The organism is Robiginitalea insularis, assembly GCF_052497835.1.
In genome coordinates, this window is sequence record NZ_CP199296.1 from 2,604,304 (window position 1) to 3,065,676 (window position 461,373).

The 461,373-nt window shown below is 45.3% G+C and carries 391 protein-coding genes, 6 tRNA genes, 1 other RNA gene and 2 pseudogenes (2 of these 400 cut by a window edge); 200 read left to right on the plus strand and 200 right to left on the minus strand.

The features are described from left to right. Positions 1-145 carry the 5' portion of a peptidylprolyl isomerase gene (locus ACT6NV_RS11825; RefSeq protein ID WP_445384653.1) on the minus strand. The gene continues 599 nt to the left of window position 1, outside the view, so only the first 145 of its 744 coding nucleotides appear in the window; its start codon is at positions 143-145; its stop codon lies off the left edge, out of view. Here ACT6NV_RS11825 and ACT6NV_RS11830 point away from each other — a divergent pair. Next, positions 144-785: an NUDIX hydrolase gene (locus tag ACT6NV_RS11830; protein ID WP_445384654.1), complete on the plus strand. Its 642-nt coding sequence runs from the start codon at positions 144-146 to the stop codon at positions 783-785. The genes ACT6NV_RS11825 and ACT6NV_RS11830 overlap by 2 nt on opposite strands. A gap of 25 nt (positions 786-810) precedes the next feature. Further along, a complete protein-coding gene (locus tag ACT6NV_RS11835) occupies positions 811-1,626 on the plus strand; it encodes a lysophospholipid acyltransferase family protein (protein ID WP_445384655.1) in 816 nt (271 codons plus the stop codon). On the opposite strand, the gene ACT6NV_RS11840 is transcribed toward ACT6NV_RS11835, so the two are convergent. The 4 genes from ACT6NV_RS11840 to xerD form a co-directional block, all read right to left on the minus strand. After that, positions 1,623-2,276, minus strand: a complete 654-nt coding sequence (locus ACT6NV_RS11840; RefSeq protein ID WP_445384656.1) for a hypothetical protein — start codon at positions 2,274-2,276, stop codon at positions 1,623-1,625. The two genes, ACT6NV_RS11835 and ACT6NV_RS11840, sit on opposite strands and share 4 nt — an antisense overlap. Before the next feature lie 4 nt (positions 2,277-2,280). After that, positions 2,281-2,775 (minus strand): RNA polymerase sigma factor, encoded by a 495-nt coding sequence (locus tag ACT6NV_RS11845; protein ID WP_445384657.1) that lies wholly within the window; start codon positions 2,773-2,775, stop codon positions 2,281-2,283. 116 nt (positions 2,776-2,891) lie between these two features. Then, the gene (locus ACT6NV_RS11850) at positions 2,892-4,304 is read right to left on the minus strand and encodes an amidohydrolase (protein ID WP_445384658.1); all 1,413 of its coding nucleotides are present in this window, start codon (positions 4,302-4,304) and stop codon (positions 2,892-2,894) included. A 177-nt stretch (positions 4,305-4,481) separates the two neighbouring features. After that, on the minus strand, positions 4,482-5,387 hold the full coding sequence (xerD, locus tag ACT6NV_RS11855) for a site-specific tyrosine recombinase XerD (RefSeq protein WP_445386694.1): 906 nt from the start codon (positions 5,385-5,387) through the stop codon (positions 4,482-4,484). 170 nt (positions 5,388-5,557) lie between these two features. Here xerD and ACT6NV_RS11860 point away from each other — a divergent pair, with 170 nt between their 5' ends. Together ACT6NV_RS11860 and aroQ are read left to right on the plus strand one after the other, a co-directional pair. Further along, positions 5,558-6,052: an outer membrane beta-barrel protein gene (locus tag ACT6NV_RS11860; protein WP_445384659.1), complete on the plus strand. Its 495-nt coding sequence runs from the start codon at positions 5,558-5,560 to the stop codon at positions 6,050-6,052. A gap of 162 nt (positions 6,053-6,214) precedes the next feature. Next, entirely contained in the window at positions 6,215-6,631 is a 417-nt protein-coding gene (gene aroQ, locus ACT6NV_RS11865) for a type II 3-dehydroquinate dehydratase (protein WP_445384660.1), read from the plus strand. On the opposite strand, the gene ACT6NV_RS11870 is transcribed toward aroQ, so the two are convergent. The 4 genes from ACT6NV_RS11870 to ACT6NV_RS11885 all read right to left on the minus strand — a co-directional run bounded on the left by ACT6NV_RS11870 (position 6,624) and on the right by ACT6NV_RS11885 (position 9,638). Further along, positions 6,624-6,908 (minus strand): DUF3817 domain-containing protein, encoded by a 285-nt coding sequence (locus ACT6NV_RS11870; RefSeq protein WP_445384661.1) that lies wholly within the window; start codon positions 6,906-6,908, stop codon positions 6,624-6,626. The genes aroQ and ACT6NV_RS11870 overlap by 8 nt on opposite strands. A 21-nt stretch (positions 6,909-6,929) precedes the next feature. Further along, positions 6,930-8,321, minus strand: a complete 1,392-nt coding sequence (lpdA, locus tag ACT6NV_RS11875; RefSeq protein ID WP_445384662.1) for a dihydrolipoyl dehydrogenase — start codon at positions 8,319-8,321, stop codon at positions 6,930-6,932. Between the two features lie 130 nt (positions 8,322-8,451). After that, positions 8,452-8,952, minus strand: coding sequence for a peptide-methionine (R)-S-oxide reductase MsrB (gene msrB / locus ACT6NV_RS11880; protein ID WP_445384663.1), 501 nt, complete (start codon positions 8,950-8,952; stop codon positions 8,452-8,454). A 116-nt stretch (positions 8,953-9,068) separates the two neighbouring features. After that, positions 9,069-9,638, minus strand: a complete 570-nt coding sequence (locus tag ACT6NV_RS11885) for a collagen-like protein (protein WP_445384664.1) — start codon at positions 9,636-9,638, stop codon at positions 9,069-9,071. 245 nt (positions 9,639-9,883) lie between these two features. On the opposite strand from ACT6NV_RS11885, the gene ACT6NV_RS11890 reads away from it, so the two are divergent. From ACT6NV_RS11890 to ACT6NV_RS11920, 7 genes are all read left to right on the plus strand, one after another. Further along, positions 9,884-11,401: an MFS transporter gene (locus ACT6NV_RS11890; protein WP_445384665.1), complete on the plus strand. Its 1,518-nt coding sequence runs from the start codon at positions 9,884-9,886 to the stop codon at positions 11,399-11,401. Between the two features lie 113 nt (positions 11,402-11,514). After that, positions 11,515-13,452, plus strand: a complete 1,938-nt coding sequence (locus ACT6NV_RS11895) for an alpha-1,4-glucan--maltose-1-phosphate maltosyltransferase (RefSeq protein WP_445384666.1) — start codon at positions 11,515-11,517, stop codon at positions 13,450-13,452. 6 nt (positions 13,453-13,458) lie between these two features. Then, positions 13,459-15,087 (plus strand): maltokinase N-terminal cap-like domain-containing protein, encoded by a 1,629-nt coding sequence (locus tag ACT6NV_RS11900; RefSeq protein WP_445384667.1) that lies wholly within the window; start codon positions 13,459-13,461, stop codon positions 15,085-15,087. A gap of 13 nt (positions 15,088-15,100) precedes the next feature. Beyond that, positions 15,101-16,996: a 1,4-alpha-glucan branching protein GlgB gene (gene glgB / locus ACT6NV_RS11905; RefSeq protein WP_445384668.1), complete on the plus strand. Its 1,896-nt coding sequence runs from the start codon at positions 15,101-15,103 to the stop codon at positions 16,994-16,996. A 99-nt stretch (positions 16,997-17,095) separates the two neighbouring features. Then, entirely contained in the window at positions 17,096-19,495 is a 2,400-nt protein-coding gene (locus tag ACT6NV_RS11910; RefSeq protein WP_445384669.1) for a glycoside hydrolase family 31 protein, read from the plus strand. A gap of 37 nt (positions 19,496-19,532) precedes the next feature. Then, complete coding sequence (locus tag ACT6NV_RS11915; RefSeq protein ID WP_445384670.1) at positions 19,533-20,342, plus strand: M48 family metallopeptidase; 810 nt, start codon at positions 19,533-19,535, stop codon at positions 20,340-20,342. Positions 20,343-20,402: 60 nt separating this feature from the next. Then, positions 20,403-21,749, plus strand: a complete 1,347-nt coding sequence (locus tag ACT6NV_RS11920; protein WP_445384671.1) for an MFS transporter — start codon at positions 20,403-20,405, stop codon at positions 21,747-21,749. Between the two features lie 60 nt (positions 21,750-21,809). On the opposite strand, the gene ACT6NV_RS11925 is transcribed toward ACT6NV_RS11920, so the two are convergent. Genes ACT6NV_RS11925 through ACT6NV_RS11940 form a run of 4 tightly spaced genes read right to left on the minus strand, consistent with a single transcriptional unit; the run spans position 21,810 to position 24,751 of the window. Further along, a complete protein-coding gene (locus ACT6NV_RS11925) occupies positions 21,810-22,538 on the minus strand; it encodes a head GIN domain-containing protein (protein ID WP_445384672.1) in 729 nt (242 codons plus the stop codon). Between the two features lie 32 nt (positions 22,539-22,570). Further along, positions 22,571-23,656 (minus strand): hypothetical protein, encoded by a 1,086-nt coding sequence (locus ACT6NV_RS11930; RefSeq protein ID WP_445384673.1) that lies wholly within the window; start codon positions 23,654-23,656, stop codon positions 22,571-22,573. Further along, positions 23,637-24,197: a hypothetical protein gene (locus ACT6NV_RS11935; protein ID WP_445384674.1), complete on the minus strand. Its 561-nt coding sequence runs from the start codon at positions 24,195-24,197 to the stop codon at positions 23,637-23,639. Before ACT6NV_RS11935 ends, ACT6NV_RS11930 begins: the two co-directional genes overlap by 20 nt. Then, positions 24,194-24,751: an RNA polymerase sigma factor gene (locus ACT6NV_RS11940; RefSeq protein WP_445384675.1), complete on the minus strand. Its 558-nt coding sequence runs from the start codon at positions 24,749-24,751 to the stop codon at positions 24,194-24,196. The genes ACT6NV_RS11935 and ACT6NV_RS11940 overlap by 4 nt, the downstream gene beginning before the upstream one ends. Positions 24,752-24,971: 220 nt before the next feature. On the opposite strand from ACT6NV_RS11940, the gene lon reads away from it, so the two are divergent. Both lon and cmk read left to right on the plus strand, forming a co-directional pair. After that, a complete protein-coding gene (gene lon / locus ACT6NV_RS11945; protein WP_445384676.1) occupies positions 24,972-27,422 on the plus strand; it encodes an endopeptidase La in 2,451 nt (816 codons plus the stop codon). A 66-nt stretch (positions 27,423-27,488) separates the two neighbouring features. After that, positions 27,489-28,181 carry a (d)CMP kinase gene (gene cmk / locus ACT6NV_RS11950; protein WP_445384677.1) on the plus strand — a complete coding sequence of 231 codons (693 nt, stop codon included), beginning with the start codon at positions 27,489-27,491 and terminating at the stop codon, positions 28,179-28,181. Positions 28,182-28,196: 15 nt separating this feature from the next. Here cmk and ACT6NV_RS11955 read toward each other — a convergent pair whose 3' ends face one another. After that, positions 28,197-28,577, minus strand: coding sequence for a LysM peptidoglycan-binding domain-containing protein (locus ACT6NV_RS11955; protein WP_445384678.1), 381 nt, complete (start codon positions 28,575-28,577; stop codon positions 28,197-28,199). A gap of 260 nt (positions 28,578-28,837) precedes the next feature. On the opposite strand from ACT6NV_RS11955, the gene rpsA reads away from it, so the two are divergent. From rpsA to ACT6NV_RS12000, 9 genes are all read left to right on the plus strand, one after another. Further along, a complete protein-coding gene (gene rpsA, locus ACT6NV_RS11960; protein ID WP_445384679.1) occupies positions 28,838-30,673 on the plus strand; it encodes a 30S ribosomal protein S1 in 1,836 nt (611 codons plus the stop codon). A gap of 142 nt (positions 30,674-30,815) precedes the next feature. Further along, a complete protein-coding gene (gene pyrR, locus ACT6NV_RS11965; RefSeq protein ID WP_445384680.1) occupies positions 30,816-31,355 on the plus strand; it encodes a bifunctional pyr operon transcriptional regulator/uracil phosphoribosyltransferase PyrR in 540 nt (179 codons plus the stop codon). A 1-nt stretch (position 31,356) separates the two neighbouring features. Then, positions 31,357-32,286 carry an aspartate carbamoyltransferase catalytic subunit gene (locus tag ACT6NV_RS11970; protein ID WP_445384681.1) on the plus strand — a complete coding sequence of 310 codons (930 nt, stop codon included), beginning with the start codon at positions 31,357-31,359 and terminating at the stop codon, positions 32,284-32,286. Between the two features lie 3 nt (positions 32,287-32,289). Beyond that, on the plus strand, positions 32,290-32,622 hold the full coding sequence (locus tag ACT6NV_RS11975) for a ribonuclease Z (protein WP_445384682.1): 333 nt from the start codon (positions 32,290-32,292) through the stop codon (positions 32,620-32,622). A gap of 22 nt (positions 32,623-32,644) precedes the next feature. After that, positions 32,645-33,550, plus strand: coding sequence for a ribonuclease Z (locus tag ACT6NV_RS11980; protein ID WP_445384683.1), 906 nt, complete (start codon positions 32,645-32,647; stop codon positions 33,548-33,550). 96 nt (positions 33,551-33,646) lie between these two features. After that, the gene (gene pdxH, locus ACT6NV_RS11985; protein ID WP_445384684.1) at positions 33,647-34,294 is read left to right on the plus strand and encodes a pyridoxamine 5'-phosphate oxidase; all 648 of its coding nucleotides are present in this window, start codon (positions 33,647-33,649) and stop codon (positions 34,292-34,294) included. A 56-nt stretch (positions 34,295-34,350) separates the two neighbouring features. Continuing rightward, a complete protein-coding gene (locus tag ACT6NV_RS11990; protein ID WP_445384685.1) occupies positions 34,351-34,836 on the plus strand; it encodes a SixA phosphatase family protein in 486 nt (161 codons plus the stop codon). 3 nt (positions 34,837-34,839) lie between these two features. Beyond that, positions 34,840-36,915 (plus strand): polyphosphate kinase 1, encoded by a 2,076-nt coding sequence (gene ppk1 / locus ACT6NV_RS11995; protein WP_445384686.1) that lies wholly within the window; start codon positions 34,840-34,842, stop codon positions 36,913-36,915. Further along, complete coding sequence (locus ACT6NV_RS12000) at positions 36,915-37,817, plus strand: Ppx/GppA phosphatase family protein (RefSeq protein WP_445384687.1); 903 nt, start codon at positions 36,915-36,917, stop codon at positions 37,815-37,817. Before ppk1 ends, ACT6NV_RS12000 begins: the two co-directional genes overlap by 1 nt. Before the next feature lie 27 nt (positions 37,818-37,844). Here the strand turns inward: ACT6NV_RS12000 and ACT6NV_RS12005 are convergent, their stop codons facing one another. Together ACT6NV_RS12005 and ACT6NV_RS12010 are read right to left on the minus strand one after the other, a co-directional pair. Then, on the minus strand, positions 37,845-38,426 hold the full coding sequence (locus ACT6NV_RS12005; RefSeq protein WP_445384688.1) for a tRNA-(ms[2]io[6]A)-hydroxylase: 582 nt from the start codon (positions 38,424-38,426) through the stop codon (positions 37,845-37,847). A 66-nt stretch (positions 38,427-38,492) separates the two neighbouring features. Next, complete coding sequence (locus ACT6NV_RS12010; protein ID WP_445384689.1) at positions 38,493-40,268, minus strand: DNA polymerase III subunit gamma/tau; 1,776 nt, start codon at positions 40,266-40,268, stop codon at positions 38,493-38,495. Positions 40,269-40,398: 130 nt separating this feature from the next. Between ACT6NV_RS12010 and rnpB the strand changes: the two genes are divergently transcribed. Continuing rightward, positions 40,399-40,711: RNase P RNA component class A (rnpB, locus tag ACT6NV_RS12015), an RNA gene on the plus strand. Here rnpB and ACT6NV_RS12020 read toward each other — a convergent pair. From ACT6NV_RS12020 to ACT6NV_RS12030, 3 genes are read right to left on the minus strand one after another with little or no spacing between them, the layout of a single operon-like run. After that, complete coding sequence (locus ACT6NV_RS12020; RefSeq protein WP_445386695.1) at positions 40,708-41,250, minus strand: RsmD family RNA methyltransferase; 543 nt, start codon at positions 41,248-41,250, stop codon at positions 40,708-40,710. The genes rnpB and ACT6NV_RS12020 overlap by 4 nt on opposite strands. Continuing rightward, positions 41,250-42,080, minus strand: a complete 831-nt coding sequence (locus tag ACT6NV_RS12025) for a DUF3822 family protein (RefSeq protein WP_445384690.1) — start codon at positions 42,078-42,080, stop codon at positions 41,250-41,252. The genes ACT6NV_RS12020 and ACT6NV_RS12025 overlap by 1 nt, the downstream gene beginning before the upstream one ends. Further along, complete coding sequence (locus tag ACT6NV_RS12030; RefSeq protein ID WP_445384691.1) at positions 42,058-42,708, minus strand: hypothetical protein; 651 nt, start codon at positions 42,706-42,708, stop codon at positions 42,058-42,060. The genes ACT6NV_RS12025 and ACT6NV_RS12030 overlap by 23 nt, the downstream gene beginning before the upstream one ends. Before the next feature lie 101 nt (positions 42,709-42,809). Between ACT6NV_RS12030 and ACT6NV_RS12035 the strand changes: the two genes are divergently transcribed. The 6 genes from ACT6NV_RS12035 (at position 42,810) to ACT6NV_RS12060 (ending at position 48,006) form a co-directional block, all read left to right on the plus strand. Beyond that, positions 42,810-44,249 (plus strand): ATP-dependent DNA helicase, encoded by a 1,440-nt coding sequence (locus tag ACT6NV_RS12035; protein WP_445384692.1) that lies wholly within the window; start codon positions 42,810-42,812, stop codon positions 44,247-44,249. Between the two features lie 25 nt (positions 44,250-44,274). Beyond that, positions 44,275-44,844 carry a DUF4126 domain-containing protein gene (locus ACT6NV_RS12040; RefSeq protein WP_445384693.1) on the plus strand — a complete coding sequence of 190 codons (570 nt, stop codon included), beginning with the start codon at positions 44,275-44,277 and terminating at the stop codon, positions 44,842-44,844. A 71-nt stretch (positions 44,845-44,915) separates the two neighbouring features. Next, a complete protein-coding gene (kdsB, locus tag ACT6NV_RS12045) occupies positions 44,916-45,629 on the plus strand; it encodes a 3-deoxy-manno-octulosonate cytidylyltransferase (RefSeq protein ID WP_445386696.1) in 714 nt (237 codons plus the stop codon). Beyond that, positions 45,620-46,321: an HAD family hydrolase gene (locus ACT6NV_RS12050; protein WP_445384694.1), complete on the plus strand. Its 702-nt coding sequence runs from the start codon at positions 45,620-45,622 to the stop codon at positions 46,319-46,321. Before kdsB ends, ACT6NV_RS12050 begins: the two co-directional genes overlap by 10 nt. 73 nt (positions 46,322-46,394) lie before the next feature. Next, positions 46,395-47,450, plus strand: coding sequence for an iron-containing alcohol dehydrogenase family protein (locus tag ACT6NV_RS12055; RefSeq protein WP_445386697.1), 1,056 nt, complete (start codon positions 46,395-46,397; stop codon positions 47,448-47,450). Between the two features lie 49 nt (positions 47,451-47,499). Further along, on the plus strand, positions 47,500-48,006 hold the full coding sequence (locus tag ACT6NV_RS12060) for a lysophospholipid acyltransferase family protein (protein WP_445384695.1): 507 nt from the start codon (positions 47,500-47,502) through the stop codon (positions 48,004-48,006). Positions 48,007-48,063: 57 nt separating this feature from the next. On the opposite strand, the gene ACT6NV_RS12065 is transcribed toward ACT6NV_RS12060, so the two are convergent. The 8 genes from ACT6NV_RS12065 to thrA all read right to left on the minus strand — a co-directional run bounded on the left by ACT6NV_RS12065 (position 48,064) and on the right by thrA (position 56,636). Continuing rightward, a complete protein-coding gene (locus ACT6NV_RS12065) occupies positions 48,064-48,564 on the minus strand; it encodes a hypothetical protein (protein WP_445384696.1) in 501 nt (166 codons plus the stop codon). A 209-nt stretch (positions 48,565-48,773) separates the two neighbouring features. Continuing rightward, on the minus strand, positions 48,774-49,484 hold the full coding sequence (locus ACT6NV_RS12070; RefSeq protein WP_445384697.1) for a YebC/PmpR family DNA-binding transcriptional regulator: 711 nt from the start codon (positions 49,482-49,484) through the stop codon (positions 48,774-48,776). Positions 49,485-49,565: 81 nt separating this feature from the next. Further along, positions 49,566-49,856 carry a 4a-hydroxytetrahydrobiopterin dehydratase gene (locus ACT6NV_RS12075; protein WP_445384698.1) on the minus strand — a complete coding sequence of 97 codons (291 nt, stop codon included), beginning with the start codon at positions 49,854-49,856 and terminating at the stop codon, positions 49,566-49,568. Between the two features lie 43 nt (positions 49,857-49,899). Beyond that, complete coding sequence (locus ACT6NV_RS12080; protein WP_445384699.1) at positions 49,900-50,727, minus strand: sugar nucleotide-binding protein; 828 nt, start codon at positions 50,725-50,727, stop codon at positions 49,900-49,902. A 24-nt stretch (positions 50,728-50,751) separates the two neighbouring features. Further along, complete coding sequence (gene gcvT, locus ACT6NV_RS12085; protein ID WP_445384700.1) at positions 50,752-51,837, minus strand: glycine cleavage system aminomethyltransferase GcvT; 1,086 nt, start codon at positions 51,835-51,837, stop codon at positions 50,752-50,754. Between the two features lie 81 nt (positions 51,838-51,918). Then, positions 51,919-53,220 (minus strand): threonine synthase, encoded by a 1,302-nt coding sequence (gene thrC, locus ACT6NV_RS12090; RefSeq protein ID WP_445384701.1) that lies wholly within the window; start codon positions 53,218-53,220, stop codon positions 51,919-51,921. Positions 53,221-53,233: 13 nt separating this feature from the next. Further along, positions 53,234-54,193, minus strand: a complete 960-nt coding sequence (locus tag ACT6NV_RS12095) for a homoserine kinase (protein ID WP_445384702.1) — start codon at positions 54,191-54,193, stop codon at positions 53,234-53,236. A 4-nt stretch (positions 54,194-54,197) separates the two neighbouring features. Continuing rightward, entirely contained in the window at positions 54,198-56,636 is a 2,439-nt protein-coding gene (gene thrA, locus ACT6NV_RS12100; protein WP_445384703.1) for a bifunctional aspartate kinase/homoserine dehydrogenase I, read from the minus strand. Positions 56,637-56,961: 325 nt separating this feature from the next. Here thrA and ACT6NV_RS12105 point away from each other — a divergent pair, with 325 nt between their 5' ends. Further along, positions 56,962-58,506 (plus strand): NAD(P)H-hydrate dehydratase, encoded by a 1,545-nt coding sequence (locus tag ACT6NV_RS12105; protein ID WP_445384704.1) that lies wholly within the window; start codon positions 56,962-56,964, stop codon positions 58,504-58,506. A 36-nt stretch (positions 58,507-58,542) separates the two neighbouring features. Here ACT6NV_RS12105 and ACT6NV_RS12110 read toward each other — a convergent pair whose 3' ends face one another. Together ACT6NV_RS12110 and ACT6NV_RS12115 are read right to left on the minus strand one after the other, a co-directional pair. Continuing rightward, positions 58,543-58,938: an STAS/SEC14 domain-containing protein gene (locus ACT6NV_RS12110; protein WP_445384705.1), complete on the minus strand. Its 396-nt coding sequence runs from the start codon at positions 58,936-58,938 to the stop codon at positions 58,543-58,545. A 200-nt stretch (positions 58,939-59,138) separates the two neighbouring features. Further along, complete coding sequence (locus ACT6NV_RS12115) at positions 59,139-61,691, minus strand: ATP-dependent Clp protease ATP-binding subunit (RefSeq protein WP_445384706.1); 2,553 nt, start codon at positions 61,689-61,691, stop codon at positions 59,139-59,141. 260 nt (positions 61,692-61,951) lie between these two features. Between ACT6NV_RS12115 and gyrA the strand changes: the two genes are divergently transcribed. Together gyrA and ACT6NV_RS12125 are read left to right on the plus strand one after the other, a co-directional pair. Further along, complete coding sequence (gyrA, locus tag ACT6NV_RS12120; RefSeq protein WP_445384707.1) at positions 61,952-64,483, plus strand: DNA gyrase subunit A; 2,532 nt, start codon at positions 61,952-61,954, stop codon at positions 64,481-64,483. A gap of 35 nt (positions 64,484-64,518) precedes the next feature. Continuing rightward, a complete protein-coding gene (locus ACT6NV_RS12125) occupies positions 64,519-65,784 on the plus strand; it encodes a tetratricopeptide repeat protein (protein WP_445384708.1) in 1,266 nt (421 codons plus the stop codon). Between the two features lie 52 nt (positions 65,785-65,836). Here ACT6NV_RS12125 and ACT6NV_RS12130 read toward each other — a convergent pair whose 3' ends face one another. Both ACT6NV_RS12130 and ACT6NV_RS12135 read right to left on the minus strand, forming a co-directional pair. Then, entirely contained in the window at positions 65,837-66,589 is a 753-nt protein-coding gene (locus ACT6NV_RS12130; protein ID WP_445384709.1) for a C40 family peptidase, read from the minus strand. 15 nt (positions 66,590-66,604) lie between these two features. Next, a complete protein-coding gene (locus ACT6NV_RS12135; RefSeq protein WP_445384710.1) occupies positions 66,605-67,780 on the minus strand; it encodes an acetyl-CoA C-acyltransferase in 1,176 nt (391 codons plus the stop codon). A 118-nt stretch (positions 67,781-67,898) separates the two neighbouring features. Between ACT6NV_RS12135 and ACT6NV_RS12140 the strand changes: the two genes are divergently transcribed. The 3 genes from ACT6NV_RS12140 to ACT6NV_RS12150 all read left to right on the plus strand — a co-directional run bounded on the left by ACT6NV_RS12140 (position 67,899) and on the right by ACT6NV_RS12150 (position 70,367). Next, complete coding sequence (locus ACT6NV_RS12140; RefSeq protein ID WP_445384711.1) at positions 67,899-69,947, plus strand: HD family phosphohydrolase; 2,049 nt, start codon at positions 67,899-67,901, stop codon at positions 69,945-69,947. 133 nt (positions 69,948-70,080) lie between these two features. Further along, positions 70,081-70,167, plus strand: a tRNA-Ser gene (locus ACT6NV_RS12145). Positions 70,168-70,292: 125 nt separating this feature from the next. Next, positions 70,293-70,367: transfer RNA gene (locus tag ACT6NV_RS12150), tRNA-Pro, on the plus strand. Between the two features lie 740 nt (positions 70,368-71,107). Here ACT6NV_RS12150 and ACT6NV_RS12155 read toward each other — a convergent pair. From ACT6NV_RS12155 to ACT6NV_RS12175, 5 genes are all read right to left on the minus strand, one after another. Beyond that, positions 71,108-72,085 (minus strand): L,D-transpeptidase, encoded by a 978-nt coding sequence (locus ACT6NV_RS12155; protein ID WP_445384712.1) that lies wholly within the window; start codon positions 72,083-72,085, stop codon positions 71,108-71,110. A 16-nt stretch (positions 72,086-72,101) separates the two neighbouring features. Next, positions 72,102-72,242: a hypothetical protein gene (locus tag ACT6NV_RS12160; RefSeq protein WP_445384713.1), complete on the minus strand. Its 141-nt coding sequence runs from the start codon at positions 72,240-72,242 to the stop codon at positions 72,102-72,104. Between the two features lie 418 nt (positions 72,243-72,660). Then, a complete protein-coding gene (locus tag ACT6NV_RS12165) occupies positions 72,661-73,068 on the minus strand; it encodes an arsenate reductase family protein (protein WP_445384714.1) in 408 nt (135 codons plus the stop codon). 108 nt (positions 73,069-73,176) lie between these two features. Beyond that, positions 73,177-73,779, minus strand: coding sequence for a fasciclin domain-containing protein (locus tag ACT6NV_RS12170; protein WP_445384715.1), 603 nt, complete (start codon positions 73,777-73,779; stop codon positions 73,177-73,179). A gap of 83 nt (positions 73,780-73,862) precedes the next feature. Beyond that, positions 73,863-74,534 (minus strand): FAD-binding oxidoreductase, encoded by a 672-nt coding sequence (locus tag ACT6NV_RS12175; RefSeq protein WP_445384716.1) that lies wholly within the window; start codon positions 74,532-74,534, stop codon positions 73,863-73,865. Positions 74,535-74,745: 211 nt separating this feature from the next. On the opposite strand from ACT6NV_RS12175, the gene ACT6NV_RS12180 reads away from it, so the two are divergent. Then, positions 74,746-74,889 carry a hypothetical protein gene (locus ACT6NV_RS12180; RefSeq protein WP_445384717.1) on the plus strand — a complete coding sequence of 48 codons (144 nt, stop codon included), beginning with the start codon at positions 74,746-74,748 and terminating at the stop codon, positions 74,887-74,889. A gap of 16 nt (positions 74,890-74,905) precedes the next feature. On the opposite strand, the gene ACT6NV_RS12185 is transcribed toward ACT6NV_RS12180, so the two are convergent. Continuing rightward, on the minus strand, positions 74,906-77,344 hold the full coding sequence (locus ACT6NV_RS12185; RefSeq protein WP_445384718.1) for a hypothetical protein: 2,439 nt from the start codon (positions 77,342-77,344) through the stop codon (positions 74,906-74,908). Between the two features lie 168 nt (positions 77,345-77,512). Between ACT6NV_RS12185 and ACT6NV_RS12190 the strand changes: the two genes are divergently transcribed. Further along, positions 77,513-78,220 (plus strand): hypothetical protein, encoded by a 708-nt coding sequence (locus ACT6NV_RS12190; RefSeq protein ID WP_445384719.1) that lies wholly within the window; start codon positions 77,513-77,515, stop codon positions 78,218-78,220. 392 nt (positions 78,221-78,612) lie between these two features. Further along, complete coding sequence (locus ACT6NV_RS12195; RefSeq protein WP_445384720.1) at positions 78,613-79,098, plus strand: pyridoxamine 5'-phosphate oxidase family protein; 486 nt, start codon at positions 78,613-78,615, stop codon at positions 79,096-79,098. Here ACT6NV_RS12195 and ACT6NV_RS12200 read toward each other — a convergent pair. Both ACT6NV_RS12200 and ACT6NV_RS12205 read right to left on the minus strand, forming a co-directional pair. Further along, on the minus strand, positions 79,095-79,736 hold the full coding sequence (locus tag ACT6NV_RS12200; protein ID WP_445384721.1) for a phosphoribosyltransferase: 642 nt from the start codon (positions 79,734-79,736) through the stop codon (positions 79,095-79,097). The two genes, ACT6NV_RS12195 and ACT6NV_RS12200, sit on opposite strands and share 4 nt — an antisense overlap. Next, positions 79,726-80,448 (minus strand): dienelactone hydrolase family protein, encoded by a 723-nt coding sequence (locus ACT6NV_RS12205; RefSeq protein WP_445384722.1) that lies wholly within the window; start codon positions 80,446-80,448, stop codon positions 79,726-79,728. Before ACT6NV_RS12205 ends, ACT6NV_RS12200 begins: the two co-directional genes overlap by 11 nt. A 200-nt stretch (positions 80,449-80,648) precedes the next feature. Here ACT6NV_RS12205 and ACT6NV_RS12210 point away from each other — a divergent pair, with 200 nt between their 5' ends. Next, positions 80,649-81,632, plus strand: coding sequence for an ROK family protein (locus ACT6NV_RS12210; protein ID WP_445384723.1), 984 nt, complete (start codon positions 80,649-80,651; stop codon positions 81,630-81,632). Between the two features lie 17 nt (positions 81,633-81,649). Here the strand turns inward: ACT6NV_RS12210 and ACT6NV_RS12215 are convergent, their stop codons facing one another. Beyond that, positions 81,650-82,414 carry an LOG family protein gene (locus ACT6NV_RS12215; protein ID WP_445384724.1) on the minus strand — a complete coding sequence of 255 codons (765 nt, stop codon included), beginning with the start codon at positions 82,412-82,414 and terminating at the stop codon, positions 81,650-81,652. A 47-nt stretch (positions 82,415-82,461) separates the two neighbouring features. Continuing rightward, the gene (locus tag ACT6NV_RS12220) at positions 82,462-82,869 is read right to left on the minus strand and encodes an archease (protein WP_445384725.1); all 408 of its coding nucleotides are present in this window, start codon (positions 82,867-82,869) and stop codon (positions 82,462-82,464) included. Between the two features lie 140 nt (positions 82,870-83,009). On the opposite strand from ACT6NV_RS12220, the gene ACT6NV_RS12225 reads away from it, so the two are divergent. The 32 genes and pseudogenes from ACT6NV_RS12225 to ACT6NV_RS12380 all read left to right on the plus strand — a co-directional run bounded on the left by ACT6NV_RS12225 (position 83,010) and on the right by ACT6NV_RS12380 (position 114,360). Next, entirely contained in the window at positions 83,010-83,321 is a 312-nt protein-coding gene (locus ACT6NV_RS12225) for a DUF4212 domain-containing protein (protein ID WP_445384726.1), read from the plus strand. Beyond that, positions 83,318-85,042 carry a sodium:solute symporter family protein gene (locus ACT6NV_RS12230; protein ID WP_445384727.1) on the plus strand — a complete coding sequence of 575 codons (1,725 nt, stop codon included), beginning with the start codon at positions 83,318-83,320 and terminating at the stop codon, positions 85,040-85,042. The genes ACT6NV_RS12225 and ACT6NV_RS12230 overlap by 4 nt, the downstream gene beginning before the upstream one ends. Before the next feature lie 80 nt (positions 85,043-85,122). Further along, positions 85,123-87,030, plus strand: coding sequence for an acetate--CoA ligase (acs, locus tag ACT6NV_RS12235; RefSeq protein ID WP_445384728.1), 1,908 nt, complete (start codon positions 85,123-85,125; stop codon positions 87,028-87,030). Between the two features lie 190 nt (positions 87,031-87,220). Then, a tRNA-Arg gene (locus ACT6NV_RS12240) sits at positions 87,221-87,294 on the plus strand. A gap of 582 nt (positions 87,295-87,876) precedes the next feature. Continuing rightward, positions 87,877-88,458: a helix-turn-helix domain-containing protein gene (locus ACT6NV_RS12245; RefSeq protein ID WP_445384729.1), complete on the plus strand. Its 582-nt coding sequence runs from the start codon at positions 87,877-87,879 to the stop codon at positions 88,456-88,458. A 79-nt stretch (positions 88,459-88,537) separates the two neighbouring features. Continuing rightward, the gene (locus tag ACT6NV_RS12250; RefSeq protein ID WP_445384730.1) at positions 88,538-90,799 is read left to right on the plus strand and encodes a heavy metal translocating P-type ATPase; all 2,262 of its coding nucleotides are present in this window, start codon (positions 88,538-88,540) and stop codon (positions 90,797-90,799) included. Between the two features lie 52 nt (positions 90,800-90,851). After that, on the plus strand, positions 90,852-91,067 hold the full coding sequence (locus ACT6NV_RS12255; RefSeq protein WP_445384731.1) for a heavy-metal-associated domain-containing protein: 216 nt from the start codon (positions 90,852-90,854) through the stop codon (positions 91,065-91,067). Between the two features lie 4 nt (positions 91,068-91,071). Next, the gene (locus ACT6NV_RS12260) at positions 91,072-91,464 is read left to right on the plus strand and encodes a hypothetical protein (protein ID WP_445384732.1); all 393 of its coding nucleotides are present in this window, start codon (positions 91,072-91,074) and stop codon (positions 91,462-91,464) included. Between the two features lie 64 nt (positions 91,465-91,528). Then, positions 91,529-92,353: a helix-turn-helix domain-containing protein gene (locus tag ACT6NV_RS12265; RefSeq protein WP_445384733.1), complete on the plus strand. Its 825-nt coding sequence runs from the start codon at positions 91,529-91,531 to the stop codon at positions 92,351-92,353. Positions 92,354-92,483: 130 nt separating this feature from the next. Then, the gene (locus ACT6NV_RS12270; RefSeq protein WP_445384734.1) at positions 92,484-92,906 is read left to right on the plus strand and encodes an OsmC family protein; all 423 of its coding nucleotides are present in this window, start codon (positions 92,484-92,486) and stop codon (positions 92,904-92,906) included. 33 nt (positions 92,907-92,939) lie between these two features. Then, positions 92,940-93,383, plus strand: a complete 444-nt coding sequence (locus ACT6NV_RS12275; protein WP_445384735.1) for a hypothetical protein — start codon at positions 92,940-92,942, stop codon at positions 93,381-93,383. Between the two features lie 283 nt (positions 93,384-93,666). After that, entirely contained in the window at positions 93,667-94,428 is a 762-nt protein-coding gene (locus ACT6NV_RS12280; RefSeq protein ID WP_445384736.1) for a DJ-1/PfpI family protein, read from the plus strand. Positions 94,429-94,517: 89 nt separating this feature from the next. Continuing rightward, complete coding sequence (locus tag ACT6NV_RS12285) at positions 94,518-95,501, plus strand: helix-turn-helix domain-containing protein (RefSeq protein WP_445384737.1); 984 nt, start codon at positions 94,518-94,520, stop codon at positions 95,499-95,501. A 356-nt stretch (positions 95,502-95,857) separates the two neighbouring features. After that, complete coding sequence (locus ACT6NV_RS12290; RefSeq protein ID WP_445386698.1) at positions 95,858-96,472, plus strand: carboxymuconolactone decarboxylase family protein; 615 nt, start codon at positions 95,858-95,860, stop codon at positions 96,470-96,472. Between the two features lie 6 nt (positions 96,473-96,478). Beyond that, entirely contained in the window at positions 96,479-97,318 is an 840-nt protein-coding gene (locus ACT6NV_RS12295) for an NmrA family NAD(P)-binding protein (protein ID WP_445384738.1), read from the plus strand. A 159-nt stretch (positions 97,319-97,477) separates the two neighbouring features. After that, on the plus strand, positions 97,478-100,219 hold the full coding sequence (locus ACT6NV_RS12300) for a prolyl oligopeptidase family serine peptidase (protein WP_445384739.1): 2,742 nt from the start codon (positions 97,478-97,480) through the stop codon (positions 100,217-100,219). Between the two features lie 14 nt (positions 100,220-100,233). Continuing rightward, positions 100,234-101,178 (plus strand): alpha/beta fold hydrolase, encoded by a 945-nt coding sequence (locus ACT6NV_RS12305; protein WP_445384740.1) that lies wholly within the window; start codon positions 100,234-100,236, stop codon positions 101,176-101,178. Between the two features lie 213 nt (positions 101,179-101,391). Beyond that, positions 101,392-102,525: a serine hydrolase domain-containing protein gene (locus tag ACT6NV_RS12310; protein ID WP_445384741.1), complete on the plus strand. Its 1,134-nt coding sequence runs from the start codon at positions 101,392-101,394 to the stop codon at positions 102,523-102,525. Positions 102,526-102,573: 48 nt separating this feature from the next. Then, positions 102,574-102,711, plus strand: a complete 138-nt coding sequence (locus ACT6NV_RS12315; protein ID WP_445384742.1) for a hypothetical protein — start codon at positions 102,574-102,576, stop codon at positions 102,709-102,711. Between the two features lie 59 nt (positions 102,712-102,770). Next, the gene (locus ACT6NV_RS12320) at positions 102,771-103,229 is read left to right on the plus strand and encodes a GNAT family N-acetyltransferase (RefSeq protein ID WP_445384743.1); all 459 of its coding nucleotides are present in this window, start codon (positions 102,771-102,773) and stop codon (positions 103,227-103,229) included. Positions 103,230-103,283: 54 nt separating this feature from the next. After that, on the plus strand, positions 103,284-104,159 hold the full coding sequence (locus ACT6NV_RS12325; RefSeq protein WP_445384744.1) for an alpha/beta hydrolase: 876 nt from the start codon (positions 103,284-103,286) through the stop codon (positions 104,157-104,159). 289 nt (positions 104,160-104,448) lie between these two features. Beyond that, positions 104,449-104,745, plus strand: a complete 297-nt coding sequence (locus tag ACT6NV_RS12330; protein WP_445384745.1) for a hypothetical protein — start codon at positions 104,449-104,451, stop codon at positions 104,743-104,745. A 186-nt stretch (positions 104,746-104,931) separates the two neighbouring features. After that, entirely contained in the window at positions 104,932-105,855 is a 924-nt protein-coding gene (locus ACT6NV_RS12335; protein WP_445384746.1) for a hypothetical protein, read from the plus strand. Positions 105,856-105,894: 39 nt separating this feature from the next. Continuing rightward, the gene (locus ACT6NV_RS12340) at positions 105,895-106,290 is read left to right on the plus strand and encodes a hypothetical protein (RefSeq protein ID WP_445384747.1); all 396 of its coding nucleotides are present in this window, start codon (positions 105,895-105,897) and stop codon (positions 106,288-106,290) included. 54 nt (positions 106,291-106,344) lie between these two features. After that, positions 106,345-108,114 carry a hypothetical protein gene (locus tag ACT6NV_RS12345; protein ID WP_445384748.1) on the plus strand — a complete coding sequence of 590 codons (1,770 nt, stop codon included), beginning with the start codon at positions 106,345-106,347 and terminating at the stop codon, positions 108,112-108,114. A gap of 58 nt (positions 108,115-108,172) precedes the next feature. Further along, a complete protein-coding gene (locus ACT6NV_RS12350; protein ID WP_445384749.1) occupies positions 108,173-108,823 on the plus strand; it encodes a DJ-1/PfpI family protein in 651 nt (216 codons plus the stop codon). A 234-nt stretch (positions 108,824-109,057) separates the two neighbouring features. Then, positions 109,058-109,729 (plus strand): hypothetical protein, encoded by a 672-nt coding sequence (locus ACT6NV_RS12355; RefSeq protein ID WP_445384750.1) that lies wholly within the window; start codon positions 109,058-109,060, stop codon positions 109,727-109,729. A 50-nt stretch (positions 109,730-109,779) separates the two neighbouring features. Further along, positions 109,780-110,730 (plus strand): hypothetical protein, encoded by a 951-nt coding sequence (locus tag ACT6NV_RS12360; protein WP_445384751.1) that lies wholly within the window; start codon positions 109,780-109,782, stop codon positions 110,728-110,730. Positions 110,731-110,793: 63 nt separating this feature from the next. Continuing rightward, the gene (locus tag ACT6NV_RS12365; RefSeq protein WP_445384752.1) at positions 110,794-111,015 is read left to right on the plus strand and encodes a hypothetical protein; all 222 of its coding nucleotides are present in this window, start codon (positions 110,794-110,796) and stop codon (positions 111,013-111,015) included. 57 nt (positions 111,016-111,072) lie between these two features. After that, positions 111,073-111,558 (plus strand): annotated as a pseudogene (locus tag ACT6NV_RS12370) (ABC transporter permease); the annotation flags it as partial. Between the two features lie 126 nt (positions 111,559-111,684). Continuing rightward, entirely contained in the window at positions 111,685-112,140 is a 456-nt protein-coding gene (locus tag ACT6NV_RS12375) for a (2Fe-2S)-binding protein (protein WP_445384753.1), read from the plus strand. A gap of 12 nt (positions 112,141-112,152) precedes the next feature. Further along, a complete protein-coding gene (locus ACT6NV_RS12380) occupies positions 112,153-114,360 on the plus strand; it encodes a molybdopterin cofactor-binding domain-containing protein (protein WP_445384754.1) in 2,208 nt (735 codons plus the stop codon). A 95-nt stretch (positions 114,361-114,455) separates the two neighbouring features. On the opposite strand, the gene ACT6NV_RS12385 is transcribed toward ACT6NV_RS12380, so the two are convergent. Beyond that, positions 114,456-114,842 carry a hypothetical protein gene (locus ACT6NV_RS12385; RefSeq protein ID WP_445384755.1) on the minus strand — a complete coding sequence of 129 codons (387 nt, stop codon included), beginning with the start codon at positions 114,840-114,842 and terminating at the stop codon, positions 114,456-114,458. Between the two features lie 205 nt (positions 114,843-115,047). On the opposite strand from ACT6NV_RS12385, the gene ACT6NV_RS12390 reads away from it, so the two are divergent. The 5 genes from ACT6NV_RS12390 (at position 115,048) to ACT6NV_RS12410 (ending at position 121,329) form a co-directional block, all read left to right on the plus strand. Next, positions 115,048-115,797, plus strand: a complete 750-nt coding sequence (locus tag ACT6NV_RS12390; protein WP_445384756.1) for a carboxylesterase family protein — start codon at positions 115,048-115,050, stop codon at positions 115,795-115,797. A gap of 18 nt (positions 115,798-115,815) precedes the next feature. Next, complete coding sequence (locus tag ACT6NV_RS12395; RefSeq protein ID WP_445384757.1) at positions 115,816-117,924, plus strand: thioredoxin domain-containing protein; 2,109 nt, start codon at positions 115,816-115,818, stop codon at positions 117,922-117,924. Positions 117,925-118,038: 114 nt separating this feature from the next. Next, the gene (locus ACT6NV_RS12400) at positions 118,039-119,757 is read left to right on the plus strand and encodes a GMC family oxidoreductase (protein WP_445384758.1); all 1,719 of its coding nucleotides are present in this window, start codon (positions 118,039-118,041) and stop codon (positions 119,755-119,757) included. A 1-nt stretch (position 119,758) separates the two neighbouring features. Beyond that, positions 119,759-120,475, plus strand: coding sequence for a gluconate 2-dehydrogenase subunit 3 family protein (locus ACT6NV_RS12405; RefSeq protein WP_445384759.1), 717 nt, complete (start codon positions 119,759-119,761; stop codon positions 120,473-120,475). 65 nt (positions 120,476-120,540) lie between these two features. After that, positions 120,541-121,329: a sugar phosphate isomerase/epimerase family protein gene (locus ACT6NV_RS12410; RefSeq protein ID WP_445384760.1), complete on the plus strand. Its 789-nt coding sequence runs from the start codon at positions 120,541-120,543 to the stop codon at positions 121,327-121,329. 17 nt (positions 121,330-121,346) lie between these two features. Here the strand turns inward: ACT6NV_RS12410 and ACT6NV_RS12415 are convergent, their stop codons facing one another. Further along, a complete protein-coding gene (locus ACT6NV_RS12415; RefSeq protein ID WP_445384761.1) occupies positions 121,347-122,441 on the minus strand; it encodes a glycoside hydrolase family 130 protein in 1,095 nt (364 codons plus the stop codon). 14 nt (positions 122,442-122,455) lie between these two features. On the opposite strand from ACT6NV_RS12415, the gene ACT6NV_RS12420 reads away from it, so the two are divergent. After that, positions 122,456-123,298, plus strand: coding sequence for a M15 family metallopeptidase (locus ACT6NV_RS12420; protein ID WP_445384762.1), 843 nt, complete (start codon positions 122,456-122,458; stop codon positions 123,296-123,298). A gap of 7 nt (positions 123,299-123,305) precedes the next feature. Here the strand turns inward: ACT6NV_RS12420 and ACT6NV_RS12425 are convergent, their stop codons facing one another. From ACT6NV_RS12425 to tsaD, 6 genes are all read right to left on the minus strand, one after another. Further along, the gene (locus ACT6NV_RS12425) at positions 123,306-124,481 is read right to left on the minus strand and encodes a THUMP-like domain-containing protein (protein ID WP_445384763.1); all 1,176 of its coding nucleotides are present in this window, start codon (positions 124,479-124,481) and stop codon (positions 123,306-123,308) included. 7 nt (positions 124,482-124,488) lie between these two features. Continuing rightward, entirely contained in the window at positions 124,489-125,589 is a 1,101-nt protein-coding gene (locus ACT6NV_RS12430) for an AI-2E family transporter (RefSeq protein ID WP_445384764.1), read from the minus strand. Positions 125,590-125,595: 6 nt separating this feature from the next. Then, the gene (locus tag ACT6NV_RS12435; protein ID WP_445384765.1) at positions 125,596-126,255 is read right to left on the minus strand and encodes a DUF4159 domain-containing protein; all 660 of its coding nucleotides are present in this window, start codon (positions 126,253-126,255) and stop codon (positions 125,596-125,598) included. Positions 126,256-126,342: 87 nt separating this feature from the next. Continuing rightward, on the minus strand, positions 126,343-127,050 hold the full coding sequence (locus ACT6NV_RS12440) for a 16S rRNA (uracil(1498)-N(3))-methyltransferase (protein WP_445384766.1): 708 nt from the start codon (positions 127,048-127,050) through the stop codon (positions 126,343-126,345). A gap of 20 nt (positions 127,051-127,070) precedes the next feature. Next, entirely contained in the window at positions 127,071-127,412 is a 342-nt protein-coding gene (locus ACT6NV_RS12445; RefSeq protein ID WP_445384767.1) for a TfoX/Sxy family protein, read from the minus strand. 27 nt (positions 127,413-127,439) lie between these two features. Further along, a complete protein-coding gene (gene tsaD, locus ACT6NV_RS12450) occupies positions 127,440-128,477 on the minus strand; it encodes a tRNA (adenosine(37)-N6)-threonylcarbamoyltransferase complex transferase subunit TsaD (RefSeq protein ID WP_445384768.1) in 1,038 nt (345 codons plus the stop codon). A gap of 81 nt (positions 128,478-128,558) precedes the next feature. Between tsaD and ACT6NV_RS12455 the strand changes: the two genes are divergently transcribed. From ACT6NV_RS12455 to ACT6NV_RS12470, 4 genes are all read left to right on the plus strand, one after another. Then, positions 128,559-132,998 (plus strand): translocation/assembly module TamB domain-containing protein, encoded by a 4,440-nt coding sequence (locus ACT6NV_RS12455; RefSeq protein WP_445384769.1) that lies wholly within the window; start codon positions 128,559-128,561, stop codon positions 132,996-132,998. A 142-nt stretch (positions 132,999-133,140) separates the two neighbouring features. Next, complete coding sequence (pfkA, locus tag ACT6NV_RS12460; RefSeq protein WP_445384770.1) at positions 133,141-134,127, plus strand: 6-phosphofructokinase; 987 nt, start codon at positions 133,141-133,143, stop codon at positions 134,125-134,127. Between the two features lie 18 nt (positions 134,128-134,145). Beyond that, entirely contained in the window at positions 134,146-135,147 is a 1,002-nt protein-coding gene (gap, locus tag ACT6NV_RS12465; protein ID WP_445384771.1) for a type I glyceraldehyde-3-phosphate dehydrogenase, read from the plus strand. 83 nt (positions 135,148-135,230) lie between these two features. Beyond that, the gene (locus tag ACT6NV_RS12470) at positions 135,231-136,082 is read left to right on the plus strand and encodes an N-acetylglucosamine kinase (protein WP_445384772.1); all 852 of its coding nucleotides are present in this window, start codon (positions 135,231-135,233) and stop codon (positions 136,080-136,082) included. Between the two features lie 88 nt (positions 136,083-136,170). Here the strand turns inward: ACT6NV_RS12470 and ACT6NV_RS12475 are convergent, their stop codons facing one another. Both ACT6NV_RS12475 and ACT6NV_RS12480 read right to left on the minus strand, forming a co-directional pair. Next, positions 136,171-136,557: a RidA family protein gene (locus ACT6NV_RS12475; protein ID WP_445384773.1), complete on the minus strand. Its 387-nt coding sequence runs from the start codon at positions 136,555-136,557 to the stop codon at positions 136,171-136,173. Between the two features lie 16 nt (positions 136,558-136,573). Next, a complete protein-coding gene (locus tag ACT6NV_RS12480; RefSeq protein ID WP_445384774.1) occupies positions 136,574-139,285 on the minus strand; it encodes a putative LPS assembly protein LptD in 2,712 nt (903 codons plus the stop codon). Positions 139,286-139,420: 135 nt separating this feature from the next. Here ACT6NV_RS12480 and ACT6NV_RS12485 point away from each other — a divergent pair, with 135 nt between their 5' ends. The 8 genes from ACT6NV_RS12485 (at position 139,421) to ACT6NV_RS12520 (ending at position 149,988) form a co-directional block, all read left to right on the plus strand. Further along, entirely contained in the window at positions 139,421-140,764 is a 1,344-nt protein-coding gene (locus ACT6NV_RS12485; protein ID WP_445384775.1) for an N-acetylmuramoyl-L-alanine amidase family protein, read from the plus strand. Positions 140,765-140,819: 55 nt separating this feature from the next. Continuing rightward, on the plus strand, positions 140,820-141,788 hold the full coding sequence (locus ACT6NV_RS12490; protein WP_445384776.1) for an MlaD family protein: 969 nt from the start codon (positions 140,820-140,822) through the stop codon (positions 141,786-141,788). Beyond that, positions 141,788-143,113 (plus strand): 4Fe-4S dicluster domain-containing protein, encoded by a 1,326-nt coding sequence (locus tag ACT6NV_RS12495; RefSeq protein ID WP_445384777.1) that lies wholly within the window; start codon positions 141,788-141,790, stop codon positions 143,111-143,113. Before ACT6NV_RS12490 ends, ACT6NV_RS12495 begins: the two co-directional genes overlap by 1 nt. An 8-nt stretch (positions 143,114-143,121) precedes the next feature. Further along, positions 143,122-143,913 (plus strand): (Fe-S)-binding protein, encoded by a 792-nt coding sequence (locus ACT6NV_RS12500; RefSeq protein ID WP_445384778.1) that lies wholly within the window; start codon positions 143,122-143,124, stop codon positions 143,911-143,913. Positions 143,914-143,928: 15 nt separating this feature from the next. Beyond that, positions 143,929-144,411 (plus strand): ABC transporter ATPase, encoded by a 483-nt coding sequence (locus ACT6NV_RS12505; protein WP_445384779.1) that lies wholly within the window; start codon positions 143,929-143,931, stop codon positions 144,409-144,411. A gap of 37 nt (positions 144,412-144,448) precedes the next feature. Further along, the gene (locus ACT6NV_RS12510) at positions 144,449-147,412 is read left to right on the plus strand and encodes a glycoside hydrolase family 3 N-terminal domain-containing protein (RefSeq protein ID WP_445384780.1); all 2,964 of its coding nucleotides are present in this window, start codon (positions 144,449-144,451) and stop codon (positions 147,410-147,412) included. A gap of 17 nt (positions 147,413-147,429) precedes the next feature. Then, positions 147,430-148,575, plus strand: coding sequence for an N-acetyl-alpha-D-glucosaminyl L-malate synthase BshA (gene bshA / locus ACT6NV_RS12515; protein ID WP_445384781.1), 1,146 nt, complete (start codon positions 147,430-147,432; stop codon positions 148,573-148,575). A 234-nt stretch (positions 148,576-148,809) separates the two neighbouring features. Continuing rightward, complete coding sequence (locus tag ACT6NV_RS12520; RefSeq protein ID WP_445384782.1) at positions 148,810-149,988, plus strand: OmpA family protein; 1,179 nt, start codon at positions 148,810-148,812, stop codon at positions 149,986-149,988. Here ACT6NV_RS12520 and cysQ read toward each other — a convergent pair. The 3 genes from cysQ to ACT6NV_RS12535 form a co-directional block, all read right to left on the minus strand. Further along, positions 149,985-150,785, minus strand: a complete 801-nt coding sequence (gene cysQ / locus ACT6NV_RS12525) for a 3'(2'),5'-bisphosphate nucleotidase CysQ (protein WP_445384783.1) — start codon at positions 150,783-150,785, stop codon at positions 149,985-149,987. The two genes, ACT6NV_RS12520 and cysQ, sit on opposite strands and share 4 nt — an antisense overlap. A gap of 27 nt (positions 150,786-150,812) precedes the next feature. Then, positions 150,813-151,616 (minus strand): GNAT family N-acetyltransferase, encoded by an 804-nt coding sequence (locus ACT6NV_RS12530; protein WP_445384784.1) that lies wholly within the window; start codon positions 151,614-151,616, stop codon positions 150,813-150,815. A gap of 254 nt (positions 151,617-151,870) precedes the next feature. Continuing rightward, positions 151,871-152,881, minus strand: a complete 1,011-nt coding sequence (locus tag ACT6NV_RS12535) for a GNAT family N-acetyltransferase (protein WP_445384785.1) — start codon at positions 152,879-152,881, stop codon at positions 151,871-151,873. Between the two features lie 415 nt (positions 152,882-153,296). Here ACT6NV_RS12535 and ACT6NV_RS12540 point away from each other — a divergent pair, with 415 nt between their 5' ends. From ACT6NV_RS12540 to ACT6NV_RS12550, 3 genes are read left to right on the plus strand one after another with little or no spacing between them, the layout of a single operon-like run. Further along, a complete protein-coding gene (locus ACT6NV_RS12540; RefSeq protein ID WP_445384786.1) occupies positions 153,297-154,985 on the plus strand; it encodes a carbamoyltransferase family protein in 1,689 nt (562 codons plus the stop codon). A gap of 8 nt (positions 154,986-154,993) precedes the next feature. Next, positions 154,994-156,442 carry an MBOAT family O-acyltransferase gene (locus ACT6NV_RS12545; protein WP_445384787.1) on the plus strand — a complete coding sequence of 483 codons (1,449 nt, stop codon included), beginning with the start codon at positions 154,994-154,996 and terminating at the stop codon, positions 156,440-156,442. Between the two features lie 3 nt (positions 156,443-156,445). Beyond that, positions 156,446-157,396: a hypothetical protein gene (locus ACT6NV_RS12550; protein WP_445384788.1), complete on the plus strand. Its 951-nt coding sequence runs from the start codon at positions 156,446-156,448 to the stop codon at positions 157,394-157,396. Positions 157,397-157,444: 48 nt separating this feature from the next. On the opposite strand, the gene ACT6NV_RS12555 is transcribed toward ACT6NV_RS12550, so the two are convergent. The 3 genes from ACT6NV_RS12555 to ACT6NV_RS12565 all read right to left on the minus strand — a co-directional run bounded on the left by ACT6NV_RS12555 (position 157,445) and on the right by ACT6NV_RS12565 (position 161,533). Beyond that, on the minus strand, positions 157,445-159,556 hold the full coding sequence (locus ACT6NV_RS12555) for a GNAT family N-acetyltransferase (protein WP_445384789.1): 2,112 nt from the start codon (positions 159,554-159,556) through the stop codon (positions 157,445-157,447). A gap of 1 nt (position 159,557) precedes the next feature. Then, positions 159,558-160,166, minus strand: a complete 609-nt coding sequence (locus tag ACT6NV_RS12560; RefSeq protein ID WP_445384790.1) for a sugar transferase — start codon at positions 160,164-160,166, stop codon at positions 159,558-159,560. Between the two features lie 302 nt (positions 160,167-160,468). Continuing rightward, positions 160,469-161,533 carry a hypothetical protein gene (locus ACT6NV_RS12565; RefSeq protein ID WP_445384791.1) on the minus strand — a complete coding sequence of 355 codons (1,065 nt, stop codon included), beginning with the start codon at positions 161,531-161,533 and terminating at the stop codon, positions 160,469-160,471. Positions 161,534-161,843: 310 nt separating this feature from the next. Here ACT6NV_RS12565 and ACT6NV_RS12570 point away from each other — a divergent pair, with 310 nt between their 5' ends. Further along, positions 161,844-162,704, plus strand: coding sequence for a formyltransferase family protein (locus ACT6NV_RS12570; protein WP_445384792.1), 861 nt, complete (start codon positions 161,844-161,846; stop codon positions 162,702-162,704). Positions 162,705-162,722: 18 nt separating this feature from the next. Here ACT6NV_RS12570 and ACT6NV_RS12575 read toward each other — a convergent pair whose 3' ends face one another. Both ACT6NV_RS12575 and ACT6NV_RS12580 read right to left on the minus strand, forming a co-directional pair. Beyond that, positions 162,723-163,346 carry a sugar transferase gene (locus tag ACT6NV_RS12575; protein ID WP_445384793.1) on the minus strand — a complete coding sequence of 208 codons (624 nt, stop codon included), beginning with the start codon at positions 163,344-163,346 and terminating at the stop codon, positions 162,723-162,725. 1 nt (position 163,347) lies between these two features. After that, positions 163,348-164,496, minus strand: coding sequence for a glycosyltransferase family 4 protein (locus ACT6NV_RS12580; protein ID WP_445384794.1), 1,149 nt, complete (start codon positions 164,494-164,496; stop codon positions 163,348-163,350). Between the two features lie 360 nt (positions 164,497-164,856). On the opposite strand from ACT6NV_RS12580, the gene ACT6NV_RS12585 reads away from it, so the two are divergent. Then, a complete protein-coding gene (locus ACT6NV_RS12585; RefSeq protein WP_445384795.1) occupies positions 164,857-166,797 on the plus strand; it encodes a hypothetical protein in 1,941 nt (646 codons plus the stop codon). Positions 166,798-166,904: 107 nt separating this feature from the next. Here the strand turns inward: ACT6NV_RS12585 and asnB are convergent, their stop codons facing one another. From asnB to ACT6NV_RS12665, 16 genes are all read right to left on the minus strand, one after another. Further along, complete coding sequence (gene asnB, locus ACT6NV_RS12590) at positions 166,905-168,800, minus strand: asparagine synthase (glutamine-hydrolyzing) (protein ID WP_445384796.1); 1,896 nt, start codon at positions 168,798-168,800, stop codon at positions 166,905-166,907. A 54-nt stretch (positions 168,801-168,854) separates the two neighbouring features. Beyond that, the gene (locus tag ACT6NV_RS12595) at positions 168,855-169,868 is read right to left on the minus strand and encodes a polysaccharide deacetylase family protein (RefSeq protein WP_445384797.1); all 1,014 of its coding nucleotides are present in this window, start codon (positions 169,866-169,868) and stop codon (positions 168,855-168,857) included. A 4-nt stretch (positions 169,869-169,872) separates the two neighbouring features. After that, on the minus strand, positions 169,873-170,640 hold the full coding sequence (locus ACT6NV_RS12600) for a formyl transferase (protein ID WP_445384798.1): 768 nt from the start codon (positions 170,638-170,640) through the stop codon (positions 169,873-169,875). A gap of 21 nt (positions 170,641-170,661) precedes the next feature. Continuing rightward, positions 170,662-171,771, minus strand: a complete 1,110-nt coding sequence (locus ACT6NV_RS12605; protein ID WP_445384799.1) for an EpsG family protein — start codon at positions 171,769-171,771, stop codon at positions 170,662-170,664. 1 nt (position 171,772) lies between these two features. Beyond that, a complete protein-coding gene (locus ACT6NV_RS12610; protein ID WP_445384800.1) occupies positions 171,773-172,675 on the minus strand; it encodes a glycosyltransferase family 2 protein in 903 nt (300 codons plus the stop codon). Between the two features lie 6 nt (positions 172,676-172,681). Next, positions 172,682-173,812, minus strand: a complete 1,131-nt coding sequence (locus tag ACT6NV_RS12615) for a glycosyltransferase (protein ID WP_445384801.1) — start codon at positions 173,810-173,812, stop codon at positions 172,682-172,684. Continuing rightward, positions 173,813-174,736: an ATP-grasp fold amidoligase family protein gene (locus ACT6NV_RS12620; protein WP_445384802.1), complete on the minus strand. Its 924-nt coding sequence runs from the start codon at positions 174,734-174,736 to the stop codon at positions 173,813-173,815. Positions 174,737-174,741: 5 nt separating this feature from the next. After that, complete coding sequence (locus ACT6NV_RS12625; RefSeq protein ID WP_445384803.1) at positions 174,742-175,713, minus strand: glycosyltransferase; 972 nt, start codon at positions 175,711-175,713, stop codon at positions 174,742-174,744. Beyond that, positions 175,710-176,780, minus strand: a complete 1,071-nt coding sequence (locus tag ACT6NV_RS12630; protein ID WP_445384804.1) for a polysaccharide pyruvyl transferase family protein — start codon at positions 176,778-176,780, stop codon at positions 175,710-175,712. Before ACT6NV_RS12630 ends, ACT6NV_RS12625 begins: the two co-directional genes overlap by 4 nt. A gap of 11 nt (positions 176,781-176,791) precedes the next feature. Next, positions 176,792-177,817 (minus strand): glycosyltransferase family 2 protein, encoded by a 1,026-nt coding sequence (locus tag ACT6NV_RS12635; RefSeq protein ID WP_445384805.1) that lies wholly within the window; start codon positions 177,815-177,817, stop codon positions 176,792-176,794. Then, the gene (locus tag ACT6NV_RS12640) at positions 177,810-178,658 is read right to left on the minus strand and encodes a polysaccharide pyruvyl transferase family protein (RefSeq protein WP_445384806.1); all 849 of its coding nucleotides are present in this window, start codon (positions 178,656-178,658) and stop codon (positions 177,810-177,812) included. Before ACT6NV_RS12640 ends, ACT6NV_RS12635 begins: the two co-directional genes overlap by 8 nt. 13 nt (positions 178,659-178,671) lie before the next feature. Beyond that, positions 178,672-180,195 (minus strand): MATE family efflux transporter, encoded by a 1,524-nt coding sequence (locus ACT6NV_RS12645; protein ID WP_445384807.1) that lies wholly within the window; start codon positions 180,193-180,195, stop codon positions 178,672-178,674. Positions 180,196-180,247: 52 nt separating this feature from the next. Continuing rightward, positions 180,248-181,546: a nucleotide sugar dehydrogenase gene (locus ACT6NV_RS12650; protein WP_445384808.1), complete on the minus strand. Its 1,299-nt coding sequence runs from the start codon at positions 181,544-181,546 to the stop codon at positions 180,248-180,250. Between the two features lie 12 nt (positions 181,547-181,558). Beyond that, a complete protein-coding gene (locus ACT6NV_RS12655; protein WP_445384809.1) occupies positions 181,559-182,554 on the minus strand; it encodes an SDR family oxidoreductase in 996 nt (331 codons plus the stop codon). A 104-nt stretch (positions 182,555-182,658) separates the two neighbouring features. Beyond that, a complete protein-coding gene (locus ACT6NV_RS12660) occupies positions 182,659-183,690 on the minus strand; it encodes an NAD-dependent epimerase (protein ID WP_445384810.1) in 1,032 nt (343 codons plus the stop codon). Beyond that, positions 183,691-185,085 carry a nucleotide sugar dehydrogenase gene (locus tag ACT6NV_RS12665; protein ID WP_445384811.1) on the minus strand — a complete coding sequence of 465 codons (1,395 nt, stop codon included), beginning with the start codon at positions 185,083-185,085 and terminating at the stop codon, positions 183,691-183,693. 468 nt (positions 185,086-185,553) lie between these two features. On the opposite strand from ACT6NV_RS12665, the gene ACT6NV_RS12670 reads away from it, so the two are divergent. From ACT6NV_RS12670 to ACT6NV_RS12685, 4 genes are read left to right on the plus strand one after another with little or no spacing between them, the layout of a single operon-like run. Further along, positions 185,554-186,642, plus strand: a complete 1,089-nt coding sequence (locus tag ACT6NV_RS12670; protein ID WP_445386699.1) for a DegT/DnrJ/EryC1/StrS family aminotransferase — start codon at positions 185,554-185,556, stop codon at positions 186,640-186,642. Then, positions 186,639-188,591: an SDR family NAD(P)-dependent oxidoreductase gene (locus ACT6NV_RS12675; protein ID WP_445384812.1), complete on the plus strand. Its 1,953-nt coding sequence runs from the start codon at positions 186,639-186,641 to the stop codon at positions 188,589-188,591. Before ACT6NV_RS12670 ends, ACT6NV_RS12675 begins: the two co-directional genes overlap by 4 nt. A 14-nt stretch (positions 188,592-188,605) precedes the next feature. Then, positions 188,606-189,388, plus strand: a complete 783-nt coding sequence (locus tag ACT6NV_RS12680; RefSeq protein WP_445384813.1) for a polysaccharide biosynthesis/export family protein — start codon at positions 188,606-188,608, stop codon at positions 189,386-189,388. Positions 189,389-189,409: 21 nt separating this feature from the next. Beyond that, the gene (locus ACT6NV_RS12685) at positions 189,410-191,794 is read left to right on the plus strand and encodes a GumC family protein (RefSeq protein WP_445384814.1); all 2,385 of its coding nucleotides are present in this window, start codon (positions 189,410-189,412) and stop codon (positions 191,792-191,794) included. A 12-nt stretch (positions 191,795-191,806) separates the two neighbouring features. On the opposite strand, the gene ACT6NV_RS12690 is transcribed toward ACT6NV_RS12685, so the two are convergent. Beyond that, positions 191,807-192,547 (minus strand): tyrosine-protein phosphatase, encoded by a 741-nt coding sequence (locus tag ACT6NV_RS12690; RefSeq protein WP_445384815.1) that lies wholly within the window; start codon positions 192,545-192,547, stop codon positions 191,807-191,809. 127 nt (positions 192,548-192,674) lie between these two features. Then, positions 192,675-195,407, minus strand: coding sequence for a pyruvate, phosphate dikinase (gene ppdK / locus ACT6NV_RS12695; protein ID WP_445384816.1), 2,733 nt, complete (start codon positions 195,405-195,407; stop codon positions 192,675-192,677). Between the two features lie 354 nt (positions 195,408-195,761). Here ppdK and ACT6NV_RS12700 point away from each other — a divergent pair, with 354 nt between their 5' ends. From ACT6NV_RS12700 to ACT6NV_RS12710, 3 genes are all read left to right on the plus strand, one after another. Continuing rightward, entirely contained in the window at positions 195,762-196,364 is a 603-nt protein-coding gene (locus ACT6NV_RS12700; protein WP_445384817.1) for a YceI family protein, read from the plus strand. Between the two features lie 29 nt (positions 196,365-196,393). Further along, positions 196,394-197,671: a hypothetical protein gene (locus tag ACT6NV_RS12705; RefSeq protein WP_445384818.1), complete on the plus strand. Its 1,278-nt coding sequence runs from the start codon at positions 196,394-196,396 to the stop codon at positions 197,669-197,671. A 78-nt stretch (positions 197,672-197,749) separates the two neighbouring features. Continuing rightward, positions 197,750-198,361, plus strand: a complete 612-nt coding sequence (locus ACT6NV_RS12710) for a hypothetical protein (RefSeq protein WP_445384819.1) — start codon at positions 197,750-197,752, stop codon at positions 198,359-198,361. Positions 198,362-198,462: 101 nt separating this feature from the next. Here ACT6NV_RS12710 and ACT6NV_RS12715 read toward each other — a convergent pair whose 3' ends face one another. After that, positions 198,463-199,215 (minus strand): hypothetical protein, encoded by a 753-nt coding sequence (locus ACT6NV_RS12715; protein ID WP_445384820.1) that lies wholly within the window; start codon positions 199,213-199,215, stop codon positions 198,463-198,465. Between the two features lie 239 nt (positions 199,216-199,454). On the opposite strand from ACT6NV_RS12715, the gene ACT6NV_RS12720 reads away from it, so the two are divergent. The 10 genes from ACT6NV_RS12720 to ACT6NV_RS12765 all read left to right on the plus strand — a co-directional run bounded on the left by ACT6NV_RS12720 (position 199,455) and on the right by ACT6NV_RS12765 (position 217,750). Beyond that, positions 199,455-200,363 carry a helix-turn-helix transcriptional regulator gene (locus ACT6NV_RS12720; RefSeq protein WP_445384821.1) on the plus strand — a complete coding sequence of 303 codons (909 nt, stop codon included), beginning with the start codon at positions 199,455-199,457 and terminating at the stop codon, positions 200,361-200,363. A gap of 291 nt (positions 200,364-200,654) precedes the next feature. Next, the gene (locus tag ACT6NV_RS12725; protein WP_445384822.1) at positions 200,655-203,834 is read left to right on the plus strand and encodes a glycoside hydrolase family 2 TIM barrel-domain containing protein; all 3,180 of its coding nucleotides are present in this window, start codon (positions 200,655-200,657) and stop codon (positions 203,832-203,834) included. 11 nt (positions 203,835-203,845) lie between these two features. Next, positions 203,846-205,285 (plus strand): Ig-like domain-containing protein, encoded by a 1,440-nt coding sequence (locus ACT6NV_RS12730; RefSeq protein ID WP_445384823.1) that lies wholly within the window; start codon positions 203,846-203,848, stop codon positions 205,283-205,285. Positions 205,286-205,318: 33 nt separating this feature from the next. Next, positions 205,319-206,200: a glycoside hydrolase family 16 protein gene (locus ACT6NV_RS12735; RefSeq protein WP_445384824.1), complete on the plus strand. Its 882-nt coding sequence runs from the start codon at positions 205,319-205,321 to the stop codon at positions 206,198-206,200. 12 nt (positions 206,201-206,212) lie between these two features. Beyond that, positions 206,213-210,388 carry a PKD domain-containing protein gene (locus ACT6NV_RS12740; protein WP_445384825.1) on the plus strand — a complete coding sequence of 1,392 codons (4,176 nt, stop codon included), beginning with the start codon at positions 206,213-206,215 and terminating at the stop codon, positions 210,386-210,388. A 250-nt stretch (positions 210,389-210,638) separates the two neighbouring features. Then, a complete protein-coding gene (locus ACT6NV_RS12745) occupies positions 210,639-212,387 on the plus strand; it encodes a glycoside hydrolase family 3 protein (RefSeq protein WP_445384826.1) in 1,749 nt (582 codons plus the stop codon). A 152-nt stretch (positions 212,388-212,539) separates the two neighbouring features. Further along, positions 212,540-213,727: a glycosyl hydrolase family 17 protein gene (locus ACT6NV_RS12750; RefSeq protein ID WP_445384827.1), complete on the plus strand. Its 1,188-nt coding sequence runs from the start codon at positions 212,540-212,542 to the stop codon at positions 213,725-213,727. Between the two features lie 46 nt (positions 213,728-213,773). Next, entirely contained in the window at positions 213,774-215,231 is a 1,458-nt protein-coding gene (locus ACT6NV_RS12755) for a glycoside hydrolase family 30 protein (RefSeq protein ID WP_445384828.1), read from the plus strand. Between the two features lie 27 nt (positions 215,232-215,258). Beyond that, positions 215,259-216,821 carry an MFS transporter gene (locus ACT6NV_RS12760; protein WP_445384829.1) on the plus strand — a complete coding sequence of 521 codons (1,563 nt, stop codon included), beginning with the start codon at positions 215,259-215,261 and terminating at the stop codon, positions 216,819-216,821. A 38-nt stretch (positions 216,822-216,859) separates the two neighbouring features. Next, a complete protein-coding gene (locus tag ACT6NV_RS12765) occupies positions 216,860-217,750 on the plus strand; it encodes a glycoside hydrolase family 17 protein (protein WP_445384830.1) in 891 nt (296 codons plus the stop codon). A 76-nt stretch (positions 217,751-217,826) separates the two neighbouring features. Here the strand turns inward: ACT6NV_RS12765 and mnmE are convergent, their stop codons facing one another. Continuing rightward, entirely contained in the window at positions 217,827-219,218 is a 1,392-nt protein-coding gene (gene mnmE, locus ACT6NV_RS12770) for a tRNA uridine-5-carboxymethylaminomethyl(34) synthesis GTPase MnmE (RefSeq protein ID WP_445384831.1), read from the minus strand. 201 nt (positions 219,219-219,419) lie between these two features. On the opposite strand from mnmE, the gene ACT6NV_RS12775 reads away from it, so the two are divergent. After that, positions 219,420-219,782, plus strand: a complete 363-nt coding sequence (locus tag ACT6NV_RS12775) for a DUF4870 domain-containing protein (RefSeq protein ID WP_445384832.1) — start codon at positions 219,420-219,422, stop codon at positions 219,780-219,782. A gap of 120 nt (positions 219,783-219,902) precedes the next feature. On the opposite strand, the gene ACT6NV_RS12780 is transcribed toward ACT6NV_RS12775, so the two are convergent. The 7 genes from ACT6NV_RS12780 to ACT6NV_RS12810 form a co-directional block, all read right to left on the minus strand. Next, positions 219,903-220,859 carry a GNAT family N-acetyltransferase gene (locus ACT6NV_RS12780; RefSeq protein WP_445384833.1) on the minus strand — a complete coding sequence of 319 codons (957 nt, stop codon included), beginning with the start codon at positions 220,857-220,859 and terminating at the stop codon, positions 219,903-219,905. Between the two features lie 104 nt (positions 220,860-220,963). Beyond that, positions 220,964-222,034, minus strand: coding sequence for a hypothetical protein (locus ACT6NV_RS12785; RefSeq protein WP_445384834.1), 1,071 nt, complete (start codon positions 222,032-222,034; stop codon positions 220,964-220,966). A gap of 174 nt (positions 222,035-222,208) precedes the next feature. Then, the gene (dnaN, locus tag ACT6NV_RS12790) at positions 222,209-223,327 is read right to left on the minus strand and encodes a DNA polymerase III subunit beta (protein WP_445384835.1); all 1,119 of its coding nucleotides are present in this window, start codon (positions 223,325-223,327) and stop codon (positions 222,209-222,211) included. Between the two features lie 110 nt (positions 223,328-223,437). Next, complete coding sequence (gldG, locus tag ACT6NV_RS12795) at positions 223,438-225,105, minus strand: gliding motility-associated ABC transporter substrate-binding protein GldG (protein WP_445384836.1); 1,668 nt, start codon at positions 225,103-225,105, stop codon at positions 223,438-223,440. Further along, positions 225,102-225,833, minus strand: coding sequence for a gliding motility-associated ABC transporter permease subunit GldF (gldF, locus tag ACT6NV_RS12800; protein WP_445384837.1), 732 nt, complete (start codon positions 225,831-225,833; stop codon positions 225,102-225,104). The genes gldG and gldF overlap by 4 nt, the downstream gene beginning before the upstream one ends. Positions 225,834-225,837: 4 nt before the next feature. Next, entirely contained in the window at positions 225,838-226,134 is a 297-nt protein-coding gene (locus tag ACT6NV_RS12805; RefSeq protein ID WP_445384838.1) for a putative quinol monooxygenase, read from the minus strand. Next, the gene (locus tag ACT6NV_RS12810; protein ID WP_445384839.1) at positions 226,135-226,965 is read right to left on the minus strand and encodes an SAM hydrolase/SAM-dependent halogenase family protein; all 831 of its coding nucleotides are present in this window, start codon (positions 226,963-226,965) and stop codon (positions 226,135-226,137) included. A gap of 127 nt (positions 226,966-227,092) precedes the next feature. Here ACT6NV_RS12810 and ACT6NV_RS12815 point away from each other — a divergent pair, with 127 nt between their 5' ends. After that, the gene (locus ACT6NV_RS12815) at positions 227,093-228,046 is read left to right on the plus strand and encodes a PhoH family protein (RefSeq protein ID WP_445381993.1); all 954 of its coding nucleotides are present in this window, start codon (positions 227,093-227,095) and stop codon (positions 228,044-228,046) included. 6 nt (positions 228,047-228,052) lie between these two features. After that, positions 228,053-229,006, plus strand: coding sequence for a phosphoribosylaminoimidazolesuccinocarboxamide synthase (locus tag ACT6NV_RS12820; RefSeq protein ID WP_445384840.1), 954 nt, complete (start codon positions 228,053-228,055; stop codon positions 229,004-229,006). Between the two features lie 25 nt (positions 229,007-229,031). On the opposite strand, the gene ACT6NV_RS12825 is transcribed toward ACT6NV_RS12820, so the two are convergent. Then, entirely contained in the window at positions 229,032-229,796 is a 765-nt protein-coding gene (locus ACT6NV_RS12825; RefSeq protein ID WP_445384841.1) for an exodeoxyribonuclease III, read from the minus strand. Positions 229,797-229,976: 180 nt separating this feature from the next. Beyond that, positions 229,977-230,050 (minus strand) — tRNA-Met (locus ACT6NV_RS12830). Positions 230,051-230,185: 135 nt separating this feature from the next. Between ACT6NV_RS12830 and ACT6NV_RS12835 the strand changes: the two genes are divergently transcribed. Together ACT6NV_RS12835 and ACT6NV_RS12840 are read left to right on the plus strand one after the other, a co-directional pair. Further along, complete coding sequence (locus ACT6NV_RS12835) at positions 230,186-230,569, plus strand: START-like domain-containing protein (RefSeq protein WP_445384842.1); 384 nt, start codon at positions 230,186-230,188, stop codon at positions 230,567-230,569. Between the two features lie 50 nt (positions 230,570-230,619). Then, positions 230,620-231,468: an aminotransferase class IV gene (locus ACT6NV_RS12840; RefSeq protein WP_445384843.1), complete on the plus strand. Its 849-nt coding sequence runs from the start codon at positions 230,620-230,622 to the stop codon at positions 231,466-231,468. Here the strand turns inward: ACT6NV_RS12840 and ACT6NV_RS12845 are convergent. The 5 genes from ACT6NV_RS12845 to ACT6NV_RS12865 all read right to left on the minus strand — a co-directional run bounded on the left by ACT6NV_RS12845 (position 231,465) and on the right by ACT6NV_RS12865 (position 235,996). Beyond that, a complete protein-coding gene (locus ACT6NV_RS12845; RefSeq protein WP_445384844.1) occupies positions 231,465-232,025 on the minus strand; it encodes a YqgE/AlgH family protein in 561 nt (186 codons plus the stop codon). The two genes, ACT6NV_RS12840 and ACT6NV_RS12845, sit on opposite strands and share 4 nt — an antisense overlap. A 117-nt stretch (positions 232,026-232,142) precedes the next feature. Then, positions 232,143-232,415, minus strand: a complete 273-nt coding sequence (locus tag ACT6NV_RS12850; RefSeq protein WP_445381997.1) for an HU family DNA-binding protein — start codon at positions 232,413-232,415, stop codon at positions 232,143-232,145. Between the two features lie 176 nt (positions 232,416-232,591). Next, a complete protein-coding gene (fmt, locus tag ACT6NV_RS12855; protein WP_445384845.1) occupies positions 232,592-233,539 on the minus strand; it encodes a methionyl-tRNA formyltransferase in 948 nt (315 codons plus the stop codon). Beyond that, a complete protein-coding gene (locus tag ACT6NV_RS12860; RefSeq protein WP_445384846.1) occupies positions 233,539-235,434 on the minus strand; it encodes a RecQ family ATP-dependent DNA helicase in 1,896 nt (631 codons plus the stop codon). The genes fmt and ACT6NV_RS12860 overlap by 1 nt, the downstream gene beginning before the upstream one ends. Beyond that, complete coding sequence (locus tag ACT6NV_RS12865; protein WP_445384847.1) at positions 235,427-235,996, minus strand: AAA family ATPase; 570 nt, start codon at positions 235,994-235,996, stop codon at positions 235,427-235,429. Before ACT6NV_RS12865 ends, ACT6NV_RS12860 begins: the two co-directional genes overlap by 8 nt. A gap of 88 nt (positions 235,997-236,084) precedes the next feature. Between ACT6NV_RS12865 and ACT6NV_RS12870 the strand changes: the two genes are divergently transcribed. The 3 genes from ACT6NV_RS12870 to murA all read left to right on the plus strand — a co-directional run bounded on the left by ACT6NV_RS12870 (position 236,085) and on the right by murA (position 238,433). Continuing rightward, on the plus strand, positions 236,085-236,372 hold the full coding sequence (locus ACT6NV_RS12870; RefSeq protein ID WP_445384848.1) for a DUF493 family protein: 288 nt from the start codon (positions 236,085-236,087) through the stop codon (positions 236,370-236,372). Positions 236,373-236,469: 97 nt separating this feature from the next. Continuing rightward, positions 236,470-237,120 (plus strand): DUF4290 domain-containing protein, encoded by a 651-nt coding sequence (locus ACT6NV_RS12875; RefSeq protein ID WP_445382002.1) that lies wholly within the window; start codon positions 236,470-236,472, stop codon positions 237,118-237,120. Positions 237,121-237,125: 5 nt separating this feature from the next. Next, positions 237,126-238,433: a UDP-N-acetylglucosamine 1-carboxyvinyltransferase gene (murA, locus tag ACT6NV_RS12880; RefSeq protein ID WP_445384849.1), complete on the plus strand. Its 1,308-nt coding sequence runs from the start codon at positions 237,126-237,128 to the stop codon at positions 238,431-238,433. A gap of 28 nt (positions 238,434-238,461) precedes the next feature. Here the strand turns inward: murA and ACT6NV_RS12885 are convergent, their stop codons facing one another. From ACT6NV_RS12885 to ACT6NV_RS12900, 4 genes are read right to left on the minus strand one after another with little or no spacing between them, the layout of a single operon-like run. After that, on the minus strand, positions 238,462-239,457 hold the full coding sequence (locus ACT6NV_RS12885; protein WP_445384850.1) for a pirin family protein: 996 nt from the start codon (positions 239,455-239,457) through the stop codon (positions 238,462-238,464). Positions 239,458-239,502: 45 nt separating this feature from the next. Beyond that, the gene (locus tag ACT6NV_RS12890; RefSeq protein ID WP_445384851.1) at positions 239,503-239,928 is read right to left on the minus strand and encodes a (4Fe-4S)-binding protein; all 426 of its coding nucleotides are present in this window, start codon (positions 239,926-239,928) and stop codon (positions 239,503-239,505) included. Position 239,929: 1 nt separating this feature from the next. Beyond that, positions 239,930-240,223 (minus strand): GNAT family N-acetyltransferase, encoded by a 294-nt coding sequence (locus ACT6NV_RS12895; RefSeq protein WP_445384852.1) that lies wholly within the window; start codon positions 240,221-240,223, stop codon positions 239,930-239,932. 14 nt (positions 240,224-240,237) lie between these two features. After that, on the minus strand, positions 240,238-241,677 hold the full coding sequence (locus ACT6NV_RS12900; protein WP_445384853.1) for an amidohydrolase: 1,440 nt from the start codon (positions 241,675-241,677) through the stop codon (positions 240,238-240,240). A gap of 201 nt (positions 241,678-241,878) precedes the next feature. On the opposite strand from ACT6NV_RS12900, the gene ACT6NV_RS12905 reads away from it, so the two are divergent. Continuing rightward, a complete protein-coding gene (locus tag ACT6NV_RS12905) occupies positions 241,879-242,925 on the plus strand; it encodes a DUF6340 family protein (RefSeq protein ID WP_445384854.1) in 1,047 nt (348 codons plus the stop codon). Position 242,926: 1 nt separating this feature from the next. On the opposite strand, the gene ACT6NV_RS12910 is transcribed toward ACT6NV_RS12905, so the two are convergent. Genes ACT6NV_RS12910 through ACT6NV_RS12920 form a run of 3 tightly spaced genes read right to left on the minus strand, consistent with a single transcriptional unit; the run spans position 242,927 to position 245,421 of the window. After that, positions 242,927-244,234, minus strand: a complete 1,308-nt coding sequence (locus tag ACT6NV_RS12910) for a cryptochrome/photolyase family protein (RefSeq protein WP_445384855.1) — start codon at positions 244,232-244,234, stop codon at positions 242,927-242,929. A gap of 1 nt (position 244,235) precedes the next feature. Continuing rightward, positions 244,236-244,925, minus strand: coding sequence for an SDR family NAD(P)-dependent oxidoreductase (locus tag ACT6NV_RS12915; protein WP_445384856.1), 690 nt, complete (start codon positions 244,923-244,925; stop codon positions 244,236-244,238). A 4-nt stretch (positions 244,926-244,929) separates the two neighbouring features. After that, positions 244,930-245,421, minus strand: coding sequence for an SRPBCC family protein (locus ACT6NV_RS12920; RefSeq protein ID WP_445384857.1), 492 nt, complete (start codon positions 245,419-245,421; stop codon positions 244,930-244,932). 162 nt (positions 245,422-245,583) lie between these two features. On the opposite strand from ACT6NV_RS12920, the gene ACT6NV_RS12925 reads away from it, so the two are divergent. Next, entirely contained in the window at positions 245,584-246,732 is a 1,149-nt protein-coding gene (locus ACT6NV_RS12925) for a T9SS type A sorting domain-containing protein (protein WP_445384858.1), read from the plus strand. Positions 246,733-246,831: 99 nt separating this feature from the next. After that, positions 246,832-247,674 carry a DUF2911 domain-containing protein gene (locus ACT6NV_RS12930; protein WP_445384859.1) on the plus strand — a complete coding sequence of 281 codons (843 nt, stop codon included), beginning with the start codon at positions 246,832-246,834 and terminating at the stop codon, positions 247,672-247,674. Positions 247,675-247,718: 44 nt separating this feature from the next. On the opposite strand, the gene ACT6NV_RS12935 is transcribed toward ACT6NV_RS12930, so the two are convergent. The 7 genes from ACT6NV_RS12935 to ACT6NV_RS12965 all read right to left on the minus strand — a co-directional run bounded on the left by ACT6NV_RS12935 (position 247,719) and on the right by ACT6NV_RS12965 (position 255,539). Beyond that, on the minus strand, positions 247,719-249,434 hold the full coding sequence (locus ACT6NV_RS12935) for a sodium:solute symporter (protein ID WP_445384860.1): 1,716 nt from the start codon (positions 249,432-249,434) through the stop codon (positions 247,719-247,721). A 104-nt stretch (positions 249,435-249,538) separates the two neighbouring features. Next, positions 249,539-252,070 (minus strand): PIG-L family deacetylase, encoded by a 2,532-nt coding sequence (locus tag ACT6NV_RS12940; RefSeq protein WP_445384861.1) that lies wholly within the window; start codon positions 252,068-252,070, stop codon positions 249,539-249,541. A gap of 76 nt (positions 252,071-252,146) precedes the next feature. Further along, positions 252,147-252,692 (minus strand): mechanosensitive ion channel domain-containing protein, encoded by a 546-nt coding sequence (locus tag ACT6NV_RS12945; protein ID WP_445384862.1) that lies wholly within the window; start codon positions 252,690-252,692, stop codon positions 252,147-252,149. A 5-nt stretch (positions 252,693-252,697) separates the two neighbouring features. Beyond that, a complete protein-coding gene (locus ACT6NV_RS12950; RefSeq protein WP_445384863.1) occupies positions 252,698-253,636 on the minus strand; it encodes a septum formation inhibitor Maf in 939 nt (312 codons plus the stop codon). Positions 253,637-253,670: 34 nt separating this feature from the next. Beyond that, positions 253,671-254,264, minus strand: coding sequence for a Maf family nucleotide pyrophosphatase (locus ACT6NV_RS12955; protein WP_445384864.1), 594 nt, complete (start codon positions 254,262-254,264; stop codon positions 253,671-253,673). Beyond that, entirely contained in the window at positions 254,264-254,791 is a 528-nt protein-coding gene (locus ACT6NV_RS12960) for a KdsC family phosphatase (protein ID WP_445384865.1), read from the minus strand. The genes ACT6NV_RS12955 and ACT6NV_RS12960 overlap by 1 nt, the downstream gene beginning before the upstream one ends. Next, positions 254,775-255,539, minus strand: a complete 765-nt coding sequence (locus tag ACT6NV_RS12965) for a Rossmann-like and DUF2520 domain-containing protein (RefSeq protein WP_445384866.1) — start codon at positions 255,537-255,539, stop codon at positions 254,775-254,777. Before ACT6NV_RS12965 ends, ACT6NV_RS12960 begins: the two co-directional genes overlap by 17 nt. 298 nt (positions 255,540-255,837) lie before the next feature. On the opposite strand from ACT6NV_RS12965, the gene ccsA reads away from it, so the two are divergent. The 5 genes from ccsA to bshB1 all read left to right on the plus strand — a co-directional run bounded on the left by ccsA (position 255,838) and on the right by bshB1 (position 263,204). After that, positions 255,838-259,014 carry a cytochrome c biogenesis protein CcsA gene (ccsA, locus tag ACT6NV_RS12970; protein WP_445384867.1) on the plus strand — a complete coding sequence of 1,059 codons (3,177 nt, stop codon included), beginning with the start codon at positions 255,838-255,840 and terminating at the stop codon, positions 259,012-259,014. Positions 259,015-259,063: 49 nt separating this feature from the next. Next, positions 259,064-259,621: a hypothetical protein gene (locus ACT6NV_RS12975; protein WP_445384868.1), complete on the plus strand. Its 558-nt coding sequence runs from the start codon at positions 259,064-259,066 to the stop codon at positions 259,619-259,621. A 224-nt stretch (positions 259,622-259,845) separates the two neighbouring features. Beyond that, positions 259,846-261,252, plus strand: a complete 1,407-nt coding sequence (locus tag ACT6NV_RS12980; protein ID WP_445384869.1) for an MATE family efflux transporter — start codon at positions 259,846-259,848, stop codon at positions 261,250-261,252. A 35-nt stretch (positions 261,253-261,287) separates the two neighbouring features. Further along, entirely contained in the window at positions 261,288-262,463 is a 1,176-nt protein-coding gene (locus tag ACT6NV_RS12985; RefSeq protein WP_445384870.1) for a trans-sulfuration enzyme family protein, read from the plus strand. 18 nt (positions 262,464-262,481) lie between these two features. Then, complete coding sequence (bshB1, locus tag ACT6NV_RS12990; RefSeq protein ID WP_445384871.1) at positions 262,482-263,204, plus strand: bacillithiol biosynthesis deacetylase BshB1; 723 nt, start codon at positions 262,482-262,484, stop codon at positions 263,202-263,204. Here bshB1 and ACT6NV_RS12995 read toward each other — a convergent pair. Then, positions 263,201-265,300 (minus strand): tetratricopeptide repeat-containing sensor histidine kinase, encoded by a 2,100-nt coding sequence (locus tag ACT6NV_RS12995; RefSeq protein ID WP_445384872.1) that lies wholly within the window; start codon positions 265,298-265,300, stop codon positions 263,201-263,203. The genes bshB1 and ACT6NV_RS12995 overlap by 4 nt on opposite strands. Before the next feature lie 301 nt (positions 265,301-265,601). Between ACT6NV_RS12995 and ACT6NV_RS13000 the strand changes: the two genes are divergently transcribed. After that, a tRNA-His gene (locus ACT6NV_RS13000) sits at positions 265,602-265,678 on the plus strand. Positions 265,679-265,956: 278 nt separating this feature from the next. Here the strand turns inward: ACT6NV_RS13000 and ACT6NV_RS13005 are convergent. Both ACT6NV_RS13005 and ACT6NV_RS13010 read right to left on the minus strand, forming a co-directional pair. Further along, positions 265,957-267,516: a M28 family peptidase gene (locus ACT6NV_RS13005; RefSeq protein ID WP_445384873.1), complete on the minus strand. Its 1,560-nt coding sequence runs from the start codon at positions 267,514-267,516 to the stop codon at positions 265,957-265,959. A 107-nt stretch (positions 267,517-267,623) separates the two neighbouring features. Then, positions 267,624-268,607, minus strand: coding sequence for a carbohydrate kinase family protein (locus ACT6NV_RS13010; protein ID WP_445384874.1), 984 nt, complete (start codon positions 268,605-268,607; stop codon positions 267,624-267,626). A 161-nt stretch (positions 268,608-268,768) separates the two neighbouring features. Between ACT6NV_RS13010 and ACT6NV_RS13015 the strand changes: the two genes are divergently transcribed. Further along, positions 268,769-268,853: transfer RNA gene (locus ACT6NV_RS13015), tRNA-Ser, on the plus strand. A gap of 391 nt (positions 268,854-269,244) precedes the next feature. Here the strand turns inward: ACT6NV_RS13015 and ACT6NV_RS13020 are convergent. The 3 genes from ACT6NV_RS13020 to ACT6NV_RS13030 form a co-directional block, all read right to left on the minus strand. After that, positions 269,245-269,682 carry a hypothetical protein gene (locus ACT6NV_RS13020; protein ID WP_445384875.1) on the minus strand — a complete coding sequence of 146 codons (438 nt, stop codon included), beginning with the start codon at positions 269,680-269,682 and terminating at the stop codon, positions 269,245-269,247. 144 nt (positions 269,683-269,826) lie between these two features. Then, positions 269,827-270,243: a response regulator gene (locus tag ACT6NV_RS13025; protein WP_445384876.1), complete on the minus strand. Its 417-nt coding sequence runs from the start codon at positions 270,241-270,243 to the stop codon at positions 269,827-269,829. Between the two features lie 484 nt (positions 270,244-270,727). Then, on the minus strand, positions 270,728-273,091 hold the full coding sequence (locus tag ACT6NV_RS13030; protein ID WP_445384877.1) for a sigma 54-interacting transcriptional regulator: 2,364 nt from the start codon (positions 273,089-273,091) through the stop codon (positions 270,728-270,730). 255 nt (positions 273,092-273,346) lie between these two features. Here ACT6NV_RS13030 and ACT6NV_RS13035 point away from each other — a divergent pair, with 255 nt between their 5' ends. After that, on the plus strand, positions 273,347-273,682 hold the full coding sequence (locus tag ACT6NV_RS13035; protein ID WP_445384878.1) for a hypothetical protein: 336 nt from the start codon (positions 273,347-273,349) through the stop codon (positions 273,680-273,682). 99 nt (positions 273,683-273,781) lie between these two features. Here ACT6NV_RS13035 and ACT6NV_RS13040 read toward each other — a convergent pair whose 3' ends face one another. Next, positions 273,782-274,174 (minus strand): hypothetical protein, encoded by a 393-nt coding sequence (locus tag ACT6NV_RS13040; protein ID WP_445384879.1) that lies wholly within the window; start codon positions 274,172-274,174, stop codon positions 273,782-273,784. Positions 274,175-274,515: 341 nt separating this feature from the next. Between ACT6NV_RS13040 and ACT6NV_RS13045 the strand changes: the two genes are divergently transcribed. The 3 genes from ACT6NV_RS13045 to ACT6NV_RS13055 all read left to right on the plus strand — a co-directional run bounded on the left by ACT6NV_RS13045 (position 274,516) and on the right by ACT6NV_RS13055 (position 278,980). After that, positions 274,516-275,799, plus strand: coding sequence for a cell envelope biogenesis protein OmpA (locus ACT6NV_RS13045; RefSeq protein ID WP_445384880.1), 1,284 nt, complete (start codon positions 274,516-274,518; stop codon positions 275,797-275,799). Between the two features lie 150 nt (positions 275,800-275,949). Further along, positions 275,950-277,605 (plus strand): PorP/SprF family type IX secretion system membrane protein, encoded by a 1,656-nt coding sequence (locus ACT6NV_RS13050; protein ID WP_445384881.1) that lies wholly within the window; start codon positions 275,950-275,952, stop codon positions 277,603-277,605. Between the two features lie 745 nt (positions 277,606-278,350). Further along, positions 278,351-278,980: a response regulator transcription factor gene (locus ACT6NV_RS13055; RefSeq protein WP_445384882.1), complete on the plus strand. Its 630-nt coding sequence runs from the start codon at positions 278,351-278,353 to the stop codon at positions 278,978-278,980. Between the two features lie 175 nt (positions 278,981-279,155). Here ACT6NV_RS13055 and ACT6NV_RS13060 read toward each other — a convergent pair whose 3' ends face one another. The 3 genes from ACT6NV_RS13060 to ACT6NV_RS13070 form a co-directional block, all read right to left on the minus strand. Then, positions 279,156-281,048 carry an adenylate/guanylate cyclase domain-containing protein gene (locus ACT6NV_RS13060; RefSeq protein ID WP_445384883.1) on the minus strand — a complete coding sequence of 631 codons (1,893 nt, stop codon included), beginning with the start codon at positions 281,046-281,048 and terminating at the stop codon, positions 279,156-279,158. 39 nt (positions 281,049-281,087) lie between these two features. Then, positions 281,088-281,654: a hypothetical protein gene (locus ACT6NV_RS13065; protein ID WP_445384884.1), complete on the minus strand. Its 567-nt coding sequence runs from the start codon at positions 281,652-281,654 to the stop codon at positions 281,088-281,090. Between the two features lie 114 nt (positions 281,655-281,768). Continuing rightward, positions 281,769-283,805 carry a S9 family peptidase gene (locus ACT6NV_RS13070; RefSeq protein ID WP_445384885.1) on the minus strand — a complete coding sequence of 679 codons (2,037 nt, stop codon included), beginning with the start codon at positions 283,803-283,805 and terminating at the stop codon, positions 281,769-281,771. A 54-nt stretch (positions 283,806-283,859) separates the two neighbouring features. Between ACT6NV_RS13070 and ACT6NV_RS13075 the strand changes: the two genes are divergently transcribed. Genes ACT6NV_RS13075 through ACT6NV_RS13085 form a run of 3 tightly spaced genes read left to right on the plus strand, consistent with a single transcriptional unit; the run spans position 283,860 to position 286,485 of the window. Beyond that, on the plus strand, positions 283,860-284,615 hold the full coding sequence (locus tag ACT6NV_RS13075; protein ID WP_445384886.1) for a sulfite exporter TauE/SafE family protein: 756 nt from the start codon (positions 283,860-283,862) through the stop codon (positions 284,613-284,615). Between the two features lie 7 nt (positions 284,616-284,622). Beyond that, positions 284,623-285,273 (plus strand): NAD(P)H-dependent oxidoreductase, encoded by a 651-nt coding sequence (locus ACT6NV_RS13080; RefSeq protein WP_445384887.1) that lies wholly within the window; start codon positions 284,623-284,625, stop codon positions 285,271-285,273. Between the two features lie 12 nt (positions 285,274-285,285). Beyond that, positions 285,286-286,485, plus strand: a complete 1,200-nt coding sequence (locus ACT6NV_RS13085; protein WP_445384888.1) for a DegT/DnrJ/EryC1/StrS family aminotransferase — start codon at positions 285,286-285,288, stop codon at positions 286,483-286,485. Between the two features lie 3 nt (positions 286,486-286,488). Here the strand turns inward: ACT6NV_RS13085 and ribB are convergent, their stop codons facing one another. From ribB to ACT6NV_RS13125, 8 genes are all read right to left on the minus strand, one after another. Beyond that, positions 286,489-287,616: a 3,4-dihydroxy-2-butanone-4-phosphate synthase gene (gene ribB, locus ACT6NV_RS13090; RefSeq protein WP_445384889.1), complete on the minus strand. Its 1,128-nt coding sequence runs from the start codon at positions 287,614-287,616 to the stop codon at positions 286,489-286,491. 4 nt (positions 287,617-287,620) lie between these two features. Continuing rightward, positions 287,621-289,126 carry an LptF/LptG family permease gene (locus ACT6NV_RS13095; protein ID WP_445384890.1) on the minus strand — a complete coding sequence of 502 codons (1,506 nt, stop codon included), beginning with the start codon at positions 289,124-289,126 and terminating at the stop codon, positions 287,621-287,623. Between the two features lie 4 nt (positions 289,127-289,130). Then, positions 289,131-289,778 carry a LolA family protein gene (locus ACT6NV_RS13100; protein ID WP_445384891.1) on the minus strand — a complete coding sequence of 216 codons (648 nt, stop codon included), beginning with the start codon at positions 289,776-289,778 and terminating at the stop codon, positions 289,131-289,133. A 3-nt stretch (positions 289,779-289,781) separates the two neighbouring features. Then, a complete protein-coding gene (locus tag ACT6NV_RS13105) occupies positions 289,782-292,136 on the minus strand; it encodes a DNA translocase FtsK 4TM domain-containing protein (RefSeq protein ID WP_445384892.1) in 2,355 nt (784 codons plus the stop codon). A gap of 66 nt (positions 292,137-292,202) precedes the next feature. Beyond that, the gene (locus ACT6NV_RS13110) at positions 292,203-292,568 is read right to left on the minus strand and encodes a diacylglycerol kinase family protein (RefSeq protein ID WP_445384893.1); all 366 of its coding nucleotides are present in this window, start codon (positions 292,566-292,568) and stop codon (positions 292,203-292,205) included. Then, entirely contained in the window at positions 292,561-293,067 is a 507-nt protein-coding gene (gene tpx, locus ACT6NV_RS13115; protein ID WP_445384894.1) for a thiol peroxidase, read from the minus strand. The genes ACT6NV_RS13110 and tpx overlap by 8 nt, the downstream gene beginning before the upstream one ends. 95 nt (positions 293,068-293,162) lie before the next feature. Further along, entirely contained in the window at positions 293,163-294,656 is a 1,494-nt protein-coding gene (nhaC, locus tag ACT6NV_RS13120) for a Na+/H+ antiporter NhaC (protein WP_445384895.1), read from the minus strand. Between the two features lie 73 nt (positions 294,657-294,729). Continuing rightward, entirely contained in the window at positions 294,730-295,950 is a 1,221-nt protein-coding gene (locus ACT6NV_RS13125) for an aminotransferase class V-fold PLP-dependent enzyme (protein ID WP_445384896.1), read from the minus strand. 155 nt (positions 295,951-296,105) lie between these two features. Here ACT6NV_RS13125 and ACT6NV_RS13130 point away from each other — a divergent pair, with 155 nt between their 5' ends. Beyond that, on the plus strand, positions 296,106-296,564 hold the full coding sequence (locus ACT6NV_RS13130) for an Lrp/AsnC family transcriptional regulator (protein ID WP_445384897.1): 459 nt from the start codon (positions 296,106-296,108) through the stop codon (positions 296,562-296,564). 111 nt (positions 296,565-296,675) lie between these two features. Beyond that, the gene (gene lpdA / locus ACT6NV_RS13135; RefSeq protein WP_445384898.1) at positions 296,676-298,076 is read left to right on the plus strand and encodes a dihydrolipoyl dehydrogenase; all 1,401 of its coding nucleotides are present in this window, start codon (positions 296,676-296,678) and stop codon (positions 298,074-298,076) included. 17 nt (positions 298,077-298,093) lie between these two features. Here the strand turns inward: lpdA (ACT6NV_RS13135) and ACT6NV_RS13140 are convergent, their stop codons facing one another. Then, the gene (locus tag ACT6NV_RS13140; protein ID WP_445384899.1) at positions 298,094-299,269 is read right to left on the minus strand and encodes an acyltransferase family protein; all 1,176 of its coding nucleotides are present in this window, start codon (positions 299,267-299,269) and stop codon (positions 298,094-298,096) included. A gap of 125 nt (positions 299,270-299,394) precedes the next feature. Here ACT6NV_RS13140 and ACT6NV_RS13145 point away from each other — a divergent pair, with 125 nt between their 5' ends. The 9 genes from ACT6NV_RS13145 (at position 299,395) to ACT6NV_RS13185 (ending at position 313,869) form a co-directional block, all read left to right on the plus strand. Further along, the gene (locus ACT6NV_RS13145) at positions 299,395-299,928 is read left to right on the plus strand and encodes an NADPH-dependent FMN reductase (protein WP_445384900.1); all 534 of its coding nucleotides are present in this window, start codon (positions 299,395-299,397) and stop codon (positions 299,926-299,928) included. Further along, positions 299,929-301,227, plus strand: coding sequence for an anthranilate synthase component I family protein (locus ACT6NV_RS13150; protein ID WP_445384901.1), 1,299 nt, complete (start codon positions 299,929-299,931; stop codon positions 301,225-301,227). It abuts the gene before it with no gap. A 15-nt stretch (positions 301,228-301,242) separates the two neighbouring features. Continuing rightward, the gene (locus ACT6NV_RS13155; RefSeq protein WP_445384902.1) at positions 301,243-302,064 is read left to right on the plus strand and encodes an alpha/beta hydrolase; all 822 of its coding nucleotides are present in this window, start codon (positions 301,243-301,245) and stop codon (positions 302,062-302,064) included. A gap of 62 nt (positions 302,065-302,126) precedes the next feature. After that, on the plus strand, positions 302,127-303,437 hold the full coding sequence (tilS, locus tag ACT6NV_RS13160; RefSeq protein WP_445384903.1) for a tRNA lysidine(34) synthetase TilS: 1,311 nt from the start codon (positions 302,127-302,129) through the stop codon (positions 303,435-303,437). After that, on the plus strand, positions 303,425-305,452 hold the full coding sequence (locus ACT6NV_RS13165; protein WP_445384904.1) for a cytochrome c biogenesis protein CcdA: 2,028 nt from the start codon (positions 303,425-303,427) through the stop codon (positions 305,450-305,452). Before tilS ends, ACT6NV_RS13165 begins: the two co-directional genes overlap by 13 nt. A 135-nt stretch (positions 305,453-305,587) precedes the next feature. Further along, positions 305,588-307,981, plus strand: coding sequence for a penicillin acylase family protein (locus tag ACT6NV_RS13170; protein WP_445384905.1), 2,394 nt, complete (start codon positions 305,588-305,590; stop codon positions 307,979-307,981). Positions 307,982-308,043: 62 nt separating this feature from the next. Then, complete coding sequence (locus ACT6NV_RS13175) at positions 308,044-310,827, plus strand: TonB-dependent receptor (protein WP_445384906.1); 2,784 nt, start codon at positions 308,044-308,046, stop codon at positions 310,825-310,827. Positions 310,828-310,837: 10 nt separating this feature from the next. Beyond that, positions 310,838-312,082 carry a DUF4249 domain-containing protein gene (locus ACT6NV_RS13180; protein ID WP_445384907.1) on the plus strand — a complete coding sequence of 415 codons (1,245 nt, stop codon included), beginning with the start codon at positions 310,838-310,840 and terminating at the stop codon, positions 312,080-312,082. Then, entirely contained in the window at positions 312,079-313,869 is a 1,791-nt protein-coding gene (locus ACT6NV_RS13185) for a hypothetical protein (protein WP_445384908.1), read from the plus strand. Before ACT6NV_RS13180 ends, ACT6NV_RS13185 begins: the two co-directional genes overlap by 4 nt. Before the next feature lie 64 nt (positions 313,870-313,933). Here ACT6NV_RS13185 and ACT6NV_RS13190 read toward each other — a convergent pair whose 3' ends face one another. Beyond that, the gene (locus ACT6NV_RS13190; protein ID WP_445384909.1) at positions 313,934-314,515 is read right to left on the minus strand and encodes a nuclear transport factor 2 family protein; all 582 of its coding nucleotides are present in this window, start codon (positions 314,513-314,515) and stop codon (positions 313,934-313,936) included. A gap of 161 nt (positions 314,516-314,676) precedes the next feature. On the opposite strand from ACT6NV_RS13190, the gene ACT6NV_RS13195 reads away from it, so the two are divergent. Further along, positions 314,677-316,209: a YifB family Mg chelatase-like AAA ATPase gene (locus tag ACT6NV_RS13195; protein WP_445384910.1), complete on the plus strand. Its 1,533-nt coding sequence runs from the start codon at positions 314,677-314,679 to the stop codon at positions 316,207-316,209. 78 nt (positions 316,210-316,287) lie between these two features. Here the strand turns inward: ACT6NV_RS13195 and ACT6NV_RS13200 are convergent, their stop codons facing one another. The 3 genes from ACT6NV_RS13200 to ACT6NV_RS13210 all read right to left on the minus strand — a co-directional run bounded on the left by ACT6NV_RS13200 (position 316,288) and on the right by ACT6NV_RS13210 (position 320,175). Continuing rightward, entirely contained in the window at positions 316,288-317,040 is a 753-nt protein-coding gene (locus ACT6NV_RS13200) for a DUF6090 family protein (protein ID WP_445384911.1), read from the minus strand. Between the two features lie 163 nt (positions 317,041-317,203). Beyond that, positions 317,204-318,250, minus strand: coding sequence for a hypothetical protein (locus ACT6NV_RS13205; RefSeq protein WP_445384912.1), 1,047 nt, complete (start codon positions 318,248-318,250; stop codon positions 317,204-317,206). Positions 318,251-318,438: 188 nt separating this feature from the next. Further along, positions 318,439-320,175 carry a BspA family leucine-rich repeat surface protein gene (locus ACT6NV_RS13210; protein WP_445384913.1) on the minus strand — a complete coding sequence of 579 codons (1,737 nt, stop codon included), beginning with the start codon at positions 320,173-320,175 and terminating at the stop codon, positions 318,439-318,441. Between the two features lie 123 nt (positions 320,176-320,298). Between ACT6NV_RS13210 and ACT6NV_RS13215 the strand changes: the two are divergent. Continuing rightward, positions 320,299-321,031: pseudogene (locus ACT6NV_RS13215) on the plus strand (ATP-binding protein); the annotation flags it as partial. A gap of 1 nt (position 321,032) precedes the next feature. Here the strand turns inward: ACT6NV_RS13215 and ACT6NV_RS13220 are convergent. Then, complete coding sequence (locus ACT6NV_RS13220) at positions 321,033-322,736, minus strand: hypothetical protein (RefSeq protein ID WP_445384914.1); 1,704 nt, start codon at positions 322,734-322,736, stop codon at positions 321,033-321,035. A gap of 373 nt (positions 322,737-323,109) precedes the next feature. On the opposite strand from ACT6NV_RS13220, the gene ACT6NV_RS13225 reads away from it, so the two are divergent. Beyond that, positions 323,110-324,426: a serine hydrolase domain-containing protein gene (locus ACT6NV_RS13225; protein WP_445386700.1), complete on the plus strand. Its 1,317-nt coding sequence runs from the start codon at positions 323,110-323,112 to the stop codon at positions 324,424-324,426. A gap of 30 nt (positions 324,427-324,456) precedes the next feature. Here the strand turns inward: ACT6NV_RS13225 and ACT6NV_RS13230 are convergent, their stop codons facing one another. Both ACT6NV_RS13230 and ACT6NV_RS13235 read right to left on the minus strand, forming a co-directional pair. Beyond that, a complete protein-coding gene (locus ACT6NV_RS13230) occupies positions 324,457-325,230 on the minus strand; it encodes a hypothetical protein (protein WP_445384915.1) in 774 nt (257 codons plus the stop codon). A 110-nt stretch (positions 325,231-325,340) separates the two neighbouring features. Next, positions 325,341-326,282, minus strand: a complete 942-nt coding sequence (locus tag ACT6NV_RS13235; RefSeq protein WP_445384916.1) for a hypothetical protein — start codon at positions 326,280-326,282, stop codon at positions 325,341-325,343. 456 nt (positions 326,283-326,738) lie between these two features. Here ACT6NV_RS13235 and ACT6NV_RS13240 point away from each other — a divergent pair, with 456 nt between their 5' ends. Continuing rightward, positions 326,739-326,954, plus strand: a complete 216-nt coding sequence (locus tag ACT6NV_RS13240; RefSeq protein ID WP_445384917.1) for a hypothetical protein — start codon at positions 326,739-326,741, stop codon at positions 326,952-326,954. A gap of 24 nt (positions 326,955-326,978) precedes the next feature. On the opposite strand, the gene ACT6NV_RS13245 is transcribed toward ACT6NV_RS13240, so the two are convergent. The 9 genes from ACT6NV_RS13245 to ACT6NV_RS13285 all read right to left on the minus strand — a co-directional run bounded on the left by ACT6NV_RS13245 (position 326,979) and on the right by ACT6NV_RS13285 (position 341,211). Beyond that, positions 326,979-332,282, minus strand: coding sequence for an AAA family ATPase (locus tag ACT6NV_RS13245; protein WP_445384918.1), 5,304 nt, complete (start codon positions 332,280-332,282; stop codon positions 326,979-326,981). A 149-nt stretch (positions 332,283-332,431) separates the two neighbouring features. Then, on the minus strand, positions 332,432-333,769 hold the full coding sequence (locus tag ACT6NV_RS13250) for an oxygenase MpaB family protein (RefSeq protein ID WP_445384919.1): 1,338 nt from the start codon (positions 333,767-333,769) through the stop codon (positions 332,432-332,434). Positions 333,770-333,776: 7 nt separating this feature from the next. Continuing rightward, the gene (locus tag ACT6NV_RS13255; RefSeq protein ID WP_445384920.1) at positions 333,777-334,640 is read right to left on the minus strand and encodes a methyltransferase domain-containing protein; all 864 of its coding nucleotides are present in this window, start codon (positions 334,638-334,640) and stop codon (positions 333,777-333,779) included. A gap of 168 nt (positions 334,641-334,808) precedes the next feature. Continuing rightward, positions 334,809-336,131: an adenylate/guanylate cyclase domain-containing protein gene (locus ACT6NV_RS13260; RefSeq protein ID WP_445384921.1), complete on the minus strand. Its 1,323-nt coding sequence runs from the start codon at positions 336,129-336,131 to the stop codon at positions 334,809-334,811. A gap of 120 nt (positions 336,132-336,251) precedes the next feature. Further along, positions 336,252-336,701, minus strand: a complete 450-nt coding sequence (locus ACT6NV_RS13265; protein ID WP_445384922.1) for a hypothetical protein — start codon at positions 336,699-336,701, stop codon at positions 336,252-336,254. Positions 336,702-336,710: 9 nt separating this feature from the next. After that, on the minus strand, positions 336,711-337,721 hold the full coding sequence (locus tag ACT6NV_RS13270) for a hypothetical protein (RefSeq protein WP_445384923.1): 1,011 nt from the start codon (positions 337,719-337,721) through the stop codon (positions 336,711-336,713). Between the two features lie 207 nt (positions 337,722-337,928). Then, entirely contained in the window at positions 337,929-339,356 is a 1,428-nt protein-coding gene (locus tag ACT6NV_RS13275) for a M20 family peptidase (protein ID WP_445384924.1), read from the minus strand. 104 nt (positions 339,357-339,460) lie between these two features. Then, the gene (locus ACT6NV_RS13280) at positions 339,461-340,714 is read right to left on the minus strand and encodes an MFS transporter (RefSeq protein WP_445384925.1); all 1,254 of its coding nucleotides are present in this window, start codon (positions 340,712-340,714) and stop codon (positions 339,461-339,463) included. A gap of 305 nt (positions 340,715-341,019) precedes the next feature. Next, positions 341,020-341,211 carry a hypothetical protein gene (locus ACT6NV_RS13285; protein WP_445384926.1) on the minus strand — a complete coding sequence of 64 codons (192 nt, stop codon included), beginning with the start codon at positions 341,209-341,211 and terminating at the stop codon, positions 341,020-341,022. A gap of 315 nt (positions 341,212-341,526) precedes the next feature. On the opposite strand from ACT6NV_RS13285, the gene ACT6NV_RS13290 reads away from it, so the two are divergent. The 3 genes from ACT6NV_RS13290 to ACT6NV_RS13300 are packed head-to-tail and all read left to right on the plus strand — an operon-like array spanning position 341,527 to position 344,326. Continuing rightward, positions 341,527-342,627, plus strand: a complete 1,101-nt coding sequence (locus ACT6NV_RS13290; RefSeq protein ID WP_445384927.1) for a Re/Si-specific NAD(P)(+) transhydrogenase subunit alpha — start codon at positions 341,527-341,529, stop codon at positions 342,625-342,627. Between the two features lie 11 nt (positions 342,628-342,638). Continuing rightward, positions 342,639-342,950, plus strand: a complete 312-nt coding sequence (locus ACT6NV_RS13295; protein ID WP_445384928.1) for an NAD(P) transhydrogenase subunit alpha — start codon at positions 342,639-342,641, stop codon at positions 342,948-342,950. Beyond that, positions 342,947-344,326 (plus strand): NAD(P)(+) transhydrogenase (Re/Si-specific) subunit beta, encoded by a 1,380-nt coding sequence (locus ACT6NV_RS13300; RefSeq protein WP_445384929.1) that lies wholly within the window; start codon positions 342,947-342,949, stop codon positions 344,324-344,326. The genes ACT6NV_RS13295 and ACT6NV_RS13300 overlap by 4 nt, the downstream gene beginning before the upstream one ends. 78 nt (positions 344,327-344,404) lie before the next feature. Here ACT6NV_RS13300 and ACT6NV_RS13305 read toward each other — a convergent pair whose 3' ends face one another. From ACT6NV_RS13305 to ACT6NV_RS13330, 6 genes are all read right to left on the minus strand, one after another. Further along, positions 344,405-347,179 (minus strand): M16 family metallopeptidase, encoded by a 2,775-nt coding sequence (locus ACT6NV_RS13305; RefSeq protein ID WP_445384930.1) that lies wholly within the window; start codon positions 347,177-347,179, stop codon positions 344,405-344,407. Positions 347,180-347,311: 132 nt separating this feature from the next. Beyond that, positions 347,312-349,075, minus strand: coding sequence for a hypothetical protein (locus ACT6NV_RS13310; RefSeq protein WP_445384931.1), 1,764 nt, complete (start codon positions 349,073-349,075; stop codon positions 347,312-347,314). 163 nt (positions 349,076-349,238) lie between these two features. Continuing rightward, positions 349,239-349,619 carry a hypothetical protein gene (locus tag ACT6NV_RS13315; protein WP_445384932.1) on the minus strand — a complete coding sequence of 127 codons (381 nt, stop codon included), beginning with the start codon at positions 349,617-349,619 and terminating at the stop codon, positions 349,239-349,241. 197 nt (positions 349,620-349,816) lie between these two features. After that, positions 349,817-350,932: a pyridoxal phosphate-dependent aminotransferase gene (locus ACT6NV_RS13320; RefSeq protein WP_445384933.1), complete on the minus strand. Its 1,116-nt coding sequence runs from the start codon at positions 350,930-350,932 to the stop codon at positions 349,817-349,819. 83 nt (positions 350,933-351,015) lie between these two features. Beyond that, positions 351,016-351,312, minus strand: coding sequence for a hypothetical protein (locus ACT6NV_RS13325; RefSeq protein WP_445384934.1), 297 nt, complete (start codon positions 351,310-351,312; stop codon positions 351,016-351,018). A gap of 22 nt (positions 351,313-351,334) precedes the next feature. After that, on the minus strand, positions 351,335-351,778 hold the full coding sequence (locus ACT6NV_RS13330) for a hypothetical protein (protein WP_445384935.1): 444 nt from the start codon (positions 351,776-351,778) through the stop codon (positions 351,335-351,337). Positions 351,779-351,988: 210 nt separating this feature from the next. On the opposite strand from ACT6NV_RS13330, the gene ACT6NV_RS13335 reads away from it, so the two are divergent. Genes ACT6NV_RS13335 through ACT6NV_RS13350 form a run of 4 tightly spaced genes read left to right on the plus strand, consistent with a single transcriptional unit; the run spans position 351,989 to position 355,497 of the window. Continuing rightward, on the plus strand, positions 351,989-353,179 hold the full coding sequence (locus ACT6NV_RS13335; protein WP_445384936.1) for an Nramp family divalent metal transporter: 1,191 nt from the start codon (positions 351,989-351,991) through the stop codon (positions 353,177-353,179). Positions 353,180-353,181: 2 nt separating this feature from the next. Next, a complete protein-coding gene (gene pxpA / locus ACT6NV_RS13340; RefSeq protein ID WP_445384937.1) occupies positions 353,182-353,925 on the plus strand; it encodes a 5-oxoprolinase subunit PxpA in 744 nt (247 codons plus the stop codon). Continuing rightward, entirely contained in the window at positions 353,922-354,665 is a 744-nt protein-coding gene (gene pxpB, locus ACT6NV_RS13345; protein WP_445384938.1) for a 5-oxoprolinase subunit PxpB, read from the plus strand. The genes pxpA and pxpB overlap by 4 nt, the downstream gene beginning before the upstream one ends. Then, entirely contained in the window at positions 354,652-355,497 is an 846-nt protein-coding gene (locus ACT6NV_RS13350) for a 5-oxoprolinase subunit C family protein (protein WP_445384939.1), read from the plus strand. Before pxpB ends, ACT6NV_RS13350 begins: the two co-directional genes overlap by 14 nt. Here ACT6NV_RS13350 and ACT6NV_RS13355 read toward each other — a convergent pair. Then, positions 355,494-356,219: a nitroreductase family protein gene (locus tag ACT6NV_RS13355; protein WP_445384940.1), complete on the minus strand. Its 726-nt coding sequence runs from the start codon at positions 356,217-356,219 to the stop codon at positions 355,494-355,496. The genes ACT6NV_RS13350 and ACT6NV_RS13355 overlap by 4 nt on opposite strands. Positions 356,220-356,495: 276 nt before the next feature. On the opposite strand from ACT6NV_RS13355, the gene ilvD reads away from it, so the two are divergent. Genes ilvD through ACT6NV_RS13380 form a run of 5 tightly spaced genes read left to right on the plus strand, consistent with a single transcriptional unit; the run spans position 356,496 to position 363,643 of the window. After that, positions 356,496-358,172, plus strand: a complete 1,677-nt coding sequence (gene ilvD, locus ACT6NV_RS13360) for a dihydroxy-acid dehydratase (protein WP_445384941.1) — start codon at positions 356,496-356,498, stop codon at positions 358,170-358,172. A gap of 14 nt (positions 358,173-358,186) precedes the next feature. Further along, the gene (ilvB, locus tag ACT6NV_RS13365; RefSeq protein WP_445384942.1) at positions 358,187-359,920 is read left to right on the plus strand and encodes a biosynthetic-type acetolactate synthase large subunit; all 1,734 of its coding nucleotides are present in this window, start codon (positions 358,187-358,189) and stop codon (positions 359,918-359,920) included. Between the two features lie 49 nt (positions 359,921-359,969). Further along, positions 359,970-360,497 carry an acetolactate synthase small subunit gene (gene ilvN, locus ACT6NV_RS13370; RefSeq protein WP_445384943.1) on the plus strand — a complete coding sequence of 176 codons (528 nt, stop codon included), beginning with the start codon at positions 359,970-359,972 and terminating at the stop codon, positions 360,495-360,497. Positions 360,498-360,531: 34 nt separating this feature from the next. After that, positions 360,532-362,007, plus strand: coding sequence for a ketol-acid reductoisomerase (ilvC, locus tag ACT6NV_RS13375; protein ID WP_445384944.1), 1,476 nt, complete (start codon positions 360,532-360,534; stop codon positions 362,005-362,007). Between the two features lie 46 nt (positions 362,008-362,053). Beyond that, complete coding sequence (locus tag ACT6NV_RS13380) at positions 362,054-363,643, plus strand: NADP-dependent glyceraldehyde-3-phosphate dehydrogenase (protein ID WP_445384945.1); 1,590 nt, start codon at positions 362,054-362,056, stop codon at positions 363,641-363,643. Positions 363,644-363,648: 5 nt separating this feature from the next. Here ACT6NV_RS13380 and ACT6NV_RS13385 read toward each other — a convergent pair whose 3' ends face one another. The 4 genes from ACT6NV_RS13385 to recG form a co-directional block, all read right to left on the minus strand. Next, on the minus strand, positions 363,649-365,169 hold the full coding sequence (locus ACT6NV_RS13385; RefSeq protein WP_445384946.1) for an alpha-isopropylmalate synthase regulatory domain-containing protein: 1,521 nt from the start codon (positions 365,167-365,169) through the stop codon (positions 363,649-363,651). Positions 365,170-365,199: 30 nt separating this feature from the next. Further along, positions 365,200-365,796 (minus strand): 3-isopropylmalate dehydratase small subunit, encoded by a 597-nt coding sequence (gene leuD / locus ACT6NV_RS13390; protein ID WP_445384947.1) that lies wholly within the window; start codon positions 365,794-365,796, stop codon positions 365,200-365,202. A gap of 20 nt (positions 365,797-365,816) precedes the next feature. Further along, positions 365,817-367,226, minus strand: coding sequence for a 3-isopropylmalate dehydratase large subunit (gene leuC, locus ACT6NV_RS13395; protein WP_445384948.1), 1,410 nt, complete (start codon positions 367,224-367,226; stop codon positions 365,817-365,819). Positions 367,227-367,436: 210 nt separating this feature from the next. Beyond that, entirely contained in the window at positions 367,437-369,542 is a 2,106-nt protein-coding gene (recG, locus tag ACT6NV_RS13400; RefSeq protein WP_445384949.1) for an ATP-dependent DNA helicase RecG, read from the minus strand. An 81-nt stretch (positions 369,543-369,623) separates the two neighbouring features. On the opposite strand from recG, the gene ACT6NV_RS13405 reads away from it, so the two are divergent. Both ACT6NV_RS13405 and ACT6NV_RS13410 read left to right on the plus strand, forming a co-directional pair. After that, a complete protein-coding gene (locus tag ACT6NV_RS13405) occupies positions 369,624-371,702 on the plus strand; it encodes a M1 family metallopeptidase (RefSeq protein WP_445384950.1) in 2,079 nt (692 codons plus the stop codon). Next, complete coding sequence (locus ACT6NV_RS13410; RefSeq protein ID WP_445384951.1) at positions 371,699-372,598, plus strand: patatin-like phospholipase family protein; 900 nt, start codon at positions 371,699-371,701, stop codon at positions 372,596-372,598. The genes ACT6NV_RS13405 and ACT6NV_RS13410 overlap by 4 nt, the downstream gene beginning before the upstream one ends. 11 nt (positions 372,599-372,609) lie before the next feature. Here ACT6NV_RS13410 and ACT6NV_RS13415 read toward each other — a convergent pair whose 3' ends face one another. The 4 genes from ACT6NV_RS13415 to ACT6NV_RS13430 all read right to left on the minus strand — a co-directional run bounded on the left by ACT6NV_RS13415 (position 372,610) and on the right by ACT6NV_RS13430 (position 375,946). Beyond that, on the minus strand, positions 372,610-373,128 hold the full coding sequence (locus ACT6NV_RS13415; RefSeq protein ID WP_445382101.1) for a DUF7935 family protein: 519 nt from the start codon (positions 373,126-373,128) through the stop codon (positions 372,610-372,612). Between the two features lie 110 nt (positions 373,129-373,238). Beyond that, the gene (locus ACT6NV_RS13420; RefSeq protein ID WP_445384952.1) at positions 373,239-374,027 is read right to left on the minus strand and encodes a hypothetical protein; all 789 of its coding nucleotides are present in this window, start codon (positions 374,025-374,027) and stop codon (positions 373,239-373,241) included. Between the two features lie 92 nt (positions 374,028-374,119). Continuing rightward, a complete protein-coding gene (locus ACT6NV_RS13425) occupies positions 374,120-375,394 on the minus strand; it encodes an amidohydrolase (RefSeq protein WP_445384953.1) in 1,275 nt (424 codons plus the stop codon). Positions 375,395-375,403: 9 nt separating this feature from the next. Continuing rightward, a complete protein-coding gene (locus ACT6NV_RS13430; protein ID WP_445384954.1) occupies positions 375,404-375,946 on the minus strand; it encodes a DsrE family protein in 543 nt (180 codons plus the stop codon). Between the two features lie 144 nt (positions 375,947-376,090). Between ACT6NV_RS13430 and ACT6NV_RS13435 the strand changes: the two genes are divergently transcribed. Together ACT6NV_RS13435 and ACT6NV_RS13440 are read left to right on the plus strand one after the other, a co-directional pair. Further along, complete coding sequence (locus ACT6NV_RS13435; protein WP_445384955.1) at positions 376,091-378,409, plus strand: ATP-dependent helicase; 2,319 nt, start codon at positions 376,091-376,093, stop codon at positions 378,407-378,409. A gap of 53 nt (positions 378,410-378,462) precedes the next feature. Beyond that, positions 378,463-379,083, plus strand: a complete 621-nt coding sequence (locus ACT6NV_RS13440) for an L-threonylcarbamoyladenylate synthase (RefSeq protein ID WP_445384956.1) — start codon at positions 378,463-378,465, stop codon at positions 379,081-379,083. A gap of 56 nt (positions 379,084-379,139) precedes the next feature. Here ACT6NV_RS13440 and ACT6NV_RS13445 read toward each other — a convergent pair whose 3' ends face one another. The 3 genes from ACT6NV_RS13445 to ACT6NV_RS13455 all read right to left on the minus strand — a co-directional run bounded on the left by ACT6NV_RS13445 (position 379,140) and on the right by ACT6NV_RS13455 (position 381,656). After that, on the minus strand, positions 379,140-380,003 hold the full coding sequence (locus ACT6NV_RS13445; RefSeq protein WP_445384957.1) for an OmpA family protein: 864 nt from the start codon (positions 380,001-380,003) through the stop codon (positions 379,140-379,142). A gap of 98 nt (positions 380,004-380,101) precedes the next feature. Next, complete coding sequence (locus tag ACT6NV_RS13450) at positions 380,102-381,106, minus strand: glycosyltransferase family 2 protein (RefSeq protein WP_445386701.1); 1,005 nt, start codon at positions 381,104-381,106, stop codon at positions 380,102-380,104. Positions 381,107-381,194: 88 nt separating this feature from the next. Beyond that, on the minus strand, positions 381,195-381,656 hold the full coding sequence (locus ACT6NV_RS13455; protein WP_445384958.1) for a type I restriction enzyme HsdR N-terminal domain-containing protein: 462 nt from the start codon (positions 381,654-381,656) through the stop codon (positions 381,195-381,197). 26 nt (positions 381,657-381,682) lie between these two features. Here ACT6NV_RS13455 and holA point away from each other — a divergent pair, with 26 nt between their 5' ends. Next, positions 381,683-382,687 (plus strand): DNA polymerase III subunit delta, encoded by a 1,005-nt coding sequence (gene holA / locus ACT6NV_RS13460; RefSeq protein WP_445384959.1) that lies wholly within the window; start codon positions 381,683-381,685, stop codon positions 382,685-382,687. On the opposite strand, the gene ACT6NV_RS13465 is transcribed toward holA, so the two are convergent. The 6 genes from ACT6NV_RS13465 to uvrA form a co-directional block, all read right to left on the minus strand. Then, positions 382,688-383,068: a DoxX family protein gene (locus tag ACT6NV_RS13465; RefSeq protein ID WP_445384960.1), complete on the minus strand. Its 381-nt coding sequence runs from the start codon at positions 383,066-383,068 to the stop codon at positions 382,688-382,690. A gap of 50 nt (positions 383,069-383,118) precedes the next feature. Further along, positions 383,119-385,362 carry an aminotransferase class III-fold pyridoxal phosphate-dependent enzyme gene (locus ACT6NV_RS13470; protein ID WP_445384961.1) on the minus strand — a complete coding sequence of 748 codons (2,244 nt, stop codon included), beginning with the start codon at positions 385,360-385,362 and terminating at the stop codon, positions 383,119-383,121. 181 nt (positions 385,363-385,543) lie between these two features. After that, complete coding sequence (locus ACT6NV_RS13475; RefSeq protein ID WP_445384962.1) at positions 385,544-387,955, minus strand: alpha-ketoacid dehydrogenase subunit alpha/beta; 2,412 nt, start codon at positions 387,953-387,955, stop codon at positions 385,544-385,546. 161 nt (positions 387,956-388,116) lie between these two features. Beyond that, positions 388,117-390,966 (minus strand): metalloprotease, encoded by a 2,850-nt coding sequence (locus ACT6NV_RS13480; protein ID WP_445384963.1) that lies wholly within the window; start codon positions 390,964-390,966, stop codon positions 388,117-388,119. Between the two features lies 1 nt (position 390,967). After that, positions 390,968-391,651, minus strand: coding sequence for an LOG family protein (locus tag ACT6NV_RS13485; RefSeq protein WP_445384964.1), 684 nt, complete (start codon positions 391,649-391,651; stop codon positions 390,968-390,970). Between the two features lie 51 nt (positions 391,652-391,702). Beyond that, positions 391,703-394,552: an excinuclease ABC subunit UvrA gene (uvrA, locus tag ACT6NV_RS13490; RefSeq protein ID WP_445384965.1), complete on the minus strand. Its 2,850-nt coding sequence runs from the start codon at positions 394,550-394,552 to the stop codon at positions 391,703-391,705. Between the two features lie 122 nt (positions 394,553-394,674). Here uvrA and ACT6NV_RS13495 point away from each other — a divergent pair, with 122 nt between their 5' ends. Beyond that, positions 394,675-395,202, plus strand: coding sequence for a hypothetical protein (locus ACT6NV_RS13495; protein WP_445384966.1), 528 nt, complete (start codon positions 394,675-394,677; stop codon positions 395,200-395,202). A gap of 13 nt (positions 395,203-395,215) precedes the next feature. On the opposite strand, the gene ACT6NV_RS13500 is transcribed toward ACT6NV_RS13495, so the two are convergent. Next, positions 395,216-395,968, minus strand: a complete 753-nt coding sequence (locus tag ACT6NV_RS13500; protein ID WP_445384967.1) for a DUF4130 domain-containing protein — start codon at positions 395,966-395,968, stop codon at positions 395,216-395,218. Positions 395,969-396,109: 141 nt separating this feature from the next. Here ACT6NV_RS13500 and ACT6NV_RS13505 point away from each other — a divergent pair, with 141 nt between their 5' ends. Beyond that, positions 396,110-396,865, plus strand: a complete 756-nt coding sequence (locus tag ACT6NV_RS13505) for an XRE family transcriptional regulator (protein WP_445384968.1) — start codon at positions 396,110-396,112, stop codon at positions 396,863-396,865. 6 nt (positions 396,866-396,871) lie between these two features. On the opposite strand, the gene ggt is transcribed toward ACT6NV_RS13505, so the two are convergent. Together ggt and ACT6NV_RS13515 are read right to left on the minus strand one after the other, a co-directional pair. Next, positions 396,872-398,557, minus strand: coding sequence for a gamma-glutamyltransferase (gene ggt, locus ACT6NV_RS13510; RefSeq protein WP_445386702.1), 1,686 nt, complete (start codon positions 398,555-398,557; stop codon positions 396,872-396,874). A 32-nt stretch (positions 398,558-398,589) separates the two neighbouring features. Continuing rightward, positions 398,590-399,174 (minus strand): acyl carrier protein phosphodiesterase, encoded by a 585-nt coding sequence (locus ACT6NV_RS13515; RefSeq protein WP_445386703.1) that lies wholly within the window; start codon positions 399,172-399,174, stop codon positions 398,590-398,592. Between the two features lie 86 nt (positions 399,175-399,260). Here ACT6NV_RS13515 and glmM point away from each other — a divergent pair, with 86 nt between their 5' ends. Beyond that, complete coding sequence (gene glmM / locus ACT6NV_RS13520; protein WP_445384969.1) at positions 399,261-400,652, plus strand: phosphoglucosamine mutase; 1,392 nt, start codon at positions 399,261-399,263, stop codon at positions 400,650-400,652. On the opposite strand, the gene ACT6NV_RS13525 is transcribed toward glmM, so the two are convergent. Then, on the minus strand, positions 400,649-401,566 hold the full coding sequence (locus tag ACT6NV_RS13525) for a lysophospholipid acyltransferase family protein (RefSeq protein WP_445384970.1): 918 nt from the start codon (positions 401,564-401,566) through the stop codon (positions 400,649-400,651). The two genes, glmM and ACT6NV_RS13525, sit on opposite strands and share 4 nt — an antisense overlap. Positions 401,567-401,621: 55 nt before the next feature. Between ACT6NV_RS13525 and ACT6NV_RS13530 the strand changes: the two genes are divergently transcribed. Both ACT6NV_RS13530 and ACT6NV_RS13535 read left to right on the plus strand, forming a co-directional pair. Beyond that, on the plus strand, positions 401,622-402,269 hold the full coding sequence (locus tag ACT6NV_RS13530; protein ID WP_445384971.1) for a rhomboid family intramembrane serine protease: 648 nt from the start codon (positions 401,622-401,624) through the stop codon (positions 402,267-402,269). A gap of 126 nt (positions 402,270-402,395) precedes the next feature. Continuing rightward, a complete protein-coding gene (locus ACT6NV_RS13535; protein ID WP_445384972.1) occupies positions 402,396-404,030 on the plus strand; it encodes a hypothetical protein in 1,635 nt (544 codons plus the stop codon). Positions 404,031-404,100: 70 nt separating this feature from the next. On the opposite strand, the gene ACT6NV_RS13540 is transcribed toward ACT6NV_RS13535, so the two are convergent. Together ACT6NV_RS13540 and ACT6NV_RS13545 are read right to left on the minus strand one after the other, a co-directional pair. Beyond that, entirely contained in the window at positions 404,101-405,207 is a 1,107-nt protein-coding gene (locus ACT6NV_RS13540; RefSeq protein ID WP_445384973.1) for a redoxin domain-containing protein, read from the minus strand. Positions 405,208-405,304: 97 nt separating this feature from the next. Next, the gene (locus tag ACT6NV_RS13545; RefSeq protein ID WP_445384974.1) at positions 405,305-405,796 is read right to left on the minus strand and encodes a hypothetical protein; all 492 of its coding nucleotides are present in this window, start codon (positions 405,794-405,796) and stop codon (positions 405,305-405,307) included. A 94-nt stretch (positions 405,797-405,890) separates the two neighbouring features. On the opposite strand from ACT6NV_RS13545, the gene ACT6NV_RS13550 reads away from it, so the two are divergent. Continuing rightward, positions 405,891-408,797 carry an FAD-binding and (Fe-S)-binding domain-containing protein gene (locus ACT6NV_RS13550; protein ID WP_445384975.1) on the plus strand — a complete coding sequence of 969 codons (2,907 nt, stop codon included), beginning with the start codon at positions 405,891-405,893 and terminating at the stop codon, positions 408,795-408,797. Here the strand turns inward: ACT6NV_RS13550 and ACT6NV_RS13555 are convergent. After that, a complete protein-coding gene (locus ACT6NV_RS13555; protein WP_445384976.1) occupies positions 408,775-409,650 on the minus strand; it encodes a UDP-2,3-diacylglucosamine diphosphatase in 876 nt (291 codons plus the stop codon). The genes ACT6NV_RS13550 and ACT6NV_RS13555 overlap by 23 nt on opposite strands. Before the next feature lie 190 nt (positions 409,651-409,840). Between ACT6NV_RS13555 and aroC the strand changes: the two genes are divergently transcribed. From aroC to ACT6NV_RS13580, 5 genes are all read left to right on the plus strand, one after another. Further along, positions 409,841-410,905, plus strand: coding sequence for a chorismate synthase (aroC, locus tag ACT6NV_RS13560; RefSeq protein ID WP_445384977.1), 1,065 nt, complete (start codon positions 409,841-409,843; stop codon positions 410,903-410,905). A 62-nt stretch (positions 410,906-410,967) separates the two neighbouring features. After that, entirely contained in the window at positions 410,968-412,314 is a 1,347-nt protein-coding gene (locus ACT6NV_RS13565) for a dicarboxylate/amino acid:cation symporter (protein WP_445384978.1), read from the plus strand. Between the two features lie 15 nt (positions 412,315-412,329). Then, positions 412,330-413,361 carry a glutathione synthase gene (gshB, locus tag ACT6NV_RS13570; protein ID WP_445384979.1) on the plus strand — a complete coding sequence of 344 codons (1,032 nt, stop codon included), beginning with the start codon at positions 412,330-412,332 and terminating at the stop codon, positions 413,359-413,361. Further along, positions 413,351-414,178, plus strand: a complete 828-nt coding sequence (locus tag ACT6NV_RS13575; RefSeq protein WP_445384980.1) for an N-formylglutamate amidohydrolase — start codon at positions 413,351-413,353, stop codon at positions 414,176-414,178. The genes gshB and ACT6NV_RS13575 overlap by 11 nt, the downstream gene beginning before the upstream one ends. Further along, positions 414,175-415,347, plus strand: coding sequence for a flavohemoglobin expression-modulating QEGLA motif protein (locus ACT6NV_RS13580; RefSeq protein ID WP_445384981.1), 1,173 nt, complete (start codon positions 414,175-414,177; stop codon positions 415,345-415,347). The genes ACT6NV_RS13575 and ACT6NV_RS13580 overlap by 4 nt, the downstream gene beginning before the upstream one ends. 10 nt (positions 415,348-415,357) lie before the next feature. On the opposite strand, the gene ACT6NV_RS13585 is transcribed toward ACT6NV_RS13580, so the two are convergent. Both ACT6NV_RS13585 and ACT6NV_RS13590 read right to left on the minus strand, forming a co-directional pair. After that, complete coding sequence (locus tag ACT6NV_RS13585; protein ID WP_445384982.1) at positions 415,358-415,774, minus strand: thiol-disulfide oxidoreductase DCC family protein; 417 nt, start codon at positions 415,772-415,774, stop codon at positions 415,358-415,360. Then, a complete protein-coding gene (locus ACT6NV_RS13590) occupies positions 415,771-417,945 on the minus strand; it encodes an endonuclease MutS2 (protein ID WP_445384983.1) in 2,175 nt (724 codons plus the stop codon). The genes ACT6NV_RS13585 and ACT6NV_RS13590 overlap by 4 nt, the downstream gene beginning before the upstream one ends. Before the next feature lie 140 nt (positions 417,946-418,085). Between ACT6NV_RS13590 and ACT6NV_RS13595 the strand changes: the two genes are divergently transcribed. Next, positions 418,086-418,604: a hypothetical protein gene (locus tag ACT6NV_RS13595; RefSeq protein WP_445384984.1), complete on the plus strand. Its 519-nt coding sequence runs from the start codon at positions 418,086-418,088 to the stop codon at positions 418,602-418,604. Positions 418,605-418,635: 31 nt separating this feature from the next. Further along, on the plus strand, positions 418,636-419,301 hold the full coding sequence (gene ung, locus ACT6NV_RS13600; protein ID WP_445384985.1) for a uracil-DNA glycosylase: 666 nt from the start codon (positions 418,636-418,638) through the stop codon (positions 419,299-419,301). A gap of 11 nt (positions 419,302-419,312) precedes the next feature. Here ung and ACT6NV_RS13605 read toward each other — a convergent pair whose 3' ends face one another. The 5 genes from ACT6NV_RS13605 to ACT6NV_RS13625 form a co-directional block, all read right to left on the minus strand. Continuing rightward, complete coding sequence (locus ACT6NV_RS13605) at positions 419,313-420,158, minus strand: substrate-binding domain-containing protein (RefSeq protein WP_445384986.1); 846 nt, start codon at positions 420,156-420,158, stop codon at positions 419,313-419,315. Beyond that, entirely contained in the window at positions 420,155-421,033 is an 879-nt protein-coding gene (locus tag ACT6NV_RS13610; protein WP_445384987.1) for a nucleoside phosphorylase, read from the minus strand. The genes ACT6NV_RS13605 and ACT6NV_RS13610 overlap by 4 nt, the downstream gene beginning before the upstream one ends. A gap of 1 nt (position 421,034) precedes the next feature. Then, positions 421,035-421,967: a DUF1835 domain-containing protein gene (locus ACT6NV_RS13615; protein WP_445384988.1), complete on the minus strand. Its 933-nt coding sequence runs from the start codon at positions 421,965-421,967 to the stop codon at positions 421,035-421,037. Positions 421,968-422,061: 94 nt separating this feature from the next. Then, positions 422,062-422,391 carry a translation initiation factor gene (locus ACT6NV_RS13620; RefSeq protein ID WP_445384989.1) on the minus strand — a complete coding sequence of 110 codons (330 nt, stop codon included), beginning with the start codon at positions 422,389-422,391 and terminating at the stop codon, positions 422,062-422,064. A gap of 37 nt (positions 422,392-422,428) precedes the next feature. Further along, a complete protein-coding gene (locus ACT6NV_RS13625; RefSeq protein ID WP_445384990.1) occupies positions 422,429-423,379 on the minus strand; it encodes an isopenicillin N synthase family dioxygenase in 951 nt (316 codons plus the stop codon). A gap of 108 nt (positions 423,380-423,487) precedes the next feature. On the opposite strand from ACT6NV_RS13625, the gene ACT6NV_RS13630 reads away from it, so the two are divergent. The 11 genes from ACT6NV_RS13630 to ACT6NV_RS13680 all read left to right on the plus strand — a co-directional run bounded on the left by ACT6NV_RS13630 (position 423,488) and on the right by ACT6NV_RS13680 (position 432,969). Continuing rightward, complete coding sequence (locus tag ACT6NV_RS13630) at positions 423,488-425,464, plus strand: alpha-ketoacid dehydrogenase subunit alpha/beta (RefSeq protein WP_445384991.1); 1,977 nt, start codon at positions 423,488-423,490, stop codon at positions 425,462-425,464. Between the two features lie 106 nt (positions 425,465-425,570). Then, positions 425,571-426,053 carry a lipocalin family protein gene (locus ACT6NV_RS13635; RefSeq protein ID WP_445384992.1) on the plus strand — a complete coding sequence of 161 codons (483 nt, stop codon included), beginning with the start codon at positions 425,571-425,573 and terminating at the stop codon, positions 426,051-426,053. Positions 426,054-426,057: 4 nt separating this feature from the next. Then, a complete protein-coding gene (locus ACT6NV_RS13640; RefSeq protein ID WP_445384993.1) occupies positions 426,058-426,750 on the plus strand; it encodes an OmpA family protein in 693 nt (230 codons plus the stop codon). Between the two features lie 72 nt (positions 426,751-426,822). Next, a complete protein-coding gene (locus ACT6NV_RS13645) occupies positions 426,823-427,938 on the plus strand; it encodes an NAD(P)/FAD-dependent oxidoreductase (protein WP_445384994.1) in 1,116 nt (371 codons plus the stop codon). Then, the gene (locus ACT6NV_RS13650) at positions 427,935-428,645 is read left to right on the plus strand and encodes a methyltransferase domain-containing protein (protein WP_445384995.1); all 711 of its coding nucleotides are present in this window, start codon (positions 427,935-427,937) and stop codon (positions 428,643-428,645) included. The genes ACT6NV_RS13645 and ACT6NV_RS13650 overlap by 4 nt, the downstream gene beginning before the upstream one ends. A gap of 6 nt (positions 428,646-428,651) precedes the next feature. After that, positions 428,652-429,707 (plus strand): type III polyketide synthase, encoded by a 1,056-nt coding sequence (locus ACT6NV_RS13655; protein WP_445384996.1) that lies wholly within the window; start codon positions 428,652-428,654, stop codon positions 429,705-429,707. Positions 429,708-429,717: 10 nt separating this feature from the next. Continuing rightward, entirely contained in the window at positions 429,718-430,518 is an 801-nt protein-coding gene (locus ACT6NV_RS13660) for an SDR family oxidoreductase (RefSeq protein WP_445384997.1), read from the plus strand. A 3-nt stretch (positions 430,519-430,521) separates the two neighbouring features. After that, positions 430,522-430,977: a 3-hydroxyacyl-ACP dehydratase FabZ family protein gene (locus ACT6NV_RS13665; RefSeq protein WP_445384998.1), complete on the plus strand. Its 456-nt coding sequence runs from the start codon at positions 430,522-430,524 to the stop codon at positions 430,975-430,977. Further along, the gene (locus ACT6NV_RS13670) at positions 430,974-432,254 is read left to right on the plus strand and encodes a beta-ketoacyl-[acyl-carrier-protein] synthase family protein (RefSeq protein ID WP_445384999.1); all 1,281 of its coding nucleotides are present in this window, start codon (positions 430,974-430,976) and stop codon (positions 432,252-432,254) included. The genes ACT6NV_RS13665 and ACT6NV_RS13670 overlap by 4 nt, the downstream gene beginning before the upstream one ends. Further along, positions 432,251-432,499 (plus strand): acyl carrier protein, encoded by a 249-nt coding sequence (locus tag ACT6NV_RS13675; protein ID WP_445385000.1) that lies wholly within the window; start codon positions 432,251-432,253, stop codon positions 432,497-432,499. Before ACT6NV_RS13670 ends, ACT6NV_RS13675 begins: the two co-directional genes overlap by 4 nt. 128 nt (positions 432,500-432,627) lie before the next feature. Then, positions 432,628-432,969: a hypothetical protein gene (locus ACT6NV_RS13680; RefSeq protein ID WP_445385001.1), complete on the plus strand. Its 342-nt coding sequence runs from the start codon at positions 432,628-432,630 to the stop codon at positions 432,967-432,969. Between the two features lie 3 nt (positions 432,970-432,972). On the opposite strand, the gene hpf is transcribed toward ACT6NV_RS13680, so the two are convergent. Further along, positions 432,973-433,281 (minus strand): ribosome hibernation-promoting factor, HPF/YfiA family, encoded by a 309-nt coding sequence (gene hpf, locus ACT6NV_RS13685; protein WP_445385002.1) that lies wholly within the window; start codon positions 433,279-433,281, stop codon positions 432,973-432,975. 190 nt (positions 433,282-433,471) lie between these two features. Between hpf and ACT6NV_RS13690 the strand changes: the two genes are divergently transcribed. Beyond that, positions 433,472-433,801 (plus strand): hypothetical protein, encoded by a 330-nt coding sequence (locus ACT6NV_RS13690; RefSeq protein WP_445385003.1) that lies wholly within the window; start codon positions 433,472-433,474, stop codon positions 433,799-433,801. A gap of 4 nt (positions 433,802-433,805) precedes the next feature. Here the strand turns inward: ACT6NV_RS13690 and ACT6NV_RS13695 are convergent, their stop codons facing one another. From ACT6NV_RS13695 to ACT6NV_RS13705, 3 genes are all read right to left on the minus strand, one after another. Next, positions 433,806-434,762 carry a TerC family protein gene (locus ACT6NV_RS13695; protein WP_445385004.1) on the minus strand — a complete coding sequence of 319 codons (957 nt, stop codon included), beginning with the start codon at positions 434,760-434,762 and terminating at the stop codon, positions 433,806-433,808. Positions 434,763-434,857: 95 nt separating this feature from the next. Beyond that, on the minus strand, positions 434,858-436,063 hold the full coding sequence (locus tag ACT6NV_RS13700; RefSeq protein ID WP_445385005.1) for a multidrug effflux MFS transporter: 1,206 nt from the start codon (positions 436,061-436,063) through the stop codon (positions 434,858-434,860). Positions 436,064-436,120: 57 nt separating this feature from the next. Next, complete coding sequence (locus tag ACT6NV_RS13705) at positions 436,121-436,258, minus strand: hypothetical protein (protein ID WP_445382156.1); 138 nt, start codon at positions 436,256-436,258, stop codon at positions 436,121-436,123. A gap of 131 nt (positions 436,259-436,389) precedes the next feature. Between ACT6NV_RS13705 and ACT6NV_RS13710 the strand changes: the two genes are divergently transcribed. Then, the gene (locus tag ACT6NV_RS13710; RefSeq protein WP_445385006.1) at positions 436,390-436,761 is read left to right on the plus strand and encodes a DUF7009 family protein; all 372 of its coding nucleotides are present in this window, start codon (positions 436,390-436,392) and stop codon (positions 436,759-436,761) included. On the opposite strand, the gene ACT6NV_RS13715 is transcribed toward ACT6NV_RS13710, so the two are convergent. Then, positions 436,753-437,697 carry a hypothetical protein gene (locus tag ACT6NV_RS13715; RefSeq protein ID WP_445385007.1) on the minus strand — a complete coding sequence of 315 codons (945 nt, stop codon included), beginning with the start codon at positions 437,695-437,697 and terminating at the stop codon, positions 436,753-436,755. The two genes, ACT6NV_RS13710 and ACT6NV_RS13715, sit on opposite strands and share 9 nt — an antisense overlap. A 131-nt stretch (positions 437,698-437,828) precedes the next feature. Here ACT6NV_RS13715 and ACT6NV_RS13720 point away from each other — a divergent pair, with 131 nt between their 5' ends. After that, a complete protein-coding gene (locus ACT6NV_RS13720; protein WP_445385008.1) occupies positions 437,829-439,502 on the plus strand; it encodes a S41 family peptidase in 1,674 nt (557 codons plus the stop codon). A gap of 104 nt (positions 439,503-439,606) precedes the next feature. Next, positions 439,607-440,179 (plus strand): DUF4251 domain-containing protein, encoded by a 573-nt coding sequence (locus ACT6NV_RS13725; RefSeq protein ID WP_445385009.1) that lies wholly within the window; start codon positions 439,607-439,609, stop codon positions 440,177-440,179. A 401-nt stretch (positions 440,180-440,580) separates the two neighbouring features. On the opposite strand, the gene trxA is transcribed toward ACT6NV_RS13725, so the two are convergent. The 4 genes from trxA to ACT6NV_RS13745 form a co-directional block, all read right to left on the minus strand. Beyond that, the gene (gene trxA, locus ACT6NV_RS13730) at positions 440,581-440,943 is read right to left on the minus strand and encodes a thioredoxin (protein ID WP_445385010.1); all 363 of its coding nucleotides are present in this window, start codon (positions 440,941-440,943) and stop codon (positions 440,581-440,583) included. A gap of 322 nt (positions 440,944-441,265) precedes the next feature. Next, positions 441,266-443,365, minus strand: a complete 2,100-nt coding sequence (locus ACT6NV_RS13735) for an elongation factor G (protein ID WP_445385011.1) — start codon at positions 443,363-443,365, stop codon at positions 441,266-441,268. Positions 443,366-443,521: 156 nt separating this feature from the next. Continuing rightward, complete coding sequence (locus tag ACT6NV_RS13740; protein WP_445385012.1) at positions 443,522-444,208, minus strand: class I SAM-dependent methyltransferase; 687 nt, start codon at positions 444,206-444,208, stop codon at positions 443,522-443,524. 5 nt (positions 444,209-444,213) lie between these two features. Further along, positions 444,214-445,416 carry a PQQ-dependent sugar dehydrogenase gene (locus ACT6NV_RS13745; protein WP_445385013.1) on the minus strand — a complete coding sequence of 401 codons (1,203 nt, stop codon included), beginning with the start codon at positions 445,414-445,416 and terminating at the stop codon, positions 444,214-444,216. A gap of 101 nt (positions 445,417-445,517) precedes the next feature. Here ACT6NV_RS13745 and ACT6NV_RS13750 point away from each other — a divergent pair, with 101 nt between their 5' ends. Both ACT6NV_RS13750 and ACT6NV_RS13755 read left to right on the plus strand, forming a co-directional pair. After that, on the plus strand, positions 445,518-447,710 hold the full coding sequence (locus tag ACT6NV_RS13750) for an amino acid permease (RefSeq protein WP_445385014.1): 2,193 nt from the start codon (positions 445,518-445,520) through the stop codon (positions 447,708-447,710). Between the two features lie 55 nt (positions 447,711-447,765). Then, the gene (locus tag ACT6NV_RS13755) at positions 447,766-448,833 is read left to right on the plus strand and encodes an endonuclease/exonuclease/phosphatase family protein (protein WP_445385015.1); all 1,068 of its coding nucleotides are present in this window, start codon (positions 447,766-447,768) and stop codon (positions 448,831-448,833) included. 76 nt (positions 448,834-448,909) lie between these two features. On the opposite strand, the gene ACT6NV_RS13760 is transcribed toward ACT6NV_RS13755, so the two are convergent. Beyond that, positions 448,910-449,338 (minus strand): FKBP-type peptidyl-prolyl cis-trans isomerase, encoded by a 429-nt coding sequence (locus ACT6NV_RS13760; protein WP_445382169.1) that lies wholly within the window; start codon positions 449,336-449,338, stop codon positions 448,910-448,912. Between the two features lie 97 nt (positions 449,339-449,435). After that, on the minus strand, positions 449,436-450,149 hold the full coding sequence (locus ACT6NV_RS13765; protein ID WP_445385016.1) for a protein-L-isoaspartate(D-aspartate) O-methyltransferase: 714 nt from the start codon (positions 450,147-450,149) through the stop codon (positions 449,436-449,438). A 182-nt stretch (positions 450,150-450,331) separates the two neighbouring features. Here ACT6NV_RS13765 and ACT6NV_RS13770 point away from each other — a divergent pair, with 182 nt between their 5' ends. Continuing rightward, positions 450,332-452,557 carry a DUF5916 domain-containing protein gene (locus ACT6NV_RS13770; RefSeq protein ID WP_445385017.1) on the plus strand — a complete coding sequence of 742 codons (2,226 nt, stop codon included), beginning with the start codon at positions 450,332-450,334 and terminating at the stop codon, positions 452,555-452,557. On the opposite strand, the gene ACT6NV_RS13775 is transcribed toward ACT6NV_RS13770, so the two are convergent. The 4 genes from ACT6NV_RS13775 to ACT6NV_RS13790 form a co-directional block, all read right to left on the minus strand. Further along, positions 452,554-453,489 (minus strand): EamA family transporter, encoded by a 936-nt coding sequence (locus ACT6NV_RS13775; protein ID WP_445385018.1) that lies wholly within the window; start codon positions 453,487-453,489, stop codon positions 452,554-452,556. The two genes, ACT6NV_RS13770 and ACT6NV_RS13775, sit on opposite strands and share 4 nt — an antisense overlap. Before the next feature lie 73 nt (positions 453,490-453,562). Continuing rightward, complete coding sequence (locus ACT6NV_RS13780) at positions 453,563-454,723, minus strand: DUF819 family protein (protein ID WP_445385019.1); 1,161 nt, start codon at positions 454,721-454,723, stop codon at positions 453,563-453,565. Between the two features lie 111 nt (positions 454,724-454,834). Next, the gene (locus tag ACT6NV_RS13785) at positions 454,835-455,887 is read right to left on the minus strand and encodes an NAD(P)-dependent alcohol dehydrogenase (RefSeq protein ID WP_445385020.1); all 1,053 of its coding nucleotides are present in this window, start codon (positions 455,885-455,887) and stop codon (positions 454,835-454,837) included. A 15-nt stretch (positions 455,888-455,902) separates the two neighbouring features. Then, positions 455,903-456,319 carry an OsmC family protein gene (locus tag ACT6NV_RS13790; protein WP_445385021.1) on the minus strand — a complete coding sequence of 139 codons (417 nt, stop codon included), beginning with the start codon at positions 456,317-456,319 and terminating at the stop codon, positions 455,903-455,905. A gap of 342 nt (positions 456,320-456,661) precedes the next feature. Between ACT6NV_RS13790 and ACT6NV_RS13795 the strand changes: the two genes are divergently transcribed. Continuing rightward, positions 456,662-457,255, plus strand: coding sequence for a fasciclin domain-containing protein (locus ACT6NV_RS13795; RefSeq protein ID WP_445385022.1), 594 nt, complete (start codon positions 456,662-456,664; stop codon positions 457,253-457,255). A 71-nt stretch (positions 457,256-457,326) separates the two neighbouring features. Here ACT6NV_RS13795 and ACT6NV_RS13800 read toward each other — a convergent pair whose 3' ends face one another. The 5 genes from ACT6NV_RS13800 to ACT6NV_RS13820 form a co-directional block, all read right to left on the minus strand. Continuing rightward, entirely contained in the window at positions 457,327-457,548 is a 222-nt protein-coding gene (locus tag ACT6NV_RS13800) for a hypothetical protein (protein ID WP_445385023.1), read from the minus strand. A 130-nt stretch (positions 457,549-457,678) separates the two neighbouring features. After that, positions 457,679-458,905 carry an NAD(P)/FAD-dependent oxidoreductase gene (locus tag ACT6NV_RS13805; protein WP_445385024.1) on the minus strand — a complete coding sequence of 409 codons (1,227 nt, stop codon included), beginning with the start codon at positions 458,903-458,905 and terminating at the stop codon, positions 457,679-457,681. A gap of 84 nt (positions 458,906-458,989) precedes the next feature. Beyond that, the gene (locus ACT6NV_RS13810; protein ID WP_445385025.1) at positions 458,990-459,745 is read right to left on the minus strand and encodes an SDR family NAD(P)-dependent oxidoreductase; all 756 of its coding nucleotides are present in this window, start codon (positions 459,743-459,745) and stop codon (positions 458,990-458,992) included. Positions 459,746-459,871: 126 nt separating this feature from the next. Beyond that, a complete protein-coding gene (locus ACT6NV_RS13815; RefSeq protein WP_445385026.1) occupies positions 459,872-460,672 on the minus strand; it encodes a hypothetical protein in 801 nt (266 codons plus the stop codon). Positions 460,673-460,794: 122 nt separating this feature from the next. Then, positions 460,795-461,373 carry the 3' portion of an amidohydrolase family protein gene (locus ACT6NV_RS13820; RefSeq protein ID WP_445385027.1) on the minus strand. Its footprint extends 516 nt past the window's final position, so the window shows 579 of its 1,095 coding nt (coding positions 517-1,095); its start codon lies off the right edge, out of view — the gene reads right to left on this strand; the stop codon is at positions 460,795-460,797.

The following is a 461,373-nucleotide window of genomic DNA, read 5'->3' on the forward strand; positions in this document are numbered from 1 at the left end:
CTTCCGGCAAGGAGAGACTGTCTGCATTTGTATTAGCCTGTTTTGATTCCGTTGGGTTCGATGGTTTTTCTTTATTTTGCTCCCCGCAGCTGAGCAGGCAGACAAAACATAAAACGAAAGACGCAATTTGCAAATAAGACTTCATGAATTTTAAGGATTTTGCCAATTCGGTTCCAAAAATAAAGAATCTTCCCCTACCGGGGCAGCAAGCCCATTTTCAAATGGCTCCTGAGATGCGAGTGCGCGAGCTGGAACACCTGCGAAATATCCCTGAAAATGCCAAAGAAGCGGGGGTGATGGCTCTTTTTTACCCGGGGGCAGACCATTTAACCCACTTGTTATTTATTTTGAGAAGATCCTATCCCGGGGTGCATTCCGATCAGATCGGATTTCCGGGAGGGAGGCTGGAGGCATCTGACAGAGACCTCTTGCATACAGCACTCAGGGAAACCGAAGAAGAAGTAGGAGTACCTTCTGCAATGGTAGAAACTATCCGGTCCCTCAGCCCGCTTTATATCCCGCCCAGCAATTTTGCGGTAAGCCCTTTTATGGGGATCAGCAGGGAAACCCCCAGCTTTATACCGCAGGAATCAGAAGTGGCCGCCCTGATTGAGATACCGCTGGAGGCCATCCTGGATTCGCGTAACCTCACCACTGAAAGCCTTAACACCTCTTATGCCAAAAACATTGAAGTGCCGGCCTTTCTTTTTCGCGAGCATTTGGTGTGGGGCGCCACTGCGATGATGTTAAATGAAATACGGACCCTTTTAAAAGAAATCTTCTAAACCTAATTTCTTATTTTTACGGCCTATGGCAATTTTTAAAAGAAATCCTTTTGGGCATATTCTTTTCCTTAAGAAGTGGCTCATTCGCATCCTGGGAATTATGACGCACCAGCGTTACAAAGGGTTCAATAAACTGGAGATAGAAGGATCTGAGATTATTAAGAGCCTCCCCGGAACCAATGTACTTTTTGTTAGCAACCACCAAACGTATTTTGCCGATGTGGTTGCCATGTTTCATGTTTTTAATGCGAGTATAAGCGGCCGCGATGATTCCATAAAGAACGTTGGGTATTTGTGGAACCCAAAATTGAATATCTATTATGTGGCTGCGGCAGAAACAATGAAAAAAAGCCTGCTTACCAAAATCCTGGCCTATGCCGGCTCCATAAGTATTCAAAGAACCTGGAGGGCAGACGGACAGGACGTTAACCGGCAGGTTAAGATGAGTGATATCACCAATATTGGGGTCGCCTTAGATGACGGCTGGGTCATCACCTTCCCGCAGGGCACCACTACCCCCTGGAAGCCTTTGCGTAAAGGGACCGCACACATTATCAAAAAATATAAACCACAGGTGGTACCTGTGGTGATTGACGGTTTCAGAAGGTCTTTTGACAAGAAGGGATTGTTTATCAAGAAAAAAGGAATATTGCAGTCTATGGTAATCAAAGAACCATTGCAGATAGACTACGACAATGAAACGGTAGAGGAGATCATAGAAAAACTGGAATTCGCCATAGAACAGCATCCGTCTTTCCTGAAAGTTATTCCCAAAGAAGAATTACTGGCCTATGAGGCTGCTCATAAACAGCGGCAATGGCGCAGGAGTAAAAAGGATTAATGCTCAATGCGTTTCAATTCTTTGTAATTCCTGAACAGCTTACGGGTAAGCAGGCCGTATAACAGGAAATAAATTCCGGCCATCAGCGCTGTAAAAAGTACCCCCGCAATTGCCATAACACCCATCACGATCCACTTGAGTTGTTCCGGGCTGGTATTGGTGTTCTCCGGATGCAGGTTCAGGGTTTCTGCCAGGTTTTCATCCAGGTACATCCCAACGATAAAAACCCCGAAGAAAACCAAGACCATGGAGAGGGCAAAGATCACATAGTGTTTGACGGTACGCCGGGTCCTCAAAATGCCGTTCATCAGGTTCCTGGCATTATCCAGTACGGAAATTTCACGGTATCGCCTGTAGAATTGAACAATGAAATAAATGGCCACCGAATATTGTAAAATGGTAAGTGCCAGCAGAGTATTGCTGATTCCCAGTTGTTCCGAAAAGTCATAGTTCATCCCTTCCCGGAAGGAGGGGAGGAGGTAGAGCAGATGCGGAAGCAAAAATTCAATGATACTTATGTAGAATATCCATCTGACCACTGAGGATGATTTTTTCCAGATCATCTGGTAAATCTCATCATAGCTGAGCCTGGGCAGGTCCTGTTCCCGTTTCTGCCAGTCCTTTTTCAATAATTCCAGTTCATCCATCATAAGCCTACGGATTGAGTATCTTTCTTAGTTTGGTTTTGATCCGGTTCATTTTCACCCGTGCATTCACCTCTGAAATACCGAGGGTTTCTGCTATTTCCTGATAGTTTTTATCCTCCAGGTAGAGGAAGACCAGGGCCTTGTCGATATCCCCCAGTTCCTTAATGGCGCTGTACATCAGTGCGATCTGCTGTTCTTCAGTAGGGTCATAAGGCTCTGAACGGATTTTGTAAATCACCGAATCTACCCCTTGTGTTCTGGGCTGTTTCTTTGATTTACGATACAGCGTTATAGCTGTATTCAGTGCAACCCGGTACATCCAGGTACTGAATTTGGCATCTCCGCGAAACTTTGGATACGCTTTCCACAACTGAATGGTAATTTCCTGAAAAAGGTCATTATGAGCTTCCCTGTTATCCGTATAGAGGCTACATACTTTGTGAACAATATTCTGATTGCTCTCAAGTTCCGATACGAATTGGTGCTCAAGTTCCTTTGTCACTCCCCTGGTTGGTTCTAAATTATTAGTAGGCTTCAGAAGACATTTGTTACAAACCTCTGGAAAAAAAAACAGACTGGTCCGGGCAGGCCAATCTGTTGGTTAAAGCCTGAAAGGGCTTAGTTTCTGTAATTAAGGGCAGGCTCCCGGTCTCCCAGAAGCGGGATATATTTAAAATCTGCACCCCTTCTTTCTTCAAATTCTTCCCGGGCTTCCTTTATGGCGTCCGGGTTTTTGAAAAGATCAATAGCAGTAGCAGCCAGCGTTTTGGCGGCCACCATCATTCCTTTGGTCCCTATTGAAGTCCCTCCGGCTGCAACAGCCTGCCAGCTGTGGGCTGGGGTGCCCGGCACCCAGGTCGCGATCCGCAAACCTCCCGTTGGAACCGCAAAACTAACGTCCCCAACATCTGTTGAGCCTCCGGCCCTTCCAACTTCCTTAAATGGCTGTACCCCGGAGGCGATATCCTCTCGCAGTTCCTTCTCTCCCAGCGAGCCAGCTATTTTTTGGGCAAATGCCTTTTCTTCATCATTGTAGCTCACCCCTCCTGTTGCCTGAAGGTTCTTATACATCAATTGTTGCAGGCGCAGGTTGGGGAGGAGTTCGTGGGTGCCTCCAATCATCTCGTAGTCCATGGTAGTACCCGTGCCCAGAGCGGCACCTTCAGCGGCTTTGATAATACGGTCGAAGATATCGATAACCACATCTCGCCTTTCATGGCGGGCATAGTAATAGACCTCTGCAAAATCAGGGACCACATTAGGGGCTTTACCACCATCCGTAATTACGTAATGTATGCGGGCCCGCTCCGGAATGTGTTCACGCATCATATTGACCATGGCATTCATGGCTTCCACTCCGTCCAGTGCCGAACGTCCCCGATCCGGTGCAGCAGCTGCATGGGCAGAAACGCCGTAAAAACGAAATTTGGCAGACTTGTTGGCCAGGGCTGCCCCGGCGCTTGCATCATTGCGGTCGCCCGGATGCCAGTGCAAGGCTAAATCCAGATCGTCAAAAAGCCCGGCGCGTACCATATAAACTTTTCCGGAGCCACCTTCTTCCGCAGGGCAGCCGTAAAAGCGCACTCTCCCTTCGCTTCCGGTGCTTTGCAGCCAGTTCTTGGCTGCAATGGCAGCTGCCGTAGATGCTGTACCAAACAGGTGATGCCCACAGGCATGGCCGGCGGCACCCCTGGCAGATTTTTTTTCAGGCACTGCCTGTTGTGAAAGCCCCGGAAGCGCATCAAATTCCCCCAATATGCCAATTACGGGGCCTCCATTACCGTATTCGGCAACAAAGGCTGTGGGGATTCCCGCAACTCCTTTTTGTATGCGAAAACCTTCTTTTTCAAGGGTTTGCTGCAATAAAGCAGAACTGCGTTCTTCCTGATATCCCATTTCGGCCCATTCCCATATCTGTTGGGCGATGTCCCCGTAGGTTTTTGTTTTTTGGTCCAGTTCCTGCAGTTGTTCGCTCTGGGCCTGTACGCTTATCCCCAGGATTAGCAAAGAAAGTAGCACGCGGTATTTCATGTTTTTAGTATTTAAGGAAACTTTGTTTTTTGAAAATTAAGGGCCTCAGGGAAAAGTATTTCAGTTCCGGCTAAGGCTGGCAGCTAAAGTTAATTAAAATTCAATCACCTTAAAAGACCAGATTTAGGGGTATATGGCCGTAGCAGTACATATTTAAATTATTGGACAATAAAGGTATCACCCTCTTTTTTCCCGGGGATGGTATTGCTGAACCACTGCTGCCAGGTGTTTTCGGTCCAGATGCATATAGACCTCTGTAGTGGTAATGCTCTCATGTCCCAGCATTTGCTGTATGGCGCGGATGTCTGCCCCGTTTTGCAGCAGATGGGTAGCGAAGGAATGCCTGAAGGTGTGCGGACTGATATTTTTCCGGATCCCGGCCAATTCCGCTAATTGTTTTACTATTGTAAATACCATGGCCCTGCTGAGTGATCGCCCGCGTCGGTTTAAAAAAAGAATATCTTCATGCCCTTTTTTAGCCTGCCATTGCACCCGAATTTCGTTCAGATACAATTGCAGTATTTTGGCGTTCATATCGCCCAGTGGAACAAAGCGTTGTTTGTTGCCCTTCCCTGTTACTTTAATAAAGCCCTCCTCAAAAAAGAGGTCACTTAAACGCAGGTTAAGGAGTTCGGAAACCCGAAGACCGCAGCCATAAAGGGTCTCCAGCATGGCCCGGTTCCGTTCCCCTTCAGCCCTGGAACGATCAACAGCGCCCAGTAAAAGGTCTATTTCCTCCACGGAGAGTGTATCGGGAAGCTTTCGCCCGGTCTTGGGGGATTCAATCAATTCCATGGGGTTATCCTCCCGATATCCTTCAAATACCAGATACCCAAAAAATCCCCTCAGGGCCGAAAGGATACGGGCCTGGGAACGGGGGTGTAAAAGACTTCCCAATTCGTGCACAAAATCTTCGAGATCCCCCCGGCTAACTTCAAGCGGGTGCAGTTGTCTGCTCTCGGTCCCGGCAAAGGCAATTAGTTTCTTTATGTCCCTTTGGTAATTATCTATTGAATTGGCAGACAAGCCCCGCTCGAGCCGGAGGTAATGCAGGTAGTCACTTAGGGCATCGGTCCATTTCATGAGGTAAATATAGGCCAATTGGGATGTCTTTTGTATGGATTTTAAGCATTGATCTACCACCATAACCACTATTTTAGGCCATCTTACCACAAGGAATGCGGCGTTTACAACTTTATTAAGGCTGAAATGGGGATAGGGAGTAGTTTTGGCCCCAACTAAAATTTAATCACATGAAAAAAGTATTATTTATTGCTGCCTTTCTGGTAGCCGGAGTTAGCATGCAGGCTCAGGAAGGAGCTAGCGCAGGCGTTAATCTGGGACTTCCCATAGGCGATGCCGGTGATCTTTCCGGATTCAGTATTGGAGTAGACTTTAATTATTTATGGTCTGCCGCTGAGTCAATTGACGCTGGTGTAGCCGTTGGTTTTACCAACGCCTTTGGGAAAACCATCGATACACCGATCGGATCCATTGAAATTGAAGATGTTCAATTTCTGCCTTTGGCGGCTGCAGGTCGTTTTCACCTGAGTGAGGATTTCAGCCTGGGCGCAGACCTTGGGTATGCTTTGGGAATCAGCGACGGTAATGACGGAGGTTTTTACTACCGTCCAATGGTAGGGTATTCTTTAAGCGAGAAATTAGGCCTTACTTTTTCCTATACCGGAATCAGTCTTGATGGCGGTAGCTGGGATACCCTGAATCTTGGGTTGATGCTGTCATTGTAATAAAGACCAATTATAGATGAAGAAAGCGAAGGGACCTCCCTTCGCTTTTTTTTATACCCTGCTGAGCTTGTAAAAGGGTTAGGACGGCTATCGAATCTGAATACTTTTGTACATTTAATACCTGAATGAAGGGCTGAGACCCTTTTTTGGAACTCCCTGTCTATGAAACTGATCATTATTAACGGCCCCAATCTGAATCTTTTAGGGAAACGAGAACCGGAGCTTTACGGTTCAGAAACTTTCGAAGATTTCTTTAGCAAACTGCAGTTCCGGTTCAAAGAGGTACAGCTGGAATATTTTCAGTCCAATATTGAAGGGGAACTTATTGAGAAAATTCAGGAGGTCGGTTTTGATTATGACGGGATTATCCTGAACGCAGCAGCCTATACCCATACTTCTGTAGGTCTGGGGGATGCAGTAAAGGCCATAGAGACCCCGGTAGTGGAAGTACACATCTCCAACATTGCAGCCAGGGAAGCTTTCCGGCACCAGTCCCACATTTCTGCGGGTGCAGCAGGGGTTATTTTTGGTTTTGGCCTGAACGGTTACGAGCTGGCCATTCGCAGCTTTCTTATTTAAACTGGTATTTGAAGTAGTGGTTGATTAAATAAAAGGTCCCGAAAGGCAGGAGGCCTGCGGCTACCATTACTATCAACTGCTTTATCTTCCATTTTCGCTCCATCCAGACCATTACAGCCAATGCCAGGTATGCCAGGAATAAAAACCCGTGCGCATAGCCAATATACAGGTTGGGTTCAGGAATATCGCCCCAGTGTTTTAGGGGCATACTCAGGGCAAATAACATCAAATAGGATATCCCTTCCAGCAGGGCTACCGATCGAAAGATTTTAAACATCAGGCTTTTATATATCCGGTTTTAGAGGTGGATTACTTCGTCATAAGCATCTGCCACAGCTTCCATAACCGCCTCACTCATGGTGGGGTGCGGGTGAACTGCCTTCAGGATTTCATGACCGGTGGTTTCCAGCTTGCGACCCACCACAGCTTCGGCTATCATATCGGTAACGCCGGCCCCGATCATATGGCAGCCCAGCCATTCACCGTATTTGGCATCAAAGATCACCTTTACAAATCCATCTGGATTCCCGGAAGCCTTGGCCTTCCCACTGGCAGAAAATGGAAATTTCCCTACCTTAATATCGAAACCTTTTTCCCGTGCTTGTTTTTCGGTAAGCCCAACGGAGGCAATCTCCGGAGAACAATAGGTACATCCAGGGATATTCCCGTAATCCAGTGCTTCCACATGCATGCCAGCGATCTTTTCAACACAGAGGATCCCTTCTGCGGAAGCAACGTGCGCCAGGGCAGGCCCCGGTGTTACATCACCGATCGCATAATAGCCGGGGATATTGGTTTGGTAATAATCATTTACAATAATTTTATCCCTGTCGGTTGCAATCCCGACTGCTTCCAGGCCTATATTTTCAATATTGGTTTTGATCCCCACTGCTGAAAGCACGATATCTGCCTCAAGGACTTCTTCCCCTTTGGACGTCTTTACAGTGGCTTTAACGCCTTTTCCACTGGTATCTACCTTGGTGACTTCAGAAGAAGTCATGATTTTTACGCCGTTCTTCTTGAAACTGCGCTCGAGTTGTTTGGATATTTCTTCATCTTCCACCGGGACTACATTGGGGAGGAATTCCACTACGGTTACCTCTGTCCCCATGGAGTTATAGAAATAAGCGAACTCTATCCCTATGGCACCGCTACCCACTACAATCATTTTTTCGGGTTGCTTCTCAAGGGTCATGGCCTCCCGGTATCCAATAATTTTCTTACCGTCCTGTGGCAGGCTGGGGAGTTCCCTGCTACGGGCCCCTGTGGCTATGATTATATGGGAGGCACTATAGGTAGTTTCCTTCCCGTCTGCACTCTTAACACTTACTTTTTTACCGGGTAGCAGCGTTCCAAAACCTTCAATAACCTCAATTTTATTTTTTTTCATCAGGAACTGTACTCCTTTGCTCATTCCCTCTGCTACGGATCGGCTGCGTTTTACAACCGCTCCGAAATCTTTATCGGCCCCTTCAACCTTTAATCCATAGTCTCCGGCATGCTGAAGGTATTCGAATACCTGGGCTGATTTCAGGAGGGCTTTGGTTGGGATACACCCCCAGTTCAGACAAACGCCTCCAAGGCTTTCTTTTTCGATTATAGCTGTTTTCAATCCCAGCTGGGACGCCCTGATAGCCGTTACATAGCCTCCCGGGCCGCTTCCCAGTACAATTACGTCAAAGGTGCTCATAGTGGTTTAATTCTCAAATTTTGAGTGCCAAAGGTACGAAACCATTCCGAATGCTCCCAGTTTGAAAACTGTAGAATACCGCTCAAAAAAAAAGACCACCCGGGGGCAGTCTTTTTCAAATTTTCTCCAATTATTTTTTGGGAATAAAATCCAGGGCCGCACCGTTTATGCAGTGCCTTTTTCCGGTGGTTTCGGCGGGGCCGTCATCAAAAACATGACCGAGGTGCCCGCCACAGGTAGCGCAGTGTTCTTCGGTACGCGTCACACCATAAGCAGTGTCCACACTGTAGGCAACATTTCCTTCAATTTCACGGTCAAAGCTGGGCCAGCCAGTGCCTGAGTCAAATTTATGCTCACTTTTAAAAAGAGGGGTGGCGCAGGCTGCACAAACATAAGTGCCCGCTTCTTTATTGTAGAGCAAATCACTGCTTCCCGGGTTTTCGGTTCCTGCTTTTCTGAGGATATAATACTCCATAGCCGTAAGTTCCGCTTTCCATTCTGCATCCGTTTTCTGCACGGCATACTGCTCTTTGGCCTCTTTCGCGGCATTGGCCACTTCATTTTTCTTCTGGGAATTTCCCTGGCATCCAAAAATAAAGGTACACGCCAGGGCTAACATAATTTTCTTCATAGCATTATTCAAATTTGTCAGTTTATCTTTTGGACGAAATAGTCCCTTATTCCTGACAAAAATACGGCCAAAAAAAATCCCCGACCAGCGGGCGGGGATTTTTATGCCGGATACGATTAGTCCGTATAAACTTTCTGAATGGTCGCTTCCTTCACATTCATATAATCCAGAACAGCCTTCATGTTAGATACATCCAGTTTGGCGGCGCCTACCCCATCGGCAGGCAGGATGGCGATACGGAAGGTCTGGTTATCCGTATCCCCGGGGGGGAGGGTAGCCAGGTCAAAATTTGCTTCCAGGAAAATACTAACGTCCAGGAAGGTGTGGTCGTAGTTGTACTGCAGAATGCCCTGGTCCAGCAGGCGCGTCTGCGGCAGCAGTCTCCATATATCGATGGGTGCACCTCCCTGGTCATCCGGGATCTGCTCCCACAATATATATACCAGAACTACATCGGTCTCAAATACTTCAAGTCCCGGAGCATCCAGTGAAAATTCCGAGAAGAGGGAATAATCGTTTCCAGGGGTAAAGTCTCCTGTAATGTCGTAAACCGTACCGAGGATGTTAACTCCGTCCAGGCCGTCAAGGCCATCAAAGCCGGGAGGTCCGGGAGGTCCTACGGGCCCTTCACAGGAAAGACTGAAAAAGGCAATAATCATTGCGGATAATAAACTGAATTTTTTCATAAGAATGGTTTTTAAGAGTATGATACCACGAATGGACTTTTAATTTTCCATGACAGGATCAAAAAGCGTTCCAAAAAATAATTGGAATACTTCCTTCGGCCGCTAATCGTTAAATTATTACAGCGGCAGATAGCCCGGTTCCTGAAAGCCAGTAAGCCCTTCAATCCTCAAAAAATATACTATATTTAGAAGCTGCAAGGTCTTCGAAAACCTCTGCATTTATACAGCTAACCAAACCAGGCAACATGAAAAAAAGAAAGCTGGGCTTTTGGGAAATCTGGAACATGAGTTTCGGGTTTCTGGGGATTCAATTTGGATTTGCACTTCAAAATGCCAATACATCCCGGATTTTTGAAACACTGGGAGCCGAGGTGGATAACATCCCGATTCTTTGGATAGCTGCTCCGGTTACCGGCCTGATTGTCCAGCCCATTATCGGATATTTCAGTGACAGGACCTGGACTCGCCTTGGGCGCCGCCGGCCGTATTTCCTGGTAGGGGCTGTCCTGGCATCTATTGCGCTGTGCATCATGCCCAATTCCCCGGCGCTTTGGGTCGCAGCCGGGATGTTATGGATTATGGATGCCTCCATCAATATTTCCATGGAACCTTTCAGGGCCTTTGTTGGGGATAATCTTCCTTCAGACCAGCGCACCCTGGGCTTCGCCATGCAGAGCTTTTTTATAGGGGTGGGGGCTGTAGTGGGCTCTGTAATGCCGTATGTTTTTACCAATTGGTTAGGAATCAGCAACACAGCACCGGAAGGCATTATTCCGGATTCGGTGAAGTGGTCTTTCTATGTTGGGGCTATTGTTTTTTTCAGTGCAGTGCTCTGGACGGTGCTCCGGTCTAAGGAGTACAGCCCGGAAGAATTGGAAGCCTTTGAAGAAAACAAATCGCACGAAGCACCGGAAATTACACCGGAAGAAAACGCCCACCGCATAGACAAGCTTCGCAGATACGGACTGATCTTTATGTCACTGGGTTTCCTGACCACACTCTTACCCTATTATTACAACCTGCAGAAAGAATTATACATCCTTACTATTGGGGTATTTGTAATGGGTTGCCTTTTCCTGATCGCATCGGTTGCCCGCAGATTGAAAGGGCGTACCGGGTTTGTCACCATTATGACCGATCTTTTGTATATGCCGGGCACTATGAAACAACTGGCTTATGTACAGTTTTTTTCGTGGTTTGCTTTATTTTCAATGTGGATTTATACTACTCAGGCAGTTACAGGTCATATTTACGGAACCAATGACACAGCCTCCCAGCTCTACAATGATGGTGCAGACTGGGTTACGGTCCTTTTCGGGCTTTACAATGGAGTGGCCGCCCTGGTGGCTTTTTTATTGCCGGTCCTGGCTAAAATGACCAGCAGGAAACTTACACATCTGATTGCGCTCAGCCTGGGCGGGGCCGGACTGATATCCATTTACTTTATTTCAGACCCGAACTGGCTGCTGGCTTCGATGATCGGGGTGGGCATAGCCTGGGCCAGCATCCTTTCGGTACCCTATGCAATGCTTGCCGGGGCGCTGCCCCCCAAAAAAATGGGATACTATATGGGGGTTTTTAATTTCTTTATTGTGATCCCGCAGATGGTGGCAGCTACCATACTGGGTTTTCTGGTCAGTGCAGTATTTGGGGGAGAACCGATTTATGCCCTGATAGTTGGCGGTTGCTCCATGCTGCTTGCGGGCCTGCTTACCCTCAGAGTTCACGATACTGCAGGCATTTCGGTAAGTGAAGTAGGGTAGGACAGCAGGAAAGGCCGTATTTTAAAGAATAGTTACGGGCGGTGTCCGGCTATTGATTATTTTAGGAAACAGTAATAAATAATTACATTTAAGAGGTACAGTAAGAATTTGACATGTTAAGACAAGAAAGGGTTGTTATAGATGCTATCACCCCGCAACTGGAGTGTGGCAGGTTTTTTATAAAACGGGTAATCGGTGAGAAAGTAGTGGTGGAGGCCGATGTTTTACCCGATGGGCACGATGTGATGCAGGCAGAGGTCATGTATAAGCACGAGGCCCAGAAACAGTGGCGGACACAGCGAATGCATCCACTTGAGAATGACCGGTACCAGGCCGATTTCCGGGTAGACAAGCAGGGCTTTTACACTTATAAGATTCGGGGATGGGTAGACTATGCCCTGAACTGGCAGCACGGCATTGAGGCTAAAGTTAAGGATGGGCAGCACGTGAAATCGGAATTGCTGGACGGCGTTCAGTACCTGGAATATCTGTTGGGGGAGGCCGGCACTTCAGACCAGGCCTATGTAGAGGAATTGATTCAGTATTTTCAGGAACCGGATTTGTATGTCCCGGCGGTGGAAGGCGCCGTTTCGGATCGATTGCATCAGCTCTTCCTGGATTTTCCGCAGCGAAGGCTTGCCAATACTTCAAAAGAACTGCAGGTATATGTAGACCGCAAACAGGCAGCTTTCAGCACCTGGTATGAATTTTTTCCAAGATCGGCCTCAGCAGAACCCGGAAAACACGGGACTTTCAAAGACTGCGAACGCCTGCTTCCCAGGATCGCAGAGATGGGCTTTGATACCCTTTATTTTCCTCCGGTACACCCGATTGGGGAGAAAAACAGGAAAGGAAAAAACAATACCACAGAGGCCAAGGAAGGAGATTCCGGAGTTCCCTGGGCAATCGGATCGCGATTTGGAGGCCACCGGGAATTACACCCTGAACTGGGAACAGAGGAGGACTTCAGAACCTTGATATCCAAGGCAAACGATTCAGGTTTGGAAATTGCAATGGACCTGGCTTTTCAGGCAGCCCCGGACCACCCTTATATAAGTGAACATCCGGAGTGGTTTCGCAAGAGACCGGACGGTACCATGCAGTATGCCGAAAACCCACCGAAAAAATACCAGGATATCGTTAATTTTTATTTCGAATCCGAAGCTTACGAAGCGCTGTGGCAGGAATTGCTGGAAGTGACCCTGAAATGGGTAGGATTCGGGGTACGCATATTCAGGGTAGACAACCCGCACACAAAACCGTATTATTTCTGGAACTGGCTTATCGGCGAAGTCAAAAAGAAACATCCCGATGTATTATTTCTCGCAGAGGCCTTTTCCCGCCCGCGTATCATGCAACAACTGGCCAAGCAGGGATTCTCTCAATCCTATACCTATTTTACCTGGCGAGTGCACAAGCAGGAAATAATCGATTATATGATTGAACTGACCCAGACAGACATGCGGGAGTACTACCGACCCAATTTCTGGCCAAACACCCCTGATATCAACCCCTATCACCTGCAGGGGGCTAACGAATCCATGCATATTATCCGTTATGGTCTGGCCGCCACCCTTTGCGGTAATCTGGGTATTTACGGCCCTGTATTCGAGTATATGGTTACCGAGCCCTATCCGGGAAAGGAAGAATACCTGAACTCGGAAAAATACGAGATCAAACACTGGGACTGGAATGTGAAGAATAAATTGATTCACCTGATCACCAAACTCAACCAGATCAGGAAAGACCACCCTGCCTTGCAACAAACCAATAATATTCATTTTTGCAGAATCGAGAACGAGCAGTTACTTGCTTTTTATAAATGGGATGAAGAACGAAAGGATGAACTGCTCATTGTAGTTAGTCTGGACGCCCACCACGTACAGCAGGGATATGTCCAACTCCCCCTTGAAGTTATGGGAGTAGGGGAGGGAACTCCTCTGGAATTTCACGATTTACTGACACAAACCACTTATAAATGGGGATTGGAATGGAATTTTATCGAACTCCAGCCCAATTTACCTTTTCATATATTTCACATCAGGCGCTAACAGATTATGTCAAAGACGGAATCAGATACTAAAAAGAAAAACCAGTACAGTTTTGATGTTCCCTGGGAACAACTTCTGGACGATGGCAGTTTTATGAAAGTTTTCCTGTCTGAAGTCCTGGAGCAGTATGTACAGAAACAGCGATGGTACGGCGGAAAGTCCAGTACCCTTAAGTACATTGAACTTCAGGAGTATTTCCGCATTCAACAGCGGGAAGAGGTGTACTACGGCCTGCTGCTGGAAGTCAATTTTGAAGAAGCCTTTTACCAGCATTATTTTTTGCCCATCGCCTTTGTTTCCGATGAAAATTTTGCAGAAAAAGACCGTATCCTCCCGGTGAGCATTAAAGGACAGGAGGGTTATATAATAGACGCTGTAAACCTTGAAGCCTTCCGGAAACTGGTCTACGAACGTATCCTGAGCGCCGAACCCAATGACACTACCCGGGTACGCTATCACAAAAGCGTTGAATTTCAGGGAACGGAATACAGCAGCTCCAAATTTATGGGTTTGGAACAGAGCAATACCTCCATTATCATTAATGGGAAATCAGTCATCAAATTTTTTCGACGGATTTATGCGGACAAGAACCCGGATTATGAGATGAGCCGCTTTCTTTCGGAACGTAAAGGGTTCAGGAATACCCCGGCCTATCAGGGCAGCCTGAGTATCATGGATGCGGATAATGCCAATATAACCATAGCCTTAATGCAGGAGTTGGTGCCCAATCAGGGAGATGCCTGGGACTACCTGCTCAAGGAATTGCACAAGGTATTCAGTAACCTCGAATACAAGGGTATCCGAATTGAACGTTTGCCGGATATCCCCCTGTTTGAAAGGCTGAAAATCCGGGATGTACCCCCCGAAATTATTGACTGGGCGGGCCTTAAGGTTTTCCTTAGGTTACAGAAACTTGCCCAGCGGACCGCAGAAATGCACATTGCCCTGGGATCTGAGTTTGAAGACACTGCCTTTACGCCCACGCATTTTAACGGGGACTACGAGGTATGGCTCAAGAACCGGTTGTTGTACCAGTTCCAGAACCGCCTCAATATGGTTGAAAACAAACTAAGTCGGCTGGAAGGGCTATCTTTGGAATTGGCCGAGGAGTTTCTGGAACGCAAAAACGAGATACGGAAGCGCTTTGTAAATTTTGACTGGACCAAGTTAAAGGGGGAACGCATCCGCGTACACGGGGATTACCACCTCGGGCAGGTTTTGGTGCAGGGAGACGATTTTTACCTGCTGGATTTTGAGGGCGAGCCGGAGAGCACGATCCGTGACCGCAAGGTAAAGCAGCCCCCGCTAAAAGATATTGCCGGAATGTTCCGCTCCTTCCATTATGCCATTTATGCCACAATATTCAACAATCCGGACAAATACCCTTTTCCCCAGGAATCCCTGTTTAAGGCCGGTGAGATCCTGTACCGCTATTTTATCGGGGTTTTCCTGGAAACCTATGTACAACTTATTCAGGAAAACAACCTAAATATCGGCTACAGTGCCGAGCGTATATTTTTACTTAAGTACTGTATGCTGGAAAAGGCGGTTTATGAATTGGGGTACGAAATGAATTCGCGTCCTAGCTGGGCGGTGATTCCCCTGGAGGGAATCCGAAGTATTATAAACGACTAAACAAATAAATATTATGGGTAAAGTAGTCCCGCATAGTTTATTTTCAGATTTTGATATCGATTTATTTAAGTCCGGAAAACATTTCAGGCTTTATGAGAAACTTGGTTCCCATCAAATTGAAGTAGATGGGGTTAAAGGCGTCTATTTTGCTGTTTGGGCACCTACTGCCAAGGCCGTTTCCGTTGTGGGAGACTTCAATTACTGGCTGGAAGGGGAGCATCCCCTCAATGTTCGCTGGGATGCCAGTGGGATATGGGAAGGGTTTATTCCCGGCCTGGAACAGGGTACCCTTTACAAATATAAAATCCACTCGCATAATCACGATGTAAAGACCGAGAAGGCAGATCCTTTTGCCCGATTGTGTGAAGCACCACCCAAAACGGCTTCCGTAGTCTGGAATCCAAAACATAAATGGAAAGATTCGAACTGGATGGAATCGCGCGCGGAGCACAACGCTCTGGACAAGCCGTATTCTGTCTACGAGGTACACCTGGGCTCCTGGAAACGAACTAAGGATAATAAGTTCCTTTCCTACGTGGACCTGGCGAAAGACCTGGTGGCCTATGTAAAGGAGATGAATTTTACCCACGTTGAGTTTATGCCGATAATGGAATACCCTTATGATCCTTCCTGGGGGTACCAGTTAACCGGTTATTTCGCTCCCACTTCCCGTTTCGGGAAGCCGGAAGATTTCATGCTCCTGGTAGATGCGCTGCACCAGAATGGAATTGGGGTCATCCTGGACTGGGTTCCTTCCCATTTTCCGGAAGATGCACATGGCCTGGGCAATTTTGATGGCTCTCACCTGTATGAACACCCCGATAGGCGCCGGGGGTATCATCCCGACTGGAAAAGCCTCATTTTTAACTACGGGCGTAATGAAGTTCGCGCCTTCCTGATCAGCAACGCGCTTTTCTGGCTGGACCAGTACCATATAGATGGCCTGCGGGTGGATGCAGTGGCATCTATGCTCTACCTCGATTATTCAAGGGAAGAAGGAGAGTGGGAACCCAATATTTACGGCAATAACGAAAACCTGGAGGCTATCTCTTTTATCCGGGAGCTCAACACAGAAGTGTATGGGAATTACCCCGGCGTACAGACCATAGCCGAAGAATCCACTTCTTTTTCGATGGTTTCCAAGCCGGTCAGCATAGGCGGGCTCGGGTTTGGCATGAAATGGATGATGGGATGGATGCACGATACCCTGGAGTATTTTAAAAAAGAACCCGTTTATCGAAGACACCACCAGAACGATCTCACTTTTAGTATGACATACGCCTTTACGGAAAACTTTATGCTTCCGTTTTCGCATGATGAGGTGGTTTACGGGAAGCAATCCCTGTTGTACCGCATGCCCGGAGATGAATGGCAGCGTTTCGCCAACCTCAGACTGCTTTTCGGCTACATGTTTACTCACCCAGGGGCCAACCTGATTTTTATGGGGGGGGAATTCGGACAGTCATCCGAATGGAACTTCCAGCAAAGCCTGGACTGGCACTTGTTGCAATATGATTTTCATATTGGGGTGCAACAACTTATAAAGGACCTGAACAGCCTGTACAGGGAGTATCCGGCGCTTTACGAAAAGCAATTCAGCCCGGAAGGCTTTCAGTGGATAGACTACGGAGATGCGGAAAACTCTGTGCTGACCTATATCCGCAAAGGAAAAGCCAAAAAGGACGATCTTATCGTTGCCTGCAACTTTACTCCTGTTCCCCGGGAGAATTACAGGATAGGGGTGCCAAAAACGCGTCAGTTAAAGGAGATCTTTAATAGCGATGCCGAAAAATACGGAGGTAGCGGGATGGAGAATACTACTGCTTCTGTCAGTAAAACCCCCTGGCACGGATATGAGAGGTCTATTGAAGTGAATCTGCCACCTCTTGGAGTAGTAGTTTTCAGATAAAATCACAACCGCAATCGTTGTAGTTTATATTTGGGGGCGGGTGGATTTCAATTTCTGCCCCGAATGTCTTTCTTTTGCGAGGTTAAAAAGTAACCAACTATGATTACGAATACTGAACTGGAGTATAAAGGCAATTTATACCCCAACCATATAATAGAAACCCATAAAGATTCCAATAAATTTTACTACACATCTGAAAATGGCGTAATCCTTGAGGTTACAGTCATCCGGAACAGTGTTTTAAGATTCAGATATGCCACAGAGCATGTTTTTGAGCCGGATTTTTCATATGCAATCGACCCGGACCACAGCCGCGGTTATAGCGATTTAAGAGATGAAGAAACGGATACCGAATACCTGATTTACACCTCCAAGTTAAAGGTGCTGATCGATAAGAAAAACTTCAGGGTGCAGATTTCAGACCTGGAAGGGAATATTATCAATGAGGATGAACTCGGTTTTCACTGGGAGGAGAATTACACCTACGGTGGGAACACGGTAAAGATGAGCAAGATTACCCAGGCTTCCGAAAGTTTTTACGGGATGGGGGACAAGGCCATGCACACCAACCTCAAAGGAAAACGGGTCAATAATTGGGTAACAGACCAATACGCCTATGGTAAAGACCAGGAGCCCCTCTACAAGGCGGTTCCTTTTTATATAGGGCTGCACCAGAATATTGCATACGGGATCTTTTTCGACAACACCTTCCGGACGCATTTTGACTTTTCCCATGAACGCCGGAATATCACCAGTTTCTGGGCCGACGGCGGGGAGATGAATTACTATTTTTTCTACGGACCCGAAATGGAACGGGTAGTGCGGGCCTATACAGACCTGACCGGGACCCCGGAACTTCCTCCATTATGGGCGCTGGGCTATCACCAGTCTAAATGGAGTTACTATCCTGAAAAACGGGTAAGGGAACTGGCCCGCAAATTTCGCAAGCTTAAAATCCCCTGCGATGCTATATACCTCGATATAGACTACATGGACGGGTTTCGCTGCTTTACCTGGGATAAGAAGCGATTTCCGGACCCTAAAAAAATGATTGGGGACCTGGAGAAGGACGGCTTTAAAACCGTGGTCATGATTGATCCGGGAATCAAGGTAGACCGGGATTACTGGGTTTACAATGAAGCTTTGGAGAACGATTATTTCTGTAAAAGAGCAGACGGGCCCATCATGCAGGGCAAGGTTTGGCCGGGCCCCTGCAGTTTTCCCGATTACACCAATCCGGAAGTCCGGGCCTGGTGGGCAGACCTTTACAAGGGCCTGATCAAGGATTCAGGAGTGCATGCAGTCTGGAATGATATGAACGAGCCGGCCGTGATGGAGGTGCCTTCCAAAACGGCCCCTCTGGATGTGAGACATGATTATGACGGGCATCCCTGCAGCCATCGAAAGGCGCATAATATTTACGGGATGCAGATGGTGCGTGCCACCTATGAAGGGGTCAAGAAATATGTTTTCCCCAAAAGGCCTTTTGTGATTACCCGTGCGGCCTATTCCGGGACACAGCGGTATTCCTGCACCTGGACCGGGGATAACGTGGCTACCTGGGAACACCTCTGGATTGCAAATGTACAGGTACAGCGAATGTGCCTCAGCGGTTACTCTTTTGTGGGTACAGATATTGGAGGCTTCGCAGAACAACCCAACGGGGAATTATTTGCACGCTGGATACAGCTGGGCGTATTCCACCCATTTTGCAGGGTGCATTCCAGCGGTGACCACGGCGACCAGGAACCCTGGTCCTTTGATGAGGAAGTTACCGGTATCGTCCGGAAATTTATCGAGCTGAGGTATCAGTTATTGCCGTATTTGTACACCATGTTCTGGAAATATGCCAAAGAGGGGGTCCCTATGATAAAATCCCTCGTATACTATGATCAGGAAGACCAGCAGACCCATTTCAGGACAGATGAGTTTATTTTTGGGGAACAAATCCTGGTCTGTCCCATACAGGAACCAAACGCCAAGGGGCGCAGGATGTATCTGCCCAGAGGGAAATGGCACAATTACTGGACCGGGGAAATCGTAGAAGGAGGCTCTGAGAAATGGGTGGTTGCCGATATTGACAAGATTCCGCTCTTTATCAAGGAGGGTGCCATTATCCCCAAATATCCCGTACAGCAGTATGTGGGAGAATTGAAAATTGAACAGCTTACCCTGAATGTATATTACAAACTGGGAACGGAGCAGTCCACCATTTACGAAGATGATCAGGACGGCTACGATTACAAAAAAGGCGGCTTCAGCCTCAGGAATTTTAAATTCCAGGGGAAGGAGAAAGAAATCATAATCCAGCAGTTTAAGGACGGGGATTTTACCACCTCTTACGAGAACTTCAAGGTAAATCTGATTGGGCTTCCATTCAGGATTGACAAGGTCTTTGTGGATAATGAAAAAGTTAACCTCAAAGATGTTCGCCTCAACGGGGACAACACCATTGAGATCAGTAAGAATTTTACCCAGCTTCAAATAATAGGGAAGTAAAATTTTTGTAATTTTCTTATTCCGAAAAAAAATTATTATGAAAAAAGTAATAGGCCTGATAGTGTTTTTACTGGTTGTTGTGGCTTGTAAAACCAACCCTTTTACAGGCAAGAGCACGCTGAACTTTTACCCGAATAACCAGATTTTCCCCACGGCCTTTGCGCAGTATAACCAGTTTCTGGAAGAAAATAAGGTGGTAAAGGGTACCTCGGAAGCAGAGATGATTACCAAGGTAGGCCAGCGTATTGCGACTGCCGCGGAGCGGTGGTTAACGGCTAACGGCTACCCCGGCTACCTGAAGGATTACAAATGGGAGTATAACCTTGTGTCTGATGAGGCGGTCAATGCCTGGTGCATGCCCGGGGGTAAAATTGTTTTTTATAGTGGGATTTTGCCCATTTGTCAGGGAGAAACTGGGATCGCAGTTGTTATGGGGCACGAGGTTGCGCATGCACTGGCAGATCACGGGGCCCAGCGTATGAGTGCCGGAACCCTGCAACAAGCCGGGGCAGTTATCGGGAATGTAGCTATCAAGGATGAGAAAACCCTGAATATTTTCAACAATGCCTATGGGGTAGGGACTACGGTAGGGGGGATGCTCCCTTTCAGTCGCAGCCACGAAACAGAAGCAGACCGTATTGGCCTGCAGATTATGGCAATTGCGGGATATAATCCGGACGAGGCTGCAGAACTCTGGAAGCGTATGAAAGCGAATAGTGGTAATCAGGCACCTCCTGAATTTTTAAGTACGCATCCCTCCAATGATACCCGTATAAATAATCTTACACAGTGGGCGCCGGCGGCCAAACAGGAAGCCCGCAAGTTTGGTGTTACCACCTTTCAATAAGGCAGCATTGCCAATTTTATTATTGTATCTTGAAACCATTCTTAGCCGAATGGTTTTTTTATGTCCAAAATTTTAGCCTTAAAGGGGAGTCGAAAGCTTTTAAACGCCTGGGCCTTTTATGACTGGGCCAATTCTGTATATAGCCTGGTAATCGCCTCCGCAATTTTCCCAATCTATTACGGGGCCCTTTTCAGGATCGCCGGTATAGAGAAAGTAATGGTATTTGGCGGGGAAATCGCACGTGCCCCGCTGATCAGTTATGTCACTTCTATTGCCTTTGTTTTTATCGCCCTGGTTACTCCGCTGATCTCTGGAATAGCAGATTACCTTGGAAACAAAAAGGTATTTATGCAGTTCTTCTGCTATTTGGGGGGCGTTTCCTGTATTGGGCTTTACTGGTTTTCACTGGAAAACATCTATTTCGGACTGCTGGCTTATTTTTTTGGCCTGGTAGGCTTTTGGGTAAGTTTCGCCATCAACAATTCCTACCTGCCCGATATTGCCTTTCCGGAACAGCAGGACCGCATCAGCGCCAAAGGCTTTTCCCTGGGCTATATCGGCAGCGTTATCCTCTTGCTGTTAAACCTCGCCATGGTTTTGAAGCCCGGTCTTTTTGGCATCAGCAGCCGGGGTGGGGAAGCAGCTGAAATCCTTGCGATGAAATACTCCTTTGTATCTGTGGGGATTTGGTGGATCCTCTTCAGTCAGTACACCTTTTACCACCTGCCTAAGGGTTACAAAAAAGAAGGGAAACGGGAACATATCATTCTTAATGGCTTTCGGGAACTCAGGAGCGTCTGGCAGCAACTCGGATCGATTTTGAGGCTCAAACGCTATCTGGCTGCCTTCTTTGTTTACAGCATGGCCGTGCAAACCGTGATGTTGATTGCAGCCTATTTTGGTGAAGAGGAAATAGCCTGGGGGACTGATTCGGAGCGTACCACGGGCTTGATTGTCAGTATACTGGTCATCCAACTGGTAGCCATAGTTGGGGCGACCTTTACAGCCCGTGTTTCGGGTAAAATCGGAAATATCAAAACCCTTTTGATCATCAATCTTCTGTGGGTTTTTATCTGTATTTATGCTTATTTCGTTAAAAGCCCCTTGGACTTTTATATAGCTGCCGGCTGCGTTGGGCTGGTGATGGGGGGTATACAGGCTCTTTCCAGGTCTACCTATTCAAAATTCCTGCCCCAAACCAAGGACACCACCTCCTTTTTCAGCTTTTATGACGTGGCCGAGAAAATAGGAATAGTAATCGGTACTTTCTTGTACGGTTTCGTAGCCCAGTATACCGGAAGTATGCGCAATGCTACCATTTTCCTTGGGATCTTTTTTTTACTGGGGATTTTCCTGCTTTCCAGAGTCCCGCGGCTAGATGAAAGCCCTCCGGATACTGCTAAATAAAAAACCCGGAGGCCTGATTGAAGGGCCTCCGGGCGACTGCTCTGTTTTTTGATTTAATATTTACCCTTTAGTAACCTCACCTGAACCGGATGTCTTGGAGTCGACTTTTTCGGGATTTCCCTTATAATGCACATCCCCTGAACCGGATACCCGGGCGAGCAGGGATTTTCTTGCGGTTACATGAGCATCCGCAGAACCGGAAATCACAACCTCCACATCATCGGCTTCCAGGTCATAGGCCTCGATATCTCCTGAGCCGGATATACGAACAGTAAAGCTACTGCTTGCGCCGCTTAGCAACATATCTCCTGAACCTGAAAGCGAGGCTTCAACATTTCGGGCATCCAGATCCAGCTTAATGTCCCCTGAGCCTGACATACTCACATCAAAGTCATCCGCCCTGAGGGTCTTTTTTCCAACGATGTCTCCGGAGCCGGACATGGACACTGCGCTAATTTCTTCAACCGGCACGGTAATAAGAATGCCACCGGATTTCCATGAAGAAGATTTCAGATAATACCCCTTTTTGACCTTAATAACCAGTTTGCCGTCCTTAACTTCCGTTATAAGGTATTCCAGTAAGTTTTCATCTCCCTTAAGGGTGAGGTTTCCCTCTTTTCCGTCTACCAGTTCCACATCGAAACTTCCTGAAAGACTCACTTGCTGGTATTCCCCTACGGAGCGCTCCTCCGTTACAACGTTCCCATTGCCTTTTACTTGTTTTCCCCATTGGGCGCTCAGGCTGAAAGTGGCACAGAGACTCAGAACCAGTATAATACTATTTTTCATCTTGGTAATTTTAAAGTTTTATTTGTGTTTGATTAATTCTTTTTAAAGGTAACCCCTCCATATTCACTGTTGATAGATACCCTTTTTCCACTGCCCTTACTGCCGTAATAGCCCTCGTAGTATCTGTTGTTAGATTTCTCCTGGCTGATGCTGATTTCAAAATCATCTTTCCCATTAACCCCGGCATGCTGGGTGCTGATTTCAAAATCAAAATTATAGGCAGGATCGTACCCGATTTTGATGCCAGTGTAGTCGGACCGGATACTAAGGTTTCCGGCGTCCGGGGCCATATTTTCGATTAGGATGGATCCATAGTCAGACATCAGGTCTATATTGCCGTGTACGGTTCCCAGTTTTATATTGATGTAATCGCCTTTCCCCTGGACATTTTCCACCTTGCCTACTTCCAGGGAGCCGTAATCGCTGGAGTATTCGAGATTACCCATTTCTTCGATAATGGAGTGAGTGTAATCTGCCTTGATCGACAGATCTCCGGCTTTTTCAAGGGTGAAACCTGAATAGTCTGCCATTATCTGCCCGCTTCTCATATAACCGATCCGGGATTTGGAGGTATAATCGAAGCGTAATTCATTGTTACGTCCCTGCAGTTCGCCCAGGTCAAGCCTGCCGTAATCGCATTTGATCTTGGCGTGTCCGTCTACCCTGTCAAGGGTAATATTCCCGTAATCATTACTGAGGTGTACGCTGTTCTTAACAGGCATCTTAACCGTATAGTTGATTTGCATGTTAACATTGTTTTTCTTTCCCCACCAACCCCAGTCATTCTCCTTCTCAAAAAGGGTACGTGCAGAGACCATAGAGGCAGTGGCTTCAAATTCAACGGTTATTTCATCCAGTTTTTTCTGCACCTTATCCTCGTTGTTTCCGTTGGTAGTTATGTGTACTTCAATAACCACCCGATTTTCATTCCAGGAATTCAATACCAGGTTGCCATAGCTGTTTTGAATTTTCAGCAGTGCATCTGCGTTGACATTAAATTCCTTTTTAATAGTTTTTTCTCTTGTGTGCTTTCCCTTGAAATCATGACCGTAGACCAGACTGACCCCCATCGATAAGAACAGGGCAAGGCAAAGGTTTTTAAATTGTATTCGTCGCATTGGATTCATTTTTAAATTGATTTATTTGTTCGATTGTTGTCATAACGTCCTGCAAGAGGTCGATACGCGTTTGAAAATTCGTAATCATCGCTCCCAGTATAAATTTGCTGTTCCCGCCATTTAGCAAGTCCTGTTCCAGCTTGGCGTAATCCTTTTCCAACTGGTCCAATTGTTTCATGGCATCGTCAATAAGCGGCCTGGTTTCCGGCGACCCTAATTTTTCCAGCTCGCTGACCTGCTGTGCTACCAGGTTACTGAAATAATAGGAAGTCTGTGAAGCCTCTGGTGAAATCGCTGCCAGTTGCTGCTGCTCGGAGTTCCGGGGCCCCAGCCAGAAAACAGATGCTGTTATCAGCAAGGCGATGGAAGCAGCTATGGATAAGGGCTTCCACCAGGAAGAAGCAAAGCGCCCCCTGGGTGTCCCGGCTTGTGCGTCGAGTTTTTCTTTAAAACGCAGCCGGTGACCTTCCCGTGGTTCCTTCAGGTCAAAACTTCCCTTTAATTCCTCAAAGAGGTCTGTTATGTTGTCAAAATCCTTCATACGTTTTGCGAGCTTAATTTCTTTCGAAGGCTTTCTTTTGCCCTTGAAATGGTTGTGCGGCAATTGCCATAACTCATGTCCATTATCTCTCCAATTTCTTCGTAGTCGTAGCCTTCTATTAGGTGTAAGGTCAAAGAAATTCTGTAACTGTCTTTTAGCTGTTTCATGGTTTCCATCACTTTTTGAGCCATTTGTTTTGTACTCCCGGAATCAGCATCAGTTTCATCCTTGTCTTCGACCTTGTGCAATACACCTTCAAACGGTATTTCATTCTGTTTTTGTTGCTTTCTGTACTGATAAATACTGTTGTTAACTACAATTCGCTTCAACCAGGCTCCAAAGGTTACTTCCCCTTTAAAGGTGTCTAATTTGGTAAAGGCACTCAGAAAGGATTCCTGCATAATATCTTCCGCCGTGGCAGAATCCTTTACAATCCTCAGGGCCGTGTTGTACATGGCCTTGTAATAGCGATCATAAATTTCCATTTGTGCACGGGACTCACCCCTTAAACACGCCTGTAACAGCACATCAGTATGTTCAGTAAGCTGGCTCAAAAAGTTGTTCGTTTGTCTTATAGATGAATGAATTTACGGATTGTTACAGTTTCGGGAACACAAAGTTTCGCTATTGGCACAGGAATTGCCCTGAATATGGAAAGATTACCTTCCGTTAGCGTATTAATACTTTGTTTATCAACAAAATACAGCTTAAGGGAGTTTTAATGAAAAGGATAAATACACGGTCATTCTGACAGAATGACTGGAAAAAACACATATGGCAACATCGAAATTTAGTTCATTTGACAATTTGTCGCTACAGTCCCTCAATGAGGATTCTGAATTGATTCCACTCCTGTCCCCGGAGGACGAGGAGGAAATGAATAGTGAAGAATTACCCGAAACCCTCCCAATACTTCCTCTTAGGAATACAGTATTATTTCCCGGGGTGGTAGTGCCTATTACAGCGGGCAGGGATGCTTCCATTCACCTTATAAAAGATGCAAACAACGGCTCCAAGGTTATAGGGGTGGTATCTCAAAAAGATGAATCCGTTGAGAATCCGGGTATTAAAGACATTAATACCCTGGGTACAGTAGCCCGCATTCTGCGGGTTTTACAAATGCCCGACGGCAATACAACAGTCATTATACAGGGGAAAAAGCGATTTGAAATAGCTGAAATACTTACTGAAAAGCCCTATCTCACTGCTACAGTCCGGGAAACGCGCGAGCAAAGGCCGGATGAATCAGATGTGGAGTTCACGACTATTATCGATTCTATTAAAGAGTTGGCCCTTCAAATAATCAAGGACAATCCGAACATCCCCAGTGAAGCTGCTTTCGCAATCAAAAATATTCAGAGTAATTCTTTCCTGATCAATTTTGTCTCCTCCAACATGAACCTGACCGTGAAGGAGAAACAGGAATTACTGGAAATTCCCAATCTGCAGGAAAGGGCCCTGGCTACCCTTAAACACCTGAACACAGAACTGCAAAAGCTGGAACTGAGGAACGAACTGCATTCAAAGGTCCGATCGGACCTGGACCAGCAGCAACGCGAATATTTCCTGCACCAGCAAATGAAAACCATACAGGAGGAACTGGGGGGCATTTCCTATGATGAGGAATTGGACGAAATGCAGGCAAGGGCCAGGGAGAAAAAATGGAGCGAGAAGGTTGGGGAGCATTTTGAAAAAGAACTGGCCAAACTGCAACGGATGAACCCGCAGGTAGCCGAATATTCCATTCAGCGCAACTATCTGGATTTGTTCCTGGATTTACCCTGGAATGAGTATTCTGCCGATAAATTTGACCTGAAACGGGCTGAGAAAATCCTGGACCGGGACCATTACGGGCTGGAGGATGTCAAGAGAAGGATCATAGAATACCTGGCAGTCCTTAAGTTGCGCAATGATATGAAGTCCCCCATTTTGTGTCTTTACGGACCGCCCGGAGTGGGAAAAACTTCGCTGGGTAAATCTGTAGCGGAGGCTCTTGGGCGCGAATACGTCCGAATGTCTCTGGGAGGTCTCAGGGATGAGGCGGAGATCAGGGGGCACCGGAAAACCTATATTGGGGCCATGCCCGGCCGGATCATACAAAGCATTAAAAAGGCCGGTACCTCCAACCCCGTTTTTATCCTGGACGAAATCGACAAACTATCCAGCAGCTATCAGGGAGATCCCTCTTCGGCCATGCTGGAGGTTTTGGATCCGGAACAGAATAACGAGTTTTACGATAACTTCCTGGAAATGGGCTATGACCTTTCCAAAGTAATGTTCATTGCAACGGCCAATAACCTGTCTAATATCCAGCCTGCCCTACGCGACCGTATGGAAATCATCAATGTTACGGGCTATACCATTGAGGAGAAGGTGGAAATAGCAAAACGCCACCTGCTGCCCAAGCAATTGAAGGAACATGGGCTGACCGCCAAAGATTTGAAAATCGGGAAAAGGGAACTGGAAAAGATCGTGGAAGGCTATACCCGGGAATCCGGGGTGCGTGGGCTTGAGAAACAAATTGCAAAAATGGTCCGGTATGCGGCAAAGAATATTGCCATGGAACAGGAATATCCCGTTAAAGTAAGCCGGGACGATATTGAAAAAGTCCTGGGGCCGGCCCGTATGGAGCGTGATAAGTACGAAAACAACGAAGTAGCCGGAGTAGTTACCGGCCTGGCCTGGACCAGTGTTGGAGGAGATATCCTCTTTATAGAATCCATCCTCTCCAAAGGGAAGGGGACTATGAATATTACGGGGAACCTGGGCAAAGTGATGAAGGAGTCTGCCACCATTGCCCTGGAGTATATAAAATCCAATGCGGAAGAACTGGGGATTGACCCTGAGGTATTTGAAAAATACAATGTACACATACACGTGCCGGAAGGGGCTACCCCCAAAGATGGCCCCAGTGCGGGGATTACGATGCTTACCTCTCTGGTGAGCCTCTTTACGCAGCGGAAAGTAAAGAAGAGTATCGCCATGACGGGAGAGATTACCCTAAGGGGTAAAGTCCTGCCGGTTGGCGGCATCAAAGAAAAGATCCTCGCTGCCAAACGAGCCCGGATCAAAGAGATAATCCTTTGTGAGGAAAACCGCAGGGATATTCTGGAGATTAAGGAAGAATACCTCAAAGGGCTTACCTTCCATTATGTTACCGAGATGCGGGAAGTAATAGAATTGGCGATCACCAGGCAAAAGGTTAAAAACCCCAAACAGTTATAGGCACTGAATGAGACCGCGGGTGTACTGCATTATCGGATTCCGATTGATTTTTGTCTATTTTTGAGCATGCAGAAGATCAATATTGCCATTGACGGATATTCTTCCACGGGTAAAAGTACCCTGGCCAGGCAACTGGCTGCAGCTCTCGGGTACGTCTACATTGATTCAGGCGCAATGTACCGGGCGGTAACGCTATATGCCCTGCAACACGACCTTTTGGAACCTGAAAAACTGCTTGGCAAACTCGCTTCAATCGAGCTGCGTTTTGACCTGAATCCTGAAAATCACAAGTCTGAAATCCACCTGAATGGGAAGAATGTCGAAAAACAAATTCGCAGCCTTGAGGTGTCCCGGAAAGTGAGCGAAATTTCGGCAATAGCGGAGGTCAGGCATAAGCTGGTGGCATTGCAGCGAAGCATGGGAAAGGAAAAGGGGGTGGTAATGGATGGCCGTGATATTGGAACAGTGGTATTCCCGGATGCGGACCTGAAGATATTTATGACTGCCAGCCCGGAAATCAGGGCCAACCGCCGCTATAAGGAATTACTGGAGAAAGGGGATTCGGTCAGTTATGAAGCCGTCCTGCAAAACGTAAGACATAGGGATAACCTGGATTCTACCCGTGAGATGTCACCACTAAAAAAGGCAGATGATGCCATAGAGGTGGACAACAGCGATATGAGTCTGAAAGAACAATTTGAACGGATACATGCCCATGCACTTCGCGTGATTGCGCAAAAAGAAAAGGCGCCCTCCTGAGCGCCTTTCTGTTTTTTACAGGTTTGGAATAACCAAGACCTGGTCCGGATGAATCAGATCCGGATTTTTAAGGATATTGGTATTTGCCTGAAAGATCTGCTTGTATTTCATAGGATCTCCGTAATAGTGTTTGGCTATTTTACTGAGGGATTCCCCTGATTTTACGGTATGCCGGTGGTATACCGAAGCATCTTCCACAGAGATGTTAGCCATAATATCCGAGGGTTTTTCCCCGCCTATGGCCTTAATCTTATCCCACAGAATGTCCTTTTCGTATTGGGTTGCTGCGGTTCCTTTGATTTTCAGGACCCCGTTTTCCTCGCTTACCTTACCTTCTTTGATGCCCAGTTTTTCGCCTAGTTCCAGGACAGCCTGGTATTTGTCTTTTGCACTCATTCTCACTAATTTATTTATTGATTTAAATCCAGAATAAAAGATACGAAATAGTGAGGTTTTCTGACGGTTTCAATACAATTATTACACTGAAGCAAAGGCAGTGTCCTAAATAGTTTGTAAAACCGCGGATAAGTTGTATTTTTGCAAACCTTTTTTACGATGACCTAAGAGAAAAAAGGATAGAAAAACATTTTATAAATAACTTTCAGAGGAGACGTTTAAATCTTAGGGGAATCTGAAATACAAAACAAAATCAGCACATGGCTGAAGAAAAAAAAGTGGCTGAAGCAGTAGAAACTGCAGAAACCGTAAAACAGGCCGAAGCGCCTGCTCAAAAGCAGGATCCTCAGGAATTCCTCTCAAATTTTGACTGGGAGAAATACGAAGAAGGTATTGAGAAGGTAGATGATTCCAAACTGAAGGAATTTGAGGAACTGGTAGCGGAAAACTTTGTCGACACCGCAGATGAAGAAGTTGTGGAGGGTACAGTTACCCACCTGACAGACCGCGAAGCAATTATTGATATCAATGCAAAATCTGAGGGGGTAATATCCCTGAATGAATTCCGCTACAACCCTGACCTGAAGATTGGGGACAAGGTTGAAGTCCTGATCGATATTCGGGAAGATAAAAGCGGACAACTCGTCCTTTCACACCGTAAGGCCCGTACAATTAAGGCCTGGGAGCGTGTGAACGAGGCGCATGACAAGGAGGAAGTAGTTACCGGTTTTGTAAAATGCCGTACTAAAGGGGGTATGATTGTGGATGTCTTCGGAATTGAAGCTTTCCTGCCCGGATCTCAGATTGACGTGAAGCCCATTAGGGACTATGACCAATACGTAGGGAAAACCATGGAATTCAAGGTTGTTAAGATCAACCAGGAATTCAAGAACGTGGTAGTTTCCCACAAAGCGCTTATTGAAGCGGATATAGAAGAGCAGAAGAAAGAAATCATCAGCCAGCTGGAGAAAGGACAGGTACTTGAAGGTGTTGTGAAAAACATCACATCCTATGGAGTATTTATTGACCTGGGTGGCGTTGACGGATTGATCCATATCACCGACCTTTCCTGGAGCCGTATCAACCACCCGAACGAAGTGGTGGATCTGGATCAAAAACTCAATGTGGTTATTCTGGATTTTGACGATAACAAATCCAGGATTCAATTGGGTCTGAAACAATTGGAGAAACATCCATGGGATGCCCTTGGTGATGAAATCAAAGTTGGAGACAAGGTAAAAGGAAAAGTGGTTGTTATTGCAGACTACGGGGCTTTCCTGGAAGTTGCTGAAGGTGTGGAAGGATTGATCCACGTTTCAGAAATGTCCTGGTCTACCCACCTGCGTTCTGCCCAGGATTTTGTGAAAGTGGGAGATGAATTGGAAGCCGTGGTCCTTACCCTGGATCGCGAAGACCGTAAAATGTCATTGGGAATCAAACAACTGACTCCTGACCCATGGACTGATATTACCACTAAATACCCTGTAGGTTCCCGTCACAAAGGAATTGTTAGGAACTTTACCAATTTTGGAGTGTTTGTTGAACTGGAAGAAGGCATAGACGGACTGATCTACATATCAGACCTTTCCTGGACCAAGAAAATCAAGCACCCATCTGAATTTGTAAACGTAGGGGATACCCTGGAGGTTGAAGTGTTAGAACTGGATGTGGATGGCCGTAAACTGAGCCTGGGCCACAAACAGACTACTGAGAACCCATGGGATAAATACGAAAAGGAATTTGGCCTGGATACCGTCCACAAAGCTGCCATTACCGACATAGTGGATAAGGGAGCCATCATTGAATTCAATGATGACATCACCGCCTTTGTACCACAACGGCATATGGAGAAGGAAGACGGTAAAAAACTCACCCGCGGGGAGGAAGCCGAATTCAAAATCATCGAGTTCAACAAGGAGTATAAGCGTGTGGTAGCCAGCCATACAGCAATTTTTAAAGCAGAAGAGCAACGGAATGTTCGCGCTGCCAAGAAAAAAGCTGCTGCGGCTGATGAATCCAAACCAACCCTTGGAGATGCCAATGAACAACTTCAGGCATTAAAGGATAAGATGGAAGCCGGAAGCAAAAAGAAATAATTTTGTTTTCCGCCAATTGCGATATAAAAACCCCGGTTCGTCCGGGGTTTTTTATTTAGAGCCCACCACATGATCAAAAAGCACATTCAATTAGGCAGAATTGCCTATTTTTGCTTACCGAATGTCATATGGCCGAGCATCTATGAGTCAAAAAGTGCTGCTTTCCTCCAAAGAGATCCAGATAATCCTGCACAGATTGGCTTGCCAGCTTTTAGAAAATCATCTCGATTTTAAGGATACCGTTCTTATTGGCATACAACCCCGGGGTACCTATCTCGCAAACAGGCTCACTGATCTATTACGGACTAGCTATAAGGTCCAGGGGATTCCTTACGGTTTATTGGATATTACTTTCTACAGGGATGACTTCAGGAGAGGGGATAAAACCCTGGAAGCCAGCAATACCCGCATCGATTTCCAGGTGGAAGGGAAACGAGTTGTCCTGATTGACGATGTATTGTATACGGGGCGCAGCATAAGGGCCGCGCTAACCGCAATTCAGTCGTTTGGAAGGCCAAAAGAAATAGAATTGCTGACCCTGATCGACAGGCGTTTTAGCCGCCATTTGCCGATACAGCCCAATTACAGGGGCAGGCAGGTAGATGCCATCAATAAGGAAAGGGTTAAAGTATGTTGGAAAGAAAATGATGGGGAGGATGCAGTATATCTTATAAGTAATTAAAATGAGTGAATTAAGTGTGCGACATTTATTAGGGATCAAGTACCTGAAGCAGTCAGACCTGGACCTCATTTTTAAAACGGCAGACCATTTCAAGGAGGTCTTAAGCCGGTCCATTAAGAAAGTCCCTTCGCTACGGGATATTACCATCGCCAATATTTTTTTTGAAAACAGTACCCGGACCAAACTCTCCTTTGAACTGGCTGAAAAACGACTGTCTGCAGATGTGGTAAACTTTTCGGCTGCACAGTCTTCTGTCCGCAAAGGGGAAACCCTGATCGATACCGTCAACAATATTCTTTCAATGAAGGTAGATATGGTGGTGATGCGCCATCCGAATCCGGGCGCAGGTATCTTTTTATCCCGCCATGTGAAAGCCTCTATTATCAATGCCGGAGACGGGGCACACGAACACCCCACCCAGGCCTTGCTGGATTCGTATTCAATTCGCGAAAAATTAGGGGGAGTAGCAGGCAAAAAGGTTGTTATAGTGGGTGATATCCTGCATTCAAGGGTTGCCCTTTCCAATATCTTTGCCCTGAAGCTTCAGGGAGCTGAAGTACGGGTTTGCGGACCCAAAACCTTGATACCGAAACACGTGGAATCTCTTGGGGTACAGGTGGAACCGGATTTAAGGAAGGCCCTGAACTGGTGTGATGTAGCCAATATGCTGCGGATCCAGAAAGAACGGATGGATATGAGTTATTTTCCCACTACCCGGGAATATATTCGGCAGTACGGGGTCAATAAAGCACTTTTGGACAGTCTGGACAAGGAGATCGTTATAATGCATCCTGGCCCTATTAACAGGGGGGTAGAGATCACTTCCGATGTGGCAGACTCAGATCAATCCATTATCCTGAACCAGGTGGAAAATGGTGTAGCCATTCGAATGGCCGTGATTTATTTACTCGCTTCCAAGATAAAACAGTAACAGATGGTTTTTAATAACGAAGGCAATACCACAATTGTACTACAGGAAAAAGTTTCCCTGAAGGTTTTTATTGAAAACCTGTTATCGGCCTATCCCAGGCTAAAGAATGATCACCTGATCATCAACCTGTTTTCATTTAATTCCCTGAAAACCGGGGATATTCTGGAATTTCTGGACCTTTCCAATACGCACCGGGCCTCTGGTAAATCCTTTGTGTTAGTAACCGATGCCATCTCATATGATGAGGTGCCCGATGAAATCTGTGTGGTCCCATCTATTCAGGAAGCCCGCGATATGATTGAAATGGAGGAGATTGAAAGGGACCTGGATCTATGAATAAGGCTTGTAAATACAAAGGGTGAAATTACAGATTCTCGGATGCCATGCTGCAACCCCTAAAGTTCAGGCTGCTCCCACCTCCCAGGTGCTTGAAGCGGGGAAGCAACTGATACTGCTGGACTGCGGGGAAGGCACCCAAATGCAGCTGCGGCGGTATAAGGTCAAATTTTCACGAATAAACAGGATATTTATTTCCCACCTGCACGGGGACCATTTTTTTGGATTACCCGGTTTGGTTGCAACCTTCATGTTGATGGGCCGCGAAACTCCCCTGCATATCTACGGACCAAAAGGACTGAAAGAGGCCATAACGCTCTTTTTAAAACTGGGAGATTCCTGGACGCAGTATCCGTTGCATTTCCACGAGCTGGTCTCTGAGGAATCTGAGTGCATTTATGAGGATTCAGGCATTTCAGTCAGGACACTTCCGCTGAAACATCGGATCTATACCAATGGCTTCCTGATTACTGAAAAATCCGGAATGCGCGGCCTTAAAGCAGAGCAGGCTGAAAAGTATGGAATAGATAAGGCCTATTACAGGAAGATTAAGCAGGGGGCAGATGGGATCAGTAAGACGGGTAAGGTCGTTCCCAACAAGGAATTAACCACTCCCCCTAAACCCCCGAAAACCTATGCCTATTGTACCGATACCGCATATGAACCTGAGTTGGCACCACTAATTAAGGGGGTAGACAGGCTCTACCACGAAGCCACCTTCCTGCAAACCGAACAGCACCTGGCCTTGAAAACCGGACATTCCACGGCTGCGGAGGCCGCTCGCCTGGCTGCTACTGCCGGGGTTGAATCCCTGATTCTGGGGCACTATTCGTCCCGCTATAAAGACCTTTCAAGGTTCAGGGAAGAGGCGCTTGCATTTTTTCCGCGGGTGGAACTGGCCGAAGACGGCAAGATATTTTCCTGGTAGTTTCCCTGAGCTTTCTTTTGTTTTTAGGGGCTTATTTTTTTGAGCCTTCCGGGAGTTTTTAGCAACTTTGTTTATCTTGTCAATAGAGATAAATCCATGCAAAAAGACCTCGGGAACTACAGAAAAGCCTATACCAAAAAGCAACTCCTGGAAAAAGATGCTCCTGATTCCCCTATGGAGCTATTTAAAAGGTGGTTTCATGAGTTGGAAAGTAGTGGAAGTACAGATGAACCCAATGCTGTAACCGTATCTACAAATGGCCTGGATGGTTTCCCCAAGAGCAGGGTGGTGCTGCTAAAGCGGTTTACCTACGAAGGATTTGTTTTTTATACCAATTACCAGAGCGAAAAAGGCCGCGCAATTGCGGCAGATCCTAAAATTTGTCTTTCCTTTTTCTGGCCCTATCTGGAACGCCAGGTAATTGTAAAAGGCGAAGCAGAAAAACTTGCGGAAAACCTTTCGGATGGTTATTTTGAATCCCGTCCTGAGGGAAGCAAGCTTGGGGCGATTGTATCCCCTCAGAGTGAAGTAATTCCTTCACGGGATTACCTGGAAACGCGTCTGAAAGCCCTGGAAGATCAATACGAGGGAAAGGAGATAGAACGGCCGGCTTATTGGGGAGGCTATTTGGTTCGCCCGTCTTCCGTTGAATTCTGGCAGGGGCGTCCCAATCGGCTGCATGACAGGCTGCGGTATACGCTGGATCAGGATTTGAACTGGATTCTGGAACGCCTGGCACCCTGATGGAATGCATTTCGGACAACCTAAAACAAAACAACCAATACCATTAGTGAATAAACATGAAACACCTGATACTTATCCGACACGGAAAGTCCTCGTGGGAATACGACGTGGCAGATGCGGATCGCCCGCTTAGTGAACGGGGGATTAAGGATGCTCATTTAATTGCAAAGGCGTTACCAGACAGGATACCACCAATAGAAGCCGTATATTCGAGCCCGGCCTGCCGTGCCCTTCATACAGCTGTAATCCTGATCAGAGAGCTGGGGTTATCTTTTGATTTGTTAAGCATAAACAAGGATCTCTATGATTTTTCCGGGAGTAGCGTAAAGGCTTTTGTTCATTCCTTACCGGACAATTTGGATCAGGTAATGATTTTTGGGCATAACCATGCCTTTACCAACCTGGCCAATAGCTGGGGAAGCAGATACATAGACAATGTGCCAACGGCCGGCTTTGTTCACTTAACATTCGAAGCAACCTCATGGGAAGGGGTAACTTACGGCAAAACACAAAACACCCTTTTTCCAAGGGAACTAAAATAGCATATGGCAAAAAATCAATATATCAATCGGGAAATCAGCTGGTTGCGATTTAACGAAAGGGTTTTACAGGAAAGTGCGGATAAACGTGTGCCGCTTATTGAAAGGCTTCGGTTCCTGGGGATTTTTTCCAATAACCTGGATGAATTCTTCAAGGTTCGCTACGCCACGGTAAAAAGGATTGTTGAGGCCGGGAAATCAGGGAAAAGCGTACTCGGAGGTGAAAAGGCAAAGGACCTGTTGGATGAAATCACCAATATTGTAATCAATCAGCAAAATGAGAGCCTGGAAATCCTCAAGGAGATAGAGGACGAACTGGAGCAGGAAAACATCATCCTGATAGACGAGAAACAGATACAGCCCCAGCAGGAAGATTTCCTTAAATCTTACTTCATGCAAAATGTGAGCCCGGTTTTGATGACCATCATACTGGACGAACATACCGGCTTCCCCATGCTCAAAGATACTGCGGCCTACCTGGCCGTCAAGATGGAGTTGATCGATACCGAAAACGGCAGGATGGACCGGGAAAAAAACCGCTATGCACTCATTGAAATCCCCAAGGGTATTAACCGCTTTATCGAACTCCCCAAAGAAGGAGATAAGAATTATATCATTATCCTGGACGACCTGATCCGCTACTCACTCAGGAGTATTTTCAATATGTTTTCCTTTGATAATATTTCGGCCCACATGATCAAGATCACACGAGATGCGGAGCTGGATATCGATAACGACCTGAGTAAAAGCTTCATCGAGAAAATATCCAGTAGTGTGGAACACCGGAAGATCAGTGATCCTGTGCGTTTTGTATACGACAGGGACATCGCTGCCGATACGCTGCTTTTTCTAAAGGAAAAGATGAAAATAGAAGATACCGACAGTGTTATTCCTGGCGGCCGATACCACAACAGAAGGGATTACATGGGTTTTCCCAGCCTGGGCAGGACAGATCTTCTCTACCAGCGGATCAAGCCGCTTTCAATCAAGGGATTGAGCTTTGAGGGCAGTTTGCTGGAACGGATAGCGGAACGGGATTTTCTGCAGTACACCCCTTACCACACTTTTAATTATGTATTGAAGTTCCTGAGGGAAGCTGCTCTGGACCCTAAGGTGCGCAGTATCAAAATTACGGTCTACCGACTGGCAGATAATTCGCAGGTAGCCCTGTCCCTTATCAATGCCGTGAAGAACGGAAAAAAAGTTACCGTACAGATTGAATTACAGGCGCGTTTTGATGAACAGGCCAACATACAGTATGCGGAACAACTGCAGGCAGAAGGCGTCAAATTGATCTTTGGGGTTCCGGGCCTTAAAGTGCACAGTAAAATTTGTGTTATTGAAAGAGAGGAGTCTGAAGGGCTGAAACGCTACGGCTTTATCAGTACCGGAAACTTCAATGAGGCCACCGCCCGTATCTATACGGACTATACCCTGTTTACGGCTAATGAGTCTATTTTAAAGGAACTCAATAAAATATTCAATTTCTTCGAGACTACTTATAAGATCAAGACATACAAACACCTGATCGTTTCGCCCCACTACACCCGCAGCCGTTTTAAAAAACTCATATACAGGGAAATTTCCAATGCCGGTGAAGGGAAGGAGGCGTATATAAAGATCAAGATGAACAGCTTTACTTCTTACGATATGGTAGACCTGCTCTATCAGGCCAGTCAGGAGGGCGTAAAGATACAGTTGGTAATTCGGGGCATCTGCTGTCTGATCCCCGGCGTTAAGGGCATGAGTGAGAATATAGAGGCTATCAGTGTTGTGGATAAGTTTCTGGAGCACCCCAGGATCTTTATTTTCGGTAATGACGGAGACCCCGATGTTTTCATCTCCTCTGCTGACTGGATGACCCGCAACCTGGACCACAGGGTAGAAGTAGGCTGTCCTATCTACGATCCGGAAATAAAGCAGGAACTGATCGATACCTTTGAAATTTCCTGGAAGGATAATGTAAAGGCACGCGTATTCAATGCGGAACAAAACAATGAATACCGGAAAAACGATGAGCCCTTGTTTCGGTCTCAGTTTGAAATGTACGATTACTACCTCAGAAAACTTGAATTAAAGTAGTGAGGATTCGAAAGTTCGCGGCAATAGATATTGGCTCCAATGCCATCCGGTTATTGGTGCAGAATGTTATCGAGATACCCGGAGAACCCGCCCGCTTCTTTAAAAACGCCCTGGTTCGCGTTCCGGTCAGGCTGGGGGAGGACAGTTTTGGCCCGGGGCGAATTTCATCTCAGAATATAGAGCGTATCGTAAAGACTATGAAGGCGTTCGCCCTGCTGATGGAAGTAGGAGGGGTAGAGCAATTCCAGGCATGTGCCACTTCAGCCCTGAGGGAAGCCTCCAACGGCAAAGAGGTACTGGAACAAATTTACAGGGAAAGCGGTATTTCTGTGGATTTGATCGACGGGAGCCTGGAGGCTCAAATTATCGCTTCAACAGATTTAAAAACCCTTATACAGCAGGATGAAACCTACCTCTATGTGGATGTGGGTGGCGGAAGCACTGAATTCACTTTATTTACGCAGGGCTCCGTGCACGATTCACAATCCTTTAAGATCGGGACCGTTCGCCTGCTTAACGGACAGGTTAGCGAGAATGACTGGAAGGGACTTGAGACCTGGATCCGGGACAAAACAGGGGATTTTACCAACCTCTCCATAATCGGATCCGGGGGAAATATCAACAAGCTTTATAAAATGTCCGGCCGTAAACCGGGCCAACCGCTGTCCTATTTTTGGCTAAACGAACAATACAAGATTCTCAATCACATGAGCTACGAACAAAGGGTAAGGGACCTGGGCCTGAATCCGGATCGCGCCGATGTGATCATACCTGCTGCCCGAATCTTTGTACTTGCAGCCAAATGGAGCAAAGCCAAAAGGATTCATGTCCCACAGATTGGCCTGGCAGATGGAATTATCCGAAAACTATATGAAAAGCAGTCAGATCAATCCGGGAATTGAGAAACCCGGAAGCTCTAAAACGGAAGACTACCCGTGAACGGTTTCTTTGGTTCCCAGCTTTTTCATTATTTCAGCTTCATAAGCCAGTAACTCTTCCCATTTAGCGTCTACGGTTTTGCGGTCTCCGTATTTTCGCGCAAACTTTAAGAAAAGTGTATAGTGCCCGGCCTCACTGACCATGAGTTTCCTGTAGAATTCGGCCAGTTCCTTATCTTCCAATTCCTCAGAAAGGAGGCGGAATCGTTCACAGCTCCTGGCTTCTATAAGTGCGGCGTATAAAAGCCTGTGTACGAGTTGGGTAGTGCGGTCCCCACCCTTGGGGAAGAATTTCATAAGTTCTATTACGTATTCATCTTTGCGATATTTTCCAAGAGTCTTACCCCGGGCCAAAATTCGGTCGTGAACCATTTTAAAATGGCCCATTTCCTCCCGGGACAGAGCGACCATTTCATTGATCAGATCCGGGTATTCCGGGAAGGTTACGATAAGGGAAATGGCCGTGCTGGCAGCTTTTTGTTCGCAAAAGGCATGATCCGTCAGAATTTCATCTATGTTCTTTTCTACAATATTGACCCAACGGGGGTCTGTGGGTAGTTTCAGTCCCAGCATGGTAAATTTTTTTGTAAAGTTAAAAGAAACTTTCCGGGCAGGAAAGTCGTTTTGGGCGGGAGGCCTTTAAAGGTCGAGGTCGAAGGTTTTGCGCAACAGGTCAATAGCCGGGTTTTTCTCCCGGAGCTTCTGGTATTTCTCCTCCGGGGTAAAGGCAAATTGTTTGGCCACTTCTTCATTGACGGTGATTTTCAATTTGAGGTGGTAGTTATTCAGCTGCTCCCTTAAAAAAGTCAGGACGCCCAGTTGTTCCCGTTCCACTTCCTTCTTCATTGTGCTGTTTGGCAGTTCAATCCAGATGGTGTGCTCCGGCAGGATCTTTGGTTTGTCCGTAGCCAGGCTGGAAGCCAGTATCTTTCTTCCTTCGTTCTCAATTTGTGCGATGTACTGTTCCCAGTTTGTTTGCAGGTCTTCCTCGCTGAAGTTGTCGGCCGGCAGGTCTTCCTCTTCGGGCAGAGCCGCCTTTTTTTCGGCCTGGTGTTTCTTTTTTGCACGGATGCTGGAAAGAGACAAGCCAGACACCTTTTCTGTCTGCCTTCCGGGAATATTTATGGTTACCTTCTTTTGCGCCGGGGCTTCTGCCTCGGTTTGGGCAGCAGGGGCCTTTTCGGGCACAGGGGTTTTGGTTTCTTCAGCAGCTGTCTGCGCCGCTTCAGCAATTCCCTGGTCTGTTCCAGCTGGGGTAATTACAGGGTCAGGCACAGTTATTTCCGATGCCTGTCGGTTGTGATAGTGGCTGGCCGGAATCAATTTGGGCGCCTGTCCTTTACTGGATTTTTTTTTTTGTCCGGAGCCGATGGAAGCCAGCTGCATCAGGCATAATTCCACTAAAAGTCGGTGATTCTTACTCGCCTTATAATTCAGATCGCATTGGTTGGCTAAATCGAGCGCCTGAATCAAGAATTCTGCAGAGGTGTTTTCCGCCTGCTGCAGATATTGTTTTTTGGTGTTTTCACTAACGTCCAGCAGGTCGATGGTTTCCTGGTTCCGGCATACCATTAAGTCCCTGAAATGCGAGGCCAGACCACTGATGAAGTGATGCCCTTCAAAACCCTGGCTGAGGATTCGGTTAAAATGCAATAGCAGGGAAGGGATATCCTGTTTCAGGATCAGTTCCGTGGTTTTAAAATACACTTCCACATCCAGGACATTGAGGTTGTCCGCCACTGCCTTTCGACTGAGAGTTTTCCCCGCAAAACTCACGACCCGGTCAAAAATAGAGAGCGCATCACGCAGGGCGCCATCCGCTTTTTGGGCAATAATCTGAAGGGCTTCTTCCTCTGCCTGTATCCCTTGTTTTTCGGCAATCTCACTGAGATAGGATACGGTATCCATTACTGTTATCCTGCGGAAATCAAAAATCTGACAGCGAGACAGGATGGTAGGGATTATTTTGTGCTTTTCTGTTGTGGCCAGAATGAAAATAGCATGCCCGGGCGGTTCTTCAAGGGTTTTTAAAAAAGCGTTGAATGCCGCCTGCGAGAGCATATGCACCTCGTCGATGATGTAGACCTTGTACTTGCCCACCTGCGGGGGAATCCTTACCTGGTCGATCAGGCTGCGGATGTCATCAACGGAATTGTTGGAGGCAGCATCAAGTTCAAAGATGTTAAAAGCGAAATCTTCATCCCTGCTTTCACTGCCATCCTCATTGATTTTTTTAGCGAGAATACGGGCACAGGTTGTTTTTCCTACTCCTCTGGGACCACAGAATAATAGTGCCTGGGCCAGGTGGTTATTTTCAATCGCATTGAGCAGTGTTTGGGTAATGGCCTGTTGGCCTACTACCTCTTCAAAGTGCTGTGGTCGATATTTTCTGGCCGAAACGATAAAGGGCTCCATGATCTGCAGTTTAGGTTTGCTTTTACAGGCTAACCTCTTGTATACAAATATACATATCACGGCTATTAATAAGGCCTAAATGCTACTTTGAGGCCTCTTATTTTATTAACAATAGTCGTACCTTTGCATAAGAGCAGGTCAGCTTACCGCTCCACTGCCAAGGCAGCGGGGAGGAAAGTCCGGACACCGCAGTGCAGCATAGCGGGTAACGCCCGTCCATCGAGAGGTGAGGACCAGTGCAACAGAAAGCAAGTACAGTTCGGCTGTAGTGAAATCGGCAAACTCTATGCGGTGAAACGCCATGTAGTTCAACATTCGAAGGCGGCACGCCTGAGTTGACGGGTAGGCGGATAGAACCCCCGGGTAACCGTGGGTCCAGATAAATGGTAAGTAGCCCGGTTTCGGCCGGGTAGACAGAATCCGGCTTATGACCTGCTTTTTATTTTTTCAGTTCAAAAAAGCTGAAAACAGATCCTCCGTATTTTCGGGATTCGCTCAGGCTGGGATGTCCGCTAAAATCCTTCTCTTTGGTGTGTTCCAGAATAAAACTCCCCTCAGGCTTTAATCGATCAGGTGCCGTACAGAGGTCGATAAGTTCCAAAAGTTGTTCTTCACTAAAATCATAGGGTGGGTCTGCGAAGATCAGATCAAAAATCCCGGTTGAGCGTTCGAGATAGCTGAATACATCGCTTTTGACGGTAGCGATGGGCAGATCGAGGTTTTCAGCTGTAGTCCTTATAAAAGCTGCACAACCCGGGTGCGCATCCACAGCGATCAGATCGGTGGTGCCCCTGGAAGCAAATTCAAAACTGATATTCCCGGTGCCTGCAAACAGGTCAAGGACCTTGAGGTCTGGGAGGAAGTACTGGTTTTGCAGAATATTGAAAAGTGCTTCTTTAGCCCTGTCTGTGGTGGGCCTAACAGGCAGTTTCTGCGGGGCTTTGATACGCCTTCCTTTATGTGTGCCTGAAATGATCCGTATCACAGGGTGCTGCTAAGGGTAAAATCCAACGGAGTGTCGTTCTCGCGCTCGTCAAAGTTCTGGCTTGCGGGAATAAATAATGAGACTTGTTCCAGGTATTCCCCGCAAAGACTTACCAGTGGATCCCCTTCTTCGACATCCCCCATTAAACGAAGCTTAAGGGTGCCGGGATCCAGTTGCAGCTGCTCCAGGGCAAAAAGGAGGTAATACATGAAATCTTCCTCTGTTGTGTACCAGTAGCTATTGAAAAAAAGGAGCTGTTTATTTGAAAAAACGGCCATATCCATCTGGGATTCTGACAAATGTATATAACAGCTTTTACCCTGTCCCGACAGGGGTAATTTGATCAGTGTTTCCAGTAAAACAGTAGCGGAATGTTTGAATTCGAATTCCCCGAACAGCTCGTAAATATGATTGTTTACATTGGCAAAGGGGACGTATACATTAACAGCCTCCAGACTTTCCATTACATCGTAATCCAGATGGTCTGTGGCAAAGATTTTCGCATTGAATTTCAGGTAATTCGAAAGTTCTTCTTCCTTAAAAAGGGCTTGTGGTACCAGGCTGTACAGGGCATTCTTGTGAATGACCACCACTTCGGAAAAACGATAGCTGGGAATGTCCTTTTCGCGCAGCGCGTCCCTGAGTTCGTTTTCAAGTTCAAAGGGCGTCAGTTCCTTGTGGAATGTCCTTGAAAAACTAACCTCCAGTTTTTTCCCAATAGTATCGAGTACACAAAAAGAAAGTCCATTCAGGCTTACCTGAATGGACAATTTTTGAAAACTATCTTCTGTGTGTTCCAGGCTGTTATTGATCTCCTTTCTTATCATAAATAGGTGGCCAGTTACCACTGGTACTCACTTCTGAGAGGGATCCGACCTTGATGGCAGGTCCGTTAACTTCTTCCACGCTCACTTGTACATTTTCACGGTCTCTCAGGTCTTTAGGCTGGTCGTAGAGAATAATGTCTTTGTCTACCTTTACTTCGAAAACAGGTGCCCTGTATCCGCTTTTATCAACCATATCTGCCTTCATGGTAAATTGCTCATTGTTCTGAGCGTAAGGTACAGATGCCAGGTTTTTGTAGCGATCACTGTTTTTAAAGAGGGAATCTTTCACTGAGACAAAGCCCAGAGTGTCGATAATTTTAACTTCTTGCAGCATGTCAATCTGATAGGTCTTGTCAAATTCCATGTAAGAAGAATCCCTTTGCTGGGTAATGGTGTATTTGGCAGTATCCACAAAAGTGATCAGGGATGGGAAGTCGTTGGCATATCTTCCTGTAACCGTCTTATATGCTTCCTGAGCCTTGCGTATATCTTTAAGCTTTGCAATTACTTCGGCAAAACGTTCTTTTTTGACCTTATCAAACTCGATAGGGCCGGTAACGGAGCGATAAATCAGGAACCCCAATACAATACAAGCAATCCAAAGAACAATTTGTAATACGGTTTTCATTTTTGCGGTGTTATTTTGACTTAGTGGTTATTCACAAATCTACAATTTTTTTTTAATGGTAAAAGGTTTTGCCTTAAAAACCTCTTTATCTTTGAAGGCCTATGGATTCCCTTACAGCCGCTTCTTTTTACGGGCTTTTGCTCGACAAATTCCCGCATCAGCCCACCCTGAAACAGTCCGAAACCCTCAAATCACTTGCGGAATTTACAATGGACAATTCTCCTGACCGGATTTTTCTCCTGAAAGGGTTTGCGGGTACCGGGAAAACAACGCTTTTGGGAACCCTGATTTCAAACCTCTGGCACTGCAAAAAAAAGGCGGTGCTGATGGCGCCCACAGGCCGGGCCGCCAAGGTAATGTCTTCCTATACCGGCACCCAGGCCTTTACAATCCACAGGCAAATATATTTCCCGAAAAAAGACAGGTCCGGGGGTGTTCGATTTACCCTGGCGCCTAACCGGCATCGAAATACGCTCTTTATTGTAGATGAGGCATCAATGATACCGGATTCCCCTGCTCCCGGCGATAAAAACCCCGGTAATTCGCTGCTGGATGATTTAATGACTTATGTTTATTCGGGATTTAAATGCCGTTTAATGCTGGTGGGAGACACGGCACAGTTGCCCCCTGTAAAGCTGTCCTTAAGTCCAGCACTGAACGCCGGACTGCTTGAACTACAATACAATAAGCATATAACCGAGATCGAACTGGATGAGGTAGTCCGCCAGGCTGAAGATTCCGGAATTCTAATGAATGCCACCCGCCTCAGGGAGTCTCTGGAGCAGGAAAGCCTGTCAGGTTTTCGTTTTGAGTTGTCCGGTTTTCAGGATATCGTCCGCCTGATAGATGGTTACGAGATACAGGACGCCATCAATCGGGCTTTTGATGAAAACGGAAAGGAAGAAACCGCCGTGATAGTGCGTTCCAACAAGCGTGCTAATCTGTATAATGAGAATATCCGCAGTCGCCTGTTGTTTTTGGAAAATGAACTGGCGGTTGGCGATTATATGATGGTAGTGAAGAACAACTACTTCTGGTTGAAAAGCTCTTCGGATGCCGGGTTTATTGCCAATGGGGATATCCTTGAAATATTGGAGCTTTTTGCAATTAAGGAACTCTATGGTTTTCGCTTTGCGGAGGTTAAGGTCCGCATGGTGGATTACCCCAGGCAAAAACCCTTTGAAACGGTTTTACTGCTGGACACCATAAAGGCTGAAAGCCCTGCACTTTCTTATGAGGATGGCAATCGCCTATATCAGGAGGTAATGGCGGACTACCAGCATGAAACATCCGGTTACAAAAAATTCATGGGGGTTAAGAACAATCCTTTTTTCAATGCACTGCAGGTCAAATTCTCCTATGCCATAACCTGTCATAAATCGCAGGGCGGGCAGTGGGAAACCGTTTTTGTGGAACAGCCTTACCTCCCTGGAGAAATAGACCGGGAGTATCTAAGATGGCTTTACACGGCTGTGACACGGGCTAAGACCAAACTGTACCTGATCGGGTTCCGCAGCGATTTTTTTCTGAACGCCGAATAACGTATTTTAGGGGAAAAGCGCTAAGATGAGTGGGGACACTATACTGAGTATTTTCCTGGGGATCGGGCTGGCTGCTTCTGTCGGCTTCCGTGTCTTTCTCCCTTTGCTGGTTCTGAGCCTGGCAGCCTATACCGGTCGCTGGGAATTAAATGAGCATTGGGAATGGATCGGCAGCCTCACCGCTCTTATAACCTTCGGGGTGGCCAGCCTGGTGGAACTCCTGGCGTATTTCATTCCCTGGCTGGATAATTTACTGGATACCATCTCTGTTCCGCTTACGGCCCTTGCCGGTACAGCCGTCGTTGCTTCCACGGTTGCAGGGCTCGATCCGGTTGTAAGCTGGTCTTTGGCTATCATTGCAGGTGGCGGTACGGCTACTGCCATTAAAGGGGCTGCAGCCGGAAGTCGGCTGGCCTCCACTGCCACTACAGGAGGGCTGGCCAACCCCGCCCTGGCCGCTGTTGAGACTTCTGTTGCCACCACCCTAAGTATCGTTTCCGTTCTGGCCCCTGTTCTGGCGGCATTTCTGGTAACCCTGGTTCTGGCGCTGATCTTCAGGATTTACCGTAAACTCAGGCCAAGAAGGCGCTCCTGACGGCATTTAAATTAATGTACATTTGTAAATAGAAATCTTAACCATCCTCAGCTAAAGTGAAAATAATTGCGATGATACCGGCCCGTTACGCAGCCTCGCGGTTTCCCGGGAAATTGATGAAAGACCTGGCCGGAAAGCCGGTAATTCTAAGGACCTATGAGGCCGCCAGGAAAACAGGTCTTTTTGAAGAGGTTATTGTAGTGTCTGATAGTGTGGAAATTCAACAGACCATTGAAGCAGCAGGCGGGAAGGTAATTATGAGCAGGGAAGTACACGAAACGGGAAGTGACCGGATCGCTGAAGCCGTTTCCGATCTGGAGGTAGATATTGTCGTAAATGTACAGGGAGACGAACCTTTTACCGAAAGGGAGAGCCTTGAGAAACTCCTCAGGGTATTCCGGGATGATAAGGCCCGTGAGATTGACCTGGCCTCTTTGATGGCAGAAATCACAGATCCGGAAGAGATCAGCAACCCCAATACGGTAAAAGTAATTACCGATCACCGAGGCTTTGCCCTGTATTTTTCCAGGGCACCAATTCCCTTCCAGCGTTCTGAAACAGAGAAAGCCCGTTATTTTAAACACAAGGGCATTTATGCCTTCCGCAAAAGCGCCCTGATGGATTTCAGGCGGCTTCCCATGCAACCACTGGAAGCGGTTGAAAAAATTGAGGCCATCCGCTACCTGGAATACGGCAAGAAAATAAAAATGGTAGAAACCCGGATCAGTGGGATAGAGATTGATACCCCGGAGGATTTGGAAAAAGCCAAGGCAGCATGGAATTAGATTTTAAGCATATCACTACAATCGGCTTTGATGCGGACGATACCCTGTGGGTGAATGAAACCTATTTTCGCAAAGCCGAGGAGGATTTCGCCTCTTTGCTGGACGGCTATGAAACAAAAAATACCATAGACCAGGAGCTTTTTAAAATGGAAATGCGCAATTTGAACCTGTATGGCTATGGGATCAAAGGATTTGTTCTTTCCATGATCGAATCAGCCCTGGAGTTATCGAATAACAGGGTTCCTGCTAACAGCATTGCGGAAATTTTGAATATCGGCAAGAATATGATCTCGCATAAACTGGAACTGCTGGATGGGGTGGAGGAGGTTTTACATCAGCTTCAGGGGAAATATCGTTTGCTGGTACTGACCAAAGGCGACCTGCTGGATCAGGAGCGCAAGCTGGAACGCTCAGGCCTGCTGGATTATTTCCATCATGTGGAAGTCCTCAGCGATAAAAAAGAAATAAACTATAAACGATTACTGGAGCATCTGGAGATAGATGTTTCAGAATTCCTGATGGTCGGGAATTCCCTGAAATCCGATGTGCTGCCTATTTTAAACATAGGGGCAAGGGCGGTGCATGTACCCTTTCATACAACCTGGGCACATGAAGAAGTGCCGGATGACGCACATGACAATAAACATTTGACCATTAGTAATTTAAGAGAACTATTAAAATATGTCAACTGAACGGATTAAAGTGAAAAACAAGCCTTCTCAGCAGCCTTCCCAAGGGGCCAAAACAGAGTTCCGCAACTTTCCCATGGTTCCAAGAGTGGTTTACGGGAAAGGGAGTTTTGGACAGCTAGGCGAGATTCTGATGCCAAAGCGACAGCATGCCGAGGCACCAATGATATTTTTGGTAGACGCTGTTTTCGAGGACAGCCAACTACTGCAACGCATCCCCGCGATCTTTGAAGACCAGATAATTCTGATCTCCGCGAGCGAAGAGCCCAAGACCGCACAGGTGGATGTACTGGTTGATAAAATCCTGAATTCCTACGAATACCTGCCCTCCGGAATTATCGGAATAGGAGGGGGGACCCTGCTGGACCTGGCCAAGGCGGTGGCCATAATGATCACAAACCCCGGTTCATCCACGCAATATCAGGGCTGGGACCTTGTCGGTAAACCGGCCATTTATCATGTAGGGATACCCACCCTCAGCGGTACCGGGGCAGAAGTTTCGAGGACCACGGTATTGATGGGGCCTGAACGCAAATTGGGTATTAATTCGGACCACACCACCTTTGATCAGGTAATTCTGGATCCTGAACTGACCGCGGGAGTGCCCAGGGACCAGTGGTTTTATACCGGGATGGATTGTTTTATCCACTGTGTGGAATCGCTTCAGGGAACGTATCTGAATGCCTTTAGCCAAAGTTACGGAGAAAAGGCTATGGAACTTTGTGAGGAGGTCTTTTTGAAGGATCTGCCGGAGGAGGAAAGCCGTGAAAAACTTATGATGGCTTCCTGGCACGGGGGGATGAGTATTGCCTATTCACAGGTGGGAGTGGCCCACGCCCTGAGTTACGGACTCTCTTTTGTAATGGGAACCCCTCATGGCCTTGGTAATTGCTTGGTTTTTCAACATCTGGAGGCCTTTTATCCGGAAGGGGTCCGAAACTTCAAGAAAATGCTTCAAAGACATAAGATACAGCTGCCGCAGGGCGTTTGCCAGGACCTTTCTGAATCCGAGCTGGACACTATGGTACGTGTAGCGATGGAGATGACCCCATTATGGGAAAATGCCCTTGGCGAAAATTGGGAATCGCGTATCAGTGCTGCCGATTTGAAGGAGATTTACCTGAAAATTTAATACGGAATACTGAATGAAATGGCTTTCAGCTTGGATATTTAAAGGGCTTATGGGATGGAAAATTCTGGGCGCTTTCCCACAGGTTCGCAAATGCGTGGTAATTGTTGTACCCCACACCCACTGGATGGACTTTATTATAGGGCTGTTTGTTCGCAAACTGATCGGGGTACCCATAAACTATATCGGGAAGCACAGCCTTTTTAAACCGCCTTTTGGCTGGTTTTTTAAAGCAATGGGCGGCGCTCCGGTGGATCGTTCTAAAAATGCAGACACAGTTCAGGCGGTGGCCGATATCTTCAATTCCCGGGAGGAGTTCCGACTGGCACTTGCTCCGGAAGGTACCCGGAAAAAAGTGACATCCTGGCGGACGGGATACTACTATATGGCTTTGGCGGCAAAAGTTCCCATTGTATTAGTGGCATTTGACTACTCCAAAAAAGAAGTCCGTATTTCTGAGGCTATGCAGCCCAGCGGGGACTATGATAAGGACTATGAAAAATATCGTGTATTTTACAAGGGGGTCAAAGGTAAAATACCCGAATACAGTTTTGAGTAAATAACCAAAGGCGTGATCTAATAATAGGCCACGCCCTGGAATTAAATTCTTCCGACTTTAATCTCTTTCTAAGGTCAGGCTTACAGAAGCACATTCTTCTGTTCCATCATCATCAAAATCGAATTCCGCCGTTTCAGGTCCACCGACCAGTGCAAAGGTGTTGCCTGAGAGCGTATCGCCAAAGTAGGTGGGATCATTAGGCGGGTCGTCGTCAAATTGAATGGCAAAGAATTTCTTGTCTTCAAAATAGATCTTTCCTGTGGTCACTTCTGTTCCCTCTCCCCCGGGAAATACAACTGTAAGGGTAAACCTTCCATTGGCTTGTATTACCATGGTTGCAGAGCCTTCCTGTAGAATGAGGTCATAAGAGGCAGGTTCAATCATTTCGCTGCCACAGTAGGTAAAGGTGAGTTGGGTGGCATTCCAGTTACCCGCTAAATCACTGATACAGTAATCCGGGCCACAATCGGCTTTTACTTCATCATCATCCCCTGAACAGGAAATAAATAAGAAGGTGAAAAACGGCAGAATCATTAAGAGTTTTCCTATTGTTTTCATGGGTCAGGACTTTAAGGTGAAACCACATTTTCCGCTCTTATATTGAAAGAGCCCGAAGAATCTGTGGTATAACTCAAAGCTATTTTATAATAGGAAATGTAGCAATGATGCAGGTCATCGGAGATCAGTCTGTATTGGTTTCAGACCTGTATACAGATAAAAATGTACGGGTTACACCTGAAATGGAAACAATAAAAGATTTACCGAAACTATTCTTTCATGGTGTGGTAAACATTCTGAACATCGTCGTCCTCCTCGATCTTTTCCAGTAGTTTTTCGATGTCTTCAGCCTCTTCCTCGGAAAGCTCCTTGGTAACCTGAGGGATACGTTCAAATCCGGATGACAGAATCTCAATTCCCCTGGATTCAAGCTCTTTCTGAATGGCCCCGAATGATTCAAATGGGGCATATATCAGAATTCCGTCTTCATCCATAAATACTTCCTCAGCCCCGAAGTCGATCATATCCAGTTCCAGTTCTTCCGGATCTATTCCTTCGGCCGGAATACGAAAATTACAAGTGTGGTCAAACATAAATTCCACAGAGCCAGAGGTTCCCAGGCTACCGTTGCATTTGTTGAAATAAGAGCGGATGTTGGCCACTGTACGGGTGTTGTTGTCTGTGGCTGTTTCAATCAGGATGGCTATCCCGTGGGGGCCATAACCTTCAAAAAGGACCTCCTTGTAATCGCCCTGAGATTTATCTGTAGCGCGTTTGATGGCGCGTTCAATATTGTCCTTGGGCATATTAACGGCCTTGGCATTCTGAATGACTGCCCTCAGGCGTGAATTGGCATCAGGATCGGGGCCACCTTCCTTAACGGCCATCACAATGTCCTTGCCAATTCGGGTGAAAGCCTTGGACATAGCTGCCCAGCGTTTTAACTTTCTGGCTTTCCGGAATTCAAATGCTCTTCCCATGGGAATGTTCTAGATTTTTGGTCCCTGCAAATTTAGCAAATCCCAACGCAAATTCAAGTAGCTGTAAGGGCAATTAAATGCTTAATCCGCAGTACTGATAAGCCTGTCTATAGTACGGGCGAGACGGAAGTCTTTATCGGTTACCCCACCCGCATCATGGGTATTAAGGCGAATATGCAACTGATTGTAAACGTTAGACCAATCCGGATGGTGATTCTGGGCTTCACACTCAAAAGCGATCCGGCACATAAGGGTGAAGGCCTCCTTAAAATTCTCAAACTCAATGGTGGTTTCCAGGGCGTTTTCATGGAATTCCCAGCCGCTTAACTCATTAAGACGGTCTTGTATTTCGGAGAGGGTTAATTTTTCCATGTAAAATATTTTGATTTAGCCGGAAGATATGGATTTTCGGGAACTATTGTTTGATGTGGTGGTCAATTACCTCCTGATAACTCAACTGCAGATTTTTGGGCAATAGGTTATGTTTCGGGAGTACGGCCAGATAACGCTCATCATTGGTGGTAAAGACCCTTTTAAAAAGGGGCCTGCGGGCAGAAAGGTGGGCCGTGATTTCGCGGATAAAATCTTCGTGGTGAACCAGGTCTTTGCTCCCCAGATGGAAAATACCGTGTTTTTTTCGGTTGATGATGTAGTGCAACTGCTGGGTAAATTTATCGTCCGTAGTGACGTTCATAATCAGGTTTGGAAAGACTTCTATCGCCTCTCCAGATTGTAGCGACTCCTTTATTTCCCGTGTTCTTGGCGATGTGTTCCCGAAGACCATCGGCAGCCTCAGGATACCCATTTTCCGGCTGGGCAGCCGCAGCAGCATATTTTCAATCCGGATTTTAAGCCTGCCGTAAATGCTTTCGGACAGGGTTTTATCAAATTCATAAGAAGGGAACTTGCTATAGGCGTCAAACACATTTGCAGATGAGAGGAATAATAATTGAGCAGGGTTCCTGCTGAGATACTCCGTTATGTGAGAATGTGCCTGTATCTGTGCACCGAAATCCCCGCGAAGGGCCGAAATAATGATATCCGGCCGTAACTTTTCCAGGATTCCGTAAATGTCATCTTCCAGCATGTCATAGCGGAGGAACTGCTGGTTTTCTTCAAATCTTTTACGCGAACTGCAATAGGTGGCATAGGTGTCGTAATAATTACAGAGCTCCTTATAGGCTGCATACCCCAAAAAGCCACTCCCCCCTAAAATTAAAATCCGCTTTCCGCCTTCCTCCACGCTTTTTTCTTTAGGTATTTCTATCTATCCTTTATAGAATGGGGGTTTGACAATTATAGCCGGGACGCTGTTTTTGCGAATCTGAATATATACCGTATTCCCGATACCGGCCTGGTCTGTGCTAACATAACCCAGACCAATACCTTTCCCAAGGGAGGGAGACATGGTACCCGAGGTGACCCTGCCCAGAACCCGTCCGTCAGCATCGGTTATTTCGTAATCTTTTCTGGGAATCCCCTTTTCCAGTAATTCAAAGCCAACCAGTTTCCGTGTCACGCCGGCCTCTTTTTGCTGCTGCAGGGCCTTTGAATTGACAAATTCCTTAGAAAATTTGGTAACCCAGCCCAAACCCGCTTCCAGGGGAGAAGTGGTATCATCGATGTCGTTACCATAGAGGCAATAGCCCATTTCCAGCCTCAGGGTATCTCTTGCTGCCAGGCCAATGGGTTTGATTCCATAGTCTTTGCCCGCCTCCAGCACCCGGTCCCATACCTGTTGTACCTCGGCATTCTTGCAGTAAATTTCGAAGCCGCCAGAGCCCGTATAGCCGGTTGCGGATATGATTACATGGGGTATTCCGGCAAAGTCTCCGACCACAAAATGATAGAAGGGAATGCTTTTTAAATCAACCGAGCTAAGGGATTGCATGGCTTCCGCAGCCTTGGGTCCCTGTATAGCCAACAGCGAATAATCGTCTGAAAGGTTACGCATTTCCGCTCCGATCTCTGCATTGTATTTGGACAGATGTTTCCAGTCTTTTTCAATATTGGAAGCATTTACTACCAGCAGGTAGGTTTCCTCCTTCACCCGGTAGACAATCAGGTCATCCACAATACCCCCTGTTTCATTGGGGAGGCAACTGTACTGTGCCCGGCCAACCTCCAGTTTGGAGGCGTCGTTGGAGCAGACTTTCTGTATGAGTTCGAGAGCATTGGGGCCTTCTATCAGGAATTCTCCCATATGGGAGACATCAAAAACCCCTACAGATTCGCGAACCGTTTGATGCTCTGCGTTCACTCCCTCGTAGGATACCGGCATATTATACCCCGCGAAGGGTACCATTTTTGCTCCCAGGGCCATGTGTGTTTGGGCCAGCGCTGTCTCTTTCATCGAACTGTTTTAAATTCAGGGCAAATGTATTGAAAAATGTTCTATCCGAAGGCAGCGGAGGCAGGCTCTTTGGCAATAAACTTATTCTGTTTTCATCGAAAGTAAAAAATCCTGTAACTCTTCAAAGGAAGCAATAGCAGTAGCCGATTTTTCCTTGTTCAGAACCCTTTGAATTTGGGCCGGGATTTCCAACTCCTTCCCAATGCAGCGCTCCACCTCTTTCCTGAATTTAATGGGATGTGCCGTCTCCAGAAAAATACCCTGTGCTCCGGGATTTTCCCGGATATAGTCAGACAGCCCCAAATAACCTATAGCCCCGTGCGGGTCTGCAGTGTAATTGTATTGGAGCTGCAATTCCCGAATGGCCTCCCGGGTCTGGTCATCGGTATAGGAATAGGCAGATAATACTGATTTCAGGTCCTCAAACCGGTTTTCGAACAATTGGCGAATGCGTATAAAATTACTGGGGTCTGCTACATCCATTGCATTGGAAATAGTTGGCACCGCGGGCCTGGGTTCGTATGTTTCACCTGCCATATACCTCGGAACCGTGTCATTGACATTGGTTGCCGCAATAAACCCGGAACAGGGCATCCCCATCTGATGGGCGAGCATCCCTGCACAGATATTTCCAAAATTTCCGCTGGGCACTGAAAAAATGGGAGGGTGCTGGTCGGGCTGCTGGCGGATTGCCGAAACAAAATACAATAGCTGGGGGATCCATCGGGCCACATTAATGCTATTGGCAGAGGTCAGTTGCATCTTGCTGCGGATTTGATCTTCCAGGAAGGCCCGCTTCACCATTTGCTGGCAATCATCAAAATTTCCACTGACTTTAAGGGCGTAAATATTTTCCCCCAGGGTAGTGAGCTGCCTCTCTTGAATGTCGCTGACCTTGCCATCCGGATAGAGGATCACCACACGAACCCCGGGAACCCCCAAAAATCCATTGGCTACAGCCCCTCCGGTATCTCCGCTGGTGGCAACCAGGACGGTAATATCGGCCCCGCCGCCTTTGGAGAAGTGCCCCAGGCAGCCGGCCATAAAGCGGGATCCCACATCTTTAAAGGCCATGGTAGGGCCATGATATAGTTCCAAGGCCGCTATCTGAGCGCTAAGCCGGACCAGCGGAAATTCAAAATCGAGAGTATGCTTGAGGATGTCTTTCAGGACGTTTTCCGGAATACTGTCTCTCGTAAAGGGTAGGATGAGGTCAAAGGCCACTTCTTCAAAGGACCGGTCACGTATCTGCTCCCAGAAATGAGCCGGAAAGCGTGGAATTTCCTGTGGGAAGTAAAGTCCGCGGTCAGGGGCAATTCCCCGGATAACCGCTTCTTTGAAGCTGACATTAGGCGCATTTTGGTTCAGGCTGTAGTATTGCATAGTTTGAGAAGCTTCAGGATTCCTGTTTATCGGCATGTTCTATTTCGCGAATTCCATCGCTGTTTATCCCGGAGATGTGTATTTCAAACGGTATGCTTTTGGTCTTAAAAGAAGCATCCATAGCACGGGCCGTTTTCCGGGCCTGTTCCTGACCCCTGCAAAGTGCGAACATGGAAGGCCCAGACCCGGATATCCCAAACCCAAGGGCCCCGGATTGCAAAGCGGCGGTTCTGAGTTCCGAGAATCCTGGTATCAGCAGGGAGCGGGTAGGTTCAATGATACAGTCTTCAAGGGAACGGCTGATCAGGCCGTAATCCGATTTGAAAAAACCTGCCACAAGCCCTCCTACATTCCCCCATTGCCTGATGCCTTTGCTAAGCGGGATAGTCGTTTTTAATAACCCCCTGGAATCCGAGGTCTTGATCTCAATCTGCGGATGCAGTACGCAGGCAAACAATTCCGATGGGCAGGGAATACTCACAATATCCAGTGGGTCTGATGAACGCACCAGGGTTATCCCGCCAAAAATTGCAGGAGCAACATTGTCGGCATGTGCCGCTCCGCTTGCCAGCTTTTCACCCTGCATGGCGAAACGAACCAGCTCCGTTGCCTCAAAAGGGTTTCCCAACAACTGGTTTAGCCCCCAGACCGCTCCGGCTGCGCTGGCTGCGCTGCTGCCAATTCCCGAGCCTGGTTTTATCTGCTTATGGATCTCAATTTCCACACCTCCCCGGTAATTGGATTCTTCCAGCAGGGCCAGGGCTGCAATTCCGGCAACATTTTTATCTGTATCCATGGGCAGGTCGCAGCCGGTGATGCGGGTAATACGCAAGCCCGGGTCAGAGCAGAGCTTAATCTTCATCTTATCTCCAACCCCATCCAGCGCCAGCCCCAAAACATCAAAGCCGCAGGATAGGTTGGCTATGGTGGCCGGAGAAAAAATTGAAATACTTTTTGGTGCAGTATTTTCCATAGGCTTAAAAATTACCGCTGCGGATGATATCGGCAAATATGCCGGATGCCGTTACCTCTGCTCCGGCCCCGGCTCCTTTTACAATCAGGGGTTGTTCCCGATATCTGTCGGTGTAGAAAAGTACAATGTTATCACTTCCGCTCAGATGATAAAAATCATGGCCTTCCGGAATTTCCTCCAATCCTACAGCGGCCTTTCCCTGATCAAATTTCGCGACATACTTCAGCCGACAATTATTCGCAGATGCGTTCTTGTATACTTTTTCAAAGTCTTCGGAATGCGCTTCTAATTCCTTGTAAAAACCTGTAACATCGGATGCCTCCCGACAGCTTGGCGGAAGGAAAGAATTGTTGGTGATATCCTCCATTTCAAGAGCGTGCCCGCTTTCCCGGGCCAGTATCAGGATTTTCCGCATCACATCCACTCCGCTGAGGTCTATCCTGGGGTCCGGTTCGGTATACCCCTCCTCCTGTGCCTGTCGGACCACTTCATGAAAAGGGACTTCTGCCCGGTAATTATTGAATATAAAATTCAGGCTACCCGAAAGCACTGCCCGGATTTTCAAAATACGGTCTCCTGAGAGGACCAGGTTTTTTAAGGTATCAATTATCGGAAGACCGGCACCAACATTGGTTTCAAACAGGAAGGGGGCGGCATAGGTTCTCGATAGCTGTTTGAGGGCAGCATAGCTTTCATAGCGGTCCGAACACGCTATTTTATTGCAGGTAATCACTGCAATGCTTTCTTTGAGGTAGGCACTGTAGCTGGAGGCCACGGCCGCATTTGCGGTATTGTCAATAAAAATAGAATTTCTCAGGTTCAGCTTTTTCACCTTCTCGAAAAATGATTTCAGATCGGAAGTTTCACCCTGTTGTAGTAAATCAGACCAGTTTTCTAAATCCAGACCATGGGCATCGAAATACATTTTTTTTGAATTGGCGATACCCACTATCCGGAGTTGCAGGCTGAGGGTAGATTTCAAAACTTTTTGCTGTTTCCGGATCTGTTCCAGCAGTCTGGAGCCTACATTGCCCACTCCCATAATAAATATATTTAACTGCTTGACCCGGACCTCGAAAAATGCCTCGTGAAGGCTGTTCAGGGCTTTTTTGACATCCTCTTTCCGGATAACTGCCGAAATATTCCGTTCGGAGGCTCCCTGGGCAATCGCCCGGATATTTACATTGTTCTTGCCCAGGGTACTGAACATTTTCCCGCTAAGTCCCTGATGCTGCTTCATTTGGTCTCCAACCAGGGCTATAATGGCCAGGCCGGACTCCATTGCCACCGGCTTAATTTTTCCTTTGCTTATTTCAAAATCGAAGGCCTGGTTAACCGTTTTTTCGGCCAGAGGGGCATACGCAGAGGCAATCCCCAGGCAAATGGAGTGTTCAGAAGATGCCTGAGTGATAAAGACAATGCTGATCCCCACCTGTGAAAGCGTTTCAAAAAGTCTTTTGCTGATACCAGGGACCCCTATCATGCCGGGTCCTTCCAGGGTCAGCAGCGCAATATCAGGTACATGGCTGATTCCCCTTACGGTCCTGCCTCCCGGGTTCCCTTCCCGATGAATGCGGGTGCCTGCAGCTTCGGGTTCAAAAGTATTCCTGATAACAATGGGAATTCCGGCCTCCAGTACGGGTTGTATGGTAGGCGGATACAGAACCTTGGCTCCGAAGTGAGACAGTTCCATGGCCTCTTCATAGGAAATATCTTTAATGGGCCTGGCCTGCTTTACTATTTTCGGGTTTGCCGTATACATACCGCTTACATCGGTCCATATTTCCAATTCTTCAGCAAGCAGGGCAGCTGCAAAAAGGGCTGCAGAGTAATCTGAACCTCCTCTGCCAAGGGTGGTGGTATCTCCGTTTTCTGAAGCGGCAATAAACCCCGGCAGCACGGTTATTTGCGAGGGGTTTTTAAAGTAGTCTTTTATGCTTTTAGTGGTCTTATCCCTTTGAACCCGGGCTCCGCCAAAAGTATCATCAGTTGTGATGAGTTCCCTGCTGTCTTTAAAACGGCTGTCCAGACCGGAACTCTGGTAGTATGCTGCAATGATAAAGGAAGAAAGCAATTCACCCAAACTCACCATCTTATCCAGCAATTTAGGGGTGGTCTCTCCGATCAGAAAAGCACCTTCAGCAAGGGTTTCGAGAACATTCAGGTCTGTTTTTACCTTCCCGATTACGGCAGATTGCCCTGAAGGTGGAATCAGTTCGCGGATGCAATCCAGGTGTCTTTTTTCGATATTCTGCAGCACCTGGGCATAGCCGGGGTCCTGAGAAGCGGCTTTGGAGGCCATTTCCAGTAACAGATCGGTAACACCTCCCAGGGCAGAGACCACCACGGCAACCGGCCCCGGTGTAGCACTGACAATGGCTTGAGTTGCTCGTATGGCTTCGGCGGTTGCAACCGAGGTTCCTCCGAATTTCAGGATTTTCATGTAAAAAGTGTCTATGGATTAAAAAGGTACGAAAGATCGTGTTCAGATTGCGGAATTAAAAGACTTGTCTACCCCAAAGGGGTACGCGTCCCGGGAACTTCGGGATTGGTCCGGAAAGAAAAGACCCCTGAACCCAAAAAAGACTGTTTTACACGCATAGCGATTCTCATACCCGTCAAAAGTAGCATATTTGGAAGCCTTCGCAAATTTTCAGTTCATTTTTGGCTTCTCCATATATTTTGAACTATTTTCTTTACGAATCCTCGCCGATTTGTCTAATTTTCAGGTAATAATTAAAGCCCCCGGGCAACTAAGATATAGAACTATGAAAGTGCTCAGTCAGACTCAGATCTACGAAGCAGACCGTATAACGCTGGAAAAGCAGGGTATTTCCAGTGAAGAGTTAATGGAGCGCGCAGCGGAGGCACTATTTGGATGGATGCACCATAATTTGCAGGGAGCCCCGGTCAATATCCACATTTTTTGCGGGATCGGGAACAATGGGGGAGACGGACTGGCACTTGCAAGGCATTTGTTGGAACACGGCTATCATATAGAAGTTTACGTAGTGAACTACAGCGAAAAGCGATCTGAAGATTTCCTGATCAATCTTGCCCGTTTAAAAGAACGAAAGCTATGGCCCACCTATCTCAAGGAGGGAAGTGAAATGCCACAGCTGGATACTGCCGACATTGTTGTGGATGCCATTTTTGGAATTGGACTTAATCGGCCACCAGCTCCCTGGGTTCTTTCCATTATGGAGCGGCTTAATGATTCAGGTAATTTTATTTTGTCTGTGGATATTCCGTCCGGTCTGTATATGCACCAATTCCCTGAGTCCTTTCAAACAGCCGTCAGGGCGAACTACGTTTTGAGCCTGGGGACCCCAAAACTTATATTTTTTCTGCCGCAAACAGGGGTTTTTATCAAAGAGTGGGAGGTTTTGGAGATAGGCCTGGATGCGGAATTCCTGGAGAAGGTAAAAACCCGGTTTCGGCTTTTTGGAAAAGCAGAAGCCAGGAGCCTGTACAGAACCCGGCAGCGGTTTACCCACAAGGGGCACTACGGGCATGCCATGCTTGTTGGGGGCAGTTACGGAAAAGTAGGGGCCCTGGCCCTGGCTGCATCCGCATGCCTGAGAACAGGAGCCGGGCTGGTGACGGCATATACAGCCCGATGCGGCGCACTGCCCTTGCAGTCATCTCAGCCCGAGATTATGGTGGAAACCGCTTCGGCAGAACATGAGATTGATGCGTTCCCGAAGCTTTCAGAGCGCCTTACGTATGGAGTCGGGATGGGGATGGGGACTTCCGAAGGGGTGCAAAGCGCTTTTGTAAAATGGCTGGAGAAACACAACAGGCCGCTGCTGATTGATGCGGATGGCCTGAATGCGCTGAGTAAACACCCCTCGGCTCTGGAGCATCTGCCTGAAAATAGTATCCTAAGCCCGCATCCCGGAGAAATGCAGCGTCTTGTGGGTTCCTGGTCCGATGATTTCGATAAAGTCGAAAAAGCATGGGAATTCTCAAACAGGTACAAATGCATCCTTGTTTTAAAAGGGGCTTACACCTTTATTTTTGGTAACGGGCAGGGTTTTGTCAATATTCATGGGAATCCGGGGATGGCTACGGCCGGGAGCGGCGATGTCCTGAGCGGGATGATTACGGCCTTGCTGGCCCAGGGATATCCACCTTTGGAGGCAGCCTGCCTGGGTGTATACCTGCACAGTAAGGCAGGAGATTTAAAGCTTCCTGAATTCGGATATGAAGCGCTTACGGCAAGTACACTGATCAGCGGGATACCGCTTGCTTTTTTGGACTTATTTCATTCGGAACCGGCTTCGGATAATGGTGAAAACGAAGCGTCCTGAGTTCGAAATAAACAGCAGACAGGGGTTACACCTGTTTTAACTTATTCTTCTACGGACCCACCTAAGGGCGTTATTGTAGTCTATAAAAAATTTCATTGGTTTTTTATAGAACATCTTTTCGATGTTGAAATTATGCATGTCCACCTCTTTGGAAGATACAATGGCGAATGCCTTGAGGTTGTCCAGTTCCCTTAAATAGGTGTAGACAATCGGATCTATTGCGTATGAATTCTTGCGGAAAGAGATAAAACCGAAATCTTTATCCCTGAAGTGTATTTCAGATATTCCGATAATCTGGTACGCTCGCTCAAGAGTCAGCGTAGCCCCTTCATCGAAGATCGATACCATATAATTATCAAATACCTGAATTTTGCCAACATCGAGCAGGTACTCCCTGACGATGACGGTCTTTTTAACCGGTCCGATTTTCATTCCATGTTCATTATAGTGTCCGGTAACGAAAGTAGGAGCAAGGCAATTGGGGAAGAAAAATATTAGATTAAAGGCCTATTTATCGTTTATACGGTTTGGGCGACCATGAAGTTGTACCCCGATTCTTACGAAGCTCTGAAACCGCATAAAAAAAGGGGTCATGGATGGATGACCCCTTTTGAAATAGTTTTCCTACCCGATCAGGCTTCCTTGGAGGATTTACTGCCCTTTTTAATGGTGATAGACAATGTATCTTTTTTCTCATCCAGATCCATTTTAATGCTATCCCCTTCATTCAGTTTGGAATTGACGATTTCTTCCGCCAGGGCATCCTCAATATACTTCTGGATTGCCCGCTTTAACGGACGCGCTCCATATTGCTTATCAAAGCCTTTTTCGGCGATATAGTCTTTGGCCTTGTCGCTAAGGCTGAGATTGTATCCAATATCCCTGATACGCTGGTAAAGCTTTTCGAGTTCTATATCGATAATCTTGTGTATATGCTCCCTTTCCAGTGGGTTAAAGACGATAACATCGTCTATCCTGTTCAGGAATTCGGGAGCGAAAGCCTTTTTAAGGGCATTCTCTATAACACTTTTCTGATGGCTGTCTGCCTGTGATTTCTTGGCAGCCGTACCAAAGCCAACACCCTGCCCGAAATCTTTAATCTGCCGCGCTCCGATATTGGAAGTCATGATAATAATAGTATTCCTGAAATCGATTTTACGGCCCAGGCTGTCTGTGAGGAAACCGTCATCCAGTACCTGCAACAACATGTTGAAAACATCCGGATGTGCTTTTTCCACCTCGTCCAAAAGGATAACAGAATACGGTTTTCTCCTGATCTTCTCAGTGAGTTGGCCACCTTCTTCATAGCCGACATATCCGGGAGGTGCTCCCACCAGCCTGGAGATGGCAAATTTCTCCATATACTCGCTCATGTCGATGCGCACCAGGGCATCTTCCGAGTCAAACAGTTCCTTAGCCAGAACTTTGGCTAATTGGGTTTTTCCCACTCCGGTCTGCCCCAGGAAGATAAAACTGCCTATGGGTTTATTCGGGTCCTTGAGGCCTGCCCGGTTCCGCTGTATGGCCTTGGCCACTTTGGCAACCGCTTCGTCCTGCCCGATTACATTTCCTTTTATTAATTGGGGCAATTCGGCCAGCTTATTGCTCTCTGTTTGCGCTATTTTATTTACCGGGATTCCACTCATCATAGAAACCACATCGGCCACGTTGTCTTCCGTAACCGTTTCACGGTTCAGCTTGCTTTCCTCTTCCCATTTTTCCTGAGCCAGGGCCAGTTCCTTCTCTAGGCGCTTTTCATCGTCCCTTAATTTGGCTGCTTCCTCGTAACGCTGTTTTTTGACTACGTTGTTTTTCAGGTCGCGTACTTCCTCCAGCTGTTTTTCCAGTTCGAGGATCTGCTTGGGTACGTCCATATTGACAATATGTACCCGCGATCCGGCTTCGTCCAGGGCATCTATAGCCTTGTCCGGCAGGAAGCGGTCCGTCATGTAGCGGTTTGTCAGTTTAACGCAGGCCACAAGGGCTTCGTCCGTATAATTTACATTGTGGTGATCTTCGTATTTGCCTTTGATGTTTTTCAGGATCTCTATGGTTTCCTCCACGGTGGTGGGCTCTACCATAACCTTCTGGAAGCGACGTTCCAGTGCCCCGTCTTTTTCAATGTACTGCCTGTATTCATCCAGGGTTGTTGCACCGATGCATTGTATTTCTCCACGGGCCAGGGCCGGCTTGAACATGTTGGAAGCATCCAGGCTTCCCGTTGCGCCTCCGGCGCCCACAATGGTGTGTATCTCGTCAATAAAGAGAATGACGTCGTCGTTTTTTTCAAGCTCGTTCATCACGGCCTTCATCCGTTCCTCGAACTGCCCGCGATATTTGGTGCCTGCCACCAGGGATGCCAGGTCCAGGGTAACTACCCGCTTGTTATAAAGGATGCGGGACACTTTTTTATTGATAATGCGCAGGGCAAGGCCTTCTGCGATGGCGCTTTTACCTACCCCGGGTTCCCCTATCAGCAAGGGGTTGTTCTTCTTGCGACGACTCAATATTTGTGATACCCTTTCAATTTCCTTTTCCCTCCCCACAACCGGATCGAGTTTGTTTTCCTCGGCCAGGCGGGTAAGATCCCGTCCGAAATTGTCCAGCACCGGTGTTTTGGATTTCTTATTCCCTTTTTGGGAGCTGCTTCCTCCAAAGGCACCTTCTTTGCTTTCAGCGGCGTCATCAGAGTCGCTTGGAAAAGACTCGGATGTCGGGCTGTCTGTATAATCGTCGTCGCTGGTGATCATGCTCTTGAACTGTTCCTTGACCCCGTCGTAATCTACTTTCATCTTGTGAAGCAGTTTGGTAGTGGGGTCGTTTTCATTCCTCAGGATACACAGCAACAAATGCGCGGTGTTGATAGAGGAACTCTGAAACAATTTGGCCTCCAGAAAGGTAGTTTTCAGGGCGCGTTCTGCCTGACGGGTCAGGTGCAGGTTTTTCTTGTCCTTGGGTTGGGTATTCGCGTTGGGGTTTGCGGGACTCAGAATTTCAACCTTCCGCCTCAGGTGGTCCAGGTCCACCTCCAATGCATCCAGTATACTTATCGCCTTCCCGTTGCCATCGCGCAGCAATCCCAGCATCAAATGTTCGGTACCAATAAAATCATGGCCCAACCGCAACGCCTCCTCTTTGCTATACGCAATAACGTCCTTTACCCTCGGTGAAAAATTATCATCCATAAATCCTGCTTATTCAACTTTAAAATTAGTAAATCTTATTGGAAGATCGTCAAATACCGTACCCATATTCGATAAACCCGAACTAAATGACGAAAAAAACACTGATTTACAAAATATTTAACAGCCAATTTATCAACTTGATAACCGGTCAAAAGTGTTGATAAATTCTTTAATAAATGCCGTGGAGTTTGACTCAAAAGCTATGAATTTACGTATATTGGCATGATTTTTTAACCTCAAAAAGCGTTTAAGAATACAAGATGGCGGAAGGAGAAAAATTGATCCCGATCAATATCGAAGATGAAATGAAATCTGCCTACATTGATTATTCAATGTCGGTCATTGTGTCACGTGCCCTGCCGGATGTCAGGGATGGGCTAAAACCAGTTCACCGCAGGGTCCTCTACGGGATGCATGAACTGGGAGTCCGATCTAACAGCTCACATAAAAAATCGGCCCGTATCGTCGGGGAGGTCCTCGGTAAATATCACCCACACGGTGATACCTCTGTTTACGATACCATGGTGCGGATGGCGCAGGACTGGAGTCTCAGGTACATGCTGATAGACGGGCAGGGGAACTTCGGTTCCGTAGATGGCGACAGCCCGGCTGCAATGCGATATACCGAGGCCCGTATGCGCAAAATTGCGGACGAGATGCTGGCGGATATCGATAAGGAAACTGTAGACTACCAGCTAAATTTCGACGATTCCCTGCAGGAACCTACCGTACTTCCAACCCGAATCCCGAACCTTTTGGTGAATGGCGCCTCCGGGATTGCTGTCGGGATGGCCACCAATATGCCTCCCCACAACCTCTCCGAAGTGGTAGACGGCACGATAGCCTTTATAAATAACCGGGACATTGAAATAGATGAGCTTATAGAGCACATAAAAGCTCCTGACTTTCCAACCGGGGGGATCATTTACGGGTACGATGGCGTAAAGGAAGCCTTCCATACCGGTCGGGGCAGGGTGGTTATGCGAGCCAAGGCCAACTTTGAAGAAGTACAGGGGAAAGAATGTATCGTGGTAACGGAAATCCCTTATCAGGTCAACAAGGCGGACATGATCAAAAAGACCGTGGACCTGATAAACGATAAAAAGGTTGAAGGGATTGCCAGTATACGGGATGAATCCAACCGGAAGGGGATGCGTGTGGTATATGTACTCAAGCGGGATGCCATTCCGAATATCGTCCTGAACATGCTGTATAAGTATACGGCGCTGCAGTCTTCTTTCAGTGTTAACAATATTGCACTGGTTGGCGGACGGCCGCAGTTGTTGAACCTCAAGGAGCTGATCACCCACTTCGTTAACCACCGTCACGAAGTAGTGGTAAGGCGTACCACATATGAACTCAAAAAGGCGGAAGACCGGGCACATATCCTGGAAGGGCTTATCATCGCATCGGACAATATCGATGAGGTTATCCAGATCATCCGGGCCTCTTCGAATGCCGACGAGGCACGTGAAGGCCTGATCAAACGCTTTGAGCTGACAGAAATTCAGGCCAGGGCAATTGTAGAGATGCGCCTTCGCCAGCTTACCGGCCTGGAACAGGACAAACTGCGCTCTGAATACGAAGAAATCATTAAAACCATCGCAGACCTTAAGGATATCCTGGCCAGTGAAGACCGCCGGATGGAAATCATTAAGGAAGAATTGCTGGAGGTTAAAGAAAAGTACGGAGACGAACGCCGCTCGGAAATCAATTATGCCGGAGGGGATCTCAGTATTGAAGATATGATACCGGACGAGCAGGTGGTCATCACCATCTCACACGCCGGTTATATTAAAAGGACCCCGCTCTCCGAATACAAAACCCAGCACAGGGGCGGAGTAGGGCAAAAGGCTTCGGCCACACGGAACGAAGATTTCCTGGAACACCTTTTTGTAGGGACCAACCACCAGTATATGCTGTTTTTTACCCAGCAGGGGCAGTGTTTCTGGCTAAGGGTATACGAAATCCCGGAAGGCAGCCGTACCTCCAAAGGACGGGCCATTCAAAACCTGATCAATATCTCTACAGATGATAAGGTTAAGGCTTTTATATGTACCCAGGACCTGAAGGACGAAGATTACGTAAACAGCCACTACGTGATCATGGCAACCAAAAAGGGAACCGTTAAAAAAACCTCCCTGGAACAATACTCCCGCCCGAGACAAAATGGAATTATTGCCATTAATGTTCGCGAGGGGGATGAATTGCTGGAAGCCAAACTGACTACCGGTTCCAGCCAGATCTTCCTCGGGTTGAAATCCGGGAAGGCCATTCGCTTCGAAGAGAGCAAGACACGTCCTATGGGGCGTAATGCCTCCGGGGTAAGGGGAATTACACTTGCAGATGATTCGGACGAGGTAATCGGCATGGTTTCCGTGCACAACTTTGACGATGAAATTCTGGTGGTTTCAGAAAATGGTTACGGCAAGCGCTCCAGTATTGAAGACTATCGCATTACCAACCGAGGGGGGAAAGGGGTCAAAACCATTTCCATTACCGAGAAAACGGGTGGTCTTGTAGCCATTAAGAACGTAACCGATTCGGATGACCTGATGATTATCAATAAATCCGGTATCGCCATACGAATGAGTGTGGAAGACCTGCGTACCATGGGGCGGGCCACACAGGGGGTTAGGTTAATCAACCTGCGTGAAAATGATTCCATTGCTGCAGTAGCCAAGGTCATGAAAGAGGAAGAAGACCTGGACGATGCCGAAATATTGAATATGGAGGTGGATGCCGAAGATGGCACGGCTATTGATAAGGATAGTCCGGAATCAGAAGAATAAATATTAAAATAGTAATTTTGAATAAACACAATTTCATGAGAACCAGAATGCTACTTTTGGCTGCCTTGTTGATCAGTGCAGTCGGAATTTCACAAAAATCAGAAATAAGGGATGCAGAAAAAGCCCTCAAAGATGGTGATGCGGCCTCAGCCAAAGCCAGCCTCGAGGCTGTAAAGGGAATGATTTCCGGAGAAGACGAGAAACTGCAAGCCCAATATTATTTTGTCCGCGGACAGGTCTTTACCGACCTTGCAAAAAAGGGAGACGACGCAGCCTTTGACGAAGCGATAGATGCTTTCCGGAAAGTGGTGGAAGTTGAGGAAGCCAGCGGGAAGGAACGTTACTCAGAAGAGGCAAAAGGACAATTGACTTCCATGTCTGCAGACCTTGTAAACGCAGCCGTAGAAGACAATAAAAATGAAAACTTCGTTGCGGGAGCTCAAAAACTGTACAAAAGCTACAAGCTGAGCCCAAAGGATACCATGTATTTATATTATGCGGCCAGCAGTGCGGTTAATGGAAGGGATTATGAGTTAGCCCTGAAATACTACAACGAGCTTAAAGATCTCAATTTTGACGGAAGTACAACCGAATATAAGGCTACCAATGCGGAAACCGGGGAGGTTGAAAACCTTGGCAACAAAACGCAGCGGGACCTGATGGTAAAATCAGGAGCTTATACAAATCCGGTCGATGAGAAAACGGAATCTAAAAAAGCTGAGGTTGTCAGGAACATTGCTTTGATCTATACACAACTGGGTAAAAATGAGGAAGCCCTGGCCGCTTACAAAGATGCGCGGGCCGACAATCCGGATGATGTAAACCTGGTACTAAATGAGGCCAACCTCTATTACCAGATGGGTGATAAGGATACCTTCAAGTCCCTTATGAACGAGGCAGCTGCCATGGCTCCTGATAATGCTGATCTGCACTATAACATTGGTGTGATCAATATGGAACAGGGAAATCTGGAGGCCGCAAGGGAATCCTACAAAAGGGCAATCGAAATCAACCCGGGATATGTAAATGCGCAGTTGAACTTATCCACAACCTATGTAAATGAGGGTAACAGCCTGATTGACGAAATGAACACCTTGGGTACTTCCCGTGCAGACATCACCAAATACGATGAGCTGAAAAAGAAAAAGGATGAATTATTCCAGGAAGGAGCAACTGTTCTCGAAGCAGCCCTTAAGAATAATCCCGATAACCAGGGAATCCTGAGCCAGCTCAAGAATATCTACGGAGCCTTAGGCGACAATGAGAATTTTATGAGGATCAAAAAATTACTCGGAGAGTAATACGTATTCCTTAGCTGATATATCTAAAAAGCCCCGTTTGTCGGGGCTTTTTTTATAAGATTTGTTTGATGACCCTGAGCGGGTGGGTATAATCGCGGAGATCATTATTAAAGATCCCGGTATGGTCCAGTCTGTCAATCCGCACCTTCCCGTTTACGTGAATGATGTAATTATCCTTCATAATGATCCCCACATGGTGGATGTTGCCATCAGGTCCGTCAAAAAAGGCAAGGTCCCCCGGACTGCTTTCTTCAATAAAACTGAGCGGTATTCCCTGCATGGCCTGCTGTTCCGGTAAACGTTTCAGTTCCTGCCCGATGCTTTTGTAGACCATCTGGCTGAGGCCTGAGGCGTCTATTCCGAAAGGCGAACGACCTCCGGAAAGTTCCGGACTGTTCAGGTAGAGCAGCGCTGTATTAACCAGGTTTTCCCGGGGGTTTCCCCCGGAAAAAACAGCTCCCTCAAATTGATGATTTAATTCCCGGCAATGCGATACGGTTGACCCCATAAGTACCGGGATCAATATACCTTCCTCATTGCAGGCGTGGGCGACCAGGTCTGAGGCAAACCGGGCGTTCTTATCCGTATTGAGATCCTCGTACCGGTCTTCCTCTATAAAATAAAGCTGATCGTTGCGAACCCAGCCCTCGGTCCGGTCCAGCTGGCACCGGATACGGCTCCAGACCTTTCGGGATTCAGGGATTTTATACAATTCCCCATAAAGCAATTGTGATTTCAGGGCACTGTTGGCGTCCGGAGATTCGTACACCGGAACAATACTCAATGGGCAGATACCGTAACGCATGCTGGTTCCGGGCCTTTAAGGTCGCTCAACTACCATGGCCGAAGCCCCTCCACCTCCATTGCATATTGCCGCTGCTCCCAGACTGGCATTTTGCTGGTGGAGAATATGGATCAGGGTTACCAGGATGCGTGCCCCGGAACACCCCAGGGGATGCCCAAGGGAAACGGCCCCTCCGTTCACGTTGACATTCTCATCGGTAAGCCCCAGTAATTTTATATTTGCCAGCCCTACCACGCTGAAGGCCTCATTGAATTCAAAATAATCAATATCATTCAGGCTCAGCCCGGCCTTATCAAGTGCAAGGGGAAGGGCTTTGGCCGGAGCAGTTGTAAACCATTTAGGTTCCTGGGCCGCATCTGCGTAACTGCGGATTCTGGCCAGCGGTTCCAGACCGAGTTCTTTTGCTTTTTCAGCACTCATTAATACCATAGCAGCAGCGCCGTCATTGATGGTTGAGGCATTGGCAGCGGTAACGGTTCCAGTTTTGGTAAAGGCGGGTCGTAATTGCGGAATTTTATCCATACGAACATTGCGGTATTCTTCGTCTTCGATCACCATAACCGGTTCCCCCCGGCGTTGTGGTACGGCTACAGGAACAACTTCTTCTTTAAACTTCCCGTCTGCCCAGGCCGCTTCGGAACGCTTGTAGGATTGTATGGCATATGCATCCTGCTCTTCCCTGCTAAAGCTGTACTTCTCTGCACAGGCATCTGCACACACGCCCATGGCCTGCTGGTCATATACATCAACCAGGCCATCTTTCTGCATCCCGTCCTCCATGTTTACCGGACCAAATTTCTGGCCATTGCGCATGTGTACATAATGAGGTATCAGGCTCATGTTTTCCATGCCCCCGGCTACAACAATGGAGCGATCTCCCAGGGCAATTGCCTGAGCCGCCTGCATTACTGCTTTCATTCCGGACGCACATACTTTATTTACGGTAGTGCAGGGAACCGTATCGGGGATTCCGGCATAAATGGCTGCCTGCCGGGCAGGGGCCTGACCAGCGCCGGCCTGCACCACGTGCCCCATCAGCACTTCCTCTACACTTGAGGGATCCAATCCAATTTTTTCAAGGGCCCCTTTAAGAGCAACGGCACCCAGTTTCGGGGCGGGAACGGTAGACAATGCCCCCATAAAACTACCTATAGGGGTACGTACTGCTGAAACAATAACAACCTCTTTCATTTTATCAGTTTTGGTTGTTGCGAAATTACTAAATTAATACTGTATCCCTTTACTTTAAAAAGGCAAAACCCGTTGTAACCCATGGGTTTTTTCTATTTTTACCCCATACGGATATCTTATGCCAAAGACACTGGATACGCTTTACAGATACCAATCGGTGATATACAAGTATGTTCTTTACTTTATCACCATTGGCTGTATTGTTTTCTTCTTCCCCAGGGGAGGGAAATTCAAATATGAATTTCAGAAAGGGAAACCCTGGCAATACGAAAACCTGTATGCTCCATTTGATTTTTCGATTAAAAAAACACCCGAGGAACTAAAGGCGGAACGGCAAATCATAGAGGAAAATCAGATTCCCTATTACCGCTATGACACTGAAATTGCAGCTGCGGTCCGGGAAGCCTATGACAATCGCTTTGGGGAATACTTCTCCAGGGAGAACTATTCCAGCAGGCAATTGAACCGGATACGGGAAGCCGGAAGCCAGATTCTGGACAGTTTATATAAGACCGGATTCTGGAGGGGAAGTACGGTCCCGGATACCAAAGAAGTATTTCTGGTAAAAGATACTGAGGCCCGGCGGATCTTTTTCTCGGAAATCAACCGCCTCAACGATCTGGATGGAAGAGTGAGGTACTTTGCCCGTAAGACCGGGACCGAAGCCCTTACGGAATCCTTTCAGAAATTATTTTTCCAGATTGTAATGCCCAATGTTAGCCGTGATGAGCGTCTTTCGGCTATTGAACTCGAAAACGAACAGGCCGGCATTTCCCTTACCCGCGGGAGTGTGGATGAAGGGAAACTGATTATCGCCAAAGGGGAGGTGGTAGAAGCAGAAAACCTGAAGATCCTGGAATCCCTGAAGTCCGAATACGAATCTGAACTCTGGGCCGCCGGGAACTATTATTTTATCTTGTCCGGGTACACCATCCTGGTGGCGCTGGTACTGATGATGCTGCTCCTTTTCCTGAAACGCTACCGGCCGGAGGTCTATCGCAATAATGTGCGGGTCACCTTTATCTTTTTCAACATACTGTTGATGGTCTTTGTTACAACCCTGGTGGTTAAGTATAATGAGGCCCTGGTTTTTGTAGTACCGCTTTGTATTTTACCCCTGATCCTCAAAACTTTCTTTGACGCCCGCCTGGGGCTCTTTGTACACGTGCTTACCGTGCTCATCCTTGGCTTTGTGGTTCCCAACAGTTTCGAATATATCTTTTTGCAGATCATTGCGGGGATTGTGACTATTCTCACCGTGTCGGAATTGTACAAGAGGGCCAACCTTTTTATCTCGGTGGGGCAGATCACCCTGATCTATATAGTGGGCTATTTCGCCTTTCATATCATACACGAGGGGAATCTGGAAAATGTGATCTGGGTTAATTTCGGCTTTTTCCTGCTCAATGGTATGATTACCCTGTTCGCCCAGCCCCTCATTTATATTTATGAAAAGATGTTCGGGATGGTTTCGGATGTTTCCCTGCTGGAACTTTCCGATACAAACTCCCGCCTGCTCAAGGAAATGTCAAACAAGGCCCCGGGTACTTTCAACCATTCGCTGCAGGTAGCCAATCTTGCCGAGGCGGCGGCCAATGAAATTGGGGCGAATGCCATGCTGGTTAGGGTAGGGGCCCTTTACCACGATATCGGGAAGATGAATAACCCCACCTATTTTACAGAAAACCAAACTACCAATGTAAACCCGCATGACGACCTGGATCCTTATTCCAGTGCCGAAATCATCATAAAGCACGTGATCGAGGGAATTGAAATGGCCCGCAAGAACAACCTGCCGGACCGGGTAATCGATTTTATCCGTACTCACCACGGAACTACCCGGGTGTATTATTTCTATAAGAAAGCCAAAGAAGCAGACGGTGAAAATGTGGATGAAAATCAGTTCCGTTACCCCGGGCCCATCCCATTTTCAAAGGAAACGGCCATCCTGATGATGGCGGACTCTGTGGAGGCGGCTTCCAAAAGCCTGGTCAACCCCACCTTTAACATCATCAATGATTTTGTGGATAAGATCATTGGAGGGCAGATGCAGGGCGGGCAATTCCTCAACGCCAATATCACCTTTAAGGAAATTGAGACGGTGAAGAAAGTACTCAAGCAACGCCTCACAAATATTTACCATCTCAGGGTGGAATATCCGGAATAAGTTACCTAAGGCAAGAGGTAGCTTTTTTAAGGATTAAAAAAACTTATAAAAAGTTGCTTCCCTGATTCTGAAAAACTACATTTGCATCCGCAATTGCCCCACGGAAAAATGGGGACGTTCTTTGCAAGAAATTGGAGAGGTGCCGGAGTGGTAACGGAGCAGATTGCTAATCTGTCGACGGGTAACCGTCGCCTGGGTTCGAGTCCCAGTCTCTCCGCCATAGACCCTTAAAAAGGGCTTCGGCGATTAATTCCCGCCGAGATATAAAATAATCCCATACTCCATGGAATTTGGGATTTGCCCCGATAGCAATCGGGGTTGGAATTTGCAGCACTAGCTGCTTTTCGGGGTGTAGCGTAGCCCGGTTATCGCGCCTGCTTTGGGAGCAGGAGGCCGCAGGTTCGAATCCTGCCACCCCGACGAAACAAACCCTGACGACTTTGTCGTCGGGGTTTTTTCATTCCTGGAGCCATCGAAGCCGGCTTCAGGATGGCGGAAGGAATGAAAAACCGACTTCTGCCTGCTGGCAGAAGTAAGGGTTTGTTTCAGTTACCCCCCCCACACAGGATCACGCCGCAGGCGTAATCCTGTGAGTTCCAAATTCCAAATACCAAATTTCTTTTTAGACAAAGGATAAATTTGCCTGCTGGCAGAAGTGAGGGTTTGTTTCAGTTACCCCCACCTCAGGATCACGCCGCAGGCGTAATCCTGTGAGTTCCAAATACCAAATTTCTTTTTAGAAAAAGGATAAACTTGCCTACTGGCAGAAGTAAGGGTTTTTTTTTCAGTCTCCCCCCTAACAGGATCACGCCGCAGGCGTAATCCTGATCCCGATAGTTATCGGGACTAAGCGCCAAATCCCAAACCCCAAAAGAATAATTATAATAGAGGATTAGGTTTATCTTGAATTATAAAAGCAACCGCCTTCGGTGCCATTTAACGGTTCCGGTTCTCTCACCAACAAACAAGATTACGCATTAAATGCGGCGTAATCCTGGCCAGCGCACCGCCTGGCCCCTCACTAAAAGCGCTCCACCAGAGCCAAGCACCAAATTCCAAATACCAAACAGATAACTGTCTATGCAGATCTAAGAATTTTTGACCTGACTACTGGTTACGGAATAATTTATTCCCAAAAATATCTTTGTTTAGGTCAAGGGTTAAAGGGAAGGCTTTGATTGACTACTGGAGTAACCATAAATATCCTTCAGATGCAAAGTGTCTTTACCATTTTCGATAAGGTTCAAATCATATCGGATCCGGACCTTGGTACCTATGGGTGCATTGTAATAAATGGTCCAGGAATCTCCCTCTCTTACACCGATACAGCCATTTGAATAGGCCTTTCCCAAAGTTTTCGGATTCGTGGTGGGATGTATCATCTGTCCGTTCCTGATACCATTGATCTCTGTTTCGATCCAGGGTATTTGTGGCATCAGGGTCACGCGACCATCATCCCGTTTTGTTGAATAAAAGCGTTTCCCATCCACCGGATTATAAAAGTCAGGATTCTTGACATGGGCGACAATACGACCTATTCCCGTTTGGGTGCGCAGATCGGTGACCCTTTGGTCCATAACCAGGTAACGACTGCGATTTTGTCCAACTCGAATGGGAAACGAATGGATTACAATGGAATCCCTAAAAAGCCTGAGCTTGAATTCGGGGATGTTTATATCGATCCAACTATTACTGAAATCTTCAAGTAATTTCCGGGAAGTTGCGGAATCCGGTAATTTCAGGAGGCTTCCTTTGGGCAAAACAGTCATTTTTCTTTGGTCGAAGACAAAGGAATCCCGGTCCATCATATAGTAATAGTCGGTATGGGAAAGGGTGTCAATGATCCAGGAATTGTAACGGACAAGGATATGTTCTGTCAGCGGGTAGGGGGTTGTATCCTTATATTCACGCACAATGGAGTCTATAAACTGGAAATAGTCGGCAATGGGGACATCGTTTGAAACGATTATATTTTCTGGTGATCGAATGGAATCTTCCCACTCTGGCTCCTCCGCCTGGTCTAAGGCAATACTCGTGTCGTTACCTGTGGAACGGCAACAGGTAATTGTCAAAGACAGAGAAAGGAATATTAGGATAGTCAAAACTCCTTTAGGGTGGAAGGTTGCAGAATATTCCATGGCATTTATTTAGGATTTATGCCTTTATTTCCTTTTCAATTTCTAAACCATCATCGTTCTCAAACCTGTTCTTGGTTGGGGTTATGGCCTTGCCATTCCCAATACAATCTTCGAACAGAACAGTGTCCCGAACCTGGTCTTCAAACAGGTCATCCAAATTGGATTAAACGGATCTGCCAAGACCACAAAATCACCAGAAATGCTTTACAAAAGACCTCGCGTTAGCATTTAATTTTAATAATTCACTTAACTAAATAAACTGAATCCAAGTTAATTGGTATTGGGGTGAGTTCAAATGATGTGAGTCACTTGCAGGGCATCTTTTCCATTAATAAAAAACTACTGGGTTGGTTCTGTATATCGATAAGTCCAGTAATCTGATGTCCGGGATAAGGGATAGGAAAAATAAAGGGTGGAAAGGTGGATGCGGAGTTTATTCGGTTACGTCTGAGGTATATAGTTATTTAACAAGTACATAAGAATAGGCAGGTATTTTGAAGTACAATCCTGAATATCCCAAATCCCAAATCCCAAATCCCAAATCCCAAGTTCCAACCACCAAATCCCATTTCTCTCTATTCGCGAGTATTATTCTGGCTCTCCGGCCTTGCAGCAACAAATTCTATCAAGTCCTTGGGAGATTTAAAATACATGCACTTATCTCCTTCAATTATGATGGTACCCATTATAATCTGCGGCGATTTGACCAGAACATCCAGCCAGTCTTCCAGGGATAGCTCTACCTTTTTTCCATTTTTGTCTTGAAGGAGTTCATGATTGTGGTCCACAATCTTACTGGGGTGTAATTCCAGGTCATCCAAAATTTCTGCCCACTGCCGCTGCGTAAGTGAATTTTTAGTTAGGTCCACAAATAAAACGCGTTTTTGAATGGAAGACAAGTAGGTTCTGGCCTCCCTGTCATTGAGGTCCATGGAGTTAAAGTAAACTTTCAATAGTCTTTTGTCACTTGAAATTCCGTTCATGGTTTAAACTTAATTAGTTTAGGGTAATTATAATTAGTTTCGCTCCCTGCATTTTTAAGCGGGGCATTTTAAGCTTTTTGGTGCTTTCTATCCAATCTATTCCCTTTCTTAGATATCAGTTACTTCTGCAATTGATTTTGCCGAAATGTTGAGGTTGGGACGCATCACACGGTCTATGGTGAAAACAATTCCATTGGATCCACGGATGCTGCTCTCACCAATATAGGAAATGCCGGTTTTTTCATCTAAAATCTTCAATTTTCCATTTTCGAGGCTGATAGCTAAAAAACCACCATTTAAAGTCTGGAGCTGAAGGGGTTCCCCTTCAATACTAAGGAAGCTGTATAAGTTATCTGCATCCAGTTCAGACTGCACAAAGTGGTATTTAATTATTTCAGTCAGCCTGGACAGATTTTCAGGTTTGCTGAGTTCATTGATCATTTCAAGGCCGGGTCCAAAGGCCTTATCTGTCGGGACAAAGACCATTACATTATTCATTTCCTTTATCTCGTCAAAATAGGAGGCTGCGTTTACTAACTTCAGGAAACTATTGTATTCAGGGCTTTGGTCCAGGATTTCCATTACCGTCCGGTCAAAATCCACCTCAGTGGCGTAAGACTGGTTGGCCGGGATTTCTCCGGTTGGGGTTTTCTGGTTTTTACAACTAAGTAAAATAAGTGCCAGTAATAGGCAATACAGGATATTCTTCATCACGTCTTTTGATTAATAAGATTTATATGGGATTAATTTTTTCCGGGGCAACTGAGGTTTCCAGGCAAGGCAGTTTTATGGACTTATTCCTCTTTGACTAAATGTGCCTCACTCAGTCCCATGGCATACAAATCCGCGGTTACGGCTTCTTCCATGGCCGGCGGGCCGCAAAGGTAAACGTAGTCTGAAGTATTCAGCTCGTATTTTTCAAGAAGTTCGCGGTTGATGTGTCCTTTTTCTTCTGAGCCCGTATCCTCTTCCGAAAGTATGTTGACATAGTTATCGCCCAGCCAGCTCTTCAAATTTTTGTGAAGGATAATATCGTCTGAGGTCTTGTTCGCAAATAACAGACGGTTCCCGTCCATTTTGCCTTTGCGGTTCAGGTCTTTCAGAATGGCGATAAAGGGTGTTATCCCCGCTCCTCCTGCAATAAATGTTCCAGGGCCTTTGTAGTTGATGGCTCCCCAGGCATTTTCTATGAGCAGGGAATCACCCACCTTCACTGTTGTGAGTTCATCGGTAACTCCATCATGGGTGGGATAAATTTTGATGGTGAATTCCAATTCGGCATCTTCTGGCAGGCAGGTAAAAGTAAACGGCCTTTTCTCTTCTCTCAGGCCTTCCCTGTCAATGGCCATCATAGTGGCCTGTCCGGGTGTAAAGGAGTATCCTTCAGGCTTATCAGTCGTAAATTGAAGCACATCATGTGTTATGGAAGCGATCTTTCTGATCGTGATACGGTGTTCTGATTTCATATAATTATTTCTTTTTTTCAATTAGAAGGAGATCGATGATAGATTGATCGATCCGAATTGTTTTCTTACACCTCTTAGAATACTAAAAAGCAGGCAGGGCACGAAAGATTTGAAGGCATTTATAAAATGTTTAACGTTCTATAATAAAAATTAAACAAAAAGTATATATTTAGGGAATAGCGATATAAATAAGGCTTAAAATTAAAATAGAATGAAAAAGAAAATTGACCATCGCAGCCAGCTGCCTTTAGCCGATATGCACGCAGACGGCGTGCGCTTTGACCCGAATATTTTAATGGCCCTTAAAAAACAACAGGCCGGACAGCGAGAAGGGGATCAACAAACATCCTTGTAAATCCCGGATTTCCGGATTAAGGCTTGTAAACCATCCGGGCGCTGCCAATAGCCCCGGTTTCAGTGACCGTGCTGACCTTTATTTCCAATTGTCCAACGGCTATGGGAGACTCGATTTCTACGATGGCCTCTCCATTGGCGTCAGTTTGAAGGTCCGGGTTCCAGAAAAGGGTGGCCGGGCGTCCTTCGTATCTTCGGGGCTTTTTATTCAATTCTTGGGTATAGGATCCAAAACCTTCAGATTGATGATAACCCTGAAACAGCAGCCGGCCGTCTTTCCGGTTGGTAAACTCAAATTCGGAACCGTTTCGGGTATAGATCATAAAAACTCCTTCTGTAGCGCGGCTGCCGTACATACTGGCTTCTGCAGGAAGCAACTTTTCTATGCGATCGATATCCCAGAAAGTTAAGCCCCAGGTGGGGTCAAAAATTGGAGATTTTCCTACTATAAATCCATCGATTACCCAAAGCGGGCCGGGATCATCCAATGCGCCAGTCATAAAATTCGTGTCACGCCGGGCACTCGTACCGCTGCCCGTACTCACCAATGATACCCTTGGGGCCGCCGGATTTCCTGAGACAACCACCCCGGGTAGCTCTGACAGCAATTGCCAGATGAATTTAGGGCGCTCGATATTTTGAACCACCGAACGTTTTCCCGAAGCCTCAAGGCCATATTGAGGCTCGATCGGACGTTTCCGATTCATTTTTTTATCCCGAACTTCTACCTCTTCCAGATTCACAAGTTTATCATCGTCTGCACCTACAAAAGGTGAAGATTCGGTAATGGCATTTGTTTTTTGATCATTTTTAATGACAACCCTTTGGGTAGTTGCGTTCTGATCGTATTGTCTCTGGATAGGCCTTACTTTCACCAGGCGTGTTTGGGTAGATTCCCCTTCCGTTCGGAAGATGAGTTCGGTCTCTCCGCTCAAGTCCAGCCCTTCTATTTTTAGCAAGCCCGAACCATCGGTTTCGAATTCCCTTAGGATGATTTCGTCGCTTTGGGTAGTTAGCATTTGAATTTTCGTGTTTTTCAAAAGCTTATTATTTAAATCATAGGCGTAGCCAAAAAGGTCCAGCCCCTTTTGAAAAGGATACCTGATCTGTTGGTCTGCAGAGATATGTTTTGAATTCTTCCATTCTGATGTCAGAAGCTCCAGATCTCGGATAAACCGCCCCCTTCTATCGGGAGTCATATTGCTAATTTGGAGGAAATCTATTTCCTGATTGAAGCTAGTGCCCGCATGAAATACTGTGCCATCCGAAGTCTCTGAATAATTGGTCGCGCTGAGCGACAGGCCGGTCTGGACGGGCTTGCCTGTAGCATCCCTCACGGAAATTTTAAAGGTACTGTTCCTGTTTTCATTTGTTTTTGTCAGTGGGACGATGGAGACATTCAGTTGCCTGGGGTTCTCGATTAAAGCCGGCCGGCTCGCCAGGACTTCATTTTGACCATTTACCAGAACAATCTGTAAGGTCCCCGTTGGGAACGATTCTTTCGAAATATCCAATTCATTTCTTTGGCCCTCTGATTGCAGTTCCTGTTCGAAGTAAGTTATGCCGTTCATAATCCCCTTTACCCTCAGGGATTCTTTGGCCCCTTTCATGTTTCCTAAAACCCTTACACGGAGAATCTTCGGATCCAGGTTATTGGCCTGTAATAGGAATCCGGCCTCTTTGATTTCCGGCAAGGAAAAGCTGCTGCCGTCAGTTGTTCTGAGCGTATAGGCATCGGATACTTCCGGGGTAAAGATGGTGGAAAGGATTCCGTTTCTGAAATTGGAAACCGGGATGACTTTCCCTGTTTCAGAGACAATCTCCCCGCTGAAATCTGCTGCGCCGCCATGGGCACTGTTGACTTTGAGGAAAAGTCGGTTTTCAAAGCCGCTCACCAAATTGCCCCCTTCCGGATAAAACTCCACGGTAATGGCTGAGGATTCGGATTCTTTTGGAAGATTCGTCCCGGAATCTCCCAGCAATATCGAGGTGTTAAAGTAAAATTCAGCCCCGTAGTTTTCTAACCAACGGGTATAAGCGCGCAGGGTATACTTGCCTTCCTTCAGCTTACGTGGCACTTCAAAGGTCCCGGAGGCCATGCCGTCCTCTATTTTATGGTATTGGGTAGACACTATTTGATTATCGGAATTAAGTAATTCCATTTTGAGCACCTTGCTCAGGGTAGCCCGGACGCGGTTTGGGCCGGTAAGGGTATATGCCTTAAAGAATAAGGGGTCTCCGGGGTTACAGACGGGTTTGTCCAGGTGAACCAGTATGTGTTCCTGCCAGGTAATCAGTGAGTCCAGTTCGTTCTGCTGCAGGTCTTCATAAATATCCGCTTCAAACAATTGATCCAGTTCTAAAGGATTTGGCCCCGCCTGCTGGGCAGTGATCAGGGATGTAAACAATAAAAAATTGAATAAAACCAATATGCCTGAAGGAATGAATTTATTCATAGTAAGCCTATTTAAAACTAATAGTAATACTTTCATTTCTAATAAAGTTACTCTTAAAAGGGTAAATATTCGTACTTCTTAAAATAACTTTAACACAGCTTCCCTTTCAAAGTCCCTTCCGCCGGGAAATCGTATTTACATATATTTGGACCCCATAAACCATAACCTGTGTTTCAAAAATTACTAAAAATAATTGGGTGGACAGCATTTGCGATCCTTTTGCTTTCGCTGGCTGCCTACCTTAGTTTTAACGAACAACTTCCCGAAGGCGAACAATCCCCAAAAGCAGATGCCCTCGCCAAGAGAATGCTTATAGCCGTGAACCATGAAGCCTACAGGAATACCCGCTTTTTGGAATGGACTTTTTCAGGTATACACCACTACCGCTGGGACAAAAAGCAGGGAACGGTTACCGTAGCATGGGAAGGTAACAAAGTGCTGCTGCATTTAAACCAGCCCGGGCTAAGCGAAGTTTATGTTGAAGGAGAACTACAGGAAGGGTCAGAACGGACCCAATTGATTGAGAAGGCAACAGATTATTTCAACAATGATTCCTTCTGGCTGGTAGCCCCCCACAAAGTATTTGACCCGGGCACTGAAAGGCGGCTGGTCCGGTTGGAAAACGGGGAGGAGGGCTTGCTGGTTACCTATACCTCAGGCGGGAGTACTCCCGGGGACTCCTATCTATGGCTGCTGGATGAAAACGGCCTGCCCCGTGCCTTTAAAATGTGGGTTGGAATCCTTCCGATCGGCGGAATTGAAGCGAGCTGGGATGATTGGCTGACCACAGAATCGGGCACGCTTTTACCCAGGAGCCACAAGGTCTGGTTCGTGGAGATTGAAATGGAGGATGTGCGAGGGTGGAATCCCCACTAAGCCGGGAGTCCGATAGACCGGCCCTTGGCATGCATGGTTACTGTTATACCCATATATAATTAAAGAGACCGGATCAGTGAGGCGACCCGGTCTCTTCCTGAACCGTCTGAACTTGTTGATTTTCGATTTGTAATGCCCTTTAGTAGTAAACCAGGGCTTTATAAACGGAAATCCCCCAATCTCAAACCGTCCTGAAAACAATATCCCCTGCGAAACATTGCTTTCTGATGCCGTAACAGGAAATAGCCTGAGTACAGCGTTTCAAATATACTATACTGTTTGGCCTCCTGAAATGACCTGCGTCAGTTTGGGAGGATCTTCTTCTACTGATGAATGTCATATAAATTACCCCTACTTCCAACTACCTTAGAGCGGAACTAATATGTTTACTTATGAAAGGCAAGGCAGAATTATCGGATGATTTGATCCTGGAGTTAACTGAAGATCAGCTCATTGATGTGCTGGTTAATAATTGCATAGGATCCCTGGCATTTATAGCGCACAGCATGCCTTATGTGCTCCCGGTTACCTACTTCTATTGCCGGGAGGAGAACTGCATCGTAAGTTACTCCATGGAAGGCCATAAAATCGCTGCGCTGAGGGAAAATCCTCAGGTCGCCCTCGGGGTTTATGAACTGGATTCGGTAAATGAATGGCGGTCTGTACTGGTACACGGCACTTATGAAGAGTTACATCAGATAGATGCAAAACAGTATCTGCACAGGTTTGCTGAGGGGGTCCGGAATATTCTAAAAGACGCCGATGCCTCCGAACCCAGGTTTATAAAGGATTTTTCCAGCCGTGCCAACAGCGAAGGCCTTCCCGTGGTATACCGGATCAACATCAATGAATGGTCGGGAAAACAAAGAAAAAATTAGGACATTTCACTTTTTCCAGGGATGCTTTCCAGGATTTCTATAGCCTCTTGATCTGTAACCGGCCTGAAATCCTCATAAAATTGTCCGACTGCCCTGAAAAAGTGGGGAACATGCAGGCAAATGATCTCAGAAACCTCTGGCAGGTTCTTTAACATATGAAACGCCTCAGGGGGCGCAACAGGAATGGCCAGCACTATTTTTACCGGCTTTTGAGCCTGGATAACTTTCAGGGTAAGTTTGAGTGTATTTCCTGTGGCCACCCCGTCATCAACTACAATAACGACCTTATCTTTTAAGTCAATAGCCCTGTTTTTCTGGTGGTATCGCCTTTCTCTTTCCCGCAGTAATTCGCGGATTTCTTTTGCCTGCTCTTCTATATAGGAATCGCTGATGCCCTCCGGGTTCGTAATGATCAGCTGCTCCAGACTTACCGCACCAATGGCGTATTCTTTATTGAAAGGGTGTCCGATTTTCTTGGACAGGACAACATCTATGGGGATTTCAAGGGCCCTGGCGACGGGTGCTGCCACAGGAAGGCCTCCCCTGGGAATGGCCAGCACCACGGCACTCTTTCCCTTTAGATGAATGAGTTTCTCGGCCAGAAGCCGGCCCGCCTCTGTTCTGTTTTTAAAACTCATACGGCGATTCTGTAAAGTGTGTTTCAAACCATTTCGCAGATAGCCTTGCTGCCTGCTCCAGTTTACCCGGCTCTGAAAATAAATGCGTAGCCTCGGGGACCAGTTCCAGTTTGCTTTTTGGGTTTAATTCTCTCAGGGCTCTTCTGTTTAATGCCAGCACCTGCCTGTCCAGACCTCCCACAATCAAAAGAGTAGGGGCGGTAACCTGGGGTAAATCGGAGAATGCCAGGTCGGGACGACCCCCTCTTGACACTACCGCAGCTATTTTTTCCCGATAATAGGCAGCAGCTTTTAAGGCCGAGGCAGCCCCTGTACTCGCCCCGAAATATCCAATTGGGAGTCTGGGTTCGGAAAGGTAGTCCCGAATCCAGTTTGTCGCGATAAGCAGCCTTTGGGTAAGCAATTCAATATCAAAACGATTATTGATTTGCAGGTCTTCCCTTTCCGTAAGCAAATCAAAAAGCAAAGTCGCCATCTTACGGGTATGCATCAGCCTGGCAACATACGTATTGCGCGGACTCTTCCGGCTACTGCCACTCCCGTGGGAGAAGATAATAAGCCCTATGGTTTTTTCAGGCACCTCAAGTATACCGGGCAGTGAACCATTTTTCAATGGAATCAGTATCTCTCTAGTAGTTGTATCGGTTGTCATATGAATAATTGTTATCCCGTAAAGGGGCTGTTTTACAAAGGAATAAAGACAACTGCTCATACGTAATGATATGGGTCAGCCACAGCCCTAAATAGCGCTGAGGCGAAAATCCCCTGTCCCTTTCCGATCGGGAAGGGCTGCAGCGGACCATTGAAAGGATGATCGAAATCATAATCGCTATCCGGAACTTGTCCTAACTTTAAAATTCATACACAGAGTAGCCTTCAAATGCAGCATTTCTACTCTTACACTATTGAATAATGCAGAAAAAAGCAGACACAGCGCGTAATCCTGAGGTATTGGCTATAGACATCGGGGGTACTTTTGTTAAAATGGGACTGGTTAGCTCAAAGGGGGCTATCCGGGAAGTGAAGGTGCTTAAATCTCAGGCAAATGATCCCTATTCGTTATTTGAAAAACGCTTGTCTGATCATCTGCAGCTATACAGGGAAATAACAGCCGAAAATCCGCCCCTTGCCATAGGGGTGGGGGCCCCTAATGCCAGCAGGCGGGAAGGTGCCATGATCAACCCCCCTAATTTTAAGTGGGGTTCCAGGGTTCCGCTGCTCGCCACTATTGCATCACTGTGGGATTTGCCTGTTTTTTTAACCAATGATGCCAATGCAGCAGCTCTGGGGGAAAGGCGGTTTGGGGCTGCCAGGGGAATGCACGATTTTGTGATGCTAACCCTGGGTACTGGGCTTGGAAGCGGTATAATCAGCCATGGCCAGCTGCTCACTGGCCATAATGAAATGGCGGGCGAAATCGGCCACATCAATGTTTATCCGAAAGGAAGGCAATGTAACTGCGGCCTTAAAGGTTGCCTGGAAACCTATGCTTCCGTAACCGGAATAAAGCGAACCGTTTTTGAGTTACTCGCACGGGATAATGCGGATTCCGTCCTTAAATCGTACGCCTTTGAGGATTTAGATGGAAAAATCATTTCAGAAGCAGCATTGAATGGCGATGCTATTGCGCAGGAAGCATTCACTTATACAGGCACTATTCTAGGATTGAAAATGGCAGATACTGCCGCGCATCTGGATCCGGAAGCTTTTATTATTTCGGGAGGGCTTAGCAAGGCAGGAGCTCTTTTACTGGACCCGGTGAAAAGAAGCCTGGAAGCCTCCCTCTTTCCAGTATATAGGGGTAAGATAAAGGTTTTATTATCTTCTTATAGCAGCGCGGAAGCGGTCCTGGGGCCTGCAGCCCTGGCCTGGGATCATCTGGAGCAAAATGGCTGAAAAGCTTTAAAAGGATGCTAGGGTCTGTTAATTTTCGGCTCTCCCAGAAACCAGTAAGACTTGCGCGGTTTACGAATCAGTCCGAATTTTTCCACAGCGCATTTTTCGAGATGTTCTTGCATCTCAGATACAGAGTCTGTAAGAAATAACAGGTCCAGATCGGATTTGGAAATGGTTCCATTGGCCGCCATCAAATGCAAATGCTCGTATAATTCCCGGTGGTACTCCTTTCCAAAAAGGATCACGGGGAAATTCTGAATCATTTGAGTCTGGATAAGCGTCAGGGATTCAAAGAGTTCATCCAGGGTACCCATTCCCCCGGGCATGACCACAAAGGCATAGGAATACTTTAGCAATATGAATTTACGGATGAAGAAATAGGGGATGTTGATCCATTTATGTAAATAGGGATTGGGATTTTGCTCTTTTGGCAGGATGATGTTGCATCCGACAGAGAGGCCATTATTTTCAAAGGCTCCCCTGTTGGCAGCCTCCATAATTCCGGGACCGCCCCCGGTCATTACCGTAAAACCAATTTCTGTGAGGGCCTTGCCCACTTCCACAGCCTGTTGGTAATAGGGGTTGTCCTCTTTAAAACGGGCAGAGCCGAATACCGTTACACAGGGTCCGATAAAGTGCAATTTTCGAAAAGCCCTGATAAAATGGTACTGCACCTTAAAGGTGAACCAAAGTTCATGCAAACGGTTTCGGGGGCCCTCAAGGAAGGGCTGATCTTCTGCAAGGGCATATCTTACAGATTTTTTCTTGCGGGGTTCTGCCATTGATTACGCTTTTTCTGTAACAGAAAGATACAGCAAACCAGCTTATCCTAGACTTCAAATACCAGACCTGCCTGGTATTGTTCTGTTCCTGCAGCTCTTTGAGTGGATTTGCATTTAACGGAGTACACCTCTGTTTCAAGGTTTTGGTACCACCTTCCGTAAATATGGGCAATAAGCGTTTCGGCGTCCAGTTCATCAAAAATGACATAACAGAAAACGGCCCTTTGGATATAGGTTTGGGCGAGTACCTCAGAGAGAAAATCCTCGAGCAGCCCCTGGCTGTTTTCAGCCCTCAATTGTACCCTCAGGCAGCAATCGGAATGCCTCTTTTGCTCGCATAAATCAGGGTGCAAAAGCCGGTTCATGCTGTCCAGCGCCTTTGAAAACAACTCTTCAAGGCTGTAAGCCTGGACCCAGCGATTTAATTTGGAACCATGTTTAAAAATGACGGGCATGTTCATTGTTTTGTTCTGATATGAATAAATTATCAACCTCAGGACGAAGTTCTTCATTTTTAAAATTCCCCGAACTGATTTGGATCATTAGAGACAAATAAGGTTTCCTTCTTGTATGAACCATTGAATTCCCTATTTTTATGGACCAGCAGATCGCTCCCATGGAAGTAGGACATAAAAAAGCCAGGGCTTACTGGAAGGCAAACCTGAAGATTGTCGGAATCCTTCTGGCGATATGGTTTCTGTGCTCCTATGGCGCAGGAATCCTTTTTAAGGATTGGCTTAACCAATTTACCCTGGGCGGCTTTAAGCTGGGGTTTTGGTTTGCCCAACAAGGCGCTATTTACATTTTTGTACTCCTCATTTTTGTTTACATCCTTCTGATGAACCGTTTGGATACCCGCTATGGGTTTAATCCCCCGGAATCTGAATCACATAATCCCGGCTCGTGAGTGTACAAACCTGGACTTATATTTTAGTCGGGATAACCTTCCTGCTCTACATTGGGATCGCCATCTGGTCCAGGGCGGCCTCCACTAAAGATTTTTATGTTGCAGGGGGAGGGGTTTCCCCTTTTGCAAACGGCATGGCCACAGCGGCCGACTGGATGTCTGCGGCCTCATTTATTTCGATGGCCGGGATTATTGCTTTTGCGGGTTATGACGGCTCTGTTTACCTGATGGGCTGGACAGGGGGCTATGTGCTGTTGGCACTGCTTCTGGCACCCTACCTGCGAAAATTCGGAAAATTTACGGTCCCTGATTTTATCGGGGGACGGTACTATTCCAAAACCGCGCGGATTGTGGCCGTGATCTGCGCACTAATGGTATCTTTTACCTATGTAGCCGGGCAGATGCGGGGCGTAGGGGTGGTTTTTTCCCGCTTTCTTGAGGTAGATATCACTCTGGGTGTGATCATCGGGATGGTAATTGTACTTTTTTATGCAGTCCTGGGTGGGATGAAGGGCATCACTTATACCCAGGTAGCGCAATACTGTGTCCTGATTTTTGCCTTCATGGTGCCTGCCATTTTTATTTCCATACAGATGACCGGGCACTTCATTCCGCAACTTGGGATGGGAGGAACACTGAATGACGGGTCCGGAACATTTTTATTGGAGAAGCTGGACGGGCTTTCAGAAGAATTGGGCTTTTCTGCCTATACCGATGGCAGCAAATCGATGACGGATGTTTTTGCGATTACACTGGCGCTTATGGCCGGAACGGCCGGCCTTCCGCATGTGATTATCCGTTTTTTCACCGTCAAACGCGTCCGGGATGCCCGAAAATCTGCCGGGCTTGCCCTGCTTTTTATTGCCATCCTCTATACTACCGCCCCGGCTGTGGCGGTTTTTGCAAAAACCAACCTGATCCGGACCGTCAGTGAACAGCCTTATGACCAAATGCCAGACTGGTTTACGAATTGGGAAAATACAGGCCTGCTGCAATTTGAAGATAAGAACCGGGATGGGAAAATTCAGTACCTGGCAGACGGCGACCGCAATGAATTGTATGTAGACCGCGATATAATGGTGCTGGCCAACCCGGAAATCGCCCGGCTACCTGCCTGGGTAGTTGCCCTGGTAGCGGCGGGGGGTCTGGCTGCAGCCCTGTCTACGGCAGCCGGGCTTTTGCTGGTTATTTCTTCTTCCATTTCGCATGATCTGATCAAAAGTGTTTTTCGTCCGGATATTACCGAGAAGCAGGAATTATGGGTAGCCCGCCTGGCCGCTACTTTTGCGGTAGTGGTTGCTGGTTATTTCGGGATTAACCCACCGGGGTTTGTTGCGGCGGTAGTGGCCCTGGCCTTCGGGTTGGCTGCTGCCTCCTTCTTTCCGGCCATACTGCTGGGGATTTTCTATAAAAAAATGAGTAGTAAAGGGGCCATTGCCGGAATGGTTTCCGGGGTGAGCCTGATGAGCTACTATATCCTGAAGTTTAAATTCGGGGTTTTTGACGGCGGACAAGAGTTTGCCGGGGCTCTGGAGAGCCAATGGTGGTTTGGTATTTCGCCGGAAGGTTTTGGTTCGGTAGCCATGCTGTTTAATTTTGCCGTAGCATTGATTGTAAATGCTTTTAGCAGTCCACCCCCCGAAGAGATACAACAAATGGTGGAGGAAATCCGCATCCCGGATCACGACTTTGACAATCCATCTCCGCCACTGGCGAAATGACAATTTTGGCTATCTTTTATTACCTTTAAAAGCCTGCATTCGGGGCAGTCAACCCTGACTAAAATATTTAAACTACTGAAATGAGTAATTACCATATCAAACATCTGGAGGAATATTTCCAGGTGTATCGTAAATCTGTACGGGATCCCGAAAGTTTCTGGGAGGAAATTGCCGAAGAGCATTTTATATGGCGTAAAAAGTGGGACAAGGTACTGCGATGGGATTTCAGTAAGCCGGAAGTTTCCTGGTTTGAAGGTGCCCGGCTGAATATTACGGAAAATTGCCTGGACCGGCACCTGACTACCCGGGGCGATAAAACGGCTATCCTATTTGAACCCAATGATCCTGCTGAAAAACCAAAGCATATTTCCTATCTCGAATTGCATGAGCAGGTGTGCCGGATGGCAAACGTGCTGAAGGAGCAGGGCGTCGGGAAAGGAGATCGGGTTTGTATTTATCTTCCGATGATCCCTGAATTGGCAGTTTCCCTCCTGGCCTGCGCCCGGATCGGAGCCATACATTCTGTGGTTTTTGCCGGATTCTCTGCTGCGGCATTGTCTACCCGTATCAATGATGCGGAATGTAAAATGGTCATTACTTCGGACGGCTCCTTCAGGGGTAATAAAATCCTTGACCTAAAAAGTATTGTAGATGCTGCCCTGGAGGATTCCCCCTGTGTGGAAAAGGTGCTGGTGGTGAAGCGAACGGGGGGTGAAGTCCGGATGAAGGCAAAAAGGGACCAGTGGCTGGATCCTTTGCTGGAGCAGGCTGGTGTGGCCTGTGAGGCGGAAATTATGGATGCAGAAGACCCGCTGTTTATCCTTTATACCTCGGGATCTACCGGAAAGCCCAAGGGAATGGTGCACAGTTCGGGGGGTTATATGGTTTATACCGCCTATACCTTTAAAAATATTTTCCAGTACCGGGAAAATGATATTTACTGGTGCACTGCAGATATTGGCTGGATAACCGGGCATTCCTACATTGTTTACGGCCCGCTTGCCAATGGGGCGACCACCGTGATGTTTGAAGGGGTACCTTCCTATCCGGATTTCGGCCGTTTCTGGGAGGTGGTCCAGAAACATAAGGTCAATCAGTTTTATACAGCCCCCACCGCTATCCGGGCACTGGCCAAAGAAAACCTGGAGTATGTTGAAGAGTACGACCTTTCCTCCCTGAAAGTGCTGGGGACAGTAGGGGAGCCTATCAACGAAGAGGCCTGGCACTGGTATAACAATAATATCGGGAAAAAGAAGAGCCCGATTGTGGATACCTGGTGGCAGACCGAAACAGGCGGGATTATGATCAGTCCCATCCCCTTTGTGACCCCAACCACGCCCACCTATGCCACCCTTCCCTTTATTGGTATTCAACCGGCCCTGATGGACGAAAACGGACAGGAAATCAGAGGGAACCAGGTTTCCGGGAGGTTGTGTATCAAGTTCCCATGGCCTTCCATGGCCAGGACTATCTGGGGAAATCACCAACGGTATAAGGACACTTATTTTTCAGCCTTTGAGAACAAGTATTTTACGGGGGACGGGGCCCTGAGGGATGCAGTGGGGTATTACCGGATTACGGGCAGGGTGGATGATGTGATTATCGTTTCCGGCCACAACCTCGGAACGGCTCCTATTGAGGACTCCATCAATGAGCATCCGGCCGTGGCGGAATCGGCTATTGTTGGCTTTCCCCACGATATCAAAGGAAATGCCCTTTACGGCTTTGTGATCCTCAAGGAAACCGGGGAGGGCCGGGATAGGGATAACCTTCGCAAGGAGATCAACCAGCAGATTACCGAACAGATTGGACCCATTGCCAAACTGGATAAAATCCAGTTTGTGCCCGGGCTGCCGAAAACGCGATCCGGGAAAATTATGAGACGAATCCTCCGGAAAATTGCCTCAGGGGATGCAGAAGACCTGGGCGATATCAGTACGCTGCTGAATCCTGAAGTGGTGGAGGAGATTAAAGAGCAAAAATTATAATGAGATTGCTGAGTTGCCTCTTAAACCTGTTTGCAAACTAAAGACAGATTTAAATTTGGATTGGCATGTGTCATATTCTGTCAAGTTTTCTTAGTTTTGCCGAAATTTTGGATCGGTCGCGTAGCTCAGCTGGATAGAGCATCCCGCCCTCGGCGGGACGGTCGCAGGTTCGAGTTAAAAATAAAATATTGGTCGCGTAGCTCAGCTGGATAGAGCATCTGCCTTCTAAGCAGACGGTCCCAGGTTCGAATCCTGGCGCGATCACAAATTTTTACAGGGTCTCGGAGCATTCTGCTTTCCGAGACCTATTTTTTTGCAAGCTTTTTGCAAACACCTTGAAATTGAACTTTTCTTTAAGAAATATGAGCATGTATTAAGATTTAAAACTTAATAGCGAATTCAATACGCCCCAAAACTTACCTTAACTAATCTGCTGAGCGAGGTAAATAGAGTTCTACTTAACTTCTAGCTCAATTTTTTCTTGAAAAATCAACCGAGTTTATTGACCTGGACTGCTTTTTTCGTTAGAAAGCAAAAAGTTTCATTCAGAAAGCTATTTTAGAAAATCCCTTTTATACATGCTTTTCCGCAGGAAAATTAATGAATAGCGTCGCGCCAGCGCGCTATCCACTTGCTTCTCTATTTTCACTTTTTTGTTTTAAGATCGAAAAGATGGTTTACATCTGTGGGGTTTTGTAATTCTCCATAGCCAATATAATTGGCACAAACTGTCAAAGCTTTGGCATGTAAAGTCAAGATTTCTCTTTGAAAATGATAGTAATTTACAATTAGTAAATTGTAATTATACCCAGTTAAGGGTTAGTAAATCATTATTAAAGTAGTAAAATGGGTGAATCTTATCATATAAAAAACATGGTGTGTGCCAGATGTATTTCATCTGTCAATCAAATATTTACAGACGCAGGTTTTGAACCTATCAATATCAATCTAGGTGAAGTTTATCTTGAACAACCTTTGACTCAAGACCAAATATCAACTATTCAAATAGAGTTAGAAAAAACGGGTTTTGAATTTATTAATGACAAAACAAGCCAGTTAATTGAGAATATCAAAAAGTTAATAATCCAGGAAATTCACCACAGTGAATGTTATAATGAGAATATTCAATGGTCGAAACATCTTATGGAAAATGTACACTATGATTATAATTATTTAAGCAGACTTTTTTCCACAACTGTTGGAATAACGATAGAACAGTATATAATTCTACAGAAGATTGAAAAAGTAAAGGAGCTATTATGCTACCAGGAACTTTCTTTAAAAGAAATATCCTATAAATTAGGTTATAGTAGTGTTGCCCACCTTTCCGGACAGTTTAAAAAAGTAACAGGAATGACTCCCACCATATTCAAAAAACAAACAGTAAATCACAAAATGAGGGTTAAAATAGACCAAATCAACAAATGATATAACTCTTAGACAAAATTCTATAACAGCTATCCCATGGCTCTCTCCGAAATTTGTATTGTAACAAATCGGAGAAATTATGGAAACAAATTCAATTAGCTCAGTAGCTCTCCAGGAAAATAAGCCCGCAGATTTTATTAGCGAAACATTCCCGGTAACAGGAATGACTTGTGCCTCATGTGCTTCCAGCGTTGAATCCATGCTGAATCATACTGAAGGAGTAAATAAAGCAAATGTGAATTTTGCTTCTAGCTCTGTTCAGGTGGAGTATGATTCAAGTATAAATATAGAAGATTTACAATCCGCAATTAAAAGTATAGGTTATGAACTTATTATAGATGTGGATGACCCTTCAGCTGCTCAAGAAGAACTGCAGCAACAACACTATATTGAGGTAAGAAACAGAACCATTTGGTCTTCAATTTTAACATTGCCCGTATTCATTATAGGAATGTTTTATATGGATTGGCTACCCGGAAGATGGATTTCACTTGCATTCACTATTCCTATCCTCTTCTATTTTGGACGCAGTTTTTACATCAATGCTTGGAAGCAGGCAAAGCATGGTAAAGCCAATATGGATACATTGGTTGCGTTGAGTACGGGTATTGCCTTTTTGTTTAGCTTATTTAACACCCTATTTCCTGAATTTTGGCATGCTCGAGGAATTCATCCTCATGTATATTATGAAGCCGCCACTGTTATTATCACTTTTATCTCTTTAGGTAAACTACTAGAGGAAAAAGCGAAATCCAATACTTCTTCAGCAATCAAAAAATTAATGGGGTTACAGGCTAAAACGGTTAAAGCCATTATAGATAATGAAGAGCAAGAGGTACCAATTTCTTCTGTAAAAAAGGGCTATACTATTTTGGTAAGACCTGGAGAGAAAATCCCGGTTGATGGAAAGGTTGTTTCTGGTAGTTCCTATGTGGATGAAAGCATGATAACTGGAGAGCCGGTACCGGTAGCTAAATCCAAAGGTGAAAATGTTTTTGCCGGCACTGTGAATCAAAAAGGTAGCTTCAGGTTTGAAGCTGAGAAAGTTGGTCGGGAAACCTTACTCTCACAAATAATAAAGATGGTGCAGGAAGCACAGGGCAGTAAAGCTCCTGTTCAAAAGTTGGTAGACAAGATTGCCGGGATATTTGTGCCGGTGGTAATGACCATTTCAATCCTCACTTTCATTGTTTGGATGGTTGCAGGTGGGGATGATGCCTTTACGCAAGCGCTTCTTACATCTGTAGCCGTATTAGTAATCGCCTGTCCATGTGCATTGGGCCTTGCCACACCTACTGCCATAATGGTGGGGGTAGGTAAGGGAGCTGAGAATAATATCCTAATCAAGGATGCAGAAAGCCTGGAATTAGGTCATAAGGTGAATGCTATTGTATTGGACAAAACCGGTACTATAACAGAAGGAAAGCCAACGGTCACCAATATAGTTTGGTCAGAGAATAAAAGAAAATCAAACCTGGCACCAATACTTCTTGCAATGGAAGCTCAATCTGAACACCCTTTGGCAGCTGCGGTAGTTAGAAAACTTCAAAATGAAGGTGTAGAACCTAAACCATTAAAAAACTTTGACAGTATTACTGGTAAAGGAGTAAAAGCAGAAGATCAGGACGGCAATGATTACTTTATTGGAAATGCTAAACTGATGACGGAAAATGGAATCTTCATTTCATCGGACTTACAAAAGTCGGCATTAAGCTGGCAGGAAAGTGCGAAAACTGTCATATTCTTTTCAAATACCGAGGAGGTACTAGCTGTACTGGCTATAGCTGATAAGATTAAAACCTCTTCTCTAACAGCCATTGAGAAATTAAAGCAGAAAGGCATACAAGTATATATGCTTACTGGAGATAATAACCAAACTGCCAGAGCTGTAGCAAACGAGGTAGGTTTAACTGACTTTAAAGCAGAAGTTCTACCATCGGATAAGGCAGATTTTGTTAAAGAGCTACAATCTAAAGGAAAAACAGTAGCTATGGTGGGAGATGGAATTAATGACAGTCACGCACTCGCTCAAGCCGATGTAAGTATTGCTATGGGTCATGGTTCTGATATAGCTATGGATGTGGCTAAAATGACCTTAATAACATCTGACCTTGAATCTATCCCTAAGGCATTACAACTCTCTAGCAAGACCGTAAAAGGTATTCGTCAGAATTTATTCTGGGCATTTATCTATAATGTGATCGGTATCCCAATTGCTGCAGGCATTCTTTATCCCATTAATGGATTCTTGCTGGATCCGATGATTGCCGGTGGCGCTATGGCATTTAGCTCGGTATCGGTTGTAATGAATAGCCTGAGATTAAAGATGACAAGCATTTAAAAAGTTGAACTCAAATTAAATTAATAACTAAAACAATTAAATAATAATTACTATGACAAATTTTAAGTATCAGACAAATATTAAATGTAATGGATGCAAGGCGAAGGTAAAACCTCAGCTTGATGCCATTGAAGGAGTATGCGATTGGACTGTAGACTTGGATAGTTCTGATAAAATCTTGAAAGTAACAGCTCCGAAAGAATTGGAAGGAAAAATAATTGAAGCTGTAAAAGAAGCTGGTTTTGAAATAAATGCATTAAATCACTAAAGTCATGAACAATAAAATTGATAAAATACTAAGTGTTATTCTAGGAATTGCCTTACTTATATTTGGTTTAGATAAATTCTTTGCCTTTGTTCCTCATGGTCATGTAATGACAGAGGAGCTTATGGCAGCATATCAAGGACTGTTGGCAAATAAGTTTATAATGCCCACAGTGGGAGTAGTTGAAATACTATCAGGAATTTTGCTACTATCCGGACGTTATGTGATCATAGCCCTAACAGCAATGATTCCAATAGTGTATGGTATACTAGCCTTTCATTTGGCTGTAGATGTTCCCGGAATAGTTCCTGGACTCATAATAGCATTTATACATGTTTATTTGATCATAAACAGGCGAAAGGCAATCAAGCATTTTGTTGTTGAGGCAAATGCAGTTTAACTGTCAGAGGTAAAAGCAGTACCGACTTCAAGTCGGTACTGCTATTTTTAATTAAATTCAAGGCATGAAATACACCGGTTCAAATCAAGAATTAATTTCTATTTTAAATGAAAATGAGGTTACAGCAGAAAGCCTAAATCAGAGAAATGAAAATGATTTCATGCTGATATGGTTTAAATCGGATTCCAATTTCACCACCATCGACAGCAAGCGTTACGAGTTCGAATCAAATCAAATAGTTTGTCTTACTGAGTTTCATAAGCTGAGTGATGTTAATATTAAAAACGCCAGAGTAATTCGGTTTAACAGGTCTTTTTATTGCATTCTTGATAATGACGAAGAAGTAAGCTGCAAAGGCCTGCTGTTTTTTGGAGCTAATAATGTTCCGGTTATTGATATTTCAAGTTCAGAGATTGAAATTTTTGAAACTGTATTTAAGATGTTTCAATTAGAACTTAAAACAGATGACAATTTACAGCTTGAAATGCTGCAAATGATGTTAAAAAGATTTTTGATACTTTGTACAAGAGCATTTAAAAAGCAAACGGAATATAATAGCTTAAACCATCAGCAACAAGATATAATCAGAGAATACAATTATTTAGTAGAAAAGCACTTCAGAGAGAAGCAATCAGTTAAGGAATATGCTGAGATGCTTTATAAATCCCCTAAAACACTCTCCAACTTATTCTCAAAAATAGGAGAAAGGACACCTCTTGAATTTATTCACCATAGAATATTGATTGAAGCGAAACGCCTACTCATACACTCTAATCAATCAATAAAAGAAATTGCTTTCGAAATTGGTTTTGAAGATCAGCAATCATTTAGCCGATTTTTCAAAAATAAAGCAGGAATTTCTCCACTTCACTACAGAGAAGATAAGTAAGGGAAAAATTGTTATGCCTTGGGGAAATGTTGCCTAACTCTACTCCCCTAATTCACTGCACATTTGCATTATAAGTTTAAAGAACAAGGCCAAGCCTGTTCTAAATATGTAAAATTAAAACAGTAGAAAAATGGCAACACAAATTAAAATCAAAAACATTCCAGAGGGTTATCAGTCGATAATCAGTGCAGGAAAGCACACTATTATTGGAGATGAGCCCATCAACTCAAAAGGAACAGACCTGGGCATGAGTCCTACAGAACTGGTTCTTGCAGGTATTTCAATGTGCAAGGTAGCAACTATAAGAAATGTAGCCAGGAGAAAAGGTTTAGATATAGGAGATGTAAATGCAAACCTAAGACAGGTGGTAAAAAGAACCGCTGAAGGCACATTCAAAACAATAGTTGATTCAGAAATTGATATCGAGGGTGATATCACTGAAGATGAGAGAAGAATGCTTATTGATGAAGCGGACAATTGTTATGTCACACGTGTAATTCGTGGTGACTGGGAGATAAACCCAAGTCAGACATTAGAACCAAGTCTTTCGTAGAATAAAAACAGTCACGTATAAATCAAATTAAAGATGGAAACTCAAAATAAGATTAATTGGAAAAATGCAATAATAGCTGGTGCTATTGGCACACTACTCTTCGATGTAGTTGGGTGGGCAATAACAGGACAATGGTTTGATATACCAGCACTATTAGGTGCTAAAACCGGGTTAGGATTTACCTACGGCATAATTGGTCATTACAGTAATGGAATACTACTGGCTGTGCTTTATGCGGGAATTGCTCCATCACTTTTCGGACCTAAATGGTTGCGGCCTTTGATATTTGTTAGTGCCGAAACTGTGGTATTAGTATGGTTATTTATGCTTCCATTGCTAGGTGCGGGAGTGGCAGGAACAGATATGTCACCCATGATGCCGGTTATTACATTAGTTCGCCACTTGGTCTATTCAATACCATTAATATTTCTCATTCAATATGACTCGCTATCACTTAAAGTAGCATCAAAAAACTAAAGCAAGTAACACTTAATCAAATTACTTTTCATTATTGGTTAGGTTAAAAGGGTATGTGATTTACATACCCTTTTTTTATGTAATTAATTACATACTTATGAATACTTACCAGTAAATAAGTAGAAGTTCTTCTTTGAAATTACACGTGATTATCGTCCCAGAGCGATATTTCCTCCATACAAGGCGCTTATGGCTTAAACTGTCAAGGTTTTGGCATGAGATGTCAATAATTTTATGTTCAATCTTATGAATTTTACCAAATCAATTACAAAAAAGTGGATCCATGACAAATTCAAATAAGCTATCTCTTTCAAAAAGAACAAATGCTTTTAAAATATTAGCAACTCCTAATGTCTATTATTTATTCCTTTTCGTTTTTATAATGATAACCTCATGTAATCATAATCACCGCCATGAAGATCAAAAAATGGACGAAGTTCAAGTTCGGAGTCTTAAATATAAATCACAAATAAATGTAGCTGTATACATTCATGACCATATTGAAATATTAGATTTAGCAGCCCCAATAGAAGTTTTTGATCGTGCTGGCATGAATGTTTTTACTGTTGGGTTGGATACAGACTTAAAAATAAGTCAAGGTATTTTAGAAGTTAAACCAGAGTATTCTATTGAAGATCATCCAGATGCTGATATTGTGGTATTTGTTGGAGGAAATGGAGCCAATGCTGCTAAAAACAATAGAGTCAAAAAATGGATTCAGAAAATCAACCCTACCACTCCACAGTTTTTCACCGTCTGTACCGGTGCTTTCTTTTTGGCCGAAGCAGGTTTACTTAAAAACAAAAATGTAACAACATTTCATGATGCAATTGAGGACCTGAAGGATATGGATAGTGAAATTCAGGTGCTTAAATACCGGTTTGTTGATGATGGTAGAATCATTTCTACCGCAGGAGTATCAGCTGGAATTGACGGTGCCCTTTATTTGGTAGATAAATTGCTTGGTGAGGAGAAAGTAAATGAGGTTATTGAATACATGGAGTACCCCTATTGGGATAAGTCAGGGGGCCATATAATCAAATAATATTTTATCATTACATTTTGAATTTGAGCTTTTATTAACCAGCACAGATAATTTATATTTTCTTATTTTTAGTCATTAGTGCTGTTTAGATGGCTTATATTTCAAAGGACTTATATAAAGATGTATATAGTTTTGCTCAGAGTGAAGGCATTTCCAGGGAGGACTTAAATGGAACAGTAACTCCGGATGATTTAGAACATTCATCTGCATTTCCCTCGGACCAGTTTTTTGCATTGCATGAGTTGGCAGATTCCAAACTTCAGCCAGGGTTCTCTTTAAGGGTAGGACTCGCCACTAAAATTGAAGATTATGGTGTGCTAGGTTTATCCTGGAAAACATGCTCTTGGGCAGGAGAGATATTTGAGCGGTGTGACAGATATTTCAGTATACTCTCTGATACTTATGTCTTTAAGATTCACAAGTCTGAAGGTTTCAGGAAAATTCTTCTATTAAGAGAGCCTTATAGAAAAGGGGTTAAATTATCGAATGAGGCAAGTTTTGCTGGAATTGTATCAGTTATCAAAAAGATTACGGAAAAAGAAATAATCCCCTATCAGGTCAATTTTAGTCACTCAATTATACATCCATTAGACTTATATCGTCAAGCTTTTCAATGTGAAGTCAATTTTGACACTCAGGAAAACGCTTTGGTCTATAAAAATAAAGATCTCGAGACCAGGACTGCTAAAGCTGACCGAAGCATTAATGAATATCTTTTAGAGCGAGTTCAGGAAGAAACTGAAGGAATACAGTTAAATACCAGCAAAGTTGTGGATGATGTGGAACAGCTTTTAAAAGATGCTTTACCCAGTGGCATTCCGAGTATTGCTCAAATTAGCGAGTACATGGGCATGAGTAATAGAACACTCACCAGGAGGTTATCCGAAGCAGGCGTTACCTTTCGAGACCTTATAAAGAGGACCCAGGAAGAAGTCTCTATAAATCTTTTAAAAAACACATCACGAAATATTGCTGAAATAGCGTTTGAAACCGGTTTCTCAGAACAAAGTGCATTTAATAGGGCATTTAAACGCTGGACCGGCCTTTCCCCTGTCGAATTCCGAAAAAGATAACTCATATTCCTCATTTGGCTTAAACTGTCAAAGCTTTGGCAGAAAGTGTCAAGATTAACTTGTTTATACTTTCCAATTTTACACTTGTATCCATAAGTGACAGAATTGGGAATGATAAGTACTGTAACATTATATATTGAAGGGCTAGTTGCAGGATTCATAGCTGCTGAGGATTTCAACAATGCAGACAGTAGGATATTGCCAATAGATGATATCTTTCTAAGCGACTATCTCAAGGAAGTTGCAGTTAAAATTGTATATAACAATTGTAATGCTTGTCATCGAAAGCAAAAACCCTTTAGCTTCAGCAGCACTATTCGTACAAGGAAAAAATCACTCACTATAAACTTAGAATCATTATGGCTTTTTTCAGTAATCTAGACGCAAATTCAGATATCACGGATATTACTTTCAATGATCGCCCAAGGCTTGGTCCAATGGATAAAGCTTCACAGGAAATAATGCGAGGAAAATCCTCTTTCAGCGTTGCAGAAAGAGAAATTATGGCAGCTTATGTTTCGGGCTTAAATGCATGTTCTTTTTGTCACGGCTCTCACAAAGCAGTTGCAGAGCAATTGGGTATTAAGCCAGTGATTATCGAACAATTAGTGGAGGATATTGAGTCAGCACCTATCAAAGAAGAGCTAAAACCAATATTCCATTATCTCAAAAAACTCACTGTTTCTCCAAGTAAGATAGTAGAATCAGATGTTCAAAAAGTAAAGAAAGCCGGCTGGTCAGAAGATGCCCTTCACGAAGCCATTTTAGTCGGCTGCTTATTTAATTTTTATAATCGCTTGTTAGACGGGCACGGAGTTAAAGGTAATAAAGCAATCTATCAATTTGCCGGCGAACACTTGTCTAAAAATGGATATGGAGTTCCCTGGTTTATTGGGTTAATAAAGAATTTCATTAAAAAAAGTAAACTTAAAAAACTTAAAGAATTAGAAAATAAGGGTCATATAAATTAAAATATAATGGAACATAATATCCTAGTTATCGGAGGAACCGGTAAAACTGGTCACCGAGTAGTAAAAGGTTTAAAAAAACATGGTCATCACGTAACTGTGGGTTCAAGACAAGGCACCCCTGCTTTTGATTGGGAGGATCCTACCACTTATGCACCCGCATTAAAAGGAATGGACAGGGCATATATAGTTTATTATCCTGATCTGGCCGTTCCCGGTGCAAAAGAAGCTATTGATAAGTTGACAGAAGTAGCCTTAAAGGAAGGATTGGAGAAAGTTGTTCTCTTGTCAGGTAAAGGTGAAAAGGAAGCTGAGGCATGTGAAGACATCGTAGCCAACTCCGGATTGAATTATACAATCGTCAGGGCCTCGTGGTTTAATCAAAACTTTAGTGAAGGTGCTTTCCTTGACAACATCTTGGCAGGCCAGGTTGCTTTACCTATGCCTGAAGCAGAAATACCCTTTGTTGATGTAAATGATATTGCGGACGTTGTAACTGAAGTACTTACCAATGACTCCTATAATGGTCAAACCATAACGGTTACAGGTCCTAGAAAAATGACTTTTAAAGAAGTTGTTGAGACCATTTCAAAAGGTGTGGGCAGAAATATAATCTATCAGCCAATATCTATAGAAGCATTTCAGGAAGGAATGAAAGCTGCTGGTTTGCCTGACTCTTATGTCTGGTTATTCGGATACCTGTTTAAAGAAGTATTAGGAAACCCTGATAACCAAGAAGTGTCAACAGATGTCACTAAAGTATTGGGTCGTGAGGCTACTGATTTTGAAGATTATGTGAAGGAAACGGTAGCCACAGGGGTTTGGAATCAAGCTGTATCCTCTATGTGAGAACATAGGCTCTTCAACCTTACCTTAAATTAGAATCCTATCAATTTCTCTAAAGTAAATAGGGTGGTAAACTGTAAGCCCAGCTCAAAAGGTCGGTAGAGGTTCCGGCCTTTTGAACAACAACACATATACTCATAAAACACATATTCTCATAATTTAATGAAACATCAATATAAATTTCCTCTCCTAATATTATCATTTTATCTGCTATTTATAAATCTAAGTTATGAATTGAGCGCTCAGCATAATAAAAAAATTACCCCGGACGATTATGGCAAGTGGGAAACCTTGAAACATCATGAGGTTGCAAAAAATGGTCATTGGTTGACTTACCGGGTGGATAATGTAAATAAGGATAGAACAGTTCATCTCTATAATATCAGAAATAAATCAACTAGAATTTATCAAAATGCTGACAACGCATATTTCTCTGAAACAGGTTCATGGTTTATATACGAAGTGGTACTAAGCGGTGAAGAGCAGAAAAAGAAAACCAATAAAAAAGCGAAAGAAAATGACATATCGGACGATATGAATGATAAGGTGTTGGTGAATTTATCCAGTTTTGACACCTTAATTTTAAGTAATATTAGTAAATATAGCTTTAGTAAAAGAGATACCTACTTGGCCATGCTTGCTCAAAGCGAAAGTTCTAAAACACTGATAGTTAAAAATCTTGAATCAGGTACGCAATTTAGCTTTGGAAATGTCAAGGCTTTCGAGTGGTCCGCGAAACGGGAAATACTAGCTATGATATTGGAATCAAAAGATTCTACAATAAATGCCCTACAAATATTTAGCCCTAAGGAAAACCTATTAAAAGTTTTAGATCACTCAAAAGAGATTTATTCAAATTTGAGGTTTGGTGAAAAATCCGACTACCTTTTTGCTACGAAAACATTAAAACAAAAAAACTCAGAGGAGCACTCTTATCAATTGTTGCACTGGCATGGTTTTTCTAATCTCAACCCTTTGTTTTCTTCTTTTAATCCAGCATTAGATACGTCTTTCCAAGATAATAAAAGAATACTCCCTTCTAACATTACAATTTCAGATGATGGTAATAGCGTATTTTTCGAGGCATTTTCGTTAAAAGCTCAAGATCAGTCTAAACAGAAAGGAATTGACGTTAATGAAGATTTACCAGAGGTAGAGATATGGCATAGTAAAGATCAGGAAATAATAAGCCAACAGAAAAAAAGCCCTCTTAAAAGCTCTGAAAAACCATCACTACATGTTTGGCATATAAATGAAAATAAACACATCACTTTAAGTGATTCTTTAGTTAATGATATCCGTTTACAAGAAAATAATGAGCGATTCATTGGATTAAATCAATCGCCTTATATGTTCGATGCAATGTTTGGCAGACCTAGCTATGACATCTATTTAATAAACAGCAAAAATGGCAAAGTAGTAAAAGCACTAACTGATATTAAATGGGTTTCTTCTGTAAGTCCAAACAGTCAATTCTTTGTCTATGTAAAAGATAATGACTTACACCTTTATAATATAACAAATCATACCTCAAGTAATATTACACGTGATTTGGATGATGCATTCTTTCGAGGTGACTCATTTGATTATCCAGTTGATCAAAAGCCTCCATTTTCAGGAGTAATATCAGCCTGGAATAAGGACGGGAGTTCATTTTTATTTAATTCTGAATATGATGTATGGCAAGGTTATACAGACGGAAGAGTTTCAAAACGTCTAACTAATGGAAGGTCTGAAGAAATTATATTCCGACATATGTTTCTTCATCACAAGGACAAGTTTTTTGAACTAGACAAAGAACAATATTTTTCAATGAAGGGTAAAAAGTCTAAAAAGACTGGTATTGCAAAAGGTATTATTGGAAAAGAGCTGAAAGTTCTAGCTTTCGAAAATTTAAGCCTCTATGAATTTAATCAACCCCACAAACAGCTGGATATACTGAGTTATAAAACACAGTCCTTCGACAAATCACCAAATCTGAATATTAGTTCTCTGAATTTTAAGAAAAGCAGACAAGTTTCAACTACTAATGTTTTTCAAAAGGACTATAGATGGGGTAAAGCAGAGCTAATCAATTTCAAAAATGCTAAAAACAAATTAGCACAAGGTATATTATACTATCCGGCCGATTATAAAAAGGGTGAGAAATATCCTATGATCACTTATATATATGAAAGGCTATCAGACAGGTATCATAGGTATACTATTCCTTCTAAGAACAATTATTATAATACTACTATTTGGCAACAGGAAGGATATTTCGTGTTAAAACCTGATATAGAATTTACTCCCGGTAACCCTGGTGTTTCTTCAACAAAAACATTGGAAAATGCAGTAGCTAAAGTCATAGAAATGGGAGATGTTGACCCCGATAAAGTTGGTTTGGTTGGGCATTCCTGGGGTGGATATCAAGCAGGTTTCGTTCCTACACAAACCGATATATTTGCAGCAAGCGTAGCCGGAGCGGGAATTACAGACCTGGTATCTATGTATTTGGCGGTTACACCGGCTTTTGATGGCGAACCTGAAAATTATCATTTTGAAGTATCTCAAGAGAGAATGATCACTCCTCCTTGGATTACACCTGAAAATTATAGAAGCAATTCCTCCGTAATGAATGTCAAAACATTAAATACGCCTATTCTTTTTGAGGTTGCCGATAAAGACATGAATGTTAATTGGAGTCAAGGTGTGGAATATTATAATGCCGCCAGACGAGAAGGAAAGCAATTTATAATGCTTGTTTACAAAGATGAAGGTCATAGAATTAGAAAAGAAAAAAATGCCTTTGATTATCAACAGAAGATACTAAAGTGGTTCGGACATTACCTAAAAGGTAGAGAAGCTGCCGATTGGATTTCAAATGGCATTCCATATCGTGATCAAATTAACTCTGTGAAATAATACATGGTTCTAAAATGACTGCAGTACCATTCGGTAGCCAACCAAGTAAGATTAAAAAAAACATAAGACACCCTAAAATCATGATAAAAAAATTCATGCTGACAGCCTTACGTGTCAAATATCAATTACTGTTTATAGTAAATATTGAGTATACCTTAAAGGCGTTGTTTAAACTGTTTACAACGCCAAAATTTCAAAAGGTTCGCAAACGCGAAGAAGCCCTATTAGAACAGGTTAATTTTAAATTAACAGTAGATGGTATTACAAGTACATATTATAAAGAGTCCTCTAATAACGGTCCTTATGTGCTTCTGCTACATGGATGGGAAGGCAATGCAGGCAATATGGAGGCCTTTGTCCAACCTCTGGTTGAAAAAGGCTATAAAGTTGTAATTCCGAATGCACCCGCTCATTATACCAGCAGTGGCGAGCAATGTACTTTAAGGGAGTATCAGAAAATTGTTACCGCTTATATCGAAAAGTTCAATGTGAAAATCGTCATTTCTCATTCGTTCGGTTCCGCTGCAGGTTTATTAGCTGTCCAGCAGTTGAAAAGAGAGCAAATTCATAAAATGGTATTAATTAGTTCACCAGACAAAATGATAATTATCGTATCTAAATTCACTGATTTGCTCAACCTTTCATCTGTTCAAAAATCAGCCTTTATTAATTATGTTGAGGATCAACTAAACCTGCCTTTTGACAATGCGGTGCTAAGTAAAATACTTTCTCAACTAGAAATTGAAACACTGATTGTGCATGATAAATATGATCGCATAGCACCGGTTGATAACGCACATAAGTTGGTAGAATCTTATGAAGGTAATAGACTATTATTTACCGAAAATCAAGGCCATTATCGCATTCTGTGGGATTATGACATGATTGAAACAGTTATAAGTTTTTTATCTGATGAGGTTAAGAACGAGAACACCAGCCTCGAAGAAGTACATGCTTAGCTCATTCTGAAAATTTAAAAATAATACACGCTTCTAGTTAAAAATATTTGAAGATCATTTCTACAAAAATTTCATAGTTAAAGAAGCTTATAACTAAAATTAACACTGGCGTAAAGTGTCAAAACTATGGCTGAATTAGTCAAGCATAGGTGGGATTGTAGAACGAACTTTACAATACAAAATTCAATAACAACTAAATTAAAATCCACACTCATGAAAAAGTTAAACACCCTATTTACAGTTATTTTATTAGTTATGGCCTGTGAGAGCATAGGCCAGAATACTCGACTGGTGTTTGCTTCAGGGCTTCAGAAAATGGACTTTACCAATTATCCCTTAACACAACTTAATCAAAATCAATCAGTACTATCAAAAATTGATAGTTTACTAAATGATAAGTTTCAGCCCAATGAACCCGGCGGTGTGTTTTTAGTGGCAAAAAACGGTAAAGCAATCTATCGTAAGGCATTCGGCAAAGCCAATATAGAATTAGGTGTGGACATGACACCTGAGAACGTGTTTCAAATTGGCTCGATGACCAAACAATTTACCTCAGTGGGAATTTTAATGCTTTATGAACAGGGGAAGCTAAATATAAATGATCCTATTATTCGCTATATACCCGATTACCCAAATGGAGAAGTTATTACCCTTCACCATTTGCTAACACATACTTCAGGTATTAAGGATTTCACAAAAATGAAGTCTATCATGGGAATTGCCCATAAAGATCTTTCACCAAAGGAGTTAGTTGATTTTTTTAAAAGCGAACCCGTTGACTTTGCTCCAGGTGAGCAATTTAAATACAACAACTCAGGGTATGTTGTTTTAGGCTATATCATAGAGTTAGTCTCCGGAGAAACATATGAAGATTTTATTGAGAAGCACATTTTCGAAAAGTTAGGTATGGAAAATTCGCGATACGCAAATGATCGGGAAGTAATTGTAAACAGGGCCTCGGGGTACCATAAAGGGTTTACAAATAAAATGCATGTAAGCCTAAAAATACCTTATGCATCAGGTTCATTGATGTCAACAGTTGACGATATGCTTATTTGGCAAGAAGCGCTTAATGATAATCTTCTTGTGCGGCAAATTACAATAGAAAAAGCCTTTACAAAATATACACTGAATAATGGTGAGGAATTTACTTACGGTTATGGGTGGCACATTAAAGAAATAGAAGGAACACCCAGTCGACAGCATGGGGGCAGTATTTTCGGTTTTAAATCAATGGGTGTTTACATACCCAGCAAGGATATCTATGTCATTGGTTTAACCAACTGTGATTGTAATTCGCCTACTCAAATTGTCAAGGATATTGCTGCCTTAGTAAATCAGAATTAAGCTGACATAAATTAAATCAGGTAATATGAAAAAGCTAAACACTCGTGGTTGGCAAAATTATATGAAGAAACCAATCAAATTCCAATGGCTATTTCGACCTATGAAAAAGGAATAGTGCTTTCTAAAAGATTAAAGCTCGGACAGGAAGAGGATCTAGCTATTGAAATAAATAGGCTTAAAAAATAGGCAAGCAACAAACTATATGTAATCAATAATAACTATTTGGTAATTGTCATAAATAATCGATGAACAACTATAAAATAAGAAAAGCACTAGTTGAAGATCTATCTGCTATTATTCAAATGCTTGCCGAAGATGATCTTGAAAATAATAGAGAGGATGTGAAAAATAGAACTCCTTATCTATCGGCTTTTATGCGGATCTATTCGGACGCAAATCAAGAGCTAATGGTAATGGAAGACTATTATCAAAATGTGATAGGCACTTTTCAATTATCCATGATACCCTACCTTACTTCTAAAGGAGGAATAAGAGCTCAGATTGAAGCCATAAGTATTCACAAGGATTGTAAAATTGAGGAGGTGAGTAGACAAATGATTGCCTGGGCCATTGAAAGAGCCAAAATAAATGGGGCTTATTTGATTCAGGTATCTACTAATAGTTGTAGTGAAGCTTTCATTTCTTGCCTAAACTCCTTTGGGTTTGAAGAAAAGAATCAAGGTCTAAAATTGAAGCTTGTTTAGCTTTTACAAACAATTTATCATGAAACAAAACATCACTCTACTCGTCCTCTTTTTATGAAGAAATTCATTTGGCTCATTGCTTATTTCTTTACCATATCAACCTTATTAGCGCAATCTGATGATGGTTTAGAAAATAATCCACAAACTTTAGAAAAGTCTTATTTAGAATTACCCCGGATTCATGTTGTTCCTATAAAAGACACCAAAACTGGGAGACAATATGAACTTTACATTAAACTACCAGAGAAATATATAGAAAGCAGGGAGAAAATATATCCCGTGATTTATTTCACAGATGCCATGTGGCACATCGAAATGTTATCAGGTTCTGCAGCGTACATAATCGAAGAGGCTATTTTAGTTGGAGTTTCTTGGGAAAAAGGTTTAAATGGAGAATTAGGTGCGTTAGGAGTACATGCAAGTAGGTTCAGAGATTATTCAACTAGGAAATCAAACAATCCAGAGCATCAAGCAAAATATCAATTTGGACAAGCTAGTAATCATCTTGACTTTATTCGTAACGATGTAATTAACTATATTGAAAACAACTATAGAACAAACCCGGACAAGTCCACCTATTTTGGCTATTCCCTTGGGGGTAAGTTTGGTGCTTATATATTACTGACCCAACCCAGTACCTTTAAAAATTATATTTTAGGTAGCCCATCACTGAAGGGAGAGATTCCTTACTTCTCTTCGCTTGAATCCAATGAAACTTTTAATGAAGGGCTAAACACCAATGTTTTCATTTCATATGGCTCATTGGAGGTGGAGTTGGGGCAATATGTCAAGAAATTCATTAATCTGCTGAAAAGTAGAAATGACAAAAATTTATCTCTGGCTCAAGAAATTATTGAAGGCAGCCACAAGACTGCCTTTCCCATGACGGCAGTTCGGAGTGTGCTCTGGTTATCGAACTTGATAAAATAGTGATGTATAAAATACATGTATGCAATTGGCAACAATGTATCAAAACAATAATGACTCGGTTCTTTCTCCATCTTCATAAAAAAGCGCCGGTTAAATCAATCTAGAATTAAATTAATGTGGCGTAAAGTGTCAAAACTTTGGCTTTAAGTGTCAAGAATCTTCTCTAATAATAAGTGAATTTTACACTGAGTAATTAATCCAATACTCCATTGTTTACTGAATCAGGAATTGAGAGTAAAGGATTCATTCATGAGGAAGTTTCCCTGAACCTTTTTGAATTTTTAAAAAAATGACTTCAAAAGAAAAAATAACAGCAATAAAAACAAGCCGAAAATTGCATGACCAAGTGGAGGGTTCATATTTAGCTTTAATGGCTGCAAAGGGAAGCAAGAATTGGGAGGAGAAACAGCGGTATTTATTGGCCGACATGGCTTTGCACTTATATCAAACAGCTATGAATCCGGGTCAGTTAAAATTAGACGAATTGAGAAATAATCTACATGCGATAGCAACAATTTCTGACCAATTCATTCCAAATGCGAATTTAAAAGAATCGACCAGTGAGCTTTTTGAGCGAGAACTTTAGAATATAATAAACCAAAAGAAAGACATTATGGACCTAAAAACTATTCTTAATTATCGAGTACTAACCGTATTCATTATTAGTTTATTCTTCTACACAAAAGGTAATTCACAATATGTGTGCGTACCATGCAACCTGGCTTGTGACACCTTAAGCTTTGAGCAACCTGGCAGTTGTCATGTGTGCAACATGAAACTAATTCAGGGAAGTCAAAAAGTCTCCAGCCAGATTGAAATCAAAGAAGGTTCCGGAAACTTTTTGATAAATGATTCGAGAGATTCATCAAAGAAAATACGCGTATTTTATTACAAACCTCAAAGCTTTTCAAAGGACTCCAAAATACTAATGGTAATTCCCGGTGCTGGCCGTAATGGTGATGATTACCGAGATTCATGGATTGAGGCTTCTGAGAAATATAATGTTCTAATTCTTTCACCATCCTTCAATGAGCTTTACTACAGTTTTGAAGATTATCATTTGGGTGGAATCACTGGTCCGTCCAACTTAATGCAATATGTTTCCAGAGTTGAAAATACCAATAAAGTAATGTTGGATGAAGCCAACTTAGAATTCCCAATTATTCAGGATTCAGAAAAATGGCTTTTTGGGGAATTTGATAGAATATTTGACTTAGCTGTGGCGACTCTCGGAAGTCACCAAACAACCTACGACCTATTTGGACACTCTGCAGGTGGACATGTGCTGCATCGAATGGGTCTCTTCTATCACAGTGACAAAGTCAATAGAATATTAGCGTCTAATGCTAGTTTCTACACTCTACCTACAACAAAATATTCTTACCCGTTTGGCATTAACGAAACCCCTTTAACACCGAAAAAACTATCCACATCATTTAAAAACAAATTGGTGGTTTTTCTAGGTGAAATGGATAATGCCGATGAAACCGGCGGAACATTTTTAATATCTGAAAGTGCAGACAAACAAGGTAGCCATCGATTTGCACGTGGAAAGTATTTCTTTGAAAGAGCCAAACAAACAGCAAATGAATTGGGATGCCCATTTAATTGGAGCATAGAAGTTATTCCTGGAGTTGGACATAACTATTCTAAAATGGGGTTAGCAGCAAGTGAGTTTTTATATGCTCCTCGTTAGACAAGAAGACCTATATCTCGATATAAATCAATAGAAATTATGAAAAAATATGCCATCACATTCAGCATAGTGCTTTATGCTTTCATTGTCCCTTTCTTGGAGATAAATGATACACACGTATTTAACCCGGATTGGACGCCCCATGCCAAGATTCACGAGGTATGGCAGTTGCTGACCAATTCAGGTATAGGTCTTTTATGTCTTTGGCTGCTTTGGGTCAAGAAAGACACAAAATTAAGTGCAATTTTAAGTCTACTCGTCATGGGTGGCTTCCTTGTTGCATTTATGATTAAGGGGTCATACGGCGGATCCATGAAATACCTGGACGGTAGCGAAAAAACATTGTTAGGCATCAATATTGGCATATTGGGATTTGGCCTTGCTTTCCTCTGGATTGCCGTTTCACACCTGCCCTTTTTAAAATCTAGAAATTAAATATTAACGGATTTAAGACAGTTGGCCACAATCTAAAACAAACAAATAAACAACATGAGGTCTATTATACTATTAACCATTATTGCCGTACTTTTTTCTTCCTGTGGCGCTAGTGAAAGTACCGTATCCCACAAATCCAATCCTGAGTTATTCAGCGTTCAGGTACCGACTGATTCAGCCCTTGTGTTTGCCCCTGGTATAATCTCAACGGATGCCTTTGAGTTCGCCATCACATTCAATCCGGAAATGGATGAACTATTCTTTACTCGCAGAAAGGCGGATTCTGACAATGAAATCTATACTTCGAGATTGGTTAACGGGAGCTGGTCCGATCCGGAAATAGCCTTCTTTAAAGCGGAAATAGGTTGGGATTTTGAGCCTCATATTAATCCAACAGGAGATCGGCTCTACTTTGGAAGTTTACGCCCATTGCCAGATTCATCAAAAAGTACTGGATTGCACCAGTGGTACTGTGAGAAAACAGAAAGCGGCTTGAGCCAGCCTGCACCTTTGGATAAACCCTTTCTAAATCGAATTGTAATGTACCTGACTTCTGCTGAGAACGGTAATCTTTATTTTACTTCCTGGATAAATGAAAATGGAGAATTTAAAGATGAAGGTATTTATCATTCGATCAATGAAAATGGCAATTATAAAAGTATTCATAAGCTGGGGCCAGAAGTAAACTTAAAAGGGCTAAAGTCTATCGCCCATTCCTACATTGCTCCTGATGAAAGCTATATCATTTTTGATGGAAAAAGTGAAACGACAGGACATGGAAGTTGTGATTTATATATCAGTTTTAACAATAATGGTATCTGGAGTAAAGCTCAAAACCTAGGACCATTGGTTAATACGGAACTATGTGAATTTACAGCCAGTGTTTCTCCGGATGGTAAGTATCTATTTTTCCATAGAGGGATGGTCAGCAAAGAGGAAGAAACAGGAAACATCTATTGGATAGATTTCAATCTACTCAGAGAACGAATCAAGCAACGCACTTCATATGTTGGGGCGTATACTATTGATGGAGAGATTTATCTAACCAATATTGAAGGGAAATCAAAAACTCAAATAACAAATCCACCTACCAGTGGTGGCGGATATTTAGCTTGGTCTCCCAACGGGAAACATCTCGCTTTTTACGCGAAATATGATGAAAGGAAAACATGGTCGATCCATACCATAAATAGTGATGGAACAAATTGGAAAAGATTAACCCACGAAAAAAACAAATGGGATAACTCGCCAACTTGGTCCCCTGATGGTAAGCAAATAGTTTTTTCAAGAGAATATAGAGACACCGACAATAACTGGCATCCGGAAATTTGGATTATGAATTCAGATGGAAGCGAACAGTCTCAAATAAAATCACTCAAAGGCGGTGGTCCTCATTTTGCACCAGACGGCAGAATCGTCTTTCACTCAGAGTCTGAAAATAACAAAAGCGAGATAAGCATAGCAACTATTGATGGCAGCAAAATCATCCAGTTAACAAATAGTGGGGCTGAGGAGCAGCACCCTGAGGTTTCTCCTGATGGTAAACAAATAGCTTTTATGTCTGACAGAGATGGAAACCATGAGATCTATGTGATGAACATAGATGGTTCCAACCAAAAACGCTTAACACATAATGCGGTTGACGATTGGTATCCTTCCTGGTCTCCAGATGGCTCCAAAATCATTTTTGGATCAAATACAAATAGGAATGGAGACTACAACAATGGAGACTGGGGTATTTACATTATGAATAAGGATGGCTCTTCTGTGAAAAAAATCATAGTGGGTGCAGCTCAATCTACGTGGAAAAAAGCAGCTAACTAACGATCAGGCTTAACTATTTGGTTGTCAATTAATTTTAATAAAAAGAAAGTGAGAAATAATGGAAATAGCAATATACATATATAATGGAGTAACCATGCTAGACGCAATAGGCCCCTATGAAATATTGCGCAACTTAAAAGGAGTAAACATCAAGTTTGTAGCTAAGGAAAAAGGTGAAATTATTGCTGATAGTCAAATGGTTCATCTTAATGCAAAATATGATATAGAGGAAGTTAATAAAGCTGATGTATTATTGATACCCGGATCTTCAATATCATTTATTAAAGAAATGAAAGATGAAAAAGTACTTCAATGGATTCGAGATATAGATGCTACTACACAGAAAACGGTATCAGTTTGTACCGGTTCTTTAATATTAGCCGCAACAGGTTTATTAAAAGATAAAAAAGCCACCTCTCATTGGAAACCAATCAATTTACTTGCTGAGCTGGGTGCCCTTCCAACCAGAGAACGAATTGTTGAAGAAGGGAAGTATATAACTTCAGCAGGTGTTTCTTCAGGAATAGATATGGCCTTGCTTCTTGCAAAGCAACTAAAAGGGGAAAAGGACGCTAAAGCTGCTCAACTAGTGGTTGAATATGATCCAAAACCCATGTTCAACTCAGGGAATTATTTAAGTGCAGAACCTGAAATTATTCAGTATGCAAAGAAACAGTTAGAAAGGAATGCAAGAATCATTATTCCCTAATGTCGTAAGGATATAATGTAAGAGCAAGTAATAAAAAGAAAAATTATGAGCTAAATAAAACATTAAAATCAAAGTATAATGAATTCAGAAAAGCAATCTTAGAAGATGTTTAAGCAATTGTAGAAATGATTGCAGATTCTTTGATTTACAATTAAATATAACAGTTGAATTAACATCCGATAACAACATTGAATATTGAATAATAAATTAAGAAGCAGTATAATCCTATTTCTAATGTTTACAACTGCTATATTTTCTCAACAACAAACGGATACTTTGGTATTAGCACTACAAGAAAATGGCAAAACCACCTCTGTAAAAGAACATAAAAAATCTTCTATTTCATTAGAAACAATGGTGGGCGACAATAAGGTGAATTATTTGTCAATTTTAAATTCTAGATTAGGAAACAACAATAAGTTAGGTTATTTCAGTGTAATTACTGTTGCTACTCCTTATGATTACGAAAACGGTCTCAATGAACTTGTTCTTTCCAGCGCATTAACCTATAAATTAATTAACAAGCTATTTGCCACAGCAGGTTTGCAGTATCACTTTTTAAAGGGTATTGTTCCTTATGCTGGCTTTCAATTCTTAACTGCAAATCCAAAATGGTTGTTTGTTGTAAGCCCGAGTATTGCTTTTGCAGAAAATACTAGTTTACAAAACATTGGTATTGTCGAGTTTAAACCAAGGATAACCAATTCATTAATGTTATATACAAGAGTGCAAGGAATCTTCAATATTAATTTAGACAACACTCTTCACGAAAGAAGTCTCCTATATCTACGTACGGGACTTTCATTCCAAAAAACCAGTTTGGGCTTTGGTTTTAATATCGACTTTTATGGCCCCAATAAAACAAGACAGAAAAATTTTGGGATTTTTATCCGTCACTTGTTGTAACACGTATTAAATAAAAATGGACAATAATTTAGGTTACTGAACAAAAAACGATGAGAAATAATTTTAAAAAAATAAATAACTATCTATCCCTTTTTATACTAATTATAGTTCTTTTTTGCTGTAAGAGTAGCAGCATTTCGTATTTCGACCAAAACCCTCCATTTAGAACTCCAGAATTGTTTGCGCCATCACTAGTTAATACTGACAATATCGAACTGAATGTAGTTTTTAATTATGATCATACAGAAATGTTCTTTTCAAGAATTGTAGACAATAGTTTTGTCATTCATCATTCTGAATTAATTAATGGCGAGTGGTCTAACATTAAACCCATTAAGTTGTATGACGACAGTGTCCTAGTTTCAGTTGCTTGTGACCCTACGATTACCAAAGATGGACAGACAATGTATTTTCTAGGTGTAGACCCTAAACTTTATAAAAATGATGTTACCCGCGAAGAACTTTACACTATCCCACCAGATATATATATAAGTAAAAAAGTGGATGGTAAATGGCAATTGGCCTCTAAAGTTGATTTTCAGATTTCGACTAAATACATAGAAACCTACCCTGTAGTTGTAGCGGATGGGAGTTTATATTTTCGTTCAAATAGACCAAGTGATATAGGGGGAATGAACACATATCGCGCACAATATCTAGGAAATGAAAAATTTGAAAACCCTGTAATAGTAAACATTAAGTCAGATAAAAATGAACTAATAACCTATGCCTCACCGGATGAACGATATGCTGTCACGAATGGGCAAGGTAAATTTCAAATAACATTTAAAGATAAAAGTGGATGGTCCAAACCAAGAGAAATACCATTAAATTATGACAGCAATTGGCGCTATTATAGTCCCTATATGACTGCTGACGGAAAATATTTTATTTACTCCAGAAGATATAATAACCCTGAGAAAAAAGGATGGGCAGGAGTTGAAAAAGGAGAAGTTTATTGGGTAAACGCTGATGTGCTCTTCGATACAATATCGGAATAAGGTGGTTGGATAGGAATCAATTGGACGGTCTTTTAAAAGAAGTCAAATTTTTAAATCAATAATATGAAAAATATCTATGTAGTCATTTTGATGGCTTTGGTTGCCCAATCAAAATCAATAGGACAAATTTTAAACAATGAATCAAAAAGCCTAGGATTGGTTGATAGGTTAGACAATTATTTATCAGCTTCTGCCTCCAATGGGTTCAACGGTGCGGTTCTGATAGCCAAAGGCCAAGAGATTATCCTTCACAAAGGATCACCGCAAGGTAATCCTGGTAAATAAATCTACGCGTCAAACAAAACCGCACTGCTTTGGGCAGTGCAAGGTTGGTATTTTCACTTAAGCCTCTTACTCGGTCTTGGCATCCCATTTTTGGCCTATGGCTTATTGCGCAGCGGAGCTGTTGCAGATTTTGGTCTGCTACTTTTAAACGGACTATTTCTAACACTAATTTTTACAGCTCTGGCCTTTACCATTGCCCTGAAAAATGAAAATAAGATCAAAGGATTCGGTTTTGCGATTTTGATGTGGCTTTTTTTCGCCGTGATTTATGACGGACTGTTTTTATTGTCCCTGGTAATCCTTAAGGAATATCCTCTGGATACGTTTTCACTTACAGCCACCCTTATCAATCCAATAGATCTTGCCCGTATACTGATTCTTTTAGAATTGGATATTTCGGCCCTGATGGGGTATACAGGAGCCGTCTTTAAGAACTTCTTTGGAACCCAATGGGGGCTCACCCTTTCCTTAACCGCCCTTTCTTTATGGACTGTAATACCAATCTGGCGTATAGTGCGCATTGCCAGGCGAAAGGATTTTTAGACCGGAAAGCACTAAAAAGCTAAAATCCTCTATCTGAAGGATGTGGATATTTTATTTTAAAAAAAGATTGAACCCCCCGCGTCATATTATTCAAAAAACCATTAAATTAATGGGAATTTTGAAATCATGGCAACATTTACACTTAACATCAATGGAGAACGTCGGGAGGTAGACGTGGATCCAAACACCCCAATTCTTTGGGTATTGAGAGACCAGTTAAACCTGGTTGGAACCAAATACGGCTGCGGCATTTCCCAGTGCGGCGCCTGTACCGTTCACCTGGATGGTACAGCCGTGAGGGCTTGTATGCTAACGGTATCGGCTGTTGGGAACCAGGAAATCACAACTATTGAAGGCTTGTCTGAAAACGGGGACCACCCGGTACAAAAGGCCTGGCTGGAAGTGGATGTTCCGCAGTGCGGTTACTGCCAGGCGGGGCAGATTATGACAGCAGCAGCCTTGCTTGAAAAAAATCCGAATCCAACGGATGAGGAAATAGAAATGGCAATGAACGGCAATATTTGTCGCTGCGGAACCTACATACGAATCAGAAAAGCGGTGAAGACTGCAGCGAACTCATAAAAATAGTATCCCATGGCACTTGTAAAAACAAAAATAGGAAGACGGGCATTTATCCGGAATACCGGCCTGGCCGGTGGCGGGCTCGTTTTAGGTTTCAACTGGCTGGCATCTTGTAAAATGACTCCTGAGGAGGTAGCGACCTTGCCCGAAGAATGGTATGATCTTAACGGCTTTTTGAAGGTTGGTGATAACGGCATGGTGACCATTATGTCTCCAAACCCTGAAATTGGACAAAATGTGAAAACGGCCATGCCCATGATTGTGGCTGAAGAACTGGATGTTGCCTGGAAAGATGTCATTGTGGAGCAGGCTCCGCTAAATACGGATATTTTTACCAGACAGTTGGCGGGAGGAAGCCAGTCTATCCGCCAGGGTTGGGACGGACTCCGGATGGCAGGCGCTACCGGGCGTCATATGCTGAAAGAGGCCGCCGCTGCCCAATGGCAAGTGCCGGTAAATGAGATTACCACCTCCGAAGGAATGTTACACCACAAGGCAAGTGGAAAGTCTGCCGGCTATGGGGAAATGGCATCCGCTGCTGCAGCACTCGAAATTCCCGAAGAGGTTGAATTGAAGGAATCAAAAGATTATAAGATAATTGGAACAGACCGCAAAAATGTAGACGGACCGAAGATCGTTACAGGGGAACCGCTTTTTGGACTGGATATACAAAGGGAGGGCATGTTAATCGCTATGATCGTGCATCCGCCTGCCTTTGGGATGAAATTAAAAGAGATACAGACCGAAGGGATCAAGTCCATGCCGGGGATCAAAGATGTTTTCCCGATTGTGGCTTATCCTGAAGATGCCCAAAGGCAATGGTCAGACGGGGGAGCAATCCCGGAATTGGCCGTGGTGGTCGGGAACAGTACCTGGGAATGCATGCAGGCCAAGAAGGCCCTGCAGGTAACCTGGGAGCAGGCCTCCGAACCGGAAAGCAGTGCCTATCATCGTGAAGCCCTTGCCAACCTTCTTAGCAAAGCTCCGGAGAAACCGGCCCGTAAAGACGGGGACGTGGAGAAAGCCTTCAGCAGGGCAGCGAAGGTCGTGGAAAGTGTCTACAGCGCGCCCTTCCTGGCACATAACACCATGGAACCCATGAACTTTTTTGCCCATGTGACCCCGGATAAAGCAGAATTATTGGGCCCTATCCAAACCCCGGAATTTCTGGAAATGACTCTGGAATCTGTCCTGGGAATGCCCAAGGAAAAAATCGATATTATGATGACCCGGATGGGGGGTGGTTTCGGCCGCCGTCTCTATGGGACTTTTGCCGTAGAAGCTGCGGTAATATCCCAGAAGATGCAGGCACCCATCAAATTGGTCTATACCCGGGAAGATGATATGACACAGGGTACCTATCGTCCTTCCTATATGGTAAAGTACCGCGCCGCGCTGGATGAAAATGACAATCTAATCGCCTGGCACGTAAGAGGAGCTGGAACCAATGACGACCTGGTTTTTGAAAACCGCTTTCCTGCAGGAGCAGTGGAAAACTATCTGGCTGAAAAAACCGGCCTGTCTTCCAATGTAACCACAGGGGCCTGGCGGGCACCGAGATCCAACTTTATTGCCGGGGCGGAACAGGCCTTTATGGACGAGGTGGCAGAGGCTGCCGGAAAAGACCCCATTGAATTCCGTCTGGAGCTTTTTGACCGGGCCATTAATAACCCGGTAGGGGACCCCGAAAAGAATGATTATGATCCGGAGCGCTATGCCGGTGTTCTGAAATTGGTCAGGGAAAAGGCAAACTGGAAGGGCAGCGACAGCGGAGGAAAAGCCAGGGGAGTGGCTGCCTATTACTGCCACAATTCCTATGTGGCTCAGGTTATGGACCTCAGTATGCAGGGGAATACCCCTAAAATAGATAAAGTCTGGTGTGCGGTAGACTGCGGGATTGTTATTAACCCGCTGAGTGCCAAAAACCAGATTGAGGGAGGTATAGTTGATGGGATCGGGCACGCTACCTATAGCGCCCTGACTTTTGAGGACGGAAAACCCCAGCAACAAAATTTCGATACCTATCGCCTGATCCGAAATGTGGAGGCGCCCAAAGAAATCGAAACCTTTTTTGTGGATAATGGAATTGACCCTACCGGGCTTGGAGAACCCTCCCTGCCCCCTATACAGGGAGCCCTTGCCAATGCCATGTACAAGGCCACCGGAAGGCGTTATTACCACCAGCCTTTTATCAATAACCGGCCACCATTGGTAGGATAGGACAGAGATTGCTGAAAGTTAAAGGCTTATGTTACCAGCAGGAACATAAGCCTTTTTTTATTTTGACTTATCGCATTTTGGGGTTGTTAAACAGCTTAATAATGTTCCGTCAAAAATGCAAAAAATGCTTTCTTCAGGTCGGAATAAATTGCCATTTCCTGCTCCACTTTTTTACGGGTTTCCAAATGTGACCTGACCAGGATTCGGTCCATACTTTCCTTTTTCTGATAGGATTGTCCGGTAATTCGGATTTCATGCGCCTCAATGGTTTCCTTCAGGTCTTCAATCCGCGCCTGGTGCAGGATAAATTCATTTTGAAAATGTTCCAGCGACCTTAAAATGTCCGGATCCTCATAGCGTACTACCAGCTCCTCCAGGCGGTGATTGAAAATTTTCAGTTCATCCAGGTAAAAATTAAGGGTGGAATTCCAAAGCTTATGCTCGAAATGGAGGTCTGTGTTATAAAGAAGGGCTTGCTCCATAATACTGTATTTTATAGTTACGATTTCATTTTTGGCCGGGCCTTTATGTCCGGATCATAAATAAAATTATAACAGTACTCCATTCTGAACTATGATAAGCATCAGTCTTGCTGCTGATTTTTTTTACTCTTTAGAAATAACTCGCAATTACTATTGATTTGTGCAGAGGCTTCTTTTCGGGATAGTTTTGATATCTTCACCGGACATGGATAAAATGATCAAAAATAGCTGCTTCCTCTTGCTTTCTGTATTGATTTCTTCTGGCTGCGAAGCCCAATCTCGGCTGGTATTCGGGCAGCAGCAGACAACTGTAGAGGAAACATTGAGGTATTATTTGTATTACCCTCCCGGGTATGATGCAACCGCTGACTCTAAATACCCCCTTATGCTGTTCCTTCACGGAGGGGGAGAGTCGGGGGCAGACCTGGCGGCCATAAAAAAAAACGGGCCCCCGCGTATGATGGATGAAGGCAGGGATTTCCCTTTTATAGTGCTGGCACCTCAAAACCCTCACGAAAAGCAATGGTGGAATATCCGGGCAGTCATGCAGCTGCTGGAATCGGTTGTGTCGGAAAACCACGTAGACCGGGACCGCCTGTATCTGACCGGCCTCAGCCGGGGGGGGAGTGCATGCTGGGACATTGCTGTGCAGTTTCCGGATACCTTTGCAGCCATGGCCGTGGTCTGTGGGATGACGCCGCTTCCCTATGCGTCCTGGATCGACAAAGACATGCCCATCTGGGTATTCCACGGTACGGAGGATCCTGTAATTCCTTTTTCCGAATCGCAGCAGATGGTGGCCAAGCTAAGGGAGATGGGCTATCCGGTAAAATTTACAGCTTATGAAGGAGAAGGTCATAATGTATGGGAACAGGCCTACCTTACCGATGCACTTTATGAATGGATGGGGCAGCAGACTAAAGCAGCCCAGAGCCCTGCCCCCGTACCAAATTAGTTTGTATTTTAGCCTGCTATGAAAAAGGCCCTATCTACTCAATTCCCTGATTCCCTGAAACTCCTTTGCCTCTTGCTGTTTCTAAGCTGTTTGAATTGGGGATGCAAAGGACCTGAAGCCGATTCCAGGCGCAATATGCTTGCCGGGGAAACCAGCCCATATTTGTTGCAGCATGCTGAAAACCCTGTACACTGGCAGGCCTGGAGCGATGAGATCTGGGAGATGGCCAAAGCGGAGGATAAGCTCGTTTTAATCAGTATCGGTTATTCTTCCTGCCATTGGTGCCATGTGATGGAAGAGGAAACCTTTGAAAATGATTCGGTCGCACGTTTTATGAATGAAAATTTTATAAACGTAAAAGTGGACCGGGAAGAGCGCCCTGATGTGGACCACGTGTATATGACTGCTGTACAACTGATGACCGGCTCAGGCGGATGGCCTTTGAACGTACTGGTTTTACCCAATGGAAAACCCCTTTACGGAGGCACGTATCATCCGACCGAACAATGGATGCAGGTCCTGACAGAAATCAACCGCCTCTACCGGGAAGATCCTCAAAAGGCAAATGATTATGCAGACCGCGTTGCCAAAGGGGTCGCAGAAGTGAACCTGATCGAAGCCCCGGCTACCGAAGGAATCCCCGGAATGGAGACGATCTCAGGGGCTGTGGAACTCTGGAAAAACGAATGGGACCTGCAATGGGGTGGTTTTAAAGGAGAACAAAAGTTTATGCTGCCCTCAAACCTGGATTTCCTCCTGGATTACGCATACCTCACAAAGGATCAGCAGGCGCGGGAACATCTAAGGAAAACACTGCAGCTTATGAGCAGGGGGGGGGTTTTTGATCAACTGGGCGGGGGCTTTTACCGCTACAGTACTGACTCCGAATGGCGAATTCCCCATTTTGAAAAAATGCTTTATGATAATGCACAGCTTATAGGAGTGTATGCTAGGGCTTTTAAATTTTATCAGGATCCCGAATTCCGGGAAACGGCAGAACGCATATTTGGATTCCTCAGGCAGGAAATGAAAAACCCTGAGGGAGGCTATTATGCAGCCCTGGATGCAGATAGTGAGGGGGTTGAAGGAAAATACTATACCTGGTCTGGAGCGGACCTGAAGTCACTCCTGGGTGGGGAGTTTGACACCTTTGCCGACTATTACGGAATTGGAGGGGCAGCCGGCGAGAACAACACAGATTGGGTGCTGTACCGCAACCAGTCTGACCAGGCCTTTGCCCAGAAGCAGGGCATAATGCTCACTGAATTAAGTGAATTGAAAAGCGGCTGGCATAAAGTACTTATGGAACAGCGAAGCCGGCGGACCCGCCCCGGGATGGATGATAAAATCATTACCTCCTGGAATGCCCTGCTGGTCAGCTCCCTGGTAACAGCTTACGAGGCCTTTGACAAAGCTGAATACCTGAATGAGGCAGTGAGTCTCTTTAACAGTGTGATGGATCAGACGTATGATTCCGGAGACCTGCAGCACAGCTTTAAAAAAGGAGCTGCAACCCAGCCCGGCTTTCTTGAAGATTACACTTATATGACCCAGGCGGCTTTCAGGCTCTATCAGGCAACTGCCGATGAGGCTTACCTGAATACCGCAGAAGAACTGATAGCCGAGGCTAAAGCGCGCTTCCGGAAAACGGATTCTCCGCTCTACCGGTTTAAAAAAGATGATGAACTCATCGCAGCCATTGTAAAAACCACAGATGGGGTTATGCCCTCGCCAAATACCGTACTGGCCGAATTGTTCCTGAAGCTGGGCCATTTTAAGTATGACAAGGCCTACCTCCAGCAGCACCAGGAAATGCTCCGCTTGCTCAGCGGGAGATTTTTACAGAACCCTCAGAACTACGCAGCCTGGGGTAGCCTGTTGCTATTACAGCAGGATAATTATTATGAAGTGGCTATTGTCGGGGAACGGGCAAGGGATCTCCAAGCGGAAATGAACCGGAATTTCCTGCCCAATGCCCTGGTAGTAGCCAGTGAGATACCTTCTGAATTGCCGTTATACGACCAGCGTTTTGTAGCCGGGGAAACCTATATTTACGTCTGCCAGAACCACAGTTGCAAACTCCCTGTGACCGCAGTTGAAAAGGCGCTTTCCCAGTTGAACGAGTAATACAATTTTATTTTAACCCTGCCTCAGCCAGTCTGAATCCCCTTAAAATTTTAAAATAAATGCTGGTCAAAACAGCAGAAGGCTTGTATCTTTAGTAGGAAAGAACAAACCAACATGCAAATTAAAGAACAGAGCACGGTGTACGACGCTATCATCGTCGGGTCCGGTGCAGGAGGGGGAATGGCTACCAAGGTACTGGCCGATGCCGGGCTGAAAGTCGCGGTAGTGGAGGCCGGCCCCTTCTTTGATCCGAAAAACCCCGAACAGCAAACCCAAATGAAATGGCCCTATGAATCCCCGCGTCGGGGCGCCGGAACCACCCGGGCATTCGGGGAATGGGATGCCGCTTACGGCGGATGGGAAATAGAGGGCCAGCCCTATACCCATAAAGACGGCACCCGTTTTGACTGGTTCCGCTCACAAATGCTGGGAGGTCGTACCAACCACTGGGGCCGTATTTCCCTTCGTTTCGGGCCCAAAGATTTTAAACACAAGGATGTTGATGGCCTTGGGGATAACTGGCCCATATCCTATGAGGATGTAAAACCCTATTACGACAAAGTAGACAAATTAATCGGGGTATTCGGAACCCGGGAAAACCTGCCCAATGAACCGGACGGCTTTTTCCTGCCGCCTCCCAAACCCCGCCTGCACGAACTGTATTATATCAAAGGCGCGCGCAAAGCAGGAATACCCGTAATTCCCTCCCGCATGTCTATGCTGACCAAGAAAATAAACAAGGACCGTGGGGTCTGTTTCTATTGCGGGCAGTGCAGCCGGGCCTGCCAGGTATATGCCGATTTTTCTTCCGGTAGCTGCCTGATTTTCCCGGCCCAGAAAAGCAGGGGGCAGGTAGACCTCTTTGTGAATTCTATGGTACGGGAGGTCACTACCAATGCCGAAGGAAAGGCCACAGGGGTTTCCTATATCAATAAGGAGGACCGCAAGGAATACAGCCTGAAGGGAAAGGTAGTGATCCTGGCAGCCTCCGCCTGCAGCTCGGCCCGTATCCTACTGAATTCAAAAAGTGCCCAACATCCCAACGGACTTGGCAATAGCAGTGATATAGTAGGCAAATACCTCCACGATTCAACCGGGGCCAGCCGCGCCGGGTTTATCCCGGCTCTGATGGACCGGAAGATATACAACGAAGACGGGGTAGGGGGCATGCACGTGTATTCTCCCTGGTGGCTGGATAACAAGAACCTGGATTTCCCAAGGGGTTACCATATAGAAGTATGGGGCGGGATGGGAATGCCCAATTACGGCTTTGGGTTCAACCCCAATGATTTCAATAAATTCTTTGGCCTGAAAACCGGAGGGTATGGGGAGCAACTTCGCAGGGATGTAAAGAAATACTACGGTTCGGTAGTCGGTTTTGGGGGGCGTGGAGAATCCATTGCCCGCAAGGACAACTATTGTGAAATAGACCCGACCACGGTAGATGAATTCGGGATCCCCGTCCTGCGTTTTCACTACAAATGGTCCGATTACGAGCGAAAACAGGCCCGGCACATGCAGCAAACCTTTGAAGAGATTATTTATAACATGGGCGGAGAGCCCCTGGGGAGCACCCCGGCTGCCGAATGGGATTACGGCCTGGAAACCCCGGGAAGGATTATACATGAGGTAGGGACCACCCGAATGGGGGATGATCCGAAAACCTCAGTAACCAATCGTTTTCAGCAATTGCACGAGGTGGATAACGTATTTATTACCGATGCGGGCCCCTTTGTCTCACAGGCAGACAAGAATTGTACCTGGACTATCCTTGCCCTTTCCTGGAGGGCTTCTGAATACATTGTAGATCAACTCAAACAACAAAATATCTGATATGGACCGCAGAGCGAGTTTAAAATCAATTTTATTGGGAAGTGTGGCCGGGGGGCTGGCTGTTTACGGCTGTAAACCTTCAGGAGAAGAGGGCGCTGAAGACCTGCAGGCACTGGTGGATGAACGCTTTTTCGGAAGAACCCCGGAAGAAAAGGAACTCATTGCGGAACTGCAGGCGGAAACCTTTTTTAATCCGCATGAGATGGAAACGATTGCAGTGCTTTCTAACCTGATCCTGCCGCCCAATGATACTTCCGGAGGGGCTACTGATGCAGGAGTGCCGGAATTTATTGAATTCATGGCCAAAGACATTCCCGAATTGCAAACCACCCTCAGGGGCGGCCTGATGTGGCTGGACCACCGGAGTAATACGGACTTTGGTACTGAATTTAAAATTACGGAACCCGAAAAGCAAAAAGCCCTGCTGGACACCATTGCCTATTACGACACAGAACTACCCATGGCAGACCACCCGCTGGAGATTCAGTTCTTTAATCTGATGCGCAACCTGACAGTTTGCGGATATTATACCTCCAAGATCGGTATTGAAGATCTGGGGTACAAAGGCAATATGCCCAACGTATGGGACGGGGTCCCACAGGACGTGCTGGACGCACATGGGATGGCCTACGATCCTGAATGGGAAGCCCGTTGTGTGGACCAGAGCAAACGCGGGATCATAGCGGAGTGGGACGAAGAGGGGAATCTGCTGACCTGATTAGTAAAATGGGGAAGACTAACTTTTGGTTTATTGTCATCCTCGCTGGGCTCTGTATGTGCTCTATGGGTTCAAACGCACAAAAAATCGGGCTGCAACTCTACAGCCTGCGCAAGCAGTTCAAATCCGATATTGAACAAACACTCCAATTTATCAAAAGCAACAAGATTCAGTACATTGAGGGTGGGGACACTTATGGAATGCCGCTCCCGGAATTCCTGGCATTGCTCAAAAAGAACGGTTTACAGGCTGTAAGTGTAGGAGCCTCATTTGAGGATCTGGACCGTGAACCGGAAAAAGTCCTTGCCCTTGCCAGGGCGTATGGAGCCGAATTTATTATGTGCGCCTGGATCCCGCACCGCCAGAATCAATTCGGCCTGGCTGAAATTGAAAAAGCGGCCAGGGTCTTTAACAAGGCCGGCGCCCTGTTCGAAAAGGCAGGGCTGGAGCTGGTCTACCATCCGCATGGTTATGAATTCAGACCCTACAGGGACGGAACCCTCTTTGACGAATTTCTCTCCAGGGCAGAGCACTTTCGTTTCGAGATGGACATATACTGGGTACAGCATGCCGGGCAGGATCCTTTGGAGCTTCTCAATACGTATCCGGAGATGTTTCCGCTGTTGCACCTCAAGGACATGCAAAGGGGATATAAAGGTGATTTCAGCGGGCAGGCAGACGTCAATACGAATGTAGTTCTGGGGGAGGGGCAAATAGACATTGCAGCTATTGTTAAACGGGCAGGGGAGCTGGATATTCCCTATATTTTCCTGGAAGATGAGTCCGATTCGGTACTAGAGCAGCTCCCGAAGAGCCTGGCCTATCTCAGGCAGCTCAGCTCCGTAAAAGATTAACCCCCTGAAGACCAAAACTAGTGATCTGTTACGGGCCGAATAGCAACCCCTACCATAGAATCAGCTGTGCCATAATACAATATCCATTGATCCCTGAAATATACCAGGGCCTCTGTAAAAGTGGTCCCGGCCTGGTACTGTCCGCTGAGTTCGTGTGGCAGGCTGGGGCAGATAAAGGGCTTTTCAAGGCGTTTGATAAATTTGGAAGGGTTATCCCGGTCAAAAAGGGCCTGACCTCCGCAATAGGTGCCTTCCGGGGTTTCTGTCCCGGCCCCGGGACCGCTCAGGTTTTTCCCATTGTAGATCAGCAGGATACCATCCTCAGTGTACAATGCAGGAGGGCCGGGTTCCACCAGATGACTGTCAAACTTGCCAGGGCTTGGTAAAAAACTTTTGGCGAGCTGTCCTTCAGAATCCCACTCCGGTTTCCAGTCCTTACCGTCGCCGGAACGGGCTACATTCACAAAAAGTTCCCCCCAGTACATGATGTACTGTCCGTTTATTTTTTTGGCGATCAGTCGTCCGTTTTTCAGTTCGGTCACTACGGCACCCGATTTGCTCCAGGTATCGAGAAAGGCGCCGTCATAAGCATTTTCAAATACAGGGCCCTGTTTGGTCCAGTGGTATAAATCCGGGGAGGTAGCACTGGAGAGCCTGGCGGTCTGCTGGTTCCAGCTGGTATACAACATCAGGTAACTGCCGTCTTCAAGCTCTACTACCCTGGGGTCTTCCACCCCACCAGGGTAATCCCACTCGGAAAAAGCATCATTGTCCGGAAATAAAACAGGCTCGGGGTGTTTTTCAAAATGAAGCCCGTCGGTACTGTAGGCCAGGCCAATACGCGAGGTGCGTTCCCCAAGCCTGGCATCCGGGTTGTCCTCTGCGCGAAAAAGCATGAAAACCGTGTCGTTCCGGACGATGGCAGCCGGGTTGAAAACATCGGCCTGCTGCCAGTTTACACTGTCCTTTTTCACAGGGCAATAAAAGCGGTATGTTGCATCCGCCTGTAATACCGGGTTGGTTTCGGGTTTGGTGAATCCGGTGAGCCAGGGCTGCTGGGAGGTCAGGGCAAAGGGGATAAATAACAGGAATAAACGTATATAATTCTTCAAGATTTCAGGGAAATATGGATTTAGACCTAAAGGTAAGCACAAATGGTCAATACTCCGGCCTGCAAAATATTTCTCAGGAAGGAATTCCTATCTTTAAGCCCATGATTCAGCGGAAAAGGCATAATAGCTACAATTATTTTGCGGTTCTTATCTTGTTACTGTTGTCGGGTAGTTTACAGTTGACCGGTTGTAAAGGCGAACCTTCCCGGGAACAGCATTCCCTTCAGGATCTGCCCGCCGATTCAATCCCAGCGGACACCACTGAGGTTCGGGTTAAGGCCCCGGCCTTGCCGCCTCTGGAAACGCTTCCGGACAGTCTTTTTATCCGTCTGGCGGATTACAGTGATGCCTTTTCCTATGACCTGCGCTATGCCACAGCCAATAATTTTTTAAAGGAGGCAGTTTATGAATGTGCTGAATGCTATACCCGTGCCAGTACGGCGCGTGCACTTATCGCTGCGAATACCGTTTTTCAAAGCAAGGGCTACCGTATCCGTTTTTTTGACTGTTACCGCCCCAATAGCGTGCAGTACGCCATGTGGGAAATCTTCCCAAACCCCCAGTATGTAGCCAACCCCGTAAAAGGATCTATCCATAACAAGGGGGGAGCGGTAGACATAACCCTGGAAACCCTGGACGGGGAAGTGCTGGAGATGGGTACTGATTTTGATTTTTTCGTGCCACGGGCACATCACGATCACACGGCTTTACCTGCCCAAATATTGGAAAACCGCCGACTTTTGAAAAGCGTGATGGAAGCCCACGGTTTCTGGTCTATACGGACCGAGTGGTGGCATTATAACCTGAAGGCCGCATCTGTCTATTCGGTAGCCGATTTTAAGTGGGAATGCCCGTAGCACATCCTCAGACTTTACTGGTCTCAATAACCTGAAAGCTTTCGTCTGCACAGCGAACAAAAAAGAGGTACTGATCCCCTCCGGCAGAGATTTTATTGCGTTTTCTGACCCGTGCAACGGTTTCCGGAAAATTCCGGCAACTGATGTTTGCCTTTGAAAAAGGTAGTTTCCCAGGTTTGTAGGGTACTATTTGTTTGATCTCAAAGCGTCTTCCCGGATAGTCAATCAGGTTTTCTGAGGTAAACAGATGCGTATGGCGATGCAGTTTCTGAAGCCCGTAGCGGCTGCCTGCCAGTTTAAAGGCCCCTGATTTGAGGATGGCTGCATTGGGCTCGTATAGATACTGTAATGGCATACTGTAGCTGCTTTCCGCTGCCGGTTCCTCTTCCGGATAAAAGGAAAAGGTCTGGTCCTGGGTTTGGAGGTTCACAGTAACCACTTTCCAGGGTCCTTCCCACTGGTCTTCCAGGAGAAAGAGCAGTTCCTTCACTTCGTTCTTTACGGCAAGTATATGGACCTCCCGCACCCCGCTTAAGGTTTGCCGGGCGGCCTGAAGGTCCAGCATCGGAGAGGTTTTGATTATCATTCTCGGACTTAGCTGAAAAACCCGGGAAAGGATTTCGGGTATATTCGGTTCACAGTCTTCCAGCAGGAACACTTTGCGCTTGGCCGAGTCCCGCCGCGATGGGTCTGCGTAAACCCAATCCAAACGCTGTTTTTTATCGATCATCTCATCCAGGACCGAAAGACCATCTCTATCGTATACCTGGATGTTTTCAACACCGAGGATTTTAAAATTATGCCGGGCTACTGCAGCCAGTTCTGCATTGTGTTCACAATACAGCACAGACTCCACCTGCCTGCTGAAAAAAACACTATCCACCCCGAAACCCCCGGTCAGGTCCAGCAGTGATTTTCCGCTAACAAGAGCTGCTTTATACTCGGCTGTAAGTTGAGAAGAGCTCTGTTCTAGATTCAGGCCGGGAGGATAGTAAATTGCCCTTTTTTCAAACCACAGTGGTAATTTTTTTTCGGCCTTCTGCAAGCCTGCGAGCTGCTGGGCCAGTTCACGGGAATCAATGTCCGGAAAAGGGCTCCCGGAGAGGGAAACTGACAGGATGTCAGCCTTTAAATTTTTTCGTATAAAATCTTGTACACCAGTATTTAATAATTTTTTATTCAAAGTAAAACTATAAATTCTGGGTCAGGTTTTTTACAATCTTATTTTCCGCCAGAAATTCCTTTAAAATAACCTTTATAGCGGTATATCCGGGCACCGCTACAATCATCCCGACCACTCCGAACAAAAGGCCTGCGATAATAATTATCAAAAATATTTCCAGGGGATGTGAGCGCACGCTGTTTGAAAAGATAAAAGGTTGGGAAAAGAAATTATCTACCAACTGCCCGATTACCAGTCCCAGGAAAACCCAGCCTACATCCGGCAGGATTACGGAACTGAAGTCTGAACCCAGGTTACTGGTCATGGCCAGCAATATCATAAGCACGCCTCCAATGATAGGACCGATGTAGGGGATAACATTGAAGAGGGCGCAAAGGAAAGCGATAACTACGGCATCTTCGATTCCCACCAATAATAAAACAACAGTATAAATTACAAAGAGCACACTGATCTGCAATAATAGTCCCACGAAATAGCGGGAGAGCAGGTTGTTTATTTTTTCAAGGGAGTGGATGAGGTTTTGTTCTTTGTGATCGGGAACCAATGTGAGCAGGCTGTTCTTTAACAGGTTGCTGTCCTTTAAAAAGAAAAAGGAAATAAACAAGATGGAAAAAAGGCCAACGCTGGCATTGCTGAGGATATCCATAAAAGAATTCAGGATGTTTGGGATAAAGCCCATATCCAAACCTTGCAGCACTTCGGCATCGAACTGGGCCTGTTCTATAATATCCGAAACCTGGTCGGGAGAAGCACCAAAATAAGTTGTAATCTGCTTATAGAGAGAGATCAGGTTGGCGCGGAGGTCCTCAATATTTAACAGGGAAAGGTTTTTCCCCTGTTCGGAAATCAGCGGGACAAAAAGCGAAATTATTCCGGCCAGTATTCCCACCATCAAGAGCATTACACAAATAACCGCAAGGGTATTCGCGAATTTTAACCGTTTCCTCAGAAAATGGGTTACAGGCCTCCCGATCAGGGCAATTACCGCCGCAATGAGGACATAGGCGATAACGGAGCGGATCACGTACAAAAAATAGAGGATGAGCACTATCCCCGTCAGGATCCCTACCGCCCTTAAGATACCACTGGCGATGATTCTTGAATTCATATAAACTTAATTTTTAAAGGCGTAGTGAATGATATTGGCACCCATTTGAAGGGCTTTTCTTCGTACCGCTTCGGGATCATTATGGACCTCCGGGTCTTCCCATCCGTCCCCCAGATCGGTCTCCAGGGTAAAAAGCAGCACCAGTCGCCCTTCGTGAAAATAACCCAGGGCCCTCGGCCTTTTGCCGTCGTGTTCGTGTATCTTCGGAAGTCCTTCGGCAAATCGGTAGGGTTCCGTGAAAATAGGGTGGTCTGAGCCGATCTCTTCCAATTCCTTATCCGGGAATATTTTGGGCAATTCCTTGAGCAGGTATGGAGCCATCCCATAATTGTCGTCTATATGCAAAAACCCCCCTGCCAGCAAATACAGGCGCAGGGCCTCGGCTTCTTCCGGGCTGAAAAGTACATTTCCGTGTCCGGTCATGTGTAAAAACGGATATTGAAACAATTCATCCCTGCCCAATTCGACTGTCTGAGCGTTGGCTTCAAGCTGGGTCCCGATAGCGGCATTACAGAATTGTACCAGGTTGGGCAGTGCCGTAGGATTGGCATACCAGTCCCCGCCTCCTTTATACTTCAGTAGTCCAAGGCTCTGTGCGCCTGCACATGTGCCAAAAAGCACTACGCAGGAAAGGAATAAGAAAAAATGCTTCTGATAGAACTTCATCGGATTAAATTTATGAATTCTGTTTGTACTGCTGTAAACATAAACAGGGCTTAAGGGTTTATTAAGTACCGCTTATCCCCGAATTAATCAGGTGTTATTGATCAGGTTTACTGTTGCACAGGCCACAAGGGCTGCTGTTTCGGTTCTTAAACGGCTTTCACCCAGGGATACAGGAATAAAACCCTTATCATAGGAGGCAGCAATTTCGTCCTGACTGAAATCTCCTTCCGGCCCGATCAGGATTACAATATCCTTGTCAGCCGCTACCCTTCGCTTCAATTCCATTTTCTCTTCCTTTTCGCAATGGGCAATGAAACGGAGCACAGGGTGCTGTTGTTCCAAGAATTCTGTAAAGGACACTGGTTCATTGAGTTTGGGCAAAAAAGTGCGGAGGCTCTGTTTCATAGCTTCCTGTATGACCCTTTGCAACCGGCTGCTGCTGAGGGTCTTCCGTTCAGAGCGCTCGCAGATTATAGGCGTTATCTCGTTTACCCCAATTTCTGTAGCTTTTTCTAAAAACCACTGAAAGCGGTCCAGTTTTTTGGTCGGGGCCACCGCCAGGTGCAGCGAATACATCTTCGGGTGATTTTTACGAATTTCCTGAACCTCGGCCATACAGTTTTTGGGGTCTGCCTGGATTAATTGGCAATGGAATAAAATTCCCTTACCATTGGTTACAAGGATCTCATCCCCCTCCCTTTTCCGCAAAACCTTTGCGATATGACGGCTCTCTTCGGGGCTGAATGAAAATTTTTTACTGTTTTGGTCCAGCTCCGGATTAAAGAAGTAATTCATTTAATGGATATTGTTTAATACTATTCCAATTTACTCTTTGCGTGTTCCAGCCCCAGAAGAAGCCAATATCGCAATTCCTTTCTCGATTGCAGGCCTTCGGGGGAAACCTGTACGAATTCTTTCATCACCTTCCCGCTAAAGTCCATAGGGGAAACCCAATCCTCTTGCAGGGTTGACTCCATTTTGGCCGGAATTACCCTTGCTATTAGTGAATCTTTCAGGATCCCGACCGTCATTTTACCCCTGAAAAGATAGGCCAGGCCTCCAAACATTTTTTTGACCTGCATGCTTTCGAAAATCTCAGGCCCCAGCTCCATTATCAATTCGTTTAGTTCTTGTTCTATCTGTTGATCGTAGGCCATGCTTCAGAAAGCTGAGAAAACAAGTGTTTAATTTCCGGAATTGATGCTGTAACGGGCAAGGGCCGTTACTCCCAGATCCGTAAATCTACCCTGAAGATACTTCAAATATCCTACAATGCCTATCATCCCGGCATTGTCCGTACAGTATTCAAGTTTTGGAATATGCACTTTCCAGCCCAGTTGATTCTCTGCGTCGCGAAGGGCCTCCCGAATCCCGGAATTTGCAGAAACCCCGCCTCCAACGGCTATCTCCTTAATTCCGGTTTGTGCCGTTGCCAGTGTCAGTTTTTCCATAAGGATTCGGACAATGGTGTGCTGAATTGAAGCACAAATATGGTTGCGTTCCCTGTTTACAAAATCCGGATCCCTCTGGCTTTCCCGTTGTAGAAAATATAAAATACTGGTTTTTAAGCCACTGAAACTAAAATTGAGACCGTCTACTTTTGGAATGGGGAAGGGGAATTTTTCAGGGTCCCCATCTTTTGCATATTGGTCTATCAGGGGCCCTCCCGGATAGGGCAGGCCCATAAGTTTGGCGCTTTTATCAAATGCCTCCCCTACGGCATCGTCCAGGGTTTCCCCCAGCACCTCCATTTGAAAATAATCCCGAACCAAAACAATCTGGGTGTGTCCCCCGCTGATGGTCAGGGCCAGGAAAGGGAAGCGGGGAGGGGTTTTGCCTGGCTCCTCAATAAAATGGGCCAGAATATGTGCTTCCATGTGATTTACCTCGATCAGCGGCAGCTGTAAGCCCAGGGAAAGAGACTTCGCAAAGGAGGTGCCTACCAAAAGGGATCCCATCAGGCCCGGACCCCTCGTAAAAGCTATGGCCGATACTAGTTTTTTGTCGATATTTGCCATGGCCAGTGCCTGATGAACCAGCGGGACGATATTTTTCTGATGCGCCCTGGAGGCCAATTCGGGTACAACCCCGCCGTATTCCTCGTGAATCCGCTGTGTGGCGACCACATTGCTCAACATTTTACGGTTGTGTAAAACAGCTGCAGAGGTGTCGTCGCAGGACGATTCTATCGCGAGGATATAAATTTCTTTTGAATTCGGCACGTTTGGAATAAAAATTGGAAATACAAAGGTAAAACATTAGGCCCTATCAGGAAATTCCGTAAAATACTCGTCCGTACCCTGTTGGCTGTCCTGGTGTTTTGTGTACTGGGAACGGTAATCCTTTCCCTGCCTGCCGTGCAAACCCGCCTGGCGCGCTATGCGACGGACCGCATAAACAAGGAGTTTGGAACCAATATACAACTTGATAAGCTGCGCATATCACTGATTAGCTGGGATACGGCCCTTGAGAATATCTATATAGAAGATTACCAGCAAGACACCCTGGTATTTATAAATGAGTTAAATACATCCATCCTGAGCCTGCGTGATCTGGCCGGGGGAAAACTGGAATTTGGCGACATCGAAATCCAGAACCTCTACCTGAATTTAAAGACCTACAGGGACGGGCCGGATACCAATCTGGGTATTTTTATTGATAAACTGGATGACGGGAAACCCAGGGCTGAAGGGACGCCCCCCTTTTATTTCTTCGCCTCCCGCGTGGATATTGGGCAGAGCCGCTTTTCCCTGAGGGACGAAAACCTGGAGTCCCCACAAATACTCGATTTTACTAAACTCAACATCGCTGCCAGCGATTTTACCATTCTGGGGCCTGAAGTCCGCACTCAGATAGAGGCGTTATCCCTGAAAAGCACACGCGACTTGCAAGTAGACCGCCTGGCCACCTCATTTACCTATACCAAACAACAAATGCGATTTGATTCCCTGAGCATCCGCACTCCTGAATCCCGGTTGGAAGGGAGCCTGTTGTTTGACTATGAGCGGGAAGATTTTGCTGCCTTTACCGATAAGGTGCAGGTAACAGCTCGTTTTGTGGATTCAGAGGTAGCCCTGGATGAAATCAATAAACTGTATCCGAAATTCGGGGCAGGGAAGAAAGTACAATTGAATACTTCGGCCAAAGGAACACTGAACGCGCTAATCCTCGAAGATCTCTTTCTGGTTACTGATAACACCGGGATCCGTGGGAACTTCAACTTTGATAACCTCTTTAAAAGAGACGGGGATTTCCGGATGGAGGCTTCTATTAGGGACATCACTACCTCTTATTATCAGCTGCGCGGGCTGATGCCTGAATTATTGGGGAATTCACTGCCTGCTGCATTGCAGAAACTCGGGCAGTTTACAGTCCGGGGGGAGTCTGTTGTAACTACCTCTTCCGTCAACGCCCAGGTCAATATTAACAGTGCCGTGGGAAGCAGCTATGTAGATCTGCAACTGGCCAATGTAGACGATATTGAGAAAGCCACTTATAAAGGCTTTGTTTCACTGATTGATTTTAATCTGGGGAAATTTACGGGGGATCCCAACCTTGGAAAAACGTCCATGGATATAAACGTGGAGGGGCAGGGGTTTACCCAGAATAACCTGAACACAGAGGTCATTGGAGAGGTTTACAGCCTCGGTTTCAATGGTTATGACTATAAGGACATATCGGTGTCCGGAGTCCTGAAGGACCAGTTATTTGACGGCTCCCTGATCTGCAGAGACCCTAATTTCATATTCAATTTTGAAGGATTGGCAGATTTCGGGAGCCAGCAGCACACCTTTAATTTTGTTGCCAACGTACAGCAGGCAGACCTCTTTAAGCTCAATTTTATCAAAGACAGCATTTCTGTTTTTCAGGGAGACCTGGCCATGGACGTCATCGGGAATACGCTGGATGATATTCGCGGGGATATCCGCTTTAGCAAAACGCAGTTTAAAAACGCAAACAACACCTATTATTTTGAGGATTTTAAAATTGAGTCCAGCTTTGATGCAGATACCCTGAGGACTATTGAAATCAACTCCCCCGATATCATTACGGGCTATATGCGCGGGAATTTTAAGGTTCGGGAACTGGGCCGCCTGCTGCAGAATTCCATTGGAAGTATTTACACGAACTACAAGCCCTACGAGATTTCCCCCGGACAGCGGTTGAATTTCAATTTTAAGATCTACAATAAGATTGTGGATGTCTTTTTTCCTCAGGTGTCTTTTGGGCCCAACACCTTTATCAGGGGGAATATCATAGCCGACCAGGGAGATTTCAAGCTGAATTTCAAATCCCCCAGCATTGCAGCTTTTGGAAATACCCTGGATAATATCGATATCCGGATAGACAATAAAAACCCGCTTTTCAACACTTATGTTGCAGTGGAAGATGTGTCTACGGTCTATTACGACCTGAAGGATTTCAACCTGATCAACACCACTTTAAACGATACCCTCTTTTTCCGTACGGAATTTAAGGGCGGAAGCGAATACAATGACAGCTACAACCTGAATTTCTACCACACCTTTGACAAGCAAAACAAGTCTGTTATTGGCCTGAAACGATCCGATGTGAGTTTTAAAGGGAACACCTGGGTGCTGAACCGCAGCGGGAACGATCGTAATAAGGTTATCGTGAACAGAACCCTTGACAGCATTCAGATAGAGGAAATTGTCATGAACAATGACAACCGGGAAGAAATCATTTTAAAGGGACAACTGGCCGATTCTACCTACAAAGACCTGGAGCTCCGGTTCAAGATTGTTTCCCTGAACAAGATTACACCGGCAATAGACAGCCTGAAGCTCAGCGGGGAAATCAACGGGGTGCTCAATGTGCGTCAGGAAGATGATATTTACCTGCCTATCGGCAATTTGAATATTGCGGATTTTGGGGTAAATGGCATTCCCATGGGGCAGCTGGATATTGGTATTGTTGGAAATAAAAACCTTACGGAGTTTTCGGTAAATACGCGCATTACAGATAACGGCCGGGAAAAATTAAGTGTAATCGGGACGGTGCAAAACCAGGGTGAAGTCCCCACGTCCAACCTTTCTGCCAGTTTCAGAGATTTTCAGCTGGAACCTTTCAGCCCCCTGGGGGAAGGGGTGATTTCTGATATTCGCGGGAAACTCAATGGAACTGTTGCTATTCAGGGCGATTTGCGCAACCCGGATTTCAGCGGATTCCTCACCATGGATGAGGCCGGTATTGGTATTCCCTATCTCAATGTAAATTACGACTTTGCCCCGGGGTCTGTGGTAAGCTTATCCAATCAGACCTTTGATTTTCAGAACATCCGGCTTACAGACGTGAGCGAGGCTACCCAGGCTACCCTGGACGGCACTATTACCCACGAGTTCTTTTCAAACTGGGAACTGGACCTGAATGTGGCTACCGGAAATAACCGCTTTTTGATCCTCAATACGGAATTCAACGAAGATGAACTGTACTATGGGACCGCTTTTGTTACAGGAAATGGACGGATTTACGGGCCCACCAATGCGCTCAAAATCGAATTCGACGGCTCCTCGGCCAGGGGGACCTCCCTTAAAATACCCATCAGCGATGTTACTTCTGTGGGGGATTATTCCTTTATCAACTTTATCGAAAAGGATGCGCGCCAATCGGTGGAAGCCGAACGGACCCTCAGAAATTACCAGGGCCTGGAACTGGAGTTTGACCTGCTGGTTACCCCGGATGCTGAGGTGGCCATCGTGATCGACCAGCGAACGGGCAGTTCCCTGAAAGGAACAGGGGAGGGGATTATCTTTATGGAAATCAATACCAACGGGAAGTTCAATATGTGGGGTGACTTCGTTGTGGTCACCGGGGAGTATAACTACAAACTGGGCGGGGTTATCAACCGCACCTTTTCCGTTCGCCCCGGAGGAACTATAAACTGGGACGGAGAACCCCTGGAAGCCATCCTGAACATGGAAGCGATCTATGCGCTGAATGCCAACCCGGCACCCTTACTGGACAATGCGTCCTACACCCGCAGGATTCCCACTGAAGTACTGGTTCGGCTCACGGGCGAGCTGGAACAACCCACCGTGGACTTTGACATTGAATTCCCGGGGACCAGTTCTATCGTAAAGTCTGAACTGGAATACCGCCTGCAAGACCCCACCGTTGAAGAGCGTAATGCCCTCTTCCTGCTGGCACAGGGTACATTTGTAAACGAGACCGGCGGGCTTAACCAGCAGGCTGTGGCCGGTAACCTGTATCAGACCGCTTCCAGCCTGGTCAATCAGGTGCTGGGCAGCAACGGAGACAAATTCAACCTGGGGCTCTCCTATGAAGGCGGGTACCAGGATCCGAATGCCGAAGTGGCAACTGAAGATCGGATCGGGGTTACGGTCTCCACAAAAATAAGCGACCGCATCCTGTTTAACGGCCGTTTCGGGGTGCCGGTAGGAGGGGTTAGCGAATCTGCCGTGGCAGGAGATGCTGAGGTGCAATTATTGCTAAATGAGGAAGGGACGCTGAGTATGCGCATCTTTAACCGGCAAAATGAAATCCAGCAATTCCTGGCAGACAACCAGGGGTATACCCAGGGGGTAGGTCTTTCATATGAGGTAGACTTTAATAGTTTCAGGGAGCTGCTCAGGCGTATTTTCACCAAAAAGGAAAAAGGGGACAGCCCACAAAACAACAGCAGAAACAGACCCGCTCCTGAAGGGGGTATGGGGCAGGATAGCCTTATACGTTTTTACTCCAAAAACAATAAACCTTTCTGAAATCCGGGATATTTATTGATTAATCTGCAGCTATTTTGCAAATAATTTACGAAAACGATTTCGGGATTATTGCAGCCGAAATGCCCCAATTTGGTTCGTATTGTGGCAGAAGTTTGTTAATTTTGCTGTTCTTAAAATAATAATGGAGAGAGCACTAAAGAAAATAGCCGTACTGACTTCCGGAGGAGATTCCCCGGGCATGAACGCGGCTATACGATCCGTTGTGCGGACCTGTGCCTACCTGGACGTGGAGTGTATGGCTGTTTACAGGGGGTACCAGGGCATGATAGAGGGAGACTTTGTCCCTATGAATGCGCGCAGCGTAAACAACATTATCCAAAAAGGGGGAACTATTCTGAAATCTGCCCGCTGTGAGGATTTTAAAACCCCGGAAGGGCGCAAACTGGCCCATGAGCAGCTTACCAAAGCGGGGATAGAAGGTTTTGTAGTGATTGGCGGAGACGGTAGTTTCAGGGGTGCGACCATCTTTAACAAGGAATACAACTTTCCGGTTATGGGTATTCCCGGAACGATAGATAACGATATCTTCGGAACCCGTTATACCCTGGGATTCGATACGGCACTGAACACTGTTGTGGAAGCCATAGACAAGATCAGGGATACGGCCAGTTCGCATAACCGCTTATTTTTTGTTGAGGTCATGGGTCGGGATGTAGGGCATATTGCCCTGAATGCCGGGGTGGCCGCCGGGGCTGAGGAAATTCTGATCCCGGAAGAGAATCTGGGTCTGGAACGCCTGCTGGATTCCCTCAAGCGGAGTAAAAAAACCGGAAAATCTTCCAGTATTGTGGTTGTGGCAGAAGGAGACAAAACAGGAAAGAACGTCTTTGAACTGAAAGAATACGTCGAGGAATACCTTCCCATATACGATGTACGGGTATCTGTATTGGGCCACATGCAGCGAGGAGGCAGCCCAACTGCCTTTGACAGGGTGCTGGCCAGCCGTATGGGCGTAAAAGCTGTTGAATCCCTGATGGATGGCAAGACCAATCTGATGGTTGGGATAATAGACAATGAAATGGTACTTACCCCAATAGAGGATGCAATAAAAGGACACACCAAAATAGACCGGGAACTCATACGGGTTTCCGATATAATGACAATTTAAACTAAAAACTTTTTAGAAATGGCAACATTAAAAATAGGAATAAACGGATTTGGACGCATCGGAAGACTGGTTTTCAGGGCTACCGTGGAGCGGGATAACGTAGACGTGGTAGCGATCAATGACCTGCTCGACGTAGAACACCTGGCATACCTGCTGGAGTACGATTCCGTTCACGGACGTTTCAACGGAACCGTTGCAGTTAAGGACGGAAATCTGGTTGTAAATGGCAAGACCATCCGGGTAACTGCAGAACGGGACCCCAAAAACCTGAAATGGGATGCCGTGGGGGCGGAGATCGTTGCGGAATGTACCGGGATTTTTACCACCCTGGATATGGCACAAAGCCATATTGACGGAGGAGCCAAAAAAGTAGTCATTTCAGCACCTTCCAAGGATGCCCCTATGTTTGTGATGGGCGTAAACCACAAGGATGTAAAAGCTTCGGATACCATTGTATCCAATGCCAGTTGTACCACCAACTGCCTGGCCCCTCTGGCCAAGGTACTGGATGATAATTTCGGGATTGAAGAAGGTCTGATGACCACTGTACATGCCACCACAGCTACCCAGCTTACTGTTGACGGGCCTTCCAGAAAGGATTATAGGGGCGGGCGCAGTGCCATGCTGAATATCATTCCGGCTGCAACCGGTGCGGCTAAAGCTGTAACCAAGGTAATCCCCGCTTTGGAGGGAAAACTCACCGGGATGGCTTTCCGCGTGCCTACAGCGGATGTCTCTGTAGTAGACCTGACCGTACGCCTGGAAAAGGAAACTTCTTATGAGGAAATCAAGAAAGCCTTTAAAGCGGCTTCTGAAGGAGAACTAAAGGGAATCCTGGGGTATACAGAAGAATTGGTTGTTTCCCAGGATTTTGTGGGAGACAAGCGCACCAGTATCTTTGATGCGGATGCCGGGATAGAACTGAACAGCAAATTCTTTAAGGTCGTTTCCTGGTACGATAACGAGGCAGGTTATTCCAATAAACTGGTAGACCTGGCCCAGTACGTTCATAGTTTATAATTTAAAGGATGACAACTTAAAAAGCCTCTGCGAAGTCATAGCTGATATGACCTTCCCAGAGGTTTTTTTACTATAATAAACCTATGGTAGTAATTGTAGACAGTGGGGCAACCAAGGCAGACTGGATAGCTCTTGATGCAAAAGGGGAACAGTTGTTTATGACCCAGACCCTTGGGTTGAGTCCCGAGGTGCTTAGCAAGGAAGTTATTGAAGAGCGGATGGCCAACAATTTTGAGCTGGCCAAAAACAGCAAAAAGGTGAAGCGCCTGTACTTTTACGGTGCTGGCTGCGGTACGGCGCGCATGCGGAAATTCCTGAGGAATATCTTTAAAAACTTCTTCCCGAATGCGAAGGTTGAAGTCAAGGAAGATACTTACGCCGCCATATATTCCACAACGAAGATCGGGCATCAGGGGATCGTCTGTATTTTAGGTACCGGCTCCAACTGCAGCTATTACGATGGCCACCAGCTCATCCAAAAAGTAACTTCCCTGGGTTATATCCTGATGGACGATGGGAGCGGAAACTTTTTCGGACGGAAACTGATCCGGGATTATTTCTACCATAAAATGCCACAGGACCTGGGCCTGATGTTCGACAAGGAGTACAATCTGGACGCCGATGTCATCAAAGAACACCTGTACAAAAAACCCAACCCCAACACCTATCTGGCCACCTTTGCCCGCTTTATTGTAGAGCATAAGGAGCATCCTTATTGTAAAGGGGTTATTGACAAGGGGTTCCAGCAATTCGTCAATAACCACATAATGCAGTTTGAGCTGGCCACTAAGGTGCCGGTGCATTTTGTGGGAAGTATTGCCTATTACCTGAGGGACGAATTAAAGGCGGTGGTTGAGCGCAACGACCTGATCTGTGGGGTGATCCGCCAGCGACCCATCGAAGGATTGGTGGATTTCCACAAAGAAACCATTTAGAAATTCCATCCCGATAGCTATCGGGACCAAATCCCAAATCGCAATTGGAATTTGGTACTTGGTGCTTGGAATTTTAAACTCTCGGGCTTCAGGCTGGCTTTTTTGCAATCATCGAAATTTCGACGTTTACGAATTTGGGTAGGTTTGCGACTTCCACCGTTTCCCGTGCCGGGGCTTCGGCAGGGTCAAAGTAGCGGGCATAGACCTCGTTAATCCTGGCAAATTGGTGCATGTCCTTTACGAAAATACTGCTCTTTACCACATGGCTGAAATTGAGGCCGGCAGCTGAAAGCACGGCCGAAAGGTTTTTCATCACCTGCTCGGTTTCGTCTTCAATATTGCCTAAGACCATGGCTCCGGAGTCAGGGTCCAGGGCAATCTGTCCGGAAACATAAAGGGTATCCCCGGCCAGAACTGCCTGGTTGTAGGGTCCAATGGGTGCAGGGGCTTTCTCTGTACGTATGATTTTTTTCATTTTCTGGTTTTTTATGTTAACGTGGAGGTGGCTGGCTGCGATTTTCCCATTTCAGGTCTTTAAGGACACTGGCTTTGATCCCGATAAAGAAATACCAGCGCTCAAAGTTGCCAAACGGGGTCCAGTCAAAAGTCAGGCGGAAACTTTTCAGGTCCCGCTCAAAATTAAAGGAGGTCAGGGAGAACCCCTTGTTTTTAAAGTCATAACCCGAGGAAAACCCTACCTGCCAGCGCGGAGAAAGACTCACATTACCCCGGAACATAAGGGAATGATTCGTAAACTCCCCGTCCCGGTTACGGTTGCTGTAGGTGGCTGCGTAAGAGAGTCGTACATCCCAGGGGATACTGCTGCCGTAAACGGGGTTATCGACATCGTCCGGGTCCCGGTCTGCAAACCGGCTTCTGTTGAAATCATTGGCCCTTCCAAAAAGCCCGTCAGTCCGCCCACCACTGGAAGCTACATAGGTATCCCCATCATAGGGGTCGGCGGCCTCATCCTCATCATCATCCGAATCTTTATCGAAGTCTTTGCTGCTAAAGCCATAACTGACGTTCAGCCTCGCACTGGTAATGCGAAATAAGCCCCCGCCGTTACTGATATTCAGGGAATTGATTCTCCTTCCGTTGTTATCAATGGCGTAAGGGTCCAGGCTGGCCCCGAAGTTGACCTGCATTTTGTTGTCAAAAAGGTTGGTTCCCCCCGTCATATTGATTGGGCTCAATTTCAGGGAATCTGCCTCGAAATTGTAGGAAGTCGTAAAATTCAGGCTGTTCAGCCACATCACCTTCTTGGGTTCCGTAGCGGTGGAATCCTTATCCCGTACCTTGGCCTCCAGGGTATTGGCAAGGGAAAAACTCATCGCGCTGGATTTCCCCCGGCTGGGTGTGCCGTAAAGCGTATTCTGAAAACGGGTATAGGTAATATTCTCCCCAGTCGCCTCATTGAGGAATTCATCGTAATACTGATCAAAGGAGGGGGCATAGCCGTAACTGACCGAAGGCCGCATCACGTGCCGTATCGCCTGTATTTTCTTGTCTTCGCCCCGGTTGAAGGTTCCGTAGACCGTGGTACCGATACTGGCGCTGAGGTTGTATTGGTTATACCGGTCAAATCCATTGATGGTGTCTGTAACCACAGCCTGCGTATCTGCATCGAACCGCTGTTCAAAAGTATCCCAGGTCCAGACATCTTCATAGGTACCCCCCAGGCTGACACTAAAATATTTGGCTACCTTGAAGTTGGTAGCGATGGGAATTTGGTGACGGGCCCCCAAACGGGCATTGTCAAACATTTTACCGGTCAAAAAGTCTTCATCATTGGTCCGGATGCTATTGCGCCCATTCACGTTATACTGGAAGTTGATGTTCTGCAGCGCCCCTTTTTTGATCCCATCCCTGTTGGCAAAAGGGAAGATCCGCTCCATACTGGCCTGCAGCGTAGGAAGGGTTACATCTACCGTATTGGTATTGGTATTCTGGTTGTGGGTTGCAGTAAGGCTAACGTTCACGGAGGGGTATTCCGGGAAGGTTTTGGAATAGGAAATGGAGGAGGACAGGTTGTTTACCTGCGTATTGGGTAAATTCTGCTGGATCAGGGAATTCCTGAAATACTGGCTGCTCCCCAGGTTTACGGAAGCCGATAAGCGCGAATTCGGGTTGGATTTCGGATCCTGGGTATGGGAAATCTGAATGTTGTAGATGGTCGATCTGCTGTAATCGTCAAAACCTTTCTGGCTGGTTACCAGGTTTTCATATCGAAAATTGATATTACCCCTGAATTTATAGCGCTTTACATAAACAGACTGCCCCCGGAAGCCATAACTTCCATTGGTATACAGGTCACCGGTAAGGGTCAGGTCCAGGTAATCGCTGATGGGGAGGTAATACCCCCCGTTTTGCAGGAAATAGCCCCGGTTTGGGTCATTCCCGAATGTTGGCATCATCACTCCGGCCGACCTGCCCGTGGTAAGCGGAAAATAGGCAAAGGGGAGTGCAATGGGGGTGGGCACATCAACAATATAGAGGTTGCTGAAACCGGCGATTACTTTTTTCTTGGGTACAAATTTGGCCTTGCGGATCCGGATATAATAATCGGGATCAATAGTGTCTTTGGAGGTTGTCAGTTTACCCTCGCTCAGGAAGTAAACCGAGTCGTTCTCTTTTTTAGTTTTTTCCGCATAGACCTTCATGGATTCGCTTCCCAATGACCCGAGGGCTGCCTTCTGTTCGCTTCGGGAGTTCCAGATCAGGGCCTTTTCCGTGTCGAAATTAAAGCGGATGGAATCAGGAATCACCTCATTGGTGCCCTGCTTGAAAAAGGGCAGTTGGGTATAATTGCCCAGCGAATCTTTCAGCCGACCGGCATATACTTCATTTTTAACGTAATCCAGGATGATAATACCGGCTTTGAGTTCAGTATCCTGATAGTAGATTTCCGCTTCATTATAGAGGTAAATCTTTTGTTTTTTCTGATCAATACGCACATAATCTTTTGCCTTGTATTTGATCTTGTCCAGAAGGGTCCCCTGGGCCGGGCGAACGCTATCCTGCCGGATGCTGTCTTGCTCCAGGCTTGCGGAGCCCAGCAAATCAGGCAGTTTTGGAGCCTTCAGGCTGTCTCCCACGGCTTTTATCGGCAGCGGTTCAGGCAAGTCTTCCTGGGCCAGGAGGTTTGCTGTAAGCAGGAAAAAGATCCCCGTGAAAAGTACCAGATGTTTATTTGCTTGCAAGGCTATAAATCCTATTTTTGTAAAGCGAATGCGTGGGATTCAGGGCTCAAACTTACATATTTTTCCCTCCGCAACGCCTACATTAAAACAAATTTAACCCCGGGAAAATTGAAGAAATGCACTAAATTATTAAGCATGTACAGGCAGGGGTTACTGGCTGCCCTGTTACTGCTGGGCGGGAAGCTCTGGTCTCAGGGGCCTTCAAACGCCGCCTACCTGGATGATACCTTTGTGGTGGTACTGGATGCCGGCCATGGCGGGCATGACCCCGGAAACCTCGGCAATGGGTTCCTGGAAAAGAATATTGCACTGAATATAGTGCTGGAAGTGGGGAAGGCCCTGGCGAATGATCCGAACACGAAAGTGATCTATACCCGGGACGATGATTCATTTGTGGATTTGTACGTACGCGGGGAGATCGCAAACAAAGCTAAGGCAGACCTATTTGTGTCGGTCCACTGCGATTCGCACACCTCCAATGCCCATGGGGCGGGCACTTTTGTGCTTGGCCTGCACGCCAATAAGCAGAATTTTGAAATCGCCAAAAAGGAAAACTCGGTAATCTACCTGGAGGATAATTACGAAAGCCGGTACTCTGAATACGACATCAACTCCCCTGAATCCGTAATCGGGCTAACCATTATGCAGGAGGAATTTCTGGACCAGAGTATTCTGCTTGGGAAATTTATGCAGGATCGCTTTACCGGAAAACTGAAACGCAATGACCGCAAGGTTAAGCAAGCCGGATTTATTGTACTGCATCAGACTTTTATGCCCAGCGTACTGGTGGAAACCGGTTTTCTGACCAACAGAGAAGAGGGGACTTACCTCAACTCCAAAAAGGGCCAGAAGGAGATGGGTACTGCTATTGCGGATGCTATTCGGGAATACAAAAAATCAGTTTGGGTCAATGATGTTCCACAGGCCGGTGGGCAAGTGGCTGTAGTTGAAAAGGAGGACACCCCGGAAACAGTTGTTGTAAACAAGCCGGTTGAGCCCAAAACTGTGCCGGAGAAAAAGCCGGTGGCAGAGAAACAAGACCCGCCCAAAAAGGAGGCGGTTCAGGTGCTGGCCAAAACCCCGGTGGATACCAGTCAAAATCCAACAGCGACAAAGCGGGCATCAGAAGAAACTGCAACAACGAAAACAAAGACTGAAACTGCTGATAAGGAAAAAACAATACCAACACCGGCCAAGACTGCTGAGGCCGCTTCTGATCTGGTATTTAAAGTACAGTTAATGGCCGTGAGCAAGGATCCGGACCTGAACCGGGCAGATTACAGAGGGCTTAATAAGCTTTCAAAGGAGCCCGTAGGCGGCATGTTCCGTATCCTGTACGGGAACACCCCTTCCTACGAAGAAGCTAAATTGCTGAAGGCCAATGCGGACCTGAAAGGGTATACTACTTCCTATATAGTAGCTTATAAAAATGGGAAGCGTATCCCCTTAAAAGAAGCCTTGCAAAGCCTGTCTAATTAATCGGGTGCCTTCCGAAAAATATTTCTAATTTTGTTAGGAACCCAAAACACGACATTTGAAACTATCCAGAGAAATTAAAACAGGAATCATCGTCATTGGCGGAATCCTGTTGTTTATATTGGGATTCAGTTATTTGAAATCTTCCCCCATCTTCGACAACAGCAAAACTTTTTATGTTGTTTACGAGCATGTAGGCGGCCTGCAGGCAGGTACGCAGGTAAGTATCAACGGATATAGTGTCGGAAAAGTGAACGACATACAGTTTAAAGACAGTTCAGGGAAACTGCTGGTTACCTTTTCGGTGGACAAGGATTTTGAATTTTCAGCCAATAGCATTGCGGAATTATACGATACCGGGATCATTGGCGGGAAAGGCATACAAATCCGTCCGGTGTTTGACGATGCCCCCATAGCCAAAAGCGGGGATACCCTGCCCGGGAATATTCGCCCGGGACTTACCGAATTGGTTCAACAAAAACTGACCCCTTTGCAATTAAAGGTCGAAGGCGCTGTTTCCAACGCAGATTCATTGCTTATCAATTTTAACGAGCTGCTGGACCTGGATACCAAGCAAAACCTTAGGGAAAGTGTTGCCGGGCTCAATAAGCTGCTGGCATCTTTTCAAAAAAGTGCGGATGTCCTGCATGAGCTGCTCAGTGAAAACCGTTCACAACTGGATAGTACCCTGGGGAATATCGAAAACATGACGGCCAATTTCTCCGATATTTCGGACTCCCTGGCCCAGGCAGGGCTGGGAAAGACCATTCGCAATATGGAGTCTACCCTTGCAAACCTGGACACGCTAATGGGGCGCATTCAGAAAGGGGAAGGCACCATGGGAAAATTGATGAAGGATGAGGCCCTCTACCAGAACCTGGCAGAAGCTTCCAGGGAACTGGATCTCTTGCTGCAGGATTTCCGACTGAATCCCAAACGATACGTGAACGTTTCCGTTTTTGGAAAAAAGCAAAAGGAGTATACCCTGCCGGAAAATGACCCTGCAGTACAAAAAGACCCTAATTAATGCAGTACCTACCCAACATTTTATTTCTGCTGGCACTCATAGCCGGCATCGGGTTTTTCAGCAGGAATATCCGAAGACTCATCCGCAATATAAAGCTGGGCAGAGAGACGCATCCCGGTGGAAGCAAGGGGGAGCGCTTCGGGCAGATGGCACGGATTGCCCTGGGCCAGAGTAAGATGGTGGTACGCCCCGTGGCGGGGATTATGCATATTATTGTTTATGTGGGTTTTGTGATAATCAACATAGAGGTCCTGGAAATTATAATAGACGGGCTCTTTGGAACCCACAGGATTTTCGCCTTCCTGGGGCCGGTCTACGATGGCCTTATTGCCTCTTTTGAAATCCTGGCCTTGCTGGTAATTGTAGCGGTAGTGGTATTCTGGATGCGAAGGAATGCCTTGCGCCTGCAGCGGTTCTGGAAACCTGAGATGAAGGGATGGCCCAAACGGGATGCGGATTTGATCCTGTACATAGAAGTGGTCTTAATGTTCCTTTTTCTTACCATGAATGCGGCAGATTACCAGTTGCAGCAACTGGGGACTGCTCATTATGCCGAAGCCGGCAGCTTTCCAATCAGTTCCATAATAGCCCAGTGGATGGAGGGCCTTTCCCAGGAAAGCCTGATATTGGTTGAGCGCACTGCCTGGTGGCTGCATATCCTGGGTATTCTTTTCTTCCTGAACTATTTATATTACTCCAAGCATCTGCACATTTTGCTGGCATTTCCGAACACCTATTGGGGTAAATTGGGTCCCAAGGGAGCTTTTCGAAATCTGGAGTCTGTAAAAAAAGAAGTTGCGCTGATGATGGATCCCAATGCCGATCCTTTTGCAGCCCCCGCTGAAGATGCTCCACCACCAGAAAAATTCGGGGCCTCGGATGTAATGGACCTTAGCCGGATCCAGCTTTTGAATGCCTACAGTTGTACGGAATGCGGCCGATGCACCAGTGAATGCCCGGCCAACCAGACCGGGAAGAAATTATCGCCACGAAAAATTATGATGGACACCCGCGACCGATTGGAGGAGGTGGGCAAACAACTCAGCCAGAATAAGGGTAAATGGGAACCAGATGGAAAACAATTGCTGGACGATTATATCAGCCGGGAAGAACTTTGGGCCTGTACCTCCTGTAACGCCTGTGTGGAGGCCTGTCCGGTAAGTATTGACCCTTTATCCATCATCATGGATATGCGGCAGTACCTGGTAATGGAGCAGTCTGCAGCACCTGCTGAACTCAATGTAATGATGGGGAATATCGAAAATAACGGAGCCCCCTGGCCTTTTAATCAAATGGACCGGCTCAATTGGGCCAGTGAAAAATAAGCAGCGATATGGAGCAATCACCTAAAATCCCGACCATGGCGGAATTATTTGCGGAAGGCAAACAGCCGGAAGTCCTCTTCTGGGTGGGCTGTGCGGGTAGTTTTGATGATCGGGCCAAAAAAATCACCAAAGCATTCGTAAAGTTGCTTCAGAAAGCGTCCGTTTCTTTTGCCGTGCTGGGAACAGAGGAGAGTTGTACCGGGGATCCGGCCAAACGCTCCGGGAATGAATTCCTCTTCCAAATGCAGGCGGCCACCAATATTCAGGTACTGAACGGTTATGAAATCAAAAAAATAGTGACCACCTGCCCGCATTGCTTTAACACCCTTAAGAATGAGTATCCCGACCTGGGCGGGGACTATGAGGTGGTTCACCATACACAGTTCCTGAAAGACCTGTTGGAGGCCGGAAGACTAACCCTTGAAGGCGGCAGCTTTCGCGGCAAGCGCATTACCTATCACGACCCCTGTTACCTGGGCCGGGCCAATGGAATTTACGAGGCCCCAAGGGAATTGATCCGCAAACTGGATGCAGAGCTGGTGGAGATGAAAAACTGCAAACAACGAGGCTTGTGTTGCGGGGCCGGTGGGGCCCAGATGTTTAAAGAACCCGAAAAAGGGGATCAGGACGTAAACATCAAGCGTACGGAAGAAGCACTGGAAACGAAGCCGGATGTTGTGGCGGCCGGATGTCCTTTCTGCAATACGATGATGACCGACGGGGTCAAAAACAAGGAAAAGGAAGATAGTATAAAGGTATTGGACCTGGCCGAACTGCTTGCAGATGCGGCTGATCTTTAAATCCCTGAAAACATTATGTTTGTAGCATTTGATAGTTTACCGGAAACTGCAAGGGTTTGGATATATCAGGCAAACCGGACCTTTACGGAAGAGGAGATGAAGTCTCTGAAGGCTGAATTACAGCAATTCCTGCAGCAATGGACCGCTCATGGAGCGGACCTGAAAGCGGGTTTTGCCACCCCTTACAACCGCTTTATAGTCATTGGCCTGGACCAGCAACAGGCGGCAGCTTCCGGCTGTTCCATAGATGCCTCTGTTCATTTTATACAATCCCTGGAAAAGAAGTACGGGGTAAACCTGCTGGACCGGATGAATGTTTCCTACAAACAGGGGGAGTATATTGCCTATAAACCGCTTGACGAATTCCGCAAAATGGCCAAAGCCAAAGCGGTTTCCCCAAAAACCATCGTCTTCAACAACCTGGTCAACAACAAATACGAGTACGAACAGGACTGGGAGGTACCCGCATCCGAAAGCTGGCACAGCCGGTTTTTTTAGTGTACCCGCCCGGAAGCAACCAAGATTTGGTTTATTCATGTTAAGAAAACTGCTGAGCATTTTTATTCTAAAGCGGCCTGGGAAAGCCTTAGTGCTGTTCCTTGCCATCTGCTGTGTTTTCTATAGCAACGCCCAGGAGGACCCGCTGCAGAGTGTGGATAGCCTGCAACAGGCCGGATGGGTGAACCAGCGCTACGCCTCAATGAGCCCGGAGCAGCGCATCGGACAGCTGTTTATGGTGATGGCAACTTCTGATAGGCCGGAAGCCGAATTGCAAAAGATCAGCCGTTGGATCAGGGATTACCATATTGGCGGGCTAATCTTCAGTACCGGAGGACCGGTTCGGCAAGCCCGAATGACCAATCGTTTGCAACAGCTTTCTTCCACCCCTTTGCTGATAGGAATGGATGCCGAATGGGGACTGGCCATGCGGCTGGACTCTACATTTGCCTATCCCTGGAACACCACGCTCGGGGCTATTGAGGACAGTACCCTTCTTGAGCAAATCGGGTATCGCATCGGGGAACAGGCAAAAAGACTGGGTGTTCATATAAATTTCGCCCCGGTGGTGGACATCAATACCAATCCGGACAACCCCATTATCGGAAACCGATCTTTCGGGGAAGACCCGGAAAAAGTGAGTTGGCATGCCCGCCTGATGATGAAAGGCATGCAGCGCGCGGGAATCCTGAGTTGTGCCAAACACTTTCCAGGACATGGGGATACAGCTGTGGACTCCCACAAGGCCCTGCCACAGATTTTGTTTGAAAGGCAGCGCCTGGACAGTGTGGAACTCCTGCCCTTCAGGAGGCTCTCCAAACAGGGTCTGAGCAGTGTAATGATCGCGCATTTAAATGTTCCTGCCCTGACAGGCTCCGAAACAGAACCTACATCGCTCTCGTCCCGGATGATCGAAACGGTTTTAAAAGAGCAACTGGGCTTTAAAGGACTTATCCTGACCGATGCCCTCAATATGAAGGGAGTTACCGGCTACACCGGGGAGAAGAATACCTCGCTGACCGCTTTTCTGGCCGGAAACGATATGCTTTTGATGCCACCCGACCTGGATCAGGACTTCCCGGTTTTCCTGGAGGCCTATAAAAACGGTACCATCAGCGAGGCCCGCCTGGAACGCTCGGTCAAAAAGATCCTGAAAGCCAAATACAAGGCGGGGTTACATCAAATTAAGCCCATTGCAATCCCCGGGTTGTTTGCAGACCTGAACCAGCCGGCAGATTCACTTTTGTATGAAAAGACAATGGAGGGGGCCATAACGGTTTTACAGAACAAGGTGGATATTCTGGGAATCAAGCGTTTGGAAAATAAAAAAATCGCCTACGTAAAACTTGGGGATGCCCCGCATCTCCCTTTTCTTGAGCGCCTGCAACAATATGCAGATGTTACCGAAGTTTCGGCCAACGATATTGCCAGTCTTAGCCGAAAACTGGAGGAATTTAACCTGGTAATCATTGGTATGCACCAGTCCAACGAGTCGCCCTGGAAAAAGCACGCCTTTACCGAAAAAGAACGCTTCTGGCTGGAGGAAATCAGCCGGATGCGCAGCTCCAATGTCATTCTGACCGTATTTGCCAGGCCCTATATTTTGAGGGACATCCTCTCCTACGAAAATATCGACGGTCTGGTGATGGCCTACCAGAACAGTAAAATTGCCCAGCAAACCGCAGCGGAAATGCTTTTTGGGGTCTTTCCGGCCCGGGGTAAACTCCCTGTGAGCGCCCACAGTTCGTTTCCGGCAGGCAGCGGGCTGCAAACAGCAGGCCTCAAACGGCTTGGGTACAGTATTCCCGAACGGGTAGGTTTTGACCGTTATAAACTGGCCCGGGTAGACAGCCTGGTGCAGGATGGCCTGGATTCGCTTATGTTCCCGGGAGCACAGGTACTCATTTCCAGAAAGGGCCAGGTGGTGTATCACAAGGCCTTTGGCAAGCCTGCTTATGATGCGGAAGGAGGGGTAAAGCTAACCGATGTTTATGACCTGGCTTCCCTGACCAAAATCCTGGCAACCCTTCCCTTGCTCATGCAGATGGAGGAGCGGGGTCAAATCCGCCTGAATGCCACTTTTGGGGATTTAAGCCCCGAACTGGCCGAATCCGAACTAAAAAATGTAACCGTCCTGAAGGCGCTGAGCCACTATGGGCGCCTGCCTTCCTGGATCGCCTTTTATCTGGATACGCTGGGGAAAAACCGACAGCCTTCCTCTGAATTCTACCGAAACAAAAGCGAGGCCGGGTTTTCCATTAAGGTAGCCGAACGCCTGTATCTGACCGACGCTTACAAAGATTCCATTTACGACCGTATTGCCCGTCAAAGCCTTAAGTCTAACCGCTACCGCTACAGCGATGTGGCCTATTACGTTTTTAAAAAATATATAGAGGAGACCCTTCAAAAACCCCTGAACCTTTTGGCCGACGAGGCTTTGTACAAACCGCTGGGGGCATCGCGCACGCTCTTTAACCCCCTGAAAACCTTACCGAAAGAAGAGATCATCCCTACGGAACTGGACAACTATTACCGTTACCAGAAAATCCAGGGATATGTGCACGATATGGGTGCAGCCATGCAGGGTGGAGTAGGGGGGCATGCCGGCTTGTTCAGCAATGCGAATGATGTGGCCAAGATCATGCAGATGTACCTGCAGGGAGGCTATTATGGCGGCTCCCGTCTGATAGAATCCCGCACCGTGGAGAAATTCAACAAATGCTATTTCTGCGATAAGAACGTCCGCCGGGGTGTTGGCTTTGACAAGCCCCAGCTGGAAGATCCCGGACCTACCTGTGGTTGCGTTTCCCGAAAGAGTTTCGGGCACAGCGGCTTTACTGGTACCTATACCTGGGCCGATCCGGAAACGGAAATTGTTTACGTTTTCCTCTCCAACCGTACCTATCCTTCCTCCACCAATACGCTGCTGATCCGCTCCGGGCTCCGTACCCGTATACAGCAGGCGATTTATGATTCCCTTATCAGTTCTGAACAAAATTAAACTGTAATTTAGCAAATATGAAAGTAGCCATTGTTTGTTATCCGACCTTTGGCGGGAGTGGAGTGGTCGCCACAGAACTGGGAATTGCCCTGGCCCAGCGCGGGCATGAAGTGCATTTTGTGACCTACAAACAGCCCGTCCGCCTGGATTTGCTCAGTAAAAATATCCATTTCCACGAGGTACACGTTCCGGAGTACCCGCTCTTCCACTATCAGCCTTACGAACTGGCGCTTTCCAGTAAGCTGGTAGATACTATCAAGATCTTCGGGATCGATGTGCTGCATGTACATTACGCCATCCCACACGCTTACGCCGGGTATATGGCCAAAAAGATGCTGGAGGAAGAAGGGATCTTTATCCCTATGATCACTACCTTGCACGGGACAGATATCACCCTGGTGGGTAATCACCCTTTTTACAAGCCGGCGGTCAATTTCAGCATCAACAAATCTGACATCGTTACCTCGGTTTCGGAAAGCCTTAAAAAAGATACCCTGGAGCTGTTTGATATCACCCGGGAGATCACAGTCATCCCCAACTTTATCGATAAAAGTAAATACACCCAGGAGTTTACGGAATGCCAGCGCAGTATGATGGCCGAAGAGGATGAGCGCATCATTACCCATATCAGCAACTTCCGCAAAGTCAAGCGGGTACCGGATGTAATCCATATTTTTTACGAAATACAGCGGCAGATCCCGGCCAAACTGGTCATGGTAGGGGAGGGCCCTGAAAAAGAGAAAGCAGAATTGCTTTGCGAGCGTCTGGACATTACAGATAAAGTGATATTCCTGGGGAACAGCAACGAGATTGACCGTATCCTCTGTTTTTCAGACCTTTTCCTGCTGCCTTCAGAGACCGAGAGTTTCGGACTCGCGGCTCTGGAAGCGATGATCAACAAGGTGGCTGTAATCTCCAGCAATGCCGGGGGTATCCCGGAGGTTAACAAACACGGGGTGTCCGGATACTTAAGTGAAGTAGGGGATGTGGAAGACATGGTCACCAATGCCCTGAAAATCCTGAAAGACGATAAAACGCTGGAGGGCTTCAAACAGCGCGCATTTGACCTGGCTTGTACCTTTGACATCCACAACATCCTCCCGATGTATGAAGAGGTCTATAAAAAAGCCTATAAGGAGCGCTTTAAGGATGCGTTGAATTAACATAGCGACGTCTTACTTACTTGCTGAAATGAAATAGATACTGTTTCGTTCCAAACACATGCCGTTAATCCGATTTAATAGTTGCTAATCGGACAGGCATTTATCTCTCAGTAGGAGGGATATATTCCGCAAAAGCCTCCTTAAATATTTCAGCGAAAATACAGGTATTTTACAGACCCTTACAACTTACATCTTCTTGAAGGCTTTACCTTTGTAATACCCAAGTCTTAGGTGATGAAATCAGCAAATATTCTACTTAGTACTCTCTGTTTCTTAATTTTCTTTAAAAGTGCGGCTCAGCAGGAGATTCCGGAGCTCAATGGCAAGGATAGTATTATCAGTAGTAGCTGGGTCCTGGGATTGGGATTTAATTTCGTGGATGATTCCGGAGATGCCTGGGGGGATTTTACAACAATTAAAAACCAATGGAACGCCGTACCCTATCCCAGCAGGCTAAGCTTGGGGCGTTATTTTCAAAATGGCTTGGGGGTAGAACTTATAGGAGCTTACAACCGATACACTGAAGGTAATACTATAGACGGTATCACTATTGATGCGGATATTCCCTACTGGAGCCTGGATGGCCGTCTGAGCTATGACCTGAATAAACTGTTTGGTGAAACCGGGCTGTTCGATCCTTATCTCGGTGCAGGCCTGGGATATACCGATGCCAATAACCAACCAAGGGCCACCTACAACGCTGTTTTTGGTTTCCGCCTGTGGTTTTCGGATCGATGGGGCCTTGATTTGAATACCTCAGGCAAGTGGTCTTTCGGAAATAAAGCTACTAACCACATACAACACGCAGCAGGGGTCGTTTATCGTTTTGGCCTGAAGAAATCACTTAGCAAAAAGGGTAAAATTAAAGAAGCCCTTCTCAAAGAATTCGATAGCCTTCGCCAGCAGTCTGCAGATTCATTAAGGCTGGCTGAAACCCTGGCAGAAGAACAACGCAATGCAGACCGGTTGTTAGCTGAAAAACAGACAAGAGATTCCCTGTTGTTGGCAGAGAAGCAAGAGACAGAACGTCGCAATACGCTGCAAAACGAATTGAGCGAAAGCGGTACAATTGGGTTTGGATTTGATTCATATCGCCTGGAAGCGGAAAACCTTAAAAGACTCGCGCGAATCGCTAGCCTGATGAAGCGTTATTCAGATTTTAGTTTTATAATAATCGGTCATACGGATGCTCGCGGCCCGTCGGGGTATAACCAGCTGCTATCTGAGAAACGTGCCGCTGCTGTGATGAATTTTCTGTTGGAGCAGGGCATTGATCAGAGCCGCCTACAGGCAAGCGGCAAAGGGGAGACTGAATTACTCAACGCCTGTAAGGATGGCGTGTCATGTACGGTTTCCGAACACGCTCTCAACCGGAGAGTGGATATTGAAATCAAAGCCATTTTCCCTGATTAGGACATCCCGACTATAAACCCGGAACTACGTAATTCTTTTTTGTTGTAGGAGAGGGGTTCCCCGCTTTCAATGGTAGTGACCTTAAGGCCTGCCGCCTCGCAAAGTGCCTGCCCGGCTGCCGTATCCCATTCCATAATGGATGAAAAGCGCGGATATAAATCAGCCTTCCCTTCCGCCATCAAGCAAAACTTTATAGAACTGCCCTTTGAGATGATCTCCACCGCTTCATGCTTCTTTTGCAAATCCCGGATAAAAGCCTCTGTCTGCGGATCTCGGAAAGAGCGGCTGCATAGTACCCTCAATACAGCTGGATCCGCTTTAGCCGCATAAATTCGGTGCTCCGGTGCAAAAAGCTTATCCGGTAACGGTTGTCCTTCCTCAAGAGTATGCTTATAAGCAGCCTTACGGTCCACATCCCCGAAATACAGCTCCCTACTAAGCGGGATGTAAATAATGCCCAGCACTGGCTTTCCCTGCCTGCAGAGGGCGATATTCACTGTAAACTCCCCGTTCCTGCTCACAAATTCTTTGGTCCCGTCCAGGGGGTCCACAATCCAGCACTGCTCCCAGTTTTTGCGCTTCGCATAGGGAATCTCGAGGCTTTCCTCACTTATGATGGGAATACCGGTTTCGGCAAGCGCCTCGGTAATGATGGTATTGGCGGCCAGGTCTGCGGAGGTAAGCGGAGTGTCGTCTTCCTTATAGGTCAGTTCGTAATCATCCTCTTTATAGAAATCGAGGATGGCTTTTCCAGCGGAGAGGGCTGCTTGGAGGGCTGATTTGTAGGTACTTGTCATTTCGGATACTTTTTTGGTCTTAACTTGTTAGCCTGACCTCTTTAACCGGATAAAATTCAATTTCTTAAGCCTGTATCTTATTCCATCCATTGAAAAGTATTTCCCTATAATGTTTTTATCCCTTAAGTATTGTTTTGTCCGAAGTTTTAAGATCATTAATTTCACCCATAACAGTTGAGAGAAGGATTTTTTTGAATAAAGTATTAAATAGTTAAAGGAATATTGATAATTGCTCCATTTCAATTTATACGAAGTTGTCCCCATCGAAAGATCAAAGGTAGAAATGTTATGAAGCAGGCACCAATCTATGTACTTTATCATGCTAACATCTCCCAAATTGTATTTCGCATAAGTCGTATCATAGGTTTGAATATGACCAAACATGATATCTTCGAGATGAAAATTCAGTCCAAAATTAATGGGTTTTTGTTCATCGAATATTACAAAAAGGGAAGCGGTCTTACCCAGGATTTTGGGGTAGGTAAAGTGAGCAATATCCTTCCATTCAGATAAGTACCTGTTGTTTGTTTTTTTTTCTTCAAATCTCTTTTCTAACAGTTTGTAAAACTGGTCAAAAAGTGAGTCAAACAGAGTGCGATCCATTTCCCCGAAATAGAATTTATAGGTAATATCATGCAGCCGTTCCAGTTTTCTCAGTTTGGCATACAGGTTTTTTCTATTCTGCTTTTTAAGATGTTGGCGGATATAAGCTTCCGAACTTTGAATATCCTGTAGGTTTAACAGGTAACCCGGATACTGTTTTTGGGATTTAATAAGGACAGAGCTAGCATTGTCGCTCAGGCCGTACTTCAGGTAATCGGGGACGTCCATAATTTGGAGAGGGACCCTCAATTCCTTAAAGTGAGTATCCTCAACCTCAATTGTTTTACCGGATATGGAATTTATCAGTGTCGATTTAAAAATAAGAGGGCGCCTGTTGCAGAGAAACAGATCAAAAATAAAGCGTTGAGAAGGAGGGCTTAACAGATCCTTAAGTAGCATTGGGATTTTAAAATATTATAGGTATAAATCTACGTAGTTTTTCAGGAGCTGCGAAAGACTGTAAAAAACGTACCCTAAGACATTTATTCCAGCCTATCGCGGGAGGAAATCAAATACTTTAACCGTTGCCAGAAAAGGTCCAGACCTAACCTCCTCAAATACGTTTTTAACCGGTAGTAACCAAAGACTAAATAAGCATTAAACCGTGCCCTTAAAGATTTTCTGTCAAAAAGGATATGATATTCAAAGTCATAAGGTTCATTGCACCAGCGTTCTTTATAATCAAAATGCCCCTTCGAGAAATCCAGGTACTTATAACCTTTTTCGATACACCATTCAATTTGTTTAAGAGTACAGATAGTTCCTGGGCGATAGGAAGCATAGTCCATATCAAAACTGCGAATTATATCGTAGGCTATGGAATTCGAAAAATACAGGACAGTAAGGGCTACTGGTTTTTTGTCTGCTAATACGGCAAAAATACCCGCTTTTTTTTTCGCAAAGAGCGCTAGGGTTGCTTCTTTATGAAATGCCCATTCATTTGGATTCAGATTGTTGTTAAAGGCTTTGAGCTTTGAAAATCTTTTTATCATCCATTGTTCTAGTATATCTAAGAGCTTTCTCATTTCTAACTCTTCAGCACCAATACCGTAGAAGTGATAGTCAGCCTTGTAGTCTTTTTCAAATTTTCTAACCGTCCTATTAAATTTTCCGCGGCTTTTAGAACTAATTACATTTTTCATGTAAGACTGAACGCTATCAATTTCCTTAAGATTGCAACGATACCCTTTATATTGGAATGCTCTTAGTATGGTGAATTGTGAGGTTGTTGCTTTTATTGTAGGTTCGAAATAAGAAGGAATATCGTATAGAATGATACATTTACCCTTATTTTCACTATTTGTGTTATTAGGATCCAGAGTATATGTAAATCCTTTTGTTTGGGTTTGACCTACATTAAAAAAAACAGGAAATCTGGAATGCTTTATTAATGGTACATCGGGTATTGAGACCAGTTGCAAAAGCCGGCGGCCTTCTCCGAAATGACTCAGCCATACCCATTGAAAACACTCCGACAGAAAGGGATTTCCCATTTTTAATTGAATGATTTCTAATTTTTATGATGATAATATCTTTCAAGTTAATAATCCATAATAGATTTAACAATGGCCGCACTCAATTCATTTAAATTTCTTTTTGATTTTATGAAGAAAAATTTGAGTTTCCCTCAAAACCAGAGTCAGAATGAGCTATACTTATAAATAAACCCGTTAAACCCAACTATCAGAATGCTGAACAAAGCAGAATTTTAAGTGCTTAAAATAAAAAATACATTAAATCTATAACCAGTTTCCTTGAATTTATACCTAATGAAATACCGCTATCGAGAGAAAAAGTATTTTGAAAGGAATTTTTTACAGTTCGAAAGGAATCCCCTATACTTGTGTCCTTAAGTAATTATAATCCGGGTTTTCTCCCACCTATCAACGTCAAAATACGAATTCCTTTATGGTAATACTCGGCCTAAATTACTACTTCCACGATTCAACGGCCTGCCTGGTAGTTGATGGACAATTAGTTGCAGCTATAGAAGAAGAGCGTCTGAACCGCGATAAGCACACCAGGGTTTTTCCACAAATGGCGATAGACCGCTGCCTTAAAATAGCAGGATTGGGGTATAACGACATTGACCATATTGCCATCTCTATCAAGCCCACCCATAACCTGGGGAAAAAGCTGGGCTACCTGGCTGGTCGCCTGAATACTTTTAAGGTCTTTGTAAACCACGAGTTTGTACATGCTTACAACAAGCAAAAGGGTTTCTGGAACTGGTATAAGTATCATTATACCACCAAAAAGAACGGACCTAAGGTTCATTTTATACCTCACCATTACAGCCATGCCCCGGGCTCTTTTTATGTCTCTCCTTATCAGAAGGCAGCCCTTTTGGGGATAGATGGTTCCGGGGAATGGGCAACTACCTGGCTGGGATATGGAGAAGGTTCTAAAATTGAATGCCTGGGAGAAAGCTTTTTTCCGAACTCACTCGGCTCCTTTTATGAAGCGGTAACTCAGTATTGCGGCTTCCGCACCAGTTATGACGAAGGAAAGACCATGGGCCTTGCTCCCATGGGTGATGCCGAGGTATACAAGGATAAGGTTGGCAAAATGGTCTGGGTAGACAAGAACGGAAGCCTGCAATTTGACCTGAGCTATTTTAACTTCCAGAATATGCACTGGCAGCGCCTGTCTCCAAAATTCTACAAAGAGTTTGGCCCGGGAAGGAAACACGGGGAAGACTTCCAGAAGCATCATATGGATGTAGCGGCGGCTTTTCAGCGCGTGCTGGAGGACCGGGTACTGGAAATCTGTGAAATCCTGCACCAGAAAACAAAGGCAGAGTACCTGGTTATCTCCGGAGGGGTATCCCTTAATAGTGTTATGAATGGGCGTATTGTCCGGGAGAGCAAGTTTAAGGACGTTTATGTAATGCCGGCTGCCGGGGATAATGGGACGGCTATAGGAGCCGCCTATTACCTTTATAATGGAATCTTTAATAAGGAACGTAATTTCGTGCATCTCGATCCTTATGTGGGAACTGAATATTCCAATAATGAAATCGAAAAAGTACTGAAAGGTGCCAAACTGAAGTACACCCGCCATGAAGACATCTGTGAAAAAGCAGCCAGCCTTTTAGAGAAAGGCAGGATTATCGGCTGGTTCCAGGGCAAAATGGAAATTGGCCCCAGGGCCCTTGGTAGCCGGAGTATTCTCGCGAACCCGGCCTTTCCGGATATGAAAGATAAGATCAACGCAGAGGTAAAATTCAGGGAGGCCTACCGGCCATTTGCACCTTCAGCGATAGTGGATGCCAAGGACGATTTCTTTGACCTGGAAGTGGAGGCACCCTTTATGCTAAAGGTTTGTAATGTGCTTCCGGAAAAGCAAAGCGTAATCCCTGCCGTGACACATGTAGACGGAAGCGCCCGCTTGCAAACAGTACGAAAGGAATTACATCCGCGTTACTATGAGGTGATTGAAAAATTAGGTAAAAAGACAAAAGTACCTGTAGTACTCAATACGAGCTTTAACATTCAAGGAGAACCAGTTGTGGAGTCGCCCAAAGACGCCATTCGCTGTTTCTTTTCAACAGGATTAGACGATCTAATCATCGGAAATTTTCATCTGACGAAATAAGTAGGAAAATGCTTTTTAATTCCCTGGCCTATTTTATTTTCCTTCCGGTAGTTTTTAGTGTTTACTGGTTTGTTTGCCAGCGAAAGCTCAAACTCCAGAATCTCTTTTTGTTATTGGCCAGCTATGTGTTCTATGGCTGGTGGGATTATAGGTTCCTGTCCCTGATCTTCCTTTCCACCCTTATCGATTTTATTGTTGGAAAGGCCATTTACCGCTCAGATAAGAAAGCCCGAAAGAGGCAATACCTTTGGCTGAGCCTCCTGTTTAATATCGGGATGCTGGGCTTTTTTAAATATTACAACTTCTTTGTGCATTCCTTCGCAGAGGCCTTTTTGCCCGGGGATTCAGAAAGCGCTCTCTGGACCCTGAATATTGTGCTGCCCGTCGGGATATCGTTTTACACCTTCCAGACTTTATCTTATTCCCTGGATATTTATAAGGGGAAATTAAAACCCACAGATGACTTTATTTCCTTTGCCACATTTGTAAGCTTCTTTCCCCAATTAGTGGCCGGACCTATTGAACGCGCCAGTAATTTGCTTCCACAGATAACCTCCAATCGGAAATTCAATTACCCACAGGCTGTTGATGGCCTGAGATTAGTCCTTTGGGGGCTTTTTAAAAAGGTGGTTATTGCTGATTCCCTGGCGGTGATGGTAGATGATATTTTTGTAAATTATACAGATTACTCCGGAAGTACCCTGGCCCTGGGGCTTATCTTTTTTGCCTTTCAGATCTATGGGGATTTTAGCGGCTATTCGGATATAGCGATTGGCACGGCCAAACTCTTTGGGATAGAGTTGATGTCTAATTTCAAGTTCCCATACTTTTCCAGGAATATCTCAGAGTTCTGGCACCGCTGGCATGTTTCCCTTTCCACCTGGTTCCGGGATTATCTCTACATCCCCCTGGGGGGGTCCCGGGAAGGAAGGTTGCAGTCGTTGCGGAATATCTTTATTATTTTCCTGGTGAGCGGTTTCTGGCACGGGGCGAACTGGACCTTCATTATCTGGGGCGGGATACACGCAGCTTTGTATATCCCTATTTTTTTAATGGGAAAAAACCGGGTTTATGTTGGGGCGCATCTGGGGCAGGGCAGCTGGAAAACGAATATGCGAGAAATCCTGCAGGTTGGGCTCACCTTTGTGTTGGTCACGCTCGCATGGACCTATTTCAGGGCAGAAAACCTGGGCGCGGCCAATGATTATCTCTGGCAATTGTTCACCCAATTTAATATTGAATACTATTCCCACCCCCAGGGATACCGAATGTTAGATTACTTTGTGCTTCTGCTTGTTTTTATTGCCTACGAATACCGTATCCGCAAGGATGAACGAAGCCCCATTCCCTTTGAAAAAAGGGCGATGCGCCTCTTGGTCTATACACTTTTGGTCTTTGGGCTTTTGCTGTTTTTCGATAGTGGAACAGACCGCTCCTTTATTTATTTTCAATTCTAAGACATGGCGATTCGGAATTTCATAGTACGGATTGTGATTTATGGCCTGCTGATTATATGCCTGTTAGAGGGGCTGGTACGCATCTTCCATTTACATAAGGACACCCCTTCCCGTATGATAGATTCTTATGGGGTGGAGAAGTGGGTTCCTAATCAAAGCGGTTATTCGGTGACTGGGAACCGTCGGCAAAATGTGGGGGAATACCGGATCAATGCCAGCGGATTTAATTCCTATAGGGAGTTTAACCCAACAGATGAGGCATATGAAGTTGCTTTGGTGGGGGATTCCTTTATTGAGGGGTTTCACCAGGATTATGACGAATCTATTGGAAATAAAATAGAGAAGCAGCTTCCGGATATCTCTGTTTATGAGTATGGCTATGCAGGGTATGACCTGGCAGATGAGCTCCATTTGATCAAGGCCTATGACTCCGCTTTTCAAAAAATTGACAAAATTTTTATTTACCTAAAATATCCGGATGATCTCAGAAGGGATGCTTATTCAGTAAGCCAGGAACGGATGCGCCTCGAAAAAGGAGTTTACCGATTTTTAAAGAATAGTAAATTATTGGTCTATTGTCAGAATATTGGCTTATTGAGCGCTATTACCCGCCCCATATCAAAATTAAAGGCAGTTTTGATTCCAAAAGATAACAGTCCCAGGGATACCGACAACTCGCCTTCTGCAAAAGAAAAGAAGTATTTGTCGAACTTCAAAAAGTTGTGGGAAGAATGGGTCGCAGATACCGGGAAGATTGTTTTACTACTGGATGCAAAGACCTTTCCCAAGGAATTTATTCAACATTTAAAAGAGCAGGATATTTCGTATCTGGACTACGGCCCTACGCTGGACAAGGCTGTCAAACCGGTAACCCTGATTTACGACCAGCACTGGAATGATTATGGGAGGGAATTAGTAGCGGGTCAGATAATTCAAACCATAAAAAAGGATTGAATCTTTTTTGTGAATCATTAATTAACCCTTACTTAACGACTCGGACAGCTAACCTCTGTAAAGTGGGAAAAAATCTGTGCTTTCTACTTTAGAATTTTTGTTTACCAGATCATTATAAGCATCCTCATCAACAATGTATTTCCAAACATAGAAGGGCTTATAATGATTGGAAAATAAAGACTTAAACCTAAAAAGACTATCCTGTTGTGCTCCTAAACCACCTCCAAGATTAAAATACTTGTACCCCTCTTTTTTAGAAACCCTCCACATCTCATCAATTAATAATTTGGCGGGGGAAAGATGTAACCCCTCCTCGCGTGCACCAGATAGATGATACTGTGTATAAGGATTGTTTTTAAATAGGATACCAGCACCGATGACTTTATTTGTTGCATTTTCCCGTACGAAAAGAAAATCTGCCTTAATGTCATCGCTATGGAGCAGCTTTATATAATAATCCCGTCCAAAGTAATAATCGCTGCTTGCTCCAACTCTTTCCATATTCTCATTATAAATGGATATAAAGTCATCTATGGAAGGTTCGGTATTGGATATGAAAACAGTACATTCTTTTTTGTATTTATTGATCTGTGTACGGTGCCTTTTCTGATATCCAGCAATGATTTGCTCTTCGCTTTGCCGTAAATCCAGGTAAACCACATCTCCTTTATTTTTAAGTATTCCCAGATTTGCCAATAACTTGTATTGATTAGATATAAAGGGGTGCAACCTCCCAAAAACAGTGACGATATTGCTTTTTTTCAAATAATTGCTTAATTGCTTCTGAAATTCCTTAATGCACTGTTCTGAAAGTTCCCCCATTGAAAGAGGGCCTCCATAGCCATAAACTGTTATGGCATCAAAATAATCGGTGTCTTCTATTTTCCTGATAATCAAGGAAAGTGCAATTTTTGATTTTGTATCCTCATACAGGAATAGAATCGCATTTTCATTATCCTTTAAATTGCATTGGGTATAATCAAACCCGTGATAGACATCACTATCACTAAATAATGATATAACACTGTTCCAACCAGATTTATCTGTAATAATGGAATAATTCACGGATTTATTAAGATTAGGATTCCGGTATTTAGGAAAAAAATCATTTTCTACGTTTACTTGTATGCTGTTGATCCGTAATTTATCTTCTAAAAGTCGATTATAAACGTCATTTAAAATGATTTTACGGCCTGTGTAGAACATCCTGTCTTCTTCTTTTGGGAATAGGGACTTCTTATGTTTGTATAGACCATCTTTATTAGTCCTCCCACCGCCAAGGATATATTTTTTCAAACCAACAGATGCAGCCCATCTTAGAATCTCTACCCTCAAAAAATCATTTGGCCGTAGGTGAAAAAAATCTTTCCTGGTGCCTCCCAGGTACGCATATAGTTTATCTAGGTGAATAATAAGTAATTCGGCGGAAACCAATTGTTCCTCATAATAGCTGAAAGCCAAGGCAAATTTTTCAGGTCTCTTTAGAATAAAGGATTCAAAGAAGTTAATGGAGAAATAATAATTCTTAGAAGCATTATTTCTGTCCATTGTTTCCGTGTATATCTCATAGAACTGGTATATTAAATCCTTTGAAATTTCTTTGCTGGAAAATACTTTGAAAGAGAGGTAATTTTTTTCTGCCTTTCGATAATTGTTCCTAACTTTTGGCAGAAACTTTTTCCATTGTAATTCCTGGTCACTATGTATAGTGCCAACTACATTTTCCAGAGAGGCTACCAAAGTCCCGGAATATCCTTTTTCATTGCCATTTAAGCTGAATCTTACAAATTCGGACACCACGTTGTTGGCCTTGTACCATTTATCAACATAATCCCAGAACATCTTGCTCATTTCTTCATCTAATCCTTCTCTGAACAATGGCCCGCTGTATCCATAGGGAGATATCACATCGTAGTATTCTCCAGTCCCTTTATTAAAATTTGAGAAGGACCGCCGTATCATTGGCAATAGGGCTACACAGGTTTTATCAGACCACATTTCGAAGATTAGAATATCATAATCAGTATCTTCTTTTTGAAGAAGGTATTCATAACTATAAAATGGATTGTTATCCCACTGGGAAGAAATTAAAGCTTCGAAGTTCGATATGGCTTTTTGAGAATTCAGAATCTCGACCATAAACTGAAAAGTTGTATCCATTTTATGCATTGTTACCTTTCCAAACAGGCATGGTTGTTTCTTCCCCCTGGTTTATGTCCGCTTTATGAAAGACCTTTAAAATAGTTTTGTAAATTATTTCCATATCAAGTATAAAACTAATATTTTCTACATACCAGACATCGAGTTTAAATTTCTCATCCCAGCTTATCGTATTCCTTCCATTGACCTGTGCCCATCCGGTAATACCTGGGAGTACATTATGCCTTTTGCTTTGTTCTTCATTGTATAGTGGCAAATATTCCAGTAGTAAAGGCCTGGGGCCAACCAAACTCATATCTCCCTTCAAAACATTTATCAACTGCAGTATTTCATCCAAAGAATATTTTCGAATAAAGGCACCTAAGGGAGTGACTCTTTTCAGGCTGTGTATGTCTATTTCTGATCCTTCCGGGATGTCCCGCATAGTCTTGAATTTTATGATTCTGAACTTTCTACCATGTTTTCCAGGCCTAGTTTGAAGAAAAAATGGACTTCCATTGTTTACATACCAAAGCAATGCAATTAATATCAATAATAGTGGAGACAAAACGGATAAAAGGACCAAAGCGCTGAGCCTGTCTAATATTTTTTTAAAAAGGTTTTTATACATAGAAATTCTTAGCAAGAACTAAACTGTCACTTTCACAATTAATTTAAAAACTACTAAATGAAAGGGCTGAATCTTGTTTTAATCAGGAAAGATAAGTTGAAACTGAGAGCATATTCAATAAATTGGATTAAGAATCTATTTATCAGATAAAACGTAAATCAACCTGACTACTAAATGAAATTGGAGATTTTTATAAAAATATTGGTGTTTAATTCTATATCAAAAGAACTTTATTCTTAAATAGAATGTAGAGGCTAACCTGACAGGCTTAAAATGTAATCAAATTTATATTCATTAAATGGTCAGTTATATGTTCTATTCCAATCCTCAATGCACCCTGCAATAAATTCCATGTCTTCAATTCCATACCTGAAATCAACATGCACGTTCAAAAAATACTTCCAGCCATTATTATTTGGCCATAAATTAGAAGGGTAGATTTGATTATCAATCAGATGTTTTCGGAAAGACTCATATGCCATGCCATCTGAAAAAAGTAACATAAATCCAAAACTGGTGTAAGCAAACCGTTTGATAATTTTATAGTTAGGTGTGTCTGTAATTTTTCTATATAATAAATCGAGATTTCTTTTCTTTATTTCTAATACATCCAACTGCAACCATTTATGTATGAATTTTTTATCCTCAGTTCTCATTTTAGTAACCTTATGGCTTAAATCAAGGCCATCCTCTACTTCTGCTATTTGATTTAAATAAAGATCTTTTAGGTCTTCACTCTGACCATACAAGTATTCTGTTTTATTCTTCATGGCGACAACCATCTTATCCCATACTGAATATACTTCTTGATTTTCTGGTAGGGGGTAGCTAGGCAACTCTTTATTTGGAGCCCAACAAATTCCGCCCAGGGGAATAGGGAGTGACTTTCTTAAGGATACAAAACAGTAATCTGCCTCACTATGCAAACATTGCCTGCTTAACCAGCCATGTGAATGATCTTCTATTATTATGGGACGCTTAGCTGGATATTTTGAAAGACGCGTGGTGCTCAGACCCCAATAATTATTAATAATTAGTATATCATTTTCACTTACATCTTCGGGTATTCTTAGCTCATCTGTATATTCAAATGGATGGGCCGAATATAAATGGATGTTACTGTAATTTTTTTTCATCCAGTTTGTCACATGCTGACAATAGTACTCTGGCATCCATATTTTGGAAATTGACCTGCCTTGTTCTATATGGTTTATAAGGTATTTTAATGCATGCCTTCCTGAATAAAAGACATGAGTGTTTTCTCTGAAGTTGATAGGGTGCTTTTTAAAGAGTGACTTGGCAATGGTTGAATCTATCCAATGAAAATAAGACCCTATTTCCTTATTCATGATATTTTCTGAATTCATAAGCAATGATAATTTTAGAATAAGATTACTATTCTACAGCAGATAATACTATTTTAATAGCTAAAGAGCCAGAAATATGGGCAAAAAGTATTTTACGAGAATAACTTAAATGATCCCCAAATTTCCGGATTTATTATTTGGTATTTTTGATTAATCATTTAATAAATAATATGGGGTATTGAATTTTACTATTTAGAAAATAGTACCCTAGTCGATAAATAAAGAATTATACCGAGTTAATAAACAAAAAAGATTTAATCTAAAATCTTCTTAGAATATTTGATATTTTATTCAGGTAAAATTAAAACTAATGGACATTGGAACTTCGCCAGGAAGAATAATATTATTAGGCTGTAGGACCCATGTATATAAATCTGCCATTGAAATAGGACTTAACATTTCAAAAATTTACGCCCTTGAAGGCAGCCATTTGCACCACCTATTAAGAGCTGAGGATAAATCCTTTAGGACATTCAAAGAATCGGATGGGAAAAAGATTCTAGAAGAGCTATTGACAATGGATTTTGATATTTTAATATCAAATGGTTGTCCCATATTATTTCCTGTTGAGCGCTTTAAAAAGGAGCAGATACTTTTAAATATACACCCAACCTACTTGCCTTTTTTAAAAGGGAAAACACCTCTAAATGGTTTAATATATAATTCTCATTCGCATTACGGCGCTACTATCCATTTTTTGGATAACGGGATTGACACAGGAAAAATATTATATCAAGAAGAGCATAGGATAACTCCTGATCTGGACCTTGGATTACTCTATTATTTGAGTATGAAGTTAGAAGGACCAGTTTTTAAAAAGGGGTGGCAACTTTTGGAGGAATCTGGTTTTCAATACAGGGGTAGGGCGCAAACAGGTAAAGGAAGTTATTTTAATCGTACAAATAATAAACGAACTGTAAATTGGGAGACACATAATACAGCTACCATAATTAAAAAGATTCAAAGTTTTGGCCTTAAATCACAAGGAGTATTTCTTTCAATTTATAGTAAAAAATATAAAGTATTTGAGGCAGATCAAATCACTAACCCTGAACTTCTTAAAGAAGCGATTAAACTTAAACCTGGAGAGCTGTTTATGGAATATGATGGGAAACTTTTAGTAAAATCACTGGATGGTTTAATAAGAATAAAGGCTTATGAGCTTTTGTAATTCAAAATGTATAAAGGTCTATTTTTTTGATTTATTCTTCCTGTACTCGTCCAGATCAATTAGAGTGCCGATAGGCGCTATTACTACATCATCCGTTTTAAATACCTTTTTAATTGTTAGGAATAAAATTTTGGCATCGAGTAAAAATGATAAATTCTTTACGTAGTTTATATCGTACTGTAATTTTTGATCCCAATTCAAATTGTTTCTTCCCGATACTTGCGCCAACCCCGTGATGCCAGGCCTTACCGAATGCCTGATACGTTCGGATTCTTTATAATATGGTAAATACTTGACTATTAGTGGTCGCGGACCGATCAGGCTCATATCGCCCTTGATTACATTAAGAAGCTGTGGCAGTTCATCCAAGGAGAATCTTCTAATAAATGCACCTATTTTTGTAAGTCTTTGATTGTCGGGTAGTAATTCTCCTTTTTCATCCCTTTCATTGGACATGGTTCTAAATTTTATGATAAAAAAGGTTTCTTCATTTTTTCCAGGTCGCGATTGTGTAAAAAAAGGATTCCCCTTCAGAGTTATCCATAATCCTATGGCGAGAATTATGAATAGGGGAAATAGAAGTATAAAACCAATCAGAGCCATGCTGAAGTCAAAAATTCGTTTACCGAATGCCTTGTACATATTACGATTCTAAGCTCCTGTATTCATTTAAAATCTCCTTCCAAATAAAAGTCCGCTCGTAACGCTCCCTGATCATTTTCCTGTATATTCTTTTTTGCTTTTTTAAATCATCACCGGATTCCAGACATAATTCCATGGCTGATTTTAGGGCTTCCGAATTTTTTGGAGGCACTATCTTTCCATTGATACCATCTTCAATTATTTCGTTGCATCCGTTAATATCAGTTACAATACTAAAGAGCCCCATGGCACCGGCCTGCATTACAACATTTGGAAACCCTTCTCTATAGCTGGGAAAAACCAAACAGTCACTAATTGCAAAGTAGGGGCGAACATCGTTTTGCCAGCCTACGAAAAGAATTTTATCAGAATGAACAATAGTATTCATTGTTTTTGGGAGTAAAGGGTCCAAGTCTTTTTCAAAAGGCCCGACTAGAAGAAGCTTTACTTGTTGATTAAGTGTACTGAGTTTTTCAAAGGTTGTAACTAATTCATTTACCCCTTTGTCTGTTACCAGCCTTCCGACGAAGACAAATACAAAGTCATTTTCTGAAATTTCAAGTGATTGCCGCAGATCTTTCTTCTGTTGTTCAGAAACCTGATTCTGGCTAAAATATTCTGTGTCTATTCCGTTAGAGCTTCCGTTACCTATCACTTTAAGCTTGCTTTCCGGGGCAAAGCCATTTTTAAGGGCAATATTTTTTAAGCCTTTGGAATTAGGGTAAACTTTAGTGGCGCAACTATAAGTAATGCGTTCTACCAGGTTGAGCAGACTTCTTTTCGGCCCTTTAACTTCCACCAAGGGCAATCCGGCTATGGTATGTAAACGGTAAGGAACTTTGGCAAGACGAGCTGCGACCATGCCTAACGTTCCAGCTTTTGGCGTATGAGTATGTACAATAAAGGGTTTTTCGACCTTAAATATTCGGTATAGCTTCCACAGCGCTATAAGGTCCTGCCAAGGTGTTATTTTTCGTGTCATTTCAACAGGAATCACCCTGATACCTTCTTCTTCACTAACAAGTTGAAGCTTTTCTCCGCCTGAAGAAATCCCTATCACTTCAAAATATTGACTCATGTACTTACACTGACCTTTTAATAAGCCAAGTAGTGAAATGGGTACTGTTGTGATGCGTATAAGTTTCTTCATAGGATTTGCACAGGTGAAAAAACCAGAAAAACACTCTGATTTCTCTTAGTACAAAACAAAGAAATTAATTCCAGAACAACAGGAGTTTTCTTTTAGGGTCCATTTTTCTCGATACGTTATCATTAGAACTCATTTTACAAGTGTTTATAAAAGGGTTATTAATTTTGGATCCTTGGCCTTAAAAGTGCATTTCATCGATTTTTTTGTTAAAATAAACCTAATTAAAATCCAAAGAATGTGTCTAAGACGTAACCAATGGTGTTGTTCATCGAAAAATTAAATGATTTTATCGGATTAATTAATAAAACTGCGTTATTAGTAAAGCCTATTTAGATCCCAAATCTTAAATCTCACTATACCATGAAAAAAGTGACATTATTAGCATCTCTTATTTTATTGTTTTCAATATCCTGCTCTCCTGATGAAGAACTCTTTGAGACAGTTCAGGACTATGCCAATGAAAACCCATCACAATCAGATAATCCAATGGATTCGTCTGAAGATTCCAACGCTGAAACTCCTGATAACCCAGATCCTCCGGCGGACTTACCCGAAGGAAGCTTTACTCTTGAAGTGAATAGTACGCCCTGTACTTTTGGTTTAGACGTATTGCAGGTGGATGGTACACTGGAAATCGATTGTCAAATTGATTTAGAAGGAGCCACTGTGGTCTTACCTATGAATGTACGCCTGCTTTACTCCGGAGGGGAAATTATAAACGGTACTCTTCGTTTTAACGGAGGTACTATCGATGGAAGGTTGTTAAACCATACCCTTGATGTTGAAGGAACGGCTGAGCTTGTTGAGACAACTTTTCAATTTTATCCTGAAAGATGGGATATCACTCAAGGACCTACATCTGACGAGAATTCATTGGTCAACCGGGATAATCTGAATAAAGTATTTAAGCAGGTGCAAGGCTTGGGTGGTTCAATTTTCCAAATTGGTACCTTGGACGCTTATTTTAATGTTAATACACCTTGGGCCAGCACGAGGATCATGGCAGAAGAATCGATTTCGATCCCTTCTAATTTTACGCTCATGATGAGCAATGAAACAAACTTAAGGGTTCAACCCAGTGGCTTTCCGGCTTACACCTTATTAACTGTATTTGAGGGGTCGAATATTACCATTAAGGGAGGTAATCTTTATGGAGATCGATGGGAACATGATTATTCGCCTTTTACCGACCCAAATGGCAATACCAGAAACAGTCACGAGTGGGGTCACCTGCTTACAATTGCAGGAGGCAAAAATATCCTTATTGAGGATATTACATTGTCCGATGCAACAGGGGATGGATTTGGTGTCTTCGGGAGTGCTATTCGAAATGCTGAAGGAATTCATGGTAGTCCTGAAAACCTCTCGTCTGATGTTACACTTAGAGGAGCCGTAATAAATCAAGCTAGGAGAAATGGTATGAGTATCCTGGATGGTGATGGAATAATTATCGAAAATAGTGTGATTAAAAATACAGCTTTAGGAAAGAACCCAGAAGGAGTTGAATACTCCTCTGCAGGAACTTTTCCTAAGTATGGGGTTAGCTTTGAAGCCTATAGGGTTAGAGAATCTTCAGGCGAGTTAAAGGAATATAATAGGATAGAGAATGTCATCCTAAGGAATAATAATTTTTCGAATAATAGGCAAGGAGATGTAGTATTGTATACTTGCTCCAATATAATAATTGAAAATAATAAATTTGACAGTAGAATAGGAAATATAGCCGCACATTCAATAATAATAAGGAATAACACCTTTGAAGCCAGGATGCAAGAAGATGGCACCCCTTTTAATTACGCAATATCTTTACAATCCTTAGTTAATCCTTGGGATGGCGAATTAAATTATGATTATGAAATTTCTGGTAACACAATTAAGGGTTATGGCAATGCCTTGCTAGTAGCCGGAAAGGATTATTTTGTGTCCTCTAACGTATTTATTAATAATAAAAATAATATTGGAATTGGTAGTTTGGATGGTGCAACTTTCAATAATAATGAGATTTCTAGTGACGTTGAATATGCCGTAGGATATTTCACTCGAGGAGCAAACTTAAGTAATGTTAGTGTTAGAGAAGAAAAAATAAATGTTTCCTATAGAGCTATTAACTTGAGAAAAATTAGTGCAGAACTTTCAGATCCACTAATTTTTGAGGATTGTGAATTTATTAATGTATCAAAAAAGGATAATTTTATTGAAAGCTCCAACAATATCTCCATAACCAATAATATTATCAATGCTGGGTTTATTGTAAATTATTCTCAGAACATTGAGATCTCTAATAATGTTCCGCCTAATTAAAATGGTGTTAAGTATCTGAATAACCTTATAACGCGTATGTTTCTAGAAATAAAGCTTTTAGTTCCAATTAGAATTAATATCAAATGATTGGCACCAATAATTTAGATCTAAGTCCTTAAAAAGGAACTAAAATACCATTTTTGAAAACAATAAAAAGACCACACCTTAAAAGTGTGGTCTTTGCCATTAAGATGCGCATGGACCAATGTATATGTTGATTCAATATTAAATATTCCTTGAGATTTAAGAGATTCCTTGGAAGCATACATTTTCAATTCACTCTTTAGGGATGATCTTAACCAATCTCCTATCGGGATACCAAAACCAGCCTTGGATTTATCAAGAAATCCTTTTGGAAAATCCTGTTTAAATGCTTCCTTTAGAATATACTTTTTATTCCATCCGTTTAAAAGATAATTTTCTGGGAGGGAAGCTGTATACTCCCATAGTTTTCGGTTTAAGAATGGTGCACGGCATTCGAGTGAAGAAAGCATGCTGGTACGATCCACTTTTACCAGCATGTCTCCTTCAAGACTTATATTTCGATCGATTTCCCGGTATTCAGTCAGGTTTTTGGGGGCTTGGATTCCTGTTTGCTTTCTGAAAGAATCAAATACATCAATATCAATAAAATTGCTTTTTAGATAGGGCTCAAGAGTACCCGCTGTAAATCCCAGTGAAATAATGTCCCAATAATATTGGTCTGTATAATCAACGGCATGTAAAAGTCTATTAAGTTTAAATCTTTTTCCTCGCTTATCCGTTTTGGAATGAAGAAGAGGGCTAAAAGTATTCAAAAGAGTCTTATGTGCTATATTGGGGACCCACCGACAATACGCCTGATTAATCTTACCCATATAGTATTTGTTATAACCCCCAAAAACTTCGTCACCTCCATCACCCGTAAGGGCTACTTTAACAAATTTACTTGTTTGATGAGCTACTAAATAACTGGGAAGTGCTGAAGAATCAGCAAAAGGTTCATCGAAATTAGCTATGATTTCGTGCACATTATTCTCAAGATCTTTTTCTTTTAAGATGAATTCATGGTGCTGACTACCTATAAGACGGGCTACTAATCTGGATTTATCCGTTTCATCGTATCCCTTTTTTTCAAACCCAATAGAAAAGGTATTGATTTTTTGTTCATTCATTCTAGACAGACACAGGGAAACCACGGAGGAATCTACTCCTCCTGAGAGAAATGTGCCAACAGGGACGTCCGAAACGGATCTGCTTTCCACACTACCCTGAACGAGTTGTCTTACCTGCAATTTAGCCTCTTTGAATGGAATGGGCTTCTTATCTGGAATAGAATAAGATGTTATTTCTTCGAAATTAAATATTTGTTTTTCTAGGTCATAAACCAACAGATTGTTTGGTCGTAATTTATAAACTCCGTCATAAATGCTGTATGGAGCTGGAATATAAGTAAGTCTAAAAAATAGATTTAATCCTTTTTTGCTAATTGGAAAATTACCGGGATAGACTTTTAATATTGACTTTAGCTCCGAAGCCCAGTAAAATCCTTCATTTGTATCAGTAAAATAAAGGGGTTTCTCACCAAAGAAATCACGACCAATTAATACTTTGTTCAGAGTTTTATCATAAATACTGAAGGCGTACATTCCATCCAGCCTTGAGAATCCCTTTATACCTTCATTTAGGTATAATTGAAGGATAACTTCTGTGTCACTTTGGGTTTTAAAATAAACGCCTTTGGAAGTTAAATCATTTCTTATTTCTCTATAATTGTAGATTTCTCCATTAAAAACAATGATCTGATTTTCATCTTCCGATAAGATTGGTTGGTGACCAGAATTAAGGTCGATAATTGAGAGTCTTCTCATACCCATTCCAATTTCAAATTTGGGAAGCCTGGCATGATATATTCCCTCATCATCTGGTCCTCTGTGAACAATGCTATTATTCATTGTTTCAATGTCCTTCCTCACATCTCGTTCTATTTCAGAACTTTTTATTATACCATTAATTCCACACATTTGCTTGAATGATTTTTTAAGATCTAATTTTTAGTAATAAAGGAATGAGCAGGGCTATTTATTGTTCCTATGCAGAAATGTCTCTGCCTGATTGGTAATCTTATGCGCAAGTGAAATCATGGTCTCATTAGTAAAGGCATATTTTTTTTGTAAAAAAGAGTAGTACTTAAATATTTCCTCCAGATTTTTTAGATTCTCATTAAGGTTAGAGCCAAAGTTATGCGGGTGCCACCACAAATGATAAAGATGTCCATTTTTGGCAGCATATTTCATTCCACTCTTTATTCTTTTTAATTTGAGGGGCTCTAAATATTTTAACAAATTGGAATAAGGCCTTAAGAATCTGGATGAAGGCACATTAACCATTTTATTTTCAAAATCAGACAGGTCTTTATATGGATAAGTATGATGACCATAAATATTTATATAACTATCAGCTAACCGGAGTATTCTCGATAAAAATACGGGCAATGTGCTTTGTTGTTGATAAATTGAATACTTTTCAGTACCCCTGTAGGCAACAATTCCATTGTTTCGACAAACAGAAAGATATTCCGGATTTACCTGATTTCTAGGAAAAACAATACTTTTCAAGGATAGTCCGAAAGACTCTAATGCAATTGACATAGCTGATTGTAGATCGGCCTCAAAGTCTTCCTTTGTCTGGCCATTTTCCAGGCAATAGTAATGGGTAAATGTATGAGTTCCTATTTCGTGGTTTGTATTATTTACAAGGTTTTTCAAAATTGAAGGAGCAAAATGAAAGGGATCTTCTTCTTCACTTATACCTGTATTCTTAATTAAGGGGTATGCGTTTAAATTTTTGTTCGTGTAATTAGGCCTGGATTCGGGTAAATATTTTGATATGTGGGCGTTAGATTCACCAAATAGTAATCCAACCGTTGCAAATGTGATGTCGACATCGTACTTTTTACTCAGTCTCAATATTTCGTTTATAGCAGACCGGGTATGAGTTAGATTTGACTTGTAATCTTTAACTGATTTTATATCGAAAACCCCCCAATGCAATTCGAAATCTAAGGAAATAACAAATGAACCGTTTTTCATAGAATTATTTAATTCCTTTAAAGAGACGATAGTACAAATATGTCCATATAGTAGGGTGGTAATATAATTTACTCGTCAAATTCTTATCTATTACGGATAACCCACCATTGGTTATCTGTTTTAGAGCATCTTCAATACATTTTACACCTTTTATGGCCTGAAGTATAGGATAAGTTACAAAGTTGTCTTTTTTAGTAGGAGATATTGTTCGCTGACTAATAACTCCACCCGTATCGATACCGGGATCCACTAGGTGTACTGTTACACCGCAATTTTCTAAATCGTCTTTAACAAGGGCCCAATAGCCACCATGAACCCCTCTGTATTTTGGCGTAATGCCTACATGCATATTAATCATCGGACAATTAATATTGGTAATAATACGCTTACTGATCAATCGTGTTCCACATACTACAACAACATCGGGGTTTAAGCTGTTCACATATTCACAAACACTAATATCATTAATACTTGGTGGGATATACGCATTATTTAGTTTTTCAAAGGAAATTAATTTGTAGGGCTTTAAAAGTTGTTTTCTCCTTGATCTACTTTCCCATTTAAGGTAAGGTACTGCCAATTTCATAAAAACTAGTTGAGAAACTACTTTAAATATCCCCAGCCGATTTATTCTTCTTTTTAATAATTTGGTTTTAGAGCCCGGACTGTCAAAAACGATACCCAATATTTGGAATTTTTCGTTAATATGGTTGTAAACAATATTCGGAAGCTGACCCCCACCAGTAAAGAAGACTATCTTTAAATTTCTCAATTTCTTAAATTTAGACTGATTTTAAGGAAAAAGAATTAAATAATTCATTACAAATATAAATATCAACGCTAATGATGACAGATGAAGATAACTGCGTGGAAAGTTATTTATTAAAACAGTATATATTAATATTGGAAGACATATCCAGCTGTATACACCAATTCGGTCTGAAAATGGAATATAGAAATTGAGGAAAAAGATAATTGAAGTTAAAATATAGTATCTAAAAATCATTTTCTCAGTTCTAGATTTCATTTTTGAAATAATCATAAGACCAAAAAGGAAAAATGAATTGTATAATACGAAATCTGGCCTAAAACCAATTCTATAGGTTGTTTCCCCCTGAAAAACCAGTCTGTTTGCATATTCACCATCTAAATTTTGTAAAAATGAGATTGTATGCAAACCGAATCCAAAAAATGATGCCAAAATCATAGCAAAATATAGAGCTAAAAAGTACTTAATTGGTGTATTTTGGAAATAAAGGGCAATGAGGATGGCTACAATAGGGATCAGGCTTGTAAGATGAGATAAAAGTGCTAAAATAAAGAACACCAGTGTCTTTTTTTTGTAATCATTTAAGAGATAATGTAGTCCGATTAAGAAAAAAGATATTGCTACAGCATTTCGGATTATATTTAATTCTAAAGATGTAAAAGAGAAAAAGCTAGCGAAAGTAAGGAAAAGGAACAGACTACTACCTTTATTACCGTAGTCAGTAAATTTTCGGACAAATGTAAATAATACGATGTTGAAAACACAGGCTACCACAAAAGTAAAAACCGTAAAGTCTTTAAAAATAAAAGTGAAAAACATTAATACCTCAAATATGAGATCTGAATTAAAGTAGACAAAAAATTCACTGTAATCTGGAAGATATAAACTTTGTAAAAAGTAAAAATCATGGTAATTACTTGTATCAGTTCCTATTTTATGCCCCCTGGTTCCTGCCCAAAAAATTATTAGACCTGTAAAAACTATTAAAAGAGTTTTGTCATTTCTTTTATAGGCTTGAATTTTGAATTCAAGGAGTCTCAGGACTAACATGCCTAAAACTATAAAAGTACCCACTAATACTTTGAGTATCAAGTAATAATCCTGTAAGTTGTATTCAGGAAATAAATACTTCATATTATTTGGGTAAAGATGTGGGTATCTCCCAATTTATGGAATGTTTTAATTTTTCATGATAAATGGAAATTGCCTGCTCATCCATTATATTTGATCTTCTTTGGATTAATTGATTGGTTTGTCCCACTATATCAAATAAAAAGTATACAAGGAGTTTGACGATCTGGAATACAGATAATTTAATGTAGTTTTTAAGACCAATTATTTGTATATTTTTATTATAAATTTTAAGTGAGTTTTTAGAAGCAACGATATACTTTTTTAAAGACGGGGTACTCGCTTCCCTGTAAAATAAAAGGGGTTCTTCAATCTTTGAAAAATTACTTTTTTCAACTGTTCTTAACCACAAGTCATAATCCTGAGATCTTTTTAATTCCTCGTCATACAAGTTTTTTTTAAACCATTCAGTTTTCCCGGCTATTGTAGGGTGAACGCTCCAACCACCGTTTAATATGTCTTTTAAACAATAACTTTCCTTTGTGTCTCCCTTGCGTTTACCAAGAATTTGATTATGATTGTTTATTGATATCAAACCCGAACCGACAAGGTCAACTTTTTCATTCTCTTCTAAATATTTCACCTGACGTGAAATTCTATTGGGGAACATAATATCATCTGCGTCCATTCTAAAGTAGAATTTGCCTTTTGCCAGATCATTTAACTGATTCAATCTCTTAGGTAATCCTAGATTTTCACCATCAGATATTACCAGAATCCGCGCATCAATTTTGTCAAATTTTCTGGCAATATTTAAAGAGTTGTCTGTGCTACCGTCATCCAATAAAATCAATTCCCAGTTTTCGTATTCTTGTTGTAAAACAGACAGAATAGCATAGCCGAGATACTTTTCAGCATTAAAGAATGGGATCCCTACAGAGACTAAAGGAGTATTCATCTTAGTCATACCGCGTCAAATCTTTTCAATTTGGGAATAGATTCCTTGAAGCAGTTTTACACTTTGTGCAGCATCAAAATTCCGTTCACGCATTTTGCTATTGATTTCAGACCAATCCTGTCTCCTTGAACTTATGGAACTCTTGAGAGCTGTTTCCCACTGACTAAATTCATCATTCAAATCCATAAATGAAATCAAATTCAGGCCCATGTCGACTTCCCTGGAAATATTCGTTGAAATGAGACAAGGTAAGCCACAAGCCTGGGCTTCGACAAGGACTACCGGAAAACCTTCAAGATTTGAAGGCATAAAAAATAGGTCGGAGCTATGTAAAATTTGTGGTATTTCCGAACTAATACCGTAAAAGGTAAAATTCTTATTCAATCCCTTTTGATCAACCATATTTTTAAGTTTTTCTTCTAATGGTCCTTTACCAAGCAGGACAAAATGCAGATCATTTCCATGCTTGATTAGATACTCGGCAAAACTAATAGTGAATTCAAAATTCTTTTGAAATGTAAATCTTCCTATTTGAGTAATAATCTTTGTGTTCTCGTTGATTTTTAACTCCCTTCTTAACTTTTCAGAATTATTTGATTTATCCTGAAAAGCTTTAATATCAATAGAGTTAGGAAAAACAACAATATCATTTGGGTCAATGCTTGGATAAAGGTAAGCCCCGGCAGCTTCTCCACAAGCCATGTAAACAGATGCGTATTTTTTGATTATTATTCTTGTAATATATCTGTAAAGTCTTGGGAGAAGTGATTTTTTTCCTTTAGAAATATGGGAGTGGGATATACGTAATTTCTTTTTATGCCAAGAGGCTACTAACAAGAAAATGGCTCCATTTAAATTTATATGTGAATGGATAATTTGATGTTCAGGAAGTTTTTTTAGGAGTATATTGTAGCGCTTATACCGTTTCCAAATTCTAACTAATCGATTTGTAGATCCAGGTGGGATTCTAAAAATTCTTCCTCCAAGACTTAGAATTTCTTCATCATAATCACATTTCATATCAGTGAAGTAGAGAAAATCAAATTGAAATTTATCACGGTCTAGATTTCTATATATATTCATCAATAGAGTTTCAGCTCCGGCACGTTGCATACCGCCAACAATATGTAATATTCTAATCATCATCTATTTTTTAATATTAGATAGATCTATCCAATCCCCCATAATTTGGTTAAATTCTTCAGGCTCATAATGAAGTAATCCACTACTGGGATGATAAGTAATTTCCCCGAAAAATATTTTTTTGTTGGGTTGATAAAAATCGATACGTACAAATGGGTTGTGGGCGCTCAGCTTTTCGGATAAATTAATCATTTCTGTTAGCTTTACTGGTTTTTGAAGAGAAAAAGGACCTTCATTGGAATAATCAGCATATTTTAATGGTAACTTATTCCAATTTAGATCGAAGAAAAGAACATAGTGATCTTGATTTTTTTTAACGCTTACATGAATTATTTTGGGTTTTCCATTAAAACAGTAGAATTTATAATCTAGCGGTATATTGCCCTCTTCATCCACAAGCAGTTCTTCAATGATTATTCTGGGGGGGATATTTTTATATTGCCATTCCCTGGATTGATAGTAATAATTCTGTTTTAGTAGATTATTGAATTTCTTGCGCTCTTTTCCCCAATTGATCTTAAACTTATTCTTCACTATTGTATAGGCAGCACTATTGTGGTTGCATTTGACAATAAAGGGGCGGTCAGGAAGAATTTCCGGAACTAAGTCCTTACCGTTTTCTAGGACCAAGGGTTGAGGGATAAGATATTCTTCACCAATTACCTTTTTAACGAAATCACGAACAGCAACCTTGTCTGCACATTTGGTTTGAAGATCGTTTCTGTGGTACATTTTTAACCATTGAAGTTTTTCCTGATAAGTACTAGGATTGCGCCAGTTGAGTTCTTTTTTAAATCTCTTTCTAAAAGTATTTGCAATATACTTTTTATCAGATACGAACAAATATTGCAGTTTCATAAACAAGCGGAATAATTCGCTTAAAATGATTGACTCATCTATCTTTTTTTTATCTAAAAATTTTCCCATGGAGACTACCTAAAAAAAGCTTTATACGTTCGAAAGAGTATGTGATAAACCTTATGATATAACGATAAATTTATCTTCATTAGTTTATTATAGGAATAATTAATGTTCGAATTTCTTTCTTCGGCTTTTAGAGAATGCCATAAGGTCGCTGTGAATTTGGGCAGGGGAATCCCTGATCTTGCAGCCATTTTTACGGTCCCAATAAAAGACTCTAAACATGTCTGCAGGATAGCCCTTTTAAAGATCTCGGAATTAGAGGCAGCACTATATAGTTTTAAATGATTCTCTATTATAAGGAAACGAGCATTTATATTTCTTTGTTGCATCTTGTTGACAATGCTTCCTTCCCGGATCAAATAATAATAAAAACTTTCCGGAAGTGTAATACAACTTTCAGCAACATTCAGGGCCCTTGGGGTAAATTCAAGGTCTTCATATATCAGGCCTTCATAAAACTTAAGATTATTTTCCAATAAGAATTTTCTGCTGTAAATAAATTTCCAGATGTAATACAAACCTTCGAGGTGATTTGCATAAAATTCATTTCCCTTTACAGGGGTTTTAAGATATTGAGGAATGTAATATTTTATGACTTTTCCGTCTTTTACCACGCAATGGCCCATCCATAGTAAATCAGGGCTTGTGGACTTTAATAAAGTGATCAATGGGTTAAGGCAATTGGATTTTATCCAATCATCAGAATCTACAAACCAAACATATTCCCCTGTGGCATGTTGCAGTCCGGTATTTCTTGCTCCGCTTAAGCCTTTATTCTCCTGACTAATTATTTTTAAAGTAGGAAATTCATTCTGTAAATATTCACAGATTTCCAGGCTGGAATCATTTGTGCCATCATTAACAACTATAACCTCGAAATCGGATATTGGTAATTCCTGGTCATAGCAACTCCGGATACATTTTTCAACGTAATCTTCAACATTATATACCGGAATGACTATAGACAAAAAAGGCTTCATGCAGTTCTTTTTATGAATTTCAGCGCCTCAGAAAATTTCGGGTCCAAATTGACAGCTTCACCATCAGAAGGCTGTTTATTCTCAGAAAGGCTTTTCAAAGTCTTCAGAATTTTTGTTTCATCAAATTCTTTCATTAAATGAATATTGCCTGAATTCTTAATCCATTCATATGAAGATTGAATCTTATGATTGTTGTTTAAAAAGACCAGGGCCGGGGTATTGGTTATGAAGGCGAAGATCATTCCATGCAATCGGTCTGTAATAATCAATTGACTGTTTTTAAAGTCCTTCCAAATAGCAAATAATTCTTTTGTTCTTTTGATAAGCGGTAGCCCGGATCCGCCAATATGAGTGTCTCTGAAGGTATGCCTTACAAATTCTTTTTCAACCAGGTCTAAAAGTGATTTTTCCTGATCAGGATTTAATTTTTTCTCTTTGTCGTTTCGCAAACAAATCAATACACCTGCCCTTTGGCCTGACTCCATTGAAGGTTTAAGGGTCATTACAATATCAGGCACTAAGAACGAATGATTTTTCTTAAAGTGTTCCCTAAAGAATTGATATGTTTTTGCTTCTCGGGCCAGTAATACCAGCCTGGGATGATTCGAGTATAGTTTTATTGCTTTTTTTAAGGCATATTCTCCGCTCTTATTTTCCTTAAAGTCAACTGTTTGAGGAAAGGATACGATCAGATTGTCAGGGAAATATTGTATCACAAGCTGGCGGAAGGTTTCGATCATCGGGTACAGATCTCCCATGTTTCCCCCGCCAACCGTGGTGACTATATCTCCGGGAGTTATGGTTTTTTTTACCGCTGCTATTCCTTCCAGGGTGCAACTTATTGGAATTTCATGTATACTGTAATCCGGGAAGTGTTGCTTTAGGAATTTATGTTGCGCATAGGTGATTGCGGCATCCCCCAGGTTTCCATAGTCTGCGGCAAGGAAAATGTAAATATTCTTCGTAGTTAAAGAACCATAGGAATATTTAAATTTTTTGATTCCAAATCTATAAGCCAGCAGAATCAGTTTAGCCTTAATCTCTAAAGGAATATACTTTACTATCATTTTAGTATTTGTTAAATCTTGGGGAGTCCTAATCTGTACAAAGAAGACATGAGCCAAAAGCTTTTGTTCTTAAATAGGCTGATCAAGATTTGCATTTTCAGGGTGACCTTACCAGATGGTTTATAATATTCAAACGATTTGTGGAAAAGTTCCATTTTCCTTAGTGCCCTAATGGATTCTTTCAGGCTTTTCTGAGTCCTCCCAGGATTATTCGAAAGCATTAGAAATAATATGTGTTCAATATAATACCTGCCTAAATCTTTAAGAAACGGGTCTTTATTTAATGGAGGATTAGTTAGATAGAAATTATATCTATAATTAAAATGATTGCGCATATTGGATACAAGACTATTCCAGTCCTGACTTGAAGAAGCAGAACCCTCATTGTCATAATAGAAATACAAAGAATCGGATATATTATATAAAGAATTGGCAAAAAAATAACATCGCATATTGAACAAGGTGTCTTCTCCGAATCTAATTTCAGAATCAAATTTAATTTGATTTATAGAAATTAAGTCTCGTTTTATTATTCTGGGACTAACGAACTGTAGAAAAGGTGTGAAGCTAGTTCTTTTGAAAAGATCAATAATGTCATCTCCCTCATAATAATTATCCGGAATAAGCCCGTTATTTCTCTTTTGAATTTTATTAGTGGTGACTTTGGAATAATTGAAAGAAATTATTTCAGTTTTATATTTTACAATTGCCTCTTGTAAGATGTTTATATAATTGGGGGCAATTGAATCGTCACTATCAACAAATCCAATATATTTTCCTTTAGCTTTTTGAATCCCCAAGTTCCTAGCGACTGAAGGGCCCTTATTTTCTTGATGATAAACACTTATGAATGAATAGTTGTTTGCATATTTATCGCATAAGAAGGCGGAACTATCAGATGAGCCATCATTAATAAGAATGACTTCTGTATTTTTTTTGGATTGACAAATTATGCTTTCAATACATCTTTCAAGTGTTTTTTCAGCATTATAAACAGGAATAATAATGGTCAAATGGTATTTGAGAATGTCATTCATTATAATAATATTCCAGAATTACTTTTCGCAGTTCATCTTGCATTTTTATTAAAGTATCATATTGTGGGCATGTAAAAACTAGACTGGTCAATTTTAAATTTTCCGAAATATTACCTCTGCTTAAATCAGTGGGATTTGCATCTTCGATGTTTACAGATTCGTAGTAATCGAAAAATTTTACATTATCCCCATATATTTTATTTGAAAATGTAACCCATGAGCTAGGTATCTGATAGGCGTGTCCAACAATTATTCCGTGTAATGAACTGGAAACGATTTTCCTACATGATAAAATATTATCAATCACGACTTCTATATTATCGGTTATATCAATAAAAAGGAAGTTATCTGGCAATTCTACCTTTTTGAAATAAGGATGATCGACATAATGTGGGATTATGCCTACATCGTAATTTTTTGAAATGGTTGGTTTATAATAAACAGGTAATAATATTGCAGGATCTCCTATCGACTTTGGAGGATTGACGCCAATTTCTAATAACCGCTTCTGAGTTCTGGGCCCTCTTACAGCTAAAAATTTAGCAGTATCAATTTTAGCATTTTTTTGAATTATACCAGAACCCCATACTATACAATTTTTATTTACTCTCGAAATCACCGATCCTATTGCAACCAAGATTTTTCTATTTGAATAAATAGGTATTTCTTTTACATGCTTAACCTTTCTATTTAACACCTTTTCAATTAAATAGGGGTTTAACTGATCTCCAAAATTTTGAACTCCATCACAATCATGCCAAAAAAGGGGTATTATATCTTTTCTGAAGTTAATGAAGACCAAGGTTTTAATATACTTCTTAAGTAGAGATATGTATTTCATGAAATTGAAATGATTAGATATTTTTTTTAAAATATTGATTGATCTTGTTTCTTAAGAAAGATCTTTCATTTTCCGTCAATCCAAAAAAGAAGACCAAAATAAAAACTGATAATACGGAACTCATTGAAACCAGTAAAAACCTTAAGAATCCAGGATCAAGAAAAGATTTAATACCTACTGGAATTATGTAAGCAAGAGGGGTAGTTATTATAATTGGTAATATAACACTCTTCATAAACTTTGAAACTTTTAGCTTTATTAAATCAACCATTAATCTTAGCCTTAAGTACAAGGCTAAGACTGTTAAGGCAATATTTATAATAAAGGTAACCTCCGGTGAAAAACCGGCATTTAAAAATAAATAGGAAATGGGAAGGTTTAGTAATAAAACCCCGCCAACAATAATTTGATAAACTTTTATTTTGCCAGTGGCCTGGGCCGATATCATAAGTGGACCAGATAAGGAATCAACTAACGCATTTATTATTATAAGAGAAGTGAATAACACAGTATATTCTGGAACCAAGTCAAGCCATAAATAAAGAATGTATTCAGTCTCTAATAATATTGGAAGGGCTATAATGAACAATAAAAAAAAAGAAATTCTCGAACTAACTAAAACTAATTTGTGCATCTGAGTTAGCTCGTTCGCAGCATATGTTTTTATTATTTGCGGATTTACTGCAACTTGAAAATTAGACACGAATATCCGAATGGCTCCATTCACTTGATAGGCGATTCCCCTAGCAGCATTTATGGCTGGTCCATAAAACATGTTTATTAATATATTAACTCCTTGATTTGCCGAGACTGCTGCTAAATTCCCAAACAAACTCCACCCTGAAAAACTTAGTAGTTCTCGGAAGAGATTTTTATCAGTTATAAATAGGGGAGCCGTTTCCCTGAAATTTATTCTGCAATATAAAATATAAGAGGTGTTGATAATAATAGTTAGGCCAAGTCCAAGCAAAGCAAAAAGTATTAACTTATCGAATGCTATTACTGTCAATATATATACTAACAATAGTTTAAGACTCACTTCCACAATACTCATATAGGCATAGATGTCCATTTTTTCATTTGCAATAATACTCGCACTAAAAGGAACTCTTATAATACCTAAAAAAGTTGTGATAATTGAAATATGAAAAACCCATATTGCTGCCTGCATACGTTCAACAGGAATATTAAGTTCCTCGTTTAATAGATATAAACCACCAATTTCCCCAAAAAGAACTATTAATAATCCAATTCCGACATGAATGATCAAGGCAACATTAAAAGTTTCCCTTAGCTTATTCCTATTTTTCTTTCCCATTTCATAGGATAGATATCTTTGAGTTGCAGTGGACATTGATGCATTTAAAAAGGCAAATAGCGCAACGATGCCACCGACCACGTTATAGATACCATAGTCCTCTACCCCCAATACATTTAAGACAATACGGGATGTAAATAACCCTACGAACATCGAGAATAACATCCGGAAATACATCATAAGAGAATTTCTGGCAATTCTTGTATTATTTGAACTCAAATGATCTTATCTTTTGGGTTATTTCAGAAAATATTTGACAACTATGATTTACTCAAAGTCTATATACTTCCGCAGATTGAAGAGCACCTTTAACATCATAAATTACAGCATTTCCGTTCAGAAATGATGAAAGCTTCAAGTTTTGAAATTCTTTATGCGCAACTGTCAAAACAATGGCATCGTATTTCTCTTCCGGACAATTTTTGACAGTACTCAATTTATACTCATGTGCAACTTCCTCCGGATTTGCCCAGGGATCATAAACCGTAACGTCTGTTCCAAATTCCTGCAGGCTACGGATCACATCCACGGCCCTTGTATTTCGGACGTCCGGGCAATTTTCCTTAAAGGTGATGCCTAAAACCAGCACTTTGGCATCTTTGATGCGGATATCTTTTTGCACCATCAGCTTGATTACCTGGGAAGCCACATATTGCCCCATACTGTCATTTAGCCTTCGCCCTGCCAGGATTATTTCAGGGTGGTATCCAAATTCCTGGGCTCGCTGGGCTAAATAGTAAGGGTCGACCCCGATACAGTGGCCGCCAACCAGGCCTGGTTTAAAGGGCAGGAAATTCCATTTGGTGCCGGCCGCTTCCAGAACGGAATGCGTATCTATGCCCATCAGGTTAAAAATCTTGGCCAGTTCGTTTACAAAGGCGATATTGATATCCCTCTGGGAATTTTCAATTACCTTGGCGGCCTCAGCCACCTTGATAGTCGGGGCCAGGTGGGTGCCCGCCGTAATCACCGAGGCATAGAGGGCATCTACGATTTTCCCGATTGCAGGGGTGGATCCCGAGGTCACCTTCAGGATTTTTTCTACCGTATGTTCCTTATCTCCGGGGTTGATGCGTTCCGGAGAATAGCCGGCATAAAAGTCCTCATTAAATTTCAGGCCACTGATGCGTTCCAGTACAGGCACACACTCCTCTTCAGTGACTCCCGGATAGACCGTGGACTCATAAATAACGATGTCCCCCGTTTTTAGGACCTTCCCTACCGTTTCGCTGGATTTGTACAGGGGAGTCAGGTCCGGCCGGTTGTTTTTATCTACCGGAGTAGGCACGGTAATGATATAGATGTTGGAATCTGCAATAGCATCCAGCTGATTAGTACAAAAGAGCCCAGGAGTTTGAGGAATACTCTCAACGGTAACGGATTTCAGGATATCATCATCCACTTCAAGGGTAGCATCATGTCCTTGTTGCAGTTCAGCAACTCGTTTCGCATTGATATCAAAACCTACAACCGGGTATTTGGTTGCGAAGAGACGCGCTAGGGGCAGGCCTACATATCCAAGGCCAATAACCGCGATTCGGGAATTATTAAGTGTTTTAATGCTTTTCACTAATATGTATTTTTAAAGGTTTTTCCAATACCAGGAAACAGCGGCTTTAAGGCCCTTTTTTATATCGTACTGAGGGGTGTACCCCAATAATTTCTCTGCCTTTTCTATAGATGCCAGGGAGTGGGGGACATCCCCTGGGCGTTCAGGGCCATGTTTAATACTTACTTTGGCAATTTCAGGATCGTATTCAGATAAATATTCTTTTAATAATTCCGTCAATTCCAGGAGGTTTGTACGCTCTCCGTAAGCAACGTTATAGATCTGATTGACGGCATCCTCATTTTCTGAAACAAGGGCCAGGATATTCATCTGGACCACATTGTCAATATAGGTGAAATCCCTGGAGTAGGAGCCATCCCCATTGATAGTGGGGGATTCATGTTTCATAAGCTGCATCACGAATTTTGGGATTACAGCCGCATAGGCCCCGTTTGGGTCCTGCCTGCGTCCAAACACATTGAAATAACGCAGGCCAATGCTGTCCAGTCCATAGGCTTTGTGAAAAATATCTGCGTATAATTCGTTCACGTATTTGGTAATGGCATAAGGGGAGAGGGGTTTCCCGATCTGATCTTCTACTTTGGGTAGTGCCTTGGAGTCCCCATAGGTGGAGGAGCTGGCCGCATAGACAAATCGTTTTACTTTCTGATCCCGGGCTGCCACCAGCATATTAAGAAACCCGTTTACATTAACCTCGTTGGAAGTGATGGGGTCATTCAGGGATCGAGGAACAGAACCCAGGGCTGCCTGGTGCAGGACGTAGTCTGCCCCTTCACAGGCTTTCAGACAGCTTTGCAAATCGCGAATATCTCCTTCAATGAATTCGAAATTCTCATGATCCAAAAAAGGCTCAATATTGCTTCGTTTTCCGGTCGCAAAATTATCCAGGGCTTTAACGTAGTTTCCGTTTTGCAACAGGTATTCAAAAAGGTTAGAGCCAATAAACCCGGCTCCTCCGGTAACTAAAATAGTATGGTCTGGGGAAAGACCCAGGGGTCCAATATTCATGGCAGATTATTTCTTTTCGGCAAAGATGGTCAAAAACAAAGGAATTTGTAGGTTTTTTATTTCAACTAACCCCTATCCTCGTTGAAAGGAAAATTTTCTCGCTATCACACTTTATAATAATCTCTAAACCACAAGACAAATTCTCTTACACCTTCTGAAACCGGTGTATTGGGTTCGTACCCGTAATCCGAAATCAGCCCATCCACTTTGGCCCAGGTTCGGGCCACATCCCCGGGTTGCATAGGTAATAGCTGTTTTTCGGCTTCTAAGCCCAGTTCCGCTTCAATGGTCGCTATAAAGTCGGTTAATTTTACGGATTGGTTATTACCAATATTGTATAGTTTATAAAGACTTTCATCAGCTTCCCTGCGTTGTTCAACGGGCTTATTTACAATTCGCTCCACCCCTCCAATGATATCATCAATGTAGGTAAAGTCACGCTCCATTACGCCTTTATTGAAAACCTTGATAGGTTCTCCTTTTAAGATGGCATCCGTAAACAGAAACATTGCCATGTCCGGGCGTCCCCAGGGGCCGTAAACCGTAAAAAACCGTAGTCCTGTTGTAGGTAAGCCATACAAATGGCTGTAGGTATAGGCCATCAGCTCATTACTTTTTTTGGTTGCTGCGTACAGGCTGATAGGATGGTCTACATTATCGGTGGTTTCAAAGGGGATTTTTTTATTCAACCCGTAGACACTGGAACTACTGGCGTAAATGAGATGCTTACAACCGTAATGCCGGCAACACTCTAAAAGGTTTAAAAATCCAACGATATTACTGTCAATATAGGATTCCGGATTCTCCAGACTGTAACGGACCCCGGCCTGTGCAGCCAGGTTGCAAACCACATCAAAGGAATGTTCGGAAAACAACTTTGGAAGTTCCGTGCGGTCTTCCAGGTTCATTCGTATAAACTGGAATTGAGCCCCGAAGCGGTCACTGGGCGCAAGCGTATTAAAAGCAGTCGCAGCCTCCTGTTCTATTCCAAGTTCTTTTAAGCGGTCAAACTTCAGCTGTGGAGTATAGTAATCATTTATGTTGTCCAGGCCTATCACCTCATGGCCTTGCTCAATTAGTTTTTTGCTCAGGTGATAGCCGATAAATCCGGCCGCTCCGGTAACTAATATCTTCATTTATTCACCAATTGTATAATTCTTGAATCCTATTTCTGTTAGTTCCTTTGTATCCAGGATGCGTCTCCCGTCAAATACAAAGGAAGGTTTTAACATGCGGGTATAGATTTCTTTCCAGTTCAGGGATCTGAATTCGTCCCATTCAGTTAGAACGGCTACTGCATGCGCTTTCTCGATTGCGTCCAAAGGGGAGTGTACAACAGTAAGTAAACGTCTGTTTTCTTCCGGGCTACGGGTTCCCAGTGCGTCCAGGTCTTCATATATCCTATTCTGGCTTACCTGTGGGTCATAGACAGTGAGTTCGGCCCGTTCATCCAGTAGAGCATCAGCCACATAAATGGCAGCCGATTCGCGGGTATCATTGGTGTCTTTTTTAAAAGCCCATCCATAAATGGCAATTTTTTTACCGGAAACCGTATTGTAGAGTGTTGAAATGATTTTATCGGCAAAGCGCCTTTTCTGATAGTCATTCAGGACGATCACCTGCTCCCAGTAATCGGCCACCTCCTGCAATCCGAAACTCTTGGCAATATAAACGAGATTCAGAATGTCTTTCTGAAAACAGGAACCGCCAAACCCTACAGAAGCCCGCAGGAATTTGGGACCAATCCTACTGTCAAAACCGATGGCATTGGCCACTTCATCAATATTGGCATCCGTTTTTTCACATAAAGCGGAAATAGAATTAATAGAAGAAATACGCTGGGCCAAAAAGGCGTTGGCAACCAGTTTGGATAGTTCGGAAGACCAGAGATTGGTTTGTAAAATCCGTTCTTCAGGCACCCAATTCGCATAGATTGCCGAAAGCGCATTCTTTGCTTTTTTTCCGGAGGGGGTATCTGCTCCTCCGATTAAAACCCTGTCCGGGTCCATCAGGTCCGAAATAGCAGTTCCTTCGGCCAGAAATTCAGGATTGGATAGGATATCAAACTGTACTCCTTTGCCTGTATTTTCTAGGATATTTTTTATGGCCTGGGCTGTGCGTACCGGAAGTGTAGATTTTTCCACCACAATCTTATCGCTAGTCGCAACATCGCCTATCGTCCGGGCACATAATTCTACATACTTCAAATCGGCTGCCTGTCCCTTGCCTTTTCCATACGTTTTGGTTGGCGTATTTACGGAGATAAAAATCATTTCAGCCGCTTGGATGCCTGCCTCAATATTGGTGGAAAAGAATAAATTCCGGCCACGGGCTTCTGCTACTACTTCTTTAAGGCCGGGTTCATAAATAGGGAGTTTGTCCAGATCGTCCTCATTCCAGGCCTTAATGCGCTGTGGATTGATATCTACTACTAAAACCTTTATGTGTGGACACTTTTGGGCAATTACGGCCATTGTTGGTCCTCCCACATAACCGGCACCTATACAACAGATTGTTTTGATTTCACTCATTGATTTGGGAAAAGTCTGTTTCCTTAGAAATTAGATTATTCTTTAAATTTCCCACAAAGATGAGTATTTAAGTAAAAACCTTCCTTCTTTACTAGTTTATATTCCCAATTAATTGATGAATGGGTTTTACAAGGGGTAGAATACATTCCTTACCAAATTATTAAGAACAGGTTTAAAAGACCATTAATTTCCTACATTTTTTGTATCTTTTTAATTCGCAATTTAAAGCCTTTGTAAGATCCCAGCGCATAAATAATAAGCCTGAAACGGGCGTTATTTTAACACATAAGAAATGCACACTCATCGAATTTTTTGGACTGTGGGCGAATTAACCTTTTAGAAACGGGAATGTCGCTGATTATGATGTAGATTTGATATTCCTTAAATCAACTTTAATTAGTGAACTTAAAATAACCTAACCCATTGAAAACCAAAATACAGGAAAAAGTATGGCTCTCTTCTCCCCATATGGGTGGAACAGAGCTCAACTATGTTCACGAGGCCTTTGATACCAACTGGATAGCCCCGTTAGGGCCTAATGTCACCGATTTTGAAAAGTCTTTGGAGTCCTTTATAGGCCAGAACGTCCATGTTGCCGGTTTGAGTTCTGGTACGGCGGCCATTCACCTGGCCCTGGATCTGTTGGATGTTGGCCACGGGGACCTGGTCATCTGCCAGAGTTTTACGTTTTCGGCCTCAGCCAATCCCATTTTATACCGGGGGGCGACCCCTGTTTTTGTGGATAGTGAAAGGGATACCTGGAATATTTCCCCTGCATTACTGAATCAGGCTATCGAGGATTGTATTGCAAAAGGAAAGAAACCAAAAGCCATAGTTTCCGTGCATCTGTACGGAGTACCCTATAAGGTTGATGAAATACAAGCCATTTCGGAGAAATACGACATCCCTATCATTGAAGACAGCGCCGAAGCCCTCGGCAGTACATATAAAAATATCCCCTGCAGTAGCTTTGGTACCATAGGGATCTTATCTTTTAACGGGAACAAGATCATCACCACTTCGGGGGGAGGGGCTCTGGTCACCAAATCCAAAGCATTAAAGGAAAGAGCTATTTACCTTTCTACCCAGGCTCGGGATGCCGCCCCCCACTACCAGCATTCCGTGGTGGGCTATAACTACCGGTTGAGTAATGTATTGGCCGGGATCGGGCGCGGGCAGATGGAGGTGTTGCCAGACCGCGTCGCTCAGCGACGTAGCAACTTTGCATTTTATAAAAGGGAATTAGCTGGCTTTGATCAGCTGGAATTTTTGGAAGAACCACAGCACAGTTTTTCAAACCGATGGCTCAGCACCGTTTTGACTCCTAGTTTTGAAATTCGGGAGAAATTAAGACTGGCCCTGGAAGATGAAAATATCGAATCCCGTCCCCTCTGGAAGCCCCTGCATTTGCAGCCGGTTTTTGAAAATTCGTTGAAATACACAGATGGCACCTCTGAAGAATTGTTTGAGCGCGGGCTCTGCCTGCCCAGCGGCTCCAATTTATCAGAGGAAGATTTATGGAGAACAATCCGTATAATTAAAGACAGTCTATCATGATACAAAATTACCTATCTCATTCGGTTGCACGCTTTGCCTCCAAGTGGCTGGTATTGGCAATTGATCTGGTCATTGTAGGGGTGGCTTTTGTAATTTCCTATTTGATTCGGTTTAATTTCACCCTTGATTTTGACAAAGAGCATTTATTGATACAGTTACCTATTTTGATAGGGATTTCCCTGATTGCTTTTTTAATTACCGGATCTTACAAAGGGGTTGTACGACATACTGGGGTAAGGGATGTCTACAACATTTTCAATGCTATCTGTCTTTCCAGCATCCTGACCATTGTGGTTTCCATGGCCCTGACCTATCAGCTTGTTCAAACAGAATTACGGTTTCCACTATCCATAATTGTTATCAACAGCCTGGTGGCGTTTCTGGGACTCACGGCTTCCCGTTATGTGTTTAAAACGGTTTATTACAACCTGATTCAGGGGGAGTACAGAAGTCAGAAAAATGTACTGATTTATGGAGCAGGGGAATCTGGTATTCTTACCCAAAATGCCCTAACCGGGCATACCCGTACAAATGTTCGGGTAGTCGGTTATGTAGACGAGGACACGAAAAAAATAGGGAAACTGATTAACGGTGTTGAGGTATATGGTAAGGACTGTCTAAACCTGGATTTTATACAAAAAAAACATGTGGAGGAGGTCATTTTCTCCGTTCAGAATATTGATCAGAAGAAACTGAGAATGCTCGTAGAGGAGTTGGTGGAATTACCCGTTAAGATCAAAATTGTACCTCCTGTTGAAGATTGGATCAACGGGGAGTTAAAGCTCTCACAGATCAAGCAGGTTCAAATTGAAGACCTGCTTAACCGGGCTCCCATCACCATTAAAAAATCCCGTATTTCAGGGGAACTGGACAACAAAACGGTTATCGTAACCGGAGGCGCGGGTTCCATAGGAAGTGAACTGGTCCGCCAGATCTGTAATTACAATTACAAGGCGCTTATCATCATCGACCAGGCCGAATCCGCCCTCTATGATCTGCAGCAGGAATTAAAGCAAAACGGTTTCCATAATTTTGTGCCTATTGTGGCCGACATACGGGATAAGACACGCTTAAACCTGCTCTTCCAGGAATACAGGCCCAATATCCTCTTTCATGCTGCTGCCTATAAGCATGTCCCGCTAATGGAATACAATGCCTATGAAGCCATCAAGATCAATATTGCGGGAACTAAAGTAGTAGCGGACCTGGCTACACAATATCAACTGGAGAAATTTGTATTTGTTTCTACGGATAAGGCGGTAAACCCCACCAATGTGATGGGAGCCTCCAAGCGGATTGCTGAAATGTATATCAGTTGCAAGCAACAGGAAGGCATTACAAAATTTATTACAACCCGTTTTGGGAATGTCTTGGGATCTAATGGATCAGTAATCCCGCTATTTAAAAAGCAAATAGAAAAAGGCGGCCCGCTTACGGTTACCCATAAGGACATTACCCGGTTCTTTATGACTATCCCGGAAGCTTCTCAGCTGGTTTTAGAAGCAGGGGCCATGGGCGAAGGAGGAGAAATCTTTATTTTTGATATGGGAGAATCCGTCAAGATCTTTGAATTGGCCAAAAATATGATCAAATTATCCGGCCTGAAGTATCCCGAGGATATAGATATTAAAATTACCGGACTGCGTCCTGGGGAGAAACTCTATGAGGAATTACTTGCCAATGGGGAAAACACACTGCCTACCTATCATAAGAAGATTATGATTAGCAAGGTACGTGAGTTGAATTATACTGAGATCAGAGGGCGTATTGAGGAACTATGTATCAACAACATGTTTTTCTCAGGAAATCCGGTATCTCTGATGAAGGAAATTGTCCCAGAGTACGTTTCCAATAATTCGGATCTGTGTGAGCTTGATAAGAAAATACCATCTGAGATGAATGCAGAACCTACTATACAAGTTAAAAAAGGGAGTATTCATCAGAATTAGCGCAAAACATTAAAATGAAAAAGAAAAAAATGAAATTAAAAAACATAATTGCCGGGCTGTTTGGGTTTGCCCTCGCAATACTGGTTGGTTCCTGTGGTTCCAAAAAGGACGTGGTGTATTTTCAGGATATCGGAAATTACGAAACTATCGTTTCAGACAATACCTTTGAACCGGTCTTTAAGGTTGATGATGTGATTAGTATTTATATCTCTACCCTGAACCCTGAAGCCAGTGTACCTTTTAATCTGACCATTGGGGTTGCGGGAAGTGAAGGCGCACAATCCTTGAACGTGGATTATCTTGTTGATAAGAATGGGGAAATCGATTTCCCGGTGATTGGTAAAATTAAAGTTGTTGGCTTATCTCCTGAACAATTAAGAATTAGGCTAAGGGAGGAATTATCTGATTATTTAAAAGACCCCATTATTAATATCCGATTAAGGAATTTTACTGTTACGCTCCTAGGACAGGTTATGAGGCCTGGGACATATCCCATAAATGGGGAAAAGATCACCATTTTGGAGGCCTTGGGACTCGCCGGGGATATGACCATTAAAGGGGTTCGAAACAATGTTTTGGTTATCAGGGAGTTTGAGGGCACAAAGATCTACCACCGCATCGATCTAACCAGTAAAGAGCTTATTAATTCCCCCGCCTTTTATTTGACTCAGAATGATGTGGTCTACGTGGAACCCAATAATTCGGCAGTTGCATCTTCTACTTTAGATAGTCGAACCACAATAGCAATCTCTTTAATTTCTTTACTTATTACCAGTACCCTGATTCTTACCAGATAAATATTTCAATTTCGTTCCTTTATGCAAAATGATGCTCACGGCCTTTCATCTGATTCACTTGATATTAAAGAAACTATACAAGGGTATACGAAAAACTGGTTATGGTTTTTATTTTCAGTTGTCCTTTTTCTTTTGATTGGTTATGTATACAACCGATATACTATTTCTGAATATGAAGCCCAGGCGCTTATTAAGATCCAACCCGAGGAGGGATCTTCCGAATTAGGGTTTTTTAAGGACCTGGATTTACTGCAGGGAAATTCCAATCCTATTCTTGATGAAATTGAAATCATTAAATCCCGTTCTAACTTAATTCAAGTGGTACGTCAATTGGAATTGAATACCCAAATTTTTGTTCAGGGAGATATCCTCGAGTCAGAACTTTACAACAATCCTCCACTAAATCTAAATTTTCTTGAGTCTGATTCTATTATTTCGATTTCATACGATTTCTTCCTTGAATTAACTTCGGAAGCTTCATTTGCTTTTAAAGATTCGGAAGGGGGAGAAAGCCAGGCATATACCTTTGGAAGCTCTATTGAAACTCCAATAGGAGAACTAATTATTACTCCAAATCCAAAAAGTATTAAAAATGCTATTGGTAAGCGATTTCATATTAAGATCAGTCCGATTACTGTGGTCGCTGATGCCTACAAAGATCGGATTATAATTGCCCCAAATGATAAAAATTCATATGTACTTGGACTGTATCTGCAAGATCGGATCCAAAAAAAGGCGAAAGATATTATTAATACCCTTATTCAGGTTTATAATGACAACGCAATTAAGATGAAAAAGGAAGTAGCCGATAGGACCTCTAATTTTATCGATGCACGTATTAAAGAAATTTCTTCCAGCCTTTCTAAAGTAGATCAATCCGCCGAAGACTTTAAAACGGACCGAGGTATTACGGACATTGCCTCCGAATCCAATATGAATTTAAATGTGGGGATGGCTAACCGGCAGGAGTTGGAAAATGCCACCTTACAGCTTAATATGGCCTCCTCCATGCTGGATATGGTACAAAACCAAGACGAATATGAAACGCTACCCTCCAACCTGGGTTTGTCAGACCAAACTGTAGCGGCTACTACGGCCAGATACAATCAAATTGTTGCACAACGCAATAGCTTGTTGGAAAGTTCTTCTGAGCGCAACCCTGTGGTGCAGGAATTGGACAAACAATTAAACTCTTTAAAAAATAGTCTTGCTTCCAGTCTGAATAATACTGCGGAAAATTTAAGCATGCAGATCAACAGCCTCAGCAAACAGCAATCGCAGATCAATTACCGGATCTATTCAGCTCCGGGTAATGAGCGGGAACTAAGGGATATTACTCGTCAACAGGTTACGACAGAGGAACTTTATTTATACCTGCTCGAAAAACGGGAAGAAGCCCAGATTGCCTTTGCCTCTGCTTCTCCGCCTTCCTCTATTATCGACTGGGCATATAGTTCTAAAAATACACCAGTATACCCAAATAAACTGATGACTTATTTTATTGCAATTTCATTGGGGTTATTGGTTCCTTTTATAGTTATCTATGCCAATGAACTTCTGGATAACAAGATCCATAATAAAGTTGGTTTGGAAAAAATTGTTGGGGATATCCCGGTTTTAGCCGAAATACCAAAGGTTAGCAAAAAAGAAAACCTTTTGGTGGGTAAAGAAGACCGTTCCGTGCTGGCAGAATCCATCCGTATTCTACAAACGAATTTGGATTATCTGCTACGATCCAAATCCAAAAAGGAGAAGCGAAATATCATTTTGGTTACTTCCAGTGTGCCGGGAGAAGGGAAGACCTTTTTGTCTTCCAATCTGTCTCTGACCCTAATAAATTCAGGAAAGAAGACACTACTGGTAGGAGCAGATATTCGTAACCCCAAATTACTTCGTTTTATCTCCAGGGAACAGGCAAAAGCGGAGAAAAAGGCGATTCAGGGTAGCGGGTTGGGACTGACTGAATATTTGTTCGACAATGATATAACCCTGGAGGAAATAACCGAGGAACTCCCGCTTAACGGTACAACCTTAAGTATGGTGTATTCGGGAAAAGTTCCTCCAAACCCGGCAGAACTACTGATGAAAGACCGCCTTAATCAGTTTTTTGAGGAGGCCTCTAAAATCTATGATTATATCATTGTTGACTCTGCCCCTCTTTTAGTAGTAGCCGATACTCAATTAATTGCCAATCATGCAGATCAAATCCTCTATGTCACTAAGGCAGGATCTACAGAGAATAAGGTGTTGTCCTTCCCCCTGAAACTATTGAAAGAAGGCAAGATCAAAAACCTCTCTTTTGTAGTGAACAATGTGGCGGCATCCAAACTGGGGTATGGGGGGAAGTACGGTTACGGATACAGTTCTTCCAAAAAGAAGGCCTGGTGGAAGTTCGGGGCCGCTTAAATTTCCTTTCTGTTAGTAAAAGGTCTCCACAGTACGGCTGATTACAGGGATCATTTTTTGAATAATTTTTTCGGGTAACTGAATTTGTTTCAGGGCCCGCAGGTGCTTCAGGTTATGTACGTCTGAGCCCACAAAATCCACGGTTTCATCCTCCAGCATATCCAATGCTTTTTTCTGGATATTCTTTCCGTAATACCCCCCAAAAGACAAGAGGTTGCATTGAAAACGGATCCCCTGTGCCCTGTAGCGTTCATAGGTCTTGGACTTGCTCGAAAAATAGGGGTAGCGTTCGGGGTGGGCCAGAATGGGCTGCATGCGCCTGCTGGCTATGTTCAGGATGGCTTCCTTAAAATTAAAGGGTTTTGACAAATAGGAGGTCTCTACCAGCATATAGGACTGTTGCAGTGGCACAAAGCCGCCCTCCACCATGATTTCAGAAAAGCGCTGGTCAATCATATGCTCAGCGGCCCGATCTACCCGGATATCCTTCATATCGCGCACCATAAGGGCTGATAACAACTCATCGTGGGCGGCCGCAATGGTTTCAGGAGTGTTGGGATACATCCCATGCATAATATGGGGGGTAGCTATAAAGCGGTTGATCCCGATCTCCCCGAAGGCCTTGATCAGGCCAATAGACTCTTCTATGTTTTTGGCCCCATCATCAATTCCCGGCAGGATGTGGTTATGTATGTCCACCAGGCCTCCCAGGTAATCTACAAGGAATCGTTTTTTCTGGAAAAATTCAATCATTTCAGGTCATCGCTCTGCCTGCAAAAGTAGGTGAAATGCCCTAGAAATAGTGCAGTATACAGCTTTAATCAATAAAAATCCCCCCAGACGACTAGTCTGAGGGGATTTCTGTAAAGCGGGCTGGTATTTACCTTGGGTCTTCCAGGGCTGCCTGTGCTGCCGCTACCCGGGCAATAGGTACCCGGAAAGGGGAGCAGCTTATATAATTCATCCCTGTTTTATGGAAAAAAGCGATGGAACTGGGTTCTCCTCCGTGTTCCCCGCAAATCCCCACTTTTAGTCCGGGATGTGCCTTTCTTCCTTTCTCGATACCTAATTGTACCAATTGTCCCACACCTTCCTGGTCCAAGACTTCAAAGGGGTCTGCCTTCAGTATACCTTTTTGCAGGTATACAGGCAGGAATTTCCCGGCATCGTCGCGCGAGTACCCAAAAGTCATCTGGGTAAGGTCATTGGTTCCGAAGGAAAAGAAATCGGCCTGCTCGGCAATGGCATCTGCCACCAGGGTTCCCCTGGGGGTTTCCATCATGGTACCGATGGAGAAAGGTATTTTCGTCTTACGTTTTTTAAATACCTCCTCTGCCGTTTTTTCAATGACATCCTTTTGTTGAACGAATTCCTCAACGGTACCCACTAAGGGGATCATGATCTCCGGATGGGTTTCAATCCCTTCCTTCTCTTTCAGGTTTAGTGCGGCCTCCAGGATGGCCCGGGCCTGCATTTCTGTGATTTCAGGATAGGTATTTCCAAGGCGGCATCCCCTGTGACCCAGCATTGGGTTGAATTCCTCCAGTTCGGCCACCTTGCTTTTAACGGCAGCCAGGGATATGTGCAGGTCTTCGGCCAGCTCTTTCTGGGTGGCCAGCTGGTGAGGTACAAATTCATGCAGGGGAGGGTCCAGCAGGCGAATGGTCACCGGATGTCCTTTCATGGCGCGGAACAGCCCTTCAAAATCAGAACGCTGCATAGGCAGGAGTTCCTTTAAGGCCTGTTTGCGGCCCTTCACGGTAGTGGCCAGGATCATTTCCCGCATCACTTTGATACGATCCACGGCAAAAAACATATGCTCTGTCCGGGCAAGGCCAATTCCGGTTGCCCCGAAATTCCGTGCAGTTTCTGCGTCCTTTGGGGTATCCGCATTGGCCCGAACCTCCAGTTGGGCGAAGGTGTCGGCCAGTTCCATCAATTCTGCAAATTCCCCGCTCAGTTCTGGTTCTTTGGTGGCCACTTTCCCCTCCAGGATATTTCCGGTAGAGCCGTTGATGGAAATCCAGTCTCCTTCATGGTATTCGTGTCCGTCCACTTTCAGGACGCGTTGCTTATAATCAATTTTCAACGCCCCGGCTCCGGAAACACAGCATTTTCCCATGCCCCGGGCAACTACCGCTGCGTGAGAGGTCATCCCGCCACGGGCGGTTACAATGCCCCGGGCGATGTTCATCCCTTCCAGGTCTTCAGGTGAGGTCTCGACCCGCACCAGGATACTGTTCTTAAATTTCCCGGCCTCATCCGCAAAGAATACGATTTGTCCGGTAGCCGCACCCGGGGAGGCAGGAAGCCCCTGGGCAATGACCTCTGCTTCTTTTAAAGCCTCCGGGTCAAAGATGGGGTGCAGTAATTCGTCCAGTTTAACCGGATCGATTCTTCTGAGGGCTGCTTTATCGTCAATCAGGCCTTCTTCCAGCAGGTCCATGGCAATTTTTACCATAGCGGCCCCGGTTCGTTTGCCGTTACGGGTCTGCAGTATCCAGAGTTTCCCCTGTTGGATAGTAAATTCCATATCCTGCATATCCTTATAATGAATCTCTAGCTTGCGCTGGTATTCGAATAACTCGTCGTAGATCTTGGGCATCAATTCTTCCAAAGAGGGGTAATTTTCTTTGCGATCTTCCTCCTCAACCAGTGCCAGTTCGGCCCAGCGCTTGGAGCCCAGCAACGTTATTTGCTGAGGGGTCCGTACCCCGGCAACTACATCTTCCCCCTGGGCGTTGATCAGGTATTCCCCATTGAATTTGTTTTCCCCGGTACCGGCATCGCGTGTAAAGCATACGCCCGTACCTGAATCGGTTCCCATATTTCCAAAAACCATGGCCTGTACATTCACGGCAGTGCCCCAGTCTTCCGGATACCCATTGATTTTACGATAATAGACGGCCCGGTCCCCGTTCCAGCTGTCAAAAACAGCCAGGATAGAACCCCAGAGCTGTTCCCAGGGGTCTGATGGGAAGGGTTTCCCACTGCGCTTCAGGACAATTTCCTTAAAGTCATAAACCAGGTCCTGCAGGTCCTGTACGGTAAATTCCGTATCCAGGTTTATGCCCCTTTTTTCCTTCAGATGGTCAATGATCTCTTCAAAGGGGTCCAGATCTTCCTTAGACTCGGGTTTGAGCCCCAGGACCACCCCGCTGTACATTTGTATAAAGCGCCTGTAAGAGTCCCAGGCAAAACGTTCATTTTTGGTTTTGGCTATCACCCCCTTGATAGACTGGTCATTCAACCCAAGGTTTAAAACCGTGTCCATCATCCCGGGCATGGATACACGTGCACCGGAACGCACTGAAAGCAGCAGGGGGTTGTCATTGTCACCAAAAACGGTTCCCATGGTTTGCTCTATCTGTTCAATGGCATTGCGCACATCGTTTTCAATGCGCTTGATGACCGCGTCTTTTCCCTCTTGGTTATATTGAGTACAAATCTCCGTGGTGATGGTAAAACCAGGGGGTACCGGAATCCCGATACGACTCATTTCCGCCAGGTTGGCCCCTTTGCCGCCCAGCAGGTTTTTCATGCTGCGGTCGCCATCGGCCTTTTTATCCCCGAAGGTATATACGCTCAGATGCTTTTCTGTAAGTGTTTTCATTGGGCTTATTATTTATTTGCTGTTAGACCTAAATCAGTTGTAAAATTACGGGCTTACCCCAGGGGATTTTATGATATTAATCATGGATTCTTAATAAGAACCTATACCTTAATATATACATCATTTACAGGCAAGAAGCAGCAGGCCTTCAGGAAATATTTTAATCGGAATTTTCCGGAGTTTATGGCTGCTCAATTATAAAAATAAAATCATAAGAGGTTAACAATCAAACTATTGTGCTTATTATGAGCGAATTGTAGAATCCGTATTCAGAATTGAAATAATAAATGATAATTATCATCTTAGTTGTAGACTTTGGTATGGAACTTTGTCCTGACAAAAACAAGTAATGACATGTTTTCAAAAGCAAATTATCAAAATAAAATAGCCCGAAATTTTCTCACAGGATTACTGCTTTTTGCACTTCCAATGATGATTGTAGCTCAGGAATTTAAACCGCTTACTCAAAAAGGAGAAGTAACCGTTACCGGAACATCAACACTCCATGATTGGGAAATAATAGCCGAGCAAACCTCAGGGATCCTGATTGTGAATACCGAAGAAGAAATCCCGGTAATTGATAAACTGGAATTCCAGGTACTGGCCGAAAGCCTGAAAAGCGGGAAAGGGGGGATGGATAACAACACCTATAACGCCCTGAATACCGAAAAATACCCGAACATCTCTTTTAAGATGCTTGAAGTAATGGACATTCAGCCTATCATATCAACGTCCAACCGGTTTAAAGTAAAGGCCTCAGCCAACCTTACAATTGCCGGAACCACTCGTAAAACAGATATTTCTTTCATCCTTTCCCTCGGCCATGAATTGAAAATAGAAGGCATAAAACCATTAAAAATGACAACATATAAGATTGAACCTCCAAAGGCACTTTTGGGTACCATTAAAACAGGAGACGCAGTTGAAGTGCATTTCAACACCGTCTGGACTAAATAGGAATACATAAATACTTAATACATAGAACCATGAAAACACTTTTTAAAAATGCATTATTGCTCAGCTTATTAATATCGGGCTTTACGGTCTTTGCGCAAAGCCGCGACCTTGACAACTACAGACTGCCAGATAAAAGAGGAATACACGTTTTTGAAGCACCAAAAGATAGCGTAACTACCTTTGATGGACTGCAAGTACGGGTAGGGGGGTCATCAACCCTTCAATTCCAGGCGGTGGACCACGAAAACTCTCACGGGGCATCCGGAGACGAACTGGAACTCATTGAGATTGGCGATAACTTTAACCTGGCCACTGCCAACCTGGACCTGGATGTAGTGCTGGCCGACGGGGTACGCATGCACCTCAGAACGTATCTGTCTTCCAGGCACCACCCGGAACCCTATGTTAAGGGAGGGTATATCCAGATAGACAAACTGGATTGGATCAGCCCGGGTTTTATGGAAAATACCATGAAGCACCTGACCGTTAAACTTGGTCATATGGAGAATAACTACGGGGATGCCCACTTCAGGCGTAGTGATAACTCTGCAACCATCTTTAACCCTTTTGTCGGAAACCTTATCATGGATTCGTTTACAACTGAGGTAGGTGGGGAAGTGTATTACCGCAATAACGGGTTTATAGGAATGCTTGGCCTTTCTAACGGTAAGCTGAACCAGGCGGTTAGCAATCCAGGAACTACTAAAGCTTCCTTCCTGGCCAAACTCGGATACGATAAACAACTCAATACGGATCTGAGGGTACGCCTTACAGGATCGCTTTACACTACAGGGGAATCCCGAAGGGTATACCTCTACAGTGCAGACCGTGCCGGTTCCCGTTACTATCTCGTTATGGAAAATACCGAAGCTTCTCCGGTAAGTAATTTCCGCAGCGGACGTTACGATCCTGGTATGCGCAACGAGATCACTTCCTTTATGATCAACCCTTTTGTGAAGTACAAAGGCCTTGAGTTCTTTGGAACCATTGAAAGCGCCAAAGGAAAGGCGACAGCCGAAACCAGCGACAGAACAGTAAACCAGTTTGCCGGGGAGCTTATCTATCGATTCGGAAATAATGAGAACTTCTATATCGGAGGCCGTTATAATACCGTAACCGGAGACGACGCTTCAGGTGCTGACATCACTATAGATCGCACGCAACTGGGTGTTGGAGCCTTCCTGACAAGGAATATTCTTGCAAAACTCGAATACGTAAACCAGCAATACGATGGTTTTGATACCACCAGCATTTTCAATGAGGGTGAATTCAAAGGGGTATTGTTCGAAGCTGTCATCAGTTTCTAGGGGAATTTTGCAGGTAGCAAACCCGGAAATCTCAAATGGATTTCCGGGTTTGATACGTAACCATTAAATTTATCAGACATGAACAGGATACAATTTCGTAGTTTCAATTTCTTTTTGCTCAGCTCCTTGCTTCTTCTGGCCACATCTTTCGATACTCCTTTCAGAGAAACACATGTTTATATCGCATCGGATAGTGAAATGGTCATATCGGGCAGCACAAATGTCAATACGTTCCATTGTCGTTACAGTGTCACGGAACTGGACAACCCTTTGAGCGTTTACTACGAAGAAGGTGCCAACCGATACACTTTCCGCAATACCCGCCTGGAACTGTCAAGTAATTGTTTTGATTGTGGGGGCAACGCCATTAACAGAGATTTCCAGGAGTTACTTAAATCCGACATATACCCTGAAGTGGTACTGGAGTTACTCTATGTAGAGAAGCCATCGGATAACTTGAATACTTATAAGGTAGGGGTGTCCGTTATGCTGGCAGGCCAATGCCGCACCTACGAAACGCTTGTGTTCTGTGATCAGACCGGCAGCCTGTGTATTGAAGGAGACCTGAATGTATGTTTCAGTGACTTCAATCTGGAGCCACCTTCCAAGGTGATGGGGCTTATAAAAGTGAACGACCAGCTAACGGTCAATCTAAAACTTAAAATCCGGCAAGCACAAAGCCAGTCCTGAGGTAATAATTCCGGTTCCCCTGATATCATATGCTAATTACAAAAAAGGCTTCCTGCAATGCGCAGGAAGCCTTTTTCACTTTAGGAAACTCTGATTATAAATTAATCATCCAGCAAATCGATAGCTGTTTTGATCCGCTCACGGATCAGTTGGGCTAAATCCCCATTGCCGTCGGCATTGTCCGGGCTGATCTCGATCGTCCCGTTTTCATTGCCGTCCACGGCTTGTGCAAGGTCAACTCCCGAGACCACGTCAAAGATCTGGGAAAGGTCAAAGTCAATGGTGATCCCATCTGTATTGTCGCGGATAACGATATCAAATTCCGGATTTTCAAAATCAACTTCCACTTCATCTTCAAAGTTATGCCAGAAAATAAAGGGCACTTCGTTGACGGTTCCCTGGATCAGAACAGATTTTCCGAAAAGGTCGCTGGTAGGGTCGTCACTTTCATCAAATTTAAATTCCAGTTCTTCAAAAGCCCCGTTAGGTACTTCTGTCGTAATAAAAGAGATCTCTCCCTGAAGCAAATCCAGTTCAAAAGGACCCTCCAGTTCTATTTCATCTTCAAAGTCATAATAGCCATCGTCATTCCAGGAATCTGAATCATCCATCATTTCATTTTCATCGTATTCGGATTCTTCGATTTCCAGTTCAAATTCCTTGAGGTTCATGCGAAAATCGGTAACCGTAACATCTGTATTTACAGATTTAGCCGTCAGGGCAGTGCCATTTTCACTGACACTTGCCTTTGCACTAATTCGCAGCAGGCCATTCCCGTCTGCCTCATCTTTGGAACAACCAACGAAAAGGGTTGCCACTGCAATCAATAAAGTGCTGATTTTTAATGTTTTCATAGTATAAGTAATGATTTTGGGTTTAAATGAACATCTATATAACAACTTAACGTCCCTAAACCCTACTTTTATTTTATAATTTCTGTAATAAGTATGTACAAGTGGCCTTTCCATAGTGTTTGTGCCTGGCCTGCAAAAAAGTTTGTTATCGGATGGAATGATTTTTATTGTCCACAAATAAAGTCTTAACTTTATAGTGCAAACCACCTTACCCCCCTTAAAATCACACAGATTTGCAAATGAATTTTCTTCGTCTTATTATACTGGCGACCTTCTTTGCTGTTAGTCCTTTAGTGTTGAGGCATGAAATTCCATACTTCCAGGATCTATCCATTTCAGACGGGTTAGCACTGCATCAGGTTGGGTGGAATTTTCAGGAAAGTTGTAAGCTATCAGGTAAACAACCAGGATCCATTACTGGGACTAACATTGAGAACCTGGAGAATAAGATTACGTGGCCCGAGGTTCCGGCTTTTGGAAGACGTCCTTTTCTAAAGAATACAGCAGGGTTCCATTCGATAGCTGCCAATACCTTTAATATGTCCGGTCCGAATACCTTGCTTTACCTCCTGATACTAGCTTTATTTATTGCGGTTGTATTTGTCACCTATCAGGGTAACCTGTGGCGAAAACGGCGTAACAAGGATGGAGTCGAAAGGAAAGCAGAAATTAAGATATTCCAAAAGTTTAAGGATAAGATCAATGCTGAAAACCTAAAACTCAGCAAGGAGGTAGGTAACAAAAACAAGGAATTAGCTGCAATGACCCTAATGCTGGTCCGGAAAAATGAATTATTAGGACGTGTAAAGAAAGAACTCAGATCCCTGCCGGGAGCTCCTGAACAAATAAAGTCTATAATACGACAGATAGACCGTGACCTCAACCAGTCTGACGACTGGGAACTCTTTAAGGAAGCTTTTAATAATGCAGACCAGAAGTTCCTCAAGAAATTAAAGAAGGCGCATCCAAATCTCACTCCCAATGATATTCGCCTGTGTGCTTATTTGCGCCTGAACCTTGCCTCCAAGGAAATCGCCCCGTTGTTCAATATTTCCGTAAGAAGCCTGGAAATAAAGCGTTACAGGCTTCGAAAAAAGATGAATCTTTCACCCGAAGACAACCTTGTGAAGTATATTCTTGATCTCTGAGGCTATTCAGGGTTAGCCTTATAACCATACATTACCTATACAGGATTTGAGTCCTTTCTACAACGCTTTACCATATAACCGGGTTATTTGCTGTTTATCGATAAATTATCAATTTGATAATAAAATTGGATTTAAATTTTGATGTATATTTTTTGTTGAGGTAAAAAATGTGAAATCCTTAATAATTGGCTATATATTTAGGATTCTGAAAATGTAAAAAAACTTTTCTCATAAAGCCGACATTCCATTGCAATAGGATGCCTCGGACCAAATCAATTAAACAGGAATAACATGAAGAACACTATTCTCAGCTTATTGCTACTGGTTTTTACCTCCATGGCATTTTCCCAGAAAGCCCAGGTAGAAGTAGTAAAATCCCAGGATGGGATGAAACTGGTAGTCAATGGGGAAGACTTTATGATCAACGGGATGAATTGGGACTATATCCCAATCGGGACCAATACGGTCAATGCGGAGTTCTGGAAAAAGCCCGATGACATTATCAGAGCCGGACTGGATCATGAAATGTCACTGCTAAGGAACATGAATGTAAATGTGATCCGTCAGTATACCGGGGTTCCCGCTCGCTGGATCAGATACATTTATGAAAATTACGGGATCTATACCATGCTCAACCATTCCTTTGGGAGGTATGGGCTTACCCTGGACGGGGTTTGGACGCCCATTACGGATTATTCGGATCCCAAGACTCAGGAATTCCTTTTATCTGAAGTGGAGCAATTGGCAAAAGAATACCAGAACACCCCGGGCCTCTTGTTATACTTATTGGGTAATGAAAATAACTACGGACTATTCTGGCAGGGAGCGGAGACCGAAGATTTTCCGGATGACGACCAGGAAAAAGCCTTCGTTGGAGAAAATCGCGGCCGCCCCATGTACCGATTAATGAACGAGGCTGCCAAGCTCATGAAAAGCCTGGACACCTCGCATCCGGTAGCCATCTGTAACGGAGACGTTCTCTTTATAGATATAGTGGCTGAGGAATGTAAAGATGTGGATATTTACGGAACCAACACCTACCGCGGGGTTTCCTTTACCGACATGTTCGAGGTGGTTAAAGAAAAGCTGGATATGCCCCTGATGTTCACAGAATTCGGGGCGGATGCCTATAACGCCATCACCAACCAGGAAGACCAGAAATCCCAGGCCTATTATATGGTAGGGAACTGGAAGGAGATTTATGCCAATGCTGCCGGGCTCGGTAAAGCAGAGAACTCCATAGGAGGGTTTACCTTCCAATTCAGCGACGGGTGGTGGAAATATGGTTTTGACGAACGTAAAAATGCTGACGTTCACGATAACAATGCCTCCTGGTCTAACGGAGGCTATTCAATAGACCTGGCACCGGGCGCTAACAACATGAATGAGGAGTGGTTCGGGATTTGCGCCAAAGGGCAAACCGACAGCCGGGGGTTATATGAACTGTACCCAAGGGCAGCCTACTACGCGCTTAAACAAGCCCATCTGATGGACCCGTATGCCGAAGGGGTCACTGAAGGGTTTGTGGAAACATACTTTTCTAACATAGACCTTACCGAAGCCGTTTTGCAGGCGCGTGGAGACAAGGCGGCCCTTGCAGGCGAGAGCAGTAGCATGTTACGGGTAAGCCGGATGGAGGCCCGCTTTACAACCTTTAATACAGGGGGCAGCCTTATTACTACCCCGGAGTCTGCTGATCCCACTGATCGCTCTACCTACCCGAATGAGCTGGGTTTTGACCATATGCAGTCCTATTTTGTAGGAATTGAGGGAAATCCATCTGCCAATATGAGCGCCGAGGTAACTTTCAATATCCTGGGGAATGTGGCGACCAACCCTATAGATGAAATTTTTTATGAAAACCGTGGGCGCCCAGTAGTCGTTAATACGGCAGAAGACGGGGAGGTTGTTTTAAATGATTTTAACCGCGTACAGGTTTACAGCGCCTCCTATAACTGGAATGCAAAAGACTTTGAATTGCGCGGCTTTTACCGTACCGGCCACTACCACTGGGGGTATGAAGGGGATTTTTTCGGGCTGTATCCGGAAGCAAATTACGGGCCCAACCTGGATATCTATAATGGGGAGATATCAGGAATGGAGATAGATGGAAAACGCGCCTTAAAAGGATTTAAGGCGGCCTTCGGGCCTCAACTTTGGTGGGGGGCCAACCCGGCCGTGCTGGTAAAATACCATACCAAGCTTGGTAAATTTGGGGTAACCGGGGTCTTCCATGAAGACATAGATGATTTCGGGACCATTGTTTCTTCTCTGGCGGTACCCATGCCACAGACCCGCCGTGCCACCATCCATGTAGAACGTGAATTGGGGGATTTCAATGTTGAAGTAGGTGGGATCTGGGGTGGACAACCCCTGAATGGACGGGAATTCCAGTTTACAGAAGATAATCCGGCCTACGACCCGGACAACCCGGATGCAGCCTCCAAATATATCGTTTACACAGACGAGGTGAACGACGAGGACAACTGGGGGGCAAAAGCAAAAATCACCTATTCAGGTGGTAAATTCAACTGGTATGCCCAGGGGGCTGTACAAGGCCTGGTTGCTGGCGGTGGTGCGGATCAAATCAAAACCTTTACCGGCTGGCGCCTTAAAGACAGCGGAAGCGGGAACCAGACTAATTTCCTTTCCGGGTTTACCTATACCATTGGAAATGTGCAAATAGCGCCCAACTTCCTGTGGCAAAAACCCATCGTTGGCCCAATGCCAAATGATGTTCAGGGTCCGGGAAGGCTGCGGAATATTCTGGCGGATCCCTTTGTGGTACGGGCCAACCGGGAGATGGTTGCCGGCGAGCTCCTGCTTACCTGGGACCCTACTCCGGGGACCTGGATGTACGAATGGGATAACGACCGCGCAGAGGATGCCAAGTTGGCGGTAAGTGCCGGTTTTGTATACAGGCACCATCCTACTGCGATGGACGCTGCGATTGGTTTTCTGGATTCACGTACCTTGTTTGCCTTCCCAAACTCCGTTCCGGCCCAGGACCTGTGGGAAACCCATGCGCGAATCGTCTCCAAGATCGATTCAGAGTTTGGTCTGATTGCCAACCTGTATTTTGGAAACGACCAGGCCCGAGGTAGCGATGAACGTCTAATTGAAAGGGTAGGAGGAGATATCCGGATGCTCTATAAAAACATAAAGGTACAGCACTCCTTCAAGATCAATGACTGGGGTCCCTTTGATTACCACAGGGATTTTAACCTGACTTTTCCGGTTCAGTTAATGCTGGACCTGTCTACTACTTTGGGGAAACCAGACTGGTTTATATTGCCCAATACGCAAATAGGGATAAGGGGGACCTGGCGCTCACTGAATGAGTTTTCAAACCGATACGCGCCGAATGCAGCAGAAGAGTTTGCCGATGACTCCATCATCAGCCCGGTAGGTTTTGACTTTGGTACGGAATGGGAAATCCGCACCTACATCCATATTAACATTGGTAAATAAAAAATAGCAAGATGAAATACAGAAGATTTAATTATCTGAAAAATAGCTTAATTCTCGGCGTTTTGCTTGTAATTGCAACGGCATGCGAGCGGGAAGTGTCCGACCAGGTAGAATTCGCCACTTTTCCGCAAAATGCAGAAATTTTTATAGACGGCTTTAGTGGCGGGCTGGAATACCTACCCTTTCAGGGCTCTAAACTGGACGCTTTTTCTGTGGATACGGAAACAGTTTATGAAGGTTCGGCCTCTATGCGGTTTGATGTACCTAATTTTGGTGATCCGGCAGGATCCTTTGCCGGAGCGATCTTTCCGGATATGGGGGGGCGTGATCTTTCCGATTACGATGCCCTTACTTTTTGGGCTAAAGCTTCAAAGGCGGCAACTATCAATGAAATTGGTTTTGGGAATGACTTTGGGGAAAACAAGTATCTGGTAACCAAACAAAACCTCCGTATCAGCACCGCCTGGACAAAATATGTGATACCTATACCAGATCCGTTTAAACTTACTATGGAAAAAGGTCTGTTCTGGTATGCAGAAGGGCCTGAAGGCGGAGATGGTTACAGTTTCTGGATTGATGAATTAAAATTCGAGAAACTGGGTACAGTAGCACAGCCCCAGCCTGCTATTTTTGGGGGAGAAGATTTAGAAGCACCGGCATTTATAGATATTCAGGGAAATATCCCTAGGGAAGGTCTTACCCAGACCTTTAACCTGGCTTCAGGAGGCAATCAAACTGTACAGGCGGCACCGTCATATTTTGATTTTGCCTCTTCCAACCCAGGGGTGGTACTGGTTTCTGAATTAGGAGTGCTTACCCCTGTAGGTATAGGTACGACAGAAATAACAGCTACCCTGGCCGGTGTAAAGGCCAAAGGGTCTGCGACCCTTACCGTGGAAGGTAGTTTCGATTTTGCACCCGAACCTCCGGTAAGAGATCCTGCTGATGTGATTTCCATTTTCAGTGAAGCTTATGACAATATTGCTGTAGACAACTACAATGGCTTCTTCGGCGGGCAGACAACAACCGGAGGGCTAGTTGATTTAGGGATTGACCAAATCCTCATTTACGAAAACCTGAATTTTGTAGCTACTTCTTTTACGAATCCAACGGTTGATGTTTCCGGGATGACCGTCCTGCACGTAGATATCCGAACCGATGAGGCCATTGATCCCAGTGACACCCTTATTTTGGAGTTGATAGATTTCGGGCCCGACGGAACATTTGGCGGCGGCAATGATACTGGAGGAGGCTATACTATCTCAAGTGGAGAACTTACAAGCGGTAACTGGGTCAGTTTCGATATCCCAATTTCCAGCTTTACAAATAATACCGGAGGAGGTTTAAGCGGCTTTGTAAGCGGGGCCAGAGCCAACCTCGCTCAGTTTGTATTCGCTTCAGGTGGCATTTCCAGCATTGTGGTGGACAACATTTACTTCTACAACGAGTAGGCTTAAAAAAACAATATGAATAAGACAAACAAGATGAAAACGTCAATAGTCAATCTCCAAAATGAGTATTCAGAGAGCCGATGGCAGCACATTGCTATCGTTCTTTCATTACTACTCCTTATTTCAATAGCAATGGGTTGTGATTATGAGGATGAACAAAAAGTGACCAATTTTACTGAACTTACTTTTCAGGATGAATTTGATACCGATGGCGCCCCAGATCCTTCTATTTGGGATTACAATATCGGAAATGGCCCCAACGGCGATGGCTGGGGAAACCAGGAATTACAGTATTATACGGACAGACCCGAAAATGTGGTGGTTAATAATGGCTTTCTGATTATTACAGCAAGACAGGAAAGCTTCCAGGGATCCGGATATACTTCTGCACGGCTTTTGACCAAAGGGCTCTTTCAACAAACCTATGGCCGTTTTGAAGCCCGCATCCGAACACCCTATGGTCAGGGAATCTGGCCGGCTTTCTGGATGCTTGGGGTGGAAGACAGCCCAACTGAGATCTGGCCCTTTATTGGCGAAATCGATATCTTGGAAATGAGGGGTCAGAATCCGAACCTGCTTATCGGAAGTCTCCACGGCCCGGGCTACTCGGGCGGAGAAGCCATTTCAAAGGAGTTTACCCTTCCCAATGATCGTATGGATACAGGTTTTCATGTCTATGGCATTGAATGGGGTCCGGACTATGTAAATTACTATATAGACGATGTACTATACAACCAGATTACCCCTGAAGACCTTCCCGATGATGCTGAATGGGTTTTTGACAATGATTTCTATTTTATTTTAAACGTAGCGGTGGGGGGCACTTTCGTGGGCTCGCCAGATGCAGAAACGAATTTTCCTCAGACCATGGTTGTAGACTATGTGAGGGCTTATAAATATAACGGACTAAACTAAAAAATGAAGACTATGAAACAAGTACTAAAACTTGCCAAACGGTTCTCTTTATGGGCCTTTGCACTTTCGATTCTCGGGCTGGGATGTACCGATGTGGAGAATATGTTTCCCACGGTAACTGCCGCCTTCACTTATACGGTTAACGAAGATACCGGTACAGTATCCTTTATCAACCTCTCTGAGGATGCCCGGACCTATGCATGGGATTTCGGGGATGGAAGCAGTTCAACGGAAGTAAACCCATTTAAAACCTATTCGGCTTCCGGAAGTTATACCGTATCGCTGGTAGCAACCAATTCTTCCGGTGCATCCGATTCGGCAGAAGATGCCCTTTCCATTACGATACGGATTCCGGCCTCCCTGCCGATCAACTTTGATGGGACCAATACTATTTACAATATAACGGCATTTGACGGAGCGGCCTTTGCCATCGTGGAGGATCATCCGGCTAAAACGGCCAAAAATGCAGCAACTTCCAAAGTGGGGGAGCTAACCAACAGCGGTGCAACTTTTGAAGGGATTTTTATTGACCTGGCTGAAGACATAGACCTTACGGATGATAAAACAATTCAAATAGAGTTTTATTCAGAAGTGGCTATAGATGTTCTTGCCAAACTGGAACAAGGTTCGGCAGCCGCAGTGGAAACCACCGCCAGCCATACAGGTTCTGGCTGGGAGACCCTTACCTTTGATTACACTTCTTCTGCTTCCTATTCCCGACTGACTTTGTTCGCAGACGGTGCGGGAACAACAGCAGGTACTTTTTATATAGATAATATTGAGCAGGTAGCTTCAGCCGGAGGTGGAGGCGGAGAGTGCACAGCAGAAACAGCCCAATCGCTGGATGCTGCAGACTTCAACCTTACTTTCTTAACAGATCCTGGTGCGGCCATCGTAAGCGATGGAGCGGCTTACAGCTATATTGACAATCCGGATACGGACAATGCCGTTAATCCTAGTTGTAAAGTTGCACAAGTGGTTAGAGACAACTCCTTGCCCTTTGCCAACAATCAAATCCTGTTTGATTCTAAATTCGATTTTGACGCCAATGATGGCTTTAAATTAAAAGTCTGGGCCCCGGTAGTGGGAACCAATGTGCTGGTTAAATTGGAAGATAAAACCAATTCAGCAGTCAATACAGAGGTTGGAGCCGTAACAACCACGGCGAACGCATGGGAGGAACTTACTTTTGACTTCTCGGCGGCTGCCAGTGGCACCTATGACAAGATTGTATTGTTCTTCGATATCAACACAGATAGCGGGGCGACCTACTATTTTGATGACTTTGGATTATATACGGCTGGCAGCGGGGCAACCTGTACGGCTGAGACCGAGCAGTCCTTAAGTGCTGCGGATTTGAATATTACCTTCCAGACGGATCCGGGTGCTGCCATCGTAAGCGATGGAGCGGCTTACAGCTATATTGACAATCCGGATACGGACAATACCGTTAACCCTAGCTGTAAAGTTGCACAAGTGGTTAGAGACAACTCCTTACCCTTTGCCAACAATCAAATCTTGTTTGATTCTAAATTCGATTTTGACGCCAATGATGGCTTTAAATTAAAAGTCTGGGCCCCGGTAGTGGGAACCAATGTGCTGGTTAAATTGGAAGATAAAACCAATCCAGCAGTCAATTCAGAGGTTGGAGCCGTAACTACCACGGCGAACGCATGGGAGGAACTTACTTTTGACTTCTCGGCGGCTGCCAGTGGCACCTATGACAAGATTGTATTGTTCTTCGATATCAACACAGATAGCGGGGCGACCTACTATTTTGATGATTTCACATTGTATTCAGATGGCGGTGGCGGAACCACGGCTTCTCTCGAACTGCCTATTAGCTTCGATGATACCAATGTGAATTATGATTTTGTAACCTTTAACGGGGCCTCTTACAGTGTTGTGGACAACCCGGATTTATCAGGTGTAAATACGGTAGCTTCTAAAGTTGGGGAGATTGTCAATATTGGTGCTGCCTTTGAAGGAGGAGCCTTTACACTGGATACGCCTGTTGATTTTTCTACAGATAAAGCCATTACCATGAAGTTCTGGTCAACCACTGCCGTCCCGATATTGCTGAAGTTTGAAGGTGCAGGTGCTCCAATCGAGACTACCGCGAATCATACGGGTAGTGGTTGGGAACAGATAACCTGGACCTTTACTTCATCCGATCAGTTCAGTACCCTGGTCCTCTTTGTAGATGGCCCTGGTGCTACAGCCGGTACATTCTACATGGATGACATCGAACAGGTTCCGGCTGGCGGTGGCGGAACCACAGCTTCTCTCGAACTGCCTATTAGCTTCGATGATACCAATGTGAATTACGATTTTGTAACCTTTAATGGGGCCTCTTATAGTGTTGTGGACAACCCGGATTTATCAGGTGTAAATGCGGTAGCTTCTAAAGTTGGGGAGATTGTCAATGTTGGTGCTGCCTTTGAAGGAGGAGCCTTTACACTGGATACGCCTGTTGATTTTTCTACAGATAAAGCCATTACCATGAAGTTCTGGTCAACCACGGCTGTTCCGATATTGCTGAAGTTCGAAGGTGCAGGTGCTCCAATCGAGACTACTGCGAATCATACGGGTAGTGGTTGGGAACAGATAACCTGGACTTTTACTTCATCCGAGCAGTTCAGTACCCTGGTCCTCTTTGTAGATGGCCCTGGAGCTACAGCCGGTACATTCTACATGGATGACATCGAACAGGTTCCGGCTGGAGGTGGCGGTGGCGGTGGCACCACGGCTACCTTCCCACTGGATTTTGAAGATGGAGCATTGTTTTTTAGTGCTTTTGAAGGCGCTACTGTTGCGGTCATTGATAATCCTCAACCCACCGGCAACCCATCTTCCAAAGTTCTGGAAATGACCAAGCCTGCAGGAGTTCCTTTCTTTGCTGGAATTACCACAGATCAGACTCTGAATGGCCCGGATATCAACCTTGCGAATGGCCTGGTCTTTACTATGAAGATCTGGTCTCCAAAACCGAATATCAATGTTCGAATGAGACTGGAGCAGGAACCTGGAGTTATAGACCCACCAGCCTATGAAATCTTTCAGACATCCGGGGCAGCAAATGAATGGGTTACGCTCACTTTTGACTTTTCAACCACCCCGGCACAGTCGAGTTTTTCTTACACTCGCCTTGTGCTTAATGCTGATTGGGATACAGATCCGGCCGGCGGTGAAACCTTTTATATAGACGATATAGAACAAGGATCCGGACCACCTGCCCCGGCAGCACCTGAATTGCCGATAAGCTTTGATGACCCTGGAGTAGCCTATACTTTTTCCACCTTTAATGGTGCATCCTACAGTGTAGTGGACAATCCGGATTTATCCGGAGTCAACAATGTGGCATCCAAGGTTGGACAGATTGTAAACAGTGGTGGACCTTTTGAAGGCGGGGCCTTTAACTTGGCTAGCCCTGTGGATTTTGCTACGGACAAACAAATAAAAATGAAGTTTTATTCAAATGTTGCGGTCCCGGTATTGTTGAAATTTGAAGGAGCAGGAGCTCCTGTAGAAACCACGGCAAATCACTCAGGTGGTGGCTGGGAAGAACTGACTTTCACATTCACTACTTCGGCTCAGTTTACAACGCTGGTTTTATTTGTGGATGGTCCTGGAAGCACTTCGGGTACTTTCTACATGGATGACATCGAGCAAGTCGCTTCTGGCGGTGGAGGTGGTGGAGGGGGTACCTCAGCTACTTTCCCATTGGATTTTGAAGACGGAGCACTGTTTTTTAATGCTTTTGAAGGTGCCACTGTTGCGGTCATTGATAATCCGCAGACCACTGGCAACCCGTCTTCCAAAGTTCTGGAAATGACTAAGCCAGCAGGAGTTCCTTTCTTCGCTGGGATTAATTCAGATCAAACTCTCAATGGACCTGATATCAACTTAGCCAATGGTTTGATCTTTACAATCAGGATATGGTCACCCAAACCCAATATTTCCGTACGTATGCGTCTGGAGCAGGAGCCAGGAGTAATCGATCCTCCAGCTTACGAAATTTTCCAGACAGCGACCAATGCAAATGAATGGGTAACGCTGACTTTTGACTTTTCAACTACTCCGGCACAATCCAGTTATTCATATACCCGTATGGTATTGAATGCTGATTGGGGAACGGATCCAGCTGGAGGAGAGACCTACTATATTGATGATATCACACAGCAATAAAATGCATAAATAGTAATCTTGATTCAGAGAAAAAGGTCAGTATTAATTATCCTAATCTGACCTTTTTCAATGAGTCCTCCCAGAAAAAGTCAAAAAACTGTAATTTGTAACAGAGCAAGGATGTAGCCACAAAGCGTGCAGCTTTACTTTACTCACAAACTATTATCGGATTGAATGTCCTGGTTTTGCGTTTACAAAAATCTTAATGGCTTGTTCCAATAATCATCTGTAACAACCCGCTGAAATTAAAATGTCAGATCGAGAAAGAAATAGTGTTTCAGGTATTGATAAAAAGATAGACTCTTTGTTGTCCAACATGTCCCTTTCAGACAAGATCGGGCAGATGACACAGGTATGCCATTTTGATCCTGTCCTGGAAAACTACCTGGACAAGGGGCATATCGGGTCCATTATCCATACACAGGGCCCCCTGCCGGGAGAAACGGCTGCCGGGTGGCAGCAGACCTTTCGCAAATTACAGGAAAAGGCGCTAAACTCCCCACTGGGGATTCCACTGCTCTTTGGTGTAGATGCCGTTCATGGGCAGAATACCTTTGAAGGAGCCACCATTTTTCCCCATAATATAGGTTTGGGCGCCAGCCGCAATGCAAAACTGGTTGAAAGGGCAGCTGAAATAACAGCCCTGGAGACTCGTGCCACGGGATTTAACTGGGTCTTTTCGCCTTGCATTGCCATCCCCTTAAATGAAAAATGGGGCAGGGTATATGAGGCCTTTTCTGAGAGCACTGAACTTACCGAAAAATTATGCCAGGCATCCGTTACAGGCCATCAGGGTGCGGACGGAAATACAATTAAATTAATGGCCACCGCCAAACATTACATTGGTGATGGCTCTACCGATTACGGCGTGGAAGGAGGGGAGACTTCCCTTTCTGAAGCAGCAATCCGGAAATATTTACTTCCTCCTTATGCGGCGGCTGTCAGAAGCGGAGTGGGCTCGGTAATGGCTTCCTTTAATACTTTTAAGGGTGTGCCCCTGCACGCCAGCAAGAGGTGGATTACAGAAATCCTGAAAGGAGAATTGCAATTTGAAGGGATGGTCGTATCGGACTGGAAGGCCTATTCCAGATTCGGGGAATACGAAATTATCAATGCAGGTATAGACATGGTCATGGCCACAGACGGGGATTTCGAACTGTTCCACAATGGCCTGAAGGCAGCCGTGGAGGAAGGAAAAGTATCCCTTTCCCGTATAGACGATGCCGTACGGCGCATCCTGCGCCAGAAATTCCGCCTGGGCCTTTTTGAAAACCCTTTTCCTGACCACGGTCTTTTGGAAAAGATTGGTATTCCCGCTCACAGGGATGTAGCCCGGCAGGCGGTCAGGGAATCCCTGGTATTGCTGAAAAATAAAGGACAAACCCTGCCTGTTAGCCCAAAAACCAAAAAAATTGTGGTGGTCGGGGAACACGCCAATAGTGCCGGCCTACAATCCGGGGGCTGGACCATTAATTGGCAGGGAACCAAAGAAGGATACAAAGGATCTACCAGCATTCTGGAGGGTATCAGACAAAAGGCTGAGGGAAAAGTGGTATATGACGCCAATGCTGAAGAAGATCATTCGGATGCAGACCTTGCAATTATCTGCGTGGGGGAACCCCCTTATGCCGAATTTTTCGGAGATATTGGCCATGATTCAAATGAATTGGAGCTGGTCCTTTCAGCAGAACATAAACGCTATATCAGCCATTATCAGCAACAAGGAGTAAAAACGGTAGTAATCCTGATCTCCGGCAGGCCTTTGGTAGTTACAGATCAAATCGAGCAATCAGATGCCTTTTTAGCTGCCTGGCTCCCGGGCTCGGAAGGAGACGGAATAGCAGAAGTGCTCTTTGGCAAATACAACTTTATCGGTAAATTGCCGCACAGTTGGCCGGCCACACAAGATAATTACAACGGTAAGTATGGTCCCAATCTATGGGATCAGGAACCAACAGCACTATTTCCGTTTGGTTACGGGTTGGAATATTCGGATTAGGCACATGGCCCGCATAATTAAATGAGTAATAAATTTATCTAACACAGGTAGAAATGAACAGTTTAGCAAGAATTGGAATATTTTGTCTGACTTTTGTATTTCTGACCGGATGTAAGAATCAAAACGAACCAAAAGCAACCGAACAAGCAACTATGAACATTACCGCTAAGGATATATTGGGAAACCCGGAATATCGCGCCATCTCCTATGGGGGGTACCGGGAGGTTAGTCGTGAGACACAGCCTACTGTGGCCGAATTGAAGGAAGACATGAAAATACTCCATGCCATGGGTATCCGGATTTTAAGGACTTATAATGTGCAGCTCCCGCATGCCTCCAATGTGGTGAAGGCCATAAAGGAATTAAAGGAGGTAGATCCGGACTTCGAGATGTATGTAATGCTGGGAGCCTGGATCGATTGCAAGAATGCCTGGACCGATATGGAGCCCGACCATGAGGTAGAGAGCGAGCAAAATGAAGGTGAAATTGAGCGGGCTGCCAAACTGGCAAGAGAATACCCGGATATCATAAAAGTTCTGGCGGTAGGAAACGAGGCTATGGTAAAATGGGCAGCCAGTTATTATGTGCAGCCCTGGGTGATCCTCAAATGGGTCAACCATTTGCAGGAAATGAAGAAAAAGGGAGAGCTGCCCGAAGACCTCTGGATTACCTGTTCCGATGATTTTGCTTCCTGGGGTGGGGGAGACCCCGAGTACCATACCGAAGACCTCCAAGCCCTGATCAAAGCGGTAGACTATGTTTCCATGCATACCTATCCCTACCACAATACCCATTACAATCCTGAATTCTGGGGAGTACCCGAAGAAGAGGAAGGCCTTTCCGACCTGGAAAAAATAGATAACGCCATGGAGCGCGCCCTGGCTTTTGCCCAGGGGCAGTACCAGGCCGTTTCAGACTATGTAAGCAGCCTGGGGGTAGACAAACCCATCCATATAGGAGAAACCGGCTGGGCCAGTGTTTCTGACGGGCATTACGGACCCAAGGGCTCCAGGGCAACCGATGAATATAAGCAAGGCCGGTACCATGAACTCATGCGCGAATGGACGGAGGCTGAAGGTATCTCTTGTTTTTATTTTGAAGCATTTAGCGAAAAATGGAAAGACCCGCACAATAAAAAGGGATCCGAAAACCATTTTGGCCTGTTAACAGTGGATGGTAAAGCCAAATATCCGCTTTGGGACCTGGTAGACCAGGGGGTCTTTAAAGGGCTTGGGCGTAATAACAAACCCATAACCAAAACTTATAAGGGGAATAAAGACTCCTTAATGCTGGAGGTACAGGTTCCCCCAACACGAAGAGAACAAACCATACCTCACTAATACCACAATGAGAACCCATCTAAAAATATATCTTTTACTTCTGCTTATGGGAATAGCCTTAGGATGCGCTACAGAGAAAGAATTGCAACTTAGTGTATTTGAGACTTCAGCTGCCGGAAATCAGTTAACTACCGTTCAACTTCAAGGTCAGGCCGATACCCCGATCGAAGTAAACCTAAAGCCTGCTGAAAAGTTTCAGACCATTACCGGTTTTGGAGGCTCTTTTACGGAGGCTTCGGCCTATCTGCTCAATCAACTGGGCCCGGACAACCGCAAAGCAATTATACAGGCTTATTTTGGGCCGGATGGTGCGCGTTATTCGCTCACCCGGACCCATATGAACTCCTGTGATTTTTCACTCAGTAATTACTCCTATGCCCCAATAGCCGGAGACACCGAACTGGAGCATTTTTCAATTGACGAAGACCGGGAAGACCTGCTGCCGATGATCAGGGAAGCCATGGCTGCTTCGGAAGATGGGTTTAAAATTGTGGCATCCCCATGGACGGCCCCACCCTGGATGAAAGACAACAATGATTGGAGGGGTGGAAAACTCCTGCCCGAATACCGGGATACCTGGGCACTGTTCTTTTCAAAATACCTGGAAGCTTACAAGGCAGAAGGAATAGATATCTGGGGGCTTACCGTTGAAAACGAACCGCTTGGAAATGACCAGAACTGGGAGAGTATGCACTTCAGCCCAAAGGAAATGACCGACTTTGTGGTTGATTTCCTCGGGCCAAAATTAGAAGAAGCAGGCCATGATGTTAAAATACTGGGCTATGACCAGAACAGGGAACACCTTGAAGAATGGGTAGATGAGATGTACAGGGACCCTGAGGCCGTGAAATATTTTGACGGGACGGCCATTCACTGGTATGCCAGTACTTTTGAAGTGTTTCCGGAAGCCTTGCAATACGCTCACCAGAAAGCCCCTTCCAAGTATTTGATACAGTCTGAGGCCTGTGTGGATGCGGAGGTGCCCAAGTGGCAGGATGATGCCTGGTACTGGTCCAAAGAAGCAACAGACTGGGGTTGGGACTGGGCTCCGGAAAAGGACAAGCCCTTACACCCTAAATACGTTCCGGTATATCGCTATGCCAGGGATATCATCGGATGCATGAATAACTGGGTGGATGGCTGGATAGACTGGAATATGGTACTGGACCGGCAGGGCGGCCCCAATTGGTTTGAAAACTGGTGTGTGGCCCCGGTAATTGTAGACCCGGAGCAGGATGAGGTTTATTTTACCCCGCTATATTACACCATGAGCCATTTCAGCCGGTTTATTCGTCCGGGAGCCAGGCGGATCGGGTTTGAGCTCAATGATAAGGATTTATTGCTTACCGCTGCTGAAAACCCGGATGGTTCTATAGTTGTGGTGATGCTGAATCAGACCATGAATAAAAAGGCCGTTAGCCTTAAACTGGGAGAAGCCTCCAGGACTACTCAAATTGATGCTCAGGCGATACAGACAATAGTAATACCAGCTAACCAAGAATAAAACCTATAAAACCTAAAACCAAACGATATGTCTACTTACAAAACCGCTGCCAAGGATAAGGTGCCAATCGGCCAGAAGATGGCTTTCGGATCAGGACACCTGGTCCTGAACCTGCTGCCCGGAGCCCTGGGATTCTTTATGTTTTTCCTGCTTACGGCCTTTGGAATGGACCCTTTCCTGGCAGGATTGCTGGGAGGACTCCCGCGAATCTTTGATGCCCTGACGGATCCCATTATGGGTTTTATTTCGGACAACACCAATTCCCGCTGGGGGCGCAGACGTCCTTATATTTTTATTGGGGCAATCCTCAGTGGAATTTTGTTTGCAGTACTCTGGCAGCTGGACGAAAACAACTCCCAAACCTATAATTTCTGGTATTTCCTGATATTTTCAATGGTATTCCTGATCGGAAACACTATGTATGCCACCCCTCTTGTCGGGCTGGGATACGAAATGACTTCCGACTACAACGAACGTACAAGATTAATGGCCTTTGCCAATACCATGGGGCAGATAGCCTGGATGGTCGTACCCTGGTTCTGGGTGATTATTGCCGATCCTGAAATCTTTGAAACCCAGGCGGTGGGCGTACGTCAGTTATCCATGATTGTGGCCGGGGTTTGTATTGTTCTCGGGATTTTGCCAGCTATTTTTTGTAAGGGGATAGACGCAAGGAATATGGAAAACCGAAAAAAAATATCCTTCAAGACCTTATTGAGCAACCTTAAAGATCTGTTTAAGGGAATCAAAGAGGTTTCCAAGAACAAACCTTTTATGAAACTCTGTGGGGCAACTTTCCTGGTTTTCAATGGATTTCAAATGGTGGCCGCCTTCAGTGTTTATATCATTGTCTTTTACATGTTTAACGGAGACTATGGAGCAGCCGGAACCTGGCCAGCCTGGTTTTCAACCATAACGGCCGTCCTGACAGCCTTTGTGGTAATTCCCATCATATCCAAGATGTCTGATAAATGGGGCAAACGAAAGGCTTTCATCATATCTACGGTGCTTTCTATTATCGGTTATCTCCTGAAGTGGTGGGGCTTTGAGACGTCGCTGAATGACAAATTCAACCAAACCAGCCTCGGGCAATCCCTGAATAGTGGGGTCGGAGCTCTTTTTGATTATTTGAATCCCTTCCTGGAAAGTGTAGGGATGTCCTGGTTTAGCATTGATACCAGCCAGGGGGCTCCCTGGTTAATCTTTATCCCTATTCCATTGATGGCTTTTGGCTTGGGAGGACTATTTACACTGATGATGAGTATGACCGCTGATGTATGCGACCTGGATGAGCTGAAAAACGGGATGCCTCGAAAAGAAGGAACTTTTGGGGCCATCTACTGGTGGATGGTAAAATTAGGCCAGGCTATTGCCCTGGTACTGGGAGGTTTGGTTCTGAAACTGGTAGGTTTTATCTCCGATGCTGAAACCCAGACTTTGGAAACCATGAACAACCTCAGAATTGCAGACATTGTTATTCCCTCGGTTACGGCGGCCCTGGCAATCTGGGTAATGTATACCTACAGCCTGAATGAAGAGCGTGCCCGTGAAATTAAAGCAGAGCTGATAAAGCGCAGGGGGGAATTGTAAAACAAAGAAGAACCAACTAACTAACAAGTTTAAATATTATGTCGTTTTCAAATAGAAAAGAAAAATTCCTGGCGCTGGCTAACCTTGATTTCGCCGGGAAAAATAAAGAGGAATTACAGGAGATCAGCCGGAAGGTATTGGAAGAAGGTATGCACGGGCTATGTTTCAGCCCTTATATGGAAGGGCAGAAACCGGGAGACCGGATTTCTGAAGAGCAGATCCACAGGCGCATGAAAATCATACAGCCCTATACCCAATGGATTCGCTCCTTTTCCTGTACCGAAGGGAACGAAGCCATCCCCAGGATTGCCAGGGAGTACGGTATTAAGACCATGGTGGGCGCCTGGTTGGGCGACGACCCGGATATCAACCGGCAGGAAGTGGAAAACCTTATTCAACTGGCCAAAGAAGGCTTTGTGGATATAGCGGCGGTTGGAAATGAGGTCATGCTGCGTGGCGATCTCACTGAAGATGAGCTATTGGGCTTTATCCAGCAGGTAAAGGACGCGGGTACGGGTATTCCAGTGGCCTATGTGGATGCCTATTACGAATTTGCTGAAAGACCCCGGATTACGGAGGCCTGTGATGTAATCCTGGCAAACTGCTACCCCTTTTGGGAAGGCTGTGACCTGGACTATTCCATCCTCTATATGAAAGATATGTTTAACCGGGCTATCCGGGCAGGGAACGGCAAAAAGGTCATTATTTCCGAGACGGGCTGGCCCAGCCAGGGATCCAGTCTGGAAGGGGCCTATCCCGGATATGAAAATTTCCTGAAGTATTTTATCAACACCCAGAAATGGGCGGCTGAAGACGATATTGAAATTTTCTACTTCTCTTCCTTTGACGAATCCTGGAAAGTAGGGGCCGAGGGAGACGTAGGGGCCTATTGGGGCCTTTGGGACAAAGATGAGCAGCTAAAATTCTGATATCTAATATCTGCAGAAATGACCTGGGGTAGTATTTACTACTTCAGGTCTTTTTTTATGCATTCTGGTTCTGGAATTACTTCCCGATACAGAAATTCGAAAAGATATTTCCCAGCAGGTCGTCCGAACTGATCTCCCCGGTTATTTCCCCCAGGTGATACAATGCCTGGTTGATGTCAATGGACACGAGGTCTGAGGGTACTTCCGCCTCCATTCCTTCTTTTATTTTCCCAACCGCCTCGAGGGCATTGTTCAGGGCTTCAAAATGCCTCGTATTGCTGACTATGGGGTCATTATTGGTAAGCAGGCCCCTGTTTACAAAGCTCAGTAATCGCTCTTCCAAGGCTTTAAGCCCCTTCCCTTCCTTTGCAGAAAGGAACAGCACATCCTCAAACTTTTCTGAAGCTTTTTGCTGCATTGGCTCATCCATCAGGTCTTTTTTATTGACCAGGGTCAGCCTTGGGATTTCCGGATAAGTAGCCGCAAGTTCCGAAAGCTCCTCAACAGCCTCCTCCAGCCTGGAATCTGTAAGCTTGCTCCCGTCCAGCATATAGAGGATGATCCGGGCCTTGGCCATTTTTTCACGGGTCTTTTGTATCCCGATATGCTCCACAACATCGGTAGTCTCCCGTATGCCTGCAGTATCGATAAAGCGGAAGCCAATCCCTTCAATAACCATTTCATCTTCAATGGCATCGCGGGTGGTCCCGGCTATTTCACTGACAATTGCTTTGTCTTCCTTCAGCAGGGCATTTAAAAGGGTGGACTTGCCTACATTGGGCCGCCCTGCAATGGCAATGGGGATTCCCTTTTTAAGGACATTACCCATGGCAAAGGAATCGATGAGCTTTTTTAGCAGTTCACTAAGCTTATCTAACAATGCATAAAACTCCGTACGGTCCGCAAACTCCACGTCTTCCCCGGAAAAATCAAGTTCCAGCGTAATCATAGAGGCAAAGTGGATCATTTGCTCCCGCAAATCCTTAATCTCTGAACTGTACCCGCCCCGCATCTGCTGCAAAGCTATTTGGTGGCTGGCGGCATTTTCAGAGGCAATCAGGTCGGCAACAGCCTCCGCCTGGCTGAGGTCCATTTTTCCGTTTACAAAGGCGCGCAGTGTAAATTCACCTGCTTTGGCTATACGGCAGCCCTTCTTTAAAAACAACTGCAGGATTTCCTGCTGGATGTAGGGAGATCCATGACAAGAGATCTCCACCACGTTTTCCCCTGTATAAGAGCGCGGGGCTATAAATACCGATACCAATACCTCATCGATCATCCGATCCCCGTCATAAAGCCCTCCCAGGTGGATGGTATGGCTTTTTACAGCGGCCAGATCTGCCCCGCTGGCGGCCTTGAATTGTTTGGCCACAATAGCAACAGCGTCCTTACCTGAAATCCGGATAACGGCAATGGCGCCGGCACCGGAAGGGGTGGAGAGTGCGATGATGGGTTCCTCAGTATACATAGCCCTTATGCATGATTTTGTATTCGATTTAAATTAAAACCCTATATCCAGTATTATTGCAAAATTACGACTAATTATATAGTCTGATCAAAGGAATACAGTTTCCCTTTTACTAGTGGAAACTGGGAATCTGTTGTACGGGGATGTAACATTTTATAAATTTTTGCGACACATAATTAAAACCCTAAAATCCATCAAAAAATGCAAATAGTTTCCGAAAGCGGCCTGAGGGAAGACAGGCCTTTACTCAGTGTGATGCACCTTACCCAGCTGCTGTCTTACCTTATCGGTTTTGGGGGGCTGATAGTGCCACTGGTGCTCTGGCTTAGTACCCGCAACCGGGTAATTGGGATGGACGAGCATGGAAAGGCAGCCGTAAACCTGCAGCTGAGCCTATTACTCTATGCGATCCTCAGCATTCCGGCTATCTTGTTGTTGGGTCTGGGAATATTAACCCTGATAGGAACTTTGATCCTGGGCTTTGTAATGCCCATAGTAAATGCGGTACGGGCTGGTCAGGACGAGTCGCCCAGCTATTTTATGACGATACCGTTTATTAGTTAGTATTTATATTGGTTGTTGACTTTTTAAGAATTGCTTAAAAAAGGAACCTTTTGCTCTTAAATCAGCGGATAAACAGATAGAGCCAAATTTAATTCCAGGACTACTATCTCAGAATAAAGTCTATAGTACTTCACTCCTTATTTCATCAATATTCATCCAGCGGTGTTTGAATAGATGCTCGGGGTTTTTATATCCAAATTCTTTTCTGGTCTGGACAGTATATTTTAATGCAATTAAATTTAAAATCCCGAACGAAATCACTCTTTTAAAGATGTTTTTCCGAGGAAAGACTACAAGCGTTTGATATTTAAATACAACATTAGCCATTCTAACCTTATAGGGCAGGTTCCCCCATTCTAAATCTATCAGCAGAATATTGTTTTTATAACACCAATCCAAAATATACCAAAACATCAATCTGCCCATACTATAGGGTGCAAAGTCCTGATCATAGGAATTAAGCGCAACGGTTAATAAATTTTTAAAATGATAGTTGAGGGACATACCGGCGACTTTGTCATCCGAATACACCACAACCAAAGAAGCGCTCTTATTTTGGATTTGCTGATATACGTTCTTTTCATAAAGCGACCACCTTTTAAGTGCGTAATGCCTCTCTGCATCATTTCCGAATCTCGCCTCTATCAGTCTTTTAAATTGACTCAGTAAATTTTCGCACTTAAGCCGATCAATTTCACCATGGTAAATTTTAATATACGGATCATGTTCTTTTTCCAACCGCTGTTTATCTTGCCTGAGATTCTTATAGACTTTTTTTCCCAATTGTTGCCTTAGAAATTCAGTTGCGTTCCTACATTTAGTTAGCTGCATGGCATACCCCAATCTGAAATTTTTGGAGCAGCTGGCATATTCTGATTTTAAAGCAACCCCATCAGGTAGCAAATAAGGCGGAATACAATTTATGACTATAATGGCATTTTTATTTGCCTGGTTAATTTCGAAATCCTTAAAGTATTCAGCCGGTATTCCCTCAAAATTTTTAAATGCAAAACACACTTTCCCCTCCTCATAGAAATCTAAGTGAAAATTTCGCCTGATAATAGAAATGAATTTCATTACATTATTTAAGGGGTCACAATATGGCGTAAATCATGATATAAAAATAAAGGAGGATGGATATATATCCACCCTCCTTTTTATTTAAAAATTAAAATTATGTCTTACTCAGCATACTCAAAGTACATGGCCCAGCTTCCGCCTGGGAATCCACATCCTTCGGCCCAGATAGTTTCATCACAATCATTACATGAAGTAGGATAAGGGATGATCAATGGCTGAACGTTGTTTCCGGGAACCAAAATAATTCCGATAAAGTCTCCACATTCAGGATTGAAGCCTTCACCTGATGCAGTTGCTAAGGCTATCAATTCATCCACTCGGCCTTGTAAGAAGGCTCCCAGACTGTAATTTGCTCCGGTAGGATCTTCTACAACATCAATGAGGTACCAGATTGCAAACTGCAAATCCCCGTAAGTATAGGTTCCAAGAGCATTAGGGCTCTCAGTTCCTACAATGTTCTGATTCAATAACCAGTTAACTAAATCCAGGTTCTCTGGTTTTTCCAGCAATCCTTCTGGAAGTGCGTTGGCATCTGAACTTTCATAAATTGGTACATCTGTGAAGCAGTTTGGAGTAATACCCAAATCGTTATCAATACACCAGGAACCATAATCACCGGTAAGAATACCACCTTCAAGAGAAATATTGACGTAGGCATCGGGCCCCTGATTAATGGCGCAGAAATCAACCGTTTCAGGCAGATTAGCTGTAATTGTTTCGAGGGAATTGGTAGAACACTCTACAACCCCATGAATGGCCAGCCACGGGCCTTCATTGGCAACTGTCACAGAGAAACTATTGGTACATTCAATTCCGTCATTGACGTAGTCGAAATTTCCAATTTTAGGATTCCCGGTTTGATTAATGGCAAAATTACTGGGATCGTCCGCTACATCTACATGAGCTTCAGTCAAACAGTAATCTCCTTCGGTGATGCTGTAGGTAATCACATAATTGGAACCATCTTCTTCAACGCTTACTGTACCAACTACGGTGTTCTGGCCGGCAATCAAATTTCGTACGGAACCGGAACATCCTTCCATTACAAAATCCAAGCTCTCTGAAGTGGCTTTTCCATTTACAGCCTCCAAAGTCTGATCGTTTAGTTGTTCTGTCTCGCAGGATACGAGAACAAGGGCTGCGCTAAAAGCGAGCGATAGTAATTTTTTCATAATTCAAGTGTTATTGTTAACCAGTTTATTAGTTTGAAAGTAAAGGTATTAACTCATTTGTCCAGGTATGTATAATATCGACAACCGACGAAATAAATCGTCTAACCTCTACAAATATATCTGCAAGTTATTGAATTATGGTGCCTTGGAAATGATCTGTATCAGTAATGGGCATTAATTATTCAACATCACCGGCATTACCAGCATGGTGACGGATTCACCCTGGTCCAGGCCATCGGCCGGCGTCAGGATGCCTGCGCGGTTGGGAAGGCTCATTTCCAGGGAAATTTCATCGGAATTGAGATTCCCGAGCATTTCAATGAGGAAACGGGAATTAAAGCCAATCTGCATATCATCGCCCTGATAGGAACAGGTAAGGCGCTCTTCGGCCTTGTTGCTGTAGTCTATGTCTTCAGCCGAGATATTTAGTTCCGCCCCGGCAATCTTCAACCGGATCTGGTGGGTGGTCTTGTTTGAGAAGATGGAAACCCTGCGAACAGAGCTGAGCAATTGTGACCGTTGTATCACCAGTTTATTCGGGTTTTCCTTGGGGATTACCGCCTCGTAATTCGGGTATTTCCCATCTATCAGCCGGCAAACCAGTTCTGTGTTTTCAAAAGTGAATTTGGCGTTGCTGTCATTATAGGAGATGGTCACTTCTTCCTCACTTCCTGCCAGGATTCCTTTGAGCAGGTTTAACGGCTTTTTGGGCATAATAAACTCAGCAACCTCTGAGGCCGAAACATCCGTTCGCTGGTATTTCACCAGTTTATGGGCGTCAGTGGCAACGAAGGTCAGGTTTTCAGGAGAAAACTGGAAAAAGACCCCGCTCATTACGGGGCGCAGGTCGTCGTTACCGGCGGCAAAAATGGTCTTGTTTATGGCGGTTGCCAGGATGTCGCCCATGATTTTGGTGGTAGAGGGATCCGGCAATTCAACAGCTTTGGGAAATTCAGCTCCGTCTGCATAGGCCAATGCATACTTTCCATGGCTGGAGCTGATCTCAACAGTATGGTTGTCCTCAACCACAAAGGTCAAGGGTTGCTCCGGAAAGGTTTTCAGCGTATCCAGCAGCAGGCGGGCAGGCACGGCTATGGTTCCGGAATGCTCGGACTCCACCTTGAGTTCGGCGCTCATGGTGGTCTCCAGGTCGGAGGCTGAAACCGTAAGGCTGTTCTCCCTGAGGTCAAAGAGGAAATTATCGAGTATAGGCAGGGTATTGCTATTGCTGATCACTCCGCCAAGGATCTGTAACTGTTTTAACAAATAAGTGCTGGAAACTATAAACTTCATGCTTTAAATCGCTTTCAACAGTCGCAAATACGGCAGTACTGCGGCTGTCTGATATCAAGACAAATATATCCTAATTGTCCTTTTATGTAAAACAAACTTATCAACAGGAATCAGCGAAATCGCCGTCTTCGGAAATAGTTGAAACCCCAGCCGATCAAAACAATCAACAGCAGTGGAAGCCCTATGTTCAGGAGTTGCCACTTGCCTCTGGATGCTGCAAATTTTTCAGGATCCAGTAAAGGAATGCGAACTTCCTTATTGCGAATGTTTATAAGTCCACTGTCATCCAGCAGGTAATTCACAGCATTCAGCAGAAATTCCTTATTTCCGTAGAAATTATTGGTCCATTTGTCATATCCCAGTTCCAGCGGGCGCCCGTTTTGGAGCTGATTGGCAATCAGGTCCCCGTCACTGATCACAATCATTTTATTTTCGGGGCCTTCTTCCCTGTAGGGTAGCTCCCCTGAAGGCCGTATCCGGTTTTTGTAAGCAGACTGAAAGTCTCCCTCCACAAGTACCGCTACCGGATAATTACCGGGACCGTAGGTGCTGCGGTCGGGTTCCTGCCGGATCAGGTCCAGGCTGATCATTCTTGGAACTCCCTCCTTTTTGGAAAGGGGGGAGGAGGTATAAAGAATCGTCTTCTTATAGGCATTCTCCAGGGTATCGATACTGCCGGCGAACTGCATGCGTAACGCTTCCAGTTGCCTGTTAATGGGGTGATTGTCTGCAGAGAACAACATGGGGTAATAAAACCAGGGGACCGGGTTGTACTGAGAACCACTGCCGGAACCGGTGGCCATCACTATCTGCGTGCAATACAGGTCGTTGATCAGGTCTGCATTGAGCCGCAGGCCATAACGGAAAAATAAATCCCCCAGGCCCAGATCCCTCCTCAGGGCCACTGCCTCGCCCGCTTCATTCATCAGGCTGTCCATTTCGATGGCTGCAGCATCCATCAGCCAGAGGGTCTTCCCCCCGCCAACCATATACTGGTCCAGCAGGTATTTTTCAACATCCGTAAAGGCTTCCGTAGGTTTGGCAATGATGGCAGCATCAAAACTTTTAAGGCTTTCCAGCGTTCCTGCAGCATTGGTTTCAACCGAATCCAGGGTAAAGGCGGCAATATTGTAATAACCCTTGAGCGCAGTCAGGAAATCTGCCAGGTAACGATCTTCCAACTCCCCATTCCCTTTGAGGATGGCGACCTTTTTTTTATCCCTAAACCCCAATTTTGTAAAGGCATCGGCCAGGCCGTATTCCAGGTACTGAATGGAGTTATTGATGCGCTCTTCCATGGAAGCCCCCAAAAGGTTCCTGAGCAGGGCTACTTTCTCGGTTCGCTCCCCATTGGTGACCATGGCCCAGGGAAATACCAGTTCCTGAGATACCCGGTTATTCTCCTCGGTAGTGACACTGGCGGGTTTAAGCCCTAAGGCCTGTAGCTGCTGCAGCGTTTCCTCGCTGCCTGCCGTTCCCTCCATCGGATCGGCAAAAGTAAATTGAATGTTGGGGTTGATCTCTGAAAATTGCTCCAGCAGCAAAGCCGTTTCTTTGCGGAGTTTTAAGAACTCTGCGGGCAGGTCTCCCTCCAGCAATACATCCACGACTACTGGGCCTTCCAGTGCCTCAGCAGCCGCAATACTCTGAGGGGCCAGGGTGAAGCGCTGATCTTCGGTCAGGTCCCAGCGCTTGTAGACGTACTGCGAGAGCAGGTTGAGCAAACCAACGAGCAGGGCTAAACCTATAAGCCGGGAAAGTAATTTGCTATTTTTCATGCTTTGAGCCGGTTTAACTGCAGAACTGCAAAGATGAGGAAGCAGCCGCACACGGATATGAAATAAACCAGGTCCCGGCTGTCCAGAATTCCCTGGTTGATGCTTTCGTAATGTGCCTTCATGCCAAAATTCTCAATAAGCAAAGCCAGCGAACCGCTTCCGGCCAGTCCCGCCAGGCTTTCGAACCCAAAATAGAGTATAAAACAACAGAGGATGGCGATTAAAAAGGAGGCGATCTGGTTTTCCGTAAGCGCAGAGGCGAACAATCCGACTGCGGTGTATGCGGCCATCAAAAAGAACAAGCCCATATACGACCCGATTACCAGGCCGGTATCCAGGTTGCCCTCAGTGGTTCCCAGGTCGTGCAGCGTCCAGACGTAAAGCAGGGTAGGGGCAAGGGCGATCAGTGAGAGGCTCATGGCACCCAGGAATTTTCCAAGCACCAAAGAGGAAGTTGAAACAGGACGGCTTAGCATCAGCTCCAGAGTCCCCAGTTTTCGCTCTTCAGAAAAGGACTTCATGGTAATAGCCGGGATCAGCAATAAAAAAATCCATGGGGCCAGGGTAAAAAACAGGCTTAGGTCGGCAAAGCCGTAATCGAAAATATTAAAAGGCCCCTTAAAGACCCATAGGAACAGCCCTGTAAGCACCAGAAAGAGTCCCATCACCAAATAACCCACTATGGAAGTGAAAAAAGAACTGACTTCTTTTCTGAAAACGGACCACATTCGATTAATTATTTAATTCATGCTTGTTTAAACTCCACGCCCGGGGACGTGCCGCAAACAGTTGGCGGGTACGGCTCCAGACCTCCTTAAAAAAATCCGAGTCCCGATAAGCCTGCAGGTCCTGCTCGGAGTCCCAGAGGGAATAGGTAAAAAACACCTCGGGCTCATCCTTGTCCTGCAGCAACTCTACATGCCTGCATCCCGGGAATGCTCGTATCTTTGGGGCAGAGGCCTCAAAAATTTGCTCAAAACTAGCAATATTTTCGGGTTTGAAAGTCATTTGGACAAATCTGGTGAGCATTTAGGTAAAATTTATAATTACAGTATCCCGATAGTCCATCCCGAGCAGCGTTGCAGCTCCCCCAACCGTGTTCATATTACTTTTATAAATGGCCAGTTCAACATATCCCGATGAATTGAAAAGAGCCATAAGGTCCCCAGGACCCCTGCGCTGCCCCGGTTCCAGTTCAAAATTGACGATATCGCTGTACTTTTCATGTATCTCGGATAACTTTTTATTCCGCGCCTCTACCGTATATTTTCGGCCTTTGCGATACGCTTCAAAGAGGTTCCTGTGGATATTGGTGATCAGGTTGCCATAATTGTCGATATAGATGACGCTGCCGACGATGCTATTTCCCTGATTTGAAATTCGCGGGGCGTATTCCTTAAAGATTTTAAGCCCGCTAAAAGGCTTGCCAACCACTTCCAGGGTGCCGCCCCGGGCCAGGTGGCAGGCCACCTGCACAAAAACATCGAGGACCGGAAATGAACTTTTAAGACTGTCCGGGAGGTTGATCTCCACTACTTTTTCCGGGCTTATTTCCTCTGTAATCAGGCTGATCACGCCATTATCTGCCGTTATGAAGTAATGCTTGTCAACCAAAACGGCTATATGGGTGTTTTCAACGGTTTTTTCGGAATCCACGCCAACAATATGAATGCTGCCATCCGGGAAGGCCTTGTAGGCATTTTTGAGCAGATAGGCGCATTCCTGAATATGGAAAGGGTTAACCTGGTGGGAAATATCAACGATGCGGGCGTCCTCGAGTTCCTTGTAAATGGTTCCTTTAATTGCTCCTACGAAATGGTCTTTGAGGCCGAAATCTGTAGTCAGGGTGATGATAGGCATCCGATGTTGTTGATATTTTTTTAGCTGCTCAAACTGAATTTTACGTAAGTTTGTCGAACAAAATTAAGCAAAAAAACGGCGGAGCAAAGTCTTGTTTCCTCACTGAATTTTTAAAGCCAGATATTTTTTGAACGAACTCAGTCTAGAACTCACAGAAATCAACCCCAGAGACTTTTTCGGGGACAGAAATTCCAACATCGACCTGCTCAAAAAATCTTTCCCCAAACTGAAAATCGTGGCCAGGGGAAGTAAAATCAAAGTTTACGGAGATCCGCCGCTACTCGAGGAATTTGAGCGACGCTTCAATATGCTGACTGAGCATTATTCCAAGTATAACAAACTGGATGAAAATGCTATTGAACGCATCCTGAGCAGTAACGGGAAAGAGGATTATCAGTCTTCTGCCCTAAGTGGAGATGTACTGGTGCACGGTGTAAACGGCAGGTTGGTAAAGGCACAGACCGCCAATCAGCGCAAGCTGGTGGATGCTGTTTCCAAAAATGACATGGTCTTTGCCATCGGGCCGGCGGGTACAGGAAAAACCTATACCGGGGTAGCCCTGGCGGTACGGGCCTTGAAGAACAAACAGGTAAAGCGGATTATTTTAACCAGGCCTGCAGTGGAAGCAGGGGAGAACCTGGGCTTTTTACCGGGAGACCTCAAGGAAAAACTGGACCCGTACATGCAACCGCTTTACGATGCCTTAAGGGATATGATCCCGGCTGAGAAACTCAGTTTGTTTATCGAAAACGGGACCATACAGATTGCCCCAATGGCTTTTATGCGGGGCCGTACCCTGGATCATGCCTTTGTGATCCTGGACGAGGCACAGAATACCACCCACGCCCAGATGAAAATGTTTCTGACCCGTATGGGCAAGAATGCCAAGTTTTTGCTTACCGGAGACCCCGGGCAGATAGACCTTCCCAGGCGGGTTATTTCCGGGCTGAAAGAGGCCTTGTTGATCCTGAAAAACGTACAGGGGATTGAAATGATCTATCTGGACGATAAGGATGTGATCCGGCATAAGCTCGTAAAGAAGGTTATTGACGCCTACAAGAATATCGAACATCAGAATTAATCCGAAATGCAGACCATCACCAGCACTGATTTTGAGTTTCCCGGACAACTCGGGGTATATAAAGGTAAGGTGCGGGAAGTGTACTACCTCGAGAATGATCTCCTGGTAGCAGTAGCCACAGACCGGCTTTCCGCCTTTGATGTGGTCATGCCCAAGGGCATTCCGTATAAAGGTCAGATCCTGAACCAATTGGCACTCAGGATGATGCGGGCCACGGAAGATTTGGTCCCAAACTGGATGCTGGGCAGCCCGGACCCGAACGTAACGGTCGGAGTCCGCTGCGAGCCGTTTAAAGTTGAAATGGTCATCCGCGGTTATCTGGCTGGGCATGCCGCAAGGGAATATAAGGCAGGCAAACGGGAGCTGTGCGGGGTACCCATGCCGGAGGGGATGCAGGAAAACGATCCTTTTCCAAACCCTATCATTACCCCCGCCACAAAAGCCGAGAAAGGGGACCATGACGAGGATATTTCCAGGGAGGCGATAATCGAAAGGGGGCTGGTCAGTGAAGCAGATTATGCCGTGCTGGAAGATTATACCCGAAAGCTCTTTCAAAGGGGGTCTGAACTGGCGGCGGAAAAAGGCCTGCTGCTGGTAGATACCAAATATGAGTTTGGCAAAAAGCCAGATGGAACCATAGTGCTGATCGATGAGATCCACACCCCGGATTCTTCCCGATATTTCTATGCAGAGGGCTATAGCGAGCGGCAAAAAAAAGGAATCGCCCAAAAGCAACTGTCCAAGGAATTCGTAAGGCAATGGCTCATTCAACACGGGTTTCAGGGCCTGGAAGGGCAGGTGCTCCCGGAGATGCCGGACGATTATATCCAATTGGTCTCAGAGCGCTATATTGAACTCTATGAGAAGATACTGGGCGAGCCTTTTGTAAAGGCTGATATATCTGATATTCAGGACCGGATTGAAATGGGCGTAACTACCTACCTCCGGCAATTGAATTAAACGGCTTCAGACCGCATAAGTGAACTCACAGCTCTATTTCAAGCCCGATCGGACAATGGTCGGACCCCATAATATCCGTGTGGATAGTGGCGCTTTTGACCTTTTTAAGCAGTGCATCGCTGATCAGAAAGTAATCGATCCGCCAGCCCGTATTGCGCTCCCGGGCCTTGAAGCGGTAACTCCAAAACGTATAAGCCACCTCCTCCGGGTGCAAGCTGCGCCAGGAATCGGTAAACCCGGCCTGTATGAAATTATCCATCCCATCGATTTCCACTTGGGTGTATCCGGCAGTTTTATTGTAGTTTGACTTGTCGTTCTTTAAATCGACAGGGCGGTGGGCCACATTAAAATCCCCACAGACAATCAGCGGCTTTTTCTTTTCCAAACCCATTAGGTAAGCCAGAAAATCGGCATCCCATTTTTTTCGATAATCCAGCCGGTCCAGCGCCTGGCCAGAGTTTGGAACATATACATTAACCAGGTAAAAGTCTCCGTAGTCTGCACATTGGAGTCTCCCTTCGGAATCGTGTTCTGCATGCCCCATGCCCGTCTGTACAGAAAGCGGGCTGGAGGTGGTTGCAATAGCCGTTCCGGAATACCCCTTTTTATGGGCTGAATTCGAAAAGATTTCGTAATCCTTTAGCGGGGCCAGTGCTTTGGCCACCTCTTCATCCTGGGCTTTGGTTTCCTGCAGGCAGAGGACGTCCGGGGCAAGGTTGGCAACAACCTCGTAAAAGTCTTTTTTCACAACAGCCCTCAGGCCATTGACATTCCAGGATATTAGCTTCATGGATTTACACCTTTAATTAGGGAGACTCAGCATATGTGAACAATGATGCCTTTTCTAAAGCAAACAATATCTGTTAAATCAGGGGAAATACAAAAAAATGCATTCATCAATCGGCAAGTATAGGAGAGGTCCGGACGGGCATAAAAAAAAGACCGTCTTTTGACGGTCTTTTTGAGGGTGTAGCGAGAGGGAGACTTGAACTCCCGACCTCAGGGTTATGAATCCTGCGCTCTAACCACCTGAGCTACCTCGCCATGTGCTTTGAAAGCGGCTGCAAATATAACTTTTAATTTTTCCCAAATCAATAATCGGGCTTCAAAAAGTTTTTTCCGAATTATTTTTTTATCATTTTTAAATCTATATATTGCCCGAAGGTAAACACGAATGGAATGGATGATAAAATTAAGTTTGAGCTTGAATTTGTAATACAGTCATCCCCGCAGTTGCTCTTCCAATATTTAGCCACCCCATCCGGATTATCAGAATGGTTTGCAGACAACGTCAATTCGAGGGGTGAAAATTTCACTTTTATTTGGGACGGCTCTGAAGAGGTTGCAAAATTGCTGAAAAAGAAAACAGACGAGTTTGTACGTTTCAGCTGGGATTACAATGAAGACGATGATTATTTTGAAATGCGGATCATCGTGGATGAAATCACCAAAGATGTTTCTTTGTTTATAACTGATTTTGCCGAGGAAGACGAAGTTGACGAGGCAAAAATGCTCTGGGAGAACCAGGTATCCGATCTGAAACAAGTGCTGGGTTCTACCTGAATCCCCTCATAAGATTGTATCTTTGGCCTTGAAAATTCAAGGCTTTTTTTATGATCAATTTTAACGGGGACTTGCTGGCCGAAAACTCAGATTATCTGAATCATACCAATAGGGGGCTCCGCTACGGCGATGCCCTTTTTGAAACGCTTAAATACAACGGGAAGTCCATTTTATTTTGGGAAGACCACTACTTTCGGTTAATGGCTTCTATGCGGCAGTTGCGCATGGAAATCCCGGTTTCCTTTACTATGGAATACCTGGAGGCGGAAATCAAAAAAACGCTGAAAAGTTCTCAGATGGAAACCGCTCCTGCCCGGGTTCGGGTTACCGTTTTTCGCAACAGCGGGGGCTACTATCTGCCGCAGACGCTGGAGGTTTCATTTATCATTGAAGTGACTCGGCTTTCCGAGGCGGAATATCAGGTAGATGAAAGCCAATGTATTTTTGAGTTATACAAAGATTACCTGATTCCCGCGGACGGCCTCTCCCGCCTGAAACACTCCAACAAACTCATACACGTCCTCGGGAGTATTTACGCCTCTGAAAATGGATATGACAGTTGCTTTCTGCTCAATCAGAAAAAAGAGGTCATAGAGAGCCTCAAAGGGAATATTTTCCTTCGCTTTGGAGATAAGATCAAGACCCCACCGCTGGAGAGCGGATGTCTGGACGGGATTATGCGGAAACAATTGCTAAAAATCGGACAAAGGGATACACGGCACCAATGGGAAGAAGCGGTTATTTCGCCTTTTGAACTGCAGCAGGCCGATGAAATATTTACCACTAATGTCATTCAGGGACTCAGGCCGGTTACCAATTATCGAAAAGCAAATTATCAGATAGAAGCCGCCCGGCAGTTGACCGAAACACTAAATAACAGGATACGGGTAATGGCCTAATTAAGGCTTGGATTCTCGGGGGCATTAGACCAAAGCAGGTAGTCTCCGCCAAGTTCCATCATTTTTTCCCGCCAGAAGGCCTGGGTTGATTTTTGGATGATGTTACTTTCGTATTTGTTATTGACCACTATCCAGGACTTGGAAAGTAATTCCTGATCCAGTTGCAGGGAATCCCACCCGGAATACCCCAGGAAAAAGCGAATATCATTCTGGGTGATTTTACCCGAATTGATCAGATCAACCGTCATTTCAAAGTCTCCGCCCCAGTAAATACCATCCGAAATTTCCACCGAATCGGAGATGAGTTCCGGAACTTTGTGGATAAAATACAGGTTGTCCTGCTCCACAGGCCCCCCATTAAAGACGGGGAAGGGAACTTCAATTTCCTCAACCAGTTCATTCATACTGTAGTTCAGGGGCTTATTGAGGATAAACCCAACCGAACCTTCCTGGTTGTGTTCAGCCAGCAACACCACGGAACGATTAAAGGAAACATCCCCGGTTAGCGCTGGTTCTGCGATTAGTAATCTGCCTTTATTTGGTTTTACACCAACCATATCGATCCGCTTGTCCTTTCTAAAATAGAACAAATCATTTAAATATCAAAAACCTGCAAAAATAAAGCGCCCCGGATTTTCCGGGGCGCTTGTCAATATTTTTGATTTCTGCCGTACTTAGTTTACAGCATCGCTCAAATCAGAACCTGCTTTGAACTTCACAACGTTTTTAGCTGCGATCTGGATGGTTTTTCCTGTAGAAGGGTTTCTTCCCTCACGTGCATTTCTTCTGGATACTGACCAGGAGCCGAAACCTACTAAAGAAACACGGTTTCCTTTTTTCAGAGCGCCTTCAACGTTTCCAAGAAAAGATTCCAATGCCTTTTTAGCAGCTGCTTTTGTGATACCGGCATCTGCTGCCATTGCATCAATTAATTCTGTTTTGTTCATAATTTGAATAAATTAATAGTGGTTATACATATTGCAAAGCGAAAACAAATTTATACGGATTTAGCGTTAACACAAGTAAAATAAGGGGAAATCCCCGTTTTTGTTGATAACTTCGGGCGTTTGTTGATAAAGTTGGAAATTTAGGTGCCTTCAGGAAAGCCTTTAAAACAGGGGGCTTAGCAGAATTTGGCAATTTCTGCCACCGTATACCCATTCAGCAGATCCTTTACGGCCATTTTTCGCTTCCCGGGAAGCTGCATTTCAAGCACCTCCAGCATGCCTTTTCCGCACTGTACAAATAGCCGGTTATCTTCAACCAAGATTCGGCCGGTATCCATACTATTATTCTTTTCAGTGTATTTGGAAGCAAATATTTTTACAATTTCTTCCTCCCCATTGTTCTGAAAGAAGGACCAGGCCCCCGGATAGGGGCTGAGCCCCCGGATCTTGTTGTGGATTTTAGCTGCAGGTTGCGTCCAGTCCAGCTGGCAATTCTCCCGATTCAGTTTGGGGGCCTTCTGATAGGTTTTGCTCATGTCCTGGGCATGGGTGGTCGTATTTCCCTGTTCGATCTGGCGAACTGTTTCTACTACTAGCTCTGCCCCCAGTTCCATCAACCTGTCGTGCAGCTGCCCGGCGGTCTCGTCTGGTAAGATGTCCGTTTTCTTTTGGAGGATAATATTTCCGGTATCAATCTGCTCGTCTATAAAGAAGGTGGTAACACCTGTTTGCGCTTCTCCCCGGATAATAGCCCAATTGATAGGTGCAGCCCCCCGGTAATCGGGGAGCAGGGAGGCATGCAAATTAAAAGTTCCCAACTCAGGCAGGGCCCATACAACTCTGGGAAGCATTCTGAAGGCAACGATTACCTGCAAATTGACTCTGTAATCCTTAAGCGTTTCAAGGAATGAGGGATCCTTAAGGTTTTCCGGTTGCAAAACCGGGATATGCTGCTGCAGTGCAAAGGCCTTAACAGCCGAAGCCTGCAATTTTCTTCCTCTGCCGGCAGGCCTGTCGGGCGCTGTTACCACAACTACTACCTTAAATTCCTCCCGAAGCAGGGCTTTGAGCGATCCAACCGCGAAATCCGGGGTGCCAAAAAATGCAATTCTTAATTTTTCCATCAATTCAGTATATATTCATTTTGCCGGCCAAGCCGCAAGCGACCCTCCTGTAATAACTGTTGCAGGCAGCTCAATAGCTCGGGTTCAGGAAAGGCCGATGTGGCTGACAACTCCCTGGAGGTCATGGCCCTTTCTTTTAAAGCACTCATTATTCGGTCTCTCATTTCCGGTTCGGAATGGATTTCAGGCGCGTCCTGCAGGCATAGGTCGCACTGACCGCACCGGTCTCCCTGAGGTTCTCCGAAATATTCCCGTATCAGGTTTTGACGGCAACCGCCGCTGGCCCTGAGGAATAAAGCCATCTGGGCTACCTTTTCTTTTTTAATTTTTTGCCGTGCCTTTAACTGACCGGAAAAGGCATAAATGGTCTTTTCATCTTGGCGGACCCGGGTAAAACTCAGTTCCATATCCCCCTGTGAAAGCTGCAGTTCAATCAGCGCGTATTTTTCGAATTGTTGCAGGGAACGGATCACCGAAGATTCCGCAATCCCCACTTTTGCTCCTAACAAGCGGGTATTTATGGAGGTTGTAAAATCAAAAAGCCCACCATAGGTTCGGAGCAGGCTTTTTATCAGCAATTCAGCCCCGGGGTTTTTATGTATATAATCCCAAAGTTGTTGTTTGGAGCAAATAAACTTAAGGGAAGCTGAAGTTTTGCTTTGCTGACTTAGCCGGATCACTTCCTGCCGGTCCAAAATTTCGAGTGTATTATAGGCTTTCATTTGTTGCAGCCCATAGCGTTCGCAAAAATGGCTGAAGTCCATAGGAAAACTATGCTCAGGCATTTCACCGTAAGACACCTGGAAATAATTGCAAAGGTGCCGGTAGATACCCACCACTTCCTTTATCTCGGGAATGTTGCCCAGGAAGAATTCTGCTGCCCTTTTAAGGTCACCCGGTGCCACCAAAAGGACAGCCCATGCAGGCAATCCGTCTCTTCCGGCCCTTCCGGCTTCCTGCACATAGTGTTCCAGGGTTTCGGGGACCTCGTAATGCACAACCAGGCGTACGTCGGATTTATCGATCCCCATCCCGAAAGCATTGGTGGCCACCATCACCCTCTTTTTTCCTAAGAGCCAATCTTCCAGTCTTGTGGTTTTCTGGTCCTGCAAAAGCCCTCCGTGATAGGACGAACTGGATATTCCTTTCGCTGTCAAAAAATCCGAAAGGCTTTTGGTTTTTCTTCGGGTTTGCACGTATATAATGGCACTGCCATCTATGTTTTTAAGCAGCTGCTGCAGCCGGTGGTCCTTATCAGCGGTCTTCAATACCCTGTAGCTGATGTTCGGCCTTTCAATGGAGTCCCTGAATACCAGGGGGTCTTTCATATGAAGGCTTTGCTGAATGTCCGCAATAACATTTTCGGTTGCCGTTGCCGTTAAAGCGATCATAGGGGTTTGTGGAAAAACTTCTTTCAGCACGGCGCACTCCAGATAGGCCGGGCGGAAATCAAACCCCCACTGTGAAATACAGTGAGCTTCATCTACAGCTATCAGGCAAATATCGAGATATTTGAGGCGCTCCAGGACGATCTCCTGCCGCAGGCGTTCAGGGGAAAGGTAGAGGAACTTGTAGTTGCCGAACTGGGCATTGTCCAGGCGCTCTGTCAATTCCTGCTGCTTTATTTTTCCGAACAGCCCCATGGCCTTTATATTTCTCGCCTTTAGATTCGCTATCTGGTCTTCCATCAGGGCAACCAGAGGGGAGATAACGAGGCAAATGCCCTCCATTGCCAGAGCAGGCAACTGATAACACAGAGATTTACCGCCCCCGGTGGGCAGAAGCCCCAGCACATCCCTATGCTCCATCAAAGACCTGATGATGGCCAACTGCGAGCCCTGGAAGCTTTCAAAGCCCCAGTACTGCCGGAGATAATAATGCGGATCTTTATTCATTTGCGTTTGCAATCAGTTTCAGAAGCTGGTCTGCCCTTGATTCAACCGGGCCCAGGGGGAGGTCTATCGTATTGTATCCGCATTTTTGATAACTGGCCCTTAGATGCTCGTGGATCGCGCAGGCTTCTTCAAACGATTCCAGGCGTTGGTCATCCTGCCTGTAAATTGCTTTCCAGGGCGGAAGTAAAATGGCGAGGTGGTATTTCAGTTCCTGGCAGGGCTGCAGGAAAAGGCGTCCGTAGGGTTGGTTGAAGTATTCCATGTACGCGATAATATCAGGGATGCCACGATCGTAAAATACAAATGGGTGCTGTAATTTTTTTGCATGGTGGAACTGCTCAATTCTACCCTCGAGAATCCGCTTGTTGAATTCGAGCGGATCCTTTACAAAAGCAAGCGGATTGATAAGCTGCTCCCGCCCTGTTTCGTTTTTCCGGGCTTCCAGGGTCATTTCCCGGATAATTTCATGGAAACAGTGGAACCCCCTTTGTTCTAGGGTTTGAATAAGAGCGGTCTTTCCGGTTCCCGGTCCTCCGCTGATTACGATACGTTTTACAGACACTTCTCCTGGCTTTCAACTTCAAAAATACGCAATCCCTTTGGGCTGCTCAAATGGCTGTTTTTAGACTATATTTGCAAAAATATTTTGCATGGGAAAAGAGAATGCTGAAGAATTTTATGGCCGGCTCAGGGAGGAATTGCAAAAATCGACCACCTGGCCATCCAATTACCTCTATAAATTTATAATTCCCACAGACCCGGAACGGATAGAACAGATCGGCAGTATCTTCAACAATACGGGAGCTGTAATTGAATCAAAAAAATCCAGGAATGGGAAATACACCAGTCTTTCCATTATGGTACACCTTGAAAACCCGGACCAGGTAATCGAAAAATACAGGGAAGTAGGAAAAGTTAAGGGGGTAATATCTCTTTAATAAGCGGAACATAACTGTTTCTTATGGTAGTATGCCTAAATTTTGGTACTTTGCAGAACTTCTTGTATATAAGTTAATTTAATACCTAGCACACCTTTTGAATTTAGTAGAAAACCTCGAATACAACACGGAGCGCCCGCACCTGCATATCCCGGAATACGGCCGCCACTTCCAGAAAATGGTAGACTATGCCGTGAGCATTGAAGATCGTGAAGAACGCAACCGCATAGCCCAGGCCATAATCAGTGTAATGGGAAATATGCAACCGCACCTCAGGGACGTTCCTGATTTCCAGCATAAATTATGGGACCAGCTCTTTATCATGTCCGATTTTAAACTGGATGTGGATTCACCTTATCCCATTCCCAGCAAGGAATTACTGGCGCAGCGCCCGGACCCTCTGGAATACCCGCAAAACCACCCAAAGTATCGCTTTTACGGTAACAACATCAAACGAATGATAGATGTGGCCCGTAAATGGGAAAAAGGGGATAAGCGGGATGGCCTGGAGTACGCTATAGCCAACCATATGAAAAAGTGCTACCTGAACTGGAATAAGGATACGGTAGACGACAAGGCCATCTTCAACCATTTATACGAGTTGAGCAATGGTGAAATTGATTTAGCTTCGGATGGGGAAAACCTCACTGAAAGTGGTCAGTTTCTCAAGCAGCGAACCGTTAAATCCAACAGGAGTAGTTCCGGAAAGAAGAGTCAACGTTCGAATCGGGGTAAAAAGCGCTATTAGATTTCATGGGAACATTTATTATTGAAGGAGGGCATAGCCTGCATGGCGAAATCACCCCTCAGGGAGCGAAAAATGAAGCCCTTCAGATTCTTTGTGCTGTTTTGCTTACCGCTGAGCCCATTACTATCCATAATATTCCGGATATCCTGGATGTAAATAAACTGATTGCCCTTCTGGAAGACCTGGGCGTTAAAATCCAGAAAAAGGGCAAAGGCTCCTATACCTTTAAGGCAGACGATATAAACCTGGACTACCTGCAATCGGCGCAGTTTAAAAAAGACGGGGGAGGTTTGAGAGGCTCTATAATGTTGGTAGGACCTTTACTTGCCCGTTTCGGACAGGGATACATTCCCAAACCCGGAGGTGACAAAATCGGCAGGCGCCGTCTGGATACGCATTTTGATGGCTTTATAAAACTGGGAGCCAAATTTCGATACAATCGTGAAGAACACTTCTATGGGGTGGAGGCCAAGCGCCTGAAAGGCACTTACATGCTTCTGGACGAAGCTTCGGTAACCGGAACAGCCAATATCGTTATGGCGGCTGTTTTGGCAGAAGGCACCACTACCATTTACAATGCGGCTTGTGAACCCTACCTGCAACAGCTTTGTAAAATGCTCAACCGGATGGGGGCAAAGATCAGCGGGATCGGTTCCAACCTGCTCACCATTGAAGGGGTAGATTCCCTGGGGGGTACAGAACACCGCATGCTACCAGATATGATTGAAATTGGTAGCTGGATTGGTCTTGCCGCGATGACCCGCAGCGAACTGACCATTAAAAATGTGAGCTGGGAAGACCTCGGACTCATTCCTTCTGTCTTCCTCAAACTCGGTATTTCCCTGGAGCGCCGGGACGATGATATTTTTATTCCGGCCCACAAGAAAGGATACGAAATCCAGAATTATATTGATGGCTCTATCCTTACTATTGCAGATGCCCCCTGGCCGGGATTGACCCCGGATCTTTTAAGTATTATCCTTGTGGTAGCCACCCAGGCAAGGGGAGAAGTGCTCATTCATCAGAAAATGTTCGAAAGTCGTTTGTTCTTTGTGGACAAACTACTGGATATGGGGGCCAAGGTTATTTTGTGTGACCCGCATCGGGCAACGGTAATAGGGCACGATTTTAAATCCACCTTAAAGGCAACCACCATGGTTTCCCCGGATATCCGGGCAGGGGTATCCCTGCTGATTGCTGCCCTGTCTGCCAAAGGCACCTCTACCATTCATAACATCGAACAAATAGACAGGGGTTACGAAGCGATTGACACCCGACTAAGGGCGATAGGCGCCAGGATTACACGGCTGTAATTTTTTTGAATTACCGCTTTCCCAAAATTTATTTCTCTACCAGGGTACCGTCTGGGTACTTTGCGAAGCGTCCTTTCTCTTTCGGGTGTGCGTGGTCGGGATGCGGCCAGGGCCAACCACCGAATTGGGTTAACTGGTATTCCTGTATAGACCGGTTAATTTCTTCCTGAGTATTCATTACAAAGGGGCCGTATTTGGCCACAGGCTCAGAAATGGGTTTTCCCTGAAGTAACAGGAACCGGCAGGCTTCCCCCGTATTCTGTATGGTCACAGGAGCACTGCCCAGGACAGCCCCCTGGCCTTTAGCCAGGCGGGTATCGGCCAGGCGAACCCGGTTACCCTCAAACAAATATAGTCTGCGATTACTGCCTTCTTTGGCCTGCGGCAGCTCATAAGCGGCCCCGGCTTCCATATCGATCAGGGCGATTTGCACATCATTATCAGGGTCTGCCGCCCAGGAATCCGGTGGGGGTTCCGGTGCTGTGGTATTATCCAGTTGCCCGGCGATTAAAGTGATAGAAACGCCTGCAACATCAATTTTCGGCAACATATCATTCCAAAGGATCTTAAAATGCGGCTCCACCAGTTTCTTTTCTGCCGGCAGGTTTAACCATATCTGAAATAACTCAAAGGTGTTAGGGCCTTCCTGATTGAGTAGCGGGAACATTTCCGAGTGCTGCACCCCACGGCCTGCGGTCATCCATTGAACATCGCCTTGTCCGAAGCGGGCAGCTGCCCCAAGGGAATCGCTGTGGTCGCAGTAGCCTTTGGTTACGATGGTAATGGTTTCAAACCCGCGGTGAGGATGGGACGGGAAGCCCGGAATAGTATGGCCGTGGTACATTCGCCAGCCGTCTTTGATGGTAAAATCGTTCCCGAGACTCCGTCCGCTAAGGTCGGCATCCGGGCCCATGGATTCGTTGGCCTTCGGGTAAAGGTCCAGGTGGTGGACACAAAACAAAAAGGGGTCTGGGGTATCCCATGGAAACCCCAGCGGAAATATCTGTTTGACGTTTTCGGACATTCGTATCTGCTTTTGGTCTGATGTGATTATGAGGGGATGCCGCTTTTAATCGAATTCGATCTTACGGTGTGACCCGTCACAAAGGGGTTTGTTAGAGGAGGCTCCGCAACGGCAGAAGGCCGTGTTCCCCTCCATTTTTTTGATGTTTCCGGAGCTGTCTGTTACCTCAAGGGCACCCTTGATAATCAGGGGGCCACCCTTAATGATATCTGCCTTTAAGGCATTGGAATCTGCAGCCCCTGTGGCTTCTCCCTGCATTTCGTAACTCAGTGCCCCTGACGGACAGCGATCTATCTGATTTTTCAGGGCTGCCACGGATGCATTTTCGGGTTGAATCCAGGGTTTTTGGTCGGGTTTATAGACCTCAGGGAGTGTTTTTACGCAGATCTCGGAATGAATGCACATTTTGGGCTTCCAAACCACTTTAAATCCGTCCTTATCGTATTTCTTAACTATTTGTCTTTCTGTCATGTCAAGCTATGTTTATTCCTTTTAAAACGAGTTCCTTCCACTCCGGATTCCTTTTGAGGAAAAGAGCGACGAAAGGACACAGCGGCACCAGGGTAAGTCCCTGTCGCTTAATATCAGCAAGGCTAGCCTTTACCAGTGCAGAGCCGATGCCCTTGCCGGCCAGCGCATCCGGCACCTCGGTATGGGTCAGGTAAATCCTGTCCTGTGCCTTAATGTATTCAATTCGGGCCAGATGGCCCTCAACCTCAAATTCATAGCGCTTGGCTTCGCTGTTATCGACCAGTTTGTGATGCATTCGGCTTGTGGGTATTATTGATTTTGGCTCACATCAATCGGAGGCGGGCCATCCGGAATGATGGGTTCGTACACCACGTCTCCTTTTCGCTTGATGTACTCCGCTTTCACTTCAGCCACCTTTTTAGGGTCTTCAAAGAGGTCTACCATGGTCATCCCAAGGGCTTTGGAGGCATATAGCATCCCTTTGTGGCCTATACTCATACCCCCGCAGGCCACAACGGCCCAGGAATGCCAGGGAGTATCTTTGGGCGCTACTGTTACACTGAGGTTAATGTTTGCTACGTTCCAGCTTACATCACCCACATCGGTAGAACCTCCTCCCGGATGCTCCTGTGTTTCCTTCAGGGGTTGTATGGCACTGTCCATCCCTACCTGTGGCTTACCGGTTGCTTCCTGTATTTTTTTTCCAAAGGCTTCTTCTTCAGCGGTATAGGTGATTGGCCCGAGCAGCTCCAGGTTTTTTTGCATAATGGCCCCTCCGGCACGGTTAACCAATACTTCATAAATCCCTGAAATAAGGGAAATCTTATAATCCACATTGGCCATTATTGCAGCACCTTCTGCCATTTTTTTCACTTGTTCATAAACGGGCATCATCCCGCTTCGCTTGGTGTCGCGGACACGAACCCAGATTTTGGAATAATCCGGGACCACATTGACTACCTGGCCCCCGTCCTGAATGTGGTAATGTATGCGTACCGTCGGTTTGATGTGCTCCCTGTAATAATTGATCCCGGTAGTATATAATTCCAGGGCATCGGAGGCGCTTCTTCCATTCCATGGGTCTGCCGAGGCATGGGCTGCCTGCCCATAGAACTCCACTTTAAAATCCACCAGGGCCAGGGTGCTCTGCACATCAGCTTCCGTATTGGCACCGGGGTGCCAGCTCAGGTTTACGTCCACATCGTCCCATAAGCCCTCACGGACCATCCAGATTTTGCCAAAGAATTTCTCCTCAGCGGGAGTACCGAAAAATTTGATAGTGCCCTTGAGGTCTCCTGAAGATATTAATTCCTTGACAGCAACAGCCGATGCCAGGCTGGCTGTTCCAAACAGGTTATGCCCGCAGCCATGGCCTGCCGCACCCGCTTGCAGCGGTTCTTTTTCAGGCTGGGCTTTTTGCGAAATACCCGGAAGGGCGTCAAATTCCCCCAGCACGCTGATTACCGGCTTTCCGCTGCCATAGGTGGCAACAAAGGCTGTAGGCATCCCGGCAACGCCCCGCTCTACTTCAAACCCATTTTTTTCAGCATAATCAGCTAAGATTCGCGAAGAAACCCCTTCTTCGAATGCTGTTTCCGCCAGGGCCCAGATAGAATCGCTTATAGCAATAAGATTGTCCTTATGCGCCTCAATAGAGGCGACCAGCGCTTTCTTATTCTTATCCATTTTCTGGGCCTGCAGCGTGAGGCCCGTGAACAGGATCATAAATATCAGGGTTGTTTTTCGCATTTTCAAAAATGATTTTAGTTGGTTAATCAGCTTATTTCAGGCAGGATAGAGACCTGACCTCAGAAACTTAAAGATATCAAAAATAGTTGGTTTGGCAGCGCTGGCCATAGCAGGTCTACGGATGTCATACATCGAAAAAATACAATTTTTTAAAAACCAGTCGTTTAAAAAGAGAAACAAAGCCTGTAAATCACCAGACACATGAAGACCTTTCACCAGATTACCCTGATTTTTTCGGCAATTAGCCTGCTCTTGAGTTGCAGTGCAACCAATAATCTGAGCATGACGGTTTCCCAGCCGGCTCCTGTTGAGTTAAGCCCTCAGGTACAGCGTATTGGGATTATTAATCGTTCCCGCCCGTCAGAAGCAAACAAGGGCTTTGCCAGGATCGATGCAATCCTGACGGCCGAAGGGTTAAAGTTGGATGAAAAAGGGGCAGAGGCTGCCCTTCAGGGCCTGGCTGATCGTCTGCGACAGTCCGGCAGGTTTGAAGTAGTTGCCGTGCTGGATAGTACACCCGAACTGGACAAGGGATTAAAGGGCCTGCCGGCACCGCTTAGCCAGGATCAGATCGTAAAGGTCTGCGATCAATATGGCCTGGACGCCCTTTATTCACTCTCATTTTTTGACACGGATACCAATGTAAACCTCAGTATTGCCCAGGTCCTGGTGCCCAATGCCCTGGGGGTGAAAATACCGGTTCCCGGACATCAATTGGACTTGGTTACCCGGATCAGAAGTGGCTGGCGTTTGTATGAGCCCGGACTGCCCTTACAGGATGAGATGGTTTACGAAGACCAGTTTCTACTGAGTGCCAAAGGGATCAATCCCGCAGAAGCCCTGCAGACCTTGTCTTACCGTACTGAAAAAGTTATGGATCAGGCTCACAGAACCGGCTTTTACAACGGAGGCAGGCTGGAACCTTCCCGGGTACGGGTCGGAAGGCAATATTTTGTAAGGGGTTCTGAGCCTTTTGTCAGAGGGAAGCGCCTGGCCCAGACCGGGGCATGGAATGAAGCCGCCCGCTTATGGGAACAGGAACTGAACCATCCCAAAGAGAAAATAGCCGGCAGGGCTGCCTACAATATGGCAATCATCAATGAGATTAATGGAAACCTGGATGAGGCTGTACAATGGGCAGGCGATGCCTATTCCATTTATGGTAATCGGGATGCATTGAGGTATCTGAGGATATTACAAAATCGTCAGAACCAGCAGCAGCGGCTGGAGGCACAGCTCTCCAGGTAAGTTAGTTAAGGGCTTCCTTGTAGGTTTCCAGACAGCGTTCCCGGGCCTCTTTATGATCGACTATTTTATCCGGATAGGAATCCGTATCGACTTCCTCCACCCATTGGCGAATATAATTGCGGCCTTTGTCAAATTTATCTACCTGCGTCATCGGATTAAAAATGCGGAAGTATGGAGCGGCGTCAACCCCGCTGCCTGCAGCCCACTGCCAGTTCCCTACATTGCTGGCCTGTTCGTAATCCAGTAGTTTTTCAGCAAAATAGGCTTCTCCCCAGCGCCAGTCTATCAGCAGGTGCTTGCAAAGAAAACTCGCCACCAGCATGCGGACCCTGTTATGCATGTATCCGGTCTTATTGAGTTGGCGCATACCGGCGTCTACCAATTGGTAACCGGTGTTTCCGTTTTTCCACTTTTCAAATTCTTCCTCCTTATTGCGCCATGGTATACGATCGTACTTTTTCTTAAACGCATTGTTGACCGTTTCGGGGTAATGCCAGAGGATCTGCATAAAAAATTCCCGCCAGATCAATTCATTCAGAAAGGTTTCGTTCTCCGAGTCCAGGGCTTTCTTTGCGGCCTGCCGAACGGAGATGGTTCCGAAACGCAGATGTGGCCCCAGGTGGGAAGTCCCGTCTTTGGCTGGAAAATTTCGCGTGTCTTCATAATTATCGATCAGCGAGGTGCTGAGATCGTAATCGGGCACTTCAATTTCCGAAGGTTTAAAACCCATATCCTCCAGGCTAATCCACGGAAAGTCCCTGTCCCGAAGAAAATCGCCAGCATCTGAAACGGAATCTGTTTTCTGAAGGTGTTTTTCAGGTTCGAAATGCTCTTTCCACTTTTTCATATAAGGGGTGTAGACCACGTAAGGGTCCCCATCATCCTTGACTACTTCGCTCTTTTCAAATATCACCTGGTCTTTGCAGGTATGAAAAGGGATATCATTTTCCTTTAAAAGCGCTTCCACAGCCTGGTCCCGTTTTCGGGCATAGGGCTCATAATCCCGGTTGGTATAGACTGCAGCAACCGTTCCCTCACTGATCAGCCTTTTGAAAATGGCTTCAGGTTCTCCGTGAAAAACCGCCAGGCCACTCTTGTGATCATTCTTTAAACTCTCGGAAATCTTACAGAGTTGTTTGTGTATAAAACTAACCCTGGCATCCTCTTCCGGAAGTTCTTCAAGGATGGCCTTATCAAAAATAAAAATGGGAAGAACCGGTTTTCCGGATTTCAGGGCTGTTTCCAAACCTTTGTTGTCGGTTAGCCGCAAATCCCTTCTAAACCAGAATATGCAATGGGAATCGGCCATACTATTGAATATTCAGGGTGGATATCCCTCCGTCAACACCCAGTACCTGACCGGTCATCCAGCCACTTTTATCAGAGAGCAGAAAGGCTGCCATCTCAGCAATGTCTGAGGCGGTTCCCACCCGTTTCAGAGGGTGCCTTTCGGCCATTTTCTCCTGCTTTTTCTCATTGTTCAGCAGGCGTTCAGCTAAAGGCGTGTCTACCAGGGAAGGAGCGATGACATTAACCCTAAGATTGGGGGCGTATTCCGCAGCCAGCGCCTTGGCAAAGCCCTCTATGGCTCCCTTGGCAGCCGCTACGCTCGTGTGGAAGGGCATTCCGCTTCCCACGGCAACAGTGCTGAAAAAGACCAGGCTGGCTCCGGGTGAAAATTTGGAGATGGTCGCTTTTAAGACGCGAAGCAGACCATTAAAATTAAGGTCCATATCTTCCTGGAAAGTCTCCAGGCTCAGCATCTTGAAAGGTTTCAGGTTAATACTACCAGGGCAGTAGACCAGGCCATCAAGCTTTTCGGGTAAATTTTCAAAATTCACTTCGCCGGTGATATCCATCGGCAGATGCTGCACACCCATTTCCTGCAGCGGGCCGGCATTCCGGGAGGCTGTGTAAAGGTTGTGATCTTCCTTTAGTATTTTGACCAGTTCCAACCCTATCCCGGAGGAACCGCCAACAATTAAAATATTCTTTTTCATAGGATTATAATGTTTTAAAGGTTAATGATGCCGGTTGTCCTTCCAGGGTGCCATAGCGTTGCTGCAGGGATTCTTTCCTGAAATTGAAAATAGCCCTGAGCTGCCTTTGTACAAACAGTCTGTTCAGCAATCGACCTATTAGCCCCAATGGTAACCTGTAATCAATTACATCTTCCATAAGCACCCCGGCTGTCGTTTCATAGAGAAAGTGCTTATGATGCCACAGCGAATAGGGGCCTCGCAGCTGGTTGTCTATAAAGTACTCCCCGGATTGTACCTGCGTTATCTCAGTGGTCCAGCTCGTCCTGTAAAACGGGAGGGGCGAAACCCGGTAATGGATGATCTGCCCTGCATAAAGGGGTTTATCTGCCCCGGTGAGGATATTAAATTTCATTTCCGGAGGGGTGATCAACTGCAGGTTTGCAGGGTTGCTAATAAATTCCCACGCCTTCTCTTTCGAGATAGGCAGGAACTGTCTTGCTTCAAGTCTGTGCATATAAAAACCGGCTTTACACAAAGATAGTAGTATTTTGTTTAGTCAAAATATAACTATTGTTAAACAACTTATAAAACCACCTGTTGTTCTTCCTGTCGAATGATTGAACCGGGTCAACCTAAAAGGGAGTGTAACTTTGGGATATTTTGTACCTTTTGGGAGATGAAAAAGATTCTTTTCCTTTTCCTGTTGAGCGTTTGGGGAATTCAGGCCCAGTCGGATTTTGAAATCCTGGGGAATTTGCCACAACAACTAAATGAAAGCTCAGGCCTTTTGTTGGCCGGAGACTTGCTGATTTCCCATAATGACTCCGGGAATGAGCCTTTGCTTTATGAATTGGATACCGTATCCCTTCAGATTGTCAGGCAGGTGCAGGTTGCCAATGCCGTCAATACAGACTGGGAAGACCTGGCTCAGGATGAAGAATTTTTATATATAGCCGACATTGGAAATAACAGCGGGACACGGACCGATCTGAAAATATTAAAGGTCTCCAAAACAGATTTCAAAAGCGGTAATACCGTAAATGCGGAAGTAATATCTTATGCCTACGAAGACCAAACAGATTTTAGTGGAAACGGCAATAGTGACTGGGACGCAGAAGCCCTTATTGCACAGGGGGATTCCCTGTACATATTTACCAAGCAATGGCAATCTCTGGGCACTGTTGTTTACAGCCTCCCGAAAACCGCCGGGAATTTCCAGGCCAGGCGGATTGCCGAATTTCCGCTGAACGGGCTGGTCACCGGCGCTGATATTACTGCAGCAACAGAGAACATAATTGTACTAGGATACAGCACACAGCTACAACCTTTTATATTTACCATTTCAAGCATAGGTTCAAGCGATTTTCCGGGTGGTTTTGAAAAATATACATTGCCTATAGGTTTTGCACAGGCGGAAGGAGTGGCTGTAGGAAACAATAATATGTTGTATGTGAGTTCCGAAGATTTTTCCAATAGCCTGCTTAGCCTTCCTGCCGCAGTTTTTAAATTGAAACTCGCCCCGACGGATAACCAGACCGATGGAGGGGGAGAACCCGAACCTGACCCTGAAGATGGAGCGCAGGATTCGGACAGGTTGTTACTTGTAAGTAGCCCAAGGTCGGATATTTTGCAATACCGCCTGCCTTCGGAAACTACTGTTCTGGCACATGCTGTTTTTGACAGTTCCGGCAGGCAGCTACTGCTTCAGAAAGGCTCTGAAATCCGGGAAGGGGAGGTAGATATCTCCGCCTTGAGTCCAGCGGTGTATTACCTGAAGTTGTTTTTAGGTTCAGGATCGAGGGCCAGGGCTTTTCTGCGCTATTGAATCGATACATTCTTTTATTCTTTCATTCTTTTATGGTTTTGTTAACAAATAGCACTTTTCATTATTAATAGCTTTACAGGAACCATTAATTCAGATAATATGAAGCGCCTATCATTATTGTTATTTTCAGTTTGCTGTGGTCTGTCAGGGTTTTCGCAAATCCAGACTCCGCAGCCCAGCCCGGCTGCAGAAGTGCAGCAGGCTGTTGGCCTGACAGAGGTCAGCCTAAAATATTCGCGTCCTGCTATGAGAGGCAGGGTGATTTTCGGGGATCTGGTCCCTTTCGACAAGGTTTGGAGGACGGGAGCCAACGCAAATAGTACCATCTCGTTTAGCGATGATGTGAAAATTGACGGACAGGAAATAAAGGCAGGAACCTATGCCATTTTTACCAGGCCAGGGAAAGATAACTGGGAAGTGTATTTCTATTCAGACACCAGCAATTGGGGGACACCTTCCAGCTGGGATGAATCTAAAGTGGCAGCTAAGGCCATGGTAAATACCCAGGAGCTAAATATGCCCGTAGAGTCTTTCACAATCTCAATTGACGCCATACACAACAACGGGGCTACTTTGGGAATGGCCTGGGATAAAACCTATGTTGGGGTTCCTTTTGAGGTACCCACCCGCGAAAAAGCGATGGCAAGTATAGAAGGCACTATGGCAGGGCCTTCGGCTAATGCTTATTTTTCTGCCGCCTCCTATTACTATGAGGAAGGCCTGGAAATGGACAAAGCCAAAATGTGGATAGACAAGGCTGTGGAAATGAATCCGGATGCCTTCTGGATGTTGCGTCGCCAATCCCTTATCTATGCTAAGATGGGTGATTCCAAAGGGGCCATTGCCGCCGCAAAAAAATCACTGGCAGCTGCAAAGAAAGCTGGAAATGCGGACTATGTTAAAATGAACGAAGACTCACTCAGGGAATGGGGGGCTATGTAAAAAGTGATAATTGAAAGTATCAACCCGGCTCATGCCGGGTTTTTTTATACCCTGATGGGAGGTTGGTTCAGCAAACGGTCAAATCCCTCTAAGATTGCCGCTAAAAGGATTACAAGGCAACAGCCAAAGGCATTCAGCCATAAATATGACATCCAGTCATAGTACCAACCTGTAATGACGATTACCTGCGTTATCAGGGCAGCAATAAAAACGGCGTTCCCTCGAACAAACTTGAAAAAGAAAGCCAGCAGGAAAATCCCCAGAACGTTGCCGTAAAAGATGGAACCAATAATATTTACGAGTTGAATCAGGTTATCAAAGAGGTCTGCCACACAGGCGATAATTATGGCAATCACCCCCCATAGCAGCGTGAAAAGCCTGGAGACCCGCACATAATATTTCTGTTCTAAGGGCTCCTCCGGGTTTTTCTTGTTCCTTTTATATAAATCCAGGGCTGAGATGGTCCCCAGCGCATTTAATTCAGAAGCTGTGGATGACATCGCCGCAGACAGGATAACCGCCAAGAGCAGGCCGATAATCCCCCTTGGCAGGAAATTGAGGATAAAATGGATAAAAACATAATCTTTATCGTTCGTCTCTACAATGGGATCTGCCTTGCTGATTAATTCCCGGGCCAGTTCCCGGTTGTTGCGTTCTTTTTTATTGATCGCCAGTATCTGTGCCTTGGCGTCAACGGTTTCGGTGTATACTTTACTCTCCAGCGCTTCGGAAAAGTTGTTCTGCGCAATCTTCTTATCCACTTCCAGCTCCCTGTGGGCTTCCTGCAGCCGGCGGTAGTCCTGAGCGTATTCAGACTCCAGCACTGCTTTGGTCCCGGCCGGGTTGAAATTCAGGGGAGAGGCATTGTACTGGTAAAACACAAATACCATTACCCCAACCAAAAGAATAAAAAACTGCATGGGGATCTTCAGGATCCCGTTAAAAATCAGGCCGAGCTGGCTTTCCCGGACCGACTTACCCGATAAATAGCGCTGTACCTGGCTCTGGTCTGTCCCAAAATAGGCCAGCATCAGAAACATCCCTCCGGTGATGCCGCTCCAGAAGGTATAACGACTGGTAGTATCCAGTTCAAAATTGAGGATATTGAGTTTCTCGCTTGCTCCGGCCACTTTAAGTGCCTTGCTGAAATTTATATCAGCAGGCAAATATCCCAGGATAAAGAAAAAAGCCATAAACATACCGAGCATGATCACAAACATCTGCTGTTTCTGAGTCACACTTACGGCTTTGGTGCCGCCCGATACCGTATAAATAATTACCAGGATACCAATGATGATGTTCAGGGTACGCAGGTCCCATCCCAGTACCGCTGAAAGGATTATAGAGGGTGCAAATATGGTAATCCCGGCAGCTAGCCCCCGTTGTATCAAAAACAGGATGGCAGCAAGGGTACGGGTTTTCAGATCAAAGCGCTTTTCCAGAAATTCATAGGCGGTGTATACCTTCAGCCGGTGATAAATAGGAACGAAAACAAGGCAAATAACGATCATGGCCAGGGGAAGGCCGAAGTAAAATTGTACGAACCCCATCCCATCGTGAAAAGCCTGGCCGGGGGTGGACAGAAAGGTGATCGCGCTGGCCTGGGTGGCCATAACCGAAAGGCCGATGGTCCACCACTTGGCCTTGTTTCCGCCCAGGACGTAATCATCTACATTTTTGCTGCCCCGGGTTTTCAATACGCCGTAAACCACAATAAACAATAGGGTTCCAGAAAGAATAATCCAGTCTAAGGTCGCCATATTATGCGTTTGCGGTCATAATAAAATAGAAAATAAGGATGTAGATGGTGTTGAGCAGGATTACTACGGTGTATTCCCGTTTCCAGACCATTTTTTCTTTCATCTCATCCTTTAACTGCACCTTCCGATTTTATTTGGGCCTTCCCTATGGAAAGCATATTAGAAAATAGCTTGAAGGCTCCCGGAACACCTGCGGGAAGTTCCCTGAAAAAACTCAAGCCCGTATAAATATAATACCCCTCCCCATAAGGAGCTACTAAAAGGGAACCTTTTTTGGCAGATTCTCCAGGGTCATTCATGGCCAGCAGCGGGGTATAGGCCGTATCCCACTGGTCCGGGAAATACAGCCCGCGTTCCTGAACCCAGTTATTAAAATCTTCTTCCCTGATCTGGTTTGGGAAATTCAGCAGCGGGTGGTTGGGCTGCAAGATGCTGACCCTGGCGGTCTCATCTGAAACCCTGTCGCGGGAAAGTCTTAAGGGGTAGGGGGCATTGGCCGAAAAATCAGCATTGCCGCGGCCGGAGGTGTTGTACTGAACGATCATGGTGCCACCCTCCCTTACGTACTCCATAAGTATATCCTGTTTGAAAGGGAGGTCATCCAGAACATTGTAGGCGCGGATTCCAACAACCAGCGCATCCATATTCCGTAGTTGTTCTTTTGTGAGTTCGGAAGGCTGCAACAGGTGGACAGTATACCCGATGGCCTCCAGGTTTTCCGGAATGGCATCTCCGGCACCCATCACATAGCCCACATGCTGCCCGGCTTTTTCGACATTCAGGCGTACCACTTTGAGCTTTGCCGGCAATAATACAGACTGGGTTGGGATATGGTCATAAGCGATGGTTATCAGCTCTTTTGTATAGACCTTTCCGTCAAGTGTTAGTCTCGGTTCAACGTAGCCCTCGCTGCTTTTATCGGGCGGGATAAGGGTAAACTGGAATACCCGTTCTTCCCCGGCGTCCTGAGCACTGAATTCCTGGTTCTTTGGTTCTGTATTCCACCCCGGGGGTACAGAGAGGGAAAGGCTGCCATTGGTTTCGGGAGCCATAGCCTTTACAGTAAGTTGCACCTGCTGCGAATGGGCCCCGCTAAATATTTTTACTTTTTCCTGAAAATTTGCCGTTGCCGGGGGAAGGATTTCAAAGGCCCGGAAAAGTTCCCCTTTGTCCGGCTCAGCATATCTGTGGATCACAGGCCGTTCGAACGCAATGGGAGTACCGTTGATTTCCAGCATGATTTTCAGGCTAAATGCCGCCGGTGTTTCTGGTTTTCCGATCAGTTCAGGGTCTGACACAGCATACATACCCAGGCTGCCATTTTGCCGGAGCCAATACGGACTGGTCCCTGGATGGTCCTTCGGGATATTAAGGTCAAAATCAATTTCATTAGCCTCGTTTGTCTTAAGCGAGAGGGGCTCTTTCAGGATGCCTGCACCGTTAATAGTAACAGCGGTCAGACGCACCGGCCAGTCGGAACGATTAGTCAGCTCCAGCTCTGCTTGTGCATCGCTTCCGGGTATTCCGTAATAAGACTTTGCAGAAGCTTCCATATACAGCCCCATAACCCCGGCGATCAGTTCGGAAAGTTCCCGGCTTTTAACGGTTTTCCAATAAGAAGGCTTCAGGTCCTGTAGTTTTTGATAGGCTTCCAGTAATGCAGGGAGGTGTACTGAAGGCCTGGTAAAATTAAAATTTTGCTCAACCTCATTTAATAGTTCCCCGACTCCGGAGCCGCCTTCGATACGGTTCCAGCTGGTGTCAATCCCTTCAAAAAGGTCCTGGCCCTCGGGCATTTCTCCTTTCAGTAACTCGATGTATTCACTTTGAGAACCTCTGACGGTAGGACGGCCAAAGCCCTGGCACAGGTGCTGACTACTGGCTATAGAGGCGATTTCGTTATTGGACAGGCCCCGTTCCGGATAATATACACCCACATCCATGGAGATCAAACGGGATTTATCGGCCTTTTCGAAATTCTCCTGGCTCCCGTAAAACCACCAGGAAGTGTTGAAGAAAAGCCTGCTGGGACTCCAGGGCCGTAGCTCTTGAAGTTGGTCGGGATAAGCGTTGGGATCTCCGGCCAGCTCAAATGCCTCCGTACTAAGGATGGCTGAGGATGTATGATGACCGTGTGTACTGCCCGGCGTCCGGTGGTCGAATCTGTTGATGATAACGTCCGGCCTGAATTGACGGATAATACGCACTACATCGGAAAGCACCTTGTCCTTTTCCCATATGCTGAGGGTTTCATCCGGATGCTTGGAATACCCGAAATCATTTGCCCTGGTAAAAAATTGCTCCCCACCATCTACAGACCTTGCTGCCAGTAACTCCTGAGTACGCAGCACCCCGAGCAGCTCCCTTAATTCGGGTCCGATCAGGTTCTGACCTCCGTCTCCACGTGTTAAAGAAAGGTAAGCCGTTCGGGCATGCACCGCGTTGGAGAGATAGGAGATCAGCCGTGTGTTTTCATCATCCGGATGTGCCGCAATGTAAAGGGCATTCCCCAGGAAATTCAGTTTCTGCAGATCATTGTAAAGTTGAACCGAGGATGGAGGGTGAGGCGCCTGGGCATTAATAAAAGAACTAAACGCAAAGAACCATAAAAGGATCGCTCGGGCGAAATACGGCATATTCAGAAGGTTTTGTCGGCTCTCAAAGATAGAAAGATTAGGTAGTCCTGTCCTGAATTTAGAACTTCTTTAACACCTAAATAGCATCTGTTCCCTCCTGATCTTCTTCCAGGGGGTTGAGAACGGTAACGGCTTTTTGAAGCATCAGGTTGTTGGGGTAGGTGATTAGCTCTCCATTTCTTTTACGAAGATGCAGGTGATAGGCCTTGATATCCTCAATCATATAATCCTCGGAACTGTCCAGGTCTTTATCCATAATACGAATGCGATCTCCTATTTTAAAGGGGAAGGAGAAAAATAAAATCACCCCTGCCGTAACATTGCTCAAAATGGACCAGGAGGCAAAAAGTGCCACCCCTATAATTGCAAAGACGGATGAAAGAATAAGCCCTAAGTCTTTGATGTTGACCCCCCAAATAAGCAGGAGGGCTGCGATAAAAATGAGAGAGTGACCAATAACTACATACTTAATAATCAGCCTAGTGCGAAGTTTATTTAAATCACTGATTCGACCAATCCGCTTAATGGTTTGAATGGAAACAAGCCTTGTGACGAACAGGATTGCCATGCATATCAGGGTACTTAGTATTTCGTTTTGGTAGAGTTGCCAGAATTCTTCCATAGTTCTTATAGTCCTAAACTATCCCTCAGGATAATATCTTTATTGCTGTTCTGTCTCCAATAAGGTGTATTTATGCGTTTTTTCAGCCGGGCCGTAGAGGTGATAGCACCTGAATTATCCCTGAAGCCGGCTGGCTGTGTTTCAGTCCACCCCTGCAGGATATAGGGGAAGTCACCTTCAAAATGCAGCTGCAGGCTTCGGTTGAGTTCCGGGTAGGTGATTGTATAGGTCCGGAGCTGTCCCGGGTCTGAAAGCGTCAAAACAGCTTTATAGGCCTTAATGGGCAAATGCTTGAGCCTCAGGTATTCAAGGGAGGGCAGTAGCTGGTGTTCTCCGGTGGGGAGTGAATCAGGGTCAATCCGCAATTTGGTCCATAGCTCGTCTTCGGTAATTACTTTGGACAATGCTATATCCTGGTCTGCTTCACTTTCAAAATAACTGTGCGATTGGATCTGGAAGGATTCCCTGTTATTGAGTTGCATGTAAACATGTCCGCACCACTCCTGAACCGAGGTGCTGACCTTCAGCGCATGCTGATTGTCTGATACCGGATAGAAAATACTGCTCATTATGGAGTAAGGATAAATGCCTGTAAGGTACTTTTTGGTGCGGTTTAATTTTAAAACCGAAACCGCCAGCTCATCCGGACGGTCTGCCTTTACCTGCTTCTCTGTATTAAAGGGCTCTGTGACGTAAATAAGGACTGCGTGCCCTTCCCTTAATTCCCCGTAGCGAGCCTCACTTATCTCATAGGCACTTAGTTCGGCAACCCCGGCATACCAGTAATCTTTGAAAGATTCGCTCAGGGGTTTTGCAGGTGGTAATTCCGCAGTTTCAGCCTCAGGCTGTGTTAATGTTGGGGAGTCTTTTTTCGGACTTTCCCCACAGGCTGTAAAAAAAACAACCGTGCTCAGTAATATGGATTTGATTATTGGGGTCTTCATTCTGTACATAACACAATTTTGATGCAAAAATACGTCAATCGCCTCGCCCGGCCATGCGTCTTAACGTATTATAAACTAATGCGGTGGGCAAGCCTACCACGTTCGTATAAGACCCTTTTATTTCGGTTATTCCAACCAGGCCTATCCATTCCTGTATCCCATAAGCTCCAGCCTTGTCCAGCGGGTTGCCTTTTTCGAAATAGGCCGATATCATTTCAGTATCCAGCCTCCCGAATCGCACTTCAGTTACATCATGCACCAAATAGTTTTCTTTAAGGCTTCTGAAGCATACGGACGTGATCACTTCGTGCCAGGAGTCTGACAATTGCTCGAGTGTTTGACGCGCTTCTGTAAGATCAGCAGGTTTCTCCAAAACCCTCTCATTATGCCAGACAATGGTATCGGCGGTGATCAAAAGGGTGTCCCCATCCAAAAGATTCATTAGAGAACCGGCTTTAAGTGAGGAAAGGTAATCAGTTATATGGTAATGTTTTAACACATCAGGATAGGTCTCATCAACATGAGCTCCAACCACTTCAAAATCCAATCCCAGTTGTTGGAGCAATTCTTTTCTCCTGGGAGAGGCAGAGCCCAGGATAACCTTTAAAAAAGGCAGCTGAAACTCCATTAGTCCTGGGCCGCATTAAAGTGTTGCTGCCACTTACCCTGTACTTTTAGGACCTGCTCAATAATATCCCGCACACAGCCTTGGCCTCCTTTTATATGGGAAATGTAATCCGAAACGGCTTTCACTTCGGGCACCGAATCCTGAGGGCAGCAGACCATTCCTGCTGCCTCCATGGCCGGGATGTCCGGGATATCGTCACCCATATACAAAATGCCGGCAGCATCCAGGGAATGCGTCTTTGTGTAGGACTTAAGCACACTCAGCTTGTCGTCAGTCCCCAGAAAAATATCCGTAATCCCAAGGGCCCCCAACCGTTTGGCAACCCCTTCATTGGACCCCCCGCTGATAATGCATATACGATAGCCGCAGCCCAGGGCCATTTTTACGGCATATCCGTCCCGGACATTCATTTTTCTCAACAATTCCCCTTCACTGGTAATCAGCAGGGTACTATCCGTAAAGACGCCATCAACATCAAAAACAAAGGTGTGTACCCACCTGAATAATTCTTTAGCGTTCTTTTTCATATGTATTCTGTATGGATTGCGTTAAAATCTGATAAAGCTGTTTTGCAAGCGGATCGTCCAGGTTGTTCAAATGCTTTTGGAGCGTGGGCGTATCCCGTCTTCTGGCGGGCCCCGTTTGGGCCGAATAGGCGTCCATTTCTTTTAATTTTTCAAAAGTTTCCCTAAGAAGAGGCTGAAGCATTTCTGTGGGAAGCTCACTCTTGCGACAAAAATCCTGACCCAAATGTACCAAATGGTTTGTGAAATTATTTATGTAAACGGCTGCCTGATGCAGATTTAGCCGGTTGTCTGTATCCACTTTTACCACCTTCGAACTGAGCATGCCCGCTAAGTCTTTAAGCTGCGAATAGTCTTCAGGGGCAGCTGCTTCAATACACAGCGAGACTTCTGTGAAATTTACGGCTCTGTTACGGCTGAAAGTCTGCAGAGGATAAAGCACCCCGCGTCTTTTCCAGGGCTTTAAGGCATCTAACGGAACCGCACCCGAGGTATGCAGCAACAGTGCTCCGGTATCGGGTAATAGTCCCGCAATTTCCCCGATTGCTGCATCCGAAACTGCGAGCAGGTATACATCGGCAGCAATTACTTCAGATTTGAAATCGGCTATGGGCACCCTGGTCTCAAAACCGGCAAATTTTTCTGTATCCCGGCCAATCAGTTGGGTAAGTTCGAGCCCTGCCGAACGTTCAATGGCCCGATGCAGGTGAAAAGCCAGATTTCCGTTTCCGATAAGTGCAATCCTGGTCATGGGGTAAAAATAAGATATCTGGAGGACACAGGATTAGTTTCGTTCAATACCTGCATTATTAGGTTCAACGGGGAGGAATTAAAAGGTGTAATAGATTAATTATCTTTCATCCCGACTTTAACTTTTTTTTAAGCGGCAATTAAGCAATGGTTAAGGGTCAGATAAACAAATGATTAGCCTTTAAAAGCTGTCAGATTGCTTATTTTATAACATCGGAACCCAATTACCAGTGGCTATAGCCTTTTTTTAGACCATAAATACTGTAATTTTGCATCCGAAAATCATTTGAAAAGCTGACATGCTCAGAAGCCTTCAAAAAATCCTATTCTCTACCCGTCTGATGGCTGTTTTATTCTTGCTTATGGCTACTGCCATGGCCTTTGGAACATTTATAGAGAGTTGGTACAGCACAGAAACAGCCCGAATCTGGATTTATAATGCCTGGTGGTTTGAGGCCATCATGGTTTTTTTCGTGATAAATTTTATTGGCAACATTTCCCGTTACCGCTTGCTGCGGTGGGAAAAGTGGCCGGTACTGCTATTGCACCTCTCCTGGATCCTTATAATTCTTGGTGCCTTTGTTACCCGCTATATCAGCTATGAGGGGGTAATGCCTATCCGCGAGGGAGCCACTGAAAATGTTTTTTATTCCGATAAAACCTACCTGACGGTATTTGCGGACGGCACCATTAATGGCCAACCCCAGCGCAAAATTCTTGAAGATGATATTCTGGTTACCGAGCAGGGGCTTCAATCCAGTTTACCCTGGAAGGCGGATTTTGACGGCACCCCTTTTCGGATCTCCTATGTGGATTTTATTGAAAGCGCCAAATTCGGGCTAAGACCGGATCCTCAGGGAAAAATGTATCTGAAAATAGTGGAAGCAGGGGATGGGAATCGCCATGATCACTACCTGGAAGAAGGAGAAATTTCGAATATTCACAATGTGCTTTTTACTCTTAACAATCAGGTTGAGGGTGCTATAAATATCAGGCAGGAAGAATCGGGACTGAGTATTGAGTCCCCATTTGCAGGTAGTTTTATGAGAATGGCCGATCAGTTTAGCGGGCAGTTGCAGACAGACAGTGTACAGCCTTTACAGCTCCGTTCCCTGTATACCCTTGAAAGCATGCAATTTGTAATCCCGGAACCTCCCGTTCGGGGTAGCTACGAAATCATCCCCATCCCTGAGGAAGAACGGACAGAGGGGGACCAGGATGCGCTGGTACTCGAAATCACATCCGGAGACCAGAAAATTCAGAAGGCCATTCTGGGGGGGAAGGGACATTCTAAATACTCAGAACCGGTTGAGCTGGGTGGCTTGTCTTTCCGGATGGCTTACGGGTCTAAAGTCAGGGAATTGCCTTTTGAAATTCGCCTGAATGACTTTATTGCCGAGAAGTATCCCGGTACGGAAAAGGGATATTCTTCTTTTATGAGTAAAATCACCGTGGTGGACGAGAGGCCTTTTGATTACGACATCTATATGAACCACGTGCTTGACCATGAGGGCTACCGGTTTTTCCAGGCCAGTTTTGACCCCGATGAAAAGGGGACCGTCCTGTCTGTAAATCATGACTTTTGGGGGACCTGGATTACCTATATCGGGTATTTCCTTTTATACGCCGGACTCTTGGGGATATTGTTCTTCGGGAAGACCCGCTTTAAAGAGCTGGCCCGGATGCTTGAAAAAACAAAACAAAAAAAGGCCAGTCTTGGCATTTTGCTATTCCTGCTGCTACCCCTTTGGACGTCTGCCCAGCAGATAGCAGATACTACAGACCACAACCACAGGGCCTTGCCGGATCAGCAGATGGTAGATTCCCTGATCTTTGCAACCTCCATCCCGGCAGAGCAGGCAGCCAAATTCGGCCATCTGGTGATTCAGGATGAGGGTGGAAGGATGAAACCTATCAATACTTTTGCCTCCGAGCTGGTACGGAAGCTTAGTTTTAAGGATAATTACAAGGGCCTTACGGCCGATCAGGTTCTGCTATCCATGATGATGCGCCCCAATCTCTGGACAGTAACAGAGTTCATTGCACTGGATAAAAAGGGACAGAACGACAGCATCCGAAAACTGATAGGCATTCCTTCGGAGCAGCGATACGTTCGCCTGATCGATTTTTTTGATGATCAGGGACTGAACAAACTGGATCCCGTATTAGAGGAGGCATTTGCCACGAATAACCCCAACAAGTTTCAACAGGACTTTAAGGACGCCTATTTCCGGCTGGGCTTACTGAACCGGGCCCTCAGCGGTGAAATCTTAAGGGTATTCCCATTGATCAATGACGAGAATAACAAATGGATTTCCCGTACGGATTACCAGAGCGGGAATTACATGGTTCCGGACTCGCTTTATGCCAATTTTATCAATAATGCGGTTCCCTATTATTTGATGTCCCTTCAAAACGGGCTACAGACCGGAGATTTTTCCGAATCGGACAAATTGCTGGCCGCTTTTAAAAAGAATCAATCTAACCACGGGAGTGAAGTTCTTCCGGCTGAAGGGAAAGTTAAGGCAGAGGTGCTTTATAACAAGCTGGACCTTTTTAACCGCCTCTATAAATATTATGCACTGGCGGGGGTGTTGTTGTTTTTTATTTTGATATTCCGGATTTTCAAAGAGCGGCGTTTGTGGAAAATTGCAACGTATTTCCTGAAAGGGACCCTGCTCATTTTCTTTGTCTGGCAAACCGCTGGCCTTATCATGCGCTGGTACATCTCCGGGCACGCCCCCTGGAGTGATGCATACGAAAGTATTTTATACGTCTCCTGGGCCTGTATGGGGATGGGGTTATGGCTGGGGCGCAAAAGCGATATGACCATAGCGGCTTCGGGCTTTGTTACTGCCATGTTGCTGTGGATAGCACACCAAAGTTGGGTAGACCCGAGTATTGCAAACCTGCAACCCGTACTGGACAGTTACTGGCTGATGATACATGTGGCGGTAATTGTGGGTAGTTATGGCCCGCTGACCGTTGGGATGATCCTGGGTGTGGTCTCCCTCATCCTAATCCTGCTCACCAATAGTAAAAACAAAGAGCGGATGCGCCTGAACCTTAAGGAACTAACTATTATTAATGAACTGGCCCTGACCATAGGGCTGATTATGCTGACCATAGGGAACTTCCTCGGAGGCCAATGGGCCAACGAAAGCTGGGGAAGATACTGGGGCTGGGACCCCAAGGAGACCTGGGCACTTATTTCGATTTTGGTATACGCTTTTGTGATACACACGCGCCTGGTACCCGGCCTGAGAGGGCAATGGACCTTTAATTTTCTGAGTATCCTGGCTTTTGCCAGTATTATGATGACTTATTTCGGGGTTAATTTCTACCTGGTGGGTCTGCACAGTTATGCCAGCGGGGCCCAGGTTATTACACCAACCTTTGTATGGTATACAGTGGCCGGAGTGCTCTTACTTGGTTTACTAAGCTACTGGCGGTATAAGGTTCATTACTCAAATTAGGCCGTTTTCTGCCTCTTTTTTTATTTTTGAGATAAATATGGTCTGAAGAATGGCTAAGAAACTAAAAATCAAGTGGAATTCGGAAAAAATCCTTAGCCTCAGTGCTATGGCCATGAGTTTTTTGACCCTGCTGATTTTTATCTACCAGACAAACCTGATGAGCCGGCAGAATTACCTTTCCATCCTTCCGTACCTGCAAATATCCACTTCCAACAACCCGGCAGAAAACAGTTTTGAGCTAAAACTCGTCAACCACGGCGTCGGGCCTGCCATACTGGAATCGGTCAGGATTAAATACAAGGGTTCGGACTACAACGTCGCAGAATATAATTATGAACTGCTTAGTTTGCTGCGGGAACTCGATCCTTCCCTGGACAGTCTGAAAGCCTTTAATTTTGGCACCCTTGAAGAGGGTATAGCCATACCTGCCAATACCTCCTATACCATCCTGTCAGTTACGAATTCCCCGGAAGACTATGGGTTATTGCTTCAATCCCTTGACCGGATTGAAAGGGAAGGGGTACGTTACGAGGTCGGGTACAAATCCCTGCAGGATGAGCACTGGATAATCCACGATGACAGCGCAGGGCCAAAACGTATCGATTGATACATCATCCGGTTACCGCATAACACTGCAACAGGGCTATTTGCCTTGAAAATACATTGCCTCTTAATTTTATTTGGAAAAATTGCAAATTTATCTGCATCTTTGAGGCATCATGAAGTCTTAAGAATTATGTTACCGTTTGCTGTAGAGCTGGCATGAGCCGGCTCCTGCTCTTCTTCAGAACACCGAGGTGTTAATATAGCTATTTGACATAATTTCTTCTCATGACTACATTTAAGAACCCAATTCATAAGTTTTTTCATTATTTCCTGCTGGCCCTTCGTGGGAAAGAGACTGATTTTACAAGCGGGAGTATCCGCAAAGCCATTTTTTTACTTTCCATCCCCATGATTCTTGAAATGATGATGGAATCGGTATTCGCCGTAGTGGATATTGCCTATGTTTCCCGTGTTAGCGTGAATGCCGTGGCGACCATAGGCCTTACCGAGTCTGTAATCACACTTATATATGCCGTTGCCATAGGCCTGAGCATGGCGGCCACTGCTGTAGTGGCCAGAAGAGTAGGGGAGAAAAACATAAATGGCGCCAGGGAAGCTGCGGTTCAGGCCATCCTGCTGGGGTGTCTTGTTGCTATAGGTGTCGGAGTAATCGGCCTGTTGTATGCAAAGGAAATCCTTTCCCTTATGGGTGGTTCAGTTGATTTAATAGAGGAGGGGTACGGTTACACGAAATGGCTGATTGGGGGTAATATTACCATCATGCTCCTTTTCCTGATCAATGCCATCTTCAGGGGGGCAGGGGATGCATCCATGGCCATGTGGACCCTGGTGCTTTCCAATGGCCTTAATATTATCCTGGACCCCATTTTTATTTTTGGCTGGGGGCCCATTCCCGAATTTGGGGTAATGGGGGCTGCTATAGCCACGAATATTGGCCGGGGTACAGCTGTACTTTTTCAATTGAGTATTCTCGTTTTTGGCTGGAGCCGGATTCAGGTCGGGCTGCGCTCCTGGTCGATTAATTTTAAGGTGATGTTCAATTTAATCCGGGTTTCCGTGGGAGGGATTGCCCAATTCCTTATAGGAACCTCCAGCTGGGTTTTCCTGATGCGGATTATGAGTGAGTTCGGAAGTGAAGTATTGGCCGGCTATACCATTGCCATACGGGTAATGATGTTTACCCTGATGCCATCATGGGGGATGAGCAATGCAGCAGCCACGCTGGTGGGGCAGAACCTGGGCGCTAAGAAACCTGAAAGAGCTGAAATATCTGTTTGGAAGACAAGCAAGTATAATGCTGTATTTATGGTTTTGGTTTCAGTAATATATTTGGTTTATGCCCCTGAATTAATGCTTCTTTTCAGCGACCAGGCAGAGGTAGTAAGCCAGGGATCACTTTGTTTAAGGATAATAGCTGCAGGATATATTTTCTACGCCTACGGAATGGTGGTTACACAGGCCTTTAACGGTTCCGGGGATACAGCTACCCCAACCCGAATTAATTTGGTAGCCTTTTGGTTGTTCCAGCTGCCTTTTGCCTATACTCTGGCGATAGTAATGGATATGGGGCCTATAGGGGTATTTCTCGCAATTACCCTCGCTGAGGTTTTACTGACAGTCCTGGCTCTTCTTGCCTTTAAAAAGGGGAAATGGAAGCGTGTAGAGGTGTGAGTAAATTAGTAACTTTGAGGACCAAGTAACTAAGTATGAAAAACAGTAAGCACGGATTAAATACGGTCTGCACCCATACAGGGGAATTGAAGGACGAACAATTCAAGGGAGCCGTATCTCCATTGTATATGAGCTCATCCTACGCCTATGACGATGTGGATATCAAGCGATACCCGCGGTATTTTAATACGCCTAACCAGGAGGCTCTGTGCCTTAAGATCGCTGCTCTGGAACATACAGAGAAGGCCCTTATTTTTGGAAGCGGGATGGCCGCTGTGAGCACCGCCATGCTGGCGTTTTTAAGGAGCGGGGACCACGTGGTTGTCCCGAGACAGATTTATGGGGGCACTTATAACCTGCTCACAGAGGAGTTTGATAAATACGGGATTCAATACAGCTTTATAGAAGATACTGAAGCGGAAAGCTTTGAGAACGCCATTCAGGATAATACACGCTTGTTGTACCTGGAGACACCATCCAACCCCCTTTTGTACATAACGGACCTGGCAGCAGTCTCAGCCCTGGCCAAAAGCAAGGGGCTTCTTACAATGATAGACAACACCTTTGCCAGTCCGGTAAATCAGAACCCTGCAGATTTCGGAATTGACATTATAATACATTCTGCCACCAAATATATGGGAGGGCATTCCGATATCTGTGCGGGAGCCGTGGCAGCATCGGCCGAGCACATAGACCGGATTTTCCAATTAGCCAAAAATTTGGGTGGTAGCCTGAGTGATTACACCGTGTGGTTGTTGGAGCGCAGTTTGAAAACAATGGGCCTGAGGGTCCGTGCCCAGAATGAAAATGCGATGGCTCTGGCAAGCTTCCTGAAAGAGCTGCCTGAGATCGGGAATGTATACTATCCCGGGCTAAAGGACCATCCGGGTCATGAACTGGCCTGTAGTCAGATGAATGGCTTTGGAGGGATGCTGTCCTTTGAACTGGGCCCGGCTATTTCCCTGGAACGATTCGTAAAGTCCCTGCAATTGGTTAAGGCCTCTATGAGCCTGGCGGGGGTTGAAAGTACCCTGGTGATTCCCGCCAAGACCTCACATGGGCTGCTAAGTGCGGAAGAACGCAACCAGGCAGGGATATCGGAAAACCTGATCCGTTTTTCAGCCGGAATTGAGGACATAAAGGATTTAAAGGATGATATAATACAGGCATTGGAACATGCCAAAATAAAATCAGGAGTTTTGGATTCCTGAAACCCGTGAAATAATAGTATGAAATTAGATATTTTAGTATTTGGGGCGCATCCGGACGATGCGGAGCTGGGGGCCGGAGGGACTATAGCCAAAGAGATTGCCCGGGGTAAAAAAGTAGGAATTATAGACCTTACAAGAGGGGAACTGGGTACCCGGGGCACAGCGGAAATCCGGGACCAGGAAGCTGAAAAAGCAGCTGAAATCCTCGGCCTGATGGTACGGGTCAATATGGAATTTAAGGATGGATTTTTCAGGAATGATACCGAGCATCAGATGGCACTCATTCGTCAGATCCGTCGGTTTCAGCCGGATATCGTTTTATGCAATGCAATAGAAGACAGGCATATAGATCATGCACGTGGGAGTTCTCTGGTTAGCGATGCCTGTTTCTTAAGTGGCCTGGTTAAAATAGATACGCGTCTGGAAGGGGATGAACAATGGCAGGACCCTTGGAGGCCCAAACAAGTTTACCATTACATCCAGTGGAAAAACCTCCCCGTGGACTTTGCGGTAGACATAAGCGGATATATAGAAAAAAAATTAGAGGCAATTCAGGCGTACAGCTCGCAATTTTATGACCCAAAAAGCGATGAACCGGAAACTCCGATAAGTTCTAAAAATTTCACCGAAAGTGTTAGTTATAGGGCCCGGGATCTGGGCCGGCTGATAGGGGTTGAGTTCGCGGAGGGCTTTACAGCAGAAAGACCCGTGGCGGTGTCCAGTCTGCAAGACCTTATTTAACCGGCTTTACTGTAGTTTTTTGTCGATTTGGGCATTGTGAAGTAAAAGGTACTTCCTTTACGCAGTATGCTTTCAACCCAAATAGTCCCGTTATTGTTTTCAACCATCTCCTTGCATAGAGACAAGCCAAGGCCGGTACCTTTTTCGTTAGCAGTACCATAAGTACTGTGGTTGCTCTTCTCTTCAAAGATTTTCTGCAGGGTCATCCGGTCTATCCCCACACCCGTATCCCGTATGGATATTTCCCATTCAGCAGCCTTTTCAACGGCTTTGATAGTAACCATTCCGTTCTCAGGGGTGAATTTCAGGGCATTGCTGATCAGATTCCTGACAATGATGTCCAAATGGTTCGGATCGGACCAGAGCAGCGTATTGGGTGCTACTTCGCTGACGATTTTTATAGACTTGTTTTCGGCAATTTCCGAAAGCAGGTTTATGTTTTCTTCAACAATATTTTCAAGGGAGACATCGGCAGGTTTGGTTTTGGATCCGTTTAATTGTGATTGTCCCCAGGAGAGCAGGTTGTTCAGGGTAAAGTAAATATGGTCTACATCTGCCCTGAGTTTTGGGATAAAAGAAAGAAACTCTTCTTTATTTACATCGCCGTCCTTAAACATTTTAAGGAGTCCCTGTAAGGCGCCTATAGGGCCTCTCAAATCGTGTCCGATAATGGAAAATAGCTTTGTTTTGGTTTCGTTGTTTGCTATTAGTTCTGTTTTGCGGACCTCCAGGATATCTTTCTTTTCCTGTAATTCTGTATTCAGCCTTTTTTGTAACTTTTTACTTCTGTAAATCAGGTAACTGATAATCAGAGAAATAAGAAGCATACTCCACCCTGCCTGTATATAGCGCTTTTGCCGGGCAAGGGCTTTTTCATTTTCCTCTATAAGCTCCAGTTTTTGCCGTTCATAGGCTGCTTTGGTTTTATGCAGCGAGAGGCTTTGACGATTTTCCCTGCGCGAAAGCGAATCTTTCAATTGCTGGTACAGCTCGTGGTAGACCAGCGCCTCAGGATATTCTCCGGCTTTTTTATGTACTTTATAAAGAGTCAGGGCACATTTTTGCTTGCCCTCAACAAAGTTGATTTTTTCGGTAATTTTAAAAGCCCTAATGGCATAATTTCTTGCAAGGCTATCTTCCTCCAAGCCCAGGTAGGCCTCGGACATCCCATTGAGCAAGTCAATTCGCGAGCGATCGTCTTCTAATTGCTTATGCAGGATTTCACTTAATTGGTACCAATAAAGTGCCCACTTGTAGTTGTATTTTTTAAGATAAATCTTTCCTTTGATTTCATAAGCATACGCCAGCCAGTCCAGGATTTGATTTTCATCAAAAACCTTAATACTCTGGTTTATATTGAAAATGGCATAATCCAGTTCTGACATATCCGCATAGAGCGATGCCAGGTTACTCATTGTTTCTGCCTGAATCACTTCATCCCCTATGTTAGTATTGATTTTTTTTACCTTTTTGAAATAGGTCAGGGCCTCTTCGTAGTCTTTTTGGGTGGCATACAGGTTTGCAATATTTTCGTTGATAATAGATTGCAACAACAGGGCCTCCAGGCTTTCTGCCAGTTCCAGTGCCTCCAGATAGCCGCCCAGCGCCCGGGAATAATCACTTTTGTAAGCGTATTCCCCTGAGAGGTTGTTCAGCAGACGCAATTCAAGTTTTTTGTCTTCGGCCACCTTAGCCAGCTCAAGCCCTTTTGAGTAATGGTGAATAGCTTTCTCCGTATTTCCTTTATCAGACCAGTAATCACCTATCCGAAGGTGGGAATAACTCAACCCTCTGGCATAACCACTTTCTTTGCTCAGGCGCATGGCTTCATTTGCCAATTTGAGCAGGCTGTCCGTATCAAAAAACCGCATTTCAAGGGCATAGTCATTCAGCAGGTTGATATAGGCGGTATCCCTGGGGGAAAATCCCTCCTGGTTTTTAAGGGACTTAATTTTTTGTTGCATCCTTTTCTGGCTGTTACTCTGGGCCAGGAGCTTATTGTGCCCTCCAAAGGACAGGAGGATGGATAAGCTCAGCATCCCGAAAGTGGCCTTTCGTATGGAATAACGAGTAAATATATTGGTCGAACCAGCCATAGGTATAGTAAAATCTAAAAATACTTTCAGGCTGGCAGGCAAACTAAATTATGTTGTGAAATGACCATTTTTGTGTGTTTTATCTGGTAAATTGTACATCTAGCCGATGAATTCCCGTAAAATATAGGCTTAGCAGATATAGTCAGACAGGTTTAGAAAGGCTTGCTGAGGGAGCTGTAACGCGATAAAATATGCTGGGAATTAATTTGATCCAAATAATAAAATAAAGTACCTTTGCCTCCGCCTGAGAAGGAAAATTACGTTGAGAAATACCGTGATAGATTCGGGTCAGGTTTAAATGGTGGTTGTAGCTCAGCTGGTTAGAGCGCTGGATTGTGGTTCCAGAGGTCGCCGGTTCGAACCCGGTCTTCCACCCCATACCAACCTCCGGGTACCACCCGGAGGTTTTTTTTATCCAAAAATTCAGGAATGGGATTCCATGAATTTTTGATTAAAAAGAACTATACGCAAGTATAGGGGGTTGGTATGAGCAGGTTTCCCTTTTTCCGGATCAACGAGGCTGTATAACAGCTGAGTTAGCCCGGTCTTCCACCCCATACCAACCTCCGGGTACCACCCGGAGGTTTTTTTTATCCAAAAATTTAAAAAGAAAAAGCCCCCGGCGGGGGCTTTGTATTTCTGGTTTCTTTTTCAGGCTATTTTGCTGCCTTGTCTACCACTACTGGTTTATCCCTGTTGGCAACTTCCCAGGCCGTGTGGAATATCAGGCGGGTACGATTGGCCAGCAGGTCGTAATTGATTTTATCAGGAGTATCCCCTGGCCGGTGGTAATCTGCATGCGTACCATTAAAATAGAAAATGATAGGAATGTTGTTTTTGGCAAAATTGTAGTGATCACTGCGATAGTAAAACCGGTTGGGATCGTTCTCATCATTGTAGGTATAATCCAGCTCGATATTGGTATATCGCTTATTGATCGATTCCGATAATTCGTGCAGTTCAGTGCTTAATTTGTCAGATCCGATAAGGTAGATATAATTCCGGTCTCCTTCCCTTTTGGGGTCAATTCTGCCGATCATATCAATGTTCAGGTTGGCCACGGTTTTTTCCAGCGGGAATATCGGTTCAAAGTCCGTATAATACTGCGAGCCCAGCAACCCTTTTTCTTCTCCGGTTACATGCAGGAAAACAATGGACCTTTTAGGCCCTACACCTTCCTTTTCGGCTAGTTTAAAAGCCTCTGCGATTTCCAGCATGGCAACGGTTCCTGAGCCGTCATCATCCGCTCCATTGTTTATTTCTCCCTTGGAAGTAACCCCTATATGATCGAGGTGGGAAGAAATAATCAAATACTCATCCGGGAAGGTATTACCCCTTATTACAGCAGCGACATTCTCAGATGAGACCTCCTCATTTTTGCTTTTAATATCCATTTTGATCTCTGCAGCGATCACTTTGTTTTCAGTGCTCTCCATCAGTTCGGGATACAGGCCAACTGCCAGCTTGTCTTCCAGCAATATCAATTGCGGGCCATCCTCCTGAGCTTTCAAGCTCATCTGCCCGCTATTGTTGGTTTTCATATAGTTGAAATACCGCATATAGCGTGAATAATTCCCGGAATCTACGTAAAGTACTGCCTTTACGCCATGAGCCTGCGCGGCCTCCAGCCTTTTGCCAATAGCTTCTGACATATTGCTCCATTTTGAGGGCTCCTTTGTGCCGGTAAGCAGATAGGTGCCATCTCCATTTTGAGGTTCTCCGGATCGAACCAAAACTATTTTTCCATCAAGTTCAGCGCCCTTGTAATCAGAATACTGCTCCGTATCGATTCCGTATCCCAGGTACACGATCTCTTTATAGGTGCCTTCACCGGACCGGAAGGTAATGTACCCGTTGCCATTGGAATACGCCTGCCCCTCTATAGAAAGCTCGCCCACAGGAAGTTTCCGGAGCTCCAGGGGTACATTTTGAAAATATCCTGCATCTCCTTTTGCTGCTGGGATATCCATAGATGTATATGCCTCCCTAAGGTAGTTCACGGCTTTTTTCTGACCTGCAGAACCGGTTTCCCTGCCTTCAAAATCGTCTGAGGCGTAGGTAAACAGATGTTCCTTCAGTTCTTCTTCTGTGATGGTGCTGGCAAAGCTCATCACATCGGCAGGTCCTGCCGGTAAAGCGTTGTTCTCATTAATGGATTTCTGGGTGGAATTACATCCCAGGCATAGGGCGGTAAGCAATATGAAATATTTGTACATGGGCCTTTTTGTTTATTGAGTCGGCCAAAAATACGGAAAAGATCAAAACAATTCGCTAAAGTTTCTCAATCAGGAATTTAGATCGGTCAGCAGCCGTCAAAAATTGCTTATAAGGCCCCGTAAGCCTTAATGATCATGGCATTGGTTTCTTCCAGATTTTTAAAAACCTCAAAGGTGCGTCCTTGGGTTCGCTGAGCCCCTAAAGCATTCGCGTATTTAGCTGCGCGAACAAAGTTGGAAGGATCTTCCAGGAGTCCATAACCCAGGCCACCGGCAAAGGAATCTCCACATCCGGTTGTATCTACCACGTCGCTGACCGGGACTGAATTGACAATTTCTTTTTGAATGACACCTTCCTTTTTGTAATAGACGGCACATCCCCCAGAATCCAGGGTAACAATTAGGGATTTCACCCCTTTGTTCAGCACGTGCTCAGCCATTTCATCCAGGTGGTCCGTGCTCATGTCGTGGAAAGGTTGAAGTTGTTCCAGGGTATATTCCTTCTCGAACCAACAGCATCTGGACTCTTCCAGGTTCATTTTTAATACATCTATATAAGGCAGCCACATGTCCCTGTCTATCCAGAAGCGGATAAGCCGGTCACCCAGTATAGTAGTAGTGTTGGTGGGGCCATGGGCATCAAAAATAATTAAGCCTTTGCTATTTTCTTTAAGATATTGCAGTGTAGGAAGCGGTACTTCATAGTCCGTTATGGGGACACACACAAAAGCATCAGCATCCAATAATTCCCGGAGGTCAGCAGGAACAATAGGATTCATAAAACCCGTTTGTTTTTCCAGTCGGTTGTTCTGATCGATAAAGGTGAGTTTGATGATATCTCCCTGATCTGCCGCATCCGAAATGAATTCCGTATGTATATTGGAGTAGGGGGCCAGCACTTCTTTTATACCCTCCAGGTCTCTCCGCCTGACATGGGAAACGGGATAGACCTCCCCCTGGTTTCCCAGCAGTTTTGACAGCCCGATGGCTGTATGGGTGGCACAACCGTATTTCTCGATTACCTCTCCCCGGTGTGTCGTAATGTGGTCTCTGGGAATGGGACCCAGAACAGCAACTTTATACTGACTCATTCAATCCTGCTTATATTGACTGGAAGATATGAAATTTCGATTAAAATTACAGCAGCCCTTTCCATATCCCTCAAATCCCGGGGTAATACCCAGAATGGATTTAAAAACTTAAAAAAGGCTGTTATCTTTATGAAAAGCTTTGTTATATTTGCAGCCGCAATGGAGGAATGGCAGAGTGGTCGAATGCGGCAGTCTTGAAAACTGTTGAGGGTCACACCTCCGGGGGTTCGAATCCCTCTTCCTCCGCAACCCAAAACCCAGACGTGAAAACGTCTGGGTTTATTCGTTTTGAAAGAAAGCGAAACTTGTTTCGGCTTTCCAAAAAACGAATAAAGCAAAGTTCGCGTCAGCGAACGAGGGTTTTAGAATTGCAGGACCCCCGCCCGGGATCACGCCGCGATCAGCAGTGTAATCCCCACCCCGATAGCTATTGGGGCCAAATTTTAAATTCCAAATCTCAAATTCCAAGCACTACCAACTACTTTAGGGGCCAATCCCCAAGTTCCATATGAAATAGGCCTTTGAATGTAATGTAAATGGCACGCTTTTGTACGTGGAGAGGAATAGGTTGCACGAGCATTTGCAGTATGGCCGTAAACTGCTTAAAGTCCAGAAGAATGTTGAAAAATTGAAACTGCTAGCTTGCCAACATTATTTGCTGGATAATATTGGCAAAATAATGATCCGTTTCCTTATTCAGGCTAAACTCAATCAATCCAAAGACCAATGGACTCTCCCCTATATTCTGCAGGTCATTGATCATTGTGGTATTATTAACGTGAAAGGGAAGGTTTTCTCCCTTTTCAAAAATGAGAAGTGAAATCTGGCCGTTTGAACTTCTCGAGAGCGCAACGCCCCCGGTAAGGCAGATCAAATTAAAATCATTGCTAAAAATCCTGAACGGATACCGTTCATATGATTCCAGACCTATTACGCTTACTTTCAGCCCATCATCCTGATAAATAAGACCCTCATCAGAAATATCATCATTTACCTTTATATCACGAAGTTCAGTTAGCAAATCCTGGTCCCAGCGATCAAAATTTCCCTTTTTGTTTAACTCAACACATTTCATGTTAGCAGGTATTTAATGCGATTTCCTTTTATGTCATTTTTTGTGCTTACACCTACAAATAGCGCTTTTAAAAAATCAGCTCTAATTTTCCAAGCAATCCAAAGCATCGGAAAAGCGGATTTTCATGTATGCCTGCTTTATTTGCTATATTGGTTGTAACTGTTTCATTTTTAGTTGCTGAATCTTTTCAGCATTCAGAGGTTTGTTTATAAATCCGTCGCAGGCATCATGTGTCTGGGCATCATTGATCTCACTAATATTCAGGGATGATGAGAGTACATAAATTCGGGTCTTTCGCAGAAAGTCGTGATAGAGGTTTTCGACCGCCTTCAAAAACTCAAAACCGTCCATTTCAGGCATATGCAGGTCAACCAAAATGATATCGGGAACAAAGTCGTCATCCACCTTGTCCAGTGTGCTTAACGAATGTAAATAGGCAAGTGCCATTTTGGCCCTTATAAAAGTGATGGTTTCAGAATCAACAACTTCCTTTTCGATACTCTTCTGACTTGCAAACAACTCTATACTGCTATCGTCAATCAACATAAAATTCAAACTCATCTATTTGTAATGTTTTAAAACAGTGGACTCATTAGGTTCAAAAATTCAACTCTCACAACTAATGCCGTAGCAAAATTGTTAGAAGCCTTAAACGATCTGGCTACTTGAAAAAACAGCCTTACCTGCGTGTGCGGATAAGGCTGATTTAAAAGTATTCGGGGGAAATTTATGTTGACGCTATGGCAAATTTTACAATCGCTGCCCGGTGAGCAATTTGAATTATATTCAAATAGGCCTTTAGAATTGGATTTTATCCTGAACCAGGCCATTTTCCTTTGGATCGGGCGTCCCATTTGTCTTTTCTTTTATTATGAGACAATACATGTGCCAAAAATGTAATCTTACGGAAGAAAACTTTACAATAAACTGAAAATCAATAATATAAAAAGAGGAAGGTGTAAGGGGTAAAGATATCACATAAACGGAATACCGTTTTTTTAAATGAAATATTTCATTTTATACACGGTATACCGCGACTTTAAATTTACTTCTTGATACCAAGTTTGGTCATTCTGTCCCTTAAGGTACTCGGTTTGAGTCCTAATAGTTCTGAAGCACTCCGGGCTCCGGAAATTTTCCAATCGCATTTGTCCAGGACGTATAAGATATGTTTCCTTTGCATAGCCTCCAATGATAAATTATTGGTGTTTATGGGCTTCACTTGTTTTTGGGCTTCTGATTCAAATCCCGGAATAACCAATGTCTCTCCACTGGAAAGAATTGCTGCCCGTTCAATCAGGTTTTCCAATTCCCTGATATTTCCAGGCCAGTCATACGCGATGAGCTTTTCCATAGCAGCATCCGAAACATATTTGAGATCCTTGGTGTATTCCTTATTGAATTTATCGATAAAGTGCTCCACCAATAGTGGGATATCCGCTTTCCGTTTTCGTAAGGGGGGAACCTCGATTGGGAACACGTTTAACCTGAAATAGAGATCTTCCCTGAATTGTTTTTTTTCGGTTGCCTGCTTTAAATTTCTGTTGGATGCTGCTATCACCCTAACATCCAACCTTTTTATCCCGGTACCCCCCACCACTTCTATTTCTCCTTCCTGCAGGAACCGTAGCAGCTTAGGTTGCATGTCCAGAGGCAGTTCGCCAATTTCATCCAGAAACAAGGTGCCCCCGTCCGCCAGTTCAAATTTTCCGATCTTATCGCCATAGGCACCTGTAAAAGATCCCTTTTTATGGCCGAATAGTTCGCTTTCGATCAATTCCCTGGGAATGGCAGAACAGTTCACCTTGATAAGGGGTTTGTCATTTCTTAAACTAATATTGTGGATAGCCCTGGACAGTAATTCTTTCCCGGTTCCCGATTCCCCTAATATCAGTACCGTGGCATTGGTGGCGGCCACCTTTTCAATTTCTGAAAGAACGTGGCCGAATTCGGCACTCCCATAGATCATTTCCTCATAATTGAATACTAAATCGAGCTCATTTCGTAAATAGATATTTTCCTGTTCCAGTTTGTTCCGTAAGGATTTGAGTTCAGTGTTGGCTTTGGAAAGTTCCTCATTGGCAATAATCAGCTTTTTTTCTGCAATATTCCTTTCGTTGCTTTCCACCATCAGGGATACTATATTGGCTATAGAGGTCGCAAATTCCTGTTCGTCTGCTGTCCAGTTTCGCAATGAATCGCCTACATGCTCAAAACAAATGATGCCGTAATGGCCGTTTGTACTGTTTATAAATACATCCATCAGGGATCTGATTGAATTTGGGATTAAATACCCGTCAGCAAATTTTCGGGTTGCCGTATTTTTTAGCGCATCCCTGATCAGAATTGTGCTTTGATTTTCCAGCACTTCAAAATATTCCGGATTGTCGGATCGGGATAAGACCATAGTGCCAGAATGGCTTTTACTGCTTTGCAGAAACAAATTTTCACAGATTATTTCGCTCCTGTTTTGATTGAAACGCCAGATACTGACCCTTTCCACATCCAGTGTTTCCGATGCGAGTTCCGTAATGAGATTGAAGGAATTATTAAAGTCCTGACCAACAAGGCTGGCCAGCTTTAGAATGACATCCTTTTTTTTCGTGGATTTAAGGGCATTTTCTTCCAATAGACGCTGTGTGCGGTAATCTTCCGAAATATCCTTCATCGTTGCGAAAAGGGCTATTACTTCCCCTTTGTTGTCCGTTATATTGCCGGTTGAAAATGTTGCTAAAAAAGTATCTCCATTTTTCTTAATGTATTCAAACTGGAAAGACGGTGCCTTTCCGGCTGCAATTTTTTTATAATGACGGGTGATTTCCTTCAGATCTTCTTTTCTGGCAAAAGGATAGGGGAGGGTCATGCCGGTCAGTTCTTTTTTGGTGTATCCAAGAGTACTGCAGGCAGATTCATTAACCTGTATGATTTTCCCCTGCAGGTCCACGATAATAAGGCCTTCCTGCATGGACATGATCAGTTTGTCCGAAAATTCTTTTGCTGATTTAAGCTCCAGTTCAGCTTTTTTGCGCTCCGTGACGTCCCTGATAATACCGATCAGGTATTTATTGCCCTGCTCATCGATGAACCTGGTTTTCTTAGTGGAGATTAATTTAGTCTCTCCACCTCTCACGGTCAGGCTTTCCTCATTCACGTTTTCTTTTCCGGTTTCGATGACTTCCCGGTCTATTTTGAGAAAAATATCCCGTTCCTCAGGACTGACGTCTTCGGCCAGTGTCTTACCGATTACATCTTCTCTTGATGTTTGAAAAATGGAGCAGAATGCGTCGTTAACCAATAGCAACCTGCTGTGTGCATCTTTTACGAAGATCGGATCTCCGATATTATTCAACAGCTTAATGAAGTATTGCTCATTATCAAATGAAAATGCCTCGTGCTTTTTCTTTTCCACCTTAACTGAATTTCTAAGAAATGGCCGGGGCCATCGCTTAAGTCAAAATTAAATAAGTTCTTCAGGCTAATAAAAATTGAAGGTAAATAATTCTCCCTCTCGGGGAAAGAGATCTGCAAGTATATTTCAATGCGCCCTCAGAGAGAAAAAGACATATCTCATTATTTGTAAACCCTAATTAGAGGCTTAAAATATTTAGCTGCGGAATCGCTTTATTCTATAATTTCAATCAATTTATTTTAAATCGATCTGATCATGAAAAAATATATTTTCTTTTTCTATTTGATTACCGCTGTATTACTGTTTACGGCCTGTTCCGCATCACGGGACCCTTTTTGGTCCGTTCTGCGAAAGGCTGAGGACACCCCCGATCGTTTCGAGCCTGCAGAAGGGATTGTCCTTGATGGATCATCCTGTAAAAGCCCAATGGTCGATACAAGGGATGGCACAGAGTTGGTCATGGTATTGGCCCAAAAAGGAAAGGGGATATACAAAGCGACCAAATTGAAATATGGATTGCAAAAGGGAGAAGCCCTCATGCTCAATTGTGCAAGCGGAGAAGTTCTGGGTATTGTAAAGACCCGGGGTTGACCTGCCTTAAGAGTTACAATTGGGGTGGCAGAGGAGCCCCCATACGCAGGGACAAGCGGATGTAGGGAAAACAGGTTTTCGATATAAGGACTCCCTGAACTAATTCCGGCTTCTGTAATTCCGGTTACTTCGCCCGCTGTTTTTCCGGTACTGTTCGTGGTAGCGGCTGATATCATCATCCCGATAGCCTTTAACCCTTTCATATCGGGACCGGTTCAGGTTACGGTTCCGGTACCGGGGAGGCAGGGTCTGGTTGCGCACCCAGACATTGCCTTCAAAATAAATATAAGTCCGGGTTGTGAAATCGTAATAAATCCTGTATTCCGGGAAATACACATAGCGAACTACCTCTATCCGGTTCGGGTAAAACCAGGGAGGAGGAGGATTTCCCGAGCGACTGGTATAGACAACCGTACCACAGCTCGCCATAAGGATCAGAAAGACATATAATAGTAACAGTCCCAGGGCTCGTTTCAAATCTATAGTTTCCATCCTCGTGAATTTTAGGTAAAGGAAATAAGACCTCCTTTAACCTGAAATGATCTGTATCAACTTAAAAATATCGTTTAATAACACAGAAATCCAATCGATGAACGGTTCGGAAAATCGGGTTAAAGACGGGTTGTGGGAAGCTGATTTTTAGTTTCAGAATGAACTGATGTGAATGGTCGATGAAATAGGGTATTTCTGCGAAACTATGAATATTTCATAGGGAAATCACCAATTTTTAACAAAAATCACAGTGAAATTACCAAAAACCTATGAATAATTCATAAATATTTTGTCGGTTCTCTTTCGAAATTTGACCTCATGAACCCCCAATATCTTGTGTTATGAGAAAATATACAATTGCATTAAAAGCAGTAGCAGGAGGTCTTTTTCTGTTCTTTTGCCTAGGGGTGGGAGCACAGCAAATAAAGACGACTACTATCGGCCATTCCAAGAGTACAGAGGCTGACAAACGAATAGAGGATTACCTGAAGCTATTAAAGCTGGGCTATACCGAAAAAGAGATTTTTGAAGACCTGGGAAATGTTAATTTCCTGTCTGAAAATTTCAAGACGGCTGCCTTTTGGTATCAGAAATTAATAGACCTGAGCGGCACTGAAGGTGTTTCACAGAGCTATATGGAACGCTATAAAGTGGCCATGCACAAAGCCGGAATTGCAAATTACGGCGAAACTGTGGCCCAGGCAGACTGGTTCTCCCGAATCAGGGAAGATTACCAGATAGAGAGAAGCTCCGGTATCCACGACCTTACCCGAAGGCTTGCCGAAAACTATCGCAAGCCTGATTTCAGCCAATCGAACTGGTCGCGATCCATGGCTGATCTGCAAGAGTTGGTAGCACTTTCTGAGGATGAGTCACAAAGGCTGAAAATGGATCGCAGTAACCCGGGACCAAATTACACACCTCCGGTTACCGTATCGGCGGATGGAAAAACCGCTTATTTCAGTAAAGCAGCCTATGTAAAGCCTTTGTATGGCATCTTTTCCAAAAAACAATTGGTACATAAAATTTACAGGGCAGAAAACGTGAACGGGTCGTGGATGAACGTAGCGGAAGTCGGGGTATGCCCCAAGTATGCCTCTGCCATGCATCCTGCCATCTCCGCCGATGGTAAACGACTGTTCTTCGCTTCGGACATGCCAGGTTCCTATGGAAAATACGATATATACGTAGCCGATATAGGTACAGACGGATCGGTGGGTATAGCCAAAAACCTTGGGGATAAAGTCAATACCCGTAAAAATGACATGTATCCAAACCTGGTAGGTGATAACCTGCTGTTTTTTGCCTCCGATGGCAGGGACGGTTACGGCGGCCTGGATTTATACGCTGCCCAGGTAGGCCATCGCAAAGTGGGTCTGGCTGTGAATATAGGCACGCCCTTCAATAGCCGGCAGGATGATTTCGCCCTTAATCTGAAAGCGGAGAAAGGCGTGGCCTACGTGATGTCCAATCGCGGTGACCTGGCCAACGAAGCACAGCAGCTGGTTTTCTCTTATGCAGATGAGCAGAAAAATTCGCTGGCGCAAAACAGAAAACACAATTTCCTGGAATTATTACCCATAGATGCCGAAAGCGGATATTCCAATAATGTATACGAGGAATAACATGGCCCGCTGGTTAGAAGGATAACTTATTGTAGCTAATATAAGTATGAAAAACCCCCAATGAAACATTTTGGACAGGCTTGGGAAAGGCCCCTGGCAGGGAACTTCAGGAAGCAGTTCCCAAGCCGATCCAAACAAAAAAATACCCCGATGAAACGATGTAATCACATATTAACGATAGGAATACCCGCCCTGATCATGTGCCTGACCCTTACCGGAAACCGGTTACACGGTCAGGAAACCCGGAGCGATTACACCATCAACAGCCCTTTTCACAATCAGTTGTTTTTCAACAGATTTCTGATAAACCCAACCTTTTCCCTGGTGCGCGAAAATAAATCGTATTTGAATATCCTGCACCGGAACCAGTACGCCAGTTACGAGGATAATATCCAAAATTATTACCTGGGATTCAGTAATAAGGTCAATGAAAGAACTGCTCTCGGGATTGGAGTATATGGCCAATGGGAAGGAGTGGTACAAGAGTTCGGCTTTAATGCGAATTACGCTACTTCTGTGCCCCTGGGAGACAAAACCCGTTTGAGCTTCGGAACAAACATCACCTATGTGAGCCAGGGTTTGGCTAAAAACAGGATAATCATCCCGGAAAACGACCCTACCCTCCAGGAAGCTGAAAATCAGAGCCAGATTGCGTTGCAACCAGGAATGGCACTGTCGGTAGGAAGGTTTGACATCGGAGTTTATGCAACCAATCTGATCAGTTATAATCAAAGCACCAATGAACTGCTTACGGGATTCAATACCAACAATCTGAAAGCATCCCTTCAGTATACCCATTTATTTGAAGCGACCCGCGGGTTGTTCGCTAATGCCCGGTTGATGCCTTTATTGCAGATGGGGCGAAATGAAGACGACCAGATTTCATATATAGGCTCCCTCTTGCTGGACTTGCCGGATTACGGCTGGTTTCAGACTGCCTATGACCAGACCTACGGACTTTCCATGGGCCTCGGGTTTAACCTGAACCAAAAGTTATCCCTTGGGTACCTGATGGAGAAAGACCTTTCGGATGCCGGAGCCAATCTGGGTTGGAATCATGAGTTGTCCCTGGCTTATACCTTTAAAGAAGACCAGGAGCGCTCTGGAATCGATATTCAATATGTGGATGGCAGCAAGGATGCACAAATCGATCAGATTGTAAAAAATTATGAGGAACAAATCCTCGAACTCCGGGCAGAACAACAAAGCAGCAGCCCGGATGCCCAGCCAGGCACTCTGGCTTTTGAAAACCGTTTGATCCTGGATGAACTGATGCTGCGGATGGATTCTATAGAAGAAGCGCGGACAGCCCAGTTCGAACAAAGGTTTGAAACCCTGGTTCGTACCCTGAGGAACGAAATCAGGAAACAGGGGCCGGCTGCAGATCCCGCCCCTAGAATTCAGGACAGAAGGGTGCAGACTGCGGTAGCCGCTACTAAGCCGGCTGAGCCAAAACCTTATGTGCCTGTAGCCAAAAGAGATTTTAATGAATTACCTATAAAAGCTAAAAATCGGTCGGATATCGTTGGGGTATCATCTGGTTATTATCTGATTGCCAATGTTTATAGTAACAAGAAGTATTTAAATGCCTTTTTAAAAGAATGTAAGGAGAAAGGTTTAGATGCTCGGCAATTCTATAACACAGAGAACGGGTTGTATTATGTATATCTGGCCGATTTTAATACTAAGACTGACGCCAAGACCGCAGTGGTATCTGACCTCGGCGGGCAGTATCGGGAAGAAAAATGGATCATGCAGGTCTATAACCCGGTAGCCACGGCTGATGTCAGTTACGAAGATCAGTAAGGAATAAGGCCTTACAAAATTAACAAAGGGTAAGACAGGCGGCTTCCGGAAACCTTATAACAACTTCCGACGCCCTACCGGAACTTTCGGATCCGCCTTCCTGCCCTTTAAATGAATAGTGTTTCATCTGGTTAAAAAGTCACCTTCCGGAGGGGTCCGGCGGGTGATTTTTTTGGTTTAGAGCTATACATTTTACAAACCACTCAGTCGGTTTTAGTACTAAAATTCCGATGAACTACACCCTTTTCTTACACTTAATCGAAAAAATCTGCATTTCCTAGGACAAAATGGGAGCAATTAGTAATTTCTCAATGAAAATAATACAACCCAAATCTGAATTCTTATGAAAACGTTCTTTACCCCGAAGAAGTTCGAAAGAATTTTTAACCCGCCGGGCGCTTCAAAAGAAGTGTCGGCAAGACCTGCTAAAAAGATTGATATGCTATGGCGGCATTCTTACTGGAGTTCATCCTTACTATATAGAATGCCAAAACCTTCACCTGTCCGCTAAGCGACAGGAGGATGTTGAGGGAATCCCATCCGGCATTAAACCCCCTTCCTACATTATCCGAATTATCCCGTAAAGGCAGGATTTTCAGAATCTGAACAGATAGCCTGACCGGATAAATACGGATCTGAGGTAACTGCTACAGGCAGGTGCCCTGGGGATTCCTTGCAACATTCTTAAAGGATTTTGATTCCTTTTTAGCCCTTAAAACATAATACAACCCCAAATCTTGTTACTATGAATACAACTACTCTGAAGGTTATTGTTATTGACGATGACCCCAAATTTCACGAAACCTATGCCTATTATTTTAGTACCTATCTGGAGTACAGACTGGCGGGAATTTATCGCTCTGTGGAAGATGCCCTGGAAGATTATGAATTGGTGAAACCGGATATCATCTTATCCGAGGTCAATTTCAGGGGCCTCTCCGGGATAGACGGATTGGTAGAAATCAGGAAAAAAAATGCCCAGGCCAAAGTAATTATGGTTAGTTCCAATAACGACTTTGAAGGTATCAAAAAGGCCTTTAAATACGGAGCCGTGGGCTATCTGACCAAACCGATCAGCAAGAAGCGCCTGCGCCATGCGCTTAATTCCATCAAGTACGAAGGAGCGGCTATCAGTAACGATATAGCCAAAAAGGTGATATCCATGTTCCGCAAAAAGAATTACGATTGTTTTTCCGAGCGGGAAAATCAGATTATTGAATATCTCGGGCAGGGGGCTACCTATAAAGCCATTGCCGAGAAATTATTCGTAACAACCAGCACCATTAATTTTCATATCCAGAATATCTATCTCAAACTGGATGTGAATTCAAAATCTGAGGCCCTGAAAAAGATCAGGGAACTGGAATATGCATAGGCCAGCGGAAACTGTAATCCGCTGCTCTAAAAAATAGTTGCTTTGTGGGAATAGCAGCAGAGAGTGCCGGTACGATGATTGGTGGTGCCATCCATTGTCTGCCGGTACATCTCTATTATTTAATAAAAAGGATCTATTGAAACTGATAAAAGCCCGGGAAACCGGGCTTTTATTATTAATCTGCCAGTACGGGCTCATTGCTTTTGGGAGCCTTTTCAGAGGGTTCTTTTTTACCGCTTACGAAATACATTTTGAGTTTGCCCCGGTTCTTTGCTTCAATTTCGCCCCTGTACTGGCATTGGTACCGGTCTTTGATGAGTTGGTAAGTATGTTCCGCAACGTTTACTTTTCCCGGGACCGAAGAAGATTCCATACGAGCTGCAATGTTCACGGTATCGCCCCAAATGTCATACGCAAATTTCTTTGTACCCACTATCCCGGCCACAACCGGTCCTGAATTAATCCCGATACGGATATCGAAGCGAATATGCTCTGCATCCTCATGGTGTTTGGCCTCTTCCACAAAATCCAGCATTTCAAGGGCTGCGTCCACCACACGTCTGGCATGGTCTTCTACCGGAAAGGGGATACCTGCTGCACACATATAGGCGTCGCCAACCGTTTTAATCTTTTCAAGCCCGTATTTATCCATCAGTGTATCAAAGTAGGAGAAATAGTAATCCAGGCTTTTTACCAGTAAGCCCGGATCTACCTCCTCGGCGTGTTTGGTAAAATTCCGGAAATCCGTAAACAGCACAGAGGCGTCATTGTAGCGCTGGGCCTTAACCTTTCCATTTTCTTTAAGTTCGGACGCGGTTTGTTTCGGCAGGATATTGAGTAAAAGAGTTTCCGCCCGGTCTCGTTCCCGTGAAATAATGTCGCTGGTTTTTTTTGTGTATTGGTAACGCCTGTAAGTACCCAGGGCAATCACTATTAATAATAATGCGGTAATCCCGGTTATCCAGAGGATCAATTGTTGCCTCTTTTGTTGCAGACTTTGAAGAGCCAATTCATTTTGAGCTTTCTCTGACTGTAGTTTTGCCATTTCGGCTTCATTTTCGGCCTTTTCCCATTGCAAACGGGTCATATCAACCGTGGCACCATCCAGGGAATCCTTATACTCTAAATGCATATTCAGGTGCTCCAGAGACTCCTGGTAGACTCCCCGCTTTTCATCTATATCTGAGAGGAGTTTACTGTATTCACTGATCATGGCCGGTTGCCCCGTTTCCTGTACAAGTTTGAGACTGGCTAAGGCCTCCACATGAGCCATTTCATATTTGCCCTGGTTCGAATATAAGGTTGCCAGGGCCGCCTGATACGCTGCAATATGTGAAGCGTAATTGGCTGTCCGAAGGGATTCTATGGCTTCTTTTAAATGCGCTTCTGCCTGTTCATAGTTCCCAAGGCCGAGGTATGCCCTCCCCAGATTTCCAATAACCGAATAACTCCCTACAGAGTAGCCTACCTTATCAAATAAGGCCCCAGCTTCTGAGAAATAATCAATAGCCTTGCCAGGTCGCTGAGTCTCCAGGTAGAGATCTCCCAGATTGAAAAGTGCAATCCCCAGGGTGTTGTCCCTTTTTGGAAACTCTTCCTCTTTAATTTCTCGAAGCAGATCTATGCTCTGGAGATAGTTCTTTTCTGCCCGTTCTATATCCCCTGCTTCAGCATAAATGTCTGCTACTGCTATTAACGCAACCGCCTCCCCCAGATAATGCCCATCTTCTTTTGATCGGGCTGCACTTTGTTCAAATGCCTTTACTGCTTCCACCAAATCGCCGAGATCCAATAAAATATATCCCTTTTGAAGGTAACCTTCCCTTAAATATTTGTTGTTTTCAACACTTTTCGATAATTCGATCAATTCCTGGGCATATTTCAGTGCCATCTGCAAGTCATTCACTTCATGGTAAGTAAGCTTATTCAGAACCTTTATTCTATGCTCGGTGCTCAGGGTGTCGGATTCGTATAAAGGCCTCAGCCTATCTACTACGCCTTGTTCCTGGGCGTATAAGCCGTTTATAGAAATCAAAACAACAGTGAATAAAATAAGCCTACGCAACATTGTATAATCTCGTTTTGCCGATTATGGTAAATTAGAACTCTAATTTTTCTGGTTCCGGAAATCGTTTATTACCTCCAATAATTTTGCTCTTAGCATATCATCAATAGGCAACGAATTGAAAAGATTAATTAAAAGCGCTGTATAACTTTCTGTCGTACTGGCCTTTAGCCTGGGATCAATAATAAAACTTTTGGTGTTACCCGAAGGATCTTCAAGCGTAAACCAAATTTCATAATCATAATCTTCATGTTTGGAAAGATCCTTGACTTTTGCTTCTACCTTTCCGTTATTCCCCGGAAGTATAATTTTATTAAAGATGTTTGCAGGCGAATTGGGCAGCATTTTGATCTGGTCGATTGTTATATCGTAACCTTCGTTCTCAGCCGTTTCTATTATTTCCGCACTCCATTTGACCTTGTTCTTACTAAAAACCTGGGATTCAAATTTTTTGATCGCCTCTCCGGTAGCCGAATGAAATTGATCCGCAAGTTCGCAATCATTCAAATCCAGTTTTTCCTTTTGGAATAATTTATGGGCATCAACGGTAAGGAATAATCGTCTCTTAAGATTTACAAAGAAATCACCTGAATTAGCATCTGTTGTCATTGTTCTTAGGTTTAGGTTGTCTGATAATTAACAAATCCCATTGATCAGGGGGAACAATGCTTTTCACAATGGATAACTCCTTAAATTACAAAAATTCAGCGGTACCTGCTAACATTAATTTTCACGGTATTTTTCAAACCAGGTCAGTACGCTTGCTATTTTGGCAACCAGGTTGCTGGGCCGGTTGGCAATCCCGTGGGAGGCACCCGGGATACGAACCATGGCCGAGGGTACTTTTTCAAGTTTGAGGGCCGCATAGAATTGTTCCGATTCTGCGATAGGCGTTCGGTAGTCTTCTTCGCCTGTGAGCAGCATGGTGGGCGTAGTTACATTCCCCACATAATTCAGGGGGGATCGTTTGAAATAATTATCCGGATCTTCCCAGGGTTTGGCCGGGAACCAGTATTTGTAGAAAAAGGCAGGGTTGTCCGCGTAGAGTACAAAGCTACTCCAATTTATGACGGGTTTGGCCACCACGGCTGCACTGAAACGATCCGTTTTTCCAACTATCCATGCGGTAAGGACCCCTCCGCCGCTGCCACCGGTCACAAACAGGTTTTCACTGTCTACATAGCCTTTCTCCAGCAAGGCGTCAACTCCGGACATCAGGTCTTCGTAGTCGTGGTTGGGATAATCGTGATGTATCAGGTTCCCAAACTCCTCCCCGTAGCTGGTAGAACCCCTTGGGTTGCTGTAAAGCACCACATAACCCGCGGCGGCGTAGAGCTGAATTTCTGCTGAAAAGACAGAGCCATAGCTGGCAAAAGGCCCTCCGTGGATTTCCAGGATCATCGGGTATTTTTTTGAAGGGTCAAAATTTGGCGGCTTTACTACCCATCCCTGTATTTCGCGTCCGTCAAAAGAGGATTTCCAGCGCATTTCCTCTACTGCACCCAGGCTTCGGAATGAAAAGAGGTCTTCATTCAGCCTAGTAATCCTTTTGGATCCCTTTCGATCCTGAACTGCCAGGTCTGCCGGATGGGAGGTCCCGCCAAGGGTATAGGCCAGGCGGCCATCATCTGAAACGGAATATGCGGCAGCATTATAGGGCCTTCCCAGCGATAGCCCTCCCAGGCCTTCGGCCAGGGTGCTTACCTTTCCGTTGGTGGAAATTTGCCCTATTTTACTGTCTCCAAAGTCGTCATACATAAAATAAAGGGAATTGCCATCGGCAGCCCACTGAATCGCACCAATATCCCTGTCGAAATCGCCTGATATTTCGCGTACATTGCTGCCATCAGCGTTCATCAGGTAGAGTCGGGTTACCTGGTATCCCTGATAGCGGTCATCAAAACCCAGATAGGCAATATGTTTGCCATCCGGGGATACCTGCGGACTGAAGTCTGGTCCTTCCCGATCGGTAAGCGGGGTAATGGCTTGCGAACCTAAATCTAAACGATACACTTCTGAATTTCTAGGGTTGTATTCAGCACTGTCCCTCAGGTTTGCCGAAAAATATAAGGTGCGGTTACCGGGTCCCCAAACGGCTCCTCCATGATCGTGATTGGTATGTGTAAGCTGTCTTGGCGTACCGCCATCCGTTGAAATCAGAAATAGCTGATTGTACCCTGCTTTATAATAGCCTGCCCCGTCACCTCTGTAATTCATATCATCTATGTAGATCGGGGGTTTATTCCATTTGGCACCTTCCGGTTTTCCGGGCATTTTGATTGGAGAAGCCGATTTTTCGGGCACAAACATCCCGAAGGCGAGGTATTTGTCATCCGGAGACCACTGCGGACTGCCCGGGCTTTGATCTGTATTGGTCAGCGCCATCACTTCACGGGTATCCACCCACATCATATAGAGCTTGTTTTTATCGTCTTCCATATTGGAGCGAAACGCGATCCGGGATCCGTCGTGCGACCATCTGGGGCTGCTGATGTTATGGTTTCCTGTGGTAAGCGGGCGCTGACCGCTGCCGTCGAAGTTGGCGATCCAGAGATTGGACAGATTCCGGTCTGTCATTATATCCTTGAAATTGCGGATGTACACAACTTTACTGCCATCCGGGGATATCTGTGGGTCAGAGACGTACTCCATGCTGAAAATATCGTTGAGCTCCAGGGGGGTCTGCGTCTGGGAACTACTTCTGCCAGGCAGCAGTATAGCAATAAAGAACAGGTAATACAAATGGATAGCTGGTTTCATAAGTTGGGTTTTGAAGATTCCTAAAGATATAAAATAAGGCTTACTTTTGCAGCCATGGAAGAGTGGTATCACTATGCGCTCCTGATCGGAGTGGGTTTTGTAGTCGGTTTCATAAATACCGTAGCAGGCGGGGCGTCGCTTATTTCACTTCCCGTTCTTATATTTCTTGGGCTCCCACCGGCCGTAGCTAACGGGACCAACCGGGTTGCCATCGTACTGCAAACCGCCATTGCCGTAGCCGGTTTTAAAAGCAAGGGCGTGAGTACCTTCCCGTTCAATGTTTACCTGGGAATTTCCGCCCTGCTGGGCTCGGTCCTCGGGGCCTATATTGCGGTTGATATCAAAGGGGAAACCTTTAACCGTATCCTCGCCATCATTATGGTGGTAGTGGTGCTCATTATTGTTTTTAAGCCCAAAATGAAGGTTGCTGAGTTGCAGGAACGCCTGAGCGGTAAATACCTGTGGCTATCGATAATAGCATTCTTTTTTATCGGTATTTATGGTGGGTTTATCAATGCCGGAATCGGGTTTGTTATCATCCTCTTCCTGCATTACGTAAACCGATTAAGCCTGGTCAGGGCCAATGCGACCAAAGTGGCCATCGTCTTTATTTATACTCTGGCGGCCCTGGCGGTTTTTGTGCTCAATGACAAGGTGATCTGGAAGGTGGGGCTGGTCCTGGCACTAGGGAACGGCCTGGGGGCCTGGTTTTCCAGCCGTATCTCTGTGAGTAAGGGGGATGGCTACATCAAAATATTCTTAGTCGGAATGGTGATTGTAATGGCGATAAAACTTTGGTTTTTTAATTGATTTAAAGATGCAAAACACCTTGGATTCCCTCTATTGGAGATATGCTGTAAAGAAGTTCGACAGCTCAAAAATCCTTGAGGAAGAAAAATTAGATAAACTAAAAACGGCTTTTAACCTAACGGCCACTTCCTATGGCTTACAGCCCTTAAAATTGCTCGTGGTCCGGCACAGGGAGTTGCAGCAGGAGCTGGTCAGGCATTCCTACGGGCAACGGCAGGTAGCCGACGCCTCGCACCTGCTGATATTGTGCATTGAACAGACTATTGACCAGAAATATATTGAGAGCTACTTCAATAAGGTACAGGCCGTCAGGGGAACTCCCGGGGAGGTTTTGGATCCCTTTAAAAAGAGCCTTATTGAAAGTTTCAGTTCAAAGACAGACAGCGAAATACAAACCTGGGCCACGCACCAGGCGTATCTTGCACTGGGCAACCTTTTAACGGTGTGCGCAGTAGAGCAGATTGATTCCTGCCCCATGGAAGGCTTTGATCCGACAGCTTATAATAAAGTACTGAATCTGGAGCCCAGGGGATTGCATGCCGTGCTGGTATTACCTGTTGGTTACCGGGCACCTGATGATATGTTTGCGAGCTTTAAAAAAGTAAGACGAGACCTGGAGAAATCCGTGCTCACAATCGGTCCTGATACATTACCTTAAAATTTTTGCAAGATGCCAGGTTTTGAACTTTTTGGAGATAAGGAAAAGCAATCGGTACAGGAAGTGCTGGATACCGGGGTGCTGATGCGCTATGGTTTTGACCCTATGCGGCAAGGGGTATGGAAAAGCCGGGAAATGGAAGCTTCCCTGTCACAACGGATGGAAGTTCCCCATGTACACCTGGTCAGCAGCGGAACGGCAGCCCTGACCGTGGCCCTGGCCAGTGCCGGGGTTGGGGCAGGAGATGAAGTTATTATGCCAACCTTCACTTTTGTAGCCAGTTTTGAGGCGGTGATCGCCCTGGGGGCCGTACCGGTTCTCTGCGATATAGACCAGACCCTGACCCTGGATCCGGAGGCCGTGGCATCCCTGATAAATACAAAAACCCGGGCTATCATGGTAGTGCATATGTGCGGTTCCATGGCTGATTTGCGCAGCCTGAAAACCCTGGCAAACCAGCATAATCTCCTCCTGTTGGAGGATGCCTGCCAGGCCATTGGCGGGAGTTATGAAGGGAAGCCCCTGGGAAGTTATGGGGATGTAGGCTGTTTCTCTTTTGATTTTGTAAAAACTATAACCTGCGGGGAGGGCGGCGCCCTTATTACCCACTCCCGCGAAATATATGAAAAGGCCCATGCCTACAGCGACCATGGCCACGATCACCTTGGAAGCGATCGCGGTGCAGAAGAACATCCTTTTTTGGGCTATAATTACCGAATTTCAGAATTACACGCGGCCGTAGGGCTGGCACAACTATCCAAACTGGATCGGTTTATCAGTATTCAGAAGAAGAACTACTCCCTGATAAAGGAAGCTTTAAAAGAAATCCCCGGCCTTAGCTTTCGCAAAGTGCCGGAAGGGGGGGAGGAAAACTTTTCCTTTCTCAATATTTTTCTGCCCACTGAAGCCCTGGCCCGTGAAGCCCGAGATGCAATTGTACAAACCGGGGTAGACGGGGTATTTTACTGGTATGATAACAACTGGCACTATCACCGGCGCTGGGACCACCTTAAAAAGGGTATTTCTTCCGCCCCGCTCGCAGCGGAGTTCAAAAATCGACTTCGGGAGTTGAATGACCGGGAATTTCCGAAATCGGATCACTGGATGGGCCGGAATCTTTCCCTGCTGATCAAACTCGGCTGGGATGAGCAGGAACTCGAAGACCGCACTTTAAAATTGGTCTATGCTTTGAAAAAAGTACTTAGCCGATAGAAATCAGTATCCAACGTATTCCACTATTTCCAGGCCGTAGCCCACTATCCCAACCCGTTTGGTCTGGGTGCTGTTGGTCATCAGACGGATTTTTTGAATCCGGAGGTCGTGCAGGATCTGAGCCCCGATCCCAAAATCCTTATTGTCCATTTCTATGCCAGGGGCTTTCATGATTCCTTTTTCCTGGTTCTCCTTCAGGCCTTTTATGCGTTTGAGCAGGTTGAATGACTCACTCTGTTGATTGATAAACACAATAGCCCCAAAAGGTTCCGCATTCAGGGCCCTGAACATATCATCCAGTTTTTTATCTGCATTATTGGTAAGGGTGCCCAAGATATCATTGTTGATGAGGGTGGAATTGATACGGGTCAGCACCGGATCCCCCATCTTCCAGTTACCACGGGTAAGGGCCAGGTGTATCTGGTCGTTGGTGGTCTGTTGGTAGGCGTGCAGCCGGAATTCCCCGAATCGGGTTTGCAGGTCAAAGCAGTCTTTTTTCTGGATCAGGCTGTCGTGCTGCATGCGGTAGGCGACCAGGTCTTCTATTGAAACCAGTTTCAGATCAAATTTTTTGGCCACCTTCATCAATTGGGGCAGGCGGGCCATGGTCCCGTCTTCGTTTAAGATTTCAACCAGTATGCCTGCCGGCGCATATCCGGCCAGGCGCGCGAAATCGACCGCGGCTTCGGTATGCCCGGTCCTTCTGAGCACCCCCCCGTTTTTCGCGCGAAGCGGAAAGATATGTCCGGGGCGCCCCAGTTCATGGGGTTTGGTTTCCGGATTCACCAGGGCAGCGATGGTTTTGGCGCGGTCCTGAACGGAAATACCCGTGGTGCATCCATGTCCGATCAGGTCTACCGATACTGTAAATTGCGTATGGTGCAGGACGGTATTGTTCTCAACCATCATGGTCAGATCCAGTTCCGAGCAGCGCTCCTCGGTAAGTGGCGCACAAATGAGCCCGCGCCCGTGCATAGCCATGAAATTGATCATCTCAGGGCTTACTTTTTCGGCAGCCGCGATGAAATCACCTTCATTTTCACGGTTTTCGTCATCCACAACGATTATGACCTTTCCCTTGCGGATATCCGCTATGGCCGATTCAATGGAATCCAGTTGTATTTTATTCATAACATCAGGCTGAGATCGTTTCTTTCTTCTTTCGGCCAAACCGTTCTTTTAAAAAATCTATAAAATGACCAAAACTCATCAAACCCCGGTCTGCAGTGGCCCTTCGGGTGAGCCAAATGCCCAGGGGCAGCATGATCATGGTTGGGAGCCAGGCCCCTAAAATAGGATGAATATTACCCTCTTTTGCATAATTGGATGAAAAGACCCCAAAAAAGTAATAAGCCAGAAAGAGTACTATTGCGATAACCATGGGCAGGCCCAGGCCACCTTTTCGGATAATGGCCCCGAGCGGAGCCCCCACGAAAAACAAAATAATACAGGAAAACCCCAGGGCAAATTTCTTGTGAAGGCTCAGGATATGCATGTAATAGCGCTTGTAGCTCAGGTCCAGTTCTTCCTTCTTCCCGTTAACCGTGTTAATGATATTCCGAACCGAGTTTTTCGAGGCATCCAGGATCTGACCTTGCTCCCAGGTCGCAAAGGCAGTTAAGGGCTTTGAGTCGGTGATGATCCTTGGTTTCTCCACAATACTACTCGTCTTCCTTAGGATTGAGGGATCCCTGTTGGCCAGAGAGTCGGCTAAATTGTACTTAAGGCTGTCTGCTACTTTCTGAGTAAACGCCCCGTTACGCATACTGATCGTTTTGGAAAACGCCCTCACCAATTTGTAATTGTGATTGTTTATGGAGTCTATATCCGTTATCAAACGGGAGATGTTTTTCATTTTATCTGTTTCCACGTTGCGTTCCGCCTCAAGGTCTTCCAGGTTATCGGGAAGTGCTATGTTCATGATGTAGGTATCAAAATCGGCCTTGGCAAAGGGATAATTTTTAGTCGGGGTTCCCGAGGCCCCTATAATATCTTCGTAGTAGTGGCCGTCTTTCAGGATCAATTGTATGATGTCTGAGCCTTTTCCGCTTACCAGTTCCCCTTCAGCAGCCTTGATTACGGTTGTATTTCGCTGTAATCGCGATTTCTGGTGGATCACAACAGATTCCAGATACCGGTCATTTTCGCCATATTTACGGTCAACTTTGATGTTCCGGCCTTCGAAATCACTGAAAACCCCCTCCTCAATAACGGCCGCAGGCTTGACCGAAGCGATATTACGCCTGAGATTATAGATTTTCTGCTCAGATATAGGGATTACCGTATTGGCGAAATAGAAGGTGAGTATCCCCATTCCGCAAACAAGCACAATAAGAGGTAACATGGAACGCTGCAGGGAAATGCCGGAGGCCTTCATGGCTGCAAACTCGTAATTCTCCGCCAGGGCCCCGAAGGTGAGGATAGAGGAAAGCAAAACGGTCAGGGGCAGCACCTTTTCGGTCAGGTTCGGCATCAGGTAAAACAAAAATTTCCCGATAATGATCAAATCAAGACCTTTTCCGGCCAGGTCGTCAATAAACAGCCAGATCGTCTGAAAGATGAAGATAAACATCAGAATGACAAACGAACTGAAAAAATTCAGCAGGAACCGCTTCAGGATATATTGGTCGAGTATGCGCAAGCCACTAGTTTCTTATGATGTAGTACCCCTCCTCCTGGTACTTCTTCTCATCAAAGGTAAATAAGGTTTTCGACAGCTGCTGATTTGTTTTAAAAGAATTAACAGTGATGGTGGTTTTGGTTCCGTTTATGCCGGTTTCTATAAGCTTGTAGATATGCTTGGTTTCCACGTCAACCCCCAGTAAAATCGATTTTACCTCAGAATCGGAATCTATAGGGGTCAGTTTTACATATTGAATTTTACGTCCCTGAACATTCTGCAGGATATCCCAGGCGTAATTGTGGCCTTCCCGGTAAAAGGTCAGCATGCGAGATGGACTCACGGTTCCCGAATCCTCGGATTTATCCTCTATGGTCACCTCTTCATTTTCCGGAACCACCGTATAGACCTTCTTCCCGTCAAACATTTGTTTGGCCCCCAGGTAATTCAATACATAGCGGTCGCCCTCCAGGGTAACATCCCCCCGTGTTTCCTGGCGAACATTGGCTTCGGTATTGTTGAGTTCAAACTTAAAGTCCACAAAGATATTGTCGTAGCTGTTTACCTTGTTGTAGACTTCATCCAGCAAGGCCTTGGCTTTGGCAGCTTGCTGACTGCTGGCGGGCATTGAGGCCAGCAATAAAATTCCCATTAATATAATAGATCGCTTCATGATTTAATTGGTTTCATTTCGTAATAGTTCGTCCAGCGCCGCCATGTCTGGTATCAATACCTGCCGGGCCTTACTGCCTTCAAAAGGCCCCACGATTCCTGCGGCCTCCAACTGGTCAATAATTCTTCCCGCCCGGTTATACCCCAGTTTCAATTTTCGTTGAATCAGCGAAGCAGATCCCTGCTGGGCAATCACGATAACCTCTGCGGCTTCCCGGAACATGCTGTCCCTATCTTCAATACTGTAATCAATTGCTGTGCCAGAATCTTCTCCAACGTATTCCGGAAGCAAATGGGCATCCGGATAAGCTCTTTGGGACCCAATGTATTCTGTTATTTTAGCTACTTCGGGAGTATCCACAAAAGCGCATTGCAGGCGGGTAACATCATTGCCCTGGGTAAAAAGCATATCCCCGCGACCGATTAGCTGGTCGGCACCCTGCGAATCCAGGATGGTACGGGAATCGATCTTTGAAGTAACGCGAAACGCTATACGCGCAGGGAAATTCGCTTTGATAAGCCCTGTAATTACATTTACGGAGGGCCTTTGCGTGGCGATGATCAGGTGAATCCCAATGGCCCGGGCCAATTGAGCCAGGCGGGCAATAGGCGTTTCCACTTCTTTCCCGGCAGACATAATGAGGTCTGCAAACTCATCGATAACCAGTACAATATAGGGGAGAAAGCGGTGCCCTTCGTTTGGGTTCAGTTTTCGCGCCTTGAATTTGACATTGTACTCCTTGATATTGCGTACAAGCGCTGCTTTGAGCAATTCGTAGCGGTTATCCATTTCAATGCAAAGGGAATTCAGGGTATGGATCACCTTTGTATTATCTGTAATAATGGCCTCTTCCGTATCCGGTAATTTGGCCAGGAAATGCCGTTCAATTTTGTTGTACAGGGTCAGTTCCACCTTTTTGGGATCAACCAGGATAAATTTAACCTCTGCAGGGTGTTTTTTGTACAAAAGGGATGTCAGAATGGCATTGAGACCAACGGACTTTCCCTGTCCGGTAGCTCCGGCCATAAGCAAGTGTGGCATTTTGGCAAGGTCTACCACAAAGGTTTCATTGCTGATGGTTTTTCCAAATGCAATGGGTAATTGCATTTCTGCATTCTGGAATTTCTTGGAGGCGATTACCGAGCGCATGGAAACCACTGTGGGTTTTTTGTTGGGTACTTCAATCCCGATGGTACCTTTCCCGGGGATAGGCGCGATTATCCTGATACCCAGGGCGGCAAGCGAGAGGGCAATATCATCTTCGAGGTTCTTGATCTTTGAGATCCGGATCCCGGCTTCGGGCACAATTTCATAAAGGGTAACGGTAGGCCCTATGGTAGCCTTTATCTGGGCTATACCTATTTTATAATTTTTCAGGGTCTCAACAATCTTGTTCTTATTTTCCTCCAGCTCTTCCTGATTGATGGTAATTCCGCCCGTACCTCCATGGGTGTCCAGCAAATCTAGATGCGGGAACTTGTATTTGGCCAATTCCAGTGTGGGGTCAAATTCTCCAAAATCGGACACCAGTTTCTGAGCTTTCAGGTCGGTTTCATCTGCATCATCCACAGCGGCAGCCACCTCAATCTCTAATTCATTTTCCTCCTTTTTTTCGACAGTATCAGCAACAACATCTTCCTCATCCAGAACCGGGATGTCTTTTTTATGGGTATACAAGTCTATGTCCTGTTGGGATTCTTCCTCCTCGCTGAGGTAATCTTCGGAGATTTCAGTTGGTTTCGCATCTTTAGTTTTACTCCATCCGGAGGAAACCTGCTCCATGCCGGAGGACAGCCTGCGGCCAAAGTCCTGAGGATTAAAGTTGAAAAGCCTTACCATTATCACAATCAGGCCGAAAAGAAGTAACAGGAAGATTCCAATATTTCCAATATAATCCCTTAAAAAGTCATTCATTTCATAGCCAATCTGTCCGCCAAGCAGAGGTTGTTGCTGCCCGAAAAACCCTAACCCTATGGAAATCCAGATCAAAAGGGTCAGGCCCCATACCCATTTGCCTGCTAAGCCACGGGCCTTTAACCCTAAAAAGAGGTACAACCCGGAAAGACAAAGCAGTATTGGGAAAATAAAAGAGGAAAGCCCGAAGCCTTTATACATGAAAAAATGACTGACACTGGCTCCGAATTTGTTGAGCAGGTTTTTGGCTTCCTTATTCCGGTTGGCAAATTCGCTGAGCAGGCTCTGGTCATCCTGCCAGTTAAAATAAAAGGAGATAAAGCTGAAAAACAGGGCCAGGCTCAGAAGAATTAATAAACTTCCCAGGATGACACTGTTTTTTTTGGAGGGCTTCAGGGAAAACTTTTTCTTTCCGGAAGTGCTTTTTCGTTTTTTTCTGGCCATTTAGATGCTTGGACTATGCGGGGCTAAATTACAAATTTAGAAGCGAAGGGCTGCAGGGACGGATACCTAAAATATTTTTGGCAAATAGATTATCAACCCGACAATACTGGCCGCTATGGAAGTCATCAGTACGGCTCCGGCCGAAATATCCTTTACCATACCGATAAATGGGTCCTGTTCGGGTTGTATGTAATCCGATAGTTTTTCAACTGCCGTATTGACCCCCTCAACTCCCATGACTACCCCAATTGCCAATAGCTGGAAAACCCACTCTGTTGTTGAAATGTTGAAATAAAACCCGGCTGCAGTTACCAGGATACTGATTCCAACCTGAACCTGTATACTGCTCTCGGTTCGGATCAGGTACCAGGCTCCGCGCGCGGCGAACCCGACGCTTTTGATCCTGTTGCGGATAAAGGACTCCTTAGCCATTATTCAAAGCCTCAAGGGCTGCTTTATAATTAGGTTCTTCCCCAATATTCACAACCTGTTCGCTGTATAAAACCTTTCCGTCCTTATCGAGCACTAATACTGCCCGCGAAAGAAGGCCTTCAAAGGGCCCGTCTGTGAATATCAGTTCGTAATCCCTTCCGAACGCCCCGGTTTTATAGTCCGAAAGCATCAGAACATTTTCAATCCCCTCGGCCCCGCAAAACCTGGATTGCGCGAATGGAAGATCCCTGGAAACACACAATACCTGTGCGTCTTTCAGCCCGGCTGCTTCAATATTGAATTGCCTTACAGATTGTGCACAGGTGCCTGTGTCTAATGAAGGGAATATATTAAGGATTACTTTTTTTCCTTTGAAATCACTTAGTCTTACAGCGCTGAGCTCTCGTCCGGTCAGTTCAAAATCCGGAGCTTCTTGCCCCAACTCCGGTAGAGAGCCGAGGGTATTTGCGTGTAGTCCTTTAAATGCAATACTCGCCATAGCCTTAAATTTGGGTGAAATTAAAAAAATATTCCGCAACACAATTTTCAGGAAGGAACAAATATCCGGTGAGGGGAAAGCGCTGGGAGGTCTGCTTATTCTGCAACGGCCTTCTTTTGAGAGAGTTGACGTATTTTGATTCCAAAAGCAGCAAAGACCAGGGTCGTAATTGGGCTGAGCCAGTTAAAAATGGCAAAGAAGAAGTACTCTGCCACCGAAACCCCCAAAACACCGCTATGGTAAGCGCCACAGGTGTTCCACGGAATAAGAACAGAAGTCACTGTCCCTGAATCTTCCAGGGTCCGGCTGAGGTTTTCCGGAGCCAGCCCCCTGTCTTCATAGGCTTTCGCGAACATTTTTCCGGGTACCACAATAGCCAGGTACTGGTCAGATGCGGTAATATTCAGCGCCAGGCAGCTTCCCACCGTTGAGGCAAATAGGCTGAAGGTGGATTTGGCCAGGCTCAGCAGGCCTGAGGTTATTCGGGCAAGAGCCCCAATACCATCCATGACGCCTCCAAAGACCATTGCACAAACAATCAACCAGATGGTTCCCAGCATTCCTTCCATCCCTTTGGCAGAGAAAAGTTCATTCAGGGCGGCATTGTCCGTTTCAATAGTGGTATTTATAGTGATGGCATTGAGGATTCCCCTGTATGCCGATTCAAAGTCGAGTTTCGCTGCTCCGGTAATACCTGCAACCACGGCTGGCTGGAATATCAGTGCAAAAACAGCTCCCAGAAGCGTACCCACCAGCAAGGCCACCAGGGGTGGAGTTTTCTTAATGATCATAAGGATCACAGCCAGAGGCACCAGGAATAGCCAGCCATTAATGGCAAAAGTTGCTTCTATGGAATCCATAATACCCTGGGTATCTGCCTGCCCGGTGGTGTCTATGGTAAAGCCCAGTATAATAAAAACGATCAATGTAATGGTAATGGTTGGAATTGTGGTGTAGGTCATATAGCGGATATGTCCGAAGAGTTCCCCTCCTGCCATGGCGGGTGCCAGGTTGGTGGTGTCGCTGAGCGGTGACATTTTATCCCCGAAATAAGCGCCGGATAAGACTGCGCCAGCTGTCATTCCCAGGGAAATATCCAGGGCATCCCCGATCCCGATCAGGGCAATACCCACGGTAGCCGCGGTTGTCCAGCTGCTTCCTGTGGCCACGGAAATGATGGCACTGATTATAACGCAGGCAGCAAGGAAAATCGTTGGGCTCAGGATTTGTAAGCCGTAATAGATCATGGCCGGGATAATGCCGCTAATCAGCCAGGTTCCAGCCAGGGCGCCTACCATTAATAAAATCAGCAGGGCACCAGTGGTAGACTTGATATTCTCGGCAACCTCAGCCAGCATGGTCTTGAAGGGAACCTTTTTGTAAAACCCCACTACTGCAGCCACAGCCCCGCCCATCAGTAATATAAACTGGTTTGAGCCCCCTATGGCTTCATCCCCGAAAACGTATACATTGTAAGCGAGCATTCCAATCAGGGCAACTACCGGGATCAGGGCTTCCCAAATGGATAAGGTCGGATTGATTTCAATGTGTTCGTCTTGCCGGTAATTCGGTTTTTTGGAAGTGGCCATTTAGTTGGTTTAGTGAGGGGGTAATAATACAACATTGATCCCTCTTCTGCAACTGGCCAACTCCGGGCTATTTCTAGACCAGTTCCTTTTTTGCAGGGAGTAATTGAAGTTCTTCCATACAGGCTTTCATCTCGCGGTACGTGCGTTCTATGTCGCTGTCCAGCCCTATAGAAAAACGGATCAGCCCGCTGCTCAATCCCATGGCCCCTTGTTCGTCTTCCGGTATTTCGGAAGAAGTTGATGAGCCCGGGGCACTGAAAAGGGTCTTGTAAAAGCCAAGGCTTACAGCAAGGTAGCCAAGGTTTCGCGCTTGCATTATTTCCATAAGAGCGTTCGCTTTTTCGGGTGTTTGCACATCCAGGGTGAGGATTCCCCCAAAGCCGAATTCGGGGACTCCCTGCTCTTTCATCAATTTATGGCCCGGGTGGGAGGGAAGCCCCGGATAAACTACCCGCAGTCCATCTGCTTCAAATTTCTGCGCCAGAAATAGGGCATTTTCACTGTGCTTTTGCATTCGAAGGTGCAGGGTGCGCATGTTCTTAAGAATGGAGGCAGCCCTCAGGCTGTCCAGGGTGCTGCCAAGCAGCATCCCCGCCCCGTTGTTTACATCTTTGAGGGAAAGGCAGAACTCTTTAGTTCCGCAAACCGCTCCTGCCACGGCATCACTGGTACCATTTATAAATTTGGTAAGGCTGTGTATTACAATATCTGCACCTAATCTGGCGGGGGCAATGGACAATGGGGAAAAGGTGTTGTCTACCACCAGGGGCAAATCTGCATCCCTGCAAATTTTGGATAAAGCAGCTATATCCGCTACTTCCAGTAATGGGTTGCTTACGGCTTCGCAATATACCATTCTGGTGTTTTTGGTAATGGCATCTGCTACCGCCTGCTCATCGGTAATATCGACAAAACTTACAGCTATGTTGAAGCGCCGAAGGAAATTCTTAAAAAAGGCGTATGTACCCCCGTAGATTGTCCGGCTGCTTACGATATGATCCCCGCTACTGCATAATTGAAGAATGACCGCGGTAATGGCACCCATCCCGCTGGCTGTAACGTTGGCTGTCTCAGTCCCTTCCAGCGCGGCAAGGGCTTCGCCCAGATACAGATTGGAAGGCGAAGAATGCCGGCTGTACAAATAACAGCCTTCTGTATTCCCCTCGAAAGTATCGAACATGGTTTTCGCAGAAAGAAAGGTATAGGTAGACGAATCGGAAATAGAAGGGTTTACTCCTCCGAATTCCCCGAAATTATGAAGGTCCTGAATGGCATTTGAAGCGTTGTAGTCCATTTGTTATGTAATTTATCTACTAAATTAGCATAAAATGATATGAATATCAATGTATTGCCCTATATTGTGGAATATTATCTATAAAGGGTCTTCTTTGTAGTAAATAATTCTTTTTTGATAGCCTTCCTTTTGGATATACTATAAAAATTTCAGTTGTGAAATTAGATGCCACAGATCAAAAGTTACTCAGGAGCCTGCAGCAGAACAGCAAGCAAACGACCAAGGCCCTTGCACTGGAACTAAACCTCTCCAATACTGCTGTATACGAACGTATCCGAAGACTTGAAAAACAAGGTTTTATCAGGAAATACGTGGCACTTTTGGACCCTGCCAAGGTCTCCAGGGATTTTAAGGTATTCTGCCATGTTAAACTAAACCAGCACATCAAACCCCGCTTGCTGCAATTTGAAAAGGAAATCCTGGACCTGAAGGAAGTGATCAGCTGTTATCACATTGGGGGAGAATATGATTACATACTCGAAATACATGTGGAAAATATGCAGCAATACCGTGAATTTATGGTCACAAAACTCACCGCAATCAACCATATTGGCAGTACCCAGAGTTCCTTCGTAATCAATGAAGTGAAGCACACTACAGAAATTCCCTTGTAGTTTTATTAATCAACCTGAATCAATTCGGTGCACGGCTGTCGGGAACTAAAAACATTTGTATTTTTGTTAGCCGTAACTGGAACGATATTAATCAACGGAAAATCCAACTAGATGAAATCATATGATGTGGCCGTTATCGGCTCTGGCCCCGGAGGCTATGTAGCAGCTATCCGCTGTGCACAATTAGGAATGAAAACTGCCATTATTGAAAAATACAATACCCTTGGGGGAACCTGCCTGAATGTTGGCTGCATCCCTTCCAAAGCCCTTCTGGACTCCAGCCATCATTACCACGATGCCATCACGCATTTTGAGGAGCACGGAATCGATATCCCCGGCGATGTCAAGGTCAACCTGAAGCAAATGATTGCGAGGAAACAATCTGTGGTAGACCAGACAACCAAAGGAATAGATTTTTTGATGGATAAAAACAAAATTGAGGTTTACCATGGAATGGGAAGTTTTAAGGATGCCACCCATATTGAGATAAAAGGGGATTCCGATACTACCATAGAAGCCAAAAATACCATTATCGCCACGGGTTCAAAACCCGCTTCCCTTCCCTTTATCGAGTTGGATAAAGAGCGGATTATTACCTCTACCGAAGCACTCAGCCTAACGGAAATCCCTAAGCACCTGATCATTATTGGGGGAGGGGTCATTGGCCTGGAGCTCGGACAGGTATACCGCCGGCTTGGAGCAGATGTGAGCGTTGTTGAATTTATGGACCGCATTATCCCGGGCATGGATGCTTCACTTTCCAAGGAGCTCACCAAGGTATTTAAGAAACAAAAAATGAAGTTTTATCTCTCTCATAAGGTTACGGAAGTTACCCGTAAAGCCAAGGAAGCAATTGTTAAGGCAACCGATAAAAAGGGAGAAGAGATTAGCCTGAAAGGTGACTACTGCCTGGTTTCAGTTGGTCGCCGTCCCTACACCGATGGGCTGAACGCAGAAGCAGCCGGTGTAAAATTAAACGACAAAGGGCAGGTGGAAGTGGATGAACACCTGCGGACTGCTGCATCCAATATCTACGCCATAGGGGACGTAGTCAGGGGAGCCATGCTGGCCCACAAGGCAGAAGAAGAGGGAGTTATGGTAGCTGAGATTATCGCAGGCCAGAAGCCCCACATCGATTATAACCTGATTCCCGGTGTAGTTTATACCTGGCCTGAAGTGGCTGCTGTTGGTAAAACTGAAGAAGAACTCAAGGAGGCCGGTATTGAATACAAAAGCGGACAGTTCCCGATGCGTGCCCTTGGGCGGTCCCGTGCCAGTATGGATACGGATGGTTTTGTCAAAATTCTGGCAGATAAGCAAACCGATGAGGTATTAGGAGTACACATGATAGGTGCGCGGGTGGCTGACCTGATAGCTGAAGCTGTTACGGCCATGGAATACAGGGCTTCTGCTGAAGACATCGCACGTATGAGCCATGCCCACCCCACTTATGCAGAAGCGGTTAAGGAAGCAGCTTTGGCGGCAACGGAAAACCGCGCCCTTCATAGCTAAATCAAAAGAGGTTTAAATCAGGCCCTGCTGAATAGCCGGCTGAGTTGCAGCAGTAACCCTTTCAATACGCGGATAAGAAACCCAATGGACTTTTCCAGGAAGGTCCTTGCAAGTTGAATAAGGAATTGTAATTTCTCCCGGACAAAAACTTCGTGCCTGTCGTAAAGCAGGGCCAGATAGGAACAACTAATCATAAAGATCAGTGCTCCTGTTACAGCTACCTCAGGACTTAACTGGTGATGCCAGAACCGGTAGAGACCTATACCCGCAAAACTTCCATACAGGATAATGAAGTGAATAACGTAAATGCTCAGGGTATTCTGGCCAATCTGTAAAAATACCCTTTGCTTCATCAAAGACCTGAGGATCATAAATACAGCGAAAACCAGCATTACATCTCCCAGCCGTATAAAGAGGTAGTTATTGGAAACTACCATACGGAAAAGTTCTATGCCACTATTTTCATACAGCCAGGAAAAGAAAGGGGATGAATACCAGATCAGGCAGGTTCCCAGCAGCATGCTAATAGCAATACTCCACAGGTACATGCCTTTTACATTCGCAAATTTGCGAAACCAGAGAGAGAGGAACCCTCCAAAAGTGGTATAACCCACCCAGGGAATAATAGTGAAAACCGAGCCATTGGCCTTTGTTAAATAATTGGCCAGGGCATCCGGCAGCCAGCTGTAGGTGGCGGTTTTGTAAAGGGGTTCAAAGAGGAACAAACCGATACTGATACTAAATAATAATATAGGCAGGAGCTTTTGGTGCACCCGAACCGATAACAGGTACAACCCAATGATGACCAGCAAAGCCATCCCGATACAATGCAGCACATCTACCAGGAAAAAGGAAGGATATAATTCCCCTTTGAGCAGACCAAAAAGGTTTGTGCGCAGCAGATACCCAATAAAAATCAGTTGCAATCCTCTTTTGAGGCCCTTCCGGATACGCGGGTTATCCACCCCCTGACGGGGTACCCGCATAAGTAAATAGGTAAAGATAAAACCCGAAACCGTAAAGAATACGGGGGCCGTTATGCCCCTGAAATACTTCCAGGTAGCGAATACGGGGTTTTCGGGATCGCGAAAAACAGGATCCAGCAAACCATCGATAAAGTGACCCTGCAACATCATCAGGATGGCCCAGGCCCGCATAGCATCGATAAAATAAAGTCTCTTTACTTGTTCCATACCATTTATTCACTCCTATATACTTGTAAAAGAGTGGTTTTGGATGTTTCAGGGGTCAAAATTATGTAATTTACATTCAATTATATTGTAATTAGGGTATTTTCGTAAGACAAAAAACGGTGAATATGGGAAAGATTCTGGCCTTTGCAGGCAGTAATTCGTCAACTTCCATCAACTTTCAGCTGGTAAAGAAAACTGTTGAAGGGATTTCGGGCCATTCAGTAGGCTTACTTGAAATGCACAATTTCGATATTCCCATTTATAGTGAAGACCTGGAAAAACAAGATGGGTTTCCGGAAAAGCTCCTGGAGCTTAAAGATAAGATCCGGGCAGCGGACGGCCTGGTCATCTCGGTTAATGAACACAACGGTAACCCTTCCGCTTTTTTTAAAAATATACTGGACTGGCTTTCGAGAACGGAACGCAAGTTTTTAGAAGACCGCAGCATTTTTTTGATGTCCACCTCAGGGGGCAAACGCGGGGCGCAGTCTTCCTGCGAACAGGTCAGTCAGATGCTGCAGCGCTTCGGGGCTATTATTACCGGGCCTTTCTCCCTTCCTTCCTATTATGAGAATTTTGACCCTGAAAAGGGTATAACCGATGCGAGTTTGAACCAAAAACACAAAGAATACCTGCAATCCTTTTTATCTGGCTTATAAATGGATCGCATTAGCCAGGCCTATGCTGTAGAAGACCTTCCGGGATTTAAGCAAAAGCTGCTTTTCTGGTCTGCAGGCTATAAAGTAGCACTATGGCTGGATAGCAATGAACACCCGGATCCGCTGGGCCGTTTTGAAGGCATGCTCGCTGCCGGAGTAAAAAGCGAGCTAAAATCTTCTGCTGAAGGCGGGTTTGAAAAATTAAGTACATACAGACTTACTTGTAAAGACTGGATCTTCGGGCTGTTGGGATATGATCTGAAAAACGACCTGGAAAACCTACATTCCGCTCGCCCGGACCGCCTGGAATTTCCGGATCTCTATTTTTTTCAGCCCTTGAAAATGGTTGAGTTAAACCATGGCAAGGCTATTTTTCATTACTGCCCGGAGGTAGCGGGGGAAATAGAGGCTGATTTTAAGGCCATTTCGGAGCAGGAAACGGAATCCGCAACTACTAACGGGCATCCCCCGCGAATTCAGATGGGGATTTACAAGGATGAGTATTTGCAAAAAGTTAATCGCTTATTAAGTCATATTTATAGGGGAGATATCTATGAGATAAATTTTTGCCAGGAATTTTACGCTCAGGACGCCCGGCTGAACCCATATCTGCTGTTTTCGTCCCTAAACCAGAAAAGCCGTGCTCCGTTTTCGGCCATGTTTCGCTTAGAGAATAAATTTGTTATCTGTGCTTCCCCGGAGCGCTATTTATGCCGTCGGGCACAGGAACTCTTTTCGCAGCCCATGAAAGGTACTGCGCCAAGGGACACCGACGCTAAAACGGACCACATCCTGGCTACCCGGCTTGCTGAGGATGGGAAAGAACGGGCGGAAAATATCATGATAGCAGACCTGGTGCGCAATGATCTTTCCAAAAATGCGCTCAGGGGAAGTGTAAAAGTACAGCGCTTATGTGAGGTAAAAACCTACGCCCAGGTACACCAGATGATCACCACTATAATGGCAAGGACCACGCCACAGCAGGATTCCGTGGAATTGCTGCGAGATAGTTTTCCTATGGGTAGCATGACGGGGGCTCCAAAAATTGCCGCCATGCAGCTTATAGAGAATAACGAAGCATTTAGAAGGGGGGCATATAGCGGGAGTATAGGATATTTCAGTCCGCAAGGGGACTTTGACTTTAATGTAGTTATCCGGACAATACTGTACGACAGAGCGCGTCAGGTTTTGAGCTTTGCGGTGGGCAGCGCTATAACGGCGCGTTCCCTACCGATGCAGGAATATCAGGAATGCCTGTTAAAGGCAAAAGCGATGCGGGAAGTGCTGGAAGGGGCCTGATCTTAAGTATTTTATATGGAAGAACAATTTTTTAGTTGGGCCGGAACGCAGATTTATGGCTATTGGTCAGTCCCGGGGAGACCAAAGGGTACCGTTCTGCTGGTTCACGGTTTTGGTGAACACAGTGGGCGTTACCGGGAAGAGGTTGTCCCATTCCTCTGTGAGCAGGGGTTGGCGGTATTTGCATTTGATCTGGTGGGACATGGAAAGTCGGATGGAAAAAGAGGACATTGCCAGGGGTACGGACAATTGATGGACCTGCTGTCTGAGGCAGTTACAGAAACTCAAAACCGCTTTCCCGGATTGCCCTTATTCCTGTATGGGCATAGTATGGGAGGAAACTTGGTTTTAAATTTCACATTGCGTCATGGTGGACCCCAAAAAGGTATTATTGCCAGCAGCCCCTATTTGAAATTGGCATTTAAGCCTCCTTCCTGGAAATTGTTTTTCGGCAGGATGTTGCAAAAAATAGCTCCCGCTGTGACCATTCCATCGGGCCTGGACCCTGCAGGCATTTCAAGGGATGCGGAGGAGGTGCGCCGCTATCAATCGGATCCGCTGGTACACGACAGGGTAAGCCCCGCCTATTCCTTTCCGGTAATCGAGGCCGGAGAAGCTATACTTGAAAAAGCCGGGGAAATAGGCATCCCGGTTTTGGTGCTGCATGGAGATGCAGACCCCATTATAGATGTTGAGGGCAGTGTCACCTTTGCTAAAAAAGCTCCCAATAGTCAGTTGGTGCTTTTCCCGGGAGCTTTTCATGAATTGCATCACGAAAGGGAGCGGAAAGCTTTCTTCAGGGAAATAGGGAAATGGCTGCATTCTTTTTTAGAATAAACAAGCTAATCACAGCATTTGGCTGACGCCTGCAGTTATTAATTTGTAGCTACCTTTGCCATATGTGGGAAGCCTTCGACCATCATATCCGGACAGAATTCCCGGAACTTCTTGAAAAGCGATTCCTGATCGCGTGCAGCGGCGGGAAGGACAGTGTGGCGCTCACACATCTTTGCCACCGGTCAGGGCTTGACTTTGCCCTGGCGCATTGTAATTTTCAACTTAGGGGAAAGGAGAGTGATCTGGATGAGGCGCTGGTGCAGCAACTCGGAAAGTCTTTAAAGATAAAAGTTTATGTAAAACGCTTTGATACAGTTGGTTATATAAATAAAAATAAACTAAATGTTCAGCTTGCTGCACGCAAATTAAGATATAGTTGGTTCGAAAAACTGCAGCGCGAAAAAGAGTTTTCCTACGTGCTTACTGCCCACCATGCCCTGGATGCATTGGAAACTTTTATAATCAACCTGAGCAGGGGCAGCGGCCTCGAAGGCCTTACCGGCATTCCCGATCGAAACCAAAGCCTGCGCCGGCCATTGCTCATTTTTGACCAGGAGCAGATTGCTGCCTTTGCAAAGAGCGAAAAACTGCTATGGCGGGAAGATCAGTCCAATGCAGAGGACAACTACCTCAGAAACCGCATACGACATTATATTGTTCCGGAATTGCTAAAGCTGGAAGGGAATTTCATGCTGGGTTTTAAGAAAACACTGCGCCATTTAAACGGCAGTCAGGCCCTTGTTAAAGAGCACATAGATAAACTGCGATCAGAAATACTCCGGGAAGAAAACGGCCTTTATCATATTTCCGTAGAGCGCTTAAAGGCCCTTCGGCCTTTGGAACCATATCTTTTTGAGCTGCTTAAGGATTTCGGTTTTACCGATTGGAAGGCTGTATCTCAGTTGCTGAATGCCCAAAGCGGGAAAATGCTGCATTCTTCCTCACATACGCTGCTTAAGGGCAAAGGGGAGCTGATAATCCGGGAAAAGGCCCTTGTCAAAAAATCAAAAGAGTATTCCGTCGATACAGAAAAGGCTTCATTTGAAGGCCCGCTATGTTTTGATATCAGTACACAGCTTAGCATGGGGGAAACGGCCCCGGAAATACTATATGCTGATAAAGAAACGTTAAAGCAGGTACTGACCCTGAGAAAATGGCGGAAAGGGGATTATTTTTATCCCCTGGGGATGAAGGGTAAAAAGAGCATTTCCAAGTATTTCAGGGATAATGGGTTAAGTCTTTTTGAAAAGGAAGATCAATGGCTGTTGTGCAATGGAGACGAGGTGGTCTGGATTGTTGGCCGAAGGGCAGACGAACGGTTTAAAGTGACCGAAAAAACAAAAGAAATTCTAAGAATTCAATGGAAGAACTAAGGCTGAAAAATTTTCTGATCTGTATTTTGATACTGTTGGGACTCCCCTTACGGCTTGCGGCCCAGTTCGATGTGGATCCGGTTAGCTGGAGCCAGCAGTTGGAGCAAACCAGTGACAGTACATTTACCTTGTTCCTTGAAGCAGAAATTGAACCTGACTGGCATTTGTATTCACAGTTCACCGCGGAAGGAGGGGCCCTGCCCACCGAGTTTACGTTTATAAACGATGGAGCGGATTATGAAAGAATGGGACCGGTTAAGGAGAGTGAGACCCACACAGCGTACAGCGACATTTTTGAGGTGGATGAAACTTTTTTTAAAGGAAAGGCAATCTTTTCTCAAGAGATTCGCCTCCTGGATCCTTTGATAAATCAGGTGCGGGTCGAGGTTTTCTATCAGGTTTGCAAGGAGGTTTGCATCAGTGCGGAGCGTTCCTTTACGTTTATGCTCGATGGTTCTGAGGCCCCTGAAATACTGGTTGAAATCGATGCTGCTTCCAGGGCTAAAGGGGAAGCCCTGACCATTGCACTTGCAAAACCGGAGAGGCTCTATTCCGGAGAAGCCGGAGAGGAACCGGAAAAACAAAGTTTATGGCTGATTTTCGGCCTCGGGTTTATAGGGGGGTTCATCGCTTTGCTTACCCCTTGTGTCTTTCCCATGATCCCTCTGACGGTATCCTTTTTTACCAAAAGGAGCGACAATAAAACAGGAGGGGTAGCCGCAGCCCTCTTTTACGGCTTTTGCATTGTTTTGATTTATGTGCTCTTAAGCCTGCCTTTCCATTTGTTTGATACGGTAGATTCGCAGCTATTGAATACCATAGCCACCAATATCTGGCTGAACCTTTTTTTCTTTCTTGTCTTTGTGTTTTTTGCCTTCTCCTTTTTCGGTTATTACGAAATTACCCTGCCGGCCTCCTGGGCAAACAAGGTAGATGCCGCTTCGGGTAAAATTGGCGGGGGTATCGGGATATTCTTTATGGCCCTGACCCTGGCTATAGTATCCTTCTCCTGTACGGGGCCTATTCTGGGAGGGTTATTGGGCAGTACGGCCCTGGCTGAGGGAGAGGTAGCAACCAATCTGAGTGTGGGAATGACCGGTTTTGGCCTGGCCCTTGCACTGCCCTTTGCCCTTTTTGCACTCTTTCCTTCCTGGCTAAACAAACTGCCGAGTTCCGGACAGTGGATGGAAACCGTAAAAGTGGTTCTTGGATTCCTAGAACTGGGCTTAGCCTTTAAATTCTTATCCAATGCAGATTTGGTCGGGAACTGGGGCTTATTGAAAAGGGAAGTGTTTTTGGGGATCTGGATCTTACTGGCCCTGGGGCTTGCCGCCTACCTGCTGGGCTTCTTTGGAAAAAAAGGGGGTATAAAACCTCGCCTGTCCTTCTGGAGGCTGGGCGGAGTTGTGCTTAGCCTTTTATTTGCCGGCTATTTGGCCTATGGTCTGTTTTATAAGGCTCCCCTAAAGTGGGTTAGTGGTTTTCCGCCGCCAGACTTCTACAGCCTTGCTGAAAATAATTCCGATTGTCCGCTGGGGCTGGATTGTTTCAAGGATTTCGAAAAGGGCCTGCAGCACGCACAGGAGGTTCAAAAGCCCATCCTCCTTGATTTTACAGGCTGGGCCTGTGTTAATTGCCGAAGGATGGAGGAAACGGTATGGAGTGACCCTGAGGTTTTCAGCCTGATTGATGAAGACTTTGTTTTAATTTCCCTGTATGTGGATGATCGTACCCGCTTACCGGAAGCAGAACAATTTCAATTTCAGTATGACAGCGGCCGAACCAAACAAATTGAAACGATTGGGGATAAGTGGGCAACTTTTCAGAATGTGAATTTTAAAGCGGTTTCCCAGCCCTTTTATGTGCAATTATCCCCGGACCTGGAAGTACTGAATCCGGCCATACAGAATTCGGATGTTGCCACTTACCGGAATTGGCTAGCCTCAGGTCTGCAAACCTACGAGGCCGGTAAGAACAATACAGTCTTTTCTCCCGGAATCAAGCTGAATCCCTGATATATAATTTTAATGGGGAAAGGCATGGAAACTTTTGCCGTATAGACGCTCTTTTACATTTAAACGATTAACAAAGCGGAATTTTTTTAATTCTGAACAAAGCCTTTATCTTTAGAACACTTTAAATACGGGCTTTTGGGAAGATTAAAAAAAATATTACGAATACTGCTGATCCTCTTGTTATTATTGGTGGCAGCGGGCTTTCTTGCTATGCAGCACCTCAAACCGGAATACGAGGGAGAGGTAAGCATGCCGGGGCTGGGAAAAGAGGTTTCCGTTTATTTTGATTCTTTCGGCATCCCCCATATTTACGGCGAGAGCGAGACTGATGCCTTCAGGGCTTTAGGTTATGTGCACGCCCAGGATCGGCTCTGGCAAATGGAGTTGCTCAGACGGGTTGCCAAAGGCCGTCTCTCGGAAGTTTTCGGCCAGCAGACCCTTGAAGCAGACCGGTTTTTTCTCAATCTGGGAATCGACGAGGCCACAAATAATACCCTTAAAAAAATAGATAGATCTGCCCCTGCTTTTGAGCTGATACAGGCCTATCTGGACGGAGTAAATCATTTTATTGAAGAAGGCCCCACCCCGATTGAATTCTATCTGACCGGGATCGATAAAGAAGTTTTTGAACTGGAGGACGTGTTTAATGCTGTCGGATACATGGCTTTTAGCTTTGCAATGGCGCATAAAACGGATCCGTTACTAACGCATTTAAGGACATCTCTGGGAAAAGATTACCTTCAGGAATTATTGGGGGACGGCCCTTCAGGAACCACCCTTATCCGTAATTTCGATGAACGGGAACAGCCTGCTATGGCCTTTTCTTTGTCCTCCGAAACCCAGCGGATCTTATCCACATTACCCCTTCCTGCCTTTGAGGGAAGTAATTCATGGGTGATTGCTCCCCAAAAAACCAAAAATAATTCGGTAATCCTGGCAAACGATCCGCATATTGGTTTTGCACAGCCCTCTGTCTGGTACGAAGCCCATGTAGTGACTCCGGGTTATGAGAAATATGGCTATCACATGGCAGGAATCCCCTTTCCGATGCTGGGGCACGACCGAAAACTGGCTTACGGGCTCACCATGTTTGAAAATGACGACATTGATTTCTTTACGGAAATAATACACCCGCAGGACAGCAATCGCTATCGCTCCGGGGAACAGTGGCGCCCTTTTGAAGAAGTACATAAGAAAATTGCGGTTAAGGATGCCGATACGGTTTCCTTTACTTACAAAACAACGAGTCGCGGTCCCGTAGTGAATGATATATCAGAACAAATGAAAGATATGCCACCGGTAAGTATGTCCTGGGTGTATACGCAAGGGGAGAACCGGGTCATGGATGCGCTGTATGGAATCAGCCACTCCAAAGGGGTGTCAGACTTTGAATCTGCGGTCAGGGACATTCATGCTCCTGGCCTAAATGTCATGTACGGAGACAGGTATGGAAATGTAGCCTGGTGGGCAGCAGCCCGGCTTTACCGTTTTCCGGATAGTATTTCCACGAAAATGCTGATTCCTTCGGATGTATCTTCCGCTATTCAGGCAGTGCCTTTCGAAGAAAACCCCAGGGCGATCAACCCGCCATGGGGCTACGTCTATTCTGCCAACAATCAGCCAGACAGCACTGCTGCGGGTTTTATACCGGGTTACTATCTTCCCGAAAACCGGGCCAAAAGAATTGTCAATCTGCTCGAAACGCGTGATGACTGGGACAGGGAAGGGGTAAAGCAGATGATTACGGACAACACTTCCCCCGTCAACACTCAGATAATTGCAGACCTGGCCAGGGAAATAAAAGTGGCGGAACTATCCGAAGCGGAGATCGAATGTTTGGATATCTTAAACTCCTGGAAGGGAGACTATCCCCTGAACAGCAATGAAGCTGTGGTATTTCACCGCTGGGTCTATTATTTTGCGGAGGCAAGCCTCTCTGATGAGATGGGACCTGAGGCTTTTCAGGCACTCTTAAGTACGCATCTATTTAAAAGGTTGCTCGCCCCCCTGGCGGCCAGAGGGCCATCTTTATGGTGGGACGACGTTCGCACACAGGAGCGCATTGAGACAAAATCCGAACTGGTGATCAGCTCCTTTAAAAAAGCTAGGAATTCAGTCGACAGGGACTTTGGGCCGGATTCGTCAAAATGGAACTGGGGCAGGGTTCATACCCTGGAACACCCGCACCCTATTGGGCAAATAGCTGCATTGCGCTCTTTCTTCAATGTGGGCCCTTTCCCTGTGGAAGGCTCCAGGGAGGTAATCAACAATATGGCATTTCCATACGATTCAACCGGTTATTACAAAGTGAATTCAGGCCCGTCTACCCGCAGGGTCATTGATTTTTCGGACATTGAACAAAGCGTCAGTATCCTCCCTACAGGTCAGTCGGGCAACCCGTTCAGCCCACATTACAGTGATCAGGCCGAACTCTATAACCGTGGGGAATTCCGGAAAATGTTGATGAACGGAGAGGAAATAAAGACAATTTCTAAATCATTACTTATATTTAGGCCAACCGCTGATTAAACAAACTACTTTCAATTTACAGAAAGCTCCCCAGTTTACCGGCATTGATTAAAAGCCCGCTGATGAAGCGTACTATAATTATTTTCCTTTTTTTACTCCTTGGCATATTCAGGCTTCAATCCCAGCAGGACACACTAAAAATTTCACTTGTAATTGAGGGAGAGCAGTTTGGCCAGATAGCTGAACGCATACGGGATTTAAGTGGAACAGAGGTTTACTTCGCAACTACCTGGTTTGAGGACCGACAATTTAACGGGGTTTTTCAGGATCTTCCTGTGGCGAAAATCCTGGAGGAACTCCTAAAAGACCTACCCATTAATTATTTTCAATACGATGCTAAAACCATTGTCCTGACACGGAATAACCGGATTTATCAGGACCTGCCAGATGGATTTTTTGGAGACCAACCCACGGCTTCCCAAGAGGACTCTTTGGCATACAGGCGTGAGAACGTTAACCAAATCCCGGTTTTTATAAATCAGGAAATGCTGCCCGATACGGCCGAAGTGGAAACCCTGCGTATTGGCACGCAGGTGGCTGGGGACCTGCGCTCCCGGTACCAAATCTCGGGTTATATCCGGGAACAAACTTCCGGGCAGCCTGTATCCGACGTTTCCATTCGTATTACCAACCGCGGGCTGGGTACAGTCTCAGACGAAAATGGGTATTTCGAATTAATGCTTCCCCCGGGAATCAATGAACTGGAAACCCGCTTTATTGGGATGAAACCAATCCGTAAACGTCTTTTGGTTTTTAATGACGGCAAGCTGGACCTTGCCGTAGAAGAAGGCGTTCAGCAATTGGAGGAAGTTGTTGTTGAAGCAGACCGAAAGCGGAATGTGGAAGCGGTGACAGCCGGGACAGATATTATCGATTCTGAAGAAAGCAAGAACATTCCTTTGGTACTTGGAGAACGTAACCTTCTGGAAATAGCCACGGCCCTGCCAGGCATTTCTAGGGCAGGGGAAGGAGCCACAGGCATTAATGTGCGTGGCGGAAGAACGGATCAGAACATGTTCCTGCTTAATGACGCCCTGGTATACAATCCAACCCACTTTTTTGGCATTTTCCAGGCACTGAATCCCTTTGTGACCGAAAGCGTGGAAATCTACAAAGGGGCCATCCCGGTAACCTTCGGGGGGCGACTCTCTTCTGTCTTCGATATACGGACCACAGATGGGGATACCAAAGAATTCCGGGGAGAAGGGTCTGTAGGGCCGGTCACTGCCAATCTCGCCTTTGAAATCCCGCTAAAACAAGATAAATCCTCCCTGGTCATCGGGGGGAGAGGAGCCTATTCCGACTGGGTGCTTCGGGCCCTGGAAGATGAAAACCTGAACAACAGCCAGGCCTCGTTTTATGACTTCATCGGGACTTATACCGATCGCATTGATGATAAAAACCGATTGAAGGCAACCGCCTATTACAGTAAGGATCGGTTCAGTATTACCTCGGATTCCCTGTTTGGATATTCCAACCGGGCCGTATCCTTGGGCTGGGACAGGGTTCTTTCCAATAATAATACGCTGGCGCTGCGGCTTACCAACAGCAGGTATGCCTTTGATATTGAATACGACTCTGGGGGGAATACCGATTTTAACCTCGGATACGCGGTGGAAGAGACTGAATTTAAAGGCTGGATGCGTAACCGGATAAACCCTGCCCATAACCTTACCTATGGCCTGGCAGCAAAATATTATTGGGTAAACCCGGGGGATCTGGAACCCAGGGGATCCGGATCGGATATATCAGACCTTTCAATCCCAAGGGAACAAGCCCTTGAGGGGGCGCTATATATTTCAGATGAGATTACTTTATCTGAAAAATTCAGTGTAATTGCCGGGCTGCGCTGGGCCTTTTTTGCCGCCCTGGGACCTTCTGAACAAAGGGAATATGCTGAAGGACAGCCCAGAAATGAAAGTACGCTAACGGGTAGTACTCCTTATGACAGTGGCTCCTTTATTGAAACCTATGGAGGCCCTGAAGCTCGTATTTCCGCTCGCTTCCTGCTTAGCCCCAGTCTTTCCCTGAGAGCCGGATTCAATAATATGTATCAGTTTATCCATACGCTTTCCAATACCACTACCGTATCTCCCATAGATACCTGGAAACTGAGTGACGCTAATATTCGCCCGCAAACATCACAACAAGTCAGCCTGGGGATTTTTAAAAACCTGAATGAACAGATGTTTGAATTAAGCCTGGAGGGTTTTTATAAGCTTTCACAGGATGTGCTGGACTTTAAAACAGGGGCCCAGGTTCTGCTGAACCCGGCCATTGAGCAGGAAGTTATTCAGGGAGATGGAAAGGCCTACGGGGTGGAGTTCCTGATCCGAAAAAATCGCGGAAAGCTAAACGGGTGGCTGGGCTATACCTATTCGCGCTCCCTGATACGATTTGACAGCCCCTTCCCGGAGGAACGGGTTAATAATGGCGAATTCTTTCCTGCCAACTACGATAAACCGCATGACTTGAGCCTGGTGGCCAACTATAAATTTACCAGGCGATACAGCGCTTCTTTGAATTTTTCCTATCAGACCGGCCGGCCGGTGACTTATCCGATCGGACAATACAATTTCAACAATGCCGAATATGTTTTTTACAGTAACCGCAATGAATTTCGTATCCCGGATTACATAAGGCTGGATTTGGGGATCAATATTGAGGGGAACCATAAACTTGAGAAACTTGCCCATAGCTTCTGGACTATTTCGGTCTATAATGTATTGGGAAGGACCAATCCTTATTCGGTGTTCTTTGTAACCGAAGACGGGCAGGTGAAAGCGTTGCAAAGTTCAATATTTGCCATTCCCATTCCATCCATAACCTATAATTTTAAGTTTTAAGATGCCAGGAATGAAAAAATATATAAGGATCCTGTTAATATCAATTTTCCTGCTCCATGCCTGCATAGACCCCTTTCCCATTGAACAAAATGGATTTGAAGACGTGCTCGTGGTAGAGGCTACCCTTACGGATGAAGAAAAAGTACAACAGATCCGCCTGAGCCGTACATATCCATTTGATTCGGTAGCCCCTGTAGCGGAAAGCGGGGCTTCTGTAAGTGTCCGGGCAGCGAGCGGGCAGGCCTTTTCCTTTCAGGAAACGGAACCCGGGCTTTACCGTTCCTCCCAGGCTTTTGCCGTGCTTCCGGATACGGAATACAGCCTGGAAATAAACAGTAGTAACGGGACCACCTATTTATCGGAGCCGGAACTACTGCCAGGGAGGGCCAACATCGACCAACTGTATGCCATCAGGCAAAACAACGAAAATGGGACGGAAGGGGTTTTTATCTACCTGGATGGCTCTGTAACCAGCGGTAATGCTGATTACTTTCGATATGAATACGAAGAAACCTATAAGATCATTGCACCTGAATGGAGCCCGGAGGAATTCCTTCTGACGGACTACGATCCCTGTGCATTGCCGGAAATAACCTATAGCCTCGAGATTGTCCCCAGATCAGAAGAGCAGCAGGTATGCTATAATACGGTGGCCTCCAACTCGGTCATACTAAATGATGGCAACAGCCTTTCCGGGGGTGCCTTCGAGGGCTTACCGGTTCGCTTCCTCGGAGCCACGGATTTTATGATCCGACACCGGTACAGTATTTTGGTAAAGCAATACGTGCAGCAGCCGGAAGCTTTTTCATATTATCAGGCACTCAGCGATTTTTCTTCCTCGGAGAGTATTTTTAATAGTACCCAACCTGGCTTTTTAAACGGAAATATCCGCGTTGACGGTGATCCGGATGCAAAGGTTATTGGTTATTTTGAACTTGCCACGGTAAGTGAAGAGCGGTTGTTTTTTAATTTTGAAGACATTTTCCCGGATTTACCGATTCCGCCATACATACAAAATTGCACCGTGTCTTCAGCACCTGATGATCATATTTCCTATTGTGCTCCCGGACCTACAGGACCCAATCCCTGTCCTCGATCGGTAGTGGAAAGCGTGGACCAGGGTTTGATCTCCTATGTTGGGCCCAATTCCGAGAATTTGGGAACCTGCCCCGGAACCTATGCATATGTACCTAAGCCTTGTGGAGATTGCCGGGAACTGGGCAGTAACATAATACCAGAATTTTGGATAGAATGATACCAGAACGTCTTTTAAAATGGACCATACTTATCGCCATCGGGATTGGGCTTCAGGCCCATTCGGTTGATGCCCAGGTACGTATATCAAACATAGACGAACTCCAGGTATTGAAGCAGACACCTTTAGAAACGCTTTATGTTCACCCCTCGGCCACCCTATTATTTCCGGGGGAATATCTGTACTACAGCCTGTACTGCATTAATACCCAAACCTATAAATTGAGTAATATAAGTGAAATAGCTTATGTCCAAATACTAAATGAAGCCAACGAAATTCTGATCAGTCAAAAGGTGTTTCTCAGGTCCGGTAGGGGACAGGGAGATATTTTTCTAGGTACCAATCTTCCCTCCGGGAATTATAAACTGGTGGCATTCACACATTGGATGAAAAATGCCGGTGCCCGCCAGTTTTTTATGCAGAACATCAGTTTTATAAATCCGTATACCTCCAAGCAGGGGGGTATTTTATCAACTGCTGATTCGGTGCGGGCAGATTCGATTGCCAGGATAAAAAGCGGGCAACCACTCGTTTCGGATTCAGGAAGTTCTGATTTGGCCATTATGCTCGAAAAGTCAGAATACAGCACGGAAGAAGAAGTTGTGGTAAGCATCCGCAATTTTAAGGGAAAACTGGGACACGGAAGCTATTCCTTGCTGATCCGCAAACAGGATGAGCTGCCGCATCCGGCTCCCATCAGGACCACGCGCTTTGCAGAATCCTATCCCTCTTTAAAAAAAGAAATACCCCAAAGTGTAAATAGTATTGTATCCATCCCGGAACAACGGGGAGAATTAATAAGCGGGAGGGTATTGAACAAAACGGGGGAACCGCAGGCAGGTCTGGGTCTCGCAATTTCGCTGCCGGGCAAGGATTTTCAGATAAAAACAGCTCAAACGGACAGCGAAGGGAAGTTTTATACCTACCTAATTAAACCTTTTAATGGAAATCAGATTATTGTGGATGTCCTGAACCCAGTAACGGATGATTACCGAATTGAATTGGATAAGCCGTCTCAATGGGATCCGGACCTTGACAATTTTTTTCAATTGCAAATTGGACCTCAGATGGCTGAAAGGATTCGTAAACGTTCGGTACACAACCAAATTGAAAACAGTTATTTTGAACTTAAGCCCGATTCCATATTAATGCCACCTCCAGTGGACCCCTTTGACGGGGAACAACCTGAAACGTATGATCTGGACGACTATACCCGATTCTCGAGCTTGAGGGAAACACTGATAGAAATCATAGCCCATGTAGACCTGAAACGTACTGAATCCGGCGATACCAGCTTCTGGGTCCAACCTCCGCAGGAATATGGAAACCAACAAGTCCCTACTGACCCTCCCCTGGTTACCCTGGACGGGGTTTTGATTCAGGACCTTCCTTCACTGCTCAACTTTGACGCCCGGCAACTCAAGTATGTACGTGTACTCCGCGACCCTTATGTGATGGGCTCTTCCAAATTTCAGGGAATGGTGGCCCTTGAAACAATCAGCGGTGATTTTGCTGCGAATTACAACCCAAAAGCCGGAGGGGCTTTTGCATACGACCCTCCCAGACCTTTTAAAAATTATTTCAGGCATGCCTATGCTAAACTTCCAGGGCATATACCGGATTACAGGACCGTACTGTTATGGGTGCCCAAACTGGAAATAAGCCAACCGGAGCAATCCTTCACCTTTAAAACTTCCGGGGTTCCGGGCACATATGAAATCCGCCTGGAAGGGTTTACTGCTTTCGGAAAGCCAATAAGTTTAATGCACAGGGTAGTGGTGAAATAGGGAGTTAACAAAAAAAACACGGCCCGAGATGATCGGGCCGCTTCGTTCTGAGGGCTTTGCAGAATTAATCTTCAGTAGCCAGCTGCACGGCTATACCGTTTGCATCGAAATAATCAGAGGCACTGACCATCTTACCATCCTCATTGAAAGATATCAGGTTATAAAATTTAACGCCTACGTCTTTGCCACTCTCGGTATGGGTAGCTTTCCAGGTGCCGTAGACCCTGATAATATTCGGGCTGTTGCTGGCACTTTCCATCGGGTAAACAGAACCCGACCAGAACCCGGCCGCGGTTGTATCTGCCGTAACGATACCCTCTTCAAACTGGATATTGTCAAACGCATCGTGGTAATTTTTTAAGGCAGCAAGCAAGTCTTCTTTTCCGAGCCACTGATTTCCATTGTAAGAAGGTGGGCTCCATACAAGGCTGTCAGCCAGCATCTCGGAGATGGCTGCCAAATCTTCATCGCAATGGGCTTTTATGAAAGCCCTGGTCCATTCAACCTTTTTTTGAAAGGCCTCATAATCAGGAGACAGAGAAGATTCGGTCATTTGGGTTTCTGCAGTCATCTCAGGATTAACTTCCCGACAGTTTAAAAAACCAATCAGAACAAGGGCTAAAAGCCCGTAGTGTACTTTTTTCATGTGTTTATAATTTAGGTCGTTAATTACGTAAGCTATTAGAGATAAGCTATTTAGTGTATTTATTTCCGACAGCCAATGATACAGGTCATCACATGGCCAAATAGTCTTTCCCCTGATTGAATACTGCAGGCCACAAAACGATACTGCATAAAAAATCAGAGATGCTGGCCAAAGTATACGGCAGTGCCATTATAGGTATACATGCCGTTCCTGTCACTATTGAAGTTAACATTGATTCCGGAATCGGATATCACCTGGTAGGCTTACCGGATAATGCCATAAAGGAAAGTAATTTCCGTATCGCAGCTGCCTTACTGAATAATGGATACCGCATTCCCGGAAAGAAGATAACCATCAACATGGCTCCTGCAGATTTGCGGAAAGAAGGGGCGGCTTATGATCTATGCCTGGCATTGGGTATCCTGATCGCTTCCGGTCAGTTGGAGGTGCCCCTGATTCATGAGTATATGGTGATGGGAGAACTATCTTTGGACGGAGCCCTTCAACCCATACGCGGGGCTCTGCCCATGGCACTTAAAGCCAGGGAGCAGGGTTATAAAGCGTTGATTTTACCAAAAAAGAATGCGGTGGAGGCTTCTGTAGTTTCAGGGATCAGGGTTTACGGAATCGAACATTTATCTCAGCTCATAGCCTTTTTTAAAGGCGAAGAAACCCTGGAAGCGATGCCGCCGGTATCCCTGGAACCCCATAGTAAGGAAGAGCAGTATAGTCCCGATTTCAGTGAGGTCCGCGGGCAGCAAACCATAAAAAGATGTATGGAGATTGCAGCAGCCGGAGGACATAATATTATCCTCATCGGACCGCCCGGTTCTGGAAAAACAATGCTTGCAAAAAGGCTGCCCGGAATCTTGCCCCCTATGAGCCCAACAGAAGTACTGGAAACCACAAAGATTCATTCGGTGGTGGGCGGGAACAAAAACAGTGGGCTGGTGTTGCAGCGACCCTTTCGAAGCCCTCATCACACTATTTCAGATGTAGCCCTGGTAGGAGGGGGGAGTTATCCGCAACCGGGAGAGATCTCCCTGGCCCATAATGGAGTACTATTCCTGGATGAGCTCCCGGAGTTTAAGCGGAATGTGCTGGAAGTTATGCGACAGCCGCTGGAAGACCGGGAAGTGACTATTTCCCGTGCCCGCTTTACCATAACCTACCCCAGTAGTTTTATGCTGGTAGCCAGCATGAATCCAAGCCCGGGAGGGTATTTCAATGACGGACAACAAAACCTTCAGCATACCGCCTCTGAAATGCAGCGTTACCTGAACCGTATTTCCGGGCCCTTACTGGACCGCATCGATATCCATATGGAGGTAAGCCCTGTACCTTTTGAAGAATTGAGTTCAAAGGGTAAAGGTGAAAGCAGTAAGGACATTCGGCAACGGGTGATAAGAGCCAGGAAATTACAGGAAATCCGTTTTACAAAGGAATTGGGCACTCATTGCAATGCCCAGATGGATGTACGGCAAATCCGCACATATTGTCCTCTGGATAAAAGGGGGAAAGCCCTCCTGGGAGCGGCAATGAAGCAACTGAAGCTATCAGCCAGGGCTTATGACCGCATCATTAAAGTAGCCAGGAGCATTGCAGATCTGGAATCGCAGCGGGAAATAGCAGAGAAACACCTGGCGGAGGCCATTCAGTATCGCTCCCTTGACCGGGAGGGGTGGTTGGGGTAGGTTTTCAAGAGACCACCATGTGTTAGAGTATCAGAGGTTTTATTGATTTCCTTTTTACCTTTCGTAAGTATAATGGTATTATAAGACGTCCTTAGCCTTCAACTCATTTTCAATTTCCACGATCAGCGATTCTATTCCGCTTTTAACGCGATATGCGCGATTTTGTACGAGTGTATTATCGAAAGCAATAGCATAAAGCAGCCTGGAGAAATTAGCATCCCTTTTAAGCATTAAATAGTTCGATGAACTAATTTGGTAATGACCAAAAAACAGCAATTCTGGGCGGGCATTCCATTCGAAATATTGCAATAACGAAGGATTTATTTCTTGTAGTTTAAATTGGGTACGTTCTTCTTCATACCTGTAATAGTATGTATACAGGGATTCATAAAGTAGCGAAAGGGATCCTCTTAAACTATCATTTAAAATAATTTCCACTCCCTTTGAAACTAATAGATTATAACCACTTTTGTTAGGGTCAAAATGTGGGTTCACACGAAGTTTCGCTACATCATAGTAGAATTTTTCAGATGGGACAGAATCTGTTTTCATAAATTGGATAATGTCTTCGCTGGCCTTATTTACGCTGTCCATTAAACCAATATCGGAACGTATTTCCACCAAATCATGTTCCAGATTGCTCAATATTTCCTGTAAAATTTTGATTTCGACAGATCTTTCTTTTAAGGTGTCATTCCAATTATTTAGCTGCAATGCAATCAAAATCCCAATCACCACCAGTACAATTTCCCCAATGGCATAAAGCAAATATTTGCTGAATTTATTTTCAGTCAGTAATCGCTGGCGGATTTTTCTGAAGAATTTTATCATTGATTATTGGTTAGTGGTAATGAAGCATAACGCCCCTGGCTAAGGTACGGCGCCTGGAAGCGCATAACACCAGGGCATAATTATAAACTACAAGTTAGAGATTTTTCACAGACGAACGCAGGTGATGGATTATAGGCGTCGTTAGCCAAGGTAACGCTAATACTTAAAGCGAATCATTAAGAATTTTTGTGGCAAGCCAACCTTTATCATCAAAATTAAACCTGGGGCTATATATAAATACACTATCATTTTTAACTCTATAATTAAAGTACAAATAGGAATATAAATATGTAGTTTCATCAACTTTATGCATCATATACCCGGAATCCGAAGTATATCCTTCCCATTTTAGATATGGATAACCATTTTTAACCGTCTGTTCAATGGTATCTCCCCAAGATAATATGTAATTTCCTTTAAAGGAAGCGATAAACTCGTCATCGATCTTCCATTTGGCCTCCTTGCTCTCCAGACCAAATTTAGAGGAGATCATGTCATAGCATTTTAGCGCATGTTCCCTGTATATAATTACTTGATCAATTTGCGATCTTACGGCATCCATCCAATGAACGGTTTCAGCCTTGAACCGAGGGTCTTTCAAAATATAATCCTGAAAACCCTTATCATTCGCAATTAATATTAAATTATATTTGTTTTGATAAAATTCGAGCTCTGATCGTTTCCTAATATTCTCATTCAAAGCATCATATAACAATCCTTGTATCTCCAAAATCCTTCTCTTTTCGGTTTCAAAAAGAGTGCTCAGTTCGTCAACCAATGCTAAATATTCTTGAGGAATGTTGTCAATATTTTGCATAAGCTGATCATAAGCTTTTTGAGTAAGTGAAACCGAAGTATAAGTCTTGTTTAACTCGAATATATAATTCCAATCAGGTGAGTCATATGATTTTAGATCTTCAAGCGTAATCTTATTCATAGCAACCATGTATCTTAATGAGTCCATGTGTTGATTAGCCTGGAAAAAAACGGTTGTTTCATCTATATTAGAATCCAGTTCCTCCAAAACTTTTTCGAAAATTGACTCAATTCTAGCTAGTGATTTCCTCTCTTCGTTCCTGTTGTTCAGGTCAAGGGCTATAAGTATTCCAACTACCACAAGAATGATCTCCCCACTTGCATAGAGAAGATATCTACTAACTTTCTTTTGATCGAGAAGTCGTTTACGGAGTTTTCTAAAAATATGGTTCATTGGTTGGTTATATATTGGCTAACAATTGAATTTAGTACATTATGCACTTTATCCCACGTATGCAAACTAAGATAGTTTATTTAGATTAAGCCCAGAGTTGGTTGGAGCTTACTGGTCATGTAGTAAAGTTTTATGTGTGCACTTTGGGGAGCGTCACAGATGTAGCTATTATTTATTAGGTGGTGAATTTATTTAGGGTCGCAATTATTGAACTTGGGTTGTGGGAGTGTCCAAGCTGAGGCATTAGCTGAGAAGGCGTTACAATAAGTAACTTTATTGATATCCCATCTGGAAATGTCTTGATTGAAGGAAGTTGCATTATCGAACATGCCTCCCATATTAGTGACATTACTTACATCCCATCTGGAAATGTCTTGATTGAAGGAAGTTGCATTATCGAACATGCCTCCCATATCAGTTACATGACTTACATCCCAATTATTAAGTGGCTTATTGAAGGATTCAGCACCAATGAACATATAACTCATATCAGTTACCCCACTTACATCCCATCTTGAAATGTCTTGATTGAAGGAAGTTGCATTATAGAACATGCCTCCCATATTAGTGACATTGCTTACATCCCATCTTGAAATGTCTTGATTGAAGGAAGTTGCATTATCGAACATATAACTCATATCAGTTACCCCACTTACATCCCATCTTGAAATGTCTTGATTGAAGGAAGTTGCATTATAGAACATGCCTCCCATATTAGTGACATTGCTTACATCCCATCTGGAAATGTCTTGATTGAAGGATTCAGCACCAAAGAACATTCGAAACATAATAGTGACGTTGCTCACGTCCCAACTAGAGAGGTCTTGATTGAAGGATTTAGCATCATAGAACATCCCCGACATATCATTTACATTACTTACATTCCAACTACCCAATGGCTGATTGAAGGAAGAAGCATTAATGAACATCCCACTCATACTAGTGACATTGCTTACATCCCAATTATTAAGTGGCTGATTGAAGGATTCAGCACCAATGAACATATTAAGCATAATAGTGACGTTGCTCACGTCCCAACTAGAGAGGTCTTGATTGAAGGATTTAGCATCATAGAACATCCCCGACATATCATTTACATTACTTACATTCCAACTACCCAATGGCTGATTGAAGGAAGTTGCATTATAGAACATGCCTCCCATATTAGTGACATTGCTTACATCCCATCTGGAAATGTCTTGATTGAAGGAAGTTGCATTATCGAACATGCCTCCTATATCAGTTACATGACTTACATCCCAATTATTAAGTGGCTTATTGAAGGATTCAGCACCAATGAACATATAACTCATATCAGTTACCCCACTTACATCCCATCTTGAAATGTCTTGATTGAAGGAAGTTGCATTATCGAACATATAACTCATATCAGTTACCCCACTTACATCCCAATTATTAAGTGGCTGATTGAAGGATTTAGCATCATAGAACATTTGGTTCATATTAGTTACATTACTCACATCCCATTCACTGATGTCTTGATTGAAGGAAGTTGCATTATTGAACATGCCCGACATATCAGTTACATGACTTACATCCCAACTACTTATTGGCTGATTGAAGGAAGATGCATTAATGAACATGCCTCCCATATTAGTGACATTGCTTACATCCCATCTGGAAATGTCTTGATTGAAGGAAGTTGCACTTAAGAACATGTGTGCCATATCAGTAACCAATGTCGTTATCACCATGGTTACATCCTCTCCCTTCCTAACCATTTCATATAGCATTGTGTTATCGACAACTGTATAAGTTTCGCCATTTAATTCATAGGATTCCCCCACAATAGCGTTAGGATGGGCTTTTATGGTAACCCCGTTTGCATCCAAATAGACATTCTGGGCTTTACAAGAAATGATTAATAAAAAGGAGATTAACAGGGTAAGTAATAGCCGTGTCATAATGCGAGCAGTTTATTTCAACAAAAAAGTAAAAAAAAAGGAGAAAAACTCAAACCCCGTAGTTACACTTTTGTGTAAAAAAATATTAGAAGTGGGTCAAATAAGTCCGATTGAAGCACGTATAGGGAATTTTTCCTGCCTACCTATAGTACAGATGTCGCCCTCGTAGGAGGGGGGGAGTTATCCGCAGCCTGGGGAAATATCCCTTGCCCATAACGGGGTGTTGTTCCTGGACGAACTACCGGAGTTTAAAAGGAATGTGCTGGAAGTGATGCGGCAACCCCTGGAAGACCGGGAGGTCACTATCTCCAGGGCGCGCTTTACCATTACCTATCCGAGCAATTTTATGCTGGTGGCCAGTATGAACCCCAGCCCGGGGGGTTATTTTAATGACGGACAACAAAACTTTCAACATACGGCTACCGAAATGCAGCGGTACCTGAACCGTATTTCTGGCCCCCTGCTGGACCGGATCGATATCCATATGGAAGTATGCCCGGTGCCGTTTGAGGAATTGAGCTCAAAGGGTAGGGGGGAAAGCATTAAGGACATTCGGCAGCGGGTGATAAGAGCCAGGGAATTGCAGGAAATACGGTTTGCGAAGGAATTGGGCACCCATTGCAATGCCCAGATGGATGTCCGGCAAATCCGTACATATTGCCCCCTGGATAAAAAGGGGAAAGCCCTGCTGGGAACGGCTATGAAACAACTGAAGCTATCAGCCAGTGCGTATAACCGCATAAATAAAGTAGCCAGAGGCATAGCCGATCTGGAATCGCAGCGGGAAATAGAAGAGAAGCACCTGGCGGAGGCCATTCAGTATCGCTCCCTGGACCGGGAGGGGTGGTTGGGCTGATCTACTCCCACAGGCCAATGCGCCTCATTACCTCCTTTATCCTGGGATCCTCGAATAGCCATTGGGTTTTGCTCGGATGGCGGATGGCGAAATAGGGCAGGTTGGGGTCCCTCCGGATGTACATGCGCTCAATCCATTGGGCCGTTTTATCTCTGTTCTCTGCAAATTGGTATAGGATAGTAATGAATGCTGCGTCCAAATCCTCAGGCTCTGAAAGGGCTCCCAGGGTATCGGCCAGCTTATTAAGTGCCACTTCATACCCTTCATTTAGATAGGTTGCCTTAAAATCAGCTGCGATGTCTGGTTTCATTTTAAGAAGATTTGAATTGCTAAGGGAAATTATGACGCTGTCATTTTTTTTTTGAAACCCATAATGCATAAAACCCAGATCGCCCGATGCTACCAGTCCGACTTTTTCATATTGACCGCTATGATCCAGCATCACCTTGTAAAAGAAGTTTACCATGGGATTGAGGGGGTCCTGTTCCCTGGCGATCTCAATTTCCTCCCAGGCCTTCTCCCAGTTGCTTTGCATCATCTCGAAATGGGCATAAAAGGCATGAGCCTCCGCAAAGTTCGGATTGAGTTCCAGACATCGCTCGATGGCATCCCTGCACCCCTGCCAATTGTAATCATAGGCAAGTTCGGTGGCATACATCCGCCACACCTCGGCATCGGTACTGTCCAGGGCAAAGGATTTTCTGATGTATTCGGAATATTTGGGCTCTGTTTCTTTTTGGGTGAATCCGGGATGGTTCAACTGCTTCCTGGCAATCCAGACCCCGGCCAGGCCGGCATAGGCAGGTGCGAACTGCGGGTCGATCTCCAGGGATTTCTTAAAATTTTGCTCAGCTACGTTGACCATCTCGGGAGTCAGGTACGAAAAGTTCGTCCTTCCCCTGAGATAAAACTCATAGGCTTCCGGATCCACGGGCCTCTTCGTTTGCATGCGATGCTCTTCATCAGGAGAAAGTGCAATGTTTATTTCATCTGAAACGGTTCGAATAATATCATCGTAGAGCTCAAGTACTTCTTCCCGCCTCAGCTCATAGGATTTTGTCCACAGCTGGAGCTCCCGGGGCATGTCGCCGATAAGGCGGACCTGTAATTTGAGTGTCTCTTCGGGAGCAGGCAGGAGGGAGCCTTCAATAATAGCATCTACCTGGAGTTCCCCGGCTATTTCATGCAAACTTTTTTCTGTATTCGCATAGAGGGCCGTGGAGGTTCGCCCGATGATCCTCAGGCCACTTACAGCCCCCATTTGTCCGATGAGTTCTTCATGCATCCCCTGGGCCATATACTCCTGTGTGTTGTCACCAGTCAGGTTGGTGAACGGTAAAATTGCGATAGAGCCTACTGAGGAGGCCAGCTCTTTCTGATTCTTCCGGAACTGCAGTAGCCTCAGCTCTGTGGGTTTAAGCTGATTGGGGTTTGCCTGACTGTAAAAAATCACTGTGAGGGCCAGGGCGGAATTGATCAGGTGTATCCAAAGTGCCTTGCGGGTAAAACTTCGGTAGTGCCATTCGTGTATGAGGGCAGCCGGTAACCCGAAAATAGCCAGGATAACAATCGCATCAGAAAAAGATCCCTGCAGGCCATATCGGGCAACGATATAGTTAAAAAGTTCAATAAAGACCCCAGCGGTTCCGAGGTAGACTACCAGGGTTTTTCCAAGGTTTCGTTTCTCCGGGGTGTTGGCGCTCATCTGATATATATTTTATTTGGCCCGGTTGATACTTGAAGGTCAGTACATTAAATTTACAAAATTTACAGGGGTTTCCCTACCTTTTAAGGATCGTCAATAAAAGGCAGTTTTGAAATTAGATAGTGCTTAATAAAGGTTCCGTAACTCAATAAAATACGTTAAGGGTCATTTGCTCTGAATGAGCTGCCAAAATTGTGAAGTAGCTTTCCTGGAAGTTTGCAGTAAGTAAAGGACGCGTGGGAAAGGGCATTTCCAGGATTGAAATAAGGGATGTTTCGGACAGATTTATCGATAAACTGCATAATATTCCCGTTGTTTTGCGGTTATTTACCTAGATAATACTATTTTCAACGGCTGATACCCATATTTAGTGATGCGTTTTCCAAAAAGACCGCTTAAAATAACCTTTATATCTTCCTTCTTCCTGTTATTGATCTTCGGGCTCAGTAGTCATTTAAGGGCCCCCGAATCTGCAAAGAAGCAGGCAAATCTGGCCACTACGGAAAAAGCCAACAAATACATTTTTGACCGGGAAGCTGCAGCATTGTATAGATCCCAGCAACAACAATTGCAACTGGCGCTTCAGGATTATTTCAGGAAGGCTGTTTCTTCGGGTCAGCTAGTAGGGGCAGGGGTTAGTATCGTAAAAGGGGATTCTATTGTAATTGCCGAAGGGTATGGAAAAAAGGATATTAAAAGTGGAGACGGCGTTAATGGACATACGATCTTCAGGTTAGGGTCGCTTTCAAAAGGGTTTGCCGGAATACTTGCCGCCGATCTGATTAAGCAGGGAAAATTGAGCAGGGAGGCGAAAGTCAGGGATTATATCCCGGATTTTCAATTGGGTGACAGGAGGAATACCGACAAAATTACCTTGACCAACCTTCTATCGCATACTGCCGGAGCACCTTATCACAGCTATACAAACCTGGTTGAAGCAGGATTGCCCTTGCAGGATATTGCTTCGCGCTTTGTACAGGTTAAACCCATAAGCAAACCTGGAGAACTCTACAGTTATCAGAACGCCCTGTTTGCACTTTCGGAACTAATGATAAGCAAGGCTTCAGGTAAGCAGATGTCAGAGTATCTGCTTGAACGCTTCTTTAAACCTTTGGAGATGTGTTCCACTTTTATGGATCATAAATCCCTTCAGAGCTCTGAAAATATAGCATTGCCCCATACCCGGAGGAGAAGTGGCTGGCGCACAAACAACCTAAATGATCATTATTATAATGCGATTGCTGCCGGAGGGATCAGTGCCAATGCCATGGATATGGGCAGATGGATGCGGTTTTTACTGGGCCACCGGCCGGATATAATGGATAAAAATGCATTGGCAATCGCTTTTCGCCCCAATGTAGAAATCCCCGGGCGAAGTAAATATTACCAGCGCTGGTCCGGTCATGAATCTTCTTATTATGGTTTTGGCTGGCGTATACATCATTTTAGGGATAAGGCCTCCGAATCCCAAAAAACCATATGGCACCATGGGGGAAGCGTCAATAACTACAGGAATGAAATTGCCCTTTACCCTCAGGACGATTTAGGAATTTGTGTTTTGCTGAACAGTAATTCCCGTCTGTCAAGTACAGTGATTCCGGATTTATATAAGATCGTTCAGGAGATATATCGAAAGACAGCTGTAAATATGGCCGCAAATAACACCCAGGAGTCTGAACCTTCTATATAGGGGGCGAATAGGCCTCTTCCGGGCTGCCTTTTAAATTACTACTTTATTTTCCAGCCAGAGACGGATAAGGGTGTCGTTATTGGAAATTTCAACCAGATGAAACTTTGCATAACTTTTAAAGGCTCTTGACTCTTCAAGGCGCTCCATGCATACTGAAGAAGGGTAGAGGTAGTTGGAATGGATCAGGAACAGTTCCCCTTTCCGTTTGAGGAGGTATCCTACATGGCTTTTGTCAAAACCTATAAAATAAATTCCTTCCCGGGTCAGGGCGTCTATTTCTGCCATTGCTTTTTCGGGGTTTTCCTGTACAACCTTCAGAATTTCAGCCCCGCAACTAATGGATTTGGCCTCGTCAATTGGTGATTTCTGTGCCAGTTTATAGCGATTGAGTTTTACACCCATATCACGCAGGGTGGTTGAGATAAAGTACCCACACGCAATTTCACCCTGGTTCGGTACGGCAGTATGACCTCCAAAACTCCATGGGGTCCCGTACCAATGGGGTATGATTTTATCCACTAAGTGATTTGTGAAGACAGCCTTGACGCTATCCAGGGAAATAATATCTTGTCTCAGCCCTTCCACCAAACGGGATCGAAGCTGGGTGATGTCTGCTTTGACCAGATCGTAAGATTTAGAAATAGTATCATTTAAGTCATTGTAAGCATAGTTCTTATTTACTATTCCGTGGGGGTATATAACTGAAAATTCCTGTTCAATGCTGTTTGAATCGGCAATGTCCTCGGTCATGATAGGCATTTCATTTTCCAATCCAAAAAAGAGCAACAGCGATATGATTAACATGGTAAAATTCAAGTTTTAAAGGAGATCGCCCCAGGTAAAATTAACGCGAGAATTGAAAATGAATTTTAAAGGATACGTTAAATTTTATTTTTATTCGATGAGTGCTACACTTATATATTCAGGTTCACCGCCCACCAGACTTCATAATCATTGGGAATCAGGGGGCGATAGCTTTGATAACCCTGATCCGCAATCCTGATTCCGATGATATTATTTTCATCATCCCGCACATAGGAAATAAAAATAAAAGAGTGACCGAACGGGTCAAATTCCTTTACGTTTGCCCCTCTAACCACCTTTTCGTAATCCTCCCGGTCTTTCCAGACCTGCATAGGGGCCCCTGGCCGGAGCTCTCCGTTCCAAATCCCCTCTTTATCGATCAGGGTTCCCATCCCGGCATAGGCAATAGCCCCGGCATTTCCTTTGCCCCTGTATTCTATTGGAAGGTTGCGCCATCCTTCATGAATTCCGGACGCAGAGACATACAGATAATCAAAAACTTCCTCGGGTGAATAGTAGGCTGTGGCCATGCTCCTGGGAAGGTCGTCATAAAAAGAATGGCCGTGAACGCTTTCGTAGGCCCTCTCAAAACGTCTTTTACTCACTGCGAGGCAGTGACCCCCAGGTTCCTTGTCTTTGCTGGTCACATAGTTTTCTACTATTTTCTGAGCCACAGCACTCCCTTTTTTCAAAAGATCTGTTTTCTTGCTTCCATCCGCAGTACTGTCATTGGAAATTATTTCCCTTTCTACGAGGGAGTCCGGTATTTGTGTGAGGATTTCCGTTGAGTCTGACAGTGCTGCAGCTATAGTATCGGCTTCGGCCCAAATCTCGAAATGTTCATCCATCCCGAAAACTTTGGGGGCTACACTCTGGGAAATGGCATGCTGCCCAACGGATTCCCCGGGCTTTACTGCCATTTGCTGGCTACCACTTTCGGTCTCAGATATTTTTGAGGAACCGCATCCAATAAGAATAACCCCCAACAGCCCTGTCAGACTCATGTTCCTGACAGGCTTCCTCAAAATGCCGAATTTTCTGATGGTATTCATTATGCTTAAGATTCTCCTGCTTTTCATGTGGTAATCCAATAGAACAATTCACAATAGAAAGCTTATCGGAAATTCCATTCCAAATAAATGCAAAATTATTGTAAACAAGCTATAATTCTACTCATTGAAGAAATTAGTCTGGATCTATCCGCTTCCGATAATCCAAGGATTCTAGTAAGACACTGCTTTGCTACAGCGATCCGTGCCTTACATACTAAAGGCGGAATACGAGAAGTGATTGATTTCTCCCCTTGGGGTCAATTCTGTATTCCAGCAGTTTTCCAGATAATATTTTCTTCCGAGTAAATGCTGCGGTGAACTAAAGTTAGGGGCTTAAAGGATATTAAAATTTTGATAAAGTGCGGTCAAATCCTGTTAAAATGTTCCTAATACCCGTTACAAGTTCGGTTTTCTGTCGTCTTTTAAATGAACAACAACTCTAAGTAAACAAACACAATGTCTGCTAATCTCAGTCTCATATTATTTAAAGTTATCAAGGTTTACAGCCTGGGCTTTATTTTCTACGATCTGCTGCTGAGTACCTTTATGGCTATGGAAATTGATATGGTAACCCTGGTCTATACCTTATCAATTGAAGGTTTTTTCGTACTACTAAAAGCTGTACAGATCGAGATACCCCTTTGGATAGAGGCCATTCAGGATTTGGTGTAAACACAAAATTACGGGGATTATAATCTACTTGCTAGTAATACGCTCTACCCCGGTCCAGTCATCCGGCACTCCTTTCACCATGCAGTCAGCCGCGTTTTTGAGGTATCTTTCTGCGGTAACATCTTTCGGATTCCGTTCCAGCACTTTTTTAAGTTGTGCAGCAGCCGTAATAAAGTCTTTGTTGTAGTAGGCCTGTAAGCCGGTGTTGAAGGTTTCCAGGCATTCCTGCATCAGGGCTGCATTTTCAGGACTTTCTCCATCAAAAAACTCATAAAGCCTCAGAACTCCTTCCTGGCCCTTAACCTGCACCTTGCCCAGATATCGATGGCTGAATTTTTCTTTATCCTGAATTTGTGAAAAGGTATCCTCACTCAGGATAATGGAGGTCCCAAAAAGTTTATTTAGGCCTTCAATTCTGCTGACGGTATTGATTTCACTGGATATTACTCCTGCCTGTCTTCTTTTTTCATCTCCTATGATTCCCAGAATCATAGGGCCGGTATGAATTCCGAATCCCAGTCGGATCGGGGTTTTACCTGATGCAATTAATTGTTTGTTGAGTTCGTTAACTGCCTCCTGACTCTGTATGGAGGCCTTGAGGGCATTATTAGGATCGGCATACAAGGATAGGATGCCATCTCCGATAAATTGTATTACAATACCATCGTTTGCCTCTATTATGGGACCTACTGTGTTGAGGTAGGTATTCATAAAATCAAAATTCTCCTGTGGGCTTAATTTTTCGCTAAATGAGGTATAATCACGAATATCAGAAAACACAGCTGTCATATCCTGTTTGATATGGTCCCCTAGGTTAACATCCAGGATGCTTTCTTTCTCAAGCGTATTCAGGAATTTATAGGGAACGAATTTCTGATAGGCCTGATTCAGGTTGTTTAGGTTGTCGTATAGTCGGGCATTTTCAATAGAAATAGCAATTTGTCCAGACAGCATATTGAGAATCTGCAGTTTACCCCTGGAAAAGGCATCCGCTGTAACACTGTTTTCCAGATACAGCAATACCCTGAGTTCTTTTTTAAGAAAACTGGGGATTACGGCAACAGATTTTGGGAGGTATTTCTGCATATAAGCATCTCTGTCGATAAGGTTATCATGTTCCCCTTCCTGCATAATAAACTCATCCCGGGAGCGAATACAATAGGACAGTATTTCCTGCGGTAAATCTGTACATTTATTTAATTTAATGCTACTGAGAATTCCCGTTGGGCGCTCTTTATCGCTCAGCGCTTCCACATACCAGTTTCTCTCCCGTTTTAATATTATGGCGCATTTGTCTGCCCCTGCATTCTCGCTGATTATTTCAAGGGTTTTGGCAAGCAGATCAGGGAGCCTGATTTCCTCAGCAAGAACCTGAGAAGCCTTTAGCAGTGTTTTGGTGTCAAAGGAACCGCTATTGTAACCAGCGTAACTGTTCTGGCTGTCTGTGTAACCCCGGCTTAAAGATGGCCTTGCAAATACTTCCGGGAATTCCTGTTTAAGAGCTTCCTGTTTGGGTATAGCCCCCCATTGATAGAAGCAGATTCCAGCTTTTTCGAAATGTATATTGGCGTATATTTTTTTATTTTGTTCCAGCCAGAGACGTCCCAATAATTCATGGGCTATTGCTTCGTTCTGAAGGAATCCGTACTCCTTCGCAGAATCTATAGCATGCAGGTAGTGCTGTTCAGCCTCGCTTAAATTACCCTTTAGCCTGAACCTCTCGGCCCTGAGAAGTTGTAGCTTGTGTTCAATATTCGCTTTTCCGGCTCGATTGAGATTTTCAAATAAGCCGATAATTTCTTCAATTTTCTGATCTATGGATTTCTTATCCCTGGCTTTTGGGTATAACTGAAAGTTAATCAGGGCTTCATAGAATTTCAGGCTTGTGAAATGCACTATGGATCCGATCAGGGGTGCAACGAATTGGTATGCCTGATCAATACTTTTTGCAGCTTCCTTAAAATGACCATTTATATAAAGGGCGCAGGCCTTGTAAGTATGCAGGGTGGCAATGCCGTAAAAGTCTTTCTTTTGTTCACAAAGGGAAATAAATTCTTTTTCAGAAAATCGTTTGGTTCGAAACTCATTTGATTTTACTCCATCCCCTGTTAAACAGTTAAGGCACATTTCAAGGGAAATCAATGCATCCATCGCCAGGTCCATTTTAATTTTCTCATTGAAACGGATGGCATCCGGCAAACCTTCTTTTATTTCCTCTAATTGTACCCCTCCACTGTAGAATTTATTGTAGAATGGGTGGAAATTGGTATACCCCGCAAAAATTAATTCTCCTGAATCCATGCTCGCCTGAAAACCCTCATCATTGATTTCAGCTATACTGTTCACATGTTTGTGCCAAATAAAGATATAATTGGCGATCAGGTGGAAGGACCTGGCCTTGTGGCGCAGGCTTATCTTTTCAAAGTTCAGGGATAGGGTGCGCGATAGTTCTCCGCATTGCAGCGCAAACTGGTATTGTCCCTGCAGGTTCAGGATCAGCCCCAGTTCACTGAAGGCGTAGGCCGTTTCCGGGGTATTGCCGTTTGCTAGGCTGAAATTAACCTTCATACAGGCCTGCAGTATCCATAATTGCGTATATCCACCTACATAAGTGGGCATTGAAAAGTTATCGAGTATCTTAATAATGGCCAGGTTGGCCGGATCCTTCATGACTGGATTCCCGGCAATGGAAGCAACACCTTCTTTGTTAAAATAAGTGAGAAGGCGTTCCATATTTTCCCCAATGAGCACATCGAGGTTTTCGCTGGGAAAATCATAGCCCAGTTCTTTCAAACAGCTGCGCCCGGTATTAATGGCTTCTTCATATAAATTTGCAATAGTAAGCCGCAACATTTTAATGTAGTAGATATCGGCTCGTTCAATTGGGTCTGAGGCATTATCCAGGCATTCCTCAATATAGGCGTCACTTCGCTGCGAGTCCGCCAGCAAATAGGAAACTTCTGCTCCGAGAGCCTTGAGTCCGAAACTCAACTCATAGTGGTTTTTCCAGCAATCCTTTGGGAGCAATCCTTCGGCTATTTGGATATAGTTCAAAGCACTGCTGTAAGCAGTAGCGTTGCGGGCCTTGGTAGCAGCCCGAAAATTTAGAGTGGCAACTGTAATCCGCATATCGGCTTCTGTCAAAAGGGCCAGTGCATTGTTAAACTGGTGAACCGTTTCAAAGAGATAGTCGCCGTTCCGCTCTATTTCGGACAGGATTTTTGCAATTTTAAAATGCAATTTGGTGCGGTCTCCTTTTTTTATGCGGGAATAGGCAGCCTGCTGAATACGGTCATGAGAAAAGTTAAACAGAAATTTACGATCCTTCGAAACCTCCTCATCAATAGCCAGGAGTTGATAGTCTTCATCCAGGGGTATGACCAGTTCTTCGGTTATCGCCATTTTTAGTGCCAGGAATACCTCGCGGCGGCTAGTTCCGGATAAATGGGCCAGTATGGATATTTCGAACTGATTTCCGATACAGGCGGCCTGTTTTAGAATGGTTAAGGTTTCATCCGGTAGTTCAGACAGGCGGGAAGCCATGAAATCGACCACGTTTTCCGAATAGTTTTTCTTTCGGATCTGTTCGAGATCGATTTTCCATTTGTTTCGTTCTAAGTCATATTCTATATGTCCTTCACTAAGGATACTGGTAATTAATTGAATCGTAAAAAAAGCATTCCCCTGCGTCTTCTTATAGACGACCTCTGTCAGTCCTGAGATGGCGTCGGAATCTTCGTGAAGGGTTTCTGCAAGCATTTGGTGTACATGCTGCTCCTCCAGATGTTTCAGTTCGATGTCATGAATATTGGAATTCTCCAGCCGTGCTTCCCTTAACATCAGTGCCAGCGGGTGGGTTTTATCCACCTCATTATCCCTGAAAGCCCCTATAAAAAGGAAGTTTGGATGATCGTGACTGCTGATGATCTGCCGGATGATTTGTATACTTCCCATATCTGCCCATTGCAGGTCATCCAGGAAAAGGACCAGAGGGTGTTCCGCCAGGCTGATGGAACGTATGAACTTCAGGAAGACCCGGTTAAAACGATTGCTGTTTTCCCTGGCGTCCAGGTGCGTTACCTCAGGTTGCGGGCCAATTATCAATTCCAGTCTGGGAGCAATATCTATAATGATTTTGCCCAGATCCCCTAATGCTTCAAGCATCAGATCGCGGTAGTACTCCAGTTTGGTTTCAGCTTCAGAAAGCAGATATCGGCATAATTCGTTCAGGGCTTCTGTAAAAGCAAAATAGGGAACATCCCTTTGGAACTGATCAAACTTTCCTTTGATGAAGTACCCCTTTTCCCTGGTAATGGGGATATGTGTTTCATTGATAAGGGCAGATTTCCCGACACCGGAGTATCCGGATACAAAAAGCGCTTCTACAGTTGGGTTTTTTATTTTGGAAAAAGCCTGCATCAGTATATCGAGTTCTTTTTCCCTTCCGTAAAGTTTTTCAGGAATAATGAAATGACCTGTAAAATCGTAAATGGACAATGGGAACTCTGAGATTTTTCCTTTATCGGCCAGCTCTGTATAGGCTGTTTGCAAATCATTTTTTAAGCCGATGGAAGACTGGTAACGGTCTTCGGCATTTTTGTTCAGCAGGGTCATTACAATCTCTGAAACTACCCTGGGGATCTCCGGGTCGAGTTCCGTAGGGGAAGCGGGAAGTTCAGTCATGTGCTTGTGTACGATTTCCAGGCTGTCTTCACCAAAAAACGGTAATTTTCCGGTCAGCATTTCGTACAGGAGGATTCCAAAACTGTAAAGGTCTGATCGGTAATCCACCTTGCGGTTCATCCGCCCGGTCTGCTCTGGCGCGATGTAGAACAAATTCCCTTCAATAGTATCGGGATTGCTCAGGTTACTGGTTTTTATGTCTATCTTGGAGGAGAGTCCGAAATCTATTAATTGAATGGATTTTTTTTCCAGATTCACAAGTACATTGTCTTTGGTAATGTCTTTGTGAATGAGCTTTAACTGGTGCATATGACTAATAGCCTCTGCTATCAGTACAGCAAATTCGAGTATTTCCAACAGCGGCCTGCGGCTGCGGACGAAGGCTTCGCCCACGCTGACTCCTTCAAAATAATCGAGGATAAGGGCATATTTATTATCGATTTTTTCCTTGCGCCTGGCCTTGCGGATTTTATCGTGATAAATATCCTTGGTGTATTCGTATTCATTATGAAAGGTGAGAAGCAGGTCGGAAGAAGGGCTTGTGTCTTTTAAGAGTTTGACTATTACATCCTCTCCCTGGTCATTGGCCTTATAAATCAGGGAAGTGCCACTTTCAAATATTAATTGTGAAGCCTGAAGCTGCATACTGCATTAATTTGTCAACTCTAAATATCGAGCCCTGTGATTTCGGGAGCTTTCCAAAAACTGCAAATAGTTAGACGCTATTGGCAGTTTGTTAATGAGCTTGTAATCTAATCATCACAAATATAAGGGTTCCTGACAGGACTTTCCTTTCAATCATGGTTTTTAAAATAGCCGATTATTTTAAGGAAAAAACCCTTAATAGCGGTCCAGATAGTACTAATAATAAGAATAAGCTTATTTGTCGGGTTTTCCTGGTCCCGGTTAATATTCCAGGTATCATCAAATCCATCGCCAATCCGGAAAGTACTTTCTTTGCCTCCCCGTTCCACTTTTAATAGATTTTCAATAAAATAGATAAATAGATGTTCGATCTCAGCCGTAGCCTTGTTCTGTCCCTTATGCTTTTCCATCCCAGGTAAATCGGTTTCTGCAAGGTGAGCGATCAAATCGTCGTGCCCTTCGGAAAGATCCAGTTTCAGGTATTTTTCAATCAGTTCTTGGTTGGCTTTGTCGTTTGCGTCTTTAATTACCGTAAGAGCCGTTTTTCGGTTAAAGAAAGGCATGGTATCTGCAAACCATTTTACGAGTGCCTCAGCTAGTATAGCCCCATATTTATTATCTAAGGTAAAATGTCGATCGTAGATGATTTGCTGTAGTTTACAGCCATCCTCGTAATTTTCCGGAATCAAGTCGGCATTAACCCCCAAGGCCTTTCCAATCAAAGACCATGTCTGGTAGTAATTTTCAATTTCTTCGGGACTCAGTTTTGCCCCCATTTCCTGCAAGCCTTGTATTACCTCAGTGCTAAAGGTGTGGGTGGCAAAGATCATGTCCTCCTGGTTGATGGGTTCCCCCAATTCTTTCACATCCCAACCTTTATCCTTTGTATGGGTAATATTGTTTTTTATCTTGTAACGGATCATGGCATGTACCAGACGCAGTTTTTGGATACTTCGGATACCCGTATGGTTTTTGTTCAGGCGATGAGTACCCCAAATAAAATATCCCTTAGACCAATTAGGCTGCATTACATCTACCACGAACTGCATGGTTTCGATGATGCGCCGATGGGCGTGTTTCTCAAGCAGGGTAGTCTTCCGCAATACCTCAATGGCCTTGGTGTGGGCATATTGTTTGAGTAAAGACCTGGCGTAGAGTATAAAAATAATCCGCGGTCCGTGCTTAAGATAGAAATCTGCGCCCTTATCCAGTATTTTTAACTCCTTTTCCGAAAATTCAAAGGGTCTGAGGTCTTCAAAATAATCCAGTAATTTTTGGGGGATCTTTATTTCGTGCTTATCCTGATCCCATTTTTGGGTAAAATCATGACTAACGAATTCCCTAATAAAATCGGCCACTTTTTTCTTTTTCTCCTCTGTATCCTGGGTATTGATCATTTCAAAGAGGGCCGCAGCGGCTTCATCGGCGTGTGGGTCTGCGAGCTCTCTTTTTTTATCCAGGATTTCGTCTGTCCATTCTTTGACCATAAGTGTATTAGTTAGGTTTTACGCAAGAAATAATGTTATATCTCCAGAGGCCCTTTTTATAGGCTTTATACTGGTAATAGGTAGACCAGGTATTTCTGGTCTGGGTACGGTTTCTGAATCCAAAAAACTCAGAAAAAGTAGTAACAACAATCCCTGGGAAGAAATAGTAGTACAACCTTCGGATACTGGGGAGTACATTATTTGTTGCATCGCGAACCAGTAGCTCACTGAAACCCGCAGTCTTGCATTGTTGTTCGAACTCATCTGTAATGGCATAGGCCTTTATGGCCCAGGTTTCTGTCCATTTTTCCAGCAGAATGGCGTCTCTGCTTCCCGGTTCGCAGGCTGCAGCGTAAAAATCAGCCACTATCAATCTGCCTCCCGGTTTTAGGACCCTGAATGCCTCATTGAGGAAATCCTGTTTATCCCAGGCGTAGCAAACACTTTCTATGGCCCATACCACATCAAATGAATTGTCCTCAAATGTGGTTGACAGATAATTCTGATTCTCAAAACTAACCTTTTCAGATACCCCATGCTTATGGGCGTTTTCAGTAGAAGTAGTTACCTGGCTCGGGGTCAGGGTAATTCCCTTAACGGTGCAACCAACGTTTTTGGCCAGGTAGATAGAACTGCCGCCAACGCCGCAGCCGGCATCCAGTACATAATCTGAGGCTTCAATACCAGCCTGCTCAATCAGTTCCTGATTCATCCGGGATAAGGCTTCCCTTAGGTTTTTGGTTTCTTTGGTCCAATACCCATAGTGCATGCACATATGGGAATTTAAGTGCCAGACTAATTCATAATCTACCTGGCAATCTTCATAATACCTGATAATCTCATCCTCGTTGATGAGTGCTTTTTGAGTCATTTGAGTTAGTTGGTTTGTTGGTAAAATGCATTTTTAAGAGTTGGTTTCCCTTAGTGCATTTTTAAATATACTCAATCTGTTGGTTAATTTCATTTCAAGGGTGGAATTTAGTTGTATTTGGCATCGGAAGATAAAGTTGCACTATTCTAATACATGTTTGCAGAAGGGTTAAACGGGTCCTTCCACAAAAAACATCTTGATTTTGTCCAGACCTTTAACCACCACTTTTCCACGGGAGGTACAACTGTATTTGGTTTTGATTTCCTGGTACAGGCAATTTGAGATATTAATTTTGTTCGGTTCGCTGTTTTTTTCCATTCGTGAGGCCATATTGACCGTGCTGCCCCAGATGTCATAGGCAAATTTATCTACCCCTACAATCCCTGCCACAACCGGCCCGGTATGCATTCCAATCCGGATTTCAAAGCCCTTTTCACCTTTCGCCTCCTTTTCGGCGCGGTACTCCTTCATCGCCTCATTGATCTCCATTGCAGCCTCTACTGCGTCAAAATGATGGTCTTTATTATTAGAGTGCAGCCCGGCAACGCACATATAGGCATCTCCTATTGTTTTAATTTTTTCAATGTTGTATTTGCGGATAATATGGTCAAACCTGCTAAAGCAATCGTGCAGCTCGGCAACCAGTTGGGTTGCACTCATGGTTTCGGAAATAGCGGTAAAATCCTTAAAGTCTGTAAACATTACTGTTACAGATTCATGGTATTTGGCCTTTGAGGTCCCCGTATATTTTAATTCCCTTGCCGTTTCAATAGGAAGTATGTTCAGCAATAATTCATCCGTTTTCTTTTTTTCCTCGGTAAGCTCCTCAGTTCGTTTGGATATTTCCTCCTGAGCTACCCGCAGGTCCTTCACCATCCTGTTAAAAGCCACACTCAGCTCTCCAATCTCATCTCTTGATTTATTGATTACGGACTGCGTAAAATCACCTTCCCCCACACGGTTAGCTGCATCCCTCAATTCAAGGACAGGTACTGATATACGCCTGGCCAGCCAGTATCCGATAAGCAAGCCAATTACGAAAACTATTAAACTGGCCAGTGCAGATGCAATCCGGATTTGACGTCTTCCAACGGCAATTTCATTGGTTGTAAAACTCAGCATCACTTCCCCTTCCATTATAGGAGTGCTAAAGGGACTGGTTTTAATTATAAAATCTTCAGTAGAAGTTAGATAGGGATCTACCGTTATAGTATCTGGGAAGGTCCTGAAAACCTCTTTTTCAATTGTGTAATCAGTGTAGTCCTCGTTCCAAATACTGTCCTTCTGAATAATGCTCACAAATTGCAGCCTTTCATCATCCCTCACGTAGTTCAGGGACATTTCCACCCCTTCAAAGTTTTCTTCGGTCAGGGCAATTTTAATACCCAGCGCAACCGAGTTGGCGTAATGTTCAATTTCTGAGTTGTAATTTTCGAGAAGAATGCTCTCCTGTCTTGCCGGGTAATAAAAGAGAATAAAAAGGGCAAACATAAGCACAACCGATAAAACGGTCAGTAAGATTTTAGTTTGAACGGATAAGACCATTAAAGGAATCTGAATTTCTTAAACTTTTCTGATAACATCACAAGGGCAGAAAGATAGGCTATTCGATTACAACTGCTCATTACCGGTCACCTTTATAATTTTGGAGGTCAGATCTCCAGCTTCACTAATGACTCCTATAGCACCCGGGGTTTCAGCAACGAAGGTTTCCATTTCACTCTCCGAAGTAAAAAAGGTCGGAGCTTTGAGCCTACCCTGGAAAACCAATGCCAGGAAATATTTATTCAATTCGTTTGAACTCATGTTGTAGATTCGTTCACAGGTTTCTTTCCCAGTTGGTGTGTTGGATTTCATTAATGCGATTACCACCCTCTTGCCGTCAGCCCATCGGAGTTTTTCCCCGCGTAACACGGATTTTAGCTGATTAAAATTCAGCTCATCCGGAACAGATTGCGCGTTTCCAATCACCACCAGGGGCATTTCCTGGGCATATAACCCTTTGGGCATCATGAACCCCAGAAAGGCGATCAGTAGTAATTTGAAAATAATCCTGTTCATAAGTTTTAGTTAAAAGCCTATCGCAATCTGCAATTTAACCGTGTTAATATTGTCCGATAAGCTGATACTTTCATGCTGGTACTCCAATTTGACTACGGCCAGGTAATTGATTTCATATCGAACTCCTGTTACCAGCGAGGTTACATCGCTGTTGACATAATACAATTCCTCATCCTCAAAATCCAGGCAATCTACCCGGAAATAGGGCACTATTTTATCTTTAAAACGGTATCCTGCATAAAAATAGGAAGTCATAGAGTTCAGGCTTCCCGTACTTTCGGCCTTATTTACTGCATAAGTGGCCTCAGTCAGAACTTCCAGTTTTTTGCCAAAATAAGCAAAGGAGGCGGTGTACAGCTGTTGTCGGATTTCCTCTCCCAAATCAGTTTGCGGGCTGTGGTGGTCCTCTTCGGCCAGAGGCGAAATACGGTCATTATAAAACGAAGCCCCAATGCGCATGCGGTCCATGGGCCGGATATGGATTGCTGCGGTCAGCGATTTGTACGTATCATTATCTTCCAGATCTCCGGAACCTATTCCATTTCCTACCATCAGGTCATACCCAAAGCGAATCTTACCCAGGTTCATGCCCTGCAGGGAAGCTCCTGTGGTATGTAAGGCAATTATGTTTCGGCGAAACAGGTAGGGCCTGTCTATGGTTGGGAAGAAAACCCTTCCGTGATGGTAGGAATCATTCCAGTAATTCAGGGGGGTATGGTGCTTTCCAATCAGGAAACTGTGATTCCCGTAGTAATTGTACTTAAAAATTACCCGTTCCACGCTAACTTCAAAATCCTTTTTCGCCCGGTCATACCGAAAAACCGTTTCTCCCAGAAAAGAAATCCGGTCATTGAGTTCAGAGGTGATGAACAGGTCGTACTCACCCAGTTCAAAACTCACCTTATCATCCCTCAGAAATGAGTTTACATGTACAAATCCCCGGATTTGGGTATCCTGGGCACAAAGGGAGCCACTAAGAGTGATGATTGCCGTAAAAAACAGGTAATTAAATAGTTTCATTAATTGTCTTAAATAAATAACCTGAGGCTGCACTTGCAGTTGTAATCTGGTTATCTACAGTTTAGCTAGTTTGGTTTTAGCGAGCTGTATGCTATTCTTTGGGGGAATATAATTCTAAGATAAGTTAAAGAAATCTAAAAATAGCAAGAGTTGAACTAAATCATTCAAGTTTTCTTTTTAAGTCGCCTATATACACCGGATAGCGATTTATTGAAATTTTCGAATTAGATGATAGGTAAACAGTATAATTTCCCTGTAATTTTCCTTACTGATCTTTTCATCAATACCATGAAATCGTTTCATACTGTCAGGACCTATACGAATGGGGTAAAAACGATACACGTCTTCGGAGATATCGTAGAAATAACGCGCATCCGTTCCTCCGCCCACCAGTCCCGGAACCACTATCGAATTTGGGAAAACAGATCGAATGGTTTGTTCCAGAATGCCGTAGGCATCCGACTCAATACCCGAAACAGGGGAGGGGTTCGTTAGAAAACCGACCGTTTCCACCCTGATTTTATCACTGATGGTCGCCTCAATATGCTGCCTGACCGTTTCAATGCTTTCCCCTGGCAGTATCCTGAAGTTAATAGTGGCCTCCGCAGTAGTCGGAATTACATTGTTTTTTACACCCCCTCCGATTATAGTTGGAGCGGTAGTGGTATGTGAATTCAGGGCTTTAAGGATTGGTGACTTAAACAACCAGGGGTTGGCAAAGGCCATCCGTTTGAAAAAGGGGAGTTCGGCCCCCATATATTCCAATTGGTAATCTACTGGTTTTACCAATTTATAAGGTAATTGGTTATTCTCAAGGTCTACAATGGCCTGTGCCAGCATGCCTATAGTATTTTCACGCGGTGGCCTGGAGCTGTGTCCTCCATTGGTCTCAACGACGAGCCTGAAAGATGCAAAACCTTTTTCAGCCAGGTTTACCATTGCTACAGGCGGCTCAATACCAGGCACCATTTTTTCTGCAAGGAAACCACCCTCATCCAGGGTCATGGCTGCCCTTATGCCCTTATTTTTCAAATAGGCTGCAATCTGCGCTGCACCGTTTTTACCGCCAACTTCTTCATCATGCCCGAATGCCAGGTAGATGGTTTGTGAAGGGGCAAACCCCTCCTGCAACAACATCTCCACACTTTCCATCACGGCCATCAGCGTGCTTTTGTCATCCATGGTACCCCTGCCAATAATGTGCGAATCTGTTATTTTTCCTTCAAATGGCCCTGCTTCCCATTTATCAATAGTGGGCTGGTCTACGGGCACTACATCCTGATGCGACATTAGAATGATAGGTTTTTTATCCGGCTGAGCCCCTTCCCAGGTATAGAGCAGGCTGTATTCATTTATTCTTTCTAATTGCAGGTTTTGATGCAGTAAGGGAAAGGTTTGGCTCAGAAACGCGTGGAATCCATTAAATGCGGCAGAATCCGGCACACTTTCCTCGCTGAAGGAAACGGTTCGAAACTGAACCGCCCTGGAAAGGTTTTGGTATACCTGCCCGGGAATTTCTATTTCTGGCAAAGGTTCCGGTTCCAATTGCCGTGACTTCAATGTCAGGGTATTGAAAATCAGGACTGCCGCGAGCACAACAATGAGGCCAAGCAGCAAATACAGTGTTTTTTTCATGAGGATGAAGGATTAGTTGGTTTTGGTGCCGGCAAGATAAACAGTTTTGCTAATATCGGTTAAGGAATGGGGTAATATAAGTACCCCGAAGCCGGGAAAGCTATTTATTTTCCATACCGGCGGTGGTAGCTATATGCGGCAATGCTCCCGCAAATTGAAAAGCCGGCAAGCATCCAGAATACCTGCTGATGCCCTGCTGCTACCGGGGATCTATCCAGGAAATATCCCATGGCAGGTCCGGCAAAAATATCCGGGGTAAAGCCTACAAGGGAAATTATTCCGACAGCCGTTCCCGTTAACACCAAAGGGATTTTCCCGCTTTGCATTACCCCAAAATAAAGGGCCCTGGCAGCATAGACCCCGGTTGCAACAATTAATGTGGACACGAAAAATAAAAGGGTGGTATTCGCATTTATTAATCCTGTTGCAAATAAAAGGGCTCCAATAGTGGCAATAATGGAACTGCAGAAGAGCCAGAACGTTATCCGACCGCGGTCTGCAAGGGTTCCTATCAGTACCCCAACTACAGGTCTTATAAATAAAAGAAAAGTGCCCAGCTGGGCCGCTTGCACCTGGTCGTACAACATTATGTCCTGGGCGTATAGCGAGAAGACATCCGTTATTTTATAGCCCACATAGGCACAGAGGATGATGACCATAAGCAGCCAGACAGCCGGCTGTCGCAAAACCTCGCGTACCTGAGTCAGACTAATACGGTCAAGGACGATCACTTTTTCAATCTTTTGATCCAGTTTCATCCAAAGCCAGACCAGGAGGCCAGCTACCGAAACAATTCCCGAAGACGCCAGGATAACATAGCGAAAAGCATCCTGACTTTGATCTTGCGTGGCCCGGGAAACGTCAACAGGTAAAAACCAGGAAAAGACCAGGACCCCCAGGGCCCCGAACAAAGCCCCTACTAGGCCGCGACCCCCATCCAAAAAGCCGAATGCTTTTCCCTGGGAGGCTGTACCTCCCCAGACCCTTGTAGCTTTGATCATGGGAGCCCAGAAGAGGAAAATAGTGGTAAATCCCCAGTATCCGTAAAGCAACCGCAGGGTGGTAAACCCTGGGAATGTCGCAAATAATAACCCTCCAAGGGCGGTGGCCCATAAAGCAAATGCAATAAGCTTTCTGGGGGGATATTTATCAGCCAGCGGGCCTCCCAAAGGATAGGATAAAAGAGCAACAGCCCCGTAAACCGAAAAGCACAGCCCCAATTCTACATTGTTGAGATTAAAGGCCTGTAACACCGTGGGCCGAAAAACCCTTGGGATTACAAAGGGAAGAATAAATACCGATTCTCCGGCAAGGATCAATAACAATAAATAGTACCAGGGTGCTTTACCGTTGGGCATTCAGGAAAGATTTAATGTATTTGGAAAAGGAAAGATAATTTTGAGGTTTTACAGGCAATTCTCGTGAATTGTTTTTATAAGGTACAATTGGAACGGGCAGGTTTTAAAAGGTTTATTAAAGTAGCAATATACCATGTACCGCCTGTTTCGGCCATTCTGCGTTTATTCCTGGCCATTTTTGTTCTTTCTCGATTTTCGATACTGAATAATGAGTCGTACCCCCAGTCTGGCAAAGAGGATAATGGCAATCAGGGTAACGATGTTGATGGCATCCATCAGCTAAAAAATTAAATCTTTTGGAAATATCAGCCTGTTTTTCCATCCCCATCGATATCTTTTGACAGATGGGTTTCCAGGGCGACCAGGGTTTTTTTAAGTAAGGCTCGGGTTGCAACGAGTTCTTTTTCCAAATAGCTCACCCGTTCTTCGAGATTTTTCGCATTTTTTTCTTGCTTATCCAGTTCCTCCTGCTGCAACAGGTCCCAAAAGATTCCCATAATAAAATTTTTTACGAAACAGGTATTCAAGGAGTCTGATTCCGATACCTGCCCCTTGTTCGTATTATTTTTTGACACAACCAACCAGATACTTTATATAATCCCGTTGATCTGAATTCTATACAAGTTACTGATTTAATCCATAGCGGTGTGGGTTCGGAGTTCTTATGGTCTAAAACCGCAAGTTTTAAGGCTAAATTACTATGATATTTCTCATAAACTTTCTGCAGGGGATTGACTAGGTTTATCAAAGGAAAAATGGGTTGATATCCAAATCAGACATGCTCCGGTAACTGAATTTAAATCACTGGCTAAATGAAAATAGGTATACTTAAGGAAACCCAGAAGGGAGATAAGAGGGTAAGCATCTCTCCAAGGATTGCAAGCCAATTGATCAGCAAGGGCTTTGAAGTGATTGTTGAGGAAGGGGCTGGAGTGAAATCCTCCTTTAAAAATTCGTATTACCGCGAGATCGGGGCCCAGGTGGAAAAAAGGGGCGTGGTCTTTAAAGAGGCAGATGTCTTGGTAAAGATAAATCCTTTTGACAGGGAAGACCTCAAACTGGTTCGTAAAGGCCAGGTTTTGATTGCCCAGCTTTTTCACCGAACCCATAATGATTTAATCCTTGAAATGTCAGACCTGGGCGTGTCGGCATTCTCTATGGATGCCATGCCCAGAATTTCGAGGGCTCAGGAAATGGATGTCTTAAGCTCCCAGAGTAATTTAGCCGGATATAAGGCGGTAATTCTGGGAGCTTTTTTAATGAAACGAATCATGCCCCTGATGATGACTGCAGCCGGCACCATTAAACCCGCCAGGGTTTTAATTTATGGGGTAGGAGTTGCTGGCTTACAGGCAATAGCAACGGCCAAGCGCCTGGGCGCCCTTGTGACTGCCACGGATATCCGACCGGAAACGAAAGAACAGGCCGAATCCCTGGGGGCGCAATTCATATTGGTGGAAAATGGCAGGCAAATCTCCGGGGATGGCTATGCCCGGGAAGCAACGCAGGATTTTGCCGAGAAGCAGAAAAAGGCTGTCAACGATTCTTTGTTTGCAGCAGACCTGGTGATAACCACGGCCAGTGTGCCGGGGAAAAAGGCACCTTTACTTATCACACGGGAACAGGTGAAAAAAATGAAAAACGGGGCAGTACTTATCGATCTGGCCGCGGATCAGGGCGGGAATTGCGAATTGAGTAAAAGGCACAAGACTACAATATATAAGGGGGTAACCATCGTGGGAACCACCATTGCCCCTGAAAGTGTATCCACTCACGCCAGCGACCTGTATGCCAAAAATATATTAAACTTCATCCTCCATTTAACCAGTGGAAACAAGTTCCATTGGGATATGGAAGATGATATTACCCGGGAAACACTGATTGTGCGAGACGGGGAAATCCTCATTGATTAAAAGCAGATCGTATGGAAGTTTTAAACGAATTTATCAGACTTAACCTCGATAGCATTTACGTCCTCATCCTGGCCATATTTGTGGGAGTGGAGGTTATAAAACATATCCCGGCTGTGCTGCACACCCCCTTGATGTCCGGAGCAAATGCCCTGAGTGGGGTAGTAGTGGTGGGCGCGCTGCTGATTATGCTTCAGGCTGACCCGGAGGATTACCTTTCGCTGGGTTTGGGTTTTGTGGCGGTGGTCCTGGGGATCCTTAACGTAGTGGGTGGATTTGCGGTTACCGGCAGGATGCTGGAAATGTTTAAAAAGAAGGACAAATGAACGGAATACTAAGTATTATATACCTGATTGCCACGATTACATTTATAGTCGGGCTCAAGGAATTAGGCCATCCCGCAACAGCCAAAAGGGGAAACAGGATAGCTGCTATTGGAATGGCCCTGGCAATTATGGGAACCCTGGTCCTTCATGATTATCAGGTTGCTCCTAAAATATACTTGCTTATCGGAGCTGCTATTTTGCTGGGTGCCCTGCTGGGAGCAGGCATGGCCATAAAGGTGAAAATGACAAAAATGCCAGAACTGGTCTCCCTCTTCAATGGTTTTGGAGGAGCCAGTGCAGCCCTCATCGGGTTGGTGGCATTCAAAGAGATATCTGCCGACCCCGTGGAACAGGCAACGGTACTTTCGGGAATAATGATTGGGTCGCTTACCTTTTCGGGAAGTATTGTGGCCTGGGGAAAACTCGACGGGACCATCCGCAGCCTGATCAGACTTCCGGGACAGCAACTGCTCAACAACATCTTGTTCCTTTTTCTTATTATCCTGGCCGTTCTGATGGTTGCAGGCGGATGGCAGAACCCTGTGATTGTCTACGGCTTGCTGGCGGGCAGCTTGCTATATGGAGTACTTTTTGTTTTACCTATAGGAGGCGCAGACATGCCGGTTGTCATTTCCCTGCTCAATTCACTTACTGGTATTGCTGCAGCTATCACCGGGGTCTTATACGACAATACCGTTATGCTGATTGGCGGTATTCTGGTGGGTTCTGCAGGAATCATCCTTACAATAGCCATGTGCCGGGCAATGAACCGTACCCTTGGCGCGGTAATTTTCGGGTCATTTGGAGGAGACGATATTGAAACGGATTCTTCCGCGAATACAGGAACCGTAAAAAAAACAACAGCAGAGGATTGTGCTATTTTACTCAATTATGCCAATAACGTGGTTATCGTTCCCGGCTATGGCCTGGCTGTTGCTCAGGCCCAGCACATTATTCATGAAATGGAAGAAGTCCTGACCAGCCGGGGGGTACATGTAAGTTATGCAATTCACCCGGTGGCCGGTCGTATGCCCGGTCATATGAATGTACTGCTTGCAGAGAGCAACGTGGATTATGCACTTCTTAAGGAAATGTCTGATATCAATCCGCAATTCGCACATACCGATGTGGTTTTTGTGGTTGGGGCGAACGATGTAGTGAACCCGGCGGCTCTTAAGAATCCGAATAGTCCTATTTACGGGATGCCCATTCTGGAGGTTGAAAACGCCCGGCAAATAATTGTGAATAAAAGGAGTATGAGTTTCGGGTATGCCGGTATTGACAATGAGCTGTTCTACAATACCAAAACATCCATGCTTTTCGGGGATGCCAAAAAAGCTATATCTGATATAGTGGAAGCCCTGAAAAGGATGTAGGGTTTATAGTAATTCTGCTTTTCAAATTAAAAGCCCGGCTTACTGGCCGGGCTTTAGTTATTTGTATCCGATAACGGGTTAATTCTTCAGGTCTGCAGGAGTATCCTTGATGACCGGGTTAACCGGATTGCCATCAGCATCGATCTCAATTATTTCATCAAAGCCCAGCTCGTCCAGTTTAGCGGCAATCTTCGCCCGGTCGCCCACCATAAACCAATTTACCTCACCCGGCTTTACTACTTTTTGGCTGACACTGCGAATGTCCTGTACATTCAGGTTTCGCACATTTTGGTCGTAGCTTTTATAGTAGTCATCAGACAGTCCATAGCGGACAATATTACCAAGGGAGCTATTTACAGAACTATTGGTTTCCCATTGTCCGGGAAGCTGCAAAATCTGATTGTTCTTTACTTTTTCCAGTTCCTCCTCCGTAGCAGGACGGGTACTGGTAAATTCAGCAATTTCCCTGCGGAGTTCACTAACAGATTCAGCAGTTTTATCGGTCTGAACCGGGGCGTAAAGAATAAATGGCCGCTCTTGCTTGGCTCCCAAAACAAAGCCACCAGCACCATAGGCCCAATGCTTGTCTTCTCTGAGGTTCATATTAATACGGGAAGTAAAGGCCCCTCCCAGTATGTTGACCATTTGTTCCAGGGCAATTTCGGAAACATCGCCATACTTTTCGGTAAGGTGCCCGGCAATGATAACCGATTGCTGAGATTCCGGCCGATCCATCAGATAGAGTGTGTTTTTCGTTGGCGATTTAGGGCTGGTGAAGGTAATTTCAGGCACCTTGCCACTTTTCCATTTCCCCAGCACCCTTTCAAGTTCTTTTTTGAGTTCAGGCATGCTTACATCCCCGGTGACTACCAGGGTTGCATTATTGGGTTTTATCCATTTATCGTAGAAGGAGACAATATCTTCCCGGCTGAGTGCCGCAACGGTTTCTTCATAGCCTGTACCGGTATATGGGTTGCTATACGGATGTCCGTTGCCATACAAGTAGCGGTTCATAACGCGCAGTGCCATTGCTATTGGCTGGGATTTCTCACTTTTAATGGCATTGATCTGCTCCTGCTGCAGTCGTTCGAATTCGCTTTGCGGAAAGGAGGGGTTCATTACAATTTCCGCAAACAACTCCAGACTGGCCTTCAGGCTGGGTTTAAGCGTATTCATATACACACTGGAAACATCCTGATCTGAGGAGGTGGATATTCTCGCCCCGATCAGTTGCAGCCTCTCGTTAATTTCAAGGGAACTCATATTTTTCGTCCCTTCATCCATCAGGTTCATCGCAAGGGATGCTGTTCCGGGGCTCGCCAGGTGATCCGTTTTATAGCCTGCATCCACCATCAGGTTCATTACCAGGGTAGGTACTCCTACACGCTGCGCCAGCACTACTTCCAGGCCATTGGAAAGTTGGGTGCGCTGAACTTCCGGAAACTTAGAAGTTTTTGGAGCTCCAAGTGGCGGCAGTGTACTGCGGTCTACCGTTGAAGGGGTGGTTGAATAGTTTGGAAAAGGCCTCGCGATGAGGGTATGTTTCCCATTGTTCAGCCATTTCTGCGCAGTGGCCATTAAATCTTCAGCGGTAGCTTCTTCAATATATTTTAGCTGGGTTTTGTAAAAGGAAGCGTCCCCAAAATAGGTTTCATTGGAAGCGAGGATGTCCGAAACCCCTCCAAATCCGCCAATACGTTCCATACCTTTGATAAAATCTGCAAAGTAGTCGGCTTTGACTCGTTTGAGTTCTGCCTCTGTTGGCCCTTCCTTTACCAGTTTCATGATTTCTGAAAGGAGGACCTGCTTTACTTTTTCTTCATCCCCTCCGGGTTTCACATTTGCATAGCTGATAAAATTACCGGCAAGCTCTCTGGAATACTGGAAAGCCACGGCCGAGCTTGCGATCTGGTCTTCGTATACCAGCCGCTTGTACAAACGCGAATTCTTTCCATTAGAAAGAATGGATGCCAGCAGATCCATATGCAGGTCTTCCCGCTCACCCAGAGGAGGACTGGTCCATGCAAAAAGAATGCGTGTTTCGGGGATGCGATCCTGGTACACCTGATAAGTGTCTTCCCTGTGGACCGGGTTATTGATTTCCTGCCTTTCAATAGTGGGCCCTGAAGGAATATCTCCAAAATAGTTGAGTACTTTCTGGTATATTTCCTGTGGTTCAATATCTCCGGCTACGGCGAGTACGGCATTGGCCGGGCCGTAATAAGATTTAAACCATTCCTGTACGTCTTCGAGGGAAGCTGCATTCAGATCTTCCATTTCACCTATAACCGTCCAGGAATACGGGTGCCCCTTAGGGAACATGGCTTTGGTAAGGTAGTCGTATTGCATGCCATAGGGTTGATTCTCACCTTGCCGCTTTTCATTCTGCACAACGCCTCTTTGCTCATCCAGCTTTGCCTGGTCTATGGCCCCCAAAAGGTGGCCCATACGGTCCGATTCCAGAAAAAGCACCTGATCCAGAGCCGAAACCGGCACGTTCTGGAAATAGTTTGTGCGGTCTGAATTGGTAGTACCGTTAAGGTCAGTCCCCCCAATGCGTTCCAGGGCCTGAAAATAGTCGTCATTAAAATTTTCACTTCCATTGAACATCAGGTGTTCAAACAAATGTGCAAAACCGCTTTTACCTGGTTTTTCGTTCTTTGATCCCACATGATACCAGACGTTTACGGCTGCAATAGGTGCCTTGTGGTCTTCATGCACCAACAGGGTCAGGCCGTTCGGGAGTGTGAATTTTTCGTAAGAAATGTCAATGTCACCGGCCTTGAATTCAAAATTCTGTGCCCAAACTGAGGTGGTGCACACCATCAGAAGGCCCAAAAGTATTTGTTTCATTTTCATATTATTGTTCTGTTATTTAATAAGTATTGAAGGTACGATTTAATAGTGAATCTATTATCCCTATCTAATTTCAAACAGGGAGAGGAAAAAAGAGGGAATTTATTTGCTTTTGAACCTCGTTATAACTTATGAGGTTGCCGGGGGAAGCCCCATTTCTTTTATTAGTTCGGCATATCGCGGGTCACTGCGAACAGCTTCGTCCCGTACCAAAACCCGGATCCAGGGATAAAAGGCATGCCCCTTTGCAAATTGTAAGCTTTCAAAACCCTTTTCGATATCTCCTGCACTAAAAAAAAGTTGCGCCAGACAAAGTGAAAAGTAAGGCGTAGGCTCTTTGTTTTCCAGATCTTTGATTATGGCCATTCCTTCCTCCCGATGGCCGGTTTTGAATAAGATTTCACCTAAGCCAAAATACCTATAACCCGAATTGATCCTCGCAGCTTCCCGCATTACCTGCAGGGCTTCTTCTTCCCGCCCCATATCTAAATATGTGTTAGCCCTAACATACATGCTAAGGGCATTGTCATCCATCATCTGCTCGGCCTTATCCAGTTCTTGCAGGGCCTTTTCAAATTGACCGTCCATACGATATAACTCTGCCAGCCAGGAGGTATGCATGGATGAAAATGGGTCTATTTCCTGTGCCCTTTTATGTTCGGCTATGGCTTCTTTCATACGCCCAAAAAGGGCGAGGTACCAGGCACGGTGGTAATGGTTATAGGCCATATTGGGGTTGAGCTTATTAGCCCTGTTGAATGCGTATTCTGCCAGGTCCCAGTCCCAACCAAAGTAGGTGTGGTAATGGGAAAGAGCAGCCCATCCCTCTGCATTGGTTGAGTCCAGTTGTATGGCTCGCTTGGCTGCCGCAAGGGCTTTTGGGAAGGCATCGGGCGGGGGCATCAGGCTGTGTGCAAGCGAAATATACCCCTCGGCCAGGCCTGCATAGGCATAGGGGTCTGCCGGATTTTGATCCACTGCTTCCTGTAAATAGACCAGCCCGCGCTTCCAATCTTCTTCCCTGGGCTGGTTCAGATAATACTTGCCTTTCAAATACAACTCATAGGTTTCCGGTTTTACGGGTTTAATCCCTGCTTTCAGCAATTTCTGGGATTCAGACAACCCGATTCCCAGCACCGATGCCAGATCTGTGGCAACTCCCTTCCACATTTGCCGTACTTTCGATATGTCTTCTATATATTCTTTTTCCCAAACCGGTTCTTTGTTAAGGGCGGTTTGCAGTTGCAATTGGACAGTCAATTCATTTTCATCCCGTTGAAGGCTTCCGTGAATAAAATAATCCACGTTTTCTACCTCTTCCTTTATAAAGGAATCTTCAGGTAAAAAACCGGCAGTAAGATATTTAGAAGAGGTAAGGCTTAAAACAGTGAGCTCGCCGAGCTCTGAAAGGGCATCGATCAGGGATTCTGTCATGCCTTCCTCATAGTAGCTTGCTGTTTCTGAACTTTCCGATGTGATCAGCGGGATTACCGCTACCCTGATTTCTCCTCCGGCCGTTTCCGGAGCAGACCATTGCGATCCGGCCCAAAAACTCGCCATCACCAAAAGCAGCACAGCAGTTATTATGGAGCCCACGATTACCTGGTTGAGCCTTCTGCTGTTTTGCAGCTGCGTTTCCGTATTGATTTCCTCTTCCGTGGTCTTATGTATACCCCCGGGAGTCAGGTCGTAAATCCAGGAGAAAGCCGTCCAGAATACCAGACCAATCAACAGAAGGACAAGAAGCCCCTTTTGCACATATGCAGGGGCATCGTACAGGGGCAGGATGGTGTCTGCAAGCTGTAGGATCACCCAGGCAACGGCAAGGTATGCTACCACAGCTTTGATAACGTTCCTTCTTTTCAGCTCGGAAAAGAATTTGCTAAAATTCATATATCTGATTTATAGATGAAACGGTACCTGATTGCAGGGGATCAGTTTCCCTAATTTAAGGAATAATGAGGAAATATTTTAGGGAAAGGAAGAAGAAATAGCGAACAATCAAGGTAGCCAGGACGGTTCTGCTAATTCAATTTTCACATCGGGCATAAGTCAATTAATGCGATCCGTTTAACCATTTGAGGGCCCGCTTCCGGTTTCCGAACACTTTTACTTCCCATCCCAGATTTCGACTTGAAATTTCATAGAAGTTGGCTATTTGCCTGGCATTAAGATCCGCAGGTTCTAATACGGCAATCCGGCTTGAGGGATGAAGCCCCCATTTGGCGTAATATTCATAGGGTAGTCGAAAAATTTCGGTAGGAGTGGAATCCGTAGTAAAATCTGTGGCGATGACCAGTAACTTATACAGCTTTAGCCGGCGTGATTCCCTGATAATGGTTTCACTTGCCTTAAATATGGATTCCGCGGAGTGCTTCCCTTTAAAATTAAGAAGTAGTACCTGTAACTCTTTACTATGTGAGACATCCCAATGCATGTTGTGCTATAATTGGGGGCTCGGTTGTTGCCTTAAGATAGCACTTATTCGAAAAGTTTACAAAAGTATGGCCGGGAAGATTGAAATAAATCAGAGGCTATTTAAAATAGCTCATTTTATGTCATAAATAACTTATAAAAGTTCTCAGAAAATACTGATATCTAAAAATTAATCCTTTTAGCAACAGCCAGGTGTGCTTAGGTATACAGTGCTTTAAGGCCCTGTGTAAAGACGGCAACTTCCTCCAGGGTACCCGTGCTGATTCGTGCCCAATTGTACAAGGGAGGGAAGGGCCTGCCTATTTGTACGCCCTTTTCTGCCATTTGTGGGATTAATTCGGAAATATGCCTGCCGCTTTCAAAGAAAACAAAATTCGTATGCGAAGGGATGTAGCGAAGGCCCAGTTCATTGAGGGTTTTATAAATAAGTTCTTTGCCTTTCTCATTTTGGGCGATACTGAATTTGTAGAATTCGGCATCTTTCAGGGCTGCTTTAGCTGCCTGAATAGCCAGGGTATTGGTGTTCGCCATCAAAGAGTCCTGCAACCTGCTGGCTATATCCGGACGGGCTACCAGATAACCTATGCGCAAACCAGCCAACCCGAATACCTTGGAAAAGGTCTTGGAAACAATCACATTTCTACCTTCCTTCACCAGACTTACCATTGAAGGATAATCTGGCTGGCTGATATAGTCGTAATAAGCTTCGTCGCTAAAAACTACTGCCTTGCTTTCCATGGAAAGGCAAAAATCCTTCAATTCCCCGGGGTCCAACAGCGTGCCGGATGGGTTGTTCGGATTACACAGGAAAATCAAGCGGGTTTTGCTGTTGACCCTTCGCGACATGGCTTGCAGGTCGTGTTCCAGCTTATCATTAAGGGGTACGCGGTGCACGTATGCCCCGAAGAGCTCTGCGTACCTCAGCAGTGCCTGAAAGGTGGGGTCGGCAGCCACAATTTCTCCCCTCCCCAAACCATAGACCAAACCGCATGCTTTGAGCCCCTCAGTGGAACCCCCGGTAATAACAATGCAATCTTCGCTTACCTCTTCTTTTTTGGCAATCATTCTTACCAGTTCCTTAATGTACTGGAAAGGATAGCGGCATCCCAGATCGAAATCCTGTTGCATTGCTGCACGGACTGCTTCAGAAGGGCCATAAGGGTTTTCGTTTGAATTTAATTTGGCCAGAGGGCCTGAAGGTCTTTCCCCTGGACGATAGGATTGCTGCGCAAGTGAAGGTAAGCCCCCGAGCAGGGTGAAACCGCCGCCAAGGGCAATAGTTTTGAGCCAGTTTCTTCGATCAGTTGTATTCATGCCTGTTTTGCTTTAGGCAAAAGATACAAATTATCCTTTTATTTCGGCCAATAATTGAGAGGTGGCCCAGAATGGGGGTGGTCCTACAGACGGTAAAGGGTATTGCTTATCAGAATGGCAATGATCAGAACTACCATGGCAAGGTTAACCGTAATAGCTATGACCTTTTTTTCGGTAAGGGGTTCATTCAGGCCTTTTAAAATATAAATGGTGCCGAACATACCCAGTATCCCTGAAACTACAATCGGAAGACCAAAAAGTAATTTTGAGAGGGTAGCTTGCAGATTGATCATGATGGACACTGCCGCAAAAGTGAGTAAAATGAGGATGAATTTGCTCATGCGATAAGATCGCTCTGTATAATTGATTTCTGCCTCCATAACTTTCCTTGTTTATTATGATTTAGATTACTTTAAGATTGTTTCTCAATCCTTCTGTAATGCCCATAATGGTTTCGATTGTATCCTTCAGGTTGTTCCGGATAATAACCCGTGGGATGCGTATTGTGGTAAATTCATCCTGGTGATCACAGCATTTTTGTTCCAATTCGTACAATGCCTGCTCACAGGTTATATTTTCAAAACCAGCGTCTATCTCAATGTTTAATTTTACCCTTGAAATGGCGAGGTCCACGGTTTTCTTGCCGTCCCACCAGGCCAGCATGGGCCTTATCCCGGCCTGTATTAGGCCATAATAAAGGGTTATTGCTTCAGCAGAACTGTGTTTACGGCGTATCAGCTGTTCCATCCGCTTTCTGTGAGCAGGGCACAATTCTACCTTGAATAGATCCATAGCTTGCCTGTGGTCCAGGTAACTCAATTCTTTATTGCATTCGATGCAGGTCATGGTCGTAGGTTCGATTTAAAGGATTCGGGATAGTTATAACCGGAAGTTTTGAGGATTATTTTAAAAATTCGATGTATGACCACCCACTTTTAGACGAACGACCATTTTCTAGATGAAATGCACCTTTTTTACAACTTTCACCCTGTGAAGAAGGGTGTTTGGCTTTTACAGAAACCTTTATATTTACAAAAGCACCTTAATCCCCCGAATATGATGAAACGCCCTGGTCCCGGAATGCTAATCGCGGCTGCCTTTATTGGCCCGGGAACGGTTACCACTTGTATACGCGCCGGGGTAACCGACGGATTTAGCCTGCTTTGGGCTTTGCTTTTATCCGTTTTTGCTACTGTAGTACTGCAGGAAATGGCCGGCAGGCTGGGACTCATTAGCCGGCAGGGGCTGGCTTCCGCTGTAAAACAACAGTTGCGAATACCCTTGCTCAAAACGCTTTTCGTATCTATTATCCTCGTCGCGATAGTACTCGGCAATGCTGCCTATGAAGCGGGAAACATAGCCGGAGCAGTCCTTGGCCTGGAAGGTCTTACCGGGAGGGAGGGCATTGATGTATTTCCATGGCTCATTGCATTACTGGCTTTTATATTGCTTTGGAATGGGAATAATAAATTCCTGGAACGCGTCTTTACCGTCCTGGTTTTGCTGATGAGTCTTTCTTTTATGATAACGGCTGTGCTTACTATGCCTTCGGCGGGAGAATTATTTAAAGGGCTGTTTATCCCGAAACTGAATGGAGATAACATCTATATGGTCATGGCACTGATTGGCACAACAGTGGTGCCCTATAATCTGTTCCTTTATGCCTCCCTGGTTACTGAAAAATGGACTTCAGAAGCTGCCATGGTTACGATGCGCAGTGATATTGGCTGGTCGGTCATCCTGGGGGGGATTGTCTCTATGTGTATACTGATTGCTGCGGCCGGGGCCCCTATTAATGAAGTGAATGGGGTCATGGACCTTGCGGCCGGGCTGGAACCGATTTACGGCAGCGCGGCTCGCTATGGCCTGGGGATAGGTTTACTGGCTGCCGGAATAACCTCTGCCATTACAGCACCCCTTGCGGCAGCATATGTCGCCAATCAATGTTTTGGATGGCATACCAATGCCAAAAACTGGCGTTTTCGAATCGTTTGGGCAGGGATTCTGTTGTTTGGAGCCGTATCCCTGAGTTTGGATTTTAAACCTCTTGAGATTATTTATACTGCTCAAATAGCCAATGCGGTGCTGTTGCCGGTAATTGCCTTATTCCTTTGGTGGATTCTCAACTCGCGTACCCTTATGGGTAAGTTCGCCAATTCGGCATGGCAGAATATCCTGGCGGCAACGGTAATCCTCATTGTGATAGGCCTGGCAGGCAAGAGTTTCCTGAACCTTTTAAATTTTTAGGCATGGAAGGTTATCAGATAGATCTTAATTGTGATGTTGGGGAGGGAATGGGCAATGAAGCAGATCTTTTTCCGATGATCAGTTCCTGTAATATTGCCTGTGGAGGTCATGCCGGAGATGTACAATCCATGAGGGAAATGGTCTTTCTGGGGCTTGAATCTGGCTTACATCTTGGAGCCCATCCGTCTTATCCCGACAAAACGCATTTTGGCCGCAGATCAATCCGTATGGGTGACAGGGAGTTTCACGAAAGTATTCAACAGCAATTGCAAGCCTTGCAGCAGATAATTGTACAGAATAAGGGCTCATTGCACCACATAAAGGCACATGGGGCCCTTTATAACGATCTGGCCTCAAACCTGACCCTGGCCGAAACCTACCTCGATGCGCTGGAACCCTTTAAGGACTCCGCACTACTTTACGTTCCCTGTGGCTCCCTGTTTTCACGATATGCGCTTGAGAGGGGCTATCGCATCTGGCAGGAGGCATTCGCAGATCGTGCCTATGAAGCAGACGGAAGCCTGGTTTCCAGAGCAAAAGCAGGGGCGGTTCTTTCTGATCCCGCAGTCGTATACAATCAGCTGGTCCAGATGGTGCAGGAAAAACGGGTGCGCTGTCTCGGCGGGGCATTTTTTCCTGTTGAGGCAGACACGTATTGCCTGCACGGTGATGGCCCGAATGTTTTGGAAATATTGATGTATCTTTCGAAACATTTACCAGATAAATCAATATTCCTTCGTTCGTGAGTGAGACCCCCTTCAGAATAAGAGCATTTGGTGCACAGGCAGTGGTTTTAGAGTGGCCACGGGAAATTTCAATGGAAGTTTTGCAACAAATCCTTGGTTTTACGGCCTACCTAAAAAATAAAAGGCTTACTTCGGATAAATGGGAGTTAATACCTATATATCAAAGCCTTACGCTCATAAGTAAAGAAGACAAGATTGATTTGACCCGTTTTTCCCGTACCCTTAAATCATGGTACCGGCAATACCCCAAGGATTATCAGGTAGATGTACGGCATTGGGAACTTCCGGTCTGTTACGATGCGGAATTCGGGCCGGACCTGGAGGAGGTAGCTGCTTATTTAAGCACGGATGTCCAAGCTTTCATAGAACGACACAGCTCTGTTACATACCGGGTTTACGGGATCGGATTTTTGCCCGGGTTCCTCTACCTCGGAGGCATACCTGAGAGCCTGCGCATCCCCAGGAAAGCCACGCCCAGATTAAATGTGCCAAAGGGTACTGTAGGGCTGGCAGACCAGCAAACAGGGATTTATCCACAGCAATCTCCGGGTGGCTGGAACCTGGTTGGCAGATGTCCTGTCCCCATGTTTGACTCCAAATCAGACCCTCCCTGTTTTATTTCCCTGGGGGATACCGTACGTTTCCGTCCTGTAAGCCGGGCGGAATACGATCTGCATAAGATTGAAGGGGAGGTAGGTATTTATAATTATAAAAAGAAATTCGGGGATGCTATTAGTTAAGGACGCTGGTTTTTATACCAGTTTACAGGATTTGGGTCGCTTCCATTACCGACATTTGGGGGTGCCTGTGTCCGGGGCTATGGATTTGATTGCAGCGGCCAGGGTTAATTCCCTTCTCGAAAACGACCCTAACGATGCAGTACTGGAAATGACCCTGAATGGTCCGAAACTCGAATTTTCAGAACCGGCCTTTATTGCCTTCAGCGGTGCAGAGATGCAGCTGGAGCTGAACGGGGAAGCGATTGAACTGGATCAGGCCTATTTTGTAAGTGCTGGCAGCACCCTGAATTGCGGGCACACCTCTCACGGTATCCGAACCTATATGGCTATAAAAGGGGGTTTTCAGGCCCCTGCAATTTTAGGCAGCAGGTCATATTACTTCCCTGTGACCCCTAAAAAAACGATACAGGCCTTTACGGAGATACCCTATACACCAAATTCCGATTACGAATCCAAAGTACTCCGGGTCTCACATTCAAAATTGTACAGGGAAACCACCCTCAATGTTTTTCCGGGTCCGGAATACGAGCTGCTTTCTGATGCACAGCTCGAAGCTTTGTTCGCGGGCACGTTTACCTTAGCCAAAGAACAGGACCGAATGGCCTGTCAGTTGCAGGAAGTCATTGAAGGACAAAGCCATCAAATGATAACCTCCGCCACCCTTCCGGGTACCGTACAACTAACACCTTCTGGAAAATTGATCATCCTGATGCGCGATGGGCAGACCACTGGCGGCTATCCGAGGATTCTGCAACTTGAGGATTACTCTGTGAATGTTCTGGCACAGAAAAAATTCGGGGACCGGCTCAACTTTCATCGGATGCCGGGCTAGACCCTGCTGTAAACTTCTTCAAAAGGAACCCTGAACCTGGGGCCGTAAACCCCGTTTTCCTCACGATAGCCACATCCTATAACCATATTTATTTCAGCTGTACGGGGTAGTTTTAAGTATCGTTTTATCCTAAGGGTGTCGCTTCCCTCCATAGGGCAGGTATCCAATCCTCTCGCAGCCATAGAAATCATAAAATTCTCCGCTGCCAGAGCGGCACTTTTGTGGGCAACTATGCGCATATCCGATAAGCGTACCTGTCTGTAAACAGGCCTGAAAAGCCCCAGAAAGTTAAACAAGAGATAGCGAAGCCACCCCAAAACCCCGAAAACCTCCATATAGATGGAGGGTATTAATTTACGATAGTAGTTCAGGGCAAACCGTTGCCTTTTGCTCATATTTTCCGGCTTCGTTTCTCCGTAGACTTTCTTCAGGAAAGTGAGGTTGGCCCTTGAGCGCTTTTTCCACAGATCTTTCCGTACAACCACCACTACCAACTGGTCTGCCGTTTTGGCGGCATTCTGGCCGAAGCAATATTCAGCGATTTGTGTACGGGCCGCTTCGGAACAAACGTGCACAAACTCCCATAACTGGAGGTTTGAACTGGAAGGAGCCAGAATGGAATTCTCAAGGCAACTCCTTATGATTTCAGGATCTACAGCTTTATTTTTAAATACACGTACGGCACGTCTGTACTGAATGGCCTCGGTTACGATCTTCTCCATGGGTTTCATTTTGCAAACGCTAAAATTACTATTTCCTGCCGATAAAGCCTTACTTTCAGATTTTGATGGCAAAGAATCCCTTTTGATCTGTGACAACAATTTCCTGAAGCGGTTTGAATATGGTAATATATTTTACTTAAGTTACTGATATACAGAAGATATAATGTATTTAAACAAAAATGGATTTGTATGTGCCCGCTTCAATTTTCCCTAAAGGACTGGCAATCCTATATCTTTGATACTCTAGCTTTTTAACAAAAAACATCAAATCGGTAAATGCAACTGAATAAATACAGTAAAAATGTAACCCAGGACCCCACCCAACCGGCCGCTCAGGCTATGTTGTATGCCATTGGGTTGTCTGAGGAGGATTTAAACAAACCCCTGATAGGCATTGCCAGTACCGGATATGAAGGCAACCCCTGCAACATGCATCTCAACACCCTTGCTGCCCATGTAAAAGAGGGGGTGGCCTCCAGGGATTTGGTAGGGCTGATTTTCAACACCATTGGCGTCAGTGACGGCATCTCCATGGGAACATACGGTATGCGGTATTCCCTGCCTTCCCGTGATATCATTGCAGACTCCATGGAAACGGTGGTTCAGGCCATGAATTACGATGGTCTGATTACCGTAGTGGGATGTGACAAGAACATGCCCGGAGCCCTGATGGCGATGATCCGGCTCAACAGACCTTCTATATTACTCTATGGGGGAACGATCGCTTCAGGCTGCCTGAAAAATCAAAAACTGGATGTAGTTTCCGCTTTCGAAGCCTGGGGCCAGAAAGTAGCGGGAAACCTGAATGAAGAAGATTACAAGGCAGTTATTCAAAATGCCTGCCCCGGTGCCGGGGCCTGTGGCGGGATGTATACAGCCAACACCATGGCATCGGCCATTGAAGCCCTGGGGATGTCCCTTCCATACAGTTCTTCCAATCCGGCGGTCGGGACGGAGAAGAAACAGGACTGCTTAAAGGCAGGGAAGGCCTTGCGCGAGCTGCTTGAAAAGGATATCAAGCCTTTGGATATAATCTCCCGGAAATCACTGGAAAATGCGATTCGTCTGGTTGTGGTAATGGGTGGGAGCACCAACGCAGTGCTTCATTTCCTGGCAATAGCCAAAGCAGCCAATATATCTTTTACCCTGGATGATTTTCAGCGAATCAGTGACGAAACCCCTTTCCTGGCCGATCTGAAACCCAGCGGGAAATACCTGATGGAAGATGTACACCGGGTAGGAGGGGTGCCGGCTGTATTGAAATTTATGCTACAAAATGGAATGCTCCACGGAGATTGCCTTACTGTAACCGGAAAAACACTCGCTGAAAACCTGAAGGAGGTACCTGACCTCAGCGAAGGGCAGGAAGTGATCCGGCCCCTGAGCAACCCTATAAAGCAGACGGGGCATTTGCGAATATTATACGGCAACCTGGCCACGGAAGGGGCTGTTGCCAAAATTACCGGAAAAGAAGGCTTGCGTTTTGAAGGCCCTGCAAAGGTCTTTGAGGACGAGTTTGCGGCAAACAAGGGAATTGGAGAAGGAAAAGTGCAAAAAGGGGATGTGGTGGTAATCCGCTATGAAGGGCCCAAAGGAGGTCCTGGAATGCCCGAAATGCTAAAACCAACCTCCGCCATAATGGGCGCTGGCCTGGGGAAGGAAGTGGCCCTGATTACCGATGGAAGATTCTCTGGCGGTACGCACGGGTTTGTGGTTGGACACGTTTGTCCGGAAGCACAGGCCGGTGGGAACATTGCCCTGGTACAGGATGGGGATATCATCACTATAGACGCGGAAACAAATAGTATTACAGTAGGCCTTAGCGATGAAGAACTTCAAAAACGCCGTCAGCAGTGGCGTGCCCCCGAATTAAAAGTAAGCAGGGGTAGTTTATATAAATATGCCAAAACCGTTTCGCCGGCCTCCGAAGGCTGTGTAACGGATGAAATTTAATCCAGAAAATATATATGGGACAAACGAAAACCATGAAACAGGCGCCTAAAACTGCACCTCCCAAAAGAATGTGCGGGGCAGAGGCGATTATACAATGCCTGTTGGAAGAGGGCGTGGATTTGATCTACGGATACCCCGGCGGGGCCATTATGCCCGTTTACGATGAGCTATACAAGTTTCAGGACCGGCTCACGCACATTCTCACCCGTCATGAGCAGGCAGCTACACATGCTGCCCAGGGTTATGCCAGGGTTAGTGGGAAAGTTGGGGTGGCAGTGGCTACCTCTGGCCCCGGGGCGACTAATTTGGTGACCGGGCTGGCCGATGCCCAGATCGATTCTACTCCCATGGTCTGTATTACCGGGCAGGTGCCACGGCATTTACTGGGATCAGATGCCTTTCAGGAGACAGACATTATCGGGATTTCAACCCCGGTTACCAAATGGAATTATCAGATCACCAAGGCTTCGGAAATCCCGGAGATCATGGCGAAAGCATTTTACATTGCCCGCTCAGGGCGCCCTGGGCCCGTATTGGTGGACATCACTAAAAACGCCCAGTTTGATGAACTGGATTTTGAATACGGCCCCTGCAAAGGGGTCAGAAGTTATGATCCCTATCCGGCTCCTGATCCCCAGGCTATTGAAGAGGCCGCTGCATTGATCAATGCGGCAAAAAAACCATATATAGTATTTGGACAGGGCGTGATTCTGGGAAAAGCCGAGGAACAACTTAAGGCCCTTGTAGAGAAAACCGGCATCCCTGCAGCATGGACCATTTTAGGACTGTCCGCTCTGGATTCGGACCATCCCCTGAATGTGGGGATGGTAGGCATGCACGGAAATTATGGCCCCAACGTGCTAACCAATGAGTGTGACCTTCTTATTGCTATCGGGATGCGGTTCGATGACCGGGTAACCGGTGACCTGAACACCTATGCCAAACAGGCCAAGATTATTCATTTTGAAATTGATCCGGCTGAGATCAATAAGAATGTACCTGTAGACATTGCTGTGTTGGGGGATGCGCGTGAAACACTTTCACAACTGCTCCCCAAGGTCAGAGCCAACAGCCATAAGGCCTGGGTGGAAAAATTCCATAAATTATATAAAGAAGAATACAAGACCGTAATCGAAAAGGATTTGTTTCCAACCAAACCAGGTCTCACAATGGGAGAGGTGATTGCGGAGATCAACACGGCAACTGATCATCAGGCGGTCATTGTTTCTGATGTGGGGCAACATCAGATGATTGCCTGTCGTTATGCAAAATTTCGTGAAACAAAAAGCAATATCACCTCCGGTGGCCTTGGAACCATGGGTTTTGCACTCCCGGCGGCCATTGGAGCCAAAATGGGGGCCAGTCATCGCGAAGTGGTTGCCATTATCGGAGATGGGGGATATCAGATGACCATTCAGGAACTCGCCACCATCTTCCAGAATAATACTGCGGTCAAAATAGTGGTCCTGAACAATGAACATCTTGGGATGGTGCGCCAATGGCAGGAATTATTTTTTGACAAGCGCTATGCTTCCACCGTTATGACCAATCCGGATTTTGTTAAAATAGCGGAAGGGTATTACATTAAAGCCAGAAGAGTAGAAGAGAGGACAGAGCTGGCGGCGGCCGTTGCCGAAATGATTGCCTCCCCGGATCCGTACTTCCTGGAAGTACGTGTGGAGAAGGAAGACAATGTGTTTCCTATGATCCCTTCGGGAGCATCGGTGTCTGATATAAGGTTAAAATAAGGAATACATTAAACGACAAAACCCTGCACAAGGATTGAGGAATTATCATATGGAAAAAAAATGGTACACCATCTCGGTATATTCAGAAAACAATGTTGGATTACTGAATAGGATATCGGGAATATTTTTAAAGCGACATATTAATATAGAAAGCTTAAACGTCTCTAAATCAGAGATAGAAGAAGTTTCAAAATTTACAATAGTCGTGCACACGACCAAAGAATGGACGGAGCGGATTGTTTCTCAGATTGAAAAGCAGATCGAAGTGATCAAAGCCTTCTATCATACCGATGATGAGATTATTTACCAGGAGTCTGCACTTTTTAAAATAGCCTCCCATCTCTTGTTCGATGAACGTCAGATCCAGAACATCATCAAGGAAAGCAATTCACAGATTGTCACGGTAAGCCGTGAATTTTTTATTCTCGCCAAAACAGGCCGGAGGCATGAAATCGATGAGATGCATGATGAACTGGAACCTTTTGGAATTATGCAATTTGTACGCTCCGGAAGAATTGCCGTAACCAAGTCGGAAATGCCAATTTCCAAAATCCTGGAAGGATTTCACCACGCATAATAATTGAAAAACTAACCTTACGAATACAAAGAAAATGACAAATTATTTTAATACCCTTTCCCTTAGGGAGCAATTACAACAACTGGGAAAATGCAGATTTATGGAAGCTTCCGAGTTTTCCGAGGGGGTTAAGGCTTTAAAAGGAAAGAAAATTGTAATTGTTGGCTGCGGGGCCCAGGGCCTGAACCAGGGCCTGAATATGAGAGATTCCGGGCTGGATATTTCCTATGCCCTGAGGGCGGCAGCCATTCAGGAGAAGCGGGCCTCTTTTGTAAATGCCACTGAAAACGGATTCACTGTTGGCACCTATGAGGAACTGATTCCTTCGGCAGACCTGGTAATCAATCTAACCCCAGACAAGCAGCATACAGCAGTAGTTGGAGCTGTAATGCCACTGATGAAAAAAGGAGCAACCCTGTCCTATTCGCACGGATTCAATATTGTAGAGGAGGGCATGCAAGTCCGCAAGGATCTGACTGTCATTATGGTAGCTCCAAAAAGCCCGGGATCAGAGGTTCGTGAGGAATATAAAAGGGGTTTTGGGGTGCCTACGCTGATAGCTGTACACCCTGAAAATGATCCTGAAGGTAAGGGTCTGGCCCAGGCCAAGGCCTATGCTGCAGCTACCGGGGGACATAAAGCAGGGGTACTGGAGTCCTCCTTTGTCGCAGAGGTGAAATCAGACCTTATGGGGGAGCAGACCATATTATGCGGGCTATTGCAGACCGGATCCATTCTTTGTTTTGACAAGATGGTTGCAGAAGGGATAGAGCCTTCTTATGCATCCAAACTGATCCAGTTTGGATGGGAAACCATTACCGAGGGACTTAAATACGGAGGAATCACCAATATGATGGACCGATTATCCAATCCTGCGAAAATTGAGGCTTTTGAATTGTCTGAGGAGCTGAAAGACATTATGAGACCGCTGTTCCGAAAACATATGGACGATATAATGAGCGGTCATTTCTCAAAAACGATGATGGAAGACTGGGCCAACGACGATAAAAATTTGCTTAGCTGGCGTGCCGCCACAGGAGAAACAGCTTTTGAAAAGACCCCGGCCGGAAAAATGGAAATTTCAGAACAGGAATACTACGACAAGGGGGTTTTAATGGTTGCTTTTGTAAGAGCCGGAGTGGAACTGGCTTATGAATCCATGACCGAATCGGGGATTATCGGTGAGTCTGCCTATTACGAGTCTTTACATGAAACACCGCTGATTGCCAATACCATTGCCCGCAAAAAGCTATTCGAAATGAACCGGGTTATATCCGATACCGCAGAATACGGCTGTTATTTGTTTGATCACGCCTGTAAACCTCTCTTGGGGGATTTTATGAAGAAGGTACAAACCGATGTTATCGGCAAGGCCTACGGGGCTGGAGACGACAATGGGGTGGATAATGCAAAGTTGATAGCTGTAAATAAGGTATTGCGAACCCACCCTGTAGAAGTGGTGGGAGCCAGGCTGCGCGAGTCGATGACCGCCATGAAGCCTATTGTTTGAGACTGGTTCCGTGTATCTTTAACAAAACCCATAACAGCACCCAATAATGAGTGATTTGCAAGCCATCCCTGAAAATTATCAAATAGACGCTACCCTGGATCAGCGAACCTACCTTGTAGGCGGGGAATTGAAATCCTGGAAAGGGCCGGTTTCGGAAGTGTATTCCACAATCTCCAACACCAGCAGCTATAAACCTACCCTTTTGGGAACCATCCCTGACATGGGAGAGGCCGAAGCCATGGATGCCCTGCAGGCAGCCCTGAAAGCCTTTGATAAAGGGAAGGGTGCCTGGCCCACCATGCGGGTCCGGGAACGGATCGAGTGCATGGAGAAGTTTGTAAAGCAGATGGAGCAAAAAAGGGAAGTAATTGTGAAATTGCTGATGTGGGAAATCGGGAAATCCCTGCCGGATTCCGAAAAGGAATTTGACCGTACTGTTGAATATATTCACGACACTATTGAAGATTATAAACAGTTAGACCGGAACTCGGCCAAGTTTCACAAGCATCAGGGGGTTTACGCGCATATCCGAAGGGGGCCATTGGGTGTGGTGCTTTGCCTTGGGCCTTATAATTACCCGCTTAACGAAACCTTCGCGCTGTTGATCCCAGCCATCATCATGGGAAACACTACTATTTTTAAACCGGCTAAGCACGGGGTTTTACTGATTACGCCGCTTCTGGAGGCTTTTCAGAACAGTTTTCCGAAAGGGGTCGTAAATATCCTCTTCGGCAGGGGCAGGGCAGTAGCCGCGCCCATTATGAAGACGGGGAAAGTAGATGTTTTGGCTTTAATCGGAAACAGTAAGTCGGCCAATGCCTTGCAGGACCAGCACCCCAAAAGCAACCGGCTTCGCCTGGTTCTTGGGCTTGAAGCTAAAAACCCGGCCATTGTGTTGCCGGATGCCGATCTGGAATTGAGCGTACAGGAATGCCTTACCGGAACCCTCTCCTTTAATGGGCAACGGTGTACCGCCTTAAAGGTTGTTTATGTGCACGAAGACATTTGTGAGACCTTCCTCAGGCAATTTTCGGAAGGGGTGGACGCTCTCACCTTTGGCAACCCCTGGGATAAGGGGGTAAAACTAACCCCTCTGCCGGAACCCGGAAAATCGGATTACATTCAGGAACTCATAGACGATGCCTTGTCAAAGGGTGCTCAAATCATCAATAAAAAAGGAGGGCAGCGTTTCGATAATTTTATATGGCCGGCCGTGCTTTACCCGGTCACAAAAGATATGCGGGTCTATCAGGAAGAGCAATTTGGCCCGGTAATCCCGGTACTTAGCTTTACGCAGATCGATGAACCCCTGGATGACATGGCTGAGAGCAATTACGGGCAGCAGGTAAGCCTTTTCGGCAAGGATGTCTATGCACTGGCGCCTTTGATCGATACGCTGGCCAACCTGGTCTGCCGTGTCAACCTGAATAGTTCCTGCCAGCGTGGCCCCGATGTTTATCCGTTTACCGGACGCAAAGATTCGGCCCAGTCTACGCTGAGCGTCCACGATGCGCTCCGGTCATTCTCCATTCGGACTTTCGTTGCCTTTAAGGATAACCCGTTAAATAACGAAACCGTAGAACAACTCCTGGACACCAAGCTTTCAAATTTTATTAGTACGGAATATATTCTGTAAAAGGCTTACTGGGATATGTTGAGCATCTTTTCGGTTGCCTTTATGGCGGACACGGTCTGGTCTGAGTCCAGCCCTCTGGTAGTAAACTCCCTTTCCTTTTCCTTCCAGGTAATGACGGTCTCGCAAAGGGCGTCCGAATTGGACCCGGGAGGTATCCGAACGGCGTAGTCTACAAGGGTGGGCAAGGGTATTTTAAGACCGCGGTAAACCTTGCGAAGCGCATTCATAAAAGCATCAAACTGCCCGTCTCCCTGCGCATTCTCTTCATAGGTTTTTCCCTGTATTTCAAGGGATACAGTTGTAGATGGCTGCAGTCCTTTGGCGTGGGTCAGCACATAGGACCGGATAAACACGGATTGTTTGTATGAATCACTGCCCAAAACATCCGAAATAATGTATGGCAGGTCTTCCCTTGTAACTTTTTCTTTCTTGTCGCCTAACTCAATGATTCGAGCGGTTACCTTGCGAATCTCATCCTCGTTCAGCGAAAGTCCGAGTTCCTGCAGGTTCTTCTGAATATTGGCCTTGCCTGAAGTTTTCCCTAACGCATATTTGCGCTTACGGCCGAATCTTTCGGGCAACAAATCATTAAAGTAAAGATTTTTCTTATTATCTCCATCTGCGTGTATTCCAGCAGTTTGTGTAAACACATTATCCCCGACTATAGGCTTGTTGGCCGGGATCCCAATCCCGGTAAAGGCAGATACCAGTTTACTGACTTTAAACAGGGAACTTTCCGCAATGCTGATCTCGGCCTCGGGCAGGAAGTCATTAACGACGGCAACCACACTCGCCAGGGGCGCATTTCCGGCCCGTTCCCCCATTCCATTAACCGTCAGGTGTAGTCCGTGGACCCCTGCCTTAATGGCTTCCATGACGTTGGCAACACTAAGGTCGTAATCATTATGGCCGTGAAAATCGAAGTGCTGTTGAGGGTATCTTTTGACAATTTCAGAAAGAAATGCAAAGGTTTCCCGAGGTGTAAGGATTCCCAGGGTATCCGGCAGCAGTATCCTTTTTACGTTCTGTGTCTGCAAAAAATCCAGGAATTCAAAAACGTAATCGGGAGAATTGCGCATGCCATTACTCCAATCTTCCAGATAGACATTGGTGGTAACCTCCTGTGCGGTGGCTATTTGAATTACCTTTTCAATATCCTTAAAATGCTCCTCAGGCGTTTTTTTAAGTTGATATTTCAGATGATTCAGCGATCCTTTTGTCAGGAGGTTTTGCACCTTAGCACCAGCCAGTTCCATCCACTTCAGGGAGGCTCCGCCATCTACAAAACTCAGGACTTCTATTTGGTCCAGCAAATTTTCGGAGGCAGCCCATTCCGTAATCTGCCTTACAGATTCGAATTCCCCTTCTGAAACCCTTGCCGAAGCCACCTCAATCCTGTTTACTTTCAATTCCTGTAAAAGCAGGCGTGCTAGGGTCAGCTTCTCCGAGGATGTAAAAGATACTCCGGAGGTTTGTTCCCCGTCCCTTAGGGTCGTATCCATGATTTCAATTCGCCGCTTTTGCATAGGGGGCCTGGCTAAGTTATAAGGTGATCTTTAGAGGGGGATCTGTTCTGCGAAGGTTTCTATGTCCTTCTTCATGTTGAGCAGGTAGTCTATATCGTCGAAACCGTTCAGCATGTTTTCTTTTTTATACCCATTGATCTCGAAAGTCTCTAATGCACCGGTGGAAGTGATGGTAATACTTTGTTCCGGCAGGTTGACCTCCAATTCTGTTTTCGGATCGGCCTCTATAGCTTCAAATATCTGTTGCAAAAAACCAGCGCTTACCTGTACCGGTAAAACGCCGATATTTAAACAATTGTTCCTGAAAATGTCTGCAAAAAAGCTGGAGACCACACATCGAAACCCATAGTCATATACGGCCCATGCCGCGTGCTCCCGAGAGGAACCGGAACCGAAGTTTTTACCTCCAACGAGGATCTTACCGTTGTAAAGTGGGTTGTTCAGCACAAAATGTTCCTTGGGGGTATTGTCTGCGTTGTAGCGCCAGTCTCTGAAAAGATTATCCCCGAAGCCTTCACGCTCGGTAGCCTTTAGAAATCTGGCAGGAATGATCTGATCAGTATCCACATTTTCAATGGGAAGCGGGACAGCAGAACTCTTAAGGATTGTGAATTTATCGTAAGCCATGTTTGTATATCGTCTTGTTGTTAAACTAATGCTGTTTTGAGTAGTTCCCTGGGGTCTGTAACCTCGCCTGTAACAGCAGCAGCAGCTGCAACCAGGGGGCTGGCCAGGAGTGTTCTGGCACCGGGTCCCTGCCTGCCCTCAAAATTTCGATTTGAGGTACTTACGGCGTACTTTCCCTGCGGGATTTTATCGTCGTTCATTGCCAGGCAGGCAGAACATCCCGGTTCCCGGAGTTCGAAGCCGGCAGCTTCCAGTATGTCGAGAATCCCTTCTTCCCGAATGGCCTGCTCCACCTTATGAGATCCGGGAACCAGCCAGGCAGTAACATTGGCTGCCTTTTGCCGGCCTTCAACTACCTGTGCAAAAGCCCTGAAATCCTCTATCCGACCATTTGTACAACTTCCGAGAAAAACAAAATCTATCTTTTTGCCCAGCATGGATTCCCCTTCTTGAAAATCCATATACTCCAGCGATTTTTTATACGTGGCAACCCCGCCATCGAGGGTTTCAGCCTTTGGTATCTTCCTGGAAATGCTGAGGCCCATCCCCGGGTTGGTCCCGTAGGTGATCATGGGTTCTATATCGGCCCCGTTAAAGTTTATTTCCTTGTCAAAGATTGCATTCGGGTCTGAATACAACGTCTTCCAGTATTTCATAGCGGCGTCCCAGGCTTTTCCCTGTGGTGCATACTCCCTGCCCCTTATATAATCAAAGGTTTTTTCATCCGGGGCAATCATACCGCCACGGGCACCCATTTCAATACTCAGGTTGCACACTGTCATCCGGCCCTCCATGCTCATTTGCTCAAATACACTTCCGGCATACTCCACAAAATATCCGGTGGCTCCGGAGGTGGTAAGTTTTGAGATGATATATAGCGCAACATCCTTAGGGGTAACCGCTTCGCTCAGGCTTCCCTTGATATTGATGCGCATGCGCTTGGGTTTGGGTTGCATAATGCACTGAGTGGCCAGCACCATTTCGACCTCCGAAGTTCCTATTCCGAAGGCTATGGCGCCAAAAGCACCATGGGTAGAGGTATGGGAGTCCCCACAGACAATGGTCGCCCCTGGCACAGTGATCCCGTTTTCGGGTCCGATTACGTGAACAATCCCATTTTTTTCATGCCCCAGACCCCAATAGGGAATGCTGTGTTTTTCAGCATTTTCCTCAAGTGCTTTCAATTGTTTGGCAGAAAGCGGGTCCTTTACGGGTAAATGCTGATTCCGGGTTGGGGTGTTATGGTCCGCGGTTGCAAAAGTCCTTTCGGGATACAATACTGGAATATCCCGGTTTTTTAGCCCCAGAAAGGCTACCGGGCTGGTTACTTCATGAACCAGATGTCTGTCGATAAAAAGTACGTCAGGCCCATTGTCAATGCTGCGAACCACATGGGAATCCCAGACTTTATCAAATAGTGTTTTGCTCATCTTTCTTCTTGCTTTTGGCGAGATTCATTAGAACTTACAAAAGTATAAATATGCCTTTGGGAAGAAAACCAATGGCAGGGTAAATTACGATGTTCAAATCCCGATACAGCCCTTTAAAATGCCCTTTTCAGGATTAATCATATAAGAATTGCCAGACATAAGCCGTTAAAAAAGGGATTCAGGGAGCCTCAATAAAGCGTTTATAATGCTTTAACTAATGTAATCCCATATATTCCTGAAAGCCTCCATTCTGCTGAGTTTGTCCCGAAGCACCCGATGTTTGGGCAGTTCCAGTCCACCATCTTCTTTTAGCACCATGGCGGCATGGTACCGGGCAGTTTCCAGGATATCACGGTCGCGGATCACATCGGCAATTTTCAGGTTCAGTATCCCGCTTTGCTGTGTGCCCATCAGGTCTCCCGGACCCCTTAGTTTCAGATCGGTTTCTGCGATTTCGAAGCCATCGTTGGTGCGAACCATTGTCTGAAGCCTTGTTTTGGCATCTTCAGAAAGCTTATTACCGCTAATCAGGATACAATAACTCTGATCGGCTCCACGGCCCACCCGTCCCCTGAGCTGGTGGAGCTGGGAGAGTCCAAAACGCTCGGCACTCTCAATAACCATTACGGAGGCGTTGGGCACATTAACCCCTACTTCAATAACCGTGGTGGCAACCATTATTTGGGTTTGTTTTTCAACAAAACGCTGCATTTCAAATTCCTTTGCTTCAGGCTTCATCTGCCCGTGTACGATGGAAATCTGGAATTCCGGGGCGGGAAATTCTCGGCTGATACTTTCATACCCGTCCATCAGGTCTTTGTAATCAAAGGCTGCCGACTCCTGAATGAGCGGATAAACAATATAAACCTGACGCCCTTTGGCAATTTCATCTTTCAGAAAGCGAAAAACCTTCAGCCGGTCTGCATCGGTTCGATGAACGGTTTTGACCGGTTTCCGGCCCGGGGGTAGCTCATCTATTATACTGATGTCCAGATCCCCGTACAAACTCATGGCAAGGGTCCGGGGAATCGGAGTGGCTGTCATAACAAGGATATGTGGCGGTGTTGCATTCTTTTTCCAGAGACGGGCGCGCTGAGCGACCCCAAAGCGATGCTGTTCGTCAATTATGGCCAGTCCGAGGTTTTGGAAACTCACCACATCTTCCAAAACGGCGTGTGTCCCTATCAATATGGGTAATTCTCCAGATTCCAGCCCTTCATGTATAGGTTTTCTGTCCCTGGCCTTGACGGAGCCGGTCAGAAGTGCCACACTTATACCTAGAGGCTCCAGCAGTTCACGCACTGCATGATAGTGTTGCTGGGCGAGTATTTCCGTTGGGGCCATCAGACAGGACTGAAAACCATTGTCCAGGGCCAGCAGCATACACATCACGGCCACTATGGTTTTACCTGAACCTACATCCCCCTGAAGCAGACGGTTCATCTGGGCATGGCTTCCCAGATCAGCCCGGATTTCCCGAATAACCCTTTTCTGGGCCGGGGTCAGTTCAAAGGGGAGATGCTGCTCATAAAAACCTGTAAAATGCTCCCCGACCTTTTCAAACGGAAGCCCTTTTATTTTAATCTTGCGTTGGCGTTTTTTGGTAAGCAGTGCCAGTTGCACAAAAAAGAATTCTTCAAATTTCAAACGGAACTCTGCGCGGGCCAGCAGTTTTTGATCATCCGGGAAATGTAGTTGGGAAACCGCCAGTTGTTTGTCCATCAGCTGCAGGCTTCCCCTTATATCCTCCGGCAGGTTTTCTTTCAGTGGTACCTTTTCCTGGGTTAGCAATTGCAGCATCCAACGGCTGATCATCCGGTTGGTAATACCCTGTTTAGACAATTTTTCGGTTGACGGATAGACTGGCTGCATGCGCACCCTTTTCTGTGACTTAAAGGTGCTTAGCAATTCCATTTCCGGATGGGCCATGGAAAACACACCATTATACCACTTTGTCCTGCCGAAAATCACATAGGCCTCATTTAGTTTCAGACGTTCCCGAATCCACTTCTGGCTCCGGAACCAGACCAGTTCCATTTGCCCTGAATCATCTTTGAAAGTGGCCACAAGCCGGCTTCCTCGCTTTTGTTCAACCGTTTTAATATGGATAAGCCGGCCAATGAGTTGCACCTCGGCACTATTGCGCTGCAAGTCGCTTATTTTATGGAATTTTGTTTTATCTATATAACGGTTCGGAAAGAGGTACAGCAAATCCTGATAGGTCTCCAGGCCCAGCTCTGAACGAAGCAATTTGGCCCGGTTAGGGCCGATGCCTTTCAGGTAACTCAGGGAAGTTTGCAGGGCCTTGGGATGCATTGGACTAAATTAAGGGTTCGTAATTTCAACTGCAACCCGTCAAAACGCTAAATTTGGATTGATTTTTGACCTGTTAACGCTATGCGCATTAGCTTTCGAATTTTCTTCTTGTTCTTTCCGCTGCTACTGGCCAGGGCACAGGGCGGCAATGTTGATTTCGAAAAGGCGAACATCAGCATTTCCCCTGATACGGCAAATGCAGGAATAGCAGGAAGTGTAAGGTACACCTTCAGGATGATTGGCAAGGCAGACAGCTTGCATCTGGATGCGCAAAATATGCACATAATTAAAGTAGCCCTGGAGAATCGGGAAGTTCCTTTTTCGTACGACGGAAAACGTTTAGGGATATTGGCTCCGGAAACTGCAGGGGCATACAGTCTGCAAATAGACTATACCGCCCTTCCCAGGCAAACCCTCTATTTTTTTGGTTGGAATGACCCCTATCCGGGCAACGAACAAATCTGGACACAAGGTCAGGGAAAATACAGCAGCCATTGGGTACCCAGTTTTGATGAAATGAAGGAGAAAGTGGTTTTTAACCTGGATATTTCCTTCGACCCGGATTATGAGGTAATTGCCAACGGACAGCTTCAAAGTAGGGAATTGACAGATTCCCTGGCGACCTGGCATTACCGAATGGACAAACCCATGAGCAGTTATTTGCTTGCTTTTACAATCGGGCATTTTAAGGTGGACACGGTTCAATCCGGGGGCGGAACCCCCATCTTTAATTATTTCCCATCCGGTGAGCAGCAGCATGCCCGCAATGCCTACCGGTATACTTCTGCTATTTTTGACTTTCTGGAACGGGAGATCGGATACGCCTATCCCTGGAAGAACTACAAACAAGTCCCCTTGCACGATTTTATGTATGCGGGGATGGAAAATACGACTGCGACCTTTTTTTCCGATCGCTATTTCACAGACAGTATTGCAGTCAATGATCTGCCCTATCTCAATATCAATGCGCATGAAATGGCACATCAATGGTTCGGCAACCTGGTAACCGAAGCAGACGGAAAGCACCACTGGCTGCACGAGGGTTTTGCCACCTTTTACGCCTACCTGGCAGAAGCAGCCATAAAAGGTGAGGACCAGATGTACTGGAAGCTATACAATAGCTGTGAGGCTCTGCAACAGGCAGAAGAGCAGGGCAGGGGGAAGTCTCTTTTAGACCCGGGGGCAGATAGCCTGACCTTCTATGAAAAAGGTGCCTGGGCCCTTATATTTTTACGAGAGATACTTGGGGAGGATGTTTTTCGTGCAGGAATTCGAAAATATTTGGAAAAATTTGCCTTTCGCAATGCCACGGTGGATGATTTCCTTTCCATCATGGAAGGGGAGTGGGGAGAGTCCTTAAATGACTTCAGAGGGGCCTGGCTCGCATCTCCGGAATTTCCCTCAAAGGAAGTTCTGAACTATTTGCAGGGAAAGTCTGCACCTATCCGAAAATTTCTGGAATTGAAAAAACTGTCGGTTCCTGCTTACCCTTCAGAAAATAAGCTTAACGAAGCCTGGATATTTTCCCGCTCTCCATTTTACAGGGAACAACTGATAATGACTTTCGGAGATTCCCTGCCGGAAAACATTCTTGGGCAGGTTTTACGGGAAGGAAGTTTAATGGAACAAAAGGCGCTTTTAGCTGGTGGAATAAATTTACCACCCTCGATGCTGGAGTATACGGTCAATTTGCTGGATGCTCCCAGCTACGAACTGCGTGAAACACTTTTGTATCGTTTATGGCTGAATTATCCGGAGCAGCGGAAATCCTTTCTGCAAAGACTTAAGCAAAACGGCAGTCTTGTTCATCTTCCATTGAGACAGAGCTGGCTGCTGCTCGCGGCCCTGACTCCGGCTTATGAGGATGAACAGGCGGAAAACCTGGCTGCCTTACGGAAGACCACAAACTCGTTTTACGCTGCAGAAGACAGGGAAAAAGCATTTGAACTTTTAAATCAGGTAGATGCTTTTAACAATCAAAATATCATGGATTTAATACAGGCCACGGAGCACCATAGGTGGGCTTTTAAGAAATTTTCGCGTGAGTTGTTCCTGCAATTACTGGAACAACGGCCAGACCGGGAATACTGGGAAATGATGATTAGTGGGTTTAACCGGGAAACCTATGCGTATATTTATGAGAAAATAGAAGCTTTATGAGAGCACTGGTTATTTCCGGAGGGGGTAGTAAAGGGGCTTTTGCCGGCGGGGTGGCACAATTTTTACTCGAGAAGCATCCCAATTCGTATGACCTTTTTTTGGGAACTTCAACCGGCAGTTTGCTTATTTCACATCTGGCTTTGAATAAAATAAGCAAGATCAGGAAAATATACACCTCAGTTAATCAAAACAGTATTTTTAGTAATTGTCCTTTTACCATACAGCGAAAGTATGGGATAGCAACTATCGGTATAAATCACTGGAATGTGCTCAGGAATTTTTATAAAGGCAGTAAAACCTTCGGGGAGAGCTATCATTTGCTGGATCTGATCAAAAAATCCATCACTCCTGAGGAATTCCAAATATTAAAGAAGGGCCCCAAAGATATTGTAGTCACTGTATCCAATTTATCTCTGAACCAGGTAGAGTACAAGAGTATCAATGATTTTGAATACGAAGAATTTTGTGAATGGATCTGGATTTCCTGCAATTATACGCCCTTCATGAGCCTCGTTCGAAAGAATGGCTGCGAGTACGCAGACGGAGGGTTGGGCAGTATGGTTCCCATTGAAGAAGCGATCAAAAGGGGGGCAAGGGAGGTTGATGCTATTATCCTTCACACCGAAGTTTCCCATATCAACAGAATGCCTTCAAAAAATGTTTTTTCCCTTCTGACCAATATGTTTGGCTTTATGCTGGATCGCATTGAGCAACATAATATCAAAATAGGGAAATACGTGGCCACGCATAACAATGCGATTATCAACTTTTATTTCACTCCTACTGTCCTTACAACCAATTCACTGGTTTTTGACCGGGATCAAATGTCGAAATGGTGGAAAAGCGGCTATTTATACGCCGCATCCAAGGGTGAAGAAAGCAGTGCCCTCGAATGAGCCCGGACGATTTACCAGAGCTCCCCGATCTCTTTTTTAACGTACGAAAGCGCTGTAGCTGAAGGGGAGGCTTTGTCCATGGTCTCATTGAGAATATCTTCCCGTAATTTTTCAGCACTGTCTGCCGTACTCATCCCTGCTTTTCGAATGGCCTGGATAGTAGCATTTTTGGCGGCCTTGATAATATTCCAGCACTCGTCAGTCATATAAATCTGCTGAGACAGGTTATGCTCAAATTCATTTTCGATATTGCGGATCAGCAGGTTTTCATAATCCCCTTTATCTGCTGATTTTGGCGCTACCCGTACCACCAGGCTGGGGATGGAGATCCGTTCCAGAAAAAGCGCCATTCTTTCATAGGCCTGCAGCCGGATCGGAAGACTGTTTTTCTGGCTGTCCTTATGAAGCAGGAACCTGCGCCGGCCTTCTTCGTTCCGTGTATGCATCCGGAAGAAATAAAAAGCAACTGCACCGGTTACTACTGCAGGTAATAAATACGCGAATAATTGAAAGATTCCGTCGCCCGTCATGAAAGATATGTTTAGATTGGTTTTCGCATTTGAAAACGCAGGAAAATCACAAAAAGTATATTAAGCCTGCGGAATTCTTCCCATACAATTATGGATAAAGGAGCTGATCTTTAATTCTGAATCTCCTTTCTGGTCTCCAGATAAAATCTGCGGTAGTTCGGGTGCAGAATAACATCGATCCCTTCACTGAAATTCCCATCTCGCCCCCTGGAACTCAATCGGCTTTCCCCAATCTTCAAGCTGTCCCGGAGCGTGTTCATCACGGCAGCAGCCTGCCGTGCCGCCAGGGAAATTTCCCCGGTCATGGAAAGGCCTTCCACCGTAAGGTTCAGTTCCGGATACATTCCGGCCAGCTCGGCAATACCCTCAAGCCATTTTGTCCCGGAATCACTGATTGCTAATCCGCCCTCTTCCGTAAATACTTCGTTCAAGCCTCCTGAAATCAATAATCCCCCTGAGGAAATCTTAAGTTTTGCCGTGGCACCCAGGGTCTGTTTGGCCTGGCTGAGAAGAGCAATGATTACAGAATCGTTCCGGCTAAAAGTTTCAACAATGTTTCGCAGCTGTCCTTCTTTTGCCTCAAGAGAGGAAAGGGTCTGGCTCAGGGCGGAAGTGTTCTTGCTGGATACCTCGGCAAAATTATTGAGGTTTTTTAGTAGCGTGGCGTTGGCAGACTTTAAATCGCTGGCCTGTTTTTCATACAATTCAGCCTGGGCCTGGCTAGCTTTTTCCCGTTGTTCTGCCCTGGATAAGTCTGTTTGCAGCTCCCGGATCACGAGTTTAAGGCTGTCAATGCTGGCTATCAACTCCCTTTTTTTTTGGGCGTTTAGCCCGGAAGAAACGGAGAGCACCACAATAAACACCCATAATGAGCTGGAGCGTAGAAATTTAAATTTCATATTAGATTCAAATGTTTGGCAAATATACTTCTGAAAATGAGTTTAATCAACGGAGAATTGAACAAACGCCCAAATCCCTCATAATAAAAATCCTAATTATTCAGATAGTCCAGGCTTAGTTCAGTAAGCGCTTTTACGCCCAGAATCAAACCGCTGTCATCAATGAAAAAATCAGGGGTGTGATGGGGGTAAGGTTCAGTATTTCCAGGGGTCATCCCACCCAGAAAGAAAAAGAACCCGGGTACTTCCCGTTGGAAATAGGAAAAATCTTCTGCCCCTGTAATGGCTTTTTGGGTTTGAACATTTGTAACCCCGGCAACCCTTTCCAGGGTAGGCAGCATCTGGCTTACCAAATCAGGGTCATTATAGGTAATATCGGTGGCATCCTTTATTTCAATGGTCGCTTCGCCCCCGTAGGCTTTCGCAATATTCGGGACCATTTCCATCATTCGTTTATTGATATGGTCTTTCATATCGTAATCCAGGGTGCGAATGGTTCCAAGCATCTCAGCACTTTCGGGTATAATATTGAAACGGACCCCGCTTTTTATCTTGCCCACTGTAATAACGGCAGCTTCATTGGTAAGGTTCGTTTCGCGGCTGATAATTGTTTGTAAACCATCGATAATTTTTGCACTAATAAGGATGGGGTCTACTCCTGCCCAGGGCTGTGACCCATGGGATTGTTTTCCTTTAACGTGGATGGTGAAGCTCTGTGCAGCAGCCATGGTACCGCCAGACTTGTAGCGGATCACCCCGGTTGGGGTCATGGAATTGATATGAAGGCCAAAAATGGCGTTTACATCCGGATTTTTAAGGACACCCTCTTTTACCATCAACAGGGCACCACCTTCTTCCCCCGGTGGTGGTCCTTCTTCAGCTGGTTGGAATATAAACTTGACAGTGCCTTTAATCTGGTCTTTATTACGACTTAGGACCTCTGCTACCCCCATCAGGATCGCTGTATGTGTATCGTGTCCGCAGGCATGCATTACCCCAACTTTTTCACCCAGGAATTCTGCTCTGACTTCTGATCGAAAGGGAAGGTCATTCCTTTCTGTTACAGGAAGCGCGTCAATATCGGCGCGGAGGGCAACTACTTTGCCCGGAGAATTCCCTTTGAGGATTCCGACCACCCCGGTATGAGCTACCCCGGTCTGAACTTCTAATCCAAGCGATTTCAGGTGGGCAGCAATCTTTTCCGCTGTCTTAAATTCACGATTCGAGAGCTCTGGAGTCTGGTGAATTTGGCGCCTCCATTCGACCACCTTGGGTTCAATGGTATTGTAGTCTTCCTGCAGGGAATACTTCTGGGCAGCCAGGCTTCCGCAAATTAAAATGAACAATAAAAAGGTAATTTTCTTCATATCTCGAATTTAAAATTTTATTAATTGGTAGCCATCGCTCTGCAATTGGATCAGGGCAGTCATGGCAGACAGCGAAAGGAGTACTCCTGGCTGTGCCTGCTCTATCGGAACTTTACGAGCCACTGATGACTGCCCGCATAGTATAATCTTAACACCGGCATCCATAAGGGCATTGAGCAACCCGGTATTGGGGTTGTCGGTGCCGAATCGTTCCCGATAGTGATCATTGGTCAAAATATCCGGAGTAGCCGCGTTGTGAACCACCACAGCGACCTGCATCTGATCCATGGAAACTCCCTTTCGGGCATGCATGTTCAGGAATCTGGCAGCTGTTTCAAGGGACGGATTGATGGCCTCTTTAGAGTCCGGACTTCTCATAACATCGAATACGACCTTGAAAAGGTGCTCTTTGTTCACCGGATAGCTTGTATTTTGAATATCCCAGATAGCGCCATACTCTTCAATAACCGGTCCGGTTTGCTTTTCCTGTGATGACAGGGTGAAGAAACTCAGGCAAAAAAGTATTAAAACCAACCTGGAATAAATGCGCATTGGGTTCGGATTAAGTATCCCGGCCTTAAAGATATTTAAATTGCCTTTAAAAGGGAGTCATATTGTTTATAATTCTAATCTGTTTCCGTTTGAGGTTGCGGTGAATAATGTCTAAATTCACCTTCTGAAAAGATGGAGGTAGGCATGTTTCTAGAAGAATTGAATGAAGCCCAGAAGGCCCCTGTACTGCACAAGGACGGTCCTTTAATGGTTATTGCCGGGGCAGGTTCCGGCAAGACAAGGGTCCTTACCTACCGGATAGCCCATTTGATGGGCCAAGGGGTGGATGCCTTTAATATTTTGGCCCTGACCTTTACCAATAAGGCTGCCCGGGAGATGAAGAAGCGGATTGCAGATATTGTGGGCGGGTCAGAAGCCAAAAACTTATGGATGGGCACCTTCCATTCTATTTTTGCCAGGCTGCTTCGCTATGACGGAGACAAACTTGGCTACCCCAGTAACTTTACCATTTACGATACCCAGGATTCCCAGCGTTTGATTGCCTCCATCATCAAGGAAATGGGCCTGGATAAGGACGTATATAAGTACAAACAAATACAACAGCGGATTTCTTCCTACAAGAATAGTCTTATTACGGTTAAGGCCTACTATCAGAATCCGGAACTGCAGGAGGCCGATGCCATGGCCAAAAGGCCGCGACTTGGTGAGATCTATAAGAATTATGTTGACCGATGCTTCAAAGCAGGAGCCATGGATTTTGACGACCTGCTGTTGCGTACCAATGAGCTGCTTACGCGTTTCCCTGAGGTGCTGATGAAGTACCAGGAGCGTTTCCGCTATATCCTTGTAGACGAGTACCAGGACACCAACCATTCGCAGTACTTAATAGTGCGTGCACTTGCAGACCGCTATCAGAACATTTGCGTGGTTGGGGACGATGCGCAAAGCATCTATTCCTTCAGGGGAGCTAATATTACCAATATCCTCAACTTTCAAAGGGACTATGATGATGTGGCAGTTTATCGGCTGGAACAGAATTACCGCTCCACCAAGAACATCGTAAATGCAGCCAACAGTATTATCGCTAAAAACAAAAATCAGTTGGAGAAAGTGGTTTGGACGGCAAACGACGAAGGCGGACGGATTAAACTGCACCGAAGTCCTACCGATGCGGAAGAGGGCAGGTTTGTGGCCTCCACTATTTTCGAGATGCGGATGCAGCAGCAGCTGCCAAATGGGGATTTTGCTGTTTTGTACCGCACCAATTCCCAGTCACGGGCCATTGAGGATGCGCTTCGCAAGAGGGATATTCCGTATCGCATTTACGGGGGGCTTTCATTTTACCAGCGCAAGGAAATAAAGGATGTTCTCGCCTATTTACGCCTGATCGTTAATCCCGGGGATGAAGAAGCCCTGAAACGCATTATTAATTTTCCGGCGCGCGGAATTGGTCAAACAACCGTGGATAAGCTCACCATTGCTGCGAACCAAACGGGTCAGACCATTTTTGAGGTTATGGAAAATGTCCAAAAATCCGGTGTTCCGGTGAATTCGGGTATTCGCAGGAAGTTGGAAGATTTTGTGGCCATGATTCAAAGTTTCCAGATCTTCAACGAGCAGGCAGACGCCTTTACACTGGCCGAACACGTAGCCAAAAAATCAGGCCTCCTGCTTGAATTCAAAAAAGACGGTACCCCGGAAGGGATTGCCCGGATGGAAAACATTGAGGAATTACTTAACGGGATCAAAGATTTTGTGGAAGGGCAGAAAGAACTGGCGGATGCTACAGGCAACCTGAGTGAATTTCTCGAAGATGTAGCCCTGGCAACAGATATGGACAAGGATACCGGCGATGAGGATAGGGTAGCTTTAATGACCATTCACCTGGCAAAGGGCCTTGAATTCCCGAATGTCTTTATAGTCGGGATGGAAGAAGATCTGTTTCCATCCGCTATGAGCATGAATACCAGAAGCGAACTGGAAGAAGAGCGGCGTTTGTTCTATGTGGCCCTGACAAGGGCCGAGAAACAAGCCTATCTCACCTACACCCAAAATCGGTACCGCTGGGGGAAACTCATAGATGCCGAGCCCAGCCGCTTTATTGAGGAAATCGATGAACAATTTATCGACAATCTGACCCCGGCGGATAATTATCGATTCAGGCCGCTTCTGAATGCAGATATTTTCGGGGATGTCGATAAAAGCAGGCTCAGACAACAAAAACCCGAGAAGGGAACCCCTCCCAGGCCCAATCATCCCACGGCCAACCAATTGCGAAGGCTTCGTAAAATTAAGCCCCAGACCAGTCCTGCAAGTGCGAATGCGGAGTACGCTGATCAGGAACTCTTTGAAGGCAGTTTGGTAGACCATTCCCGTTTTGGAAAGGGAAAAGTCCTGAAAATAGAAGGGGCCGGAAACGACAAAAAAGCTGAAATACAATTTGAGCGCGGCGATATTAAGAAGTTATTGCTGCGATTTGCCAAACTCCGGCTGATAGAATAAAGAAAACAGGCTGATTGGGATTTAGTCAGTTTGCGCACCAATACCGAATCATTATGGCTGAATTTATCAGGATTTATGAAGAAAACCCCCATCCAAAGGCTGTAAAACAGGTAGTGGATATTCTTCGCAGTGGCGGCCTTGTCATTTATCCAACAGACACGGTTTATGGCCTGGGCTGCGATATTACCAATTCCAAAGCCCTGGAACGCCTGGCCAGAATCAAGGGGGTAAAGCTTCAAAAGGCTAATTGGTCTTTTATCTGTGCAGACCTTAGCAACCTTTCGGATTACGTCAAACAAATTGACACCCGCACCTTTAAAATACTGAAAAGAGCGCTTCCGGGTCCGTATACGTTCATCCTGCCCGGAAATAATAACCTGCCCAAAGATTTTAAAAAGAGGCAGACCGTGGGTATCCGCGTACCGGACAATGCCATAGCACATGCCCTGGTTTCAGGATTGGGACGGCCCATCGTTTCCACTTCCATTAAAGATGAGGATGATGTTATAGAATATACAACAGACCCGGAACTGATTAAGGAAAAATGGGATAACCTGGTAGATGCGGTGGTAGACGGCGGCTACGGGGGCAATATTCCCTCTACGGTGATTGACCTTTCCGGGCCGGAACCCGAATTGATCCGGGAAGGCAAGGGCCCATTAAACATACTGTAATAAAAAAAGCCCTGTAGTGTACTACTACAGGGCTTTCTCATGTTAGGGGAACATCCCTATTTGTTAATGGCAGGATCTTTCATTCCTTCCTCAATCATGCTATAGAACTGGTCCAGTTTTGGAAGTACCACAATACGGGTCCTTCTGTTCCTGGCCCGGTTGGCAGCTGTATCGTTATCTGCCAAAGGCACAAAATAACTTCTTCCTGCTGCGGTCATTCTGGCCGGATCTACTCCAAAATCATTCTGGAGGATACGTACAATGGAAGTGGCACGCTTGGCGCTCAGATCCCAGTTGTCCAGTAAAACACCGCTTCTGTACGGTACATTATCTGTATGCCCTTCTACCATAAATTCGAAGTCAGGCTTGTTGTTTACAACCTGTGCAACTTTCCCGAGCACCTTCTTTGCTTCATTGGTTACATTGTAGCTTCCGCTGCTAAAGAGCAACTTATCGGAGATGGAAACGAAAACCACGCCTTTTTCAACGCTGATTTCGATATCTTCATCATCCAAATTGCCCAAAACGCCCTTCAGGCTTTGAACCAGGGCAAGGTTTACAGAATCCCTTCTGGTGATGGCATCCTGTAATCTGCGAATAGTCAGATCCTTTTCTTTCAGGCTCTCCAGGGATTTTTCCAGGTTATCGGCTCCTTTTGCAGTCAGGGTAGTGAGATTCCCCATGTTGTTTATAAGCTCCTGGTTATTAGCCTTCAGAAAAGCATTCTGTTCTTCCAGCGTATTAAGGCGTGCCTGAGCAGTCGTTTTTTCTTCCAGACAGCTATTGAGTTTTACAGTGGCTGAATTGAGAAGGTCTTGTGTTTCTTTTTGTTTGGCTTCCAGATCTGCGTATTTTTTCTGAGATACACAAGATGAAAGGGCCAGGGCTAATCCCAGGCATCCAACTATTAATTTATTCATAGTAAAGGTTTGTATTAATGAGTTATTATTTAGTTTCCGTTCTTTCTAAAACTTAAACAAAATTATGTAAAAGCCAAAGCTGAGATCGGCTTGTTTCGTTAATCTTTTACTAAAATGTTAAAGTCCTCTATACCATTTACGTAATAAGACCATACAATGGATGTTGTTGCGTAGTATTTTGTGGTAAAATTTATTTTTTCCCGTTTTTTTAGCATTTTGGGAAAGTGGCGGTAAAAACTGAAATGGGCTCTGAGGATGGCAGTCGCATGTCTGAATTTAGCCTGAAAAATAAAACGCAGGGCTGCAATTCCATCCAGTAACAGCCTGCTGAGGATAATTGGAAAGGCTTTTTTTCTCGGCAAATTCTTGGTGATGGAGAAAAGAGAATTCCGGAAATTCAGGAAAGTTTTTTTCGGATTCATATTACTCAGGGTGGAGCCCCCCAGGTGATAGACTTCAGAAGCCCCCACATACATAACTTTGTAGCCGTGGTTTTGAGCCCTCCAGCACAAATCTACCTCTTCCTGATGTGCGAAATAATCCGGATCAAAGCCCCCTAAGTCATGGAATATCTTCTTCCGGATAAACATACAGGCTCCGGTTGCCCAAAATATTTCACGGGTGTCGTTATACTGCCCTTTGTCCTGCTCCAGACTTTGGAAGATTCTCCCCCGGCAGAAGGGGTAGCCAAAAAGATCCAGGAACCCCCCTGCAGCACCTGCATATTCAAAATATTCCGGGCGGATAAGGTCTTTTATTTTTGGTTGGGCGATTCCCGTGTCCGGATGGGATTCCATATGCTGCAGTATCGGCTCCAACCACCCCGGGCAGACTTCAACATCAGAATTAAGCAGGCAATAGATATCTTCTTCCACCTGTTGCAGGGCCATATTATAGCCACTGGCAAAACCACCGTTTACAGGATTTTGTATAATTGAGATTTCCGGAAAGTGTTCCTTTACATAAGAGACCGAGTCATCCGTAGAGGCATTATCGGCCAGGTAGATCCTGGCGCCCGGGCTGTGTTTGATTACGGAAGGGAGAAATCGCTCCAGCAGTGCGTTTCCGTTCCAATTCAATATCACAATAGCCAGGCTTGACATCTTCACAGTAAATATGAGGCTTTTTGAAAGCCGACAAAATAACTAAATATTTTGCAAAGCAGGGGCGTAGAACTGGATAATAAAACAATTACAACATTTGACGGAGCTCTGAATAGTCCGGCAATTCTTTGAGGAATAGATACTTGCCGGCTTCGTAGTCTATTTGGCAGTAAATATGCTGGATCCCATTGGTAAGCATCAGGCAGGCAGAGCGGACGGGAAAGTTATATCGGGCAATCTGATCAAAAACTTCCTGATTCAAAGGCACATCGGGGGCCTTGCATTCCACCAGCAAAAGGAATCGGCCGTCTGTGTCGCAAACGGCAAGATCCACCCTCCTCGAGAGGGAATTGACGCGTATTTCACGCTCCACAAGCATTCTGCCCGCCGGATACTTCTTTTCCTGAATCAGATAGTGTATGCAGTGCTGGCGTACCCATTCTTCCGGTAATAACTGAACATATTTTTTGCGAATGATATCAAATACCAGGGCTTTATTTTCCCTATTTTTGAAACGCAGGGCATAGCTGGGAAAATTCAGTGGAACCATATTGCAAAAGTGCTATTATTTTTTAAATGGATGAAGTAAAACAGATAATCGCAAATATCCGCAAAGGCCTTTTTGCACCTGTCTATTTTTTAATGGGAGAGGAGCCTTATTATATTGACCGGATCTCCGAGTTTATAGCCTCTGAAATCCTCTCTGAGGAGGAAAAGGGGTTTAACCAGATGGTCTTGTATGGCAGGGACACCAGTCTTGATGAAGTAATTAGTCAGGCCAAACGCTACCCCATGATGGCAGAGCATCAGGTAGTCCTGGTGAAGGAGGCCCAGCACCTGAGCAGGACCATTGAGAACCTGAATTCCTATGCGGAAAACCCTCAGTCCAGCACCATTCTTGTCTTTTGTTATAAATACAAAACCCTGGATAAGCGCAAAAAACTATTCAAGACGCTCAGAAGCAATGGTGCTGTGGTTTTTGAGAGTAAAAAAATGTACGAGAATCAGGTATCGGAATGGATCAGGCGGGTGTTGCTTGGAGATGGTTACAAAATATCCCATAAAGCCTCGGCACTCCTTGTGGAATATCTGGGGACTGATCTGAGCCGGATTTACAACGAACTGGAAAAACTAAAAATAGTACTCCCGTCAGGAACAGAGATCAACCCCGCTTTGATCGAAAAACATATAGGGATCAGTAAGGACTACAATAATTTTGAACTTAAAAGTGCTATTGCCAGTCGTGATATACAGAAAGCCACACGCATTATCAAGTATTTTGCCGAAAACCCGAAGGACAACCCTTTTGTTTTGACAATTTCCCTGCTACACAGTTTCTTCTCTCAATTGCTGCAATACCATGGCTTACAGGATCACAGCCCTAAAAATGTTGCCAGTGCTCTCAGGATAAATCCTTATTTCGTAAACGAGTACCAGACGGCTGCCCGCAACTACCCCATGAAAAAAGTAAGTGCAATCATTTCCGTTTTAAGGGAAATGGACCTTAAAGGAAAAGGGGTTGATTATGCCGGAGCCAATCAGAAAGACCTGTTGCAGGAACTGCTCTTTAGAATAGCCTGATTATTTCCGGTCTATGCTATATCGACCGGGACCGAGAAGGAAGATAGCCCCAAAAACGACCAAATAGAGCAGAGCCAGTTCTTTTCGCCCAAAAGGGTCAGCGGCATGCTGTATAAAGAAGGCCACAAACATAGTTGCGATAATGGGAAGGCTGGCCCACCGGGTTTTATATCCGAGAAGTACGAGCAGGGAACATAAAACCTCTGCAAATACGGCCAGGAAAAGGGTAGGGGCGGCTCCAATCCCTAGCGGATCGGCAAAAGCTATCTCTTCTCCACCAAATAAACGCTGTATTTTGGGGATGCCGTGGGTAAGCAACATCCCTGAGCCTCCAATGCGTAATAAGGCCAGGCCAAGGTCAGATTTTAGGGAACTTTTCATAGATAATGGATCATTGTTTAATACTAAATTATCAATTATCCTGAATTTAACTAGGTCTTTTTTAAGAATCTTCGTATTTCGGTGGTCAGGGTCTGACAATTCTGAGGGTTAAACGGAAGCGGGGGTTTTATTTTCAGTACGCTATTGAACGGCCCATCCTTGCCTACAAGAATGTGCTGTTGCCTCAGGTAATTCTTAAGGTCCGATACAAGTCTTGTTCCCGGTTTTCCATCTTTCCCGGTAAATTCAACACCAAGGAAGAGGCCGGAGCCGCGCACATCTGATACACGGGAATCCATAGCCTGAATTTCCCTTAGCAGGCCCATTAGAAAATCTCCTGTTTCCGCAGCGTGTTCCTGCAGCCCTTCTGCTTTTACTGCCTGAAGTACGGCCAGGCCTGCGGCGCATGAAACAGGATTGCCTCCAAAGGAACTGAAAAATTCTGGCCCTTGTTCAAAAGAAGCGGCCAGTTCCGGGCTGGTCACCACCGCTCCAATCGGATGTCCATTCCCCATGGGTTTTCCCAGTATCACTATGTCCGGAATCACACCCATCATTTCAAAGCCCCATCTGTGGTGGCCCAGTCTTCCAAAACCGATTTGGACTTCATCGCATATGCAAACGCCACCCTCTTGCCTTATTGCTTTGTACATTGCCTCAAGATACCCTGCTGGCAGGGGTAATTGTCCTCCGCATCCCATAATGGGTTCTGCTATACATCCCGCCATTTGACCGGTATTCTCAGCAATAAGACTGCGGGAGGCTTTTGCAAAATACCTTGCTGCAGCTGCTTCATTCTCAAAATCTGAGTTGATCCAGTCCGGGAGCGGTGCGATAACTGCATTCGGGTATACTCCCTGTTTACTGTGTTTATAGGGGCTCACTTCAATGGAAGCTACAGTGTTGCCGTGATATCCCTGATCCAGGCAAAGGATTTTTTCTTTTTGGGTGTGAAACCGGGCAATTCGGAGGGCCAGGTCTGTGGCGGCACTTCCGGAGTTCACAAAAAAGACCTTACTGAGGGGTTCGGGAAAATAGGAAAGTAGCAGTTCTCCATATTCCAGCAGCTGGTCGTAGTGGTAACGGGTATTGGTGTTCAATTTCCCCATTTGCCTGCTCACCGCACGTGCCACCTCCGGATGCGAATGCCCTACCAGCATTATGTTGTTGTATGCATCCAGAAAACACTCTCCCTTATGGCCATACATATATTGAAAAGCCGCTTTTTCCATAACAATGTGCTGCTGGTAACTGAGGGAATAGGCCTTGCTGAGAATGCGATCCCTTCGCTTTTCATAAGTGGATAGGGCCAGGGGTGAAGAAGTCTCCATACCCGCCGCCTTGCGAAATACAGTACGGGCCTGTTCGGGGTTAATCGTGAGCCAGGCCTGCAACAGTTTCCGGGCCGGGATTTCGCTAATCCGGATATATTCAGACTCGGGCTGCTTAAGGGAAGCCTGAGCGGAATTGCACAGGCTGATACATATTCTGCCGGCAACCAGATAGTAAAGAACATCCAGTTCTGAAGCTTGCAGGGGAAGGATGCGGTTATACGCGGCTATTACGGTATGTGCATCTTTGAGGAGATCATCCGACCGCATCAGCACATAGGTGAGCCCCACTGCTAATTCATTGATAAGCCAGCTGTAACACATATCGCCGAAATCGATGATCCCGTTTACGCTTTGGTCAGCAACCAGGATATTATTTTCGTTTGTGTCATTATGAATTACGGCCCGCCGTAGTTCATAGGCCCTGGGCAGTACCTCTAATTCATATTGCAGGAAGAAATAGTCGATCCGGCTTCTAATTCCAGGTTCTGAAACGGATTTCAGGTACTCCTTGTTCATCAACAAATGCTGCAGGTCCCAGTGAAAACGTTTGGCTGCGATATCCGAAGGATCCAGCTCCAGACCTACTTTACTGACCTCGGCCAGAAAACTTCCAAAACTATCTAAGAAAGCAGCAGACCAGCTTATTTCTGACATGAATTGACCGGGAACGAAACGGAGCAGGCGCAGCAATTTATTTTCGGCCGCAATGAAAATTTTATTTTCTGCTGATTTGATATGCGCGGGAACATGGTAATTCTTTAGTTTGCCAAGGGCTTCCATAAAATTATGCTCAGCCGTGATTTGTTTGGCAAGTCCCGGTCTTTCAGGGTGCACTTTTAAGATCCAATACCCGCCCTCTTCTGTAACTTTATAGGTCTTGTCTGCATAACCTTCCAGCAGTTGCAATTCAGGGTTTTTCAGGCCATAGTGCCTGTGCAGATATTTTTTAAGGGATTCCATATACCTAGCTACTACTGATAAACTTAAGGAAAATCAGCCCGCTATCTAAAAATGAAGAAAAATAAATCAGGGGGAATAATACAGGAAAGGATCTGGGGCAGGTGATCAGCCCCCATTACGATTGTACAAAAGTTAAAAAGGTTTCAAATTAAGCCACACAACGAGCCTGGGCTGATGGCAACTAATATATGGATGGGAATTCGTCGGGTCTCGCCTCGTGCATAATGCTGTAAACCTTTTCAAAGATATCTTCAGTATTTGGCTTTGAAAAATAGTCACCGTCACTCGCATAAGCCGGCCGGTGGGCTTTAGCTGTCAGCGTTTGGGGAGGTGAATCCAGATAACGATACCCCCCCTGTTTTTCAACTACTTGCTGTATTAAATAAGCCGCACATCCACCGGGGACATCTTCATCTATGACTAATAGCCTGTTGGTTTTTTCAAGGCTTTTACATACTTGCTCATCCAAATCAAATGGCAGCAGCGATTGGGCATCAATAACTTCAGCTTCAATACCTACCTCCAGAAGTTCGGTAGCAGCTTGTTGCACTAATCGCAGCGTTGAGCCGTATGACAGCAAAGTAATATCCTTTCCTTCCCGAACCAGCTCTACCTTTCCTATAGGGGTGCGAATGTCCCTGAGGTTTTCAGGCATGCGCTCCTTGAGCCGATACCCGTTAAGGCTTTCAATAACCAGGGCTGGTTCGTCACTTTCCATAAGGGTATTGTAAAAGCCAGCGGCTTTCGTCATATTTCGGGGCACTAAAATATACAAGCCCCTCAGTAAATGTATTATCCCACCCATTTGCGAACCGGAATGCCAAATTCCTTCCAAACGATGCCCGCGTGTCCTTACTATTAACGGCGCTTTTTGTTTTCCGACGGTTCGGTACAGCAGCGTGGCAAGATCATCGCTAAGGGTCTGCAGACAATACAGCAGGTAGTCCAGATACTGTATTTCGGCTATGGGCCTGAGTCCTCGCAGGGCCAGGCCAATGCCCTGTCCGATAATTGTGGTTTCCCGGATTCCCGTATCTGCTATACGAATTGCACCATATTTTTTCTGCAGGCCTTCAAGACCCTGGTTAACATCGCCAATTGCTCCGCTGTCTTCTCCAAAAATCATGAGTTCAGGGTAGCGGGAGAAAAGCTGATCAAAATTATCCCGCAGGATAACCCTGCCATCTACTTCCTCGCTTTCCGGACCATAAACGGCGGAAACCTCTTTAATGGCAGTGGCGTTGTTGGGCAGTTCTGAATATAAATGAGAGCCATAGGCCTCTTCATTGTCCTTTATAAATGCCTTTATCCACCTCTGTAATTTTTCCCTGGCAGGCTGATTTTCGCCCAGTACATAGCGCAATGCCTTGCGTGCCTTGGATATAAGGTCCCTTTTCAGAGGTTCTTCAACGGCTATAAGATCATTTTTGATCCTTGAAATAAAGGATTTGTTGGGGCTGTGGTTCCCCAGTTCTTCCAATATCTGAAGCAGTTCTTTTTGCTGGGCAATCTGAGGGCTCAGGAATTCGGTCCAGGCGTCTTTCTTAGCGGTGCGTACGTTCCTTTTTATTTCCTTTTCCAGCTTGTTCAATTCTTCTTCAGCCGCAATATTATTCGCCAGAATCCATTCGCGGAACTTGAGGTTGCAGTCATGGGAACGCTCCCACTCCAAACGCTCCTGGGATTTATATCGCTCGTGAGAGCCCGAAGTGGAGTGACCCTGGGGCTGTGTAAGCTCCTGTACGTGGATCAAAACAGGCACATGGGATTCCCTGGCAATGTCCGCGGCGTTTTCATAAGTGTGTATCAGGGCGGTGTAATCCCATCCGTTTACTCTGAAAATTTCATATCCGGGGGATTCCTCGGTGCGCTGAAACCCCTTCAGGATTTCGGAGATATTTTCTTTTGTTGTCTGGTATTTGGCCGGTACAGAAATCCCGTATTCATCGTCCCAGATACTCACAATCATGGGAACCTGTAAGACCCCTGCAGCATTAATGGTTTCAAAAAAATGACCTTCACTCGTAGAGGCATTCCCGATGGTACCCCAGGCCACTTCATTTCCATTATCCGAAAATTTATCTGAGGGAATATTCGGGAGGCTGCGATATACCTTGGAAGCCTGGGCCAGGCCCAGTAACCTCGGCATTTGCCCTGCGGTAGGGGAGATGTCGGCACTGCTGTTTTTCTGGGCCGTCAGATCCCTCCAGCTGCCGTCTTCGTTTAAACTGTAAGTAACAAAATGCCCGCCCATCTGCCTTCCGGCGCTCATGGGTTCTTTTTCGATATCAGTGGTTGCGTATAAGCCGTGGAAAAAATCTTTGGGTTTTAAAACACCCAGGGCCATCATAAAGGTTTGATCCCTGTAGTAACCACTCCTGAAATCCCCATTGCGAAAAGCACGCGCCATAGCCAGTTGCGGCAGCTCTTTCCCATCTCCGAAAATCCCGAACTTGGCTTTTCCGGTAAGGACTTCCCGACGCCCTAAAAGGCTACATTCCCTGCTGGTGACAGCCGTCCGGTAATCCTGTAAGATCTGGTCTTTAAAATCATTAAAGGAAATATCACTTTCAGGATCGAGTTTAACTTTCATATCAACAGGTGGGTATTTGCTGCAAAGGTACCAAAGAAGCGGCATTTTTGCAATCGAGGATCGTATTTTTTATTAACATATACTTAAAATAACGACCTTATCGCCGGTATATTTTAAACATTATTTTAATAATGCTTCCTATAATTAAGAATATGGCAATTTTAAAACCATTTCCGTGTAAAAAGTCCAATCAGGGTTTTAGGACTTATAGTGACAACAAACCGAATACTCTGGTCGTAGCCAGGATTTCCTATTTCCCAGCCTTTATTAGAATATAAGGGGAAGTACAACTCAAAGTAATCGGTGACCAGGTTAAGCCTGATCCCCGAATCGTAAACAAAACGCGGGGATAGCCCCTTATTCTTAAGGAACCCGAGGTCACCGTATAATTCAATCCAGCGCCAGAGGCTGAAGCTGCCATTGGTGGTAATGATCCATTCATTGGCAAAAGGGTTTTCCAATTGCGATTTAAACCCTCCTTCTGCAATAATTATTTGCTGGCTGAACAAGCCTGAATCCTCAGACCTTCCCAGGTAATTGTAATCGAACAGGTAGTCGGTGGGGCGGTCCAATGCAAAACTGAAGTAATCCGAATCGGTATTGTTCCTCAGAAAAGCACCTGCGAAGAAACGCAGGTTTATCTGCCGGTTATTGTCCAGCAACCGGCGATATTCCATATTCAGGGATAGTTTAGTAAAGTCTGAGGAATGCTGACCGTCTGCAAACCAGTAGAAATAATTTATAATACCATTATTGATGAAACTGAACCGGGTGTTGAATACGGAATAGTCAGGTTCAGTATCCAATTCGCCAAGGGCAGGGTCTATGGTCCGGAATACATTTACGTAACGGAACAACAAATTGCTCCGAATATTGGAAATAAGGTTGGAAGGCCTCCAGCCGAAGCTTACGGAAGGTACCACGGTAGAATAGCGCGAATTGGTCTGAAAATGAAAGGAGGAACCCCTGATGGCGTAATTGGTCTCGTAGAAACCGGTTTTTCCATGGAATTTTGTATACTGGAACCTTCCGTAGCCCACCATTGACTGTTCATTCATGGCGTATTGCGGGGCAAAATCAAAAACAAAGGGCCTGGCCAGCAGGGTCTTGTTGGTAAACCGCAACCCTGGCGTAATCCCGTCATAGATATTGAAATTGGCTATAGGCATGTAAAATACCTGGTTGTAGTAAGGATCCTCGGCATCCCTGAAAAACTGTAGTTTTAACTTTTTATTACCGGACAAAAAGCCCCCAAGGGTTTTCCAATTGTCCCTTTGATTGAATTCCGGGATTTTCTGATCATAATTTAGTACGAGGCGCTCGGCCCCCTCGGAGGGAATTTGAAAGGTCTGACTTTCCTTAATCCCTGAAAACCAGAATTTGGACACTACAGAGTCATTTTTAATCCCAAACAGGGAAATAGGGACCATGTTACCCGTTTTGTTTTTGATGGTAACCTGCAGGGAATCTTCTGTTTTCTCGATGGATTTGATTTTAAAATCAATACGATCATCACTATTCACGTAGCTGTCAAAAAACCAGTCGATTGATACCGGGGCGTGCTTTTTAAGGATTTTTTCAAAATCATCGGCATTAACCGGCTTCAGCGCGTAGGTTGTGTAAAATTCAGTTATGGCCTTATTGACAGCTTCTTCCCCCAGATATTCCTCAAGATAAGCCAGGCCCAGGCCTGCTTTGTAGGTATTGGCAATTTTCTGATTGAACTTAATCAGTGAATCATTGGGGGTTGAAAGGGCCTGATCCAGGTTTTTGCGTGCAGTAAGCATGTAGAGAAACGGATACTGTTCATTAAAATCCATCTGGGCCAGTTTAAACCCCTTTATCAGCCAGATATTTGACAGTTTCCCCAGTAACTTCTGATCCGGATAATAGGTTTCCACATAGCGGATCATCAGAAAATTGATCAGGGCATCGTTGACCCATTTATCTTTTCTGGGATCCAAAAACAGGGTTTCCCGGAGAAAACTGTTAAGGGCAGTTTTCAGAAATTTCATTTCAAACTGAAACTGCTCTTCATACGGCCTGATAAAAGAGGGCAACTGATTGAGGCCGTAGAGAGGATTCTTGTTGAAGTCGATCTCGCTTACCAGAAGTTGTTCATAGGGGAAATCACCCAGGTTTTCATGAATAAATCTTGTGACTCTGTCCATAGAAACGCCCTGGTAAACCGCGTCATAGCCAGGAGTCTGAATATCCGTTACCACAAAGAGGTGGGAGGTCAGGTGTTTTTGAAAGGGCCGGTCTGTATTGAGGATAATATCACAGCTTTTCCGGTTCTTTCCCTTCAAGGATGCAAACTGCTGATTGGGAAAACTGGAAAAACTCTGGTCGTTATAGTTGGTTCCCATAAACAGGGAATCAGGATATATAAAGTTAATACTGGTGTTGGTAATATCTGTATAGAGGTCTTCCAGGTTTTTGTTGGAATACAGCTTCCATCCGTTGTCATAAACGGCCGGGGTAAGGTACCAGTCCCTCAGATAATAGCCGCCCTTTGAATTATAGCCATAGGGGGTATATTTGTCAGGGGGTAACTGAACCGTATAGGTAATCAGCAGGTTGACGGAATCCCCGGGGGCCAGGGCCTCATTCAGGTCAAAACGCACCAGGTCTCGTTCGGGCTCCCTTTCCCACTTAAGTTGGCGGAATTGGGCGTCTACTACTGTTAATAGGTCTGTAAACCCCCTTTCGTTTGGCTTGGCAAGATGCAGTGATTTTTTAAAATCCTCAGCCAGGCGTTTGGCCAGAGGCGTTTTTTTTGAGGAATAGGCGTGTGTCCAGTCATTGAAATACAAGGAAGGGAGGGGGTCATTAGAATCGTTCACATACAGGAAATCCTGCTGAATCTGGATGACATGGGTGTCTTCCCGTAAGGTGGCATTAATGGTGTTCTGATGCTGAGAAAACAAAGGGTTTCCACAACAAAATACAACCAGAAACGCAACCAATGGTTTCACTCTGCAGTAAATGATGCCCTCCTTTTTGTGCATTTTAAAAATTTGGACTTAATGTATGTCCTCTGTAGAAGGAATCGATTATGTCGACAACCTGATCAGCAGAATCTGCCAGGTGGATAAGGTCTAAATCTTCCGGACTGATGTTTCCAGCCTCCAGCATGGTATTCCTGATCCATTCCATCATCCCCTGCCAGAAGTGCGTTCCCACCAGAATGATAGGGAACTTTGCAATTTTACGGGTTTGAATAAGCGTCAGGGCCTCAAACAATTCATCCAATGTTCCAAAGCCTCCCGGCATGACTACAAAGCCCTGAGAGTACTTTACAAACATAACTTTTCTGACGAAAAAATAATGGAAGTCCAGACTTTTATCCTCATCGATATAGGGGTTATTGTGCTGCTCAAAGGGGAGGTCTATATTCAGGCCAACCGAAGTCCCGCCTGCCTGGTGTGCCCCTTTGTTTCCTGCCTCCATAATTCCCGGCCCGCCACCGGTAATAATACCATAACCGGCCTCCGCCAGTTTTTTGGATACGGATACGGCCAGTTCGTAGAAAGGCTCTGAAGGTTTGATACGTGCCGAACCGAAAATACTGACGCAGGGACCGATAAGGCTCATTCTTTCATAACCATTGACAAATTCGCCCATGATTTTGAAGATAGCCCAGGAATCATTCGTTTTTATCTCGTTCCAGCCTTTGTGCTTTTCCTCTTTCATATCCTTCTAAACGTATAAATGCTGTAAAACTTATTTGTTAGCCTTTCTTTGTCAGGCCATTGTTTTTTCCGGGAATAGTTCCTGTTTTAAAAATCGTGCTGTGTAACTTTTCGGGTCACGGGAAACCTCTTCAGGGGTTCCAACAGAAACGATCTCCCCGCCGGAGCGACCTCCTTCATAACCGATATCTATAATATGGTCAACCATCTTTATAACATCAAGGTTATGTTCAATTACCAGAACCGTATTCCCTTTGTCAACCAATTTTTCAAGGACCTCCATCAATACCCGGATATCCTCGAAATGCAGACCGGTAGTGGGCTCGTCCAGTATATAAAAGGTATTGCCGGTATCCCTTTTGGATAACTCCGTGGCCAGTTTGATCCGCTGCGCCTCTCCACCGGAAAGGGTGGTAGATTGCTGGCCCAGTGAAATATAGCCAAGGCCCACATCCTGTATGGTCTTCACTTTTCTGTAAATTTTTGGGATGTGTTCAAAAAACTCCACAGCTTCATCCACCGTCATTTCCAGGACATCAGCAATAGATTTCCCTTTGTAGCGGATTTCGAGGGTTTCCCGGTTGAATCTTTTGCCATTACAGGTTTCGCAATCTACGTAAACGTCTGGCAGGAAATTCATCTCAATAACCCTAAGGCCCCCACCCTGGCAGGTTTCACACCGGCCGCCTTTTACATTGAAACTAAAACGGCCTGGCTTATAGCCGCGAATGGAGGCTTCAGTGGTCTTGGCGAACAGACTGCGAATTTCACTGAATACTCCGGTATAGGTAGCGGGATTGGAACGGGGAGTTCTCCCGATCGGAGCCTGGTTGATGTCGATAACCTTATCGATATGCTCTAGTCCCTCAATGCTCTGATAGGGCTTTGGTTTTTTGACCCCATTGAAATAATGGGCGTTCATAATGGGGTAAAGGGTTTCGTTCACCAATGTAGATTTTCCACTTCCGGATACCCCGGTTACGCCTATCATTTTCCCCAGTGGGAATACTGCGGTAATATTCTTCAGATTATGTCCGCTGCAACCTTTTAAAACTATTTCTTTGCCGTTTCCCTTACGCCTTTTTTGCGGAACCGGAATGCTTTTTACGCCGCTCAGGTAATCCGCAGTGAGGGTATGGTGCTGGCGCACGGCTTGGGGAGGTCCTTCTGAGATTATTTCACCCCCGTGTTTTCCAGCCCTGGGTCCGATATCTATTACATGATCTGCATGCTCTATCATATCGCGGTCGTGTTCCACCACCAAAACGGAATTCCCTATATCCCTGAGTGACTTCAGGGATTCAATCAGTCTGTGATTATCCCTTTGGTGTAACCCTATACTGGGTTCATCGAGAATGTAAAGCACCCCAACCAGCTGTGAGCCGATCTGGGTTGCCAGGCGAATGCGCTGGGCTTCCCCGCCCGACAGGGTTTTGGATCCACGGTTCAGGGAGAGATATTCCAGGCCAACGTCGAGCAGGAACTGCAGGCGCGTATTGATTTCCTTGATAATCTCCTCTGCAATTTGAAGCTGATCCCCTTCCAGGGTGGCCGTCAGCCCCTTAAAGAATACTGCAAGCTCTCCAATATCCATGGCTGCCAGTTCAGCAATATTCCGATTGGCTATCCTGAAATAGCGCGATTCCTTTTTCAGTCGGGAACCTTCACACTGCGGGCAAACAATTTTATCCATATACTCCTTCGCCCAGCGCCGGATACTGCTGGAGTTGCTTTCCGAGTACTGGGTTTTCAGAAAATGTGCAATCCCTTCGTAATCTATTTTGTATTGCCGCCGTACCCCCAGGGTTTTGGAATCCACTTCAAACTTTTCATTTCCCCCGTCTAGGATAACTTTCAAGGCATCTTCCGGGATCTGTTCTATGGGGTCTGACAGATCAAAACCAAAGCGCAGGGCAATGGTTTCCAGTTGTTTAAACGCCCATGATTTCTTGTATGTTCCCAGAGGGGCCAGACCACCCGCTTTGATTGAGAGTTTTGGATTCGGGATAATTTTATCAGGGTTGACCTGATGTACATGACCCAGCCCGTTACAATTGGGGCACATCCCTTTGGGGGAGTTGAAGGAAAAGGTGTTGGGCTCTGGTACAGGATACGAAATACCGGACTCCGGACACATCAGGTCACGACTGAAATAGCGGGCTTCAGATTGCCCCGCTTCAATAACCATCAGGACATTCTCCCCGGCATACATGGCTGTCTTAATGCTTTCATCCAGCCTTTTGATCAGCTCCTTCTGATTGTCCAGCTCCAGCCGATCTATAACAATTTCAATATCATGGGTTTTGTAGCGATCTACTTTCATCCCTTTTTCAAGATCCCGAATTTCGCCGTCAACCCGGACTTTTACGAATCCCTGTTTTGCGATCTGTTCAAATAGCTCCCTGTAATGTCCTTTACGGGAGCGGATTACCGGGGCCAGGATATTGATGCGCTTTCCCCTGTAATCTTCGAGGATAAGGTCCCTGATCTGGGTGTCGCTGTAACTGACCATTTTTTTACCAGTATGGTAACTGTATGCATCCCCGGCCCTGGCAAATAGTAACCTGAGGAAATCATAAACCTCTGTAATGGTCCCCACAGTAGACCTGGGAGATCGGGAGGTGGTTTTTTGCTCTATGGCAATAACAGGGGAGAGGCCGTCTATTTTATCAACATCAGGCCGTTCCAGACCTCCTAAGAACTGCCTGGCATAGGCTGAGAAAGTTTCAATATAGCGTCTTTGTCCTTCGGCATAGATCGTATCGAAAGCAAGTGAGGATTTACCGCTTCCGGAAAGTCCGGTGATTACCACCAGTTTCTCGCGGGGGATATCAACATCTATATTCTTCAGATTGTGTACCCTGGCCCCTTTAACCGATATCATTTCCTGCTGTTCATTCATGCCAATGCCAAAAGTTGCAAAAATACAATTTTGCCAAGGAAATAAGAAGGCGGAATAATCTTTAAGTTTCTTAAATTCGGACCTGTAAAAATGCCTGCCAGGCGTAAAAACAAATTTAACTTATGGAAATACTGGGTATTGGTTCGCGGATTAATCATTCAGAATACGGAAAAGGAGTAGTTGTTAACGTAAGCTCAAAATATTACTGGGTGTCTTTTATAGATAAAGGCCTGGAAACCATTGAGCCGGATAGTGATTATGAAGTAATTGAAGCACTGCAGGAAGATGTGGACAGCATTAGTTTCTCAGAAGTAGAAATGAGCCTTATCAGTATCCTCCGAAAATGGAGTGACATCAGTACAAGTTCACCTATTGCCGACAAGTGGAGGGGCGGAAAACTGCTAATGCAACCTGGAGACCCAAACCTGACAGCCAAGGAGGTTCCAATAGACACCTTTTTTCATAAAATTGTAATGGTAAGGGACCGTATCCGGGTCATGGAACAAAAAATCAATGCGAGCAAAAATCTGGATGACCAGGAAAAAGTAGACCTGCAGCAGTACATTACCCGTATTTATGGCAGCCTTACCACCTTCAACGTTTTATTTAAAATCCAGAGCGATCAGTTTGTGGGCGAACGCAGTAAATAAGCATTCAAAGGTATTATATGGCCGCCCGTATGGCATTGTAGTTGCCCCGGGGTTCCTCAGATCCGTTCGCTGCACCTCTTTTACTGGTGATAACTAAGGCCCGGGTACCGGAATAGCTTTCCGCATTCTGTACATTTAAGCTTTTCGCACGCTTATTTTTGGCAGGGATGGATGCTTCCCCGGAAACCATCTCTATCACCCCGTTTCTGGATAACAGGCTGTAATTGCGTTTGGAATCGCTGATAAGCCAGTTCCTGTGTCCATAGCGATTTCTGTAAAATTTGCTGATTAGCGGCAGGACGTTGTGATGCGGACATATTTGAACAGATAACAAACCATCTTCCAATTGAACAAAGTTGAGGGATTTCTCAAGTTGCTGTTTTTCCCTGCTAACCCGTTGTTCCAAAATTTCCAAATGCCTTGTGAGCCTGTTTAATTTTTCAGATCTGTCAGGGTCTGTATATTTAAACAATAAATAGGTATAGCGATAAATAAGTAATTCTATATCAGTGTTTTCGCTTAGAAAGGCAAAATAAACCAATCTTGATTTTTCCTTCCCTTTCTCCTCTAAGGATTTCCATATGGCCCTTGCCTTGTCCGTACTTGCCGGCAGGTATCTGGAACCCTTAAATAAAAGTTCCTGAGTGCGTTTAGTGGATTGAATACTTAGTGGCGTGCGATCATCAGTTAAGATGAAGTGCAAAGCAGAAAGGAAACCTATAAAGGAACCATCGTACAAATAATTATGACCCTGAACTTTTTTCATTTGATACAGATTAATGATTAGAAATAGGATATAATCCAAAAATATGTAAATATTCCTAATTATGGAAATAATCCTGATTTTATTTTGGAATATATCCAAATTGCGTATATTTGAGAAAATCGCGTATTAAAAGAGAAGGGAATGGAAAACGAGCTTAGTGCCAAAAGGTTTACGGAAGTAAGGAGAGAATTAAACTTCACACAGGCCGAATTTGCGGATTTGCTGGGGATAACCAAGACCACTGCCGATATTGAACGCGGCAGAACAAAATTATCCGGGAAAGTGGTGGCAGAATTACTCCGGCAATTTAAAATTAACCCGCTATGGCTTTTTGGCGAAAGCAATCAGCGGTATCTGGAAGCATCTTCTGTCAGTGTAATGCCTAAAGTTGTAACGGTTGACCAGGCTGATAATGAAAATATGGTGTTGGTAAATGCCAAGGCCGCAGCCGGATATCCCCAAAATATTCACGATACCAGCTGGTACCGGCAGCTACCTGCTTTTGACCTTCCCATTCCGCAATTCAGAAATGCGAGTTACAGGGGCTTTCAAGTAGAAGGGGAAAGTATGTTGCCCAATCTGAGGCCCGGAGACTGGGTTTTGGCCCGTGCCGTTGAAAGCCTCGATGACATAAGTGCCAACAGGATCTATGTAGTGGTATTGCACGATGCCGTCCTGGTTAAAAAAATCGAAAAGATCCCGGGCTCTGACCGTTTGCGTTTGATTTCCCTTAATGAGTCTTATGCGCCATACGAAATAGAAACTTCCCAACTTCAGGAGCTCTGGTTGGTGAGCAGCAAACTCACCTTTAGCATAGATGCAACCACCGAAAGCGGTTTGTTGCGACAATTGCAGCAATCCATGGACGAACTGAAAGAGAAATTAGCAAGGGCCTGAACAGGTTTAAAACCCTGCCGCCGTGTCATCTCCTCTTGGGTCGGCACCGGCTTCCAGCCTGCCGTCCGGAAGGAGCAAAATAGCATCTACTTTCCCAATCACAGGGGTTCGGTCCTCATTAATAAAATATCCTTTGCTGCGCAGGCTTTCTTTTAGAGTCTCCGGAAAACCCTCTGGTTCAAATATAACCTGGTCCGGCAACCATTGGTGGTGAAAACGGGGGGCACTCACAGCCTGCTGCATACTCAGGTTAAATTCATATACATTCAATATAGTCTGCGTTACGGCAGTGATAATCGTTGATCCCCCTGGGGTACCCACAACCATCCAGAGATCGCCATCCTTTTCAACTATGGTAGGGGTCATACTGCTGAGCATGCGCTTTTCCGGGGCTATGCTGTTCGCTTCAGCTCCGATTAAACCAAACATATTGGGTGTCCCGGGTTTGGCACTGAAGTCATCCATTTCATTATTCAGGAAAAACCCGAGGGATTCGCAATACAATTTTGAGCCATAAGCACCATTGAGAGTAGTGGTAGCAGAAATTGCATTTCCCCATTGGTCCACAATTGAATAATGTGTCGTTTCTGCGCTTTCATAAATCTGTATCTGCCCCTCCTGAATACGTTCTGAAGGAGTGGCTGCTTCAAATGAAAAATCAGACATCCTTTCTTGCAAATACTCCGGATCCAACAAGATATCCATGGGGATTTCGGTGAAGTCCGGATCGCCCAGGTAATAATTCCGGTCGGCATAGGCTCTGCGGGCTGCTTCGGTAAAAAGCTGTATGCTCTTTACTGAATTGTGCCCGAAAGAGGCCATGTCATAGGGCTCAATCATTTTTAAGATCTGGTTCATGGTTACCCCGCCGCTACTGGGCGGGGCCATGGATATAATCCGCAATTCCTTATAGTCGAAAACAACCGGCTCTCTCCATTTTGCCTCATATCGCTCCAGGTCTTCCATGGTGATATACCCACCTTTATCCTGCAGGAATGCTACCAGGGTGCGTGCAGTTTCACCTTCGTAAAACTCCTCCCTGCCATTAGTCGCTATCCTCCTAAGGGTAGTCCCCAAGGCGGCGTACTTAAGGGTATCTCCGGGTTTACAATGATTCGCAAAAAGGATACTGTCTCCGTTTACCTCTATCATCGCCTCGCGATAATTTGCGAGTCGCTCCGCTTGCTTTTCGGTTACTGCCACTCCTTTTTCTGCAAGCTCAATAGCGGGTTGCAACAGTTCGTGCATTGGCAGGCTGCCAAATTTTTTATGTACCTCAAAGACAGCGGCAACGGTGCCGGGTACGCCAACCGCGGTAGCGCCTTTCCTACTGAGATCCGGGATCGGGTTTCCAAGTGAATCCAGATACATATTCTTATTGGAGGCCAGCGGGGCTTTTTCCCTGTAATCCAGGGAGCCAATACTGCCATCCGCCTTGCGGTATACCATAAAGCCGCCTCCCCCCAGGTTACCGGCAAAGGGATAGGCTACTGCAAGGGCGATCTCGGTTGCAATCATAGCATCGAAGGCATTTCCCCCTTTTTGCAGGATATCCCGGCCAATACGCGAGGCTTCCTCCCGGGCTGATACAACCATGGCACTATCATGTACCACTCCCGTAGGCTCGGGCGGGTTGGTCCTGCAACTGATCAGAACAGCTGAAAAGGAAAAAATGAGGAAGGACAGGCGGATAGTGCTGTAAACGCTCAACAGGTATTTTGCTTTCAAAGTGTATGTATTTTTTGTCTGGAAAAGATAATTAATTCCTCGAAAAACAAGCGGAACTCCGCTTCAAATTCTGGATAATGCATCTCCAGCTCCCGGATTGCGCGATCCATACGACTCCTGTTTCGGGTTCTTCGATTCATGCCCTGAAGGACTTTTTCAATGCCCTCCATCCGGGAATAATTGAGCAGCCAGTTATCCGATACCATATAGGGTAACATCCCCTGCACCCTCCCGGGAAGCAATTCAAAATGATCTTCCAAAAGGGCGTAGAATTTCTCAGTAAAGGCCTCCAGGGGCTCTGCAGAATAGTCAGACCAGTTCCTTGCCAGGAAATGATCGTAGTAAATATCAATAATTACCCTGCTGTAATGCCCGTAATTGGAATGCAAGCGTTTGCTGCTTATCCGTGGAATGGGATGGCTGTCTGTGAAGGTGTCTATTTGCCTGTGCAGCAGTATCCCTTTACGAATATCGTCAGGATAGGTTTTGTACGCTTTGCCCCGAACACTATCTGCAATAAAGTTGCCAATGGCCAGGTGGTCGTTGTCAAAAGAGAGGTAGATATGTGCGAGGAAATTCAATTCAGCAGTTGTCTTTGGCAGATAAAAGTACAAATTCAGCAGTTTATTAAAGTTCCCATTATATTTGCCGGGTAAAATAAAGAAACATGACCCTGATAAAATCGATTTCCGGCATTCGAGGAACCATAGGCGGGAAGCCCTCTGAAAATCTGACTCCTTTGGATACTGTAAAATTTGCAGCAGCCTACGGTAGCTGGTTAAAGGAATACAGGAAAACCGATAAGCTGCGGGTAGTCATAGGGAGGGATGCGCGTTTATCCGGTGAGATGATTCAGCAGCTGGTCATGGCAACCCTTCAGGGTATGGGGATAGATGTTATAGACCTGGGCCTTTCTACTACCCCTACAGTGGAAATTGCCGTTCCCATGGAAGGAGCAGACGGGGGTATTATCCTTACGGCCAGCCACAATCCGAAACAGTGGAATGCCCTGAAACTACTCAATGAAAAAGGAGAGTTTCTGGATGCAGCCCAGGGAAAGCTTATCCTCGACAAAGCAGAGAAGGAAGCCTTTGATTTTGCATCGGTTGATGAACTTGGAAAGCATCTGCCCGATGATTCCTATCTGGACAAACACGTAAAGGCGGTTTTGGAACTGGATCTGGTAAGCCCGGAACGGATCCGGGAAAAAAAATTTAAAGTTGTTGTAGATGGGGTAAATTCCAGCGGGGGCCTTGCCATTCCATTGCTCCTTGAAGCCCTGGGAGTAGAAGTCGTTAAGCTATACTGTGAACCAACGGGGCATTTCCCGCATAATCCTGAGCCGCTCAAGGAACATTTACAGGATATATGTGAGCGGGTAAAAGCAGAAAAGGCCGACCTGGGCATTGTGGTGGATCCTGATGTGGATCGCCTGGCATTTATAACCGAAAATGGGGAGATGTTCGGGGAAGAATACACCCTGGTAGCATGTGCAGATTACGTCCTGAGTAAGACCCCCGGCAATACGGTGTCCAATCTTTCTTCTACCCGTGCCCTCAGGGATGTGGCCGAATCGCACGGAGGAAACTACACTGCTGCTGCAGTAGGAGAGGTCAATGTGGTCGCTGCCATGAAAAAAGAAAGGGCTGTTATCGGAGGTGAAGGCAACGGCGGGATTATATATCCTGCCAGCCATTACGGAAGGGATGCACTGGTAGGTACTGCACTTTTCCTGATGCTCCTCTCGGAAAAGGGGATCTCCGTCAGTGAATTAAAGGATGGGTACCCCCAATACTTTATGAGTAAAAAGAAAATCGAATTAACTCCCGGCCTGGACGTGGATGCGCTGCTAAAAAAGGTTGAGGAAGCTTACAGTCAGGAGCGCCTTACGACCATAGACGGGGTTAAAATTGATTTTGAAGACTCCTGGGTGCACCTGCGTAAGTCCAACACTGAGCCTATTGTTCGGATTTACACCGAAGCCCAAAGCCAGAAAGCCGCCGATGACCTGGCTAACCGGCTGATCAATGAGATTAAGACAGTAGCCAGAATCAATTAGGCTCCGACTTCCTTATTTCGGACCAGGGCGTCAGGGTTTGGTTTGCGGTCTTTGTGTTTCCAGCGCTTGTGGGTCCAGAAATAATATTCCGGGGCTTCATTTATAGAAGTTTCCACTTCTTTGAGGAACATATCGGTGATCTCATAATCCGGGTACCGGCCGGGATCTTCTGCCAAGAGTTTAAAGGTACAGCTGTAATAACCCCTACCAACTTTCTTAACCTTAAGATAATAGACCATCAGGTCATATTTTTTACAAAGAAATTCTGCCCCGGTATGTATGGGAACTATTACTCCCATAAAAGGGGCCCAGTAATGAGCCTTTTGGACCATGGGAGACTGATCGCTGATAATCCCATAAATGGCGAGGGTATTGGTTTTTTTGTTTTGTACCGTAATATCCCAAATCTGTTTTGTGGCGATGAGCGTAGTGCCAAATTTGGCGCGGATGGAACGGACCAGCCTGTCAAAATACTTGTTGTTTATGGGTTGATAAATGCCATAGGCGCTGGCGGATACCTCCGTATTCAATGAGAATACCCATTCCCAACTGGCGTAATGCGGGAGCATCAGCATGGCTGATCTGCCTTTTTTTTCAAATTCCAGAATGACTTCCAGATTGGTGAAGGCGTATCTCTTTTTTATTTCTGCTTCCGAGATATTCATGGTCTTGATCATCTCCAGAAATATATCGCACATGTGCGCATAAAACTTTCGTTCGATGGTTTTTAGTTCGGCCTGCGGTTTATCGGGAAATACGAGTTTGAGATTATTCCAGACAACTTTCCGTCTGTAACCAATAAGCCGGTAGACCAGAAAAAAAACAAAATCCGATAAGGCGTACAGTAAGGGGAAAGGAAGTATGGAAACCAGCCATAGAAACGGGTAGGCCAGCAGGTATATCAATCTTTGCATGCGCTAAATGTTGGTCAAATATAGCTATATTTACCCCTAAAATAAGCACTTCTCAATGAATTTGCATCCTGTCACCATTGCTTTGATTGCGGCTAATATTCTGGTGTCCCTAAAAGGATTTAACAACCCATCTTTTTTTGAACGCTATAAATTCAGTATTGGCGCCATCAGGGCCGGGCAGCGTGAACGCACCTTCACCTCCGGGTTTTTACATGTAGACTCCGCCCACCTCTTCCTGAACATGTTTACGCTTTACTTTTTTGCGGATGTGGTGATCAACTGGCTCGGGCCCATTAAATTCCTGATGATATACGGAATCAGCCTGCTGGCGGGCAGCCTGCTAGCTCTTTTCTTCCACCGGGATGAACCCTATTACAGCGCCGTTGGCGCCAGTGGAGCGGTTACAGGGGTTTTATACGCAGCCATCCTGCTGCAACCGGATATGCGGCTCGCTTTAATGTTTATCCCGATCCCTTTTCCGGCTTATATCCTGGGAATTGCCTATCTGCTTTATTCCATCTATGGAATGAAAACCCGTATTGGCAATATTGGCCATACAGCACATTTTGGCGGTGCCGTTGGCGGTTATGTCGTAACCCTTTTATTCCGGCCCGAAGTAATTGGCAGTCATCCCATTATGGTATTACTGCTGGCCCTTCCCATAATCTTGCTGTTTATCCTGGAAAAAATGGGTAAAATATGATGAACTACAGAGTTTAGCCCCATTTCAACTAAAAATAAAGCGGCCTAACGAGTTTTCTAACAGTAGTTTATAAGAAATACGGTTCTTATGCGTTAGAGATTTACCCGAAATCTAAATAACCTACTTATGAAACTATTCGGAAAAGCGCTTTACGCGCTTGGACTTACCCTGTTATTTATTGGATGTAGTGATGAAACAACCGTTTTCCAAAACGACCTTGAGGAAAGCCTTGTTATCGAAAATACGGCAGCCCTTCAGGCAGCAATTGATTACAATGCTGCAGGGGTACTCGAAATTTTTAATAGCAACAGCATTACGGCCAAAGCGGAAGTGCCCGCAGGCGACTACCCCTTAACTGTTATAGCGAGTGTATCTCCACCGTCCTATCAGGCAGGGGATAATTTTACGGCCTCCCATGTTAGCGTGGAAGGAGATTATGCCTATGTGGCCTACAATACGGTTGGCGAGGTGTATTCAGGCGCCATCGATGTAGTAGACATCTCTGATCCACACAATCCGCAACTCACTTCCAGGCTGTTTTTCATGAATGCAGACCTGAATTCCATAACCTATGATAGTGGCTTTGTGTATGTAGCCGGAGGGCTGGATGCAGCAAATTCTACAATAGCCACCTCCAATGCATTTGTTGCCAAGGTTTCAGTGAATGGGGGAGTCTTAAGTGGAGATAATATCCTTTATGGGTTTCAGCAGGGCGATAATGCTACGGATGTTATAGCTGAGGGTTCACGCATTCTGGTCAGTAGTGGAAAGGAAGGCAGTATTACCGCTTACAACAAAACAGACCTGAGCATTCTGTCGGAAACATATGTGGCCGATGCCCGTGCCATGAGCGCTACTACAGCAGGGCTGGCTGTTCTGGATGCAGGGAACGGGGTGCAAATGATGGATGCGAATTTAGTATCCAACGGACTTATTCCCATCACAACTGACCTCGGAGTAGCCTCCAAAAGGACCCTGACTACCCAGGGGGACAAAATTATTGTTGCAGAAGCTGCTAAAGGAGCCGGTATTTATAACTCCGGGAATGGTCAGCTCATTGAGTATTTAGAAATTCCGGTCCGTCCGGATGGAGCAGAAACCGGAGATATTGTTACCAATGCAGTGGTTGCTAACGAGGAAGCCCTTTTTATGGCCAACGGAGCCGCGGGGATGAGCCTCTCAGAGACAGACGCCAGCGGAAGCACTTCTGCTGTTGGGATCCTGGAACTGGAAGGGTCCATCAATTATGTTGCTTCAAGGGACGATTATGCATTTGCTGCCTCTGGCACCCGCGGACTGCAAATTATAAAACTGAACAGGCCAACCCCAAGCCTGGCCGGCCAATGTCAGGAATTGCCTGTATATGAAGGTAGTGCACTTTTCAGGGTTGATAATGGCGCAACCCTTTCCTTTAGTGGTTCCAAACAATTCAATACCCTTGATGTGGATGCCGCTTCTTTGCTTCTTTGTGGCAACTGGACGGTTTCTAACGATGTTCGGGTAACAAATGCGGGTATTTTAGAGATATTCGGAAGCCTGGCAGCAGGTCGTTTTAACAGGATGAAAAAAATCATTGTAGAGCCGGGGAGCACCTTGCGTCTGGAAGGATCCATGACCATTTACGGAGATCTCGAATTAATGCAGGGTTCCGCACTTGAAGTGCTGGGCTCTGATTCCGTTATCGATGTTTTCGGAGAGGTCAGGACGGGCAGTGATGTTACCATTACCGGGACCTTCCGGGATGTGCGGAATAAATTTTAAGGCATTATTCAACCTAATAAAAAACCCGGCTCGCAGGCCGGGTTACTTTTTTGTAGCATGTTCATTTTAATCAGGGCAATAACTCTGCGATTTTAGCTTCCAGTTCCGGCCCCCTCAGATTTTTAGCTATAATAACTCCATTTTCATCCAGAATGAAGCTCGCCGGGATGGCATTCACATTGTATAAACGGGCAATCTCATCAAAGTAACGCACATTGGAGACATGCTGCCATTCCAGACCGTCATCGGCTATGGCTTTTTTCCAATCTTCAGCGTTCCGGTCCAGGGAAACCCCTAATATTTTCAAGCCTTTGTCCTTGTATTTTTGATATACCCCCACAATGTTCGGATTCTCGGCGCGGCAGGGACGGCACCAGGCTGCCCAGAAATCGACCAGGGTAATTTTTCCCATAGCCTCGCTTAAGGCCAGCTGATTGCCTTCAGGTGTTGGGGCGCTAAAATCAGGAGCTTTTGATCCTACCGCTGTGCGTAACCCATTTTCAATTTGAGTTTTCAGCACCTGTGCATCCTCTGTGGTTTTTATACTTTCATCCAGGCCTTGGTACAAATCCTGAATTTGGGCTAAGTCTGCCTTTGGATTTTGCAGCATCTCTTTTAATAGTGATACCGAAATAACAGCCTGAGGGTGCTCTTTTACGAAAGAGGTGTTGAATTCCCTCAAATCCTCCTGTAATTCGTTTGCTTCATCCCGTAGTGCATTCATGTTGACCAGATCATTCTGGCTTTGTGCGGTATAAAATTCACGTGAAAGAGAAGCATTTCGCTGGTCAATGCTTTTACGGCCTTCCCGGTACTGACTGAGCAGCTCGTTTTGAGGAGATCCCCCAATTTTGGCATAATTCAAACTATCAACGGCGGCAGTAACTTCAATCTCTCCTTCTTCAAGGACCAGCATCAGGCCTCCCCGAAGCCCGGAAAGGGTGACTACGTGTAATTCCGGCGATACCTGGGTGCCTTTAAAAAGAAAAGAACCCTCATTAATTTGAACCGTATCGACTGCCTCATACTGCATTTGAGGCGTAATCCTCCTGAGGATGGCTGTTGTGCCTTCAGGGATATCGCCCCTGAGATTTCCTTCCAAAGTATAATTTTCTCCGGTTTCCTGATTACAGGCAAAGAGCATCACAGATAAAAGGCAACAGGTCAAAATTCGCATACAAATAATTTTTTGACAAAGTTATACAGATCGCTTACAAATAAAAAACCCTTAACATAAGCTTATGTCAAGGGTTTTATGCGCTTTTACAGCTTACCTAAAATTGGTAGCGGATTCCCAGGGCAATATCAAAATCAAAATTATCCGAAAATCCGTCATAGCCAACCAGGCCTATTTCCGGGCGGAAATCCAGTGATAGTAGCAATGGTATATCAAAATCGTACTCTATTCCAATATCCCCGGCCCCAAAGATGAACAGGCCTCCGTCGTCATCGGTAAATCCGTTATTGAAGTCAACACTTCCAAGGCCTCCACCAACACCGTAGTACCAGTTAAAATTTCCATCCAGGGTATGTACCCACTGATAGATACCGGTGAGTTTAAAGGCGTCAAAGTTCCTGGAGTCCCTCCATCCCAAATCCACTTCAACCCGGTTGTAGCGGGCAATGGACTTCTGATAGGAGATTTCTGCTCCAAAGCCATCGCTGTCTCCAAGGCGTAAACCCAGGGCATGCTCAGAGATATTCTGGGCGCTCATGGAAGCTGTGGCCAGGAAAAATATTCCGATTATTAGCTTTAACATTTTCATAAACAGATGTTTTAAATTAATGTTCAAAAATAGACCATCTTCAATGGCCTTACGTTAAGAAAAACTTAATTTAGCCAACAAAAATTGTGCAAGCTTGATTATAAATAAACTAGAGGAGCTCTCCGGAAGACTGGAGGGGGAACTGCATTGGGACCCCTTGCATACAAGCATGTACGCTACAGATGCATCCGTTTACCGAATGCAGCCGTTGGGTGTGGCGTATCCGCGGAACACCTCAGATTTGCAGTATTTAATCGCGTTCGCCTCCGAGCATGGCGTGGGTCTGATTCCCCGGACGGCCGGCACTTCTCTGGCAGGACAGTGCGTTGGTCCGGGACTGGTGATAGATGTATCCAAACACTTTACTAAAATCCTGGAGCTGGATATAGAAAAGCGCCAGGTACGAGTAGAACCCGGAGTGGTTCGGGACGAGCTTAACGCCTTTCTGAAACCACACGGTCTTTTTTTCGGCCCTAACACTTCTACTTCCAACCGTTGCATGATAGGGGGGATGGCCGGAAACAATTCCAGCGGAACAACTTCTATCCGGTATGGGGTAACCCGGGACAAGGTGTTGCAAATGAAGGTCTTGTTAGCTGATGGTTCACAGATAGAGGCCGGCCCGCTTAGCAGGGATGAGTTCCTACAAAAAACGGAAGGATCTGGTACTGAATCATCTATTTATAAAAAAGTATATAAAGAGCTCTTAAACAGTGATATACAAGATGCAATAAGGGCTGAGTTTCCACTGCCTGAAATCCATCGGAGAAATACGGGCTATGCTATAGATGCCCTGCTGGAGACAGCAGTTTTCAGCGAAAACAAAACCCCGTTTAACCTTGCAAAACTACTATGCGGGAGTGAAGGAACGCTCGCATTTACCACGGAACTGACCCTGCAACTGGATCCTTTGCCTCCCCCGGAAGCTGCTATGGTCATTACCCATTATCATACCCTGGAGGATTGTCTCTCTGACGTACTGCCCGCCATGGAGCATCCATTGTTCCTATGCGAAATGATGGATAAAACAATTCTGGACTGCACCAAAAACAACCGGGCGCAAAGCAGAAATCGATTTTTTGTAGAAGGGGATCCGGCAGCACTGCTGATGCTCGAACTTCGTGCCGGAACGGAAAAAGAACTGGCTGGTGCCATCCAAAAACTTCAGAAAACCATAAAGCAATCAGGGAGGGCGTATGCGGCCCCGGTGCTTTACGGGTCGCAAATAGGGCAGGCTATAGAACTGAGAAAGGCTGGCCTCGGGCTATTGGGAAATATGGTTGGAGACCGCAAAGCAGTGGCCTGTATTGAAGACACGGCCGTTGCACTGCGAGATCTGAAGGACTTTATAGGGGAGTTTACACAGATCATGGCCGAGTATGGGCAGGAAGCCGTTTATTATGCCCATGCGGGGGCCGGAGAATTACATCTCAGGCCCATTTTGAATCTGAAGAAAAAAGCGGATGTTCATCTTTTCAGGGAAATTACCACCCGGGTGGCGCGTCTGACTAAAAAATACAGGGGTTCCTTTAGCGGGGAACACGGGGATGGCATTGTTCGTGCAGAGTTTATCCCTTTAATGATAGGGGAGGAGAATTACCAGTTGTTGCGGCGAATTAAAAGTTACTTTGATCCGAAAGGAATATTCAATCCCGGGAAAATAGTGGATGCCTTTCCAATGGATGCTTCGCTGCGATATGTCCCGGACCGATTGGAACCCGTAATAAATACACTACTCGATTTTTCAGACAGCCAGGGCATTTTAAGGGCTGCGGAAAAATGCAATGGAAGTGGGGATTGCCGAAAATCCCATCATATGGGAGGAGCGATGTGCCCGTCCTTTCAGGCCACCCGAAATGAAAAGGATACCACCCGTGCAAGGGCCAATGTCCTCAGGGAAATGCTGACGGACCCGCAAAAAGGATTTGACCGGCCAGAACTAAAGGAGGTCTTTGATCTCTGCCTGAGTTGCAAAGCCTGTGCCAGCGAATGCCCAAGCAATGTGGATATAGCAGGCTTGAAGGCCGAATTCAGTTATCAATATCAGGAGGCAAATGGATATTCCCTGAGAAATCGTCTTTTTGCCCATAATACGGCAATAAATGCCTTTAACAGCAAATTCGCGGCGCTGCTGAACCCCATCTTAAATGGTAAATTAAGCGGATCCCCTTTAAAAAATATTTTGGGCGTATCTAAAAAAAGATCCATACCTGTTGCCAGGCGTTTTGATTTCGGAAAATTCCTGGAGCAGCAGAAAACGGGTTCCCCGGGTCAAAAAACACCAGTAGCTTTATTTATAGATGAATTTACGCGCTATCTGGATATTCAACAGGGAAAGGATGCGATATACCTGCTGGAAAAACTCGGCTATGATGTCCAGTTATTTTTAGCAGATAGCGGCAGGAGCTTTATTTCAAAAGGATTTTTGAAGCAAGCCCGAAAACTTGCCCATAAGAACGCCCCGGCATTATACACTTTAAGCCGGGATGGTATTCCGCTGCTGGGCTTGGAGCCTTCTGCCGTACTGACTTTCCGGGATGAATACAAAAGGTTTGGATTATCAGACGAGATTTCGGAGGCCATTGCAAAAAACTGCTTCCTGATTGAAGAATTCCTCGCTTCTGAAATCGAAAAGGGCAAACTGTCAGCGAACCGATTTACTTCGCAGCAGAAGGAGGTAAAAATCCACAATCACTGTTACCAGAAGGCGCTTTCTAACCAGAAAGTGACCTTTGACGTGCTTAATTTACCCCAAAATTACAAGGTAAGTATCATTGCCTCGGGATGCTGCGGAATGGCTGGTTCCTTTGGGTATGAGAAGGAGCATTATGAGGTGAGTATGCAGGTGGGGGGGCTGAAACTGTTTCCGGCGGTTCGCAAGGCAGACGAAAAGGTCCTGATTGCCGCAAACGGCACCAGTTGCAGGCATCAGATTGCAGACGGCACAGGCCGAAGGGCGTTACACCCGGTAAGCATCCTCAGAGAAGCGTTGTTAGACTAGGACGCCCGGGACTCCTCGTTCCTTTTTCCTGCTCCAGATTCACAACAGAGTTTATGATTTCTTCAAAATGGGTCTCCTTGAGTTCCTCATCCGCATAAAAGGAGGATAGTTTGTCCTCGTTGTACCTGTAAAGCTTCCATCGTTTGAAAGCGTATTCCAGGGCGGTCAGGTTTTCCACCCAATCCCCTGAATTCAGATATAGGCAGCTGCCCTCAGTTGTTTCCACCCATTCTTTCTTAGGCTGGTGGATGTGTCCGCAAACAACGCAGTCATAGCGTTTGGAGATGGCCAGGGAGGTAGCTGTTTTTTCAAAGTTCGAAATTAGACGTACGGCCCCTTTTACACTTTTCTTTATTCTCCCCGAAAGGGATATTTTGTTGCGTCCCAATTTGGTCAACAAGTTGTTTACGCCCCTGTTCAGTAAAATCAGGGCATCGTACCCGTGCCCGCCCAGCCTGGCCAGCCATCGGGCATTTTGAATGGACAAATCAAAAACATCCCCGTGAAAAAACCAGGCCTTTTTTCCATCAAGGTCCAGGATAAGTTTATTGCAAATACGAAAGGAGCCAATAGTAGTCTCCGAGAATTTCCGCAGCATTTCATCGTGATTACCCGTAATATAATAAACTCGTGTCCCACGGGCTGCCATTCCGATTATTTTCTTGAGCACCTGGAAATGGGTAGCGGGAAAATAGCGTTTATCGAATTGCCCTACGTCAATAATATCCCCGTTCAATACCAGAATTCGCGGTTCTATGCTGCTCAGGTAGGCCAGGAGTTCTTCTGCATGGCATCCGTAGGTACCCAGGTGTACATCGGAGATAACCGCAAGGTCAATTTTTCGTTTTTTCAATTTGTTCGATTTTGGGTCACAAAATTAGAACGAATGGTATGTTTATTAAGAACCATGCGGATGATCAATTTCCTATGTTTGTGTTAAGCGGGCTTTAAGTAGCTCATAAGAATGTTAAGCCAATATTATAAAGGGAGCCTTGTCTGACTTCGGACGAAAAGGTACCTTTGAGTTTCATTATACAAAAGCTATGGCCGGAAATACGTTTGGATCCGTTTTTAAACTGACCACTTTCGGGGAATCACATGGAAAAGGCCTTGGAGGTATTATTGAGGGGTGCCCGGCAGGGATCCCAGTTGATATGAAAGCCATTCAGCTTGACCTGGACCGCAGGAGGCCCGGGCAGTCAGCAATCGTTACCCAGCGCAAGGAAGCAGATAAGGTCGTGTTTTACTCCGGAATCTTCGAAGGAAAAACCACGGGTACACCCATCGGATTTGTAATTGAAAATACCAACCAGAAGTCTGTAGATTATTCCCATATAAAAGACAGTTACAGGCCTTCCCATGCAGATTATGTCTATGACCAGAAGTATGGCTTCAGGGACTACCGGGGAGGCGGGAGAAGTTCTGCCCGGGAGACAGTATGCCGGGTTGTAGCTGGTTCTCTAGCCAAACAATTACTGGGAACACTAAAAATAAACGCCTTTGTTACTCAGGTTGGGGACATCGCCATTAACGAACCCTATGAGTCTTTGGACTTTAATAATACAGAAGCAAACCCGGTGCGATGTCCGCATCCGCAAACGGCTGAAAAAATGGAATCCCTGATTCGCAAGATCCGCAAAGAAGGGGATACGATCGGTGGGGTTGTAGGCTGCCTTATAGAGGACGTTCCTGTAGGGTTGGGAGAACCGGTTTTCGATAAACTCCATGCCCGCCTTGGGGCCGCAATGCTTTCGATTAACGCGGTAAAAGGATTTGAATTCGGGAGCGGCTTTGAAGGGGTCAGAATGAAAGGCAGTGAACACAATGACAGTTTTAACCCTGACGGCAGTACTAAAACTAACTATAGTGGTGGTATACAGGGAGGTATAAGCAATGGTATGAATATTTACTTCAGGGTAGCTTTTAAGCCGGTGGCCACCCTTATCCAGGAGTACGAAACCATAGACAAGCACGGGCAGAAAGTGGTACAGCAGGGCAAGGGCCGGCACGATCCCTGTGTAGTACCCAGGGCTGTTCCCATCGTTGAGGCCATGGCTGCTTTGGTGCTTGCAGACTTTTTCCTCTTAAACAGGCTATCCAAATTCTAAGGCGCCCTTTAGGGCGTCTCGGATCAAAATAGTATCTTCCCGCGAAATAGAAAAGACTCGATATGCGGAAACTAGAATTACACTGGCAAATCCTGATCGGGATGCTGCTGGGGATTGTTTTTGGATTTATCATGACCTACCCGGACTGGGGTGCGGACTTTGTAATGGATTGGATCAATCCCTTCGGTACCATCTTTGTAAAACTCCTCAAACTTATCGCTATTCCCCTGATTCTGGCCTCCCTGGTAAAGGGAATCTCAGACCTCAAGGATATCAGTAAATTCCGCAATATTGGGCTAAGAACAATCGGCATCTACATCGTCACCACCGTGGTCGCTATTACCATTGGTCTGGTCCTGGTAAATGTACTGAAACCCGGTAATGGGATTTCCGAGGAAACCATTGCACAGCTCACTGAAACCTACGCCTCCGATGCAGGGGTTACTTCCAAAATCGAGGAAGCGTCCAGGCAAAAAGAATCAGGGCCCTTACAGTTCCTTGTAGATATGGTGCCTGACAATGCCTTTCAGGCCGTTAGTGACAACAGCCTGATGCTGCAGGTGATCTTTTTTACCATATTTCTGGGAATCTCCATGTTGCTGATAGGGGAGGAGGCTGCCCGGCCCTTAAAAGATTTCTTTGATTCCCTCAATGAGGTAGTCCTTAAAATGGTGGACCTCATTATGCTAACGGCACCTGTTGCTGTTTTTGCGCTGCTGGCCAATGTTGTTGTCTCTTCCGGGGATCCGGACCTGTTATATGCGCTTTTAAAATATTCCGGTGTGGTAGTCCTGGGATTACTTCTGATGATTATTTTCTACAGTATAGTGGTTTCTACCTTTACCCGTTACAACCCCTTTACGTTCCTGAGTCGCATCAGTCCGGCCCAGTTACTCGCTTTTTCGACCAGTTCCAGTGCTGCCACCCTCCCGGTAACCATGGAAAGGGTTGAAGAGCATATTGGAGTAGACAAAGAGGTCTCCAGTTTTGTGCTCCCGGTGGGAGCCACCATCAATATGGATGGCACCAGCCTCTATCAGGGAGTAGCTGCAGTCTTTATTTCCCAGGCCCTGGGCTTTGATTTGAGTTTGAGCGGACAGTTGATTATTATACTGACGGCCTTGCTGGCGTCCATTGGGTCAGCAGCGGTTCCCGGAGCCGGGATGGTCATGCTGGTAATTGTTCTGGAATCCATAAATTTTCCGGCGGATAAACTGGCAATAGGCCTGGCCCTGATCTTTGCAGTAGACCGCCCGCTGGATATGTGCCGGACCGTGGTAAACGTTACCGGTGATGCCGCGGTATCCATGATGGTTGCCAAATCTGTAGGAAAGCTACATGCCCCCAATCCAAAAAACTGGGATGACCATTTGGATGAAGTGAGGGGTTCCGGCAAAAAGAAAAAGTAACAGAAAATTTACGCAATGAATATTTGTTTTTTGATGTATCCCTGGGAGGATATAGACCCGGACAATGATACCAGCCTTGCGCTGATACACGAATGCGTCCGCCGCCAGCATGGCGTTGCCCTTTGCACCCCGGCTAATCTGACTATTCGCAATAGCGTTACCAATGCATTCTGCACGGTCATTAATCGAATGGAGAAGGTTCCTGCAAGCCTCAAGGCTTTCTACAGGAAAGCCGTAACCCGGGAAGAGATGCTCCCACTCGCCGGCTTTGACGTAATCTTTATGCGGGCAAATCCACCCCTGGACCCTCTGATGCTTAATTTCCTGGATTCGGTAAAGGATGATGTTTTTATAGTAAACTCCCTGCAGGGGCTAAGGGAAGCCAACAATAAGCTTTATACGGCGGCCTTTGGCGACAGTCACAGCAATATTATCCCTGCCACGCATGTTTCAAAAAACAAAAATTACCTGGTGCGGCAGATAAGGGAATCCAAGTCAGACAAAATGATCTTAAAACCCCTGAATGGTTTTGGAGGGTCCGGAGTAATCCTGATCGAAAAATCAGCAATGTCCAATATCAAATCCCTGTTGGATTTTTATGTAACCAATGCCGATGGCAGCTCTAACTATGTTATTCTTCAGGAATATATAGCGGGAGCCGATCAGGGAGACATCCGCATATTGTTGTTAAACGGGGAACCGATAGGGGCCATGCGCCGTATCCCCGGAAGTGACGACCACCGTTCCAATGTTTCAGCGGGAGGTTCCGTGGCCAAACATGTTCTGACGAAGGAGGAAAAAGCCCTCTGTAAGCAAATAGGGCCCAAACTGGTAAATGACGGTTTGTACTTTGTGGGGATAGATGTAATTGGCGGGAAACTTGTGGAGGTCAATGTGATGTCCCCGGGGGGGATAACCTATATGAACAAGGTTTACAAGACAAAAATCCAGGCCAAGGTGATCGATTTTATTGAAAGCAAGGTGGTAGATAAACTTCAGGCCTTCAACCGCAGGTCCCGCCTGCGCAAAGAAGTGGATGATGCATAGAATGTCTGCCGAGGATATGATTGGCCTGATCCGCAAGGAAGAGCCATTTGAGGCAGTTTGTGAGGATTATTCCTTCCGGCTGAAGATAGAGTATTACGCCCCCTTTATTTGTGGGGCGGTCCATGACGGACACCAATTCCGGAGGGGTTTATGGGAAAAATGTACGCATTCCGAATTTGAAAGGTGGTATGAGGAAGACCCCTGTACCTTCGAGATGGTAGCCCGGCATCCCATTGTTATAGCGGGTTGTGATTCCCGCTTTGAATACGACCTGAACCGCCCACCAGAAACCAGCATATATTCGGATGCATGGGGCAAAGCCCTGTGGCATAAACCGCTTACTGAACAGGAGAAAGGAACAAGCCTTGATAAACATTATCGATTTTATTCGGTCGTACATGCACTGGTTGCCAAAATCGAAGAAATCCATGGAGCGGCTCTCGTCATAGACATGCATAGTTATAACTGGAAACGCTGGGACAGGGAAGTCCCGACCTGGAATCTGGGCACTTCCAATATCGACAATGGCAGGTTTGGCCGCCTTGCGGAGGCCTGGCGGTTGCGCCTGGCGGATATACAGCTGCCACACGGTATTCCGGCCACTTCCCTGATCAATGATACCTTTCAGGGTAACGGCTATTTTCTGAAATACATTACCAGGACTTTTGATAACAGCCTGGTACTCGCCACAGAAATTGCAAAAGTTTATTGTGATGAAGAAAGTGGCACCATCTATCCGGAAGTTGTGGCTTCCGCCGGAAGGCAACTAAAAGAATTGATACCTTTGCAGCTCCTTGAATTTCAGGAATCTTTATGATATCGCAAACCCCAGACCCAAAACTCCTCAACAAATACGCTAAAGTATTTGAAATAGACGCCCATCTGGATCGGATGGTCAAAAAAATTGAACTGCTGAACTATGTGAACCCGCTCAATACGGAGAAGGAGAAACACAAGTTTTTTGCTTCCAAGTACAGCGAGGAGCCCCAGTTTAAATACCCTAAAATCAAATTTGACGGTTACAAGCTCCACCGCCAATTTTTTACGCACCCGCTGGACAGCATTGAAGACGATGTCCTTCGCCAATTGTACACGGACGTTATCTACTTTTATTCAAACATGGTCCAGTGTATAGAAACCATTGGTCAGCAAAGACGTTTTTATTACAATTCGCTGCGAGTATATGGGACTCCCACAGAAAAGGACGTACAAAACGCCAAGTTCATTCTCCATTTTGAGGACGAACCAAAACTGGCCAGCATGGAAAAGAAATACAGCCCTAAGGATGCCAAGGCCTATTTTGAAACGTTTGCCGCCCAGTATGATTTCCCGCTAAACATACGTTTTTCGACCCATATCGCAGCAGAGGCCATGGTAAGTAACAGCACCCAAAGCCTGCTGATCAAAAGGAATGCAAAATTCAGCGAAAACCAGCTCCTCACCCTGGCACACCATGAAATAGGAGTGCATCTGGTGACTACATTCAATGGCCAGGCGCAGCCACTCAAGATCTTTTCCAATGGACTGCCCAAAAATGTTGAGACCCAGGAAGGCCTTGCAGTCTTCAGTGAGTACATGGGAGGCGCTCTCACTTTAAAAAGACTTAAAGAGCTATCTTATAGAGTTTTAGCATCTCATAGTTTAAGTAAAGGATATAGCTTTACGGATACTTTTGACCTCATACACAATCAGTACAAACTCAACCGGAATGATGCCTTTACTATCACCCTGAGGGCCCACAGGGGGGGCGGATTCACAAAAGACCGTTTATACCTGAGCGGCCTGAGGAAGATTTACAAGCGCTACCTGAAAGAGGAGCCCATGGAACGTTTGCTGAGCGGGAAAGTGTCCCTTGATTACGAAAAGGAAATTGCCTATCTCACCCAACTGGGCCTTGTTAAAATGGGTCCGTATACCTGCCTTAGTTTTAAGGAAAAGAAAAATCAGCACAAAACCCTTGAATTCATACTGAACAACCTGAAATGACCCCCGGTAGTTACTCCAGGAACTTAGTTTGTACTTCCGGACCTGGAAGCATACAGCTCTCCCGCTTCCCAAACCACCTGTAACGGTTTTTGGCAATAAAATTGTAAAGTGGGTCCAGCAGGCGCTGGGGAATCCACCCAAATAGTATCGCTATAAAGCCATAACCTTTCAGGTTTCTTGCGATTTCCATTGCAGCACCGGCTCGCACGTAATAGGCAACTCCCGGATCAATCAGGACAATAGAATCCGTTTGCAGGGAATCGATTCCGCGCTCTGCCATAAGCCGTTTTCCCGTTTCACTCTGAAGTGAAGCAAGGCGAAAGACGTCCCTTTTATCTCTTTGTAGGATAAATTGAACAGCCCGGTTGCACAAATTACATACCCCGTCAAATAGAATGATCTTTTTTCCCTCTGGCAACTCCATCATTTCCCTTTCTTTTCTACCAATTCCAATTGATCCAGCCCTACGTTGGTGGTAAAGAGGCCATAATTGACGATTGCCTTGTTTTTTTCAATGCTGTCAATGCTTCCCACAGCCTTTCCATCCCACAATCGCACCCTGTCTCCCACTTTTAAAACGGGGCGGGGCTTTTCTTTTTCTTTTTTAGCTTTTTTAGCAGCCTGCTTCTTTTTTTGCTGGCGGATGTCCTTTACTTTTTCCTGGGCTTCTTTGACTACTTCCTTTTTCTTTTGCTGTTCTTCCTTTCGCTGAGCTGCACTTTTTTTGGTGCGTTTGCTGTTTTCTGTTTCAACAATTCGCAGCAGTTCTGAAATAAGGGGTCTTTTCTTTTTGTGAACAAAGTAGCTTTCGGCGGCTTTATCTACTTTGGTGCCCAGGTGGATCATCCGCTGGTTGTAGTCGTATAATTCCTGATAATTGCTGAGTTTATCCTTAATTTTTGAATTCAATTCCTCCAGGCGCCGGGCCTCCTCCCGGGCTTTTACTTCCTCTTCCTGCAGCCTGCTGCCCGTTTGAGCCATCTTAGATCGTTCTTTTTGCAGTTTTGCGATGGTAGCGTCGAAGCGAACCTTCCCTCGGGCAACCTTTTTCTTTGCCCTGTTAACCAGGCTGAAAGGGATTCCATTTTTATGGGCTACCTCAAAGGTGAAAGAACTTCCCGGTTGCCCCATTTCCAATTTAAAGGCTGGCTCCAGGGTTTCCCGGTTAAAAAGCATGTTGGCGTTGGTTGCATGCGGCAGCTCATTGGCCAAAACTTTAAGGTTGGCGTAGTGCGTGGTGATTACCCCGAAAGCTTCCCGTTCGTAAAAGGTTTCGAGGAAGGTCTCGGCCAATGCCCCTCCCAATTCCGGATCACTTCCGGTACCGAATTCATCGATCAGGAAAAGGGTCTCTGCATTGCACTTCCGAAGAAAGCGATTCATGTTTTTCAGGCGGTAGCTGTAGGTACTCAGGTGATTTTCAATGGACTGGTTGTCTCCGATGTCTGTCAGTATCAAATCAAACAAACAACAACTACTTCTTTCATGCACCGGGACTAACAGCCCGCTTTGCAGCATTAATTGTAAAAGACCAATGGTTTTGAGGGTAATGCTCTTTCCACCGGCATTGGGCCCCGAAATAACGATGATCCGGTTTTCCGGGTGAAGTTCAATGGTCTGCGGCCAGGTTTTTTCCCCTCGCGCATTATTGTTGAGTAAAAGGAGGGGATGGTACGCCTCCCGCAGGTACATCCGCTTATCAGAGTTGATTTCAGGCAGACAGGCATCCATAGACTTTGCATAGCTTGCCTTGGCCGCAGTCAGATCGACTTCGGTCATTACTTTTTCGTAAAGGGCAAGCGTTTCTTTGTAGGGCCGGATAGCGACTGCCAGGCTTTTTAAAATACGACGTATTTCTTCCTGTTCTTCCAGCTCCAGCATTTGCAATTCCCTGCTTTGTGCCAGGGATACTTCAGGCTCTATGTAGACAATACTCCCGGTTTTGGATTGCCCGACAACGCTGCCGCGCACTTTCCGCTTATGCATTGCCTTTACGGCCAGCACCCTCCTGTTTTCAATAACGGATTCGCGGATATCATCCAAAAAATCTGCTTGCTGGTATCTGGAAAGGGCTGCATTGAAACTCTGGTTGATCTTTCCCCTTAGCTGGTTGATCCCTCTTCTTATTTGCGCCAATTCTGCAGAGGCATCGTTTCGTATTTCCCCGAAACGGTCAATAACGGCTTCTATTTGCTCCGGAACCTCAGGAACAAACACCTCCTGATCCATCCATTGGTGCAGCAAGGGGTAGTATTCATTAAATTTCTTAAAAAACTTCTGGTGTGTCTGAAAAAGGCGACAAAGGCTGCCAACCTTCCTGAAAGCCTCAACGGGAAGCAGGATATTTTCAACGGGCAGCAATTTTAGGGGCTCCTGAATTGATTCAAATCCGTGGTTGGGAATGCGGTTTTCATTCTCAAAAGAGGAGAGGTATTCCTGTGTGCGACCCAGGGAGTCCATTAACTCCACATTTTCTTTAAATGGGGATAATTCTAGCGCCCGCTGCTTTCCGGGCTGGGTTTGGCAGAGACCTGCCAACTGCTCCAGGACCGTTGGGAACTCTAAATCTTCAATTGTCTTTTTTGGAAGTTGTTTCATTCCTGATAAAATCTTTGCAAAGGTAAGCATTGCGAGGTATTAAAAGGTAAGGCCAGGGCCAATAGAATATTCTCTCTGCAAGCCGTTAGAACTTTACAGGACACTGGTTTTTTCGTATCTTTTCATCCAATTGATTATCTATGGAATCTTTAGATCACAACTATATCCCGGGCGAGATTTGGCGCAAGGTTTTGCGCATTCCGTTTTGGGTGCAAATCGCGGTTGAGGGAGCCGGCAGAAGTGGTTTTTCCGGTTCCATACAGGAACGGGAGAAAGGGCTCACCTATATGATTGAAAGCTGTCGGGAACGTTCTGAAAATCCGCTTATTAATCGCATTTTACCAGACACACAAAATAAATCAGAAATGACGGAGGCCGTTATCAGGCACCATGACCAGTTCCTGGAAGAATTAGCGCAGGAAGGCGTTAGCAGCAATAAAGCCCTTCAGGATCGCATATTTGAGGTATTGCCCAACCTTTTTGAATCCCTGAGACAGTATGTTTCCGAAGCGATAATTGAAGATTATAAGGCATGGCTGCTTCATCTGGCAGAAAAAGTCGCTATGGCTGCAAAGGAAAATGATTTGCTGGGGATAGGAGGGGAGCGTTTCAGCTCTGCTGAAAAGGAATTTTACACCCGATTGGAAAAATTGCTTTAATAGCTTTTGCCTTCAGGAAAAAACCCGGTAAATGAATGTGAATATAGCTACAGCCTGGCAACCCTTGCTCAGTTCGGAATTCCAAAAACCCTATTTCACCCAGCTCGCCCATTTTGTGCGGTCTGAATACAATCAGCATACCTGTTATCCGAAAGGAAAGGAGATATTTGCTGCCTTTGAGCATTGCAGTCCTCAAAAAGTAAAGGTGGTAATCATCGGGCAGGACCCCTATCATGGTCCCGGGCAGGCCAACGGCCTGTGTTTTTCCGTGAGGCAGGGAACCGCCCATCCGCCATCGCTGATAAATATCTTTAAGGAAATCGAACAGGATATCGGACAGCCTTATCCGGAGAACGGGGACCTGCAGCGCTGGGCAGAACAGGGGGTATTACTTCTTAATGCGGTCCTGACTGTCCGTGCCCGTCAGCCGGGAAGCCATCAGAATAAGGGGTGGGAGGCTTTTACGGATGCTGTTATCCAAAAATTATCAGCACAGCGGAAGGGCTTGATTTTCATGCTTTGGGGTGGCTTTGCAAAAAAGAAAGCTGCCTTAATTGACCCGGAGCGGCATTTTATCCTCCGGGCAGGACATCCCTCCCCACTAAGTGCCAATAGAGGGTATTGGTTTGGAAATAATCATTTTAGTCAGGCCAACGAACTACTTAAGCGCCAGGGTCTGGATGGAATCCAATGGTAAAGGGAAGGTTATTATGCCAGAATTTTATCGGGGCGAATAGGGCTTTCAATCAGTTTCAGTGCGTAAAGGGTTTGCACAACCTCCGATACGGTTTCTTTTGATATTTGTTGCTGGCTCCAGCGGGTAATTCCCAACCATTCCTCAATGGCCTCTACCTGCTGACCATAAAAGTTCGCAAGGCTCTTGTCGATACTTGGAATATATCTGAATTCCGCCGTATAGGAGTTGATCACTTCTAAAATATCGGATAAGACACCCGGATGTTCTTTTTGAAAGGCGGTCCTGCAGGCAATCACAAAACAGGGCCAGGGGGTCGGGCAAACATCTATCCGGCGGAAAATACCCTGGTCTACGAGTGGTTGGGTAGTAAAGCGTTCCCACATGAAATAATCAGCAGCACCACTTTGCAGGGCGGCTACAGCACCTTCCAGGTTATTGACGATTTCAAACTCAAGGCGATCCTGAGGAAAATGCTGATTTCGGGCATTTACAAAGGCCATCAGGTGGCTGCCACTGCCCATGCGGCTGACAGCAGCTTTCCCGGGCAGGACATCTGCCTGTGTTTTATAGTTGCTTTTAGCGGCTACGTGTACTCCCCATTGCAGTGGACTGCCAATATATTCCTGGGCGATCCTGGCGGGAAGCCCATTGGCAATTCCCTGTATTAGCCCTTCGGTCAGGATGATAGCCAGGTCTGTTTCCGCTGTTTCGAGTAGTTGCCGCATACGCCCTGTTCCTTCAGGAATATCTGTCCATTGCAGTTCAATGCCCCTTTTTTCGAAGGCTCCCTCATCCAGGGCCAGTATCCAGGGAAAATTAAAATGCTCCGGTACGCCTACAATTCTTACGCCTATCATTCGGGAAAGTTAGCAAGTTTTTCAAGGGTATACTCTATTAGGGAATCTACCGTTTTGCGGGGGTTTTTTGAAAAAGTGCCGTCACAGCGGTTTGCGAGGATGCAATTCAGGGAGGCCGCCTTGTGGCCCATCAGGGCTGCCAGGCCAAAAATACCAGCGGTTTCCATCTCCATATTGGTTATTCGCAAATCCTTATAACGGAAGGCCATTATTTTTTTCTGCATGTCAGGAGCATCTTCCTGTAGCCGGAGCACCCTGCCCTGAGGCCCGTAAAAACCTGCATTAGTGGCAGTGAATCCCCTCAGGAGGTTTTCGGAGAACAGTTTATTACTGAGGCTTTGGTCTGCAGCTACCACATAAGGAACGGAACGCATCACCGGCCAGGCACTATGTTCCAGAAATGAATACTGAATGTCCGGATGCTGTACCCTTTCGCTCTGGTAGTAATGGAGCAGCCCGTCAAATCCAATGGCGTAGTCACTTAACAGGAATGCATCTACAGGGATATCGGGCTGAATAGCCCCGGAGGTTCCCAGACGTATCAGCCGCAGTTGCTTCAGGGCTTGCTTTGGCTCCCTTGAATCAAAATCGATGTTCGCCAGGGCATCCAGTTCATTCAGGACAATATCGATGTTATCAGTTCCTATCCCTGTCGAAACCACACTTATCCGCCTTCCCGAATAGCTTCCCGTATGGGTAATAAACTCCCGCTTGGATTTTTTAACCTCAATTGTATCAAAGTGCTGCGAAATCCTGGGAACCCGATCCGGATCTCCCACCAGGATTACGGTTTCAGCCAGATCCTCTTTTCGTAAATTCAGATGGTATACAGACTGATCCGCATTGAGAATCAACTCTGAAGAGGCTAGGGGCATTCTAAAGTTTTAGTATTCTGTGGGCCTCGGTATTGTATAAGAAGTTGTATTTAAGGGCGCCACCTAAATAGGCTTCATTATCCCGGATAACGGAATAGTAATTCGTTTTGTTTTCAAGGATTTCTTTACCCTTTTTGCTGAGGCGGACCGGGCTAACAGACTTGAACAAGGGCCGCAGGTTTTGCAGGATTCGCTGGAACTGGGTATCCCCGAAGCCATACCACCCCTGGTTTTTGAGAATGGAACCCATCAGGGCTTTTTTTGAAGCGGGTTTTTCTTCATCCGCAATCTGCAGGATCCGATTTTCCAACTCGTTCAAACCGTTCTTAATGGTAGGAAAGCGCTTTAAGTGAGCTTTTATGGCATTTTCGAGGTATTCAAAATGGTAGTTCTCATAATCCGTAAGGTTTTCCAGCCGGATCGGATTATCGCTGCAATACAGCTGCCATACGTAATCTGCATATTCAATATCATCCTGGGTAAGGACAATTTTCTTTTTATACAATTCGTCCACCCGGGCATCGCTGAGCTCACTGAGTCCTAAAAGAGTTTGCCCGTCTTCCTGATATCCGCTGCAAACCAGTGAAATTTCTGCATGTCTGCGATGCGTTTTTAGCCAGCTCAGAACGGCTAGCATATTGATCTGGCAAAAAAGATCGAATTCAAACCAGAGAATAATTTCGTCCTGCTGCTTGTGGTTACAAAGGGAGCGGTACTCCTTGAGTGTTTTTTCAACAAACCAGGATTTACTTACGTTGTAATTCTTGTGAAGGAATTCAAAGCGGGTTTTCCAGAAGGCTTCACTACCCACATTTGTTTCTGTCTTGCCCTCGCAAAGCATTTCCCTCCAGGTGATGATTTCTCCTTTATACTTTAATTTCCGGAGCCTTTCGGTGAAATTGTCCCCGTTTGTAATATGCAATTGGGAGCTCATGGAACAAGAAATTGTTTAGGTTTTAACTCTTAAAAATAACATTTAATCGATAAAAAAGAAAAATATTAACAGAAGAATTGGGAATTATAACGAATCAGCCCCCGACCCTTTTTACCTTAAAGCCCTGTTGCTTTAAATAATCCATTATCCGGTCCCGATAGTCGCCCTGAATCAGGATACGACCCTTCTTAAAGGAACCTCCCACGCCCAGCAGCTGTTTGATTTCCCTGCTGAGGATCTCAAAGTCTTTATCGGCCCCGTTATACCCTTCCAGCAGGGTCACGGGCCGGCCATTGCGCTTTTCATATTTACATATAATCGGATCCTCCTGAATCCATATGGCAGGTTTTTGATTTTCCGTCTCTTCGGATTGCTCGGGTTCGTGATCCGGAAAGAGTTCTCTTAACTGGTCTTTAAGGTCCATATAAGTTTTACTTATCGGGTTGTTAATAGGATATGGCCTATTTCTTGACCAAACCCAGTTCCACCAGGCGTTCGTGCAGGAATTCCCCTGCGGTTATATCTTCGTAAAGCTTCGGGTGTTCTGCGTCGATGCAATGTTCCAGGCAATTCAGTGGCATGGAACTGATAGGGTGCATAAAAAAGGGAATGGAGTACCTGGATTTACCCCATAATTCCCTGGGCGGATTAACCACCCGGTGAATGGTGGATTTTAATTTGTTATTGGAAAGCCGGGAGAGCATATCTCCCACATTGATCATGAGTTGGTCCGGTGCCGCGATGGCATCTATCCATTCCCCCCTGTGGTTCTGGACCTGCAACCCCTTCCCGTGAGCCCCCATTAACAGGGTTATCAGGTTGATGTCTCCATGTGCTGCGGCCCGGACGGCATTCTTAGGCTCTTTGGTAATAGGGGGGTAGTGGATGGGCCTTAAAATAGAATTTCCATTGTGCACATAGGCGTCAAAATAATATTCGTCCAGTTCAAGGTGGATCGCAAGGGCCCTAAGGACATAAATAGCCGTCTTCTCAAGCATTTTGTAGGTTTCCCGCCCCACCTTGTTGAAATCCGGCAATTCAGCAACCTGAACGTTCTCAGGATATTCCTCAGCGAGCCTGGCATCGTCTTCCACATACTGCCCGAAGTGCCAGAACTCCTTAAGATCGCCTTCCTTGCGCCCTTTAGCGTGCTCTTTTCCAAAGGAGGTATACCCGCGCTGTCCTCCAATGCCCGGAATTTCATATTTTGCCTTTACATTTTCAGGCAAATCAAAGAATTTCTTTATTTCACTGTACAGTTCTTCTACCAGTGAATCAGAAAGGAAGTGGCCGCTAAGGGCTACAAATCCAATTTCCTCAAAGGCATGGCCAATCTGTTTTACAAATTCTGATTTGCGCTCTGGGTCGCCCGACACGAATTCACTGAGGTCCACATTGGGAATTCTATTCATGGAAAGGATAATTTTTACGATCTCAAAGTTACTAAAATTATTGGGCGAACTATGGCCCGATTGTTTAGATTTGTGTTTGAATTCTTCAATTTTCAAGAGATTTCTTTTATGGAATATCCTAACCATTCCCTTTCCAAAGACCAGCTGTTGATGCTCTATCAAAGGATGCTCAAGCCCAGGCTGATAGAAGAAAAAATGCTGATCCTGCTTCGGCAGGGGAAAATTTCAAAATGGTTTAGCGGGATTGGGCAGGAAGCCATTTCCGTAGGCGTAGCTTCCAGCCTTTCCGATTCCGAATACATCCTGCCCATGCATCGCAATCTTGGGGTTTTTACAAGCAGGCAGGTTCCGCTAAATCGTCTTTTTTCCCAGTGGCAGGGAAAGGCAGGGGGGTTTACCAATGGGCGGGACCGAAGCTTCCATTTTGGCAGCAACCAGCACAGGATAGTGGGAATGATTTCCCATCTGGGACCCCAGCTGGGGGTCGCAAACGGGATTGCCCTGGCAGACCTGATCAACAAGCGTAAGCAGGTAACTGCAGTTTTTACGGGAGAAGGGGCAACCAGTGAGGGAGATTTTCATGAAGCGCTAAACATCGCAGCGGTGTGGAACCTTCCCGTTCTGTTTTGCATTGAAAATAACGGATACGGCCTTTCTACGCCCGTAGAAGAGCAGTACAAATGCACCAACCTGGCGGATAAAGGGATCGGTTATGGTATGGAATCCCATATTCTGGATGGAAATAATGTAATAGAAGTATACACACGGGTAAGCGAAATCTGCGAGAGTATCCGCAAAGACCCCCGCCCGGTGTTACTGGAATTCAAGACCTTCCGTATGCGCGGGCATGAAGAGGCAAGCGGAACAAAATATGTCCCGCAGGAGCTGATGGATTTCTGGGCTGCCAGGGATCCGCTTGAAAACTTCGCTTCCTATCTTAAAGATGAGCGCATACTTACTGAAGTCCTGGAGGTTCGGCTAAAAAAAGAAATCGTCCACGAGATCAATGACAACCTTTCGGAAGCCTTTGACGAAGAACCGGTGAGTTTCAATGAAACAAAAGAATTGGGTGACCTGTATAAACCATTTAATTATCAAGAAGTTAGTCCTACGGGCGAAACCAATGAAATACGATTGGTCGATGCAGTATCCCAGGGGCTCCGGCAGTCTATGGAACAACATCCGAACCTGGTCCTGATGGGGCAGGATATCGCTGAATATGGCGGCGTTTTCAAGGTTACGGAAGGCTTTTTGGAGGACTTTGGACGCGACAGGGTCCGCAACACCCCTATTTGCGAATCGGCCGTAGTATCCACTGCCATGGGGCTATCTGTTAATGGAATGAAAGCGGTTGTGGAAATGCAGTTCGCAGATTTTGTGAGTTCAGGCTTTAACCCTATTGTAAACTACCTCGCTAAAGTTCATTACCGATGGGGTCAACAGGCAGATGTCGTTATACGTATGCCTTGCGGGGCCGGGGTGGGGGCCGGGCCGTTCCATTCCCAGACCAACGAAGCCTGGTTTACCAAAGTACCCGGGCTTAAAGTTGCCTATCCGGCTTTTCCGGCGGATGCCAAAGGGCTTCTGGCCACTGCAATCAATGATCCGAACCCGGTGCTGTTTTTTGAGCATAAAGGCTTATACCGAAGCGTTTATGGTGAGGTGCCGGAGGCTTACTATACCATCCCTTTCGGGAAGGCAGCTCTTTTAAGGTCCGGAAAGACAATATCAGTTATAACTTATGGAGCCGGCGTACATTGGGCTTTGGAAGCACTCGATGAGATGGGAATTGCAGATGCAGACCTTCTGGATCTCAGGACACTGTGCCCGCTGGATCTGGAGGCTGTATACCAATCAGTACGAAAAACAGGCAAAGTCCTGCTACTGCAGGAAGATAGTCTCTTTGGCGGGATAGCCTCCGATCTTTCAGCGCTTATTACTGAGAATTGTTTCGAATATCTGGACGCCCCGATTAAAAGGGTAGCCGCCCTGGAGATCCCGGTACCCTTTGCAGCTGCACTGGAAAATGAGTATCTCCCCAAGAAACGACTCCGGTTGGCTCTGGCGGATTTGCTCGCTTATTAATCCCCACCCTATTGGATTGGTAAAGACTGTTGAAAATTAATCCTGTTTTCGAGAACTATTAACGGGTCGCATACGTATATAAGAGTAAACTAATTAAGCCTTATTTATGAAAAAATATTTTTTATGGGTCTTTTTACCCTTCCTGGCGCTTCAGTCCTGCTCTATTTCCAAGGAAGTCAGGCAGCAACGCAACCTGATCAGCGGTACCTGGATCCTTACGGATATCTCTTATGAAAACAACGAGGGCTCTTTTTCGGCCACCCTCTTTAACGATGCAGATGCTATTTGTTTTGAAGACAGCAACTGGTTTTTCAGAGATAATAACAGTACCGGCCGTTATACGATTAAACAGGGCAGCCTCTGTGAAGGGGGAGATCGCTCCATTCGCTGGTCGGTTTTGAAAAACCCGGAGAGTTACAGCAGTCAGTTGCAGTTTAAATTTATAGATGATAAGCGCAAAGATATTTCAGGTGGTTTGGGGTACCGTTTGAATATTGAGAGGCTTACGGCTACTGAAATGCAGCTTAAATCCAATGTAAGGGTTGACGGAGAGGCTATTAGTGTAATTTATGAATTCCAAAAAAATTAAGTATATGAAAATCAAATTATTAAAACCAGTCAGTTACGTTCTGATTTTAAGTCTGGCCCTGGGGTGTAATGCTATAAAAAATGCCAATAACAAGCAAAAGGGTGCCGTAATCGGTGCCGGAAGCGGCGCCGTGATAGGCGGAGTTATTGGAAATAACGTAGGTAAAGGCAATACCGTCCTGGGAGCTATCATCGGAGGCGTTGTAGGTGGTGTTGCAGGAGGGTATATTGGAGATCGTATGGACCGGCAGGCCGAACGCATTGAGGAGGAAGTGCCTGGTGCAGAGGTAACCCGGGTAGGTGAGGGGATTAATGTCACCTTTACCCAGGGGGCCGGAGTGTATTTTGACACTAATAAATCCGATATTAAAGGTGCTTCCACAGAAACCCTCGGACGCCTCGCCAATATCTTCAGGGAGTATCCGAAGACTGTTATCCTGATTGAGGGGCATACAGACAGTTCCGGTTCGGACGAATACAATATGGACCTTAGCCGACGCAGGGCCCAATCAGTGGCCGATTATTTAATCGCCCAGGGCCTGGATGCTGAGCGCTTTACCGTAAAATGGTATGGGGAAACCCAGCCCAAAGCAGATAATGCCACTGCAGAGGGAAAAGCTCAGAACAGAAGGGTGGAGCTGGGGATTATCGCCAGTGACGCGCTTAAGGAAGAGGCCCGGCAAAAAACAAAAGGCTGATCACACCTTAAATCTCATTACGAATCCCGGACCATCCGGGATTTTTTTTGCGAAATAGTGTACCTTCCAAGGGTGAAAAAGACTGAAGTGGCTATTGTGGGAGCAGGCCTGGCCGGGCTTACGGCCTCTGTTGAGCTGGCCGAAGCGGGCTATGGTGTTGTCGTCTTTGAAAAGCATCCCTTTCCCAGGCATAAGGTTTGCGGAGAATACCTCTCCCGTGAAGTAGTACCCTATCTGGAGAGCTGGGAGATCCCGCTGTCGGATGCTCCGCAGATCAATAAAATGGTGCTGGCTACCGGAAAAGGAAAGCTGAACAATATTACACTGCCACTAGGAGGTATCGGCATCAGCCGGTTTGCGCTGGATGAAAGGCTTTACAGGCGGGCCCTTAAGGCCGGGGTACAGTTTATTTTTAAATCGGTTTACCATATTTATTTCAATGGCAGGTACCACAGGATTGATACGGCAGAGGAATCCTGGGAGGCTAATCTGGTTATTGGTAGTTGGGGCAAGCGCAGCGGAATGGACCGGGAGTTACAGCGTAATTTTTTTAAAAGCCACAGTTCCTGGATGGGAATTAAAATGCATTTCAAAACTAATTACCCAAGCGATCAGGTTGGGCTCTATTTTTTCAGGGGAGGCTATGGAGGGCTTTCTGTTACTGAAACAGGGGCTGTGAATTTTTGCTTTTTATTACAAAGCAGCCGCTTTAAAGAAAACCCAAGTCTCGATAAATGTATTCAAAGCATTATTGCTGAGCACCCGGACTTGAATGAAGTGCTGGCAGATTCAGAACAGCTCTTTCCGCAAGCCCTGAGCATTTCACAAATATCCTTTAAAACCAAAAGACTGGTAGAAGAGCATATTCTGCTTGCCGGAGACGCGGCCAGGCTCATCCATCCGCTAACGGGGAATGGGATGGCAATGGCCATAGGTAGCGGCAAAAAGGTTGCCCATTGGGCAGGGGAATACCTATCAGGTACTATTAATAATCGCAGGCAGATGGAAGAATGTTATTCTAAAGAATGGCTACTGACCTACCGGCAGCGCCTTTGGTATGGCAAACAGTTACAGCGTTTGCTGACACACCCAGCGGGAAGCCGTTTAGGCCTGGGTCTGGCATCCCATTTTCCTACCCTGTTAAAGACGGCAATCCGTAAAACCCATGGAGCCGAACAGTTGCTATGATGGACTTCAAAAAGCGCACATATGAAGCTGAGGCGATGGACGACCTGAGCCTTCCGGAAACCGAACTCCAAAAGGCCCTTGCGGATATCAGCAGGGTAAACCGCTACCTTGGCGGCCATCGAAGCAGTATTGAAGCCTTAAAACCTTATTTGTATCGCCATGAAGAGCCCCTATGTATCCTCGATATCGGATGTGGGAACGGGGAATTTCTTCGTTACCTGGCCCGATACTGCCGAAAGCAAGACTACAAGGTTAGGCTCATCGGCTGGGACATTAACCCCCGTTCGGTAGCCTCCGCAGCTGACCTGGCGGCTGAATTCCCGGAAATCAGTATTGAAGAAAAAAACATCCTGGATTTTCCGGGGCTTCCCGGCCACAACACTGTGGTTATTTGTAACCTGTTTTTGCATCATTTCCGGGAAAATGAAATAAAAAAACTGCTGGATAACTGGCTGGATGATACATGTAAGGCCATTGTGGTCAACGATTTGCATCGAAATAAACTTGCCTACTATTTATTCCGGTTATTTGGTGCTATTTTTATGAAATCTGAGGTGGCCCGTTCGGATGGTGCTATTTCAATCCGAAGGGGGTTTCTAAGGGAAGAACTACAGGATTTTTCAGATCAGCTTTCCGTAAATTCCTATAGCATCCGGTGGAAATGGGCCTTTCGCTACCTATGGGTTCTGGAGGGCAGAAAAAAATAAATTGTTATGAATACAGTGCGCATTATTACCGCACAAAAGGTATTGCCTGCTTATAGCCGGTCTACCCCCGAAATACTTCCATATGTATCCAAGTGGCTGGAAGGTGAACCCGACCGGCTTGTGCGTAAGGCCCTTAAAATATTTGAAGGCGCCGGGGTAGACACCCGCTATGGGATCATGGATTTAAAAGAGGTTTTCAGCCCTGAGAGTTTTGAGGATAAAAACGAACAATATGTCCGGGCATCCAAAGAGCTTGGACAGAAAGTGCTGAGTAAAGCCCTGGAAGAAGCGGGGTGGGAGGGCAGTGAGCTGGACTATATTATTACCGTAAGTTGTACGGGGATTATGATACCTTCCCTGGATGCCTATCTGATTAACGCCCTGGAGTTGCGGGAAGACATCGTTCGTCTGCCGGTAACTGAAATGGGATGTGTAGCCGGTATTTCCGGTCTGATTTACGCAAACCGATTTTTAAAATCCCATCCCGGGAAGCGGGCGGCGGTGGTAGCTTTCGAAAGCCCTACAGCAACTTTTCAGCACGGTGATCATTCTATGGCGAATATCGTATCGGCTGCCCTTTTTGGAGACGGCGCAAGCTGTGTGCTTTTGAGTTCGGCAAAGGAAGACTCCGGTCCCGAAATCCTGGCAGAAGGCATGTATCATTTTGCGGATGCGACCCATTTGATGGGGTTTCAACTAACCAACAGTGGGTTAAAGATGCTACTCGATCCGGAGGTTCCGGAAACGATTGCAGCGCATTTTATTCCAATGTTGCAGCCAATTTTTCAGGAACAGAATATAGGATTGGAAGACCTGAGGCATCTGATTTTTCATCCCGGGGGCCGTAAAATTGTAGAGACAGTCTCCGAGGTTTTTGCAGACTTACCTGCCGGACTGGACGATACCCGTGAAGTGTTACGTCAATATGGAAATATGAGCAGCGTAACCGTGCTATATGTCCTGGAGCGTTTTATGAAAAAATCAATTAAAGCGGGTGAGTTGGGTTTGATGCTAAGTTTTGGACCTGGTTTTACAGCCCAGCGCATTTTGTTGCGATTCTGAAATCGAAAAAATGGGAACAGCTAAGAACATATCAAAACCTTTTGCTCTTATTCTTGGAGGGAGTAAGGGTCTTGGCCTGGCAACAGCAAAGAAACTGGCTGCCGAAAAATATCCGTTGATTATCCTGCACAGAGACCTGGCAATAGACCTGGAGCAAGTGGAAATTGCCTTTGAAGAAATCCGTGAAATTGCACCGGCATTTTACAGTTTTCAGACCGATGCCCTGAATCCCCTGCGCCGCAAGGAGCAGATTGAAAAAATAAAGACCCTTTTGGGAAGTTCGGGCAGGGTTGGAGTGGTAATCCATAGTATTGCAAAAGGAAATTTAAAAAGGATGCTCCCGGAAGGGTCCGAAAAGAGCCTCTCTGCAGAGGATTTACGCATTACTGCCGATGCGATGGCTTTTAGCCTTTATCAGTGGGTACAGGAACTGAATCTGGCAGGCACACTGGCTTCGGATACCCGTGTTATAGCCTTTACAAGTGAAGGCAGCAGCAGGGTACTTCCTTCCTACGGGGCTGTAGGGGTTGCTAAAGCAGCCTTGCAGGCCCTGGTCCGGCAAATGGCCGTAGAATTTGCCCCTGTTGGCATAAAAGTTAATTGCATACAGGCTGGGGTGACTCTAACAGATTCCTTTCATAAAATCCCGGGGTCGGATAAACTGGCAGCATACAGCCTTAAGAGAAATCCGAACAATCGTCTGACTCAGCCCGAAGATGTAGCGAATGCCACCTATTTACTCTGCAGGCCCGAAGCATCCTGGATCACTGGAAATATCTTAATCGCCGACGGAGGAGAACATTTGATATAGATCATGTACACAGACGCAGACAGATTGCTTGAGAAGCTGCCCTATGGGGAGTCTTTCCTTTTTGTAGACGCGATCCGGGAGCTTACCCCTGAACGCATTGAGGGGCAGTATTGCTTTCCCCGGGATAGTTGGTACTACAGAGGGCATTTTAAAGACAGGCCGGTTACCCCCGGGGTAATACTAACGGAATGCTGCGCCCAGATTGCCCTGGTCTGCCATGGAATCTACTTGTTGGAAGAAGGCGGGAATCCATATAAAGCAGAAAATATAATTGCTTTTACAGAAACGCATATGCAATTCTTAAAAGCGGTTTTTCCAGGTGAAACAGTAAGGGTAATCGGGGAGAAGCAATATTTCCGGTTCGGGAAATTAAAATCTTCCGTTAAGATGGTGAATGCAGAAGACGAGCTACTTTGCCGGGGAACACTTTCAGGGATGATCATACAGGAGAGCAGATGAAAAGACGGGTAGTCATAACCGGGATGGGAATTTGCGCGCCAAACGCAAACCAGTTGGAAGCCTTTGGTCTGGCTATGGATAATGGGTACTCCGGCATTCGGCATTTTCCTGAATTGGAACAGTTAAATTTCAAATGCCAGATTGCTGGAAAACCGTTACTTAAGCAATCTGATATAGACCAGTACTTTACATCATTAGAGCAGCGCGGACTCCTGTCCACAGGCTTGTTATACGGGGGCATAGCCGGGCTGCAGGCATGGGAGGATGCAGGCTTTAGCCTCGCTGATAGTTCTCAGACTGACTGGGAGACCGGAGTTATTTTCGGGACCGGGATATTGGGCGTGGATAAATTCAGGGAGTCTATCTATCTGGTGGATTCCGGAAATACCCGCCGGCTGGGCAGTACCACTGTGCCCCAAACCATGGCCAGCGGGATCAGTGCATTTTTAGCCGGTAAAATGGGCGCAGGGAACCAGGTGAGTACTAATTCTTCGGCTTGCAGTACTGGTACAGAGGCCGTGCTTATCGCTTATGAACGAATACGAAGCGGACAGGCCACACGCATGCTGGCCGGAAGCTGTGGGGATAGCGGGCCTTATATCTGGGGTGGTTTTGACGCCATGCGGATCCTTCCAACCCGTTATAATGACGATCCTGAGCGGGCCAGCAGGCCATTTTCCGCTTCCGCAAGCGGTTTTGTCCCCGGTAGTGGGGCAGGAGCCCTTTTTTTGGAGTCCATGGAGAGTGCGCAAAAGCGTGGGGCCGCCATTTATGCTGAAGTACTGGGGGGGAACATTAATAGTGGCGGACAGCGTAATGGCGGAAGCATGACCGCTGCTAACAGTGAGGGGGTCAGGCGCTGTATTACCGAAGCCATGAATAATGCCGGAATCAAACCCTCAGATATCGATACCATAAATGGCCATCTGACGGCTACAACCGGGGATGCTGTGGAAATCCGAAACTGGACAGAGGCATTAGGATGCAGTGGAAAGGATTTTCCGCTTATAAACTCTTTTAAATCGCTTTTAGGCCATGGCCTGGCTGCCTCGGGGAGTATGGAATGTGTTGCTGCCGTATTGCAGATCCGAATGAACCGGATTTTCGGGAACATAAATGCAGAGGACCTGCATCCCGAAATAGAAGAAATGCTGGGCCGGGAACGAATCCCTTTACAAAGCATCAGTGCAAATCCGAATATTGTAGCTAAAGCCAGTTTTGGTTTCGGGGATGTCAATTCTTGTGTTATTTTTAGCAGATATAATCCGGATTCATGAAAGACACTTCAAATTATCAACAGCTTGCCGAAATCATCAAACCCTATCTGCCGGAAGATGTGAAACCGGAACAGGTGCAGGAAGGGAGCCACCTGATCAATGACCTCAATATCAATTCAGCGCATTTGGTCGATATTGTCCTGGATGTTGAGGATCATTATAACATCCGCCTGGAGGAGTCAGACATGCAGCAGATGCAGACAGTGGCGGATGCGCTTCGAATAATACAGGAAAAGACCAGGTGACGGGGCAGACGGGCTGGTAAGCCGATAGCACCGATAAAAATCCAATCCATTCGTCAAAAGGAAAGCCAGTAGCTTATTTTGAGCCTGATTTCGTTGTTTTTTGTAGTTTGCCCTTTCGAGACACTATTATGAAACGAGCAAAATCAATCCTAAGCGTACTGCTGGTAACGGGATGCCTATATACTTCCGCTCAGGAGGTTGTAAAGGTTGAAGCCCGTGAGGTTACCCATAAAACCATACTGGAAAGCTATGAGTCCGAACTTATCCTGCCAAGGGAAGCCCGGCTGGATCTCAAACAAAAAAGGATACAGTATATTTTGAGCCGCAGGGCCATCCTGGACACCCTGGATATTCCTTTGAGGAAAAAACGGAAATTATTGCGCGAACTCTACCTGACCCCATTCTCTGCCGAGTGGGATAAGGTGCTGGCTTCCATGGGTTTTGAAGACCGGGACAGTCTAGAAGAATAAGGTTTAGCTAAACTTTCCCTTCAGTTTTTCCTTGCGTTTACGAAGTTGCCTTTCCAGGTCCGATATAGATTCTGCAATGGATGCTTCGAAATTTCCGTGACTGGCTTCCGCAAAAAGACGGGGCCCGGGAATACTCAGGCGCATATTGCAGATCATTCCACTGTCCGGACTAGAGGTGTTTTCCTTCTTAAAAAAGACATCTGCCCGTATTATGAAGTCGTACTTATCCTGGAGTTTGGTCAATTTTTCGGCAGCCATTATCTCCAGTCGTTCACTCGCTTTTACCGAATCGTATTCGAAGTTAATATCCATTAATTCATCAATTTTGGGTAATATAAGACACCTGCTCATTCCGGCCAAATTTCGCTGCATTTATCTCTTATATGGGTAATGATCAAGGAAAGGTTAATCTTCTGGTAAAAGCACTGCCCCTGCCGGTAAGTGCCTGAAAAATTCGTAACTTATTAAGCATAATTAATTATTCAACCTGAATCTTGTGCTTATGGGCCCCTCAATTATACACAGCCAGAAACCCCTGGAACGTTTTCAGGGTGCAGAATTAATAAAGCGGATAAAGAACGAGTCCAGGAACCTGAAAAGATTATTGGAATCCTACGCCTGTGAGCCACAGGTTTCTGCTCAATTTGAACTCAAGGAAAAACTTCGAAAGCGACTGAAGCTTTTTCGGTTGAACTGCGAAAACCTGGATAGAAACAATCTTGCCGGTCAAACGGATCAAAGGCAGTTTTCCAGGCAGATAAGACAGTTGTCCTCAGATTACAGGATGCTGGAAAAGGAAATCAGGGAATACCACAGGAGTACCCGCCACTAAACAATTAGTCAGTAGTATCCTTTGCTTTTTTTTCAGGAATCCAAAGCGAGCTGAAAATACCCCCGGCAAGGGCAAGGATGATTACAGTAAGGGACACCCATTCCTCAAGGTGGATTTTATCCGAAAAGAGCATTTTTAAGCCCACAAAAGCGAGAATAACAACCAGGCTGTAATTGATATAGCGGAATTTCTGAAGCATACGCGAAACCAGGAAGTACATAGAACGCAGTCCGAGAATGGCCAGGATATTAGAGCTGAAAACGATGAAAGGGTCTGCCGTAATCGCTAAAATGGCAGGGATGCTATCCAGGGCAAAAAGGATGTCGGTTATCTCAATTACAATGAGTGCCACAAACAGGGGGGTGGCAGCATAAATACCTAATCGCTTCACAAAAAACTGGTTTCCTTTAAAGGAGGTTGTAATGGGAAAGAGTTTTTTAAGAATCGCGAAAGTGCGTGATTTTTTAGGATCAAACTCATGATCTTCTGCCTTGATCATTTTATAGGCTGTATACAGGAGAAAGGCTCCAAAAACATAAATAATCCACTCGAATTGGTTAATCAGGGTAACCCCGAATAAAATCATAAGGGCCCTGAACACAATTGCACCTAAAATACCCCAGAATAATACCCGGTGCTGATAAATAGGGGGGATGGAATAAGCTTTAAAAATAACGGCAATAACAAAGACATTGTCTATACTCAGGGAGAGTTCAATAAGGTAACCCGTAATGTATTTCAGAACGGCAGTGCCCGGATCAAGATTTGTGGGGTTGCTTACCAGGCCTCTGGAAAAAAGCCAGTAGATAATCCCGCTAAAGGAAAGTGCAACGGTAACCCATAATGCAGTCCACATAGCAGCTTCCTTGGATCGGATAATGTGGTCCTTCTTGTTGAAAATACCCAGGTCCAGTGCCAGAAATACAATAATACAGGCGATAAAGATGATCCATATCCACATGCGGGGGCTTCCTTTTGAGCAAATATAAGCATCCGTATGCTTATGCAGGGATATAAATCGGACTCACACTTAAATTATCGGGTAAATGGCGCAGGCTAGGACCGGTTGGTTCTCAGACGGTAATTGCTGTATCCGAACAACAGCAATGAAATGCAACCACAACCAAAAAAACCGACAAACAGGGGCAGGGTGGATTCTATTACATAACTCCCTATCCAGGTGCTTAGCGGAACAGACATAAGGGTCGCAAGAAATCCAGTAATAGCAGCACCTATCCCCGCAATATGCCCCAGTGGTTCCATAGCCATAGCCCTCAGATTTCCGAACAAAAAGCCTACCGCAAAGAACTGCAGGCAGAGAAAGCCCATCAGGATACTTATTGATGGATTGTTCCCGTTATTAAATAAAAGTATGTACGCCAGTGAAATAAGCGTAAAACAGACCAGGGAGACCCCAATTAATCTTCGCATCCCGAACCGCAGTACCAGGGATCCATTTAAAAACGTAGCACCTCCAATGGTGATAGCCAGTAAGGCAAACAAATAGGGGAACAAGTCTGCAAGTCCGTATTGTACCTCAAAGATCTGCTGTGAGGTACTGAGGTAGACCAGGAAAGACCCGGTTATAAACCCCCAGATTAGTGTAAAAAGCAGTGTTCGGCGAAAGCTCAGTACTTCCTTAAAGCCATTCCAGATCCGGGATGACCTGAAAGGGGTCCGGTTTCGTTGCTGCAGGGTTTCCGGTTGCCGCCGCCAGAACCAGATCCCTATCAGAATGCCTATGCCGGCCTGAATAATGAAAATGGCTTCCCATCCGAATGCATCCAGCACCAGTTTCCCGAAAGCGGGGGCCACTATGGGGATAAGGATGAACACAACTGTCACAAAAGACATGATGCGGGCCATATAGTCTCCGCTGAAGCGGTCCCGTATCATGGCAATACTGATGGTGCGCGGAGCTGAAAGGGACATTCCCTGTAAGATTCTGCCGGTCACCATCACTTCCAGGCTTTCAGAAAATATACATAAAAGACTGGAAAACAAAAATATAAATATACCTATATAGACAATTGGTTTACGACCTGCACTATCCGAAAGCGGACCAAAAATAAGTGGACCTGTACCCAGACCCAGAAAAAAAAGGGTAATGAGAAGCTGGTTATTGGCAGGATCCCGGTTGCCAATTGCCAGGCCAATAATGTCCAGGGCCGGAAGCAGCGCATCCAGGGCGAGGGCTACCATAGACATCAGGGCAGCCATTAAGACAATAAATTCGGATTGACGCTGGTTTTCCAAATCCATCGTGCAAAGGTACGCCGATCCCAGGGAACCCAAAAGGTCTGGCTAACAAGTTTTTTACTACAGTACTTTGAAGACGTAGCCCAACAGCCAATACAGTATAATGAATACAAAAATAGTCCCTATACATCCACAACGCCCGCCTCCTATACGTTTGGCGCCCCAGGCGGCCAGGACAGCCCTGATGATGTTTTTCATGAGTTGTAGTTTTGCTAAAGATATTTAATTCCCTGCAAAGACATTCAGGGATACAGGTTTGTAAACCCTTTTTAGTTTTTGAAATTCATGTAGTAGTTATTGTATCTTTAAGCATAACTTAAGTTTGCATTATGAAAATCCGTATAGAAGGGGATAGTGTTCGTTTCCGGCTGCGGCGTTCTGAAGTGGAAACACTGGGCAGGGAAGGGGAAGTGGTACAGACCACTGCCTTTCCGGAAGGACTTTTTACCTACAGGGTTACATTATCCGGTTCAATTGAACAGCTGAGCGCTCGCTTTACCGAGCGGGAAATTTGCTTATTACTTCCCGATACATGGGGAAGACAATGGAGCCAGGATTCAAATGTCGGGTTCAGCGGGAGTATTCAGGCGGTAGAAGGCCATAGTCTGGAATTGCTCCTTGAAAAGGACTTTGTTTGTCTGGATCGGGATCCCTCTGGACAAGCCGACCAGTACCCCAACCCAAAAGCCGGATCAATTTAATTTTTGAGACTTCAGCAGCGCTTCATCTGAAAGGGCTCTGAGGTGAAAGCGGTACACCAATCTGGCCTTAAATAAAAATCCATCTTTAATGGAAGTATTCAGGACTGAGCGGGGATCTCTAAAGAAGATATTGCCTATGGAAATGTTAACCCTGTCTTCACTGTCATAGACTCTGTAGGAGCGGAAAAAGGAATAACCCAGGCGGAAGGCCATCAAAAACGATTTGCTCAGGTCCAGGCGAAAATAAGTTGCCAGTTCATTGGATACACGCTGAACATAAGCCTTTCCAAATTGCTCGCTGTCAATAGCATAAGAAGATCCGAGACCATCGTAAGTCAGGCCTATTCTCAGACCGGGACCCACCCTATAATTTATATCAGCACGCGCAGGCAGCAGTAAATTAAACTCCCAGCTTTCGTCAGGGCTCAGGTAATAATATCCGAGAAGGGGAACCAGCAACAAGCCCTGTTCTTCCGTGTTCATATAGAGTCCGAATGTAAAACTACGGGTAGGGGAGTAATTCTTTTGCAAAAGATGGGCCGTGCCCAATTGAAAGCCCAGGCGGCTGTTTTCGAAAGAGGATGAGAGGCGCGGTATAAGTACATGTGTTCCCGACCAGCCATTGGTATAGGTTCTGTTAATTCCGATAGGGGAGTTGATGTTGTAAAGCGTATTATGTTCGGCTGCTGCAGGATCCAGGCGTAAGCGGTTCAGGATTCCGGTAAAGCCTGTAATCAGGTTTGTGCGCTCGTTTAAGGGAATGGGGAGGGTAAGATTGATGTCCGCATGGTTTATACGGGAAGTACCCTCTTCGTTTTCAAAACCTGTTTCCGGACTGATGCCATAGGAGATGGACAAAATGTCGACATATTGCTGCCCCTGACTAAGCAGGCTGCTAAATAAAAAGAATAGCGCCAGGGCCGAACGGAATTTCAAGAGCAGGAAATTTGCGGCAAGATACCAAATTATTTCACGCCCAAACTGACAACTTCCTTGTGAACTGTAACAATTTAAGGAAGGAGGCGTCAAATAAAAAAATGGATTGTTTCACCAAATAAACAGGCTTTATGAACACATCTTACCATCTTCCGAAGAAGGCCCTTCATCTTTTGTTTTTACTGCTTTTTATGATTTCCGGGGTATATTCCCAGTCAGTATTCACTTCCGCCCAATGGCAGGAAGATCTTCGCTTTCTTCAAAAGACGGTTCACCAGGATTACCCTTTTCTATTTAAAAAGACCACGGCTGAAACTTTTGACGGGGCCGTGGAAGAATTATATAAGAGTATCCCTGCCATGCAGGATCATGAGGTCCTGGCCGGCCTGATGCGGCTGGTAGCATCCTTTAAATACGGACATACCGTGCTCGGATACTGGGAAGGAAAAGTTGATTTACACCAGTTGCCGTTATTTCTGTATCAATTCGATGATGGTTTATACGTGGAAGGAATCCATTCAGACTTTAAAGAAGGCCTGGGAGGGAGGGTAATTGCCATTGAGGGCATGCCAATTGAGACAGTTCTTAAAAAAATGAGGCCGGTGGTACCAGCTGAGAACGAACAGTTCGTAAAGGCCTATGGCCTGCATTATTTGACAATTCCGGAACTCTTGCATGCACAGGGGGTCACAGACGAACTGAAAATGAATATTGAATTGACACTAGAGAAGGACGGACAAAAGGTTAAACAGACCATTGCGGCTGTACCCATGGCCCGTTTTCCTTCCAATTACGGTTTTGTAAAGCCAGGAGGAGACTGGCTTAGCGCCAGGGATACAACTCAGACTCCCTTATACCTTAAAAATATCGATAAAATTTACTTTTATGAATACCTCCCGGAACAACAAACCGTTTACGTGAGGCATTCCCAGATTCAGGATGAGCCCTCGCAGGATATTCCAGCTTTTTATACGGAATTATTCGATTTTATCGAAAACAACCCGGTGGAGAAGCTTATCCTGGACGTACGGCTGAACGGGGGAGGGAACAACTATAAAAACAAGCCTATTGTAACCGGGATTATCGAAACGGAAAAAATCAATGTGCCGGGGAAGTTTTTTGTGATTATCGGGCGCAGGACATTTTCGGCCTGTCAGAACCTGGTCAATGAACTGCACAATTACACCAACGCCATTTTTGTAGGGGAACCTACAGGGGAGAATATCAATTTTTACGGGGATAACCGCCCCGTAAACCTGCCCAATACCGGGATAAAGGCCTTGTTGTCCTTTGCCTGGTGGCAGGATAAGCCGCAATGGGAGAATGCAGACTGGCTGGCTCCGCAAATTGACGCGGGAATGACTTTTGAGCAATACAGAACCAACCAGGACCCGGCCCTGCAGGCGGCCCTGGATTTCGAAGGGGAGGGGTTTATTGCGGATCCCATGACTTATTTTACGAATTTATTTACTTCAGGCCAGGCAGACCGGATTATGCCGGAAGCCCAAAAAATGCTGGCAGATTCACGGTACAGCTTTTTTGATTTTGAAGCTGAATTCAATTCTGCGGGATACAAACTCTTGAATTCCGAACAGTATCAGGAGGCCATTTTTGTGTTTACCATGCTTACCAATTTGTTTCCGGAATCAGCCAATACCTGGGATAGCCTTGCAGAAGGTTACTGGAGGGCAGGAGACCTGGAAAAAGCAAGAATGTTTTATAACAAGGCTATTGAACTGGACCCGGATGGGAATATCGGCAAGCGTGCCAGGCAGATGCTCAAGCAACTGGAGGAAGGCAAATAACCCTTTTAACCTCTTAATATTCAGATATATTTAGGATTTTTTAGGGAAATCTTGGGAGTTTTCAAATACGGAAATAAAGTAACTTGAGTTATAGATAGCGGAAGATGAAAAAACGCGCCATACATCTGCTTTGTTACAGTCTATACCTGGGAGGTATTCTTTGGGTACTTTGGGGCTGTAACGCCAGCAAAACACCTGTGGATTCTGCAGCCCTTGAAGCACTACAAGAGCAAATAGCCGCCCGAAACTTCAGGATAGAAGCGCTTTGGGCGCTTCCTTTGCAAAGCAGCGGCTTGGTGCAGGTTTCCAATGCCGGCCTGTTGCCGCCAGGATCCAATGTTTCCCGAATCAGCCTCATCAATACTCCGAATTCTTTTGTTTTAAAAGGGGATTCAGTTTCTATAAAACTCCCGTATTACGGAGAACGACAGATTGCAACCAACTACAATCGAGCTGAGGGTATAGATCTGGAAACAGTCATTCTAAATCTAGAAATTTCCACAGCTGCCAAAGGAAATTATATCAACCTTGATTTCGAAACACAGCCCAAAACGGAGCGATTGCAATTCAACATAAAGATATATCCGCAAAACAGAAGCCTGATTACCGTCTACAGTAACCAGCGCAATACCATCCGTTACGAAGGGGAATTCGAGAATCTATCAGAACGCAAATAGGGAAGTGGAATCAAGGAATTCCTCAGTATTCAATATTTTCTATTTGACATAATATAAATTATAGAACATTTAGATTAGTAATTTACGTATAGCCGTAAAGGCTATTTTATGTCAAAGTAAAATACGCTACTAAGCCTCTAAGAAGTAATTTTTTATAGTCCTGATTTGTAAGGAACATTCTTCCCAATAACGCCAGCGCGCCGTCTCGCCGAAAATGCGAATCACCCACCGGGTAATTCACATTTCTCGCGTATGTTAAGAAAATTACCTTACCGATTTTGATTTATAATATGGAAATGGATTCTTCAGAACCATATCGTCAGGTATTATGTCAAAGGAAACTTATTTAAAATACAATAAATGTGATTATCATAAAATCAGTTTTGATCCACAAAGTATCCCTAAGAAACCTCCTCCAGCAATTCTTTCTTTATCACATCTTCCAGAACGTGCTTAGGCAGTGCACCGCTATTCATCATGGCCTGTTTTTCCATGGGAATAAACAACATGCTGGGGATGCTGCGGATCTGGAAAACGGCGGATAATTCCCGTTCCGCTTCCGTATCCACCTTGTAAATGATAATATCCGGGTATTCCTCGCTTAATTCCTCCAAAATGGGTGCAACCATCTTACAGGGACCACACCAATCTGCATAAAAGTCGATAATGGCCGGTTTACTCCCCTTGTAATTCCACTCCTTTTCGGTGGTATAATCGAATACTTCCTCTTTAAATTTCTGAGTTGTTAATTGTACTGTAGGCATTGCTTTTAATTTTATAGTGTAAAGGTAGGCAACATCACGCTTTCTGCTTGTAACCTAGGTTACGTTAGTTCTAATGGCAATTTATGTAAGTAATTAGAGCTTTTTAGCTACAATTTATTAATGATTTGAATAATCCTTGATCCGAAAAAATCTAAGAAATAACGGAAACGCAAGCGTAAGTGCGTTTTGCTCTTGGCAAAAAAAAGCATGGAGCGCAAGCGTTTCCGTGGTTTTGTACCACAAAAATTTCCTGATTTTTTCGAAAAGGCCCTTTTCTTTCCTTCTTTCTTTTGGGCCAGCAAAAGAAAGATGAAAACACTAATTAGTTTACCAAACTCTTCTGCACATTCTCCGGCACGGTTTCAAAGGCCTTAAAGGCCGTACTAAAAGTAGCTTTGCCCTGTGTTAAAGAACGCAGGTTGGTGGAATAGCCGTAAAGCTCCGCTTCCGGAGTAGCGCATTTTAAAATCTGGTAATCCCCGGTGCTGTCTATCCCCATAATAATGGAACGGCGAGACTGCAGGTCCGTCATCACGGAGCCTACCATTTCCTCAGGAACTTTCACCGTTAACTCCCGGATGGGTTCCAGTAACCTGGGACGGGCATTTAAAAAGGCCTCCTTAAAAGCATGTGCACCGGCAATCTTAAAGGCGATATCATTGGAGTCTACCGAATGCATTTTGCCATCGTAGACCATCACCCGTACATCCCGTATAAAAGAGCCGGTAAGCGGGCCGGATTCCATAACCTCCATAATTCCTTTGCGAATTGAGGGCAGGTAGCGCTGGTCAATTACCCCGCCTACTATACAATTATAGAAAACCAGTTTTCCTCCCCAGGGCAGGTCTATTTCCTCTTTGCCCCGGAGATTGAAGCCCTCTGGTTCGGGCATGCCCTCGTACCAGGGCTCAATTTTCATATGGACCTGCGCAAATTGCCCGGCGCCGCCAGATTGTTTTTTGTGGCGGTAGTTGGCAGTTGCAGCCCTCATGATGGTTTCCCTGTAGGCGATACGGGGCTTTATAAATTCAGCTTCCAATCCGTATACATGCTCCAGCATCCATTGGATGGTAGCCAGGTGCAGCTCACCCTGGCAACCCAGGATTTGCTGACGCAGTTCCGGGGAATAGGTGATTGTAACGGTAGGATCCTGACTGTGAATTTTTTTCAGAGCCTCGCTGAGTTTCTCCTCTTCCTGTTGTTTCCGGGCGCTAACCGCTTTGCGGGTTCTGGCCTCCGGATAAATAATGGGACGTATGGTTATTGGGTGCCCCTCCTGATGTAGCGTATCGTTGGTTTCTGTACTCTTCAGCTTAAGGGTGGCCCCTATATCACCAACGGCCAGGCGGTTAACCGGTTCCCGGTTCTTTCCGTCCATTATGAAAAGCTGATGCAGCGTTTCAGTTTCCCCGCTGCGGGAATTTACCAGTTTGTCCCCAGCCCGTACCTGCCCGGATTTTACCTTAAAAAATGTAATCTGCCCCACATTGGGCATATGGATTGTTTTGAATACAAACAAGGCAGTGGGTTTATCATTTAAGGGGGCAATGGTTTCCCCTTCCAGGCTTTGCTCCGGTTTGAGGTCGGCAGCTGCCGGGGCTACATTATCAATAAAGCCCATCAGACGTCCGCTTCCCATATCCTGTAGTGCCGAAACGCAGAATACCGGAAAGAGTTCGTGGTTGAGCATCCCTGCTTTAATCCCCTGTCGCATTTCGTCTTCCGAAAGCGTGCCTTTTTCAAAAAAGAGTTCCATCAGTGCTTCGTCATTTTCGGCTGCTTTTTCAACCAGCTCATTATGAAGCTGGTCTGCTAGGGCTTTCTCGTTTTCGGGAATGGGCAATTTTTCAGGCTTGCCCCCTTCCGCCGGGAACTTGTAGCATTTCATTTTTAAAACGTCTATGATACACTGCGCCCCATCCAACTTTATGGGATATTGAATTTTGACTGCATTATTGCCTACCAGCCCCTTTATTTGCCGAAAACTGTCTTCATAGCTGGCTTTTGGGTGGTCTATCTGATTTATTACAAATAAGGTGGGTTTGTTGTAGGAATTGATGTAATTCCAGATAATCTCAGTTCCTATTTCAACGCCGCTGCGGGCATTGACTACTGTCACAATAGTATCCGCAACGCGGAGAGATGAAAGGATTTCTCCAATGAAGTCGTCCAGGCCGGGGGTGTCGATAATATTAATCTTATAGTTTCGCCACTCCGTATGCAAGGGGGTGGCGAAAACCGAGGCTCCCCGCTCATGTTCCAGATCGTGGTAATCTGAAACCGTATTCTTATTTTCCACCGTTCCGCGGCGGTTGATCAGGCCCGCTTCAAAAAGCATGGTTTCCGCCAGGGTGGTTTTTCCGCTGTTATGGGCTCCTACAAAAACGATATTTTTAATGTGCTTATGGTCATATACTTTCATAATGCTGCAATATGGGTTAGCTAGTCCGTTTGAAGTTCAGGATATAAAAATAAGCTCCCCCTGCTTCAGAAAACATGACATTGACCCATGTTTTGGGAAAAATTACGCTGGAAAAAAATGATTTGAGTGGGGGGTATTCAGGGCCACTTCCCTCCCCTACTCTTTTACAAATACCATGCAATGTTGCCAGGGAAGATTGGAAATGTTTTGCAGCAATTTCAGCCCTGCTGCCTGCATTTCCTTTACCGCCTGGGCTTCGCTCATCTTATGGAGTTTTTTGATGGGGACATTAGGGTCTTCGGCCCGGTACTCAATCAGGTAGAGTTTGGCGTCTGCCCGCATGGCGCGTTTGATGGAGGCTATCATTTCCCCGGGGAAGCTAAATTCGTGATAGACATCTACCATCAGTACTTTGTCGATGGTGTTTTCCGGCAGGTTAACAGACTTCTCACTGCCCCTTACCAGTTCAATATTGGACAAACCGGCTTCCGTGCGTCGTATATCCAGAGCATTCAGCATCTCCTGTTGTATATCCACGGCATATATCCTGGCAGCCTCAGGCGCCATTTTCAGCACGTGATAACCAGATCCTGCCCCAATATCAGCTATGGTATCCCCGGGGCTGATCTGCATGTTTTCGAGTAGTTTGAGGGTATTTTCCTCTTTTTCGCGTTCGGGTCTTTCAAGCCAGCGCATGCCCTGATAGCCCATTACATAGGCAATTTCACGCCCCATATACCATTTTCCAATCCCGTTAGGGTCGCCTTTTTTATACGTATAGCCCTGCCCGTGAACCGTGCTCAGGGAAAGGGCCAATCCGATCAGCAGTATAAGTTTTGACATCCGGGCTATTGCAAGGTGGCCATATCCCCGCTGGAATAGGTTACCCGGTAAATAGCATCCCCGAAATCATCCGAAATGAGCAGGGAACCGTCTTCCAGGAACAAAAGGTCTACCGGCCGCCCGAACTGTTCCTGGCTCTCTTCATCCAGCCAGCCATCTATAAAGGGCTGATAGCTTACAGCCTTATTGCCTTCAAGTTGTACCATGGAGACGCGGTAACCTGATTTTTTGGAGCGGTTCCAGGAGCCGTGTTCCGCAATCAGGGCGTAATCCCTGTATTTTGCTGGGAACATCTCCCCTGCCGGGAATTTCACCCCCAGGGGTGCAACGTGCGCACCCAAATTCTGTACCGGCGCCACGAATTCTGAACAGGGCCGCTGCTGGCCGTATTCCGGGTCTGGAATGGTCCCTCCGTGGCAGAAAGGATATCCGAAATGCTGCCCCACCTGGCTGACCCGGTTCAGTTCACAGGGAGGGATATCGTCTCCCATCATGTCCCGGCCGTTATCGGTAAACCAGAGCTCCCCGGTTTGTGGATGCCAGGTAAAGCCTACCGTATTGCGCACCCCATGAGCTACAATTTCTCGGTTGCTGCCGTCCGGGTCCATCCGTGTAATGGAGGCATAGCGCGGATCTGCCTGGGCGGAATCACAAATATTACAGGGCGCTCCCACCGGTACATAAAGTTTATCGTCAGGGCCGAAAGCAATGTATTTCCAGCCGTGATGGAATTCTGTAGGGTAGTCGTCATACACTACAACAGGAGCCGGAGGGTTGCTCAGCCGGCTTTCAATGCTGTCGTATCTCAGTAAACGCCCTACTTCTGCAACATAAAGGGAGCCATTTCGAAAAGCGATTCCATTGGGTACCTCCAGGGTCGAATCCAAAATGATCACATTATCGGCGCGGTAATCCCGGTCCCGGTCCTGGATGGCATAAACCGTTTTATCATTGCGCGTTCCCACAAACAATGTCCCGTCATCTCCCATGGCCATGGAACGGGCCCCATCTATACTATCAGCATATACTTCGATTGTAAAACCCGGAGGGAGTTTTAATCGTTCCAAAGGAAGGATACTGGCGGCTTCTTCATATTGGATAAGTGAGCTATCCGCATCTTTTCCGGAGGTATCCATTTTACAGGAAAATAGGGCAAAGCCCAGGAAACCGATCAATAGAGTCTTAATAAGGATATTAGGGGATTTCATAGCTGCTTGTTTTTTGCCTCACAAAAATAGTGATTCAAATGCATATGAGCCCGGTCAGATTTATTTAGTAATTTAATGGAACCAACCTCACAGCCTCTTTTATGGAAAAACAGCCTGTATCCTTAAAGAAATTTGGAACTTTCGGAGGGGTTTTTACACCAACTCTGCTCACCATCCTCGGTGTTATTATGTACCTGCGGCTCGGATGGGTTGTGGGAAATGCAGGATTGCTGGGTACCTGGCTTATTATTGTAGTGTCTTTCCTGATTACCCTTTGTACGGCACTGTCTATGTCTGCGATAACCACCAATATCCGTATCGGCGCAGGTGGTGCCTATGCCATTGTTTCTCAGGCACTGGGGCTTGAGGTAGGCGGTAGCCTCGGCATTCCGCGCTATATTTCCCAGGGCCTGGCGGTAACCATGTATATTTTTGGTTTCCGGGAAGGATGGCTGGGGATCTTTCCCGATCACAATGCTTTACTTGTAGATGTAATTGTTTTCGGGCTGCTTTTTACCATTGCCTACATCAGCGCCAACCTCGCCATCAAAACACAGTTCATAATTATGGCGATTATTGTACTGTCCCTGATTTCCATAGTGGTAGCAGCCTATAACGGAATAATGGAAATTCCCAGTTTAGAAGCTCTTAAATGGGGTTCATTCCGGGGTTCGGTGGAAAATAACTTCAGCGGCAGTAATTTCTGGGTTGTATTTGCCGTCTTCTTTCCGGCGGCCACCGGTATTATGGCCGGTGCCAATATGTCCGGGGAACTCAAGGATCCCAAAAGCAATATCCCAAAAGGCACGCTCTGGGCCATTGGGGTTAGCTTTATTATCTATATGTTACTGGCCTTCTGGATTGCGCGTTCTGCCACAGAAGATGAATTGCTGAACAATTATTACGTCATGGTAGATAAGGCCTATTTTGGCCCCCTGATCATAGCCGGGATCCTGGGAGCAACCTTTTCCTCTGCCCTGGCCTCTATAGTAGGCTCTTCCCGTATTCTCTTTGCCATGGGAGAACACAAGGTCCTGCCCTATTCCAATTTCCTGAAAGGACAGAGCCCAAACGGGCAACCCCGCAATGCCATGATGGTTACAGGTATACTAATTTTAACAACCCTTATGTTGCGGAATATCAATGCTGTAGCCCCTTTAGTGACGCTCTTTTTCCTTATTACTTATGTCATGATCAACATTGTGGTGATTATAGAGCAAAACCTCGGGCTGATCAGTTATCGCCCCATTTTTAAAATCCACAGGTGGGTGCCCTGGCTGGGACTCATTTCTGCAGTATTTGCCATGTTTATCATTAACCCTACAATAAGCCTCCTTTCTGTAATGATTGTACTGATGGTATACTGGTACCTGTCCAGGCAAAACCTTGAGACCCCTTTCGAGGATGTACGCTCCGGCTTATTTGTATCCTTTGCAGAATGGGCAGCCAAACATACCTGGGGAATGAAAAAGATGCAACAGCGGGCCTGGAAGGCCAACCTGATGGTACCCGTACGGGATCTGAATGGCCTGAAAGGCAATTTTGAATTCCTCCGGAATATTACCCGGCCCAAAGGATCGATTAAGCTTCTGGGCATCAAACCTTTTTCCGAAGCCGAAAAACTTGCCGGGCAACTGGAAAGTGTAGCTTCTGCTTTCCGTCAAAAAGGGGTATTTTCTTCCTATTCAGTTATATGTACCGACCAGTTTGCAAATGGCATCAATTATGGGAGTCAGGCCTTGCAGGGCGCTTTTTTCAAACCCAATATTGTATTTCTCAATATGCAGGACCACGATGATTACGAAACGGAACTCAGACCGGTCATGAAGGAGTCCATTCGCCTTGAAATAGGAATCCTCCTGTTCCTGTCACATCCTACTGCCCTGCTGGGACAGCGAAACACCATCAATGTCTGGGTAAGTGACCGAAAGGGCAACTGGAGTCTAGGCTGGGATATCGGAAATCTGGACCTGTCCATTCTGGTTGCCTACAAACTAAAAATAAACTGGGGAGCCAAAATCAGGCTTATTATGGTCATAGAAGATCCAAAAGAAGCGGATAATGCCAGAGAATTCCTGGATTCCCTGATCAACCTGGCCCGCCTGCCTCAAACCCTCACCGAGATTCATATTGGGGCTTTCAGGGACATTGTTGAGATTGCCCCGGCAGCAGACCTTAACATCTTTGGCATGGATGAGAACCTTCCTTTTGACTTTGTAAAAGAAATGTCTGCCAAAACACAAAGTTCCTGTTTGTTTGTCAAAGATTCCGGGCATGAAAGTATTCTGGCCTGATCCTGGTCCTAATAATTGAGAAAGTGTACTTTCGAAATCCAAATAAATAAGGTCCTTGGAAATTTTAGTGCTGATTATTTCGATTTTATCCATTTTATTTACGTTTATGGGTCTTCTCAGACGCCAGGAATGGTGGATCCGTATCTTTGATTTTCCCAGGGTGCAGGTTGCAGTCTTGCTAGTGGTATCCCTGGGCTTTTCGCTAAGCGGGCTGCCGGACTGGCGGTTTTGGGACTACCTTCTGGCAGCGGTACTGTTGCTGGCTCTGGGATATCAGCTTTACAAAATCTTTCCCTACACCCCTTTCAGCAAGAGGCAGGTCCCTGCGGCAGATACTCAGGATCCGGAAAGAGTGCTATCCATAATGGTAAGTAATGTCCTAATGACCAATAAAAAGACCGGTAAACTATTGGCTCTGGCAGAAAAGATGCGGCCCGACCTGCTACTAACCCTGGAAACAAATTCCTGGTGGGAAGATCAGTTAAGACCACTCGAAGAAGCTTATCCGCATACGATAAAAGTACCAATGGACAATCTGTACGGGATGCACCTTTATTCAAAGCTTCCCATTAAAGAACATTCTGTGAACTACCTGATTACGGAGGGCATTCCGTCCATTGACGCCCAGATCCGGCTCCGGTGCGGGAAAGACGTAAGGCTTTTTTGCCTGCATCCGGAACCACCCAGCCCTACTGAAAGTGAGACCTCCACCCCCAGGGATGCAGAATTGTTAATGGTCGGGAAAAAAGTCAGCAACTCTTCCGAACCCATCCTGATATGCGGCGACCTCAATGATGTGGCCTGGTCTAATACGACCCGTTTGTTTCAAAAGATCAGCGGGTTGCGGGACCCCCGGGTGGGCAGGGGATTTTTCAATACCTTCCATACCCGCTACCCTTTTTTTCGCTGGCCTCTGGACCATATTTTCCTCTCCGAACATTTTAAGTTGATTCGTTACAAGCGATTACCGCATATTGGTTCCGATCACTTCCCGATCTTTACGGCAATATATTTCAGTGAAACCGTTGCTAAGGCAGAGCACTTGCCTGAAGCAGAGGCTGAGGATCACAAAAGGGCAACAAAAAAAATTAAAAAGGCAGATCCTTTGCGAGAGATGCTGTGATATCAAAAATGGGTCGCCTGTACCTATAAAAAAAGCCGCTCCTTTCAGAAGCGGCTTTTTATTTATCTCAGATTAATTATTTGATCTGGAGCAACTCCAGTTCAAAAATCAAATCCTGCCCGGCCAGCGGGTGGTTTGCATCAACAACGATGCTGTCTTCATTTACCTGGGCCACGCGTAACTGGCGTTCGGTCCCGTCTTCATTGCGGGCAACCAGCCCCATCCCTACTTCGGGCTTGATCGTATCGGGCAATTGTTCCTTTTCAATTTTATGGAAAAGTTCTTTCTGTACCTCTCCATAGGCTTCTTCTTTAGGAATGGTGATTGTTTTTTTCTCATTGACTTCCATGTCAACCAATCCCTTTTCAAAGCCCGGGATCAGTTGTCCCTGCCCCAATTGTACTTCCAGCGGTTCACGCTCCAGGGAACTGTCAAATACTTCACCATTGGTCAGCTTTCCTGTATAGTGAACCTTCACCATATCATTTGCTTTTACTTTACTCATACTTCTAAATTTCTAATTTTTAATCGTTTGCAAAGGTAAGGGCTTTACTATGGTTAGCGGCATAAAACCGCGATTTTCTGGAAGGATTGACAAAATCTTAAGATTTATTACGGGTAAAGGGGACAAAACGTACTTTCATCAGGTTTTTTTGACGGAATTTGCCCTTTTTCTTCTCGACCAGCACCAGATTACGTACCCCACGGTGCGGCCCTAGAGGGATCAGCATCCGGCCTCCCTCGGCCAGTTGCTGCAATAAGGGCTCAGGAATTTCTTCCGCCCCGGCTGTCACCATTATGGCATCAAAAGGAGCCTGCTCGGGCCATCCGGCATAACCATCTCCTATTCGAACCTGGATATTATTGTACCCCATCTTTAAAAGACGCTCCTGTGCGGCTTTCCCAAGAGAAGGCACAATTTCGATTGTATAAACGTCCCGGGCAATGGCAGCTAGTACAGCAGCCTGATATCCGGATCCTGTGCCAATTTCCAAGACTTTTTCATCGCCGTTTAACTTTAGTGCCTGTGTCATAAAAGCCACTATATAGGGTTGGGAAATGGTTTGCCCCTCCCCTATGGATAAAGGGCCGTCTTCATATGCGAAAAGCTGTTTGTTTTTTGGCACAAAAAGGTGCCTGGGGATGGACTCCATAGCATTTAGGACGGCTTCCTGCCGGATATCCCTGGCTTTGAGCTGCTCTCGCACCATTTGAGCCCGCAAGGCAGCAAAGTCAGGTTCCTGGGCTTTTAAACAGGCAAGACCCAGAAATAAAAACATATGCTTCAAAAATCCCCTTATCCTATCCGGTTTCATTTTTAAAATATAGTAGCTTAAAAAAGCGAATGTGCATCATCTAAAGATAAAATAATCAATCTATTAGACCAACCAAATCATTTGTTAACCCGAGGGTTAAAGAGGTATTGGTAATCCATTCGAACTTATAACAGATTCATTAACGAAAAAACTTATCTTTAAACACTGACCAACTAACTCAGATGAATTTCATAGCGCAAAGCGGGATCTCCCTCCTCCTGTTTCTAACCTGTGCCTTTGCCTTAGGGCAGTCCGGCCCCCGAAAAGACTCAGTAGTAATTAAGCCAACCTACCAGGCAGCCAGCCTTTCGGAAGACCCTGTTGTAGACGGTGAAATTCTCAATGACCCGGTTTGGCAGGGGATTCCTGCCATAGAAGATCTCATACAACTGCGTCCCAATTATGGAGAGGCGGTTTCTGAAAAAACCAGTATTCGGGTTGCCGTAAGCCAGGGGACGTTCTATGTGGCGGTTGTCTGCTACGATTCGGATCCTGAGAATATTGTTGTTTCGGATTCCAGGAGGGATGCAGACCTGAATGACGAAGACAGCTTCCTTTTTATTATCGACACCTACAATGACAATCAGAATGGCTTTCTTTTTGGCACCAATGCACAGGGCATGGAATACGATGCCCAGATCAACAATGAAGGAAAGGGAAATTTCAATGCCAACCGCCAGCAGGGCGGGGTCATAGGGGGGACAAATATCAACTGGGATGCCACCTGGAAGGTAAGCACCCAAATTGGAGACTACGGCTGGAGTGCAGAATTTGCCATTCCGCTGCGTTCGCTTCGTTTTGCTGCCGGAACCAACCGTACCTGGGGGATGAATTTCCGGCGGAATATCAGCAAGAATACCGAAACGGCCTTCTGGACCTCCCTCCCGCTCGGCTTCGATATGAAGCGGTTATCCCTTGCGGGAAAACTGACGGGCTTAAACCTGCAAAATCCGGGGAATTTAAAACTCATCCCCTATGTGCTCGGGCAGGTAGTAAATGACCAGGCGGTATCCCCTTCAGAAACCGATACCAATTTTGAATTCGGGGCAGACATTAAATACAGTATTACCCCCAGCCTGACCCTGGACCTTACCTATAATACTGACTTTGCCCAGGTGGAGGTAGACGACCAGCAAGTGAACCTGGATCGCTTCAATCTCTTTTTCCCTGAAAAAAGGGCCTTCTTCCTTGAAAATGCCGGGCAATTCGGCGTAGGTAGTCCGGGGGAAGTGGATCTGTTTTTCAGCCGAAGGATAGGATTAGGGACAGACGGGAGCATTGTTCCGATCATTGGCGGAGCCCGGGTTTCCGGGAAAGTCGGGCAGACCAATGTAGGGCTTCTGAGTATGTTTACAGAAGACGTGGCCGAAGCCGGAATTGAGGAGAATAATTTTACGGTGGCCAGGGTAAACCACAATTTTCCGGGCAGCCGCTCCTCCCTGGGTGGGATTTTTACCAGCCGGGCGGGTCTCGGGGCTCTGGAAGATAACTACAACCGGGTGTATGCGATTGACGGGAAATGGGGGATTGGAAATAAGGCTGAAGTAACCGGATTTATTGCGAAAAGCACCACTCCGGGGGTTGAGGAAAATGATCATGCTTTTAAGATTTTGGGCAATTACAATTGGGATGGATGGAATTTGAATGCCGGGTACACTGAAGTTGGAGAAGGATTTAATCCGGAAGTTGGTTTTTTACAGCGAACCGCTTTCCGTAAACCGGAACTCCTGATTTTTAAGGCCCACAGATTTAAAAATGCCCGTAAAATGTTCGAGATCCGCCCACACCTCTCCTACAGGGGTTACTGGAACTTTGACGATGAACTTATTACCAGTTTCCTGCATGTGGATAACCACTGGGTCTGGCGTAGCGGTTTTGAGATCCATACCGGGATTAATTTTACCACCGAAAGGGTGCTGACCCCTTTTAATATTTCCAGGGTGACTGTACCTGTAGGGAATTATGTAAATGAAGAATTACAACTGGTGCTGATCACCAACCCCAACAACGCTTTTTCATTAAGTTCCAGGACCTTTATCGGAGGCTATTTCAACGGGAACCGGATCACCAATAGTGGTACTGCCAATTATCGTCTCGGAGATAAATTTGTTTCCTCCCTTACCTTCAGCCACAGCGATATAAAACTGGATACGGGTAACGTAACGGCTTTTGTAAGCGGGTTGCGACTGGCGTATTCCTTTACGCCCCGTATTTTTCTGCAAAGCCTGATCCAGCGAAACAATGTCTCCAATGTTACCTCCGTGAATGCCCGCTTCGGATGGCTTCAGAATGCCAATACGGGTTTATTTGTAGTACTGAATATTGTAAGGGATGACGACCTGATCGACAATCTGGACAATCAGGTGTTTACAGTGAAATACACCCACCGTTTTGATATCCTGAATTAAACCTGCTCCTGTCCCCGCCCCCTGAATCTGGAGAGTCCAACCAACTTTTTTCGCGTATTGATAAAGTAAACCCCGGTGAGAAGGATTCCGGCGGCCATCAAAGACTGCAGGGTAATTTGCTCATCGAGAAAATACCACCCCAGCAGCATGGCCACTATTGGGTTTACATAGGTGTTTGTTGCAACTTTTTCAGGTGACACCGTTTTCAGAAGGAAATTAAAGGAAGTAAAGGCTACAATGCTGCCAAAAATCACCAACAATAACATGGCCCAGTGCGTGTTGGCAGACCAGTCCAGGGGGGACACCCAGGGTTCCCCGAAAATTACGCTCATCAGCCCCAGTAAAATTCCCCCTGTAAGCATCTGATAACCGGTATTCACCAGATAGTTTCGGGGGAGGTCGGCTCGGCCCACGAATAAACTGCCGTAGGCCCAGGCAAGCATGGCCGAAAATATCATCAAAATGCCCGTAAAGGAGTTTTCCAGCCGAACCACTTCCTTTTGAGCGATCAGCAAATAAATCCCTATTATACCCAGCACTATCCCGACTAACGACATGGGCTGAATTTTTTTACCCTGCAGCATCCACATCATCAGGAGGATTATCAGGGGCTGGGCCGAAATAACCAGGGCCGCAAAATTACTGTCTACATAGCGCAGCGCCCATACCACTACCCCATTGCCAAAACTCAGGAAAAGAAAACCGGCAATGATGGTATTGAGCAGTTGCCGCCAGCTTATCTTAAGGGGTTTCCCCATTGCCATGGCAATTCCAAAGATCAGGATACTGGCTGTGGTAAAACGGATTCCGGCCAGTAAAAATGGAGGCAATTCTGTGACCGCTATTTTATTGAGCAGGTAGGTAGAACCCCAGATCACATAAATCGCGAAGAAGGCGCCGATAACCAGTGGCAGTTTGGGTTCTGAATCCATTCGGTTGAAATTATGAAGCAATATTACGCTTTCCTCCTGATTTATAATACAGTAACGGAATTAATTGAGGCCACTATAAATATCCGGCGACCATAAAGCCCAGGTAAGTCCCCAGGGCATTTCCAAAAGAACCAATTATAATGGCCGGAAGAATGAGTTCATCCCTTTTAAAATTTTTTGCCAGGGCCATGGCCGTGGTACCTCCGCCAACATTGGCCTGGGAAGCGATTGCTGCCAATTCCCACCCATAGCCCGCGAGGTAACTAAAGCCGAACACAATAAGGCCGTGTACCACAACCGTAATCAGAACAAAGAGGAGTAACAAAACGGCCAGTTGCCCGGCAGAAGCCAGGGCACCTATATCGCAAAAAGCCCCTACCACTGCCAGAAACAAATAGATAGCCCAGCTGCCCAGGAACATATTCCCTTTCAATCTGTGCAGTGCGGGAATCTGTGCCAATAAAAGGGCGAGGGTCGTAAGGGTGATCATAAAGGGGATTTTAAGTCCGAGGGCTGTTTCCAGTAATTCAGTCAGCCAGGAGGCCAGTAAAAGACCCCCGCCACTGAGGGCGACCCAGAAGGAAAGATTTCCAATGTCGAGCTGAGCCCTTTCATCATCCTGTGTAACTTTCACAGCGGATTCAGCGCCATCGGGCGCCGCCAACTTTTTATATGGCAAAATACGCTGCAGGAGTACCGGCAGGGTTATGGTAACAAAAAACCAGATGGTAGTAAGCACATTGTCTGCAGCTACTGCAGCTGTATACAGCAGTCCGTTATCCATAACTTCGTAATGCAGGGCCACTGCGTTAAAATTGATACTTCCACCGGTATAGGTACCGGTGAACATCCCGGCCAGGGCATTGTACATTCCTTGGAATAAGGGACCATCCGAAACAATCTGGCTCGCAATGAAAACCCCGGCAACAGTCCCAAGGCTGCCTACCACAAAAAGTAATAAAATGGGGACTCCGGTTTTTTTGAGTTGCATTAGATTCACATCCAACAGGAGCAGGAAAAGAGCGGCCGGGGCAACTATCTCAAAAATAGTATCGTATACCGGGTTCGCTGCGCTTGGGATCAACCCTGAGTTTGAAAATAAGGCTCCCACCAGAATCACCATCAGGGCAATGCCAAAGGCTTTAAAAAAGGGCCTGTTACTAATCCAGTGGGATAAAAGCAGAATCAGGGCCAGGGCAGAAACGATATAGAGCGGGCTTTCAATAATTTCCATATGCTTTTTTACAGGTCAAAAGATAGCATTTATACACCGATTGCCTTTTATGCAGTAAACAGAAATAAAAAAACCACGCCCAAGGCGTGGTTTTCAGCTTATTTTGAATCTTTAATCTTTTAAAGACTGCATATCTATAACGAAGCGGTATTTCACATCCGAAGCTACGACCCTGTCATAAGCCTCATTGATGTCCTGCATCTTAATAAGCTCAATATCCGAAACGATATTATGCTCACCGCAGAAATCCAGCATTTCCTGGGTTTCCGCTATCCCGCCGATAAGGGAACCGGCTATGCGTTTCCTTCCCATGATGATATTTGCGCCGTGAAAGGGTTTCAGGGGTTCCACCGCTCCTACCAGTACCATGGTCGCATCTATTTTCAAAAGGGAAATATAGGGATCCATCTCATGGCCTACCGGGATGGTATTCAGTATAAAATCAAAACTGTTGGCCTGAGCCTGCATATCTTTCTCGTCAGTGGAGAGCAATACTTCGTCCGCTCCCAGGCTGCGAGCATCCGCTGCCTTATCGGGCGAACGGGTGATCATTACCACGTGTGCGCCCATCGCGCTGGCAAATTTTATTCCCATGTGCCCGAGGCCGCCTAAACCGACTACCCCGACCTTGTCTCCCTTACCCACCTTCCAGTGTTTCAATGGAGACCAGGTGGTTATGCCCGCACACAGAAGCGGAGCCGCTCCTTTTTCATCTATATTTTCTGGCACCTTAAGTACAAATTCTTCCTTTACAACCACATGGGTGGAATAGCCGCCATAGGTCTGGCTACCCAGGTGCGGGTCCGGGCTGTTATAGGTAAAGGTACATCCCTTTTCACAGAACTGTTCCAACTCCTGTTTACAGGGGTCGCACTCCTGGCAGGAATCTACCATACACCCCACGCCCACTAAATCTCCGACTTTGAAACGGCTTACTTTGCTTCCGACCTCCCGTACCCTTCCGATGATTTCGTGTCCGGGGACAACAGGGTAGGTGGAATTATGCCATTCGTTACGCGCAGTATGTATATCGCTGTGACATACCCCGCAATAGGTGATTTCAATATGTACATCTTCTTCATTGGGCTCGCGACGTTGTATGTCCAGCGCCTGCAGGGGTTTGTCTGCTGCCTTTGTTCCGTATGCTTTTACGGTTTGACTCATAGTGTTTTTTGATTTTTAAATTAAGGTTACGCTCAGGGAAATGTCAGTGTCCAGCAGCTTGGAAATAGGACAGATCTCCTTGGCTTTTCCGGCAATCTTTTCAAATTCGCCGGCATCGATTCCCGGAACTTTCCCGGAAAGATCTAATTGTATATGGGTGATCGCCCCGTCTTCAAATGTAAGGGTGGCTTCTGCGTCCAGGGTATCTGGCGTATATCCGGCTTCCCCGAGTAAAAAACTAAGCTGCATGGCAAAACATCCCGAATGGGCAGCCCCAACAAGTTCTTCGGGGTTAGTACCTTTTCCGTCAGCAAAACGGGTATTAAACGAATATTGAGTGTTTTCGAGAACTTTACTGGCGGTTGTGAGGGTCCCTCCCCCTTCTTTGCCACTCCCCTTCCATTGTGCGGATGCTTTTCTTGTAAATTTCATTTTCTGTTTTTTTAAGATTTTGAATAATTATCGAAATAAATACTGTTTGAAGCCAACTGGTTTGGTTGCACGGGCTACCTGAAAACACCAACTGAGAGGATATCCCAAATGGCCTTATACAGGGTAAATCCAAAGCAGTAAACTACTAAAAGATATTCAAGTAATCAAGCAGGTTGTGGTTAAGATTGACTTAATTATATAAGATGCGGTACTATATCCTGAAATTATGTAATGTTTAACGTTATATATAATTATTTAAACAAATATTAAGAACAGTGCCTGCTTGCGTTCCTTACCTTTAAATCGAAATAAATATTCACATCTTAAACCTAAAAAAGGACTATGAAAATTTTAAAAACATCAATGACCCTTGCTTTGGCAGGAATGCTATCCCTGGCCTGTGCACAGGAAAAAAAGAAAAGTGCTGACGATGCGGCTGCAGATATGGCTGAACAATCAGAAATGGCAACAGAAGCTGTAACAGAAGCACCACCTACTATTGCCGGGGTAGCCAGTGGAAATGAAGCTTTCTCCACCCTGGTTGCTGCACTTGGAGCTGCAGATCTGGTAGCTACCCTGGACGGGGAAGGACCTTTTACTGTATTTGCCCCTACCAATGATGCTTTCGGAAAATTACCCGAAGGAACAGTAGAAACCCTGCTGAAGCCTGAAAACAAAGGAACTCTTACAGGTATCCTGACCTATCATGTTATATCCGGAAAATATATGGCCGCAGACGTTGTAAAGGCAATTCAGGATAATAACAATGCTTTCCCGGTTGAAACCGTACAAGGTGGCAGCATTACCCTAAGCCTGAAAGACGGATCAGTAATCCTGACTGATGTCGCTGGAAATACCTCCAACGTAACAATGACAGATGTAGAAGCCTCCAACGGGGTAATCCACGTTATTGATACAGTGGTAATGCCGGAATAATCTTCGGTTCCCATCAATAAAAAAACCGCCTGAACAGGCGGTTTTTCTTTTTCAATGCAATTTTAAAAATATTATACTTCCAGGCGACCTTTAAGTCGCTTTTCTACTTTGCGTTTAATTTCGGTCAAACGTTTCATAACCTCCATCAGCTGCTGATCGCGGTTATTCTTGTAGACCTCATTGATTTCCAATATGAGCTGCTTTAAATCACGACTGGCCTGGACACGGTCACTTGTTGTGATTCCCGACCATTTGCGATTTTCAAAATCAGAAGCTCGCTGCAATAAATCCATCGTTTTAATTAAGCTAAATTAAACTTCAGTTTATAAAGGAGTAAAAAGTTAGGTCCCTTCTCCCCTTTGCCCCCAAGTTACTATTTCCCTATTTCCTGTTATTTATAATTAACAAAAGTTTAGACAAAATTCAGTTCAAAGATGCTATTAAGGCTTTTACGGCCAATTCCCCGCTCTGCATGGCAGCATTCAGGGATGGATAGAGCAAATAATCCCCTGCCTGGAATACTCCTTCCTGTACTTTGAGTCGTTCGGTTGGCAGGTTCATTACAGGAAGGCCGGTTACCGGCAGCGCTTTCTCAATGTGGTAGTGTTTTAGGAAACGAATAACGGAAATCCCCAACTCTTTTAACTCTTGCTGAACAGCAGCAGCCAGTTCTTCAGTGGTGAACTTATGTGGCCTGATCACTGTAACCGATAGCAATTCATGCGGGCCTTTTTGGGCTGGCTGCAGGGCTGTTGGGTAATGTATGGTGTTGATAAGCCTATCTTCCGCTGGAACCAGGCTGATACATGGCTCCGGATACGACCTGTCTTTAGTTTCAAAATATAAGGTATCACAGGAATGCCATTTTACAGGAGATCCTTCATTTACCTCAAGGGGGCCATCTGTGGCGATCAGAATACCTTCTGCCGGGATGGTTTCCCCTGAATGTAGCATTACCCGACCGGTCTCGACTCCTTTGACCTTTGTCCCAAAACGAATCTCAGTTCGTTGCAAGCCCCCTGCCAGTTGCCTGGGAATCGCTTCCATCCCTCCCTCGGGGATACTGGCATAACCTGCCGCAAACATATGGTATACGAAGCGGAACATGCGTGCATCGGTCTGTAATTCGGGTTCCAGAAATATCCCCCCAAAAAACGGCTTAAAGAATTGCTTTATGATTTTCCCACTAAAACCGAGGTCCCTCAGATAAGCCAATGTGGTTTGAGGAGGGCTTTCGAATAACTCCCGGACCTCCAGCCCCAAAAGTGCGCGCTGCAGGCGAAATACTTTCCATTTATCCTTCAGGCTGCCCGCCGCTGAAAACAGGGTTGGGAGCAAAAAACTACTGTCTCTCAAAGCGTCCCCAAGCCGGCTGCTGCCACCTCTGCCCAAAATCCGTGCTCCGGGTTTAAAAGCCTGTAGGTTCAGAGCTCCGTAATCCAGATATTTTTGTGCCATCGGATAGGCGGTCAGCAGTACCTGAAAGCCACGGTCCAGTAAATACCCCTCTTTAAGGTCCGTCTTAACACGGCCCCCAACCCGCTCAGATGCCTCCAGTATTAAGGGGTCAAAACCGTTTTGCTCGGCCACGGTGGCTGCAATCAGACCGCTTATTCCCGCTCCTACTATAACTATTTTTTGTTTCTTCATTTGCTAAATTTACGATGCCCCCGGGCAACTTTTAAAATGGTTTTATAAAAGGAAAAGCCGATCATATTTGGCTCCGCAGACCTCTCAATGCATATAACTTCCGGCATTGATGTCTATGGTAGTACCGGTCGCATGATCCATCATACCACTGCAAATGAAGGCTGCCAGTGGGGCAATATGTTCCGGTAAGGTTAACTCGTTCAGGGCTAATTCCTTTAGAACCCGGGCCTCCCCATGTGTTTTCATAAATGAAGCCGCCATTTCGGTTTTCGTAAAACCCGGAGCAATAGTAAAGGCGGTAACCCCCATCTTACCGTAGGATCTTGCAACACTGCGGGCCAGGGAAGTCAGCCCACCTTTGGAGGCCGCATACGCCAGGTACTCCTCTGTCTCACCCCTGAAGGCAGCCCTGCTTCCTATGTACAGGAATCTACCTCCTTTATGCTGTTTAAAATGCTCAAGCCCCAACCGGGTCAGCAGGCCAGCGGCATTCAGGTTAATATTCAGGGTTTTTTTCCAGATCTCCCACCATTGGTCGAGTTCCATGGAAAGAGGATGAGGAATAAAGACGCCGGCATTCAAAACTATACTATCTAATTTTCCCAGTGCGGTAAGACTTTCTTTAAACAATCTTTTAATTTCTTCTGACTCTTCCATATTTGCCTGTAAAGCAATGGATTGGGTCTTTGGAAAACTCGCTGCCAGTTCATATGCGGCTTCTTGCCCTGAATTATAATGTACCACAACCCTCGCCTGTTGCCGCATCAATTCCCCGGCAATGGCTGCTCCGATCCCCCGGGAGGCTCCGGTAACCAAAATGCACTTTCCTTTTAAACTCATACTGTTCTTTTTTTCAAAATAAGCCCTTTTTGGTGAATTCACAATCTGAACGAAGGACATAAAAAAAGAGGCCCGTTTTGCGGGCCTCTTAAGAATTATTGTACGGGGTAAACTATTTCCGTTGCCTTATAGCGAAATATTTTCTTTAGCGCCATTGGGATAGGTCAACTGAGCCATATCATCACAGCTTCCATCTCCGAAGTCAACTTCAATCTCAAGGCCATTCTTACTCAGGTCCATAATCCCGCTAAGCAGGTAGGCACATTCAAAATTGCCATTCAAGGGCTCAAGGATGGTTACGGAATAGGTATTCTCCCCTACTTGCAGCATCCAGTTACCGGTAATGCTAAAGCTGATATCGGCAAGGGTTTCACCAAAAGTAAGGGTAAGGGTTTTGGTCCCGCTTTCTATAATCGTACTCTGGTCTTCCAAAGTAACGGTCATTTCGCTGTTTACCGTCAGGGCAATACTGTTTTGTGATTCGCCCATTTCCAGGGTATAGGTACGGGTACCATTCAATTCGATTGCACCCACAAAGAATCCGTCAAAAGTAGCTGTATAAGAGGCTACATCCGGGTTAGTGCTATAGGTAACCACCAGTGTCCCATTGACGTTTTCCGTTCCATTGAGCACACAGTTTGCGAAAGTTGCTGTAAAACCGGTCTCCGAATAAACCACCTGGTAACATTCATTAGCCGCACTTTTCCCTGATGCGCCGCTGCCGTTCTGGTAAATTTCGGCCAGAGCTGTATCGGCTACCGCTGTCCATTGGTCTGTTTCCAGAACCGTTTGCAGTTCCTGCTGCGTAAGCTGGTCTTCAACAGCTATTTCCTGTTCGTCGGCATCCGTACTACAGCTCTGAAGCAGGCATGTCAGCAGGGAACCGACCATCAGGCCGGCAATTAAATATCGCTTGATTGTTTCCATAGAATGAATGATTGAAATTTATCCCTTAAACGAAACAATTGACGCTTTAGTGCGGCTGCACCCATTAAATCGATCAACAGCACCTCCTGAAGGGCAGATGACTAGAAAACCTCCTGAATTTATTAATCTTCCGGAAAGAGGGAGGCGTCTATTTTGGGGAGCAAGCGCATGGCATTTTTGTAATAAACTTTCTTAAGTACAGTATCGGGAAGGTCCAAACCGTACATGGACCAAAAGGCATGGTATTTTTTATAGTATGGAAAATATTCGTCTGCCGTCTCCAAAACCCTGAAATAGGTAGGAAATTCCGAAGGGTTCCAGGCATCTTTCCCAAAAAGGATACGATCCTGGTATTTTATAAAGAATGCTTTTGCCATCCTGGGTTGTCGCCCCAATTCTGCTATTATCGCTCCGATACCCACATTCATATTGGGCATTTCGTCCATTAGTTCGGATAGGCGACCCAGGTTGTTCGCGTACCATCCCATATGGGCATTTATAAAATTAGTTTTCGGATGTTTCCTGAACATCCTGTGCTGTTCGTCTATAATCTGCTGCCATGGAGCCGGATCTGTATCAGTACGTTTGCGACGCGGGCGGGTCTTTAACTCCAACCACCGCTCATTATTGGCATCCATAGGGTCCCAGAAAGATTTTGGGTCTGCAGAATGAATCAGGACCGGAATATTCAGTTCCGCACA

Excerpts from the sequence above, each read along its gene's own strand:
- ACT6NV_RS11830 (WP_445384654.1), top strand. The coding sequence starts at position 144 with ATGAATTTTAAGGATTTTGCCAATTCGGTTCCAAAAATAAAGAATCTT.
- ACT6NV_RS11835 (WP_445384655.1), top strand. The coding sequence starts at position 811 with ATGGCAATTTTTAAAAGAAATCCTTTTGGGCATATTCTTTTCCTTAAG.
- ACT6NV_RS11840 (WP_445384656.1), bottom strand. The coding sequence starts at position 2,276 with ATGATGGATGAACTGGAATTATTGAAAAAGGACTGGCAGAAACGGGAA.
- ACT6NV_RS11850 (WP_445384658.1), bottom strand. The coding sequence starts at position 4,304 with ATGAAATACCGCGTGCTACTTTCTTTGCTAATCCTGGGGATAAGCGTA.
- xerD (WP_445386694.1), bottom strand. The coding sequence starts at position 5,387 with ATGAAATGGACCGATGCCCTAAGTGACTACCTGCATTACCTCCGGCTC.
- ACT6NV_RS11860 (WP_445384659.1), top strand. The coding sequence starts at position 5,558 with ATGAAAAAAGTATTATTTATTGCTGCCTTTCTGGTAGCCGGAGTTAGC.
- aroQ (WP_445384660.1), top strand. The coding sequence starts at position 6,215 with ATGAAACTGATCATTATTAACGGCCCCAATCTGAATCTTTTAGGGAAA.
- ACT6NV_RS11870 (WP_445384661.1), bottom strand. The coding sequence starts at position 6,908 with ATGTTTAAAATCTTTCGATCGGTAGCCCTGCTGGAAGGGATATCCTAT.
- lpdA (WP_445384662.1), bottom strand. The coding sequence starts at position 8,321 with ATGAGCACCTTTGACGTAATTGTACTGGGAAGCGGCCCGGGAGGCTAT.
- msrB (WP_445384663.1), bottom strand. The coding sequence starts at position 8,952 with ATGAAGAAAATTATGTTAGCCCTGGCGTGTACCTTTATTTTTGGATGC.
- ACT6NV_RS11885 (WP_445384664.1), bottom strand. The coding sequence starts at position 9,638 with ATGAAAAAATTCAGTTTATTATCCGCAATGATTATTGCCTTTTTCAGT.
- ACT6NV_RS11890 (WP_445384665.1), top strand. The coding sequence starts at position 9,884 with ATGAAAAAAAGAAAGCTGGGCTTTTGGGAAATCTGGAACATGAGTTTC.
- ACT6NV_RS11895 (WP_445384666.1), top strand. The coding sequence starts at position 11,515 with ATGTTAAGACAAGAAAGGGTTGTTATAGATGCTATCACCCCGCAACTG.
- ACT6NV_RS11900 (WP_445384667.1), top strand. The coding sequence starts at position 13,459 with ATGTCAAAGACGGAATCAGATACTAAAAAGAAAAACCAGTACAGTTTT.
- glgB (WP_445384668.1), top strand. The coding sequence starts at position 15,101 with ATGGGTAAAGTAGTCCCGCATAGTTTATTTTCAGATTTTGATATCGAT.
- ACT6NV_RS11910 (WP_445384669.1), top strand. The coding sequence starts at position 17,096 with ATGATTACGAATACTGAACTGGAGTATAAAGGCAATTTATACCCCAAC.
- ACT6NV_RS11915 (WP_445384670.1), top strand. The coding sequence starts at position 19,533 with ATGAAAAAAGTAATAGGCCTGATAGTGTTTTTACTGGTTGTTGTGGCT.
- ACT6NV_RS11920 (WP_445384671.1), top strand. The coding sequence starts at position 20,403 with ATGTCCAAAATTTTAGCCTTAAAGGGGAGTCGAAAGCTTTTAAACGCC.
- ACT6NV_RS11925 (WP_445384672.1), bottom strand. The coding sequence starts at position 22,538 with ATGAAAAATAGTATTATACTGGTTCTGAGTCTCTGTGCCACTTTCAGC.
- ACT6NV_RS11930 (WP_445384673.1), bottom strand. The coding sequence starts at position 23,656 with ATGCGACGAATACAATTTAAAAACCTTTGCCTTGCCCTGTTCTTATCG.
- ACT6NV_RS11935 (WP_445384674.1), bottom strand. The coding sequence starts at position 24,197 with ATGAAGGATTTTGACAACATAACAGACCTCTTTGAGGAATTAAAGGGA.
- lon (WP_445384676.1), top strand. The coding sequence starts at position 24,972 with ATGGCAACATCGAAATTTAGTTCATTTGACAATTTGTCGCTACAGTCC.
- cmk (WP_445384677.1), top strand. The coding sequence starts at position 27,489 with ATGCAGAAGATCAATATTGCCATTGACGGATATTCTTCCACGGGTAAA.
- ACT6NV_RS11955 (WP_445384678.1), bottom strand. The coding sequence starts at position 28,577 with ATGAGTGCAAAAGACAAATACCAGGCTGTCCTGGAACTAGGCGAAAAA.
- rpsA (WP_445384679.1), top strand. The coding sequence starts at position 28,838 with ATGGCTGAAGAAAAAAAAGTGGCTGAAGCAGTAGAAACTGCAGAAACC.
- pyrR (WP_445384680.1), top strand. The coding sequence starts at position 30,816 with ATGAGTCAAAAAGTGCTGCTTTCCTCCAAAGAGATCCAGATAATCCTG.
- ACT6NV_RS11970 (WP_445384681.1), top strand. The coding sequence starts at position 31,357 with ATGAGTGAATTAAGTGTGCGACATTTATTAGGGATCAAGTACCTGAAG.
- ACT6NV_RS11975 (WP_445384682.1), top strand. The coding sequence starts at position 32,290 with ATGGTTTTTAATAACGAAGGCAATACCACAATTGTACTACAGGAAAAA.
- pdxH (WP_445384684.1), top strand. The coding sequence starts at position 33,647 with ATGCAAAAAGACCTCGGGAACTACAGAAAAGCCTATACCAAAAAGCAA.
- ACT6NV_RS11990 (WP_445384685.1), top strand. The coding sequence starts at position 34,351 with ATGAAACACCTGATACTTATCCGACACGGAAAGTCCTCGTGGGAATAC.
- ppk1 (WP_445384686.1), top strand. The coding sequence starts at position 34,840 with ATGGCAAAAAATCAATATATCAATCGGGAAATCAGCTGGTTGCGATTT.
- ACT6NV_RS12005 (WP_445384688.1), bottom strand. The coding sequence starts at position 38,426 with ATGCTGGGACTGAAACTACCCACAGACCCCCGTTGGGTCAATATTGTA.
- ACT6NV_RS12010 (WP_445384689.1), bottom strand. The coding sequence starts at position 40,268 with ATGGAGCCCTTTATCGTTTCGGCCAGAAAATATCGACCACAGCACTTT.
- ACT6NV_RS12025 (WP_445384690.1), bottom strand. The coding sequence starts at position 42,080 with ATGATAAGAAAGGAGATCAATAACAGCCTGGAACACACAGAAGATAGT.
- ACT6NV_RS12030 (WP_445384691.1), bottom strand. The coding sequence starts at position 42,708 with ATGAAAACCGTATTACAAATTGTTCTTTGGATTGCTTGTATTGTATTG.
- ACT6NV_RS12035 (WP_445384692.1), top strand. The coding sequence starts at position 42,810 with ATGGATTCCCTTACAGCCGCTTCTTTTTACGGGCTTTTGCTCGACAAA.
- ACT6NV_RS12040 (WP_445384693.1), top strand. The coding sequence starts at position 44,275 with ATGAGTGGGGACACTATACTGAGTATTTTCCTGGGGATCGGGCTGGCT.
- kdsB (WP_445386696.1), top strand. The coding sequence starts at position 44,916 with ATGATACCGGCCCGTTACGCAGCCTCGCGGTTTCCCGGGAAATTGATG.
- ACT6NV_RS12050 (WP_445384694.1), top strand. The coding sequence starts at position 45,620 with ATGGAATTAGATTTTAAGCATATCACTACAATCGGCTTTGATGCGGAC.
- ACT6NV_RS12055 (WP_445386697.1), top strand. The coding sequence starts at position 46,395 with ATGGTTCCAAGAGTGGTTTACGGGAAAGGGAGTTTTGGACAGCTAGGC.
- ACT6NV_RS12060 (WP_445384695.1), top strand. The coding sequence starts at position 47,500 with ATGGGATGGAAAATTCTGGGCGCTTTCCCACAGGTTCGCAAATGCGTG.
- ACT6NV_RS12065 (WP_445384696.1), bottom strand. The coding sequence starts at position 48,564 with ATGAAAACAATAGGAAAACTCTTAATGATTCTGCCGTTTTTCACCTTC.
- ACT6NV_RS12070 (WP_445384697.1), bottom strand. The coding sequence starts at position 49,484 with ATGGGAAGAGCATTTGAATTCCGGAAAGCCAGAAAGTTAAAACGCTGG.
- ACT6NV_RS12075 (WP_445384698.1), bottom strand. The coding sequence starts at position 49,856 with ATGGAAAAATTAACCCTCTCCGAAATACAAGACCGTCTTAATGAGTTA.
- gcvT (WP_445384700.1), bottom strand. The coding sequence starts at position 51,837 with ATGAAAGAGACAGCGCTGGCCCAAACACACATGGCCCTGGGAGCAAAA.
- thrC (WP_445384701.1), bottom strand. The coding sequence starts at position 53,220 with ATGCAATACTACAGCCTGAACCAAAATGCGCCTAATGTCAGCTTCAAA.
- ACT6NV_RS12095 (WP_445384702.1), bottom strand. The coding sequence starts at position 54,193 with ATGGAAAATACTGCACCAAAAAGTATTTCAATTTTTTCTCCGGCCACC.
- thrA (WP_445384703.1), bottom strand. The coding sequence starts at position 56,636 with ATGAAAATCCTGAAATTCGGAGGAACCTCGGTTGCAACCGCCGAAGCC.
- ACT6NV_RS12105 (WP_445384704.1), top strand. The coding sequence starts at position 56,962 with ATGAAAGTGCTCAGTCAGACTCAGATCTACGAAGCAGACCGTATAACG.
- ACT6NV_RS12110 (WP_445384705.1), bottom strand. The coding sequence starts at position 58,938 with ATGAAAATCGGACCGGTTAAAAAGACCGTCATCGTCAGGGAGTACCTG.
- ACT6NV_RS12115 (WP_445384706.1), bottom strand. The coding sequence starts at position 61,691 with ATGGATGATAATTTTTCACCGAGGGTAAAGGACGTTATTGCGTATAGC.
- gyrA (WP_445384707.1), top strand. The coding sequence starts at position 61,952 with ATGGCGGAAGGAGAAAAATTGATCCCGATCAATATCGAAGATGAAATG.
- ACT6NV_RS12125 (WP_445384708.1), top strand. The coding sequence starts at position 64,519 with ATGAGAACCAGAATGCTACTTTTGGCTGCCTTGTTGATCAGTGCAGTC.
- ACT6NV_RS12130 (WP_445384709.1), bottom strand. The coding sequence starts at position 66,589 with ATGCGTTACGGTATCTGCCCATTGAGTATTGTTCCGGTGTACGAATCT.
- ACT6NV_RS12135 (WP_445384710.1), bottom strand. The coding sequence starts at position 67,780 with ATGAAAGAGGTTGTTATTGTTTCAGCAGTACGTACCCCTATAGGTAGT.
- ACT6NV_RS12140 (WP_445384711.1), top strand. The coding sequence starts at position 67,899 with ATGCCAAAGACACTGGATACGCTTTACAGATACCAATCGGTGATATAC.
- ACT6NV_RS12155 (WP_445384712.1), bottom strand. The coding sequence starts at position 72,085 with ATGGAATATTCTGCAACCTTCCACCCTAAAGGAGTTTTGACTATCCTA.
- ACT6NV_RS12165 (WP_445384714.1), bottom strand. The coding sequence starts at position 73,068 with ATGAACGGAATTTCAAGTGACAAAAGACTATTGAAAGTTTACTTTAAC.
- ACT6NV_RS12170 (WP_445384715.1), bottom strand. The coding sequence starts at position 73,779 with ATGAAGAATATCCTGTATTGCCTATTACTGGCACTTATTTTACTTAGT.
- ACT6NV_RS12175 (WP_445384716.1), bottom strand. The coding sequence starts at position 74,534 with ATGAAATCAGAACACCGTATCACGATCAGAAAGATCGCTTCCATAACA.
- ACT6NV_RS12180 (WP_445384717.1), top strand. The coding sequence starts at position 74,746 with ATGAAAAAGAAAATTGACCATCGCAGCCAGCTGCCTTTAGCCGATATG.
- ACT6NV_RS12185 (WP_445384718.1), bottom strand. The coding sequence starts at position 77,344 with ATGAATAAATTCATTCCTTCAGGCATATTGGTTTTATTCAATTTTTTA.
- ACT6NV_RS12195 (WP_445384720.1), top strand. The coding sequence starts at position 78,613 with ATGAAAGGCAAGGCAGAATTATCGGATGATTTGATCCTGGAGTTAACT.
- ACT6NV_RS12200 (WP_445384721.1), bottom strand. The coding sequence starts at position 79,736 with ATGAGTTTTAAAAACAGAACAGAGGCGGGCCGGCTTCTGGCCGAGAAA.
- ACT6NV_RS12205 (WP_445384722.1), bottom strand. The coding sequence starts at position 80,448 with ATGAGCAGTTGTCTTTATTCCTTTGTAAAACAGCCCCTTTACGGGATA.
- ACT6NV_RS12210 (WP_445384723.1), top strand. The coding sequence starts at position 80,649 with ATGCAGAAAAAAGCAGACACAGCGCGTAATCCTGAGGTATTGGCTATA.
- ACT6NV_RS12215 (WP_445384724.1), bottom strand. The coding sequence starts at position 82,414 with ATGGCAGAACCCCGCAAGAAAAAATCTGTAAGATATGCCCTTGCAGAA.
- ACT6NV_RS12220 (WP_445384725.1), bottom strand. The coding sequence starts at position 82,869 with ATGCCCGTCATTTTTAAACATGGTTCCAAATTAAATCGCTGGGTCCAG.
- ACT6NV_RS12225 (WP_445384726.1), top strand. The coding sequence starts at position 83,010 with ATGGACCAGCAGATCGCTCCCATGGAAGTAGGACATAAAAAAGCCAGG.
- acs (WP_445384728.1), top strand. The coding sequence starts at position 85,123 with ATGAGTAATTACCATATCAAACATCTGGAGGAATATTTCCAGGTGTAT.
- ACT6NV_RS12245 (WP_445384729.1), top strand. The coding sequence starts at position 87,877 with ATGGGTGAATCTTATCATATAAAAAACATGGTGTGTGCCAGATGTATT.
- ACT6NV_RS12250 (WP_445384730.1), top strand. The coding sequence starts at position 88,538 with ATGGAAACAAATTCAATTAGCTCAGTAGCTCTCCAGGAAAATAAGCCC.
- ACT6NV_RS12255 (WP_445384731.1), top strand. The coding sequence starts at position 90,852 with ATGACAAATTTTAAGTATCAGACAAATATTAAATGTAATGGATGCAAG.
- ACT6NV_RS12260 (WP_445384732.1), top strand. The coding sequence starts at position 91,072 with ATGAACAATAAAATTGATAAAATACTAAGTGTTATTCTAGGAATTGCC.
- ACT6NV_RS12265 (WP_445384733.1), top strand. The coding sequence starts at position 91,529 with ATGAAATACACCGGTTCAAATCAAGAATTAATTTCTATTTTAAATGAA.
- ACT6NV_RS12270 (WP_445384734.1), top strand. The coding sequence starts at position 92,484 with ATGGCAACACAAATTAAAATCAAAAACATTCCAGAGGGTTATCAGTCG.
- ACT6NV_RS12275 (WP_445384735.1), top strand. The coding sequence starts at position 92,940 with ATGGAAACTCAAAATAAGATTAATTGGAAAAATGCAATAATAGCTGGT.
- ACT6NV_RS12280 (WP_445384736.1), top strand. The coding sequence starts at position 93,667 with ATGACAAATTCAAATAAGCTATCTCTTTCAAAAAGAACAAATGCTTTT.
- ACT6NV_RS12285 (WP_445384737.1), top strand. The coding sequence starts at position 94,518 with ATGGCTTATATTTCAAAGGACTTATATAAAGATGTATATAGTTTTGCT.
- ACT6NV_RS12295 (WP_445384738.1), top strand. The coding sequence starts at position 96,479 with ATGGAACATAATATCCTAGTTATCGGAGGAACCGGTAAAACTGGTCAC.
- ACT6NV_RS12300 (WP_445384739.1), top strand. The coding sequence starts at position 97,478 with ATGAAACATCAATATAAATTTCCTCTCCTAATATTATCATTTTATCTG.
- ACT6NV_RS12305 (WP_445384740.1), top strand. The coding sequence starts at position 100,234 with ATGACTGCAGTACCATTCGGTAGCCAACCAAGTAAGATTAAAAAAAAC.
- ACT6NV_RS12310 (WP_445384741.1), top strand. The coding sequence starts at position 101,392 with ATGAAAAAGTTAAACACCCTATTTACAGTTATTTTATTAGTTATGGCC.
- ACT6NV_RS12320 (WP_445384743.1), top strand. The coding sequence starts at position 102,771 with ATGAACAACTATAAAATAAGAAAAGCACTAGTTGAAGATCTATCTGCT.
- ACT6NV_RS12325 (WP_445384744.1), top strand. The coding sequence starts at position 103,284 with ATGAAGAAATTCATTTGGCTCATTGCTTATTTCTTTACCATATCAACC.
- ACT6NV_RS12330 (WP_445384745.1), top strand. The coding sequence starts at position 104,449 with ATGACTTCAAAAGAAAAAATAACAGCAATAAAAACAAGCCGAAAATTG.
- ACT6NV_RS12335 (WP_445384746.1), top strand. The coding sequence starts at position 104,932 with ATGAAACTAATTCAGGGAAGTCAAAAAGTCTCCAGCCAGATTGAAATC.
- ACT6NV_RS12340 (WP_445384747.1), top strand. The coding sequence starts at position 105,895 with ATGAAAAAATATGCCATCACATTCAGCATAGTGCTTTATGCTTTCATT.
- ACT6NV_RS12345 (WP_445384748.1), top strand. The coding sequence starts at position 106,345 with ATGAGGTCTATTATACTATTAACCATTATTGCCGTACTTTTTTCTTCC.
- ACT6NV_RS12350 (WP_445384749.1), top strand. The coding sequence starts at position 108,173 with ATGGAAATAGCAATATACATATATAATGGAGTAACCATGCTAGACGCA.
- ACT6NV_RS12355 (WP_445384750.1), top strand. The coding sequence starts at position 109,058 with ATGTTTACAACTGCTATATTTTCTCAACAACAAACGGATACTTTGGTA.
- ACT6NV_RS12360 (WP_445384751.1), top strand. The coding sequence starts at position 109,780 with ATGAGAAATAATTTTAAAAAAATAAATAACTATCTATCCCTTTTTATA.
- ACT6NV_RS12365 (WP_445384752.1), top strand. The coding sequence starts at position 110,794 with ATGAAAAATATCTATGTAGTCATTTTGATGGCTTTGGTTGCCCAATCA.
- ACT6NV_RS12375 (WP_445384753.1), top strand. The coding sequence starts at position 111,685 with ATGGCAACATTTACACTTAACATCAATGGAGAACGTCGGGAGGTAGAC.
- ACT6NV_RS12380 (WP_445384754.1), top strand. The coding sequence starts at position 112,153 with ATGGCACTTGTAAAAACAAAAATAGGAAGACGGGCATTTATCCGGAAT.
- ACT6NV_RS12385 (WP_445384755.1), bottom strand. The coding sequence starts at position 114,842 with ATGGAGCAAGCCCTTCTTTATAACACAGACCTCCATTTCGAGCATAAG.
- ACT6NV_RS12390 (WP_445384756.1), top strand. The coding sequence starts at position 115,048 with ATGGATAAAATGATCAAAAATAGCTGCTTCCTCTTGCTTTCTGTATTG.
- ACT6NV_RS12395 (WP_445384757.1), top strand. The coding sequence starts at position 115,816 with ATGAAAAAGGCCCTATCTACTCAATTCCCTGATTCCCTGAAACTCCTT.
- ACT6NV_RS12400 (WP_445384758.1), top strand. The coding sequence starts at position 118,039 with ATGCAAATTAAAGAACAGAGCACGGTGTACGACGCTATCATCGTCGGG.
- ACT6NV_RS12405 (WP_445384759.1), top strand. The coding sequence starts at position 119,759 with ATGGACCGCAGAGCGAGTTTAAAATCAATTTTATTGGGAAGTGTGGCC.
- ACT6NV_RS12410 (WP_445384760.1), top strand. The coding sequence starts at position 120,541 with ATGGGTTCAAACGCACAAAAAATCGGGCTGCAACTCTACAGCCTGCGC.
- ACT6NV_RS12420 (WP_445384762.1), top strand. The coding sequence starts at position 122,456 with ATGGATTTAGACCTAAAGGTAAGCACAAATGGTCAATACTCCGGCCTG.
- ACT6NV_RS12430 (WP_445384764.1), bottom strand. The coding sequence starts at position 125,589 with ATGAATTCAAGAATCATCGCCAGTGGTATCTTAAGGGCGGTAGGGATC.
- ACT6NV_RS12435 (WP_445384765.1), bottom strand. The coding sequence starts at position 126,255 with ATGAAGTTCTATCAGAAGCATTTTTTCTTATTCCTTTCCTGCGTAGTG.
- ACT6NV_RS12440 (WP_445384766.1), bottom strand. The coding sequence starts at position 127,050 with ATGAATTACTTCTTTAATCCGGAGCTGGACCAAAACAGTAAAAAATTT.
- ACT6NV_RS12445 (WP_445384767.1), bottom strand. The coding sequence starts at position 127,412 with ATGGCCTACGATCAACAGATAGAACAAGAACTAAACGAATTGATAATG.
- pfkA (WP_445384770.1), top strand. The coding sequence starts at position 133,141 with ATGGAGAGAGCACTAAAGAAAATAGCCGTACTGACTTCCGGAGGAGAT.
- gap (WP_445384771.1), top strand. The coding sequence starts at position 134,146 with ATGGCAACATTAAAAATAGGAATAAACGGATTTGGACGCATCGGAAGA.
- ACT6NV_RS12470 (WP_445384772.1), top strand. The coding sequence starts at position 135,231 with ATGGTAGTAATTGTAGACAGTGGGGCAACCAAGGCAGACTGGATAGCT.
- ACT6NV_RS12475 (WP_445384773.1), bottom strand. The coding sequence starts at position 136,557 with ATGAAAAAAATCATACGTACAGAGAAAGCCCCTGCACCCATTGGACCC.
- ACT6NV_RS12485 (WP_445384775.1), top strand. The coding sequence starts at position 139,421 with ATGTACAGGCAGGGGTTACTGGCTGCCCTGTTACTGCTGGGCGGGAAG.
- ACT6NV_RS12495 (WP_445384777.1), top strand. The coding sequence starts at position 141,788 with ATGCAGTACCTACCCAACATTTTATTTCTGCTGGCACTCATAGCCGGC.
- ACT6NV_RS12500 (WP_445384778.1), top strand. The coding sequence starts at position 143,122 with ATGGAGCAATCACCTAAAATCCCGACCATGGCGGAATTATTTGCGGAA.
- ACT6NV_RS12505 (WP_445384779.1), top strand. The coding sequence starts at position 143,929 with ATGTTTGTAGCATTTGATAGTTTACCGGAAACTGCAAGGGTTTGGATA.
- ACT6NV_RS12510 (WP_445384780.1), top strand. The coding sequence starts at position 144,449 with ATGTTAAGAAAACTGCTGAGCATTTTTATTCTAAAGCGGCCTGGGAAA.
- bshA (WP_445384781.1), top strand. The coding sequence starts at position 147,430 with ATGAAAGTAGCCATTGTTTGTTATCCGACCTTTGGCGGGAGTGGAGTG.
- ACT6NV_RS12520 (WP_445384782.1), top strand. The coding sequence starts at position 148,810 with ATGAAATCAGCAAATATTCTACTTAGTACTCTCTGTTTCTTAATTTTC.
- cysQ (WP_445384783.1), bottom strand. The coding sequence starts at position 150,785 with ATGACAAGTACCTACAAATCAGCCCTCCAAGCAGCCCTCTCCGCTGGA.
- ACT6NV_RS12530 (WP_445384784.1), bottom strand. The coding sequence starts at position 151,616 with ATGGACGTCCCCGATTACCTGAAGTACGGCCTGAGCGACAATGCTAGC.
- ACT6NV_RS12535 (WP_445384785.1), bottom strand. The coding sequence starts at position 152,881 with ATGGGAAATCCCTTTCTGTCGGAGTGTTTTCAATGGGTATGGCTGAGT.
- ACT6NV_RS12540 (WP_445384786.1), top strand. The coding sequence starts at position 153,297 with ATGGTAATACTCGGCCTAAATTACTACTTCCACGATTCAACGGCCTGC.
- ACT6NV_RS12545 (WP_445384787.1), top strand. The coding sequence starts at position 154,994 with ATGCTTTTTAATTCCCTGGCCTATTTTATTTTCCTTCCGGTAGTTTTT.
- ACT6NV_RS12550 (WP_445384788.1), top strand. The coding sequence starts at position 156,446 with ATGGCGATTCGGAATTTCATAGTACGGATTGTGATTTATGGCCTGCTG.
- ACT6NV_RS12555 (WP_445384789.1), bottom strand. The coding sequence starts at position 159,556 with ATGGATACAACTTTTCAGTTTATGGTCGAGATTCTGAATTCTCAAAAA.
- ACT6NV_RS12560 (WP_445384790.1), bottom strand. The coding sequence starts at position 160,166 with ATGTATAAAAACCTTTTTAAAAAAATATTAGACAGGCTCAGCGCTTTG.
- ACT6NV_RS12565 (WP_445384791.1), bottom strand. The coding sequence starts at position 161,533 with ATGAATTCAGAAAATATCATGAATAAGGAAATAGGGTCTTATTTTCAT.
- ACT6NV_RS12570 (WP_445384792.1), top strand. The coding sequence starts at position 161,844 with ATGGACATTGGAACTTCGCCAGGAAGAATAATATTATTAGGCTGTAGG.
- ACT6NV_RS12575 (WP_445384793.1), bottom strand. The coding sequence starts at position 163,346 with ATGTACAAGGCATTCGGTAAACGAATTTTTGACTTCAGCATGGCTCTG.
- ACT6NV_RS12580 (WP_445384794.1), bottom strand. The coding sequence starts at position 164,496 with ATGAAGAAACTTATACGCATCACAACAGTACCCATTTCACTACTTGGC.
- ACT6NV_RS12585 (WP_445384795.1), top strand. The coding sequence starts at position 164,857 with ATGAAAAAAGTGACATTATTAGCATCTCTTATTTTATTGTTTTCAATA.
- asnB (WP_445384796.1), bottom strand. The coding sequence starts at position 168,800 with ATGTGTGGAATTAATGGTATAATAAAAAGTTCTGAAATAGAACGAGAT.
- ACT6NV_RS12595 (WP_445384797.1), bottom strand. The coding sequence starts at position 169,868 with ATGAAAAACGGTTCATTTGTTATTTCCTTAGATTTCGAATTGCATTGG.
- ACT6NV_RS12605 (WP_445384799.1), bottom strand. The coding sequence starts at position 171,771 with ATGAAGTATTTATTTCCTGAATACAACTTACAGGATTATTACTTGATA.
- ACT6NV_RS12610 (WP_445384800.1), bottom strand. The coding sequence starts at position 172,675 with ATGACTAAGATGAATACTCCTTTAGTCTCTGTAGGGATCCCATTCTTT.
- ACT6NV_RS12615 (WP_445384801.1), bottom strand. The coding sequence starts at position 173,812 with ATGATGATTAGAATATTACATATTGTTGGCGGTATGCAACGTGCCGGA.
- ACT6NV_RS12620 (WP_445384802.1), bottom strand. The coding sequence starts at position 174,736 with ATGGGAAAATTTTTAGATAAAAAAAAGATAGATGAGTCAATCATTTTA.
- ACT6NV_RS12625 (WP_445384803.1), bottom strand. The coding sequence starts at position 175,713 with ATGAAGCCTTTTTTGTCTATAGTCATTCCGGTATATAATGTTGAAGAT.
- ACT6NV_RS12630 (WP_445384804.1), bottom strand. The coding sequence starts at position 176,780 with ATGATAGTAAAGTATATTCCTTTAGAGATTAAGGCTAAACTGATTCTG.
- ACT6NV_RS12635 (WP_445384805.1), bottom strand. The coding sequence starts at position 177,817 with ATGAATGACATTCTCAAATACCATTTGACCATTATTATTCCTGTTTAT.
- ACT6NV_RS12640 (WP_445384806.1), bottom strand. The coding sequence starts at position 178,658 with ATGAAATACATATCTCTACTTAAGAAGTATATTAAAACCTTGGTCTTC.
- ACT6NV_RS12655 (WP_445384809.1), bottom strand. The coding sequence starts at position 182,554 with ATGAATATTGGACCCCTGGGTCTTTCCCCAGACCATACTATTTTAGTT.
- ACT6NV_RS12660 (WP_445384810.1), bottom strand. The coding sequence starts at position 183,690 with ATGAAGATATTAGTTACCGGAGCGGCCGGATTTATCGGCTATCACCTG.
- ACT6NV_RS12665 (WP_445384811.1), bottom strand. The coding sequence starts at position 185,085 with ATGAGTGAAATCAAAACAATCTGTTGTATAGGTGCCGGTTATGTGGGA.
- ACT6NV_RS12670 (WP_445386699.1), top strand. The coding sequence starts at position 185,554 with ATGGGTGGAACAGAGCTCAACTATGTTCACGAGGCCTTTGATACCAAC.
- ACT6NV_RS12675 (WP_445384812.1), top strand. The coding sequence starts at position 186,639 with ATGATACAAAATTACCTATCTCATTCGGTTGCACGCTTTGCCTCCAAG.
- ACT6NV_RS12680 (WP_445384813.1), top strand. The coding sequence starts at position 188,606 with ATGAAAAAGAAAAAAATGAAATTAAAAAACATAATTGCCGGGCTGTTT.
- ACT6NV_RS12685 (WP_445384814.1), top strand. The coding sequence starts at position 189,410 with ATGCAAAATGATGCTCACGGCCTTTCATCTGATTCACTTGATATTAAA.
- ACT6NV_RS12690 (WP_445384815.1), bottom strand. The coding sequence starts at position 192,547 with ATGATTGAATTTTTCCAGAAAAAACGATTCCTTGTAGATTACCTGGGA.
- ppdK (WP_445384816.1), bottom strand. The coding sequence starts at position 195,407 with ATGAAAACACTTACAGAAAAGCATCTGAGCGTATATACCTTCGGGGAT.
- ACT6NV_RS12700 (WP_445384817.1), top strand. The coding sequence starts at position 195,762 with ATGTTTTCAAAAGCAAATTATCAAAATAAAATAGCCCGAAATTTTCTC.
- ACT6NV_RS12705 (WP_445384818.1), top strand. The coding sequence starts at position 196,394 with ATGAAAACACTTTTTAAAAATGCATTATTGCTCAGCTTATTAATATCG.
- ACT6NV_RS12710 (WP_445384819.1), top strand. The coding sequence starts at position 197,750 with ATGAACAGGATACAATTTCGTAGTTTCAATTTCTTTTTGCTCAGCTCC.
- ACT6NV_RS12715 (WP_445384820.1), bottom strand. The coding sequence starts at position 199,215 with ATGAAAACATTAAAAATCAGCACTTTATTGATTGCAGTGGCAACCCTT.
- ACT6NV_RS12720 (WP_445384821.1), top strand. The coding sequence starts at position 199,455 with ATGAATTTTCTTCGTCTTATTATACTGGCGACCTTCTTTGCTGTTAGT.
- ACT6NV_RS12725 (WP_445384822.1), top strand. The coding sequence starts at position 200,655 with ATGAAGAACACTATTCTCAGCTTATTGCTACTGGTTTTTACCTCCATG.
- ACT6NV_RS12730 (WP_445384823.1), top strand. The coding sequence starts at position 203,846 with ATGAAATACAGAAGATTTAATTATCTGAAAAATAGCTTAATTCTCGGC.
- ACT6NV_RS12735 (WP_445384824.1), top strand. The coding sequence starts at position 205,319 with ATGAAAACGTCAATAGTCAATCTCCAAAATGAGTATTCAGAGAGCCGA.
- ACT6NV_RS12740 (WP_445384825.1), top strand. The coding sequence starts at position 206,213 with ATGAAACAAGTACTAAAACTTGCCAAACGGTTCTCTTTATGGGCCTTT.
- ACT6NV_RS12745 (WP_445384826.1), top strand. The coding sequence starts at position 210,639 with ATGTCAGATCGAGAAAGAAATAGTGTTTCAGGTATTGATAAAAAGATA.
- ACT6NV_RS12750 (WP_445384827.1), top strand. The coding sequence starts at position 212,540 with ATGAACATTACCGCTAAGGATATATTGGGAAACCCGGAATATCGCGCC.
- ACT6NV_RS12755 (WP_445384828.1), top strand. The coding sequence starts at position 213,774 with ATGGGAATAGCCTTAGGATGCGCTACAGAGAAAGAATTGCAACTTAGT.
- ACT6NV_RS12760 (WP_445384829.1), top strand. The coding sequence starts at position 215,259 with ATGTCTACTTACAAAACCGCTGCCAAGGATAAGGTGCCAATCGGCCAG.
- ACT6NV_RS12765 (WP_445384830.1), top strand. The coding sequence starts at position 216,860 with ATGTCGTTTTCAAATAGAAAAGAAAAATTCCTGGCGCTGGCTAACCTT.
- mnmE (WP_445384831.1), bottom strand. The coding sequence starts at position 219,218 with ATGTATACTGAGGAACCCATCATCGCACTCTCCACCCCTTCCGGTGCC.
- ACT6NV_RS12775 (WP_445384832.1), top strand. The coding sequence starts at position 219,420 with ATGCAAATAGTTTCCGAAAGCGGCCTGAGGGAAGACAGGCCTTTACTC.
- ACT6NV_RS12780 (WP_445384833.1), bottom strand. The coding sequence starts at position 220,859 with ATGAAATTCATTTCTATTATCAGGCGAAATTTTCACTTAGATTTCTAT.
- ACT6NV_RS12785 (WP_445384834.1), bottom strand. The coding sequence starts at position 222,034 with ATGAAAAAATTACTATCGCTCGCTTTTAGCGCAGCCCTTGTTCTCGTA.
- dnaN (WP_445384835.1), bottom strand. The coding sequence starts at position 223,327 with ATGAAGTTTATAGTTTCCAGCACTTATTTGTTAAAACAGTTACAGATC.
- gldG (WP_445384836.1), bottom strand. The coding sequence starts at position 225,105 with ATGAAAAATAGCAAATTACTTTCCCGGCTTATAGGTTTAGCCCTGCTC.
- gldF (WP_445384837.1), bottom strand. The coding sequence starts at position 225,833 with ATGTGGTCCGTTTTCAGAAAAGAAGTCAGTTCTTTTTTCACTTCCATA.
- ACT6NV_RS12805 (WP_445384838.1), bottom strand. The coding sequence starts at position 226,134 with ATGCTCACCAGATTTGTCCAAATGACTTTCAAACCCGAAAATATTGCT.
- ACT6NV_RS12810 (WP_445384839.1), bottom strand. The coding sequence starts at position 226,965 with ATGCCTATCATCACCCTGACTACAGATTTCGGCCTCAAAGACCATTTC.
- ACT6NV_RS12820 (WP_445384840.1), top strand. The coding sequence starts at position 228,053 with ATGCAGACCATCACCAGCACTGATTTTGAGTTTCCCGGACAACTCGGG.
- ACT6NV_RS12825 (WP_445384841.1), bottom strand. The coding sequence starts at position 229,796 with ATGAAGCTAATATCCTGGAATGTCAATGGCCTGAGGGCTGTTGTGAAA.
- ACT6NV_RS12835 (WP_445384842.1), top strand. The coding sequence starts at position 230,186 with ATGGATGATAAAATTAAGTTTGAGCTTGAATTTGTAATACAGTCATCC.
- ACT6NV_RS12840 (WP_445384843.1), top strand. The coding sequence starts at position 230,620 with ATGATCAATTTTAACGGGGACTTGCTGGCCGAAAACTCAGATTATCTG.
- ACT6NV_RS12845 (WP_445384844.1), bottom strand. The coding sequence starts at position 232,025 with ATGGTTGGTGTAAAACCAAATAAAGGCAGATTACTAATCGCAGAACCA.
- ACT6NV_RS12850 (WP_445381997.1), bottom strand. The coding sequence starts at position 232,415 with ATGAACAAAACAGAATTAATTGATGCAATGGCAGCAGATGCCGGTATC.
- fmt (WP_445384845.1), bottom strand. The coding sequence starts at position 233,539 with ATGGAAAAATTAAGAATTGCATTTTTTGGCACCCCGGATTTCGCGGTT.
- ACT6NV_RS12860 (WP_445384846.1), bottom strand. The coding sequence starts at position 235,434 with ATGAATAAAGATCCGCATTATTATCTCCGGCAGTACTGGGGCTTTGAA.
- ACT6NV_RS12870 (WP_445384848.1), top strand. The coding sequence starts at position 236,085 with ATGGGAAAAGAGAATGCTGAAGAATTTTATGGCCGGCTCAGGGAGGAA.
- murA (WP_445384849.1), top strand. The coding sequence starts at position 237,126 with ATGGGAACATTTATTATTGAAGGAGGGCATAGCCTGCATGGCGAAATC.
- ACT6NV_RS12885 (WP_445384850.1), bottom strand. The coding sequence starts at position 239,457 with ATGTCCGAAAACGTCAAACAGATATTTCCGCTGGGGTTTCCATGGGAT.
- ACT6NV_RS12890 (WP_445384851.1), bottom strand. The coding sequence starts at position 239,928 with ATGACAGAAAGACAAATAGTTAAGAAATACGATAAGGACGGATTTAAA.
- ACT6NV_RS12895 (WP_445384852.1), bottom strand. The coding sequence starts at position 240,223 with ATGCATCACAAACTGGTCGATAACAGCGAAGCCAAGCGCTATGAATTT.
- ACT6NV_RS12900 (WP_445384853.1), bottom strand. The coding sequence starts at position 241,677 with ATGCGAAAAACAACCCTGATATTTATGATCCTGTTCACGGGCCTCACG.
- ACT6NV_RS12905 (WP_445384854.1), top strand. The coding sequence starts at position 241,879 with ATGAAGACCTTTCACCAGATTACCCTGATTTTTTCGGCAATTAGCCTG.
- ACT6NV_RS12910 (WP_445384855.1), bottom strand. The coding sequence starts at position 244,234 with ATGGCCGATTCCCATTGCATATTCTGGTTTAGAAGGGATTTGCGGCTA.
- ACT6NV_RS12915 (WP_445384856.1), bottom strand. The coding sequence starts at position 244,925 with ATGAAAAAGAATATTTTAATTGTTGGCGGTTCCTCCGGGATAGGGTTG.
- ACT6NV_RS12920 (WP_445384857.1), bottom strand. The coding sequence starts at position 245,421 with ATGCACAGACTTGAAGCAAGACAGTTCCTGCCTATCTCGAAAGAGAAG.
- ACT6NV_RS12925 (WP_445384858.1), top strand. The coding sequence starts at position 245,584 with ATGAAAAAGATTCTTTTCCTTTTCCTGTTGAGCGTTTGGGGAATTCAG.
- ACT6NV_RS12930 (WP_445384859.1), top strand. The coding sequence starts at position 246,832 with ATGAAGCGCCTATCATTATTGTTATTTTCAGTTTGCTGTGGTCTGTCA.
- ACT6NV_RS12935 (WP_445384860.1), bottom strand. The coding sequence starts at position 249,434 with ATGGCGACCTTAGACTGGATTATTCTTTCTGGAACCCTATTGTTTATT.
- ACT6NV_RS12940 (WP_445384861.1), bottom strand. The coding sequence starts at position 252,070 with ATGCCGTATTTCGCCCGAGCGATCCTTTTATGGTTCTTTGCGTTTAGT.
- ACT6NV_RS12945 (WP_445384862.1), bottom strand. The coding sequence starts at position 252,692 with ATGGAAGAATTCTGGCAACTCTACCAAAACGAAATACTAAGTACCCTG.
- ACT6NV_RS12950 (WP_445384863.1), bottom strand. The coding sequence starts at position 253,636 with ATGAAGACCCCAATAATCAAATCCATATTACTGAGCACGGTTGTTTTT.
- ACT6NV_RS12955 (WP_445384864.1), bottom strand. The coding sequence starts at position 254,264 with ATGGAGTTTCAGCTGCCTTTTTTAAAGGTTATCCTGGGCTCTGCCTCT.
- ACT6NV_RS12960 (WP_445384865.1), bottom strand. The coding sequence starts at position 254,791 with ATGAAAAAGAACGCTAAAGAATTATTCAGGTGGGTACACACCTTTGTT.
- ACT6NV_RS12965 (WP_445384866.1), bottom strand. The coding sequence starts at position 255,539 with ATGACCAGGATTGCACTTATCGGAAACGGAAATCTGGCTTTTCACCTG.
- ccsA (WP_445384867.1), top strand. The coding sequence starts at position 255,838 with ATGCTCAGAAGCCTTCAAAAAATCCTATTCTCTACCCGTCTGATGGCT.
- ACT6NV_RS12975 (WP_445384868.1), top strand. The coding sequence starts at position 259,064 with ATGGCTAAGAAACTAAAAATCAAGTGGAATTCGGAAAAAATCCTTAGC.
- ACT6NV_RS12980 (WP_445384869.1), top strand. The coding sequence starts at position 259,846 with ATGACTACATTTAAGAACCCAATTCATAAGTTTTTTCATTATTTCCTG.
- ACT6NV_RS12985 (WP_445384870.1), top strand. The coding sequence starts at position 261,288 with ATGAAAAACAGTAAGCACGGATTAAATACGGTCTGCACCCATACAGGG.
- bshB1 (WP_445384871.1), top strand. The coding sequence starts at position 262,482 with ATGAAATTAGATATTTTAGTATTTGGGGCGCATCCGGACGATGCGGAG.
- ACT6NV_RS12995 (WP_445384872.1), bottom strand. The coding sequence starts at position 265,300 with ATGGCTGGTTCGACCAATATATTTACTCGTTATTCCATACGAAAGGCC.
- ACT6NV_RS13005 (WP_445384873.1), bottom strand. The coding sequence starts at position 267,516 with ATGTACAAATATTTCATATTGCTTACCGCCCTATGCCTGGGATGTAAT.
- ACT6NV_RS13010 (WP_445384874.1), bottom strand. The coding sequence starts at position 268,607 with ATGAGTCAGTATAAAGTTGCTGTTCTGGGTCCCATTCCCAGAGACCAC.
- ACT6NV_RS13020 (WP_445384875.1), bottom strand. The coding sequence starts at position 269,682 with ATGAAATGTGTTGAGTTAAACAAAAAGGGAAATTTTGATCGCTGGGAC.
- ACT6NV_RS13025 (WP_445384876.1), bottom strand. The coding sequence starts at position 270,243 with ATGAGTTTGAATTTTATGTTGATTGACGATAGCAGTATAGAGTTGTTT.
- ACT6NV_RS13035 (WP_445384878.1), top strand. The coding sequence starts at position 273,347 with ATGAAAAAATATATTTTCTTTTTCTATTTGATTACCGCTGTATTACTG.
- ACT6NV_RS13040 (WP_445384879.1), bottom strand. The coding sequence starts at position 274,174 with ATGGAAACTATAGATTTGAAACGAGCCCTGGGACTGTTACTATTATAT.
- ACT6NV_RS13045 (WP_445384880.1), top strand. The coding sequence starts at position 274,516 with ATGAGAAAATATACAATTGCATTAAAAGCAGTAGCAGGAGGTCTTTTT.
- ACT6NV_RS13050 (WP_445384881.1), top strand. The coding sequence starts at position 275,950 with ATGAAACGATGTAATCACATATTAACGATAGGAATACCCGCCCTGATC.
- ACT6NV_RS13055 (WP_445384882.1), top strand. The coding sequence starts at position 278,351 with ATGAATACAACTACTCTGAAGGTTATTGTTATTGACGATGACCCCAAA.
- ACT6NV_RS13060 (WP_445384883.1), bottom strand. The coding sequence starts at position 281,048 with ATGTTGCGTAGGCTTATTTTATTCACTGTTGTTTTGATTTCTATAAAC.
- ACT6NV_RS13065 (WP_445384884.1), bottom strand. The coding sequence starts at position 281,654 with ATGACAACAGATGCTAATTCAGGTGATTTCTTTGTAAATCTTAAGAGA.
- ACT6NV_RS13070 (WP_445384885.1), bottom strand. The coding sequence starts at position 283,805 with ATGAAACCAGCTATCCATTTGTATTACCTGTTCTTTATTGCTATACTG.
- ACT6NV_RS13075 (WP_445384886.1), top strand. The coding sequence starts at position 283,860 with ATGGAAGAGTGGTATCACTATGCGCTCCTGATCGGAGTGGGTTTTGTA.
- ACT6NV_RS13080 (WP_445384887.1), top strand. The coding sequence starts at position 284,623 with ATGCAAAACACCTTGGATTCCCTCTATTGGAGATATGCTGTAAAGAAG.
- ACT6NV_RS13085 (WP_445384888.1), top strand. The coding sequence starts at position 285,286 with ATGCCAGGTTTTGAACTTTTTGGAGATAAGGAAAAGCAATCGGTACAG.
- ribB (WP_445384889.1), bottom strand. The coding sequence starts at position 287,616 with ATGAATAAAATACAACTGGATTCCATTGAATCGGCCATAGCGGATATC.
- ACT6NV_RS13100 (WP_445384891.1), bottom strand. The coding sequence starts at position 289,778 with ATGAAGCGATCTATTATATTAATGGGAATTTTATTGCTGGCCTCAATG.
- ACT6NV_RS13105 (WP_445384892.1), bottom strand. The coding sequence starts at position 292,136 with ATGGCCAGAAAAAAACGAAAAAGCACTTCCGGAAAGAAAAAGTTTTCC.
- ACT6NV_RS13110 (WP_445384893.1), bottom strand. The coding sequence starts at position 292,568 with ATGGCTAAGGAGTCCTTTATCCGCAACAGGATCAAAAGCGTCGGGTTC.
- tpx (WP_445384894.1), bottom strand. The coding sequence starts at position 293,067 with ATGGCGAGTATTGCATTTAAAGGACTACACGCAAATACCCTCGGCTCT.
- nhaC (WP_445384895.1), bottom strand. The coding sequence starts at position 294,656 with ATGGCCACTTCCAAAAAACCGAATTACCGGCAAGACGAACACATTGAA.
- ACT6NV_RS13125 (WP_445384896.1), bottom strand. The coding sequence starts at position 295,950 with ATGGACTACAACGCTTCAAATGCCATTCAGGACCTTCATAATTTCGGG.
- lpdA (WP_445384898.1), top strand. The coding sequence starts at position 296,676 with ATGAAATCATATGATGTGGCCGTTATCGGCTCTGGCCCCGGAGGCTAT.
- ACT6NV_RS13140 (WP_445384899.1), bottom strand. The coding sequence starts at position 299,269 with ATGGAACAAGTAAAGAGACTTTATTTTATCGATGCTATGCGGGCCTGG.
- ACT6NV_RS13145 (WP_445384900.1), top strand. The coding sequence starts at position 299,395 with ATGGGAAAGATTCTGGCCTTTGCAGGCAGTAATTCGTCAACTTCCATC.
- ACT6NV_RS13150 (WP_445384901.1), top strand. The coding sequence starts at position 299,929 with ATGGATCGCATTAGCCAGGCCTATGCTGTAGAAGACCTTCCGGGATTT.
- ACT6NV_RS13155 (WP_445384902.1), top strand. The coding sequence starts at position 301,243 with ATGGAAGAACAATTTTTTAGTTGGGCCGGAACGCAGATTTATGGCTAT.
- tilS (WP_445384903.1), top strand. The coding sequence starts at position 302,127 with ATGTGGGAAGCCTTCGACCATCATATCCGGACAGAATTCCCGGAACTT.
- ACT6NV_RS13165 (WP_445384904.1), top strand. The coding sequence starts at position 303,425 with ATGGAAGAACTAAGGCTGAAAAATTTTCTGATCTGTATTTTGATACTG.
- ACT6NV_RS13175 (WP_445384906.1), top strand. The coding sequence starts at position 308,044 with ATGAAGCGTACTATAATTATTTTCCTTTTTTTACTCCTTGGCATATTC.
- ACT6NV_RS13180 (WP_445384907.1), top strand. The coding sequence starts at position 310,838 with ATGAAAAAATATATAAGGATCCTGTTAATATCAATTTTCCTGCTCCAT.
- ACT6NV_RS13185 (WP_445384908.1), top strand. The coding sequence starts at position 312,079 with ATGATACCAGAACGTCTTTTAAAATGGACCATACTTATCGCCATCGGG.
- ACT6NV_RS13190 (WP_445384909.1), bottom strand. The coding sequence starts at position 314,515 with ATGAAAAAAGTACACTACGGGCTTTTAGCCCTTGTTCTGATTGGTTTT.
- ACT6NV_RS13195 (WP_445384910.1), top strand. The coding sequence starts at position 314,677 with ATGCTGGCCAAAGTATACGGCAGTGCCATTATAGGTATACATGCCGTT.
- ACT6NV_RS13200 (WP_445384911.1), bottom strand. The coding sequence starts at position 317,040 with ATGATAAAATTCTTCAGAAAAATCCGCCAGCGATTACTGACTGAAAAT.
- ACT6NV_RS13205 (WP_445384912.1), bottom strand. The coding sequence starts at position 318,250 with ATGAACCATATTTTTAGAAAACTCCGTAAACGACTTCTCGATCAAAAG.
- ACT6NV_RS13210 (WP_445384913.1), bottom strand. The coding sequence starts at position 320,175 with ATGACACGGCTATTACTTACCCTGTTAATCTCCTTTTTATTAATCATT.
- ACT6NV_RS13220 (WP_445384914.1), bottom strand. The coding sequence starts at position 322,736 with ATGAGCGCCAACACCCCGGAGAAACGAAACCTTGGAAAAACCCTGGTA.
- ACT6NV_RS13225 (WP_445386700.1), top strand. The coding sequence starts at position 323,110 with ATGCGTTTTCCAAAAAGACCGCTTAAAATAACCTTTATATCTTCCTTC.
- ACT6NV_RS13230 (WP_445384915.1), bottom strand. The coding sequence starts at position 325,230 with ATGTTAATCATATCGCTGTTGCTCTTTTTTGGATTGGAAAATGAAATG.
- ACT6NV_RS13235 (WP_445384916.1), bottom strand. The coding sequence starts at position 326,282 with ATGAATACCATCAGAAAATTCGGCATTTTGAGGAAGCCTGTCAGGAAC.
- ACT6NV_RS13240 (WP_445384917.1), top strand. The coding sequence starts at position 326,739 with ATGTCTGCTAATCTCAGTCTCATATTATTTAAAGTTATCAAGGTTTAC.
- ACT6NV_RS13245 (WP_445384918.1), bottom strand. The coding sequence starts at position 332,282 with ATGCAGCTTCAGGCTTCACAATTAATATTTGAAAGTGGCACTTCCCTG.
- ACT6NV_RS13250 (WP_445384919.1), bottom strand. The coding sequence starts at position 333,769 with ATGGTCAAAGAATGGACAGACGAAATCCTGGATAAAAAAAGAGAGCTC.
- ACT6NV_RS13255 (WP_445384920.1), bottom strand. The coding sequence starts at position 334,640 with ATGACTCAAAAAGCACTCATCAACGAGGATGAGATTATCAGGTATTAT.
- ACT6NV_RS13260 (WP_445384921.1), bottom strand. The coding sequence starts at position 336,131 with ATGTTTGCCCTTTTTATTCTCTTTTATTACCCGGCAAGACAGGAGAGC.
- ACT6NV_RS13265 (WP_445384922.1), bottom strand. The coding sequence starts at position 336,701 with ATGAACAGGATTATTTTCAAATTACTACTGATCGCCTTTCTGGGGTTC.
- ACT6NV_RS13270 (WP_445384923.1), bottom strand. The coding sequence starts at position 337,721 with ATGAAACTATTTAATTACCTGTTTTTTACGGCAATCATCACTCTTAGT.
- ACT6NV_RS13275 (WP_445384924.1), bottom strand. The coding sequence starts at position 339,356 with ATGAAAAAAACACTGTATTTGCTGCTTGGCCTCATTGTTGTGCTCGCG.
- ACT6NV_RS13280 (WP_445384925.1), bottom strand. The coding sequence starts at position 340,714 with ATGCCCAACGGTAAAGCACCCTGGTACTATTTATTGTTATTGATCCTT.
- ACT6NV_RS13285 (WP_445384926.1), bottom strand. The coding sequence starts at position 341,211 with ATGGGAATCTTTTGGGACCTGTTGCAGCAGGAGGAACTGGATAAGCAA.
- ACT6NV_RS13290 (WP_445384927.1), top strand. The coding sequence starts at position 341,527 with ATGAAAATAGGTATACTTAAGGAAACCCAGAAGGGAGATAAGAGGGTA.
- ACT6NV_RS13295 (WP_445384928.1), top strand. The coding sequence starts at position 342,639 with ATGGAAGTTTTAAACGAATTTATCAGACTTAACCTCGATAGCATTTAC.
- ACT6NV_RS13300 (WP_445384929.1), top strand. The coding sequence starts at position 342,947 with ATGAACGGAATACTAAGTATTATATACCTGATTGCCACGATTACATTT.
- ACT6NV_RS13305 (WP_445384930.1), bottom strand. The coding sequence starts at position 347,179 with ATGAAACAAATACTTTTGGGCCTTCTGATGGTGTGCACCACCTCAGTT.
- ACT6NV_RS13310 (WP_445384931.1), bottom strand. The coding sequence starts at position 349,075 with ATGAATTTTAGCAAATTCTTTTCCGAGCTGAAAAGAAGGAACGTTATC.
- ACT6NV_RS13315 (WP_445384932.1), bottom strand. The coding sequence starts at position 349,619 with ATGCATTGGGATGTCTCACATAGTAAAGAGTTACAGGTACTACTTCTT.
- ACT6NV_RS13320 (WP_445384933.1), bottom strand. The coding sequence starts at position 350,932 with ATGAATACAACTGATCGAAGAAACTGGCTCAAAACTATTGCCCTTGGC.
- ACT6NV_RS13325 (WP_445384934.1), bottom strand. The coding sequence starts at position 351,312 with ATGGAGGCAGAAATCAATTATACAGAGCGATCTTATCGCATGAGCAAA.
- ACT6NV_RS13330 (WP_445384935.1), bottom strand. The coding sequence starts at position 351,778 with ATGACCTGCATCGAATGCAATAAAGAATTGAGTTACCTGGACCACAGG.
- ACT6NV_RS13335 (WP_445384936.1), top strand. The coding sequence starts at position 351,989 with ATGATGAAACGCCCTGGTCCCGGAATGCTAATCGCGGCTGCCTTTATT.
- pxpA (WP_445384937.1), top strand. The coding sequence starts at position 353,182 with ATGGAAGGTTATCAGATAGATCTTAATTGTGATGTTGGGGAGGGAATG.
- ACT6NV_RS13350 (WP_445384939.1), top strand. The coding sequence starts at position 354,652 with ATGCTATTAGTTAAGGACGCTGGTTTTTATACCAGTTTACAGGATTTG.
- ACT6NV_RS13355 (WP_445384940.1), bottom strand. The coding sequence starts at position 356,219 with ATGGAGAAGATCGTAACCGAGGCCATTCAGTACAGACGTGCCGTACGT.
- ilvD (WP_445384941.1), top strand. The coding sequence starts at position 356,496 with ATGCAACTGAATAAATACAGTAAAAATGTAACCCAGGACCCCACCCAA.
- ilvB (WP_445384942.1), top strand. The coding sequence starts at position 358,187 with ATGGGACAAACGAAAACCATGAAACAGGCGCCTAAAACTGCACCTCCC.
- ilvN (WP_445384943.1), top strand. The coding sequence starts at position 359,970 with ATGGAAAAAAAATGGTACACCATCTCGGTATATTCAGAAAACAATGTT.
- ilvC (WP_445384944.1), top strand. The coding sequence starts at position 360,532 with ATGACAAATTATTTTAATACCCTTTCCCTTAGGGAGCAATTACAACAA.
- ACT6NV_RS13380 (WP_445384945.1), top strand. The coding sequence starts at position 362,054 with ATGAGTGATTTGCAAGCCATCCCTGAAAATTATCAAATAGACGCTACC.
- ACT6NV_RS13385 (WP_445384946.1), bottom strand. The coding sequence starts at position 365,169 with ATGCAAAAGCGGCGAATTGAAATCATGGATACGACCCTAAGGGACGGG.
- leuD (WP_445384947.1), bottom strand. The coding sequence starts at position 365,796 with ATGGCTTACGATAAATTCACAATCCTTAAGAGTTCTGCTGTCCCGCTT.
- leuC (WP_445384948.1), bottom strand. The coding sequence starts at position 367,226 with ATGAGCAAAACACTATTTGATAAAGTCTGGGATTCCCATGTGGTTCGC.
- recG (WP_445384949.1), bottom strand. The coding sequence starts at position 369,542 with ATGCATCCCAAGGCCCTGCAAACTTCCCTGAGTTACCTGAAAGGCATC.
- ACT6NV_RS13405 (WP_445384950.1), top strand. The coding sequence starts at position 369,624 with ATGCGCATTAGCTTTCGAATTTTCTTCTTGTTCTTTCCGCTGCTACTG.
- ACT6NV_RS13410 (WP_445384951.1), top strand. The coding sequence starts at position 371,699 with ATGAGAGCACTGGTTATTTCCGGAGGGGGTAGTAAAGGGGCTTTTGCC.
- ACT6NV_RS13415 (WP_445382101.1), bottom strand. The coding sequence starts at position 373,128 with ATGACGGGCGACGGAATCTTTCAATTATTCGCGTATTTATTACCTGCA.
- ACT6NV_RS13420 (WP_445384952.1), bottom strand. The coding sequence starts at position 374,027 with ATGAAATTTAAATTTCTACGCTCCAGCTCATTATGGGTGTTTATTGTG.
- ACT6NV_RS13425 (WP_445384953.1), bottom strand. The coding sequence starts at position 375,394 with ATGAAGAAAATTACCTTTTTATTGTTCATTTTAATTTGCGGAAGCCTG.
- ACT6NV_RS13430 (WP_445384954.1), bottom strand. The coding sequence starts at position 375,946 with ATGCGCATTTATTCCAGGTTGGTTTTAATACTTTTTTGCCTGAGTTTC.
- ACT6NV_RS13435 (WP_445384955.1), top strand. The coding sequence starts at position 376,091 with ATGTTTCTAGAAGAATTGAATGAAGCCCAGAAGGCCCCTGTACTGCAC.
- ACT6NV_RS13440 (WP_445384956.1), top strand. The coding sequence starts at position 378,463 with ATGGCTGAATTTATCAGGATTTATGAAGAAAACCCCCATCCAAAGGCT.
- ACT6NV_RS13445 (WP_445384957.1), bottom strand. The coding sequence starts at position 380,003 with ATGAATAAATTAATAGTTGGATGCCTGGGATTAGCCCTGGCCCTTTCA.
- ACT6NV_RS13450 (WP_445386701.1), bottom strand. The coding sequence starts at position 381,106 with ATGTCAAGCCTGGCTATTGTGATATTGAATTGGAACGGAAACGCACTG.
- ACT6NV_RS13455 (WP_445384958.1), bottom strand. The coding sequence starts at position 381,656 with ATGGTTCCACTGAATTTTCCCAGCTATGCCCTGCGTTTCAAAAATAGG.
- holA (WP_445384959.1), top strand. The coding sequence starts at position 381,683 with ATGGATGAAGTAAAACAGATAATCGCAAATATCCGCAAAGGCCTTTTT.
- ACT6NV_RS13465 (WP_445384960.1), bottom strand. The coding sequence starts at position 383,068 with ATGAAAAGTTCCCTAAAATCTGACCTTGGCCTGGCCTTATTACGCATT.
- ACT6NV_RS13470 (WP_445384961.1), bottom strand. The coding sequence starts at position 385,362 with ATGGAATCCCTTAAAAAATATCTGCACAGGCACTATGGCCTGAAAAAC.
- ACT6NV_RS13475 (WP_445384962.1), bottom strand. The coding sequence starts at position 387,955 with ATGAAAGTTAAACTCGATCCTGAAAGTGATATTTCCTTTAATGATTTT.
- ACT6NV_RS13480 (WP_445384963.1), bottom strand. The coding sequence starts at position 390,966 with ATGCACAAAAAGGAGGGCATCATTTACTGCAGAGTGAAACCATTGGTT.
- ACT6NV_RS13485 (WP_445384964.1), bottom strand. The coding sequence starts at position 391,651 with ATGAAAGAGGAAAAGCACAAAGGCTGGAACGAGATAAAAACGAATGAT.
- uvrA (WP_445384965.1), bottom strand. The coding sequence starts at position 394,552 with ATGAATGAACAGCAGGAAATGATATCGGTTAAAGGGGCCAGGGTACAC.
- ACT6NV_RS13495 (WP_445384966.1), top strand. The coding sequence starts at position 394,675 with ATGGAAATACTGGGTATTGGTTCGCGGATTAATCATTCAGAATACGGA.
- ACT6NV_RS13500 (WP_445384967.1), bottom strand. The coding sequence starts at position 395,968 with ATGAAAAAAGTTCAGGGTCATAATTATTTGTACGATGGTTCCTTTATA.
- ACT6NV_RS13505 (WP_445384968.1), top strand. The coding sequence starts at position 396,110 with ATGGAAAACGAGCTTAGTGCCAAAAGGTTTACGGAAGTAAGGAGAGAA.
- glmM (WP_445384969.1), top strand. The coding sequence starts at position 399,261 with ATGACCCTGATAAAATCGATTTCCGGCATTCGAGGAACCATAGGCGGG.
- ACT6NV_RS13525 (WP_445384970.1), bottom strand. The coding sequence starts at position 401,566 with ATGCAAAGATTGATATACCTGCTGGCCTACCCGTTTCTATGGCTGGTT.
- ACT6NV_RS13530 (WP_445384971.1), top strand. The coding sequence starts at position 401,622 with ATGAATTTGCATCCTGTCACCATTGCTTTGATTGCGGCTAATATTCTG.
- ACT6NV_RS13535 (WP_445384972.1), top strand. The coding sequence starts at position 402,396 with ATGAAACTATTCGGAAAAGCGCTTTACGCGCTTGGACTTACCCTGTTA.
- ACT6NV_RS13540 (WP_445384973.1), bottom strand. The coding sequence starts at position 405,207 with ATGCGAATTTTGACCTGTTGCCTTTTATCTGTGATGCTCTTTGCCTGT.
- ACT6NV_RS13545 (WP_445384974.1), bottom strand. The coding sequence starts at position 405,796 with ATGAAAATGTTAAAGCTAATAATCGGAATATTTTTCCTGGCCACAGCT.
- aroC (WP_445384977.1), top strand. The coding sequence starts at position 409,841 with ATGGCCGGAAATACGTTTGGATCCGTTTTTAAACTGACCACTTTCGGG.
- ACT6NV_RS13565 (WP_445384978.1), top strand. The coding sequence starts at position 410,968 with ATGCGGAAACTAGAATTACACTGGCAAATCCTGATCGGGATGCTGCTG.
- gshB (WP_445384979.1), top strand. The coding sequence starts at position 412,330 with ATGAATATTTGTTTTTTGATGTATCCCTGGGAGGATATAGACCCGGAC.
- ACT6NV_RS13575 (WP_445384980.1), top strand. The coding sequence starts at position 413,351 with ATGATGCATAGAATGTCTGCCGAGGATATGATTGGCCTGATCCGCAAG.
- ACT6NV_RS13580 (WP_445384981.1), top strand. The coding sequence starts at position 414,175 with ATGATATCGCAAACCCCAGACCCAAAACTCCTCAACAAATACGCTAAA.
- ACT6NV_RS13585 (WP_445384982.1), bottom strand. The coding sequence starts at position 415,774 with ATGATGGAGTTGCCAGAGGGAAAAAAGATCATTCTATTTGACGGGGTA.
- ACT6NV_RS13590 (WP_445384983.1), bottom strand. The coding sequence starts at position 417,945 with ATGAAACAACTTCCAAAAAAGACAATTGAAGATTTAGAGTTCCCAACG.
- ACT6NV_RS13595 (WP_445384984.1), top strand. The coding sequence starts at position 418,086 with ATGGAATCTTTAGATCACAACTATATCCCGGGCGAGATTTGGCGCAAG.
- ung (WP_445384985.1), top strand. The coding sequence starts at position 418,636 with ATGAATGTGAATATAGCTACAGCCTGGCAACCCTTGCTCAGTTCGGAA.
- ACT6NV_RS13605 (WP_445384986.1), bottom strand. The coding sequence starts at position 420,158 with ATGATAGGCGTAAGAATTGTAGGCGTACCGGAGCATTTTAATTTTCCC.
- ACT6NV_RS13610 (WP_445384987.1), bottom strand. The coding sequence starts at position 421,033 with ATGCCCCTAGCCTCTTCAGAGTTGATTCTCAATGCGGATCAGTCTGTA.
- ACT6NV_RS13615 (WP_445384988.1), bottom strand. The coding sequence starts at position 421,967 with ATGAGCTCCCAATTGCATATTACAAACGGGGACAATTTCACCGAAAGG.
- ACT6NV_RS13620 (WP_445384989.1), bottom strand. The coding sequence starts at position 422,391 with ATGGACCTTAAAGACCAGTTAAGAGAACTCTTTCCGGATCACGAACCC.
- ACT6NV_RS13625 (WP_445384990.1), bottom strand. The coding sequence starts at position 423,379 with ATGAATAGAATTCCCAATGTGGACCTCAGTGAATTCGTGTCGGGCGAC.
- ACT6NV_RS13630 (WP_445384991.1), top strand. The coding sequence starts at position 423,488 with ATGGAATATCCTAACCATTCCCTTTCCAAAGACCAGCTGTTGATGCTC.
- ACT6NV_RS13635 (WP_445384992.1), top strand. The coding sequence starts at position 425,571 with ATGAAAAAATATTTTTTATGGGTCTTTTTACCCTTCCTGGCGCTTCAG.
- ACT6NV_RS13640 (WP_445384993.1), top strand. The coding sequence starts at position 426,058 with ATGAAAATCAAATTATTAAAACCAGTCAGTTACGTTCTGATTTTAAGT.
- ACT6NV_RS13650 (WP_445384995.1), top strand. The coding sequence starts at position 427,935 with ATGATGGACTTCAAAAAGCGCACATATGAAGCTGAGGCGATGGACGAC.
- ACT6NV_RS13655 (WP_445384996.1), top strand. The coding sequence starts at position 428,652 with ATGAATACAGTGCGCATTATTACCGCACAAAAGGTATTGCCTGCTTAT.
- ACT6NV_RS13660 (WP_445384997.1), top strand. The coding sequence starts at position 429,718 with ATGGGAACAGCTAAGAACATATCAAAACCTTTTGCTCTTATTCTTGGA.
- ACT6NV_RS13665 (WP_445384998.1), top strand. The coding sequence starts at position 430,522 with ATGTACACAGACGCAGACAGATTGCTTGAGAAGCTGCCCTATGGGGAG.
- ACT6NV_RS13670 (WP_445384999.1), top strand. The coding sequence starts at position 430,974 with ATGAAAAGACGGGTAGTCATAACCGGGATGGGAATTTGCGCGCCAAAC.
- ACT6NV_RS13675 (WP_445385000.1), top strand. The coding sequence starts at position 432,251 with ATGAAAGACACTTCAAATTATCAACAGCTTGCCGAAATCATCAAACCC.
- ACT6NV_RS13680 (WP_445385001.1), top strand. The coding sequence starts at position 432,628 with ATGAAACGAGCAAAATCAATCCTAAGCGTACTGCTGGTAACGGGATGC.
- hpf (WP_445385002.1), bottom strand. The coding sequence starts at position 433,281 with ATGGATATTAACTTCGAATACGATTCGGTAAAAGCGAGTGAACGACTG.
- ACT6NV_RS13690 (WP_445385003.1), top strand. The coding sequence starts at position 433,472 with ATGGGCCCCTCAATTATACACAGCCAGAAACCCCTGGAACGTTTTCAG.
- ACT6NV_RS13695 (WP_445385004.1), bottom strand. The coding sequence starts at position 434,762 with ATGTGGATATGGATCATCTTTATCGCCTGTATTATTGTATTTCTGGCA.
- ACT6NV_RS13700 (WP_445385005.1), bottom strand. The coding sequence starts at position 436,063 with ATGGATTTGGAAAACCAGCGTCAATCCGAATTTATTGTCTTAATGGCT.
- ACT6NV_RS13705 (WP_445382156.1), bottom strand. The coding sequence starts at position 436,258 with ATGAAAAACATCATCAGGGCTGTCCTGGCCGCCTGGGGCGCCAAACGT.
- ACT6NV_RS13710 (WP_445385006.1), top strand. The coding sequence starts at position 436,390 with ATGAAAATCCGTATAGAAGGGGATAGTGTTCGTTTCCGGCTGCGGCGT.
- ACT6NV_RS13720 (WP_445385008.1), top strand. The coding sequence starts at position 437,829 with ATGAACACATCTTACCATCTTCCGAAGAAGGCCCTTCATCTTTTGTTT.
- ACT6NV_RS13725 (WP_445385009.1), top strand. The coding sequence starts at position 439,607 with ATGAAAAAACGCGCCATACATCTGCTTTGTTACAGTCTATACCTGGGA.
- trxA (WP_445385010.1), bottom strand. The coding sequence starts at position 440,943 with ATGCCTACAGTACAATTAACAACTCAGAAATTTAAAGAGGAAGTATTC.
- ACT6NV_RS13735 (WP_445385011.1), bottom strand. The coding sequence starts at position 443,365 with ATGAAAGTATATGACCATAAGCACATTAAAAATATCGTTTTTGTAGGA.
- ACT6NV_RS13740 (WP_445385012.1), bottom strand. The coding sequence starts at position 444,208 with ATGTCAAAACTTATACTGCTGATCGGATTGGCCCTTTCCCTGAGCACG.
- ACT6NV_RS13745 (WP_445385013.1), bottom strand. The coding sequence starts at position 445,416 with ATGAAATCCCCTAATATCCTTATTAAGACTCTATTGATCGGTTTCCTG.
- ACT6NV_RS13750 (WP_445385014.1), top strand. The coding sequence starts at position 445,518 with ATGGAAAAACAGCCTGTATCCTTAAAGAAATTTGGAACTTTCGGAGGG.
- ACT6NV_RS13760 (WP_445382169.1), bottom strand. The coding sequence starts at position 449,338 with ATGAGTAAAGTAAAAGCAAATGATATGGTGAAGGTTCACTATACAGGA.
- ACT6NV_RS13765 (WP_445385016.1), bottom strand. The coding sequence starts at position 450,149 with ATGAAACCGGATAGGATAAGGGGATTTTTGAAGCATATGTTTTTATTT.
- ACT6NV_RS13770 (WP_445385017.1), top strand. The coding sequence starts at position 450,332 with ATGAATTTCATAGCGCAAAGCGGGATCTCCCTCCTCCTGTTTCTAACC.
- ACT6NV_RS13775 (WP_445385018.1), bottom strand. The coding sequence starts at position 453,489 with ATGGATTCAGAACCCAAACTGCCACTGGTTATCGGCGCCTTCTTCGCG.
- ACT6NV_RS13780 (WP_445385019.1), bottom strand. The coding sequence starts at position 454,723 with ATGGAAATTATTGAAAGCCCGCTCTATATCGTTTCTGCCCTGGCCCTG.
- ACT6NV_RS13785 (WP_445385020.1), bottom strand. The coding sequence starts at position 455,887 with ATGAGTCAAACCGTAAAAGCATACGGAACAAAGGCAGCAGACAAACCC.
- ACT6NV_RS13790 (WP_445385021.1), bottom strand. The coding sequence starts at position 456,319 with ATGAAATTTACAAGAAAAGCATCCGCACAATGGAAGGGGAGTGGCAAA.
- ACT6NV_RS13795 (WP_445385022.1), top strand. The coding sequence starts at position 456,662 with ATGAAAATTTTAAAAACATCAATGACCCTTGCTTTGGCAGGAATGCTA.
- ACT6NV_RS13800 (WP_445385023.1), bottom strand. The coding sequence starts at position 457,548 with ATGGATTTATTGCAGCGAGCTTCTGATTTTGAAAATCGCAAATGGTCG.
- ACT6NV_RS13805 (WP_445385024.1), bottom strand. The coding sequence starts at position 458,905 with ATGAAGAAACAAAAAATAGTTATAGTAGGAGCGGGAATAAGCGGTCTG.
- ACT6NV_RS13810 (WP_445385025.1), bottom strand. The coding sequence starts at position 459,745 with ATGAGTTTAAAAGGAAAGTGCATTTTGGTTACCGGAGCCTCCCGGGGG.
- ACT6NV_RS13815 (WP_445385026.1), bottom strand. The coding sequence starts at position 460,672 with ATGGAAACAATCAAGCGATATTTAATTGCCGGCCTGATGGTCGGTTCC.